This window comes from Porphyromonas vaginalis, from assembly GCF_958301595.1.
In the GTDB taxonomy this organism is placed as follows: domain Bacteria; phylum Bacteroidota; class Bacteroidia; order Bacteroidales; family Porphyromonadaceae; genus Porphyromonas; species Porphyromonas vaginalis.
Genome location: NZ_CATQJU010000001.1, coordinates 1,499,460 through 1,960,832 on the forward strand (window position 1 = coordinate 1,499,460; position 461,373 = coordinate 1,960,832).

Annotated in this window: 326 protein-coding genes, 8 tRNA genes, 2 rRNA genes, 14 pseudogenes and 3 riboswitches (2 of these 353 running past the window's edge); of the genes and pseudogenes, 171 read left to right on the forward strand and 179 right to left on the reverse strand. The window is 50.5% G+C overall.

The features are described from left to right. The 3 genes from Q2J34_RS05880 to Q2J34_RS05890 form a co-directional block, all read left to right on the forward strand. Positions 1–1,827, forward strand: a 23S ribosomal RNA gene (locus tag Q2J34_RS05880) (it extends 1,052 nt beyond the left edge of the window). A 129-nt stretch (positions 1,828–1,956) separates the two neighbouring features. After that, a 5S ribosomal RNA gene (gene rrf / locus Q2J34_RS05885) occupies positions 1,957–2,068 on the forward strand. Positions 2,069–5,951: 3,883 nt separating this feature from the next. Beyond that, positions 5,952–8,402, forward strand: coding sequence for an outer membrane beta-barrel protein (locus Q2J34_RS05890; protein ID WP_300969537.1), 2,451 nt, complete (start codon positions 5,952–5,954; stop codon positions 8,400–8,402). Positions 8,403–8,465: 63 nt separating this feature from the next. On the opposite strand, the gene Q2J34_RS05895 is transcribed toward Q2J34_RS05890, so the two are convergent. Continuing rightward, positions 8,466–8,957 carry a hypothetical protein gene (locus Q2J34_RS05895; protein WP_300969538.1) on the reverse strand — a complete coding sequence of 164 codons (492 nt, stop codon included), beginning with the start codon at positions 8,955–8,957 and terminating at the stop codon, positions 8,466–8,468. Between the two features lie 1,481 nt (positions 8,958–10,438). Between Q2J34_RS05895 and Q2J34_RS05900 the strand changes: the two genes are divergently transcribed. From Q2J34_RS05900 to Q2J34_RS05940, 9 genes are all read left to right on the forward strand, one after another. Continuing rightward, complete coding sequence (locus tag Q2J34_RS05900) at positions 10,439–11,566, forward strand: ISAs1 family transposase (protein WP_300969048.1); 1,128 nt, start codon at positions 10,439–10,441, stop codon at positions 11,564–11,566. Between the two features lie 119 nt (positions 11,567–11,685). After that, a complete protein-coding gene (locus Q2J34_RS05905) occupies positions 11,686–12,339 on the forward strand; it encodes a LysE family translocator (RefSeq protein ID WP_300969539.1) in 654 nt (217 codons plus the stop codon). A 34-nt stretch (positions 12,340–12,373) separates the two neighbouring features. Continuing rightward, the gene (locus tag Q2J34_RS05910; protein ID WP_300969540.1) at positions 12,374–13,432 is read left to right on the forward strand and encodes a YeiH family protein; all 1,059 of its coding nucleotides are present in this window, start codon (positions 12,374–12,376) and stop codon (positions 13,430–13,432) included. Positions 13,433–13,596: 164 nt separating this feature from the next. Next, a complete protein-coding gene (locus tag Q2J34_RS05915) occupies positions 13,597–16,869 on the forward strand; it encodes a protein O-mannosyl-transferase family (RefSeq protein WP_300969541.1) in 3,273 nt (1,090 codons plus the stop codon). Positions 16,870–16,898: 29 nt separating this feature from the next. Next, a complete protein-coding gene (gene gpmA / locus Q2J34_RS05920; protein WP_298889128.1) occupies positions 16,899–17,645 on the forward strand; it encodes a 2,3-diphosphoglycerate-dependent phosphoglycerate mutase in 747 nt (248 codons plus the stop codon). Between the two features lie 39 nt (positions 17,646–17,684). After that, complete coding sequence (gene lpdA, locus Q2J34_RS05925) at positions 17,685–19,055, forward strand: dihydrolipoyl dehydrogenase (RefSeq protein ID WP_298889126.1); 1,371 nt, start codon at positions 17,685–17,687, stop codon at positions 19,053–19,055. 6 nt (positions 19,056–19,061) lie between these two features. Then, positions 19,062–20,024 carry a ketopantoate reductase family protein gene (locus Q2J34_RS05930; protein ID WP_300969542.1) on the forward strand — a complete coding sequence of 321 codons (963 nt, stop codon included), beginning with the start codon at positions 19,062–19,064 and terminating at the stop codon, positions 20,022–20,024. Between the two features lie 106 nt (positions 20,025–20,130). Then, the gene (locus Q2J34_RS05935; RefSeq protein WP_300969543.1) at positions 20,131–21,468 is read left to right on the forward strand and encodes a hypothetical protein; all 1,338 of its coding nucleotides are present in this window, start codon (positions 20,131–20,133) and stop codon (positions 21,466–21,468) included. 66 nt (positions 21,469–21,534) lie between these two features. After that, a complete protein-coding gene (locus Q2J34_RS05940) occupies positions 21,535–21,978 on the forward strand; it encodes a hypothetical protein (RefSeq protein ID WP_300969544.1) in 444 nt (147 codons plus the stop codon). A gap of 560 nt (positions 21,979–22,538) precedes the next feature. On the opposite strand, the gene Q2J34_RS05945 is transcribed toward Q2J34_RS05940, so the two are convergent. From Q2J34_RS05945 to Q2J34_RS05975, 7 genes are all read right to left on the reverse strand, one after another. Next, entirely contained in the window at positions 22,539–24,419 is a 1,881-nt protein-coding gene (locus Q2J34_RS05945; protein ID WP_300969545.1) for a leucine-rich repeat domain-containing protein, read from the reverse strand. Positions 24,420–24,666: 247 nt separating this feature from the next. Then, complete coding sequence (gene porN / locus Q2J34_RS05950) at positions 24,667–25,893, reverse strand: type IX secretion system ring subunit PorN/GldN (RefSeq protein WP_300969546.1); 1,227 nt, start codon at positions 25,891–25,893, stop codon at positions 24,667–24,669. A 38-nt stretch (positions 25,894–25,931) separates the two neighbouring features. After that, the gene (gene porM / locus Q2J34_RS05955) at positions 25,932–27,482 is read right to left on the reverse strand and encodes a type IX secretion system motor protein PorM/GldM (protein WP_298889114.1); all 1,551 of its coding nucleotides are present in this window, start codon (positions 27,480–27,482) and stop codon (positions 25,932–25,934) included. 57 nt (positions 27,483–27,539) lie between these two features. Further along, positions 27,540–28,574, reverse strand: coding sequence for a type IX secretion system motor protein PorL/GldL (porL, locus tag Q2J34_RS05960; RefSeq protein ID WP_298889112.1), 1,035 nt, complete (start codon positions 28,572–28,574; stop codon positions 27,540–27,542). Between the two features lie 53 nt (positions 28,575–28,627). After that, positions 28,628–29,992, reverse strand: coding sequence for a T9SS ring complex lipoprotein PorK/GldK (gene porK / locus Q2J34_RS05965; RefSeq protein WP_298889140.1), 1,365 nt, complete (start codon positions 29,990–29,992; stop codon positions 28,628–28,630). A 197-nt stretch (positions 29,993–30,189) separates the two neighbouring features. Further along, positions 30,190–31,245 (reverse strand): PorP/SprF family type IX secretion system membrane protein, encoded by a 1,056-nt coding sequence (locus Q2J34_RS05970; RefSeq protein ID WP_298889110.1) that lies wholly within the window; start codon positions 31,243–31,245, stop codon positions 30,190–30,192. 76 nt (positions 31,246–31,321) lie between these two features. Next, positions 31,322–31,543: a DUF2795 domain-containing protein gene (locus Q2J34_RS05975; RefSeq protein ID WP_004331394.1), complete on the reverse strand. Its 222-nt coding sequence runs from the start codon at positions 31,541–31,543 to the stop codon at positions 31,322–31,324. A gap of 1,351 nt (positions 31,544–32,894) precedes the next feature. On the opposite strand from Q2J34_RS05975, the gene Q2J34_RS05980 reads away from it, so the two are divergent. The 13 genes from Q2J34_RS05980 (at position 32,895) to Q2J34_RS06040 (ending at position 43,938) form a co-directional block, all read left to right on the forward strand. Then, positions 32,895–33,398, forward strand: a complete 504-nt coding sequence (locus tag Q2J34_RS05980) for a Fur family transcriptional regulator (RefSeq protein WP_298887193.1) — start codon at positions 32,895–32,897, stop codon at positions 33,396–33,398. A 14-nt stretch (positions 33,399–33,412) separates the two neighbouring features. Beyond that, positions 33,413–34,702, forward strand: coding sequence for an adenylosuccinate synthase (locus Q2J34_RS05985; protein WP_298887190.1), 1,290 nt, complete (start codon positions 33,413–33,415; stop codon positions 34,700–34,702). After that, positions 34,692–36,011 carry a bifunctional folylpolyglutamate synthase/dihydrofolate synthase gene (locus Q2J34_RS05990; protein WP_298887186.1) on the forward strand — a complete coding sequence of 440 codons (1,320 nt, stop codon included), beginning with the start codon at positions 34,692–34,694 and terminating at the stop codon, positions 36,009–36,011. Before Q2J34_RS05985 ends, Q2J34_RS05990 begins: the two co-directional genes overlap by 11 nt. A 58-nt stretch (positions 36,012–36,069) precedes the next feature. Then, positions 36,070–37,479, forward strand: a complete 1,410-nt coding sequence (locus Q2J34_RS05995) for an MFS transporter (protein ID WP_300969547.1) — start codon at positions 36,070–36,072, stop codon at positions 37,477–37,479. Between the two features lie 182 nt (positions 37,480–37,661). Further along, a complete protein-coding gene (locus Q2J34_RS06000; protein ID WP_300969548.1) occupies positions 37,662–38,366 on the forward strand; it encodes an energy transducer TonB in 705 nt (234 codons plus the stop codon). A gap of 173 nt (positions 38,367–38,539) precedes the next feature. After that, positions 38,540–39,544: a polyprenyl synthetase family protein gene (locus Q2J34_RS06005; protein ID WP_298887178.1), complete on the forward strand. Its 1,005-nt coding sequence runs from the start codon at positions 38,540–38,542 to the stop codon at positions 39,542–39,544. Positions 39,545–39,630: 86 nt separating this feature from the next. Continuing rightward, complete coding sequence (locus Q2J34_RS06010; RefSeq protein ID WP_298887175.1) at positions 39,631–40,422, forward strand: TatD family hydrolase; 792 nt, start codon at positions 39,631–39,633, stop codon at positions 40,420–40,422. A 197-nt stretch (positions 40,423–40,619) separates the two neighbouring features. Further along, positions 40,620–40,707: transfer RNA gene (locus Q2J34_RS06015), tRNA-Ser, on the forward strand. 48 nt (positions 40,708–40,755) lie between these two features. Further along, the gene (locus Q2J34_RS06020) at positions 40,756–41,577 is read left to right on the forward strand and encodes a MotA/TolQ/ExbB proton channel family protein (protein WP_374044560.1); all 822 of its coding nucleotides are present in this window, start codon (positions 40,756–40,758) and stop codon (positions 41,575–41,577) included. 9 nt (positions 41,578–41,586) lie between these two features. After that, positions 41,587–42,057 (forward strand): hypothetical protein, encoded by a 471-nt coding sequence (locus Q2J34_RS06025; RefSeq protein WP_298887172.1) that lies wholly within the window; start codon positions 41,587–41,589, stop codon positions 42,055–42,057. Between the two features lie 26 nt (positions 42,058–42,083). Then, on the forward strand, positions 42,084–42,689 hold the full coding sequence (locus Q2J34_RS06030; protein ID WP_298887169.1) for an ExbD/TolR family protein: 606 nt from the start codon (positions 42,084–42,086) through the stop codon (positions 42,687–42,689). A gap of 23 nt (positions 42,690–42,712) precedes the next feature. After that, complete coding sequence (locus tag Q2J34_RS06035; protein ID WP_293965849.1) at positions 42,713–43,189, forward strand: ExbD/TolR family protein; 477 nt, start codon at positions 42,713–42,715, stop codon at positions 43,187–43,189. Positions 43,190–43,386: 197 nt separating this feature from the next. Beyond that, a complete protein-coding gene (locus Q2J34_RS06040; RefSeq protein WP_298887166.1) occupies positions 43,387–43,938 on the forward strand; it encodes a hypothetical protein in 552 nt (183 codons plus the stop codon). 311 nt (positions 43,939–44,249) lie between these two features. Here Q2J34_RS06040 and Q2J34_RS06045 read toward each other — a convergent pair whose 3' ends face one another. From Q2J34_RS06045 to Q2J34_RS06075, 7 genes are all read right to left on the reverse strand, one after another. Further along, a complete protein-coding gene (locus tag Q2J34_RS06045; protein ID WP_300969549.1) occupies positions 44,250–51,245 on the reverse strand; it encodes a DUF4465 domain-containing protein in 6,996 nt (2,331 codons plus the stop codon). A 25-nt stretch (positions 51,246–51,270) separates the two neighbouring features. Further along, complete coding sequence (locus Q2J34_RS06050; RefSeq protein ID WP_300969550.1) at positions 51,271–52,377, reverse strand: hypothetical protein; 1,107 nt, start codon at positions 52,375–52,377, stop codon at positions 51,271–51,273. Positions 52,378–52,560: 183 nt separating this feature from the next. Continuing rightward, positions 52,561–52,772, reverse strand: a riboswitch (cobalamin riboswitch). Between the two features lie 528 nt (positions 52,773–53,300). After that, the gene (recG, locus tag Q2J34_RS06055; RefSeq protein WP_298887160.1) at positions 53,301–55,394 is read right to left on the reverse strand and encodes an ATP-dependent DNA helicase RecG; all 2,094 of its coding nucleotides are present in this window, start codon (positions 55,392–55,394) and stop codon (positions 53,301–53,303) included. 31 nt (positions 55,395–55,425) lie between these two features. After that, on the reverse strand, positions 55,426–56,175 hold the full coding sequence (locus Q2J34_RS06060; protein ID WP_298887157.1) for an IspD/TarI family cytidylyltransferase: 750 nt from the start codon (positions 56,173–56,175) through the stop codon (positions 55,426–55,428). A gap of 27 nt (positions 56,176–56,202) precedes the next feature. After that, positions 56,203–57,513, reverse strand: a complete 1,311-nt coding sequence (der, locus tag Q2J34_RS06065; protein WP_298887151.1) for a ribosome biogenesis GTPase Der — start codon at positions 57,511–57,513, stop codon at positions 56,203–56,205. Between the two features lie 74 nt (positions 57,514–57,587). After that, positions 57,588–58,508: a GTPase Era gene (gene era / locus Q2J34_RS06070; RefSeq protein WP_296950983.1), complete on the reverse strand. Its 921-nt coding sequence runs from the start codon at positions 58,506–58,508 to the stop codon at positions 57,588–57,590. Then, positions 58,480–59,502, reverse strand: a complete 1,023-nt coding sequence (locus Q2J34_RS06075; protein WP_298542447.1) for a beta-ketoacyl-ACP synthase III — start codon at positions 59,500–59,502, stop codon at positions 58,480–58,482. The genes era and Q2J34_RS06075 overlap by 29 nt, the downstream gene beginning before the upstream one ends. Before the next feature lie 702 nt (positions 59,503–60,204). Between Q2J34_RS06075 and Q2J34_RS06080 the strand changes: the two genes are divergently transcribed. From Q2J34_RS06080 to Q2J34_RS06100, 5 genes are all read left to right on the forward strand, one after another. Continuing rightward, a complete protein-coding gene (locus Q2J34_RS06080; RefSeq protein WP_300969551.1) occupies positions 60,205–61,434 on the forward strand; it encodes a site-specific integrase in 1,230 nt (409 codons plus the stop codon). Positions 61,435–61,439: 5 nt separating this feature from the next. Continuing rightward, positions 61,440–62,621, forward strand: coding sequence for a site-specific integrase (locus Q2J34_RS06085; RefSeq protein ID WP_300969552.1), 1,182 nt, complete (start codon positions 61,440–61,442; stop codon positions 62,619–62,621). A gap of 160 nt (positions 62,622–62,781) precedes the next feature. After that, a complete protein-coding gene (locus Q2J34_RS06090) occupies positions 62,782–63,387 on the forward strand; it encodes a TetR/AcrR family transcriptional regulator (RefSeq protein ID WP_300969553.1) in 606 nt (201 codons plus the stop codon). A 12-nt stretch (positions 63,388–63,399) separates the two neighbouring features. Next, entirely contained in the window at positions 63,400–65,883 is a 2,484-nt protein-coding gene (locus tag Q2J34_RS06095; protein WP_298889555.1) for an outer membrane beta-barrel protein, read from the forward strand. A 9-nt stretch (positions 65,884–65,892) separates the two neighbouring features. Next, complete coding sequence (locus Q2J34_RS06100; RefSeq protein WP_300969554.1) at positions 65,893–65,991, forward strand: cysteine peptidase family C39 domain-containing protein; 99 nt, start codon at positions 65,893–65,895, stop codon at positions 65,989–65,991. Positions 65,992–66,087: 96 nt separating this feature from the next. Here the strand turns inward: Q2J34_RS06100 and Q2J34_RS06105 are convergent, their stop codons facing one another. The 3 genes from Q2J34_RS06105 to Q2J34_RS06115 form a co-directional block, all read right to left on the reverse strand. After that, positions 66,088–67,968, reverse strand: a complete 1,881-nt coding sequence (locus Q2J34_RS06105) for an IS1634 family transposase (protein ID WP_298889553.1) — start codon at positions 67,966–67,968, stop codon at positions 66,088–66,090. 383 nt (positions 67,969–68,351) lie between these two features. Then, a complete protein-coding gene (locus Q2J34_RS06110; protein ID WP_025884450.1) occupies positions 68,352–68,639 on the reverse strand; it encodes a helix-turn-helix domain-containing protein in 288 nt (95 codons plus the stop codon). Positions 68,640–68,644: 5 nt separating this feature from the next. Further along, positions 68,645–68,923 (reverse strand): helix-turn-helix domain-containing protein, encoded by a 279-nt coding sequence (locus Q2J34_RS06115; RefSeq protein ID WP_025883633.1) that lies wholly within the window; start codon positions 68,921–68,923, stop codon positions 68,645–68,647. A 442-nt stretch (positions 68,924–69,365) separates the two neighbouring features. Between Q2J34_RS06115 and Q2J34_RS06120 the strand changes: the two genes are divergently transcribed. The 9 genes from Q2J34_RS06120 to Q2J34_RS06160 all read left to right on the forward strand — a co-directional run bounded on the left by Q2J34_RS06120 (position 69,366) and on the right by Q2J34_RS06160 (position 78,972). Then, positions 69,366–70,556, forward strand: a complete 1,191-nt coding sequence (locus Q2J34_RS06120) for a VapE domain-containing protein (RefSeq protein ID WP_300969555.1) — start codon at positions 69,366–69,368, stop codon at positions 70,554–70,556. A gap of 401 nt (positions 70,557–70,957) precedes the next feature. Then, complete coding sequence (locus Q2J34_RS06125; RefSeq protein ID WP_300969556.1) at positions 70,958–71,902, forward strand: toprim domain-containing protein; 945 nt, start codon at positions 70,958–70,960, stop codon at positions 71,900–71,902. A 334-nt stretch (positions 71,903–72,236) separates the two neighbouring features. Next, positions 72,237–73,493, forward strand: a complete 1,257-nt coding sequence (mobV, locus tag Q2J34_RS06130) for a MobV family relaxase (protein WP_300969557.1) — start codon at positions 72,237–72,239, stop codon at positions 73,491–73,493. Positions 73,494–74,015: 522 nt separating this feature from the next. Next, positions 74,016–75,032, forward strand: coding sequence for an aspartate-semialdehyde dehydrogenase (locus Q2J34_RS06135; protein WP_298887146.1), 1,017 nt, complete (start codon positions 74,016–74,018; stop codon positions 75,030–75,032). Positions 75,033–75,054: 22 nt separating this feature from the next. Further along, positions 75,055–75,624: a DUF5063 domain-containing protein gene (locus Q2J34_RS06140; protein WP_298887144.1), complete on the forward strand. Its 570-nt coding sequence runs from the start codon at positions 75,055–75,057 to the stop codon at positions 75,622–75,624. A 17-nt stretch (positions 75,625–75,641) separates the two neighbouring features. Next, complete coding sequence (locus Q2J34_RS06145) at positions 75,642–76,262, forward strand: 3'-5' exonuclease (RefSeq protein ID WP_298887142.1); 621 nt, start codon at positions 75,642–75,644, stop codon at positions 76,260–76,262. A 36-nt stretch (positions 76,263–76,298) separates the two neighbouring features. Continuing rightward, positions 76,299–77,519 carry a class I SAM-dependent rRNA methyltransferase gene (locus tag Q2J34_RS06150; RefSeq protein ID WP_298887139.1) on the forward strand — a complete coding sequence of 407 codons (1,221 nt, stop codon included), beginning with the start codon at positions 76,299–76,301 and terminating at the stop codon, positions 77,517–77,519. 3 nt (positions 77,520–77,522) lie between these two features. Continuing rightward, positions 77,523–78,533, forward strand: coding sequence for a tetratricopeptide repeat protein (locus Q2J34_RS06155; protein WP_298887136.1), 1,011 nt, complete (start codon positions 77,523–77,525; stop codon positions 78,531–78,533). A gap of 40 nt (positions 78,534–78,573) precedes the next feature. Continuing rightward, a complete protein-coding gene (locus Q2J34_RS06160; RefSeq protein WP_298887133.1) occupies positions 78,574–78,972 on the forward strand; it encodes an OsmC family protein in 399 nt (132 codons plus the stop codon). A 146-nt stretch (positions 78,973–79,118) separates the two neighbouring features. Here Q2J34_RS06160 and Q2J34_RS06165 read toward each other — a convergent pair whose 3' ends face one another. After that, positions 79,119–81,692: an adenosylcobalamin-dependent ribonucleoside-diphosphate reductase gene (locus tag Q2J34_RS06165; protein ID WP_298887130.1), complete on the reverse strand. Its 2,574-nt coding sequence runs from the start codon at positions 81,690–81,692 to the stop codon at positions 79,119–79,121. A 578-nt stretch (positions 81,693–82,270) separates the two neighbouring features. On the opposite strand from Q2J34_RS06165, the gene Q2J34_RS06170 reads away from it, so the two are divergent. Beyond that, on the forward strand, positions 82,271–82,843 hold the full coding sequence (locus tag Q2J34_RS06170; protein ID WP_298887127.1) for a DUF4252 domain-containing protein: 573 nt from the start codon (positions 82,271–82,273) through the stop codon (positions 82,841–82,843). A 283-nt stretch (positions 82,844–83,126) separates the two neighbouring features. Here the strand turns inward: Q2J34_RS06170 and Q2J34_RS06175 are convergent, their stop codons facing one another. The 9 genes from Q2J34_RS06175 to rdgB all read right to left on the reverse strand — a co-directional run bounded on the left by Q2J34_RS06175 (position 83,127) and on the right by rdgB (position 92,057). After that, on the reverse strand, positions 83,127–84,311 hold the full coding sequence (locus Q2J34_RS06175; protein WP_298887124.1) for a universal stress protein: 1,185 nt from the start codon (positions 84,309–84,311) through the stop codon (positions 83,127–83,129). 120 nt (positions 84,312–84,431) lie between these two features. After that, a complete protein-coding gene (locus Q2J34_RS06180; protein WP_298887121.1) occupies positions 84,432–84,692 on the reverse strand; it encodes a DNA-binding protein in 261 nt (86 codons plus the stop codon). 95 nt (positions 84,693–84,787) lie between these two features. Then, the gene (locus tag Q2J34_RS06185; protein WP_300969558.1) at positions 84,788–86,734 is read right to left on the reverse strand and encodes a glycoside hydrolase domain-containing protein; all 1,947 of its coding nucleotides are present in this window, start codon (positions 86,732–86,734) and stop codon (positions 84,788–84,790) included. After that, a complete protein-coding gene (locus Q2J34_RS06190; RefSeq protein WP_298887115.1) occupies positions 86,731–87,021 on the reverse strand; it encodes a DciA family protein in 291 nt (96 codons plus the stop codon). Before Q2J34_RS06190 ends, Q2J34_RS06185 begins: the two co-directional genes overlap by 4 nt. 128 nt (positions 87,022–87,149) lie before the next feature. Then, a tRNA-Leu gene (locus Q2J34_RS06195) sits at positions 87,150–87,233 on the reverse strand. A 42-nt stretch (positions 87,234–87,275) separates the two neighbouring features. Further along, positions 87,276–87,629 (reverse strand): hypothetical protein, encoded by a 354-nt coding sequence (locus tag Q2J34_RS06200; protein WP_300969559.1) that lies wholly within the window; start codon positions 87,627–87,629, stop codon positions 87,276–87,278. 80 nt (positions 87,630–87,709) lie between these two features. Further along, a complete protein-coding gene (locus Q2J34_RS06205) occupies positions 87,710–89,116 on the reverse strand; it encodes a C1 family peptidase (RefSeq protein WP_300969560.1) in 1,407 nt (468 codons plus the stop codon). Between the two features lie 17 nt (positions 89,117–89,133). Then, a complete protein-coding gene (gene porZ, locus Q2J34_RS06210; RefSeq protein ID WP_300969561.1) occupies positions 89,134–91,470 on the reverse strand; it encodes a type IX secretion system anionic LPS delivery protein PorZ in 2,337 nt (778 codons plus the stop codon). Continuing rightward, positions 91,467–92,057: an RdgB/HAM1 family non-canonical purine NTP pyrophosphatase gene (gene rdgB / locus Q2J34_RS06215; RefSeq protein ID WP_300969562.1), complete on the reverse strand. Its 591-nt coding sequence runs from the start codon at positions 92,055–92,057 to the stop codon at positions 91,467–91,469. The genes porZ and rdgB overlap by 4 nt, the downstream gene beginning before the upstream one ends. 45 nt (positions 92,058–92,102) lie before the next feature. Here rdgB and Q2J34_RS06220 point away from each other — a divergent pair, with 45 nt between their 5' ends. The 3 genes from Q2J34_RS06220 to Q2J34_RS06230 are packed head-to-tail and all read left to right on the forward strand — an operon-like array spanning position 92,103 to position 94,032. Then, positions 92,103–92,504, forward strand: a complete 402-nt coding sequence (locus Q2J34_RS06220; protein WP_293964769.1) for an MmcQ/YjbR family DNA-binding protein — start codon at positions 92,103–92,105, stop codon at positions 92,502–92,504. Further along, positions 92,485–93,234, forward strand: a complete 750-nt coding sequence (locus Q2J34_RS06225) for a biotin--[acetyl-CoA-carboxylase] ligase (protein ID WP_300969563.1) — start codon at positions 92,485–92,487, stop codon at positions 93,232–93,234. Before Q2J34_RS06220 ends, Q2J34_RS06225 begins: the two co-directional genes overlap by 20 nt. 9 nt (positions 93,235–93,243) lie before the next feature. Further along, entirely contained in the window at positions 93,244–94,032 is a 789-nt protein-coding gene (locus Q2J34_RS06230) for a TrmH family RNA methyltransferase (RefSeq protein WP_300969565.1), read from the forward strand. A gap of 331 nt (positions 94,033–94,363) precedes the next feature. On the opposite strand, the gene Q2J34_RS06235 is transcribed toward Q2J34_RS06230, so the two are convergent. The 6 genes from Q2J34_RS06235 to Q2J34_RS06260 form a co-directional block, all read right to left on the reverse strand. Next, the gene (locus Q2J34_RS06235; protein WP_300969566.1) at positions 94,364–95,470 is read right to left on the reverse strand and encodes a leucine-rich repeat domain-containing protein; all 1,107 of its coding nucleotides are present in this window, start codon (positions 95,468–95,470) and stop codon (positions 94,364–94,366) included. A gap of 683 nt (positions 95,471–96,153) precedes the next feature. Continuing rightward, positions 96,154–97,353, reverse strand: a complete 1,200-nt coding sequence (locus tag Q2J34_RS06240) for a leucine-rich repeat domain-containing protein (protein WP_300969567.1) — start codon at positions 97,351–97,353, stop codon at positions 96,154–96,156. Between the two features lie 21 nt (positions 97,354–97,374). Beyond that, positions 97,375–98,370, reverse strand: a complete 996-nt coding sequence (dusB, locus tag Q2J34_RS06245; protein ID WP_300969568.1) for a tRNA dihydrouridine synthase DusB — start codon at positions 98,368–98,370, stop codon at positions 97,375–97,377. Positions 98,371–98,372: 2 nt separating this feature from the next. After that, positions 98,373–98,933, reverse strand: a complete 561-nt coding sequence (locus Q2J34_RS06250; protein ID WP_296953055.1) for an RsmD family RNA methyltransferase — start codon at positions 98,931–98,933, stop codon at positions 98,373–98,375. 13 nt (positions 98,934–98,946) lie between these two features. After that, positions 98,947–99,795, reverse strand: a complete 849-nt coding sequence (locus tag Q2J34_RS06255) for a DUF3822 family protein (RefSeq protein ID WP_300969569.1) — start codon at positions 99,793–99,795, stop codon at positions 98,947–98,949. 190 nt (positions 99,796–99,985) lie between these two features. Continuing rightward, positions 99,986–100,627, reverse strand: a complete 642-nt coding sequence (locus tag Q2J34_RS06260; protein WP_300969570.1) for a hypothetical protein — start codon at positions 100,625–100,627, stop codon at positions 99,986–99,988. Positions 100,628–101,294: 667 nt separating this feature from the next. Between Q2J34_RS06260 and glmS the strand changes: the two genes are divergently transcribed. The 6 genes from glmS to Q2J34_RS06290 all read left to right on the forward strand — a co-directional run bounded on the left by glmS (position 101,295) and on the right by Q2J34_RS06290 (position 107,748). Next, positions 101,295–101,708, forward strand: a complete 414-nt coding sequence (gene glmS, locus Q2J34_RS06265; RefSeq protein WP_004330983.1) for a methylaspartate mutase subunit S — start codon at positions 101,295–101,297, stop codon at positions 101,706–101,708. Between the two features lie 8 nt (positions 101,709–101,716). After that, complete coding sequence (gene glmL, locus Q2J34_RS06270; RefSeq protein ID WP_298887084.1) at positions 101,717–103,102, forward strand: methylaspartate mutase accessory protein GlmL; 1,386 nt, start codon at positions 101,717–101,719, stop codon at positions 103,100–103,102. A 45-nt stretch (positions 103,103–103,147) separates the two neighbouring features. Next, positions 103,148–104,596 carry a methylaspartate mutase subunit E gene (locus Q2J34_RS06275; protein ID WP_300969571.1) on the forward strand — a complete coding sequence of 483 codons (1,449 nt, stop codon included), beginning with the start codon at positions 103,148–103,150 and terminating at the stop codon, positions 104,594–104,596. A gap of 84 nt (positions 104,597–104,680) precedes the next feature. Beyond that, positions 104,681–105,925, forward strand: coding sequence for a methylaspartate ammonia-lyase (locus Q2J34_RS06280; protein WP_025884375.1), 1,245 nt, complete (start codon positions 104,681–104,683; stop codon positions 105,923–105,925). Positions 105,926–106,014: 89 nt separating this feature from the next. Then, complete coding sequence (locus tag Q2J34_RS06285) at positions 106,015–107,403, forward strand: acyclic terpene utilization AtuA family protein (protein ID WP_298887081.1); 1,389 nt, start codon at positions 106,015–106,017, stop codon at positions 107,401–107,403. A 24-nt stretch (positions 107,404–107,427) separates the two neighbouring features. Further along, positions 107,428–107,748 (forward strand): DUF4387 domain-containing protein, encoded by a 321-nt coding sequence (locus tag Q2J34_RS06290; protein ID WP_007365112.1) that lies wholly within the window; start codon positions 107,428–107,430, stop codon positions 107,746–107,748. A gap of 634 nt (positions 107,749–108,382) precedes the next feature. Here the strand turns inward: Q2J34_RS06290 and Q2J34_RS06295 are convergent. From Q2J34_RS06295 to rpsU, 3 genes are all read right to left on the reverse strand, one after another. Further along, positions 108,383–109,696 (reverse strand): hypothetical protein, encoded by a 1,314-nt coding sequence (locus Q2J34_RS06295; RefSeq protein WP_298887079.1) that lies wholly within the window; start codon positions 109,694–109,696, stop codon positions 108,383–108,385. A gap of 20 nt (positions 109,697–109,716) precedes the next feature. Further along, entirely contained in the window at positions 109,717–112,329 is a 2,613-nt protein-coding gene (locus Q2J34_RS06300; protein WP_298887077.1) for a TonB-dependent receptor, read from the reverse strand. A 423-nt stretch (positions 112,330–112,752) separates the two neighbouring features. After that, positions 112,753–112,950, reverse strand: coding sequence for a 30S ribosomal protein S21 (gene rpsU, locus Q2J34_RS06305; RefSeq protein ID WP_298887074.1), 198 nt, complete (start codon positions 112,948–112,950; stop codon positions 112,753–112,755). A 280-nt stretch (positions 112,951–113,230) separates the two neighbouring features. Between rpsU and Q2J34_RS06310 the strand changes: the two genes are divergently transcribed. The 3 genes from Q2J34_RS06310 to Q2J34_RS06320 all read left to right on the forward strand — a co-directional run bounded on the left by Q2J34_RS06310 (position 113,231) and on the right by Q2J34_RS06320 (position 115,134). Then, a tRNA-Arg gene (locus Q2J34_RS06310) sits at positions 113,231–113,304 on the forward strand. A 228-nt stretch (positions 113,305–113,532) separates the two neighbouring features. Next, on the forward strand, positions 113,533–114,372 hold the full coding sequence (locus tag Q2J34_RS06315; RefSeq protein ID WP_298887072.1) for a hypothetical protein: 840 nt from the start codon (positions 113,533–113,535) through the stop codon (positions 114,370–114,372). Between the two features lie 57 nt (positions 114,373–114,429). Beyond that, on the forward strand, positions 114,430–115,134 hold the full coding sequence (locus Q2J34_RS06320) for a phosphatase PAP2 family protein (RefSeq protein WP_300969572.1): 705 nt from the start codon (positions 114,430–114,432) through the stop codon (positions 115,132–115,134). Between the two features lie 5 nt (positions 115,135–115,139). On the opposite strand, the gene Q2J34_RS06325 is transcribed toward Q2J34_RS06320, so the two are convergent. The 5 genes from Q2J34_RS06325 to Q2J34_RS06345 all read right to left on the reverse strand — a co-directional run bounded on the left by Q2J34_RS06325 (position 115,140) and on the right by Q2J34_RS06345 (position 120,643). Continuing rightward, positions 115,140–115,871 (reverse strand): ComEA family DNA-binding protein, encoded by a 732-nt coding sequence (locus Q2J34_RS06325; RefSeq protein WP_300969573.1) that lies wholly within the window; start codon positions 115,869–115,871, stop codon positions 115,140–115,142. Next, positions 115,864–116,556: an ABC transporter ATP-binding protein gene (locus Q2J34_RS06330; RefSeq protein ID WP_300969574.1), complete on the reverse strand. Its 693-nt coding sequence runs from the start codon at positions 116,554–116,556 to the stop codon at positions 115,864–115,866. The genes Q2J34_RS06325 and Q2J34_RS06330 overlap by 8 nt, the downstream gene beginning before the upstream one ends. A 14-nt stretch (positions 116,557–116,570) precedes the next feature. Beyond that, positions 116,571–117,326 carry a tRNA threonylcarbamoyladenosine dehydratase gene (locus Q2J34_RS06335; RefSeq protein ID WP_300969575.1) on the reverse strand — a complete coding sequence of 252 codons (756 nt, stop codon included), beginning with the start codon at positions 117,324–117,326 and terminating at the stop codon, positions 116,571–116,573. 9 nt (positions 117,327–117,335) lie between these two features. Continuing rightward, the gene (mltG, locus tag Q2J34_RS06340; RefSeq protein ID WP_300969576.1) at positions 117,336–118,451 is read right to left on the reverse strand and encodes an endolytic transglycosylase MltG; all 1,116 of its coding nucleotides are present in this window, start codon (positions 118,449–118,451) and stop codon (positions 117,336–117,338) included. Positions 118,452–118,633: 182 nt separating this feature from the next. Further along, positions 118,634–120,643, reverse strand: a complete 2,010-nt coding sequence (locus Q2J34_RS06345) for a DUF349 domain-containing protein (RefSeq protein ID WP_300969577.1) — start codon at positions 120,641–120,643, stop codon at positions 118,634–118,636. 368 nt (positions 120,644–121,011) lie between these two features. Here Q2J34_RS06345 and Q2J34_RS06350 point away from each other — a divergent pair, with 368 nt between their 5' ends. From Q2J34_RS06350 to Q2J34_RS06360, 3 genes are all read left to right on the forward strand, one after another. Beyond that, the gene (locus Q2J34_RS06350) at positions 121,012–122,559 is read left to right on the forward strand and encodes a type I restriction-modification system subunit M (RefSeq protein WP_298887057.1); all 1,548 of its coding nucleotides are present in this window, start codon (positions 121,012–121,014) and stop codon (positions 122,557–122,559) included. 75 nt (positions 122,560–122,634) lie between these two features. Then, positions 122,635–123,915, forward strand: a complete 1,281-nt coding sequence (locus Q2J34_RS06355; RefSeq protein ID WP_298887055.1) for a restriction endonuclease subunit S — start codon at positions 122,635–122,637, stop codon at positions 123,913–123,915. Positions 123,916–123,941: 26 nt separating this feature from the next. Further along, entirely contained in the window at positions 123,942–127,049 is a 3,108-nt protein-coding gene (locus Q2J34_RS06360; RefSeq protein ID WP_298887053.1) for a type I restriction endonuclease subunit R, read from the forward strand. Positions 127,050–127,695: 646 nt separating this feature from the next. Here Q2J34_RS06360 and Q2J34_RS06365 read toward each other — a convergent pair. From Q2J34_RS06365 to Q2J34_RS06420, 12 genes are all read right to left on the reverse strand, one after another. Further along, positions 127,696–128,151, reverse strand: a complete 456-nt coding sequence (locus Q2J34_RS06365) for a DUF6078 family protein (protein ID WP_300969578.1) — start codon at positions 128,149–128,151, stop codon at positions 127,696–127,698. Positions 128,152–128,231: 80 nt separating this feature from the next. After that, positions 128,232–130,580, reverse strand: coding sequence for an ATP-dependent helicase (locus tag Q2J34_RS06370; RefSeq protein WP_300969580.1), 2,349 nt, complete (start codon positions 130,578–130,580; stop codon positions 128,232–128,234). Between the two features lie 2 nt (positions 130,581–130,582). Next, positions 130,583–131,965, reverse strand: a complete 1,383-nt coding sequence (locus Q2J34_RS06375) for a hypothetical protein (RefSeq protein ID WP_300969581.1) — start codon at positions 131,963–131,965, stop codon at positions 130,583–130,585. A 42-nt stretch (positions 131,966–132,007) separates the two neighbouring features. Continuing rightward, positions 132,008–134,947, reverse strand: coding sequence for an excinuclease ABC subunit UvrA (gene uvrA, locus Q2J34_RS06380; protein WP_300969582.1), 2,940 nt, complete (start codon positions 134,945–134,947; stop codon positions 132,008–132,010). A 517-nt stretch (positions 134,948–135,464) separates the two neighbouring features. After that, positions 135,465–136,832, reverse strand: coding sequence for an Ig-like domain-containing protein (locus tag Q2J34_RS06385; RefSeq protein WP_300969583.1), 1,368 nt, complete (start codon positions 136,830–136,832; stop codon positions 135,465–135,467). A gap of 357 nt (positions 136,833–137,189) precedes the next feature. Then, complete coding sequence (locus tag Q2J34_RS06390) at positions 137,190–138,710, reverse strand: Do family serine endopeptidase (RefSeq protein WP_298886985.1); 1,521 nt, start codon at positions 138,708–138,710, stop codon at positions 137,190–137,192. Positions 138,711–139,140: 430 nt separating this feature from the next. Continuing rightward, positions 139,141–141,303, reverse strand: coding sequence for a peptidylprolyl isomerase (locus tag Q2J34_RS06395; RefSeq protein ID WP_298886988.1), 2,163 nt, complete (start codon positions 141,301–141,303; stop codon positions 139,141–139,143). Positions 141,304–141,418: 115 nt separating this feature from the next. Next, the gene (locus Q2J34_RS06400; protein ID WP_298886991.1) at positions 141,419–142,684 is read right to left on the reverse strand and encodes a hemolysin family protein; all 1,266 of its coding nucleotides are present in this window, start codon (positions 142,682–142,684) and stop codon (positions 141,419–141,421) included. A 56-nt stretch (positions 142,685–142,740) separates the two neighbouring features. After that, entirely contained in the window at positions 142,741–143,349 is a 609-nt protein-coding gene (lptC, locus tag Q2J34_RS06405) for an LPS export ABC transporter periplasmic protein LptC (RefSeq protein WP_298886996.1), read from the reverse strand. Positions 143,350–143,472: 123 nt separating this feature from the next. Further along, a complete protein-coding gene (locus Q2J34_RS06410) occupies positions 143,473–144,843 on the reverse strand; it encodes a tetratricopeptide repeat protein (RefSeq protein WP_298886998.1) in 1,371 nt (456 codons plus the stop codon). Between the two features lie 22 nt (positions 144,844–144,865). After that, positions 144,866–146,173 (reverse strand): BamG family beta-barrel-assembly machinery protein, encoded by a 1,308-nt coding sequence (gene bamG, locus Q2J34_RS06415; RefSeq protein WP_298887000.1) that lies wholly within the window; start codon positions 146,171–146,173, stop codon positions 144,866–144,868. 59 nt (positions 146,174–146,232) lie between these two features. Continuing rightward, on the reverse strand, positions 146,233–147,042 hold the full coding sequence (locus Q2J34_RS06420; RefSeq protein WP_298887003.1) for a type III pantothenate kinase: 810 nt from the start codon (positions 147,040–147,042) through the stop codon (positions 146,233–146,235). Between the two features lie 376 nt (positions 147,043–147,418). Between Q2J34_RS06420 and Q2J34_RS06425 the strand changes: the two genes are divergently transcribed. From Q2J34_RS06425 to Q2J34_RS06435, 3 genes are all read left to right on the forward strand, one after another. After that, complete coding sequence (locus tag Q2J34_RS06425) at positions 147,419–148,582, forward strand: OmpA family protein (RefSeq protein WP_298889659.1); 1,164 nt, start codon at positions 147,419–147,421, stop codon at positions 148,580–148,582. A 50-nt stretch (positions 148,583–148,632) separates the two neighbouring features. Further along, entirely contained in the window at positions 148,633–149,790 is a 1,158-nt protein-coding gene (locus Q2J34_RS06430; protein WP_298889661.1) for an OmpA family protein, read from the forward strand. Positions 149,791–150,280: 490 nt separating this feature from the next. Then, positions 150,281–150,547, forward strand: coding sequence for a DUF4248 domain-containing protein (locus Q2J34_RS06435; RefSeq protein ID WP_298889663.1), 267 nt, complete (start codon positions 150,281–150,283; stop codon positions 150,545–150,547). Between the two features lie 500 nt (positions 150,548–151,047). Here the strand turns inward: Q2J34_RS06435 and Q2J34_RS06440 are convergent, their stop codons facing one another. From Q2J34_RS06440 to Q2J34_RS06455, 4 genes are all read right to left on the reverse strand, one after another. Further along, positions 151,048–151,665, reverse strand: coding sequence for a hypothetical protein (locus Q2J34_RS06440; protein WP_298889665.1), 618 nt, complete (start codon positions 151,663–151,665; stop codon positions 151,048–151,050). 67 nt (positions 151,666–151,732) lie between these two features. After that, a complete protein-coding gene (locus Q2J34_RS06445) occupies positions 151,733–151,945 on the reverse strand; it encodes a hypothetical protein (RefSeq protein ID WP_298889667.1) in 213 nt (70 codons plus the stop codon). Beyond that, a complete protein-coding gene (locus Q2J34_RS06450; protein WP_298889669.1) occupies positions 151,930–152,397 on the reverse strand; it encodes an N-acetylmuramoyl-L-alanine amidase in 468 nt (155 codons plus the stop codon). Before Q2J34_RS06450 ends, Q2J34_RS06445 begins: the two co-directional genes overlap by 16 nt. A gap of 167 nt (positions 152,398–152,564) precedes the next feature. Further along, a complete protein-coding gene (locus tag Q2J34_RS06455) occupies positions 152,565–153,083 on the reverse strand; it encodes an HU family DNA-binding protein (RefSeq protein ID WP_298886839.1) in 519 nt (172 codons plus the stop codon). A gap of 688 nt (positions 153,084–153,771) precedes the next feature. Here Q2J34_RS06455 and Q2J34_RS06460 point away from each other — a divergent pair. From Q2J34_RS06460 to Q2J34_RS06480, 5 genes are read left to right on the forward strand one after another with little or no spacing between them, the layout of a single operon-like run. Then, complete coding sequence (locus Q2J34_RS06460) at positions 153,772–153,978, forward strand: helix-turn-helix transcriptional regulator (RefSeq protein WP_298886888.1); 207 nt, start codon at positions 153,772–153,774, stop codon at positions 153,976–153,978. After that, a complete protein-coding gene (locus Q2J34_RS06465; RefSeq protein ID WP_298886842.1) occupies positions 153,971–156,862 on the forward strand; it encodes a type I restriction-modification system subunit M in 2,892 nt (963 codons plus the stop codon). Before Q2J34_RS06460 ends, Q2J34_RS06465 begins: the two co-directional genes overlap by 8 nt. 7 nt (positions 156,863–156,869) lie before the next feature. Beyond that, positions 156,870–158,108 carry a restriction endonuclease subunit S gene (locus tag Q2J34_RS06470; RefSeq protein WP_298886845.1) on the forward strand — a complete coding sequence of 413 codons (1,239 nt, stop codon included), beginning with the start codon at positions 156,870–156,872 and terminating at the stop codon, positions 158,106–158,108. 4 nt (positions 158,109–158,112) lie between these two features. Continuing rightward, entirely contained in the window at positions 158,113–161,343 is a 3,231-nt protein-coding gene (locus Q2J34_RS06475; protein ID WP_300969584.1) for a type I restriction endonuclease subunit R, read from the forward strand. Further along, positions 161,340–162,014, forward strand: a complete 675-nt coding sequence (locus Q2J34_RS06480; protein ID WP_298886851.1) for a M48 family metallopeptidase — start codon at positions 161,340–161,342, stop codon at positions 162,012–162,014. The genes Q2J34_RS06475 and Q2J34_RS06480 overlap by 4 nt, the downstream gene beginning before the upstream one ends. Before the next feature lie 866 nt (positions 162,015–162,880). Here Q2J34_RS06480 and Q2J34_RS06485 read toward each other — a convergent pair. Then, on the reverse strand, positions 162,881–163,051 hold the full coding sequence (locus Q2J34_RS06485) for a hypothetical protein (RefSeq protein WP_298886854.1): 171 nt from the start codon (positions 163,049–163,051) through the stop codon (positions 162,881–162,883). Between the two features lie 31 nt (positions 163,052–163,082). Between Q2J34_RS06485 and Q2J34_RS06490 the strand changes: the two genes are divergently transcribed. Then, a complete protein-coding gene (locus Q2J34_RS06490; protein ID WP_298886856.1) occupies positions 163,083–163,313 on the forward strand; it encodes a hypothetical protein in 231 nt (76 codons plus the stop codon). 356 nt (positions 163,314–163,669) lie between these two features. Here the strand turns inward: Q2J34_RS06490 and ispF are convergent, their stop codons facing one another. The 15 genes from ispF to Q2J34_RS06565 form a co-directional block, all read right to left on the reverse strand. Continuing rightward, positions 163,670–164,146: a 2-C-methyl-D-erythritol 2,4-cyclodiphosphate synthase gene (ispF, locus tag Q2J34_RS06495; RefSeq protein WP_298886858.1), complete on the reverse strand. Its 477-nt coding sequence runs from the start codon at positions 164,144–164,146 to the stop codon at positions 163,670–163,672. Positions 164,147–164,158: 12 nt separating this feature from the next. After that, on the reverse strand, positions 164,159–165,340 hold the full coding sequence (gene porV / locus Q2J34_RS06500) for a type IX secretion system outer membrane channel protein PorV (RefSeq protein WP_298886861.1): 1,182 nt from the start codon (positions 165,338–165,340) through the stop codon (positions 164,159–164,161). Between the two features lie 60 nt (positions 165,341–165,400). Further along, entirely contained in the window at positions 165,401–166,954 is a 1,554-nt protein-coding gene (locus Q2J34_RS06505) for a YifB family Mg chelatase-like AAA ATPase (RefSeq protein WP_298886864.1), read from the reverse strand. Next, on the reverse strand, positions 166,947–167,990 hold the full coding sequence (locus Q2J34_RS06510; RefSeq protein ID WP_298886867.1) for a hypothetical protein: 1,044 nt from the start codon (positions 167,988–167,990) through the stop codon (positions 166,947–166,949). The genes Q2J34_RS06505 and Q2J34_RS06510 overlap by 8 nt, the downstream gene beginning before the upstream one ends. A 12-nt stretch (positions 167,991–168,002) precedes the next feature. Beyond that, entirely contained in the window at positions 168,003–168,905 is a 903-nt protein-coding gene (locus Q2J34_RS06515; RefSeq protein ID WP_298886891.1) for a 4-hydroxy-3-methylbut-2-enyl diphosphate reductase, read from the reverse strand. A 24-nt stretch (positions 168,906–168,929) separates the two neighbouring features. Further along, positions 168,930–169,616, reverse strand: coding sequence for a (d)CMP kinase (gene cmk, locus Q2J34_RS06520; protein ID WP_298886870.1), 687 nt, complete (start codon positions 169,614–169,616; stop codon positions 168,930–168,932). After that, positions 169,606–170,607, reverse strand: coding sequence for a type IX secretion system protein PorQ (gene porQ, locus Q2J34_RS06525; RefSeq protein ID WP_298886873.1), 1,002 nt, complete (start codon positions 170,605–170,607; stop codon positions 169,606–169,608). The genes cmk and porQ overlap by 11 nt, the downstream gene beginning before the upstream one ends. 21 nt (positions 170,608–170,628) lie before the next feature. Next, entirely contained in the window at positions 170,629–171,354 is a 726-nt protein-coding gene (locus Q2J34_RS06530; RefSeq protein WP_298886876.1) for a Bax inhibitor-1/YccA family protein, read from the reverse strand. Between the two features lie 64 nt (positions 171,355–171,418). Then, positions 171,419–172,354 (reverse strand): GIN domain-containing protein, encoded by a 936-nt coding sequence (locus Q2J34_RS06535; RefSeq protein ID WP_298886878.1) that lies wholly within the window; start codon positions 172,352–172,354, stop codon positions 171,419–171,421. A gap of 867 nt (positions 172,355–173,221) precedes the next feature. Continuing rightward, positions 173,222–174,001 carry a LytR/AlgR family response regulator transcription factor gene (locus Q2J34_RS06540; RefSeq protein WP_298886881.1) on the reverse strand — a complete coding sequence of 260 codons (780 nt, stop codon included), beginning with the start codon at positions 173,999–174,001 and terminating at the stop codon, positions 173,222–173,224. Between the two features lie 4 nt (positions 174,002–174,005). Next, a complete protein-coding gene (locus Q2J34_RS06545) occupies positions 174,006–177,008 on the reverse strand; it encodes a sensor histidine kinase (RefSeq protein ID WP_300969585.1) in 3,003 nt (1,000 codons plus the stop codon). Positions 177,009–177,204: 196 nt separating this feature from the next. Further along, positions 177,205–179,628, reverse strand: coding sequence for an InlB B-repeat-containing protein (locus tag Q2J34_RS06550; protein ID WP_298886886.1), 2,424 nt, complete (start codon positions 179,626–179,628; stop codon positions 177,205–177,207). Positions 179,629–180,917: 1,289 nt separating this feature from the next. Continuing rightward, complete coding sequence (locus Q2J34_RS06555; protein ID WP_298886323.1) at positions 180,918–187,619, reverse strand: C10 family peptidase; 6,702 nt, start codon at positions 187,617–187,619, stop codon at positions 180,918–180,920. A 125-nt stretch (positions 187,620–187,744) separates the two neighbouring features. Next, on the reverse strand, positions 187,745–190,033 hold the full coding sequence (locus Q2J34_RS06560) for a leucine-rich repeat domain-containing protein (protein WP_300969586.1): 2,289 nt from the start codon (positions 190,031–190,033) through the stop codon (positions 187,745–187,747). A gap of 118 nt (positions 190,034–190,151) precedes the next feature. Then, entirely contained in the window at positions 190,152–192,812 is a 2,661-nt protein-coding gene (locus Q2J34_RS06565) for an InlB B-repeat-containing protein (protein WP_300969587.1), read from the reverse strand. Positions 192,813–193,163: 351 nt separating this feature from the next. On the opposite strand from Q2J34_RS06565, the gene Q2J34_RS06570 reads away from it, so the two are divergent. Then, complete coding sequence (locus tag Q2J34_RS06570; protein WP_300969099.1) at positions 193,164–194,597, forward strand: IS3 family transposase; 1,434 nt, start codon at positions 193,164–193,166, stop codon at positions 194,595–194,597. 377 nt (positions 194,598–194,974) lie between these two features. Here the strand turns inward: Q2J34_RS06570 and mobV (Q2J34_RS06575) are convergent, their stop codons facing one another. Continuing rightward, positions 194,975–196,231, reverse strand: a complete 1,257-nt coding sequence (gene mobV, locus Q2J34_RS06575; protein WP_300969588.1) for a MobV family relaxase — start codon at positions 196,229–196,231, stop codon at positions 194,975–194,977. A 1,165-nt stretch (positions 196,232–197,396) separates the two neighbouring features. Here mobV (Q2J34_RS06575) and Q2J34_RS06580 point away from each other — a divergent pair. Continuing rightward, complete coding sequence (locus Q2J34_RS06580; RefSeq protein ID WP_300969589.1) at positions 197,397–198,614, forward strand: ISL3 family transposase; 1,218 nt, start codon at positions 197,397–197,399, stop codon at positions 198,612–198,614. Positions 198,615–198,664: 50 nt separating this feature from the next. Next, positions 198,665–199,204: a ClbS/DfsB family four-helix bundle protein gene (locus tag Q2J34_RS06585; protein WP_193440714.1), complete on the forward strand. Its 540-nt coding sequence runs from the start codon at positions 198,665–198,667 to the stop codon at positions 199,202–199,204. An 89-nt stretch (positions 199,205–199,293) separates the two neighbouring features. On the opposite strand, the gene Q2J34_RS06590 is transcribed toward Q2J34_RS06585, so the two are convergent. The 15 genes from Q2J34_RS06590 to Q2J34_RS06660 form a co-directional block, all read right to left on the reverse strand. Beyond that, positions 199,294–200,463 carry a site-specific integrase gene (locus Q2J34_RS06590; protein WP_300969590.1) on the reverse strand — a complete coding sequence of 390 codons (1,170 nt, stop codon included), beginning with the start codon at positions 200,461–200,463 and terminating at the stop codon, positions 199,294–199,296. Positions 200,464–200,468: 5 nt separating this feature from the next. After that, positions 200,469–201,698 (reverse strand): site-specific integrase, encoded by a 1,230-nt coding sequence (locus tag Q2J34_RS06595; RefSeq protein WP_300969591.1) that lies wholly within the window; start codon positions 201,696–201,698, stop codon positions 200,469–200,471. A gap of 827 nt (positions 201,699–202,525) precedes the next feature. Next, positions 202,526–204,190 (reverse strand): T9SS type A sorting domain-containing protein, encoded by a 1,665-nt coding sequence (locus tag Q2J34_RS06600; protein ID WP_298887042.1) that lies wholly within the window; start codon positions 204,188–204,190, stop codon positions 202,526–202,528. 112 nt (positions 204,191–204,302) lie between these two features. After that, complete coding sequence (gene ribF, locus Q2J34_RS06605; RefSeq protein ID WP_300969592.1) at positions 204,303–205,238, reverse strand: riboflavin biosynthesis protein RibF; 936 nt, start codon at positions 205,236–205,238, stop codon at positions 204,303–204,305. A 48-nt stretch (positions 205,239–205,286) separates the two neighbouring features. Then, complete coding sequence (locus Q2J34_RS06610) at positions 205,287–206,588, reverse strand: murein hydrolase activator EnvC family protein (RefSeq protein WP_300969593.1); 1,302 nt, start codon at positions 206,586–206,588, stop codon at positions 205,287–205,289. Between the two features lie 25 nt (positions 206,589–206,613). Next, entirely contained in the window at positions 206,614–207,435 is an 822-nt protein-coding gene (gene lolB1, locus Q2J34_RS06615; RefSeq protein WP_300969594.1) for a lipoprotein insertase outer membrane protein LolB1, read from the reverse strand. A gap of 30 nt (positions 207,436–207,465) precedes the next feature. Continuing rightward, entirely contained in the window at positions 207,466–209,229 is a 1,764-nt protein-coding gene (locus Q2J34_RS06620; protein ID WP_300969595.1) for a tetratricopeptide repeat protein, read from the reverse strand. Further along, positions 209,226–209,660, reverse strand: coding sequence for a dUTP diphosphatase (gene dut / locus Q2J34_RS06625; protein WP_300969596.1), 435 nt, complete (start codon positions 209,658–209,660; stop codon positions 209,226–209,228). Before dut ends, Q2J34_RS06620 begins: the two co-directional genes overlap by 4 nt. Before the next feature lie 20 nt (positions 209,661–209,680). After that, positions 209,681–211,396, reverse strand: a complete 1,716-nt coding sequence (locus Q2J34_RS06630) for a flavodoxin-dependent (E)-4-hydroxy-3-methylbut-2-enyl-diphosphate synthase (RefSeq protein WP_300969597.1) — start codon at positions 211,394–211,396, stop codon at positions 209,681–209,683. A 101-nt stretch (positions 211,397–211,497) separates the two neighbouring features. Further along, entirely contained in the window at positions 211,498–212,007 is a 510-nt protein-coding gene (gene purE / locus Q2J34_RS06635; protein WP_300969599.1) for a 5-(carboxyamino)imidazole ribonucleotide mutase, read from the reverse strand. Between the two features lie 12 nt (positions 212,008–212,019). After that, entirely contained in the window at positions 212,020–212,400 is a 381-nt protein-coding gene (gene gcvH, locus Q2J34_RS06640; protein ID WP_300969600.1) for a glycine cleavage system protein GcvH, read from the reverse strand. Between the two features lie 38 nt (positions 212,401–212,438). After that, positions 212,439–213,500 carry a UDP-glucose 4-epimerase GalE gene (gene galE / locus Q2J34_RS06645; RefSeq protein ID WP_300969601.1) on the reverse strand — a complete coding sequence of 354 codons (1,062 nt, stop codon included), beginning with the start codon at positions 213,498–213,500 and terminating at the stop codon, positions 212,439–212,441. 149 nt (positions 213,501–213,649) lie between these two features. Beyond that, positions 213,650–216,064 carry an outer membrane beta-barrel family protein gene (locus Q2J34_RS06650; protein WP_300969602.1) on the reverse strand — a complete coding sequence of 805 codons (2,415 nt, stop codon included), beginning with the start codon at positions 216,062–216,064 and terminating at the stop codon, positions 213,650–213,652. A 588-nt stretch (positions 216,065–216,652) separates the two neighbouring features. Then, positions 216,653–217,219, reverse strand: coding sequence for a hypothetical protein (locus tag Q2J34_RS06655; protein WP_300969603.1), 567 nt, complete (start codon positions 217,217–217,219; stop codon positions 216,653–216,655). 330 nt (positions 217,220–217,549) lie between these two features. Then, a complete protein-coding gene (locus Q2J34_RS06660; protein ID WP_300969604.1) occupies positions 217,550–218,194 on the reverse strand; it encodes a hypothetical protein in 645 nt (214 codons plus the stop codon). Between the two features lie 756 nt (positions 218,195–218,950). On the opposite strand from Q2J34_RS06660, the gene Q2J34_RS06665 reads away from it, so the two are divergent. The 8 genes from Q2J34_RS06665 (at position 218,951) to gmk (ending at position 229,614) form a co-directional block, all read left to right on the forward strand. Then, on the forward strand, positions 218,951–219,724 hold the full coding sequence (locus Q2J34_RS06665) for a response regulator transcription factor (RefSeq protein WP_300969606.1): 774 nt from the start codon (positions 218,951–218,953) through the stop codon (positions 219,722–219,724). A 288-nt stretch (positions 219,725–220,012) separates the two neighbouring features. Further along, on the forward strand, positions 220,013–220,621 hold the full coding sequence (locus Q2J34_RS06670) for a nucleotide exchange factor GrpE (protein WP_300969608.1): 609 nt from the start codon (positions 220,013–220,015) through the stop codon (positions 220,619–220,621). 35 nt (positions 220,622–220,656) lie between these two features. Next, the gene (gene dnaJ / locus Q2J34_RS06675) at positions 220,657–221,811 is read left to right on the forward strand and encodes a molecular chaperone DnaJ (protein WP_300969610.1); all 1,155 of its coding nucleotides are present in this window, start codon (positions 220,657–220,659) and stop codon (positions 221,809–221,811) included. A 47-nt stretch (positions 221,812–221,858) separates the two neighbouring features. Beyond that, positions 221,859–223,103: a lipoprotein N-acyltransferase Lnb domain-containing protein gene (locus Q2J34_RS06680; protein WP_298887580.1), complete on the forward strand. Its 1,245-nt coding sequence runs from the start codon at positions 221,859–221,861 to the stop codon at positions 223,101–223,103. Next, positions 223,100–224,659 carry an alkaline phosphatase family protein gene (locus tag Q2J34_RS06685; protein WP_298887578.1) on the forward strand — a complete coding sequence of 520 codons (1,560 nt, stop codon included), beginning with the start codon at positions 223,100–223,102 and terminating at the stop codon, positions 224,657–224,659. Before Q2J34_RS06680 ends, Q2J34_RS06685 begins: the two co-directional genes overlap by 4 nt. Before the next feature lie 10 nt (positions 224,660–224,669). Beyond that, a complete protein-coding gene (secA, locus tag Q2J34_RS06690; RefSeq protein ID WP_300969613.1) occupies positions 224,670–228,002 on the forward strand; it encodes a preprotein translocase subunit SecA in 3,333 nt (1,110 codons plus the stop codon). A 132-nt stretch (positions 228,003–228,134) separates the two neighbouring features. After that, positions 228,135–229,028 (forward strand): YicC/YloC family endoribonuclease, encoded by an 894-nt coding sequence (locus Q2J34_RS06695; RefSeq protein ID WP_300969615.1) that lies wholly within the window; start codon positions 228,135–228,137, stop codon positions 229,026–229,028. A gap of 19 nt (positions 229,029–229,047) precedes the next feature. Continuing rightward, a complete protein-coding gene (gene gmk, locus Q2J34_RS06700) occupies positions 229,048–229,614 on the forward strand; it encodes a guanylate kinase (RefSeq protein ID WP_298887572.1) in 567 nt (188 codons plus the stop codon). Positions 229,615–230,226: 612 nt separating this feature from the next. Here gmk and Q2J34_RS06705 read toward each other — a convergent pair. The 6 genes from Q2J34_RS06705 to Q2J34_RS06730 all read right to left on the reverse strand — a co-directional run bounded on the left by Q2J34_RS06705 (position 230,227) and on the right by Q2J34_RS06730 (position 239,507). Next, entirely contained in the window at positions 230,227–233,520 is a 3,294-nt protein-coding gene (locus Q2J34_RS06705; RefSeq protein ID WP_300969617.1) for a S41 family peptidase, read from the reverse strand. Between the two features lie 23 nt (positions 233,521–233,543). Continuing rightward, complete coding sequence (gene htpG, locus Q2J34_RS06710) at positions 233,544–235,613, reverse strand: molecular chaperone HtpG (protein WP_300969618.1); 2,070 nt, start codon at positions 235,611–235,613, stop codon at positions 233,544–233,546. A gap of 30 nt (positions 235,614–235,643) precedes the next feature. Next, on the reverse strand, positions 235,644–238,679 hold the full coding sequence (locus Q2J34_RS06715; protein WP_300969619.1) for an ATP-dependent Clp protease ATP-binding subunit: 3,036 nt from the start codon (positions 238,677–238,679) through the stop codon (positions 235,644–235,646). Positions 238,680–239,033: 354 nt separating this feature from the next. Further along, positions 239,034–239,117, reverse strand: a tRNA-Leu gene (locus Q2J34_RS06720). Positions 239,118–239,173: 56 nt separating this feature from the next. Next, a tRNA-Leu gene (locus tag Q2J34_RS06725) sits at positions 239,174–239,257 on the reverse strand. 176 nt (positions 239,258–239,433) lie between these two features. After that, positions 239,434–239,507 (reverse strand) — tRNA-Asp (locus Q2J34_RS06730). A gap of 1,168 nt (positions 239,508–240,675) precedes the next feature. Here Q2J34_RS06730 and Q2J34_RS06735 point away from each other — a divergent pair. The 14 genes from Q2J34_RS06735 (at position 240,676) to Q2J34_RS06800 (ending at position 264,214) form a co-directional block, all read left to right on the forward strand. Beyond that, positions 240,676–242,277, forward strand: a complete 1,602-nt coding sequence (locus tag Q2J34_RS06735) for a CTP synthase (protein WP_300969620.1) — start codon at positions 240,676–240,678, stop codon at positions 242,275–242,277. Between the two features lie 52 nt (positions 242,278–242,329). Beyond that, on the forward strand, positions 242,330–244,210 hold the full coding sequence (yidC, locus tag Q2J34_RS06740; protein ID WP_298886287.1) for a membrane protein insertase YidC: 1,881 nt from the start codon (positions 242,330–242,332) through the stop codon (positions 244,208–244,210). 25 nt (positions 244,211–244,235) lie between these two features. After that, positions 244,236–246,140: an amidophosphoribosyltransferase gene (locus Q2J34_RS06745; RefSeq protein WP_298886290.1), complete on the forward strand. Its 1,905-nt coding sequence runs from the start codon at positions 244,236–244,238 to the stop codon at positions 246,138–246,140. A gap of 28 nt (positions 246,141–246,168) precedes the next feature. Further along, positions 246,169–247,275 (forward strand): glutamine-hydrolyzing carbamoyl-phosphate synthase small subunit, encoded by a 1,107-nt coding sequence (gene carA / locus Q2J34_RS06750; protein WP_298886293.1) that lies wholly within the window; start codon positions 246,169–246,171, stop codon positions 247,273–247,275. Positions 247,276–247,296: 21 nt separating this feature from the next. Further along, positions 247,297–250,521, forward strand: coding sequence for a carbamoyl-phosphate synthase (glutamine-hydrolyzing) large subunit (carB, locus tag Q2J34_RS06755; protein WP_300969624.1), 3,225 nt, complete (start codon positions 247,297–247,299; stop codon positions 250,519–250,521). Positions 250,522–250,571: 50 nt separating this feature from the next. Further along, positions 250,572–251,306: a tRNA1(Val) (adenine(37)-N6)-methyltransferase gene (locus Q2J34_RS06760; RefSeq protein ID WP_300969626.1), complete on the forward strand. Its 735-nt coding sequence runs from the start codon at positions 250,572–250,574 to the stop codon at positions 251,304–251,306. 1,064 nt (positions 251,307–252,370) lie between these two features. Next, positions 252,371–253,408, forward strand: coding sequence for an IS110 family transposase (locus Q2J34_RS06765; protein ID WP_300969017.1), 1,038 nt, complete (start codon positions 252,371–252,373; stop codon positions 253,406–253,408). Between the two features lie 641 nt (positions 253,409–254,049). Further along, positions 254,050–254,667 carry a TetR/AcrR family transcriptional regulator gene (locus Q2J34_RS06770; protein ID WP_300969628.1) on the forward strand — a complete coding sequence of 206 codons (618 nt, stop codon included), beginning with the start codon at positions 254,050–254,052 and terminating at the stop codon, positions 254,665–254,667. A 33-nt stretch (positions 254,668–254,700) separates the two neighbouring features. Then, on the forward strand, positions 254,701–255,603 hold the full coding sequence (locus tag Q2J34_RS06775) for an ABC transporter ATP-binding protein (RefSeq protein ID WP_300969630.1): 903 nt from the start codon (positions 254,701–254,703) through the stop codon (positions 255,601–255,603). Between the two features lie 7 nt (positions 255,604–255,610). Beyond that, on the forward strand, positions 255,611–256,417 hold the full coding sequence (locus tag Q2J34_RS06780) for an ABC transporter permease (protein ID WP_300969632.1): 807 nt from the start codon (positions 255,611–255,613) through the stop codon (positions 256,415–256,417). After that, on the forward strand, positions 256,402–258,921 hold the full coding sequence (locus Q2J34_RS06785; protein WP_300969634.1) for a TonB-dependent receptor domain-containing protein: 2,520 nt from the start codon (positions 256,402–256,404) through the stop codon (positions 258,919–258,921). The genes Q2J34_RS06780 and Q2J34_RS06785 overlap by 16 nt, the downstream gene beginning before the upstream one ends. Positions 258,922–258,970: 49 nt before the next feature. Then, positions 258,971–261,295 carry an outer membrane beta-barrel protein gene (locus Q2J34_RS06790; RefSeq protein ID WP_300969636.1) on the forward strand — a complete coding sequence of 775 codons (2,325 nt, stop codon included), beginning with the start codon at positions 258,971–258,973 and terminating at the stop codon, positions 261,293–261,295. Between the two features lie 514 nt (positions 261,296–261,809). Then, complete coding sequence (locus Q2J34_RS06795; protein ID WP_300969591.1) at positions 261,810–263,039, forward strand: site-specific integrase; 1,230 nt, start codon at positions 261,810–261,812, stop codon at positions 263,037–263,039. Between the two features lie 5 nt (positions 263,040–263,044). After that, the gene (locus tag Q2J34_RS06800) at positions 263,045–264,214 is read left to right on the forward strand and encodes a site-specific integrase (protein WP_300969590.1); all 1,170 of its coding nucleotides are present in this window, start codon (positions 263,045–263,047) and stop codon (positions 264,212–264,214) included. A gap of 89 nt (positions 264,215–264,303) precedes the next feature. Here Q2J34_RS06800 and Q2J34_RS06805 read toward each other — a convergent pair whose 3' ends face one another. After that, positions 264,304–264,843 carry a ClbS/DfsB family four-helix bundle protein gene (locus Q2J34_RS06805; protein ID WP_193440714.1) on the reverse strand — a complete coding sequence of 180 codons (540 nt, stop codon included), beginning with the start codon at positions 264,841–264,843 and terminating at the stop codon, positions 264,304–264,306. 1,098 nt (positions 264,844–265,941) lie between these two features. Here Q2J34_RS06805 and mobV (Q2J34_RS06810) point away from each other — a divergent pair. The 4 genes from mobV (Q2J34_RS06810) (at position 265,942) to Q2J34_RS06825 (ending at position 269,467) form a co-directional block, all read left to right on the forward strand. Continuing rightward, complete coding sequence (mobV, locus tag Q2J34_RS06810) at positions 265,942–267,198, forward strand: MobV family relaxase (RefSeq protein ID WP_300969588.1); 1,257 nt, start codon at positions 265,942–265,944, stop codon at positions 267,196–267,198. A 482-nt stretch (positions 267,199–267,680) separates the two neighbouring features. Next, entirely contained in the window at positions 267,681–268,355 is a 675-nt protein-coding gene (locus tag Q2J34_RS06815) for a phosphatidylserine decarboxylase family protein (RefSeq protein WP_300969638.1), read from the forward strand. A 39-nt stretch (positions 268,356–268,394) separates the two neighbouring features. Further along, on the forward strand, positions 268,395–269,162 hold the full coding sequence (locus Q2J34_RS06820; protein ID WP_300970155.1) for a CDP-alcohol phosphatidyltransferase family protein: 768 nt from the start codon (positions 268,395–268,397) through the stop codon (positions 269,160–269,162). A gap of 23 nt (positions 269,163–269,185) precedes the next feature. Then, on the forward strand, positions 269,186–269,467 hold the full coding sequence (locus tag Q2J34_RS06825) for a DUF4834 family protein (RefSeq protein WP_300969640.1): 282 nt from the start codon (positions 269,186–269,188) through the stop codon (positions 269,465–269,467). 295 nt (positions 269,468–269,762) lie between these two features. Here Q2J34_RS06825 and dnaB read toward each other — a convergent pair whose 3' ends face one another. From dnaB to nspC, 15 genes are all read right to left on the reverse strand, one after another. Further along, positions 269,763–271,355 carry a replicative DNA helicase gene (gene dnaB / locus Q2J34_RS06830; RefSeq protein ID WP_300969642.1) on the reverse strand — a complete coding sequence of 531 codons (1,593 nt, stop codon included), beginning with the start codon at positions 271,353–271,355 and terminating at the stop codon, positions 269,763–269,765. Positions 271,356–271,459: 104 nt separating this feature from the next. After that, complete coding sequence (gene lepA, locus Q2J34_RS06835) at positions 271,460–273,247, reverse strand: translation elongation factor 4 (RefSeq protein WP_298888612.1); 1,788 nt, start codon at positions 273,245–273,247, stop codon at positions 271,460–271,462. A gap of 110 nt (positions 273,248–273,357) precedes the next feature. Continuing rightward, entirely contained in the window at positions 273,358–274,083 is a 726-nt protein-coding gene (locus Q2J34_RS06840; RefSeq protein ID WP_298543987.1) for a YebC/PmpR family DNA-binding transcriptional regulator, read from the reverse strand. A gap of 67 nt (positions 274,084–274,150) precedes the next feature. Further along, positions 274,151–276,640, reverse strand: coding sequence for a phenylalanine--tRNA ligase subunit beta (gene pheT / locus Q2J34_RS06845; protein WP_300969645.1), 2,490 nt, complete (start codon positions 276,638–276,640; stop codon positions 274,151–274,153). Between the two features lie 62 nt (positions 276,641–276,702). Next, entirely contained in the window at positions 276,703–277,635 is a 933-nt protein-coding gene (locus Q2J34_RS06850; RefSeq protein WP_300969647.1) for a mechanosensitive ion channel family protein, read from the reverse strand. 211 nt (positions 277,636–277,846) lie between these two features. Further along, positions 277,847–280,408 (reverse strand): leucine-rich repeat domain-containing protein, encoded by a 2,562-nt coding sequence (locus Q2J34_RS06855; RefSeq protein ID WP_300969649.1) that lies wholly within the window; start codon positions 280,406–280,408, stop codon positions 277,847–277,849. A 496-nt stretch (positions 280,409–280,904) separates the two neighbouring features. Next, complete coding sequence (gene thiL / locus Q2J34_RS06860; RefSeq protein ID WP_300969651.1) at positions 280,905–281,939, reverse strand: thiamine-phosphate kinase; 1,035 nt, start codon at positions 281,937–281,939, stop codon at positions 280,905–280,907. A 3-nt stretch (positions 281,940–281,942) separates the two neighbouring features. Then, the gene (gene lpxK, locus Q2J34_RS06865; protein WP_300969653.1) at positions 281,943–283,076 is read right to left on the reverse strand and encodes a tetraacyldisaccharide 4'-kinase; all 1,134 of its coding nucleotides are present in this window, start codon (positions 283,074–283,076) and stop codon (positions 281,943–281,945) included. A 43-nt stretch (positions 283,077–283,119) separates the two neighbouring features. Next, positions 283,120–284,904 carry a signal peptide peptidase SppA gene (gene sppA / locus Q2J34_RS06870; RefSeq protein ID WP_300969655.1) on the reverse strand — a complete coding sequence of 595 codons (1,785 nt, stop codon included), beginning with the start codon at positions 284,902–284,904 and terminating at the stop codon, positions 283,120–283,122. Between the two features lie 251 nt (positions 284,905–285,155). Then, complete coding sequence (locus Q2J34_RS06875) at positions 285,156–285,869, reverse strand: LrgB family protein (protein ID WP_300969657.1); 714 nt, start codon at positions 285,867–285,869, stop codon at positions 285,156–285,158. Further along, on the reverse strand, positions 285,866–286,237 hold the full coding sequence (locus tag Q2J34_RS06880; protein ID WP_296928007.1) for a CidA/LrgA family protein: 372 nt from the start codon (positions 286,235–286,237) through the stop codon (positions 285,866–285,868). Before Q2J34_RS06880 ends, Q2J34_RS06875 begins: the two co-directional genes overlap by 4 nt. Positions 286,238–286,610: 373 nt before the next feature. After that, the gene (locus tag Q2J34_RS06885; RefSeq protein ID WP_300969659.1) at positions 286,611–288,053 is read right to left on the reverse strand and encodes a LysM peptidoglycan-binding domain-containing protein; all 1,443 of its coding nucleotides are present in this window, start codon (positions 288,051–288,053) and stop codon (positions 286,611–286,613) included. Continuing rightward, positions 288,050–289,381, reverse strand: coding sequence for a 30S ribosomal protein S12 methylthiotransferase RimO (gene rimO / locus Q2J34_RS06890; RefSeq protein ID WP_300969660.1), 1,332 nt, complete (start codon positions 289,379–289,381; stop codon positions 288,050–288,052). Before rimO ends, Q2J34_RS06885 begins: the two co-directional genes overlap by 4 nt. An 18-nt stretch (positions 289,382–289,399) precedes the next feature. Continuing rightward, positions 289,400–290,359, reverse strand: a complete 960-nt coding sequence (ftsY, locus tag Q2J34_RS06895; protein WP_298542250.1) for a signal recognition particle-docking protein FtsY — start codon at positions 290,357–290,359, stop codon at positions 289,400–289,402. A 29-nt stretch (positions 290,360–290,388) separates the two neighbouring features. Beyond that, positions 290,389–291,555: a carboxynorspermidine decarboxylase gene (gene nspC / locus Q2J34_RS06900; protein WP_300969661.1), complete on the reverse strand. Its 1,167-nt coding sequence runs from the start codon at positions 291,553–291,555 to the stop codon at positions 290,389–290,391. Between the two features lie 127 nt (positions 291,556–291,682). On the opposite strand from nspC, the gene Q2J34_RS06905 reads away from it, so the two are divergent. The 5 genes from Q2J34_RS06905 to ribB all read left to right on the forward strand — a co-directional run bounded on the left by Q2J34_RS06905 (position 291,683) and on the right by ribB (position 300,786). Continuing rightward, positions 291,683–291,901 (forward strand): helix-turn-helix domain-containing protein, encoded by a 219-nt coding sequence (locus Q2J34_RS06905; RefSeq protein ID WP_300969662.1) that lies wholly within the window; start codon positions 291,683–291,685, stop codon positions 291,899–291,901. Between the two features lie 80 nt (positions 291,902–291,981). Continuing rightward, positions 291,982–295,203, forward strand: coding sequence for a helicase-related protein (locus Q2J34_RS06910; RefSeq protein WP_300969664.1), 3,222 nt, complete (start codon positions 291,982–291,984; stop codon positions 295,201–295,203). 7 nt (positions 295,204–295,210) lie between these two features. Continuing rightward, positions 295,211–298,468, forward strand: a complete 3,258-nt coding sequence (locus Q2J34_RS06915; protein ID WP_300969666.1) for an Eco57I restriction-modification methylase domain-containing protein — start codon at positions 295,211–295,213, stop codon at positions 298,466–298,468. A 160-nt stretch (positions 298,469–298,628) separates the two neighbouring features. Continuing rightward, on the forward strand, positions 298,629–299,300 hold the full coding sequence (locus Q2J34_RS06920; protein ID WP_300969668.1) for a protein kinase family protein: 672 nt from the start codon (positions 298,629–298,631) through the stop codon (positions 299,298–299,300). A 625-nt stretch (positions 299,301–299,925) separates the two neighbouring features. Beyond that, a riboswitch (FMN riboswitch) is annotated at positions 299,926–300,046 on the forward strand. Positions 300,047–300,150: 104 nt separating this feature from the next. Next, a complete protein-coding gene (gene ribB / locus Q2J34_RS06925) occupies positions 300,151–300,786 on the forward strand; it encodes a 3,4-dihydroxy-2-butanone-4-phosphate synthase (RefSeq protein WP_300969670.1) in 636 nt (211 codons plus the stop codon). A 266-nt stretch (positions 300,787–301,052) separates the two neighbouring features. On the opposite strand, the gene Q2J34_RS06930 is transcribed toward ribB, so the two are convergent. Together Q2J34_RS06930 and bioD are read right to left on the reverse strand one after the other, a co-directional pair. After that, positions 301,053–303,311, reverse strand: coding sequence for a RelA/SpoT family protein (locus Q2J34_RS06930; protein WP_300969672.1), 2,259 nt, complete (start codon positions 303,309–303,311; stop codon positions 301,053–301,055). A 41-nt stretch (positions 303,312–303,352) separates the two neighbouring features. Continuing rightward, positions 303,353–304,030, reverse strand: coding sequence for a dethiobiotin synthase (gene bioD, locus Q2J34_RS06935; RefSeq protein ID WP_300969675.1), 678 nt, complete (start codon positions 304,028–304,030; stop codon positions 303,353–303,355). 222 nt (positions 304,031–304,252) lie between these two features. Between bioD and Q2J34_RS06940 the strand changes: the two genes are divergently transcribed. Both Q2J34_RS06940 and rd read left to right on the forward strand, forming a co-directional pair. Then, positions 304,253–304,504 carry a GlsB/YeaQ/YmgE family stress response membrane protein gene (locus Q2J34_RS06940; protein WP_298888677.1) on the forward strand — a complete coding sequence of 84 codons (252 nt, stop codon included), beginning with the start codon at positions 304,253–304,255 and terminating at the stop codon, positions 304,502–304,504. A 39-nt stretch (positions 304,505–304,543) separates the two neighbouring features. Then, positions 304,544–304,708, forward strand: coding sequence for a rubredoxin (gene rd, locus Q2J34_RS06945; RefSeq protein ID WP_004330944.1), 165 nt, complete (start codon positions 304,544–304,546; stop codon positions 304,706–304,708). 96 nt (positions 304,709–304,804) lie between these two features. Here the strand turns inward: rd and mutY are convergent, their stop codons facing one another. From mutY to lon, 11 genes are all read right to left on the reverse strand, one after another. Next, positions 304,805–305,896 (reverse strand): A/G-specific adenine glycosylase, encoded by a 1,092-nt coding sequence (gene mutY, locus Q2J34_RS06950; protein ID WP_300969678.1) that lies wholly within the window; start codon positions 305,894–305,896, stop codon positions 304,805–304,807. A gap of 17 nt (positions 305,897–305,913) precedes the next feature. Beyond that, positions 305,914–306,897 (reverse strand): 6-phosphofructokinase, encoded by a 984-nt coding sequence (gene pfkA / locus Q2J34_RS06955; RefSeq protein ID WP_298888672.1) that lies wholly within the window; start codon positions 306,895–306,897, stop codon positions 305,914–305,916. A gap of 65 nt (positions 306,898–306,962) precedes the next feature. Beyond that, positions 306,963–307,766 (reverse strand): JAB domain-containing protein, encoded by an 804-nt coding sequence (locus Q2J34_RS06960; protein ID WP_300969680.1) that lies wholly within the window; start codon positions 307,764–307,766, stop codon positions 306,963–306,965. Continuing rightward, on the reverse strand, positions 307,767–308,735 hold the full coding sequence (gene miaA / locus Q2J34_RS06965) for a tRNA (adenosine(37)-N6)-dimethylallyltransferase MiaA (protein WP_300969682.1): 969 nt from the start codon (positions 308,733–308,735) through the stop codon (positions 307,767–307,769). A 19-nt stretch (positions 308,736–308,754) separates the two neighbouring features. Continuing rightward, complete coding sequence (locus Q2J34_RS06970) at positions 308,755–309,300, reverse strand: IS1096 element passenger TnpR family protein (RefSeq protein ID WP_300969684.1); 546 nt, start codon at positions 309,298–309,300, stop codon at positions 308,755–308,757. 42 nt (positions 309,301–309,342) lie between these two features. Then, positions 309,343–309,885, reverse strand: coding sequence for a GTP cyclohydrolase I FolE (folE, locus tag Q2J34_RS06975; RefSeq protein WP_298888679.1), 543 nt, complete (start codon positions 309,883–309,885; stop codon positions 309,343–309,345). 148 nt (positions 309,886–310,033) lie between these two features. After that, positions 310,034–310,456, reverse strand: a complete 423-nt coding sequence (locus tag Q2J34_RS06980; RefSeq protein ID WP_300969686.1) for an SPOR domain-containing protein — start codon at positions 310,454–310,456, stop codon at positions 310,034–310,036. Positions 310,457–310,500: 44 nt separating this feature from the next. Beyond that, positions 310,501–311,265: a triose-phosphate isomerase gene (gene tpiA / locus Q2J34_RS06985; protein ID WP_298888662.1), complete on the reverse strand. Its 765-nt coding sequence runs from the start codon at positions 311,263–311,265 to the stop codon at positions 310,501–310,503. Positions 311,266–311,281: 16 nt separating this feature from the next. Then, positions 311,282–312,583 carry a BT_3928 family protein gene (locus tag Q2J34_RS06990; RefSeq protein WP_298888660.1) on the reverse strand — a complete coding sequence of 434 codons (1,302 nt, stop codon included), beginning with the start codon at positions 312,581–312,583 and terminating at the stop codon, positions 311,282–311,284. A 32-nt stretch (positions 312,584–312,615) separates the two neighbouring features. Next, positions 312,616–313,152 carry a DUF1599 domain-containing protein gene (locus Q2J34_RS06995; protein ID WP_298888658.1) on the reverse strand — a complete coding sequence of 179 codons (537 nt, stop codon included), beginning with the start codon at positions 313,150–313,152 and terminating at the stop codon, positions 312,616–312,618. A gap of 29 nt (positions 313,153–313,181) precedes the next feature. After that, positions 313,182–315,650 carry an endopeptidase La gene (gene lon, locus Q2J34_RS07000; RefSeq protein WP_300969690.1) on the reverse strand — a complete coding sequence of 823 codons (2,469 nt, stop codon included), beginning with the start codon at positions 315,648–315,650 and terminating at the stop codon, positions 313,182–313,184. Between the two features lie 789 nt (positions 315,651–316,439). Between lon and Q2J34_RS07005 the strand changes: the two genes are divergently transcribed. The 9 genes from Q2J34_RS07005 (at position 316,440) to Q2J34_RS07045 (ending at position 324,221) form a co-directional block, all read left to right on the forward strand. Continuing rightward, positions 316,440–316,516 (forward strand) — tRNA-Ala (locus Q2J34_RS07005). 1,280 nt (positions 316,517–317,796) lie between these two features. Next, positions 317,797–317,985, reverse strand: a riboswitch (cobalamin riboswitch). 349 nt (positions 317,986–318,334) lie between these two features. Next, positions 318,335–318,421 (forward strand) — tRNA-Ser (locus Q2J34_RS07010). Positions 318,422–318,776: 355 nt separating this feature from the next. Continuing rightward, positions 318,777–320,021: a site-specific integrase gene (locus tag Q2J34_RS07015; RefSeq protein ID WP_300969692.1), complete on the forward strand. Its 1,245-nt coding sequence runs from the start codon at positions 318,777–318,779 to the stop codon at positions 320,019–320,021. A gap of 27 nt (positions 320,022–320,048) precedes the next feature. Then, positions 320,049–320,522, forward strand: coding sequence for a DUF1896 domain-containing protein (locus tag Q2J34_RS07020; protein ID WP_300969694.1), 474 nt, complete (start codon positions 320,049–320,051; stop codon positions 320,520–320,522). Between the two features lie 167 nt (positions 320,523–320,689). Then, positions 320,690–321,022, forward strand: coding sequence for a hypothetical protein (locus Q2J34_RS07025; protein ID WP_300970156.1), 333 nt, complete (start codon positions 320,690–320,692; stop codon positions 321,020–321,022). Between the two features lie 127 nt (positions 321,023–321,149). Further along, positions 321,150–321,818, forward strand: a complete 669-nt coding sequence (locus Q2J34_RS09930; RefSeq protein ID WP_422764027.1) for a hypothetical protein — start codon at positions 321,150–321,152, stop codon at positions 321,816–321,818. Between the two features lie 22 nt (positions 321,819–321,840). Further along, positions 321,841–322,281, forward strand: a complete 441-nt coding sequence (locus Q2J34_RS07035) for a PcfK-like family protein (RefSeq protein WP_300969698.1) — start codon at positions 321,841–321,843, stop codon at positions 322,279–322,281. Continuing rightward, positions 322,278–323,552: a PcfJ domain-containing protein gene (locus Q2J34_RS07040; RefSeq protein WP_300969700.1), complete on the forward strand. Its 1,275-nt coding sequence runs from the start codon at positions 322,278–322,280 to the stop codon at positions 323,550–323,552. Before Q2J34_RS07035 ends, Q2J34_RS07040 begins: the two co-directional genes overlap by 4 nt. A 417-nt stretch (positions 323,553–323,969) precedes the next feature. Next, positions 323,970–324,221, forward strand: coding sequence for a helix-turn-helix domain-containing protein (locus Q2J34_RS07045; RefSeq protein ID WP_422764148.1), 252 nt, complete (start codon positions 323,970–323,972; stop codon positions 324,219–324,221). Between the two features lie 67 nt (positions 324,222–324,288). Here Q2J34_RS07045 and Q2J34_RS07050 read toward each other — a convergent pair whose 3' ends face one another. Next, positions 324,289–325,614, reverse strand: coding sequence for an MATE family efflux transporter (locus tag Q2J34_RS07050; RefSeq protein ID WP_300969704.1), 1,326 nt, complete (start codon positions 325,612–325,614; stop codon positions 324,289–324,291). A 272-nt stretch (positions 325,615–325,886) separates the two neighbouring features. Between Q2J34_RS07050 and Q2J34_RS07055 the strand changes: the two genes are divergently transcribed. Continuing rightward, entirely contained in the window at positions 325,887–326,738 is an 852-nt protein-coding gene (locus Q2J34_RS07055) for a helix-turn-helix domain-containing protein (protein ID WP_300969706.1), read from the forward strand. 19 nt (positions 326,739–326,757) lie between these two features. Here Q2J34_RS07055 and Q2J34_RS07060 read toward each other — a convergent pair whose 3' ends face one another. The 16 genes from Q2J34_RS07060 to Q2J34_RS07135 all read right to left on the reverse strand — a co-directional run bounded on the left by Q2J34_RS07060 (position 326,758) and on the right by Q2J34_RS07135 (position 341,100). Continuing rightward, positions 326,758–327,936 carry a site-specific integrase gene (locus tag Q2J34_RS07060; protein ID WP_300969708.1) on the reverse strand — a complete coding sequence of 393 codons (1,179 nt, stop codon included), beginning with the start codon at positions 327,934–327,936 and terminating at the stop codon, positions 326,758–326,760. 5 nt (positions 327,937–327,941) lie between these two features. Further along, positions 327,942–329,171, reverse strand: a complete 1,230-nt coding sequence (locus Q2J34_RS07065) for a site-specific integrase (RefSeq protein WP_300969710.1) — start codon at positions 329,169–329,171, stop codon at positions 327,942–327,944. A 405-nt stretch (positions 329,172–329,576) separates the two neighbouring features. Further along, positions 329,577–330,023 carry a DUF3872 domain-containing protein gene (locus Q2J34_RS07070; RefSeq protein WP_300969712.1) on the reverse strand — a complete coding sequence of 149 codons (447 nt, stop codon included), beginning with the start codon at positions 330,021–330,023 and terminating at the stop codon, positions 329,577–329,579. 12 nt (positions 330,024–330,035) lie between these two features. Further along, positions 330,036–330,617, reverse strand: a complete 582-nt coding sequence (locus Q2J34_RS07075) for a conjugal transfer protein TraO (protein WP_300969714.1) — start codon at positions 330,615–330,617, stop codon at positions 330,036–330,038. Further along, positions 330,617–331,558 (reverse strand): conjugative transposon protein TraN, encoded by a 942-nt coding sequence (traN, locus tag Q2J34_RS07080; protein ID WP_300969716.1) that lies wholly within the window; start codon positions 331,556–331,558, stop codon positions 330,617–330,619. The genes Q2J34_RS07075 and traN overlap by 1 nt, the downstream gene beginning before the upstream one ends. Positions 331,559–331,594: 36 nt before the next feature. Further along, positions 331,595–332,842 carry a conjugative transposon protein TraM gene (traM, locus tag Q2J34_RS07085; RefSeq protein ID WP_300969718.1) on the reverse strand — a complete coding sequence of 416 codons (1,248 nt, stop codon included), beginning with the start codon at positions 332,840–332,842 and terminating at the stop codon, positions 331,595–331,597. Then, positions 332,832–333,119 carry a hypothetical protein gene (locus Q2J34_RS07090; protein ID WP_300969720.1) on the reverse strand — a complete coding sequence of 96 codons (288 nt, stop codon included), beginning with the start codon at positions 333,117–333,119 and terminating at the stop codon, positions 332,832–332,834. The genes traM and Q2J34_RS07090 overlap by 11 nt, the downstream gene beginning before the upstream one ends. Before the next feature lie 4 nt (positions 333,120–333,123). Beyond that, positions 333,124–333,747, reverse strand: a complete 624-nt coding sequence (traK, locus tag Q2J34_RS07095) for a conjugative transposon protein TraK (protein ID WP_004330615.1) — start codon at positions 333,745–333,747, stop codon at positions 333,124–333,126. Positions 333,748–334,110: 363 nt separating this feature from the next. Continuing rightward, complete coding sequence (gene traJ / locus Q2J34_RS07100; protein WP_070706732.1) at positions 334,111–335,148, reverse strand: conjugative transposon protein TraJ; 1,038 nt, start codon at positions 335,146–335,148, stop codon at positions 334,111–334,113. Between the two features lie 32 nt (positions 335,149–335,180). After that, the gene (locus Q2J34_RS07105; protein WP_004330928.1) at positions 335,181–335,810 is read right to left on the reverse strand and encodes a DUF4141 domain-containing protein; all 630 of its coding nucleotides are present in this window, start codon (positions 335,808–335,810) and stop codon (positions 335,181–335,183) included. Between the two features lie 26 nt (positions 335,811–335,836). Beyond that, positions 335,837–338,353: a TraG family conjugative transposon ATPase gene (locus tag Q2J34_RS07110; protein ID WP_300970157.1), complete on the reverse strand. Its 2,517-nt coding sequence runs from the start codon at positions 338,351–338,353 to the stop codon at positions 335,837–335,839. Continuing rightward, a complete protein-coding gene (locus Q2J34_RS07115) occupies positions 338,353–338,679 on the reverse strand; it encodes a DUF4133 domain-containing protein (RefSeq protein WP_300969725.1) in 327 nt (108 codons plus the stop codon). Before Q2J34_RS07115 ends, Q2J34_RS07110 begins: the two co-directional genes overlap by 1 nt. Beyond that, positions 338,679–338,984 carry a DUF4134 domain-containing protein gene (locus tag Q2J34_RS07120; RefSeq protein ID WP_004330933.1) on the reverse strand — a complete coding sequence of 102 codons (306 nt, stop codon included), beginning with the start codon at positions 338,982–338,984 and terminating at the stop codon, positions 338,679–338,681. Before Q2J34_RS07120 ends, Q2J34_RS07115 begins: the two co-directional genes overlap by 1 nt. A 66-nt stretch (positions 338,985–339,050) precedes the next feature. Further along, entirely contained in the window at positions 339,051–339,806 is a 756-nt protein-coding gene (locus tag Q2J34_RS07125) for a hypothetical protein (protein ID WP_300969727.1), read from the reverse strand. Continuing rightward, on the reverse strand, positions 339,803–340,312 hold the full coding sequence (locus tag Q2J34_RS07130) for a DUF3408 domain-containing protein (protein ID WP_300969728.1): 510 nt from the start codon (positions 340,310–340,312) through the stop codon (positions 339,803–339,805). Before Q2J34_RS07130 ends, Q2J34_RS07125 begins: the two co-directional genes overlap by 4 nt. Beyond that, on the reverse strand, positions 340,309–341,100 hold the full coding sequence (locus tag Q2J34_RS07135) for a ParA family protein (RefSeq protein ID WP_300969729.1): 792 nt from the start codon (positions 341,098–341,100) through the stop codon (positions 340,309–340,311). Before Q2J34_RS07135 ends, Q2J34_RS07130 begins: the two co-directional genes overlap by 4 nt. A gap of 641 nt (positions 341,101–341,741) precedes the next feature. Between Q2J34_RS07135 and Q2J34_RS07140 the strand changes: the two genes are divergently transcribed. The 3 genes from Q2J34_RS07140 to mobC all read left to right on the forward strand — a co-directional run bounded on the left by Q2J34_RS07140 (position 341,742) and on the right by mobC (position 345,752). Then, positions 341,742–342,152, forward strand: a complete 411-nt coding sequence (locus Q2J34_RS07140) for a plasmid mobilization protein (RefSeq protein WP_300969730.1) — start codon at positions 341,742–341,744, stop codon at positions 342,150–342,152. Continuing rightward, positions 342,152–343,435, forward strand: a complete 1,284-nt coding sequence (gene mobB, locus Q2J34_RS07145) for a conjugal transfer protein MobB (protein ID WP_300969731.1) — start codon at positions 342,152–342,154, stop codon at positions 343,433–343,435. The genes Q2J34_RS07140 and mobB overlap by 1 nt, the downstream gene beginning before the upstream one ends. Before the next feature lie 313 nt (positions 343,436–343,748). After that, positions 343,749–345,752: a conjugal transfer protein MobC gene (mobC, locus tag Q2J34_RS07150; RefSeq protein ID WP_300969732.1), complete on the forward strand. Its 2,004-nt coding sequence runs from the start codon at positions 343,749–343,751 to the stop codon at positions 345,750–345,752. 10 nt (positions 345,753–345,762) lie between these two features. Here mobC and Q2J34_RS07155 read toward each other — a convergent pair whose 3' ends face one another. The 4 genes from Q2J34_RS07155 to Q2J34_RS07170 form a co-directional block, all read right to left on the reverse strand. After that, positions 345,763–345,942 (reverse strand): hypothetical protein, encoded by a 180-nt coding sequence (locus Q2J34_RS07155; protein ID WP_300969733.1) that lies wholly within the window; start codon positions 345,940–345,942, stop codon positions 345,763–345,765. Positions 345,943–346,231: 289 nt separating this feature from the next. Then, positions 346,232–347,212 carry a helix-turn-helix domain-containing protein gene (locus tag Q2J34_RS07160; protein ID WP_300969734.1) on the reverse strand — a complete coding sequence of 327 codons (981 nt, stop codon included), beginning with the start codon at positions 347,210–347,212 and terminating at the stop codon, positions 346,232–346,234. Positions 347,213–347,341: 129 nt separating this feature from the next. Then, positions 347,342–348,523, reverse strand: a complete 1,182-nt coding sequence (locus Q2J34_RS07165; protein ID WP_300969735.1) for a hypothetical protein — start codon at positions 348,521–348,523, stop codon at positions 347,342–347,344. Between the two features lie 18 nt (positions 348,524–348,541). Then, on the reverse strand, positions 348,542–350,917 hold the full coding sequence (locus Q2J34_RS07170; protein WP_300969736.1) for a TonB-dependent receptor: 2,376 nt from the start codon (positions 350,915–350,917) through the stop codon (positions 348,542–348,544). Positions 350,918–351,122: 205 nt separating this feature from the next. Between Q2J34_RS07170 and Q2J34_RS07175 the strand changes: the two genes are divergently transcribed. The 6 genes and pseudogenes from Q2J34_RS07175 to Q2J34_RS07200 all read left to right on the forward strand — a co-directional run. Further along, on the forward strand, positions 351,123–352,868 hold the full coding sequence (locus tag Q2J34_RS07175) for an ABC transporter ATP-binding protein (RefSeq protein ID WP_300969737.1): 1,746 nt from the start codon (positions 351,123–351,125) through the stop codon (positions 352,866–352,868). A gap of 2 nt (positions 352,869–352,870) precedes the next feature. After that, positions 352,871–354,568 carry an ABC transporter ATP-binding protein gene (locus tag Q2J34_RS07180; RefSeq protein ID WP_300970158.1) on the forward strand — a complete coding sequence of 566 codons (1,698 nt, stop codon included), beginning with the start codon at positions 352,871–352,873 and terminating at the stop codon, positions 354,566–354,568. A gap of 482 nt (positions 354,569–355,050) precedes the next feature. Then, positions 355,051–355,350, forward strand: a pseudogene (locus tag Q2J34_RS07185) (DUF4099 domain-containing protein); the annotation flags it as partial. Between the two features lie 3 nt (positions 355,351–355,353). Continuing rightward, a pseudogene (locus tag Q2J34_RS07190) lies at positions 355,354–355,936 on the forward strand (outer membrane lipoprotein-sorting protein). After that, the gene (locus tag Q2J34_RS07195; RefSeq protein ID WP_300969738.1) at positions 355,936–357,195 is read left to right on the forward strand and encodes a DUF1302 family protein; all 1,260 of its coding nucleotides are present in this window, start codon (positions 355,936–355,938) and stop codon (positions 357,193–357,195) included. Before Q2J34_RS07190 ends, Q2J34_RS07195 begins: the two are co-directional and overlap by 1 nt. A 57-nt stretch (positions 357,196–357,252) precedes the next feature. Further along, positions 357,253–357,552: pseudogene (locus Q2J34_RS07200) on the forward strand (conjugal transfer protein TraG); the annotation flags it as partial. Here Q2J34_RS07200 and Q2J34_RS07205 read toward each other — a convergent pair. Beyond that, entirely contained in the window at positions 357,509–360,694 is a 3,186-nt protein-coding gene (locus Q2J34_RS07205) for a P-loop NTPase fold protein (protein WP_300969739.1), read from the reverse strand. The pseudogene Q2J34_RS07200 and the gene Q2J34_RS07205 overlap by 44 nt on opposite strands. 280 nt (positions 360,695–360,974) lie before the next feature. Between Q2J34_RS07205 and Q2J34_RS07210 the strand changes: the two genes are divergently transcribed. From Q2J34_RS07210 to Q2J34_RS07245, 8 genes and pseudogenes are all read left to right on the forward strand, one after another. After that, positions 360,975–362,381 (forward strand): DUF3945 domain-containing protein, encoded by a 1,407-nt coding sequence (locus Q2J34_RS07210; RefSeq protein ID WP_300969740.1) that lies wholly within the window; start codon positions 360,975–360,977, stop codon positions 362,379–362,381. A 21-nt stretch (positions 362,382–362,402) separates the two neighbouring features. Then, positions 362,403–364,475: a type IA DNA topoisomerase gene (locus Q2J34_RS07215; protein ID WP_300969741.1), complete on the forward strand. Its 2,073-nt coding sequence runs from the start codon at positions 362,403–362,405 to the stop codon at positions 364,473–364,475. A gap of 475 nt (positions 364,476–364,950) precedes the next feature. Then, positions 364,951–369,582 (forward strand): annotated as a pseudogene (locus tag Q2J34_RS07220) (DUF2958 domain-containing protein); the annotation flags it as partial. A 440-nt stretch (positions 369,583–370,022) separates the two neighbouring features. Next, on the forward strand, positions 370,023–370,664 hold the full coding sequence (locus Q2J34_RS07225) for a DUF6088 family protein (protein WP_232501423.1): 642 nt from the start codon (positions 370,023–370,025) through the stop codon (positions 370,662–370,664). After that, on the forward strand, positions 370,661–371,686 hold the full coding sequence (locus tag Q2J34_RS07230; RefSeq protein WP_007441848.1) for a nucleotidyl transferase AbiEii/AbiGii toxin family protein: 1,026 nt from the start codon (positions 370,661–370,663) through the stop codon (positions 371,684–371,686). Before Q2J34_RS07225 ends, Q2J34_RS07230 begins: the two co-directional genes overlap by 4 nt. A gap of 265 nt (positions 371,687–371,951) precedes the next feature. Further along, on the forward strand, positions 371,952–372,923 hold the full coding sequence (locus Q2J34_RS07235) for an IS30 family transposase (protein ID WP_300969182.1): 972 nt from the start codon (positions 371,952–371,954) through the stop codon (positions 372,921–372,923). Positions 372,924–373,300: 377 nt separating this feature from the next. Then, positions 373,301–375,226, forward strand: a complete 1,926-nt coding sequence (gene tet(Q), locus Q2J34_RS07240) for a tetracycline resistance ribosomal protection protein Tet(Q) (protein ID WP_004291466.1) — start codon at positions 373,301–373,303, stop codon at positions 375,224–375,226. Further along, positions 375,226–375,363 (forward strand): annotated as a pseudogene (locus tag Q2J34_RS07245) (two component system sensor kinase); the annotation flags it as partial. The gene tet(Q) and the pseudogene Q2J34_RS07245, both read left to right, overlap by 1 nt. 196 nt (positions 375,364–375,559) lie before the next feature. Here Q2J34_RS07245 and Q2J34_RS07250 read toward each other — a convergent pair. The 5 genes from Q2J34_RS07250 to Q2J34_RS07270 all read right to left on the reverse strand — a co-directional run bounded on the left by Q2J34_RS07250 (position 375,560) and on the right by Q2J34_RS07270 (position 380,258). Then, positions 375,560–375,970 carry a plasmid mobilization protein gene (locus Q2J34_RS07250; protein ID WP_025883492.1) on the reverse strand — a complete coding sequence of 137 codons (411 nt, stop codon included), beginning with the start codon at positions 375,968–375,970 and terminating at the stop codon, positions 375,560–375,562. 600 nt (positions 375,971–376,570) lie between these two features. Beyond that, entirely contained in the window at positions 376,571–376,879 is a 309-nt protein-coding gene (locus Q2J34_RS07255; RefSeq protein ID WP_004349937.1) for a helix-turn-helix domain-containing protein, read from the reverse strand. A 20-nt stretch (positions 376,880–376,899) separates the two neighbouring features. Further along, positions 376,900–377,169 carry a helix-turn-helix domain-containing protein gene (locus tag Q2J34_RS07260; RefSeq protein ID WP_040562944.1) on the reverse strand — a complete coding sequence of 90 codons (270 nt, stop codon included), beginning with the start codon at positions 377,167–377,169 and terminating at the stop codon, positions 376,900–376,902. Positions 377,170–377,761: 592 nt separating this feature from the next. After that, positions 377,762–379,033, reverse strand: a complete 1,272-nt coding sequence (locus Q2J34_RS07265; RefSeq protein WP_300969742.1) for a site-specific integrase — start codon at positions 379,031–379,033, stop codon at positions 377,762–377,764. 4 nt (positions 379,034–379,037) lie between these two features. After that, positions 379,038–380,258: a tyrosine-type recombinase/integrase gene (locus Q2J34_RS07270; RefSeq protein WP_004331551.1), complete on the reverse strand. Its 1,221-nt coding sequence runs from the start codon at positions 380,256–380,258 to the stop codon at positions 379,038–379,040. Between the two features lie 285 nt (positions 380,259–380,543). Between Q2J34_RS07270 and Q2J34_RS07275 the strand changes: the two are divergent. The 3 genes and pseudogenes from Q2J34_RS07275 to Q2J34_RS07285 form a co-directional block, all read left to right on the forward strand. Then, positions 380,544–382,052, forward strand: a pseudogene (locus Q2J34_RS07275) (helicase-related protein); the annotation flags it as partial. A 185-nt stretch (positions 382,053–382,237) separates the two neighbouring features. Further along, entirely contained in the window at positions 382,238–383,539 is a 1,302-nt protein-coding gene (locus Q2J34_RS07280) for an AAA family ATPase (RefSeq protein WP_300969743.1), read from the forward strand. A 3-nt stretch (positions 383,540–383,542) separates the two neighbouring features. Next, positions 383,543–384,142, forward strand: a complete 600-nt coding sequence (locus Q2J34_RS07285; RefSeq protein WP_300969744.1) for an RloB family protein — start codon at positions 383,543–383,545, stop codon at positions 384,140–384,142. 232 nt (positions 384,143–384,374) lie between these two features. Here the strand turns inward: Q2J34_RS07285 and Q2J34_RS07290 are convergent, their stop codons facing one another. From Q2J34_RS07290 to Q2J34_RS07330, 9 genes are all read right to left on the reverse strand, one after another. Beyond that, on the reverse strand, positions 384,375–385,379 hold the full coding sequence (locus Q2J34_RS07290) for a nucleotidyl transferase AbiEii/AbiGii toxin family protein (protein WP_300969746.1): 1,005 nt from the start codon (positions 385,377–385,379) through the stop codon (positions 384,375–384,377). Further along, a complete protein-coding gene (locus tag Q2J34_RS07295; RefSeq protein WP_300969747.1) occupies positions 385,364–386,071 on the reverse strand; it encodes a DUF6088 family protein in 708 nt (235 codons plus the stop codon). The genes Q2J34_RS07290 and Q2J34_RS07295 overlap by 16 nt, the downstream gene beginning before the upstream one ends. Before the next feature lie 88 nt (positions 386,072–386,159). After that, positions 386,160–386,468, reverse strand: a complete 309-nt coding sequence (locus tag Q2J34_RS07300; protein WP_300969749.1) for a helix-turn-helix domain-containing protein — start codon at positions 386,466–386,468, stop codon at positions 386,160–386,162. Next, positions 386,456–388,501 (reverse strand): bifunctional DNA primase/helicase, encoded by a 2,046-nt coding sequence (locus Q2J34_RS07305; protein ID WP_300969751.1) that lies wholly within the window; start codon positions 388,499–388,501, stop codon positions 386,456–386,458. The genes Q2J34_RS07300 and Q2J34_RS07305 overlap by 13 nt, the downstream gene beginning before the upstream one ends. Further along, complete coding sequence (locus Q2J34_RS07310) at positions 388,498–388,899, reverse strand: hypothetical protein (RefSeq protein WP_039865881.1); 402 nt, start codon at positions 388,897–388,899, stop codon at positions 388,498–388,500. The genes Q2J34_RS07305 and Q2J34_RS07310 overlap by 4 nt, the downstream gene beginning before the upstream one ends. After that, the gene (locus tag Q2J34_RS07315) at positions 388,847–389,356 is read right to left on the reverse strand and encodes a hypothetical protein (protein ID WP_300969753.1); all 510 of its coding nucleotides are present in this window, start codon (positions 389,354–389,356) and stop codon (positions 388,847–388,849) included. Before Q2J34_RS07315 ends, Q2J34_RS07310 begins: the two co-directional genes overlap by 53 nt. A 674-nt stretch (positions 389,357–390,030) precedes the next feature. Continuing rightward, on the reverse strand, positions 390,031–390,333 hold the full coding sequence (locus Q2J34_RS07320) for a cupin domain-containing protein (protein WP_300969754.1): 303 nt from the start codon (positions 390,331–390,333) through the stop codon (positions 390,031–390,033). A 158-nt stretch (positions 390,334–390,491) separates the two neighbouring features. Continuing rightward, entirely contained in the window at positions 390,492–390,938 is a 447-nt protein-coding gene (locus Q2J34_RS07325; protein ID WP_300969755.1) for a DUF3872 domain-containing protein, read from the reverse strand. Between the two features lie 12 nt (positions 390,939–390,950). Next, positions 390,951–391,253 carry a conjugal transfer protein TraO gene (locus Q2J34_RS07330; protein WP_300969756.1) on the reverse strand — a complete coding sequence of 101 codons (303 nt, stop codon included), beginning with the start codon at positions 391,251–391,253 and terminating at the stop codon, positions 390,951–390,953. Between the two features lie 226 nt (positions 391,254–391,479). Between Q2J34_RS07330 and Q2J34_RS07335 the strand changes: the two genes are divergently transcribed. The 9 genes from Q2J34_RS07335 (at position 391,480) to Q2J34_RS07375 (ending at position 402,867) form a co-directional block, all read left to right on the forward strand. Continuing rightward, positions 391,480–392,913 carry an IS3 family transposase gene (locus Q2J34_RS07335; protein ID WP_300969099.1) on the forward strand — a complete coding sequence of 478 codons (1,434 nt, stop codon included), beginning with the start codon at positions 391,480–391,482 and terminating at the stop codon, positions 392,911–392,913. Between the two features lie 622 nt (positions 392,914–393,535). After that, positions 393,536–393,694: a hypothetical protein gene (locus Q2J34_RS07340; RefSeq protein WP_300969758.1), complete on the forward strand. Its 159-nt coding sequence runs from the start codon at positions 393,536–393,538 to the stop codon at positions 393,692–393,694. A 212-nt stretch (positions 393,695–393,906) separates the two neighbouring features. After that, the gene (locus Q2J34_RS07345; protein WP_300969759.1) at positions 393,907–394,539 is read left to right on the forward strand and encodes a TetR/AcrR family transcriptional regulator; all 633 of its coding nucleotides are present in this window, start codon (positions 393,907–393,909) and stop codon (positions 394,537–394,539) included. 21 nt (positions 394,540–394,560) lie between these two features. Then, complete coding sequence (locus Q2J34_RS07350) at positions 394,561–394,725, forward strand: hypothetical protein (RefSeq protein WP_300969761.1); 165 nt, start codon at positions 394,561–394,563, stop codon at positions 394,723–394,725. 183 nt (positions 394,726–394,908) lie between these two features. Next, entirely contained in the window at positions 394,909–397,299 is a 2,391-nt protein-coding gene (locus Q2J34_RS07355) for an efflux RND transporter permease subunit (RefSeq protein WP_025883586.1), read from the forward strand. Beyond that, positions 397,299–399,083, forward strand: a complete 1,785-nt coding sequence (locus Q2J34_RS07360; RefSeq protein WP_300969762.1) for an ABC transporter ATP-binding protein — start codon at positions 397,299–397,301, stop codon at positions 399,081–399,083. The genes Q2J34_RS07355 and Q2J34_RS07360 overlap by 1 nt, the downstream gene beginning before the upstream one ends. Next, positions 399,076–400,800 carry an ABC transporter ATP-binding protein gene (locus Q2J34_RS07365; protein ID WP_300969763.1) on the forward strand — a complete coding sequence of 575 codons (1,725 nt, stop codon included), beginning with the start codon at positions 399,076–399,078 and terminating at the stop codon, positions 400,798–400,800. Before Q2J34_RS07360 ends, Q2J34_RS07365 begins: the two co-directional genes overlap by 8 nt. 22 nt (positions 400,801–400,822) lie before the next feature. Then, on the forward strand, positions 400,823–401,608 hold the full coding sequence (locus Q2J34_RS07370; protein ID WP_025883589.1) for an outer membrane lipoprotein-sorting protein: 786 nt from the start codon (positions 400,823–400,825) through the stop codon (positions 401,606–401,608). Continuing rightward, the gene (locus Q2J34_RS07375) at positions 401,608–402,867 is read left to right on the forward strand and encodes a DUF1302 family protein (RefSeq protein WP_300969765.1); all 1,260 of its coding nucleotides are present in this window, start codon (positions 401,608–401,610) and stop codon (positions 402,865–402,867) included. The genes Q2J34_RS07370 and Q2J34_RS07375 overlap by 1 nt, the downstream gene beginning before the upstream one ends. Before the next feature lie 101 nt (positions 402,868–402,968). Here the strand turns inward: Q2J34_RS07375 and Q2J34_RS07380 are convergent. Together Q2J34_RS07380 and Q2J34_RS07385 are read right to left on the reverse strand one after the other, a co-directional pair. After that, positions 402,969–403,175, reverse strand: a pseudogene (locus tag Q2J34_RS07380) (DUF3945 domain-containing protein); the annotation flags it as partial. Further along, a pseudogene (locus Q2J34_RS07385) lies at positions 403,165–403,602 on the reverse strand (hypothetical protein); the annotation flags it as partial. The pseudogenes Q2J34_RS07385 and Q2J34_RS07380, both read right to left, overlap by 11 nt. Positions 403,603–403,929: 327 nt before the next feature. Between Q2J34_RS07385 and Q2J34_RS07390 the strand changes: the two are divergent. The 5 genes and pseudogenes from Q2J34_RS07390 to Q2J34_RS07410 all read left to right on the forward strand — a co-directional run bounded on the left by Q2J34_RS07390 (position 403,930) and on the right by Q2J34_RS07410 (position 408,210). After that, complete coding sequence (locus Q2J34_RS07390; RefSeq protein ID WP_300969771.1) at positions 403,930–404,778, forward strand: AraC family transcriptional regulator; 849 nt, start codon at positions 403,930–403,932, stop codon at positions 404,776–404,778. Between the two features lie 96 nt (positions 404,779–404,874). Next, a pseudogene (locus tag Q2J34_RS07395) lies at positions 404,875–405,603 on the forward strand (MATE family efflux transporter); the annotation flags it as partial. 102 nt (positions 405,604–405,705) lie between these two features. Continuing rightward, positions 405,706–406,857 carry an IS4 family transposase gene (locus Q2J34_RS07400; protein ID WP_300969083.1) on the forward strand — a complete coding sequence of 384 codons (1,152 nt, stop codon included), beginning with the start codon at positions 405,706–405,708 and terminating at the stop codon, positions 406,855–406,857. Positions 406,858–406,958: 101 nt separating this feature from the next. Further along, a pseudogene (locus Q2J34_RS07405) lies at positions 406,959–407,597 on the forward strand (MATE family efflux transporter); the annotation flags it as partial. Between the two features lie 286 nt (positions 407,598–407,883). After that, complete coding sequence (locus tag Q2J34_RS07410) at positions 407,884–408,210, forward strand: RteC domain-containing protein (protein ID WP_298887511.1); 327 nt, start codon at positions 407,884–407,886, stop codon at positions 408,208–408,210. Positions 408,211–408,359: 149 nt separating this feature from the next. On the opposite strand, the pseudogene Q2J34_RS07415 reads toward Q2J34_RS07410, so the two are convergent. Then, positions 408,360–408,620: pseudogene (locus Q2J34_RS07415) on the reverse strand (conjugal transfer protein TraO); the annotation flags it as partial. 342 nt (positions 408,621–408,962) lie between these two features. Here Q2J34_RS07415 and rseP point away from each other — a divergent pair. The 7 genes from rseP (at position 408,963) to Q2J34_RS07450 (ending at position 420,195) form a co-directional block, all read left to right on the forward strand. Further along, positions 408,963–410,303: an RIP metalloprotease RseP gene (rseP, locus tag Q2J34_RS07420; protein ID WP_298887509.1), complete on the forward strand. Its 1,341-nt coding sequence runs from the start codon at positions 408,963–408,965 to the stop codon at positions 410,301–410,303. A 4-nt stretch (positions 410,304–410,307) separates the two neighbouring features. Continuing rightward, complete coding sequence (locus Q2J34_RS07425) at positions 410,308–412,857, forward strand: endonuclease MutS2 (RefSeq protein ID WP_479692274.1); 2,550 nt, start codon at positions 410,308–410,310, stop codon at positions 412,855–412,857. Beyond that, complete coding sequence (locus tag Q2J34_RS07430) at positions 412,799–414,811, forward strand: transporter (protein ID WP_298887503.1); 2,013 nt, start codon at positions 412,799–412,801, stop codon at positions 414,809–414,811. The genes Q2J34_RS07425 and Q2J34_RS07430 overlap by 59 nt, the downstream gene beginning before the upstream one ends. 178 nt (positions 414,812–414,989) lie before the next feature. Continuing rightward, positions 414,990–416,033, forward strand: a complete 1,044-nt coding sequence (gene nusB, locus Q2J34_RS07435) for a transcription antitermination factor NusB (protein ID WP_298887500.1) — start codon at positions 414,990–414,992, stop codon at positions 416,031–416,033. 29 nt (positions 416,034–416,062) lie between these two features. Next, the gene (locus tag Q2J34_RS07440) at positions 416,063–418,114 is read left to right on the forward strand and encodes an LptF/LptG family permease (protein WP_298887498.1); all 2,052 of its coding nucleotides are present in this window, start codon (positions 416,063–416,065) and stop codon (positions 418,112–418,114) included. Positions 418,115–418,144: 30 nt separating this feature from the next. Further along, entirely contained in the window at positions 418,145–419,365 is a 1,221-nt protein-coding gene (locus Q2J34_RS07445; protein WP_298887495.1) for a bifunctional 3,4-dihydroxy-2-butanone-4-phosphate synthase/GTP cyclohydrolase II, read from the forward strand. Positions 419,366–419,394: 29 nt separating this feature from the next. After that, positions 419,395–420,195: a hypothetical protein gene (locus tag Q2J34_RS07450; RefSeq protein WP_298887491.1), complete on the forward strand. Its 801-nt coding sequence runs from the start codon at positions 419,395–419,397 to the stop codon at positions 420,193–420,195. 776 nt (positions 420,196–420,971) lie between these two features. On the opposite strand, the gene Q2J34_RS07455 is transcribed toward Q2J34_RS07450, so the two are convergent. After that, positions 420,972–422,567 (reverse strand): leucine-rich repeat domain-containing protein, encoded by a 1,596-nt coding sequence (locus Q2J34_RS07455; protein ID WP_298887488.1) that lies wholly within the window; start codon positions 422,565–422,567, stop codon positions 420,972–420,974. Positions 422,568–422,887: 320 nt separating this feature from the next. Between Q2J34_RS07455 and ybeY the strand changes: the two genes are divergently transcribed. From ybeY to Q2J34_RS07500, 9 genes are all read left to right on the forward strand, one after another. Continuing rightward, positions 422,888–423,415, forward strand: a complete 528-nt coding sequence (ybeY, locus tag Q2J34_RS07460) for an rRNA maturation RNase YbeY (RefSeq protein WP_298887485.1) — start codon at positions 422,888–422,890, stop codon at positions 423,413–423,415. Positions 423,416–423,432: 17 nt separating this feature from the next. After that, the gene (gene tsaD, locus Q2J34_RS07465) at positions 423,433–424,461 is read left to right on the forward strand and encodes a tRNA (adenosine(37)-N6)-threonylcarbamoyltransferase complex transferase subunit TsaD (RefSeq protein WP_298887482.1); all 1,029 of its coding nucleotides are present in this window, start codon (positions 423,433–423,435) and stop codon (positions 424,459–424,461) included. Positions 424,462–424,471: 10 nt separating this feature from the next. Beyond that, a complete protein-coding gene (locus tag Q2J34_RS07470; protein WP_298887479.1) occupies positions 424,472–424,963 on the forward strand; it encodes a CinA family protein in 492 nt (163 codons plus the stop codon). A gap of 35 nt (positions 424,964–424,998) precedes the next feature. Continuing rightward, complete coding sequence (locus Q2J34_RS07475) at positions 424,999–426,420, forward strand: PDZ domain-containing protein (RefSeq protein WP_298887476.1); 1,422 nt, start codon at positions 424,999–425,001, stop codon at positions 426,418–426,420. Positions 426,421–426,451: 31 nt separating this feature from the next. Then, the gene (locus tag Q2J34_RS07480) at positions 426,452–427,729 is read left to right on the forward strand and encodes an S-adenosylmethionine:tRNA ribosyltransferase-isomerase (RefSeq protein ID WP_298887473.1); all 1,278 of its coding nucleotides are present in this window, start codon (positions 426,452–426,454) and stop codon (positions 427,727–427,729) included. A 44-nt stretch (positions 427,730–427,773) separates the two neighbouring features. Then, a complete protein-coding gene (panC, locus tag Q2J34_RS07485) occupies positions 427,774–428,634 on the forward strand; it encodes a pantoate--beta-alanine ligase (RefSeq protein WP_298887470.1) in 861 nt (286 codons plus the stop codon). 327 nt (positions 428,635–428,961) lie between these two features. After that, complete coding sequence (locus tag Q2J34_RS07490; protein WP_298887467.1) at positions 428,962–430,884, forward strand: Omp28-related outer membrane protein; 1,923 nt, start codon at positions 428,962–428,964, stop codon at positions 430,882–430,884. A gap of 240 nt (positions 430,885–431,124) precedes the next feature. Continuing rightward, positions 431,125–432,831, forward strand: a complete 1,707-nt coding sequence (locus Q2J34_RS07495) for a T9SS type A sorting domain-containing protein (RefSeq protein ID WP_300969779.1) — start codon at positions 431,125–431,127, stop codon at positions 432,829–432,831. 440 nt (positions 432,832–433,271) lie between these two features. Beyond that, the gene (locus tag Q2J34_RS07500; protein WP_300969780.1) at positions 433,272–434,153 is read left to right on the forward strand and encodes a fructose bisphosphate aldolase; all 882 of its coding nucleotides are present in this window, start codon (positions 433,272–433,274) and stop codon (positions 434,151–434,153) included. A 176-nt stretch (positions 434,154–434,329) separates the two neighbouring features. On the opposite strand, the gene Q2J34_RS07505 is transcribed toward Q2J34_RS07500, so the two are convergent. Beyond that, positions 434,330–434,590: an RNA recognition motif domain-containing protein gene (locus tag Q2J34_RS07505; protein ID WP_293965001.1), complete on the reverse strand. Its 261-nt coding sequence runs from the start codon at positions 434,588–434,590 to the stop codon at positions 434,330–434,332. Between the two features lie 368 nt (positions 434,591–434,958). On the opposite strand from Q2J34_RS07505, the gene Q2J34_RS07510 reads away from it, so the two are divergent. From Q2J34_RS07510 to Q2J34_RS07545, 8 genes are all read left to right on the forward strand, one after another. Beyond that, positions 434,959–436,425, forward strand: coding sequence for a CCA tRNA nucleotidyltransferase (locus tag Q2J34_RS07510; RefSeq protein ID WP_298888248.1), 1,467 nt, complete (start codon positions 434,959–434,961; stop codon positions 436,423–436,425). A gap of 15 nt (positions 436,426–436,440) precedes the next feature. Then, a complete protein-coding gene (locus Q2J34_RS07515) occupies positions 436,441–437,076 on the forward strand; it encodes a hypothetical protein (protein ID WP_300969781.1) in 636 nt (211 codons plus the stop codon). An 89-nt stretch (positions 437,077–437,165) separates the two neighbouring features. Beyond that, positions 437,166–438,863, forward strand: coding sequence for a glutamine--tRNA ligase/YqeY domain fusion protein (locus Q2J34_RS07520; RefSeq protein WP_300969782.1), 1,698 nt, complete (start codon positions 437,166–437,168; stop codon positions 438,861–438,863). Positions 438,864–438,886: 23 nt separating this feature from the next. After that, positions 438,887–439,546, forward strand: a complete 660-nt coding sequence (locus Q2J34_RS07525; protein WP_298888242.1) for a DedA family protein — start codon at positions 438,887–438,889, stop codon at positions 439,544–439,546. Positions 439,547–439,610: 64 nt separating this feature from the next. Beyond that, positions 439,611–440,567 carry an NAD-dependent epimerase/dehydratase family protein gene (locus Q2J34_RS07530; RefSeq protein WP_004330960.1) on the forward strand — a complete coding sequence of 319 codons (957 nt, stop codon included), beginning with the start codon at positions 439,611–439,613 and terminating at the stop codon, positions 440,565–440,567. A 178-nt stretch (positions 440,568–440,745) separates the two neighbouring features. Beyond that, on the forward strand, positions 440,746–441,126 hold the full coding sequence (locus tag Q2J34_RS07535; protein WP_298888683.1) for a transposase: 381 nt from the start codon (positions 440,746–440,748) through the stop codon (positions 441,124–441,126). Beyond that, positions 441,123–442,178 (forward strand): IS3 family transposase, encoded by a 1,056-nt coding sequence (locus Q2J34_RS07540; protein WP_300969785.1) that lies wholly within the window; start codon positions 441,123–441,125, stop codon positions 442,176–442,178. The genes Q2J34_RS07535 and Q2J34_RS07540 overlap by 4 nt, the downstream gene beginning before the upstream one ends. Before the next feature lie 288 nt (positions 442,179–442,466). Next, positions 442,467–443,684 (forward strand): ISL3 family transposase, encoded by a 1,218-nt coding sequence (locus Q2J34_RS07545; RefSeq protein WP_300969589.1) that lies wholly within the window; start codon positions 442,467–442,469, stop codon positions 443,682–443,684. A gap of 395 nt (positions 443,685–444,079) precedes the next feature. Here the strand turns inward: Q2J34_RS07545 and Q2J34_RS07550 are convergent, their stop codons facing one another. The 8 genes from Q2J34_RS07550 to Q2J34_RS07585 form a co-directional block, all read right to left on the reverse strand. Next, a complete protein-coding gene (locus Q2J34_RS07550) occupies positions 444,080–445,036 on the reverse strand; it encodes an IS3 family transposase (RefSeq protein ID WP_300969308.1) in 957 nt (318 codons plus the stop codon). Positions 445,037–445,047: 11 nt separating this feature from the next. Beyond that, positions 445,048–445,467, reverse strand: a complete 420-nt coding sequence (locus tag Q2J34_RS07555; RefSeq protein ID WP_300969307.1) for a helix-turn-helix domain-containing protein — start codon at positions 445,465–445,467, stop codon at positions 445,048–445,050. A 386-nt stretch (positions 445,468–445,853) separates the two neighbouring features. After that, a complete protein-coding gene (locus Q2J34_RS07560; protein ID WP_004331057.1) occupies positions 445,854–446,192 on the reverse strand; it encodes a DUF2149 domain-containing protein in 339 nt (112 codons plus the stop codon). Continuing rightward, complete coding sequence (locus Q2J34_RS07565; RefSeq protein ID WP_298888401.1) at positions 446,176–446,793, reverse strand: MotA/TolQ/ExbB proton channel family protein; 618 nt, start codon at positions 446,791–446,793, stop codon at positions 446,176–446,178. The genes Q2J34_RS07560 and Q2J34_RS07565 overlap by 17 nt, the downstream gene beginning before the upstream one ends. Before the next feature lie 31 nt (positions 446,794–446,824). Continuing rightward, complete coding sequence (locus tag Q2J34_RS07570; protein ID WP_298888399.1) at positions 446,825–447,529, reverse strand: hypothetical protein; 705 nt, start codon at positions 447,527–447,529, stop codon at positions 446,825–446,827. Between the two features lie 3 nt (positions 447,530–447,532). After that, positions 447,533–451,807 carry a cobaltochelatase subunit CobN gene (locus tag Q2J34_RS07575; protein ID WP_298888397.1) on the reverse strand — a complete coding sequence of 1,425 codons (4,275 nt, stop codon included), beginning with the start codon at positions 451,805–451,807 and terminating at the stop codon, positions 447,533–447,535. A gap of 33 nt (positions 451,808–451,840) precedes the next feature. Beyond that, positions 451,841–453,799: a TonB-dependent receptor plug domain-containing protein gene (locus tag Q2J34_RS07580; RefSeq protein ID WP_298888395.1), complete on the reverse strand. Its 1,959-nt coding sequence runs from the start codon at positions 453,797–453,799 to the stop codon at positions 451,841–451,843. Positions 453,800–453,920: 121 nt separating this feature from the next. Further along, positions 453,921–454,565 (reverse strand): HmuY family protein, encoded by a 645-nt coding sequence (locus Q2J34_RS07585; RefSeq protein WP_298888392.1) that lies wholly within the window; start codon positions 454,563–454,565, stop codon positions 453,921–453,923. A gap of 581 nt (positions 454,566–455,146) precedes the next feature. On the opposite strand from Q2J34_RS07585, the pseudogene Q2J34_RS07590 reads away from it, so the two are divergent. The 3 genes and pseudogenes from Q2J34_RS07590 to Q2J34_RS07600 form a co-directional block, all read left to right on the forward strand. Next, a pseudogene (locus Q2J34_RS07590) lies at positions 455,147–455,441 on the forward strand (Arm DNA-binding domain-containing protein); the annotation flags it as partial. Position 455,442: 1 nt separating this feature from the next. Further along, a pseudogene (locus Q2J34_RS07595) lies at positions 455,443–455,769 on the forward strand (tyrosine-type recombinase/integrase); the annotation flags it as partial. 417 nt (positions 455,770–456,186) lie between these two features. Then, a complete protein-coding gene (locus Q2J34_RS07600; RefSeq protein WP_298887895.1) occupies positions 456,187–457,542 on the forward strand; it encodes a leucine-rich repeat domain-containing protein in 1,356 nt (451 codons plus the stop codon). A gap of 60 nt (positions 457,543–457,602) precedes the next feature. Here Q2J34_RS07600 and Q2J34_RS07605 read toward each other — a convergent pair. The 5 genes and pseudogenes from Q2J34_RS07605 to Q2J34_RS07625 form a co-directional block, all read right to left on the reverse strand. Beyond that, positions 457,603–457,698, reverse strand: a pseudogene (locus Q2J34_RS07605) (helix-turn-helix domain-containing protein); the annotation flags it as partial. Positions 457,699–458,258: 560 nt separating this feature from the next. Next, complete coding sequence (gene nagB / locus Q2J34_RS07610) at positions 458,259–459,065, reverse strand: glucosamine-6-phosphate deaminase (protein ID WP_298887898.1); 807 nt, start codon at positions 459,063–459,065, stop codon at positions 458,259–458,261. Positions 459,066–459,096: 31 nt separating this feature from the next. Then, a complete protein-coding gene (locus Q2J34_RS07615) occupies positions 459,097–460,311 on the reverse strand; it encodes an FprA family A-type flavoprotein (RefSeq protein ID WP_300969789.1) in 1,215 nt (404 codons plus the stop codon). A 33-nt stretch (positions 460,312–460,344) separates the two neighbouring features. Continuing rightward, positions 460,345–461,259 (reverse strand): prolipoprotein diacylglyceryl transferase, encoded by a 915-nt coding sequence (gene lgt, locus Q2J34_RS07620; protein WP_300969791.1) that lies wholly within the window; start codon positions 461,257–461,259, stop codon positions 460,345–460,347. Positions 461,260–461,278: 19 nt separating this feature from the next. Continuing rightward, positions 461,279–461,373, reverse strand: the end of a protein-coding gene (locus Q2J34_RS07625) for a diaminopimelate dehydrogenase (RefSeq protein WP_300969793.1). The gene runs 814 nt beyond the window's last position; only the last 95 of its 909 coding nucleotides appear in the window; its start codon lies off the right edge, out of view — the gene reads right to left on this strand; it ends in the stop codon at positions 461,279–461,281.

Genomic DNA, 461,373 nt, shown 5'->3' on the forward strand with positions numbered 1-461,373 from the left:
AGTTGGACAAACGAAGTCAAGATGCGAAGACAGCTAGGATGTTGGCTTGGAAGCAGCCATTCATTTAAAGAGTGCGTAACAGCTCACTAGTCGAGGATTTTGGCGTGGATAATAATCGGGCATAAGTAGTGTACCGAAGCTGTGGGATGTGAATACATCGGTAGGGGAGCATTCCTATTGAGTTGAAGATACAGGGGCAACCTGTGTTGGATCGATAGGAAAAGCAAATGTAGGTATAAGTAACGATAAAGGGGGCGAGAAACCCCCTCGCCGAAAGACTAAGGTTTCCTGATCAACGCTAATCGGATCAGGGTTAGTCGGGGCCTAAGGATAAGCCTAATGGCGATTCCGATGGAAGAACTGGTTAATATTCCAGTACTAATATATTGAGTGATGTGGAGACGGAGAAGTGACACTACTGCCGACTGACGGAATAGTTGGTTAAAGGGTGTAGATAGTTGGTTTGTAGGCAAATCCGCAGACCGAGTCGAACCTGAAAGTACACTGCGTGCATGCACAAAGTGATAATGTAGGTAAGCCAGCTCCCAAGAAAACCCGCTAAACAATTGATATATTACCCGTACCACAAACCGACACAGGTGGTTGGGTTGAGTATACTAAGGCGCTCGAGAGATTCGCGGTTAAGGAACTAGGCAAAATGGTCCTGTAACTTCGGGAGAAAGGACGCCAGTGGCGACACTGGCCGCAGAGCATAGGCCCATGCGACTGTTTAACAAAAACATATGGCTGTGCAAAATAGAAATATCACGTATACAGCCTGACACCTGCCCGGTGCTGGAAGGTTAAGAGGAGATGTCATCGCAAGAGAAGCATTGAATTGAAGCCCCAGTAAACGGCGGCCGTAACTATAACGGTCCTAAGGTAGCGAAATTCCTTGTCGGGTAAGTTCCGACCTGCACGAATGGTGTAACGATGTGGGCACTGTCTCAACCGCGATCTCGGTGAAATTGTAGTATCGGTGAAGATGCCGATTACCCGCAACGGGACGAAAAGACCCCGTGAACCTTTACTATAGCTTTACATTGTACTTGGGTATCAGATGTGTAGGATAGGCCGGAGACTGAGAATGGGGCACGCCAGTGCTTCAGGAGTCGCTGTTGAAATACGGCCCTTTTGATGTTTGGGTACTAACTTGCTTATTGGCAAGGACACTGTATGGTGGGTAGTTTGACTGGGGTGGTCGCCTCCAAAAGCGTAACGGAGGCTTCTAAAGGTACCCTCAGGCCGATTGGTAACCGGTCGTAGAGTGTAATGGCACAAGGGTGCTTGACTGGGAGACAAACAAGTCGCACAGGTAGGAAACTAGAGCATAGTGATCCGGTGGTTCCGTATGGAAGGGCCATCGCTCAAAGGATAAAAGGTACTCCGGGGATAACAGGCTGATCGCTCCCAAGAGCTCATATCGACGGAGCGGTTTGGCACCTCGATGTCGGCTCGTCACATCCTGGGGCTGGAGAAGGTTCCAAGGGTTGGGCTGTTCGCCCATTAAAGTGGCACGCGAGCTGGGTTCAGAACGTCGTGAGACAGTTCGGTCTCTATCTGTTGTGGGCGTAGAGATTTGCAGGGCTCTGACACTAGTACGAGAGGACCGTGTTGGACCGACCGCTGGTCTATCGGTTATGCCGCCAGGTGTAATGCCGAGTAGCTAAGTCGGGCTAGGATAAGTGCTGAAAGCATCTAAGCACGAAGCCGACCCTAAGATAAGATCTCATTGAGGGTGGTCAAAGACGATGACCTTGATAGGCTACAGGTGTAAAGACAGTAATGTCAAAGCCGAGTAGTACTAATTACCCGAACGATTCGCTAAGAGAGTTGAGTTATACGACTTACTTAGAGTGTACGCCTAAAAACGAAGCAGCGTATTCGTGAGTTTGCAGCTATGTTGACTCATTCGCTATCTAGAGTAACTATATAAGTCTACGTATGTCGCCCCATTAAGGTGGTTATAGCGTTGGGGATTCCACCTCTTCCCATTCCGAACAGAGAAGTTAAGCCCAATAGCGCCGATGGTACTGAGTAAAATCGGGAGAGTAGGTAACCGCCTTTCCCATTGCAGAGTCCTCAGATAGGTACGATACCTGTCTGGGGACTCTCTCTTTGGCTCTTGGCTGTTAGCTGTTGCTGTTGGCTGTTGGCCGTTGGCTAGTGTTACTGCTCTCTACAGGACGAGGTGTGGGTGTGCGTCCGTCCCTCCGACTCGATACTAGCCGTGACTGAATCTTGTAGGGACGCACGATCTGTGCGTCCATCCCCGTCAAGACCACGATGCTGTAACTTTTGACACAACGGACGCACGGATCGTGCGTCCCTACAGGACTCAGTTACGGCTAGTATCTAGTCGGAGTGTGTCCGTTGTGTCAAAGGTTACGACATCCAGAGTGATCGGAGTGTATCGGAGTGGGGCCGAGGGTGTCGGCGTGGATAGGAGGTAATCGAAAGCGTTGATATTTCGTGCAGAAGGAGTACGATGTTAGTAAGTCAAATTTTCATACCTTTATAGGCACAATAAGGCAGCTAGGTTACTGTGACGCTATTACTTTATAGGCTCTGAGCCAAATTTTCTTTCTAATGAGTCTCGGGTAGCTGAACACCAGAGGGGTTTCTACAACAAATGGCTTCCAGGCCTCGTAGGGACGGTAGATTACCCTCTGGTTGCTGTCCTTACCTTACTACAACGAAAGCAAGATTTCGTTTAACCAGCCTAATCATGGGCTGTTTTTTTGCTCTCTAAGCCAGTTGTATCAGAGCGATCGGAGTGTATCGGAGTAGATTGGGAGAGACGACCGCTTGTGGTTGCCTTGGATTGCTTAGGGGAAAGGTTTTGTTTCCAGATCCTTCCTTTCTAGATATAGAAAGCGTCCTAGCAAAGATCACCCAACAGCGAACCAATTTCGCTGACGTGGGCGACCTCGACTAGGACGCTATGAGATAGATCTGCTACTCCCTGATGGGTTGGATAGAGCTGGCTATCCGTAGGGAGAAATTAGTCGAAAGTAAAGAGAAGGAGCTTCTCTGGTCTGCCGTACCCGCATTAGGCATTGACTCCGCTACCGAGAGCCAAGAGGATGTGGAAACGCAGGTTGGATATCCTGATAGCCCTACGACCCGCAGCGGGAACTCTACCGAGAAAGCTCCTTCTCTAAGAGAGGGTTCTGTCAGTGAGGGTGGGCAAGACCTCACACAGACTTCTGAAGAAGCCGCAGCAGCCCTTTCTGCTCTTCCTGACAGCTCTCAAGGCGAGACTACTAGAGGTGAGGACGGGCAACCCCTCATCATGCCCTCAGAATCGACTGACTCGCCTGAGGAGGCTGGAGCCCTTTCCAGCGGTACGTCTAACTCGCCAACAGGAGAGGGTGGATCTGTACCCGTATCGAGAGACGGCCTACCTGCCAAGCCCGGCTCGTCTAGTACTATGACTGAGGACAGGAATACTAACGGGGACTCTTCCACAACATCTCCTTCTAGTGGCAAAGGTAGTGAAAGAAATTGAGACCCTGAGAAAATAGAAGTCAGCTATCGGGAGTTTCGTAAGGCAGATAGACAGCGAAAGCTCTCGATTATACAAGCTCTCTCGCTCCAATTGCGAGTGCTACATATAACCAAGAGATTTCTGTACCTACAAAGGTAGTGAAAGAAATTGAGACCCTGAGAAAATAGAAGTCAGCTATCGGGAGTTTCGTAAGGCAGATAGACAGCGAAAGCTCTCGATTATATAAGCGCTCTCGCTCCAATTGCGAGTGCCACATATAACCAAGGGCTTTCTGTAACCACAAAGGTAGTGAAAGAATTTGAGACCTTGAGAAGATAAGAATTAGCCATCGGGAGTCTCGGAAGGCAGATAGACAGCGAAAGCTCTCGATTATCTACGCATCTCCGCTCCAATTGCGGACGCACAAGATAACCAAGAGCTTTCTGTAGTTACAAAGGTAGTAAAAGAGATTGAGACCCTGAGAAAATAGAAATCAGCTATCGGGAGTCTCGGGATTGTCGGTATTACGATTACGCTCTTATGAAAATAGAAGAAGGCAAACTGACTGATGAAGTTGGCGCTTTATCTCCCACGTTGCCTTCAACGAATCAATCTGCCTTTTCTTGAGTACAAAGATAAGAAGCTTGTGTCACTCTTACAAATGTCGAAAGTATCGAAGGTTGTCGATGAGAATGGAGATCCTAGCGAGTGCATCTGCGAACTGGATGCGACTTTATGGAGTTTGTCTTGGAGCATGTCCGGCACCGTGGTGATTTGCAGGGGGACTCACAGGAGGGGATAAATGGAGGCCAGTAAACAAGGAGAAAGCTTCTGCTTTTCTTTCAACCCAAGAGCCCAATTATCTTGCAAGCGGAAATAATAAGCAGAAGCTCATATCTGCCACAAAGGTAGTAAAAGAGATTGAGAAGCTGCGAGGAATGGAGGACGCTCCCTTAGTGGTTTGAAGGTCGGGGGGGGGAGTACCCTGGGGAAAAGCTGAGAAGTGCGGATAAAGAAAGAGTTCTAAGTCAGATAGACCAACGGCGAATCAATCTCGCCGAGGTGGCCTATCTAGACCTAGAACTCACCACAAAGATAGTAAAAGAGATTGAGATAGGCTCTTGGTTTATATGCCCACAGCTTCGCAGAGTTGATTGCTAGCTAGCTCGATGCGCTGATGTGTATATGTGTCAGCGGGCGGTAGTAAGGTTTGAGCAGCGTAATGGGGGAGTACCCTGGGGAAAAGCTGAGGAGTGTGGATAAAGAAAGAGTTCTAAATCAGATAGACCAACGGCGAACCAATTTCGCCGAGGTGGCCTATCTAGACCTAGAACTCACCACAAAGATAGTAAAAGAACTTGAGAGTCAGAGATAGCCTGTAAGTCGAATTGCCCACAGGGTAAGGGTGCCCGTGAGATTTATGGAGACTGTTGCATAAAGGCGAATCGCTGTGTTGCTTTCGGGGTTCGGCTTCGGTCACATACAGAGGTATGTGAGCTTCAGGCCTGACCCTCAGCGCCTTGCGCTTCATCCTTTCTGCAAAGTCAGGACAATCTTGCTAGCAAGATTGTGGAACTGTTGACTGTTGCAACAGTCTCTTATGATGCTCAGCCTGGCAAGATGCATTCGTCAGAGGCTACAAAAAAGAGAGCTACTGAAGGGACGTTTAGCTGATACCTCTGGCACCAACCCCAGCAACAGTAGCTCTCTCTCAGTAGCAAAGGTACTAAAAGATTTGAGATAAGCTCTCGGACGATCTGTCTCGAGAGCAAGGCGTTGAGGATGACAGAGGGGTTGTAGATAAAAAGAGACTGTTGCATCAAGGCGAATCGCTGTGTTGCTTTCGGGGTTCGGCTTCGGTCACATACGGAGGTATGTGAGCTTCAGAACTCACCCTCAGTACCTTGCGCTTCATACTAGCTGCGAAGTCTAGACAGTCTTGCCAGCAAGATTGTGAGACTGTTGACTTTTGCAACAGTCTCAAAAAAACGCTTGAACGGTTGCCTAAACAGCGGTACAATTCCGCTGAGGTTAGACACCTATTCAAGCGCACCACAAAGGTAGTAAAAGAACTTGAGAACTTTAGTAAATCGGAAGAGATCGGAGTGTATCGGAGCTATCAGAGCGGTCGGAGTGGATCGGAGGTGTCGGACTCCTATCAAGACGAGTGGCAGTCCCCGTTAAAACATCGATGCTGTAACCTTTGACACAACGGACGCACCGACGGTCTGCGTCCGATCCGTGCGCCCTTACATTTCGCTACTCGTCTTGCTGTATTGTAGCGAACGCTCTTCTGCTAGAAACGAGCCGTGCACCACCGCGGCGGGCTACTGGTCTCATCTAGCTACTTGTGAGATTTGCGGAGTTGAGGTCTCAGTGTTGGCTTGCGCATCTAAAAAAAAAAAAGCTACCTTTGCGACAAGCAGTGCAGTAACATACAGACAAACAGACAAAAATAGCTATGATCTTAGGAAGAAAGAGCGGACTTCTTGCGATATTGGTTGTGGTTAGCTTGATGCTCACCCAAAGCCTCAGCGGACAAACGCTTAAAGAAGATTCCAACGGACAGACAGTCAAAGGGCAACCCCAGCAATCTCAGAATGAACAACCCCAGCAGTCTCAGAGCGCACAGCCGCAGACGCAACACCCGCAGCAGGGTGAGACTTATCGTGGGCAACTCAGAGATAGGGTGACCGAGGAGCCTATCTCTATGGCGACTGTCATATTGCTTTCGGCAGATTCGACGGTGGTCTCCACGACGCTTTCGAGCGACGGGGGGACCTTTGAGCTTTCAGGGGTGGGGGCGCATTGGCTCCAGGTGAACCATCTAGCGTATCAGACCCTCCGCGTGAGCCTGGATGCTCCGCTGCCTGACGTGCTCTATATGGATCAGGCGATAGGTGAGCTGGGCGAGGTGGTGGTCAAGGCCGAGCGTCCGCTCATGAAGCTCGTTGATGGCACCACCCCGAGCTACGATATTGATCAGCTCTTTGCGCATAGCTCTGTCACTACCGCTTATGAGATGCTGGGTCAGCTCCCTGGTATGTCCATGCAGGGCGATGTGCCGACACTCGTGGGGACCAATGGCTATACGCTGGTCTTCAATGGTCAGCCCTCGAATATCCCTCAGGATATGCTGTTGGAGCGCCTCAAGAGCATTCCCCGAGAGATGGTCGCTAGTGTGGAGATATCCTATACTCCCATTGCTCGCTATCGGGCTAAGGGGGCTTCGATCAATGTGGTCTTCAAGGGGCAGGCTGCGGGCACTCCTCTGAGTGGTACCTCTGGTCAGCTCTTTGCCGAGTATAGCAATAAGTACTACAGCAACTACGCTGCGGGTGCTAGTGTCAACTACGCTGCTCCCAATGGCTTCTCCGTCACTGCCAATTATAGGGGTAGTCTAGGTAAAATTCGAAGCGACTTGATCTACGACATAGCTCCCTTTGGTCGCTATAATGAGGGGCTTGCGATAGAAAATACGGGCTACACGAACTATAACAAGCATACGCTCTTTGCCGAGCTTGGGTATAAGTTCGGGCGGCATGCGCTATCCGTTGACTACTACGGGAGCTTGACCCCTCCCGAGGGTACGACCCGCTACCAAGTCAACCAAAAGGAGCGCACACCTCTGGAGTCACTCAATAAAGGCAATGCCAATACGCATCACGTCGCCATAAACTATAGACTGGGTGGCAACTTGCTGGCGGGTCTCTTCTACACGCACTATCGGAATCACAGAGAGGTGCTCTATGGTATGGAGCAGTCGGCCAGCTCACCTTATGCTACGAGCTATACGAGTGATCAGCTCTCGCAGGTTTGGGGCGGGCATATCGACAATAGTCATAGTTGGGAGAGCGGCTGGGGTCTGTCGTACGGCTCCAAGGTCTCCTACTCCAAGACGATCAATGGACAAACTTACCTCTGGCGAAATGGTCAGCAAGTGCCAAACGACGCAGTGTCAAGAACCAGTAAAGAGCTACAGGCAGACCTCTATATAGGCGGTAAAAAGCAGTTTAATAATGGGTTAAGCCTCGGGCTAACCTTGATCGGTGACTATGCAAACTATATAGGTGCGGATGAGACCTTTCAGATTATCCCGCAGGCGAGTCTCAGCTACGCACGCAATCCCAACCATGTTCTACAGGTGAATATACAATCTGTCAAGAGGGACCCGAGCTATTGGGAGCGTGAACCCTTCTCACGGGCGGATGATCGCTATCAGCTCTGGGAGGGTAATCCACAGCTTAGACCTTACGTGACTTACAGTGGGCAGGTGAACTACATCTTCAAGCAGCGGTATGTCTTCTTCCTGAGCGGTTTCTATCAGCCTCATCGCTTCGAGCAGCAGATGTATCTAGACCCTGATAGAAGTCGTCTGGTCTACAAAACATGGAACTGGCACTACGCCAATAATGTCAGTATCGGAGCTGTCGTGCCACTGCCTCAGACCCAGTGGTGGAGCGCGCGCCTGACCCTCAATGGTCAGCTCAACTCGGTCAAGCTAGACATTCCCTACGAGCCGACCTATCAGTGCACCAAGCCTCAGTACTATGTCGCCCTCTCTAATGAGTTTAGGCTCAGCCAAAAGCACAATATCACCATCGGGCTAGACGGAAGCTATCTGCACGGAACCATACAGGGTTACTATAGTCTAGGCGATAGATACAACCTCGCTTGTCGTGCTAAGTGGACCAGCCAGGATAAGAAGTGGAGCCTCACCTTGCGAGGAGACGACCTCCTCAATGCGGGTGTGCCACGGGTGCGGGTCAACTACGGCATCCATCAGGTGGACTTCCGGCCTTCGCGCTACAACACCCGCTTCTCAGTCCATCTGAGCTACACGTTCGGTAGCTTTGACAAGGTAGAGACGAAGGAGCCTACACAGCTCTCGACCGACCGCTTCGGTATCTGACGCCGTTGGTCTTTGGCTTTTGGCCGTTGGCTGTTAGCTTTTGGCCGTTGGGGGGCTAAAAGCTTACGGCTTATTGCAATGCGACTTTGAAACCTCAGTTACTAAGTATAATTCATTCTCTATGTCTACGTATCGCTCATAACTACCAATGTATTTGTAGCTCGTGTTTTTTGTTATCTCATAAAAACGAGGAGATGTGTCGTTTTCAAAAACACAGTTTATCTCATAGTAGTTATATGGCACATCCTTCATGGCAGATACATTTATTGGTCTTACTTCAATTGTAAAATGCTCGTCCTTCTCTATGAAATATCCATCAAATCCCCTTAAGTAAATTCTAAATTCATCGGATGTCTCGACGATTGGAATCTTTTGGTTTATAACTAATGTATCCCCATTTAGTTCATTACGACATCGGATAGCCCTATTCACAAAAGCTAAGTTGTGAGACGCTTCATAAGAGACGTCTAAGCATCTTAGAGTGAGACGCTTTTCTTGAGCCATTATTGAAGATCCAAGAAAAAAGAAGAGAGTTAATAATGCTAGTCTAATCATTTGAGGTTCCTTTGGTGACAGATCGCAATTGTCCAGGTGAATATTCCTTTGTTACGGGAGCTGTCTTGACTTTTCAAAGATACGAAATTAGCTGTTAGTTGGGAAAACTCGACGCTAGCTCGTTACAATAATTTAGACCCGACTACATATCGATACGGGGTTGTGTCGGGAAAAAGTGATTTCCACGTGGATATTTCGAAATCTCCACGTGGGGAATAAAAAATTCTTCGGAGGAATGAAATGAAACTTCGGAGGAATGAAATGAAACTTCGGAAGAAATGAATCACGCCCACGTGGGAAAGAAAAAATATCCACGTGGAGATTTGAGATTTTCCACGTGGATATTCGATAAAGGATGGAATCGAACGAATCTCCCTGTAAAGAAATGTAATTAGAGATTAGAGGTTAGAGATTAGAGGTTAGAGATTAGAGGTTAGAGATTAGAAGTTAGAGATTAGAGATCGGAGCGGATCGGAGGTATTCAGAGTGGGCGGAGCTATCGGAGGTGTCGGAGCCATCGGACATCTAGCCCAGGGCTGACGCATTATAGTCGCTCTTTTAGGAGCTTCGTATTAGCAACAAGCAAGGAATAGATGAGGAGACTGTTGCAAAAGTCAACAATCTGGACATGTCCAGACTATGCAGAAAGGATAAAGCGCAAGGCGCTGAGGGTGAGGTCTGAAGGGAGCATACCTCCGTATGTGACCGAAGCCGAATCCCGAAAGCAACACAGCGATGCGCCTTTATGCAATAGTCTCATGAGGTCACTATATATAATGTGTCCGCCATGGATTAGCTGTTGGCTGTTAGCTATCGAAACCATCGGAGCTATCAGAGTGATCGGATCTCTAACTTCTAACCTCTAATCTCTAACCTCTAATTATACATATCTTTACGGGGAAATTCGTCCGATCCCCTCCTTTCTCGAATATCCACGTGGAAAATCTCAAATCTCCACGTGGAAGTTTTTTATTTTCCACGTGGGCGTGAAATAAAACTTCGGAGGAATCAAATGAAACTTCGGAGGAAACGAATGAAACTTCGGAGGAATTTTTTCTTTCTCACGTGGGTATTTCGAAATATCCACGTGGAAATCACTTTTCCCCGACACGATGCCGTTTTGATATGTAATCGGCTCTAAATTATTGTAGCGAGCCGACGTTGAATTTGCCCAGCCAAGGGCACTAGCACTACTAGCTAACAGCTAATAGCCAACAGCCAACAGCTACACATCAGCGACAAACGAAAAGTCGAGAGGTAGATGAGCTCATTGTATATAATGCGTCGGCTCTGTAAGGTGGACTCAGGGCTGACGCATTATAAATGAAAAGCTGATTTTGGCGTTGAGGGCAGAATGAAGAGCCTAAAAAGAGAACTCAATATAGCCTCAAAAACTCTTTGATTTTCCCTCAAAAAGGCTTGTCTATGTCATAAACTTTTCGTACCTTTATAGCTGATAATCAATACTATATACAGATAATATGAGTATATTCAATCACCTTCTAATGGTCGAAGATCCACGCATAAATCGATGCAAAAAGTTCCCCTTAGGGTACATCCTCACAACTGTATTCACGGCTACTATCTCTGGCTGCTCCTCTTGGTATGAAATAGAAGACTACGCAGAAGAGTACAAAGATGATCTAGAGGCTCTATATGAGCGTATATCAGGAGAGTCGAGCTCTTGGGGAGTCCCCTCTCACGACACGCTCAATCGCGCCATCAGTCTTCTTGATCCCAAGCAGATAGAGCAAGTCTACAAAGCCTTTCTAGAGGAAAGCTTTGAGATAACAACTGGCAAGCACATCTGTCTAGATGGTAAGACGATGAGAGGCGTTAAGAAGCTAGACTTTGATGCCGACAGCCATTGCGTTACAGCCTTTGACCCCAACCAGCAAGCCTCATTGGCTCAGGTATATATCTCCACTAAGTCGAACGAAATCAATGCCATCAAAGAGATCCTCAAGGCTCTAGATCTACGAGACACCGTCATCACCATTGACGCTATCGGCACTCAGACCGAGATCGCAAAGGCAGTGGTTGAAAAAGAGGGCGACTACATACTCCAAGTTAAAGATAATCAGAAGCTAACGAAGGAAGAGGTGCAAAGTTTCTTTTGTCCCCTCTACGATGCTCACATAGTGCATCAAGAACAGAAAGACTTTGGTCATGGGCGAATAGAAACACGTACGATGAGTAGCATCGTAGACCCTTTATCTCTAGACCCAGACTCGACTTTAGACAAATGGGACGGGCTCAAAAGTATCCATATGATGACAAGAGTACGGACGGACAAGAAGACAGATAAGTCCACCAGCGAGACCACCTTCTATATCTCTAGCCTGACAGACGGGACAGAAGTTTTCAAGTTGATCCGTGAGCATTGGGCTGTGGAAAACAAGCTTCACTATATGCTGGATATGCTTTTCAGAGAGGACTACTCTACCAAGAGAACCCGCAATGCCGCTCAGAACATGAACATTATAAATAAGATAAACCTGACTATCATTCAACGGCTTAAAGACAAGCTCAAAGCCACATCAACGCTGCGCCTGAGGAAAAAGCTCGCACGTATGACTCCAGAGGAAATCTTCGAAATGGAATTATAATGCGTCAGCCCTGACATCTAGCCTCTAACTTCTAACCCCTAATCTCTAATTTCGTATCTTTGCACGAGAGTAAGTAGGAGTGGGCTCCGTGGGGCTTCTCCTTCTGACGCTATAGATACATGTTGATTACAGAGTACATATTACAGTTAGTCGGAGGTATTATCATAGGTCTCTGCATCTCAGCCCCGATGGGTCCTGCTGGGATCCTTTGCTTGCGGCGTGCTCTCGAGCAGGGACGACGTGCAGGGGTCATCACAGGTATAGGAGCCACACTGGGCGACCTAGTCTATGCGATTTTCACCTATTTATTTACGGGGATCATGCTAGACTATGTAGACCACAATAAGATGGCTCTGCGTATCGTGGCGAGTCTTCTCTTCTTGGCCTTTGCTATATACCTATACTTCAGCAAACCTCGCCTTGAGATGTCGCAGCGTGTCGTAGGGCAGATCAATCAGCGCAACCTCTCCCACCTAGGTAGTGGCTTCTTGCTGACCATCCCCAATCTGCTCATCGTCCCCGTCTATGTAGTCCTCTTCAGTCAGTTTAACTTTGTCTATCCACTCGGTGAGCCCCCCTACGGGATGTTTGCTCTCGGCCTGATCTCCATCGCTCTGGGAGCTTTGAGTTGGTGGCTCTTTATTACTTACATAGCTACCCGTCTTAGAGACTTTGTGAGCTTGCGCAATCTGCGTCTCTTCAATCGCATCTTTGCGCTCGTCTTTGCCGTGATTGCGGTTGTCTCGCTACTCTACACGTTTGTGGCTTTGTAAAAGCTTCGACTAGACCTATACCTTATTTATATATATGACAAAAGCAATCTCACGCCCCTCAGGGGGGTTCTGGTGTGGGCTACTTCTGATGGCAGCCTTCGCCGGCGTAGCTGTGCTACTAGCGCAGTTGCCACTCTTTAAGGAGACGCTCCGTATCTCTCCACTTATCATAAGCGTCCTAATAGGCATGATCTATGCCAATACGCTACGGCACAAGCTCAATCCCGCTTGGGTACCTGGGCTAGCCTTCTCATCGAAACGTATCTTGCGCCTGGCGATCGTCTTCTACACTTTTCGCCTTACGCTGGCAGACATCTACGAGGCGGGAGCTACGGCCTTCATCTATGATCTCATCATCGTCACCTCGGTGATCCTCCTCGGGGTACTCATCGGACGCTGGCTCAAGATGGATCGCGACACTGCCATCCTAACTGCTTCGGGTAGTGCCATCTGCGGAGCCGCAGCCGTGCTGGGCACCGAGCCTGTGCTGGGAGCCAGCTCGGAGAAGACGGTCGTAGCCGTCGCTACGGTGGTGCTCTTTGGTACGCTCAGCATGTTTCTCTATCCACTCGTTCATGCGACAGGGTGGCTCGGGCTGACGGATCACCAGATGGCTATCTACACTGGGGGTACGCTCCACGAGGTGGCTCACGTGGCGGGCGCTGGCGGTGCTATGGGTGAGGCAATAGCCTCGACAGCGACCATCACGAAGATGATCCGTGTGATCCTCTTGGCTCCCTTCCTACTGATTCTCACCTCCGTCCTGCATCGTGGCGGGCGTGGCGGAGGAGCTACGGCGCAGCGCAAGGTGTCGATACCTTGGTTCGCCATCTGGTTTCTCATCATGATCTGCGTCAATACGCTCATCGGCTACCTTGCTGAGCAGCAGGGTGTGAGCGATCTCTATGGTCAGGTCTGTGGCGGCATCCGCTGGGCGGACGATTTCGGACTCTGTATGGCCATGGCGGCGCTCGGTAGTGATGCGTCGTTTGCTCGCTTTAGAAAGGCTGGTGGCAAGCCCTTCCTGCTAGCGGGTGCGCTCTATCTGTGGCTCACCATCGGGGGCTACTGCCTGATCCGCTTGATAGGGTAGAGGGTAGAGATTAGAAGTTAGAGATTAGAAGTTAGAGGTTAGAGGGGGCTAGTGCTCCTAGTGAGGCGAGTGCCACTAGAGTCTAATCTCTAACTTCTAATTTCTAACCCTCTAACCTCTATTTTCGTATCTTTGTCCCCATATACGATACCTTAACTATAGATATGCAACAGAACTGGCGACTGTACAATCTGCTGAACAACGTAGTGGGCTGGGTGACCTTTGTCATCGCAGCGGTGGTCTACCTGATGACCATCGGTCCCTCAGCGAGTCTGTGGGACTGCCCCGAGTTTACCTTATCGGCCTTTAAGCTGGAGGTGGGTCACCCACCTGGTGCGCCGATCTACATGCTTGTGTACAATGTCGCTGCACACCTAGCTCCTAGGCCTGAGCTGGCGGGACTATACACCAATGCGCTGAGTGGACTGCTCAGTGCGGGGACGATCCTTCTGCTCTTCTGGAGTATCACCCATCTGGTGCGCCGTGTGCTACTACCGGGTGCTTCGCCTTGTGCCAAGCAGTTGATCCCTGAGGGGGTGACGCCTGTGCCTACCTTAGCGCAGACGATCCTGATCATGGGCTCTGGTCTGGTGGGAGCGTTGCTCTATACCTTTACAGATACCTTCTGGTACAGTGCTGTAGAGAGTGAGGTGTATGCCTTTAGCTCCTTCCTGACGGCGCTGGTCTTCTGGCTGATGCTCAAGTGGAGCGACCGTGCAGACAATGACCGCTCCGACCGCTGGATAGTCCTGATCGCCTACGTGATGGGACTAAGCATCGGGGTGCACCTGCTCAACCTGCTCTGCATCCCGGCGATGGCACTCATATACTACTTCCGCAAGCATGATACGCTGACCTTCAAGGGGATTGTGACGACACTGATCGTCTCCTTCGTCTTGATTGCGGTCATCATGTTTGGCATCATGCAGGGTGTCGTCGCCTTCGGTGGTACGATAGATCGCTGGGTGGTCAATGGGCTGAAGATGCCGTACAACAGTGGCTTCTACCTCTATCTGGCGGTTCTCATGGTGGTGCTGGTCGGTTCGCTCACGCTTTATCAGCGAGGCGAGCGTGGTCGTAGTCTGATCATTAGCTCGTTTATCCTCTCGTGGTGCTTGATCGGCATCCCATACTTCGGAGGAGCCGTCTGGCTAGGCGTGATCGTGACGATAGCTCTGGCGATATACCTATTTCAAAACAGAAAGGTCTCCCTCCAGATGCTGCACACGGCACAGATGTGTATGCTGGTCATCATGATCGGCTTTAGCTCTTATGGGGTGATCCTGGTGCGTTCGCTGGCTGGCACGCCGATGAATCAGAATGAGCCGAACACGGCACTTGCCATCAAGAGCTACATCAACCGCGAGCAGTACGGCGCTATCCCGCATCTGTACAGTGCTACCTACGTGGCGCGTCCTATAGCTATGGAGGAGGGCAGCCCAGTTTATGCGCCTAAGGTGAAGAGTAATCCCAACGAACCGGACGAGTATGTCAAGATCTACAGTCAGCCGAAGGTCAAGTATGCCGAGGATAGCAAGATGCTCTTCCCCCGTATGTACTCTCCGCAGCCGGAGCATATAAGCGGGTACAACAGTTGGGTAGATCGCAATCCAGACGATATGTCTAAGCCCTCGATGGCGGACAACCTGAAGTACCTCCTGCGCTATCAGGTTAACTACATGTACTGGCGTTACTTCGGCTGGAACTTCATAGGTCGTCAGAACGACCTGCAGGGCGATGGCGGTATGCTCAAGGGAGGCGTCCTAACGGGCTACTCGTTTATTGATCAGATCGCACTGGGTAAGACCAAAGATCTGCCAGATCAACTTCGCAACAACAAGGGGCGCAACGCTTACTACCTCTTGCCACTGCTCCTCGGCTTCCTCGGCATTGCCTTTCAAGTGACGAGGCGCAAGAAGGGGATGCAAGCTTTTTGGATTACGCTGGCACTCTTCTTCATGACGGGCTTGGCGATCATCCTCTACATCAACCAGACGCCAGGGCAACCGCGTGAGCGAGACTACGCCTATGCGGGCTCTTTCTACGCCTTTGCAATATGGATCGGCTTCGGTGTGGCAGGCCTTTACGAGCTGCTGAGCCGTGCTAAGCTCAAGCCTGTACTGACCGCCTCGATCGTCTCGGTACTAGGGCTGATCGTGCCGATACAGATGGCTTCGGAAAACTGGGACGACCACGACCGCTCGGGGCGTGTCCTAGCGAGCGACTTTGGCTACAACTACTTGATCAGTTGCGATCCCAATGCGGTGCTGCTCTGCTTCGGTGACAACGATACTTTCCCCCTGTGGTATGCCCAGGAGGTGGAGGGCGTGCGCACTGATGTCAAGGTGAGCAATCTGAGCTACCTGCAGTCGGAGTGGTACGGCAAGCACATGCTACGTCACAGCTACGAGGCGCAGCCGATACCGAATAAGTATATGACTCCGGCCTTCTTCGTAACGAACTCTTATGCGCTGATACGCCCGACGAGTGCGGTGCCGATGCCTTTTGATCAAGCTATGAAGGAGGCGACCAAGATAGTGCCTCAGGGACAGGCGCAGATGCCTACAGACAAGGTGCTGCTCCCCGTTGACTCGGCAGCTGTTGCTAAGCAGTTCCCGCAGCTTCAGGGCTTGCCTATGCCCGAGAGTATGGTGCTTTCGCTAGAGGGAAAGTCGGCTGTAACCAGAGATCAGCTCTTTGTCCTAGACATGCTGGGCGCAGCTGAGTGGCAGAGACCGATTATGTGGGTAAGCTCGGCTCCTCAGAATATCTTTGCCAACCAGAGACAGTATATGTCTTATGTGGGTATGGCGCAGCGCTTTAACCCGACGACCGTAGCGGGTACGCCCTACGAGGTAGATGTGGAGCGTCTGTATGACTTGGTGATGCACCAGTATCGCTACTTCAATGCCAACGACCCCGACATCTACTTTGATGAAAATATCCGACGCAACATCTCTTACTACTATCGCTCTCGTGTCTTTGCGACGCTAGGGCAAGCGCTCCTGCGTCAAGGCGATACCAAGCGAGCTCAAGAGGTGCTGACAAAGTGTGCCGAGGTGATCTCGCCCAAGGCGGTACCCTACGATATGACGGACGTAGCTCTAGCTGATGCATACTACCGTGCGGATATGCCGAAGCAGGGTGACGAGATCCTACGTGCGCTCTACCGAGACACGGCACAGCTTCTCTACTGGGTTAGCCAGCAGAGACCACGTCATCAGTTAGCACTCATCAATGACTCGATGGTACGCTACTCGCTCGTCACGCTGATGGACTTACTCCGTATAGATATGCTTTGGGGTCGCAACCTCTCGGCTGAGTATGAGCCGATGCTAAAGCAAGCACTACCCACCTTTGGCGGCTCTCTAGAGGCACTCAAGGAGGTGACTGCTCAGCAGCTTGATCAGAGACTCTCTGACATAGTAAATCAGTAATCATTTAGAAACTCCTTTATCTCACCCTTATGAAAAGACTTGTATTAGTACGCCACGGACAGAGTGCGTGGAATAAGAGTAACCAATTCACCGGCTGGACAGACGTTGACCTCACCGAGCAAGGTGTCGAGGAGGCACACGAGGCTGGCCGACAGCTACACAAGGCAGGCTTTCGCTTTGGCAAGGCTTACACGTCATATCTCAAGCGTGCCATCAAGACGCTAAACATTATCCTCGATGAGATGGACCTCGACTGGATCCCCGTGGAGAAGTCGTGGCGCCTCAACGAGAAGCACTACGGCATGCTACAAGGACTGGACAAGTCCGAGACAGCGGCTAAGTATGGCGAGGAACAGGTGCACATCTGGCGACGTAGCTACGACGTGCCGCCCGCACCGCTAGACCCGACCGATGAGCGTGCCCCTCAGCACGATCCACGCTATGCTGCGGTCAATCCGGACGAGCTCCCACTCACGGAGTCGCTCAAGGAGACGGTCGAGCGCATCCTTCCTTACTGGGAGAGCAACATTCGTCCCGACCTGGAGCGGTATGGCGAGATCCTCGTCACGGCTCACGGCAATAGCTTGAGAGGCATCGTCAAGCATCTCAAGGGTATCTCAGACGAAGAGATCCCTGCGCTCAACCTGCCGACGGGCATCCCGTACGTCTTCGAGTTTGACGACAATATGCAGTTGCAGCGTGACTACTTCCTCGGTGATCCCGAGCAGATAGCTAAGCTTCAGGCAGCCGTTGCCAACCAGGGCAAGAGCAAGTAGACACGATTCCGTTCATTTCACTAGATACTCCCAACTATTATGACATACGATCTGATCATCATCGGTGGAGGACCTGCGGGCTACACAGCTGCTGAGCGTGCTGCTCGTGGCGGACTGCAGACGCTGCTCATCGAGGAGCGTGCGCTCGGAGGCGTCTGCCTCAACGAAGGGTGCATCCCTACGAAGACGCTCCTGTACTCGGCTAAAGTTTGGCAGACGGTACAGAGTGCCGCTAAGTATGGCGTCACTTGTACGCCAGAGCAGATAGACCCTGCCAAGGTTATCTCTAGAAAGAACAAAGTCGTGCGCAAACTCGTCGCTGGTATTCGTGCACGTATGAAAGATGCTGGCGTGACCGTGGTCACGGAGCATGCAACTGTCACAGCGCACAATAGTGACGACACCTATACCGTCACGGCAGCTGGTGAGACCTATACGGCTAAGCATCTACTCCTCTGCACAGGCTCAGAGACGGTTATCCCGCCTATACCAGGTGTCGAGGAGGGGCACTACATTACCCACCGAGAGGCATTGGACAGCAAGGAGCTTCCCGCCTCGATCGTCATCATCGGTGGTGGCGTCATCGGCATGGAGTTCGCAGCTTACTACAACGAGATGGGCGTGACCGTCTCTGTGGTTGAGATGCTCCCCGAGATCATCAATGGAATGGACAGCGAGCTGGCTGCACTCCTGCGTGAGGAGTACACGAAGCGTGGCATCAAGTTCTACCTCCAGCACAAGGTGACGCATCTCTATGCCGATGGCGTAGAGGTCGAGTACGAGGGTGAGACCTTTAAGGTAGAGGGCGAGCAAGTGATGCTCTCCGTGGGTCGTCGTCCTGTGACCAGCTCCTTCGAGGCCTTGCTCAGCCAAGGGCTCGAGCTAGAGCGTCGAGGCGTCAAGACTGACGAATACCTCCGTACCTCGCTCCCCAACCTCTATGCTGCGGGCGATGTCAATGGGCACTCGCTCCTAGCCCATACGGCTGTGCGTGAGGCAGAGGTAGCGGTGGACCATATCCTCGGCCGTAAGATCAATCCGATGAGCTACCGTGCCATTCCAGGGGTCGTCTACACGCATCCCGAGATAGCGGGCGTAGGCTTCACCGAAGACGCACTAAAGAATGGAGACAAGGTCTATACGAAGCTGATGCTCCCGATGAGCTACTCAGGTCGCTTTGTTGCCGAAAACGAGATGGCTTCAGGATTTTGCAAAGTCCTTGTCAACCCCGAGGGCAAGATACTCGGTGTGCACATGCTAGGCAATCCTTGTAGCGAACTGATCGTCACTGCTGGGCTAGCCATCGAGCGTGGCATGACAGCGCACGAGCTGAGCGAAATCATTTTCCCGCACCCCTCTGTGGCTGAGATCCTCAAGGAGACGCTGGAGACCTTTCCCCGTACACACTAGTCAGCCATGAGACCTCCTCATATCGTTATACTAGGCTTAGGAGGCGTCGGCGGATACTTCGGCGGGCTCTGGACACGCTACGCTATGGAGCATCCCGACCAGCTGCGCGTCTCCTACCTTATGCGTCCAGGAGCGCACTACGATCGTGTACGCCGTGAGGGCTTGCGCATCTCTTCGCCTCGTTTGGCAGAGACCGTTGTGCGTCCTAGCTGCGTCACTTGCGATCCGCAAGAGCTGGCCCCGATAGACTATCTAGTTGTCGTGACCAAGAGCTATGACCTGGCCGACAGCATACGTCCGCTCCAGCCTTATCTGACCAAAGAGAGTGCCGTCCTGCCCCTGCTCAATGGTCTAGACATCCACGAGCAGCTCCGCACGATGCTCCCCGCAGAGGTCGAGCGCTGGGCGGGTGTCGCTTATATCACCGCACGGCGCACAGAGCCAGGTGTAGTGGAGAGCCACTCCGACAACGAGCGACTCTATATAGGTTCTCTCGCACGCCCCATCGGTAGTGAGCGAACGGCTAGCGAAGAGCGACTCCTCCAGATCTCTCAAGCTGCGGACATCGACCTGGTCATCCCCGACGATCCTATGGAGGAGGTGCGCAAAAAGTACCTCATGCTCTCCAACTCAGCAGCTGCGACAGGCTACTACGACTGCAACGTCGAGGGCTTGCTCGGTGCGCATCGTGCCTTTGTCATCGGACTCACCGAAGAACTCTGCCAGCTCTACCGTGCTAAGGGGTGGGGCATCAGCGATGCCGATCCAGTCTCCTCAGCACTCCGTCGCATAGAGCGTATGCCACCCGCCACGACCACCTCGATGAATAGCGACCTACGCAACCATCATCAGAGCGAGGTCGAGAGCCTTGTCGGCTATGTGGCTCGTGAGAGTCGTCGCTTAGGCCTCTCAGCACCACACTACGAAGAGGCTTACGCCGGCATCTTGCAGCGCATCGCGCAGCAGTAATCATCAGCGTCTCGGAGCTGTCGGATCTCGTCTGACTACTCCGAGACGCTTGCTCTAATATCTAACCTCTAATCTCTAACATCTAATTTCTAATCTCTAATCCCCCATGAAGCGTCTACTCGTCCTCTTCGTTTGCCTCCTCACACTGCCATTCTTTATGGTCCAAGGTCAGGAGCTAGACTCGCTCACGCAAGCCTTTCGTACGAAGCCCTCTGTAGCTACCGCCACGCAGCTCGTGGAGCAGGCTACAAAGCGAGGACGCAGTGACCTAGCCGTCTCGGCTTATGAGTACCTCGCTCATCAAAATGCTAAGTATCTGCCCGCTCTCTGGGAGAGCTACCTCCGAGAGCTACGACTAGACGAGCTGTCCGCTTCGCTCGAGAAGCAGAGCAGAGCGCGCAAGGCGCATCACGCCACCGACCTCTACGCTGAGCGACTGCATGCGCTACGCCGGCTCATGGGAAACGTCCTTTGGCTAGAAGTGGCCGACACCGTCACCATTGCACGAGAGCAGTTAGCCAATTACCTCAATGGACAAGGCGTCAAAGTCTTCTCCTGCGACAGCCTAGGACTAGGCTTCCTCACCGAGCGAAGCGATCGATACATCAGACCGCTCCGAGAGCGTCCCGAGGCACCCGTGCGTCTCGTCTATGGCGATCTCCTAGCCAATCAGCCGATCCCCACAACCCTCCAAGCGGATGCTACGATTATTACCGCCATCCCAGACAGCCTAGAGGCGCCCTCTTACCCCTCGCTAGCTCCTGACGGTATCACGCTCTACTTCTCAGCTGTTAGCAAGCACGGACTGGGCGGGCGAGACCTCTACATGACCCGCCAGACCGCTTCGGGAGGCTATCTGCAGCCGGTCCCGCTGGGACTCCCGTACAACAGCACGGGCGATGACTTGCTCCTCGCTTTCAACGCTGAGCGTCATCTCGGCTACCTCGTATCCGACCGCTATGCTCCCCACGGCATGGTCACCGTTTATCGCTTTGTCTACAATGATGGCGAGGTGACCGAAGTCCCCTCCAACGATCCCGCCCTCCTGCGTCAGTACGCTATGCTACGCCCTTATCGTATCACGCAGCGGGCGGATGTAGACTACACTGCCTTGCTGAGCCAGCAAACTGCCGCACAGCCTGCCCACAGCAGCGCCTCTCATGGAGCCTTCGTCGTGGCACCAAATGTGATCTACACTAGCCGCGAGCAGTTTCACTCCGCCGAGGCTGCGACCCTCTATGATCAATATCTGACCCAGCAGAAGCAGCTCACCGAGCAGGAGCAGACACTGGCTCGTCTCCGCACAGCCTATCACCAGCATAGCGGTAGCGATGCCGACCTGACCGAGATGATCCTACAGCTCGAGCGTGAGCTCCCCGCAGCTCGCAAGGCGTTGCGTGCACTTGCTCAGGAGATACGACAGCTCGAGCGTCCGCATCGCTAAGAGCGCCCTATATTGGGGAAAAGCACTACCTTAGCGGGCGTTAAACCAATAAATAACCCAATCTCAATGAGAAAAGAACAATTGATCCGCATCTGCCTAGCCATGTTGCTAGCCAGTACCACCCTCCTGCTCAGCTCCTGCAAGAAGGATAAGGACCCCAAAGACAAAGACCCCAAGGTAGCACTTGTTAATACGCACTGGCAGATCTTGTCCGATCTTATGGGGGAGGACCTTAGCGATCTGATCGGTGAAGGCGTAGGAGATCTTCGCTTTACCTCTCAGACGGAGGGTGAGTTGACAGTAGCTACCAAAGGTATGAAGCTCACATTTTCGCTGACCTACAGTTACGATGCCACGCAAAAGGCTTATCCAGCTATGGTAAAGATGGAAGATATCACTCATCACTTTATCATGAAGGTCAATTGGGATACGAATATCTTGGTCGTCTATGAGCAGGAAGATGGAGCTATTATTCCAAAGCCTATTATGTTCTTTGCGCTTGTCAAGTAGCAGGCTCTAAGGCACAGCACATTTGTAGAGGCATAGCCCTACGACAAATAAGTATGGGGTAGAGACCTAAGCGGTTTCTGCCCCTTCTTTTGTGTATGCTCGGCAGGTGTGTACGTTCGGCAGGAGATAGGTTTTCCAAAAACTTTCCAGCCTTGGAAAAATAAATTTCCAAGGGAGGAAAAGAACTTTTCCAAGGGTGGAAATTTAATTTTCCAAGCTTGGAAACTTTCTTTTCCACCGTTGGAAAACGATTTGGAGACTGTTGCATAAAGGCGAATCGCTGTGTTGCTTTCGGGATTCGGCTTCGGTCACATACGGAGATATGTTCCCTTCAGACCTCACCCTCAGCGCCTTGCGCTTCATCCTTTTTGCAAAGTCAGGACAATCTTGCAAGCAAGATTGTGAGACTGTTGACTTTGCAACAGTCTCATTTGATCTTTGAGACAGCGAGGAATTGCTCACGAGGGGCGACGGGTGGGGCGACGAAATAAAGAGAGGGCTGAGCCCGTTGTGACGAACCCAGCCCTCTGCTCCAGAACTCTTCGCCTTGGCGAGGTGCTTTATCTTAGGATAAGAGGAACGATCTCCTCACCGACAGATAGGTAGTAAACGCCTGAGGGGATAGCGTCTGTGCTGATGACGGCTGTGCTTGAGCTAGTCGCAACACGATATACCTGCACGCCCGACAAGTCGTACAGCGTGACGGTCTCTCCGCGTGGGATGCCCTCTATGCGGACTGCCTCAGGGGTTACGTAGAGAGATATCGCAGCGGTCGGACAGAGCGATATGTGATTGCCTTGCACTCCTGCGTAGGGGGACTTATTGTCATCCATATCAACGGAAAGGACTGTCCAATTCTTATCTGTAGCGATCTGAACGTCTGAGGCCATACATCGGTTTTTGTCTGCTTCTGGCTCGTTGTCCGTACGGAATATGATGAACTCGGCTTGATCTAGAGCCTCTGGATCAGCCCCAGCCTCAAAGGTCGGGAGACTCTCTACTAGTTGGGTCATCTGCTCTCCACTGATCTCATTGTCGAAGGCGATCACGCTATAGAGCTTGTCAGAAGCCAGAGGTAGCTCTCTAAGGTAATTGACATGTACCTGTACCTCACGAAGGTTGGGACAATGCGTGAGGTCTACTTTCAATAGCCCACACCCAGCTGCGAATAGCTTTTCGAGTTGAGTGGCTTTGGAGAGATCTAGCGTGCTCCAAGCGTTGCCCGAGCAGTTTAGCTCTTTGAGCTGCGTCAGAGATGTCAGCGAGCGAGAAGGCACTTGACTATTCCTGCAATATAGGTACTCGAGGGCGGGAAGGACTGCGAAGTCTATATCTCCGACGGGTGAGTCAGAAGTGTTGAGCCGTTTCAGCTTGCGAGGGTTCCCTAGGATGAGCGTCTGGAGCTGCTGGTTGTCGTTACATAAGAGGCTCTCCAGCTCAGGATTGCCACTGATGTCTAGATGCGTCAGGTAGGTGCCGCCACAATTTAGCGAGCGCACCTTGCCACGTATGACTAGATTAGGACTCTCTAGTAGGTAGTAGCGACGTCCATTGGCGGTGCTATGGTAAGTGCCTCCCTCGACCTCAAAGTCTTCATCGGGATAGGCCTTTATACCAAGCGGGATGTAGTTTTCGCCCTGACCGATGGTTAGTGCTGTGGTCAGTCGGATCGTCTCGTCAGAGATGTGCTTCTGATATCCATAGCCAGGGTACTCCTCGTTGTTTGCCGTCTTAATGATCCAGTTTTTATCCCTAGCTTGTCGCACCTGCTCAGCTGTACAGACATTGCCTTCGTCCGTCACAGCGGGGTGCGTGTCTATGATGACAATGAAACCATTCGACTGACCGACACGAGAGGGTAGGGAGGCTATGAAGGCACCCATCTCGGGTTCCTTGATCTGGTTGCGGTGCATAAATATGATGCTGAGGTTGTTGCACCCAGAGAGATCTAGGGCAGAGAGATTGTTTCCCCCGATACCGAGCATGGATAGCTGCGCCAAGCCCTGTAGCTTGATCTGCTTTAGCTCAGCCATCTTAATGCCGATCTTGGTGATGTTGGGACACATCGAGAAGTCCGCCTCTTGGATCGTCTGTATCCCTCGGTCACGCTCCTCAGAGAAAAAGACTTCTAGATTGGGAGCCTGCTCGATGTTGAGGCTAGCCAGCTTGAATGAGGTTGCCTCGATCTTGGTTATAGATCCCGTGATCTCGACTTCCTGACGGATGACCTTGTACCAGTTGCAGTCGTTGTCCGCAGCATTGACTCCACTATGGTCTAGCTGCAGCGCATCGCTGATGATTGCCTCTTCATTGACTGCGAGAGCCACCTGCGATCCGATGGGAGCTGATGTGCGCAGGGTGACCTTGTCGCCCTCTGCGTGTAGTAGAGCTGGTAGGCAGAGGAGCAGGGAGAGTAAAGTGCGTAGAAGTGTCTTGTTCATAGCAGTATATGTGATAGTTCGTTTTACCAAAGGTACATAATTTTCGAACCTGTGCAACTAACCTTCGACGCACTCCTCTACGGAAGGTTTCCTCACGAGGGGCGACGGGTAGGGCGACGAAACAAAGAGAGGACTGAGCCCGTTGTGGCGGACCCAGCCCTCGGCTGTGTGGTTGGCGACTTAGTCGTCTGTGGTTAGAAGCGGTTGCTTAGTCGCTTGTGACTAGAAGCAGTTGCTTGTGTCGCGGCTAGAAGCGGTTGCGTACGGAGCGTGTGGAGCTGCTCTTAGACTGCTTCGGCTGCTCGGTTTTGGCTGCTTTTTGGGTAGCCTTCTTAGCACGCTTCTTGTCAGCACGGCTCTTCTTCTTAGCCTTGGTGGCTTTGGCTGCTTTGCGCTGGTTGCTCTTGCCCTCGCGCAGCTCTTGTGAGCGACGGGCACGGGCGGTGTCTAGCTGCGAGTTGTCTTCGCTGTCACGCGCCTCCTGAAGGTCGTCGTCGCTCGTGGCAGAGGTTGTGTACTCGGTGCCGTAAAGACTCTCCTCAAACTGCTTGAGCTCACTCTCGATCTGATTGCTGAAGGCTTGACGAGCAGCCATGGCTGTCGAGTCACTCATCTCGCTGTTGAGCTCAGCGGTCTCACCGCCTAGCGTCATCGAGATCTGTCCGCGGTACAGGTTGAGACTGAAGAAGTCGTCCATCGTGGCAGTCGTGGCGTTGTTCTTGGTCGAGAGCATGACAGGCTGCTGCGAGAGGTAGGGCTGCAGGTCGGAGTACTTGACCCAAAAGAGCGGTATGCGCACGCTACCCTCCATCGATATCTCGTCGTCCATCACGGGGCAGATCGCTACGATCTGACTGCTCACGTCGCTGGTCTTGACATCGTAGTAGTACTCCTCCTTGACGTAATAGCTACGGATGGACTGCGTGGGGATGTCTACGGGGAGGATCTTGAAGGCGCGGTTGCCTGTCTGGCTGGGGTCTTTGTCATATACGATGCCAAAGCGGTCGAGGAAGTCTTCGAAGCGCAGCTGTCGCTCGGGGGTTAGGTTTTCGTAGCCGAGGTCTTCGTACTCATAGACGGTGATGTCCCCGTCGTTGAAGCACTTGAAGAGGAGCGAGAATAGGCTCTGCAACTGTCCCGACGGACGTACAGGACGAAAGATGGGGGCATTGGCGAGGCTGTCTATCGAGAGTTGTCGGTAGACGACTCGGCGCCAGGGGGCTGCCTCGGTATCCTTGATCTGCTGGTCGGCGTAGTTCTTGGCGCGCATGGAGATACCATTGGCCTGTGTCTCCTGCTCCTGCTCTCGCTGAGCGCGTCGCTGACGTGCCGTGGGGCGCTGGCGTGGCTGCTCCGTGGCGACTCGTGTCGAGTCGGTCGGGGTGGCTGAGAGCGGGTCGAAGTTTTGCGCCTCAGCGGTCAGTGTGAGCGTGAGGGCCAGGAGTACTATGAGTAGAGACTGAATGCGTTGCATAGTATAGTGAGATGGGTCTATTCTTAAAGCTGTGAAGACTATCGTACGATTACTTCGATGGCTGGGATCTGTCGCTCGATGCCGTCGGGACCACGAGCGATTACTTCGCTCACGAAGAAGCGCTTACCCTTTGCCATATTGCGGATTTTGTCTCGCTGTCTAGCGGAGAAAGTGGGGCCATTGGACACCTCAGGGATAACGCCGCCGACAGAGTCAAAGAAGAGGAGCTGGAAACGCACTACTTGGTAGGGCACGTCTAGCAGATCATCGTCGATAGCTGCTCCGATACCGTTGGCCGTGAGGAGGTCGCGCTTGGCAATACGTCCGCCCTTAAAGCGCTTGGTCGCACCATTGGCATCGGTGTACTGTATATAAGGAAGTGGGTCGGGGAGTGCTCGTACCCGCAGGGAGGTCTCGGCCATCTTGGTGGTTCGTCCGTCTGCCTGTTTGGCCATGACGGTGATGACAGCGGGGGTACCAATCTTAGCGGGCTTAGCTACCCAGCCATTGCCATTGCGGGTGAGCGTGCCGTTGGTCATCGTGGCGGTCACGTTTTGCGAGGGGACGCCAGGCACGGCGATGCTAATCGGGTTGTTGATGCCCGCATAGAGGACATTCATCATCGTAGGCGCGACCGTCGCAAAAGGCTCGGTGACGTAGTACTCCGACTGGAAAGGCTGCTTGATAGCGGTGCCGTCGGGCAGTTCCGTCTCGATGTATCCCGAGATGGGGAAGGTGCCGGCTTTGGACGCCGTGACACGGTAAATGCCTCCAGCACTCTCGGGGAGGGTGGTGCCATTGACCACAATCTTGGGCACGCGTGTCGAGTCGTAGCTGGAGAGGACGATGCTCGCCTCGTACTGGCTGCCCTGCATGACAAGCTGACTGCGTGGGATCACTTGCGCCGCAATCTTGTTGACGCGGAGGTCGCCACTGTCGATGTTTTGGACTAGGTCACTTAGCACGTCGCCCTCGACGGAGCGTATGTCGCTCTGAAGCTTCGTTAGCATCGTGAGCGAGGCAATGGTGGGGATATTCTCAAAGATCTGCTGCTCCCAGTTGAGCCCTCCCGAACGCTCCGTGCTGAGCATCTCAGAGATATGCTCACGACGGCTGTCGCTACGAACCATCTGCGTGGTGTACGTGCGGAAGGCCTCGATCGACTCGCGTAGCTTAGCGCCTCGCCGTGTGAGCGGGTTGAGCATGACGGTCGTGGGTGCGTTCATATCGTCCTTGCGAGCCACATCGTTAGGATTGGCATCCTTACCGTCTGCCTCTTGTGCTATGAGGAGGCGCAGCTGGTCTATTTCGTTGTAGAGTGAGTCGGCATAGGCGGTGAGTGCTAGCCCTTTGCGATACCAGGGCTCTGCTTTACTAGGGTTTTTGGCATAAGCAGTCGAGAGCCCCTTCATGATGTTGTCATTGCTCTGCTGCGAGCCCTCGATGGTGTGCGTCAGACTGCGCTCTACGAGGACAAAGCCCGAGAGTACCTCTGAGGAGACATTGAGTGCTACCATCGCAATGAAGACGAGATACATCAGGTTGATCATCTTCTGTCTATTGCGGTTGCCACTACTTCCTGCTGCCATAATGCCTAGATTGTGTTAGTTGAATAGCTATCGAGTAGATGAGGTGGAAAAAGCTATCTACTCTTGCGACTCCTGTGGTGCGCCCGCATTGCGTGGTGCTTGGTAGGGCTGTGATGCGTAGTAGTCAGGACGTGCCGAGGGGTACTCCTGCCGTGGAGCGTAGTAGCTAGGCTCGTAGCCTCCCTGATAAGGACGACCCGCCATACCAGGGGCACCCATATTGACCGTCAGTGCCTCTAGGATGCGAGCGTAGACACGGTTCAGCTCAGAGAGCTGCATGGTCAAGCGCTCATTTTGCGTGCGGAAGGTGGTGCTGTCGATGGCGGAGTCTTGGTACATATTCTTAATATGCTCCAGCCCTTGGTTGATCTGGTCAATGGTAGCGACCTGTCCTGTGATGCTTGCCAGCTGCGACTCGTAGATCTGGTTGAGACGCGCCAGATGCTGCGAGGTCGTGTCCATCTGCATCTGATACTCGACAGCACTCTCACCGAGGGTGCGCCCGTCTTGCTGCATAGCGACCCACTGATCGGTCATCTGCTGAGACAGCTCGCCCAGTCGGCTAAGCTGCGAAGCGGCATTGGCTAGCTGATCAATGGCTGAGGAGAGACGCTCCACCTGAACCTCCGAAGCTGGCGCACCGTAGCCACCCTCAGGGGTAACATACCCCGCCTGAACTTGTGGCTGAGATGCGTAACCGCTAGGCTGCTCGTAATGCTGACCCTCAGGATAGGCGTAAGAGGGCGCTGGCGCTGCAGCTGCCTCCTGAGCTTTGCGGAGGAGGTACTGTCGGCGAGCCTCCATCTCCTGCTTGTCCATCGGGTTCTTAGAGTCTAGCTCGGGGAAAACCTGCTCCCACTGGTAGTGCTCCTCAGGCTGCTCGAAGCCTGAGATAAAGAAGACGAAGAACTCGGTGATCATACCGATGAAAAGCATCTCATTGCCGAAGGGGAAGTGGAGCAACTTAAAGAGAGCTCCGAGGATCACCACTGCGGCACCCCAGCTGTATGCGAAGTTGAGCACTCTGCGCCCTTTCTTGCTGGAGAGATACATCTCCAGTCCATTCTTGTAGCGTCTATATTTCTTTGCCATGAGTCTATCTATCTGAAGGGTAAAGCCGTCGTTAGGGCTATCTGTTGCGTTGCTTATTTGGAGTTGTTGATGATGCTACGCACACAGCGGAAGCCAATGTAAGAGTGCGCCTCATCTTGTGGTGCGTAGATGCGTCGTGTGGATCTGATGAAGCGGAGGACGTCCTTCCACGAGCCACCCTTGGCGACCTTGCGCCGTAGCATCGTATTGTCCTCGCGAGCTGCGTTGTAGTGCATCTGCGGATTGACATCGTCCATCATCTCGTAGCTCGATACGAAGTAGCTTGAGCTAGTCCATTCCGCCACGTTGCCCGCCATATCGTAGAGCCCGTAGTCATTGGGCGAGAAAGTGCTGACCTGCGAAGTGATCACCTGCCCGTCGGCTGCGTAGTCTCCCTCGAAGGGCTTGAAGTTTGCCAAGAAGCAGACATCCTCCGAGTCTAGGTCTTCGCTATTCCACGGGAACTTCGTGTTCGTCCGTCCAGCACGCGCTGCGTACTCCCACTCAGCCTCGGTGGGTAGTCTAAACTCTGGCACAATCGCTCCATCGGGAAGGTTCAGCCCCTTGCGGTAGTTGTCCGTGCGCCAGTGGCAGAAAGCGGTAGCCTGCTCCCACGAGATACCCACCACGGGGTGGTTGTCGTAGCGAGGGTGGTTGAAGTAAGTGCGGGTGTAGATCTCATTCTTAGAGTTGGGGTAGTCGTTGACCCAGACCGTCTCGTCGGGGTAGATCGCTACGATGTAAGTATTGAGGAAGTCGTACTCACTAGCGAGTTGACGCGTGATTGTCTCACGAATTATCTCGCCACGGTCGTTGACGTAAGCCGTGTCCTTAGAAATCATCACTGGCTCTTGAACGCCCTTGCTGGCGCGCACATCCTTTTGTAAGTTGTTGCGGTAGAGTGCTGCTGCGTGGTAGTCGTAAACCTCATACTTGTAGAGCATCTGCTTAGGATCGAGCTTGCGCTCGCCCGTCACGGGGTTCGTGTAGTAGACGCTCTCCATCGCCTCCAGCTCCTGCTCTAGCGCACGCTTAGGAGTGGGTAGTGGCTGCGACCAGTCTAGGTAGGGCTTGACAGGGTCACCATACTTGTCCGTCGTAATCTTGTAGAGCGGGTTACCTCCGTATAGCGGGTCTGCCAGACGCTCACGAACGATCGAGTCACGCACATAGTAGACGAACTGTCGCCACTGCGCATTCGTCACCTCCGTCTGATCCATCCAGAAAGCATCTACCGAGATGGCTCGGTACTCCGCGGGGAGGCCCCATACGGTGTCCGCCTCACGCTCGCCCAGCACAATGTGTCCTTGTGGTATCTGTACCATGCCGTAGGGCGCTGGCTCACTCCACGAGGCGAGTCCCACGCCCACCAGCTCGGCACTCACGCCAGAGCCACGCTTGGGCGCGCAGCTTACCATGCTCAGCACGGAGATGAAGAGTAAGAGTAGTGCCAAAGCACCTAGTAGGGGCAAGGCTCCTGCTCTGATTCTAGTCCTAAGCCTTTGTACGGAACGGGCATCATGCGCGCTCTGGGACGGACTGCTGTATGTCGGCAAAGCTTCTTTCATAGCTTCTAAGTTGTTTCAGAGTTCTATTTAATAGTGAGACGTACGGGCTAAAGGAGTCGGATGCTCTTGTAGCTGTTGGTCCCTTTCTTGTGGCTAGACATCGGGAGTGCATAGGTGATCACCAGTTCGTGACTGCCCCAGTTGCCCCTCGCCAACTGACTCGTAGGCATCTCAAAGAGGTACCCCACGTGACACTTGCCAAAGAGCGCTCCCAGCCGTAGCCCCGCCGCTTGCAAAGGTCGGTACATCAGACCAGCCTCCCATCGCTGCGCAAGGCGCACATCTAGGTTGACATCCACCCGCCACGACGTCAAGTTTGTCGAGGCAAATAGTGAGGGGTGCCATGATAATAACGCACCTGGTGGTGTAATATTGTACCCACAGACGGCATTGATATGTATCGGCACCTTCTGATAGTAAAGCCTATCGAGGGTGATGCGCGGCACCGTGAGATGACGCCCCGAGACACCGATGAAGTAGCGAGGCGTGTGCCATAAGACTCCCGCAGAGAGGTCGAAGGTACGTCCCGACACAGGCGTTTGGGGCAGCGAAGGGTCGTTGGGCGTCATTGCCCCTCCGTCTGGTATGTGAGCCTTAGTGCCATCGTATAGGAGGTTGATCATGCCCAGTCCCGTGCCGATAGAGAGGATCTTATCCCCCTTCCAGCGAAGCTGAAAGGCATACTCCGCTTGCGCCTCTGTACGGGTAAAGAGTCCCGCACGCTGCGCCACGACCACCAGCCCCACACCGTGGTAGCTCTTGCCCCACTGCTGCTCCGTATGAGCCGAGACAAAAAGGTTCGCAGGAGCTCCCTCGATACCGATCCACTGCTGATGATAGGCAGCCGTCAGGAGCAGATCTTTCTGCAGCCCGATCGCTGCCGGATTGTAGTAGTTCTGCAACCGTCGGTAGTCGGAGAAAAGCGGGTCCACCTGCGCCAGCGAACGCATCGGGAGCCAGCAGGCCACGATAAGTAGACATAGCAAGAACCTCCCGAAAGACTTACGCCCCCACCTCACCGTAGCGCACACGCCCCCCTCCGACTGGTGCTCTCTTGGCGCAAGCCGTATAGCGCAGATCCGTAGTGGGCGCGTCTCTCTCATCCTAGGTGGTGTGTGCTCATAAGCTCATAGCTATGCAGAGATTCCCTGATTATGAGTCAGGGTCTATAGTAGCGAGTTAGTACTCCTCCTCGTTGAAGAAGAAGTCCTCCTTGCTAGGGTAGTCTGGCCAGATATCCTCGATGGTCTCGTACTCCTCGCCCTCGTCCTCGATCTCCTCGAGGTTTTCGATCACTTCGATGGGCGCGCCTGAGCGCTGAGCATAGTCGATGAGCTCATCTTTGGTAGCAGGCCAGGGAGCATCCTCCAGCTTGGAGGCCAATTCTAACGTCCAGTACATAGTTAGTCTATATCAGTGGTTATATATAATAAGGAGTATCCTATCGGAGAGAACGGCCGTGTCGCTAGATTATTGCACACCTTCGCCGACTCGCTCCATAGCGCATCTCCTACGAGCGTGCAAATATAGACAACCTAGACCACATTTACAACACTTCAAACTCCTAGGCCCGCGAATCTCACGACTAGCCCGCAGTAAAGACGCACGCCCCGTGCTTCACGACAACGGTTACCCATCCGATGTCCTCGATGCTCCCGAGCCCTCCGATCACCCTATTATCGAATATCCGATATTCGCGATTTCCCACGTGGAAATCGAAAAGTCCCTCCGTTGGAACTAAAAAGTTCCAAAAGGGGAATTGTTTTTGGAACTCGTATGTGCTATGGAATCAGTGCAGTACGAATAGCTCTTTGTAGGGACGCACGATCTGTGCGTCCGTCCTCGTTAAATCACGATGCTGTAACCTTTGACACAACGGACGCCCTCCGACTCGACACTCATCGTGCTTCCCTACAGGGCGCAGTGGGGAGGGAAGCCCTCCGACACCTCTGTATTTTCCACTCCAAAATGCAATTTGGGGCGGGGATGGTCAGGGCTGACGCATTATAATAATGATCTCATCGACCTCTCTACTCCTCGCTGGTCGCTAATGTGTAGTTTCTGAAAGAGCAATTGTGATGAGTCAGCCCTAGCTGGGAAAAATAGACGCCGACTCGCTACAATAATTTAGACCTAGCTACATATCGAAACGGCATTGTGTCGGGGAAAAGTGATTTCCACCTAGATATTTCAAAATCTCCACGTGGGGAATAAAAAATTCTTCGGAGGAATGAAATGAAACTTCGGAAGAATCAAATGAAACTTCGGAAGAAATGAATCACGCCCACGTGGAAAATAAAAAACATTCACGTGGATATTTGAGATTCACCACGTGGATATTCGAGAAAGGAGAGAATCGGACGAATTTCCCCGTAAAGATATGTACAGCAACAGAAGGTGAGCTTCACAGAAATCCAGGACTGACACGTTATATATAATGCCCCCATCTATGCCTCGCTTGTCGCTAATGGGTTGCTTCTGAAAAGACGATTATAATGCGTCAGCCCTGCGGGGATGGTCGAGAGGTGGCGTAAGTAAAGTAATTTGTATAACTTTGCGACATCGGTCAGATCCTGCTGCACTCGTTGCTCTCAGCTGGAGGACGAAGTGGGGTGGGGGAATGCCGTGGAGCGTGTCGCACGAAGTGGTGACGCGTCTCGCTGTGGGGCTACTACAGATGTGGCCCTCACGAATGTGTAACGCAGTAAAATGGTAGTATGTCACAGCTCCTACGATAGGGGCGTGGCGCAGTATGATGTCGGATTTGGTGTCGCCTTTTAAGGCCTTTCTCAAGCAGCACGGCTATCAGCTGACTTCTGAGCGAGTAGAGATCGCTCAGGTGGTCAGTCTGCAGCGTCGTATCTTTACGACAGAGGAGCTGATGGCTCAGCTGAAGGAGGGGGGCTATCGCCAGAGCCGTGGCACGGTCTATAGTACTGTGCGTCTGCTGGCTGAGGCGGGGCTGATCGTGCAGCTCCCGCAGGCGAGCGAAGCGCACTATCTGACCAGTGAGCAGGCTAGTCTCTATGCTGTCTGTCGCTGTCGCTGCTGTGGTGCTGAGGTGCTCTATAGACAGCCTCGACGTCTCAAGGCTCTACGTCATACTACGCCGCATCGGTATCGTCTGGCACAGCCTCTGCTGATCTTCTACGGACTATGCCAGCGCTGCGAGCGTGAGACTGCTAAAACGAATAACAAGAGGTCGGCGACTCAGTCGGGTGGCTACAACAAGCCTCCTCAAGTCGCTGATCGATAGAGATATATTAAGACATGAACAAGAAAAAGGTAGACGTCCTACTCGGACTACAATGGGGCGATGAGGGCAAAGGCAAGATCGTTGACGTCCTAACCCCAGGCTATCAGATGGTAGCACGCTTTCAAGGAGGCCCTAATGCGGGGCATACACTGGAGTTTGAGGGACAGCGCTACGTATTGCGTTCGATCCCCTCAGGCATCTTCCAGGGCAACAAGCTTAACATGATCGGCAACGGTGTCGTACTCGACCCCGTCCTACTACGTGAGGAGGCTGAGCAGCTGGCTCAGAGTGGCCACGACATCAAGAAGCGACTAGTCATATCTCGTAAGGCGCACCTGATCCTCCCGACACATCGTCGGCTAGATGCGGCACAGGAGCTCTCTAAGGGTGCTGCTAAGATTGGCACCACGGGCAAGGGTATAGGGCCCTGCTATACCGACAAGGTGGCTCGCACGGGCCTACGCATCGGTGACATAGAGCGAGACTTTGAGACCCGCTACAAAGCTGTGCGGGATCGTCACGTGGATCTATTGCAGAAGATGGGTGCTGACCTATCCAAGCTGCCTGAGATGGAGGAGGCTTTTTACCAAGCCATTGAGTACCTCAAGGGCTACCAGTTTGTAGATAGTGAGATCCTCATCAACGAAGCACTCGAGGAGGGGCTGAACGTCCTTGCTGAGGGTGCGCAGGGCTCGCTACTGGATGTGGACTTTGGTACTTACCCCTTTGTGACTAGTAGTAACACGGTAAGTGCTGGCTGCTGTATCGGTCTGGGCATTTCGCCCAAGGCGATAGGTCGCGTCTACGGTATCTTCAAGGCATATTGTACACGTGTCGGGTCAGGACCTTTCCCCACAGAGCTACAAGATGAGGTGGGGCACCTGATGGCCGATCGTGGTCATGAGTTTGGCGCGGTGACGGGGCGTCCTCGTCGCTGTGGCTGGATAGACCTTGTAGCGCTGCGCTACACGATCATGCTTAGCGGTGTGACGCATCTGATCATGATGAAGAGTGATGTGCTAGACACGCTCCCCACCATCAAGGCTTGTGTCGCCTACCGTATAGGAGATAAGGAGTACAAGAATATGCCGTACTCACTGGAGACGGACATAGAGCCTATCTACCAGGAGCTACCAGGCTGGCAGACGCCACTAGACGGCTGCCGCTCGGAGCAAGATCTGCCAGATGCCTTCCGTCACTATGTGGCCTTCCTAGAGGCGCAGCTACGAGTACCTATCTCGATCATATCTGTAGGGCCTGATCGCTCACAGACCATCATGCGCAAGCTCAACAATGAACTATAAAGAAACGGTAGACTATCTCTACCAAGCGACCCCTTGCTACCAAAACCAAGGGGGCGATGCCTATAAGCCTGGCCTAGAGCGCATGCAGCAGATGTGCGAGGCGATAGGCAATCCACAGCGATACATTCGCACCATCCATGTGGGTGGTACCAATGGTAAGGGCTCGACCACCTCGCTCATAGCCTCCGTGCTGACAGCTGCGGGCTATAAGGTGGGGCTCTTTACCTCGCCACACCTAGTGGACTTTCGCGAGCGCATACGGATCAATGGAGAGATGATCTCCGAGGAGGAGGTGGTCTCCTTTGTCGAGCGGACCCGTCCGCTGATTGAGTCTGTCGGTCCCTCATTCTTTGAGTACACGACCTTGATGGCGTTTGAGCATTTCCACACCCATGAGGTGGACTACGCTGTCATCGAGGTAGGGCTAGGAGGACGACTAGACAGTACCAATGTGATACAGCCTAAGCTCTCGATCATAACCAACATTAGTCTGGATCATACGCAATATCTCGGCAATACACTCGAGGCGATTGCCTATGAGAAGGCGGGCATCATCAAAGAGGGTGTCCATGCTGTCATTGGGAATGCTGGAGGCTCTGTGCGTGTGCTCTTTGAGCAGGTGGCTGATGAGCGTCATGCTCCGATCACCTTCTGCGAAGATGAGCACACGATCAAGCGATACGATGAGCTACATCCTGGTATGCGGCTGGACACTGTCGATTATGGACTCATAGAGACGCCGCTCTCGGGCGATGCGCAGCTGGAAAATGCTCATACCGTCCTAACCGCACTCCGCATCCTAGACGACAAAGTACTCGACACGCCACTCACCCATGAGGAGGTGGCGCGAGGCTTTGCCGAGCTGTACAAGCTCTCGGGACTGCGTGGTCGCTGGGAGACGCTCTCGACAGATCCGCATATCGTCTGCGATACAGCGCACAACCCCGCTGGTATAGCTGTCGTAGCGCACCAACTCGAAGAGGCAACCTATGATCACCTATATATAATAGTAGGTATGAGTGCCGACAAGGATATAGACACCAACTTGGCTCTCTTGCCTTCATCAGCTCGCTACTACTTCTGCACGACAGCGTCACAGCGTACGCTACCCGCCGAGGAGCTACTGCAACGTGCTGAGGCTATCGGCCTCAGGGGGAGAGCTTATCCCTCGGTAGAGGAGGCACTGCGAGAGGTCGTGGCGCTTGCTAATGCAGGCGACTTGATCTTCGTCGGTGGTAGCAACTTCATCGTTGCCGAGCTACTCAAGAGTTATCCCACGATACAAAAAGAGCGCCCAGCCCATCAATGAGGGCTAGACGCTCTACCTATATATACGCATCAACAAACTAAACATACTACATAACGTAATGACTGAATCTACACAATTGAAGACCCTGCGAGACAGCGCAGGGATGAGATGGCTAGCACTGGCACTAGTCGCACTCACGATGTTCTTTGCCTACATGTTTGTAGACATCCTCTCACCTGTCAAGACGATGGTTGAGTCAGAGCTTAACTGGAGCTCTACCGTCTTCGGGACCTATGGAGGTAGTGAGTTCTTTATCAATGTATTCTTCTTCTTCCTCATCTTCGCAGGTATCATCCTAGACAAGATGGGGGTGCGCTTTACCTTCCTCCTATCAGGCTCTCTGATGGTGATCGGAGCTTTGATCAAGCTATACGCACTGAGTCCCGCCTTTAATGCAGGAGGCTTCGGGTATGACTTCTTCAACAGCTTCTGGCCCGCTATGCCAGCCTCTGCAAAGCTAGCCTGTGTGGGCTTTGCACTCTTCGGCTGCGGTACAGAGATGGGAGGCGTGACGGTCTCTCGCTCTATCGTCAAGTGGTTTGAGGGCAAGGAGATGGCTCTCGCTATGGGTATCGAGATGGCTGTGGCTCGTCTAGGTGTCTTTGCTGTCTTTTGGCTCTCACCGATGATCGCTGAGCAATATGGTACTGTACGTGCTTCTGTCTTCTTCGGCACTTGTCTTCTTGTCGTAGCTCTACTACTTTACGTAGTTTACTTCTTCATGGATAAGAAGCTCGACCAGCAGCTAGAAGCAGCACATGCAGCAGTGGAGAAAGAGGAGGAGGAGCCCTTTAAGTTTAGAGACCTCGGACATGTCTTTGGCAACTCGATGTTTTGGATCGTTGCGATCCTCTGCGTGCTCTACTACTCAGCGATCTTCCCCTTCCAGAAGTTTGCTACTGAGATGCTTGTGAGCAACGTAGGCTTTGAGCAAGATGTAGCTGCTAAGATCTTTAGTCTCTTCCCCGTAGGAGCTATGGTGATAACCCCAATCTTGGGCTTCTACCTAGATGCTCGTGGTAAGGGTGCGACGATGCTGATGATCGGTGCTATCTTGATGATCGTCTGCCATGGTACGTTTGCTTTCTTCCCATTCAGCACGGTCTCTCACGGGCTAGCAACCACAATTGCCGTCGCAGCCATCGTAGTACTAGGTATCTCCTTCTCGCTGGTTCCTGCTGCACTATGGCCTTCCGTACCTAAGATTATCCCTGGTAAGGTGCTAGGCTCTGCTTACTCTGCTATCTTCTGGATTCAGAATATCGGTCTCATGTCTGTGCCTATGCTCATTGGTGCCATCCTCGATGCAAACAACCAGAATGTAGCTCCTGGACAGCCTAAGGACTACTTCCAGGCTATGCTTGTCTTTACCGCGTTTGGTGTTGTAGCTCTCATCACGGCTATACTCCTTAAGGCAGCTGACAAGAAGAAGGGCTACGGCCTTGAGTTGCCGAACATTAAGAAGTAACTTATCCGTCGGGGAGGGGGGTCTTTTGGCGTGTGGCATCGCACCTTTTAGGGCAGACTTAACTGGGTGATGTAGGCTACTCGCAAAAATCTTCGTACATTTGTGCCGAGAGAGCTAGCTATACGTGATAGCACACTCCAAAAGAACTACCATTCCACCGAAGAAATAAGATAACTCGCTATATGGAAATCAAGAAATCACCCCACGCAGACCTAAGAAGGACGATACCCTTATCGTTGGCTATGGGATTTGTCTTAGCTCTAGGTATCCTTTATACCGCTCTAGAGTGGACCTCTACAAAGGACGATAGTACAGACGATATGACTGCACTCAATATCGCCGACATCGATGATGCGCTCATCATCAACGAGCAGCAACAAGAGCAGCCCGAGCCCGAACCCGAGGCTCCACAGGAGGTCGTAGAGGTAGCACTACCTGAGGAGTTTAAGGTAGTGGACGATAGCAAGGAGGTTGCTAAGATTTCAATTGTCTCTGTAGACCAGGATCGTGAGCTACCACCGCCACCCGTTATCGTACAGCCTGTACAGACAGTCGAGGAGCCTGAGGATCAGATCTTCGAGATCGTTGAGAATCCCGCTGTACCCCCCATGGGTGATATACCCTCAATGCTTAAGTGGATTGCTAATCACATCGAGTACCCACAGAGTGCTCTAGACAATAACATCCAGGGTAAGGTCGTGCTCCGCTTCGTCGTGGAGAAGGACGGATCTATCGGAGATGTGATTGTAGCACGCAAGGTAGACCCCGCACTAGACAAAGAGGCTATCCGTGTGCTTAAGTCTATGCCTAAGTGGACGCCAGGTAAGCAGCGTGGTAAGCCTGTACGCTCTTACTTTACACTGCCTGTTGCCTTCGTGCTAGGCTAATGCAAAAGGCGTGACCCCCTTTCTGTAATAACACAATGCGCTATCGGATGATATAGGTGTCTCCCTACGTTGTTGACCCAACCTGCTACCAAGTAGCTCTGGTAGGTAGACATGTATATCACCCCTTAGCTCCGTATCACAGGAGGTCTCTACACCTCATACTAAACCAAGGAATGTCTCACACAGTAGAAGCCAAAGATCTGGGGGCTTATCGTCAGATAGTGCAGGATACACTGCAGCGTCTGAAGCTAGATAAGCGCACACCTCAAGCTCTCTACGCTCCGATACGGTACACGTTGGAGCAAGAGGGAGCTAAGCGTGTGCGTCCAGTCCTGGCTCTCTTGATGCAGGCGTACTTACGTCCCGAGGCACCCTTGGTAGCATCGCCTATAGTAGCCCTAGAGGTCTTTCACAACTTTACGCTACTACATGACGATGTGATGGACAATTCTCCCGTACGGCGTGGCAAGCCCTCGGTCTATGCTAAGTATGGACTGACACCTGCCATCCTCTCGGGAGATGCTATGCTCATTCTAGCTTATCAGATGCTTACAGAGGGTGTCTCTGCTGAGATGCTCCTTGATCTGATACAAGACTTCAATAAGATGGCTACGCTCATCATGGAGGGTCAGCAACTAGACCTCGAGTATGAGCAGCTAGACTATGTCTCTAAGGAGCAATACCTAGAGATGATCGGCTACAAGACAGCGATCTTGATAGCCACGGCAACGCGCTTTGGAGCTATCCTCTCGAAGGGGAGTGCTGCAGAGCTCGAGTCCTCTTACGCTTTTGGGTGGAACCTCGGGTTAGCCTTTCAGCTTCAAGATGACTACTTAGATCTATACGGAGATAGTGAGACCTTTGGCAAGCCTCTCGGAGGGGATATCCTAGAGGGCAAGAAGACTATCCTCCATACACTCGCCTATGCTACAGCTTCTCCCGCTCAGCGACAAGCACTCATAGAGGCGATGCGTAGATCTAACGAGCAGGCTGAAGAGAAGATCTCAGCTGTCAAGGCTCTATATGACGAGATGGACGTAGCTACACAAGTGCAGGCACTCGTGCGAGACTACTTAGCAGAGGCGCAGAGTGCGCTAAAGGCTTTGGAGTCAGCTTGTGGTAGAGAGGCTACGCAGTTGCGCGCTTTTGTAACCAAAATAGCGGAGCGCAATACTTAAACGCTCAGTCCTTAGCGAAGGACTGGCAACTTTGTAGCGAAAGGGAGAGCTTCCCTTTGGTTAGATCGAAGAGGTAGGACAGAGATATGCTGATAGATACCCACACACATATATATGGTGTCGAGTATGACGCAGATAGAGAGGCTGTCATCTCAGCAGCCCGTCAGGCGGGGGTAGGCTATATGGTTATGCCCAATGTAGATCTCACGTCACTTCCTCTACTAGTCGAGACTCACCGCAGCTATTCTGATCGTACAGCGATGGCGCTAGGGCTGCACCCCACCTCGGTGGAGGCAGATTACGCCGAGCAGCTACGTCAGCTACGCCAATACATAGCTCAGTCTAGTGAGGCAATAGTAGCGATAGGGGAGATCGGACTAGACTTCTATTGGGATCGTACCTACGCCGACGAGCAGCAGAAAGCTCTCATCGAGCAGGTCGGATGGGCTACAGAGCTAGACCTACCGGTGATACTGCATGTACGATCAGCACTGGACGAGACGATCGACCTCCTGACCTCTCACTTCGCTCCCGAGCAGCTTCGAGGAGTCTTTCACTGCTTCGAAGGCGAGGAGACACAGCTACAGCGCATATTGGATCACTTGCCACTGATGATGATAGGGATCAATGGCAATGTAACCTATAAGCGGTCTCGCACCGCTCGACTACTGTCTCAGATACCTCTAGACAAGATGCTTCTAGAGACAGACGCACCCTATTTGGCTCCTATTCCCCAGCGGGGGAAGCGCAATGAGCCAGCATATTTAGTTCATACAGCTAGCTATGTCGCAGATCAGATAGGCATCTCGCTAGAGAGCTTGGCAGAGCATACGACAAGCAATGCTATACGGCTCTTTTCGTTAGACTTAGTCGGCTAGCCGACGATCGTAACAGATCACAAAGCCTCCCGAATTAGGTTGTGAAAAGTGAGGTCGACGGTCTAGATGCGTGCTAAGTCGCCAAATTTCTTTAGATTTGCACTACTAAACGGATCAAGAGAGCCTATTTACTGACACAGATAGCTGGAAAGAACAAGTAAGCATAGCAAGACAGAACAAACATAATAGACCCATAAGGAGAGATGCTCGAGTGGCTGAAGAGGCACGCCTGGAAAGCGTGTAAACGTCGAAAACGTTTCGAGGGTTCGAATCCCTCTCTCTCCGCAGTAATAACAATCAAACTAGAAATAATCAACTAACACAACTATCGCAATGAAAAAGTTATTTGCAACGTTATCATGCATGGCTCTACTCACACTGGGCCTCACACAGATGACCTACGCACAGGAGGCTGCTCCAGCAGCTACAGACACCACAGAGGAGGTGACACCAGCTGTCGCTGATGAGGCTGTTGAAGTCGACATGGAGGCTGTCATGGAGCAAGACGCTACGGCTGATCAGACCTTCCACCAGGCTCTCAAGACCAAGTTCATCGAGGGTGGTGCTGACTTTATGGCACTCATCGCACTCGTCCTGATCCTCGGTCTCGTTCTCTGCCTAGAGCGTATCATCTACCTCAACCTAGCAGACAATAACTACGAGGCATTCCTACGCAAGCTCGAGGAGGCTCTCAACCGCGGTGACATGAACGGCGCTAAGGACATCGCACGCAACACCCGTGGTCCTGTTGCTTCTATCGCATACCAGGCACTGATGCGCTTTGACCAGGGCATCGACGTAGTCGAGCGTTCTATCGTCTCCTACGGTGGTGTACAGGGCGGACTCCTCGAGAAGAACCTCTCATGGATTACCCTCTTCATCGCTATTGCACCTTCACTCGGATTCCTTGGTACCGTCGTTGGTATGGTCATGGCATTCGATAAGATTGAGAAGGTTGGTGATATCAGCCCGACGGTCGTCGCTGGTGGTATGAAGGTGGCTCTGATCACGACCATCGGTGGTCTGATCGTTGCTATGATCCTACAGGTCTTCTACAACTACATCCTATCTAAGGTTGAGTCTATCCTCAATCGTATGGAGGATGCCTCAATCACGCTAGTTGACTTTGCTATCAAGTACAACCTCCATAAGTAATACGCAACCATGGCAGTAACCAAAATTCGTAAGATCTCTAGCTGGACGCTACTAGTACTCTTAGTAGTCTCCGTTGCGGTCTGCCTTGCGTTCTTCGTCGGGGGAGTCGAGCTAGATGCTGCGGGCAATAAGGTCTATGCCAATACAGACTTAGTCTTGTATTGGGGCTATGCACTTGTTGCGCTGACGCTCATAGCAACGATAGTATTCGCTATCGTCTCCCTAATCCAAGGTTTCCGCACCAATCCTAAGAGAGCTTTCCAGAGTCTCTTAGTATTCATAGTCTTGATCGTGATACTCGGCATCACCTATGCTATAGGCGATGGTACTCCGATGGCTGTCAATGAAGACTCAGCACAATACAACACTCCAGGGTGGCTCAAGATCATCGACATGTGCATCTACACCACCTACACACTAGTGGCTCTCATCATCGTGGGTGTCATCTGGGGTGGTATCCGCAAGCGTCTTGCCAAGTAAGTAATCAAACACATCAGTAAAGAGCAATGTCTAAAACTAAAAAGAAGGTACCCAGTATCAATGGGTCATCCATGGCCGACATCTCTTTTATTCTTCTGATCTTCTTCTTGATTACTACTTCAATGGACACCGATCAGGGACTAAAGAGGCGCCTACCGCCGTTGGTTCCCCCCGAGCAGCAGCAGCAAGATATAGAGATACGTGATCGTAACGTGCTCCGTATCCTTGTGAACCGCTCGGATCAGATAGCTATCATCAAAAAAGATGCGTCAGGACGTGACGACATGGCTATCGTACCTCTTGATAGGCTCAAGGATCGTACTGTCGAGTTTATCCTCAACCCGCAAGATCTGCCACATCTCCCAGAGAAGGAGACACGCTACATCGCAGGACTAGGAGATCGACTCGTGACGATATCTTCGTATGCTATCTCCCTCAAGAACGAGGTCGAGACCAGCTATCAGATGTATATCGACGTACAGAACGAGCTACTCCGCGCTTACAATGAGGTATGGGATATCGTCGCTCAGAAGGAGTATGGTCAGCCATACAATGACCTTACACCAGACAAGCAGAAGGTGGTAGTCGACTGCTATCCGATGCACATCTCTGAGATGCCACTCAACTCCTAATCTTCAACTTATAGCGCATTATTATGGGAAAGTTCAAACAAGCTGGAGGGCGTACGATGCCTGAGCTGAATACATCCTCACTGCCAGACTTGATTTTTGCCTTTCTGTTTTTCATCATGATGGTGACGAGTATTCGAGAGGTTACACCTAAAGTAGCCTTTCAGAATCTCCCCACAGCCACAGAGCTAACCAAGTTGGAGGAGAAGTCTCTTGTATCCTTTATCTACGTAGGTAAGCCTATTCCTGAGCTACAGGCTAAGTTTGGTACAGCACCAGCTATCCAGCTCAACGACCAGATTACCACAGATGCCTCTGCCGTTTATGGCTTTGTCAAGGATCAAGAAGCTCAGATACAGGACGAGCGTCGCAAGCTGATGACCATCTCTATCAAGGGCGATGCATCTACCAAGATGAAAATCATAGCAGATATCAAGCAAGAGCTACGTCGTGCTGATGCACTGAATATATCATACTCAGCAAGACCTAAGCGAGATAACTAATAGAGACACGTTGCGCTAAGCAACAGACTCTCTCACTGAATCACGAGGAGGGTGCTACTTACAATAGGGTAGCATCCTCCTCGCTTTGTATGCTAGCTCTGTCAAGAGACTTCGTCGAGACCATGAGATAAGGGGAAATAGTACCCATAGAGGCGCATCGCTTTATTGCTTTAGCTTGGCATCGGTTTGCCGGCAAGATGGGCTCAGGTGACAGCGGGGCCACGGTCAACGGGCTACGAGTCCGCAGACGCTACGACACGGGCGCACAGCAGAGCGCACTGACCCAGAGCGGGCTACGACTCTTCGCCTCGCCCGACCGATACTTTGACGTGGACTATAGTAAGACGTACGCCCCAGGAGGCGGTCAGTTGCTCACCCCCAACCCCTACCTTGTCCGCATCAAGGGCGGTGCCAAGGTGGACAAGCTGACGGCTGACGAGCTGGACATGCCAGGCGTGCCACTTTGCGGGGCGACATTCAACGAGAATGGCGGGCAGGAGAAAGCGTTTGGGAAGTATGTCAATCAGAGAGGATCTAATAGAGCGCAAGCAGTGTACTACTCAAGCGGTAACTTCTACCGAGTATTCCACTCGATAGGACATACCCGCTACATACCCACGCTACAAATCGTGGACGACAACGGCACAGATATCAATTGGAGCCTTACAGCACGTATCTATGCAGTCAACGCCAACGACCTTGCAGTCCGGGTCTGCTCTGTACGTATCTTGAATCGTCTAAAGGGGTAGAGTGTCGTACGCTCCTCGTCAATGGAAGGCTGTTGCATAAAGGCGAATCGCTGTGTTGCTTTGGGGATTCGGCTTCGGTCACATACGGAGGTATGCTCCCTTCAGATCTCACCCTCAGTGCCTTGCGCTTCATCCTTTCTGCAAAGTCTAGACAATCTTGCTTGCAAGATTGTGAGACTGTTGACTTCTGCAACAGTCTCAAAGCAGTAGCCCCACCCGGCACGATGACCGAGTGGGGCTACGCATGTTGTGAAGCTCAGGCTCCGCTTGTCAGAGGAAGCTCTCCATCGGAGCCTGTAGCTGTGAAGTCGCTAGAGGATCAGTCGGAAGGTACGTACCTCGCCTGCCTTGTGGGCTGCGACGACGTAAATACCGGACTGTAGTTGCTCAGCGATGAGCTGCTCAGGCTCAGTGATCTGGTAGTGACCTACCTGAGCACCGCTAGCTGTGTAGAGCTCGACGGTCGCACCCTGTAGACCCAGCACGAGGATACCCTCGGGTGTCGCTATGACACGTGCGGTCTCGCCATCGATGGCATCGATAGCCGTCGACTGAATCGTGAAGGTGGTCTTACCCTGAGCGACCGTCTGCATAGCGGGCATGATGGTCGCCTCGACGGTGACCTCATAGCGTGTACCCGTCTGTAGACCCTCGAGGGTGGTGTAGACGTAGCCGTCACGAAGCTCTAGCGAGCGGAGCTGCTGCGTAGGATCGAGGCGCATCGTCTGCGTCGCACTAGCGTCAGCACCTACGGGACGATAGCTTACGGTGTAGCTCACCTGCGTGGGGAGCTTCTGCCAGCGTATCTGCGCTGTGCTCTCGGTGGTTGCGACCACTTCGAGGGCTATCTGCTCCTTGGCTGGTTTGGTAGAGGCATCCTGCTTGATGTGCAGGTTGTCCATCGCAAAGTAGCTAGGCGCATAGCTGTCGCTCGACTGGATGGAGAACTTGAGCGTCTTGACCTCACCGAGAGAGGAGAGATCGACCCACTTCCAGTCGTTGACCACTTCGCGCTTCTTATTGCGATAGTCGATGAGTGGTACCTCGACCTTCTTGCCATTGTCAGCCGTGATGGTCACGATAAAGAAGCTACCCTCCTTAAAGGCGGGACGACCATAGTTCTTATCGCCCTGGGTGGCAAAGCTCTTGACCCAGGCCGTGTTGGTCAGATAGACACCCTCGAGCTGCACCTTGCGGTCGCTACCAGGCATGACCGTGACGACGGGATTGTAAGAGCCCCACTGAGGATTATCTCCTGGGCAGTAAGCCACGACATACTGCTTGGACTTACCCTCCAGCTCCTGACCACCACCGACGACGTTGTTGTACTGTTGCGTCGCAAAGTCGCCCGTGTAGGTCGTATCGGCACTAGCTGCTAGGGCAAAGCCACTCCAGCTATTCCACTCAGCATTGTAGCTGTTGGAGAAAGCGAACGAACCGCTACCGAATGGAGCCTTCTGGCTGTAAGGCTCCTCGCTAGAGAGTGGCTCCTCCTCAAAGGTTGCCACCATCGCCTCGCCGTGTAGTCCATTGACGTAGACATAGACGCTCTCGGTGACTTGGCTACCAGCAGCATCTGTCACAGTGACACTGTAGCGTGTCGTCTGCGTAGGAGCTACGGAGACAGTCTGTAGCGAGTCGCCTTGTGACCACTTATAGCTATAAGGAGCCACACCACGGATCACCTGAGCCGTTAGCTGAGCCTGCTGCCCGAGACTGATGGTCACGGGAGCGATAGCGAGCTGCATAGCGAGGGCATCGCCGTTGTAGTCGTCGATCCATAGCTTGCCACGGCTCTCGAGGGTCACCTCACGGATGTCGCCTCTCTGAGCCAGGTCTACGTAAGCCCACTCCTGCTCAGTAGCGGAGAGTGTGATACGTGTATCACCATCGATGCGCATATAGACGGGGCGGTCAGCCATGAGCGAGAAGCCTCGCTGTGGTATCTTGCCCTTGGAGTTGGTCACGGTGATGGTCACCTTGTCGCCCGCCATCTCAGCAATCTGATTGCGTGAGCGGGTGAAGTCCTCGACGACCTTGACTCCTGCGAAGCTATTGGTCCCTGAGTAGACGACATCACCCTCTATGGTGCGGTTGTCTTTCTCAAAGGTAGCCACTCGCGTAGGCATATAGGTAGTAGTAAAGGTGAAGAGGAGCTCAGGCTCGGCATCCTTATTATTGAGCGTACCGTGGAGGAGTCCATAGACCTCATAAGTGGTCTCAGGCTCTAGCCCCATGATGGTAAACTCAGTCGCACGCTTGCCAAGAGCGGTGAAGTGTCTGCCCTTGTCTCGTATCGTAGCGGCATCTGGAGCTGTCGTAGCCTCCTCGCCCTTTGCAATCGTCATCAGGTAGACGTCGGTCATCTGATCCGGCTCGACAGAGATCGTAGCGGACTGATGTAGCGCACGAACTACCTGCTTGTTGATGAGCTTAGGAGCCTCGTCAGTTACATTAGGATCCTGCTCGTAAGCACCAACAGTCGGATGCTCTTTGTCACGAGCTGTGCCAATGATATCCGTCGTAACAGCAGCGTGTGGAGCACCCTGTGGTAGTACGGTCATATCCTTCGGGTAGAGTACCTTGTCAGAGACGAAGGCTACCTCTACGACCTTGGATGCTGTGCTCTTTGTCGCCTCCTGATAGCTGGTTGCGTCGTACTTCTTACCCTTAGCGGTGATGAGTACGCCCTTGCTGTCAGAGGTGTAGAGCGCATTGCGGTCGCAAGTGAGCTGCTTGTTGGGAAGCGCTTGATTGCTAAAGAGGATGCCTCCACCGTCTCGGTTCTGCAGGATATTGTCTGAGAGCTGAGACGAAGAGATATCGCCGTTGAGCATAAGGAGTGCTGTACTCTTGCCGTCACGAGCTATAGCGGTGTTGAAGACAAAGTTCAGTCCCGTAACGTTGCTCGCCTTAAAGGCACGGCTATCAGAAGAGCCACGCGTGATGCGGATCACATTGTTGGCAACGAGTAGACCCTCGCCCTGCACCTCACGGACAGAGATGCCGTGTAGTGAACTGAGTTTATAGGCCTCGGGCTGTGTCAGGTCAAAGTCATTGCCTATGACCTTGGCATCTGTGTGGAAGGTTGCATCGATACCGATGTACTCTCTCTGAGGCGTAATCTGCTGTACCATCTCGTTGCCCTCGATAAGGACTTCGGAGGAACGAATGACATAGATTGCCTTGCCACTATGATCTACGAAGCGGTTGTTGCGCACCGTGTAGCCCTTACCTACGGGGTTGGCAACAGTACTGGTACCTCCAATCTGTAGAGCAATGTGTCCACCCTCAAAGAGCGAGTTCTCAACCAAGACATCACAGCTCTGTGCGTGTGGATTGCTGGCCGCCTCAATCTTGACAAGGTGCGGAGACATGTTGTAGTTCATATTGCTCGTGTTCTTGGTGTAGACATGGCAATTGTCCATCGTGAAGTGCGATGAGTTCTCCTGAACGTAGACCATCGTTGGGAATCCGAGGTCTGTCGAGTGAATCGTCATATTGCGCAGCGTCACGTAGGGGGTATTGCGTATGGTCATCACACCATAGTAACGTCGATAGGCATCGTCTCCAATAGGCTTGTTATACCCATTGGCAGAGATAACGACCTCGTCACGGGAGTTGCCGAGACCAACGATGGTGATGCTGTTCTTGGCAGAAGCTCCGGGGACACGCTCTAGGAGAACTGTCTCAGGATACTCACCCGGCTCCACCTCAACGGTGACAGCACCAGAGACACCCTGCTTGGTTAGATCCTTAGCTGCTGCAGCTAAGCTTTTGTAAGTAGCTGCACTGCTAGAGCCAACACGGAGTGTGCCTTGGAGTCCGCCCTGACGCGTCTTCGTGTCAAAGGGCTTCTCCTGCGTCACATCGTGCTTGGTACCTCCGATGGTCACACTCTTGGCGGTAACCGAGATCGGTGTGCCTACCTTGAGGTCGCCAGCGAGCTGAGCCTTGACCCAGTAGTACTGCGTGCGTGGTAGTGTCAGTGTATCGGCGGGGTCAAGCTTAAAGATGACCTCCGTCTGCGTAGCTTGTGGCTTGGAAGTCGCTATCAGATGAGCTTCGTCAAACTCATTGATGGCTCCCGTGGCGTAGAGTGCGAGCTCCTCGATGCCTTCGCTAGAGATCTCTAGCTGTAGCTTCTCGAGTGTCGTCTTGCCCCTTTCACCAGCGGTGGTTAGGTCGATACGTACAGCGGGCAGTGAGCTACCCGAGAGTACACCCTGCTTGTCTACGGGGAGAGCTGTAGCGGAGACCTTCTCGACGAAGAGGGCGCGAGGCTTGACACTCTCTACACGAGCAGCCCACCCGAAAGTGTAAGTGTCTGAACCCTTGAAGTAGACCGTCAGAGAGCCGTCCTGATCTTGCGAGGTGAAGGTTCTGACACCAGTCTGCTTGAGTATATTGTTATCTCCTGTGGAGAGCAGCTTGCTCTCATCTGTATGGTCACGTCCTGAGTAGATGCCGAAGGTGGCTCTTCGTAGATTTATTGAGTCGATCGTGAGGGTTACCACCTCGCCTTCGTGGGCTGGGAGGAAGGTCACGTACGACCCTGTGTTCTTGAGCACCTTGCCATTGGGACCGCCCTCGTCGTAGTACGATAGGGGCGTGGTGACGGTCACCTCCTTATTGTCACCCGATGATGGGTGGTTGAAGATGTTGACCAGCTTGTACGATCCCTTAGGATCAGCGTTGCGAACGTCAATAAGCTTACCAGCAACAGTTAGCTTGGCGATAGCCACGTCTATGCTATCAGCTGCTGGAGCATCCTTGCGAATGTCTAGTGCGAGGATGTAGCTATTGGCAAATTCTTTCAGCGTGCCGTTTTGCGCTAGTGCATCGGCTGGAAGGTCTACGCTTTTCATCGTTGGCTCCACCTGAGCCTCTGCGATGAGCTTGTTCGCATCGAGTGTACCCTCAGCCGTAGTAGCGTAGAGAGCCACACGCTTGATCTGAGGAGCACCACCCTTGAGGTCCACGGTGAGACCGTCCATGAGGATCGGATTGCGGTCACCGATCGTATGTATGTCAAGTGCTAAGACTGCATTCATCTCAGAGCCGACAGCGATGAAGGGTAGCTCGAGTTGCTTTGCAGCGGCTGAGTCAACCTTCATGTCCTGTGGCAGGTACTGCTTGACCTGACCACGCCAGCCTAGCGAGCCGGAAGCACCTTTAGCATCAAAGACGAAGGTCAGAGCCTTCTGCGTAGAGCGGATGTAGTCGGCAGGTTTCGTCTTGTAGGCATCCTTGTTGGGCTTTAGCTCAAAGAGCAGAGGAGCCGAGGCATCCTCACCGTCATAGATCCGAAGCGTAGGCTTGCTACCCCAAGAGGAGTAGTAGAAGTCCCACTCATTGATATCTAGCTGGATGACGTTGTCTGGAGCGGTCGCCTCAAAGGTGACGCTACGCTCGCCTGCATCGGTGTCATATCCCGTGGTAAGTTTGTGCTTGAGCTGAGGCATGAAGTCCCAAGGCTCGAACACCTTGACATGATGCTTACCGAGGGTGAGCACCATCTTATTCATTACCTCTAGAGCCTCCGTGCGGGTGCGCTCCTTCTCGGGTAGCGTCTTCTCGCCTGACGAGAGGTGGATCTTATCAATGGATAGGTTGATCTTGCCTCCCTTGCTCGCAGTCTCCTGGAGGTCTACGACTAGGTAGAAGTGGTTAGCCCCCTCGCGCAGTGCTTGAGGTGTGGGGAGCTTGGCGGTGAGTGCCTGGGCAAAGTCCCAGCGAGCGATCTCCTTAGCCTTCGTAAAGTCATCTACGATAGGGCTGTAGTAGAGAGCCACCTGCGCTACGTCTGTCTTCTTGCTGATAGAGCTCAGGTCTAGACGCTGCAGTGTAACAGGGTCTTTGGTTCCCTTAGCAACGAGCGTGAAGGCAACCATGCCGACCTTCTTGACGCTTGCATTGATAGGCATCGCAAAAGTGTCGACCTCGATGGTTCTACCCGAGAGCGAGTCAATCGCCATAGGCATAGGTGCAATCTGAGAGACCAGAGCCTCAAAGCCAGCCTTGGGAACCCCCGTATTCGTTACGAGACGGATCGTCAGACTACCATCAGGAGCTGTCGAAGTTGCCTTGTAAGCTTTCTCCTTGTTGAGCTTGATGATGAGGTTGTCCACATTGACCTCTGAGCCATTGTACACCTCAACTAGGTCGGCACGACCGATAGAAGAGTAGCTAAAGAGATCTAGCTTCGTAAAGTCTACCTGGATCACCTTGCCTGTGGTCTCAGGCTTGAAGACAGCGTATCCGTCAAACTTCTCGCTGATCGGATCATACTTACCGCCATCGTCGTATAGTGTCAGCGACTTGTCGCCTACGGTGTAGGTTTTCGGAGTCTTAGCAAGCGCGTAGGCATCCTCTACAGTAAGCGTCTTAGGCTTTTGGAGCGTTACGGCGTGATCGCCGAGAGTTGTCGTGAGCTTTGTCGTAGCGACATTGATACGGCTACCAGCCGCCACGTCGCTCTTGAGGTCAACGACCAGAACTAGATCATGGTTAGGCTCAGAGAGCGTGTACTCCTTAGAGAGTGTGATCGTACCTTCGGCAGAAACTTCGGTCGTCTTGCCGAGTAGCTTGTCAGCGTCTAGCTGTTTGGGCTTACGGCTGTTTGCCTCGTAGAGGTATATCGCCGTGATGTCGCTCGGCTTTGTGTCGCTGAGCTTATAGTGCAGAGCCGTCAGCTTGGGAGCCTTGGCTAGTCCCTCGGTTGTAATCTTGAGGTTAGAGACGATGAGCGACTGCTCACCGATGTAAGGGTCGTGGCTAGCGCTCTTGTCCTCTAGGACAGAGGTAACCTGGATCGCAGGCTGATCGACCGTGCGTACGATGATCTTAAAGCCGGCGCCTGGATTAGCTTTCGTCTTGCTACCGATCGTGATCTGACCGGACTTGCCACTGGAGCGAAGCTTGAGAGGCAGCGTTGGTCTATCTGCCTTGGTAAACTTCCTGATAATTAACTTCTCGTTAGGCGCCATCCAACTAGTGAAAGGTGCTGCACCCTCGAGGATGTAAAGCTCGTCTTGATTGGCTAAGGCAAGCTCCTGTATCTCTATCTCGATACATTTGCCAGCTTGCTCTGGCGTGAAGAGGATCTTGCCCGTCTTGCCTGCCAAAGCATTGCCATCGGTTCCTCCACTATCGTAGAGGATCAGCGGGGTGTCTCCCACCTTATGCTCGTTACTGCTCGAGGTCGACGTGGGCATCAAGAGCGTGTTGTCCTCTTGTCCCCACACGATCGGTGGCAGGAGTAACCAGCAGAGTAGTAGGAGCGTTGTCGTTACTGTTCTTTGCATAGTAATTGAGTGAATATATAGTTTGTTATTGTCTGCATATACGATAAGATGTCGTAGCTCCGCCCTCTAGGCGTAAGAGTGCGACGTAGCAATCGCCCATAGCGGGCAGAGCGACCGTAGCGCGACCCACAGAGAGCGGATGCGTCAGGACGAGTTGCCCATCTATATTATATAGGTATAGTGTACCAGTCTCTTCGCTCTCGATCTGTAGCTGGTTGTCGCTACTGGAGAGGCGCACGGCTGGCGTCGCTGTGGGGGAAGTGATGCTGGTGCCCTTGGCGAGGGGCTTGATGCCCGCAAACTCTGTCGACACTTCGCCCGTCACATCATTTTGCTGATGGACACCCGTCTGCACCTTGAGGAAGTCGATACGATCTAGCTGTACCAGTTCTCCCTTAGCATTGACCGCACTGTCTATATCAATGTGGCTACCCGAGGAGTCGTTGGGATGGTTATCCGCATAGCCATAAGCGTAAGGCTCAGATTGCCACTGCCCACTCGCAGGATCTAGCTTCATACAGTCTGGCAGGAGGACACCCGTGAAGGTCACTTTATCACCCTCCCAGAGCGGATAGTAGCTATTGGACATGTGGTACTTATTACGCGGTATAAGTCCCGACTCTCCCTCCGAGTCGCTCCAGGCGATGGGGTCGTTGTACGGATCTTTTGGCTTGTAGTAGGTGATCGTGTAGTCTAGATTGCTGCGATAGTCTTCGCTACCACGGATTCGGTACCACGGATCGTCCGCTAGTCCGTTGCCATTGGCATCTTGGCTCACATAGATGATCCCTGGCTCCGCATTGCCAATGAAAGCGTTGCCCAGTATCGCAAAGTCTGCTTGGTTGGGCTGATTGACCAATGCGGGCTGGATGCGTACGATGATGTAGCCGCCCCACCCGCCGAGAGAGAGGAAGGTGTGCTCCTCGACAAGGCGCAGCTGCGCTTTGCGAAGAAGATCAGCATAAGTGGTGACATCTTGGCTCGCCATCGCCTCGCTACCCATAAATTGCCCGGGAGCCGGGTGGTAAGCAATCACCTCCGTGATGCGACTCTCCTGCGCAGAGAGGGTCGCCACACCTAGGAGGAGTAAGCTGGTGAGGGTGTGCAGTATAACGGGGTAGATATGTCTCATATCATAGAGTCTAGGGGATTCAAGTTACTGTCTCAGTACCGCATGGTAGACTCTACGACTCAACGACTTAACGGCTCAACGAGCCACAGACTAGGAGCATCCTTCCTAGTCATCTGGAGCCAAAGGCGTATGAATGCCCCTCGCCAGAAGCGTATCGTACTGCAAAGTCCACGTTGCAGACTGATAGAAATAATGATCGTGGCAGGTCTTCTGGCTTAGCTCGCTCAGGTGTCTCCTTCCCACCCCTGAGTGACGTTAGCGGGGCAGTGGTCTCATCGAGTAGATGACACGTTAGCTTGGAGAGAGCTTTACAGCAACGGGCTTGCTCAGGATTTGCACCTGATTCCCTCTTAGAGTGGCGTGACATACGCTACACCTCGCATAGGTGTAGTGAGCGGTATGCCTATCCACTAACCATAATCACCCGCAAAGGTACTGAAAAGCAACCACCTTGCCAAAGAGCCGTTAGAAGTTAGAGATTAGGGGGGTAGAGATTAGAAGCTAGTAACCCGCTGTAAGGATGCTCGGTCAGACGCAGACCGCATTGCGTCCGACCATACCTCTCTACAAAATCGTTACACGTCTAAGCTGTTCCTGCACCCCTCCGTGGGGACCATTTCGTCCCATGCCAGGTGGAAGATATTTGTCCCATCAGTATGGGACGACCTTTCCGGACTATCTGCCATACTATATATGTAGCTCACTCGACTCGTGTAACCCGCTGTGAAGATGCTGAGCAAGACGACTCCTGTAGGGTCGCACGGATGGTCTCTCGTGAAAGGGCGTCCGTTGTGGTACAGCAATGATTGCCTTTGCAGAGGCTCATTGACTAGGGGCTGGGAGCCAACGGTTGACATCCCAAGGACTTTGGAAGGGGAGTGAGAAAGGGGAGTGAGAAAGGAGCTTGGGAAGGGAAAGGAGGATTAGCTGATTTGTCCCCAGTGGTGGGCGTTGGGGTGGATGCGCTCGAGGTTGATGCGGTAGAGCTCTGTGTCGGGCTGGTCGAGGAGCGGGCTGTAGTCGAGGAGGTAGTTGACGTCTAGCCGTGTGAGGGCGAGAAGGTTGTAGTCGGCCACTGGGTCGGCTATGCTGATGCCCGCTAGAGTGCCGCTCTGTCGTGTCCCCTCCATCTGTCCGAAGCCGCGTAGGCGCATATCCTCCTCGGCAATCTTGAATCCATCCTGCGTGGCAACCATAGTGTCGATGCGTTGCTTGGCATCACCCTGCAGGTCGTCGGGCGTGACGAGGAGGCAGTAGCTCTTGTCGCCACCACGCCCCACACGCCCCCGCAGCTGATGTAGCTGTGCCAGTCCGAAGCGCTGCGCATCGTTGATCACCATGACCGTAGCGTTTGGCACGTTGACGCCCACCTCGATGACCGTCGTGGCTAGGAGTATCGGCACTTCGCCCGAGGCAAAACGCTCCATCTGCTCCGCCTTGTCCTCGGCGCTGAGTCGTCCGTGAACGTAGACGACTCGCTCTTCGCCAAAGCGCTCTACGTACTCCTTGTAGCCTACCTCTAGATTGGCAAAGTCAGACTCCTCCGTTCCTTCGATCATAGGGAAGACGACGTAGATCTGCTGTCCACGATTAATCGTTTCGTTGATGAGGCTGTAGAGTGTTTCTTTCTTCTTTTCTGCTATCTGGACGGTCGTGATTGGTTTGCGCCCAGGGGGCATCTCGTCTATGACCGAGACATCGAGGTCGCCATACATAGTCATCGCTAGGGTGCGGGGTATCGGGGTGGCACTCATGACGAGGATGTGGGGAAGGGTCAGCACATTCTTGCCCCAGAGCTTGGAGCGCTGGGCTACGCCAAAGCGGTGCTGCTCGTCGATGACGGCCATGCCGAGCTTGCGGAAGGCGACCCGCTCCTCAAGTATAGCGTGCGTGCCGATCAAGATGGAGAGGCTCCCATCGGCTAGGGTGGACAGGGTCTCGCGTCGCTCTCGCGTCTTGCTGCTCCCCGTGAGAAGTGCTATGGAGACATCCAGCCCCTCGACGAACTCGGAGATGGTCTCGTAGTGCTGCTGCGCTAGGATCTCCGTGGGGGCGAGCATGCAGGCTTGGTAGCCATTGTCTACGGCTAGGAGCATAGCAAAGAGTGCGACGAGGGTTTTGCCACTGCCCACGTCTCCCTGTATGAGACGATTCATCTGTGCCCCCGAGTTGGTGTCCCGACGTATCTCACGGAGGACTCGCTTTTGCGCTCCTGTGAGGTCGTAGGGTAGTGCGTGGTACAGGCCGTTGAAGAGCTTGCCCACTTGCTCCAAGCGATAGCCCTCGTAGCGCATACGCTGCATGACGGCTAGGCGACGCAGGTAGAGGTTGAGGTAAAAGAGTTCGTCGTACTTCAGTCTGAACTTAGCCACCTGCGCCTGCTCGACACTCTGCGGGTGATGGATCCACCTGATAGCCGTCTGGAGAGGTGCTAGATGACGGTGCGCTATGAGAGGCTCAGAGAGCGTCTCGGGGATGGAGAAGTAAGGACTCTGGAGAAGCTGGTCTATGTAGCGTCCTAAGAAAGCGGAGTCGATGCGGGCACGCTTGAGTCGCTCGGTGGTTCGGTAGATCGGTTGGTACCCGCCGACGGATGGGCTTGGCTTGTCTGCAGGTTTGATCTCTGGATGTGTGATCTGCAGCTGATTGTTGAAGAGCTGTAGCTTGCCGTAGACGATATATTTGCAGCCTGGGGTGAGCGCACGCTGTATGTAGTTGTGCCCTTTGAACCAAACCAATAGTAACTCTCCCGTGTCGTCCATAAGGCGTGCCGAGAGGTTGCTCTTGCGTCCCAGCGAGGGTGCGCTAAAGGGCTGTAGGATGCCCTCGACCTGTACCTCCGACATAGAGGGTGTGAGTGCACCTATGGGATAGATGACCCGCCGGTCAGCATAGCGGTAAGGGATGTAGTAGAGCAGATCCCGATAGGTGTGTAGGTCTAGCTCTTCGGCTATCAGCTGCGCCCGCTTGGGACCCAGTCCAGGCAGATCTGCTAGGGGTGTGGTTAGGAAGCTCATAGCAGTATGGGCAGAGAGGCGGGGAGATGGCTTACCTACTCGAGAGTAGTCGCTGTGTCAGGCGCAGACGCTCCTGACGAGATGTGGTCAGGAGGTGCTCACCCCAGTAGAGCTGGTCGGGGGTGGTAATCTTAATATTCTCCGTGGTGTCTGGGACCAGTGCTAGGTCGCTGTAGAGCTGATCATAGACGGAGCAGTCGTCGGTAAAGCTCTCCTGAAAGGGCTGCTGGTAAGCCTCCTTGATGCGCTCGGACCAGAAGACCTGTGGCGTACGCACTAAGCGGTAGATGCTACGATCTACAGCTTGCGAAGGCTGCTGCTCGCCCTCATTGGGTAGATAGCGCAAGCTCTCCGTGAGCTCCAGGACAGGCACGGCTGCTCCCACGCGCTGCGCCTCCTCGTAGCATTTGTCCACCACCTTGCTAGAGACAAAGGGTCGTACCGCATCATGTATACCGACGAGTGCTCCATCAGGTACGACACGTAGAGCTCTCTGGACAGTGTCAAAGCGTCTCTTCCCAGCGACCGTTAGATAGACACGATCAGCAAGCCCCATCGTCTGAAGCATATCCTCGACGATGATACGGTAGTCGTACGATATGCCGAGGACGATGTAGTCCACATGCTTAGCCAGAGCCTCTATGGTGTGCTGGAGGATTGTTTTGCCTCCCAGCTTGATGTATTGCTTGGGCAGGTCAGCTCCCATACGAACGCCCGACCCTCCGGAGGGAATGATGAGATATCTTTTAATATGATCTGACGCAGTTATTGCTTGCTCCATGTTTATAGTAGGTGGTGAAGAGGAGGGTTACTTCTCTCTGAGGAAGATGTTGATGGGAGTACCGCAGAAGTCCCAGTTCTTACGAATCTGATTTTCGAGAAAACGCTTGTACGGCTCGCGTACCCATTGGGGCAGGTTCGCATAAAAAGCAAAAGACGGGACCGCCGTGGGGAGCTGCTGTACGAATTTGATCTTGATGTACTTACCCTTGATAGAGGGTGGTGGAGTCTTCTCAATCAGAGGTAGTAGCACTTGGTTGAGCTGGTGCGTCGGGATGCGTGTCGAGCGCATATCGTAGACATGCTGCGCCGTCTCGATCACCTTGAGGATGCGCTGCTTATTGAGCGCTGAGATAAAGAGGATGGGGAAGTCGGTAAAGGGGGCAAACCGTGCACGGATCGCCTCCTCCATAGTGCGCTGTACGGGCATGCTCTTGTCCTCGACGAGGTCCCACTTATTGACGCAGACGACCAGCCCCTTGTTGTTGCGCTGGATCACCCGAAATATGTTGGCGTCCTGAGCCTCTATACCTCTCGTAGCATCGATCAGCATGATGCACACATCGGCATTTTCGATAGCACGGATGGCACGGATCACCGAGTAGTACTCGAGGTCTTCGTTGACCTTGCCCTTCTTGCGGATGCCCGCTGTATCAACGAGGTAGAAGTGCTGGTTGAACTTATCGTACTCCGCAAAGATGCTGTCACGCGTCGTGCCCGAGCGGTCGGTGACGATGTTGCGCTCCTCACCGATGAGTGCGTTCAGGAGCGAAGACTTACCCGCATTCGGTCTGCCCACGATCGCAAAGCGAGGCAGCTCGAGGAGAGGCTCATGATTGCCTTCCTTAGGGAGCAGCTCTAAGATATGGTCTAGGAGGTCGCCCGTCGAGGAGCCGTTGATCGCAGAGATAGGGTAGGGGTCGCCAATGCCTAGGGAGTAAAACTCCGCCGCGTCGTTGTGCTGGGTGAAGTTGTCCGCCTTGTTGGCCACCAGTATGACCGGCTTGTTGGTCTGTCGGAGCATCAGAGCTATCTCGTCGTCTAGATCGGTCACACCGTTGAGTATGTCCACGACAAAGAGGATCAGGTCAGCCTCTTCGACTGCTATGCGCACCTGCTTATTGATCTCCTCCTCGAAGACATCATCGCTGCGCAAGACCCATCCGCCCGTGTCTACAATCGAAAAGGTACGCTCGCACCAAGTGACGTGGCCGTACTGTCGGTCACGTGTCGTACCCGCCTCCTCAGTGACGATTGCTTGGCGGGAGCGGGTCAGACGGTTGAAGAGGGTACTCTTGCCCACGTTGGGGCGTCCTACGATGGCTACTAGATTACTCATAGCTTGATATCTCTTATAGACTATGTCAGTCTGCTTAGTATATAAATAGGTGCGTCAAAAAAGCAGCTCAGCGGCTAGATGTCATAGCCGAACTGTGTCAATGCTTGATCGCTCTGACGCCAATCCTTATCCACACGGACTAATAGTGTCAGGTGGATATGCTTGTCAAAGAATCGCTCTAGATCCTTTCGTGCGGAGATGCCGAGACGCTTGATAGCGGAGCCTTTGTGCCCGATGATGATCCCTTTTTGCGACTCACGCTCCACGAGGATTACGCAACGCATGTCGATCCGGTCGGGACTCTCGACAAACTCCTCCACGACGACCTCCACGGCGTATGGCACCTCTTGGTGATAGTACTGGAGAGCCTTCTCGCGGATGATCTCCGAGACGAAGAAGCGTGCTGGCCGATCGGTCAGAGCGTCCTGCTCGAAGTAAGGCGGCGACACGGGGAGTAGCTCCTCGATGCGCTTCTTGAGCGGAGCTAGGTTAAACTGCCTCAGAGCCGATACGGGAATAATCTCCGCCTGTGGGATGATGCCGTGCCAGTAGTCGACCAGCTCCTCCAGATGCTTCTGGTCAGTCAGGTCTACCTTATTAATGACAATGATAATCGGGCAGGAGAGTCGCTGCACACGCTCCACAAAGTCGTGATGCTTGTCTCGCTCCTCCATCGTGTCGGTGACGTAGAGTAGCAGGTCGGCATCCTCTAGAGCTTGCTCCGAGTAAGCGCGCATGCGCTCCTGCAACTTGTAGCTAGGCTGTAGCACACCAGGCGTATCACTATAGACCACCTGCATCTGTTCGCTATTGACGATGCCCAGGATGCGGTGCCGCGTCGTCTGCGCCTTGCTCGTGATAATCGAGATGCGCTCTCCGACCAGGTAGTTCATCAGCGTCGACTTACCCACATTAGGGTTGCCGACGATGCTCACAAAGCCGCTCTTGTAGCCCTCTGGCAAGGGTTTACCGGCGAGGTGCTGTAGCTCCGTCATAGCCCCAGACTAGATAGACTGCTCCCCACGTGTACCCTGCACCGAAGGAGCTTAGGATGAGCTTGTCGCCCTTCTTGAGCTTAGACTCATACTCCCAGAGGCAGATAGGTATCGTCGCGGAGGATATGTTGCCATACTTCTGAATGGTTACCATCACCTTGTCCATCGGCACATCGGTGTACTCCGATACCGCCTGGATGATACGCATATTAGCTTGGTGAGGTACGACCCAAGCGACATCGTCGTTGGTCAGATGATTGCGCTTCATCACCTCACGGCTCACACGAGCCATGTCGAGGACCGCATTCTTAAAGACATGCTGCCCCTCCTGATAGACGAAGTGCTCACGGCGTGCGACCGTCTCCGCCGTGGCGGGACTAGCCGATCCGCCCGACTTCATGATCAGGTGCGAGCGACCATTGCCGTCGGTCTTAAAGAGGGCATCCTGCACGCCTAGAGAAGTATCTTCCGTACGCTCCAGGAGGACGCATCCCGAGCCATCGCCAAAGAGCGGACTCGTCTGGCGGTCGGTGTAGTCAATCGCTGCGGACATCTTCTCCGTAGCTACCACAATCAGACGCTTGTACTGCCCTGAGCGAATGTAGTTGGCACCCGTCTCTAGCGCGTAGAGCCAGCTCGGGCAGGCCGAGTTGATATCAAAGGTAAAAGCGTGTCGGCAACCAGTCTCAAAGGCTACGATCGAAGAGGTCGAGGGGAAGTGATAGTCGGCCGTATTGGTCGCTAGTATGATACCCTCCACAGAGAGCGGGTCTATATCCCATCGCTCCAACATCTGGCGAACAGCTTGGATAGCTAGGTAGGATGCGCCGAGGCTCTTGTCTTTGAGTATGCGGCGCTCCTTGATGCCTACACGTGTCATAATCCACTCGTCGGTGGTGTCGACCATCTTCTCTAGGTCGGCATTAGTCAGTCGATCCTCTGGTAGGTAAGCACCTACGGCAGTGATCATCGCATTGTATTGGGTCGAAATCATGTACTGTTTGGAACTACTCGGAAATGGTATTCGCTCGCTAAGGTAATAAAAATCGACTAACGAACGTACATTTGGCTCGAAAGATCTCAGTCGTTGCTCGCGCAGAGTGACTCGATAGTTAGGCTTAGTCGCTTGTCTATCAGGGGGATGCTGCTGCATCGTCTCCTCTAGTCGGACAAGCATCTCGGTGGGTGGTGGCAGTCCTTCCGAAGGTGCTTCCGATTTCCTCCCTTGGAAAGAAAGTTTTCCTCCGTTGGAAATTTACTTTTCCTCCCTTGGAAATTTTGAATTCCTACCTAGGAACTGAAAAGTTCCTCCCTTGGAACCGAAAAGTTCCTCCGTTGGAACTCGAAAGTTCCTCCGTTGGAACTAAAAAGTTCCAAGAGGGGAACTATTAGGCGGAAGGGCATTAGGGAGAGGATTGCGGGTAAGTGAATGGAAATGAGAGGGATTTGCAGTGTTTCTCTATGTTCTACACAGAGGGTAAAAGTGCAGAAAGCGTGGATTTATGCAGAAGTTCCGTTACCAAATCGTTAGCCCATTCTCGGAATGGTAACGAAGAGGTAGGAGCAGGTAACTGACGGAAGAGTATTCGGTAAGTGAGCTCTCTGCAACTGTGGCGCTGTTGCTCTGATATACAACGCTTTGCATAGCTGAGAACGCTTCGGTAACGGGTAACTTTGCCCATAGAAACAGAAGCGTATGCAAACAGACAAAATGAAGGTGTTGCTCTACCTCAAAAAGAGCGGATTGGACAGGTCGGGGCAAGCTCCGATTATGGGGCGGATAACTTACGGGCGAACGATAGCTCAGTTCAGCTGTAAGCTGTCGTGCGCCCCCAACTTGTGGAATGCTCGTGAGAGCAGGCTGAACGGCAAGAGCCGTGAAGCTGTGGCAACGAATGGCAAGTTGGAGCGTTTGCTGCTCTCGGCGCAGTCGGCTTATCAAACCCTTTGTGAGCGAGGGATTGTCTTTACAGCGACTGACATCAAGGAGTTGTTGCAAGGTAGTATGCAAAGCCAAATCACTTTCTTGGAGCGGTACGATCAAATGGTTGAAGAGATGAAGCAAAAGGTGGGTGTCGAGATAAAGGCAACAGCTCTGAATAGTTACTTTACTATTCGAAAGCATCTGCGAGCCTTTATCGAGGAGAAGTTCCACACTTCAGATATTGCTTTCAGTCAAATTGAAGAAGACTTCTTGGATTGCCTACAATGTTACTCTGTCGGAGAGCTGGGGCATTCGCAAGGTCATTATCGTAAGATGGCATCAGCGGTGAAGAAGGTCTGCCGTTTGGCGTATCGTGAAGGGTTGATAACACGACAACTATTTGCTCACGTAACGATCGAACGAGGGGAGAACAAACAACCTCGTGCATTGGACAGGGCATCGTTGGATAAGTTGCAGAGCCTGACCTTTGAGCCGTATGAGGTGGAGTTGGAGACTGCTCGTGACCTCTTTCTCTTCGCTTGCTATACGGGTGTTGCCTACTGCGATATGGTTGCCCTTAATCGGGAGCATCTCTTTGCAGATGATGAGGGGGCTTTATGGCTTAAGTTTCGCAGACAGAAGACCAATACGCTTTGTCGTGTGAAGCTCCTATCTGAAGCGGCCCGTCTGATGGAGCGGTATCAATCGGACGAACGAACTACGCTCTTTGCTCCTATTCCCTATTCGGTTTACCTTGCCCACCTCAAAGCTCTACAACTTCGAGCTGGTATCTCTATTCCCCTTTCGGCACACGTTGGTCGCCACACCTTTGCCACGTTGATAACTTTGGAGCGGGGCGTGCCGATTGAAACGGTGAGCCGAATGTTGGGGCATAGCAATATCCAAACGACCGAGCGATATGCTCATGTGACTCCGAAGAAGCTTTTCGATGAGTTTGAGCAATTCCTCTCTTTCACTGAAGAGCTAACCTTAACCTTGTAAGAGCTATGCGCAGTACATTCAGAATACTATTCTACATCAATAAGAGCAAGACCAAAGCAGACGGCACAACGGCAATCCTTTGCCGGATCTCCATAGACGGAGAGAGCGTGGTGATAACCACAGGCGAAAGCACTGCCCCAAAGGATTGGAGCGTGAAGCGAGGGGAAACAAAGGAGAAGAAGACCAACCAACGCTTGCAAACCTTTCGTGAGAAAGTCGAACAAGGCTACAATACCTTGCTTTACAAGTATGGAGCAGTAAGTGCCGAGTTGCTGAAGAACTACTTGCAGGGTGTCGGAAAAACTCCAACGACACTGCTCGCTCTTAGTGCGGAAGAACTCAAAGCCCAACGAGAATGCAGTAGTGCGGGGACGTATAGAAACAATCGGTATGCCGATAGGCAGCTTAACTTTTTTGTGCGCAGTCGCAGTGAGCGGGATGTCCCCTTGTCGGCTCTTACGATTGAGTTCTTTGAAGATTATCGCTTCTATCTGAAGATGGAGGGTTATGCACCCGCAACGATAAATAACCATCTCTGTTGGTTGAGTCGATTGATGTATCGAGCCGTCAGTCAGGGGACGATACGCTTCAATCCGTTTGAGGAAGTGAAGTATGAAGTCGTGGAGCGCAAACCTCGTTTTCTGAGTAAGGGCGATGTGTCAAAGCTCTTGGCATTCCCGCTTCAGGATGAAGGAGCAGAGCTAAGCCGAAGAATGTTCCTTTTTTCGGTCTTTACGGGCTTGGCATTTGTTGATTTACAAGGGCTACGAGCTTCGCAAATCGAGACGAACAGCGAGGGGAAGCGGTATATTCGCAAAGCACGCCAAAAGACAGAAGTCGAGAACTTAATCCCACTACACCCGATAGCGGAGCAGATACTTTCGCTTTACACAAAGGAGAAAAGCAAGGGAGACTACAAGGTATTCCCCGATACGATGAGTAAAGACAAGCTATCCAAACACCTCAAAGCAATTGGGCTAGCGTGTGGCATTCGTACTCCGCTGACCTACCATGTCGGCAGACATTCGTTCGGCACGCTGACTTTGGAGGCTGGTATTCCGATAGAGAGCATCGCCAAGATGATGGGACACGCCTCCATTGCCAGCACGCAAATCTACGCCCAAGTCACCGACCAGAAGATTGCAAAGGATATGGAGAGGTTGATCAAGAGAAAAACTAGGCTATAAAACTCCCTATGAAGCTTTCTCCTACATTTGTACCCCTGTTGCACTTGTCACTGGAATGTGCGTGAAAAAGAAAATTGAGAGAAAGTTTTGTCATGTCAGAATTTATTGCAACCTTTGCATTAGAACGAAATACATAACGTTCTGTATTGACTGACAAGATATGAAGACGACAAAAGAAACTATACTGAGGGAAAGCTTCAAGCTGTTCTTAGCTAAAGGTTATGATGGCACTAGTGTACCAGACATTGAACGTGCTGCAAAGATTACCCGTGGTGCCATATTCCATCACTTCATCAATAAGGAGGATATATTTAAGCAGTCGGCGGACTATTTCGTCCTTTCTTTTCTTGAAGAGGTCAACTATGGAAAAGAATACTTGAATAGCTCAACACCCTTAAAAACGTTTATGAGCAAGTGCTTGGAAATCATTGAAGCAAGAATGGAGAAATTCTTGCAAAAGACAACAGTGGAAATAACCCCCGCAAGCTTTATGAGCTTTACCCTTTATCTGAAAGATCACTACGAAGGATGGCAAGAGAAAGCTCTTGAATACGAAAATGGAAAGATAGATGCTTGGAAGAAAGCAATCAACTTAGCTAAAGAAAAGAACGAAATACGCCTTGACTCAGATGAGACATTGCTTGCAAGCACTTTTCATAACCTATATAAGGGTTTGTCATATGGAGGAGCCTTAGTGGATAAATTGTCCATCCCTGACTTACAGAGACTTTGGGATTATATCTACCAGCAACAAGCTATAAAATAAGACTAATGAACTATGGACAGAAGTGTTTATATAAACAAGATTGCTTTGTTTCTTCCCAATTGTCCCATCAGCAATGAGGAGATGGAGGATTACATCGGTCTCATTGGTGGAATAGCAATACGGAACAAACAGAACACGGTAGTAACGATTAAAACACCTTCTATCTTAAATTTTAGTATAATCCATATGAAAAGACTATTTTTGTTCGCGTTCATGGTTTGCACATTTAGCAACATAAATGCGCAGTATTCTATTATTGGAAAAGTCCTCATCGAGAATGGTGACACCCTTGAATCCAATGTACAGCTGTACACCAAAAGCCATATGGTTGTCTCTGCCGTACAAACACAGAAAGGAATGTTTTCATTCTCAAATCTCGCAAAAAACAATTTTTATTATGTGGTTGCATCACATGTCGGATATACTACTGACACAATAAAGATAGACCGCATAACAAAGGATCTGAACATTGGGATAATGTTCCTTAAAAACAGTGTTACTACGTTGGACGAAGTTACCGTTGTGGGAAGCAGCATAAGTTTTCAAAATGGAAGCAAAAGAATTTTCCCCAATGAATTTCAAAGAAACAGTCCTGACGCTATGGTTATGCTTGACAAGATGAACCTGTCGAGGATTAATGTTGACCCACTAACAAAAAGCCTGACACTGAACGGTGGCGGAAGCGTTAAGACATTGCTTAACGGAAAGGAGGTATCAGCCGTTGAAATTGCTGCACTTTCCCCGGAAATTATACAGCGCGTAGAATACCACGACACGCCGGAAGCACGGTATGGCAATGCAGACGTGGTCTTGGACTTTATTACCAAAAACGACCAAGTTGGCGCAAGGGTTTACCTTTCTTTGTGGCAGGGGCTTTTAACGAGTTTCGGAGAGGACTACATTTCCTTGAAATTCAACCGCCGGAACAGCCAGTTTTCATTAGACTACAATATGGCATACCGCAATTGGAAACACCTCAGCAGGGAATATGAAGAGGACTTTAATCTGCAAAATGAGAACTTTTCGAGAACCGAACTGGGGCATCCTGGACGATTCAGATACGACAACCACAACATACGTTTCAATTACAACTATCAGGAGAACAAGAAAATAATTAACTTTTCACTGGGATCTGCCATCCAAAATGCGCCATATAAAGAGTGGAACAGTGATTTGCACTATAAAGGGACAACACTCAACTTATACGACAATGCGAAATCATCGGGCACAAATCCTTATTCGCAACTATATATACAGTTGCCCATAGGAGAAAATCAACTATATGTAATGAATCTCTCTGGTCAATACAACAAAGGGAAATACAACCGTCTGTATCAGGAGGCAGACAACGAAAGTGAATCCAACCAATTCTGCAGTAATGTCCGTGAGATTCAAAAAGGCTATGCGCTGTCGCAATTATACGAGAATAGGCAGAATTGGGGGACTTTGACCATTGGAGCAAACTTCAACCAGCAGTTTACCAAAAGCGACTACAATTCAGTCCGAAACGATATGACACAGGAGCATCACACAGACCAACGACAGACCAACCTTTATTCTTATGCACAATGGGGAAAGGCATGGAGCGAACTTTATTGCCGAGTGGGCATTGGACTGAACCAGCGATGGATGCATGTGGGAGAACAGAAACAAAGCACCTTTACGATTCGTCCGATGCTATTCGTTCGTTATACCGTTTCTCCAAAAATCGAACTTCGTTATCAGGGGGCGGTCTCTAATATAATGCCTACACTTTCGGCTATTTCTGACTATTCACAGGAAATAGATTTTATACAGATACAGCGAGGTAATCCTAATCTCAAGCCGCAGATTGATTTCTATAATGCGTTGGTATTCAATTATAAATTCACAAAAACAGCATTGGCTCTCTACTTGAATGAAACATATTCAAAGTCGCCAATCATGGAATGCACATATCTGGATAATGAAAAGGTGGTCAGAACCATGGAAAACCACAAGAATTTTCAGAACTATAATGCGGAATTTGAATATGGAGGGCAGCCTTTTGGCAATCTGCTGTCGTTCAAAGTTTATACCGGCTTGAAATTTTATAAAAGCAATAGCAACCAATACACTCACCGCAAAACAATACCCTACTATGGAGGTCAGGTTTCTGTTTACTATAAACAATTCACTATGAGATGGCAGTTTCGCAAGAATGTGCAGGACAGGTTTTGGGGAGAAACGCTTTATCGATATGAAGACGGCCACATGTTGTCGTTTGGCTATCAGACAAATAAATTCAGCCTTTCTGCCGATGTGCTGAATCTGTTTTCTTTGAAGCATATTTCCGCACAAGAAAACTATTCAAGCGTGGCTCCTTACAAACGCTATGAATATCTTGATGAAACAAGAAATCTTATACGTTTAAACCTTACGCTGAATCTATCGTTTGGTAAAAAATACGAGGAGGCTTCAAAACGCATAAACAGCAACACAAGCAGTGAATCATCCGTCATTAAAGGAGAGAAATAATAATAATTTTTGATTTTAATAGCGGGTCTTGCAATAAAACGACAGCGAGATGCTATGGATTGCGGTCCTTCCTGTTTGGCGATGATAGCCAAACATTATGGACAGTAAGCTGATAAGGAGCAATTGCGGAAAATCTGTTCCTTAGCCCAAGTTTCACGGGAGGAAACGTGTAATGGTTGCTAGGTGCGGGCGGGAGCGTTTCGGTTATGGACTTTGTGTCCTACAGATTTTGATTTTCCTGAAGGGGGCTTCTCGTAAGCCTAGCTTTTGGTAGATCTCGGTCGCTTGTTTTGAGGGCTTGCTACATTGTCGCATTTCGACTTTTTCGCCCAGCGGGTTGACGCCCTCGGTGGTGACCAACTTCTGTGTAGACATACGTCGGACGATCTCCCGCCAGTAGCAATTCTCGCCCTGCGCCTTGAGTCCACAGCGTATGGTGTTGACAACCCAATAAGCGAGCAGACCAAAGAAAAGATGAGCATCGCTGCGTTGATCCGTCTGATGAAAGAGCGGGCGCAAGTGTAGGTCCGTCTTGAGCTGACGATTCGTGCACTCGATTTCTCGGATCAAGTTGTAGTAGTCCCAAGTGGTGCGCTCGTCTAGTGTACGGACGTTGGTGCGCAGGAAGTAGACGCCGTGACCGCCCTCCACCTTGGAGAGGTCTTTGATCTTCCAAGCCACCTCTTGCATCTCTAAGGGCTTCTCCTCACTGCGGATGTAGCCTATCTCGTAGTAGCGTGCGATCGACGGATAACGCTCTATGGCTCTGCCTGTTCGTTCCACAACTTTCTCGTACTTCTTCGTGCCGCCCTTCTTCTTGATCGCCTCGTTTATCTTGACCAGTTCAGCTTCAAAACGACTGCGCCACTGCCTATTCATAGAAGCTTCGGTCATCGCTTTCGAGGGGGAGGTAATCTCTAGGAAATAGTCCTCATCGGGAGCTGTGTGCACCTCACGAAGCTTGATTTCTCGCTTGCTGGAGTCCTGCACGATGACACTCTTGTGATCCTCTCGGAGGGTGTACTCCTTCAGTCTCGTACGCGAGACGCAGAGGTAGTTGTAGCCCTTAGCCTTGATCTTCGTTAGGTTCTCCTCTGTGGCAATGCCCGCGTCCATGACGATCAGCGTCTTTTCCTTTCTGGCAGGGCTTTTCTGAGCCAAACTCTCAATCATGTCGGGCAAAGACTTCGGGTCAGCCGTATTGCCCTCGAGGATCGAAGAGTAGCGAATGAACCCCTCTTTGTTGATGCACAGTGCCAAGACAAGGAGCTTGCAATCGGAGCGTTTTTCCTTGGAGCGACCAAACTTGCTCTTCTGGCTATTGCGCTTGCTCCCCTCAAAATAGAAGTTCGTCAAGTCAAACAGCATCAGCTTATTGTCTATATTAAAGAGGTGGTCGGTCATCATGCAGAGATGCTGCTCGAGTTGCTCCTTGAGGGCAAAGAGTTGGTCGGTAATCGTGTAGAGCGCATTCCTGACTGGGAGCCAATCGGGGCGACCTGAGTAGAGCTCAGCCGCCGCCGAATTGTCCCGCATGGTGAAGTATGAGGCATACTCAGAAGTGGCGTAGACGGTACGAACGATCAGTGCCGAGAGAGCCGTATGGATGGCCTGCTCCGACCAACCTTGATGCTTCAAAAAGCGCTCCAGCTCTAGCTTATCGATCGTTTGCTTGCAGAGCCACTCAGCTCCCACATTACGGGCATCGGTGTGCTTGGCGGTGTCCAGGTCAATGTAGTGCTCCGCCTCCTTGCGAGCAGCCTGCTCCCGCTTGTCAAAGCGGTCTATCCCGCCTTCCTGAATCATCCTATTCCACCATTCGTCAGCCTTAGCTTGTTCGTGCTCAGTCAACCCATTGAGTCGTTCGCTGAAGAGTGCTTTGGTGTGGCGATTCTCAAACCTATTCGTCAGTGCACGCGCTATCTTCTTAGCCTGCAGGGCATCGATGGAGGGGTCGAAGCCGACGTTGAGCAGGATCAGCGAATGGACATTTTCACGCACATCACGGTAAGACTCCTTCAGTCGATAATAAGGAGCCTTCTCGCCGATAGCTGGGTTGAAACGGGTTTGAACATTTGCGTGCATGGCGCAAAGTAACGACAAATATTTCAACCAAAAGTGTCCTACAAATCGGAATCAGCACCGCTCACCGAAGAGCTATCTTTGACACACAGCTAGTTACGACTCTCGCCTCTTCAAGTTTCGGGGCAAAACGCCCCGAAACTCGTTTTTGCCGTGAAACTTGGGATAGGATAGGCTATAGGACAGCTTTTTTAGCTCATTGAGCAGGTCAGAGAGGATACTTTCCTCTTCTGGCTTGCTCAATTGCTTTTTAGTCCTTTTGCTTGATAAGCAGACAATTCAAATAATAGAGGGTCTTCAAATCAAGAATAGATCTTTCATTCGATAGCGATAATCTATGAAATGACAAAAGCCCCCGAAAGTTTTCTTAAACTTTCGGGGGGCTTTTATCTTCTATAGTTCTCACTCAGTATTCTGTTGATGTCTGAGAGGCGATAGAGAATCTTCCCTGCGATTTGTGTGTAAGGGATGATGTTTTTATCCCGATAGTCTTGCAGGGTGCGAGGGGAAAGGAACAATCTCTCGCAAACCTCCCTTCCTGTGAGATAGATTTCACCTTCAAAAAGAGGACGATGAGTTTGAGCGATACTTCTCACTCGATTCGTCAAACCTTTAATGCCAGAGATGAGTTGTTTCATCTCTGGTGTTTCTTTATTGATCGTTTCGTACTCCATAGTCGTTAGCCTTTACGAGTGTTAGAGTTGGCGAGGAGAGCTTCCACATCCTCTCGCTTGTAATAGCACTTATGTCCGATTTGGATAAAGGGTAGCACGGACGAGTCCCGATAGTGCTGCAATGTTCGCTTACTGATGTTCAGTATTCGGCATACATCCCCATTGTGTAATAAGTCAGGGAATTGAGCTGGTGGCGCAAAATGTTCATTGAAACTCTTTGTCAGCTCCTCGATGCACTCTTTCAGTTCCTCCCAAGCGGAGGTGTCAATGGCAGTAAATCTCATTTTGTTGTTGTGTTATTTGCGTTGTTATTACTTTCTGACGCAAAAGTAAGCAGGCTCTTTCTCTATTCCTTTAAGCGCAGAGACAGCGGGATATACGAGGAAATATTAGGAAGAGTAGCTCTTGACCGCTGTATGATTGTCCATACTTTATCCCATTGCGTCACTAGTCCAAGTAGTCACTTCAAACCATCGAAGTAAAGCAACGCACCCCATAGCAAACGACACACTTTTCGTTAGTGCTATTTGCACACTCATAGAGCCTCTTTTCCTCCAATTGGATTGTGAAAAGGGGCTTTTCGTTGTGTCGTGTCTGAGAAAAGCGATGCACTCTGAAGCAAGAAAACCGTCCTTGTGCTTCTTGCGAAAAAACTCTTCTAACTTGGCTTTAGCTCTCGAAAAGGAGCTAATCATCAAAACAATGTAATACAAAGCAATCCGCACAATGAAGCTAGAAGAAAAGGATAGCCCCTCCAAAAACGACCAAATAGAAGCGTATCTTTCCGCTCAGTACGAGTTTCGGTACAACACCGTATTACACCGAGCGGAGTATCGTCCACGAGGAACAGGCGATTACACCGCCGTAGACCGCTATCGTATCAACACCCTCAAGCGAGCCTTGGACAAGGAGGCCAACATACAGACCTCCACAGATAATCTGTACAGCATTATTGAGAGCGATTTCTCCACACGTATCAATCCCGTGCAAGACTATTTCCGAGCCTTACCGCTGACGAAAGGTAATGCGGAAGCTATCACAGCTCTTGCCGACTGCGTGCGAGTAACCAATTCTGAGAAATGGGAGGAATACCTTACCAAGTGGCTCGTGGCCGTAGTAGCCAATGCTATGGACGACAAGCAGTGTCGCAATCACACCTGCCTTGTTCTGACAGGAGAGCAAGGCAAGTTCAAAACGACCTTTCTAGACCTGCTCTGCCCACCAGCTCTATCCGACTACCGCTATACAGGAAAGATATATCCGCAGGAGAAAGATGTGCTGAGCCTTATCGGGCAAAACCTCATCATCAACATTGACGACCAACTCAAAGCCCTCAACAAGCGAGATGAAAACGAACTGAAGAACCTGATAACCTGTCCGCAGGTGAAGTACCGTATGCCTTACGAGAAGCACATTGAGGAGCGCCCCCACTTGGCAAGCTTCGTGGCATCGGTCAATGGCAACGACTTCCTCACCGACCCGACAGGGAGCAGACGCTTCCTCCCCTTTGAAGTTCTGGCGATAGATATAGACAGTGCTAAAGCGATCCCGATGGATGCTGTTTACAGAGACGCTAAAGGGCTCCTGCATGAAGGCTTTCGCTATTGGTTCAATGATGAAGAGATTGTCGAGTTGCATAGAAACAGCGAAGCCTTCCAAGTCTATACGACAGAGATGGAGCTGTTGCTCCGCTACTTCACATTTCCCTCGGAAGCTGAGATGGCTACGAAACGCTTCTATATGACCAATTCGGAGATTGTAGGGTATCTCTCCTGCTATACCCGACAACCCCTCTCTCCCAAACGGATGGGAGAAGCGTTGCGAAAGGTGGGCTATATGAGAGAGTGTCGCAGGATAAATGGCAATCCCGTATATGTCTATGCCGTCCGTAAGATTTGCCCCGAGCAACCGCCATAGCACTCTGTTGTTGCACTCCCTTTGTAATACCCCTTTCTCTTTTCTTTCCTATTCTCCTTACTACGTTACTACAACTAAGGATAATACAGTGAAAGAGAAAGGATTACAGAAGACATTCATCTTACGACATAGCTTACTACAATCCTTCTACGCTTCTACAGCTGGATAGAGAACCAGTGGTGTAGACAGATGGTGTAGTAGGATAAGCCCCGACAAAGTGTTACACTTTTCTCTTTCACTGTCAACGACTTATCCTAGTGTAGAAAGGTAGTAAGATAAAAAGGGGAAAACTCCAAAAAGAGAAAATCAAGAAAACAGAACATGCGATGAGACTGCAAAGAAAGAATATGAAGAACCCGTGAACAATGAATACGAACAATCCAAATCCAAAGACAACAACAATGAACAACGAGTATTACGATCTACAACACCTTAAGGCAATACCAATAGCCGACTATCTGCATACCACCTATGGTGTCGAACCTGCCAAGCGGTACAACGGCTATGCCCTTTATCATGCACCCTACCGAGAAGACTTCAATGCTAGTATGAAGGTAGACTTTCGGGAGAACTTGTGGCACGACTACGGCACAGGTCAAGGCGGAAGCATCATAGACCTTGTGATGCGTATGCAAGGGTGTAGTGCTTATGAAGCAATGAAGCATCTTGCTGGAAAGCGAGAGACAATAGTTGCACCCTCTTCCTTTCACCGTGAAGCTCTCATAGAGCACAGAAGAGATGAGCCGAGAGCAAATAATAGAAGGCATATCCTCTCCATCAGCGATGAGTTGCCCTCACATCTGCAACGCTATCTTCAAGAGGTTCGCAAGATAGATCTTGCAGCGGCAAGTGCTTATCTCCGTCACATCCACTACGAAGTAGGAGGACAAGAATACTCCGCCATCGGATTTCCCAATCGTTCTGGTGGATATGAGCTTCGAGATGACAGAGCATTCAAGGGGACTATTGCTCCAAAGGATATATCTGTGATTGCAGGACGAGAGGAGAACGCCCCTCTCTGCATCTTTGAAGGCTTTATGGATTTCCTTTCCCTTCTTACGATAAATGGAAAAGAAACGGCTCCTTGCCTTGTATTGAACTCGGTCAGCAATATTTCGCGAGCCATCGCCTATCTCCATGAGCAAGACATTAACTCCGTTCGAGCGTTCCTCGATAATGACCCAGTAGGACGACAAGCACTCCTTACTATCCAATCATCAGGTGTGACCGTAGAGGATATGAGCAGGCACTATGTCCGATACAAAGACCTCAACGAGTATCTTGTGGCGCAACGAGAAGCGCAGAAACAGAAAATAGTCCCTCGTAAAAAGGGGCTTAGACGATAACGCAAAAGAGAGAAATTTCAACAACGGAACCATCGGGTATTCGAAGAGACTAGAGCTGTAAAGCGTATAGATGGGAGCCTTTGTTTCAAGAGTTATGGCACTCCCTCGGAGTTGCAAGTTTGCAGGGGCAAACTTAGAAACAAAGACTCAGTGCATTCAGAGAATGCGAGCACTTCAAAGGCAAGCTGCGGGACAGGGCGGAGCGGGCATTTGGAGAAATGCCATAGCTCATTAGGGCATTTTCTTCACGCTCCACTCCGTTACCGCTAAAAAAGCCCTCCTGAGCCAAGGGGTTACAGCCCCTTTGGATACCCCCTAAAACTATATTCAACTTATGGGCTACGCAGTATTACACATAGACAAGGCTCGGGGCAACGACTCGGCAATGAGTGCCCACATCGAGCGAACATTCGTGCCGAACAATGTCGATGCCTCTCGCACGCACCTCAATCGAGACTTGGTGCAATTCCCCGCAAATGTCACCAACCGTACAGAAGCTATTGCACATCGCATAGCAACGGCTGGTATCTACCGAAAGGTTGCGGACAATCAAGTTAAAGCACTTCGTTTCATCCTATCTGGATCACACGAAGATATGCTTCAACTTGAAAGCGAAGGACGCTTAGAGGAGTGGTGCCACAGTACGATGCAGTGGCTTTATACCACCTTTGGCAAGGCAAACGTGGTAGCAGCCACACTTCATGCCGATGAAGAGACCCCGCACATACATGCGACAGTTGTCCCGATTGTCACGGGAGAAAGGAGAAAAGCCAGACAGGAAGCTGAGAATGGCAAGCGAAAGTACAAGACAAAGAAAAACAAGATACGGCTCTGTGCTGATGATCTGCTTACACCCAAAAAGCTTGAGGAGTATCAAACCTCCTACGCAGAGCAAATGCGACCATTTGGGCTGAGTAGAGGGGTACAAGGATCTGAAGCAAAGCATCGTACTAATATGGAGTATTACAAAGAGCTCCTCAAAGAGACCAAGCAGAAACAACTTGAGGAGGAAGAACTAATTCAAAAAGTCAGAGAGTTGGAAAAGCAGGCGGGCAAGCTCCGAGTAAAAGGTACGCTCTACTCGCTCTTTGGGAATTCTGAGCTTGACAAGGCTGAACAGCACATCGAAGAGTTGGAACAGGAAGTCGAGCGGCAACAACATCTTTCGGAGAAGGAGAAAGCCGAAATCCGCAAGGAGGTCATTCTCCTGCAGGACACCATTAGAGATAAGGACAAGACTATCTCTGAACAACACCGAGAAATCAAGGTGTACGAGGAGGAGCGGAGTTTTATCAAACGCTTCTTTCACAGCTTCTACCTCTTACTCAATATCCGTCTGATGCTCCGCAAAATGGGCTTTGATGATGATACGGTGGTCAAGATGCACAAAGATCGAGAGACAGTCCGTGGTACGGCTACGGCATATTCGGGAATGTACAAACGAAACTTCACGGAAGAAAATGCGGAGCTACGCATTATAACCAACGAGAAGCGTCAGCCTATTCTTACCATCAATGGACTATCTGTTTCAGATTGGTGCGAACAGAAATGGAAACAGCTTGTCAATCGTAATCGCTCGCAACGACTGTAGAGATAAGACATCTCCTTTCCCTTTCATTGTAATGTTTGAGTCCCGACTAAACTTTTAAGAAGAAAATCACGCAAGAACACTCACTTTCTCCCACGAATCACTACCTTTGCAAGTGATAATAATGAGCGTTCTTTGGCTATCCAAAACGATGTACTTCAAAGCACTCCGCTCATTTCTAAATCGTTACCTATCCACACTTCTCCAAACGGTAACCTCTTACTTCTCAGCCAGATAGCCCGAAACCAAAAAATACGGAGGAACTCTTTTTGGAACTCGTATGTGTAATCTACTCAGCACGATACGGACATTGTGGAGGAGGGGTGTACTCGATGGTGACTCACAGATAGCAGTTAGCAGGATGGCGTCCCTATAAGTTGCACTTTAGTGATTTGCTGAATTGTGTGGTGGGTTACTTTTTGCCGATTGGTGTAGATTGGGTACTTTTGCATTGGAGCTGGAGACAACTCTCTGAGCTTACGATCGTATAGACCTTAATTTCTGACTTTACAGAACGATAATAATATGAAGATAGCTATAGTAGGTGCCAGTGGAGCTGTGGGGCGTGAGTTCCTACGTCTCTTAGAGCATCGAGACTTCCCGATTGATGAGCTACGACTCTTTGGCTCGTCTCGCAGTGCTGGCAGTGAGATTACTTTCCGTGGTAAGGAATACAAGATAAAGCTCCTAGCCCAAAACGATGACTTTAAGGACATCGACATCGCTTTTGTCTCTGCTGGAGGGCAGACGGCTCTAGACTTCGCCAGTACGATCACGAAGCATGGTGCTCTGATGATCGACAATTCGAGTGCCTTCCGTATGGACCCTGATGTACCTCTCGTCGTGCCTGAGGTCAATGGAGCTGATGCGCTAAACCCTGCCAAGCGGATCATCGCCAACCCGAACTGCAGCACGATCCAGATGATCGTGGCACTGGCTCCGATCCACGCGCTGAGCCCGATAGAGCGTGTCCATGTGGCTACCTACCAGGCTGCTAGCGGTGCGGGTCACGATGCGATGCTAGAGCTGGAGGGGCAGGTGCGTGACCAAGCGTTGGGCAAGCCACTACAGACGAAGGCTTTTGGCAATCAACTCCTATATAACCTCATTCCGCAGATCGACGTCTTTACGGACAATGACTACACAAAGGAGGAGATGAAGATGTACAATGAGACCTGCAAGATCCTGCACGACGATCAGATACGCGTCAGTGCTACCTGCGTACGCGTCCCCGTGCTGCGTGCTCACAGCGAGGCTATCTGGGTGAAGTGCGCTGATCCGCTTACGGTCGAAGAGGTGCGCGAAGCAATGTCAAAGCAGAAGGGACTACTCCTGATGGATGACCCCGCCAAGCGTAGCTATCCGATGCCTCTACACTGCTCTATGCAGGAGCCAGTCTATGTGGGACGTCTGAGGGCTGACCTCGCCGAGCCAGGCTGTGTCACCTTCTGGTGCGTGGCTGACCAGATCATGAAGGGCGCTGCGCTCAATGCTATTCAGATTGCTGAGTACCTGATTCAGGAGGGCACTTTTGCTAAGTAAGCCTTGATTCATTAGAGTGAACATGGAGCAAACGAGCGAGAGCAATCCGCAGGAGCTAGTCGCCTTTCTCACGCTGTGCAAGGACTACTGCGCGCTCATAGAGCATGCGTCCGAGTATAGTCGGGCGGACTTTGTACAGCGCACGTACGGCTACCTCCCAGAGATCTTTAGCTACTTATCGCAGATGCCAGCGACCTCTACGGAGGAGCTGGAGGATTGGCTCACGGGCTACACGCAGGTGATCTCAGATGAGACGGTGAGCTACTACGAGGAGCAGGTGCGTGCGCTACTGGGCGAGGAGCTAGATCTCTTCCTCCACTACCCAGTGGGTATAACACAAGATGGCGAGCTACAGCCGGAGCGACTCTCACGCCTCTTGGTACTGATCTACCGTGAGCTGGGTACGCCACTGCTGGTGCTTCGAGAGGATGCTGGCGAGCTACTCGTTGCGACGCTCTCGATACTGCAATACGCTTTTGACACATACCTGGGTGATGCGCTCCTATCCGCCCTGCGTGTGCTGCACTATCACAAGCATGCCGAGGGGCTGGAGGAGGACGCTGACCACTGGGCTACAGAAAGCATACAATAATAATAGAGTAAACAATCGTGCTGTCATCAATTACTAAAGAGGAGATAGGCAAACTAGACAAAGCGACCTTCACTGGTGAAATCGTTGTCGTGGACTCTCTCCCGCAAGTGGAGTCTGCCGTAGCAGCTCTAGAGCAATGTGCTATAATCGGTATGGACACGGAGTCTAAGCCTGTCTTTAAGAAGTATGAGCGTCAGTCTGTAGCACTTGTTCAGCTATCGAGCGAGAGTTGCTGCTACCTCTTTAGAATCAACAAAATAGGCATTCCGCCTCGGCTACAAGGACTACTAGAGCGTGAAGACATACTCAAGGTGGGGCTAGACCTTTGCGGGGATCGGAGACAGCTGAGGAGGTTTTCGCCAGAGTTACATCCACAAGGCTTCGTAGACCTGCAGCGACTTACCCCCGCCTACGGCATCCATGACTTGGGTCTGCAGAAGATCTATGCGATACTCTTCGGGGAGAAGATTAGCAAGCGAGCCCAGCTGACCAATTGGGAGGCGGCTACGCTAACGCCTGCACAGCAGAGCTACGCAGCACTCGACGCATACGCTTGTCTCCGCATCTATCATCGTCTAGAGTCGGAGCCGATGCCACTGCTGCACCACTTCGGGCTATGCCCTGAGCAGCCTTCCTAAGACTTAACCACAAGAGCTACACCTACCACCACCCCTATGTACCAGTTATACCTCAAGCCTCACCGTGAGGAGCCACTCCTCCGACATCATCCATGGGTCTTTTCGGGCGCACTGCAGCGCACCAAGGAGAGCATACCACTAGGATCGACAGTGACTATCTTCAACCACGATGGCTCGCAGCAATTGGGGCAGGGAGTCTACGAGGGCGGGACGATAGCCGTCCGCATGCTGACCTTTGGCGAGGAGGAGATAGGGGAGTGGCGCACATTCTTTACCACACGCCTAAGCCAAGCGCATCAGCTTCGCAAGACGCTCCTCCAGAGCCAAGATGGTAGGCAGACAGACTGCTGGCGCTTGTGTTATGGCGAGAGCGATTTCATACCTGGACTAGTCATTGACATCTACCGAGAGGTGGCTGTGATACAGATACATGCGCTGAGTCTCTACCCGCTACGTCAGTTGATCGCTGAGGTGCTGTGCGAGCTACCCGAGCTAGGCGTGCACTACGTCTACGACAAATCTGTCGAGACGCTCCCAGCGCAGACACCTAGCGACTGGATTATGCCAAATGGCTACCTAGGCAAGGCACCCTCGGCAGAGTACGATCGGACGGTGCAGGAGTACGGTTACAGCTTCTTGCCAGACTGGGAGCGGGGGCAGAAGACCGGCTTCTTCGTGGATCAGCGTGACAACAGACGTCTTGTCGAGTCGTACGCTCGGGGTCGCAACGTCCTCAACATCTGCTGCTACTCAGGGGGCTTCTCCGTCTATGCGCTCGGAGGGGGGGCTCAGCGTGTCGTCTCAATAGATAGCTCTGCACGAGCTATATCACTCTGCGAGGAGAGTGTCGCGATCAACTTCTCTTCTGACTCAGCGACGCTCCAGAGACACGAGGCGGTCGTGGCTGATGCTTTCGACTACCTATCTGCGATCGAGACGGGAGCCTACGATCTGATCGTCCTGGATCCACCTGCCTTTGTCAAGCAGCGCAACCATAAGCAGCAAGGTTTGGGCGGGTATCGCCGATTAAACGAATTAGCACTCAGAGCAATCGCTCGTGGTGGACTGCTCTTCACATTTAGCTGCTCGCAAGCCGTCACGATGGAGGAGTTTACCCTAGCAGTGATGACGGCTGCCACACTTGCGGGACGAGAGGTGCGCATCCTCAAGCGTTTGGGACAGAGTCCCTGTCATCCGATCAACATCTTTTACCCAGAGGGGGAGTATCTCAAGGGGCTGCTCCTCTATGTCTCTTGATCCATGCCCTCTAAGCCCAAAGAGCCTACCTCAGACCTACTATCGCCACAGACGACCAGTGCCGTGGCTGGTGGTATCGACTGCGAGCAGCTCTTTGCCTTGATGACGCAACAGCTCACGCTAGTCGTTGACACAAGACGCTCAGGCAAGCTTTATAGCCTTCTGCAGAAAGAGCTAGAGACCCCAACTGACAATCTTAAGTACCTTCAGACAGAGGGACTACACTGGCTACACCGTGCGGCTCGTCACGACTCGCTCCCAGCGATCGACTACCTTGTTAAGCTCTATCAGTCGCATGCTGACAGGGTTGCGCAAACCTGTCTGAGACGCTACCTGCGCCAGAGGGTCGCATTGCGGGGAAATGTGGAGGATCTCTATGCTCTGGCACTACACTTGACAAGCCCGCAGACGGGACTGAGGAAGAACTACCGAGAGGCGAGCGACTGCCTGCGCATGGCTATACAGCTAGGGCATCCGAAGTCTCATCTCCTCTTAGCGCAAATGTATCAGCGTGGCTTGGGCGTGCTGCGTAGTCACGAGCAGTATCTCTATCATCTAGAGACGGCTGCCGAAGCGGGGCTTGTGGAGGCGCAGATAGCACTTGCTAGGGCTTATGCGCAGGGTGGGCTCTTCGTCCAGATGGATCGGGTGGAGTACTGGCTCACGGCAGCCTTTAGGCAAGATGCTCCCGAAGCGTGTTACCTGCTAGGCAAGCTGTGGTATCATCAAGATGGAGACTGCTATAGCTCTCGTGTCGTCTCCTTGTGGGAGCGAGCCGCTGAGGCGGGGATCCCCGAGGCGTGCTATGAGATAGGGCGGATGCTCCTGACAGATCCGCTACAACCCGATTGCCGTACGGAGGCTATCCGCTACTTGTGCCAGGCAGCGCAGGGCGGTGTCTTTCTGGCGAATCAGCTACTCTATAGACATCATTACGACGCTAGTGGACGCTACATCGGTATGCTTCGTGAGTCGCTCTCGGAGTATGTCGCTGAGGAGCAGATGCTCTTTTGAGTCCCTAGGAAGTCTCACTTTAATAAACGAACAAACGAATATGAAAACGCACTTAGTCAAGCAGGGAGCTTATCTCTCGCAAATCGATAATCAACGAGGAAGTAGCGTAACGGTAGACCTCCCAGTCGCCTCTGGCGGTACGGCACAAGGACCTACTGCCTTCGAGCTCCTCGCCATGTCGCTCAATGGTTGCATCGCAACGATCTTTACTACGATGGCTGAGAAGAAGCGTCTTACCATCGAGCATCTAGAGATAGATCTAGAAGCGAAAACGACAGAGGGCGAGATGGACGCGATCGACTACACGCTACGAGTCAAGACGACCGCCACGGATCAGGAGCTGGAGAAGTGCCTCGAGCTGACAGAGAAGGTCTGCCCCGTAGGGCGACTCTTCCACCGTGCTGGCGTCCCTTTCACCCATCGCATCGAGCGACTATAAGGCGCACTTTCTTCTAGAGAAAGCCACAGCAATACAAAGCAAAACCCCACCATTGTACACTCACAATGGTGGGGTTTTGACGTTTAGAGCGGTTAGCTCGGGAAGCTTGTTAAGCACCCCTCAAGCTAGCTCTTAGCTTCTTCTGGCTAGCCACACTTTGAGGAGCCGCAGTTGGTGCAGATGAGGCAACCCTCCTGATAGACCAGCGTGTGCTGTCCGCAGTTAGAGCAGGCGGCAGATACGGCTGTACCGCTAGGAAGGTAGCTCTTGAGAGCGCGAGCCACACCGTTCTTCCAGGTGTTGATGCTCTCATCGTTGAGCTCCATGCCCTGGACAAGGTTGATGACCTGGTCTATCGGCATCTGGTAGCGGAGGACGCCTGAGATGAGCTTGGCGTAGTTCCAGTACTCGGGGTTGAACTTCGTGTCTAGACCCTCTACCGTGGTCTTGAAGCCACGCTTGTTGTGAAACTGGAAGTCGTAGTGCTTCGTGCCATCCTCGTCGTAGCTGCGGATGATCTTACCCTTCGTCACGCTCTTGGGGAGCATGATACCCTCGTCATCGTCTGCGATACCTGTGAAGACCTCGTAAGGCTTACCGTCGAGCAAACCGACGAAGGCGATCCACTTCTCCTTATTGTTTTGGAAGCGTACGATGTCAGCCTCTAGAACCTTGGGACGCTTGTGTACAGCCTGAGGCATAGATGTAGGCTCTACGGGGATCTCCGCAGCGGCCTCTTGCTCAGCCTTGGCTTGCTTCTCTTTCTTCTGCTGCTCCTCCGAGATGAGCACACCTGAGCGAGAGCCCTCACGGTATACGGTGCAGCCCTTGCAGCCAGCCTTCCACGCCTCAATGTAAAGCGTAGCCACCATCTCCTGAGAGATGTCCGAGGGGAGGTTGATCGTCACGCTAATGCTGTGATCCACCCATTGCTGTATGCGACCCTGCATCTTGACTTTGGCGACCCAGTCCACATCGTTGGCGGTAGCCTTGTGATAGGGCGACTTAGCGACCAGCTCTTGTAGCTCTTCGTGCGAATAGTTCTTCTCGGAGTCGTAGCCGTTGGTCTTCATCCAGGTGAGGAAGTTGTGGTGGTAGACCGTGTACTCCTCAAAGGTGTCGCCCGTCTCGTCGGTGTAGTCCACCTTGACGTTCTTGTCATTAGGATTGACCTTGCGTCTGCGCTTGTAGACAGGCATGAAGACCGGCTCGATACCTGACGAAGTCTGCGTCATAAGGCTCGTCGAACCCGTAGGAGCGATGGTCAGCATCGCTATATTACGACGGCCGAACTTCTTCATCTCCTCATAGAGCTTCGGATCAGCCTTGGCAACGCGCTGGATAAAGGGGTTGTCCTTCTCACGCTCTGTGTCATAGAGGTCAAAGGCTCCGCGCTCCTTAGCCAGCTCTACTGAACTTGCATAGGCTGATAGACAGAGCGTCTTCTGCACCTCCTCTGCAAAGCTGATAGCCTCGTCCGAACCGTAGCGCATGCCCATAGCTGCGAGCATATCGCCCTCGGCCGTGATGCCGACGCCCGTACGACGTCCGAGGAGGGTCTTGCGCTTGATCTTGCGCCATAGCTCACGCTCCGCTGCTTTGACCTCTTCGGTCTCTGTGTCTGAGGCGATCTTCATGAGGATCGCATCGATCTTCTCCGCCTCTAGGTCAATGATGTCGTCCATGATGCGGAGAGCCTTAGCAACATGCTCACGGAAGAGATCAAAGTCAAACGAAGCCTCTGCCGTAAAGGGGTTGCGCACGTAGCTGTAGAGGTTGATCGCCAGCAGACGGCAACTATCGTACGGGCAGAGAGGTATCTCACCGCAAGGGTTGGTCGAGATAGTCTTGAAGCCTAGATCAGCGTAGCAGTCGGGCACAGACTCACGGATGATCGTGTCCCAAAAGAGCACTCCAGGCTCAGCACTCCGCCAAGCGTTGTAGATGATCTTGTCCCACAGCTGGCGTGCCTGAATGGTGCGGGTGAACTTAGGCTCCTTCGAGTGTATAGGATAGGTCTGTACATACTCTTTGTCCTCCACGACTGCCTGCATAAAGGCATCGTCGATGCGTACTGAGACGTTGGCACCTGTCACCTTACCCTCGGTCATCTTAGCGTCGATAAAGGACTCGCTGTCAGGGTGATTGATCGATACCGTGAGCATGAGCGCACCACGACGACCATCTTGCGCTACCTCACGCGTCGAGTTGGAGTAACGCTCCATAAAGGGCACCAAGCCCGTAGAGGTGAGGGCTGAGTTCTTGACGGGCGAACCCTTAGGACGGATGTGCGACAGGTCGTGTCCCACGCCACCACGGCGCTTCATCAGCTGTACCTGCTCCTCGTCGATGCGGATGATGCCACCATATGAGTCTGGCTCACCATCTAGGCCGATGACAAAGCAGTTTGAGAGGGAGGCGATCTGGTAGTTATTGCCAATGCCGGTCATCGGGCTGCCCTGAGGCACGATATAGCGGAAGTGATCCATCAGATCTATCAGCTCACTCTCAGAGAGCGGGTTGGGGTAGTTGTGCTCTATGCGGACCAGCTCCCGTGCTATGCGCTGATGCATGTCACGAGGGGTCTGCTCGTAGATGTTGCCGTAGCTGTCCTTGAGGGCGTACTTGGTCACCCACACTTTGGCGGCCAGCTCGTCACCACCGAAGTACTCTAACGTGGCTTGATAAGCCTCATCAAAGGAATATGTCTTTTGCTTCACTTGAATAAATGTATGAAGGGTTAGAAAAGTAAGTCTGTTCAGAAGTCAAATTATAGAGAGACTAAATCTGACTTCGCGAAATTCTTTGCAATATTACAACCAATAATTGACGTGGGCAAATAAATCAACTGGAAAAACATCGATTGTTGAAAAGTTGTCCGAAATAAAATCGTATCTGTCTTATATAAAGCGGTATACGGAAAGGTTGTATATCGACAAGTTGACCATTTTGAAAACTTTCGTCGGTATGAAGTTGTACAATGCTGGTGTAAATGGTTGACTCTCTGACCCAAGAGAGTCATTTCATTAGGGCATCTGGATCTTCCCCTCGAGATAATCTCGATCCAGCTCAGCCGTGTGATCGATTTCTCACGTGGGGATCCACCCGAGCGTCTACAGAGGGTTTAGCTTCACAGTTTAGCCTTTTCACTTCGTGGTTGCATTTTTAGGAACCTTTGCAACATTTCTATCTCATGCTCGTCTATCATATAGTAACGCCTACAGGGCTTATGACAATGCTGCTGTGGTACGATCTGAAATAGTTGTAGACTAATTATTTATCAACCCGATATTCTTATATGAAACGAATCTCTTTACCCCTGTTGTCTAAACTGGTTGCTATGCTACTGGTGCTGACCGTAACGCTAGGTGCTATGGCACAGACTAGCTCCTTCAAGTATGTAGATGCCAAGGCGCTACCCACGGCTGCGGATGGTGTGCAGATCTTCTCCTTCAATGAAAACATGCTGGATATGATCCCTATGGAGAGTATCACGAAGATGATCAAGGAAGATAGTAACTCCTCTGTCATGGCTAGCCTCAAGACGCTCCTCAAGAAGCTGAAGTCTTTCGACGTATACATCGCCTCAACGCCTGAGACTATCGACAAGCTGCAGAAGGCGTTTGCCCCGATGCTGACACCTGGACTGCATCGCTCTATCAAGCCACTGCTTACGGTCAACCAATCAGAAGATAATCTCAAGGTGCAGATCGTCTCTCGAGAGTCTGGCATCTGGTGCTGGCGCAAGTGTCCAGAGCTACTCATCTCTGTCCAGGATGGAGATGAGTACTATGTAGTCGGTCTGACGGGTGACTTTACTCCGAAGGACATCCAGAAGCTCGTCTCCTCAGCTTTTCCCTCAGACAAGTAACCCAATCGAGACTGTTGCATAAAGGCGAATCGCTGTGTTGCTTTCGGGATTCGGCTTCGGTCACATACGTAGGTATGCTCCCTTCAGGCCTCACCCTCAGCGCCTTGCGCTTCATCCTTTCTGCAAAGTCTAGACAATCTTGCAAGCAAGATTGTGAGACTGTTGACTTTGCATCAGTATCCAATGCGTAGCGGCTGATCCCGCCATATAAAGAGAACTCCGCAAGTCCACACAGACTTACGGAGCTCTTCTTGTAGTTGTTTATCTTTTAGCTAGGAGTGCTCTATTGTGATGAGTTGCTGTGCATCACGAGGATAGGCGTCCCTGCGTGAAAGAGCATACGTCGTGCCATCGTCGGATTGAAGAGCTTGGCGAGTACACGGCGCTTGTAGGTATTGACCACGATGAGCTCGATTTGATGCTCTGTGACGAAATTATCAAGAGCGGCATATAGCTCACCCTCGCTAAGCTTGGTCCACTCGATATGCGCATTGGGGTACTGCTGCTTATTGTACTCTTGTATAGCTTGTAGCTGTACGTCTCCCCACTTGCCCTCAGAGCGTGACACATTAAAGAGTCTATACTCAGGCTCTAGGGGAGCCATCAGCTGCATCATCTGATTAAAGAGTACCAAGTCTCTCTGGTCGAAACTGGTGGCTACGCCTACATGCTTGACCTGCATGAGGTCATCTATAGAGACCCGCTCGGGTACGACCAGTACGGGAGCCTGTGCGCGATCAATGATCTCGGCTGCGACACTACCGACGATATAGTCACTATCTTCGGTCTTGCCTCGTGTACCCATGATGATGATGGCTGGGAGGTTGCGCTTAGCGTAGCGTAGTATCTCATCGGCTGGTATGCCGTCACGGATGGTGGTGCGGTAGGTGACCTCTGGGAGGGTCCCCTCAGCCATCTTGGCATCGATCTCCTTGGTCAGCTCGTTCATCTGCTGCTCAGCTCTTTTTGCCTCTTGTTGAGAAGCTGCTTGGATTTGAGGTAGGAGTGCCGTGAAGTCGCCATAGGGAAAGTTCATCTGTGGCAGCGTACCCGTATATATGTGCATGAGTAGTACGTGTAGCTGGCGGCGTGCTGCAAAGTGAAAGCCCAGCTTGACTATCTTGTCCGTATAGCTGCTGAAGTCGACAGGGATGAGGACATATCCTTTGTATGCAGCGACGTGAGCTGTATCTGGCGATTCGTTAGCTAGCTCTGTCTTCTCCTGTAGGACATCGTATGCCTCGTCTAGATCCCACTTGAGATCCTCTATATAGGCTAGTGCCCGAGGTAGGTCACGCTCTGCGATGCGCACACGTACGCCCGTTGAGAAGACAGGCTGTACTGTATTTACGTTGTGTAGTGTAGCTGGTATCCCTTGGCTTTGGAGTAGGCTCTGGAGTATCTGCGCCTTCTCGTAGGTGTGTATAGCTACAGTCACCAGCTTGGACTGGTCTTTGTCTTGTGGCATAGATGTAGTGATAATGGTGAATATAAGCGGAGTGCCGATGAGTCACGACAATCCGATGATAAGGTCATAGAGGAGCAGTCAGTGACTGGTAGGCCACTGACTGCTGACTGCTTTTCTTGCTTAGAGGACAGGCTCCTCTCCTATGATGGTACGTGCCTGATTGAGGATGGTGTTGTCATCGATGACCACGACCCCACCATCGGGACCTGCCTCGATGTGCACTCCTGCACCACGGCCCTCCTCGTAGTTGGCTCCTCCGAAGTAGTTTCTGACAGTATCTACGCGGAGACCTAGCTGCTCTGCGATCTTGTGCATAGAGCCATCGGGTAGGCTATCCTTGATGCGACGCAGTTCGTTGAATGAGATTGTTTCCTTTGCCATAACTGTATGTACTTAATGATTTGTATGTGTTTCTTTAATCCGCTACTAACTTACAACATTTTTGCTACATGTGCAAGTAGTGCGAGAAGAAAGTATCAATTGTCAGTATCGGAGAGAAACATGGAGATGGTTCCTCCGCTGGCTATCTGGCTGTGTTTGACCCAGTAGACGGTACGAGGTCGCCCTCCGATGGTGAGGTCTGAGATGTACTTATTGACTTGAGAGGCTCCCTGAGCTTTGATGGTGAGATGACGCCCGCCACCCATATTGATATTGATCTCGTTGAAGGATGGCGCGACGATCGAGTACCCATTGATGCCAGGTGCTACAGGATATAAGCCCATCATGGCAAAGACGAGCGATGCACTGAGAGAGCCATAGTTGTCAGGACCAGGATAGCCGAAGGAGCCTACCCCAAAGAAGTAGTCGATGGTGTGGCGTACGAACTTCTGCGCATCGTGTGGACGACCCATCAGGTTGTAGGTAAAGAGGAAGGCGAAGAGGTCGGGGTTTACATTGAGCGAGTGTAGCGAACTGCTGAAGAGACTGTCTATATTGATCTGCCCCTCTGGTAGTAGTGCTGGAGTAGCATCGCTGGGATGCTCTAGGATCGATGCGACCTGCTGTGCCGTCAGCCGGCCTGGCTCTGGAGAGTAGGTGTCGCTGAGCTCGGCGTACTCTCTGGCGAGTGCGGTGTAGCCGATACTATTGGCGAGCTGTGAGAGACACCAGAGCTTGTAGCCCGATCGTCGCTCTGGGTCGGCATCGATGGCTATGCGTAGAGCTTCAAAGGCTTGCTTGATGTCTTGGTCGAGGAGCCCCTTGGCAAGAGCATCGGTCAGTAGGAAGAGGAGAGGCGACTCATCCGTGTAGACTACACTGCCTAGGTCGAGTGCCGCTAGAAGCCGTCCGCCAGAGTCTCGTACTGCACGTAGATACGACACGATGATCTCCTCCATCATATCTGGCGCATGGAGCATCAGTAGGGGGTAGTTGGTCTCGTAGGTGTATCTTAGGTCATCTTGGCTGTACTGCGTGATCCCCTCATCGCTATGCACCGAGTCATCGATAGGCGAGTAGTATTGTCCATCTTCGGAGATGCTTACGGGCCATAGGTGCGAGCGGTACAGGGCAGTGTAAAACTTACGCATGTTTACCTCTGTACCGCCAGAGACCTCCACTCGGCGCAGCGTCTTCTGCCACTCGTTGCGTGCCGCCTTGACCAGTGGCGAGTATTCGAAGCTCTGGATCTGTGTGGTTAAGTTTCGCTTAGCTTGCTCGCAACTGATGAGCGATATGGCGTACTTGGCGACGATTCGCTTGTTTGGCTTCTGTAGCTGTAAGGTGAGGCGCTCATAGGTAGTGTCGCTGGGGGATATGCTACTCGTCATCTGCTCTATATTCGTATTGAGCTGCAGGTAGAGGTAGATGCGTGTCGGAGAGGTGCCGCCGTAAGCGACCTCAGCGGCGATGGCGTCATCGGCCACTTGCTCCCACGTAGTCGAGTCACGGCGGTCTATATATAAGGAGAGCTGATGCGTGTCACTGCCGTTGTAATCACGTGAGGAGAGATCGTAGAGACCACTCATAGAGGTGAGCGAAAAGTCCACATTGACCTGTAGTTCATCTAGGTATAGGTGGTAGCTGTAAGGGGTGATCTCCTGAAAGTCAAAGCTCAGCCTCCCCGAGGGGTCTTGATTCGTATGGGCACTCTCGGGGATTAGGTAGAAGAGCGGGCGGCCATCGATGTCTGGCGTGTAGAGTGGTAACCCCTTGATACGAGCCGACCGCAAGCTCTCCTTGAATGGAATGATGCGCAGTAGGCTATGCGGGAGCTGTACGATGGGAAATATCTCCTCGCTATGCTCGGCATCCCATGTGCCTTGATGCACATCTACATAGTCTACGAGGAGGGGGGCAGAGCTGAAGACGCTCTCTCGGACTTTGCTACAACCTGTGCTGAGGAGTAGTGGGAGCACCAGTAATGTGGTCAGGAGCGACTGTCGGGTCGTGTGAAAGGAGTAAGCGAGTCTCTGCTTCATCGGATTATGATTTCGTCTATAAGGTCGTACTGTAGGTGCGCATTGATCTGCTCTATGAGCTGCTGCTGCGTGAGTCGTATCTCTTGTCTCAGGCTAGCTGAGGTGATGCGCATCTGCAGTGTGTGGTCTGAGATCGATAGCTCACGTATCTGTCGTCTGAGCGGGTAGAAGCGTGTGCGCAGGTATTGGAGTGCCTTGAGCTCGAGGAGACCTTGGTCTACCTCTGGACTCTCGGAGAGCCAGGCTGATATGATTTCCCCTAGAGGCTTAGGATCTTTGCGCTGCATGTGAGTGGTCTATCGTTTGCTAAGTGCAAATATAAGAAGAAAGCTAGAGATTAGACTTTAGAGGTTAGAAATTAGAGAGCGAAGGCTAAGTGGTTGAGATGACCGCTTAGCCTTCGCTCTCGTTTGTGTGCCCAGAGCCGGGATCGAACCGGCACAGGTTTAACCCCATCGGTGTTTGAGACCGACGCGTCTACCAATTCCGCCATCTGGGCGATGTCTCTCGCTAGACGATTGCAAAGGTACGAAAAAAGAATTTAGAACCGCCAGTAGCGTAGGAAGGCGTATGGCTTCCTTCGCTGGCGGTACTCAGGGTCGTCCTGATGGGCGTAAGCCTCCTGCTCGAAAGAGATAGAGCGGTAGGCACGCTCTGCATCGCGACAGATAGCGAAACGTACCAACCACTCTATGATATATATGAGGTAAAACGGGATCACCAGCAGCTCCACCATCTGACGGGTGTGGATACGCTCGTGACGTACGATGGTCTCCAGCCAAAGCGGGTCTGACTGATACCTATTGGGTAGATCCTTGCGAACGAAGATAACTCCGAAGAGGTTGATCGCTGAGAAGCCCCTAAAGGGGATCCATCTACTATGCACGATCTTCATACCGCTCCTCTGCTTGTATCGTTTGTTACCTCAGCGAGACGATGCGCTAGAGCCAGTGTGGTCGCTATGCGACTACTCGATTACTCTTCGGCACGAAACATAGGACTCCACGGGGGGAGTAGTTTCGGCGTCTTGCCCTGGAGCTCCTTGGCACGTGGCGTGAGGTACTTCTTATTGATTACAAGGCGGAAGGTGTATGCGTCAAACCATTCGTCTGTCATGATCAGATACCCCTGATGTCCTGCAGTAGCTCCCCAGCTGTTCTCAACCATCCACTTGGTGGGCTTGCCTGACTTGTCTAGATCTACCGCTACGAGGGTCATAGCGTGTGTGGAGCCACTGTCAAAGGATGCGATGCGCTCGCCCTTTGTCATAGTCATCGGGACGCCCGTGATCGCCTCGTAGTCGTCGTAGCCGAGGGTGAGTAGGCCAGACTCTTTATTGAGTTCCTTGCCTACGTCACAAGAGTAGTACATCATGTTGCCATCCTTGAGGGAAGCGATAGCCATCTCTTTGATCTCCTCCATCGGAAGGTTGATGTAGGTCCAGTCCTTGCCGTCCCAGGCATGGCGATCATACTCGATAGCGTAGGTCTCGTAGTAGGGCTGCGAGGGGTCGTTCATGATCATCACGTAGTCATCCTTGAGGTTGACGCCTACATGCTCCTTGTAGAAGCTTAGCGGGGTGTACTCCTTGGTCGAGAGGATCTTGCCGTCGGCATCTCTGAGCGTATACTCAAAGGTTGTGGGCGGTGTGCCAAGGTTGAGGCATAGGAGACGGTAGATGGCTTGTAGGGTAGTCTCTTTATCCTTGCGAAGCTCTGCTAGTGTGGCACCTTGCTGAGCTTTGCTACGTAGCTCCATTCCACCCTGACGGAGGAGCTTGGCTATGAGTGAGGAGAGGCGCGAGGTGTTGTTGCTACTGTAAGTCTCGGGCATCACGTCGCTGGGCACGACACCATACTTGAGGAGGTTGTCTGAGATCCCGGTGAACTGCCCGCCGTCATTGATTGGGTGCTGGAAGAGCCACTCTACCTTGCGGTCGGTGATGGGGAGCGTGCGGGTCTCGAGGATGCCCTCGAGGAAGAGGTTGGCCTTCTCTAGCTGATCCCAAAAGAAGGAGTAGCAGTGGGAGAAGTAAAACTCTCCGAGGTTGTTGTCCTTGATGAACTTAGCCCGCAGGACGTTGAAGCCGGTGAAGAGCCAGCAGCGCCCAGACCGCTGCTGATCGGTGATCCCCTTCGTAGGTACTCGGTAGGTGAAGTGATCGTCGGGCGGTGTCGCGAGCTCGGCATTGGCGAGTACCATGCCGTTCTGTACGATACTGTTGTGCAGGGCTCGCTCAGCTGGAGCTTTTGGAGTAGCTTGCTGGAGCTTCTGCAGGAGCTCTGGTGTGATGGCTCCGTCCGTGCGATTGGTGCTTTCACTCTGTGCTAGTAGCATGATGCTGGATAGTAATAGGAGTAAGGGTAAGAGAAGTTTCTTCATAAAAGCTTATGTATAGATTATATGACGGCAAAGGGGATAGAGTAGCTGTGCTTGCCCTCGCTGTCTGATAGTAATGCGTGGTAAATGCCTGAGGGGTAACGCTCACCACTTGGTAGGCGGGTGATGATGGTGAGCTCGCCTGTCCGTGCGACCTCCTGATAGATCAGATTGCCGGCACTATCTAAGATGCGTACCGTAGTACCTGCGGGGAGCTTGGAGAGTGTGACCTGGTCGGGATCTTCTGGGCGTACTGGATTGGGATAGATGTAGACCTCTTTGCTCTGTGCAGACCAGTCGCTCGTTCGGCCTATATATAAGGAGACAAGCCCCACTGAGGTGGCTATGTAGAGCTCTCCACGCTCCTTGTCGATGGCGAGAGAGAGGACGTCGTTGGTGAGCAGAGGACTATTGTCCTTGGTGTAGTGAGCTAGCAGCTGCGTGCCGTCTGAGGAGAGGAGGTAGAGACCGTCTGACCCAGTGCCGCACCACTTATTGCCGAGCGCATCGATGGCGATGGCGGTGATGGGCATATTGTCGAGGACATAGTAAAGGTTGGGCTCCTGTCCCCCTACGGGTCTAGAGGCTAGCGGGGTGCTTTGTGAGATGAATGTGCTAGGACTGGCAATGCTGATGGGTCCTTTGTCTGTAGCTATCCAGAGGCTACCAGAGGGATCTAGAGCTAGGTCGTAGTAGTACTTGGCAGCGATCTCCTTGCCTGTGCGATCGACAAACTTAGTGACGAGGCGGTACTCATCGTCTGACTGATCCAGTGGCGTACCCTTGTCGTCAAAGATGAAGACGCCGTTGTTGCCATCCGCACCTCGGTGAAATATGAGTAACCACTTGACACCATTGGGCAGAGCCAGCATAGGTCCGAAAGCATTGACCAGCTCTATGTCTGGATACGAGATGGCTTTCATCGTGCCATCAGGAGTGCGCACCACGAGGGGGTTAGCGACGGTGCCTTGACCTTGAGCCATCCATAGGTTGCCTCTATGGTCGTAGCATAGCGAGCCGACACGGACGTTGTGCGCTGAGGGTGAGTCATCGTCCCAAGCTCTGACTAAGGGGCTGTTCTCTGGTGTATAGCGATTGACGACCTGACGACCTTGTATCTCATAGAGTCCCTCTCCCCACGAGCCAACGAAGTAGTGGTCGGCATCATGCGGGTCGACAGCTATGGAGACGAGGTCGTAGACGGGGACGTAATTGGTCTGCTCGACGATCTGCCAGTAGGTCCAGTTGTCCCATCTCGGTGGAGCGTAGATCTGTATGTGACCAGGCTGCCAGTAAGCGTTGGTGCGACGCCCACCACTGACGGAGTAGAGCCTGCCATGCTGGTGTGTGAGGTAGAAGTGCTTGTTGACCTTCGGCGCATTGGCTTCGAGGACTAGCTTTTCGAGAGATACTTTGCCCTCGGAGGCGGAGGCGAGGTTAGCTTTGTAGAGAGATCCTCCCGCTGTGAACCAAAGCCTGTCCGGTGAGCTGTCGCCTGAGAGGCTCTGCAGACGGGCGGGGAGGTCGATGCGTATGCGCTCGCCACTAGCTCTCCATACGATGAGCGAGTCAGCTCCTGCGACCGCCACTCCATCGGCCGTCGGGAAGAGTTGCTCAGCCCATCCGCTCTGCGCCATCGTCTGAGGGGTGGCACTGACCTGGGGTAGCGTAGAGCGATAGAGGGTGTGCAGGCTGTCTATGTACCAGAGCGAGCCGTCGGGTAGGGTGGCGGCACTGATCATCTCCTTCTGTGGTAAGCCCTCGACGAGGCTCCACGAGGCGGGGTCTTGGAGGTTTTGCGAGAGAGTGCTCGAGCGCAGCCCTTCGCTGGTCAGCGCATAGAGCTTTTCGTCTAGAGCGAAAGCGTCTAGCACCTCTTTGCCTAGGAAGGCTGTGGCTGCAATCTGATGATTGCTGAGGTCTATCTGCATGAGTCCGAAGCGACCCGCAATGAAGGCGTAATCCTTATGATAGAAGATACGTGTGGCGGTCTTGTCGTTGAGGTTGCTATTGTCGCTGATGCCCACTAGGTTGTAGATGCGATCACTGTAGATGAGGTCTATACGCCCCGATCTGTAGTAGACCGTGGTGACCTTGTGGCTAGGCGAGTAGCGGATCATCTCGGCATCAAGGTCGCTGATAGGCGTCAAGCCATCAAGTAGATGTATCTCATCGGGATGCTCTGGAGAGACGGTGCCGATGACGCCCCCTGTGGTGAAGAGTACCTGCTCGGGCAGATCTGCCACAAGCTCTACATCACCTACGGCTAGATGCCACTGCCACAGCTGCTCCTGAGCTGCGAGCGGGAGGGTGCATAGAAGGAGCGGGAGGAGGAGTAGGTGTATAGAGGCTTTCATAGGCTGTGCTTGGTAAGATAAGTGCGTAGCTGCTCTACGGCTCGTGTGCGGTGGCTGATGCTGTTCTTCTCCTGTGGGGTCATCATGGCAAAGGTCTTGTCAAAGTCCTCTGGCACGAAGAGGCTGTCGTAGCCAAAGCCCTCGGAACCCTCCTCGTGGTCTATGATACGTCCCGCTACACGCCCCACGAAGTGGTGCTGCTCGCCCTGACTATCGATCAGTACGATGACACACTCGAAGTAAGCGCGCCACGGCTCGGGGTGTGAGGCTAAGGAGTCCAGAAGGTGCTTCCTATTAGCCACGTCGTCACCATCACGGCCGGCGTAGCGGGCTGAGTGCACGCCAGGGGCACCGCCTAGAGCCTCGACAAAGAGCCCCGTATCGTCCGCAATGCAAGGCTTGTGGTAGAGGTCGTAGAGAGCTTGCGCCTTGATGGTGGCATTGCCTAGGAGCGTGGAGGCGCTCTCGTCGGGAGCTGTATAGTGTCCTAGCGAAGAGGCTGAGCGCACTTCGCAAGTATCTCCGAGCATCGACTGGATCTCGAGGAGCTTGTGAGCATTGTGTGTGGCAAGGTAAAGGACTTTCATGTAACTTTGTGGAGGTTCTATAAGACTAATTACAAAAGTACTGAAATGAATGGGATAAGCCAAATAGATGAGCTCTGTCGCCAGTTGCCCTACTGCGAGGTGGATGCGCCTTTTGGTCCGGAGGTGGTGACCTACCGTCTGTCGCGGCGCATCTTTGCGCTGCTATGGCTGGAGCATGACCCAGGCATGGTGTCGCTCAAGGTGAACCCTGACTTGATAGAGCCATTGCTAGACCGGCATAGCGACCTGCAGCCCGCCTTTCACCTCAATAAGAAGCACTGGATACAGCTGGAGCTACCGACTAGTGAGTCTGAGGCGTGGATCGCTCGGCTCCTACGTCACTCCTATGCGCAGGTGTGGCGCAAGCTCCCGAAGATCCAGCAGCGTCTCCTGCCTCTCGGAATAGACATCTACAACCAAGCACAGAATGAGCAAGATCTCCTTTGAGATAACCGAACTAGACCACCCCATAGAGAGCACCTACGACTACCTAGTCAAGCTCCTAAAGGAGAGACCCGACCTCCCCTCGGGGACCGTCATACATACGGACTATCAGACGGCGGGGCGTGGACAGCTAAACAATAGCTGGTTTAGCAGTCCTCGGCTCAATGCACTCCCTTCGATTTACCTCCGTCTAGATCGACCTTTGCAGCAGATCTGGTCTATCAGTGAGGCGACCGCCATAGCGGTTTATAAGAGCTACAAGGAGCAGCTTTCGAGCGAAGATACGATTGAGATCAAGTGGCCCAACGATATCTTCGTCAATGACCACAAGATAGCCGGCATACTGATCCACAACGCGCTGGCCGAGGGCTCGGTCGCAGAGACGATCATCGGTATCGGGATGAATATCAACGAGGGAGCCTTCCCGCCTGAGCTCCCGCAAGCGATCTCTTTGCGTCTCGTGACGGGGCAGACTTATGATGTGAAAGCTTTCCTCCGCCAGATGCTCCGTCATCTAGGGGAGCAACTCGCTCGTCAAGACTATGCGACACTGCACGCAGAGTACAACGACCTGCTCTACCAGCGAGGTATACCAGCTCGCTACCGTGATGTCGCCACCGAGGAGGCGTTTGATGCGACAATCCAGGAGGTAAGCCCTCAGGGGCAGCTCGTCCTAACGACCACCACGGGGCAGGAGCGACGCTACGCCTTTAAGGAGATTGTATACCTATAATATAAGAGTATGTCTGAGCGCACAAAGATAGAGCACCGCCCCCTCACCCATGCTGAGGTGAAGCTGATTAAAAGCTTGCAACTGGCGAAGTATCGTCGGCAGTCGAACCTCTTTATCGCTGAGGGTGAGAAGCTAATCGGCGAGATGCTACCAGCTTATCGCTGCCAGCTACTAGTTGGTACAGAGGAGCTAGTCGAGCCTCTGCTAGAGCGATGCCCAGAGAGCATTGCCGAGGCGGTGATCCTGCCTGACCCGAAGCAGATAGAGCGGGTGAGTGGACTGAAGAGCCCTCGTCCGCTATTGGCTCTTTGCGAGATCCCAACGGTAGAGGCTCCCCAAGCGATACAACAACCCACGCTCCTTCTAGACGATGTGCAGGACCCTGGCAATGTCGGGACACTGCTACGCACTTGCGACTGGATGGGCATCAGACAGGTCCTCTGCACAGAGGGATGCGCAGACGTCTATGCGCCCAAGGTGCTACAAGCGACTATGGGTGCTCTGGCGCGTGTGCAAGTCTATCGCTACACCGATAGGACCGCTCTGCTCACGATGCTAACGCAGACGGAGATACCCGTGATAGGGACCTTCATCGATGGCGCACCGCTTCGTACGTTACGACTGGCACCTGAGCAACCTTATATATTGGTATTAGGCAATGAGGGTAATGGTATCTCGCCCGACCTCTCTGCTCTAGTCTCTCAGCGAATTACGATTCCGTCGCCTGTCGATAACCACTGCGAGTCGCTCAACGTGGCAGTCGCCGGCGCTATCGTTATGGCGCATCTGATCCTTTAGCTAGTCCTGGCTGGGAAAACTCGACGCTGGCTCGTTACAATAATTTAGGCCCAACGACAAATCGAAACGGACCGGTGTCGGGGAAAAGTGATTTCCACCTGGATATTTCGAAATCTCCACGTGGGGAATAAAAAATTCTTCGGAGGAATGAAATGAAACTTCGGAGGAATGAAATGAAACTTCGGAAGAATGAAATCGCGCCCACGTGGAAAAGAAAAAATATCCACGTGGAGATTTGAGATTCTCCACGTGGATATTCGAGAAAGGAGGGAATCGGACGAATTTCCCCGTAAAGAGATGTTATTAGAGATTCGAGGTTAGAGTTTAGAGTTTAGGGGTTAGAGGTCAGCGGAATGTTGTCACACTCAATCGTTGTCAAGGCGGTGTTCTTTGACACATCCAAGCTAGTCAGTTGATTCTCTACACAGTATAGCTCTTTCAAGGCGGTATTCTTTGACACGTCCAAGTTAGTCAGTTGGTTGCTGGAACACGCAAGCTTTGTTAGGGCGGTGTTCTTTGATATGTCCAAGCTCGTCAGTAGATTCTCGCTGCAGTCAAGCTGTGTCAAGAAGATGTTCTTTGAGATGTTCAAACTGGTCAGTTGATTGTTGAAGCAGTCAAGCTGTGTCAAGATGGTGCAGCCAGAGACATTCAAGATGGTCAGTTGATTACAGCAGCAGTTAAGCTTTGTCAAGAAGGTGTTATTGGATACATCCAAGCTGGTCAGTTTATTGCCGGAGCAGTATAGCTCTTTCAAGATAGTGTTCTTTGACACGTCCAAGCTCGTCAGTTGATTCTCGCTGCAGTTAAGCATTGTCAAGACGGTACAATCAGAGACGTTCAAGCTGGTCAGTTGATTGCTGGAACACCAAAGATATGTCAAGAAGGTGTTCTTTGACACGTCCAAGCTGGTCAGTAGATTCTCGCTGCAGTAAAGAACTGTCAAGGCTGTACAATCAGAGACGTTTAGGTTAGTCAGTTGATTCTCGCTACAGTAAAGCATTTCCAAGGCGGTGTTCTTTGACACGTCCAAGCTTGTCAGTTGATTGCTGAAGCAATAAAGCTTTGTCAAGGCGGTGCAACCCGATACGTTCAAGTTAGTCAGTTGATTCTCGCTGCACCGAAGCTCTGTCAAGGCGGTACAACCCGACACGTCCAAGCTCGTCAATTGATTCTCGCTACAGTGAAGATCTGTCACATCGCCTCGGATGACTACCACTTGGCTTTTGATTGTGTAGTACTTGAACCCGTTCGCGTCCGCTTCAACCTCTTGAGCTCCCTCGATGGTGACGTTACCATTTGCCTCAATACCCAGTGAGATTGTCTCTCCGACAGCTTTGGAGGTGGTCATCGTGATGACGCCTTCGGCGAGGAGAGTGCTGCTCGCGAGGAGGGTGCCGAGGAGGACAAAGAGCCAGATGCGGAGTCGTTTGTACATAGAGTAGTTAAGTAGATGGAGATTAGTGGATAGTGTTCAGTTGTAGCGTGATGGGGAGCGGTGAGGGCTCTGCCGTGTGAGTGATGTCTTCTGCGAAGTTATGCCTTTACTTTGAGTTGTGCAAGGGGGGAGAGAGATTAGAGGTGTCGGAGGGCGTCCCTCCCCACTGCGCCCTGTAGGGACGCACGATCTGTGCGTCCGTTGTGTCAAAGGTTACAGCATCGTGTTTTTAACGGGGACGGACGCACGACCGTGCGTCCCTACGGAGATCGGGGTTACAGCGTTTGATGAGTGGAGTTGTCGTGCTGACGTAGCTTGTGTAGGGGCGGACCTGCGTGTCCGCCCGCAGAATAGACTGCGTTCAGGTGAGGACGGGCGGACACACAGGTCCGCCCCTACGGTGGAAGTTTCCACCCCGCCGAGCAGTTCACCCGAAGAGAAGTCGACCGAGCTTGCGAAACGAGAAAAAACTTCGCATTTTACTTGCATATGAACTTAGAAAGCAAAGGGCTACACGTCAGACAGTTCTGATAAAAAAAAGACCTCGCTAGAGGTCCGACGCATCGTGGCCTTCGTTCGGAGGGGCTACGGCCCCGAACGACCGATGGATAGGCGAACGTGGTAGGAGGTCAACCCCTTGTGGGTCGGACTAGACTAAGCTTACAGTCCCAGTCAGAACGCTCTTATTGTCGAACTTCCCAGTTTTTCTTCTTTGCGGTAGTTATGTCAGCAGCACTACACCTGTTTTTATCGATTTTCTTAGAGGAGCGACTTACTATACAAAGAGTACCACGGCTCATACCCATTCGATCAGGAAGACTATTCACCAACTTGGTCATAGCCTCGCCATTGATACAATTACTGAAGCAATAAAGAGCATCCAATCTAGCACATCCAGATATGTTCAAGTTCGTCAGTTGATTGATGGAGCATTCAAGAGACTCCAAGGCAGTGTTCTTTGACACGTCCAAGCTGGTCAGTTGATTGTCGGGGCAGTTAAGCTCTGTCAAGGCGGTGTTCTTTGACACGTCCAAGCTGGTCAGTTGATTGCCTCCACAAGAAAGCGTTGTCAAGGCTCTATTCTTTGATACATTCAAACTGGTCAGTTGATTGTCGAAGCAGCTGAGCGATGTCAAGGCGGTGTTCTTTGACACATCCAGGCTGGTCAGTTGATTCCATGAGCAGTCAAGCTTTGTCAAGGCGGTGTTCTGCGACAGATCCAAACTGGTCAGTTGATTGTAGGAGCAGTCAAGATCTGTCAAGGCGGTGTTCTGCGACAGATCCAAGCTGGTCAGTTGATTGTCGTAGCAGTTAAGCTCTGTCAAAGCGACGTTCTTTGAGACATCCAAGTTGGTCAGTTTGCTGCTAAAGCAGTCCAGAATTGTCAAAGCGGTGTTCTTTGACACGTCCAAGCTGGTTAATTGGTTCTCTCCACAGTATAGCCCTTTCAAGGCGATGTTCTTTGAGACATCCAAGCTAATCAGTTGATTGCTGAAGCAGTTAAGCTCTGTCAAGGCGCTGTTCTTTGAGACATCCAAGCTGGTCAGCTTATTGTCGCTGCAGTAAAGTACTTCCAAGGCGGCACTCTTTGACACGTCCAAGCTCGTCAGTTGATTGTTGAAGCAGTCAAGCTCTGTCAAATCGCCTCGGATGGTAATCGTTTGGCTAGTGAGCCTGTAGGGCTTGAAACCGGACTCGTTCGCTTGTCCAGTCTCTTGAGCCCCTTCGATGGTGACGTTATCATTTGCCTTGATGATCAGTTGGATTTCTTCTCCGACTCTTTCGGAGGTGGTCATAGTGATGACCCCTTCGGCGAGGAGGGAGCTGGAGGTGAAGAGCGTGCCGAGGAGGACAAAGAGCCAGATGCGGAGTTGCTTACTCATAGTCTAGCTAGAGATTAGAGATTAGAGGTTAGAATTGGGGGGGAGCAGAGGCTCTACCTGCGCTAGCACATCGTCCAGGTCGGCTAGGGTAGGGGCTTGGAGCATTGCTATGCGTAGCGCACGAAAGTTGGGGATGCCCTTAAAGAGTGGTGTGGCGGCTAGGTGGCGACGACTATGCAGGATGCCTCTGCGCTCGTCCAACTTCTCGATATTCTTGTGAACGATCTCTTTTAGGATCTCCAGCTGTTGCTGGGAGGTTAGCTGAGGAGCGGTAAAAGTCGGGTCAACGGCTGCGCGCATTTCGCCAAAGATCCATGGCTGTCCGATAGCTGCTCGTCCGACCATCACCCCATCCACCCCATAGGTGTCAAAAGCGTGCCGCACCTCCTCGCCTGTCGTTATATCGCCATTGCCGATGATCGGGATCTGGATCTCAGGATTGGAGCGCACCGCACCGATCAAAGTCCAGTCGGCACTCCCCTTGTACATATCGCTGCGCGTACGCCCATGGATGGTCAGAGCTGCGATGCCACAAGCTTGTAGACGTGGTGCCAGCTCGGTAATGATGAGGCTGTTGTGGTCCCATCCTAGACGCGTCTTGACCGTCACGGGGCAACTAGCCGTAGCGACCACTGCGGCGGTGATTTCGAGGAGTAGCTCGGGGTCACGGAGCATACCACTGCCAGCACCTTTGCCCGCGACCCGCTTGACGGGGCAGCCGAAGTTGAGGTCGAGCAGGTCAGGCTCCAGTTGGCAGGCGATACGAGCCGCCTCGCACATCGTCTCCACATCACGACCATAGATCTGTATGGCGACGGGACGCTCTGCTGGGTCTATACGCATCTTGCGCATCGTGCTGGGTACGTAACGCACGAGCGCATCGGCACTGATGAACTCAGTGTAAACGAGGCTAGCACCAAACTGCTTACAGAGCAGACGAAAGGGTGCATCGCTCACATCCTCCATCGGTGCGAGGAGTAGCGGTCTAGAGCCTAAGTCAAGGGTGCCTATCTGCATAGCTATTCTTCTGTCGGGGCGAAGCAGGTAAACTGTACGGCACTGTAAGACTTGTGCCAAGCGAAGCGAGGAAACTCAGCAAAGTCCACCGTGTCGGGGTGCTCTAGTACAAAGATAGAGCTAGGGCACCACGCTTTACTGGCAAAGAGTAAGTCGGGTATATCCTTGATCCACGGTAAGTTATACGGAGGATCGGCAAAGATCAGGTCGTAAGGCTCCCCATCGTACTGACGTAAGTACTGCTCTACCGATCGATTGAGGACTAGAAGCTGCTTGGTCGAGAGGATCTCCTTATCTAGGGTGTCAGCGGCCGACCGGATGAAGGCGGCATGCTTAGGATGCTTCTCGATAGAGGTCACTGAGGCGGCTCCCCGTGAGACAAACTCTAGAGAGATACTCCCGATGCCCGCAAAGAGATCTAGCACCCGCATACCCTCTATGTCATATTGAGCCGAGAGGCTGTTGAAGAGTGCCTCCTTAGCTATATCCGTCGTGGGGCGGAGCGTCAGCCCTTTAGGCGGGGAGAGACGACGACGACCATATTTGCCTGCTATAATGCGCATGGTGATAACTTAATCAAGCGTACCAATAGTCTATCGGCATGACAGACACATCCCAGTCGGCAGTCGTGAACTGCCGGTAGAGTGCCTGCAGCAGCTCACTGACTAAACTATCAGCACCAGCCGTCCCATCGGATAGTATGATGGATACAGGAGCTGCATGATCCACAGAGCCGTCTAGGTACACCTTACTTAAGAAGTAGAGGACCTGATAGAGATGATGCTGCCAGGTGCGGTAGCGAGGCCAACTGTAATGATTAGCCCGAAGCAAGTCCCCCGACTGACATAATACCAGATCGCAGCCACCCTCGACCAGCTCGACACCTAGCGAGAGCCCTGTCTGAAGCGACGACTGTCGCAACACTCGCTGTGCAAAAGGTAGGATCGTAGGGATAAACCGACAAGCTACAAAGCTACGCTGTAGGAAGCCTTTGAGTAGATGACTAAAGCCCACAGCCAGACTAGGCTTACCATCGCCAAGTGCGTATGTGTCGCTATAATACTGCTCCTCGTCGGCAAAGATAGGTGCCGTCAGTCGCCACCAATGTACATCTTGCTCTCCACTCATGCCGCTCGGTATGACTACATAGTGAGAGGCGGGGTAGAGCACGTGGACCTCTCCCTCAGGATCACTGAGGATAGGGTGCTGTGCGATAATGTCTCCCCACAGAGCCGAGACACGAGACCAGTCTACTGGCACAAACTGGCTCTGACTCTTAGTGTGATAGCCTTCCTGTGCAGCCACCTCTGTTTCTTCCCTTGAGAGATCATGTAGATAGACAAAGCCATCTGCAGTCAGTCGCAGAGTGAGCGATGAGACGGCAGATGTCTGTGTGTCTTTAGGAAGTGCTGGTGGTTGCTGCATAATAATAAGTATACAAGATTCAGACGATAAACTTCAAGCTCCAATCTCTATAACTATCTCTCGAGAGGTTTACCTCTTTTGTCGAGAGCGTAAGGATCAGCAGAAGATACTTGAAGCTTATTGTCTGAATCAGTAGAGCAGTATCCCTACTACAGATGAAGTTGTAGCGGAGGGGGGGGGAGTCTTGAGACTACTCCCAGTTGCCCGTGTTCTTGACCTCCTTGAGAGATCCTAGAGCGAGGCCAGGATACCCAGTGCCTTGATAGCGAGCCTCTGCATCCTTGATAGCTGTATTGAGGAGCTTATGATCCTGATCAGCTAGGTAGACAGAGAGAGGTACAGCTGTACGGAATACGGGTACCATCACGACTTCCTCTCCGATCTCCTGAGCGACAGATGCTGTGTCAATCTCTATGACTGACTGGGGGAAGCCAGGTACCTGTAGAAACTCCTCAGGTGTCATACCACTCTTGAGTAGAGAGTCGCGTGCGCTAACCCATACGGTGTCACGTACGATCAGCCCCTTAGCAGCTGCCTGACGCTCATTCATGCCAGCCTCACGCATAGCATCGGTGTAGTCTCCCTCAGAGCGAACGTAAAAGACCTTACCATCAGTAAGGAACTGACGAAGCTCATCTACGGGAGCGTAGCGGTTGTAGACATCATGAAAGGCTTTCTCTACGTGTGCCACCTCTTTCAGACGTACCTGGATGGGTGCCTCACGAGCAATGCGTGTCTTGGAGAATTGCTCCGGTGTTAGGATGCTCATGACTGCTAGATAGCCCACGACAACTGCTGCTATCAGCAGAAGGACGGTCATTAGTTTTCTCATAATATCGCCTATAAGTTTTGTTGTATTGATTACGCTAGTTAGATAATGTGTGACTTAGATGCCCCAAAAGAGTACGAATCAAGAGAGGACAAACCATTTCACAGCGCAAATATACGCTTTTCTCAATAGATAGAGCAATATCTGAGGAGTGATAGCTCTAGAATTTAGCTTGTTCTGTGGCTGATTGTTCATTTCGTAGTGCTGGGGAGGGGTACAAGGTCAGGACACTAATAGGATAGGGCCTCTTACGCTCCGATACGCTTTTGCCTCCCAGAAAGCAGATCGCCACGTGGATATCGTCTCAGCTCTTTCTCTGAGTGCAATGAGTTACCCGAGATTTTGTCCAGACTCTAATACATTATAGGGTCTTCTCTTAGGGTAGAAAAAAGAGCTATGCCACGTGCCTTTTTTACCCCACAATGGCTATTACAGAATTATTAAGTACCTTTGTGGAGCGGTCTCGAGGGAGAGAAAAAGATTGACTCTCTTTTTCCCTGCCGAGGGGTCGTCTTACATGATCTTACTGCACCCCCAAAACAGTGAGACCATGTAAAGAGGTGTAGGTGGTGTGGAGGCTTACCCCCCAAAAGGCTTTCCATGGCTCCTATGTCTCGTACTATAGCTCAATCATCAAAAAAAAACGTGGTGTACACGTATTTCCCCTATTATGAATCAAAAAACTATAGTCACGGGTGTGATTGGTGCTGACGCACATGCTGTCGGCAACAAGATCATCGCCTATGCCCTCAACAATGCAGGGTACAAAGTGGTTAACCTCGGTGTCATGGTCTCTCAAGAAGAGTACATAGAGGCAGCACTAGAGACTAAAGCGGATGCGATCCTTGTCTCTTCGCTCTATGGACATGGTGAGATCGACTGTCAGGGACTTCGCGAGAAGTGCGATGAGGCTGGTCTCAAGGGCATCCCACTAGTGGCCGGAGGCAATCTGGTCGTGGGTAAGCAGGACTTTGCCGATGTGGAGTCTCGCTTTATGGCGATGGGCTTTACCAAGGTTTATCCTCCTGGCACACCAATCGAGACTACCATCGCTTATCTAGACTCAATCCTCGCAGATAAATAAATAGTAGTATGCACTATCTTACGGTAGACTTCGGTAGTACCTACACGAAGTTGACTCTGATAGATGTAGCGCGTGCGGAGATAGTGGCGACAGCCTCTGCCTTTACCACCATCACAACGGATGTGCTGGAGGGCTTTAACAACGCTTGGCAGAAGATACTGGCGCAGCACCCTGATGCTCACTACGACCGCCTCCTCTCTTGTAGTAGTGCGGCGGGTGGACTCAAGATGGTTGCGCTGGGGCTGGTCCCCTCGCTCACATCTAAGGCGGCCAAGATGGCTGCTTCCTCGGCGGGTGCTAAGGTGGTCAAGACCTACGCCTATGAGATCTCTCACGCCGAGCAGGAGGAGATCTATGAGATTAATCCTGACCTAGTACTACTCTGCGGTGGTACCGATGGCGGTAACAAGGAGGTAATCCTAGCTAATGCGCGCCGTCTGGCAGAGATCGATAGACCCTTTGCGATTATCGCTGCGGGCAATAAGTCCGCCTCTTATGATCTAGAGGAAATCTTCGCTCAGTGCGACAAGAAGTGCGTTGTTACGGAGAATGTGATGCCTGAGTTTGGTCAGATCAACATCCTGCCCGCTCGTCAGTGCATTATGGATCTCTTCATCAGTCGCATCATCGATGCTAAGGGACTGGGCGAGGTGCAGAAGCGTGCCGAGCTGGAGATTATCCCGACGCCCTTTGCGGTCCTCAAGGCTTGTGAGTTACTGAGCAAAGGCATTGACGAGGAGCACCCTGGTTGGGGCGACCTGATGGCTGTAGACCTTGGTGGAGCTACGACCGACATTTACTCGATGACTGACGGAGCTCCGTCGATGGACAATGTCCTGATCAAGGGCATCCCCGAGCCTTACAGTAAGCGCACCGTAGAGGGTGACCTCGGTATGCGCTATAGCTTGAAGGCACTGGAGGACGAGACCGATGTCAAGACTCTAGCACGAGCTTACAGTGTTACGCCTGAGGCTATCATTGACTGGGTAGAGCGTTGTGCGGCTAGTCCTGATACGGTTGCCGAGCCTGGCTCGCAAGAGCAGGTAATCGAGGAGGCTCTAGCATACAGTGCCGTAGACATAGCTGTGGAGCGTCACGCTGGCGTCATTAGCAAGGTCTACACGCCGATAGGCGAGATGTTTACCCTCGTTGGCAAAGACTTGACGCAGGTGCCTCGACTCATTGGCATCGGTGGCGCACTGATCAACAGCACTGATCCAGCTCGTATCCTCTCGGGAAGCCGCTTTAACCCTCAGAGATACGAGTATGCGAAGCCCAAGGAGCCGCAGTTTTACTTAGACAAGCGCTACATCATAGCGAGCATGGGACTACTCAGTCAGGTAGCTCCCGAGGTGGCTCTCACGATCTTGCAGCGAGAGGTACTACCTATATAATAGACATACAAAAGACTCAATCACTCATACAGATTCCCCTATCACATGGAACTTAGGAACAAGCGCATAGACAACGATACCTTCTACAAGGAGCGCAAGGAGGTTCTCGCCTCATGGCCTACAGGCAAAGATGTCAACTTTGAAGAGGCCGTCGAATTTCAAAAGTCAATCCCCGAGGAGAAGATCTTCGGCCGCAAGCTCGCTCAGGCAGATGCCGAGGGGCGTACGCTCATACAGCCTCGTGCTGGTGTGGCTCTATACACGGAGCATATCAGGCTCCTGCAGTTTCTAGAAGAGGAGGGTGGTGCTGATCTGCTCCCCTCGACGGTCGATAGCTACACACGTCTCAACCGTTATCACGAGGCTGAGAATGGTATCATCAAGAGTAAAGAGTCGGGACGATCTATGCTCAACGGCTTCCCGATCGTCAATTACGGCACGAAGATCTGCCGTACGGTCACCTCTGCACTCAAGAACCCTGTACAGGTGCGCCACGGTACGCCTGATGCGCGTCTTCTTACAGAGATCTCTATCGCTGGAGGCTTTACCTCTTATGAGGGTGGTGGTATCTCGTACAATATCCCTTACTCTAAGAACTTCTCTCTCGAGAAGACGATCATGTACTGGCAGTACACGGATCGCCTCGTAGGTATGTATGAGGAGGCTGGCGTGAGCATCAACCGTGAGCCATTCGGTCCTCTGACCGGTACGCTCATTCCACCCTGTATCTCCAACGCTGTGGCCGTCATCGAGACGCTACTCGCTGCTGAGCAGGGTGTCAAGGACATCACTGTGGGCTATGGGCAGTGCGGTAATGTCATCCAGGATGTCGCAGCTATTCGCTCGCTTCGCGAGTTGACCAATAGCTATCTCAAGCAGTACGGTTACGACGATGTACGTGTCACGACCGTCTTCCACCAGTGGATGGGTGGCTTCCCTCAAGACGAGGCAAAGGCCTTTGGCGTCATCTCGTGGGGCTCAGCTACGGCTGCTCTGGCGAAGGCTACCAAGGTCATTGTCAAGACGCCGCACGAGGCGATGGGCGTCCCCACCAAGGAGGCAAACGCCGCTGGACTACGTGCTACCAAGCAGGTTATCTCTATGCTTCGTGACCAGTCACTCGTAGACATCCCTGTGGTAGAGCAGGAGTCTGACATCATCGTTCGAGAGACGAAGTGCATCCTCGACAAGGTCTTCGAGCTGGGCAAGGGCGATCTAGCTGTCGGCACGGTTGCTGCCTTTGAGGCAGGCGTGCTGGACATCCCCTTTGCGCCTAGTCGTTACAATGCGGGCAAGGTCCTACCGGCTCGTGATGACAATGGTGCGGTACGCATCCTCGATACGGGTCATCTGCCCTTTACGGAAGATCTCAAGGCATTCCACCGTGAGAAGCTCGAGGAGCGTTCACGCTTCGAGCATCGTCCCGTGAGCTTCCAGATGGTTATCGACGATGTCTACGCTATCGGCAAGGGCTTCCTCGTCGGCAGACCGTAAGCCTTAATCTATAGCAGTGCTATCCCTGTGGGGGTAGCACTCTTTCTAGCAAACAATTTCAATAAACCAATAAATCCAAGTAATATGAAGATCAAGAAGGTAGTCTGTGCCCCAGGCAAGACAGGATTCTTCTTTGACGACCAGAAGGCCATCAAGAAGGGCGCTAAAAACGATGGAGCTTTTTACTCTGGCGACCCCGTGACTCCAGGCTTTACGTCTGTACGTCAGGCAGGTGAGTCCATCTCTGTCCTCTTTATCCTAGAGGATGGCTCTATAGCTCATGGTGACTGTGCTGCTGTACAGTACTCAGGGGCCGGTGGTCGTGATCCACTGTTCCTCGCTGAGAACTTTATCCCCGTTATCATGAAGGAGATCGCTCCGCTCTATGAGGGCAAGGAGATAACCACGTTCCGCAAGATGGCCGACCTCGTTGACAAGCATGTCAATGCAGACGGTAAGAAGTACCACACGGCAATCCGCTACGGTGTCACACAGGCTTGTCTAGACGCTGTCGCTAAGAGCCAGCACAAGCTCATGGCGCAGGTTGTCGCTGACGAGTATGGTACGAAGATATCAGACACGATGGTCCCCATCTTCTCGCAGAGTGGCGATGACCGCTATCTCAACGTCGATAAGATGATCATGAAGGAGGTGGGCGTACTGCCACATGCTCTCTTCAATAATGTAGAGACCAAGGTCGGCCTCAAGGGTGAGAAGATCAAGGAGTACCTCCAGTGGCTCCGTGATCGTATCGTCACGAAGCGTCAGAACCCCAACTACCAGCCCGCTATCCATATCGACGTATATGGTACGCTGAGCATCGTCTTCAACAACGACTTCCAGCGCATCGCTGACTATCTGAACGAACTCTCTGAGATCGTTGCTCCCTTCGAGCTTCGTGTCGAGGGTCCAGTAGATATGGATGGTCGTGAGCCACAGATCGAGGCTCTGGCTAAGATCCGTGAGCTACTTGATGCCAAGGGCTCTAAGTGCCAGATCGTCGCTGACGAGTGGTGCAACACGCTCGAGGATATCATCGCTTTCTCTGAGCGCAAGGCTGGACACATGGTTCAGATCAAGACGCCTGACCTTGGTGGTGTCAACAACGCTATCGAGGCTGTCCTCTACTGCAAGCAGCACAACATGCGCGCTTATCTGGGTGGTACTTGCAATGAGACCAACCGCTCAGCAGAGGTTTGCGCCAATATCGCTATGGCTACCTCTCCTTGCCAGTGCCTCGCAAAGCCTGGTATGGGTGTCGATGAGGGATACATGATCATCTTCAACGAGATGAGCCGTGTACTCGCTCTCAAGGATGTGCTAAAGTAGATTTTAGAGATTAGAAGTTAGAGGTTAGACTTTAGCCAAAAGCCAACAGCCAAAGGCTAACCTCTAACAGTAAAACAGAATATCGAGATATGACTCCAATAACAGACGAAATAAGAGTACTCTCCACGACAGCGATCCTCGGATATGGATTTCCCGAGGCATCCTTTCGTGAGGGAATGAAGCGCAAGCCCCACGTCATCGCAGCAGATGCTGGTTCGACAGATCCAGGTCCTTACTATCTAGGGGCTGGCGTGAGCTTCACCGATCGCAACTCCGTGAAGCGTGACCTAGAGATCATGATCCAGGCCGGTGTCGAGAACAAGGTCCCCGTAGTCATCGGCTCTGCCGGTGGCTCTGGTGCCAATGCTCATGTGGACTGGGTGCTAGAGATAGTACGTGAGATCATTGCTGACAAGAAGCTCTCGCTACGCCTAGCCGTCATCCGCTCTGAGTTTGACAAAGAGACCATCCTCCGTGAGTTTGACAAGGGACACATCACGCCCCTAGCACCAGCTCCCGAGGCTACAAAGAAGGACATCGAAGATTCCGTCCGCATCGTCGCTCAGATGGGCGAGGAGCCTTTTGTAGAGGCTCTCAAGGGTGGCGCTGACGTCATCATTGCAGGCCGTTCGTACGACCCCAGCGTCTTTGCTTGTCTACCGATCAAGGAGGGCTTTGACCGTGCACTCGCACTGCACATGGGTAAGATCCTCGAGTGCGCTGCTATCTGCGCATTGCCCGGTAGCGGTAGTGACTGTATGTTTGGCTATCTGCGCAAGGATCACTTTGTCCTTGAGCCACTTTCCAAGGATCGTAAGTGTACGACCCTCTCCGTAGCTGGTCACACGCTTTATGAGAAGACCGATCCTTACCATCTCCCTGGTCCTGGTGGTGCGCTCGATCTGCACGGATGTCACTTCGAGCAGATTGACGACAACAAGGTCAAGATCTCCGGTACCGTCTTCGAGCCCACCGATGGCTACTTCCTCAAGCTCGAGGGTACCCGTCTCGTAGGCTACCGCACCATCTCTGTTGCGGCTACGACAGACCCGATCATGATCAGCAAGATCGACTCCATCATCGAGAGTGTCAAGGCTCGTGTCAAGGACAACTTCGACAACTACGGCATCAAGGACTACTACCTCGACTTCAAGATCTACGGCAAGAACGGCGTCATGAGTATGTTTGAGGGTATCGATGGGCATATAGGCTCTGAGCTTATGGTCGTCATCGAGGCAGTCGCTAAAACGCAGAAGGAGGCCGACACGATCTGTAGCTTCGCACGTAGTACGATGCTACACTTCGGCTACGAGGGACGTATCGCTACGGCGGGCAACCTCGCCTTCCCCTTCTCGCCCTCAGACTGCCACATGGGTGAGGTCTACGAGTTTAGCCTCTATCACCTGCTCAAGGTGGAGGACCCCAAGCAGTACTTCCCCGTTGAGTATATAGAGTATGCTGATGGTCAGCGTAAATAATGAACCTTTAGATCGTATCAAGCAATGACACAGCACAAGTTAATGGATATAGCCTCCGTCATCCGGAGCAAAAACTCGGGTCCCTATGAGATCACCTTCGATATCATCTTCAAGGACTTCGATATATATAATCAGGTGAAGGCAGCTAAGGCGATCACCGAGCAGACTTTCTGTGATCTCTATCACATCAAGCCTGACCACATCGTCAAGATTGTCTACTTCGACCCAGCCAAGGCGATCAAGTGTACCATCGTCCGCCCCATCCCTTCGGGCAACCTCGGTGAGCGTGACGTCTACGGTGCGCAGCAGCATGCGCCTCTGATGGGTCTCTCCATCCAGTACTAAGCCTGACCGCTTAGCGGACATTAAATAGGGCTTTAATAGCTCCTAAATATAGCGTTAGCCCCCGCACACTCTCCTCGTAGAGTTGCTGCGGGGGCTCTCTTTGTATAGATCCTTAGAGACGGTTGCAAAAGTCAACAGTCTCCCTTAGCCTCTACCCACCCAATCTTCGCTCCCCAGGTCGGAGCGACTGGGTAAGCGTCAGAGAGTACGCTGAGAGTGGCTAAGCTCACGACAGCTACCGCACTTTTGGCAGAACATGTAGGTTTTCCAAAAACTTTCCAGCCTTGGAAAAATAAATTTCCAAGGGAGGAAATCTTTTTTTCCAGCGTTGGAAACTTTATTTTCCAGCGTTGGAAACTTTGCGTTCCTCTGTTGGAACCGAAGAGTTCCTCCCTTGGAACTAAAAAGTTCCAAGAGGGGAATCATTTTTGGAACTCGTAAGTGATATATATATTCAGTGGAATAAGGGAGGCTCTGGGTGTGCTGAGAAAGTTTGCTCGGGTGGGGGTGTGCTGGGGATAGCGTGTAGGCTACCACAAAGAAATAGGGGCAACCGGCCGATGAGCCGATTGCCCCTAAAGGTGTTGAGTCGTCAGGCATCGCCTGGTCTAAGGCGATGTCTCAGAGCGTCAGGTTAGATCGCGTCTGGACCGGAGACGTACTCGAAGTTGCCACCGCCGAGACCCTTGTAGGTGAAGGTCACGGTGCTATTGGTGTAGTTTTGTCGCAGACCTGTAGTGATGACGTACATCTGGTCGATGCCGTTGGTCTGTGCAGGCTTGTCCGCATAGTGCGCCTTGAGGATGAGCTTGAGACCCTCCTTGATGCGCTCTAGGCGTAGCTTGAATAGCTCCTCGGTAGACTTGCCCTCCTCATCGGGACGAGGACCGACGCTCTTGTTAGCGTCGATGTTGAAGTTCTTGTAGTGAGCACTACCGCAGAACCACCACTCCTCATTGTCGGGGTACTTCTCGCTGATGTAGTCGGGCTTATTGGCCTTGACCCACGCGTGCAGTATCATAAAGTCGTCGGCCGTCAGCGTGAAGCGGATGGTCGGGTCGAAGATCCACTGCTTGCCGAGGTTGACAAACTGGCTTGCAGTCTGAGCCACACGCCACTGATTGCCCTCGAGCTTGAAGCTCTGGTACTCAGGCGTGGTGACCTTGTTGTCAAACCACTCGTAAACTACGATAATCTGGTTCCCTGGCTGAGCATACGGCATGCTCTGCTGCAGTAGCTGCGGAATGTACCGCTCGGGGAGCTCCGAGCTACTAAAGTTGCCGTGCGTAGTGCCCATAGCTTGGTACTCAGCGGGTGAGATGACCTTATAGATACGATTATCGGCGAGACGCTCTCCGATGAAGAGCATGTTGCGCTGTCCCTCGGCGAGAGCTACTTTTGCTAGATAGCTGGTACCCTTGTTTGCATAGGTCGTTGCGAGGTACTTACCCAGCTTATCGATCTCATCTTTGGAGAGCTTGTTAGGATCTTTTGCCGTGAGACCAGCTTTGGTCGCATCGTCGGCAGATACCTTGACAGAGATGAGCTTGTCTAGAGCAGCGTCCTCTGCGGGGTGCTGCTGCATGGCATAAGAGACGGTCACGGCTGAGCCCTTGCCCCACTCGGGGTACATCTTAGCCATGAGGGCTGGGACATACTTCTCGGGAGAGACCCAAGCGGTGAGCGTGCGGTTCGTCTTGACATAGTTCGCCTCATGCTTGACCTGCTTCATAAACTCCTCCTTGCTGGAGCCGGTATAGCCAGCCTCCTCCTGCTTGGTAAAGGCTGCGGCGATCGTCTTGTAGTCGGCATCGGTGAGAGCGTAGGCGACGCTCTTCTCTATTGGATGGTCTACCGAGTCTAGTTCTTTGTATATCTGCTCCATCGGATTGCAGGCGGTGAGCAGCAGGAGTGCTGCGGCTGAGAGGAGCTGTGTGATCTGTTTCATATTATTTGCGTGTCTGAGAGTTAGAAGTTAATGCGTAGACCAGTCGCCCAGTTCGTGCCAAAGCCGTAGTAGACGAGTGCTGACTTCATGTCGTGGTTCTTACCATCGCGAGCATCAGAGATGTACTCGGTGTTGGTCACGTTGTTGACATTGATGTAGACGGTAGCGTCACAAGAGCCGATGTTAAAGCGGTAGTTAGCTCCGAGGTCTAGCGTGACGTAGTCGGGTAGGCGCCAAGCATCCACCTTGTCGGTCTCCTTGGTGCGGTTCGTCGGGTCAAAGTCTGCGTAGTTCTTGCCGGCGTAGTTGAGGTCAGCCTTGAGGCGGAAGTCCTTGAGGGCCTCCCACGAGATACCGAGTGCAGAGGTCATCTGAGCTGAGTTGCCCACGTGTACCCCCTTGACAAAAGCATTGATCGTGCCGACATACTGCTGCGCATCATCAAAGACATCAGCCTTGACATCGTCAGCCCAGATCCAGTCGCCCCAAGAGAACATGAAGCGAATGTCAAGCGGCTTGATCGGCGTGTAGGTAGCCTCCAGCTCGACGCCCGCGTGGCGAGCATCTAGACCAGAGATATTGGCCGTTGTGTTGTTGCCCATATTGCGTGTGAGGCTCTTGTCCAGCCACTTGGTGTAGTAGCCGTTGAGATCGATGCGAAGGTTTTGCATCTTAAAGCCGTAGCCGACCTCGCCCGTGAAGACGCGCTCATACTTAGCGCCCGTATTGATGGTCGTGTTGTAGCGGAAGAAGACATTGCGGAAGTATGGCGCAATGGTGAAGTAACCCGCATTGACGAAGACGTTGCTGTGCTCGAGGAACTTGTAGCTGGCACCAGCCTTAACGCTCCAAGGCAGGTAAGTAGCCCACGGAGAGACAATCTTGTCGGGAGGGGTCAGCGCGTCGTACTTTTCGCCCGTACCGCCGAGGTTGACATAGCGATAGCCCTTGTGCGAGATAGCACCAGAGATGAAGGCGTTGAAGTTTTCGCCTGTGAACTCACCCTGTGCGAAGAGTCCGTTCCACAAGACCTCACCGATGTTGTCAAACTGGATATGGTCGCCCACCTTGAGAGGCTGGTAGGGCTTGTGGTACATGAGCTTGGTCGATGAGTTCTGAGGCTCGATGTAGTAGTCACCACCGAGTAGGTTGTCGATGACCTCACGGTGGATGCCCTGGTAGAAGCGTCCGTCGAAGCCGGCGGTCAGCTTGAAGAGGTCGCTAAACTTATTGGTGTAGTAGGAGAGTAGGCCGTACCAGTTGTGCGAGTTTACCGCATTGCTGAAGATAAGCTGCGAGCCGTTGTTGGAAGCCTTATTGGCCTCCATAACACGATCGAAGTCTAGCAAGCCATCGGGAGTACCCATAAAGGCTGCGGGGTCTTTCGGCCTACCGGTGTTGTAGTCGAGTGTGAGCCAGTCCGTCTTAGCACCACGTATGCGACGGCCACCACCCTGAGAGATAGAGGCGTAGACGGAGGTGTAGATGCTGCTCTCCTTATTGATATCCCAGTAGTGGTTGAGGGAGATCTGAGGCTTGTGGTAGAAGTTGCGAGCGTAGGCACCGCCCTCGATTTGTCCGTTCATATAGCCGTAACCACGGTTGAGGCGACGACCCTCAGGAGCGTTGTGATAGTCCTCGATGAGGTACATCTGTCCACGCTGGTTGTGCCATTGAGGTGCTCCGAAGGCGGTGAAGGATAGACGGTGGTGGTCGTTGATGCGCTTAGAGACGTTGACGAAGTAACTCCAGCCGACGAAGTTAGTACCACGGACGTAGCCGTCGCCTTGGCTACGAGAGCCTGCGAGAGAGATGGCCCAGCCATTGTCCATAAGGCCTGTAGAGACATTAAAGGAGGTCTTGAGGAAGCCGTCATTACCTATACCTGTGTAGATGCTACCGCCCTTCTTGGCATCGGTGCTCTTGGTCACCATATTGATGGTACCACCGACGGACGAGAGGCCTAGCTTAGAGGCACCTAGACCACGCTGCACCTGGATGAAGCTGCTGACGTCGTTGAGGCCAGCCCAGTTGGACCAGTAGACTTTGCCTGACTCCATATCATTGATAGGCACACCGTTGATCAGGACACCTATATTATTAGAGTCGAAGCCACGCAGGTTGATGCGGGAGTCGCCAAAGCCGCCGCCACCCTTGGTCACGTAGACTGAGGGAGTCGCTTTGAGTAGCTCGGGGAACTCAATGTTTGGAGCTTGCGTCTGGATCGCTTTCATCGTAACGTTGGAGACGGGCACTGGTGTCAGTCGATCCTTGGGAACGACCGATGCGATGACGCGCACCTCGTCTAGTCCGATGGCACTGGTAGCTATGTAGACCTTGCCAAAGTCATAGCTACCCCGAGCCGATGCTGGGACCCGTAGCGTCAAGGTCTCATAGCCTATGAAGCTCACGGTGAGCTGACTACCGGCCGCCACATTGAGCTGGAAGGATCCATTGCCCTCTGTGTAGGTCCCCGATGCTCCTCCATCTGTGTAGACCGCTACACTAGGCATAGGCTCGTCTGAGCCCTCCTCTAGTACTGTACCCGTCACCTGCACCTGCGCAAGTGCCGAGATGCTACTCGCTAGTAGGAGTGCGAGTGCTGTGATGATAAGTGATAAGCGTTTCACCATATATTCTGTTGTGTGTTAGTGATTAGTATTCTTAGTCTAGTGTATTTACAGATAGAGCCTTTCGTGTTAAGTTCTCAGAAAAGCCACTGCACCTCCAATTACTTGCAAAAGTAACTAAACATATTAACAAATGCCACTCTAAGCTGTTTCGTTATTGTTACGCCGAGGGTGAGCTCCTGTCGTAAAGCCGCAGATCTACCCCCTCGAGACTGTTGCAAAAGTCAACAGTCTCCCCTTAGTCCTGAGAATATAACACAAGAAAGCCCAGCACCTCTCAACATGTACAGATGAGTAGTACTGGGTATAGAAGACGTAGGGAGTGTCCCCGGTGGGGGACTCCCTACGCAAATATTTCATCAATGAGCACTCGCTACTCGCAGAGCCGTATAGATCGCTCGGAGCGTGGAGTCTCTAATAAGTCTTTTAAGCGTCTAGCTCCTCCTGACGAAGTGACTGCACGTAGCGAGCCTTCTCCATCATACGACGATTGACGTCTGAGGGCTTCTGAAATGCTTGGCGCTTGCGGAGATCACGAACGATACCGATGTCGTTGTACTTACGCTTGTAACGCTTGAGTGCACGCTCGATGTTTTCGCCCTCCTTGATTGGTACAATTATCATACTTGCTATTCTTTGTATTACGTTTGTTGTGATGAGAATATTTCAAGGACAGTACGTCTATCCTTACTTCGGAGGGCAAAGGTACGAACTTTATTTGAACTGGTCAATAGTTTAGTGCGAACCTCAATCCCGAAAGGCTGGGCTAAGCTATATTTGGGGGGGCGAATAGTTTTTTGTACCTTTGTCGAGCCGTAGCGGTAATGCGCATGTGCAGGACGTATCAGCTACCTCTTGACACGACAGATGTGAGGTCGCGCTGTGATAACATATAATAAATATAGGTCGAGTAGCTCAGCTGGATAGAGCAACTGCCTTCTAAGCAGTAGGTCTTGGGTTCGAATCCCAACTCGATCACACATTGCGTAGACTCTAGCCTTGAGCGCGCTTCTTATTGCCCTGTATCCCCTGTCGCAAGGGCTTTCTCTCCTAGGTGCTGGGGACTTCACCATATCTATAATAAGGTCATAAGCTAGGGGCTTCTCTCACGCTCTCATACTAAGGTGTTGACGGTGGACGATCGGTCTTGAGTCCAGGCAACGGAGGCGATGAGTGCCTATGCGCGGGTTTGAAGAGTAAAAGGATATGATAGTACGACATAGAGACTGTAAGTTTGGGTGTGGTGTGATGATGATGCTCCTTGTGGAGCTCCTCGCACTATGCTCTTGTAGTCGTGCTGATCTCGCAGAGGGCGCGCAGCCCGAAGCTCTTGTGCAGGCAGACGCTGCTTATGCTGCTGGTCGCTACGAGCAGGCGGCCGAGATGTATAGCCATCTGGCTCAGGAGACTGCTGCCGAGGAGAGCCTGCAGAGTCTCTGCTACTATCGTGCTGGTGCTGCTTACAATGAGGTGGAGCAGAGGGGGCAAGCGATCCTGAATTATCGCAGAGCCTTGCTACTAGCGCCCGACTACTCAGAGGCACGGCACAATCTGCGTCTCGTCGAGGAGGCGAGGATGAATATGCCCGCCATGGAGTACCCGATCGTGCGTCGCTGGTCTGATGCGTGCGCTTATGCGGTTCCGATGAATGGGTGGCTTGTTGCTTCGGTCGTGCTTTTTGTGGGGAGCATAGTCACTTGCTTGGCTTTCTTCCTAGGTCGCTCTAGGCGGGTGCGGCGAGGATCGTTTTATGCGATGCTGGCCCTGATCATCTTGTGGGGCTGTACCTTACTCATGATACTACATCGTCGTCACTACGATCAGCAGACAGATGTGGCGGTACTCTGCGGTGTCAAGGCTCCCCTCTATGCTCTGGAGGATGATCCGTCCGTAGCTACTCCGATGATGGAGCTGTATGACGGTGCTGAGATGTGTATCGATGTCGAGGATCATGGTCAAGCTTACCTAGCGGTGACCCTGCCTGATGGCATCTCCGGACAAATAGCACGTACGGCTATCGAAAAGGTCGTCAGTGCCCAAAAGTAAAAACAGAGGAGTGCCTCAGCTGGTAAAGCACTCCCTCATGATAGAAGGATAGAAACTATGGTTGAGCAGTTAGCACTCTGGGAGCGAGACGCTTTTTTAGCCATCAATGCGGCGCACACGCCTTATTGGGACGCTTTTATGTATCTCATCTCTTCGCGCTGGCCGTGGATCGCCGTTGCTTTCGGACTGGTCATCTTTCTTTTTGCCAAGAAGCCGCTTCGCGAGTCGATCCTCCTCGTCTTGATGATTGCTCTCTTGATTACCGTAGCCGACCAACTCTCCAGCGGCTTGATCAAGCCTTACTTCGAGCGGCTGCGTCCCTCTTATCATCCACTTACGGCAGACCTGGTGCAGTCCGTCTACGGCTACAAAGCGTGGGGCTACGGCTTCATCTCAGGGCATGCGACGAACTTTATGGCACTGGCGATGTTTACCGCATTGGCCTTCCGCAATCGTTGGTACACGGCGGTGGTCTTCGCGCTGGGACTGACCACAGCTTATAGTCGCGTCTATCTAGGCGTGCACTTTATCACAGATGTGGTGCCTGGCGCTTGTGTGGGACTGCTGCTGGGGTATCTCGTCTATCTGCTCTATCGCTGGCTACGTGTGAAGCTCTACAACGTACACCCCTCGGAGCCTCAGAGTCGTCTCTGCGCCTCCACGATCGGATATCTGACCGCATTCCTGTGCGTCTTTATCCTCTTCCTATTTGCTTTTGCCGGCGAGCTGATGGGCGTGATGAAAGGGCAGGCGGGCTGGTAGCCGGCTCACTCAAAGTGAAAGTAGTGGGAGAGACGTACGCTGTCATCCCGATTGAACTCCTCAAGACTCATAATCCGGTGCCACGAATCTAGGGTGCCGTTCTTGCGAATGCTCCTTGCTAGAGCTGCCTGCTGCCGGTAGTTGAGGTAGGGATGTGAGGGGATGCTGTCACTACGCAGAGCGTCAAAGGGGGTACTGTAATTCTTTATGCCAATATAGAAGAAGGGCTTGATGCGCTGGTAGCGATCAGGCTCCATGCCATAGATCTCTTGCAGTTGCAGTACCGTGTAGTATCCGCCTAGCTGATCACGATACTTCACAATGCGTCTAGCAAAGCTGGGACCGATGCCGGGGATTTGCTGCAGTGTGAGCGTGTCGGCCCCGTTGAGGTCTATGCGTTGTCCCTCGTGTAGCTTCGGTTGGGAGCTGTGCTGCTGTCTCTCAGGCGCACCGACGTAGTCTGCCGATAGCTCGACCCCTTGAGAGGCGTTACTTACATCTTTACGTGACTTGTCAGGCTGTACAGGTGGTGCATAAGTACCCCTGTTGGCCTGTTTTTGTATGGAGTCTATGGGTAGGGTGCCCATTTGCTCGCTTATCGTCTGCCCTGCCAGAGGGGCGAGCGACTGAGCATTGTAGTTGTTGTCCCAGAGTACCTTGCCGATGGCCGCCAGTATGATCAGGCTAACGGCTATCAGCACCCAGGTCTCTATGCGTCCTCTCTTGAAGCTATTCATGCTGGTCGGGAGCGTACGTGTCGGCTATGATGCGCCCATCTTGTAGTGAGAGGGTGCGGTCGGCTCGCTGCGCAAAGTCTTCGTCGTGTGTCACGATCAGGAAGGTCTGCCCGAGCTGATCTCGTAGCTCGAAGAATAGCTCGATGAGCTCCTCCTTGCGCTGTGTGTCTAGGCTCCCCGACGGTTCGTCGGCTAGGATCAGCGTGGGGCGATTGATCAGGGCGCGCGCTACGGCTGTGCGCTGCTTCTCGCCACCCGAGAGCTGTGTCGGGCGGTGCTTAAGACGATCGGCCAGTCCCAGCTGTGTGAGTAGCTGCTCCGCTTCGCTGAGTGCTTGTCGCTTGCTCATGCCAGCGATCATAGCCGGGATGGCTACATTCTCAGCAGCCGTGAACTCAGGCAGCAACTGGTGAAACTGAAAGACGAAGCCGATCTGCTTATTGCGAAAGTGTGCCTGCTTCTGGGCTGAGAGGGCAAAAGGATTGACCCCGCCGATCGATAGCTCTCCCTTGTCCGGCTTGAGTAGCGTCCCGATGATCTGTAGGAGCGTCGTCTTGCCCGCACCGCTAGGACCGACGATAGAGGTTATCTCCCCCTGATGTATCGAGAGGGTTATCTCTTTGAGTATTTGTAGCGAGCCAAAGGACTTGCAGATAGAGTCTAGAGTGACGAGAGGCGTGGGCATAAGCTTAGTCGTTTTTACTGAGGCGTAGAGAGGTCTTGTAGTACGTAGGCTGCCATGTGAAGGCCAAAGAGCTGGGGCATGTAAGAGATTGTCCCGACGATGCTCCGCTTGTTCTGATCGCTGTGGGGTAGGGCACGTATAGCCTCCTCGCGCGATGGCTCGCTACTGTATACGCATGGTGTGGCAAAGACGGCACGCGGAGCCTCTAGCTGGCGAAGCCGCTTGCGTACGAAGCGTGCCAAGGCGCAGATATGCGTCTTACTCATCGGAGCGACGGAGACCTGCCGTGGATCTAGCTTAGCACCCGCACCCATAGCACTGATGATCGGGATGTCCAGCTGATGCGCAGCGAGGATCAGTTCGCACTTAGGCGTGAGCGTATCGATGCAGTCTAGTATATAGTCGTAGTGATGTGTAGCGAGGAGCGTGGGGATGTTGTCGCCCGAGAGATAGGCCGCATGCGTCTCCACCGCTATGTCCGGATTGATCCGATGCAGTAGCTCCTCCACCACCTCCACCTTAGGACGCCCTATGGTATCTCTAAAGGCGATCACCTGACGATTGATATTCGTCTCATCGACCTTGTCGTGATCTACGAGTGTAAAGCGACCGATGCCAGAGCGCGCCAAGAGTTCGCACGCTTTGCTTCCCACACCGCCGAGCCCCACGATGAGGACATGCTTGTCGGCAAGGCATCGCAACGTCTCGCTCCCGAGGAGTAGCTCCGTACGCTCCAGCCAGTGAGGCACGCCGTCCATAGGTGTCGTCATCAGGTGCCGTTACTCTGTGATGCCCCGCTCATCTAGAGCCTTCTGATAAGCTCTAGCATTGCGCATGTGCTCAGCATAATTAGCCGCAAAAGCATGATGCCCCGAGAAGTCTGCCCGAGCACACATATAGAGGTAGTCGTGCGGCGTGTGATGCAGCACAGCATCTAGCGTCGTCATCTGTGGATAGCGAATAGGACCTGGAGGGAGACCCTTATATTTATAGGTATTGTAGGGCGAGTCAGCCTTCAGTAGCTCGCCACCGATACGCTGTGCCGTGAAGTTGCCTGTGGCAAACTTAAGCGTCGGATCAGCTTGCAGCGCCATACCCTTGCGCAGGCGATTGATGTAAAGCCCCGCAATGTCACCGTACTCGTCCGTCTTGCTCGACTCCTCCTCGACGATCGAAGCTATGATCGAGATCTCTACCGGGGTGAGTCCTATCTCCTGAGCCAGTGCCGTACGCTTCTGATCCCAAAACTTGTGGTAGCTCTGCTCATACTTGTGCAGCAGCTCTTTAGGGGATACATTCCAGTAGACCTCGTGCGTGTCTGGGAGAAACATACAGCGTATCGTCTCAGTCGTGAAGCCTAGCGAGTCGCAGTAGACCGAGTCTCGCAGTAGCGTGCGTAGCTCCTCGGCGCTCATCTCCAGGGGAGCCGTCAGCTTGTCGATCAGCTCCTCCTGCGTACGAATAGAGGAGAAGGAGAGCCTGACCGGCGTCTGAGCTCCATACTTGATCGTCTTGCAGATGGAGAGGATGCTCATATCAGGGCTTAGCCGATAGCGTCCCGGACGCAGTCTCTCCTCGATGCGTATGAGGCGAGCCACGCTACGGAGCAGGGTGGGGTTCTTGATCTCTAGCTCCTTCGTGATAGTCGTCATCAGCGCCTCGCTACTAGTCGTGTCGGTGATGTAGGCGTAGCACTCCTGCTGACTCGTGCGCCCCGCAGGACGGAGTAGTAGGTAAGCAGCCCACGAGAGTAGGAGGAGTATGACGATGAGTAGCGTCGAGCGTATCCACGTACGTATGCGTCTAGGCGACTCATGGTGACGACTCCGGTGCGAAGTATCATTGAAGTATGAGGGACGCCATTGTTTAGATCGAGATCTGCGACTGCGTGACATAGAGTAAGAGTCTAATCAGTTAGTAAAGACGGGCGGGTAAAGCAGTACCCACAAGGGATGATGTTGCACACTCATAGCGGAGTGGGGCCGTCTCTTGTGGGTACTTCCTTTTTGTCATAGCGTAGGAGAGGTGGATCTCCTAGATGCTGGATGCCTAAGCATAAAAGGCTGTGCTGAGCAGTTTACTTCTCCTCTGGCTGTGCGGCCTCGGGAGCTGGTTCGTCAGCATCCTGCTGCACTCTCTGCTCCTTACGTATATCACGTAGCTTGAGATCTAGCTCGTCGATCTCTTGCTGCATCGAGTCACAGCGCTCCTCCAGCATCTTGAGCAGGTTCTCGCCTGCGCTGCTCGTCACACTCAGGCGCTCCTTGTTGTTGCTGTAAGTCTGCAGATCGCTCTCCAGCTGCTCCTTGCGGCGCTGTATGCGATCATACTCCTCACCATAAGGACTAGCAGGGCCGAAGTTGCGACGGTTATTGTTGCGGTTGCCACGTCTGTCGCCACGAGGCTTGTCGCTAGCTCTCAGCTTATTGAAGAAAGCATCCATCTGCTCCTTCAGCTCATCTTGTAGCTTACGGCGCGTCTTGCGAGGCATGTAGCCCAGCTGGTTAAAGTCTCTCTGTAGCGTCACCGCCTCCTCACGATCAGCATCGCTCGGAGACTCGATAGCGGCCAACTCATGTGCACGAGCTAAGAGCTGCTTAGCCGTAGCTACCGACTCCTTGCTCTCCTCACGCTGAGCCTGATAGAGAGCTTTGTGATGCGTGTAGTAAGTGTCGCACGCCTCACGGAAACGCTTGAAGAGAGCCTGGTGCTTGTTCGTGTGGATCATCTCATTCCACTCCGTCTGCAGCTCCTGTATGCGGCTATGTCCCTCAGGCCAACGCTCCTCAGCGACGATCTGCTCGATCTCCTCGATGATCGCACGCTTGCGGTCGCCCTGCTCGCTGATCTGCTTGTTGCGATCACGCATGAACTCCTTGCGCTTGTCAAAGAAGATGTCACACGCCGTCCTAAAGTGCAGGTATAGCTCCTCGCTCACCGCACGAGGCACACGACCCGTCTTACGCCACTGTGCTTGCAGCTCCTTGATCTGGTCCGTGTAGGTGCGCCAATCCTTGAAGGTATGTATATCGTTCGGGTTGATCGCCTCGATCTGCGTGATGATACCCCGCTTGATCGCTTCGTTCTCACCCTCCTGCGTACGCTGCTGGTTGCGATACTCCTGGTTGTTGCTGTTGATCTTGGCCGAAAGCTCCTGAAACTGCTTCCACAGATCCTTGCGAAGCTCCTTAGCCACAGGACCCACGTCGCGCCAGCGGTGGTGTAGGTCTTGCAATTCGCGAGCTGCCTGCGTCACATCGGCAGACTCGGCTAGCTCCTTAGCACGCTGTATGATGAGCTCCTTAGCCTCCAGGTTCTTCTTGAAGTCATAGTCGCGGAACTCGTTATTGATCTGCTGCAGGTCGTAAAACTCCTCCCTCAGATGCTCAAACTCACCCTGTATCTGGCGCATATCCCCAGGAGGCACAGCACCCGTATTGTGCCAGCTCTCCGTGATCTCACGGTACTCCTTGCTGATGATGCTAAAGCTCTCGCTCGACGAGAGCAGCTTACGCAGACGCTCCACGAGCTCACGCTTGATCGTTAGGTTAGCCTTCTGCTCCTCAGCTATCTCCTCCTGGCGCTTACGATTGCGCTCCTTAAAGTCATTGAGTAGCTCCTTGAGACGTATCTCCTGCGCCTCAGCGTCTGCACGTAGCTTAGCGTTCTCCTCCGAGACCGTGTTCAGGTAGCTATTCATCTTGCTGTAGAAGACATTCTTGTAGCGATCGATGATAGAGCGTGGAGGCAGCTCGCCGCTCTGTAGCAGGAGCACCACATCGTCCGTGATCTGTGCGCAGCTCATCTTAGCAATGTCTGCGTCGCTCTTGTTGAGGAGCTCCTGATACTGTCGCTCCTCCTCCGATAGCTCGGCCGGTGCTGTCGTCTCAGCTTGAATCGTCTCGGTGGTCTCCTCCGCATCGACAGACTGCTCTGGAGTCGTCTCAGCCACCACCTCGGGCGATGGAGAGGTCTCTGGAGTGCTTGTCGGGGATGTCGTCGCTTCCTGCGTCGATGGTGTAGTAGTCGTCTGGTCGAGAGCAGAGGTCTGCTCTGTGTTGTTCACTTCTTGTGGGATAAGATTCATTTTCGAGATGATTCTAGATGTATAACTAATATCGAGGAGTCGCCGTATGCGTCAGCGCAGCGTACCAGCTCCTCGTCTGCTCATTCAGCTAATGCTGCTCTGAATGCAAAGATAACTAATTCTTCGCGATTGGCGGACTATTTGCGCAAAGTGTTAGTTTTCCAAAAACTTTCCAGCCTTAGGCAAAAGCTAAGACGACCTCTCCAGAGCCACGCCAATCAGCCCACATATCCGCCACGCTCACGCCCGCCATCCATCGCCTCTCGTGCAGACGGGAGGACGCGTAGACGAAGTCATTCGTGCGGGTTGCGCTTGCCCACTGAGTTAGAAAGAGTAACTTTGTCCGTACAAGACGCAATCATCACTCTATGACTAGTACTAAGCAACGAGACGAGTTACACGCTGCCATCTGGGGCATTGCCAACGAAGTGCGTGGAGCTGTCGATGGGTGGGACTTCAAGCAGTTTGTCCTAGGCGCCCTTTTCTACCGATTCATCAGCGAGCACTTCGCCAGCCACATGGAGGCGGGCGACCCCGATGTCACTTACGCCAAGCTATCCGATGAGGATATTTCGCCCGAGATCAAGGAGGACGCCGTCAAGACGAAGGGCTACTTCATCTACCCCAGTCAGCTCTTTGTCAATGTAGTCTGTGAGGCGCATCACAACCCCGACCTCAATGTGCAGCTACGGCAGATCTTTGACGCTATCGAGGGCTCTGCTGCGGGCTACCCCTCTGAGGCTGCCATCAAGGGGCTCTTTGCAGACTTTGACACGACGAGCATCCGCCTAGGTAACTCCGTCGAGGAGAAGAACCGTCGCCTCGTAGCCGTGCTCACTGGCGTGGCGAGCCTAGACTTGGGTGATACGGAGCAGCATGAGATCGATATCTTTGGTGATGCCTACGAGTTCCTCATCTCCAACTATGCAGCCAATGCGGGCAAGTCGGGTGGCGAGTTCTTTACACCACAAAATGTCTCCAAGCTGATCGCTCGCCTCGCCATGCATGGACTGGATCGGGTCAATAAGATCTATGACCCCGCCTGTGGCTCTGGCTCGCTGTTGCTACAGGCTAAGCGACAGTTTGACGCCCATCAGATCGAGGAGGGCTTCTTCGGACAGGAGATCAACTACACGACCTACAACCTAGCGAGGATGAACATGTTCCTCCACGGGATCAACTACGACAAGTTTGACATCAAGCTAGGCGACACGCTCCTCGACCCCAAGCACAACTATGAGAAGCCCTTTGATGCGATCGTCTCCAATCCGCCTTACTCGCAGGAGTGGGTAGGCGACAAAGACCCCACGCTAATCAACGATGATCGCTTTGCGCCAGCAGGTGTCTTGGCACCTAATAATTACGCAGACTACGCCTTTATCCTTCATGTACTGCACTACCTTTCGGCACGTGGACGGGCTGCTATCGTCTCCTTCCCAGGTGTTTTCTATCGTGGTAGACGTGAAAAGAAGATCCGCAAGTACATTGTCGACAATAACTTTGTGGAGACGGTCATAGCACTCCCAACCAAACTCTTCTACGCTACCAGCATTGCGGTAAACATACTAGTCCTCTCGAAACACAAGGCAGACAACACAATCCAATTTATCGATGTCAGTGGCGAGGAGTTCTATAAGAAGGAGACGAACAACAACGTCCTCACCGAGGAGCATATCGCCCGCATCATTCAGATCTTTGCCGACAAAGAGCCCGTGGCACACGTCGCCACATCGGTGCCTTACGCTGAGATCGTCGAGAACGACTACAACCTTTCCGTGACCAGCTACGTGGAGCCAGAGGACCAGACCGGGGAGATCGACATAGACGTCCTCCAGGGTGAGATCGCCGAGACGGTCGCTCGCATCAACGGGCTCCGTAGCGACATCGATGCAATCGTTAAGGAGATCAACTCATAGAGATGCTACAGGAAGAAGTGGTTATTCCCAAAATGGAAACACCCACAGCACACAACAAAGCATAGACACCCCACGATGAAGTATATAGACAGACTACTACAAGGAGCCCCCGTCGAGTGGCGTCCCCTCGGCGAGGTCGGAGAGTTCACCCGAGGCAGTGGGTTACAGAAGAAAGACTTCACCACAGAAGGTGTTGGGTGTATTCACTACGGTCAGATATATACCCATTATGGAACATTCGCTTTTGAAACAAAGACATTTGTGTCGGAGGAGTTTGCCCAAAAAGCACGCAAAGCTCAGTGTGGGGACTTAGTAATCGCCACAACAAGCGAAAATGATGAAGACCTATGTAAAGCTGTAGCTTGGCTAGGTAAGGATGAAGTAGTAGTAAGTAGTGATGCTTGCTTTTATACACACAAGATGGCTCCTAAGTATGTCTCCTACTTCTTTCAGTCAACACACTTTCAAAAGCAAAAAAGAGCCTTTATCACTGGAACTAAGGTCAGACGTGTAAACGCTAAAGACTTAGCTAAGATAGAAATCCCTATCCCGCCAGTGGCGGTGCAGGAGGAGGTGGGGCGGGTACTGGACAAATTTACAGAGCTGGAAGCGGAGCTGGAGGTAGCACTGAGCACCGAGCTGGACTGTCGCAGGCGACAGTACCAATACTACCGTGATGCGCTCCTCACGTTCGACCTCTCGCCGAGCGACGGGCTGTGCCACAGCCCCCTCTTCCCCGCCCCCTTTGCTGTCGAGTGGCGCTCCCTCGGTGAGGTCTTCGAGATGAGAAACGGCTATACTCCCTCAAAGTCTAATCCTTCCTACTGGGAGGGGGGAACAATCCCTTGGTTTCGGATGGAGGACTTGAGGACAAGTGGTCGCATACTAGAGGACTCTATACAGCATATCACTCCAGAGGCAGTCAAAGGCAAGGGACTCTTTAAGGCAGACTCTATCCTTATGGCTACAACAGCTACAATAGGAGAGCATGCTCTCCTAGTAACTGAGTCACTAGCGAACCAGCGCTTTACTAACTTTGAGATACATGAGTCACTGTTAGGGGCTATCACACCTATGTTTGCTTACTATTACTTCTTCCGTATCTGTGAGTGGTGCAAGCGCAATGTCTATGAGAGTAGCTTCCCCTCAGTCGATATGAAAAAACTCCGAAAAGTCCGTTTCCCCATTCCACCGCTGGCGGTGCAGGAGCGGATTGTGGAGATACTCGACAAGTTTGACACGCTGGTGAACTCGATTAGCGAGGGATTGCCTCGTGAGATAGAGCTACGACGCAAGCAGTACGAGTACTACCGAGACGCACTCCTCTCTTTCGAACCTCTAACCTCTAATCTCTAATCTCTAACTTCTAACCTCTAAAACCTATGTCACAGTACAAGACGATCGCACAGTTGCCGAACTACATTGTCCTAGAGGACTACACCAAGTACGCTGCCCTTGCGGAGCCGCCCGCAGGCTATCAGTCGGAGGCGCAGCTGGAGCAAGAGTTGATCAAGGACTTAAAGGGGCTGGGCTACCAGTACCGCCCAGACATACACACGCCCGCAACGCTTCTAGCCAACCTGCGGGAGCAGCTGGAGCGACTCAATGAGGTGACCTTTACCGATGAGGAGTGGCAGCGCCTTCTCAGAGAGTACCTAGATAACCCTAGTGAGGGCATCATAGATCGTACGCGCAAGGTGCAGCGTGAGTCTGAGTGGGACTTTGTTTTTGACGATGGGCGTATGCAAAACATACGGATCGTGGACAAGAAACTCATCTCACGCAATCAGGTGCAGGTGATCAATCAGTTTGAGCAGACGGGCAGCGAGGCAAACCGCTACGATGTGACGATCCTAGTCAATGGTCTGCCGATGGTGCAGGTAGAGCTGAAGCGGCGTGGCGTGGCGATACGTGAGGCGTTTAATCAGGTGCATCGGTATAGTAAGGAGAGCTTCAACAGTGAGAACTCGCTCTACAAGTATCTGCAGATCTTTGTCATCTCCAACGGCACCGACACCCGCTACTTTGCCAATACGTTGACACGTGATAAGAATAGCTTTGACTTTACGATCAACTGGGCACTGGCAAACAACAAGCCGATCCGCGACCTGAAGGACTTTACGGCGACCTTCTTCCAGCGCAATACGCTCCTCGAGGTGCTCCTGCACTACTCGGTCCTAGACGAGAGCAATACGCTTCTGATCATGCGTCCCTATCAGATCGCCGCCACCGAGCGACTGCTCTGGAAGATACGTAGCTCTTACCAGGCTAAGCTCTGGAGCAAGCCCGAGGGTGGAGGCTACATCTGGCACACGACCGGCTCGGGCAAGACGCTCACGAGCTTTAAGGCGGCACAGCTGGCGACGCAGATTGACTTCATTGATAAGGTCTTCTTCGTGGTAGACCGCAAGGATTTGGACTACCAGACGATGAAGGAGTACAAGCGCTTTGACGAGGAGAGTGTGACTGGCTCCAAGAGTACGGCTGGGCTGAAGAAAAACATCGAGACGACGAAAGGCAAGATCATCGTCACGACGATCCAGAAGCTCAACAACCTAATCAAGAGTGAGAGCAGTCTAGCGGTCTACAATGAGCAGGTGGTCTTTATCTTTGACGAGTGTCACAGGTCGCAGTTTGGCGAGGCGCAGCGTAACATACGGCGTAAGTTCAAGCGGTACTACCAGTTTGGCTTTACCGGCACGCCCATCTTCCCGGAGAATGCGCTGGGTGCCGATACGACGGCAAGTGTCTTCGGCCAGCAGCTACACGCTTATGTGATCACCGATGCGATACGTGATGAGAAGGTGCTGAAGTTTAAGGTGGACTACAACACGGTACTCCCACAGGCTCAAGCTGTCGAGCAGGAGCAAGATGAGGAGAAGCTACAGAGTGCAAAGAATAAGGCACTCCTGCTACACCCTGAGCGCATTCGTAAAGTGTCTGAGCATATCCTCACGGTCTATCGTGACAAGACGCACCGCACACTGGGGGATAGTATGGGCTTCAACGCTATGCTTGCCGTGAGCAGTGTAGAGGCTGCGAAGCTATACTATCAGGAACTGACACGGCTACAGGTTGGTGCGACTCGTCCGCTACGGATCGCTACGATTTTCTCCTATGCGCCCAATGAGGAGCAGCGTGCTATCGGTGAGATTATGGATGAGGGCTTCGAGCCGTCGGCACTGGACTACAGTGCTAAGGAGTTTCTCTCGCAGGTGATCGAGGAGTACAACGCTGCCTTTAAGGTCAACTTTGGGGTGGATAGCGATGGCTTCCAAAACTACTATCAGGACCTCTCGAAGCGTATGAAGGATCGTGAGGTGGATCTGCTGATCGTGGTGGGGATGTTTCTCACAGGCTTTGATGCGCCCCGTATGAATACGCTCTTTGTGGACAAGAACCTGCGCTACCATGGACTGCTGCAGGCGTTCTCCCGTACGAATCGTATCTACGATGCTACGAAGACGCTGGGCAATATCGTTTGCTTTAGAGATCTAGAGCCAGCGACGATCGAGGCCTTGAGACTCTTTGGCGATGAGAAGTCGCCCTATGAGATTCTAGAGCGGAGCTACAAGGAGTATCTGGAGGGCTTTACGGATGAGCAGACTCATCAGGCGCAGCGCGGCTATATGGAGGTGGTGCAGGAGCTACAGAGACGCTTCCCCGATGTGGACGAGATAGAGAAGACGCAGGACAAGCGGGCGTTTGTCAAGCTCTTTGGTGAGTACCTGAGGATCGACAATGTGTTGCAAAACTTCGATGAGTATGTGCAGTTGCGGGCTTTGCAGCAGATTGACAAGGAGGATGCCGAGGCGGTGGAAACCTTTAGAGCAGCGTACGGTATCTCGGAGGAGGAGCTGGCGACGATGATGACGATGGAGCTGCTCCCAGAGCGTGCTGTGCAGAACTACCGCTCTACCTACAACGATATCCGTGAGTGGCTCCACAAGCAGCGTCAGGGTGATGCGCCTAAGGAGACGCTCCGTGATTGGGACGATGTGGTCTTTGAGGTCACTCTGCTGAAGGCGCAGGAGATAAACCTTGACTATATACTGGGGCTGATCTTCGAGCATAATAAGGCGAGCATGAGCAAGCCAGATATCGTCGAGGAGATACGACGTATCATCCGAGCTAGTGTGGGCAGTAGAGCTAAGGAGGGACTGATCGTGGACTTTATCCATGAGACGGACCTAGATGCGCTAGAGACTAGGGCGGATGTGATCACGGCTTTCTTCTCCTATGCGCAGGAGCGTCAGCGGAGTGAGGCGGAGGAGCTGATCGCTGAGGAGGGGCTAAACGCTGATGCGGCTAGGCGCTACATACAGACCTCGCTACGGCGTGAGTATGCGAGCGATCAGGGTACGGATCTCTACGACATACTGCCTAAGATGAGCCCGCTCAATCGAAACTACCTGACGAAGAAGCAGAGCGTCTTCGAGCGTATCGCAGCCTTTGTGGAGAAGTTTAAGGGCGTGGGCGGTGAAGTCTAGCACGCCTCGCTGCCACCGCCGTACTCTTGTCTGATCATCGTCAGACAGATCATAGAGAGAAGCTCAATCGCTGAATAGCGGTTGAGCTTCTCTGCTGTTGTATCGTGCTGATGCTGTTGTACATACGAGTTCCAAAAAAAAAGTTCCCCGTTTGGAACTTTTTAGTTCCAAGGTAGGAACTCTTTAGTTCCAGCGGAGGAACTTTTTAGTTCCAAGGTAGGAACTTGAGTGAGACAAGTAACCCGTAACGTTGCCCTGTGGGGACGCACGAGAGTGTTTAGCGAGAGGGCGTCCGTTGTAGAACGACATAACGTGTAACCCAGTAACCTTAAACGGGGACGGACGCACAGATCGTGCGTCCCTACAGGATTGCGTCTCGCTTTGACACAACGGACGCCCTCCGGCTAGACACTCTCGTACGTCCCTACAAATACAGGTGTTACTGCGTCTGATGGCTGACCTTGTCGTGTTGATGTGGTTTGTGTAGGGGTGGACCTGCATGTCCGCCCACAGGGCATACAACGCTCCGATGAGGACGGGCGGACACATAGGTCCGCCCCTACAGGATTACGTCTCGCTTTGACGAAAAAGGGACGCACGGTCTAGATTGACCGTGCGTCCCTACGAGTGTGTGTGCGTGTAGTGGCTAGCCCTTGAGTAGCTTGTGGGCTGCGCGACCCTCGACACGTGGGGGCTTGGCGTAGTGCTCCTCGTAGGTTATGTACTGAGGTGCACTACCTGGAGCGATACGGGTGAAGATCTCTGCGATGACGCCTTGCTCCTCGGGGCTGAGGGCTACGTAGCCGTGGCGTATGCGCTTCATCTCGCTGTAGCCAAACTGCCTATTGAGTTGCGCCTGTACCTGTCGCCACTGGGCTAGGGTCAGATCGTCGTAGCTCCATACGAGTCCACGGGCGTAGCGTCTCAGCTTGTACTCGTAGTAGTTGGGACAGTGGTCGTATCCGCCCGCCTTGTCGATGAGCTGGGGATTGGTGATGGTGAGCAAGCTATTGCTGTGCTCGACCTCTGAGAGAGCGTTGTGCCAGAGGGTGCACTGCTCTCGTCGGGTGCATCGTGGTGTGTAACAACTAGCGTGTTCCATAAGTTTTTTGTGTTTAGTAAATCAGTTTATTGTGCTTTCAGGGTTAGATTAGGGTTAGTCTGGGGTTAGTTAGAGGCTTGTTATATACGCTCTAGGTGGGTGTAGCGGATGAGTACCTCGCGGGTCCTGCCGTCGTCGAAGTGGATGGTGAGCTTGCCACCCATGGCACTCTCGATGCGCTCTATCTTGCCGTCGCCATGACGTGGATGGCGCACGCGGTCGCCGACGTGGTAGCCGTCGATGCTCTCGAGGGCGTTGACCGGCGAACTCTTCGCAAGCATCTGCTGGGGTGTTGGCTGTTGGCTATTGGCCGTTGGCTGTTGGCTGTTGGCTGTTGGCTGTTGGCTGTTAGCTGTTGGCCATTGGCTGTTGGCCGTTAGCTGATAGCTGGTACCGATGGGTGCTGCCTCCTCGTGAAGGGTGTAGTGCGTCCGTGGCAGCTCGGCGATGAAGCGGCTGGGGATCATGAGCTCGGTCTTGCCGTTGCGCGTGCGTATGCTGGTATAGCTGAGTGTACAGAGCTTTTGGGCTCGTGTGATGCCGACGTAGAGGAGTCGGCGCTCCTCTTCGATCATCTCAGCGGTGTCGAGGCTGCGCGAGGAGGGGAGGAGGTTTTCCTCTACGCCAGCGATGTAGACGTAGGGGAACTCTAGTCCTTTGGCGGCGTGGATGGTCATGAGCTGTATCCGATCCTGCGGGGTGGCTCCGCTATGCTGCTCGACATTGTCCTGATCTTGGTTGGTCAGGAGGGGGATCTGCTGGGCAAAGGCGCTGAGCAGTTCGGTGCCAAGTGGCTTCTCGGCAAAGAGGTTGAGCGGGTCCTGTCGGTAGCGAGCCTCAAATTCGGAGGCACTGCTGACAAACTCCTTGAGGTTGTCGAGCTTGGCCTGGCTCTCGACGGTGTCTTCGCGTGTGAGCTCAGCGACGATGCCGCTCTCACGGAGTATATGTGCGATCCACTCCTCCAGCTTGGCGTAGTGCTGATAAGCGGTGGCGAGCGAGTCGATGAGGTTGACAAAAGAGGCTATCTTGTTGCGTACGCCTCGGCTGAGACCGACAGGGTCGGCACTGTCGATGGCGGCGCAGAGCGCGTCGTAGAGCGATAGCTGCGGGCTGTGCTGCTGGGCATAGAGAGCTACCTTCTCGAGGGTTTTGTCGCCAATGCCTTTGCGAGGATAGGCGATGGCTCGGCGGAGCGCCAGCTCGTTGTGCGGGTTGATGATGAGCTGGAGGTAAGCTATGGCGTCTTTGATCTCGGCACGCGCATAGAAGGCCATACCTCCGTAGATAACGTAGGGGATGCCCTCCGAGAGAAGCACCTCCTCGAACTTACGGCTCTGCGCATTCGTGCGGTAGAGGATGGTCTGGTCAGAGAGCGGTATCTGCTCCTCATCGTGTCGCTGGGTGATGATGTCGATGAGTCGTGTCGCCTCCTCGTCGGACGAGGTGTAGTGGTAGAGCTGTAGCTTCTCGCCCTCGCCGAGGTCGGTGTAGACCTCCTTGGGGATGCGCTGCTGGTTGTGCTCGATGAGGGCATTGGCACTGCTGACGATATGGCCTGTGGAGCGGTAGTTTTGCTCTAGCTTAAAGAGCTTGGCACCGGCAAAAGCTTGCTTGAAGCTGAGGATATTGGCAATGCGTGCCCCTCGGAAGGAGTAGATGCTCTGGGCATCGTCGCCCACGGCAAAGATGCGGTTGTGGTCAGCGACGAGGTGACGGGCTAGCTCAAACTGCGAGGTATTTGTATCCTGATACTCGTCGATGAGGAGGAAGTCTATGCCGCTCTTGATCTCTTGGTGCGCCTCGGGGAAGTCGCGTATGAGGACGTTGAGGAGGAAGAGCAAGTCGTCGAAGTCCATCGCGTTGCTCTCCTTGCAGCGCTGGGTGTAGAGGCTGTAGAGCTTGTATAGCTCGCCCTCATGATTCATCGTATCGTACTTGCGGATCTCCTGATTGGCGGCGTAGGCTTGCGGAGAGATAAGCATGTTTTTCGCATCGGATATGCGCTTGAGGACACGCGTCGGGGTGTAGTTCTTGTCGCTGAGGTCTAGCTCCTTGATGCAGTTGCGTAGGAGTGCCTTGGTGTCACTGGTGTCGTAGATGGAGTAGTCCTGGCTGTAGCCGAGCAGTGGGGCGTAGCGCCTCAGGATACGTCCGCAGATGGAGTGAAAGGTGCCCATGCGTAGCCTATAAGCGATGCTCTCGCCGAGCATGTCGCTGACACGCGAACGCATCTCGCCGGCAGCTTTGTTGGTAAAGGTGAGGGCGTAGAGTCGCTGGGGGGTCCACCCTTGGTCTACGAGGTGAGCGAGCTTGTAGGTGATGACGCGGGTCTTGCCTGATCCGGCCCCGGCGATGACTAGGGCGGGTCCTTCGTTATAGACGACGGCAGCTCGCTGTGCTTCGTTGAGTGCAGTGAGGTCTACCATAATTACTCTTGCTCTGCCTGGAGGATTGCGTCTAAGGTCTCGAGCAGGCGTGTGCGTCGCTGGGGATCGGCGATGGCGTCTCGTAGTGCCTGCAGGAGCTGGTGGGGGAGTAGCTCGTCGTCGCTTGCTGGCTCTTCGCTTGGCGTGGTCGGCTGCTCTGGCTCGTAGTTGCGTATGGTGGGATCGTCGGGCAGGAAGGTGATCAAGCCCGCTAACCGCTGCGGCAAACGCTCGGGCAGGTCGGTCATCGGGAAGAACTGCTTGGCATCCTCGATAAAAAGGTAGGTCGGGCCGAGCAGGTAGGGATCGATGTGCTGCGTTACGGAGGAGAACTGCAGGGGCGTGAAGAGCGACAGGTGCGGCACGGAGATGTAGAGGTGGCTGATCATGAGCCGCTTGATGGCTATGGAGAGGGGATCGGTCCACTTGCTGAGCTTTTGGCCACAAGCTACATAGACCAAGCTGTAGGCACCTGAGATGCTTGCGTTTTGCCTATTCACCTCGGAGAAGAGTGCGACGGTGACGCCCTCGGTGACACCGCGTGTCTCTAGTATCTCGTGCCACAAGCTCTGCTCCTCCTCGTCATGGACGATGATGAGCATACGCCCTGGCTCGTGGACGGAGACGAAGCGCATCATCGCTATCACAGGCTCGATGATGGCCTCGCTGTGAGGCGCGGGGATGATGCCGTAGCTCTGCCACAGGAGCTGGTAGAGTGCCTGACGCATCTCGAGGCTACTCTCGGCCTGTACGTAAGGCTGTGGCAGCTCGCCTGTGGGGAGCTTTTTGGTTACTAGCTGACGCCAATTGCTGAGACGCAGGTAGCTACGGATCATCTCGTAGACATCGTCGTAGCACTGGAAGGTGCTGGAGAGCTCCTTGGCCTCTCGGGTGATCTGGTCGATGAGGTGATAGTGCTCTGGCGGGAGCAGGGTCCCCTCGAAGTAGCGCGCCTGCCAGTCGGCGTAGAGCTCCTCTTTGCCCTTGCCTATGCTGCACTCGATGGTGCGTCCCCCCTTGTAACTGATGAAGATAGAGGTGCGATCGGGCTGGAAGGGCGTGGTACCCCAAGGATAGCCGGGCACCTCCTCCGAGAGGAAGTTGATGACCGCCTCGACATGCTTGCAGGTGCCTAGCCCGCTGGTGCGAAAGTCTAGACAAGCGCAGTAGTTGCGGTCGCTCCGTACGCCTCGAAAGGCGACACGGTAATGGTTTGACCCGCTCTGCACCATGTAGTCTCCCCAGATGCGATTGTTGTCTAGGTGGGAGACGGTAAAGTCGTTTTGCTCAGCAAACTGCTTGCGGAGGGCTATCTGCCACGCCTCGACGCTCATGCCTTCGGGGCAATAGCGGTTGGAGAGCTTCTTGGGGTCTGTCTGTTGCATAGTTTTAGTAGATCAATAGGTATAGTTGGGGAGAGTGTTTCTTTAGGAATCCTGCTCGTCTGCTTCGGTCGTTGGGGTGCGCTGCATCTCCTCCTTGAGGTAGTGCGCTGTGTAGCTCTGCGTGTCGGAGCTCTGCGCCATCTCTTGTGGCGAGCCAGCGAAGATGACCTCGCCGCCGTTGCGTCCGCCCTCGAGTCCCATATCAATGAGGTAGTCGGCACTCTTGATCACATCGAGGTTGTGCTCGATAATGAGTACCGTATTGCCACGGTCTACTAGCTCGTTGACCAGCTTGAGCAGGACGCGTATGTCCTCAAAGTGTAGCCCCGTGGTCGGCTCATCGAGGACGTAGAGGGTGCGTCCCGTGTCTCGCTTCGAGAGCTCGGTCGCTAGCTTGACACGCTGGCTTTCGCCGCCCGATAGGGTCGTGGAGGGTTGACCCAGCTTGACATAGCCTAGTCCGACGCGCTGCAGCGTCGAGAGCTTGCGGTAGAGGGCGGGGATATGCTCGAAGAACTCGACCGCCTGATTGAAGGTCATGTCTAGCACCTCGGCTATGCTCTTGCCCTTGTAGCGCACCTCGAGGGTCTCACGGTTGTACCGCTTGCCACGGCACACGTCGCACGGGATGGTCACGTCGGGGAGGAAGTTCATGGAGATGGTTTTGTAGCCGTTGCCTTTGCACTCTTCGCATCGTCCGCCCTTGACATTAAAGGAGAAGCGCCCCGGCTTGTAGCCACGCGCACGGCTCTCGGGCACTTTGACAAAGAGGTTGCGGATCTCGCTAAAGAGTCCGGTGTAGGTGGCTGGGTTGCTCCTCGGGGTACGTCCTAGTGGCGACTGATCGACGAAGGCTATCTTGTCAATGAGTTCCAAGCCCTCGACAGATGCGTAGGGGAGTGGTGCCTGCTTGCTACGGTAGAGGTGCTGCGAGATGATAGGTACCAATGTGCCGTTGATGAGCGAAGACTTACCGCTACCTGACACGCCTGTGACGCAGACGAAGAGGCCTAGCGGGATAGCGACATCTACGTTCTTAAGGTTATTGCCTGTGCAACCCTTGAGTCGTAGCCAGGCATCGTCGGTGGGCTGTCGGTAAGCGGCCGGTAGGGGGATGGCTAGCCTATTGGTCAGGTAGTCGCAGGTGAGCGTATGCGTATCGCCAATGGCAGAGGGCGGCCCCTGATAGGTCACATGGCCACCGAGACGGCCCGCTCCTGGTCCCATATCGATCAGGTAGTCGGCAGCGAGCATCATATCGCGGTCGTGCTCTACGACGAGGACCGTGTTTTGCGCATCACGGAGCTTCTTGAGGGCGTCTATGAGCATACGGTTGTCGCGCTGGTGCAGGCCGATGCCTGGCTCATCTAATATATAAAGTACCTCGACCAGTCCGGTGCCTATCTGCGTGGCGAGACGTATGCGCTGTGACTCGCCACCACTGAGCGAAGCGGAGGGACGAGCGAGCGTCAGGTAGTATAGCCCTACATCTAGTAGAAAATTGACCCGCAGCAAGATCTCTTTGATCACTTCGTGGGCGACCTTCTGCTGGTTTTTGGTTAGCTGCCCCTCGATCTCCCGCAGTCGCCCTACCAGACGGTCTAGGTCTAGCTCCGTCAGGTCGGCGATGTTGTAGCCCGCGAGCTTGTAGCTGAGGGCTATCGGGTTGAGGCGTCGTCCGTGGCACTCGGGACAAGTTTGCTCCGTCAGGAACTCTTCCGCCCAGCTGCGCATGGAGGCGGTAGCGTCATCATCCTCTGCCAGCTCACGCACATACTGAGAGACGCCCGCAAAGGTGAAGTGTGCCTCGCCCTCGTCCTCCTCTTCGTCTGAGTCGACGCCGAAGAATATCTGCTCGACCGCCTCTGCGGGGATCTTTTCGAATGGGGTGTCTATCGTGCAGCCATGCTCCTTCAAGATCTCCTCGATAGAGGTGAAGAGTAGGCTGCGCTTCTTGTATCGCCCGATGGGTACGATTGCGCCCTCACGTATGGAGACCTTCGGATCGGCCACCACCTTGTCTATGTCTAGCACGCCCACACGTCCTAGGCCTTTGCAGCGCTTGCAGTAGCCACGAGGCGAATTGAACGAGAAGTCGGCCGGCGAAGCGTCTGGATAGGCGATACCACTCTCGGGGTCCATCAGTCGCTTGCTCAGATGCTGTATCTCTGTGCTGTCGCGTCGCATCACGTCGATGACTCCCTCACCGAGCTTCATCGCTATGCCTACCGCTTCGGTGATGCGCTGCTTATTGCTCTCACGTACGGAGCATTTGTCCACTACGACACTGACATAGTGTATGGAGAAGCGGTTGAGTCGCATGCCAGGCGTCAGCTCGCACACCTCACCGTCGATGTAAGCGTGCAGGAAGCCTCGACGCCTCATCTGCTCGAAGAGCTCGCGGTAGTGTCCCTTACGATCGACCACGACGGGTGCTAGGATGTAGATCCCCTCGTCAGCGTACTGCTCCATGATATGCTCCACGACCTGCTCCTCGGTGTAGCGCACCATCTCCTTGCCCGTGAGGTAGGAGTAAGGGGTGCCGACACGTGCATAGAGGATACGTAGGTAGTCGTAGATCTCGGTCACGGTGCCAACGGTAGAGCGGGGATTGGTCGAGGCACTCTTCTGTTCGATAGCGACCACGGGACTAAGCCCCACGATCTCGTCGACGTCGGGTCGCCCGCCACCGCCACCGATGAAGCTGCGCGCATAGGAGGAGAAAGTGTCTAGATAGCGTCTCTGTCCCTCGGCCAGTAGCGTGTCAAAGGCCAGCGAAGACTTACCGCTCCCTGAGAGTCCCGTCACGACGGTCAACTTATGGCGAGGCAGCGAGACATCTACATTCTTCAGGTTGTGTACACGAGCTCCATGCACTTCGATAGCACCCATCGCCCACAGCTCCTGCTCAGAAGCTGAGGCGTGCGTGTCACTGTCGTTAGGTCTATCGGTGTGAGCGTCTATCCGTCTGTCCTTGTCCATTTATCTAGAGATGCGGTTCATAGCCTACAAATATAGTGCTTTTCTGCGACAAGGAGAGCTGGTTGGCTGTTAGCTGGTTGGCTGTTAGCTGTTGGCCGTTAGCTGTTGGCTGTTGGCTGTTGGCCGTTAGCTGTTGGCGGTTAGCTGTTGGCTGTTGGCCGTTAGCTGTTAGCTGTTGGCTGTTGGCGGTTAGCTGTTAGCGGTTGGCCGTTGGCCGTTGGCGGTTTGCCGTTTGCTGTTAGCGGTTTGCCGTTTGCTGTTAGCTGTTGGCTAAGAGCTAAAGGCCAGCTCGCTACCTCGATGGGTTGCGAGTTTGGATGCGCAGTTAGCATACAAAAAGCCCCTTATCAGTTACCCTTGTGACAGTCATCGATACCACAGGCTGCAGCGTCTAGGGTATAGCGGCCAGACTGAAAAGAGAGGAGCACCATACAGTGTCATACTGTGTGGTGCTCCTCGTGAGTAGCTTGCGCTAGCTAGTGACTATATCGCTCCTGAGCGATAATCGTCTCTCAGCTTAGCGACGGCGTGCCTGATGTAGCTTGCGATGCTGAGTCTTAGAGAGAGTCTGCATCTTCTGGTGCTGCTTCATAGCTAGGCTACGCATCTGAGTAGCTGACATGTTTGCTGGCTTTTCACCAATCTGAAGCAGAGCTGCAGCACCATTTTCGCTGATGAAGATCTGAGCCATGATCTTGCCTGTGGCATCGAAGCCTAACGCATAGCCTTTAGCAGCACTAGCCTCGAAGTTATTGCCATAACCGTTGGTTGTGAACCACTCCTTGAGCTTAGAATCTTCGAAGTCTTGTTCGTTCTTGATGCAATTGACGACATTATTGATGAACGGAGTACCTTTTTCTGGTGTGCAAACGTAGTATGCCAGTAGGAAGTTACTCTGAGGTATAGAAGCTTCCTTAGTAAGGAAGATTAGATTCTTTAGGTCCTCTTTGCTTTTCTCGGCGTTGTACTCGCGCAAGCCTAGAGTTGTCTCAAACTCCTTGATCTTAGCTATATCCTTTGTTAGAACTGTGGTATAGCTGGGGAAGTCCTTAGCATTTGGTAATATGTCGTGGAATGTCTGAATATCTTGCTTGGGCATGGGCTTGGAGAATAGAAGCATCAGTGTGGAGCCAATCTCATCGTTAGGATCGTCTGCGAGCTCTACAGAGATCGAAGGATCATTATCGCAGACACTCGTCTTGAAAGGCTTATTATCCTTGTCTTTACCCTCCTCAAACCTTGTAAAGCCATACTTTGCAAGCATAGCCATCGTCTTAGGACAGTTTGCTAAGCTCTCCTTACTAAAGGCGGGGATCACCCACTCACCAAGGCTTGGAAAAGAGAGTCCGTAGACAACACCCATGATCGTTAGATCCTTATTGACAAAGCCTCCTGCGAACGGGCCTTGATCCCAAATCTTGAAGGCCTGTGCCGTACGACCGATCTTAGCCTCGTAATCGAGAACCTCTTGGTTTGTGACGCTATTGTTATCTGCTGTAGCATCAAACATGAGTAGCGGTAGCTCATTAGTCTCTGTTACCGTGCCTCCATTGTCATCCTTAGATACAGTGACAACACTCTTTGCCGTGAGATCACCGACTTTGGCTGTGATATTGGCAGTACCCTCGGCAACAGCGGTGACAAGTCCCTTGGCGTTAACCGTGGCTACCTGCTCATTGTCACTGGTGAAAGTGACAGTGTAGGTCTGGTCTGTAGGCTCTACAGTGGCTGTGAGCTGCTGTGTAGCTCCTACCTTGAGGGTGACCTCTGTGGGGGCTAGTGTCAGAGACGTGGGCTGAGGCTGCACGTCACTGGACTCTCTCTCGCAAGATCCTAGCCCTACGACCAGTAGAGCTGCAAAAAGAATAGCTGAAAGTTTCTTCATAATCTATTGTTGATTAGTTAGTATGTGCCTAGTTAAGTGTACGACCTATGAAAGGAGAAAGCCGGGAGTCAGAGGTTAGAGTTCAGACAAAAAGAGCTCCTCTTCCGCTTTCAAAGGGCTAAGTTAAGGAAAAAACAACTCCAAAACAATAGTTGGTGAGAGATCAAAGTTAGAGAATAGGAGTTAGAGTGGGGGGAGCGTAAAGGTCGCCACTCGTGAGATGGCTACAAAAAAAATGGGTGACCCGTTAGGATCGCCCGTCTGAGTGCGTTGGTATGAAATCAGAGTGACCCGATCAAACGAAATGTCTGTCGGGTCACTCTGACTATTGGTTAGGTTGCTTCCTGTGGGTGCTTACTAGCTGAGGTCGATAGCGTAGTACTTCATAGAGCCTCCAGGGTAGAAGCCCTTGACTAGTATCGCTTTGTCACCCCGGCGGGTCTTCTGAGCTGCATCAACCAGCTTGCGTGCTGCCGAGACGGAGCGTACAGCCTTATTATTGATCGAGAGGATGATAAAGCCCTCCTTGATGCCAGCCTCTTGGAGCTTGCCTCTGCCGACCTTGACGACCTCTAGGCCGTAGCTGATGCCTTGCTTGCGTAGCTGATCGCCTGAGATCTCTCGCAGGGTGGCTCCGAGGAGGCTATTGCTGTCTCTCTTGACGATCTTTGTGCTACCCTCATCGTTTTTGAGCGTAACCTTGAAGTCTCTCTTAGTGCCCTTGCGGTCTACGGTGACGATGATGGTGTCTCCAGGACGGCAACGACCGATGCGCTCCTGTAGCTCGCCCATCTCGGTGATCTTGTTGCCATCGATGGCTACGATGACGTCGCCCTCCTCGATGCCAGCAGCGTAGGCTGCGCTGACCTCTGAGAACTCGTTGACATAAACACCCTGAGAGACTTTGAGGTTTTTCTCTTTCTTGACATCCTCATTGACCGTGCCACCGATGATGCCTAGGACAGCGCGCTGTACGGAGCCATACTTCTTGAGGTCGCTGACGACTTTGGCTGCCGTATTGATGGGGACAGCAAAGGAGTAGCCTGAGTAATTGCCTGTCTCGGAGAAGATCATGGTGTTGATACCGATGAGTCGTCCCTCGGCATCTACGAGGGCACCTCCACTATTACCACGATTTACAGCAGCGTCTGTCTGTATATAGCGAGCTATCTGAGCCGTGCCCTGAGGACCCTCGACAGCGGTGCTGCGTGCCTTGGCACTGATGATACCTGCTGTGACGGTACCGGTCAGGTTGAAGGGGTTGCCCACAGCTAGAACCCACTCGCCGAGCTTGATCTTGTCACTATCGCCAAAGGGGATGGTGGGCAGATCCTTAGCGTCGACCTTGAGTAGTGCTATATCTACAGTGGGGTCGGACCCGATGAGCTTAGCCTCAAAGGTGCGGCTGTCATCGAGTGATACGGAGATGCTCTTAGCACCCTCGACTACGTGATTGTTGGTAATAATATAGCCATCGGTGCTGATGATGACGCCAGAGCCGAAGCTGGTGACGGTGCGTGATTGCGGACGGTCGAAGCCTCGCCCCCCGCCAAAGAAAAACTCGAAGGGATCTATATAATCTATGGTCTGCTCGCCCTCTACCTTGATGTGTACGACCGCTTGTACGGCTAGTTCAGCCGCGGGTGAGAGATCGGGGGCATTGCCTACGGTGCGGCTGGAGGTGAGCTCGTAGTCGGACTGCAGGAAGCCGTAGTCGTTTTCGGAGCTCGGGTAGTTACTCTGTCTTAGTGCGGAGTAGGGAGATCCGTCTGCAGATGTTGCACTTCTGAGGGTGGCGCGTACTACCCCCCACGAGACGAGACCACTGACGAGGGCTATGCCTAGCGTCAGGAGTGAGTATTTGAGGTATTTGTTCATAGTATTGAGGTTATACTTCTTGCTAATAAATTGATGGTATAGACCTCTGGAGCTGGGCTTCAGATCGCTTGCGCTCGGAAGGTTCTATATCCATTAGACGATTGAAGTGGCGAAATGTTGCATTAGGAGTGTCTAGAAATAGAGACTGTTGCAAAAGTCAATAGTCTCACAATCTTGCTTGCAAGATTGTCCTGACTTTGCAGAAAGAATGAAGCGCAAGACGCTGAGGGTGAGGTCTGAAGGGAGCATGCCTCTGTATGTGACCGAAGCCGAATTCCGAAAGCAACACAGCGACTCGCCTTTATGCAACAGTCTCAAATAAGTCTTACCGCTGAAGTGATATGAGAAGACGCACACCCGCTTGTCTACAGGTGTGCGTCTACTATATATTATGGAAGCGTCTCTAAGAAGCGCTTAGCTATCGCAAGTCTTACCAGAAGCGGTAACGTGTATCCTCGATAGGTGTCTGCTTGACGAGCTCTTGCATAGCTCTGTATGCCATCTGCTGTCCGTAGGAGCGACGCTTCTGAGCTGTAGCTGCAGGAGAGGGCTTCGTGACGGAGGCGTCTACGTTCTCCGAGATAGGCTGGAGCACGACAACCTCCGTGCCAGCACGGAATGGCGCTGAGAGCTTACCGATAGCTGTGGTCATAGCCTTACCCACGAGTGCTGATGGGGTATTGGGTGATGTGACGTAGCTGATGTTGTAGAGCGTGTCTACGCTAGACTGCATCTCAGTAGCATAGCTGTCGAGGCTATTTAGCTTTTTGCTTGCCAGATTGGAGGCGAGCTTGTCGCCGCGCTGCTCCATCAAGACGTAGTCTCGTACTTGATCTGCTACCTGCTCGAAGGGCTGGAAGCCTGCGGGGTACTTAGTCTCAACTTGAGCTACGACTAGGTAGTCGTTTTCGCCACAGCGGAAGAGCTTGTCTGATACTGTGCCGGCCTTAGAGCGTAGTGCCCAGCTGATGATCTCACGAGAGTTGGGGATCGATGCGAGAGCAGCTGAGGAGCTGTTGATATACTCGCCACGGACGACGGATAGACCTGCTTTCTGGGCATCATCCATCATCTGGTCAAACTTCTTGTCGCTCGTAAAGATCTCGTTGATCTTAGCTTGTGCTGTGCGGAAGGTCTCCTCGGAGAAGTTGATGGGTACTGTGAGCTGTGCGATCTTGTAATGATTGACAGACGCTGTGGGGGCTGTCTTACGAACGAGTAGCGTAGCTCCTGGTCTCTCCATCTTGACAAACTGGTTGACAGCTGTCTTGGTTAGTGTGTCTAGCCCCATACCGAAGAGCTCTGCCTCGGTAAAGGTGCTGTCGGGCATACCTGTATAGTTATCCTGATTGATGAGATAACCGCCATTTGCCTTGACCTGCTCATCCATCGAGTAGGTGGCTACGATCTGAGCCAGCGTAGCAGATCCGCTCTGGATGGCTGCTATGAGGCTATCAGCCTTTGGAGCGTTGGCTGAGTCGAGCGGGATCAGATTGACCTTAACCTCTTCAGGAGCCTGCTTGCGGTCGATGAGCTTGATGAGTGTGTAGCTGTCGTTGACGATGACAGGCTCATTGACACTACCTATCGCACCCTCGCGAAGCATAGTCATGGCATTGGGTATGGTAGAGAGGTACTGCTCAAGCTCCTTGTCTGTGAAGTAGGTCTCGTAAGCGTTGCCATTGTCGTAGTTGCGTACCACCTTAGCGGGTGTCGTGGTAGCTAGAAGCTGTACGCGAGCGGAGTCTACCTCAGCCTTGGCAGCGGCATAGTCAGCCTCGCTAGGACGTACTAGGATGCTGTAGTAGTTGACCTTAGCCTGCTCAAATGGGAATGCGTATAGCTGCTTGTGGCTATCGTAGTAAGCCTTGACTTGCTGGTCTGTTACTGTGACCTGATCATTGGGCAGTATGGTGCTCGGCGTACGTACGACAGCAACGGTGCGTGTGCCTAAACCTGTGGTGTACTTCTCATCGAGTGAGTTGATGGCGTAGCTACGGGTGAGCAGTGCGTTGACCTTCTCAGAGAGTCTCTGCGTGCGAATCTGCTTCTCTGTCTCTAGCCACTGATTGCGTACAGAGATCATCATGCTTTGCTGCTCTGCTGGGAGACTCTTGATCTTATTCATATCGAGCTCGCTCATGACGCTACGGATCTGCTCAGGATCGCCCATATCTACTCCAAACTGTGAGAAGAACTGTGCTGCCCACTGTGACGTGGGTAGTCCCTCGCCAAAGATGAGTGCAGAGACCTCTGCTGGGGTGACACGTAGTCCGAGGGTCTTAGCCTCCTGCTCTAGGACGTAGTCGGCTATGAGCTCCTGTGCTAGCTGGTTGCTGATCTGCACACGATCCTGATCCGTCAGCTTGCCTTGGCGCTGACGCTCGTATGGCTCTGTGCGCTGGGTGAGCAGCTGCTGGTACTCATCGTACTTGACCTTCTTGCCGTCAATCTTGAGAGCGACCATCTTGTTGTCCTGAAGCAGTGACGAGCCTGATCGTAGACCATCACCGATGATAAATGCTAAGAGTGCCACACCTACTACGATGATGAGCAGGCCGGCACGATTTCTGATTTTCTGTAGCGTAGCCATTATATAGTACTATCTGTTTTTTCTTCTCTATGAATCGGGCTTTCAGCTATCCTCCGTTAGGTAAGAGGAGGGTGCGAAAGCTATCTAGGTCGCAAAGGTAGTTAAAATTCAGTTATCAGAGGTCTTTCCACATCTTCACAAGTTCTATACGCGTGTCTGTCGACTTGATAATGTCAAAGTGCAGCTTGCCGATCACAATCTGCTCACCTGGCACTGGAATGCGCTCGAGGTGGTTGATGATGAGCCCAGCGATAGTGATATACTCGTCGCTTGTGGGGAGTGCTAGCTGCCACTGCTCGTTGGCATCATCTATCTCTAGTCGCCCGCTGAAGGTGTAGGAGCCATCGGCGTTGTGCTTAGAGACGATTTTGTTTTGGTCATGCTCGTCCTCGATGTCGCCAAAGATCTCCTCAACTAGATCCTCGAGGGTGATCAGTCCAGAGGTGCCTCCCAGCTCGTCGATGACGATCGCGATAGACTTCTTGCGCTGCATGAGGATGCCCATGAGCTTCTGTCCATTCATACTCTCTGGGACGAAGACGGCCGTGCGTACACGCGCCTGCCAGTCAGGTCCTTTGAACATCTCGGCTGAGTGAATGTAGCCGAGGACGTTGTCAATGTTTTCTCTATAAACGATGATCTTGGTCAGTCCAGTAGAGATAAAGAGAGAGGTGAGCGTCTCTGCGTCTGTGCCGATCTCACAAGAGACAATCTCGTTGCGGGGGATCATGCAGTCTCGCACCTGTGTGGTGGAGAAGTCGATGGCGTTTTGAATGATCTTAACCTCGGTGTCGAGATCGCTTGATCCCTCTCCACTTTGACTCATATTGAGGTAGTTGTCTAGGTCTAGCGTGGTGAGCTTGGGGTGCTCTTCAGTGGTTGGCATAGCATCTTTGGGCAGTAGCAACATAAAGAGCTTCGAGAGCCCTGTGGAGAAGAGCGTGATCGGGTAGAGGAGTATGTGAAAGAACCCCGATGGCAGTGCTTTACGATACATCTGCTGGTTGGGATTCATACGATTACGCGCCTTAGGCAGATACTCCCCGAAGATAACGATGATAAAGGTGGAAATAAGCGAATTGACCGTGATCTGAAAGACTGCATTGCTACTGATAGGAGCCAGTATAGGTGCAAAGAGTCTCGTCATGACCATACCGTAGATGACCAGTACGATGTTGTTACCTACGAGTAGGGTGGTGATAAAGCGGTCGGGACGACGGTAGAGCATCGAGAGTGTACGCCCGATGATGCCCCCTCGCTTAGAGTCGAGCTTGAGACGCAGGCGATCTGCCGAGAGGTAGGCTATCTCAGTCCCTGAGAAGAACCCTGAGAGGAGTAACAGTAGGACTATGTAGGTCAGTAGCCAAATCGTGTCAGCCATGTAGTAGATGCTTCATACGTTTGCAAAGATAGTAGAAATCTAGGGATCACGACTCGCTACTCACTCATCTCAGGATCGTCCTTCACGAGCATCTGACCACTGCTCCCGTGGAAGGTGTAACGAGTGAACTGCTCATCGCTCTCGAAGTTGCACCCCTTGATGCTCCGCTCTGGAGTCTCTATCCATACACTATCTGGGGTGTAGATGCGCTTCTCCTCCTGATCCCAGTAGAGGAGGTGGGAGTAAAAGCGTGAGCCAGCACGGTTGCGTACGTTGACCTCCCCATGCAGCTCCCACAGCTTACGATCTGTCCAGTAAAAAGCGGAGTCAGCCTCTACGAAGACGGTCGTACTGTCCTGCTCGTCAAACTGCTCCGTGTAGAGCCCATGAGGGAAATACCAGTGAGCCTCTCTGCCTGTTTTGTCGTTTTTGTTGTACACATACCACTCAGGAGTGAGTAGCCTGTACTGTGTGATACCTGAGTCGGCAACGAGTGCTCGCACATCTCGGGTGTACATCGAGTAGGCGGTCTCAGGGTCTAGCCCTACGTCAGAGAGTGGTGGTGGGTCCTTGCGCTGACAACTAGTCACAGCGAGCAGAGCCACAGCAAATAAGCTGAAGCATAGTAAGAGCATCTGTCGGCTCTGTGTCTGGTGTTTGGTCATCTGCGAATAAAAAGCTAGCAGGTCAGCCAGCTGAGCGAACGCGTAGCGTCTCACTAGCTGGCTGACCCGTTTGTATACATGAAGTCTACTTAGGTAGATCCATAAAGTCTGTCAGATGCACTCTTAGCGAATGCGTGTAGACTCTCCGATCCAGCCTCCTACGTAGAAGGAGTCTCCCGAGTTGAGGTCTGGATGGAAGAAGATATCTTGCTGAGAGGGTAGATAGCCTGAGTATTGGCTGATCAGTCTACCAGCCTCACCAGAGACGCTACTATCTATGCTACGAGCTCTCTGTAGCTTGTCGATAGCAAGTCCATATACGAGACGCTGCTTGACGGGATCATCTGGGAAGATGCTTTTGGCAGAGGCTGCGTACATCTGTGCGATCAAGATAAGCGGTGCGCCAAAAGAGGGATTAGCAGCCATAGCCTTGTTGCAGTACTGTCGTGCAGAGGCATAGCTATGTGCCTTCATATCGATGACACCGAGCGTGTAGTAAGCTGTAGCCTGGAGACGCTTGTCTGAGGTGAGCGAGACGGCGTCGTTGAGGTATTGCTTAGCTTGACTCATTTGCCCCTTGTTGATACAGTCGGAGGCTAGACCCATAGCAGAGGCTGCTGTCGGCTTGATGTTGTATAGATAGCGACTAGCGGTAGCGTACAGAGGACTGTTCTCACACTTGGCGTAGCGAAACATATCGAGCATCGCCTGGAGATACTTGACGTTGTCCTTGTTCTTCTCTAGGCCTTCACCATAGATCTTTATGAGCATGTTGCAATCAGCTAGCCCGCTTGTGGCGAATAGCTCATCGAGCTGCCCCTTGAGAGCCTGTATGTTTTGTAGCTTGACGGTATCACCGGCTTCTGTGAGCGCATCGACATCGTTCTGTAGGATACCATTACCCGTCATGTAGTCATCGACATAATGCTCGTGCCAAGCAGGATTGCCGATAGCTTTATTCATAGAGGCGAAGACAAAGAAGTATACCAGCTGGCTCTCGGTCTCCTCGCCCATCTCTTCTACGACAGGCTTGGCCCAGTCGTAGATCTTGTCGTAGCTAGCCTTATCACCGTAGAGGCGTAGGTAGTCGTTGATCTTAGCAGTGGTTATGTAGTCCTTGCCATACTTAGGATCGTCACCAAAGTACTTGATACGCATGTCGTATAGCTTGAGGAGCTTCTCGATAGCATCTTGACGAGCAGCGTCATCTTGGGCGGTCTGGATCTTCCAGTTCATGATCTGCACTCCGTAGAGGTAGATGTTCTTTGTCGATCCAGGGCACTTTTCTAGAGCCTCAAGCCAAAATGGGTAGGCTTCCTTAAAGTTGTTACCCTTGACATAAGAGGTGAAGAGGCTAATGTTCTGTCGGCACTGAATGCTGTCATCCCCAGAGCCAAAAGGAGTACCCGTCTCCACACCAGTCTGAGCCCCGAGCGTTAGTGAGGTTGCTAGGAGGACTAGTATAGGGGTTAATAGATTCTTCAGTTTCATCATTATCGGTATGTACAAAAGGTTTTTAGTCAAGTTTGATGGGCTTGAACCACGCCTCGTTAAAGCGTAGTGCTACACCCAGCGTCAGATAGTGCTCCGCAAGTCCTGTACGACTGGAGGGGCGTAGGTAGGAGTATCCGAGGGTTACGTCTACGTGTGATCTCTTGTCCACGAGTGGTAGTCCGAGTCCCAGATTAGCTCCTATCTGGTAGTAGGAGTTGTAGCCCCCTAGGCTGTTGGGGATACGTAAGTACGCATTCTCACCTTGCAGACCAGCGCGATAAGCTATACGCTGGCCGTAGTGTGAGGAGCGATCGTCAGGTACCCACGACATGCCTAGAGCCACTTGCCACTGGTCTACCCCCTGGTAGTCCAGTGATTGGTTGTGGGCTAGAGCTTCGCCCCATCTGCTATATTTGACATCCGCCCCGGCGATAAGTTTACTCTCTATTTGATATGCTATACCAGCGCTGGCCACGTGTGGACGAGCAAAGAGCGACTTGCTAGAGATCGTGTCGGCATGGATGACCTGAGCCCCTTTTCCTGTTATAGCCTCCGTCTGGAGAGAGAGCTGTCGGCTCCACATGGGTAGTTTAGGCTCGTAGGTCAGACCGATGTTGATCTGATGTCCCTCAGCAGAGAGCGGTATAATCCCCTGAGTACCTATACGTACACCCACAGAGCGGATGCGGAGGTTGTCGAGGAAGGTCGGGTTGAGACTCTCCTTAATATCGTATGTGATGCGACGCTCGTGCTGTAAATTGCCAAAGAGGTAGGAGGCGTTGACACCGAGCGACCAGTAGGGGAGGACTTTCCAGGCAAAGCCTAGATAGACCTCCTGAAGGTTGCCCTGACCCTTGTAGGCATGCGCAGCGTAGTGATCCTGGACTCCAGGTACGGGCACCTTCGTGCCGTAGCGATAGCCGACAGTCGAGTAGGGGACGAGCCCAGCACTGGCCGCAAAGTGCTTGCCAAGCGGTATCAGAGCCGTAGCGTAGTCAAAGTTGCCTACCATACGAGTATCCCGCTTACCAGCCTCTGTGAGCATATTCATCCCCATTGAGAGCCCGAAGTCAAAGAGGAAGGTCATCGAGTCAACCGCCGTGTAAGAAGCTGGGTTGGCTGGGTTGATGATCATATTGTCCCGTATAGCAGTAGTCAGTCCGCCCATACCTCTGAGGGCGTGGGGCGTCTGCTTGTCTAGTCTACCTAAGCCAAAGCGACTGTAGGGAGACTCAGTGGTATTACTCTGAGCGGAGAGAGCGACGGGCATCAAGAGGGTGGTCGCTAGGAGTGCCAGTATGGTAGTGGTGCGTGCTATGTGTCGAGACATATATGCGGTCATTATATATAGAGAGTGTGGCATCTGTGACCATCGCAGGTCACGGATAACTAACTGTCACAAGAACGTGCTACTTGATACTGTAGTATATCACGCAGTCCTCGTTCCACTAAGTTTGTCTCTACAAAGGTCGGATATTTTAGCCACTTGACAAAATCCTCAGCGTATCCTCCCGTGATCCATACCTCCAGACTAGGGTAGTGCTGGTGTAGAGTTTCTACATAGGAGTCTATCTCGTGTACGATGCTTCGTGCCACACCGAGCCATATAGCTTGATCGGTCTGTTCGCCTAGCTCTTGCTGCCATAGGTCTAGATTCGTCTGGAGCCCCGACCAAGGTACACGAGGTAGGCGAGCCGTGTAGTCGTGTAGTGCTTGTAGTCGTAGCTCAGGACCCGGTGAGATGTTGCCACCCATATAGCGTCTCTCGGGTAGGAGTAGGTCGTAGGTGATAGCGGTGCCTATGTCGATGATTAGAGCGGGAGCTGAGGTGAGTCGTGCTACACCGACTACACTGGCTATGCGGTCTACGCCTAGGCTCTGCCTGTCGTACCGTATCTCAGCTAGTGGTAGCGGTGTCTCTGCGTCGAGGGTGACGAAGCGTTGGCAGATGCTTTTGACAGAGTCAAGCCAAGGTGCCTCTCTCTTTCCTACAGAGCTGTAGATAGCGTGGAGGGGCTCTGCTGGTAACTGGTAGCTACATATCAGCTCTAGTATCTGATCACTCGTGGGAGGCTCGGGGTAAAGTCGTGTCGGGTAGAGCTGTGCGTCGGTGGCTAATGCTATCTTGAGGCGACTATTGCCCTGATCTATGAGAAGGTATGTGGGAGACATGTGTTCATCTGCTACTGCTTGGCTCACAAAGGTACAGCTTTTGGAGATTAGAGATTAGTAGTTAGAGATTAGAGTCTAGTTTTCTAGTGGCACTAGTAGCACTAGGACTTCTAGTGGCACTAGTAGCACTAGTAGCACTAGTATCTCTGGCCAACAGCTAACAGCCAACAGCCAACAGCCAATCGCCAACAGCCAATCGCTAACAGCCAATCGCCAACGGCCAATCGCCAACTTAGTAGGTGAAAAGGTCGCTTATCTAGCTCGCTATTTGGTTAAGTCGATAAATAATACTACTTTTGCAGTGTATTACGTGCCTAAGGGTACGGATCTTCGAGGGCGAAGAGTACGCTAAGACACACTAAACTAATCAGAAAACAAACCAATAACAAGACAAAGTATAATTATGAAAGTAAAGCTCTTTCTGATCTCCCTCTTGTTGGGAGTAACGACTCTAACGCTGAGTGCTCAGGAGACTGTAGCACCTCAAGCTGGCACAAAGCCTGTCTACAAGACAACCTTTGAGCGCGGTGCAGCATCAGATCATTGGTTCCTAACACTACAAGGTGGTGTAGGAGCTCAGTTCCTTTGTGGCAATGAGGAGAAGCCCTTTATGGATCGCCTCCAGATGTCTTACTCGCTCTCTTTGGGCAAGTATCACACCCCCTCTTTTGCTACGCGCCTCAATCTAGTTGGTGCACAGGCTCACACCTACTATAAGGTAGGCAACGATGTGAAGAACTACGAGACAAGCTTCGTAGGTGCTCACTACGACTTCATGTTTGACATCATCAACCACTTCAGCCGTTACAACGCTAAGCGTGTCTTCCACATCATCCCATTTGCAGGTGTGGGTTACAACATGAAGTTCAACAAGGCCTTTGAGGACCTCCACCACACAGCAGCTATCGACGCTGGTCTACAGCTTCAGTTCCGTCTAGGACGTCGCGCTGATCTCGTTATCGAGGGTAAGGCTATCTACAACAACTTCAACTTTGACTACAGCAACTGTCCTAAGATCGACGCATGGAATCCTAATGCCTACAACGGTCTCTACGGAGCCCTCACAGCAGGTCTTAACTTCCGCATGGGTGGTGTTGAGTGGACAGAGGTTGTTCCTATGGACTATGACCTAATCAACGACCTCAACGGTCAGATCAGCTCACTACGTGCTCAGAATGCTGAGCTCAGCAAGCGTCCTGTATCTTGCCCTGAGTGCCCTGAGTTAACGGCACAGACTACTACGACAGAGGTTATGTCTGACAAGACGATCCTCTTCAAGTTCGATAGCTCACGCATCGACAAGAACCAGATGATCACGCTCTACAACGTTAGCGAGTATGTCAAGGCACACAATACGCCTATCCTAGTCATCGGCTACACCGATACAACTGGCGATGCCAACTACAACCTAGGCCTCTCAGAGCGTCGTGCTAAGGCTGTCACAAATGCCCTCATCAACGACTTCGGCGTATCAGCTGATATGATCACTACTCAGTGGGAGGGTGCTACAGACAAGCTATTTGACACAAAGGCTTGGAACCGTGTTGTCATCATCCGCTCTAAGTAAGTCTATAGCTCACTCAAATCATCAATCTACGAATTAAACACACTAGAAATATGAAAGCAAAAGTATTTATGCTATCACTCGTTGTCGCACTGACAGCTTTCGTAGCTCAGGCTCAGGAGGCTCAGGAGGTCGACAACCGCCCCGCATACAAGACGGAGTTTGAGCAAGACCCTGCTGCTCATTGGTTCATCGAGCTGCACGGAGGTGCTGCTATGCTACCTTTTGGCAACAAGGCTAATAAGGACGCTGAGTTTGTAGACCGCATCTCACCCATCGCCAGCCTTTCGTTTGGCCGTTGGCACTCCCCATACTTTGCTACCCGCCTACGCGGCTACGCATGGAATGTATATAGCTTTGAGAAGCCCGCTAACGAGCTCGTTCGCTATCAGAACGTCTTCGGTGCTGCTTCACTAGAGTTTATGTTTGACCTAGTCAACTACTTCGCTCCATACAGAGAGAATCGCGTCTTCCACCTCATCCCCTTCGTAGGTCTAGGTGGTCACATGAAGTTCTACTCTGCAAACGATAAGAGCGGTGACAAGCTCGGTACGGAGAATGACTACAGCGGTCTCCTCAATGGTGGTCTCGCTCTCAAGTTCCGTCTAGGCAAGCGCGTCGACCTCAACCTCGAGGGGCAGATGATGGTCTCTAAGAACAACTATCAGGGTACCCGCACCATCCATCAGCCCGCTGATGTTATGGCTCTGGTCTCTGCAGGTCTCACCTTCAAGCTCGGTCGTGTAGCCTTCCAGCCTATCACTCCGATGGACTATGACCTCGTCAATGACCTCAACGGTCAGATCAGCTCGCTACGTGCTCAGAATGCTGAGCTCAGCAAGCGTCCTGTTTCTTGCCCTGAGTGCCCAGAGGCTGCTCCTGCTACCAAGCCTGTTATCGAGAATGTTGTAGCCTTCCGTATCGGCAGTGCTAAGATCGACAAGAACCAGATGATCAACGTATACAACTCTGCTGAGTCTGCTAAGGCAAATGGTGGCAAGATCTACATCGTCGGCTATGCTGATGAGCAGACTGGTAATGCCAACATCAACATGACTCTCTCTCAGCGTCGTGCAGAGGCTGTCAAGAACGCTCTCATAAACAACTATGGTGTCAGTGCAGACAATATCGTCATTGACTTCAAGGGCGACACTGTACAGCCATTTGCTACAAACGAGTGGAACCGCGTTGCTATCATCGACATCAAGTAAGCGACTGCAACGATAACTACTTCTCACATCGTCATGGCTAAATCCTTTTCTAGATGAGGCTTGAGATGTAGAGGTACAAGCATCTGAATATAAAGAGAGGTGGTGACCGACTTGGTTGCTGCCTCTCTTTTTTATGACTGACATAAGACTTCTGGAGTTGAGAAGACTAGCGAAAAAGGACTGCTACAAAAGTCAACAGCCTCACATTCTTGCTCGCAAGACTGTCCTGACTTTGCAGAAAGGATGAAGCGCAAGGCACTGAGGGTGAAGTCTGAAGGGAGCACACCTTCGTATGTGACCAAAGCCGAATCCCGAAACCAACACAGAGAGTCGCCTTTATGCAATAGTCTCAAAAAAAGGATTAGCTAGATGCTTCCCCGATCTCTCCATTTTGGGTACCTTTGTGGTGACGGCAGAGGCGTCGAAAAATAGGTACGCGCTTCCGTCGGCAAAATTGTTATACTCACTTTATTTATCTACTTAATCGACTATGTCACAGAGTCCACAAGATGAGTCGTACCTCTTTTTGGTACGCTCTTATGGCGTGCAGGAGCTCGCCATCCGTTACTTCCCCGATGTCTTACCCGCTAGTGCTACACGCCATCTTACCCGCTTGATACGAGGTGACAGTGAGCTACTCGACAAGCTCACGCAGATAGGATACAAGCAAGGCTGTCGTATCTACACCCCCGCCATGGTGCACCTGATCGTGCGCTACTTAGGTTTGCCGCAGCACTATATCTTTGCGGAGGAATGATCCTGTGCGGAGCTGCTATGCTCCCTGTGAGCGTAGTGGCTCCGATCACAACGCTCCACAAAATCTTCGATCGAAACGCCTCAAATGTTCCGACTGAAACGCCACAAATGTTCCGATCAAAACGCCACAAACAAGACCCCGATTCGTAAGTCAAGCAGCCCAATGAGACGAGCCACCCGCCCATCTGGGCGAATGACTACTAGCTACTAGGAGGGCGTCCGTTATCGAGACAGCTTACGACGTTTTAATATGACTATGAGTTGAGATTGCTGCATAAAGGCGCATCGCTGTGTTGCTCTCGGGATTCGGCTTCGGTCACATACGGAGGTATGTGAGCTTCAGACCTCACCCTCAGCGCCTTGCGCTTCATCCTTTCTGCAAAGTCTAGACAATCTTGCTCGCAAGGTTGTGAGACTGTTGACTTTTGCAACAGTCTCGAGTTATACGTCGTGCTGTCCTCAGAGCGGACGCCCTCCCTACGAAATAGTCTCCGTGCCTTCCTACACGGAGTTACTTGTGACTTTTGCAACAGCCCCCCTTATGCGCCATACGAGCGCAGTGGTTGCCATGAGCAGGAGCAAGCCGAAGATGATCCAGTAGGTGATACACCTGGTGGATTGCTGCTTTGTCACGACCTCCTGTTGATGCTCGCTCTGCTGCTGAGCTACACGCTCTAGCGTAGTACGCTGCTGCGCTACGCTATCCCGCTCCTGGACGACACGTCGCCGAGCACGCAGGTAGTGCACGGCCGACTGCTCAGGCCACTTGGCCCCCAGCAGCGAGTCGCCCGTGAGTCGCGCGACCTCGCTCGGTGGTATGATCGTGTCTACTAGAAGTAGCTCCCACTCCTCTAGAGAGCTGTCCCGGTTACGCTGCGTAGCATCACGCACTGCCAGCTCACTATGGTGCTGTGACTGCTCTAGCGACTCCGCACTGGAGCGGTGTCGCTTGCTACCACAGCTCACTAGGAGACTGGCGGTGAGTGTGAGTGCGAGTAGTGTTGTCTTACTGAGACTGTTGCATAAAGGCGCATCGCGGTGTTGCTTTCGGGATTCGGCTTCGGTCACATACGGATGTATGTGAGCTTCAGACCTCACCCTCAGAGCCTTGCGCTTCATCCCTTTTGCAAAGTCTAGACAATCTTGCTTGCAAGGTTGTGAGACTGTTGACCTTTGCAATAGTCTCTTACTGCCTCGCATGGTACTTGTACTTATAGTCTAGTCCGAGGAGAGCCCCCGCGAAGGTCATCACCTCACCATAGGCAACCAGCACCGAGCTATCGATGACTCCCAGAGGAGGAACCGCAAAGCCCGCCACGAGGAGTCCGATGCCAGAGACTGAGAGGAGTACCGCTAGGTATAGCTGCTTATGTCCTTGGGGTCTTATCGTTTGTGCCATAGGGATAGATACTCTTTGAATGCATCAAAACAAGGACACGCCTTCAACCACTCGTGCGGCTCTACGACGCCGTTGTGGTTTAGGTCGGGACTCAGGTCCCTATGCCCTACGATCCGTGCGTTAGGGTGTATAGCGACCAGCGTCTGGAGTAGCTTAAGCATAGCGGCACGCTGCTCCGGGGTACGTGTATCCCAGGGCGTTCCGTCGGGTCTCAGTCCCCCTTCGTAGCATACGCCTAGGCTACACTGGTTGTAGCCGATAGCATGCGCCCCAGGCATGGAGGGCGGTCTCATCGATTCGATCACACCAGCACGTGTGATGTAAAAGTGGTATCCCGCCATGGCAAAGCCTCTGGCGCGGTGGTCTTGATCCAGCTGCCAGGCACTGTAAGTCATATTGCTGCGTGTAGCACTGCAGTGTATGACGATATATTTGATGTCGTTTGGTCTCATAGTATAGTGGGTTTTAGAGATTAGAGGTTAGAGATTAGAGGTTAGAGGTTAGAAGTTAGAAGTTAGAGGTTAGAAGTTAGAGATTGGAGCACTAGTGTTTCTAGTGATGCTAGTGCCACTAGGGTCTAACCTCTAACCTCTAAAATCTAACCTCTAGGGTCTAACTTCTAGATTCCGATATTCCCTTCCTCTTGGTTAGAGCCACCACCCGTCCCATTGCCTGGAGTAGGCTTGCTAGGATTAGAGCCCTCACTTGAGGGGTTGCTCGGCTTATTGGCCGACTCGGTAGGATCAGTGGGGTCACTCTTGCGGTAGCTCGCATTGGTCATCTTGTGACGGATCTGTGCGCCAGGGACGAAGATCACTCTATTGCCGTGGATCATCTCTCGCTTAAACTCCTCGGGCTTGTCACACGACTTGCTGCGCAGGGTTGCTCTAAAGCGACCTAGATCGCCTAGATCCACGATACGACCATTAGACAGCTCCATAGAGAGCAGCATCGAGACCGTGTTCATGACGCTGAGCACATCGCCCATAGAGATTGCAGAGATCTGTGAGACCATCTGAGCGATGTCAGCTTGTGAGGTGACGCCGTCGTACTTAGCCTGTGCGTAGTACTTGGTCTCTAGAGAGTTTGGGGTTGCACCTTTTCGATTGATTTGCTGGATAGCATACTTGATTGCCATAGTAGATTATTTTTTTTGAGTTGATAAATTTAGTTTGCCATCCTCAGAGCCTGTCGTAGCTGCGCTAGAGATCTCCTATATATAATAGGTGTCGTGGAGCATGCCGGCGATTGCTTCGAGATACGACTCTGTGTCGTGACCACTATCGATAGGAGCTGTGTAGAGCACGATTTTTCTCTACTGGCAGGATCTCTATGACGAGCGTGCGATAGTATCTCTGAGAAGACAATGCAAAGGTACGACACCGACTGAGGGGTGCCTGCTGTCAATGTCCTCGAGCGTACCTCTCGTGCCCTAAGAGGATCGCAAACGCTCCATAATGTATCGAGCGAAGCACACGCTCAAACGATCTGAGACTGTTGCAAAAAGGATGAAGCGCAAGGCACTGAGGGTGAGGTCTGAAGCGTACAAAAGCTTCTTAATAACAGACCTCGCAAGAAACTAGGCTATAAAACTCCCTATGAAGTTTTTCCTACATTTGTAACTGTGTTGCACTTGACATTGGAATGCGCGATGTACGTTCTCGAGGTATAAGTCGGATTACTTGTGCGAATAGTGTTATATTTGCCATTGAAAAGGGTGGTTTGTGACAGCTTTCACTAGCTGTGCTTTGTTTCAATTACAAACCTAGCCTTTTCTCTTTACCCTGCAAAACGTTTAGGACACTAATGCTCAAAAATGGAAGAAACTGAATCGAATCAAAGTAGTGCTGGTGGAAAAAGGAGTTTCACAGACGGAACTCGCTGAAGATCTTGGAAAAAGCTTTAGTACGGTTAATGCCTATTGCTCAAACAGGCAGCAGCCTTCATTGGAGTTGCTCTTTCAAATAGCCGATTATCTGAAGGTTAGTATTAAAGACTTAATTGTAGAAAACGAGTCTAAAGACATTGAATAAGCAAAAGATAAAACTCAGCCAACTTGAAGGCCTACTAAAGGGTGTGGCCGATGACCTGCGCGGCAAGATGGATGCTGCCGACTATAAGGAGTATATCATGGGTATGCTCTTCTTGAAGCGCATGAGCGATGTGTTCGATCAGAAACGAGAAGAGGTGCGTCGCCAGTTTGAGCATTTGCCCAAAGAGGCAATCAATCAGCTTTTAGAGGACAAGGGTACCTATGGCGACACTTTCTTCGTGCCTAAACGTGCCCGTTGGAATGAGGGCTGGATTGACGAAGAAGGTCATGAAGTGCCTCCAATTAAGCACCTTAAAGAGAGTATAGGTGCTTATCTAAATAAGGCTTTATGGGCCATAGAGGATGAAAATCCGGAAACGCTGAGCGGCATTTTCAAGGAGCGCATCAACTTCAACCGTCAGGTTGATGGCAAACCAGTGGTAAAGAATGCCGATCTCGAGAAGATTATCAAGCGTTTCAACGATTTTCCTGCTTTGATTAACGAGAACTTTGAGTTCCCTGACTTGCTTGGAACTGCTTATGAGTATATTTTAAAGTTCTTTGCAGATGAAGCTGGTAAGAAAGGTGGGCAATTCTATACTCCTGGACAGGTGGTACGCCTACTGGTTCAGTTGCTGGAACTTAAAGAGGGCATGAAGATATGCGACCCTACTGTGGGATCCGGCGGTATGCTCATACAATGTCACCAGTGGTTAGAAGAACAGGGTAAAAACGCGGACAATATAGAATTATTCGGTCAAGAGAATGATCCTGCGGTGGTGGCTTTAAGTCGCATGAACCTCATTTTGCACAACATCACCAAATACCGTATAGAGTATTGTGATACCATTGCAGAGCCGGCTTTGGTGAGCAATGGCCAACTTATAAAGTTCGATCGATTGATAGCAAATCCGCCGTTTTCTCAAAACTATAACCGAGCAGAGATGCGACACCCTGAACGGTTCACCTACGGTTTCCTACCCGAAAGTGGTAAAAAGGCGGATCTTATGTTTGTACAGCATATGCTATCTGTTTGTACATCTGGCGGAAAGGTAGTCGTTATCATGCCGCATGGTGTATTGTTCCGTGGTGGCAAGGAGAAGGATATCCGTCGATTGATGCTCACTGGGAAGAATGCCGATGGCACAGAGGCCGGAGTGAAACACGATGTACTTGAAGGGGTAATCGGTCTTCCGCCCCAGTTGTTCTATGGTACAGGAATACCAGCTTGTGTGATGGTCTTCAACAAGCAGAAGCCTGATGCACTGAAAGACAAAGTGTTCTTTATCAATGCCGACCTTGAATACAAGGAGGGTAAGAAGCAGAACACACTGCGTCCTGAAGACATAGAGAAAATCACCACTACCTTCCTTTCAAAGACGGAAATACCCGGATATTCGCGCCTTGTGCCTATGAGCGAGATAGCCGATGAACGCAATGACTTCTCTCTCAATATCCGTCGGTACGTGGACAACACGCCCGCTCCGGAAGCACAAGACGTGAAGGCGCATCTCGTGGGTGGCGTACCCGATTCGGAGATAGCAGACATTGCCACACGTCATGCACATAAGTTCTCGTTCATTCCAAAGGAGATATTCAAAAAGCGGAATGCTAACTACAGCGATTTCTGTATCACAGACAAGAACGAGATTAAGGATATAGTCGAGCACGATGACAGCGTTCTTTGCAAGGTGAGCCGTATGAATAAAGCTTTAGAGGATTGGTGGCAACAGGGTAGCAAAGTCTTTGCTTCGCTTGCCAGCAACCGACAAGCCAATCTGCCTGCGATTCGTGCCCGTCTGTTGGGTGATATCGACCATGGGCTGACGCCCCTTGGTGTGCTCGACCGCTTTCAAGTGAGCGGTATATTTGTGCGTTGGTGGGATGGCATAAAGTATGACCTGAAGACCATTCGTCAACGTGGTTGGGATATCGACCTCGTAAATAATGACGATTTCTGCTACCTCATTATCAACAAATACTTCCAAGCGGAGCAACAACGAATAGATGAGTTGCAGGCACAGATTGCAAGGTTGGAAAGCGACCTTTCAGTGCTTGTAGAGGAAGCTCTTGAACTCTGCGAATATGAACCTGAGGAAAGTGAAGATGGCAAGGAAACGAAGATTACGCCCAAACTGGCCAAAGAACAGATAGCCATAGCTACGGAAGAAATCGGCGAGACTGAGGCGCAACCGTATAACGATAAGCTGAAAGAAATCACAGACAAGGAAGCTGAGATCAAGCAAACCAAGTCGGATTTGCAGGCGGCGGAGGAAATGTTGGATACTTGCGTCCGCCTGAAATGCTACGGCATTGATGAGGAAATAGCTCCTATCACCGAAAAGCAGGAGATTGCTCAAAAGCAGCTGGACGAACTTAATCTAGATCTCAGCTTACGCATCGCTTCCATAGCCGACCGCTTGGACGACATTACCGGCCTTGAACAAATAAACAAGTCGGTTGCTTCATTGGAGAGACGTACTAAAGCTGCTCAGAAGAAGCTACCCACTATCGAAGGTAAACAGTTGTTATCAACCATTGCTGTGGTAAAGAGATCACTCAAGGAAGTGAAAAAGCAAGACAAAGGACTTCGTGACACATTGGAAGCCATTGACAGTCGAATTGACCAAGTGCGTCAGCTTTTCAAACAGATGGGTGGCCAAGTGACTGATGAAGAATGCTGTGAGCTTATCCTACAAAAGCATTTCAGCCTCGTAAGCACAGAAATGAACCACTACCTTGATACCGAGAAACGTGCGCTCATTGCAGCTTACGAGCATCTGTTTGAGAAATACGCAGTATCAGCCCGTCAGATTGCTGAAGAGCGTGATGCTGCTATGAAATCGTTGAACGATGCGCTTACCGCACTACATTATTTAGATTGATATGGGTATGAGCGAAACAAAGAAACATATTCCGCATGGTTGGGACAGTCAGCCTATAGGTGCGCTCGTTACTGAACAGCAGAAGAGCAATCTCAATGTCAGTGATGCAACTGGTGAAGGGAAATATCCATTTTTTACAAGTGGAGAGGTTGTACTCAGGCACTCAGATAATCTCGTGAACGGTGAGAATTTATACCTTGCCGATGGAGGAATTGCGGAAGTTAAGTTTTATAACGGACCTGCTGCGTATTCAAACCATACATATGTTCTGAAAGCAAAAAAGCAGATTGTTGAAGGTGGTTACCTTTATGCTTTTCTCGATGCTCATTGTTCAAATATAGACTATCTCTATTTTCAGGGTACAGGATTAAAGAATCTTCAAAAGAAAGATTTTAAATCGTTTTCTGTATTATACCCAAAAGATAGGTCAGAGCAGCAACGCATTGTGCGATTGCTTACTTGTTTAGACGAGGCGATAGCCAAGACTGAGGCGCTGATTGAGAAATATCGTCGCATCAAACAAGGCATGATGCACGACCTGCTCACCTATGGCATTGACAAGGACGGAAATATCCGCTCGCCGAAAACTCATCGCTTCAAACCTTCACGTCTTGGAATGATTCCTGAGGAGTGGGAATGTTCTTCCATAGGTGAAAAATGTTATGTCACTAAATTAGCAGGATATGAATTTACAAAATATATTCATTATCAAGATCACGGTGAAATTGTAGCACTAAGAGCTCTTAATATTAAACATGAGAAGATTGTTCTTGACGATGTAAGATATATATCTCGCGAAACTTCAAATTTACTATCCAGATCTAAATTGTACGCAGGAGATATTTTAATTACATATATTGGGGCATATATAGGTGATATAGCCCAAGTACGAGAAAACGACAGGTTTCATCTTGCTCCTAATATAGCCAAAATTGTTGCGGGTGAAGATATACTATCAGACTTCTTAGAGAATATATTACGTTCCGAGAAAGTTCAATTTTACTTTAAAAAATTGATAACAACAACGGCTAATCCGAGCCTCACTATGGGGCAAATCCGCAGCTCTTATATAGTATATCCAAAAGATAAATTGGAACAAAAAATCATTTGCGAGAGGATTAGAAATATCAATAATATAATATATAAAGAAAAGGCTTCCCTTGCAAAACTCTGTGCCGAGCGACAAGGTCTTCTCAATGACCTCTTAACAGGCAAAGTCCGCATTCCCGAAACAGTAAATATTTGAAATTATGATAAAGAGCAACGATAATAAGTATGTGGGTGAACTCGGCAAGGCTATGAAGTTCGATGAAAAACACAGCGTAGAGATACCCTTTATGGAGCAACTCCGAGCACAAGGCTGGGACGAGGGTGACAACGAAGTGCTGATGCTCGAGCTTGGACAAACCCCTGAAGATAGCTACCGCCATTCATTCCGAGAAGTGGTGCTCATGCCCAAGCTCAAAGCCGCAGTGCGCCGTATCAACCCGTGGCTCACTGATGGTCAGATGGACGACGTAATCACACGCATTACCAGCTTCGGCAGTGGCAAACTGCTTGATAATAACCGTGAAGTGCTGCGTCTGCTGCTCGAAGGTACCACCGTGGCACGCAACGAACAAACAGGTGATCTGTCGCCAGAAGTGCGTTACATTGACTTCCGCCATCCAGAAAACAACGTCTTCACCGCCATCTCACAATTCAAAGTAGCTATTCCGGCAACCGACAACCACATCATTCCCGATGCGGTGCTCTTTGTCAACGGTCTGCCCCTCGTAGTGGTTGAAGCAAAATCGCCTAAAATCACTGAGCCTATCCCCGAAGCAATTGACCAGCTGATGCGCTACAGCGAGCAACGTGGCTATGTAGGTGAAGGAAATCAGGAGCTGTTTGCCTATAACCAATTTCTCGTAGCCACCTGTCGCAACCAGGCCATGTTTGGTACCATCACTACGCATACCATCAAGTACTTCTACCGTTGGACAGACCCTTACCCCATGACGGTGAACGACCTGCAACACGGACAGTCTGCCCCCAACGACCAGCAGCGGCTTGTGGCTGGTATGCTAACTCTCCAAAATTTGCTCGACATCCTGCGTGTCTTCACCATATTCAAGACCGATGATAAGGGAAAGACCATCAAGGTGGTAGGGCGTTACCAACAGTTCCGTGCCGTGAAGAAAATGGCGGAGCGACTGAAAAAAGTCAAGAACAAGATAGAGCGTGGCGGCATATTATGGCACACGCAAGGTTCGGGTAAAAGCCTCACGATGATGTTCCTTGTTCGGCAAATGCGTATAGATGCCGAATTGGCCACATGGAAGATCGTGTTTGTGACCGACCGCACACAGCTCGAAGAACAACTGGGCGAAACGGGAACGGGCATAGGTTTGACTCTCCATAAAGCCGAATGCATTGACCCTCTCAACCCACCCAAAGGAAATAGTTTGAAAGAGTTGCTCAAAACCGATGGCAGCGACTTAGTAATGGCCATGATACACAAGTTTCAGGAAACTGGGGAACTCGGGAAAGGCATGGCTTTGTTTCCCGAACTCAATACGAGCGACAAGGTACTCATCATGACCGATGAAGCCCACCGCTCGCAATACTCTCTATTGGGAGCCAACCTCGACCGGGCATTGCCTAATGCAACCAAAATCGGTTTTACTGGTACACCAACTGCCAAGACTGAGCGTCTATACAAAGACTATATAGACCGTTATACCATGCGCGAAAGCATAGATGACGGCGTGACACTCGAAATCATCTATCAAGGCTTCACACACAATGCAGAAGTAGAAGATAAAACTGATGCAGACAAGAAGTTTGAAGATGTCTTCAGCGACTACAACCTTGTGGAGCGAATGCAAATACTCGGCTTCGGATCTCGTGATGCCTATCTTGACAGCGAGGTAACGATCCGCACCAAAGCCAAGAGCATGATGCAGCATTATGTGAGCCAAATATTCAGCGGAGGTTTTAAAGCACAGATTGTGGCCAACAGCCGCATTGCAGCCGCACGTTATAAAAAAGCCGTAGAAGATGCGCTGAAAGAAGAAATAGGCAAATTGGAGCAAGACAACCCTAACCATATAGATCTTGAAACTTTGCGGAAGGTACGAGCCGCTGTTGTCATTTCGGGCGACCGTAACGACCCGCCCGAAGTGAAACAGTATATCGACAAAACGTATCACGAGCGGAGTATCAAGTCCTTTAAACTGCCATTTGGCGCTGAAGACGAGGAAGACAACACAATCAAGGGCGATGTGGGAATCATTATCGTGTACAACATGCTCACCACCGGCTTCGATGCCCCCATTGAGCAGGTGCTGTACCTTGACAGAGTGATTATTGCCCATAATCTGTTGCAAACTATCGCCCGCCCGAACCGCAAAGGTCCGGAGGGCAAAGACTATGGCTTTGTTGTTGACTACGTAGGAATAGGCCACCATCTACGCGAAGCCATCCTCAAAACCGATGAAAAACAGCAACAGGTTGACAGTGGAGAGATTGAGAACATTATTGCAGCCATTGGCAACGAAGAACAGCTGTTGAAAGATTTGGCCGAAGCCCACAAAGCCATCATGCACTTCATTAAAGTGGAGCACGGTATAAACGACCTGACTGATGAAGATGCATTCTATGACCTATTCTATGATGAGACGATACGCGGCACATATATTGAGCTGTACCGTAAATTTTCGACAGCTTTCAATGCCCTGCTTCCTGCCAAAGAGGCTTTAAATTACTACGAAGATTGGGTGCAGCTTACCGAAATCAACGCATTGGCAATGAAGCACCTTGGTGATGGGCGGTTGAGTATGAAAGGTCTGCCACCCAAACTGTTGGCCATAGCTGATGCCTATTTGAAGAATAAGGGCATTGAGGAAACCGTGAAGCCAATATCCATCATGGATGAAGACTTCATGGAGGAAACCAAAAAGCGCAAGCGCGACAAGACCAAGGCCACACAAGTGGAGCATGCTATCCGTAATTTCATCGACATCAACATGGATGAAGATCCAGAGCTTTTCGCATCATTCTCAACAGCCATAGAAGAAATACTCAAAAACTTCAAAGGCAACTGGAAGAGAATTTATGACGAGCTGGAGAAGTTGCGCCAAAAGATATTGCAACGCCAACAAGAACCGACTTATGGACTTGATCGAAGGACTCAAATGCCATTCTTCCGTATATTCAAAGCCGTATTGTGGGATGACCGCGATTTAAACGAGGATGAAATCAGCCAAAACGTGGCATTGACCCAGGCCGTAGCATTGAAGCTCCAAACGGAAATTAAGTTAGTTGGCTTTTGGGACAACGTAATGGCTCAAAAAAGGCTGAAGGCAGACCTGCAAAACGAAGTGCTTTTGTCAAAGGACTTTTGTTCGTTGCCCGACATGATGCAGAAGTACAAGCAGGTGATAAGCCGTATAATGGAAGTAGCCCGAGCCAACCATAACCATCTCATAAGCCAATGAACTACGAGATAAGATACAGTAGCCGGCGTAAAACGCTGGGCATCGTGGTGGAACGCGATGGGCGCGTGGTTGTAACAGCTCCTGAGGGAATTGCCGCTACACGTATCGCAGCCATCGTAGAACAGAAGCGCACATGGATAGAGGAAAAGCAAAAGGATGCACGCAAATACCCCGAACAACCTAAGAAGAAGGAGTTTGTTACGGGAGAGACTTTGCTTTACCTCGGTCATCCATGCCCTTTGGTGATTTCTAAAATCAACTTCCCAGGTGTAGCGTTCCGTGATGGTACGTTCAGCATCTCATGCCATAGTCAGGCCAAGGCATACGACCTTCTGAAGGAGTGGTATAAAAACCGCGCGTGGGCTGTTATTGATCCATTGGCACGTGAATATGCTACGTCATTAGGCGTAACCTATTCAGAGTGCTGTATCAAAGAGATGCACTACCGCTGGGCTTCCTGTACGCCGAAGGGAAATCTTTGTTTTAACTGGAGAGCCATCAAAGCTCCGATAAACGTAATCCACTATCTTGTGGTGCACGAACTTGCGCATCTCATCGAGCCGAACCACACTCCAAAGTTTTGGAACATAGTAGCAGTACAGCTCCCTCAATACGCTCAAGCAAAGGATTGGTTGGCTAAAAATGGAAACGAAATAGAAATTGACTTTTAATCCAATAGTGTCCTAAACGTTTTTGGCGGGCGAAGGGTGTAAGATAGCTGTCAAGCGAGTCAATCGCCCCTTGACTAGACACTAACCATGACGACGTATCGCTGGTTTGGAAACGGACGCCCTCCGACTGGGCACCCCCGTGCGTCCCTACATCATCGTTACACGTCACGAGCGTCCGTTATGTCAAGGCGATACGTGTAACCCTTTGTAGGGACGCTCGGTCGAGCGTCCGTTGTCGAACGATATGACGTGTACGGGACGCTGTAACCATTAACGGGGACGGACGCCCTCCCACCGACGTCGCCATGTAGGGACGCACGATCTGTGTGTCCGTTATGTCAAAGGTTACAGCGTTGTGGTTTTAATGGGGACGGACGCACAGATCGTGCGTCCCTACAGGGTATCGTCACGGCTAGTGGCGTCCGTTGTGTCAAAGATTACAGCGTTGTGGTTTTAACGGGGACGGACGCACAGATCGTGCGTCCCTACAGGGTATCGTCACGGCTAGTGGCGTCCGTTGTGGCTGTTGGTTGTTACAATAATTTAGAGTCGGCTACATATCGATACGGGGCTGTGTCGGGGAAAAGTGATTTCCACGTGGATATTTTGAAATATCCAGGTGGAGAATTTTTATTTCCCAGGTAGGAAATAAAAAATTCCTCGGAGGAATCAAATGAAACTTCGGAGGAATTTTTTGACGCCCACGTGGAAAATAAAAAATATCCACGTGGAGATTTGAGATTTTCCACGTGGATATTCGAGAAAGGAGGGAATCGGACGAATTTCCCTGTAAAGAGATGTAAAGGGAGATTAGAGGTTAGAAGTTAGAGATTAGAGGTTAGAGGGGAGAGGTTAGAGGGGAGAGATTAGAGGTTAGAGGCGGTTGGCGGTTGGCGGTTGGCGGTTAGCTGTTGGCTGTTGGTGGTTGGCTGTTGGCGGTTGGTGTCGGTGGTCAAACAGGCTACGAAGTTTTTCCCTACATTTGTAGTCGTGTTGCACTTGACATTGCGATGCGCGAAGTCTTTCTGTGGCAGCACACAGCTTTAACTATTGGAAAAATACGATTCGATGAACATAGTCAAAACTGTTTTATCTAACATGCTGGAGGAGGAGCCTTTTCTTCTCGTAGCTGTCAGGAGTATCCTCTTTCTGATGTTCTTTTTGATCTCTGTCTATCTCTCTTTTGATAGAGATATGCTTCTCTTTTGGCTTACCACAGGGGGAATGGTCATTTATGCCCTTCTCATTATAGGGGTGCTCGTCTCTCAGAGTAGAAAGAGAAAAAAGAAGACCGCATAATCAAGTGTAATCGTGGAGACAGGAGTCTAGGGCTACAGCCATCGATCACGATAAGACTGTTGCATAAAGGCGAATCGCTGTGTTGCTTTCGGGATTCGGCTTCGGTCACATACGTAGGTATGTGAGCTTCAGACCTCACCCTCAGCGCCTTGCGCTTCATCCTTTCTGCAAAGTCAGGACAATCTTGCGAGCAAGATTGTGAGACTGTTGACTTTTGCAACAGTCTCAAGATGGTTAGCCCTAGTCCAAGTTTTACAGCGAAGAGACGTATAGCGTCTTCGTGAAAACAAGAATAGCCACGAGGGAGGTGGATGTATCCTTCGTGGCTATTGGGGTGCTCTGGTATGGCGTGAGGATCAGCGAGTAAGCAGTACGACGGCTTGCGCTGCGATGCCCTCGCTATTGCCTAGCGGTCCGAGATGCTCGTGGGTCGTTGCCTTGACATTGACGCCAGGGGTGTCGAGTAGTTCCTCGAGGCGCGCTATCATCTGCGGTATATGACTCGACAGCTTAGGTTGCTGAGCGATGATGGTAAGGTCGGCGTTGACCACTTGGTAGCCTGCTTCGCGTACCATCTGCATGACGGTGGCAAGGAGCTGCGTGCTGTCGGCACCACGGTACCGCTCGTCGGTGTCGGGGAAGTGGTAGCCGATGTCTCGCTGGCCGATAGCCCCGAGGAGTGCATCCATCAGGGCGTGTAGCGCTACGTCGGCATCGGAGTGACCGAGTAGTCCCAGCGGGCTGGGGATGCGTATGCCACAGAGGATGAGCGGTCGGTCTGGCGTGGTGCGATGTATGTCGTAGCCAGAGCCTATGCGATAGCTGCAGGTCATGCTTGCGGTAGCTTACTTGAGTAGCTCACGGATGCCGTCAAAGTCGAAGGCGATGGTGAAGCGGAGCGTCTGGTCGAGCGGGTTGCTCTGGACAGTCGAGACGAGGTAGGAGGCGTCGATGCTGAAGACGTTCATCTTGAAGCCCGCACCAGCGGTGAAGTACTGGAGGTTACCTTTGTCCGGGTGTAGGTAGTGGTAGCCCGCACGTAGGAAGAAGCGATTGTTGTAGCTGTACTCAGCACCGAGTCGTAGGGAGACCTCCTGTAGCTCCTCCTTGAAGCCGCCAGGTGCATCAGCCCACGAGGTGAAGATACCTGCGATGGAGGAGGTGTTGAGATACTTTTGGCGAGCAGCATCGTACGCCTCGGGGTTGGCTTGATCCTTGACAGGAGGGGTCGGGACGAGGAGCTTGTTTGCCTCCACGTTGAAGGCCAGCGCATTGTACTCATCAAAGGGGTAGAGAAGTCCTGTACCGAGCGAGAGATTGGTCGGGATAAACATACTGGTGGCACCGTTGTCGTAAGAGATCTTGGTACCGATGTTCTTAATGTTGAAGCCAAAGGTCCACAAGCTCTCGGCAGAGCCTAGGTCAAAGTAACGATTGTAGAAACCTGCGATGTCTGCTGCAAAGGCATTACCCGCGCTCTTCTCACCCGTTGCGAGGTTGTTGTCGGCGCGTATGTAGCGCAGAGCGACCGCCATCGAGTAGCTGTCAGAGAGTTGTAGCCCGTAGCCAAAGTCTACGGCAAACTCATTGGGGTGCGCCTCACCGAGCGACTCGGACATAGGGCCAAACTGCTCGATAGCACCAAAGGAGAAGTAGCGTACAGAGGCACTGAGTGCTTGGTTGCTCTCACGGCCTATCTTATAGTAGCCGACAAGCTCCATGAGCTTGATATCCTTGACCAGCTTAGCGAGCCAAGGTGTGTAGGACATACTGGTACCCGCCTTGCTACTGAGGAAAGCGTACTTAGCGGGGTTGAAGTACTGAGACTGTACGTCAGGTGTGGTCGAGACACCCATATCGGCTAGACCTGCAGCACGGGCACTTGGGTTGATATTGAGCGAGGGTACTGAGGTGAGGACCGGATTGAAGCGTCTGTCTTGGCTCACTTCTTGTGCTGTGAGGTGAGCGGTTAGCGACCCCAAGGCTAGGAGTAGGAGGGCGGTTATGCGTAGATTGCGAAGTTTCATAGAGTCTATTGATTTACTGAACTAACGGCGGTGGAAGGCTGTTTATTGTATTACTTGTTGTTAGATCGATACGATGCCCCAGGAGGAGCGGTCGAGGTTGCGGTAGTTGATCGCCTCGCTGATATGCTTGAGCGAAATCTGCTCAGAGCCATCGAGGTCGGCAATGGTGCGAGCCACCTTGAGGATGCGGTCGTACGCTCTCGCAGAGAGGTCGCGCTGTATCATTGCTTGACGCAGTATCTTCATAGCGTCACCCTCGACATAGGCGAACTGCTTCATCAAGCGTGGGGTCATCTGTGCATTGCAATGGATGCCTGGGTAGGGGGCGAAGCGCTGGAGCTGTATCTCTCTCGCCTTGATGACCCGCTCGCGGATCGCAGCACTGCTCTCGGAGGGGCGACGGTCGGAGAGCGAGTCGAAGTCTACGGGACGAGTCTCGATCTGTATGTCTATGCGATCTAAGAGAGGCCCGGAGAGCTTTTGCAGATACTTAGCGGGTGCTCCAGGAGGGCAGGTACACTCGCGGTTGGGATCGTTGTAGTATCCACAAGGACAGGGGTTCATTGCAGCTACCAGCATGAAGGAGGCGGGATAGCTGAAGGTCGCCTTGGCACGAGAGATGGTGATGGTACGGTCTTCGAGCGGCTGACGTAGCAGCTCGAGGGCTACACGATTGAACTCGGCCAGCTCGTCAAGGAAGAGCACCCCGTTGTGTGCCAAGCTCACCTCGCCTGGACGTGGGGTCGTACCGCCTCCTACAAGTGCTACATTAGAGATGGTATGGTGTGGCGAACGGAAGGGGCGGCTCTTCATCAGGGATACATCTCCCTTGAGGGCACCGGCTACGGAGTATATCTTGGTCGTTTCGAGTGCTTCGTGGAGGGTGAGTGGCGGGAGGATCGTGGGGAGACGCTTGGCGACCATTGACTTACCCGATCCAGGCGAGCCGATCATAATGATATTGTGTCCACCTGCGGCTGCGACCTCCATAGCTCGGACCAGGGCGGGCTGCCCTTTGACCTCGCTGAAGTCTACCGAAGAGACGCACTGCTGCTGGGCAAACTCCTCGCGGGTGTTGACCACCGTCGGCTCTAGCTTGGCTCTGCCTGCGAGGAAGTCTATGATCTCTCTGAGCGACTCGACGCCGTAGACTTCTAGGTCGTTGACGACGGCAGCTTCGCGGGCGTTTTCTTTTGGCACGATGACTCCTTTGAACTTCTGCTCTCGCGCCATGATGGCCATCGGGAGTATTCCTTTGATAGGTTGTAAGGTGCCATCGAGAGATAGTTCGCCAGCCATCACATAGTTTGCCAGAGGCTCATCGGGAATGATCTCATTGGCAGCAAGAAGTGCCACGGCAATCGGGAGGTCAAAGACGGTCCCCTCCTTGCGCACATCGCCTGGGCTTAGGTTGATGACCGTATTATGGCTCTTAGGGTGCGCGCCACTGGAGTCGCAGGCGGTGTAGACACGCGAGAGCGACTCCCGCACGGCGGCATCGGGCAGTCCTACCATGCTGATGTTAAATCCCTTGGAGACGCTGAGCTCCACGGTGACGAGAAGTGCATCGAGGCTGACCAGGGCTGAGGAATAGGTCTTGACGAGCTTACTCATTGTATTGGAAATAAGAGATAGAGTCCACGACTAGCGTGTGGTTACTATCGGTACGGTAGTGCATCACGCCAGCCTGTCTGTCTGGAGCTAAAGATCTGTAGAGCTGCACACGGAGAGGCTCGGGCGCATCAATGATATAGTTGTATGCGCCTAGGCGATTGGCTATCTGAGCTAGCGAGTCTACGTTTCCGAGGGGCAGGAGCAACGTGATCGACTGCTGAGAGCCTTGCGGTATGCGTACCTTTCGCCACTCGATATCTGCGCCATAGAGGATGCGCCCCTGCGGATAGCTGGAGGCTTGCCATGTGATTGTGTCCTGCTTATTGATAGCGCGTAGGGTGGGGTACCCCTTTTGTGCAGTGGACGGAGGGGTGACGACAAACTGATAGATCTCAGGTGTAAAGAGTGCTGAGTCTATGGTGCCATCGATGAGTGCTAGACGAAACTGCGACAGGCCGTCTTCGTAGAGAGACATGATCTCTAGTGCCCAGTCCATCTGCGCGGCATAGCGTTTCAGCTCCTTCTCCTTGAGGTTTGATGCAAAGGCGATGAACTCCTGCATCACCAGCTTCGCCTCTTTATTGGCGTTGTCGAAGTCATTGTCAGCGACCGCCTTGTCGTAGGTACGTAGGAGCGGGGTCGCTTTCTTTAGGAAAGCTTTGTAGCCCGTCCTCTTAGCTTCGTCCTGGTCGTAGCAGTTGTGCGGTGAGGCGACCTCTAGGTGAAAGCGCACCTTGCTCTGGTTCTGCAGGTCTAGCGGGTAATACTGCTCGAAGGAACCTACGACGAGGTACGCCTCATAAATAGAGTCCCGGTCGAAGGTGTAGGAAAAAGCTTCCCCGACCTTGGTAAAGGTGAGCGTGTCAATCTGCGCTCCGCCACTCTGTAGCGTGTAGAGGAGCGCTGTGTAGCCCGTGTTGTCCGCCTTGCCGCTGTCGATCTCAATCTTTACCTGACCACCACCACAAGATACTAGTAGGAGCAAGCAGGTGAGGGTCGGCAATAGTATGCTAAAGGGGTGGAGCAGTCGTCTCATAGGGTGTGTATTTTAGTTAGACTGAGTAGCATCTTGTCTTTGTTGCATCCAGTGCTCGATGATCTCGGCGATCTCTTGCAGTTGCTCTCGCGAGGTGCTGGTGGCTCCGCACACGCCAATAGACTCCTCGTGTGAGGGGACTAAGTCGTAGGTCAGTTCGGAGGGATAGGTGATGAAGGTCGTATTCGGATTGACCTCGAGGCAGTTCTGATAGAGGACACGCCCGTTGGAGCTCTTCTGATCGGAGACAAAGAAGATGCGGTCGTGGCTCTTGGCAAAGGCTCGAATATTGGGAATGCGACGCGCCACCTGCTGGCAGATGGTGTTGTGATAAATAAGCGTTGCAGAGCCACTCAGACGGCTCTTAATGAGCGAAAGTATCTCCTCAAGCTGATCCTCCTGCATGGTAGTTTGCGAAAAGAGCTCGACAGAGTGCGAGAAGTCGATCAAGTCTAAGTCCTTAGGCTCTCGCACCACAATCGCCTTGCCATCGGTCTGTCCGACCAGTCCATTGACCTCTGCATGTCCAGGCTTGCCGAAGATGACGATCTGCGTATCATCCTCCGCATGCTGGAGGTATGCTTGTCTCACCTTCTGCTGTAGTCTCAGCACGACAGGGCAAGTCGCATCAACCACTTCTATGCCATGCTCTGCAGCGTAAGTGTAAGAGGCGGGTGGCTCACCGTGAGCTCGGTATAGTACCCGTGCATTGCTCAGACGGCTAAACTGCTCGTGATCTATCGTATGCATGCCGAGAGACTCCAGCCGATCTACCTGAGCACGATTGTGAACGATGTCGCCTAGACAGTAGAGAGGCTCGTTACGCTCTTGGCGCAAGATCTCCTCCGCACGAGAGACCGCCTTGATGACGCCAAAGCAGAAGCCCGACTCGGGGTCTATCTCGACACGTCCTATCTGATTATTCGCCTTCACCCTTATCTACTTCTGCTCTCTCTGTCGTGCTAGAGCTAGAGCCATGGCAGCCTGCTCCTCTATAGAGAGTACACTATTATCTATGACTACCGCATCTTCAGCTTGGCGGAGCGGATTGATCGCTCTGTGTGAGTCTCGGTAGTCGCGATCTTTTAGATCGGCCGAGACCATCTCCATCGTTGTCGTCTGGTCGCCTTTGCCACGTAGCTCATCGTAGCGACGCTGTGCACGCACCTCTGGCGTTGCTGTGAGAAAGATCTTGAGCTCAGCCTCTGGGAAGACAACCGTCCCTATATCTCGTCCATCCATCACGATACCGCCCGCCTCGCCCAGACGCTGCTGTTGCGCCACGAGCATCGTGCGTACGAAGTCATAGCTCGCCACGACACTGGCTGGACGAGACACCTCTAGCGTGCGGATCTCAGACTCGACATCCTCACCATTGAGGAGCGTGTGTCCCGTCTGAGGGTCAAAGGTCACCTGCACACCCTCCAGCTCCTGACGTAGCTTATCTAGGTCAAAGTGCTCACCATCCCATAGCCCACGGCGCATCGCAAAGAGAGCCACGGCACGATACATCGCACCGCTATCCACGTAGGTGTAGCTCAGGTCCTTGGCGAGTGCACGCGCTAGCGTACTCTTGCCGCAGGCGCTGTATCCATCGATCGCTATCTGTATCTGCTTAGTAGACATACTTGTCATTGCCAAATGTTGTGGAGAATGAAAACATCAGCCCCAACATCTGTGGGGTATAATAGGTTGCGCCGAGTGCTAGGCGGTAGTGCCTCTGGTTAAAGCCCACACCAGCCGACAGGCCACTCAGGCTCTTAGCTCCTCGCTCCGAGAGATCCACCGCTTGCTTTGCGTTGTACCCGATGCCGATCCAAAACTGCTCAGACGGGACAAACTCCACGCCACCCGCTAAGTGACTCGCTACACGGATACCCGTCGACCGTCCCGCTCCCCAGGTCTGTATATTATAAGGTGTCAGACCATGTAGCGTGAGGTGAAAGCGTATCGGAGCATGCGCCAGTCGCTGCGACATACCGAGACGCACGTCCCACTGTGGCATACGACGCGAGAGTCCGTAGCTCTTGAGCATACCGCCCACATTAGAGATGGTCATACCTAGCGATGTGCCCCAGTCGGAGCGGTAGTAGCTCAGCCCTGCGTCGGCTATGAGGGCAAAAGCAGAGTAATGCTCGATCTGCCCATAGAGCATCTTGAGCGCCAAACCACCACGCAGTCTGTCGGTCAAGTCGTAGCTGTACAGCCCCGAGAGTGACATCTCCATCGCCTGAAAAGGAGCCGTCGCCACCCCCTGCGTATCATATCCCTGCATCTTACCATAGTAGGTACTGCGCAGAGCGACCGCCCAGGCACCCCGCTCACCGACAGGTAGCCCGTAGAGCGCATTGGCACTGTGCGTGCCACGCATGTAGTTGAAGTAGGAGAGAAACATTCGTCCCGCCACCTCGTGTCCATAGAGTGCGGGGTTGTCTAGAGCTAGCCCCGGGTTTGCATCTATATAGGATATTACCTTGCCGCCCATAGCGAGCGACTGTGCTGAGGGGGGCTGTAGCAGGAAGCCAAAAGTATGAGCCTCCTGCCCCCGTACAGTTGTATAGGGGAGGAGGCCGAAAAGTAGTAGGAGTAGTGCACTCCCGAGAGATGCTCGAGGCATAGATCTGTAGTAGAGGGACTATCAGTCGTTACGTCCGAAGAACCTCAAGAGGTATAGGAATAGGTTGATAAAGTCTAGATAGAGCGATAGAGCGCTGATGACCGCTAGCCGTCCCACCTGCGTATCGTCATAGAGGTCTGTCTCAGTAGCTAGACGCTTCACACGCTGCACATCGTAAGCGGTCAGAGCGGTGAAGAGTACCACGCCGATGAGGCTAATGATCCAGTCCAGACCGCTCGAGCGAAGGAAGAGATTGACCAGCGAAGCAATGATGAGGCCTATCAGTGCCATGAATAGGATAGAGCCCATCTTAGATAGATCCCGCTTGGTGGTAGCACCCACGAGCGCCATCACGCCAAACATGCCGGTGGTTATGAAGAAGGTCTTCGCAATCGACCCGAGACTATATACTACAAAGATGACAGAGAGCGTCGCACCATTGAGTGCCGAGTAGACAATCAGCATAATGGTAGCCGTCGTCACGCTCATCTTGTGGATGCGCGCCGAGAGGACGAAGACCACGACTAGCTCCGCAATGATGAGTAGCCACATAGCTCCTGATGAAGCTATCTGGTAGAAGAGTCCTGTGTTTACGACACCCATAGCAGCGAGTGCCGTGATGAGCAGGCATAGAGCCATCCAGCCGAAGGTCTTGCGCATCACTGTGCCAACCAATGGGGCTGCCATATAGGTTTGTCCCTCAGGAGTTGAGTAGTCTGAGGGGTTGTAGGGAGGGGGTGTTGTCATAGCTTTATGATATTAAAGTGTTTCATCGTTTTGTCTGTATCAGATAGGGGAGTGAGAGAGAAGTTTAACGCTTCCCGTCTAGCGTCTCCAATGTTGCCGAGTCAAGAACCTCAGCTTTCACTATGCGCTTTGGCTGCTGAGTGAGTCCTAGCTTGGAGTCGTTGCAGAGTGTATAGGAGAGTCGATCGGTCACCTGTAGGTAGCACTCAGCGCTGTCAGAGAGCAACGCATCAGCCGCCTCAACTGTCAGTGTATCAGCCCGCACCACAGAGCGATCGGAGGCTGTCAGAGAGAGCTCATTGGTCTGTCCGAGGAGTGTAGCACTTCCAGATCCAGTCGCTGTGATGTGGGTCTCCCCATCAGACTGCAGTACAGCACGTATCTCAGGTGAACCGCTGTAGCCTATGAAGGACTGCTTGCACGAGAGGTAGAGATCGGCCTTTGCATTGCCACGCAGCTGTACCTCTGCGTAGTTCGCATCGATGGTCAAACCCTCTACCTGCCCACCAATCTGTAGCAGGTCAAAAGGCGTATCGAGCTTGTTGCATCCCGTCGCTACGACCTTGGCATCCCCGACCACGCGCAGCTGGCTGATCGAGGGTAATGTGAGCTCGGCAAAGACCTCTCCCGGTACCCAACGGTTGCGATAGGGTAGACGTCTGATGGATAGCGTGTTGTCGGCTACGCACACCTTCACACGGCGGCGTAGCGCGTTGGGATAGGAGACTCTGAGCGTGGCGTGTGATACGGTGTCAAACTTGATCTGTAGTTGAACGCCCGTCCCCACCTCTAGCGTGTCAAAGGTCCTAGTAGCGTAGCTGTAATTCTTGCTACGCCTATGACGCTGCCAGTAGAGGAGAGCTAGAGCGGTCACCGCCACACCTGAGGCGAGGGTGCCACCAGCGATAACTCCTTGTCGCCATCTACGCACACCCTCAGGGATCGGTATGTCAGAGAGCTTAGAGGTGAACTGAGAGAGGGATATGTTGCGTTTCTTCATAGAGACTCTAGGGATTGATTGAGTGATAGGTGTCTGTCTGTCAATAGCGTGCCACGAGGGCCGACCCTGCATCAAGAGACGAATCACCCCATTTGTAGCAACGAAGATACAAAAAAGTGCAGAGACGCCAATAGTTCCCTCCGTATGGCACAGGGCTGACGCATTATATACCATGAAGTCATAGGCCTCTCTACTCCTCGCTTGTTGCTAATGAGCAGCTCCTGACAGAGCGATTATGATGCGTCATCCCTGGCTGGGAAAAGTTGATGCCGGCTCGCTACGATAATTTACAACTAACTACATATCAAAATGGCATTGTGTCGGAGAAAAGTGATTTCCACGTGGATATTTCGAAATCCCCACGTGGAGAATAAAAAATTCTTCGGAGGAATGAAATGAAACTTCGGAGGAATGAAATGAAACTTCGGAAGAAATGATTCGCCCCCACGTGGAAAATAAAAAACATCCACGTGGAGATTTGAGATTTACCACGTGGATATTCGAGAAAGGAGGGAATCGGACAAATTTCCCTGTAAAGATATGTAATTAGAGGTTAGAGGTTAGAGATTAGAAATCAGGGATTGGGGGAATCGGAAGGGGAGAGGTTAGAGGGTAGGGCTGACACATTATATATAGTGACCTCATCTATGTCTTGCTTGTCGCTCGTGTGTAGCTCCTGACAGAGCGATTATAATGCGTCAGCCCTGACGTATGGCACTACAGTTTCCTACCTATGAAACTCTATTTTCCTACCTATGAAACTCTATTTTCCTACCTATGAAACTCTATTTTCACCCGTATGAAACTACAGTGCCAATAGGGGATGGCACTGGAGCTTCACGGCAAAAAGGAGCTTACGACTTATCGCTAGTCTTCTCGGTTTTGGGAGAAGAAATGATTGAGGTTCTTGAAGCCAATCTTGGAGCTGGGTAACTGAGGAAAAGGAGAGCGCAGTATGAGCTTGCGTTCGGTGCGATTTGTGTAGCCCTGGATGTAGTTAAGATTGACGATGTAGCTCTGATGCGTCCTAACGAAGATGTGTAGTCCCTGTAGCTCTCTATCGTAGACACCTATGTTCTTAGTGCTGTAGATCTCCTCACCATCAGACAGATAGATCTTACACCCCCCGTCACTAGACTGTATGTATACGATCTGATTACTATGGAAGATTCGCGTGTCTACCGCTGTAGAGACTTGTAGCCACTTACCAGTCTGGTCGCTTGGGGTAGATGCAGTACTCGTCTCTTGCGACTGATAGATATGCTGAGTAGCCTTTTCGATAGCTGAGCGTAGCGACTCCTTGTCTATAGGCTTGTCGAGAAAGGCGACGGCTCCCTCATAGATCGCTTGCTGCGCATACTTAAACTCACAGTGCCCGGAGAAGATGATGAGCTGAAACTGTCGGAAGTTTTGCCACTCCTCTAGTAGGTCAAAGGCGGTCCGCCCCTCAGGAGCAAACTGTATGTCCAAGATGAGTAGCTGGGGGGCAAACTTCTTGATGGCTAGATCTACCTCTGCCAGCGAGGTACAAGTAGCAACAATCTCTAGCGTTGGGGCTACCTCCTCGACTAGAGAACGCATCAGAGCCAAGATCTCGGGAGAGTCGTCAGCGATTATGGCCCGTAGTGGTGGGATAGTTGTAAACATAGATTTATAGGCGATAATGAGGTGGTAAGCGTAGTGTGATGGTGGTTCCTTGCTCCGAAGAGTCTATACCGAGGTCTATCGCATAGCCTAGTCGATTGAGGAGGTGGATACGCTTCTTCGTTAGCTCCAGACCATAGGAGTGATAGCTGAGCTTGGACTTGTGTTGTAGCTTTTTGGCTTGCTGTATGCCGATACCATTGTCAGCTATCTGGATGGATATGGCTCCACCCTGTTGGTCTAGAGAGATGGAGACTTGTAGCATCGCTCTACGGGCATCATTGAGAGGCAGTAGTCCGTGACTTATAGCATTCTCCACAAAGGGCTGCAGGAGCATCGGAGGTATACAAACCTGATCGGGAGATATAGCCTCCTCAATGGTAATCTGAAAGGCAAAAGCATCTGGGTGTAGCTCCTGCTGAAAGCTCACAAACTGCTCCGTCAGCTCTAGCTCCCGCTGTAGCGTAGTCCAGTGCTGTGCTAGTGTAGAGTCTAGCGCACTTACAGAGCTTTGTATCGAACTATGGAGGAATGCTCGTATGAGCCGACTCAGACTGACCAACTGCTGCTCGGCCTCTTCGGTTTTCTGTAAGTGTACCTTAGCCTGTACCGAGGTCAGGACATTGTAGACAAAGTGTGGATTGAGTTGAGCTTGTATCGTATCCATCTCAGCTACCTGAGCTTGCGTAATAGTCTCAGAGAGGCGTCGCTTAGTACGTAGCAGGAGGAGCACACTCCCCACGATGGCTAGCAGCAGTAAGAGGACAATGCTTGGGACAAACCATGCCTGATTATAGAAGGCTCGCCTTACCGATATCTCTAGTTCATATAGCTCCTGCTCCGAGCAGACCTTATCAGTCCCTTTGTATAGCACCTGCACCTGCAGTGTCGTCGTGCCATGAGGCAAGTTGGTCAAGACGATATAATCCTCATCCTGAGCCTTGCTCCAAGGTGCTGTGCTACTCGTACGATAGCGATACACCAGCGGATAGGGACGACTATAGGCAAGCGTCGTAAGCGAAATGGTCACAGACGATCTATTGGTCGGGAGGCTCACTCGTCGCTGATTATATAGTATAGGCGTGTTATCATAATAGGAGAAGAAGAGCTTGGCTCCGTGCGTAGCTGTCGGTCTTAATAGTTTGGGGCGAATAGACGCTAGATGCGAACTACTGGCCACCCAAATGTTGCCCTGAGAGTCCATATATGCGCCAGCCTGCCCAGGCTCCTCTACACGAAAACCATTGGACGCATCGATATAGCCCCACAGTTTCACTCGTCTCGTACGATGAAATGCTTTGAGATCGATGATACAGAGCCGATCGCCCTGCGACACCAGTAGTCGCTCGCTATCTATCGGTAGGACGAGGGCGGTCAACTCTTGGAACTCGGGATCATCTACTACGCAGATTTGATCTTGCTTAGCATCGTAGTAGCATAGTCCCATATCTGTGGCAAACCAAGTCGTGCCATACGCATCTGTCGCCATCTCCATACAGAAGTATGAGGCGCCTCGCTCGTTAGCATACCTAACTAACGCTCCTGTGTCGTAGTCATAGCGGTAAATCTCTCTACCACCCAGCCAGTAGCTCCCGACAGAGTCCCGTGTGATGGAGAGTATATTACCCTGTATTGTGACACTCTTATATTGTGTGACTGTACGCTGTACTTTACCCTCTTCGTCCCATATAGCAAAGCTACCCATACCTCCTCCCCATATAAGCCGACGCTGAGCATCGTAATAGGTATAGAAGCAGAGCTGCTCATGCACCCCTGTACGCTCTAGCTCTGAGACCTTACCACTCTTCGGATTATAACGTATCACTCCTTTAGAGTGTGGAAAGTAAAGCACCCCACGGCTATCTCGTACAGGATGAAAGTAGTACCCTTGATCTAGCTCGCTAGTAAGTGAGAGCGACTCTACCTGATCGCCACGGATGCGCTTGATCTCGTGCGTAAAGGAGCTAGCGTATATCGTGCCATCATCGCCAGCGACACAGCCCCACACCTCAGGCAGTAGCTTCGCATCGTAGAGCTGAATCGCATCAGGCAATACCTGTAGCATACCGCGCTCTGTACCAAGATAGATGCCCCCCTGATGGTTAACGACCATATCTGTGATATACCCCCACTGCGATATATACTTACTAAGATTTATCAGCTCGCCATAATTTAGGAACTGTAACTCTCCTAGATGTAAGCCTGGCAGTATGACATTGCTTACCCCATACCAAGCTATCGGGAGTGGCTCTACCCAACGCCCTCCTACAGAAGAAGCTATACGACTAAGCCCCTTAGCAGAGAGAGCATAAAGCTCCACCGTCCCCACCTCTCGGCTAAAGGCTATACAGACCTCGCCCCGAGGCCCATAGAGCAGACGCTTAGACTGTTGCTGTAGTTGCTTAGGGAGGTCAACGGTTGTGATACGCCCCTCTCTCGTCACCCGCAATAGCCTCTCAGAGTCATCATCATACGAACCTACGAGGTAGAGGTCGTGGTGTAGCTTATCATAGCGCATCGGAGAGTGTACCGAGGTGACCCCTGGAGAGAGAGGCGTCTCTTGCAGCCTCCCCTCTGCATAGTGACCGACTACAAAGCGAGACGATGCATTCCGCTTGGCATACCACAGGGTACGCTCTCCACCTAAGGTTGCGGCATATAGTCCCGTCAGAGGTACAGGGAGTGTCTGTACACTATCGCCACTGATCCTTGAGACACCTTGCGTCGTAATGATCCATACAAAGCCATCTTCATCCTCCTCAAGATGGACGACCTCTCCAGCTGACAACCCCTCCCTAGATGCCGTAAAGGGGTGAAACCGCACGCCATCAAATCGACCCACACCAGCCTTCGTCCCAGCCCATATATACCCGCGACTATCTTGCATCAACTTAGTCACCTGACACTGTGGCAATCCCTGCTCCTTGGAGTAGCGTATGCTCTGCACCCCCTTCAAGCTTTGTGCCTGAAGAGTTCCTATGACTAGTAGCCATAGGGCTAGGATTGTCATAATAGGAGTGTATTGCTGTAGATGATAAGACTTCATCGGTTCACAAAGATACATATTTAGAGACTAGAGTGACTAAGCTTTTGACCTTTAAAGGTCAGAAGCTCTTGTGTCGCAGAGAAGAGATAAAAAAAGACTGCTACACTGACGTGATACCCATTCACTTCAATGCAGCAGTCTAATAAGCAGGATTGATCGTTTACTTCTTGACCACTAGTCGCTCCTGCCACCCAGTGCCTACGAGGAGGTAGACACCATCGCTGAGAGCTGTCAGGTCAATTCGCAGAGTCCCTCGGCGATCTGTCTGACCCGTGTACAGCTGCTCGCCAGTCATACTGTAGAGCGATACCTGGCTAGCTGGTTGCAAGCCCTCGATGAGGACAAACGTCTGTGCCGGATTCGGATAGATGCGAACGGTCTGCTCACCGATTGTCTCGACACCTGTATGGTCAACGAAGGTTGCCTTCACTTCGGTAGCTCCCTTGACTATGAACTGCTTGGTGCTTAGGATGTCTTTGCCATTGGCCGTCAGAGCTGTCAACTTGTAGCCAGCAGCTGGCGTAGCAACGATTGTTAGCTCCGTACCGTAGGGGACTGCGTTGAGGTCAGCGGCTCCGGTAGCGGAGATCGTACCCTCGCCCTCCTTGGTGAGCGTTACGGCAAAAGTCTTCTTCGTAAAGGTCGCTTTGATTAAAACATCTGCCGTGCCGACGGTACACTCAAAGGTCGTCTTACCCGTATAGGGAGTGACCTCTATCTCTTCCTTGCCGATGAGCCACTTGTCTATCTGGTAGCCCTCAGCAGGCTGAGCTGTGATGACGATCTTGTCGCCTTCATAAGCTAGGCTTCCAGAGGTAAAGGGTTCCCCATTTCTAGTAGCTGTGAGCTTGTTTTCGCCTTCGCCTTCTGGCGTGAATGTCACGGTGTAGTTCTTCTTCTTCGCAAAGGTTGCCTTGATCTCGGTGTCTTCCCTGACGCTCAGCTTCTTCGTTGCGAGGATGTCCCTACCGTTGGCCGTTAGAGCGGTCAACTTGTAGCCATCAGCCGGTGTCGCTACGATGGTCAGCTCGGTACCCTCTGGAACGGCGTTGAGGTTGTCCGCACCGGTAGCGGTGAGCGTGCCTTCGCCCTCCTTAGTCAGCGTAACCTTTAAGGAATTTGCGCCCTCGTAGGCAACATACTTTCTGGTATCGGACTTGTACTTTAGCGTATTCCAGTTCTTACCCTTGGCAATAGCTACATCGGATTTAAGGCAAATATTGCCCTCCGGAGCTGGTTCTTGCACTACGGTAAATTTACCGGCTCTCTTTCCGGTACGGTCGGGCAGGCTGTTCACCAAGCGGGTCATCTCTTTGCCTTTGATTTGATTGCCGTGGCAGCGAAGTGCTTCCAATTTGGTATTCTTGGAAACATCCAATGCCGTCAGCTGATTGCGGTAGCAGTAGAGCTCTGTCAACGCGATGTTTTGGGATACATCCAATGCAGTCAGCTTATTGATGAAGCATTCAAGCGTTCTCAAGGCCGTATTCTTTGATACATCCAATGCGGTCAGCTGATTGTTGTCGCAGTCAAGCCATTTCAATGCGGTGTTTTGGGATACATCCAATGCGGACAGCTGATTGTTGTCGCAGATGAGCTGTGTCAACGCAATGTTTTGGGAAACATCCAATGCAGTCAGCGGATTTTCACCGCAGGCAAAGATTTTCAAAGCAGTATTCTGGGATACATCCAATGCGGACAGCTTATTTTCAGCGCAGACAAGCTTTGTCAACGCTGTGTTTTGGGATACATCCAATGCAGTCAGTTGATTTTGCTGGCAGTCAAGTGTTCCCAATTTGGTATTCTTGGAAACATCCAATGCGGTCAGCTGATTGTTGGTGCATTTAAGCTCTGTCAAGGCGGCGTTTTGGGAAACATCCAATGCGGTCAGCTTATTGTGGTAGCATTCAAGCTTTGTCAAGGCCGTATTCTTTGATACATCCAACATGGTCAGCTGATTTTCGGAGCATTTAAGCGTTGTCAAGGCGGTGTTCTTTGACACGTCCAAGCTGGTCAGCTGATTTTCGGAGCATTTAAGCGTTGTCAAGGCGGTATAGCCCGATACGTCCAAGCTGGTCAGTTTATTGTTGAAGCACTCAAGCGTTGTCAAGGCGGTACAGCCCGAGACGTTCAAGCTGGTCAGTTGATTGTCGTAGCATTTAAGCTCTGTCAAGGCGGTACAGCCCGAGACATCCAAGCTAGTCAGTTTGTTGCCGAAGCATTCAAGATCTGTCAAGATAGTGCAACCAGACACGTTCAAGCTGGTCAGCTGATTGTTCCAACCATTAAGCTCTGTGACATTGCCTCGAATGATGACAGTTTGGCTGGTAAGGGTGTAGGTAGCGGAGCCTCTAGAAAACGGCTCTTTGACACCTTCGATGGTGATGCCACCACCCCAAATTTCTAATGTGATTTTCTCTCCGACGGCCTTGGTAGTGGTCATCGTGATGACGCCTGTGCCAACGGTACGGAGTGCATCGGAGGTAGTAGACGAGGGCTGGGAGGATTCCTCGGCTTGTAGCCCTATCGAGGTGAGGAGCGTGCAGAGTAGGACGCACGCCCAGCGGTGTAGTCTTCTTGTCATATTAGTTGGTAGTTGATAGATGATGATATGAGACAAGACACGCCCCGAGGAGCTGTGTCTTGCGCATCAGGTGTAGTTTGGATTTCTTCATTGTTATATTTGGTTTTGATTAGTGTAGTTGGCTAGGATCTAGCGATTCTAAATACCACTAGAGAGTGCATAAATACCCTCTAGGGGATACTAAAGAAGAGGCTTATAGACAGCACAAAGTTACAAGCCTTAAGGGCTATCAATCAAGAGCAAAAAGGGCACTTCTCGGGATTTGTCCAAATATAGCAGAATCCGATATGGTTTCTCCAAGATTTGGACGAAATTCATCTCTTGGACTCGATGCCGTAACTCTCACGAGTAGGGATACCTAAACGAGTAAAAACCTGTAGGGGCTGGACGGCTCGTGCGTCTCTACGGAGATCGGGGTTACAGCGTTTGATGAGTGGAATTGTCGTGCTGACGTAGCTTGTGTAGGGGCGGACCTACGTGTCCGCCCGCAGAATAGACTGCGCTCAGGTGAGGACGGGCGGACACACAGGTCCGCCCCTACGGGTTACTCGTCAGGTGCGTCCGTTGTGTCAAATCGAGACGAGTAACCCTTTGTAGGGACGCACGGTCGGTGCGTCCGTTGTAGAACGACCGGGACGTCGTAATCTGAACGCCGTAAAACTTAACGACAACGGACGCTCAGACCGAGCGTCCCTACATTATCGTTACTCGTCAGGTGCGTCCGTTGCGTCCAATCGCTATGTCGGGAAAAACGGATTCTCCACGTGGATATTTTGAAATATCCAGGTGGAGAATTTTTATTTCCCACGTGGGGAAGAAAAAATTCTTCGGAGGAATCAAATGAAACTTCGGAGGAAATGAATGACGCCCACGTGGAAAATAAAAAATATCCACGTGGAGATTTGAGATTTTCCACGTGGATATTCGAGAAAGAAGGGAATCGGACGAATTTCCCCGTAAATATATGTAAATAGAGACTAGAGGTTAGAGGTTAGAAGTTAGAGGTCCGATTACTCTGATAGCTCCGATGGTTCCGATAGCTAACAGCCAATAGCTAACAGCCAACAGCCAATCCATGGCTGACACATTATATATAACGGACTCATCTATTCCTCGCTTGTCGCTATGTGTAGCTCCTGACAGAGCAATTATGATGAGACTTTGCATAAAGGCGCATCGCTGTGTTGCTTTCGGGATTCGGCTTTATGCAACAGTCTCAAAAAAGACTGCTACACTGACGTGATACTCATTCACTTCAATGCAGCAGTCTAATAAGCAGGATTGATCGTTTACTTCTTGACGACTAGTCGCTCCTGCCATCCAGTGCCTACGAGGAGGTAGACACCATCGCTGAGAGCTGTCAGGTCAATCTGTAGATGCCCCTCTGCATCTGCTTGCATAGCGCACATTAGCTCGCCAGTCATGCTGTGCAGCATCACTTCGCTAGCAGGCGCTATACCCTCCACGATGACATAGTCAGTTGCTGGGTTCGGGTAGAGCTTCACCTGCTGCGTGACGGTCGTCTCCACGCCTGTGTGATCCACAAACGTTGCCTTCACTTCGGTAGCACCCTTGACGACAAACTTCTTCGTGGCAAGGATATCCTCTCCGTTAGCCGTTAGAGCGGTCAGCTCGCATTGATCGTTCTTGCCCGTAGCTTGAACTGTCAAGGTAGTCCCATAGGGTACAGCCTTGAGATCTACGTTCTCGACAATCGAAATCGTACCATGCTCGTTGCTGGTAAGCGTCACGGCAAACGTCTTCTTCTCAAAGATCGCCTTTACTTCAGTAGCACCTTTGACGACGAACTTCTTCGTAGCGAGGATGTCCTCACCGTTGGCAGTAAGTGCTGTTAGTTCGTAACCCTCGGCTGGTGTAGCAACAATGGTCAACTCAGTACCGTAAGCCACAGCATTGAGATCATCTGCACCTGTAGCGGTGATCGTCCCCTCACCCTCCTTAGCGAAGGTGACGGCGAAGGTCTTCTTCGTGAAGGTTGCCTTGACGTCAGTAGCACCCTTTACAACGAACTTCTTCGTAGCGAGGATGTCTTCGCCATTAGCCGTCAGAGCGGTCAACTCGTAGCCCTCGGCTGGTGTAGCGACAATCGTCAACTCTGTGCCGTAAGCGACTGAGTTGAGGTTGTCCGCACCGGTGGCTGTGAGCTTCCCTTCACCCTCCTGTGTGAACGTTACGGTAAAAGTCTTCTTCGTAAAGGTTGCCTTCACTTCAACCGTCTCCTTCACGGTGAACTTCTTGGAGCTTAGGATGTCTTTGCCATTAGCCGTTAGAGCAGTCAACTCGTAGCCCTCGGCTGGTGCAGCCTCAACTGTGAGCTTCGTACCGTAGGGGACTGCGTTGAGATTGTTCGCCCCCGTAGCTGTGAGCTTCCCCTTACCCTCCTTAGCGAAGGTGACAGCGAAGTTCTTCTTCGTGAAGGTTGCCTTGACTTCAGTAGCACCCTTTACAACGAACTTCTTCGTAGCGAGGATATCCGTGCCATTGGCAGTAAGTGCTGTTAGTTCGTAACCCTCAGCTGGAGTAGCAATGACGGTAAGCTCCGTACCGTAGGGGACTGCGTTGAGATCGTCAGCGCCTGTAGCTACGAGCGTTCCTTCACCCTCCTTCGTGAGCTTCACGGCAAACGTCTTCTTCGCAAACGTTGCCTTGACGGTCACATTATCCTTTACAACGAACTTCTTCGTAGCGAGGATGTCCGTGCCGTTGGCAGTAAGTGCCGTAAGCTCATACCCCTCAGATGGAGTAGTGGCAATCGTTAGCTCCGTGCCGTAGGGAACTGCGTTGAGGTCGTCAGCACCTGTAGCTACGAGCGTTCCTTCGCCCTCCTTCGTGAGCTTCACGGCAAACGTCTTCTTCGCAAACGTCGCCTTGACAGTGACATTATCCGTGACAACGATCTTCTTCGTAGCGAGGATGTCCGTGCCGTTGGCAGTAAGTGCCGTAAGCTCGTACCCCTCGGCTGGTGTAGCGTTGATCGTCAACTCTGTGCCGTAAGCGACTGAGTTAAGGTTGCTAGCACCCGTTGCGGTGATCGTACCCTCACCCTCCTTAGTTAGAGAGACTGCAAAGGCTTTCTTCGTGAAGGTCGCTTTGATAGTTAGGTCGCTGGTCACGACTACCTTCTTGGAAGCTAGGATATCCGTGCCATTAGCCGTTAGAGCGGTCAGCTGGTACCCTTCGGCTGGTGTTGCTTCGATCGAGAGCTCCGTGCCGTAGGGGACTGCGTTGAGATCATCTGCTCCAGTAGCGGTGAGCGCACCTTCGCCCTCTTTCGTCAGCGTTACCTTTAAGGGTTGTGCGTCCTCTGCACCCTCGTAGGGAACAAAGTTTTGGATATCGGATTCGAACTTTAGCGTATTCCAGTTCTTACCCTTGGCAATAGCGACATCGGATTTAAGGCAAATATTGCCCTCAAGCTTAGGTCCTTGCACCACAGTAAATATACCGGCTTTCTTGCCGGTACGCTCAGGCAGGCTGTTCACCAAGCGGGTCATCTCTTCGCCTTTGATTTGATTGTCGTAGCAGTAAAGTGCTTCCAATTCGGTATTCTTGGATACATCCAATGCGGTCAGCTGATTGTAAGGGCAGTAAAGACTTGTCAACGCGGTGTTCTTGGATACATCCAATGCAGTCAGTTGATTTTGATGGCAGTAAAGACTTGTCAACGCGGTGTTCTTGGATACATCCAATGCAGTCAGTTGATTTTGATGGCAGTAAAGACTTGTCAACGCGGTGTTCTTGGATACATCCAACGCAGTCAGTTGATTTCGCCGGCAGTAAAGACTTGTCAATGCAGTGTTTTTTGATACGTCTAATGCGGTCAGCTGATTATCAGAGCAATCAAGGATCTGCAATTCGCCATTATGTGACACATCAAGGTGGGTCAGCTGGTTCTCCCCGACACCTAATCCAGTCAGCTTAGTACACGAAGAAAGATCGAGTTGCGTCAGTTTATTTTCATAACACACCAAGGTAGTCAATGCACGAGCATGTGACAGGTCTAGACTGGTCAGCTGATTACCATCACAGGACAACAGTGTAAGCGTCTCGCAGTTTATGTCTAAGCTCGTCAACTGATTCTCATGCGAGGGAGGCGTATCCATATCTACAGCACCATCACACTGTAGGAGTGTCAGGTTCCCCCGGAGGGTGACTGTCTGGTTCGTGAGCGTATAGAGATGCCCCGTGCCATCGAGGATCAGCGACTCCTTGAGACCCTCAGCGATGACAGTCTGCCCCTCGACGGGACTCACCGCCAGCATAATCTGCTCGCCTACTGCCCTAGAGGTGGTCATCGTGATGACACCGTCACCGACAGAGGGCTGAGAGTCGTCCTCTCCCTCGTAAGGGTTGTCATATATATCTTTGACTTTCCAATTTTTAGCCTTGGCGATGGCGACGTCACTCTTGAGACATTTGCCAGGTACGAAGGTACCCTCTTCCTGACCCGTACGATCAGATAGGGTCTTGACTAGTTGTGTCATCCTCTCTCTCTCGATCGGATTACCATCGCAATAAAGACCTTCCAGATTGGGGTTGTGCGACACGTCAAGGCTAGTCAGCTGATTATTGGGCAGATCTAAGAACCGTAGGTTAAGACACTGAGACAAATCTAGGTCAGTCAGTCGGTTTTCAGAAACGAGCAAGCTGGTCAAGGCTCGAGCATGTGACAAGTCTAGAGTCTCTAGCTGATTATTAAAACAGTATAGTCTAGTAAGAGCTTCGTTGTGCGTAATGTCCAAGCTTTGGAGCGAATTCCTAGAGCAGTTCAGCTCGCTTAATGTCTTACAGCCTGACACGTCCAAGCTTTGGAGCAAATTCTCAGAGCAGTCCAGCTCTCTTAATGTCTTACAGCTTGACACGTCCAAGCTGGTCAATTGGTTCTGATGAGAGATAGGCGACCCCTCGCCTCGGGAATAGAGTCCATTACAGTTCAAAGACGTCAAGTTCCCTCGGAGGGTGACTGTCTGGCTCGTGAGCGTATAGAAATGCCCCGTGCCATCGAGTGTCAGCGGCTCCTTGAGGCCCTCAGCGATGACTGTCTGCCCCTCGACGGGACGCATCGACAACCTAATCTGCTCGCCTACTGCCCTAGAGGTGGTCATCGTGATGACACCATCACCGACAGAGGGCTGAGAGTCGTCCTCTCCCTCGTAGAGGTAATATTTAAGCTTTCCGTTTTCTATAGTCGCTAGAGCGACTTGCCAGTTCTTAGCTTTAGCTATTGCAACATCGCTCTTGAGACATCTATTTCTCTCCTCTTGAGAGAGAGCATAAACGGCAAAGACCCCAGCCTCCTTACCTGTGCGGTCGGGGAGGCTATTGACCAATTGCGTCATCGCGTCTCCCTTAATCTGATTAAGAAAGCACGCTAGACCCTTTAAGGAGCTACATTGGGAGACATCAAGATTTGTCAACTCATTTGCTATACAGAAGAGCTGAGTGATGTCTCCTCGTAGGGATACTTGTTGGCTTGTAAGGGTATAGTCGACCCACTCTTTTTCTTTTGGAGTCCCTGTCGCTCCTTCTATTACGACATCACCTTCCGCCAAGTAGGAGAAGGAGATATTTTCTCCGACTGCCCGTGCCGTGGTCATCGTGATGACTCCATCACCGACCACTAGCTCACCATCACAGTATACGGAGAGCTTAGCCTCCTCCATAAGAGGTATTACACTGATGATACGTTCCTCATCACTTGCCTCGACAAAGGTGGCTGTGAGCGTAATATTATCGCCACGCTTTGCGCCTATCTGACTAAGTTCGTCTGCTAGGTTTGGGGCAACAAGCTGCTCACCTCCAGCAGGAATGTCAATCTGCGTCCAACGGGTGCTAGCCGTCTGCTTCTCCTTCTGTAGCTCCCAGCGATAGAAGACACGGTTTGTTGGTGTCTTCGTACCTATATTGCGTATGCGTATCTGTGAGAGGTTGCCACTGTTCACATTTACCGTGACAGGCTGATCTGAGGAGAGGACGTAAGCTGTACGTATGTCGGTCGCAGACTGTATGGAGACAGTAGTCGTCGATAACTGGTTAAAGCGATCTCCGATGAAATACCCTACTTCTAGCTCCACATCTCCAGATCCATAGGGGAATCGGTCTATCTCGAAGGTAACCTCTTTGACCGCTCCAGCATCTATCGCTGGGAGTATATTGACTACTGGTTCAAATATCCGTTCACCGACCTTTCTAGCGTATAGGTATAGTTGGCCGAAGAACTCTACTCGCCCTGTATTGCGTAGCTGGAGGGAAACTTTGCTCTTTTCATAGCCTACGATAGAGCTCTGAACAGATCCTGCGACCAGCTCTAGCATAGAGAGATTGCTACTAGCCTCCTCTGTTACGACATAGGAGCCATCGCTCTCCTGCGTGATCGTGTAGGTGTGACGATACTGCTCTTTGGCACGTTCGTGCTGACCGCAAGGTCTCCACGCAGTCTGACCCTTAGCATCTGTATGACGATATGCGAGGAAGAAGTCCCACGTACCGACACCGATGTGATTACTCAGCTGTAGCTCTTCGGGGTCGATGCTAAAGTCTTGATAAAGTCCATCAATACGAGCATTGCGTGCGTATTGATCTAGGTACAGCGTATCTGTCGTTCCGACCTTGGTCACGCCATAGGTTACGGACCCATCGTATGGAGTCGCATCAGTTGTTAATGTAACGGTGTACTCTGCACTAGCATCAAGTGTACCCTCTGTGAAGGTCATCCCAAATCGCCACGTGGTCACCAGCGAAGACTCCTGTCTCTGAGATGAGCCGGTCTTGTCGGGCTTGATGCCTACGACTGCTCCTTGGCCGAGACTGAAGCCTCCTCCAGCACCACCACCTATACCGAGATCTGAGGGGACGAGGTAGTTGAGGTTGAAGTAGCCATCGCTCATGCCTCCCCAGCCCCAATTGATATGAAAGAGTCCCTCCATATCGTAACCATCACAGACAAAAGCATGACCACCGCCACTACCACTACCACTATAGACTACAGGACGAGCGGCTATCAGCTCGGCACGTAGCATCTGCTCCCAAGAGGACTGAGTATAATTGCTTCGACTCTTGAAGCTCACCCTCTTGTCATAGCGGAAGTGATCTGCCAAAGCTCGTGCTACAAGGGGCGTATAGGAGCCACTACCACTGGGTGCGTACATCATCTCGACAGCGACACCTGCATGGTAGGCAAGCGTAGAGAGTGCTTGGGTCTCCTCAGAGGTCGCAGACGATGGGTCGTTATACCGCTCAGGCATATGCGCCCAGTCATACGTAGTAGCCCCGTAGTCTACACTATGCTGGCGGTTACTTCTTTCTTCTGTATAGGAGAAGGTTCCCTCACCCTGCGTAGGCCACTGATGATAACGCATCACCTGCGTATAGGCGGTTGCGACACAACCGACTGGCATATGCTTTCCTTGATTGTCGGTAGGAGTCTGATTATTCCACGGGGCACTCTGATTCCACTGTATGTTTCCCAACAAAGGAGCAATCTGTGCTGGCTCTGTAGCGGTTCGGGGTGTAGGTCTGAGAGAGCTACGCAAACCTACACTAGAGGTAAGCTCATCGATACGCTCCTGACAAGCCTTGAGAAAGGCTCGGAGCTGTTCGGGCATATCCTGCTCAAGGACTTGTCCAGTCGTAGCGTAGCCGATATAGGGTGTCAGCTCATCATCACCAGCGATGATGACGAAGCCTGCATTGCTACCTCTATTATAAATATAGTAGTAGCGAGCCTTGTCGCCCGATAGGGTGCGTAGCTCTACACCAGCACTCTGACGTATCGGAGCTGATACGAGACTGAGCGGTTGTTGCGCAGGAGCCAACACCTTATGTGCATAGGCTACTTGATGGAAAAATTGCTCGGCGAGGTGTCGAGCTTCACGCTCGCTCAGAGGCCGAGCAAAGAGCGCACTCACACTACAGAGTAGTATGAGCGAGAGGGCAAGCAAATGTCGCCAACGGATTTGTAGAGAGTTCATATATGATTGATTAGAATGTTGTCGAGATTGATTAGAATGAGGCTAGTCGCATCGCTTTATATGACAAGGTGATGACCTGTAGAGACGAAGCAATATGTCCGCCTCTACAGGTCGTCACCTAATCCTTAGTGCTGGACTATGATACGATGTGTTTGGTCGGCTATGCGGAGGAGGTAAGTACCCTCAGCATAAGCGGAGAGATCTATGCGAAGCGTCCCCTCGGCATCGGTCTTATCCTCGTAGAGGCGCATACCCTCCATACAATATAAGGTAACTAATGTAGCGGGGAGTGTACCCTCTACGATAATGTACTCTCTAGCAGGATTGGGATAGAGGCGCATAGTCTCTCTGTGAGACTTATCGATATCTGTCTTCTGTGTGAAGGTCGCTTCTATCTTGGTTTTTGTCTTTATGGTAAAACTCTTGGAAGCTAGGATGTCGGTGCCGTTTGCCGTGAGTGCGGTCAGTTCGTATGCTTCACTATCGCATATAGCTTGGATTGTGATTTTGGTACCACAAGGGACTGCTTTACTGTCTACATTTCCTACAATAGTGATATGACCTCCCCGATTACTGCTGAGGATGACGGGGTAGCTAGCAGACATATCTAGCCCCTCGTATGAGGTTGAACCCTCGTCTTGCATCATATAGACTTTCCAGTTTTTACTTCGAGCTATTGCGACATCGGAGATCAAGCAAATATTCTCCTCGTCCACTCTGTATGATACAGCATAAAGATCTTTAGACCATTCAGGATCATCCTTTGACAACCCTTTTACGAGCTGTGTCATAGCTTCTCCTTGTATACGATTCATATGACAAGAGACTTCCCTCAGTCCCCTGCATTGTAAGATGTCCAGCTGGGAGAGTCTGTTATAGGAGCAGTCCAACTCACTGAGGTCTCCCCCTTGAGGTAGGATCAGCTTCGTGAGCTTGTTCTTAGCACAGTTCAAGATCTTTAGATTTTTATGATGCGAGAGGTCTAAGGTTGTCAGCTCGTTGTCACCACAATAGACTTTGATTAAAGCTCTATTTTGTGACAGATCTAGAGATGTCAATCCATTGTTGACACAATACAACTCCTCCAAGTGCTGATAGTACGTAAGGTCTAAGTCCTTAAGCGGATTGTTCGAACAGCTAAGCTCTACGAGACTTAGTGTGCGAGGCAACTGTAACGAGGTCAGTCCAGCACTACGGCACCAAATATTCTCCAATAGCATACAGTGTGAAAGGTCTAACGTACCTAGATCGTTACCACCACAACTCAACTGGTCCAAAAGGGCATTCTGAGATAGGTCCAGATGGGTGAGTTGATTACCAGAGCAATCAAGCTGCTTCAAAGACGGACACTTGGAGACATCTATATCGGTAATGCGATTCCTTGCACAGCCGAGCCATGTCAAATCGCCTCGTATCGTGATCTGCTGGCTTGTTATCTTATAGCTATACGTCCAGTTGTCCACAGTAGGAGTTCCCTCAATACCATCAATTATGACGGAACTAGAAGCACCTATAGCCAGCGTTATTTTGTCCCCGATCTGCTTGCTTGTGATTAGGGTGACAACGCTACCTGTGGTCTCACCCCCATCTTCTCCCTCATAAGGCTCGTAGGTACCTCCGTTAGTTGAGGTGAGCTTTATCTTACGTGCGTTCCAATTTTTCTTTGTGGCTATGCGTACATCCGACTTGAAGCACAGATTGCCCTCCTGAGGACTAGTAGACATAATGCCAAGGAATCCAGCCTCTTTACCGTTGCGGTTGGGTAGGCTATTGACGAGCTGTGTCATCGCCTCTCCCCTGATCTGATTAGCATAGCACTCCAAGAGTTTGAATGACGGAGAGTTAGGCAGAGCGATATGGGTTAATTGGTTATTCGCACACCACAACTCTTGAAGTAAGCCACAATGCGACACGTCTAGACTAGAGAGTTGATTCTGATCACAGTATAGGATCTCTAAAGAGTTACAATCTGAGAGTTCTAGATGCGTCAGCATATTCCCTCGGCAATCTAGATACTTCAAGGCTCTTGTACCTGTAAGGTTTAGCTGAGCCAACTTATTATACCAACAGGATAGCGACTCTATCGTGGGGCTTTGGGATAGATCTATGCTCGTGATTTGACCCGGTCCGAAGAAGATAGAGGTGACATCGCCATAGATAACAAATTGGGGTTCGTCAATGAGCAGTACAGACCCTCCACTGTAACTAGCTCCTTCAAAGCGTATATCTCCTTTTGCTTCGATCTGAAAGTATATTCCTTGTCCGATAGGGGTGTCTGTCGTTACGACAATTCTACCCGTACCGACTGCTCTCAAATGAGGACTGCGAGCAGTCTCCTCTCCTACTTCTTGAGCATCGAGGTATAGTATGGACAGAAGAAGGCAGAGCAACGCATATCCCCCTTGTTGTAACAAAGAGAGCAGACTCCGACATCTCGATGTTGCTAAAATATCCCTATTCATACTTCTATTGATTGAAATGGTGTCGGTTAGCTCAAATAAGCTACCCGACACGAGTTTATGATAATAATCCTTAGTGCTGGACTATGATACGGTGTATTTGGTCGGCTATGCGGAGGAGGTAAGTACCCTCAGCATAAGCGGAGAGATCTATGCGAAGCGTCCCCTCGGCATCGGTCTCATCCTCGTAGAGGCGCATACCCTCCATACTATATAAGGTAACTAATGTAGCGGGGAGTGTACCCTCTACGATAATGTACTCTCTAGCAGGATTGGGGTAAAAGCGAATAGCTTCGGTATTGACTTCCGCTATATTCGTATGGTCTACGAAGGTTGCCTTCACTTCGGTAGCACCCTTGACGACAAACTGCTTCGTGGCAAGGATATCCTCTCCGTTAGCCGTTAGGGCGGTCAGCTCGCATTGATCGTTCTTGCCCGTAGCTTGAACTGTCAAGGTAGTCCCATAGGGTACCGCCTTGAGATCTACGTTCTCGACAATCGAAATCGTACCATGCTCATTGCTCGTTAGGGTCACTGCGAAGGTTTGCTGTACGAAGGTCGTCTTGAGCAAAACATCTGCCGTGCCGACCGTACACTCGAAGGTCGCTAGACCCGTGTAGGGTGTCAGTTCGATCTCCGCTTCGCTGAGTAGCCACTTGTCTACCTTGTAGCCCGTGACAGGCTGTGCCGTGAAGATGATCTTATCACCCTCCCTTGCCGTACTACCAGAGGTAAAGGGTGCACCTTCCTTTATGGCATTGAGGGTACCATTGCCGTCTGTGGTAAAGGTAATTTTATATTCAGGCTTTGACTTTTTGGAGAAGGTTGCCTTTACTTCAGTAGCACCTTTTACAACGAACTTCTTCGTCGCTAGGATGTCTGTGCCGTTGGCCGTAAGTGCAGTAAGCTCGTACCCCTCAGCTGGAGTAGCTTTGATTGTTAGCTCCGTACCGTAGGGGACAGCGGTGAGATCGTCGGCTCCCGTAGCGGTAAGCGTACCTTCGCCCTCCTTAGTCAGCGTCACGGCAAACGCCATCTTCGTAAAGGTTGCCTTTACTTCAGTAGCACCTTTTACAACGAACTTCTTCGTCGCTAGGATGTCTGTGCCGTTGGCCGTGAGAGCTGTCAACTTGTAGCCGTCAGCCGGTGTCGCTACGATGGTCAGCTCGGTACCCTCCGGAACGGCGTTGAGGTTGTCCGCACCGGTAGCGGTGAGCGTGCCTTCGCCCTCCTTAGTCAGCGTTACCTTTAAGGGTTGTGTCTCCTCTTCGCCCTCGTAGGCAACATACTTTTGGGTATTGGATTTGTACTTTAGCGTATTCCAGTTCTTTCCCTTGGCAATAGCGACATCGGATTTAAGGCAAATATTGCCCTCAGGAGCCGGTTCTTGCACTACGGTAAATTTACCAGCATTCTTTCCGGTACGGTCTGGTAGACTGTTCACCAAGCGGGTCATCTCTTCGCCTTTGATTTGATTGCCATGGCACCTAAGTGTTCCCAATGCGGTATTTTTGGATACATCCAATGCAGTCAGTTGATTGTTGTAGCATACAAGCCATATCAATGCGGTGTTTTGGGAGACATCCAATGCGGTCAGCTTATTGCCGTCGAAGAAAAGTTCTGTCAACGCAGTGTTTTTTGATACGTCTAATGCGGTCAGCTGATTGTCAGAGCAGTAAAGCTTTTCTAGTGCGGTATTCTGGGATACATCCAATGCGGTCAGCTTATTGTTGAAGCAACCTAGGGTTGTCAAAGCCGTATTCTTTGATAGATCCAACATGGTCAGCTTATTGTTGAAGCAGTCAAGCCATATCAGTGCGGTATTCTGGGATACATCCAACGCAGTCAGCTGATTGATGCCGCAGAAAAGCTTTGTTAACACGGTGTTTTCGGAAACATCCAATGCCGTCAGCTTATTGTCAGAGCAGGAAAGCTTTGTTAACACGATGTTTTGGGAAACATCCAATGCAGTCAGTTGATTTTGCTGGCAGTTAAGTGTTTCCAATTTGGTTTTCTTGGAAACATCCAACGCCGTCAGTTGATTGCGGTAGCAGTCAAGCCTTGTCAATGCGGTGTTTTGGGAAACATCCAACGCCGTCAGTTGATTGTCGTAGCAGTCAAGCCTTGTCAAGGCGGTGTTTTGGGAAACATCCAATGCCGTCAGTTGATTGTCGTAGCATTTAAGCTCTGTCAAGGCGGTACAGCCCGAGACGTTCAAGCTGGTCAGTTTGTTGCGGTGGCAGTAAAGGTCTTTCAAGGCGGTACAGCTCGAGACATCCAAGCTGGTCAGTTGATTGTCATAGCATTTAAGCTCTGTCAAGGCGGTACAGCCCGAGACGTTCAAGCTGGTCAGTTTGTTGCCGAAGCATTTAAGCGATGTCAAGATAGTGCAACTAGACACGTTCAAATTGGTCAGTTTGTTGTTCCAACCGTTAAACTTTGTGACATCGCCTCGAATGATGACAGTTTGGCGGGTAAGGGTGTAGGTAGCGGAGCCTCTGGAAAACGGCTCTTTGACACCCTCGATGGTGACGTTGCCACTAGCCCAAATTTCTAATGTGATTTTCTCTCCGACGGTCTTGGAGGTGGTCATCGTGATGACACCCTCGCTACCAGTGCGGAGTGCATCGGAGGTAGTAGACGAGGGCTGGGAGGATTCCTCGGCTTGTAGCCCTATCGAGGTGAGGAGCGTGCAGAGTAGGACGCACGCCCAGTGGTGTAGTCTTCTTGTCATATTAATTGGTAGTTGATAGATGATTGCTTCGTGTAGTTGGCTAGGATCTAGCGATTCTAAATACCCCTAGAGAGTGCATAAATACCCTCTAGGGGATACTAAAGAAGAGGCTTATAGACAGCACAAAGTTACAAGCCTTAAGGGCTACCAATCAAGAGCAAAAAGGGCGCTTCTCGGGATTTGTCCAAATACAGCAGAATCCGATATGATTTCTCTAAGATTTGGCAGATTTTAGGATCAAGCGCAATCCAAAACGTCGTTTCGTGGTCTACTTGACACTAGAATGTACGTGGATCTGTTGTTTGTCCTCTCCTGAAATAGTACACAGTTGGGAAGCCAACCCCAACAACTATGAAAGAAGAAAAAAGTAACCGAGGACGAAAGGGATATCCCCTAGATTTCAAGTGGAGAGTCATTGATGACCTCCTAGCCACTGGCGAGAGCATCGCCACGACCAGCCAGCGCTACGGCATTACCACACGCACCATTCGAAATTGGTTGCGTACCTTTGGAGTAGAGTTACCCAACCAAAGCAGCAGTAGCACTATGAGCAAGACAAACAAGAACAAAGACGTAGATCCAGAGTACGCAGAACTCAAGCGCGAAAACGCTCGCCTCAAAGCAGCCCTCTTCCAGGCTGAGAGCAAGGCCTTAGTCAATAAGACACTACTCGAAGAGGTCTTGAATCGCTACCATATTGATCTAAAAAAAAAAGACCGATTTGCAGCCGTGAAAACGCTTGAATCCGCCAAAGTGAGAGGTCAAAAGCTCTCCATAACCTACCTTTGTCAGCTACTAGAAGTCAGCCGCAAAGGCTACTACAAGCACACCTTCACAGAGCAAGACGAAGATGTCAAAGTAGCCTCCGTCCTACACTATTGCCAGTATGTGCGCGGTCAACTCCCCAAAGCAGGCGTAGACACCCTCCAGCAGTGTGCCAACGAATACTTCAAAGGGACCTTCCAAGTAGGTCGCGACTGGCTATACAAAGTATTAGGAGCCAACGACATGCTACTGAGAAGTCGCAAGCGCAAGCGTCCACCCCAGACGACCAAGGGCGTGGTCAATCACGGCTTCCAAGACCACCTGAACACCACCCCTAAATACATCGCCACAGACCATTGCCGGCTCACCGTCTCAGACATAACCTACGTCAAATGTTTAGGTGGCTTCGCATATCTCTCCCTGACGATGGACGCTTATAGCCGCATCATCACCGGCTTTGACCTGCAGCCCACGCTCTCCACAGAGGGCCCCTACAACGCACTAAGACAGACCGTTGACTTCTACCAGAAGCATGGCTTTGACCTCAAAGGGCTCATCTTCCATAGCGACCGAGGCTGTCAATATGTCTCCAAGCAGATGACCGACTACGAGGCCAGCCTAGGCATCGTAACCAGTGTCACCCAGACAGGCAACCCTCTCCACAACGCTATGGCAGAGCGACTTAACGGGATCATCAAGAACGACTGGCTCTACAACTTCGAGGATAAGCCCATAGATCAAGTTCGAGAGATCCTCTCGCAAACGATTGCTCTCTATAACACAGCGCGTCCTCATCGAGCCATCAACAAGAAGACTCCGATGCAGATGCTCATACCAGATTACCCCAACCCTATAACCACACAACCCTCTAAGAAACAGACATCTAAGAACAATTCACCAAAAGCTCCGAGCCTCAAATCTCCGAGCTCATGCCGCTTAACTCCACACAAAGACCTATCTTTGTGTACCTCCGCAGTAAAAACGACCACAAGTCGTGTACCCCAGCAAGAGCAAAACTAACAAATGAGTACACTCACAGGACTAACAAAAATGACCCGAGTACCATCTCAGTAATACCTCCCCAACTGTGTACTTTTTTCAGGAAGAGGACAGTTTCCTACCTGAGAAACTGAAAGTTCCACCCTAATTTTTTGGTTTTGGACTATCTAACTGAGAAGTAAGAGGTTACCGTTTGGAGCGATGCGGATAGGTAACGATTTAGAAATGAGCGGAGTGCTTTGAAATACATCGTTTTGGATAGCCAAAGAACGCTCACTATTATCACTTGCAAAGATAGTGATTCGTGGGAGAAAGTGAGCGTTCTTGCGTGATTTTCTTCTTAAAAGTTTAGTCGGGACTCAAACATTACAATGAAAGGGGAAGGAGATGTCTTATCTCTACAGTCGTTGCGAGCGATTACGATTGAGAAGCTCTTTCCACTTCTGTTCGCACCAATCTGGAACAGATAGTCCATTGATGGTAAGAATAGGCTGACGCTTCTCGTTGGTTGTAATGCGTAGCTCCGCATTTTCCTCCGTGAAGTTTCGTTTGTACATTCCTGAATATGCCGCAGCCGTACCACGGACTATCTCTTGATCTTTGTGCATCTTGACCACCGTATCATCATCAAAACCCATTTTGCGGAGCATCAGACGGATATTGAGTAAGAGGTAGAAGCTGTGGAAGAAGCGTTTGATAAAACTCCGTTCCTCCTCGTACACCTTGATTTCTCGCTGTTGTTCAGATATAGTCTTGTCCTTATCTCTAATGGTGTCCTGAAGAAGTATGACCTCCTTGCGGATTTCGGCTTTCTCCTTTTCCGAAAGATGTTGTTGCCGTTCGACTTCTTGCTCCAACTCTTCGATGCGCTGTTCCGCCTTGTCAAGTTCGGAGTTGCCAAATAAAGAGTAGAGCGTACCCTTTACTCGGAGCTTGCCCGCCTGCTTTTCCAACTCTCTGACCTTTTGAATTAGTTCTTCCTCCTCAAGTTGTTTCTGCTTCGTCTCTTTGAGAAGCTCTTTGTAATACTCCATATTAGTACGATGCTTGGCTTCAGATCCTTGTACCCCTCTACTCAGCCCAAATGGTCGCATTTGCTCTGCGTAGGAGGTTTGATACTCCTCGAGCTTCTTGGGTGTAAGCAGATCATCAGCACAGAGCCGTATCTTGTTTTTCTTTGTCTTGTACTTTCGCTTGCCATTCTCAGCTTCCTGTTTGGCTTTTCTCCTTTCTCCCGTGACAATTGGGACAACTGTCGCATGTATGTGCGGGGTTTCTTCATCGGCATGAAGTGTGGCTGCCACCACGTTTGCCTTACCAAAGGTGGTATAAAGCCACTGCATCGTACTATGGCACCACTCCTCTAAGCGTCCATCGCTTTCTAGTTGGAGCATATCTTCGTGTGATCCAGATAGGATGAAACGAAGTGCTTTAACTTGATTGTCCGCAACCTTTCGGTAGATACCAGCCGTTGCTATGCGATGTGCAATAGCTTCTGTACGGTTGGTGACATTTGCGGGGAATTGCACCAAGTCTCGATTGAGGTGCGTGCGAGAGGCATCGACATTGTTCGGCACGAATGTTCGCTCGATGTGGGCACTCATTGCCGAGTCGTTGCCCCGAGCCTTGTCTATGTGTAATACTGCGTAGCCCATAAGTTGAATATAGTTTTAGGGGGTATCCAAAGGGGCTGCTTCCCCTTGGCTCAGGAGGGCTTTTTTAGCGGTAACGAAGTGGAGCGTGAAGAAAATGCCCTAATGAGCTATGGCATTTCTCCAAATGCCCGCTCCGCCCTGTCCCGCAGCCTGCCTTTGAAGTGCTTGCATTCTCTGGATGCACTGGGTCTTTGTTTCTAAGTTTGCCCCTGCAAACTTGCAACTCCAAGGGAGTGCCATAACTCTTGAAACAAAGGCTCACATCTGTACGATTTACAGCTCTAGTCTCTTAGAAGACCCGATGGTTCCGTTGTTGAAATTTCTCTCTTTTGCGTTATCGTCTAAGCCCCCTTTTGAGCAAAAGCCTCTTCTTCCGCTGAACCTTTTATCGAACAGCAATACTGCCCGATTTTTCAATTTCGGTCAATCTACAGTTTCGTCTTTGGATTTGGATTGTTCGTATTCATTGTTCACGTGTTCTTCGTATTCTTTGTTTGCAGTCTCATTGTATGTTCTATTTTCTCTTTTTGGAGTTTTCCCCTTTTTATCTTACTACCTTTCTACACTAGGATAAGTGATTGACAGTGAAAGAGAAAAGTGTAACACTTCGTCGGGGTTTATCCTACTACACCATCTGTCTACACCACTTGTCCTCTATTAAGCTGTAGAAGCGTAGAAAGATTGTAGTAGCATCTGTCGTAAGATGAATGTCTTCTGTAATCCTTTCTCTTTCACTGTATTATCCTTAGTTGTAGTAACGTAGTAAGGAGAATAGGAAAGAAAAGAGAAAGGGGTATTACAAAGGGCGTGCAACAACAGAGTGCTATGGTGGTTGCTCGGGGTAAAATCTTTCCTGTATAGCGGTAGTCGGATAAAGCTAGTGGGCAGAGCAGGTCTAGAAAGGTCGTTTTGGAAAGACTGAAAAATGAGACGTCATATTCTGCCAAATGAGACGTCATATTCCGTCAAATGAGACGTCATATTTCACTCGATATGTCGTCATATTTCACTCGATATGTCGTCATATTTTGTACCTTCACTCGTAAGAACTAAAAAACAGGATCATCCGAGATTTTGTGTGATGACCTGATCGTGGGCTAAGAAAGAAGCTGGCTCTATCTTTAGTACCTTTGAAAAAGTTAACCATTACTATTTCGGTACTATTATGATAGAAACCAGCTTCCTATATCACAGTTTTGGAATACGAGACGTTGTCGGTACTCGCTGTGAGTACAAAGGTACCAAAACAATCATACACGTACGCCCCAGACGTACGCTTCTTTGTTGCCCCCAATGCCACTCCTACACCTTGCTCAAGAATGGAACAAGAGCGCGACAGATACAAACCTTACCTATTGGCTCCCGCCGTTGCTACATCAATCTGACGAACCAACGCTATAAATGTACCTCTTGCCATTGGGACGGCTGGCAAAAGATTCCTGGAATATTGAAAGGCAAGTCCTATACCTATAGATTTGCGCAGCATGTCATTGACTTACTTAGAATGGGAACGATTAAAGCTGTTGCGAACCATCTAGGTGTCGGCTGGGATCTAATCAAAAGCATCCATAAAGACTACCTAAACAAGCGATACAAAAGCCCCAGCTTAAAAGGACTCAAACGCATCGGCATCGATGAGTTTGCTGTTAGAAAAGGACACATTTACGAAACCATTGTCGTAGACCATGATACGGAACGGATTGTTTATAGTCATCCAGGCAAAGACAAAGAAGCCCTAACTCCTTTTTGGGAAATGCTCAAACGAAGAAAGATAACGCTTGAAGCGGTCAGTTGCGATCTTTCCCCAGCCTATATAAGCGCAGTGATGGAGTATCAACCTAAAGCTCAGATAGTCTTAGATCACTTTCATATTATGAAGTTGATGAATGAGAAGATCGATGTCCTTCGCAAAGATCTATATAGGGAGGAGACAGATCTCAATAAGCGTAAGGTTATCAAAGGAGTTAGGTATTTACTTCTAGCAAATGGAGCGGACGTAATGGATACGTATCATCGCTCAAGACTAGAGAATGTGCTGGCTATGAACAAGCCTCTAGCTATAGCATATTACCTTAAGGAAGATCTTAGACTATTCTGGCAGCAGATCTCAAAAGAAAAGGCTGAGTCGTTTTTAAAGAAGTGGCTCGAACAAGCAGATGATTCGGGTGTCAGGCATGTCAAACAAATAGCTAAAACCATCAGGCTCTATCAATGGGGCATTCTAAATTGGTATGACCACCCCATTTCCAATGGAGTGGTCGAAGGAATCAATAACAAAATCAAAGTCCTCAAAAGGGTTGCCTACGGATACAGAGATATGGACTACTTTCAACTAAGACTTTTTGCTCTCCACGATCAGGTCATCACACAAAATCTCGGATGATCCAAAAAACATACCAACCGACAATCGAATAACAACTAAAATAAGAAGATATGGCACGAGCAACAACAAAAGTTGATTTACTTGCATCCGCCAATGGGCAATTCGAGAAAATGTGGAAACTCATTGATAATATGAGCGAGGAACAACAGGTGAGAACATTTGCGGAGGAAATGGCATCGGCTGATAAAGAAGCACATTGGAGTCGGGATAAAAACCTGCGTGATGTTCTTGTTCATCTATATGAATGGCATCAGTTATTGCTAAATTGGATAAAAGCTAACAGCAACGATGAACGTAAGCCATTTTTACCTGAACCGTATAATTGGAAAACCTATCCGACAATGAATGTTGAGTTCTGGAAGAAGCACCAAAATACGCCATTGGAGGAAGCCAAAGCAAAGTTAAGAGAGAGCCACAAAGATGTAATGGCACTGATAGATCAATTCTCCAACGATGAACTCTTTGCCAAAGGAACACTAGCTTGGACAGGAACTTCCCCACTCGGATCTTACTGCGTTTCGGCAACTGCCAGCCATTACGACTGGGCGATGAAGAAAATAAAATTGCATATCAAAACATCTAAGGGATAATGCAAAAGAAATCATAATAGATACTTGCTATTAAAAGAGCTTGTTCCAGTTAATGGAGCAAGCTCTTTTTATGCTTAGGTTATCTGCTCTCATTGTTGCATCAGCCTCTCCATATCCCTTGCAATCTTTTGGTCAGTGACTTGGGCGTAGATTTGCGTGCTGGCAATAGACGAATGCCCCATCATCTTAGCGATGCTCTCAATAGGCACACCAGCCTCTAGCGTTAGCGTCCCAAACGTATGTCTTGCACAGTGCCAAGTCAACGGAGTACGGATGCCACATGCCAACCCCACGGCTTTGAGATGACGGAGTAGCTTCCAGTCGCTCATTGTATCGGGGAATATCTTGTAATCTCCTCTGCTCTTCGCCTTCGTGTAAAGGGCGAGTATCTGCTCCGCTATCGGATGCAAGGGGATCAAGCTTTCTACCTTCGTTTTCTGTCTTGCCTTGCGGATATACCGCTTCCCCTCGCTGTTTGTCTCGATTTGCGAAGCTCGTAGCCCTCGTAAATCAACAAATGCCAAGCCTGTAAAGACCGAAAAAAGGAACATTCTTCGGCTTAGTTCTGCCCCTTCATCCTGCAATGGAAATGCCAAGAGCTTTGACACATCGCCCTTACTCAGAAAACGAGGTTTGCGCTCCACGACTTCATACTTCACCTCTTCAAACGGATTGAAGCGTATTGTCCCCTGACTGACGGCTCGATACATCAATCGACTCAACCAACAGAGATGGCTATTTATCGTTGCGGGCGCATAGCCCTCCATCTTCAGATAGAAGCGATAATCCTCAAAGAACTCAACCGTAAGAGCCGACAAGGGAACATCCGTCTCACTGCGACTGCGCACAAAAGAGTTAAGCAGCCTATCGGCGTACCGATTGTTTCTATATGTCCCTGCACTACTGCATTCTCGTTGGGCTTTGAGCTCTTCCGCACTAAGAGCAAGCAGGGTCGTTGGAGTTTTCCCGACACCCTGCAAGTAGTTCTTCAGCAACTCGGCACTTACTGCTCCATATTTGTAAAGCAAGGTATTATAGGCTTGTTCGACATTCTCCCGAAAGGTTTGCAAGCGTTGGTTGGTCTTCTTCTCCTTTGTCGCCCCTCGCTTCACGCTCCAATCGTAGGGGGGAGTGCTTTCGCCTGTGGTTATCACCACACTCTCTCCGTCTATGGTAATACGGCAAAGGATTGCCGTTGTGCCGTCTGCTTTGGTCTTGCTCTTATTGATGTAGAATAGTATTCTGAATGTACTGCGCATAGCTCTTACAAGGTTAAGGTTAAGTCTTCAGTGAAAGAGAGGAATTGCTCAAACTCATCGAAAAGCTTCTTCGGAGTCACATGAGCATATCGCTCGGTCGTTTGGATATTGCTATGCCCCAACATGCGGCACACCGTTTCAATGGGAACGCCTCGCTCCAAAGTAATCAAGGTAGCAAAGGTATGGCGACCAACGTGTGCCGAAAGGGGAATAGAGATACCAGCTCGAAGTTGTAGAGCTTTGAGGTGGGCGAGGTAAACCGAATAAGGAATAGGAGCAAAGAGCGTAGTTCGTTCTTCCGATTGATATCGCTCTATCAGACGCACCGCTTCAGATAGGAGCTTCACACGGCAAAGGGTATTGGTCTTTTGTCTGCGGAACTTCAGCCATAAAGCCCCCTCATCGTCCGTAAAGAGATGCTCCCGACTAAGGGCAACCATATCGCAGTAGGCAACACCCGTATAGCAAGCGAAGAGAAAAAGGTCACGAGCAGTCTCCAGCTCCACTTCATACGGCTCAAAGGTGAGGCTCTGCAACTTATCCAATGATGCCCTATCCAATGCACGAGGTCGTTTGTTCTCTCCTCGTTCGATCGTTACGTGAGCAAACAGTTGTCGTGTTATCAACCCTTCACGATATGCCAGACGGCAGACCTTCTTCACCGCTAAAGCCATCTTACGATAATGACCTTGCGAATGCCCCAGCTCTCCGACAGAGTAGCGTTGTAGGCAATCCAAGAAGTCTTCTTCTATCAGTCCGAAAGCAATATCTGAAGTGTGGAACTTCTCCTCAATAAAGGCTCTCAGATGCTTTCGAATAGTAAAGTAACTATTCAGAGCTGTTGCCTTTATCTCAACACCCACCTTTTGCTTCATCTCTTCGAGCATTTGATCGTACCGCTCCAAAAAGGTGATTTGACTTTGCATACTACCTTGCAGCAACTCCTTGATGTCAGTCGCTGTAAAGACAACCCCTCGCTCACAAAGGGTTTGATAAGCCGACTGCGCCGAGAGCAGCAAGCGCTCCAACTTGCCATTCGTTGCCACAGCTTCACGGCTCTTGCCGTTCAGTCTGCTCTCACGAGCATTCCACAGCTTGGGGGCGCACGACAGCTTGCAACTGAATTGAGCTATCGTTCGCCCATAGGTTATCCGCCCCATAATCGGAGCTTGCCCCGACCTGTCCAATCCGCTCTTTTTGAGGTAGAGCAACACCTTCATTTTGTCTGTTTGCATACGCTTCTGTTTTTATGGGCAAAGTTACCCGTTACCGAAGCGTTCTCAGCTACGCAAAGCGTTGTATATCAGAGCAACAGTACCACAGTTGCAGAGAGTTCACTTACCGAATACTCTTCCGTCAGTTACCTGCTCCTACCTCTTCGTTACCATTCCGAGAATGGGCTAACGATTTGGTAACGGAACTCCTGCACAAATCCACGCTTTCTGCACTTTACCTCGCAGTGCAAACCACAGAGATATCGTGCGAACCCCTCTCATTTCCATTTACTTACCCGCAATTCTCTCCCTAATTCCCTTCCCCCTAATAGTTCCTCCCTTGGAACTAAAAAGTTCCTCCCTTGGAACCGAAAAGTTCCTGCCTTGGAACTAAAAAGTTCCAAGAGGGGAACTATTTTTGGAACTCGTATGTGTAACGATTTCAGAACGATACGACTGGTGTGGACGACAACTTCCGCTCGGAGGTGACCCACAAATAGAGACTGTTGCATAAAGGCGAATCGCTGCGTTGCTTTCGGGATTCGGCTTCGGTCACATACGTAGGTATGTGAGCTTCAGACCTCACCCTCAGCGTCTTGCGCTTCATCCTTTCTGCAAAGTCTAGGCAATCTTGCAAGCAAGATTGTGAGACTGTTGACTTTTGCAATAGTCTCAAATAAGGATTATCGGGCAAAAAGAAGGGGCTATACCGCAACGTAGCGATATAGCCCCTTGGGTTGGGTCGTTTGGACCGTGATTAGTCAGAGCGGTGGAAGTAGCACCGCACCGCCTCCTCGTCGCGGGTGATCTGCTTGCGCAGTGCGTCGAGGCTCTCGAAGTGTAGCTCCTTACTTGACTAGTAGGACGGTGCTCTCAGATGCGCTCTTGAGGATATACGCTCCATCGGGCAGACTGTGTAGATCTAGCTCTACACTTCCGAGGTCATTAGCCGTGGCACGCTGTAGTAGCTCGCCCTGAGAAGAGTAGAGTGCTACGACCTCACCACGACTTAGCCCGGCTACGTGTACATACTCCTTAGCTGGGTTGGGATAGACTTGTAGAGCAAGCGTAGAGGGAGCCTCTACAGATACATTGTCCGGCTCGTTGCTCTTCAGCTCCCAGTTTTTGTCTTTAGCTACTTTGATAAGTTCGTCTGGGCACTTGTTGAGCTCGGTAGTGCTTGTCTTGCTGATGGCATAGAGTAGACCTGCGGTCTGACCCTTGCGGTCTGGAAGTGCCTGTATGAGTTCGCTCATAGCTTTCTCCTGGATGGCATTGTTGTAGATGCTTAGCTTCTCAAGCTTTGATGCAGTAGCTATCTTAATCTCGCTAATTTTATTGCCCTGGCACTCTAGAGCCTGTAGTTGAGGAGCCTTGGTTAGATCTAGAGTAGTAAGTTCGTTGGAGCTACAGTTTAGCTTGAGCAAGGAGTGGTCTGCAGATACAGAGATGCTTGAGACCTTCTTTTTGCTACAGTCTAGCTCGGTAAGCTTGCCGTGGATTGTGATGGTCGCATTCTCAACGGTGTACTCCTTAGTCCCTGGATCAAAAGGCTCCTGGAGCCCCTCTAGCATGATGTCATCATTGTCCTCGCCCACCATGCTGAGAGAGACTTTGTCTCCTACTTTGAGAGCTGTCGCAAGGGTGGTCTCACCAGCAGGGTATACAGGATCACTGCCTTCGTATTTCTTGGGGTTGGGAGCGTTGAAGTCAAAGACTTTAAAGCCACGTCGCTTAGCCTCAACGGCATCTTTCTTGAGACATACGTTGTCTCCAAACTTCTTGGCGAAAAAGCTATCTATAACGTGTATCTCCCCGCTCTTCTCCTCTTGGGATCGGTCGGGTAGACTGTAGATGAGACGCCCCATGACGGTCGCTTTGATCTTATTGCATGCACAGTATATGAAGCGGATCTTGGGTGTCTTGGAGAAGTCTAGACGGGATATTTGATTGCGTGCACAGTCTAGGAACTCTAGACTGGAGCTCTTGGATAGATCAAGCTCTGAGATATTGTTTCTAGCACAGTGTACGACTACAAGCTGAGGACATGATGCCAGGTCTAGAGCTGTAATCTTATTGTTCCAACAGTCTAGGTCCGTCAGAGAGCTACTCTTGGAGATGTCGAGGGAGGTCAAGATGTTTTTCCCACACCTGAGCGTGTCAAGAGACGAAGCCTTAGTGATATCAAGCTGATCTATCTCATTAAAAGTGCAGGTGAAGTTGGTGATATCTCCGTTGACGGACACCTTATCCTTCGTGAGGGTGTACCGGTGGAGGGCTCCGTCCGCTATGATAGACTCTTGTAGTCCATCGGCCTTTACAGGAGTCTTTGCCTTAACGCTGAGCTGAACTTTAGCCCCGACCTTACGCGTCGTGTGAAAGGTGATGGACTCTTTGCTCTCGGACGTATTACTCCCGTCTTGAGCAGATGTAAGAGTGACGCTGCCTAGGAGCATCATAATGAGTGAGAGGAGTAGGCTACTCCGCAACAAACTGGTAGTAAGTTGATTCATATTCTTATCGTATTATGGTTGAAAATACGAGCGCAAAGGTACGATCAACTTTTTCTCTAGAAAATCAGTTTATGTAGGTATTTTAGAGGTGTGGAGTACGTAATCTTGAGTATTAGTCGGAGAGGTGGAAGTAGCGTCGCACCGCCTCCTCGTCGCGGGTGATCTGCTTGCGCAGTGCGTCGAGGCTCTCGAAGTGTAGCTCCTGTCGTAGTCTGTCGCAGAGGGAGATCTGCAGCTCCTGACCATACAGCTGGTACTCCTCGCCGCCCATCAGAAAGACCTCAATCATCGTCTCCTCCTCGTCTAGCTCGAGCGTGGGTCGGGTCCCGATGTAGAGCATACTCGGTATATCTCGCTGCTGACCCGCTCCAAAGGGGTCGATGGTCGTACGTGCCATATAGACGCCTGCTGGGGGGAGTGCTTTGTAGGACGAGGGTACCTCTATATTAGCGGTCGGGTAGCCTAGTTTGCGCCCGATCTGGAGCCCCGTTTTGACCTTGCCCAAGATGGTGTAGGGGTGTCCTAGCTGTCTCTCCGCCTCGGATACGGCTCCAGTGTCTATCCACCGACGTATGGCAGTCGAGCTGATGGGGTCTTGGCTCGTGCTGTCTCCTAGAGTGTATGCCTCTCCTCTGATGCAGCGTATGCCGTAGCGGTGCGCTATCGCCTGGTAATCCTCGAAGGCTAGTCCCTTGTCATGACCGAAGTGGTGGTCGAAGCCTACGACGAGCGTGTGGATATGTAGCTGCTCATCGAGGTAAGTGCGAAGAAACTCCTCGGCACTCATCTGCGAGAGGGCTGCTGTAAAGGGGATGACAGCGACTCGCTCTATGCCCATCTGGTGCAGGAGTAACTCCTTCTCACGCTCTAGCGTGATGAGGCGAAAGGGTCGCTCGGGGTGCAGCACCAGCTGCGGGTGTGGCTCGAAGGTGACGACCCCGGAGGTCAAGTGATTTCGCTCGGCTATTGTGAGGACTTGGCGGATCAGTGCTTGGTGCCCTAGATGCACGCCATCGAAGGCTCCCATGGCAACGACTAGATGCCTCATAGACTCTGCTCTCTGCATGAATGAACTGCTCTAAAGGTATGTCAAGGGTTAGCGTATCCAGGCTTGAGGATTGAGCTTGGTGCGCTCGTGCCATACTTGGAACTGCATGACTCCATACTGCCCCCCATCGTCACTCGCCACGGTGCCTAGCACTTGACCTGTCTTGACCTTTTGCCCTGCTCGGACTGAGACGTTCTGTAGGTTGGCATAGACGGTCAGATAGTTACCGTGACGTATGATGATAGAGTTGTGGTAGCCTGGCACGACGAAGACCTTGCTGACTACACCGTCGAAGATGGCGACCGCCTCGGTGCCACGTGCTACCTGTATGTCGATACCGCCATTACGCGTCTGCACTAGGGCTAGATCGTCGTGCTGCTGGAGGCCAAAGCGTCTGATGACACGGTAGCGGCCCTTGATAGGTGCGGGGAGCCGTCCCTTGTTGGCTGCAAAGGAGCTAGCCAGCTTACGCTCGGCAGCATCCATCGCATAGCCGTCCTTAGTCTCGGCGCGACGCTCCGCCTCTTTGGGCACCTTCTTGCCCTTCTTACGCGCCTCACGCTCGAGACGCTCACGCTCTTCACGCGCTTTGCGCTCTGCCTCGGCTATCTCACGAGCTATCTGATCTTGGATAGCTTGGTTGAGCTGCTCCGCTTGGCGCTGCTGCTGTTTGAGTTTCTTTTGGAGTGACTGTCGCTCGCTAGAGAGTTCTTTGACCTCGGAGGCGATGCTCTTCTGTTGTTGCTCTAGCTTGACCCGCTCCTCGGCACGTAGCTGCAGGAGGGTGCCTTTTTGCTGTTTCGTTGCTATGAGTTGGTTTTGGCTCGCCTGCAGCTCCTCACGGGTGGCGTATAGCTGTGCTGCGACCTCCTTGTGTGCTCTTGCGTAAGCCGAGAGGTAGCGCACACGACGTATGCCCTCGTCAAAGCTGGAGGCGGAGAGGATGAAGAGCAGTCGATCCTCAAAGCGGGGACGCTGCTGGAGAGCTTTCAGCGTCTTGGCGTACCGCTCTCGGCTCACCTCTTCCTCTTGCTGTAGCTTGCCTATCTGTGTGGCTAGCGAGTCGATGGAGACGTTGAGCAGAGATACCTCTTGGTCTAGCAATTCGATGACCTGCGTACGATCTTTGATCTGCTTACGAACGAGTTTGTCTTGCTTGTTTTTTTCCGAAAGGCTCTGACCAAGAGACTTGATCTCTTTGTCGGTCTTCTTGATCGCATTGAGTAGCTCGGTACGCTGCCGCTCAAGCTTGCGTACGGCGGCAGACTTCTTGGGTTGCTGTGCCAAGAGGAGGGTGCCTGTGAGCGTGAGTAGGCAGAGGGTATAGAGTAACCGTCGGAGGTGTGACATAGATCGATGGGAAGGTGTGTGAAAACTAAAGGAGCTTGAGTAACTCGTCTAGGGTCATGGTCGTGTAGCCTCCCTGAGGCTCGGTGAGACGATCTTGCAGTTGAGCTGGCGTGAGCTCTTTGCTCTTGCTATACTTCAGCTGTATAGAGAGACGCTTGCGCAGTGTGGAGACGAGGAGATGGGTCACGCTAGGCTTGCTAGAGCCACTCTGGTAGCTGTATCGTCCCTGCAGATAGCCGCTCTTGCTTTGGTCAGTGGAGGCGATGCGGATGGTGCCTAGCTGGCATTGCGGATTGACCATATAGTCGGCAACCCAGGGCTTGCCCTTGAGGCTATGGAGTGAGGTCTCTAGAGCACCATGCCCGACTACGTACTCACGATCGGCTAGGTAGGTGGGCTGGCCCAGGAGTAGGTCACGTAGGAGCGTGTACGACACCTCAGCATCCAGTCGCTCGCTCAGCTCGTAGTAGCTGATGGTGACCTTGGCGTCGTGCATCATATCGTAGAGAGCGATGTAGTCGGGGAGGATGTAGATGCGGAGTGCCTCCACAAAGGGCAGCGGACGAGCCGAGAGCATCACGCCATCGCTCTGACCTACGAAGAGATCCATGCGTGTCGATAGCTGCGAGTCGCCTAGAGATAGATCGGCACTAGCGATGCGATGCTCAGGCGTGTGGCTGATCTGGAGGATCTGGTCCGAAAGCCATGAGTCGCCTAGAGCGCACCCTCCTGCGTCTGCGACTGTGGGCATCGTTGCGGAGCTAGAGTGGCTAGCGCGCGTGCCACAAGCTAGGAGTAGTAGCGTGCTACTGATGATGAGGAGGGTAGATCTCAGGAAGTGTCTCATGATAGGTCTATAATATATAGTGTATCACAACTAAGGGGTCAGCGCATCGATCTTCTGCTGAAGGCCCTCCGTGGGTGCTAACTTGTAAGCTCGCTGCCACTGCTGGAGTGCAGCCTGTCGATCACCACCCTGCAGATAGGCGTCGCCAAGTCGCTCGATATAGCCCGCATTGGGCTTGCCTATTTGCTCAGCTCGCTCTACCGCTTGTGAGAGCATGAGCTGTGCCATAGTTGTTTGCCCCCGAGCTAGGAGGATGGTGCCGTAAGTATCGAGGATGTTGGCCTCTTCGGGGGCTAGTCCATAAGCTGTCGCAGCTAGTTGCTCGGCTTTTGCTAGGTAGCTGCTGTCTTGCGGTGATAGGGTGTAGAGGTAGTAAGCGTAGTTGTTGAGTAGGATGGCATCTCGGGGGAAGAGCCGCTCGGCAATCTCAAAGACTTCGAGTGCCTGTTCCGACTGCTCCTGCTTCTCATAGATCAGCGAAGAGTAGAGGAGTAGCAGGCGTAGCCCCTCAGTCGGTTCAACGTCTTTGGCTGTCTTGAGTTTGGTCCAGTCTAACTGGCTACTGATCGCTTGCTTAGCTTCGTCTAGACGATCCCGAGCGATGAGTTCGCCAGCGTAGAGTGCCAGTATCTGAAGGTCTGCGGGGTAACGCTTTTGCGCCGAGGTGAGGTAGTCTAGTCGCTCCTGCTCCTTCATCTGCGAAGCCTGTACGACGACGGCACTATAAGCGGTCTTGGAGTTGTCGTAAAACTGCTTGACCAGTTGCTCCGCCTGCGCTTTCCCCTGTTGTGCCGTGACGATGAGGTAGAGGTCGGCGAAGAGCTTCGGGTCGCTCGGCTCTAACTCTGCGAGACGTGTCAGGGCGGGGATAAACTCTGACGGGATCTGGCTAATGTCTGAGAAGTCTGGCAGCATCATAGAGATAATGCGTGCCGAAACAGGAGAGATGCTGTCTTGACGCTCTAGGTAGCTGTGGAGGTATTTGGCCGATTGCTTGATATCTCGGCGCGCGGCGATTAGCTCGGCACGCGTCACCTCGATGTAATCGTCGGGTAGGGAGAGTGTCCGCTGGAGCTGCGCCAGTCCCTTCTCTATCTGATCGTCTAGCCTTAGTGCGTTGAGTGCTTCTAGACGTGTGTGGTGATTGCCCAGATTGCTCGGCTCCAGCTCGACGAGTCGCTCAGCGGCTTGGAGCATACGCTGGTAGTCTCCCTGCTTGGAGGCGGACTGAGCGATGAGACGGTAATAGGTCTCTTGCTGTTGATGAGTTGTGAGTTGCGTCGTGTCGAGTTGCGCTATCTGCTCTAGTAGCTCTTGATTCTTGTTTAGTATTGCTAGGCTCGTCAGATGAACTAACAGTATGTCGGGGTGACTCGATACCTCTCTCGGGAGCATGGCAAAGAGCGAGTCCGCCTCATTAATCTCTCCGCTACTATAGAGGAGCGTGAGGTAGTAGCGTACGAGCTCTTGATTGGCGTGAGCCTGGTCGCTTTTCTTAGTGAAAAGCGTCTGGAGTAAGTCTCTAGCTTCGCTTTGGCGATCCGCCAGATCCAGCCAGCTGGCTAGCGGTACAGCCGTCTGGACCTGCTGGTCAGGATAGGCGTCGTAGAGGTAGTAAAGATAGCCGATAGCTGGCTCCTGCGATCCTGCGAAGAAGAGGATGTTGGCGTAGTCTCCAATCTGCGCATAGGCTGTCCCCTCCGTCCCTGTAGACTGCGCAGAGAGTTTAGCAGAACTTAGCCCTAGTAGAGCTAAAAGCAAGAGCAAGAGTGTCTGACGACCGATGCTTTTCATACGCCCGTATGTCCAAAACCGCCATCGCCTCGCTGGGTGTCCGAGAGACTCTCGACCTCGATCCAGTCACACTGCTCGTGGCGAGCGAAGACGAGCTGAGCGATGTGCTCACCGGGAGCTATCTCCACCGTCTCCTGAGATAGATTAATCAGGATTACCTGTAGTTCGCCACGGTAGTCTGCGTCGATTGTGCCAGGCGCGTTGAGTACGGTCAGCCCCTGCTTGAGAGCTAGACCACTGCGTGGACGCACCTGCCCCTCGTAGCCGGCGGGAATCTCCATGTATAGACCTGTGGGTATCAGTCGACGCTCTAGGGGTGCCAGCGAGACGCTTTGCTCTAGGTTAGCGCGTAGGTCTAACCCCGCAGAGAGTGCCGTAGCGTATTGAGGTAGGGGATAGGAAGAGCGGTTGATAATCCGAATAGAAAGCATGAGTAGCGTTGGTATAAAGGTTATTGCTGTGGCGGGTCGCACCACTTGCCGTCACTCTTGATGAGCTCAATGAGACGATCCACAGCTTCTGACGAAGGGATGCCGTGTACGAGTCGCTCCTGTCCACGGTATAGGTCGACCTTGCCGACACCTCCACCCACGTAACCGTAGTCAGCGTCGGCCATTTCGCCAGGACCATTGACGATGCAACCCATCACGCCGATCTTGAGATTAGGCAGATGCGCCAATCGCTGCTTGACCTGCGCTACCGTCTGCTGCAGGTCGAAGAGCGTACGCCCACAGCCTGGACAGCTGATGAACTCCGTGTGGGTCATCTTGATACGCACCGCCTGCAGGATACCATTGAGCAGGGCTAAGCGAGCCTTAGGACTCATAGCCACTGCTGAGAAAGCGACCGCATTACCGATCCCCTCTAGTAGCAAGGAGCCGAGCTGCGTAGCGCAGTCGATCAAGATGTCATCGTAGCCTCTCGCATGGGACGCATAGTGCAGCAAGATGCGAGGCATCGAGCCTCTTCCCGAGAGCTGCTCCACGGCATAGCGTACCTTATATATATAGTCCAGCTCTGCGCCTCGTAGCTCTAGCCAAGCGTGTCCGTCCCAGTGAGCTGCAAAGTCCTCTAGATGCTGCAAGAGCCGATCCAGTGGTGTGTCTAGGTCTATGACTTGTAATGGTTGTCGCTCATCGGCGAAAGCCAATTGCGTCTCCTCTAGTCGAGCATCAAAGCCCACGTCGAGAGCTGTCCCATCACTGTCTAGTGTCAGCACAGCGGGGTATTTAGCTAGTTCCGTAGCACCCTGCGCTTGGTCACGGGTTACGGAGCGATAAGTATGGTTAGCGTAGATTGGTCTAGTTTGGTCAAAAGTGGCCAACTGATCGATGTAAGCTATGAGCTTCTTGCCAAAGCGAAGCTCTGCCTCAGGCTCCTCGCTCAGAGAGACTCTCAGCGTGTCGCCCAGTCCGTCAACGAGTAGACTAGCAATGCCGATACAGCTCTTGACACGCCCGTCCTCACCAGCTCCCGCCTCGGTGACTCCAAGGTGCAGCGGGTAGTGCCAGTCTAGCGCATCCATACGCTCTACCAGTAGCCGCACCGCTTGCGTCATGACTAGGACGTTGGAGGCTTTCATCGAGATAACCACATCACGCATCCCTAGACTGTCGCACACCTCTAGGTACTCCATGCATGAGGCGACCATTCCCTCGGGCGTGTTGCCGTACTGAGCGAGGATGCGCTCAGAGAGGGATCCGTGATTGACCCCAATGCGTATGGCTCGGTGACGAGCCTGTGCTTCGCGAACGAAGCGTCCGAAGACCTCAGCGATCTCCGCCCGTGCCGTCTCATCGTCTAGCGCGGCTTTCTGATGAATGAAGTTGCCCGGGTTGATACGCACCTTGTCCACATGCTTGAGAGCCTCAAAGGCGGGGTCACTCCTAAAGTGTATGTCTGCCACGAGAGGCATACGACACCCCTCGGCGTGTAGTCGCTCAGCGATCACGCCTAGATTGGTAGCCTCTCGCACGCCCTGAGCGGTGTATCTAAAGAGTTGACACCCCTCGCTGGCACAGCGTAAGGCTTGTGCCACACAGAGATCGGTCTCCATCGTACTCACGTTGGCCATGCTCTGTAAGAGCAGTGGAGACTCGCCTCCTAGACGAGCCTCACCGACAGGTACGGTGTAGCTATGACGACGCTGGTATCTACAGAGAGACATAGGAATAGAGCGTGTGGTAGGTGTGTATAAAAGATAGATATAACGAGTAGGGCAGGAGGGCAAAAAGATCTATCGCCCTCCGCCTCTACATCGTCCTATCGTTAGTTTGTTTTGTACTTATAGTCAGAGATCTGAGCTAGCTCTTTGTTAGCCTTGACGATCTTCTCCTTGAGCGAAGCCTTCTGAGCTCTCACTCTCTGAGCTATCTCAGGATCGCCCAGAGCGAGCATCTGAGCCGCTAGGAGCGCTGCGTTTTGAGCAGCATTGACTCCGACCGTTGCTACGGGGATGCCCGGAGGCATCTGTACGATAGCTAGCAGAGCGTCTAGTCCCTCTAGTGAGGCATCAATAGGCACTCCGATCACAGGCAGTGTAGTCATCGAAGCGATGACACCGCATAGGTGTGCAGCCATACCAGCGGCAGCTATGATGACACGTATGCCACGCTCCTCGGCACCTCTTGCGAAATCAGCTACCTCATCGGGTGTACGATGGGCAGAGAGTGCGAGTAGCTCGAAAGGTATCTCCAGTGCCTCCAGTTGCTTGGCGGCACGCTGCATGATGGGTAGATCACTGGTGCTACCCATGATGACACTAACGAGAGGTTGCATCTGCTCTAGCTCTTACTTACCGATCTTCTCTTGATAGGCAGCAGCATCGAGTAGCTCGTCAGCCTCAGCGGGGTTTTCGATAGCTACCTTGATGATCCAGCCCTTGCCGTATGGATCCTCGTTGACCAGCTGAGGAGCATCCTCTAGCTCTGCGTTGACCTCTAGGACCTCGCCCGTCATAGGCATCATCAGGTCAGAAACGGTCTTGACAGCCTCGATAGAGCCAAAGACCTCGTTGCGGTCGATCTTCTCACCCTCGGTGTCGACGTCTACGTAGACGATCTCGCCTAGCTCGCTCTGAGCAAAGTCCGTGATGCCGATGACAGCCTCGTTGCCATTGATGCGTACCCACTCGTGGTCAGCTGTGTACTTTAGTTCGTTTGGGAAGTTCATAGTTGTTTATTCGTTAAATAGTTAGGATTGTATTCTCTTTAATTATTGTCTCGCTTGTCTAGAGCCTCTTGCCAGTGCCAAGCACGTCGCAGACTCTCCTCGATAGGTATCTCAGCGTGCCACTGTAGCTCCTGCTCGCCGTAGCTCGTGTCGGCCCATATCTGCTCTATGTCGCCCGCTCTGCGGTCGCCCATGCGGTATGGCACCTTGCGCCCTGTGGCGCGCTCGAAGGCCTGTATCAGCTCCAAGACACTCAGCCCACGACCCATGCCTACATTATATATATAGTGTGCAGGATCTGTCTGTACATCGCTGCGATGCAGACGACGTAGTGCCGCTAGATGAGCCTGTGCTAGGTCCATCACATCAATGTAGTCACGTATGCAGGTGCCGTCTGGCGTGTTGTAGTCATTGCCAAAGACAACGAGCTCCTTGCGAAGCCCAGCCACCGTCTGGGTCAGGAAGGGAATGAGGTTTTGCGGTGTGCCCACAGGCTCCTCGCCAATGAGTGCCGAGGGGTGCGCTCCGATAGGGTTAAAGTATCGTAGTATGACCGCTTGTAGCGGCATGCCACTACGTACGGAGTCTATGATGATATCCTCGTTGATGCGCTTCGTATTGCCATAAGGCGAGGTAGCATCTTGACGCGGAGCCGACTCGGTGATCGGCAGGTGCTCAGCCGTGGGCTGTCCGTAGACCGTACAGGAGGAGGAGAAAACCAGGTGTTGCACACCATACTGCTCCATACAGCGTAGGAGCGTGATGAGCGAATTGATATTGTTGTCGTAGTAGCGTAGAGGCTGCTCGACCGACTCGCCGACTGCCTTGTGCGCTGCAAAGTGGATCACCCCCGCTATCTCGCCCTTGTGATGCTCGAAAACTTTACCCATAGCGGCTGCATCGGTGCAGTCCACCTCGTAGAAGGTCGGTCGTGTCGAGGTAATCTGTGCAATCGCATCAACCACCTCACGACGTGAGTTCGATAGGTTGTCTACTAGGATGACACCGTAGCCCGCCTCCTGCAGGACGACGGCCGTGTGGGAGGCTATGTATCCACAGCCACCAGTTAGTAGGATAGACTTTTTGGTCTGTTCTTGCATTGTTATGAGCACTAGCAATTCATTAGGGCAAAGCTAACGGAGTCTTCAGATCCCATTAGCTTTCCAAAATTACGACAAATCCACGACATAGCGAATTGAGCCAAAGATTCGTCGACACGCTTTGACTGGCTCAGCGAACTAAAAAAGGGTTAGAAGCGGCGCTCGATGTCCCGTGCACCTTGGCTGCGAGTGGAGGAGGTGTCCTTGCCGTTGGAGAGCTTGTAGGAGATCGATAGGTAGAGCGTCGGGTCGTCATAACTGTTGTCGAAGGTGACGCTGTAGCCGTCGTACTGGCTCACCCCTTTGTAGTGCGAGACTAGAAGGTTTAGTCCAGCGATGGAGAGCGCGAGCCGTCTATTCAAGAGGAAGTAGCTCATGCCGAGCCCCAGATTGTACTGTGGCTCTAGCGTGACGACCGTTGTCTTCTGCCGTCCCGTGTACTCGCCCGAGAGGAAGCCAGTCCAGGTGCGGCTCTCGTTGAAGGTAAAGTCCAGGTAGCCGCTGAGACCCCACTCACTGCCTGTCATCTTAGGCGGGAGCTGTGGCAATGTGGAGGTGTAAATGCTTCGGCCGTAGTACGCTTCTAGATTGGCACTCATCCAGCGGAGCTTGTCAAAGTAGTAGCCCGCCTCGGCTCCCAGGAAGAGACTGTTTTGGGCATTCTCCATCTGCGTGTAGACCCGCTCGCCCTGTAGGGTAGATATAGGAGTCATCAGCCGCAGTCCTCTCCGCAAGCGTCCGCGGATAGAGAGGGCTTGGTCGAAGGTGTAGCCGACACCCAGCAAGTAGCGTAGCTCAGGACGAAGCTGCGCATTCCCCTGATAAAAGGTTCGCTCGTTGACCTGCCAGACGAAAGGGTTGAGGTCTCTAAACTTAGGCTCCACGATGGAGCTATTGACCGTGAGCGTCAGCTGATGCCTTGGCGAGGGGGTGTAGCTGGTATGTAGCATCGGGAGCCAAGCATCGTCATAGCGGTCTAGCTCAGGGATCGTAGTCATCACTTGCCCCTGCTGTGCCAGATGCGACTTGACCCCAAGGTAGCGCACCCCTAGGCGCATCCACCACTGTTCGTTCAGGCGCAGCGTACCGCTGATGTAAGGCGAGAGGCTCCACTCCTGCCAGACGATGTCGTTGCGTTGCTGTATGAGCGGATGCGGACTCACCGCATCGTTGTGCGCTCGGTGATTGGCAGAGCTACTCCAAGCGCCCTTGAGACCAGTCTCTAGGAGGTAGCGGTGGTCACTGTCTAGATAAATAGCGTAGTCGCTACTCAGGTGCGCCCCTGAGGTGCGCAGGTCCCGCTCCTCACTATAAGCTAAGAAAGGGTCGCTCTGTGGCAATTCCTGACCTACGTAAGTAGTTTGTGAGTCGTTCGTTAGGTTAAAGTAGGACAGCTCACTCCAGAGCTGTCCGCCCCGCTCCCCAAAGGTTGCCTCCCAGTAAGCGGTCGCCGTGATGCGTGGCTCGGTAGCTAGGTAGCCGTTGCTATTCTCCACGACCCGCTCTGGGGTACCTGGTTGCGTAGTCGTCTCCTGACTCTCGAAGATATTGCGGTACTTCTTCCTATTCCACGAGAGTGCCATGCCCAGCAGGCTTTTCTCCCCGTATGCGTATTGTAGCGTACCACGCACACCCACATAGTCATAGCGTCCCACCGAGGGGGTGTAAGTATGATAGCGATAATCTTTCGCCTCGTAGGTGACATCCTCCAGATTGTCCGATCCGTTGAAGTTGATAGAAGGAGCTATCGAGGCAAAGAGCCCTCGCCGATTGTAAAGCAGTGAGCCGTAGCCTCCGTAGCGATAGCTATCCTTGTTGGCATACATACCTTCCGTGCCAATCACCCCGCCCATATACTCCTTAAAGAGGGAGGAGGTGTGCAGGATAATCATCGCCGTATTGCCATCTGGGTCGTACCTAAGTGGTGGCTGCATGATCACCTCCACACGGTCTATCAGCCCCGCATCGTAACCCTTGAGAAGACCAGCAATCTCCGAGGCGTCGACCCGCTGCAAGACGTTGCCTATCTTGACCAAGACCTGCTCCTTGCCTATGATGCCAAGCTGGTTGCCCTTCACCTGCACCTTCGGTATATGCTTGAGCAAGTCTAAGGCATCGTTGCTACGCTCTCGTATCTTGTGTACATCGACCGCAAAGCCGTCGGGCTGCGTTCGCACTCCAACGATCTGCCCCCGCACGACCACCGTCTGCAGCTCCTCGGCACTCGTCTCAAGGGTAATGGTACCAAGGTCGAGTGGCTCGGCCGTGAGACTAATCTCCTCCGTGTGCATCGCATAGCCGAGGTAGCTCACGCCAAAGATATAGTTCCCGGCAGGCGCACGCATCGTAAAGTGCCCCGCAGCATCGCTCACGGCAAATTGCACAATCTCTTGCGTCTCCCGATCCTTCACGAGGAAGACGGAGGCCCCCTCGAGTGCCCCTTCAGCATTTTTGATAGTTCCCGTGATGGCTCCCCCAGTCGTCTGTGCTGTGGCGATGACGCTCCATAGGAACAGTCCGATGGCTAGGTGTAGTAGTCTCTTGATCGTTCGTGTATGTCGCATAGTGTGTCGTGTGTATGTCGTAATTCTGCAGTAAGCAGTGGCAAATATAGGGAAAACCGCCCTACAAAGGGCTACTTGACGGACGACGAACCGCGCTGCTACAAGACGGATCGCTCTAGCCCAAACTTCGTGGCAACTATCTGTATAGGAGGCTCGACGAGTACCCAACGTATCTGCTGCAACTAAGAATGCTTCCCATCTGAGAATGTGTTCTTCATCAAGAACGTGTAGTATAAAGTATACAACACAAGCAATAGGAATAACCAAACAAAGGAGCGCTTAGGGTATACGTCCAATAAGCTTAGTCCATATACAGCTGGAATAATGAGCGGGATGAAGAAAACGAATTTGCGTTTGCTCCAAAACGACAACAGCAGTAATAAGGATTGAGTGGCAAACAGCACGATAGTCCAAGTTACCATAGCCAATCCATAAGCAACATTAGGGTGGGCTATAGGAGCTAATCTATTCATTAGGCACATAGCTAATAAATAAATTAGGCTCATTACAAGACTCAAAACGATTGCTATTGTAACTCTCATTTCCTGCATACGGAGTGCGTCTTGGACCTGCACAACATCACACTTCTCAATATTTCAAGGACTCGTTTACCGTTTTTACGCCTTGCGAAGTGTAGTATTTCCATGTCCCTACTTCCTCTGCATCAGCTTCTACATCATCTTGAAATATGCACCATCCTTCTGAAGTGATTTTGCCATCAACATCATAATTTATCATATAGCATTGCAGTGTTGAGCTTGGGTTATAAAATCCTGCCTTTCGCGCCTCTTTTAGAAAGTCTGAATTCTTTGAGATTTTGGTTTGTGAGAAGGAAACCATACCATTAGCATAGAAAAATAGCCATTGATGCACTGGCATATTATTGTGGTAATATCCAGAGGCTGCGAGATAATATCTATCATGTCCCAACTTACTGTATATCTGAGCAAAGCCGTCTTTAACTCCATCAGCATAGAAGCATAGTGAAACATTGTCATCAGTAGCTTCACACCAATACCCCGTTTTTCTACCCAAAGAGTCAGATTGATTAATGTGTTTTAAGTTGATATCCAAGGGGGCTATGGGTAAACTTATTGTTTGTCCCCAAATAGTGGAGCAAACAACAAGTTGTAATATTAATATAGACAGTCTCATGTGTAGTTATTTAAGTATATATATCAAGCTCTTTGCTGGACCTATCCATTCATATTCTGTCCTGTACACATTCCAGTGTCCAGTGCAAGACGCTTACAAATGTAGGGAAAAACTTCGTAGGGAGTTCCGCACATTTCATTTAAGTCTTTCGCTCCCCTTTCGCCCCTAGAGGGGGGCATTTCGTATTGCACTTATTACTGGAAAAAGCAATTGAGCAAGCCAGAAGAGGAAAGTATCCTCTCTGACCTGCTCAATGAGCTAAAAAAGAGTTGTCGTATAGCCTATCTGATGTCTCTCTGTTGTACTCTGACGTTGATAGGCATTGTCTGCTTACAAGTAAAGGTCAAAAGCCAACCCTAGCTCCTCCGTGTAGACAGGTACAGGTGAGCCCTGCTGAGGACGCTTACCGAAGTAGTGCCCTGCATGGTTGTACAAGTTTACCCCAAGGCGAGTACCACAATCCATTTGGTAGAGATACCCGAGAGAGATACGACGGGAGATACCCCAGCGGTGGTGCATTGTCTTGTCTTGCTCAAACTTGGTACTACACATAGAGACGTAAGCACCGACCCGCACCACAACCACATGCTTCTGACTATTAGACTCATAGAAAGACCATGGATTGAATTCTGTACCAAGATCTAAGAGAGACATAGACTTGAATTGCCCTGCAGTAGCCTTGTCTTGATTGATGCCGTAGGCATAGCTAGCTGCAAGCGTGGGGAGCGTTAGGGACTTCTTGTGTAGAAGCCAACCGACCTGTACCCGTCCACCTACTTGTGGATAGGTAAACTGATCTGTAGTTGTACCCAGTGCAGGAGATAAGAGTACGCCCATACCCATTGGAGCTACTGAAGCGTGAAAGCCAAATAGCTCTTTAGGGGTGTACTTTGTTGCCGTGCTTTCCTGAGCCCATGTGTTAAGGCTCCCGAGGAGTGCGAAAATGAGAGAGAGAATCCAGATTTTCTTGTTCATAGTTATAGGATCTGTTTAGTTGTGCTTACTCTTTGGATGTAGCGTTTTTCGGCTTACACGCTCCCCTCTGGGAGGGGTTGTTTTTGTTTTACAGAGGCAAAGTTCGAGTAGTTTTATCGGGTGTGCAATACCCGAAAGGGTAATTCTGCTCTTGCTCCTCACTTTTCACCAGGGCTGACGCACTATAATTGCTCTGTCAGGAGCTGCACATGAGCGACAAGCGAGGAATAGATGAGTCCGTTATATATAAATGTGTCAGTCCCCTAATCTCTAACTTCTAACCTCTAGTCTCTAATAACATATCTTTACGGGGAAATTGGTCCGATTCTATACTTTCTCGAATATCCACGTGGAAAATCTCAAATCTCCACGTGGATATTTTTTATTTTCCACGTGGGCGTCATTCATTTCCTCCGAAGTTTCATTTGATTCCTCCGAAGAATTTTTTATTCCCTACCTGGGAAATAAAAAATATCCACGTGGAGATTTCGAAATATCCACGTGGAAATCAGTTTTCCCCGACACGATGCCGTTTCGATATGTAGTCGGCTCTAAATTATTGTAGCGAGTCGTCGTTGAATTTCCCCAGAGATGGCTGACGTATCATAATCGTTTTTTTAGGAGCGACACATGAGCGATGAGCGAGGAATGAATGATATAATGCGTCAGCCCTATACGTTTCACCCTTTCGGGTAACGGTCTAGTGCGAAATGAGTACCTTTGCGTCGCTTGTTCATAAGATGAGTGGTCCTTAATATGAGTCTCCCTTGTAACGAATACGATCGACTGAGTCCTCCAGCAGAGACACGTCCCCGAGTAGACGAAGCTCTATATCAGGGGCTACATCCCTATGTAGAGTCTGCCAAGGCCTTGGCTCGGCTTACTTACAAGTCCCTCTATATCATCGACTACAACAAGCTAAACTTCCTCTATATCTCTAGCAACCCGCTCTTCCTCTGTGGCGAGTCTGTAGACGAAGTGATGAGCGAGGGGTATCAGTTTTACTATCGTCATGTGCCTGAGGAGGATCTAGCATTCCTCGAGCGTGTCAATCGGGCAGGCTTCGAATTCTTTAAGGAGATAGCCGTCTCGGAGCGTACGGACTACACCATCTCTTACAACTTTCGGATCATACCCGCCGAGTCTAAAGAACCGCTCTTGATCAATCATCAGCTCACGCCACTCAAGCTAGACTCAGAGGGTAACATTTGGCTGTCGCTCTGTCTCGTCTCTCTAGCTCACACACGAGAGGTAGGGGAGGCGTATATCTCTGCGGTCAACTCAGGTAAGCGATGGAGGCTCTCCTCAAAAAGTGGTCGCTGGAGGCAGATCGAAGACCTCACACTCAGTGAACACGAAAAAGCCGTAATCAGTCTAGCACACCAAGGCTTGTCTGTGGGAGAAATCGCACAAATCATCCACCGCTCAGAAGACTCCGTCAAGGGGTACCGCAAGGCTCTCTTTCAGAAGCTGGGTGTGGGCAATATCGCCGAGGCCATCGCCGTAGCCACCAGTCGCAAACTAATCTGACTCGCCCTAGCCTGAGCTATATGTTATAGAGATATATGCAGAGAGCCCGCTCACGAGACAAAAGGCTATGCTCGCTCTTGATGATACTCATAGAGCATGATCAATCTTAACGTGATTGCCTTAGCTGGCTTATGGAGAAGCTAGAAATTTAGTTGTACTTTTGTCCTGCATTACGAGATGTGTCGCTACGGCTTGGTGACAGAATGACTTGTCTGGCTGGGCTGTGCGCTTGTAGTTGCTATTTGGCAAGGTTGTTGCATAGTCTTGTGATAGAAATATAGAGCTAATATGAAAAAGGACAATAAGAAGGGTGGCAACTGTACAGAGCCACAACATATAGATCCCGATCAGGAGAATCAGACAAAGCAAGAGACGTCAGAGCAGGCGTGCGATGCAGCCGCAGCTACTGAGACGGATACAGCAGCGCCTGAGTGTGAGGAAACGCAGAAGATTGCTGAGCTACAGGAGTCGCTAGACAAGCTCAATGATCAGCATCTCCGTATGCTGGCTGAGTACGATAACTATCGCAAGCGTACGCTACAGGAGAAGAGCGACCTGATCAAGAATGGGGGAGAGCGTGTCCTCAAGGAGCTACTCCCGATAGTGGACGACTTCGAGCTAGCGGTCAAACATGCCCATGAGAGCAAGAGTGAGGAGGATCCGATCGTAGAGGGTCTACTCCTTATATATAATAAGCTGATCGGTTTCCTAGAGAAGCAGGGTGTCGTGATGATCGAGGCGACGGGCTGTCCCTTTGACGATAACCTACACGAGGCTGTGGCAATGATTCCGGCACCTACTCCAGAGCAGAAGGGGCAGGTGATCGATTGCGTCCGTACGGGCTATATGCTTCACGATAAGGTGCTACGCCACGCGCATGTGGTGGTCGGCAACTAAGAGGCATGGAGCTTTGATCTGCACAAGATAGATATATGGCAACGAAGAAAGACTACTATGAGCTGCTGGGCGTCTCACGAGACGCTTCGGCAGATGAAATAAAGAAGGCTTACCGCAAGCAAGCCTTAAAGTATCACCCTGACCGCAACCCTGGTGACAAGGAGGCGGAGGAGCACTTTAAGGAGGTTGCGGAGGCTTATGATGTGCTGAGTGATCCCGACAAGAAGAGTCGCTATGATCAGTTTGGACATAGTGGCGTAGATGGAGCTGGTGGCTTCGGTGGCTTCAGCGGTGGTGGCTTTACGGTAGATGATATATTCTCCCGTTTTGGCGACATCTTCGGAGGTGGCTTTGGCGATTACTTCGGAGGCGGCGGTGCTGGCTCCGGTAGGGTGCAGCGTCCTGTGGGTAGCGACCTGCGCGTTACGGTGCGTCTCACGCTCGAGGAAATCAATAGCGGGGTAGACAAGAAGCTACGTGTCAAGAAGTTGATACAGTGTGATGGCTGTCATGGTCAGGGCACTACGGAGAGCGATGGCAAGCGTAGCTGCTCGACTTGTGGAGGCGCTGGTGTCGTCTATGACGTGAGGAACTCGATCTTTGGTCAGATGCGCACGCAGACCACTTGCCCCACATGTGGAGGTGCTGGCGAGGTGGTCACGAAGCCTTGCGCTAAGTGTCACGGCAAGGGTGTGACGAAAGGTGAGGAGGTTATCTCCTTCCACATCCCAGCAGGTGTCGTGGGCGGTATGCAGCTGACGCTGCAGGGCAAGGGTAATGCAGCTCCCCAAGATGGTATACCTGGTGATCTGCTCGTAGTGATCCAAGAGGAGCAGCACAAGGACTTCATACGCAATGGCAATGACCTGATCTACAACCTCCTGATACCTATTCACACGGCGATACGTGGTGGACAGGTGACAGTGCCAACGATAGATGGTAGTGCACGCCTCAAGATAGAGCCTGGTACGCAGCCCGGCAAGGTGCTCCGTATGCGTGGCAAGGGTCTCCCCTCGGTACAGGGTTATGGACGTGGCGACCTGATGGTCAATGTGAATGTCTTCATCCCACAGCAGACCTCTGCAGAGGATGAAAAACTGATCGACCAATTAGCACAGTCGGAGCACTTTAATCCGACGGAAGCCGATCGTCAGGCTATAGACAAGAAGTATAGGGAGATGCTTGAGTAAGCATCTCCTATACCTCATATATATGGGTAACAAAGACCGCTAATCGTATGGTACGAATGAACGCTCTGTGGGCTAGACTCACACTCCTTATAGCATCGCTCTGTATCGCGCTGAGCAGCACTGCCTCGGCGCAGGAGCCGCTCAGTACAGACTCGCTGATTGGTGCGACTGCCGATGGGTATCATCGTATCAGTATACTACTCTGTACGCCCTCGCAGGCAGATGCCTACACGATCTATGGACACGCAGCGATGCGCGTGCGTAGCTTAGAGGATCTGGAGGACGACTATGTGTACAACTACGGGGTCTTTGACTTTGACCAACCAGGCTTTTACACGAAGTTTATCAAGGGCGAGACGGACGGTTACTTCGTGCAGCAGGAGCCGTGGGACTACTTCCTCTACCGCTACCATGCTTATGGACAAAACATCTATGAGCTGGAGCTAGATCTCTCTCCCGAGCAGGAAGAGGCGATACGCAGTTACCTAGCGTGGAACATCAAAGAGGAGAATAAGTACTACCTCTACAACTTCGCCTTTGACAACTGTGCTACACGGCCATACTCTATTGTCAAGCAAACGCTCCCTAAGGGGTGGCGCATAGAGTTGCCTCAAGTGGCAAAAGAAGAGTCGCTACGCAGTCTCATAGACGCCTATGCGGACTATCACCCGTGGTATCGTCTCGGTACGCAGCTTGCCCTGGGAGCGCCTGCCGACACGATTATGACGGTCGAGGATCGCCTCTTCCTACCGATGGAGATGGATCGTCTCTTACAGCAAGCGACAATCGTCTCTCCGACTGGTACGAAGCCACTCGTGAGTAATCGGATCGTCTATGATACCCCGACACCAGCACCACAGCCTGTAGCTCACTGGTGGCTGGAGCCTGTCCTATGGATGTCGCTCCTACTGGTCGTCTCGGGCGTGCTGTGCTACTTGCGTCGTAGCCGCTACTGGACATTGCTCTGGATGACGGGATACGCTTGTGCTGGCTGCATCTTGAGCTTTCTAACCTTCGTCTCGATACATCCCTGCACCGATCCTAACTACAACTTGCTGGTCTTTCATCCACTCCTCCTCTTGGCTTGGTTTGCTTTGGGCCGGGGAGGCAAGGCCCAAAGCATCGCACGGTACTTTCACTCGGCAAATGCTCTGGCCGTAGCACTCTACCTAATCTTGGTCGCCTGTGCCGTGCAGACCAGTTCGCTACCCATCATCTTGCTTGCCCTCAACTCGGCACTCCTCTCGGTAGCCTACCTAACCTATTCCAAACGATTCACACAGCGCAGATGAGACCTATTCGCTATCTCCTCCTCACATTAAGCTGTCTGCTACCGCTGGCACTATCTGCACAGCGCACGAGACCTGACATACTGGTGCAGATCTATGTCAAGGGACTACGCACCGACCTGCTGGATAGTTATCGAGCAGGGTGGGGTGGCAATGGCCTGAACGGAGTGATGAAGCAGGGAACGGTAGCACCCGACATTCGCTATCCATACCCGTTGCTAGACGAGGTGGCGCAACTGGCTTCGCTCTCGGCTGGTGCTATGCCAGAGATACATGGTGTGTACCAAGCTGAGCGGTATGATGCGGTGACGCAGCGGTCGGAGTCTACCTTTGCGAATAGAGACTATCGGGGCATCAACAGCGCAGAGCAGCTAGCTCCCGCAGGTGCCTTGCGTAGCGAACTGCTCACAGACGTACTCAGAGGCTCTTCGCAGGGCGATGCGATTGTCTATGCCATAGCGAGCCGTGCCAACGATGCCATTGCTGTGGCGGGACACGATGCCGAGGGTGCTATATGGATCGATAAGCATAGTGGCTGGTGGGCTACGACCAACTTCTACGGCGGTTTGCCTGCCTTGGCTCTCAAGGCAAATAATGAGCAGCGCATGCTGGGCGGACGTACGACACCGACTGTCTGGAAACCTCTCTCGAAAGGCGCGAAGGAGGGTAGCTTTGCGCATACCTTCGAAGGTGCTTGGCGCATGAGCGACCTCTTGACCTCTCCCTTTGCCAATGATGCGATCACAGACCTATCTAAGGAGTTCATACGCTACGCTCACAAAGCGCGCCACACGTCGCCTACGCTCATCGTTATGGTCTTAGACCTGGAGGTGGGTGCCCGTGGGGTAGCCTATGCGGACTATTCGCCAGAGCAGCAAGATGCCTACGCTCGGCTTAATGAGCAGGTACATCAGATCACTGCACTGCTACAAGAGTTGTATGGTGCGGACCACTATGCGCTCAATATCGTTGGAGTTCCTGTTGCGAACTTAGCTCAGCCGAAGGCTCCTTCTCGTCGCTCGGTCGTCACCTTCGACCCTGCCAAGTGTATCGCTCTGGCTAATCTCTACCTCTCAGCCATCTATGGGCGCAATGACTGGGTCATGGCCTACAGCCACCAGACGCTTCACCTAAATAAGAAGGAGATAGCAGATAAGAAGGTAGATATGCAGGATATGAGCAATAATCTTGCTACTTTTGTATCCGAGATGGAAGGTGTCATCGGGGCAATCCCCGCATATCAACTACAGAGAGGGCTATCACAGCCTGCCTGGGCTAAGCCTTTGTACTCGCATAGTTATCGTAGCTATGCGGGTGATGTGCTACTGGCTCTAGCACCTTTTGCAGAGGTGGCGGGAGAGAAGCCAGGCGTCGAGCAGCAGAGGCAGCGTCATGTCACGGCTCCTTTTATCCTGATGGCTCCTGGTGTAGCTTCGCAGAGGCTTACGGAGCCTATATCGTACGATGCGGTCGCCCCTTCGCTCGCATACCTTCTTTGTGTCCCTCAGCCGATGAGTGCTGACGGCACGCCACTCTTTATCCTATTCAATCAGAAATAATCAACCACTTATGGCTCTCAGTAATATCATCACAAAGCTCTTTGGTAGTAAGTCTCAGCGAGACCTCAAGGAGATAACACCCTACATTAAGAAGATCAAGGAGGTCGAACCCTCCATACAGGCTCTCAGCGATGATGCTCTGAGAGATCGCACACAGCAGCTGCGCAACGAGATCAACGAGTACGTTGCCTCGGAGCGTGCAGAGATTGCTAAGCTCAAAGAGGGCATCGAAGATCTCGACATAGACGCTCGCGAGGAGGCTTGGTCTAAGATTGATAAGATAGAGAAGGACGTCCTGGAGAAGATCGAGGTCAAGCTCGACGAGATCCTCCCTACGGCCTTTGCTATTGTCAAGGAGACTGCACGACGCTTTGCCAATAATGAACAGATCGTCGTCACTGCCACGCAGATGGATAGAGATCTGTCGATAGACCACGACTTCGTGGAGATCGATGGCGACAAGGCGATCTACCACAACCACTGGGTAGCAGGAGGCAACGAGATCACTTGGGATATGGTACACTACGATGTACAGCTCATCGGTGGTGTCGTACTGCACAAGGGTAAGATAGCCGAGATGGCGACGGGTGAGGGTAAAACGCTCGTAGCTACGCTGCCTGTCTTCCTCAATGCGCTACCAGGCAATGGTGTCCATGTGGTCACGGTCAATGACTATCTGGCTAAGCGTGACTCTGAGTGGATGGGGCCGCTCTATATGTTCCACGGGCTGAGCGTCGACTGTATCGACAAGCACAAGCCCAATAGCGAGGGGCGCCGCAAGGCTTACAATGCAGACATCACCTTCGGTACGAACAATGAGTTCGGCTTTGACTACCTGAGAGACAACATGGCGACAGCCCCCTCAGACCTCGTGCAGCGTCCGCACAACTACGCCATTGTGGATGAGGTGGACTCGGTCCTTATCGACGATGCTCGTACGCCTCTGATCATATCTGGTCCTACGCCTCAGGGGGAGGATCAGCTCTTTGAGGAGTATCTGCCCAATGTTGAGAAGGTGGTCAACGCTCAGAAAGATTTAGTCTCTAAGCTACTCGTAGAGGCGAAGAAGAAGATCGGTAGTGAGGACAAGAAAGAGGTAGACGAGGGCTTCCTACTCCTCTTCCGTGTCTTCAAGGGACTACCTAAGTACAAGCCTCTCATCAAGTACCTCAGTGAGCCAGGCATCAAAGCTTCTATGCTCAAGACCGAGGAGATCTATATGGCGGAGAACATGCGCCAGATGCACATCGTCACCGATCCCCTCTACTTCGTCATCGACGAGAAGATGAATAGCATCACCCTCACCGATAAGGGTATCGAGATGCTTTCGAAGGGTGCAGAGGATGCCTCCTTCTTCGTCCTGCCAGACATTGCATCTCAGCTAGCAGAGTTGGAGGGCGAGCACCTCGCTCCCTCTGAGTATGCTGCTAAGAAGGACGAGCTAATCACCAACTACGCGATCAAGAGCGAGCGTGTCCACACGGTCAATCAGCTCTTTAAGGCTTACGCTCTCTTCGAGCGCGATGATCAGTATGTGGTGATGGACAATAAGGTGATGATCGTCGATGAGCAGACCGGTCGTCTCATGGATGGCCGTCGCTACTCGGATGGTCTGCACCAAGCTATCGAGGCTAAGGAGCGCGTCAAGGTCGAGGCCGCTACGCAGACCTTTGCGACCATTACGCTGCAAAACTACTTCCGTATGTATCACAAGCTGGCGGGTATGACCGGTACGGCTGAGACCGAGGCGGGAGAGTTTTGGGACATCTACAAGCTCGACGTAGTGGTCATCCCGACCAATCGCCCCGTGATTCGTGATGATCAGAACGATCGTATCTACAAGACGGCTCGCGAGAAGTACAATGCAGTCATCGAGGAGATCGAGCGACTCATAGCGGCTGGTCGTCCAGTGCTAGTGGGTACCACTTCGGTCGACATCAGTGAGTTGCTCAGTCGTATGCTTTCGCTGCGCAAGATCCCCCACCAGGTGCTCAATGCTAAGCTACACCAGAAGGAGGCCGACATCGTCGCTCAGGCTGGTCAAGCTGGCACCGTGACCATCGCAACCAACATGGCTGGTCGTGGTACCGATATCAAGCTTTCGCCAGAGGTGCGTGAGGCTGGTGGACTAGCCATCATCGGTACCGAGCGACATGAGTCACGCCGTGTGGATAGACAGTTGCGTGGTCGTGCTGGTCGTCAGGGAGACCCCGGTAGCTCTGTCTTCTTCATCTCGCTAGAGGATCACTTGATGCGACTCTTTGCGAGTGATCGTATTGCTTCGCTGATGGATCGTATGGGCTTTGGCGAGGGTGAAGCTCTTGAGAATAAGATGCTCAGCAACTCTGTAGAGCGTGCGCAGAAGAAGGTCGAGGAGAACAACTTCGGTATCCGTAAGCGCCTCCTAGAGTACGATGATGTGATGAACTCACAGCGTAAGGGTATCTACGAGAAGCGTCGCCACGCCTTGATGGGCGAGCGCATCGGCATGGACGTCCTCAACATGCTCTACGACGTGACCGAGGCGATTGTCAATAAGAATAAGGAGGCGGACGACTACGAGGGCTTCCGCGACGAACTCCTCTCGGTGCTGGCCGTAGAGACTGAGCTGACTCCTGAAGCCTTCAAGTCGAGCCATACGAATGAAGTGGTCGACAAGACCTTTGAGACAGTCTATCAGGCACTCAACCACAAGGGCGAGAAGATCGCCACGGTCGCTTACCCGATCCTGCACAACCTCTACGAGACGCAGGGCGACAAGTTCAAGCGCATCATCATACCGATCACGGATGGTAATAAGGTGTACAATATCCCTTGCGACCTCGCTGAGGCAGACCGCACAGAGGGCAAGAGCATCGTCAAGGAGTTTCACAAGACGATCATGCTCTACACCCTCGATGATGCCTGGAAGGAGCACCTCCGTGAGATGGACGAGCTGCGTAACTCTGTGCAAAACGCTAGCTACGAGAACAAGGACCCACTCCTCATCTACAAGCTAGAGTCTTACGACCTCTTTAGTGCTATGCTTGACGGGCTCAACCGCAAGACCGCTACCATCCTCACGCGTGGTCGCATACCGCTACCCGCTGACGATGAGACCGGCTCTAGTCTCTCCGTCCGTGAGGCACAGACCGAGCGACGCACAGATCGTAGCCAGTATCGTGAGACCAAGGACGAGATCGCTAGCCAGCAGGAGGCACAGCGTCAAGCTGGAGAAGCCGCCACACAGGCTTCACAGCCTAAGGCTCAGCCTATCGTCAAGGAGCAAAAGATCGGTCGCAACGACCCATGTCCTTGCGGTAGCGGTAAGAAGTATAAGAATTGTCACGGGCGCAACGCCTAGACATCATCATATAGGGGCAGGCTTTGGCAAGAAGCTTTGCCCCTTTTTGCTATTTCCCAAAAAGTCAATAGGGACGCAGTAGGGTGGTGCACGACGCTACCTTTGCTTTGATCCCCCACACAGCGTAAGACTATGATTTACTCCATGACAGGATATGGTAGCAGTCAGCTACTCCTAGAGGGTGTCACCTACGAGGTCTCAATCCGCTCCGTCAATAGCAAGCAGCTAGACCTCTCGCTCCGACTCCCCTCCATCCTACGAGACCGAGAGATAGAGCTTCGTGGCATCTTGATCCCCGCACTCTTCAGAGGCAAGGTCGACGTGACCATTCGCACGGCCGATAATTCGCTAGGCACCTCCCCACAGGTACAGATCAATGCGCCTCTCCTCCATGCTTACTACGATCAGATCCATAGTGCCATAGAGGCCGAAGGCATCCCGCAGCCCGAAGACCTGACACGTCTCTTGCTCAGCTACCCAGGCGTCATCGTAGAGCAAGGCGAGACGCCCCTCACCGACGAAGATATGCAGCTACTGAGTCAAGCTATCGGGGAGGCGGTTGATCAGTTCAACGCTTTTAGAGAGCAAGAGGGCGCATCGCTCGAGCGCATCTTTGTGGAGAAGCTAGACCGCATCGCGGCCTTACTCGCAGAGGTCGATCCCTACGAGCAGAGCCGCATCACAGACCTACGGAGCAAGCTCGAGGAGCGATTAGCCCAGCTCACCTCCATACAGTACGACGAGGCTAGGCTAGAGCAGGAACTCATCTACTACATCGAGAAGCTAGACATCAGCGAGGAGAAGAACCGACTCGCCAACCATATCCGCTACTTCCGTGAGGTGCTAGCCCAGACTGGCGATCCCGATCCCTCTAGGGGCAAGAAGCTCGGCTTCATCGCTCAGGAGATGGGACGTGAGATCAACACCCTAGGGTCTAAGAGCAACAACGCCGCCATGCAGCAGCTCGTCGTCCAGATGAAAGACGAGCTAGAGCAGATCAAGGAGCAAGTCCTCAACGTACTATAAACCCTAAGTGCCAAAAGCTATGTCACATCTCATCCTTATCTCTGCCCCCTCAGGCTCTGGCAAAAGCACTGTCATCCAGCAACTCATGCAAGACGAGAGCCTGCGACTCTCCTTCAGCATATCCGCCACGAGCCGTCCGCCGCGAGGAAATGAGCAGCATGGTGTGGAGTACTACTTCTACACGCCCGAGCAGTTCAAGAAGTTGATCGCCGAGGATCGTCTCGTCGAGTATGTGGAGGTCTACCCCGGCAAGTACTACGGCACGCTCCGCAGCGAGGTCGATCGGCTAGCTAGTATGGGGCGCAACATCCTCTTTGACGTCGATGCCGTCGGGGCGATGCGCATCCAAGAGGCTTACAGAGACAAGGTGGTCAGCATCTTCCTCATGCCACCCACCTTTGCGGAGCTACGTCGCCGGCTAGAGTCACGAGGCACCGAGAGCCCCGAGCTAGTCGAGGAGCGCATGCGTCGAGCTTCGTATGAGATCAACTTTGCCGAGCAGTTTGACCACACCGTCGTCAACGACGACCTCAAGCTCTGCGTCTCGCAGGTCGCACAGATCATCCGCGACACGATCAGCAAGTAACTTACTCCACGCTCTACAAGCGAGTGCGCGCAGCGTAAGCCCGCTTTATCGACAAATAGAAGGCTCAGCCGTCCTTCCTGGATAGCTGAGCCTTCTGCCATTCGTATCGACTTGATCTAGTAGCACATACGAGTTCCAAAAATAGTTCCCCTCTTGGAACTTTTTAGTTCCAAGGGAAGAACTCTTCAGTTCCAGCGCAGGAACTTTTTAGTTCCAACGGGGGAACTTTTCAGTTCCAGCGGAGGAACCGTTCAGTCGATGGGTCTGTTTCTCTGCTCCGACTAGTTTTCCAAAAAGTTTCCAGCCTTGGAAAAATAAATTTCCAACGCTGGAAATTTTATTTTCCACCGTTGGAAAGTTCAGTTTCCACCGTTGGAAACTTTAGCCCCCCCGTATGAAACTGGAGTTTCACTCGATGGACCCGAGAGAAAAGGCGGATGAGACGACAAAAAGAGAGGAGACGCCGATGACGACATCTCCTCTCTTTGGGATTTAGTGGGGAGGTGTGATGCTCCTCACTCTGTATGTTGGCATTTACTGCCTAGTTAGTTGCCTTTTACTGTCTAGTTAGTTGGCATTTACTAGATGCGGTGCTATCTTCGTTTGCGGCTTTTATCGCTTGGGGAAGGTGGGCTGCGGATGCGCCTTGACCTCCTCCAGGAGTACGCGTACGGCTGCTTCTAGCTGACTATCGTGTCCCTCGAGGACGCGGTTGTAGTCGAGCGGTACCACGACATCGGGCTCGAGCTGCTTATTCTCGAGGAAGTCTCCCTGCTGGGTGCGATAACCTACGGCGGGGATGCCGAAGAAGAGCAGCGGGTTCTGCATGGTGACCCAGTTGACCGAGGTCATAGTGCCTGGTACTGGCATGCCGACGACCTTGCCCATGCCGAGGGTTTGGTAGACCCATGGAGAGCCGTGTGCATTGGAGTAGTCAGCCTCGCAGACGAGCATGACTGAGGGCTTGGTCCAGCGCTTGCTAGGCATCGTGCAGTAGTCCTGTCCGCGCACCTCTTGCTGCAGATAAGCCTTGCCACCGAAGAAGGTCTCGAGGTCTTCGTGCAGACGACCACCACCGTTGTAGCGGATGTCGATGACGATACCGTCGCATTGGTAGTACTTGCCCATCACCTCGCTATAGACGGTGCGGAACTCGTCATCGCCCATGCTCGGGATGTGTACATAGCCGAGACGACCATTAGAGAGACGCTGCACCTCAGCTTCGCGAGCCTTGACCCAGCGCTTGTAGAGTAGTCCCGAGAGCTTGCCCGAAGAGATCGGACGTACAGCCTCGGTGATTTCCTTTTGCTCCTTATTACTATAGAAGGTGACAGCCGTGAGCGTGCCGGTAGTGCCTGCGAGGAGGTCACGCCAGTCGGTGTGGTGGTCGATGCGTGTACCATTGATCGCAACGATCCGGTCGCCCGGCTGTAGCTTGGTCAGGTAGGTGTCAAAGGGACCTCCCGTAACGATCTCGTCGACGATGATCCCCTCGAGGGGTAGGGAGTACCAGTTGTAGAGTAGCCCTAGGCGTCCCGTAGCTGGCTCGCTAGAGCTCTGTCTGTAGCCTGAGCCTGTGTGCGATACGTTGAGCTCGCCTAGGATCTCGCTGAGCATCTCGGAGAAGTCCTCGTTCGTCGCGATGTGGGGCAGGAACTGGCGGTAGTGGTCGGTCAGCCCCTTCCAGTCTACGCCGTGCATATCTGCGCGGTAGAAGCGTAGACCCTCCTCGCGAACCATAAAGTCGTACATCGCCTCACGCTCAGCGTAGCTGTCTAGCTCCACACGCGCACGGTAGTTGACTGACTCAAACTTCTTTGAGGCGGGCGTAAAGCACTGTACTCGGCCCGAGGATATGACGAAGATCTTATCCCCCTTGGGCGTGGGGCGCATATAGGCACTGCCCGAGAGGTCTAGCTGACGTAGCATGGAGGTATTGCCCTTGCGCAGATCTGTCTGCCAGAGGTTGTACCCGCCCTCAAAGGCTGAGAGGTAGTAGAGGTTCTTGCCATCGGCATCGACATAAGCGTCTGCTAGGTCGCTCGAATTGGGCGTGAGCCGTACGATGCGGTCCTCGATGCCCTGGATCTCGACGACGATCGGCTTGGTCTCGTCCTTCTTCTTGGCACTCTCCTCAGCAGGGACGGGATCAGCGCCATACTGCAGCGTGTCTAGTCCAGCGCGGTCGTAGAGGTCGCGCTCTTCGGGTGTCATGTTAAACTTCTCGTACGCCTTGCGATTGAGGAAGACGAGGAAAGCATCGCTCATCGAGCCCCACGAAGCGTGGTTGCGCATACCATATCGGTCTGAGGTGAAGAGGATGGCATTGCCACCCATAACCCAGCCCGTGAGGTCGCTGAAGTAACCCGTATTGGTCAGGTTGATCACCTCACCTCCGGTCGCTTTTACCAAACCTACGTCACCAAAGGGCGCATGCACATTGGGTGTATATCCGAAGGCTATCCAGCGGCTGTCAGGACTCCACTCGAAGCTAATGTAGCCGTGCATCTCGGGCTGATCCTTGCCACTGGTGACCTGCGTGAGCTTCTTGCTCTCTACATTATAGGTATAGATGCACTTGCGGTCACCGACGAAGGCGATCAGCTTGCCATCGGGTGAGTACTGGGGGAGGGCTTGCTCCATCTTGCACTCGGGCATGAGTGGCTCCTCCTTGATGATGGTAGCAGAGGCGAAGTCTAGCTCCTTGTCCGAAGCGATGGTCGCCTTATAGAGGATATGCTTGCCGTCACGGCGTGAGTCGTAGACGAGCGTCTTGCTGTCGGGACTCCAGGTGACACTCTCCTCGGCGCCGGCACTCTGGGTGATGCGCTTCGTCGTGCCATGCTCGACAGAGGTGACGTAGACATCACCTCGCATGATGAAGGCTAGCTGCTTGCCGTCACTGCTGGGCGTGAAGGAGCTACCTCCACTGCTGGCTGTGCGGCGGTATACTTTGTCCTTAGGACCCTCGGTGCGCAGGGTGATCTGCACCTTTTGCGGGGAGCGTCCCTCGGTCATGGTGTAGAGGTCGCCATCGTAGGCGAAGCAGAGCCGCCCAGAGCGTGAGATGCTGAGGAAGCGCACGGGGTGATTGCGGAAGCTGGTCACCTGCTGAGCGGTCTGCTCGCCGATGCGCTGCTTCCAGACGTTGAGCGAATTGCTTTTACCACGCTCGCTGATGAAGAAGACGGTCTGGTCATCAGGTCCGAAGACGGGTGAGAGGTCTTCGCCAGGCTCTAGTGTGCAGGCTGTGGTGGCTCCACTTTTGGGGTCTACTATATAAATGTCTCGTGTGACGGAGCTGGTGTGGTGCTTGCGCCACTTATTCTCAAAGCCCTTGATGTCTTGCGCTACATAGCGGTCGCCACGATGGCTGAAGGTGACAGCCTCCAGAGGACGAGGGTTGTAGAGCATAGGCGTGCCGCCATCGACAGGGATCATGTAGAGCTGCGAGAGGATGCCCGAAGGATTGAGCGCACTGGTGGCAGGCTGCTGGAGAGATTCGGACATAATGATAAAACGACCGTCGGGTGTGTAGCACTCGACGGTATGGCTATTGCCCGAGTGGTGCGTGATGCGCTTGACATCGCCACCGAGGGCTGACATAGTGTAGATGGAGCGGTGCCCATCACGATTGCTCATGAAGGCGATACGCTTTCCATCGGGACTCCAGGTGGGGTGTGACTCGTACCCATCGGAGCCAGTCAGGAGACGCGCCTCGCCACCGATAGCATCGACAATGTAGATGTCGCCTTGGTAGCAAAAAGCTATCTGATTACCATCAGGAGAGATCTGGGCATAGCGTAGCCAGCGGGGTGTCTCCTGCGCTACAGCCCCCACGAGCCAGGCGGCTGAGAGGGCTAGTAGGAGTAGGAGACGCTTGCAAAGGGAAGTGTTCCTCTTCATAAAACGGGTATTCTTAGGGGTATTTACTTAGACGATAGAAGTTCGGTGGTGCGCTTGATGAACTCTTGTAGGGCAACGCCTCTTAGTTCACCAGCTGAGAGTAGAGCCAGCTCGACGATGTGACGTATCATAGGCTGCTTCTCGGCATACTGGTCGAAGGAGCTTTGCATCTCGCCGTGTAGCTCTTCTTGCTGCTTGTGGAGAGACTCCTTCTTCTCTTGTAGCTCTTTCTTTTGCTCCTCGGTAGGCTCGGTCTGCTCCTTGGCCTCCTTGTCTAGCTCGGTGACTTGCTCTTGGAGCGTAGCGAGCTGAGAGCGCAGAGACGCCAGCTGTGGCTCTAGCTCCTTGCCCTCACCCTCTAGCAGGCTCTTGATGAGCGGGTGGTCGGCATTGAGCACGAGCGAATAGCTGTCGGGGAGTGAGTTGTAGAAGGAAGCTCCAGGCTGATACTGCGACATCTCCTTCATACGGCGCATCCACTCCATACGCGTGACCACTGCCGGCTGAGCCTCCTGACCCATGTTGCGTAGGAAGACCTGATAGTTGGCCTCGCCCATCGGGAGCGCCTTGGCAAAGAGACTACGCATGATCTCAGTCTTATGTGCGGAAGCATCGGTCGTCGTGTCGTCACGCTGGATCAATTGGTCGACCGTGTCGCTGTCTACACGTACGAAGTGCGTGCCCTCCCACTTTTGCTCTAGATGGTTGAGTAGGGGCGTGTCGAGCATGCCGTGCATGTGGAGTACGTTGTACCCCTTAGCCTCGGCAGCCTGTATGTAGCTGTACTGCGCCTCAGGATCGGTAGCGTAGAGGTAGACAAGCTTGTTGTCCTTGTCGGTCTGATTGCTCTTGACCAGCTCACGATACTCCTCGGGCGTGTAGAACTTCCCAGCCACATCCTCTAGTAGGAGTAGTGACTTGAGGGCACGCTCCTCCATCTTCTCATCGGTGAGGATACCATAATGTATGAAGACAGAGAGGTCGGGCCACTTAGCTTCGTAGGTGGGGCGATCATTCTTCATGATCTCCTCCAGCTTGTCAGCCACCTTCTTCGTGATGTAGCTGCTGATCTTCTTGACATTGCTGTCAGACTGTAGGTACGAGCGCGACACATTGAGCGGGATGTCTGGTGAGTCGATCACACCATGGAGCAAGGTCAAGTACATAGGCACGATGCTCTCCACCTCGTCAGTCACAAAGACCTGATTGCAGTAGAGCTTGATCTTGTTGCTCTGCAGATCCACCTTGTTGCTCACCTTGGGGAAGTAGAGTACGCCGGTCAGGGTGAAGGGGTAGTCTACATTAAGGTGTATCCAAAAGAGTGGCTCGTCAGCTCCTGGGTAGAGCTTACGGTAGAACTCACGATAGTCCTCGTCCGTAAGGTCTTGCGGCTTGCGGAGCCAGAGCGGGTTGGTATCGTTGATCACATTGTCCTCGTCGGTGTCCTGCATCTTGCCGTCCTTCCACTCCTGCTTCTTGCCAAAGATGATGGGGATCGGGAGGAAGCGACAATACTTCGTCAGTAGCTCCTCGATGCGTGCCTGCTCGAGGAACTCGCTGCTTTCTTCGTCTAGGTGCATGATGATGTCAGTGCCACGCTCGGTGCGGCTACCCGTACTCATCTCGTAGGCAGGTGAGCCGTCACAGCTCCAGTGGACGGGCTGTGCATCTGGCTGGTAGGAGAGGGTGTCTATCTCGACACGCTCGGAGACCATAAAGGCTGAGTAAAAGCCTAGTCCGAAGTGCCCGATGATATTGCCCGAAGCGTCTTTGTACTTCTCCAGAAAGTCCTCCGCTCCAGAGAAAGCTATCTGATTGATGTAGCGCTCCACCTCGTCGGCAGTCATACCGATACCGTAGTCTCGTATGGTCAGTGTGCGCGCCTCCTTATCTAGTAGGACCTCTACACGGAGGTCCTCAGTGTTGCCCACCTCCGTGCCACGAGCTATCAGCGCGCGTAGCTTGGTCGTCGCATCGACTGCGTTGGATACGATCTCACGAAGGAATATATCATGCTCACTATAGAGAAACTTCTTGATGACGGGGAATATGTTTTCACTCGTAACCCCGATTTGTCCTTTATTACTATTCATAAGCTTGAGTTATTTGTCTGATTTGATTGGTTACCGCTCGTCGCCCTTCTGGCTGGAAGAGGTAAACGAGGGTAGGGCGAAGCCTAGGGTCGCTTCATCACTCTTTGCTTGCGCCTCCTTTTGCGGTGCACGCTTGTCCACCTCCATGAGGAGTTCGCCCTCAGAGACACGCAGACGCACCGTGTCGCCCACATTTGCCTCACCATCGAGGATGAGATCCGTCAGCTTGTCCTCGATCCAGTGACGCAGAGCGCGTCTCAGCGGTCTAGCACCGTACTCTAGGTCAAAGCCCACATCGGCGAGCTTGTCCTTTGCCGAGGGAGTGACCACAAGGTTGTACCCCTGCTCGGAGATACGCGCCATGATAGGACGTAGCTCCACGTCTACGATCTTGCGGATGTCCTCCTTCTCCAGGCTGGCGAAGTAGATCGTCTCATCAAGGCGGTTGAGGAACTCAGGGCTAAAGTGCTTCTTGAGCTGCTTGCTCAGCAAAGCCTCCTGCTCCGTCTGGGTGAGCTGCACCTCCTGACGGAAGCCGACACCAGCGCCAAAGTCCTTGAGCTGGCGCGTACCGATGTTGCTCGTCAGTATGATGACCGTATTCTTAAAGCTCACGTGCGTACCATCGGCAGCGGTGATAAAGCCGTCGTCGAGGATCTGCAGGAGTATATTGTAAACGTCTGGGTGCGCCTTCTCTAGCTCGTCAAAGAGTACGACCGAGTAAGGCTTGCGTCTCACTTGCTCCGTGAGCTGTCCGCCTTCGTCGTAGCCGACGTAGCCAGGGGCTGCGCCCACGAGACGGGAGACGTTGAACGACTCCATATACTCACTCATATCAATACGTATGAGTGCGTCCTCATCGTCAAAGAGTAGCTCGGCAAGCTTCTTAGCTAGATAAGTCTTACCGACACCTGTCGGACCGAGGAAGAGGAAGCTCCCGATGGGTCGCTTGTCACTACCCAAGCCGAGGCGGTTACGCTGTATCGCTTTGACCACCTTGTCGATTGCATCGTCCTGACCGATCACTATATCCTTGAGCGTTTGGCGCATCTGGCGTAGCTTAGCGTGCTCCTCCTGACTGATGTTGGAGATAGGCACCCCGCTCATCATAGAGACCGTCTTGGCGACCGCCTCCTCATCTACAGGTAGATAGATGGCAGCCTCCTGGGCATGAGCTTTCTCGAGCTCCTCGTCCACCTCTTTCTGGACTAAGTCTTCCTGCACTTTGAGGGTCATAGCGGTGTCGTAGTTGCTCTCACGCACTGCCTTGTCACGAGACGCACGGTAGGTACGCAGCTGCTGTCGGAGCGAAGCGACCTTGTCGCTCTCACCCACTTTGCCCTTGAGGTGCATACTCGCTCCCACCTCGTCTAGGACGTCAATAGCCTTGTCGGGGAAGTAGCGGTCGTAGATATATCTATTGGTCAGGCGCACCATAGCGACCAAAGCTTCGTCGCTGTAGCGTACATGGTGAAACTCTTCATATCGTCCTCGTAGCTGGCGCAATATCTCTAGCGTCTCCTCGGGTGTGTTTGGCTCGATCATCACCTTCTGGAAGCGACGCGCCAAGGCTCCATTCTTCTCAATGGTCCTGCGATACTCATCCAGTGTGGTGGCTCCGATCACCTGTATCGTGCCACGCGCCAGAGCAGGCTTGAGCATGTTGGAGGCATCCATACTGCCCTCTGTCGAGCCCGCACCCATCAGCGTGTGGATCTCGTCAAAGAGTAGGATCGTATTGCCCAGCATCTCAGCCTCCTTGAGTAGCGCCTTAAATCGCTCCTCAAAGTCTCCTCTGTAGCGTGTGCCGGCTAGCATCTGTGCCAAGTCTACGCTGTAAAGCACTTTGCCACGAAGCTTGTAGCTCACCTCGTCGCGCGCTAAGAGCTGTGCCAAGCCCTCGGCGACGGCTGTCTTACCGACACCCGCCTCGCCGATCAACACGGGATTGTTCTTCTGTCGGCGACAGAGTATATGTGTGATACGCTCTAGCTCCTTAGCACGACCAATCATCGGGTCTAGCTTGCCATCCTTAGCGAGCTGGTTAAGGTTGGTCGCAAAGGCATCTAGCGCAGGAGTCTTAGAGCGCTTGCTAGACTTGTTAGAAGCTTTCTCCTCCTTGTCTCCCTCATCATCGGCGTTTAGGTCGAAGGGATTACTTCCCGAGTTTTGCGTCACCTTGCGCTGCTCGTGACGTATGATTGCCTTGATATGCTCTTGGATCTCTTCGGGCAGCTCCTCTAGTGGCACAGCGCGCATAGAGTTTTTGTCCGTCTCTCCGTCGGGATTGTTTTGAGAGACGAAGACCTCTACCTGCTTGACAATAGTGTTAGGATCCAGGTCGCTAGTAGGCTTCTTCGTCTGAGGGGTGTCTGAACCTGTTATGGCTGAGTAAAGCCTCTCAAGGGGGGCCTCCCATGCGGCGACATCGAGCTCATCTCGCATCTCCTCTGTCAACGCGTCAGGCATCCCCGCCATAGCGGTGGAGAGGATCGTCTGAAGCATCTGCTCCTCCGCCTCGACACTGGCTATCGCCTGCACCTCGACAGAGGTCGCTTTAGTACTATGCTCTAGGCTGTTCTGTACGTAGCTAGCGAGGATATCCTCCTTAGCAGGACGAGAGGTGATGAATGGCCATGGGTAGATGTCTGGCCGCCCCTCGTGTAGCATATAAGCGATAATACGCGGTGCGTCAATCACTGGGAAGTCATCATGATTGGGGAAGATCTCCCACGCTCCCTCCAGAATGGCCTTGACCTGATCGTGGTAGTAGCTTATGAGCTCCGCACTAGGCATCGTGTACTGACTCTGCTCGATGGTGTCATGGATCTGCTTGTAGTAGCCATTCTTCGCAGGCTCCTCAAAGAGCGTATATTGCAGTTGAGTGAGCGGTATATGCAGAGTGCGCAAGATGAAGGCACTAGGGAAGGTATCTTTACTGCGAGCTAAGTCGATAAAGAGCGATCTAGAAATGTCTAGTTGCTTCCCCGAGCGTAGTCCGATAGCGCAAGCTCTAGAAAAGGCTCTGACCACTAGGTCACTTATTTGGTATGGCGTGAAATTCATGCGTTTGTAGTTATCTCTTGAGAGTGAATTATGTAGTGCTTCGTACCGCTGCAAGGGTACTGGCACTAGGTGATATATGCGGGTGCAAAGCACAGCTAGGCACCCTCGTGCAATAGTCTCGCTGTGTAAAGGTACTCAAAAACTGTACCACGGCAAGGGCTGTGACGATCATCAGCCGTCTCCACGTCCTATATAGACGAAATAGACAGACCAGATAGCCGACAGGACAAATTGACCCAACGGAGACTATTGCAAAAGTCTCCAATGGTGTAGGTAGAGATAGGGTAGGGCAAAAAGAGAGAGACCTACTGAAGCCTCATCTGCATAAGGTCATCCAATAGGTCTCTCTCGTAGTACGCAGGATGAGAGTCGAACTCACACACCATTGCTGGCACTACCCCCTCAAAGTAGCGTGTCTACCAATTCCACCACCTGCGCATACATTATATTATATAGTCTCTTACAGCAACTACTACGCCTAAAGTAATCTTAGGTGCCCAAGACAGGAATCGAACCTGCACAAACTTGCGTTTACTAGTACCTGAAACTAGCGCGTCTACCAGTTCCGCCACTTGGGCTTGTAGCAGTGACTACCTGTGTACATATAACAAACTCTCCATAGTAGCCATGGGGAGTCTATAAAAAGTGCTGTAACCAGGAGATCGCTACCTCCTTAAGACTAAGAATCCTCTTACTCCGTCACACTTGCCGACCATCTTGTCAGGAAGCTGTGACCTCGTATGAGGAATCAGAGCGGTGCGGACGGGACTCGAACCCGTGACCCCCTGCGTGACAGGCAGGTATTCTAACCAGCTGAACTACCGCACCTCGGTTGTTTTGCTCTGCAAAGGTACAAAAAATAATCAACACTGCAATAGCTACAGGCGATTTTTTTTTTGCGAAGCTCCAAATGAATCCCTTCTGATAGGCTCACTAGCCTATGTCTCGAAGGGGAGAGCGACGCTCCTCTGCTCCTTAGCGGTGACAAAGGTACGACAATTTTTGAAACTAACAACTGCCTCCTCGTCAATTTCTGCGCCACAAGTCGCGATCGTGACAAGAGCGCACCTCAGATCCGCGACTTAGACCTCTGTTAAATAGGATCTTATCGATTGATCCTATGGTGATGACGCATCTGTTCTCGTGATAGAAATATTTTATTGGCAGTGATCTTGTCACCTTGAGTAGACCAGGGCTGACGCATTATAATCGCTCTTTCAGGAGCTACACATGAGCGACAACCGAGGCTTGGATGAGCTCATTATATATTATGGCCGTCCGACTACTCGAATTCGACCAACCTACAGTTTCCTTCGTATGAAACTCCAGTTTCTCACCTAGGAAACTCTAGCTTCTCATCCAAGTGGCGCTGATAGTTAGCTCATTTCTGCAGGACGATCTACTCGATGCTCCCTCAACAAGCTTTTACCGGGGAGCAATATTGTATAATGCGTCAGCACAGGCTGGGTAAATTTGACGCTAGGTCGTTACAATAATTTATAGTATACTACATGTCGAAACGGCATAGTGTCGGTGAAAACTGATTTCCACGTGGATATTTTGAAATCCCCACGTGGAGAATAAAAAATTCTTCGGAGGAATGAAATGAAACTTCGGAGGAATGAAATGAAACTTCGGAAGAAATGAATCGCCCCCACGTGGAAAAGAAAAAATATCCACGTGGAGATTTGAGATTCCCCACGTGGATATTCGAGAAAGGAGAGAATCGGACGAATTTCCCTGTAAAGAGATGTAAATAGAGATTAGAGGTTAGAAGTTAGAGGTTAGAGATTAGAGAGCAGGGGTGACACATTATATATATAGTGACCTCATCTATGCCTTGCTTGTCGCTCATGTGTAGCCCCTGACAGAGCGATTATAATACGTCAGCTCTGATTTATATATGAATAGTGCGGTCGTAGTGGTCACTATTTAGTACCTTTGCACAGACTTCAGTTTACTGGGGTGTGATACCTTATATATAAATAGCACAGTTATGACCGATACACGATACATCTTTGTGACAGGAGGCGTGGTCTCCTCGCTTGGTAAGGGCATTGTAGCCGCCAGCCTTGGCAAATTGCTTCAAGCTCGTGGGTACAAGGTTACGATACAGAAGTTTGACCCGTATATAAACATCGACCCGGGTACGCTCAATCCTTACGAGCATGGCGAGTGCTATGTGACGGAAGATGGCCATGAGGCGGATCTAGATCTGGGACACTATGAGCGCTTCCTCAATATCCGTACCTCTCGGGAGAACAACATCACCACGGGACGTATCTATCAGAGCGTGATCAATAAGGAGCGTCACGGGGATTACCTCGGCAAGACGGTACAGGTGATCCCGCATATCACGGACGAGATCAAGCGGAGCGTGCGCCGTCTAGGCATGAAGCATCACTACGACTTTGTCATCACCGAGATAGGTGGTGTGGTCGGAGATATTGAGTCACTGCCCTTCCTGGAGAGTGTACGTCAGCTCAAGTGGGAGCTCAAGAACCATTGCGTCTGCGTTCATCTGACTTATGTCCCCTTTATCGCAGCAGCCAAGGAGTACAAGACGAAGCCTACGCAGCACTCGGTCAAGCAGCTCCAAGAGGAGGGTATACAGCCCGACATCTTGGTGCTTCGTACGGAGCATAAGCTGAGCAATGAGATACTAGATAAGGTGGCACTCTTCTGTAATGTCTCTAAGGAGAGTGTCTTCCAGAGTATCGATATGCCGTCGATCTATGAGATACCGCTACTCCTGCAGGAGCAGGGGCTAGATCGTCAGGTGATTCAGCAGGCTGGTCTAGAGGTGGGCGAGACGCCCAAGCTAGAGGGATGGCGCAACTTCGTTCACCGGATGAAGTCGGCTACCAAGGAGCTACACATAGCTCTCGTGGGTAAGTATGTAGAGCTACAGGATGCCTACAAGTCTATCGATGAGGCGCTACTCCAGAGCTGTGTGTATCATGATCGCAAGCTCAAGCTCACCTCGATACATAGCGAGAGCATCACCAAGGACAATGTGGAGAAGCTCCTGAGTGGCTACGATGGGGTCGTGGTGGCTCCAGGCTTTGGCTCTAGAGGTGTAGAGGGTAAGTTGATCGCCCTAGAGTATACCCGTACGCATCAGATCCCGACGCTCGGCATCTGCCTAGGTATGCAGTGCATGGCGATTGAGTTTGCGCAAAATGTGCTGGGCCTAGAGGACTGTAACACGACCGAGATCAAGCCGACAGCGGCCAATAAGATTATTGATCTGATGGACGAGCAGAAGGCCGTCTCAGACCTAGGAGCCTCTATGCGACTAGGTGCCTATGAGTGCGAACTCAAGGAGGGCTCTAAGCTGGCAGCTGCTTATGGCAAGCTACTCATCTCGGAGAGACATAGACACCGCTATGAGTTCAACAGTCAGTACCGTACAGCCTTTGAGGAGGCTGGCTTTAAGTGCGTAGGTACCAATCCCGAGACAGGTCTCGTTGAGGCGCTCGAGCTAGAGGGACACCCTTGGTACATCGGTGTGCAGTACCACCCAGAGTACAGCAGCACGGTCTTGCAGCCTAGTCCCATCTTTATGGCCTTTATCTCAGCAATTAGCAATCGATAGGGGCGCACATCTCGAGCAGTTTCTTTTACACACGACATACTCTATACTTTAGATGAATAAATCAAACCTCATAGGTATCGTTCTGATCGGCGTGGTCATCGTCGTCTACTCGGTCTTTCTACTTCCTAAGCAGACGCCTGCATCTACTCCTACATCGGCAACTGATACCACTCAGGTCGATACAAATACAGCTGTAGCCACCGCAGAGGAGAGTCAAACGACTCCAGATGTGGCAAAGCCTACCCCTGTTGACTCGCTCTACGCTTTCAGTCAGCTGATGAGTCAGCCGGCTAAGGAGTACACGCTACAAAACGAAAAGCTGTGCGTCACCTTTACCACACAGGGTGCTATGCCTGTCTCCGCTGAGCTGGCAGACTATCAGAGCTACGATAGCACACAGGTGCGACTCTTTGCTCCTGGTGACTTTATGCTCAATCTACCTCTACGGACGAGCCAAAACCAAATCTTAGACACGAAAGATCTGATCTGGCAGGCCAGTCAGCCCAACGACTCAACGCTCTTGATGACGCTGCCGATAGACTCGTCGAGCTATCTGCGCATCATCTACACGATGCCGCATGAGGGCTATATGCTCGGCATGGCTATCGAGGCGCAAGGCTTAGGGTCGCTCTTACATAGCAACAATGCGATGCAAGACCTAGAGATGAGCCTGCGCATACCGCGACAGGAGCGCTCCTGGAAGTTTGAAAATCAGTACTCCACTATATATTATAAGTATCCGGGAGATGATGTAGAGAAGCTCAAGGAGACCAAAAATGAGCCGGAGAAGGATGTCCGCGAGAAGATCCAGTGGGTAGCGATGAAGGACAAGTTCTTTAGCACCGTGCTCATAGGTCTTGGAGATACGCGCCTAGAGGAGAATAAGATGTCCTTCAAGACGGAGCCTAAGGAGACAAACTACATTAAGAACTGCCACTATAAAGGGGCTTTTGCTATGGACATACGTGATGGACGCAAGGCGGACTTTGCGCTCTTCATGGGGCCTCTAGACTACAACATGCTCAAGGCGATGGACGCTGGCGTGGACAAGGCGCAGCGACTAGACCTCAAGCGGATGATCTATGTGGGTGGCTCGCTCTTTAGATGGATCAATGTCACCCTGATTCGTCCGCTGATAGACTTCCTCCAGAGCTTTATCTCCAACTGGGGTATCATCATCCTCTTGCTGACACTCATCATCAAGCTGGTCCTCTCGCCACTCACCTTCAAGAGCTATATGTCGCAAGCTAAGATGCGCGTCTTGAAGCCACAGGTAGAGGCGATCAATGCTAAGTATGCGGGCGATGATCAGCAGATGATGATGAAGCGCAGTCAGGCGACGATGCAGCTCTACCGCAATGCGGGAGCTAGCCCGATGAGTGGCTGCTTGCCGATGTTGCTGCAGATGCCTTTCTTGATAGCACTCTACATGTTCTTCCCGACGGCGATAGACCTTCGTGGGGAGAGCTTCCTCTGGGTCAAGGATCTCTCGACCTATGACCCGATCATCTCGTGGGGCACAGACATACCCTTTATCACGGGTCTGCTCGGTGGTAACCATATCAGTCTCTTCTGCTTGCTATGGGCTGTCACCAATATCATTTACTCCCGCTACACGATGAGCATGTCGGGCGGAGCTAGTGGTTCACAAATGAAGATGATGCGCTTTATGCCTTACATGATGACGATCATGTTCTTCATCTTCTTCAATAGCAATGCCGCTGGTCTGACCTACTACTACTTTATCTCTACGCTGATCACGATCCTGCAGTTTGTTGCTAGCCGACTCCTGATCAATGAGGATAAGGTGCTGGCACGTCTCGAGGAGAACCAAAGGAAGCCCAAGAAGAAGAAAGGCTTTATGGCGCGTCTCGAGCAGATGCAGAAGGAGCAAGAGAAGCTCATGCGTGAGCAAAACAAGAAGCGTCGCTAACTAAGATATAACCCTCGGCGGATCTATGGAACCTCTCAAGCACGAGTGCGGGATAGCACTCATACGACTACGCAAACCACTAGAGTACTACGCAGAGCACTACGGTACGACCCTCTATGGGCTGAACAAGCTCTACCTCCTGATGGAGAAGCAGCACAACCGTGGGCAAGATGGCGCTGGACTGGCTGTGGTCAAGACACAGGCACCTCCAGGTGACGAGTATATCTATCGAGAGAGAGCTCTCGGCAGTAACGCTATTACGGAGATCTTCAAGACGGTACATGAGACTATAGCCATGGCTCACGATGGTACGACGCCTACCGTAGAGGAAGCGACGCAAGCTGAGCGTTATACGCCTTTCCTGGGCGATTGCTATATGGGGCATCTACGTTATAGCACGACAGATTTGGCGGGCTTGACCTTCGTACACCCGATGATACGCCGTAGCAACTGGAGAGCGAAGTCTCTGGCGGTGTGTGGTAACTTCAACCTGACTAATGTGTCGGGTATCTTTGACGAGATCACAGCCATCGGTCAGCACCCTCGTACCTCTAGTGACACACATATTATATTAGACCAAGTAGGTCACCGCCTAGATCGTGAGGTGGAGCGTCTCTACAAGATCGCTCACGAGGAGCAGGGGCTAGAGGGGATGGATATAACGCACTTCATCGAGGACAATCTTGATCTGACCAACGTGCTGCATCGTACCAGTCCTATTTGGGACGGGGGCTTTGTGATGTGCGGTATGACGGGGTCGGGAGATTCCTTCGTCTTGAGAGATCGCAACGGCATCCGCCCCGCATTCTACTACATCGATGACGAGATCATCGTCGTAGCTAGCGAGCGTCCTGTGATCCAGACGGTGATGAATGTGACCTACGACAAGGTCCTCGAGCTAAACCCTGGCGAGGCACTCACCATAGATAACAAAGCTAATCCGAGTATCACGCAGATCCTGGAGCCTGGCGAACTGAAAGCTTGCTCCTTCGAGCGTATCTACTTCTCTCGTGGTAGTGATCGAGACATCTATCGTGAGCGTAAGATGCTAGGGCAACTCCTCACGCCAGCTATCCTCAGAGAGATAGACGGCGACTTGACCCACTCGGTCTTCTCCTTTATTCCAAACACCGCCGAGGTCGCTTACTTCGGTATGCTGGAGGGACTAAACCTAGAGCTTAACAAGCGCAAGGCGGAGCAGATCGAGCAAGCGTTGGGAGCTCCCGACTTTGACGAGCAACTAAAGCATATCCTTTCGCAGCGCATACGTAGTGAGAAGGTCGCCATCAAGGATATCAAGCTACGCACCTTTATCTCCGAAGGCAATACGCGTAACGACCTAGCGACGCACGTCTACGACGTCACCTACGGCTCCATCGAGCGTGGCGTGGACAACCTCGTGGTCATCGACGATAGTATCGTACGAGGCACCACGATACGCCAGAGCATCCTCACGATCCTAGATCGCTTAGGACCGCGCAAGATAGTCTTCGTCTCCAGTGCTCCTCAGATCCGCTATCCCGACTACTACGGCATCGATATGCGTCACGTGGACGAGTTCATAGCCTTTAGAGCTATGATCGCACTTCTTCAGGAGCGAGGCCAGCAGCGTATGCTTGACGAGGCATACCGTGAGGCGATCGCGCTCAGAGAGCGTCCGCTCACGGAGTACGTACCCAACGTGATTAAGACCCTCTACGCACCCTTTACGGAGGAAGAGATCTCTGCCAAGATCGCTGAGCTTGTTAAGTCTGACGGCATCAAGGCTGAGGTTAGCATTGTCTACCAGACAGTAGAGGCTCTACACGAGGCTATCCCACATCATCCAGGCGACTGGTACTTTACGGGCGACTATCCTACGCCTGGCGGGTCCCATCTCGTCAACGATGCTTTCATCGCTTACTACGAGCAGCAGTACAATCGCAAATAGACATAGACGCTCTTTTCAACTAATAATCATGCAAACATCCACACAGCGCAAAGCTACGCTCACGCTACAAGACGGATCTACCTACACAGGCTGGCACTTCGGTGCGACCAGACAGTTGGCCGGGGAGGTAGTCTTTAATACAGCCATGAATGGTTACACCGAGTCGCTCACCGACCCCAGCTATATGGGTCAGATCTTGGTGATGACCTATCCGATGGTGGGCAATTACGGTGTCCCCGCTGCCACTCGAGATGAGTACGACATCCCCAGATACTACGAGAGTGACGGCTGTCTCATGCGTGCCCTGATAGTCAATAGCTACTCGCCTGAGTACTCACACTGGAATGCGGAGCAGTCCTTAGGAGACTTTATGGCAGAGCAAGGCGTCGTGGGGATTACGGGCATCGATACACGAGCTCTGACCAAGCACCTGCGTGACCACGGCATTCAGGTCGGCACGATAACCATCGAGGGCGAAACCTCTCCCATAGAGCCCTCCATCGGAGACCAAAACTTAGTTGCTCAAGCCTCTTGCCCCGAGCCGCGCATCTACGGATCGGGCGATTGTCATATAGCTTTGATCGACTGTGGACTCAAGGACAACATCCTGCGCTCGCTCATCGATGAGCGCTTCACCCTCCACCGCGTCCCCTGGGACTATCCTTTGGAGCAGATCGAGGGGCTGCGTGGCGTCTTCATCAGCAATGGTCCTGGTTCGCCGACTTGCTGCAAGGAGACGATAAGACAGATACAGTATGCTTTCGAGCGTCAGCTCCCCACTTACGGCATCTGCATGGGCAATCAGCTTATGGCGCTCGCCTCTGGTGCTAAGATCTATAAGATGAAGTACGGCAATCACGGACACAACCAACCTGTCCAGTTGGTCGGCTCGACTCAGTGCCTTATCACCAGTCAGAACCATAGCTACGCTGTCAACTCAGCGACACTCCCTCAGGGATGGGAAGAGTGGTACACCAACCTCAACGATGGCACCAACGAGGGGCTCATGCACACCGACCTGCCATTTCGCTCGGTACAGTTCCACCCAGAGGCAAAGGGCGGTCCACTAGATGCGCTCAGCTTCTTCACTGACTTTCAGGACACCGTCCTGAACTACCCACAATTGTCGAAATAACCCATCAAGCTCGACCAAACCATGACTCAGCGTAAGCAATACAATAAGATACTCCTACTCGGATCTGGCGCACTCAAGATCGGAGAGGCAGGCGAATTTGACTATTCAGGCTCACAAGCTCTCAAAGCTGTCAAAGCGGAGGGTATCAAGACCGTTCTCATCAATCCCAATATCGCTACGGTACAGACCAGCGAAGGCGTTGCTGATGCGGTCTATTTCTTACCCGTCACGCCTTACTTCGTAGAGCGTGTCATAGAGCGTGAGCGTCCCGACGGCATTATGCTAGCCTTCGGTGGGCAGACCGCGCTCAACTGTGGTGTCCAGCTCTTTCAGTCGGGCGTCCTGGAGCGTTACGGCATCGATGTCCTCGGCACACCCGTCGAGACCATTATGGCGACCGAAGACCGCGAGCTCTTTGTCGAGAAGCTTGACGAGATAGAGGTCAAGACTATCCAGAGCCACGCCGTCACCACGATGGAGGACGCTCTCGTCGCTGCCAACCAACTAGGCTATCCCGTCATCGTACGAGCTGCCTATGCGCTGGGTGGCTTGGGTAGTGGCTTCTGCGACAATGATGAGGAGCTCCGAGTCCTTGCTGAGAAAGCCTTCGCCTTCTCCCCACAGCTACTGATCGAGAAGAGCTTGCGCGGCTGGAAAGAGATTGAGTACGAGGTGGTGCGAGACGCCTACGACAACTGCATCACCGTCTGTAATATGGAGAACTTTGACCCGCTCGGCATCCACACCGGCGAGAGTATCGTCATCGCTCCCTCACAGACCCTCTCTAACGATGAGTATCACAAGCTCCGCACGATCGCTATCAAGATCATCCGTCACCTCGGTGTCGTAGGCGAGTGCAATGTGCAGTACGCCCTCGACCCCTACAGTGAGGACTACCGCGTCATCGAGGTCAATGCGCGTCTCTCGCGCTCCTCAGCTCTAGCCAGCAAAGCTACCGGCTATCCCCTCGCACACGTTGCTGCGAAGCTCGGACTAGGCTATGGACTCTTTGAGGTGCAGAATGCGGTGACAGGCTCTACGCCAGCCTTCTTCGAGCCAGCACTAGACTACTGCGTCTGCAAGATACCACGCTGGGACTTAGGTAAGTTCCACGGCGTGTCTCGTCAACTCGGTAGTAGCATGAAGTCTGTCGGCGAGGTGATGGCGATCGGTCGCACCTTTGAGGAGGCAATCCAAAAGGGACTTCGTATGATAGGGCAGGGCATGCACGGCTTCTGCGAAAACAAAGAGCTCGTCATCCCCGACATCGACACAGCCCTTAGAGAGCCAACCGACACACGTATTTTTGTCATCAGCAAAGCGTTTCGTCAGGGATACAGCGTGGAGCAGATCCACGAGCTTACGAAGATCGACCGCTGGTTCCTCTATCGCCTCCAAGGCATCCTAGAGACCGCCGAGACACTGGGCACTTGTGACTCCATCGAGAGTCTCCCCGCTGAGCTACTACGACAAGCTAAGGAGCAAGGCTTCACCGACTTCCAGATCGCCCGTGCCGTCACCAAGGAGTACAAGAAGCCCCTCCACAAAGAGGCTGACCAGGTACGCCAGCACCGCAAGAGCCTCGGCATACTACCTTATGTCAAGCAGATCGACACGCTAGCCGCCGAGGTACCAGCCGAGAGCAACTACCTCTACCTCACTTATCATGGTGAGGAGCACGACATAGCCACAGAGCAAGACGGCAAGTCGGTCATCGTACTAGGCTCGGGAGCTTATCGTATCGGTAGCTCCGTCGAGTTTGACTGGTGCGGTGTCAATGCACTACACACCATTCGCAAGGCGGGTCTGCGCTCTATCATGATCAACTACAATCCAGAGACCGTCAGTACAGACTTCGATATGTCAGACCGTCTCTACTTTGACGAGCTCACCTTCGAGCGCGTCATGGATATCATAGACCTAGAGGCACCCAAGGGTGTCATCCTAGCTACGGGTGGTCAGATCCCGAACAACCTGGCACTACGTCTTGCCACCAATGGGGTCACCATCCTAGGCACGCAAGCCGAAGATATAGACCATGCGGAGGATCGACATAAGTTCTCCGCCATGCTAGACGAGTTAGGCATCGACCAGCCTGAGTGGAGCGAGCTCACCACTATTGAGGACATCGACCGCTTCGTAGAGCGTGTTGGCTATCCCGTCTTGGTGCGTCCTAGTTACGTCCTCTCAGGAGCTGCGATGAATGTCTGCTCCAATCAGGAGGAGCTACTTCGCTTCTTGCAGCTCGCAGCCAATGTATCTCAAGACCACCCCGTGGTCGTGTCGCAGTTTGTCGAGCATGCCAAGGAGATCGAGATGGATGCCGTCGCCGATCATGGCGAGATCGTCGCCTATGCGATCAGCGAGCATATCGAGTTCGCCGGCGTCCACAGTGGCGATGCAACCATTCAGTTCCCCGCACAGAAGCTTTACGTCGAGACCGTCCGACGCATCAAACGCATCTCGCGTCAGATAGCCGAGGCGCTACACATCTCAGGTCCGTTCAACATCCAGTTCCTCGCACGAGGCAACGAGATCAAAGTGATCGAGTGCAACCTTCGCGCCTCGCGCAGCTTCCCCTTCGTGAGCAAGGTGTTGCGACTCAACTTCATCGACCTAGCCACCAAGATCATGCTAGGACTGCCCTATGAGCACCCGACGAAGGATGCCTTCTCGCTAGACTATGTGGGGATCAAAGCTTCGCAGTTCTCCTTCTCCCGCTTGCAAAAGGCTGATCCCGTGCTAGGCGTCGATATGGTTTCCACGGGCGAAGTGGGTTGTATCGGCGAAGACACTGAGGAGGCTATCCTCAAGGCGATGCTCTCCGTGGGGCATCACATCCCAGAGCGTGGCGTCCTCCTCTCGACAGGTGGCGCTAAGCAAAAGGCCGACCTCCTCGAGGCGTCACAGCTCCTCCACAAGAAAGGCTACAAGCTCTACGCTACGGCTGGCACGCAGCACTTCCTAGAGGAGAATGGGGTCCCCGCCACACTCGTTCACTGGCCCGACAGCCCCGAGCAGCCGCAAGCACTCGATCTGCTGCACCAGCATGAGGTAGACCTTGTGGTCAACATCAATAAGAACCTCTCTACGGGTGAGCTGACCAATGGCTACAAGCTACGCCGTGCAGCGATCGATCTCAATATCCCGCTGATCACCAATGCGCGCCTCGCAGCCACCTATATCAAGGCATTCTGCACGCTCTCGCTAGGAGAGCTCGAGATCAAGAGCTGGCAAGAGTACTAACAGCCAACGGCTAACAGCCAACAGCCAATAGCCAACAGCCAAATAAAACTATGGACAAGCCCTTCTGCATGCGACACTACGCTCTCATGCAGGGGGCTTGTGCTATGCGTATCTCTACCGATGCGCTCTTCCTCGGAGCCTGGGCGAGGACGGCTCACACAGCCAGTCAAGTCTTAGATGTGGGAGCAGGCACCGGCATCCTGTCGCTGATGCTCGCGCAGACCTATCCCAATGCCATGGTTACCGCCATTGACATCGATGACGAAGCGGTCCGTACCGCCCAGGACAACTTCTCCCGCTCTCCCTATAGCGATCGGCTCACGGCACTGGCCTGTGACATCACCGCGCCTGGGTTTGCTTTGCCATCCCGTACCTACGACCTCATCATCTCCAATCCTCCTTACTACGACGGACTCCAGCCCGCTACGGCATCGCTCCGTCAGGCGCGCCACACGGGAGAGGGCTTTGCGCCACATCTACTCTTTCGTTACCTGGAGCCACTTGTCGCTCCCGAGCCAACGCTCTGTCTCGTCACGCCCGTCGAGGCACTGCCCCTCCTGCGTCGGGAGGCCGTGCTGCACCGCTACAACCTCACACGTCTCTGCCGGCTGCACCACCAAGTAGGGCAGCCCGCCATACGACTTCTGACGCAGTGGCACCGCTCTGCGACACCGCCAGACTCCTGTCGCTCCGAGAGCTTAGCCATACGCACCGCGCAGCAGCACTACACAGCCGAGGCGCGCGACCTCCTGCGCCCATACTTACTCGACCAGTACCTCACGTAACATGATGCCTCAGCTTTAGCTAGGAAAACCCAACGCCCGTCCGTTACAATAATTTAGAGCCGACTACATATCGAAACGGCATCGTGTCGGGGAAAACTGATTTCCACCTGGATATTTTGAAATATCCACGTGGGAAAGAAAAAATTCCTCCGAAGTTTCATTCGTTTCTTCCGAAGTTTCATTTGATTCCTCCGAAGTTTTATTTCACGCCCACGTGGAAAATAAAAAATATCCACGTGGAGATTTGAGATTTTCCACGTCGATATTCGAGAAAGGCGGGAATCGGACAAATTTCCCCGTAAAGATATGTTATTAGAGATTAGAGGTTAGAAGTTAGAGGGCAGAGCTGACACATTATATATAGACTCGCCGAAACGATTACTGTAGGGACGCACGATCTGTGCGTCCGTTGTAGAACGACAAGACATATAATTCAGTAACCTTTGACACAACAGACTCGCCGAAACGACTACTGTAGGGACGCACGATCTGTGCGTCCGTTGTAGAGCGACAAGATATATAATTCAGTAACCTTTGACACAACAGACTCGCTGAAACGACTACTGTAGGGACGCACGATCTGTGCGTCCGTTGTAGAGCGACAAGACATATAATTCAGTAACCTTTGACACAACAGACTCGCCGAAACGACTACTGTAGGGACGCACGATCTGTGCGTCCGTTGTAGAGCGACAAGACATATAATTCAGTAACCTTTGACGACAACGGACGCTCGACCGAGCGTCCCTACAAAGGGTTACTCGTCTCGCTTTAACGGGGACGGACTCTCAGACCGAGCGTCCCTACTTTAAGTTTGCAGAGTGAAAAGAAATCGACCCGAGAATAGGTCAGTTGAACGGGTTGTTTTTACCTTTGTTGTAGTAAGGTAAGGACAGCAACCAGAGGGTAATCTATCGTCCCTACGAGGCCTTGAGCCTAAGCTCTGTTAGAGACCCTCTGGAGTTCAGCTACTCGAGACTTATTAGAAAGAGAGGCCCAGAGCCTAATTAAAGTAATAGCCTAATGTAGCCTAGCTGCCTTATCAAATATTCAAGTACAAAGTTATGAAATACTTTTTCATCGGCATCGATGTATCCAAAGAGAAACTAGACGCCACAATGATTCACTACGAATCTGAATCAGACAGCGAGCAGCAGCTCGCCTACACTACAGTAGAAAACAACCCTAAGGGGTTCCGGAGCCTCGTCTCTTGGAGTAAGAAGAACGCTGGTCGAAGAGTCAAGACCGACACCATGCTCTTCTGCTGTGAGACTACAGGAGGATACGATCGCGCACTCTGCGACTGGCTCTACGGCAACGGCCTAAACATCTGGCGCGAAAGTGCTCTGCAGATCAAGCGCAGCATGGGTCTGCGCAAAGGCAAGGACGACAAAGCCGACTCAGAGATGATCGCTTACTACGCCCTACGCTTCCGCTCCCAAGCCACTCTCTATAAACCTCTGGACGGGAACATGCGTAGCCTACGTGACCTCTTTCTCTATAGGCAGTCTCTAGTTGCCGAGAGACAGGCTAAGATGGTTAGTTCCAAGGAAAAACAGCACATCTCTAGCAAGTCTAAAGTCGACAACTTCATCTACCGAGATGCTCAGAAGGGCATCGACATCCTGACCAAAAGCATCAAAAAGTGCGAGTGCCGAATGCTTGAAATCATCAAGGAAGACGAGGAGATGTACCGCAACTACCTGCACCTCATTTCCTGCAAAGGAGTGGGCCTCATCACCTCTGTCATGCTGATCATCTACACCGACAACTTCAAGAGCTGGAATGCCAAGAAGATGGCTAGCTACTGCGGTATAGCACCCTTCTACGAGAGCTCTGGGAGCTCAGTCTTTCACAAAGCCAACACAAGTGGCTACAGTAACCGACGGCTAAAAGGAATCTTGACCCAAGCAGCCCGAAGTGCCATAACGTATAACCCAACATTAAGACAATACTACCTACGCATGAAAGCCCAAGGCAAGCCCTACGGGGTCATCCTCAACAATGTCAACAATAAGCTCGTACACATTCTCTTCTCTTTAGTTCTGCACGACTGCGACTTCGAGCTGGACCACGAAGCGAAGAGAGCTCTTCGAGCCTAGTCCAAGGAAGGAAAGTCTCCGCTCGGGGAGCGCCCCCGCGGCAAGGGGTGGGAGCCCCCACCCCGCCGAGCGGTTCACCCGAAGAGAAGCGAGTCCTCCGAGTCAAGTTCAGAAAGGAAAGTCTCCGCTCCGGGAGCGCCCCGCGGCAAGGGGTGGGAGCCCCCACCCCGACGAGCGGTCCCCCGAAGAGAAGTAGACCGAGCTTGCGAAACGAGAAAAAACTTCGCTTTTTACTTGCACATGAACTTAGAAAGCGGAGATCGGGGTTACAGCGTTTGATGCGTGGAATTGTCGTGCTGACGTAGCTTGTGTAGGGGCGGACCTGCGTGTCCGCCCGCAGAATAGACTGCGCTCAGGTGAGGACGGGCGGACACATAGGTCCGCCCCTACGGTGGAAGCTTCCATCCCGCCGAGCGGTTCACCCGAAGAGAAGTCGACCGAGCTTGCGAAACGAGAAAAAACTTCGCATTTTACTTGCATATGAACTTAGAAAGCAAGTCGCTACACATCAGTATGTTGAGTCGTGTTTCATGAGATTTGCGAAATTGAACCGCAGGGATACGTTTTGTCAGTTCGTTTTTTATTTGTAACATTGCGTCTAGAAAGAAAAGAACCAACCGGTACGTGTTTATTCGATCGCCATGGAAGGAAAAGAGACTAAAAAGAAAGCGGCAATACTCCGAGAGAGCTTTAAGCTCTTTCTCGCACAGGGATATGATGCTGTCAGCTTTACAGATATTGAGCGCGCTGCTCAGGTCACTCGAGGTGCTATATTTCATCATTTCAGAGGCAAAGAGGATCTGTTCAAGCATGTCGCTGACCAAATCATCGACATTTTCCTTGAGGATGTGGACTATGGTGCGGAGTACTTGACTAGTCAGACGCCTCTCAAGGATTTTATGGACACCTGCTTGGCTCTCATAGAGCGACGGATGACCTATTTCTTCAAGGATGTCGATGTGCGTGTTACGTCTGCCAGCTTTATGAGCTTCATCTTGTACCTAAAAGATCATCACGAAACCTGGAGCGAGCAGCTCCAGGAGTACGAAGCGAAAAAGATAGAGGCTTGGAGTGAGGCGATCAACCTTGCGAAGGAGCGTGGCGAGATACGTCCCGACACAGATACGACAATGCTCGCAGAGACCTTTCACCATCTCTACCTAGGGCTCTCTTTTGAAGGAGCGATGATTGACAGGCTCTCTATCCCAGCACTGCGCAAGCAATGGGAGTACCTATACACCCTACACCATATAAACTGAAAGAGCTAGGAGCTACAATAACCAAAACAGATAATGGACAGTATACTCTCTATAAGAGGCTTGCGCTTTGGTTACCAAGGCAATCCAATACTCCGAGGGGTGGATCTAGAGATCCCTGCGGGTTCTATATTCGGCTACTTGGGTAAGAATGGAGCGGGCAAGTCTACGACGATTAAACTACTCTTGGGACTGCTCCCATTGGATGAGGGGGAGATACTTTTTAAGGGTGTAAACCTTAAGAACTCCCCCTTACTGCTACGCTCCAGTGCTAGTGGCATGATTGAGCACCCCTCTTACTATCCTTTTCTCACCGTCTCTGAGAACCTGGACTATCTAGACAAAATCTTTCGAATGGGACGGGAGCGAAAGCACGAAGTCCTATCTCTCCTTAGTCTCAGCGAGCATGCCGACAAGAAAGCACAAGCACTCTCGTCGGGTCTGAAGCAACGTCTAGGCCTGGCTATGTGTCTCTTCAAGCGTCCTGAGATGCTGATCCTCGATGAGCCTCTTAATGCACTCGATCCTCAGGGGATCTATGAGCTTAGGAATATCTTGGCCAGACTTAATCAAGAGGAGGGGGTGACCATCTTTCTCTCTAGTCATATCCTAGAGGAGCTGGAGAAGTTGGCTGATCAAGTCGCAATCATTAAGGAGGGGAAGATACTCTATCAAGGAGGCATCGAAGCGCTTACCAAAAAGCAACCCGATATCGTATGTATCAAGCTGAGTGATAGCGCACTGATGACGCAACTAGGGTACGACTCTAGATTCACACTGCTGCGGGTATGTGATACGCATCATGTCGAGTTTGAGATAAAGGACGAAGAGGAGTTTGCTCGCCTACTCGCCACACTCAGTCAAGACGGCATCTCTATCTACAACGTAACGCATAGGGGTTCGGCTCTTGAAAATGCTTTTATCCACCTTACCGAATAGCGCCACTATGAAGTCTCTCATATCACTATCCAACATACTACAAGCAGAGGTTTATAAGACTCTGCGCAATAGACGCATTGTGACGCTTTTGCTATCGCCACTAGTTCTCTATCTACTGATACTCCTCTATGCTATTTACAAGGGACGGACGGGGCTTTTAGATGCTACGGCGATTGTCTATGATGGTAATCCGTGGCTGATGATTTGGTCTCGCTATACACTTCCTCTACTATCCTTCGTGCTACCACCAGCCATCGTGATCCTATCTTATATGGTATGCGAGTTGGAGTTTCAAAACGATAATATCAGAACCTTCTTTGCACTCCCTATTGTTAAGTGGAAACTCTATCTATCCAAAGTCCTTTCGCTCTCGCTACTCACGGTAATCTTGTGTCTAGTTACTTGGCTTGGCTTCATCTTGGGAGGATACTTACTTGGGCTTTTGATACCTGCCTACAAGTTTACAGACTACTCCATTTGGATTGGCTCGATACAGCTATTGGGACGCATTCTACTCGCATCATTCAGCATTGGAGCATTGGGACTTATTGTCAGCTTGCTAGCGCGTAGTTTTACGCTACCTATCCTGCTGGGATTTTTCTTGACCGCCTTTGCTGTTTTTATGACCAACGAACCTTCGGGAGCCTATCTTCCCTTTGCTACCTTTACATACTTAGCTTCGATACGACCTGTGGAGGAGCTTACAAGCTTCGCTCTGAGAGATGTGGTAAACCTCCTCTCTTGGGGGATTGCCTTGGTGATAGGTTATCTCTGCTTTACTCCTGAGAAGAAACAACTATGGGGCAAACATTAAACTCTCACGATATGATGAAATCAACCCTTATCCGCAAAGTCCTCCTAGTGACGGGGCTATTACTTGTCGCACTATCCGTCTCGGCGCAGACATCTCCTTGTCAGATCAGTGGCGTCGTCGTGGACTCCGTACGTCACGAGGCGATAGCCTATGCTACGATTGAGTACAAACTATTAGACGAGCAGTTGACAGGCGGTGCGGTGAGCAATGAGCAGGGACACTTCGAGATGACATTGCCCCGTACGGGTAGCTACCAGTTGACGATTAGGTCGGTTGGCTTTCAGACTAAAGAGATGCGGGTGACGGCACAGGCGGGACAGAACAGTCTAGACACAATCTACCTAGCACCCGATGCTCAGGCTCTAGACGAGGTGCAGGTGGTGGCGCGTCGCAAGCTCATCAAGCTCTCTCCCAAAGGCTTGACCTATGATATGAAAAACGACGTCTTGGCTCAGACCGACAATCTCCTCTTTGCCCTGCGCAAGGTGCCCCTCGTCACTGTAGATGGAGAGGGAAATATACGTGTCAAGGGCTCGTCAAACTTCTCCGTCTACATCAACGGATCGCCCTCTCGTGTTGCCTCGATGAACCCCACGGAGGTCTTGCGAGGCATCCCCGCCAGTAGCGTCAAGGGTATAGAGGTGATCACACAGGTAGATGCTCGCTACGACGCCTCTGCTGGAGATGCTATCATCAATATCATCACTGAGAGCAAGAGCCTAGATGGGTACAGCGGCCTAGTCTCTCTGATGGGCTCTACAATCCCCAATATCAATGGCACCTCAAGTCTGACTCTCACCAAGGGTAAGCTCAGCGTAGCGCTCAACTACAACTATGACTATACGCGTCATAAGGATCAGCCTGTGGATATATCTAGACGCACATTCCAAGGGGATAAGACGACCAGCCTCTTCAAGTCCAAAGAGGTAACTGGAAACAACGATGGTATCTTCCAAAACCATGTCGGTAGCTTGATGGGAGAGTACGCCATAGATAGCCTGAATAGTCTCTATGCTGATGGGCACCTCTTCGTCTCATCGGTCTACACCACAGGGCTGTCTCAGCAGACTTTCGATCGTCCTAATGAGCCTACACGATATGCCACGTCGCTCAATCAGATGCGCTTGACCTCTGGCTCTGTAGAGGGTAACCTTATCTACCGCAATCTCTATGCAGCGGATAAGCAACCCCGCTTCTCGATAGGTTATCGCTACGCTTACAACCCAGACCAGAGGTACAAGGAGTGGACTGAGCGTCAGTACCGAGATGGCTTCACCAGCTGGGAGAGCTCTCCCTATGATGAGATACGACGTATGGAGCGTTCGCGCGGAGGTCTGAGCGAGCATGCCCTACAGAGCGACTATCAGTTCATCTGGAGCCGAGGACACGCTCTGCAGGTAGGTGTCAAGGAGGTGCTACGACTGGGTAGCTCTCGCCCTGAGTACCATCTCTGGAACGAAGGCAAGGGCGACTGGCAAGAGGTGAATGACCCGCTCTACCGTCAGGGAGACATGAGTCAGCTGCAGAGCCTTGCGTCAGCTTATGCCAACTACGCTTGGCAGGGTGAACGCTTCGCTCTCTCCGCTGGGGCACGAGGCACGCTGGTCTATGACAAGATAACTTTCTCGCAAAACAGTGAGGGAGACTTTCACAAGACGGGCGTAGACCTGATCCCTACGGCTACGCTCTCCTATATGCTGACTGACCGCCAGCAGCTCTTCCTCTCTTACAAGATGAGTCCTATCCGTCCCTCCATCTGGCGTCTCAATCCATATCGAAGTCAGATGACAACATACGACATCTCTTTTGGCAATCCTTACTTGCAGTCGGAGCTACATCACAATGTAGACCTCTCCTATACAATCTTTTCGAACCAATTCTACCTCAGTCTAACGACGGGCTATGAGCAAACCAACAATGCGATTATGCCCGTAAGGTATAGAGACCCCAAGAGTCCAGAGATACTGTATCACACCTTTGCTAATGCTGGCTTGCACCGTGTGCCGAACGCTTCGCTTTGGATGAACTGGCGTCCTATCATGCCCCTCTCGCTTACGTTCTTTTGGAGTTGTAGGTATCACCTCTTCGACTATCCTAGTGAAGGTCTCTCTCAGCGGAACTGGGAGAACATGCTGTCCGCCAATGTGGATGTCACGCTCCCCAAGTCGTGGTACCTAGGAGCTTCGTGGTACTACTATGCCAATCCGCCGACACTCCGCACGACCTACTCATACAGCCATGGGTATAGCTTCTACCTGAAGAAGAGCTTCTGGGACGACAAGCTGGATCTAACCTTGACGGCTCAGCACCCCTTCTCGAAATACATACGCTTCGAGACGAAGCAGTGGGGCGATGACTTCGAGTATAACCAAAGGAATATGATCCAAGCGCGTGCTATCGCTCTAAAGATCACGTACAACTTCAACTCGGGCAAGAGCCGTAAGGTGACGCGCAACGAGTCTCTCGCCACCTCCGACCTAGACCAGAGAACAGGTGTGCAGTAGTATTTCAGCAAAGCATTTCGCAGATAATAATAACAAGTCAAGTTTTCGAATGAAGAAGGTAGTTTTCGTCCTCCTGCTCGTTATGGCGGGACAATGGCTTAGCGCACAGGAAGGCGCTTACGAAGTTAAGGGAAGCATCTCCGACAGTAGCGGAGAGTCGATCATCGGTGCTACGATCACGCTACAGAGAGACACGACAGCGACGACGCTGACGGGTGCGGTGAGCAATGCGCAGGGAGCTTATGTACTACGCTTGCCCGCTCGTGGTGCCTATCTGCTAGAGGTGCGCTGTATCGGCTACAAGACGCAGCAGCAGAGGGTGACGATCACTCAGCCTACCATGCAGTTGGACTTCACACTAGAGGAAAACAGCATCGAGCTCTCTGAGGTTGAGGTGGTCGCCAAGCATACGAAGCTGCAGTCGAATGGCAATATCCGTGTACAGTTTAAGGGCAACCCCGTAACTAAGGGGAAGTCTATGTCGGAGGCCTTGCGCTTCATTCCCTCCGTCGAGGTGAGTGGTAATCAACTCCTACTTAACGGCAAGGAGGACAACCTTATTTACATCGGAGACCAGCAGATTACGTTGCAACAGCTGAACTCGATACCGACCTCTATGATAGACCACATTGAGGTGGTGCCTAATCCAGGTGTCTCGCTCGGACAGCAGATCAAGGGCGGAATCATCTACATCACGCTAAGGACGGAGGCGGGACTCCTAGGGTCGGTGAGCTTGCCGACTCAGTTTGACCAGAGAGGCTTTGTAGATGTGATGCCCTCGCTCTTCCTGCAGTACACCAAGGCTGGTGTCTCGCTATACAACACGCTACGTGGTGGCGGGGGACGCTACACTACGCTGTATGAACGACAAAACAAGTACCAGGGCAAAGCCTCTAGTCTCGTCACCACGATGAGTGACAGCAAGAGGAGAGAGTATGCCGTGCAGGATAACTTCGGCGTTAAGTATCAGATCAATAAGCAGCACACGCTGGGTGTCTTTGGCGGTGTGATGTACGATCGTCCCAAAGAGGAGACGCTCCTAAAGGATGGCGCAGGGCAAACGCTCCTGACACAAGGGTATGACCAGCGCCTCCTGAACCTCAATGGCGGTGTGAGCTATGCCGCACGGCTGGCCGTATGTGAGGGACTGGGCATAGCCTCTACAGTGAGCTATAGCCACTCGCAGAGCGACGGCTCGGCTTACTACTCGACCAATGAGGGGGAGCTGGCAGAGAGCAAGAGCAGGACGCACTACCTGACCTTTCACCCAAGAGCTACACTGGTCTTTGCAGGAGGCAATCAGCTCACAGGTGGGCTCTCTTATAACTATGGGCTGGACGACAACGATGCGGGCGGGGTGAGTAGTGGCACGTTGCCTCAGATCATTCATCGGCAGTTCGCTATCTCAGGCTTTGACCTATCGCCTTATCTAGAGTACAGCAAGATGCTGACTAAGCGTCTCTATCTACAGGCGGGCTTGCGCTATCAGACGACGGTGGTGCACTACCGAGACTTACTCAATGCGCAGAACGATTACACTGTGCCAAATCGGGGGCTTTATCCTAACCTGCTCCTGCAGTACATGCTTAACCCCGCGAAGGCTTCGGGGATAGGCGTGGCATACCGCCATTTCTTCTCGCTACCCAACTACGGTTACTATTCGCCCGTGGCGACTTACCTGACGAAGAATCTCTACAGCATCGGTAATCAGCGACTTAAGCAGGAAACCTTTGACGAGGCGGAGGTCAACTACTTCCTCAACCGTGACTGGCAGTTCACCTATCGGGTGCGCTACGGTCGCAACATCATTCAGATCATGACGTATAAGGATGAGACAGCTCCCGACCTTTACTATACGCAGCCGAACAATGTGGGGAGTCGCTGGAGCCACTACGCATCGGGGACGTTCAATAAGAGTCTCTTCCCCTTCTGGCGAACGAATAATATCCTCTACCTGCGCTATGATCAAGAGCAAATGCCTGGGCGGTCGGTACAAAGCTTCTCGGTGGGTGGCACCTCAACGCATCAGTTTACTATCACCAAGATGGTTGGTCTGAGCGTAGCCTTCAGCGGTGAGACAGCTCGCCAGCAACTCGGCTACACGCTCGGCGGTCGCTATGGGCTGGACTTAGGTTGCTATGCCTCACTGCTACACGATCAGCTGCAGCTCAGTCTCTCGCTGAGCAATCTCCTCCACAGTCGGGATCGGCTCACGATGAGGATGGGTGATACGACCGAGCAGCTTCGTCTCGACCTCTCGCCACGTCGGCGACTGGCACTGACTATCTCGTATGCCTTCTCGGCTGGTGATCGGGTTAAGCCCGTACGCACCGAAAGCGCAGCGACGCTCTCACTCGAGCGACCCGTCTTGTAGCGGCGCAGTTTGTCGGGTCTTCCGTACAAACTTCGTTTTAGTGGGCTGATTTTGTTATACATACGAGTTCCAAAAACAGTTCCCCTCTTGGAACTTTTTAGTTCCAAGGGGGGAACTCTTTAGTTCCAAGGGAGGAACTTTTTAGTTCCAAGGCAGGAACTTTTCGGTTCCAAGGGAGGAACTTTTTAGTTCCAAGGGAGGAACTATTAGGGGGAAGGGAATTAGGGAGAGAATTGCGGGTAAGTAAATGGAAATGAGAGGGGTTCGCACGATATCTCTGTGGTTTGCACTGCGAGGTAAAGTGCAGAAAGCGTGGATTTGTGCAGGAGTTCCGTTACCAAATCGTTAGCCCATTCTCGGAATGGTAACGAAGAGGTAGGAGCAGGTAACTGACGGAAGAGTATTCGGTAAGTGAACTCTCTGCAACTGTGGTACTGTTGCTCTGATATACAACGCTTTGCGTAGCTGAGAACGCTTCGGTAACGGGTAACTTTGCCCATAAAAACAGAAGCGTATGCAAACAGACAAAATGAAGGTGTTGCTCTACCTCAAAAAGAGCGGATTGGACAGGTCGGGGCAAGCTCCGATTATGGGGCGGATAACCTATGGGCGAACGATAGCTCAATTCAGTTGCAAGCTGTCGTGCGCCCCCAAGCTGTGGAATGCTCGTGAGAGCAGACTGAACGGCAAGAGCCGTGAAGCTGTGGCAACGAATGGCAAGTTGGAGCGCTTGCTGCTCTCGGCGCAGTCGGCTTATCAAACCCTTTGTGAGCGAGGGGTTGTCTTTACAGCGACTGACATCAAGGAGTTGCTGCAAGGTAGTATGCAAAGTCAAATCACCTTTTTGGAGCGGTACGATCAAATGCTCGAAGAGATGAAGCAAAAGGTGGGTGTTGAGATAAAGGCAACAGCTCTGAATAGTTACTTTACTATTCGAAAGCATCTGAGAGCCTTTATTGAGGAGAAGTTCCACACTTCAGATATTGCTTTCGGACTGATAGAAGAAGACTTCTTGGATTGCCTACAACGCTACTCTGTCGGAGAGCTGGGGCATTCGCAAGGTCATTATCGTAAGATGGCTTTAGCGGTGAAGAAGGTCTGCCGTCTGGCATATCGTGAAGGGTTGATAACACGACAACTGTTTGCTCACGTAACGATCGAACGAGGAGAGAACAAACGACCTCGTGCATTGGATAGGGCATCATTGGATAAGTTGCAGAGCCTCACCTTTGAGCCGTATGAAGTGGAGCTGGAGACTGCTCGTGACCTTTTTCTCTTCGCTTGCTATACGGGTGTTGCCTACTGCGATATGGTTGCCCTTAGTCGGGAGCATCTCTTTACGGACGATGAGGGGGCTTTATGGCTGAAGTTCCGCAGACAAAAGACCAATACCCTTTGCCGTGTGAAGCTCCTATCTGAAGCGGTGCGTCTGATAGAGCGATATCAATCGGAAGAACGAACTACGCTCTTTGCTCCTATTCCTTATTCGGTTTACCTCGCCCACCTCAAAGCTCTACAACTTCGAGCTGGTATCTCTATTCCCCTTTCGGCACACGTTGGTCGCCATACCTTTGCTACCTTGATTACTTTGGAGCGAGGCGTTCCCATTGAAACGGTGTGCCGCATGTTGGGGCATAGCAATATCCAAACGACCGAGCGATATGCTCATGTGACTCCGAAGAAGCTTTTCGATGAGTTTGAGCAATTCCTCTCTTTCACTGAAGACTTAACCTTAACCTTGTAAGAGCTATGCGCAGTACATTCAGAATACTATTCTACATCAATAAGAGCAAGACCAAAGCAGACGGCACAACGGCAATCCTTTGCCGTATTACCATAGACGGAGAGAGTGTGGTGATAACCACAGGCGAAAGCACTCCCCCCTACGATTGGAGCGTGAAGCGAGGGGCGACAAAGGAGAAGAAGACCAACCAACGCTTGCAAACCTTTCGGGAGAATGTCGAACAAGCCTATAATACCTTGCTTTACAAATATGGAGCAGTAAGTGCCGAGTTGCTGAAGAACTACTTGCAGGGTGTCGGGAAAACTCCAACGACCCTGCTTGCTCTTAGTGCGGAAGAGCTCAAAGCCCAACGAGAATGCAGTAGTGCAGGGACATATAGAAACAATCGGTACGCCGATAGGCTGCTTAACTCTTTTGTGCGCAGTCGCAGTGAGACGGATGTTCCCTTGTCGGCTCTTACGGTTGAGTTCTTTGAGGATTATCGCTTCTATCTGAAGATGGAGGGCTATGCGCCCGCAACGATAAATAGCCATCTCTGTTGGTTGAGTCGATTGATGTATCGAGCCGTCAGTCAGGGGACAATACGCTTCAATCCGTTTGAAGAGGTGAAGTATGAAGTCGTGGAGCGCAAACCTCGTTTTCTGAGTAAGGGCGATGTGTCAAAGCTCTTGGCATTTCCATTGCAGGATGAAGGGGCAGAACTAAGCCGAAGAATGTTCCTTTTTTCGGTCTTTACAGGCTTGGCATTTGTTGATTTACGAGGGCTACGAGCTTCGCAAATCGAGACAAACAGCGAGGGGAAGCGGTATATCCGCAAGGCAAGACAGAAAACGAAGGTAGAAAGCTTGATCCCCTTGCATCCGATAGCGGAGCAGATACTCGCCCTTTACACGAAGGCGAAGAGCAGAGGAGATTACAAGATATTCCCCGATACAATGAGCGACTGGAAGCTACTCCGTCATCTCAAAGCCGTGGGGTTGGCATGTGGCATCCGTACTCCGTTGACTTGGCACTGTGCAAGACATACGTTTGGGACGCTAACGCTAGAGGCTGGTGTGCCTATTGAGAGCATCGCTAAGATGATGGGGCATTCGTCTATTGCCAGCACGCAAATCTACGCCCAAGTCACTGACCAAAAGATTGCAAGGGATATGGAGAGGCTGATGCAACAATGAGAGCAGATAACCTAAGCATAAAAAGAGCTTGCTCCATTAACTGGAACAAGCTCTTTTAATAGCAAGTATCTATTATGATTTCTTTTGCATTATCCCTTAGATGTTTTGATATGCAATTTTATTTTCTTCATCGCCCAGTCGTAATGGCTGGCAGTTGCCGAAACGCAGTAAGATCCGAGTGGGGAAGTTCCTGTCCAAGCTAGTGTTCCTTTGGCAAAGAGTTCATCGTTGGAGAATTGATCTATCAGTGCCATTACATCTTTGTGGCTCTCTCTTAACTTTGCTTTGGCTTCCTCCAATGGCGTATTTTGGTGCTTCTTCCAGAACTCAACATTCATTGTCGGATAGGTTTTCCAATTATACGGTTCAGGTAAAAATGGCTTACGTTCATCGTTGCTGTTAGCTTTTATCCAATTTAGCAATAACTGATGCCATTCATATAGATGAACAAGAACATCACGCAGGTTTTTATCCCGACTCCAATGTGCTTCTTTATCAGCCGATGCCATTTCCTCCGCAAATGTTCTCACCTGTTGTTCCTCGCTCATATTATCAATGAGTTTCCACATTTTCTCGAATTGCCCATTGGCGGATGCAAGTAAATCAACTTTTGTTGTTGCTCGTGCCATATCTTCTTATTTTAGTTGTTATTCGATTGTCGGTTGGTATGTTTTTTAGTTCTTACGAGTGAAGGTACAAAATATGACGACATATCGAGTGAAATATGACGACATATCGAGTGAAATATGACGTCTCATTTGACGGAATATGACGTCTCATTTGGCAGAATATGACGTCTCATTTTTCAGTCTTTCCAAAACGACCTTTCTAGACCTGCTCTGCCCACTAGCTTTATCCGACTACCGCTATACAGGAAAGATTTTACCCCGAGCAACCACCATAGCACTCTGTTGTTGCACGCCCTTTGTAATACCCCTTTCTCTTTTCTTTCCTATTCTCCTTACTACGTTACTACAACTAAGGATAATACAGTGAAAGAGAAAGGATTACAGAAGACATTCATCTTACGACAGATGCTACTACAATCTTTCTACGCTTCTACAGCTTAATAGAGGACAAGTGGTGTAGACAGATGGTGTAGTAGGATAAACCCCGACGAAGTGTTACACTTTTCTCTTTCACTGTCAATCACTTATCCTAGTGTAGAAAGGTAGTAAGATAAAAAGGGGAAAACTCCAAAAAGAGAAAATAGAACATACAATGAGACTGCAAACAAAGAATACGAAGAACACGTGAACAATGAATACGAACAATCCAAATCCAAAGACGAAACTGTAGATTGACCGAAATTGAAAAATCGGGCAGTATTGCTGTTCGATAAAAGGTTCAGCGGAAGAAGAGGCTTTTGCTCAAAAGGGGGCTTAGACGATAACGCAAAAGAGAGAAATTTCAACAACGGAACCATCGGGTCTTCTAAGAGACTAGAGCTGTAAATCGTACAGATGTGAGCCTTTGTTTCAAGAGTTATGGCACTCCCTTGGAGTTGCAAGTTTGCAGGGGCAAACTTAGAAACAAAGACCCAGTGCATCCAGAGAATGCAAGCACTTCAAAGGCAGGCTGCGGGACAGGGCGGAGCGGGCATTTGGAGAAATGCCATAGCTCATTAGGGCATTTTCTTCACGCTCCACTTCGTTACCGCTAAAAAAGCCCTCCTGAGCCAAGGGGAAGCAGCCCCTTTGGATACCCCCTAAAACTATATTCAACTTATGGGCTACGCAGTATTACACATAGACAAGGCTCGGGGCAACGACTCGGCAATGAGTGCCCACATCGAGCGAACATTCGTGCCGAACAATGTCGATGCCTCTCGCACGCACCTCAATCGAGACTTGGTGCAATTCCCCGCAAATGTCACCAACCGTACAGAAGCTATTGCACATCGCATAGCAACGGCTGGTATCTACCGAAAGGTTGCGGACAATCAAGTTAAAGCACTTCGTTTCATCCTATCTGGATCACACGAAGATATGCTCCAACTAGAAAGCGATGGACGCTTAGAGGAGTGGTGCCATAGTACGATGCAGTGGCTTTATACCACCTTTGGTAAGGCAAACGTGGTGGCAGCCACACTTCATGCCGATGAAGAAACCCCGCACATACATGCGACAGTTGTCCCAATTGTCACGGGAGAAAGGAGAAAAGCCAAACAGGAAGCTGAGAATGGCAAGCGAAAGTACAAGACAAAGAAAAACAAGATACGGCTCTGTGCTGATGATCTGCTTACACCCAAGAAGCTCGAGGAGTATCAAACCTCCTACGCAGAGCAAATGCGACCATTTGGGCTGAGTAGAGGGGTACAAGGATCTGAAGCCAAGCATCGTACTAATATGGAGTATTACAAAGAGCTTCTCAAAGAGACGAAGCAGAAACAACTTGAGGAGGAAGAACTAATTCAAAAGGTCAGAGAGTTGGAAAAGCAGGCGGGCAAGCTCCGAGTAAAGGGTACGCTCTACTCTTTATTTGGCAACTCCGAACTTGACAAGGCGGAACAGCGCATCGAAGAGTTGGAGCAAGAAGTCGAACGGCAACAACATCTTTCGGAAAAGGAGAAAGCCGAAATCCGCAAGGAGGTCATACTTCTTCAGGACACCATTAGAGATAAGGACAAGACTATATCTGAACAACAGCGAGAAATCAAGGTGTACGAGGAGGAACGGAGTTTTATCAAACGCTTCTTCCACAGCTTCTACCTCTTACTCAATATCCGTCTGATGCTCCGCAAAATGGGTTTTGATGATGATACGGTGGTCAAGATGCACAAAGATCAAGAGATAGTCCGTGGTACGGCTGCGGCATATTCAGGAATGTACAAACGAAACTTCACGGAGGAAAATGCGGAGCTACGCATTACAACCAACGAGAAGCGTCAGCCTATTCTTACCATCAATGGACTATCTGTTCCAGATTGGTGCGAACAGAAGTGGAAAGAGCTTCTCAATCGTAATCGCTCGCAACGACTGTAGAGATAAGACATCTCCTTCCCCTTTCATTGTAATGTTTGAGTCCCGACTAAACTTTTAAGAAGAAAATCACGCAAGAACGCTCACTTTCTCCCACGAATCACTATCTTTGCAAGTGATAATAGTGAGCGTTCTTTGGCTATCCAAAACGATGTATTTCAAAGCACTCCGCTCATTTCTAAATCGTTACCTATCCGCATCGCTCCAAACGGTAACCTCTTACTTCTCAGTTAGATAGTCCAAAACCAAAAAATTAGGGAGGAACTCTTCGGTTCCAACGTAGGAAAACTATCGTTCCCCTAGAGGACGGTGTGGCTGGTCGGACAGCGATAGATCTCCAGAGGTGACAGCTCGTTCTTTCCCCACCAATCCTTACTCGGGAGGTTTGCAGAGTTGTGGATGGGGGAGTGGGGTAGAGCTTTGGGGGCTATTTTGTATCTTTGCCTATCATAATTACTGCCGATTCCTATTCTACTTAATCCATAATGAAAAAGGTACGACTACATCGCGAGGGGGTGGGACTTCTCGTCTCTTTCTTCCTCATACTGACGTTGGCTTGCTGGGCAACCTTTGTCTTTGTGCCCTTTAAGGGGGTATTTATCTTGACCCTACTGGTGTCGCTCGTGGTGATGGGGCTGGCGCTAAACTTCTTTCGCTTCCCTCGGCGTAGCAACAGCGAGGTGGCCAATAGACGTCTCATCGTAGCACCAGCCGATGGCAAGGTGGTGGTCATGGAGGAGGTTGAGGAGCCTGAGCTGCTGGGATGCCGCTGTCTCAAGCTCTCGATCTTTATGTCGCTCTACAATGTGCATGCTAACTGGGTCGCCTGCAATGGCACGATCACCCATGTGGAGCATCAGAGCGGTGCTTACTACAAGGCTTTTCTCCCTAAGAGTAGCGTGCTCAATGAGCGGTCGGCGGTAATAATCCGTACCGATGGTGGTCATGAAGTGCTAGAGCGTCAGATCGCTGGTGCTGTGGCACGTCGTATCGTCACTTACCCGAAGGTGGGCGACGAGGTGACGGTCGAGGACTTCCTTGGCTTCATCAAGTTTGGCTCACGCATCGACCTTTACCTGCCATTGGGTACGGAGATAGCGATCAAGATAGGCGACGAAGTGGTGGGCGGTGAGACAACGCTGGGCTATCTGCCCCAGTAGGCACGCTTCTTGCTGTATGATGATCAAAACAACGCTGTGATGAAGATAAGACAATTTATCCCCAATCTCCTAACGCTGTGCAATATCCTCTCGGGGGCGGCAGCTATCATCTCAATCCTATACTATAAGGAGTACCAGATGGGTGCTATCTGGATTGCTGTGGGTGCTTTCTTTGACCTGCTCGATGGTATGGTGGCGCGTCTCCTGCGTGCGACCTCATCGATAGGTGCTGACCTGGACTCGCTCTCAGATGTGGTGACCTTTGGCTTAGCACCGGCACTATTAGCTCTTTGCACGATGGAGGGGAGACTCTTGGCGAGTGGCTATGCAGCGTCTACGGCTCTGATGATGTCGCTACCTTTTCTCCTGATCTTACCTTTTGCAGCCTACCGCTTGGCACTCTTTAATAATGATACGGGGTCGAGCAACTACTTCCGTGGGCTACCAGTGCCCGCCTCTGCGCTCTTGTGGATCGGCATCTCGCTCTCCACTTGCGCCTGTGCGGTGGATACCCTTTCGCTAGTGACTAGCTACGGATTGCTCCTTCTCTCCTGTATCCTGATGGTGAGCCGTATGCCGATGCTCTCGCTGAAGCACCTAAGCGCACAGATGAAAGCGCCTCACGGTACGATCATCCTCATCGCATGGGGCGTGATCCTAGTTCCTGCGGGCTGTCTCTATATGTGGCTAGGCTCCGTGGCGAGTACGCTACGCCTAGTGATGTTGCTCTATATCATCGTCTCGCTGGTCATCGGTCGGCAGATCAAGAGCAATTCGGACGCTATCGATGCCGCGGCTCAACAGTAACACCTTAATCTACCCCGACACACATGGAATTCATATTTGGTCTGATCCTCGTCTTAGGACTTGCATACCTGCTCATTAGACACTTTGCGCCTCGCATCTTGTACTGGATGGTGAGACGCTATATACAGCAGGCTGATCCACACACTAAGTCACGAAAAGCACCACGCAAAGGGTGGCACTCGGCCGCCTCACAGCAAAGCCCAGAAGACGCGCAGTCACAGCAGGGCAAGCTCGATATGAAGGATATAGCGAAGAAGAAGTTTGAGAAGGACCAAGGGGAGTACGTCGACTTTGAGGAGGAGTAAGAGGAGACTGTTGACTTTTGCAACAGTCTCAAGAGGGCGCGCAAACAAAAAGAGACTGCCATGGTAAGGTGACAGTCTCGTCAATGGATTGCTTTAGTAGCGGACTAAATGTCTTAGTAGGGAGACTGTTGCATAAAGGCGAATCGCTGTGTTGCTTTCGGGGATTCGGCTTCGGTCACATACGGATGTATGCTCCCTTCAGACCTCACCCTCAGTGCCTTGCGCTTCATTCTTTCTGCAAAGTCTAGACAATCTTGCAGTCAAGATTGTGAGCCTGTTGACTTTTGCAACAGTCTCAGAAGGGGAAGTCTCTCTCCTCGTCGTCTGTGGCCATCGGGTTGAAGTCTGAGGCTCCTGCGCTAAACGACTGATCGAATGGGTGGGGTGTACTGCCCATAGAAGAGCTGCTAGGCGCCGATGTCGCAGCAGAGCGAGCTTTACCGCCATTGATCTGAGAGGTGTAGTGCATGTTCGCCTCCTCAAGTGGATAGAACTTAGCAAACTCGCCACGGAAGCCGATACGCACATCGCCGATCGGTCCGTTACGGTGCTTGGCAATGATGAAGTAACCGATACCCTTTGTATCTCCATAGTCATCCTGCATAATGCCATAGACCTCGGGTCTGTGTAGGAAGCAAACCATATCGGCGTCCTGCTCGATAGCTCCTGACTCACGCAGGTCGGAGAGCTGAGGCACCTTGCTATTCGTGCCACTATCGTTCTTGCGCAGCTCGACAGCTCGGTTGAGCTGTGAGAGGGCGATGATGGGGATGTCTAGCTCCTTGGCAAGCATCTTGAGCGAGCGGGAGATGGTGCTGACCTCTTGCTCGCGGTTGCCAAAGTTCATACCACTAGCGTTCATGAGCTGGAGGTAGTCGATGATGATGATCTTGATGTCGTGCTCTCGCACGAGACGGCGCACCTTAGTCCGTAGCTCGAAGACGGAGAGACTGGGCGTATCGTCAATGTAGAGGGGCGTATTCTCCAAGACGCTGATACGCTCGTCAAGCTGTGTCCACTCAAAGTTCTCGAGCTGACCGCTCTTGAGCTTTTCGCCCGGGAGCTCACAGACGTTACTGATAAGACGCTTGACCAGCTGTACGCTACTCATCTCAAGGTTAAAGAGGGCAACGGGAATCTTATTGTCTACCGCTATGTACTTAGCCATCGATAGGACGAAGGCTGTCTTACCAATAGCGGGTCGCGCTGCGATGATGATGAGGTCTGACTTCTGCCACCCTGCAGTCATCGCATCGATACCGTCAAAGCCTGAGGAGATACCACTGATACCCTCTGCACTATTAGCCGCAGCCCTGATGTCGTCGATAGCAATCTTGAGAACGGAGTCAATAGGCTGTACATCCTTGCGAAGATGCTTTTGCGAGAGCGCAAAGAGAGCACCCTCAGCAGTCTCCATCTGATCCTCTATGTCGATGGTATCTTCGTACGCAGAGGTGAGTACCTCCGTAGAGAACTTGATTAGATTGCGACTCAGTGCTTTCTGCGCCACAATCATGGCGTGGTACTCTAGGTTGCCCGCACTGATGACACGGTTGCTTAGGTCGACGAGAAAAGGCATCCCCCCGACCTGATCCAGCTTGCCATCACGCTGTAGTCTCTGACTGACCGTGTGCAGGTCTATGGGCTGCTCCTCCAGACTGAGGTCGCGCATGACCTCGAAGATAGTCTGATGCGCATTGACGTAGAAGCTCTCGGGCTCCAGGATCGTGCTGATCTCGGAGAAAGCCTCTTTCTCCAGTAGTATGGCGCCTAGTACAGCCTCCTCAATGTCTGTCGCTTGAGGTGGTACACGTCCCTCGGTCGTGCGATCGAGCGAGGCTTGTGGCTTGCGGAGCTGCTTCTGCTGTGTAGGCTTTAGGGATGGCATGGGTTAGTTCGTTTGGTTAGGTGAATTGTTACGTATGGGGGACAGCTAGGGAGCCTAGACGCGAGCCTAGGCTGTAGAAGGTCAAAGGAGCTGTAGCGGTGGCTTTAGTCGAGCTTGAGGACAGCGAGGAAGGCTTTCTGCGGGATCTCTACGTTGCCGATCTGCTTCATGCGCTTCTTACCCTCTTTTTGCTTCTCTAGTAGCTTACGCTTACGGCTGATATCACCGCCGTAGCACTTGGCTGTCACATCTTTGCGCACCGCCTTGACCGTCTCACGGGCAATGATCTTAGCACCGATGGCGGCTTGGATAGCTATGTCAAACTGCTGGCGCGGGATGAGCTCCTTGAGCTTCTCGCACATGCGGCGACCGAAGGGGACGCTATTGTCAAAGTGCGTCAGCGTCGAGAGCGCATCGACGGGCTCACCATTGAGGAGGATGTCTAGCTTGACCAACTTAGAGGGACGGAAGTCACTCAGATGATAGTCAAAGGAAGCGTAGCCACGTGAGATGCTCTTGAGCTTGTCATAGAAGTCGATGACGATCTCCCCGAGAGGCAGATCGAAGTAGATCTCGACACGATTGCCACTGATGTACTCCTGCTTGATGAGGATGCCACGCTTGTCGAGGCAGAGCGTCATGATAGGACCGATATAGGCGGTGTCAGTGATGATCGTAGCGCGTATGTACGGCTCCTCGATATGATCGATCTGCATCAGGTCGGGCAGGCCAGACGGGTTGTGTACCTCGGTCACGCCACCCTTCTTGTCGTAAACGAGGTAGGAGACGTTGGGGACGGTCGTGATGACGTTCATATTGAACTCACGGTCGAGACGCTCCTGAATGATCTCCATGTGGAGCAAACCAAGGAATCCACAGCGGAAGCCAAAGCCTAGTGCTGCCGAGCTCTCAGGCGTAAAGGTAAGCGAAGCATCGTTGAGCTGTAGCTTCTCGAGCGAAGCGCGCAGGTCCTCAAAGTCTTCAGTGTCGATGGGGTAGACACCGGCGAAGACCATCGGCTTGACCTCCTCAAAGCCTGCGATAGCCTCTGAGGCGGGTCGCTGTATGTGGGTGATCGTATCACCTACCTTGACCTCTTTGCTGGTCTTGATACCAGAGATGATGTAGCCCACGTCGCCCGTGTTGACCCGATCTCTCGGCACCATGTCGAGCTTGAGTACGCCTACCTCATCGGCGTCGTACTCCATGCCCGTATTGATGAACTTGACCTTGTCGCCCTTGGCTATGGAGCCGTTGACAATCTTATAGTAGGCGATGATGCCACGGAAGGGGTTGAAGACGGAGTCAAAGATAAGCGCTTGTAGCGGAGCTTCTGGATCGCCCACAGGGGCTGGCACACGCTCTACGATGGCATCGAGGATCTCGTTGACACCCTGTCCCGTCTTACCACTGGCAAAGAGCACTTCGTCTGGATCTACTCCCAGCAAGCTGACGATCTGGTCCTGCACCTCTTCGGGAGAAGCACCGGGCAGGTCGATCTTGTTGACCACTGGTATGATCGTCAGGTCATGATCGATCGCCATGTAGAGGTTGCTGATGGTCTGCGCCTGTATTCCCTGCGAAGCGTCTACGATGAGTAGCGCACCCTCACATGCAGCTATGGAGCGAGACACCTCGTAGCTGAAGTCCACGTGTCCCGGCGTGTCGATCAGGTTGAGCGTGTACTCTACGTCATCCTTAGTATAGGACATCTGTATAGCGTGGCTCTTGATCGTGATGCCACGCTCACGCTCTAGATCCATATTGTCTAGGACTTGATCCTGCAGATCTTTCTTTTGGACGGTACCTGTGTACTCCAGGAGGCGATCGGCGAGGGTACTCTTGCCGTGATCAATGTGGGCTATGATACAAAAGTTACGTATGTGCTGCATGTGCTAAAGGGGTTCGTGCGCTAAGTAAAGGGCAACAGTGCTACAGTCTATCTGCTGTAAGTAAGGAAATAAAAGGCGATGCGACGCTACGGGGAGGGTCGAGGAGTCGATTACTCCTCCTCGTCCTCCATATTGGTGAAGACGTTCTGCACATCTTCATCCTCTTCGAGTCTCTCGATGAGCTTGTTGAGCTCTTCGCGCTCCTCAGCTGTGACAGGACGTGTATCCTTAGGTACGCGGATGAACTCGACAGAGCTAATCTCAAATCCTAGCTCCTCGAGCTTGGCCTGGAGAGCACCATTCTGAGAGAAGTCGCCCTCGATGACCCACTCCTCCTCGTCTTGCTCTATATCCTCCACGCCATAGTCGATCAAGTCTAGGATTAGCTCCTCCTGGTCTATCTCAGTCTTAGGCTGGACGTGGAAGACGCATCGGTGGTCAAAGAGAAATTCCAAGCTACCAGTCGTACCGAGGTTGCCTCCGAACTTATTGAAATAGCTACGTACGTTGGCGACCGTGCGGGTCGTATTGTCTGTTGCTGTCTCTACAAAGATAGCGATGCCATGCGGACCGTAGCCCTCATAGTTCATCTCCTTATAGTCGGTGTTGCTGTCCTTGTCGGTAGCTTTTTTGATAGCACGCTCCACGTTCTCCTTAGGCATGTTCTCCTTCTTTGCCGTCTGGACGAGGACGCGTAGTCGTGGGTTGGTGTCAGGATCAGGTCCGCCAGCCTTAACGGCAATAGTGATCTCCTTGCCTAGCTTCGTGAATACACGAGCCATGTTGCCCCAACGCTTTAGTTTGCGTGCTTTACGATATTCAAATGCTCTTCCCATGATTGGATTGGATACTTAACTATGTTAGTTGATTTATATGTCTGATGATTGGATTGTCTAGCCTAGTCTAGCGAAGCGTGGCGTGGTACTCCTGCTCGATGGCTTGCCAGATGCGCTTCATAGCAGCATCGATCTGTGCGTCTCGTAGGGTGCCCTTGTCATCACGTAGGTAGAAGCTCAAGGCGTAGCTCTTCTTGCCCGAAGGTAGCTCCTTGCCTGTGTAAACGTCAAAGAGCTCAACCCGCTGAAGTAGCTTACGCTCAGCCTTTCGAGCGGTACTAGCCAATGCTTCGTAGGTGATGTTGTTGTCGATGAGTAGCGCTAGGTCACGCTTCACCGTTGGGTACTTGCTCAGCTCCGTGCTGACCACCTTGTGCTGTAGCAGATGCGCCATCAAGGTGTCGCTGTATAGCTCGGCGTAGTAGACCGGTTGCTTGATGTCGCACTTGGTGAGCCAGTAGTTACTGATGACTCCTACGTAGGCGAGGCTCTTGCCCTCTCGATCGGTGTAGCAGACTACGTCACTCCATAGGTCGTGGCACTCGGCTGGTGTAGTCACCGAGTAGTCTTCTGTCGTAAAGCCCATGTGCGCTAGGAGCTTCTCGACCACCCCTCGTATCATATAGGGAGAGGTCGCTTCGCCTGGGGTCGTCCAGCTGTTGGGCATGAGCGTACCCGAGAGCCACAAGCCTAGTCTGTGAGCCTGGGTGTACTGGTCTAGGGGAGTAGTCGCCTGGTCGTTTTGCTTGTAGCGGTAGACGTTGCCCCACTCATAGAGTGCGCAGTAGGGTTGCTTGCGGTGCACATTGTCAGAGATCGTCTCTAGACCGCCCACGAGGAGGGTAGGGCGTAGCACGTTGAGCTCTTGGCTCAGAGGGTTCTCTATCGGTACGAGTTGGTTAGGGTCAAAAGCCTTTTGCCCCTCAAAGTATTGACGAGAGGTGAGCGAATTGTTCAATATCTCCCGATAGCCAAAGCCTGTGAGTAGCTCCGAAAGCTTGAGCTGAGCGTGATAGATATGGTCTTGGTCGCTCTGCTTAGAGAGACTCGCATGCACATAGCCCGACAGCGGGACGGCATTGTAGCCGTAGATGCGCAGTACCTCCTCGACGACATCCACTGGACGTGTCACATCGTAGCGATAGCGAGGCACTGAGATCGCAAAAGCATCACCCGCCACAGCCTTAGGCGACATCTCTAGAGCCTCCAAGATGAGTTGTAGCTGGTCAGCCGTCAGGTCGCGCCCGATAGCCCGAGAGACATAGTCGGTAGAGATCGTCAACTCTACGGGATCCAGGTGCTTACGATAGTGATCCACCGTCTCACCTGCTAATGTGCCTCCGCAGATCTCCATAATGAGGGATACCGCGCGCTGGAGTGCCCAGTCGGTCGCCTCGGGATCTAGTCCACGCTCGAAGCGGAAGGAGGAGTCGGTGCTCAGCCCGTGGCTTCGAGCAGCTCGACGTGTGATCGTCGGATTAAAGTTGGCAGCCTCTATAAATATGTCTGTCGTCTCCATCGTCACGCCCGAGTCTAGTCCACCCATCACGCCTCCGATGCAGAGCGGTGTGAGCTGGCTGTCACAGATCATATTCTCCATCCCTGTGAGCTTATGCTCTACGCCATCTAGCGTGGTAAAGGGCGTGCCTGCTGGTAGATGAGCTATGCGCAGCTGACCGCCAGCGATCTTCTGAGCGTCAAAAGCGTGTAGTGGCTGTCCGATCTCGTGTAAGACGAAGTTGGTCACATCTACTACCGCATTGATCGGACGCTGCCCGATGCTTTGGAGTCGCTCCTTGAGCCAGTCGGGACTCTCGACGCACTTCAGACCACGTATCGTCACCCCCTGGTAGCGGGGACAGTCCTCAGCGGAGACCTCCATCTCGACCTGTATGGCAGGTGCCTTTGCATCGACAGCCTGAGGCTTTGCGAGGGTCGGACGCTCTGCGCGGATTACCTTACCCTCACGATAGGAATAGTAAGCCGCTAGGTCGCGCGCTACGCCATAGTGCGAGGTCGCATCGACACGGTTAGGCGTTATGTCTATCTCTATGACGGTATCACTGGCTAGGTCAAAGTAGTCAGCCGCAGGTGTCCCAGGCTTCACCGTCTCATCGTCTAGTACCCAGATGCCAGAGCTGTCGGTGCCCATACCTATCTCGACTTGCGAGCAGATCATGCCCATACTAGACTCGCCACGTAGCTTAGACTTCTTGATCTTAAAAGCTTCACCATCGGGTCCATATAGAGTCGTGCCGACGGTTGCGACGACGACCGTCTGACCAGCAGCCACATTGGGTGCTCCACAGACGATCTGCACAGGCTCCTCCTCGCCGAGATCGACCGTGCAGATGTGCAGGTGGTCGGAGTTAGGGTGGGGGATGCAAGTGAGGGTGCGTCCTATGACGACACCACGCAGACCGCCTCGTACCGACTCGGTCTCCTCGACACCAGCCACCTCGAGACCGATGGCCGTGAGCGTCTCCGCTACTTCATTTGGATTATAACCCTCTAGACGAGGTAGGTATTGCTGTAACCAGTTGAAAGATATATTCATACGAATCAGACATAGGCTCTCTAGGAGCCGATGAATAGAGTTATAAAGCGAGACAGAAGAGACTAGTCGTGAGACTCAGTCTCTTTCTCTTTATTATTATATGGAGTGCTGTTACGCAGCTCGACCTTGGAGTATGGCCGTGGGAAGCCTTCGCCAGCAAAGAGCTCGGTAGCTCTACCGTTGAAGTCCCAGAAGAGATCCCACATATCCGCATTAGCGCACCATACACGGATCATGATCGTGTAGTTGCTCTCCGTCATATCCGAGATTACGGCTAGCACGCCTTGATCCTGTAGGATGCGTGGATCCTTGAGTAGCTCCGCCAGGAGGATGCTCTTAGCACGCTCGAATGGCACGTCGTAGTCCACGAGAAACTTCCACTGACACCGTCTAGTGGACATCTCGGAGGTGTTTTTGATCACGTTAGTGCTCAGATTACCATTGGGGAGGTAGATCTTCGTATTGTCCGTAGTCGTGATAGAGGTGTGGAAGATACCGATATCCTGTACCGTACCCTCGACATCTTGATAGACGATGTAGTCGCCAATGCGGAAGGGGTGCGTGATCAAGATGATAGCTCCACCGGCAAAGTTCTGCAACTGCCCTGAAAGAGCCATACCAATGGCAACACCGAGAGAGGCGAGCAAGGCGGCAAAGGAGACCGCTGCAAAGCCAAGGATATTGATCACCACGATAATCAGTACGATCCAAAGACCAGCACGTGCTACCGATCGGATAAAGTGTCGCAAGCCAAGTGCCTCGACACGCCTGTCCAGGAGTCGGGTGATCCCCTTCATGATAAGACCTATCAGCCAGCGACCTACATAGAATATGATAAGTGCTAGCAGTACGCGGATACCTATGTCAAGTGCTTTATCGACCCATGATCCGAGCGTGTCGGCTAGGTTAAAGTTGACGATACTATCGACGATCTCCTCCTTCGTCAGAGCCGTTGAGTCGGGGAGGATAATGTTTTCTGGATTTATTTCAGGCATACGTTTCTGTTTCGTTGGCGCTACCGCTCTTATTTGCGATAGCACCCAGTTAGCAGAGCCAAAGGTACAAAAAAGCGACAACCTAACCTCATCGCAAAGCATAGCGTAGATGCTTTCGTAAGGTGCAACACACTCAGTGCGTGTAGGTAAAAGCCCCATACTCACAGGGTCGGAGTATGGGGCTTCGCTTGCTTTGGAGCTATTTAGATGCTTAGCGTATCAGCTTGATCGTTGCTCCTGAGATAGAGAGTAGATAGCTTCCTGCGGGGAGCTCGCAAGAGAGACGTCCAGTCTGGTCCGTTACGCCATGTACTCGGAGTTGTCCTGCTAGGTCGTACAGCTCATAGCTCGTCTGGCTGTAGGGCGTCTCTATATCCCAGCCCGTAGCTGTCGGAGTAATCACCCAAACATTAGGACGATCGGTCACGGGAGCGACGCCTGTATCTTTCTTAAAGGCGTAAGAGACGAAGACGTTGTTGGACAGGACGAAGAAGTATATAGTCCCAGCCTCATCTTGTGCGGTGAGCTTGCTTGTACCCCACTTGCAGTAATCGGGTATATAGCCTTCGTCTGGAACCAGTACGATAGAGCCTCCTATTGACCTCCTGATAGGATCTGCAAAGTTGAACTTCTTGTCACCGGCTGCTATGTAAGCATGTCCATGAGGCTTCGTCGAGGCGTCAAAAATCTTGGCTGTCTCACACCCTTCGCTAGTGCTCTCGCTATCAGCGATCCAACCTTTGAGCAGAGCTTTGTCGTAGGTCGTAGCTCCTGGCGTGCCTTTGAGCTGCACTCGATAGCCTCCCTCGCTGGTGTCACCTGCGGGGGGTAGCTGTATGAGCAGGTCGTTGAGATCACAAGCGGTGAAGCTGTTGTCTCGTACGTCTAGGCTATGCAGATTGAGCGCCAGCCCTGCGTAGGGGATGAGCTGTAGTGCAGTGAGCTTATTGCCATTGGCCTTGATACGCTCTAGGTACTCGCTCTCGAGCTTTACCTTAGTAAGCTGACAATTCTCGATGTCTAGTACACGTAGCTTCTTATTGGCCGAGAGATCTAGACTCTCGCCGAAGGCATTGCCACTCAGTACGGCTATCTCCAGCTTAGGCAGAGATGCTAGAGCTAGAGCGGAGATCTGATTGTCGTTGCAGTTTAGGACGCTAAGGAGTGGTGTACGCTCTACTGCGAGTTGCGTGAGCTTGTTGTATCCGCAGTACAGCTCCTCTAGCTTAGGTGTAGCTGACAGTGATAGCTCGGAGAGCTTATTGTCCGTGATTTGTAGCTCCTTGAGGTTGGGCAGACGAGAGAGGTCTATCTGCTCGATCTTGTTGCGAGTGAGACGAAGAGCCTCAATTGTTGCAGCATCCTCAAAGGCTACTGCGACGATCTTGCTAGCCGTAGCGTCTACGAGAGTTACGGGACCATAGAGCTTGATCTTAGCCCCTAGGTCTACCTTCTTGGATACGGTAAAAGGCTCATTAGCCTTGGGGATCGTATAGTCGCTAAGCTGGCCACTGCCCCAGTCGATCTGCACCTTGGTCTCGGCCTTAGCTGCAGCTATCTGGAGAGATAGATCTATCTCATCAATGTCATAGCCATCCTCGTCTTGCCCCGGTGACTCCGTAGTCACAGATAGAGACATCGTCGTGGGCTTGTAGGGCAGTGTGATGTTATAAGTGTGCAGTCCGTTCTTGTAAAAGGCTAGCTCAGGATAGCCTGCGTTGAAGAGCTTGGCACGTACCGTAATCTGGTGCGTGGTAGGGTCTAGGAGAGACTCATCAAAAGTATAGACCCCAGGCTTGTCGCCAGCTACCACCTTGTCGGTAGGTATGGGCTGCCACTTATTGGCTGCATCCTTATAGTACCATGTGAAGGTCGTGGGTGTCGCTGCCTGCGCGATACCTTTGGCAGAGGCCATGTTGGAGAGATCGACCGTCATGTCTCGATACTGCGAGCGATCGACATGAGCGAAGTACATCTTCGAGACCTTAAAGTTGTCTAGTGGCGTCTCGTTGAGGTCTGGAAGCATATCGTAGGTAAAGGCGCAGAACTGCAGAGTCACCATCTCTAGATGAATCAAAGCCTTGCCCCCGATCAATTGACGAGGATATGCCTTGCTGCTGAGACCTGTGATGACAAGCTGCTTGAGAAGTGGCGTGTCGGTCAGATCGATGGTACGCAGCGTGGTACCTTGTAGTGATAGACTCTCCAGAGCTGTGCAGCCCGATAGGTCTAGTTCCTTTAGCTGTCTGCTATCGGGGCCAGGTAGTAACGGGGTAGCCCACTGGAAGGTCTTGAGCAAGCTTCTATTGGAAGGTAAGATGACTCGAGACACCTCAGCACCATTGAGCGTGATCTCCTCAAGCTTAGGACAAGCGGAGAAGTCTAGCTCTTCGCTCTCCATCAGGGGTGTGTAGTCACAGTTAAAGTGCTCTAGGAGGGGCGCAGCAATCTGTGTGACACCGTAGATAGCTTTGCTACTTGTAAAGCGTAGCGTGACTAGCTGATCTGCCGAGATGGCAATAGTGCGCTGTGTGTTACTAGGCTTTGCAAATGTGTGCTTAAAGGTTTGTAGCTTCTCAGCTTCGGGTTGCTCTAGTGTAGCGGTCTCACCGCCACCTAGGTCTATCTGAGCGGTCGCTCCTTGCTGAGCGAGGCGATAGACAAACGTGACCTCCGTGGCATCGGGCTTGACAAGCAGACGGACTGTCGCCTCTTGCGCCATAGAGGTTAGGATACTCAAGCAGAGTACGGGAAGGAGTAGAAGTCGCTTCATAAAATGTAATATAAAGGTTTGACAGTGCCAAGATACAAATTTTACTCCTCCCATACGACAATGCGATAGTATCCCTCCAACTCCTCAAACCTTACGAGCCACGATTGATAGGGAAGCCCTCCCGCTAACCATTATCTGTGGGGCATCATCGAGCGGGTAGGTTGTCCGCACTGTCTGTATCGTGCTGAATATGTTATATGTACGAGTTCCAAAAACAATTCCTCTCTTGGAACTTTTTAGTTCCAAGGGAGGAACTTTTTAGTTCCAAGGGAGGAACTCTTTAGTTCCAGCGAAGGAACTCTTTAGTTCCAGCGGAGGAACTTTTTAGTTCCAAGGGAGGAACTTGGAATTTCCAACGGTGGAAAAGAAAGTTTCCAAGGCTGGAAAGTTTTTGGAAACCTGTAGAGGAGATTCCTTATTGACAAAGTAGGATAAACACCCCCCTGTGTGAGCTTTAGAACAAGCTTATGACTTGAGATGTGGATAGGGGGGGGGACTAGTCGAAGGCGTTCCAGCCCTGAGCTTTGAGTTCGTGCTCGGCACGATCGGTCGATACCCAGCGGCACCCCTCGGAGGCCTCCGTAGCGTGTCCTATGATAGAGACACCCTCGATGGCCGATATTTGCCCGACCTGTGCCAGTGGCACGGTGAAGAGGAGCTCGTAGTCCTCCCCACCATTGAAGGCTGCCGTGATGGGCGACATATTCATCTCTTCGCAGAGAGCTATCGTCTCACGATCGAGAGGAAGTCGATCCTCAAAGACTCGCACACCTACCTGTGATCGCTCTGCTATGTGGAGCAGCTCGGAGCTCAGGCCGTCGCTGATGTCTATCATCGCTGTCGGCGTGACTCCCTGCTCGGCTAGCTTGCCACGCAACCAGCGCTGTGCTGACGGCATGAGCTGACGCTCGATCAGGTATTCGTATCCCTCGAAGTGTGGCTCAAACTCTTCTGTCGGTGCACTGAGGAAGGTGCGGTGCTCTCGCTCTAGTAGTTGGAAGCCCATGTAGGCTGCACCTAGATTGCCCGTGACGCAGATGAGGTCGTTGGGCTGAGCGCCAGAGCGCAGGACAGCCTCTCCCTTGGGGACAGATCCTAGGCATGTGATGCTGATGGCAAGCCCATTTTGCGAGGCGCAGGTATCTCCACCGACTAGGTCGACGTGGTAGTGCTGGCACGCTAGCTCGATACCTTTGTAGAGCTCTTCGATCATCTCGGTGGTGTACTTAGCTGAGATGCCTAGAGAGACGGTGATCTGCTGGGGGATGCCGTTCATGGCGCAAATGTCGGAGACGTTGACCACGACCGCTTTGTAGCCTAGGTGCTTGAGTGGCATATAGGTCATGTCGAAGTGTACCCCCTCGAGGAGCATATCGGTCGTGACCAAGAGCTCTTCGTCAGGCTGCATCTGTAGGATAGCTGCATCGTCTCCCACAGCCATGCGAACACGGTCGGGAGATGTAATGGTAAACTGCTCGGTGAGCTTTCGGATTAGTCCAAACTCTCCCAAGTCAGAGATCGGTGTATTCATAGATTATTCCTTTTCCTCGTTCCCCTCTTGCTCCTCTTTTTGAGCTTGCTCTGATGTGAACTGAGCTATATGGCTCATGACTAACTCGCGCAGATCCTCCTCTCCGTGAGACCTGAAGCGTACCTGTATAGGTAGTCGTAGGAATCGCTCACGTAGCTCAGGACTCATATAGGACTCTAGCTCGAAGATCTTGACGGCGTCCTTGTCGGTACAGAGGAAGACGACCTCAGAGCCACGCACTAGGTAGTCTGTCAAGATGTTTTCCCACGTGGTGACATTGCGCCTCGAGTAGTGATGATGATCTCCGTAGGGGAGTGTCACCACACGTGAGAAGCCTCGCTCTACATAAGCAAAGAACTCCTTAGGATGAGAGATCCCAGATATGGCGATGACAACCGCATTGGTGTCTATCTTGGTGGGCTCTGCATCTCTCTGGAAGATGGGCACGGGATCTTCATACTTTACCTCGCTAAAGAGGAGCTTCTGATGTGGGTAGAGATCTAACCGGCGCTCCGTAAAGGTGCAGTCTATCGGCTTGAGTAGGGTAGGACACTTGGTCACTACCACTACATTGGCACGATAGCGTGCACGTGCAGGCTCTCGCAGGCGTCCGGCGGGGAGCAGCACGTCATCTGTCATGAGCCTATTGTAGCTAGACAGAAGTATCGAGAGCGAGGGCTGCACAGAGCGGTGCTGGAAGCCATCGTCCATCAGGATCACATCGGGGCGCTGCGAGTAGGGCTGATTGACTAGGTAATTGATCGCTCGCACACGGTTGCCATCCACAACGATCTGAATCTTGTCGCCAAACTTACGTAGGAGTTGCGCAGGCTCGTCACCTATACGGCTGGCACTATCGCCCAGCTCGGCTACCTTAAGCCCAAAAGACTTGCGCCTGTAGCCACGCGAGACGATAGCTATACGCAGATCGCCCATAAGCATCCGTATGAGATGCTCTATCATCGGGGTCTTGCCCGTACCTCCTACGGCTAGATTGCCTACACAGATGATGGGTATGGGGAAGGTGTGACTCTTCAGACGCCCCATATTGTAAAGGCTATTGCGTAGCGACACGCCCGCTCCATAAATACCTGAGAGCGGTAATAGCCATCTATTGATCTTGGGTGTCTGATCCATACTATGCAGGAGTCGAGAGGGTAGTCCGTATTGCTCTGAGAGACTAGAGATCTACTACTAGCGGTAGACGAGCTTGAAGACCTGACATAGCGCGTAGCTCACGCAGCTGATCGATGTAGCGGATCTCGTCTTCGGTAAACCATGAGGTCATCAGCTTCATACGTACAGCTTGTGTCGATGTGCTAAAGAGCTCTTGGAGTACATTGATCGCACGTCTTGAGTAAGTGATATGGTAAGTGTCATATCCAGCTTGCGATGCTGCATAAGCGACAGCATCTTGCAGGCCTCCTAGCTCATCGACGAGGCCTAGCTCCAATGCCTGAGCACCGGTCCATACGCGTCCCTGAGCGATGGAGTCGACCTGATCTCTGGTCATGCCACGTCCCTCGGAGACACGCTTGAGGAAGAGCTCGTAGCCACGATTGACATACTGCTGGAAGAGCGCACGCTCCTCCTCTGTCCATGGACGATCGAGAGCACCTAGGTCAGCGTGCTGAGCCGTCTTGACCACATCTTGGTGTACACCGACCTTGTTAGCGAGCTTGGTCGCATTAGGCACAACGCCAAAGATACCGATAGAGCCCGTTATCGTCGAGGGCTCGGCAAAGATGTAGCTAGCACCCGAAGACATATAGTAACCACCCGAAGCGGCGTAGTCTCCCATTGAGATGACGACAGGCTTGTTTTCGCTAGCCTTATGGACTGCGTACCAGAGCTGCTCGGAGATGAAGCTACTACCACCAGGCGAGTTGACACGTACTACGAGTGCATCGTAGTCGTCGTCTTCGCCCATCTCAAGGATACGCTCAGCAAGTTCGTCGGAGACCACTTTCTTGGTGTTAAAGGGAGAGTCAGCGACCTCGACATTGATCTCGCCCTCAGCAAAGAGGACGCCCACATTAGCTCCTGCCTTACGGTCAGAGCCACGCGTAGCATACACATCGCGTAGAGATACGAAGTGTAGGTCATCTATCTCATCAACCCCTACGAGCGAGCAGAGCGTCTCTAGAGCTTGATCCTGATAAAGTGCTCCATCGATGAGTCCATTAGCTAGGTAAGCGTCTGTAGACTGCACAGACTGCATACTGTCTGCTAGAGCTTGCAGGCGTACACTGTCTAAGCTGCGGCTGGTACCAACCTCGCCCAGGATGCGCCCCCAGATGTCGCCAAGATAAGAGGTGATCTGGGTGCGATTTGCCTCGCTCATACTATTGAGTATGTAGGGCTCGACGGCACTCTTGAAGGTGCCGACCTTAAAGACCATCATCTCCACACCGATCTTGTCTAGCAAGTCCTTGAAGAAGACAGCTCCACCAGCCAATCCATCGAAAGCGATAGAGCCCTCCTTATTAACATAGAGCTGGTCAGCGACAGAGGCGAGGTAGTACCCCTTGAGCGAGTAGAAGTCTGAGTAAGATACGATGAACTTACCCTCCTCTTTGAAGTCCTCTAGAGCACCTCTGAGTGCCTCAGCTGAAGCAAAGCCACAGCCAGGATCTGTCATGTTAAGATAGATCCCCTTGATGCGATCATCATTCTTAGCCTCGTCGATAGCCTCAAGGACGTAAGAGAGAGGCAGATCGCTACTCCCATCGCTCTTGTCCAATCCAAGATCAGACCAGGGGCTTGACACATAAGTGTCTGATATGTGTGCCAGTTCGATCTTGAGTATGCTACCATCCTTGATCTGTCTGGTCTCGCTATTTGCTCCGACGCTCAGAGCCGCTATAAAGCTGATCATAACGATGACCGCTAGAGAAGCAAAGATGACACAACTGACGACGATAGCTAGTAGTGTTGCAAAGAAAGTCTTCCAGAATGAATTCATATAGAGTCTATGTGTAATATATCCATTAGCAAGTGTTAGTGCCACAAAGGTAACAAATAGATATTGAATAAGCTACATTTGCTCCTCCTTTTATAGTAGCAAAGGCACCCTTCTGACGAGGAGTGCCTTTGCTCTTTTAGATGACGGATCTGTGGAAACTTTCGCTTGACGATGCGGTGCGATCCGCTAGCAAATGCGGTAGGTAGAGCTTCGACAGTAGAGGTCTGACCCTTTTTTCAAGAACATATACCTCAGACGAATAGCTGAGCCACGTAGTGGACGATCGGTATCAGTATAGAGGTAAAGACCCCCATGATACCAATAGCCAAGCCTCCGATAGCTCCCTCTAGGGCTCCCATCTGAATGGCGACCGAGGTGCCCACGCCATGCGCTGCAGCACCCAGAGCCAGCCCCTTAGCGATGCGACTCTCTATGCGTAGCCACTTGAATAGAGGAGGTCCTATCACGCCCCCGATGATGCCTGAGATGACCACCACCACAGCAGTCAAGGCGGGTATACCACCCGACTGCTCAGAGAGCGCGATAGCGATAGGGGTCGTGACTGAGCGAGACTCCATCGAGTGTGCTATGGGGGCCCCAGCACCCAGCGCATAAGCTAGACCGACAGCGCTGAGGATGCCAATCAGTGAGCCTACAAAGAGCGAAAACATGATCGAGACAACGCGCCCACGGAGGTACTTAGACTGCTCGTATAGGATGTAGCCCAGTGAGACTACAGAGGGGCCTAGGAGGAAGTCGATCAGCTGGCTTCCCTCCTTATACTCCTCGTACGATGTGTCCGAGAGGTACAGCATTAAGATGAGCAAGCCTATGGTTACGATCAGAGGATGAAAGAGCCCGATCCGCACCTTGCGGTATAGGAGTAAGCTGAGGAAGTAGATCCCTATGGTGAGTGGCAAGCAGTAGATAGGCTTGCTCAGGAGTAGTGTGACGATATCCATCATGCGTTGTCGTTAGGTATTTCCTCTTTATGATGCCGCTCGAAGCGGTGCTGCATACGTCCCACGACCACCAAGACCAGTGCCGTGCTGACTACCATAGAGATCACAATAGCAGCCCAATACTGCTTGATTAGATCCACTTGGGTGATCAGCCCCACACCAGCTGGTACGAAGAAGAGACCCATATTGAGGGTGAGAAACTTAGCGACGCTGTCCACCTTGTCAGGCTTGATCAGCTTCGTCTCTAAGGCTAGAAAGAGGAGTATTAGACCGATCACACTCCCTGGTAGAAAGTGCCCGATCATCATGCCGATCAGTTCACCCACGGCAAAGAAAAAGAGCACCCAAAAGCATTGTACGAGAGACTTCATCTCTATAAAATCATCATTAACTCAAAGATTGGACTGCAAAGGTAGTGAATTAGATGTTAGAGATTAGATGTCAGAGGTTAGAGATTAGATGTCAGAAGTTAGAGATGTGCGTTCCTACAGGACTCGTCACACTATCGTGATGATTTTGTTATGCTTGCGAGTTTCAAGGAGGGAGCTCTGCAATTCCAACGAGGGCAGTCGAAAACATCCACGTGGGGAGTTCAAATTCTCCACGTGGCTACTCTGTTATTGCTAGAATCTAATTCCCTGAGACTACTGAGTTATTCGATAGTCTCTGGTGAGCTGTTATGGGATTAGTACCCGTATCACCTCAGTCTTACCAGTTCCAACAGCTTGTGCGGTGAAGAGTTAGCTACTTTGGCTTGCCACTGTAGTAGTCGTGGATGAGGCGCTTTGCCTCGGCGAGGTCGGCCTCTTCGTTGCCTGTGATGCCTACGCTCTGGGGCGAGGGGATCTGGATCTCGGTGCCGAGGGGGATGTTGTCAGGGTCCTCGATCTGCTCCTTATTGGCTAGGTAGATGTAGATCCAGTACTCACTACGACCTAGATAGCGACGGGCATAACGCGCCAGATAGTCACCATTGCCGAGGGTCACGGTGGTGAGGATCTCCTGCTGAGCAGTGGTGTCGGCTGGTGGTGTGACGCTATCGATGGGTGCGATGGTGTCTATCGTCGGAGTCTCCTCGATGGGTGCTGTGGTGCTGGCTGGTGGCGTGGCGACTGGGCCTTGCGTCCTCTCTTCTCTGCCGAAGACGAAGAACCATAGCAACAGCGCCATCAGTAGGACAGCGACTAGCGGGATGACGATCCAAAGCCACCACCTGCGGGTCGTTCGCTCTACAGGTGCGGACGTGCTCTCTTGTGGCTCCTCTCTTCGATAAGGCGGTGGCGTAGAGACGATGGCTTCAGGCTCGATGCTTTCGCTAGTTGGAGGAGGCGGTGGCGTAGCGACGACGGCTTCAGGCTCGGTACTTTCGCTAGTTGGAGGAGGCGGCGTAGAGACGACGGCTTCAGGCTCGGTGCTTTCGCTAGTGGGAGGAGGCGGTGGCGTAGAGACGACGGCTTCAGGCTCGGTGCTTTCGCTAGTGGGGAAGGGTGGCGGCGTAGTGGGAGTTTCGGCTTGGGGCTGAGGTGTCCAAGCGGGCGGGGTGCTTGTGGATTGAGGTAGGTCTGCGCTCTCGGCGATACGGCTGGAGATGATGGACGGGTAAGCCTGCTCTAGGCTCTCGGCTGGCTGCTCCTTGACATCGGACCAGTGGACGCCCTCCTTGAGCAGCGTGGGGGCAAACATCTCAAAGGGCTTGTTGACCTGCCGGAGCAATTCGTCGCAGGGGGTGAAGGCGTAGCTGCTCTCGCAGCCCTCCTCTTCACCCGCTATGGGCTGTGGGGCGAAGGTGCCTAGTGAAGCCCACTCGAGGGTATGACCTAGTCGCTCGTGCATCTCAAAGAGCTTTGTGACATTGTCGTAGAAGCTTTGGATGGTCTGCGGTATCTGGGTCGCTCCTTTTGCTAGGAGTTCGCCGATCTCCTCGGCAGAGAGCGGTTGCTCTTGGTTGGTGATGCGTGGCGTCACGCGCGGTGGCATCAAGTAGCGCTCGCCACTAGGCAGTAGAGCGATGAAGGCATTGTGGCTCTCGGCGGACCATAAGCCGACGCTGCGCATATAGGTGCTGCTCCCCTGAGTGAGCCGCCCGATAAGTAGCGATGTGAGGTCGCTCCATAGTTGCTGGCAGGTGGTTTGTGCGAGCTGGCTCTGCTCGGCGACCTCGAGGAGCCACTGTTCGGTCGTAATCATAGGATGAGATGCTCTGGGGATGTGGTTGCGATGAGGTCGTACTCCTCAACGCCTGTGATCTCAGCTCGATAAAAGGAGCCGACACGGAGCGGACGGTCCCTGCTGAGTATCACTTCGCCGTCTACCTCGGGAGAGTCGTACTGGGTGCGGCCAACGTAGTAGTCCTCTTCCTCTCGGTCAACGACAACTTCGAGCGTGGTGCCTATCCTACGACTATTGACGCTGGCAGAGATGTTTGCTTGGAGAGACATTAGGGCGTCGTAGCGCTCCTGCTTGACCTCTGGCGGGACATCGTCTTGGTAGTGCTTGTAGGCATAGGTGCCCTCCTCGTGTGAGTATTGGAAAGCTCCGAGTCGCTCGAAGCGCATCTGGCTAACGAAGTCAAGGAGGTCGGCAAAGTCTTCGTCTGTCTCTCCTGGATGACCAACCATCATCGTGGTACGCAGGGCGATGCCGGGCACTTGCTCACGGATACGCTCTAGCAGAGCGACGGTCTCCTCACGGGTTATCTGCCGACGCATCAGCTGAAGCATGTGATTGCTGCTGTGCTGGAGCGCAAGGTCGAGATACTTGCAGATGTTGTCATGCTGTGCCATCACATCTAGCAACGCAAGGGGGAAGTGGTTTGGATAGGCGTAGTGTAGTCTGAGCCAGTGAACGCCTTTTACCTGAGCTAGGCGGTCCAGTAGGGGAGCTATGGCTTGCTTTTGGTAAAGGTCTACACCATAGTAAGTACTATCCTGAGCGATGATCTGAAACTCCCGACATCCGGTGGCGACGCGCCCCTCGACCTCTCGGACTATCTCCTCCATGGGACGGGAGTGATGAGGGCCGGTGATGAGCGGGATGGCGCAGTAAGAGCAGGTGCGGTCACACCCCTCGGAGATCTTGATGTAGCTGTAGTGTCGAGGCGTGACGCTAGGCGGAGGCGTTCGGTAGGATAGTGTCGTGGCACCGTCTGCGCTGAGTGCCGGCCCTAGGTCGGTGATGAGTTGCTTCCAGTCATACTTGCCATAGATCTTGTCCACCTCGGGGAGCTCAGCGGTTAGTTCCTCACGAAAGCGCTCGCCCAGGCAACCCATCACATAAACAGCTCGGATGCGTCCCTCTTTCTTCGCTTCAATGAGGGAGAGGATGAGGTTGATCGACTCCTCCTGAGCTGCCTGTATGAAACCACAGGTGTTGACAACGGCTATCTCACCGGTCAGCTCCTCGGGGTCGTGACGTAGCGTGTAGCCGTACTGAGCGAGCCGATGCATGAGTGCATCGGAGTCGACGAGGTTCTTAGAGCAACCTAGACTGATGACATCTATTTGGTTGGCAATCATCGCAGAGCTGCTACTGGGCTAAAGCTCATCTCCAAAGATGGAGTCGACGAACTCACGCTTGCGAAAGACCTGCAGGTCCTCAATCTTTTCGCCGAGTCCGATATACTTGACAGGTACCTTAAACTGGTCGGAGATACCGATGACGACACCGCCCTTTGCCGTGCCATCGAGCTTCGTGATGGCTAGGGCAGAGACATCGGTTGCTGCGGTAAACTGCTTCGCCTGCTCGAAGGCATTCTGACCCGTAGAGCCATCGAGGACGAGGAGTACTTCGTGAGGCGCATCGGGGACTACCTTCGCCATGACACGCTTGATCTTAGAGAGCTCGTTCATCAGGCTCACCTGGTTGTGTAGACGACCAGCCGTGTCGATGATGACTACGTCAGCGTCCTGCGCCACAGCTGACTGTAGCGTGTCGAAGGCTACCGAAGCGGGATCCGAGCCCATCTGCTGCTTGATGACAGGCACGCCGACACGCTCTCCCCATATCTCTAGCTGCTCGATGGCGGCCGCACGGAAGGTGTCTGCAGCGCCTAGTACGATGCGCTTGCCCTGCTGCTTGAACTGATAGGCGAGCTTGCCGATGGTGGTTGTCTTGCCCACACCGTTGACACCAACGACCATGATGACGTAGGGATGCGCATCTGCGGGGAGTGTGAAGCTCTCCCCATCGGTCGTGCCATTCTCCGCAAGGAGCGCAGCTACTTCGTCACGCAGGATGCTTTTGAGCTCGCTCGTGCCGACATATTTGTCTCGAGCCACACGCTCTTCGATGCGCTTGATGATCTTGAGCGTCGTGTCCACGCCCACATCACTCGTCACGAGGATGTCCTCTAGGTCGTCGAGGATCTCATCATCGACCTTGCTCTTGCCAGCTACGGCACGAGTCAGCTTGTCTACCATTGAGGTCTTGCTCTTTTCCAGACCTGTGTCGAGTGTCTCTTTTTTCTTCTTTGAGAATAGTCCGAATAGTCCCATAGTTGGTCTCTTTCTTCTAAGTTAAATGATTAGTCCATGCGAGACTTGTAGTCCGAATAGTCAAAGCTACGGAGCGTCTCCACGGAGCCGTCGAGATGACGCAGCGCAATGGCGGGATGCTGTACCCCGTTGAACATGTTCGTCTTGACCGTCGTGTAGTGTAGCATATCCTTGAGGACGAGCGTCTCGCCAATCTCCAGCGGATGGTCGAAGGTCCAGTAGCCCATATAGTCGCCGCTCAGACAGCTATTGCCTCCTAGGCGGTAGCTGTGCGTGCCAGGCTCGGGTGTGTCGCACTGTGTCGCCCCCTCCACGACTGGGTGATAAGGCATCTCAAGACAGTCAGGCATGTGGCAGGCGAAGGAGACGTTCATAATAGCCGTCTTGATGCCATCGTTGGTGACAATGTCCACCACCTGAGCGTAGAGGTCGCCCGTCTGCCAAGCGAAAGCACTGCCAGGCTCCATAATAATTCTCAGGTTCGGGTGCCGCTCTCGGAAAGCTCGTAGCAGCGCCACCAGATGCTCCGTATCGTACTCCCGATGCGTCATCAAGTGTCCGCCCCCGAGGTTGAGCCACTGCACCTTGTCTAGGATAAAGCCAAAGCGCTCCTCGAGACGCTCCAGAACTAACTCCAGCTGCTTGTCATCACCTTCGCAAAGGACATGTAGATGCACCCCCTCTAGTCCTGTCAAAGCACCCTCTTGCTCCATCTGTCGAAGCGTCTCGGCACTCACGCCGAAGCGTGTCCCTGGCATGGCGGGGTTGTAGATCTCCGTCTTGACAGGCGAGTAGGCTAAGTTTAGCCGCAGACCGTAAGAGATATGCTCGGCTGCGTAAGGCGATGCGGGCCCGAAGCGCTGCCACTGGGTGGGCGAATTGAGCGTGATATGGCTACTGTAGCGTACGAAGTCCGCTATGTTGTCCTCGCTGTAAGCTGGAGTGTAGGCATGCACGGGTGCTCCCATCTCCTCGTAGCCTAGGCGAGCCTCCCACGGCGAGCTAGCCGTGCTAGCGTGAATGTACTCCTTAAATATAGGGAAGGTACGCCAGAGGGCGTACGCCTTGAAGGCTAAGATAATCTCCACGCCCGACCGCTCTGCTACGGATCGTATCAGCTCGAGGTTACGTCTCAGGAGAGACTCCTCTAGGAGGTAGTAGGGTGTGGTCATCTTGTGGGGTTGCATACGGAGCATAGTACTTAATCTCCTGCAAAGGTACTAAATAGGAAGTGTAGCACCAAAAATCGCAGATTTAACGTATTAAGTTTGTGATATAGCATAAAGTTCGCTACATTTGCATGCCATCAATATAGATTTTTATATGGAAAAGCTGAATCGTATAAAAGAAGTGCTTGATAGTCGGGGCACAACTCAAACTTGGTTAGCCAATCAGTTGGGCTGTCATTTTAGTACTGTAAATGCCTATTGTAGTCAAAGGCTACAGCCGAGTTTGAATACACTCGCTGAAATAGGTAAGATACTGAATGTCGATTTGAAAGACCTGATTACTGACAAAGAAGAACGAGAGACGAACAATTAATGTGTATGGCTAGAACTCATTTTTTCAATAATACAGATGGCAACTCCCTCTTTGCAAAATTGAGGGGCATTGCACAGAATATGCCTAACTTCGACCGATTCCTGGCTGTAGTAGGCTTCTTCCGCTCGTCTGGCTACTTCAAGCTCCGCAAGGAATTAGAAGGTGGCGATGGTAAGGATGTGGAAGAAATCAAGATATTAGTGGGTATCAACATCGATGATATATTCCGCAGGCACAACAAGGCTCTGCTCTTCCTCTCCGACGAGGAGAAAGCCAAGAGTATCTATGAGCAAGACTTTGTGGAGGATATTAAGAATGCTCGTTACACCCCCGAAGTGGAAGAAGGTATCATGACCATGATTCAAGACATAGCTGATGGTCGCCTGCAAATGCGCATTCATGCTTCAAAGAATTTACATGCCAAGTTCTATCTATGCCTACCCAATAACCATAATGAGAATACGGATGGTTGGGTTATCATGGGTTCGTCAAATATCTCTGATTCAGGTCTGGGCTTGACACAACCGCCAAGATATGAGCTGAACGTATCCATGAAGGACTTTGAAGATGTTGACTTTTGCCATGAGGAGTTCAAAAGATTATGGGAAGAAGGTGTGCCATTGACGCTTGATGATATTGATGCCTTCAAAAAGAAAACCTATTTGGGCTATCAGCCAACTCCCTACGAACTGTTCATCAAAGTACTCATCGATGCCTTTGGCGATCAGGTCGAAGATGATTTCACGATTCAACTCCCTGATGGTGTCAAAGATTTGAAGTACCAAAAGGACGCTGTAATACAGGGGTATCAGATGCTTCTCGACCACAACGGATGCTTCCTTGCCGACGTCGTTGGTCTTGGTAAGACAATGATTGCTACTATGATAGCTAAGCGCTACATAGAAGCCAATGGTCGTAATACCAGCATTTTGGTTGTATATCCTCCTGCTCTGGAAGATAACTGGAAGAGCACGTTTAAGTTGTTTGGTATCAAGAAGCACGCCCAATTCATCACCAATGGTAGCTTAAATAAAATCCTTGAGGGGAAAGACCAGTATAAGGATAAGGAAGAATTTGACCTTATTATCGTGGACGAAGCGCACGGCTTCCGTAGCGATAGCGCCAACAAATATGACGAACTACAGAAAATCTGCAAGTCGCCTTGCTGTAACCCAGGCTTGCTGCGCAGCACTCAGAAACGAGTGATGCTGCTTTCTGCTACCCCTTTGAACAATCGTCCTGAGGACTTGCTCAATCAGCTCCTGCTGTTTCAGAATAGCCAAACTTGCACGATTGATGGTGTGCCCAACTTGAAGGCATTCTTCACTCCCATTATCACGGACTACAAGAAGCTGATGAAGGAGCGTGAGACACGCAATGTGACGGATGATGTGGATAAACTCTATGACAATATTCGTAAGAAGGTGATTGATAAGGTAACTGTACGTCGTACACGTAACAACATCCTGAACGACCCTGATTATTGCAACGATATTCAGGAACAGGGCATTGTATTCCCTAACATTTTTCCTCCCGTACCTTTGGAATACAAGATGGATGAAGACACCAGCAAACGTTTCTTTGAAACACTGGCTACGCTTTCGGACGAAGAAAACCCTGAGCACCTTGAATACGCTCGTTATCGTGCCATTGAGTTCTTGAAGCCCGAACTTCGAGGCCAATTTGGTAATGCGGTTCATGTAGCCCAGACATTGGCAGCCATCTATCGTGTTCACATGGTGAAACGACTGGAAAGCTCTTTCTATGCCTTCAAGAAATCATTGGCCACACTGCTGCGCATCACGCAGGATATGATCAAGATGTTCGAGGAAGACAAGGTCGTCATTGCCCCTAAACTCAACGTCAAAGACTTGATGATGAAGGATGTGGAACTGGACGAAATTATTGAATTTGCTATTAGTAAGGGATATAATGAAAGTGAGTTCCTCTTCAAAGCAGATGATTTCGACCCCTCATTCCGAGAAATGCTTGAGAATGATGTCAAACTCCTGAAGGTGTTGAATGAAGACTGGGCAAAAGAAAACGAAGACCCTAAGTTCGACGAGTTTAAAGCACATCTGATGCCAGACTTTTTGGATAAAGATAAAAACCCTGAAGAGAAACTGGTCATCTTCTCTGAAAGTGTAGATACCCTGACCTATCTTTACGGTCGATTGACCGAAGAGCTGGGGCGCAATGACGTACTGATGGTAACGGCTAAGAACCGTAACGACATGAAGGAGCGCATCAAACATAACTTTGATGCCAACGACAGCACAGATAGTCGTGAATACAATATCATCATCACGTCGGATGTATTGGCCGAAGGAGTCAACTTGCACCGTTCCAATGTTATCATCAACTACGATTCACCTTGGAATGCCACCAGACTGATGCAGCGTATTGGCCGTGTGAACCGTATCGGATCGAAAGCAGAGAACATCTACAACTACATGTTCTACCCGTCAAAACAGGGTGACCATGAGATTCAGCTATATGCCAATGCTTTGGTGAAGCTGCAAGGTTTCCATTCTGCCTTTGGCGAAGATGCTCAGATTTATTCTAAGGAAGAAATCGTTAGGCAGTTTGAAATCTTTGACAGCAAGGTAAAAGACTCAGTAGATAAGAAGATTGCCCTGCTGCGTGAGGTGCGTGAACTGTATAATAGCGACCGAAAACTCTACCACAAGATTAAGGCACTTCCCATGAAGAGCCGTGTACTTCGAGACAACAAGAAACGTGCAGGCCAGACCATTGTCTTTGTGTCATCCAACGTCAAGACTGAGTTCTATCTTGCAGAAGAAAACGACGTGCATATCATCGACTTCTTGGATGCCGTGGATTATCTCAGGGCCAAACCCGAAGAGAAGGCATTGCCCTTCACGAACGAAGAAGCACATTATAAGAATGTCAATAAGGCTTTGGAGAAGTATGTGCGCGATTTTGTGGAGGTGGCAGACACCAATACAGTTGTTCGCACCGACCTTGACAAGGTCTCGTTGGAAGCCAATAACTTCCTGCGCACTGTGAAGCAGATTTCTCAGGATGCTACTCTCAAGAAGCATTGCGATACACTCATGGCTTTTGTAACAGCCGGTGTCTATCAGAAGTTACCGAGATACATCCGTGAATTGGCACGTGAGTATAAAAACGATAGGGCGAAAATGAAGCAAGACGAATTTGTTTTGCAATCAAAACTCGATACTTTGGTGTCTGAGTATAACACGCAAGACAAGTACAAAGAAGGCAACCAAGTGGCCATCGGTGACCCTCAAATTATTATTTCTGAATCTTTTATCTGATTGAAATATGAACTATTCAAAAGAAGATTTCAGAGCTTTATTTCAGGCAAAGTTCGACTATAACAAGTGGTTTGCTATGCTGAGGGATTTCTTCAAGGCTGACGAACTGCGTACTACGGCAGAGCCTATTTCCGACCCTGCCGACTGTGATAAGGGTTGCTACATTGGTGCCATCAATACCAGTGATAGCTATCGGATTGGTCTGTTCTATTACGAAATAGGTCATAGCAATGTGGCTCGTAAAAAGGTAGGCCTGCGCAATCTTGTGCGTACTTTCATCAATTCCAAGTGGGGGCAATTTGATGCCGCCCTTGCTGTCTTCTCCGATGGCAAGCACTGGCGCTTGTCTTTAATCAGCGATATTAAAGGCGAAGCTACAGCAGTCAAGCGCTATACCTTTGTCTTCGGTGAGAAGGACAACCTGTACCGTACTGCTATCGAGCGATTTGCACTCATCCGTTCAGAAGGACCATCTTTTGAGGTATTGAAAAAAGCATTCTCTGTTGAAGCACTCACCGAGGAGTTCTTTGGCTTGTACAAAGAGCACTATGAGCGTTTTTGTGACTTCATTTATCAGAATGCAGATGATAGACGTTATTTCGGTCCTGAGTTTGCTCAGTGGAATAGCAATGAGGACAGCCAAAAGTACATCCGCGACTACGTAAAGAATTTGATGGGACGCATTGTGTTCCTACAGTTCCTTCAAAAGAAGGGCTGGATGGGTGTGCCTACCGATAGAAATGATTGGGCAGGCGGTGACCCTTACTTCATGCAGCATCTTTACGACTATGCCACCGAAGCGCAGAAGGAAGACTTCTTGGATCAAGTACTCGAACCCTTGTTCTTTAATTGCCTCAATGTGCTCCGCCCTAATGATGTATTCGACACCAACGTCAATGGTATCGGCACTGTCAAGGTACCCTATCTAAATGGTGAACTCTTTGAACAAAAGGAGGAGGATAAGGCGCAGTCAAAGTTCCCCAAAAAGTACTTCCACGACCTGCTGAACCTCTTCTTGCAGTACAACTTCACCATCGACGAAAACGACCCCAATGATGCGGAAATCGGCGTTGACCCTGAAATGTTGGGCAAGATTTTCGAGAACCTTTTGGAGGACAACAAAGATAAGGGCGCATTCTATACGCCCAAGGAGATTGTGCGCTATATGTGCAAGGAGAGCTTGATCTCTTATCTTTGCTCGAATAATGGCGTGGAGCATGCCGACTCCATTAAGACGTTGGTCAACAACCACCAGCTGACGGACAAACTTCAAGAGGATGTCCAGACCTGCGAGTGCCTGAACAAGCATTTGCGCAACGTGAAGGTGTGTGACCCTGCCATCGGTTCGGGCGCCTTCCCTATGGGCTTGATGAATGAAATATTTGCTTGTCGCAGTGTGCTGCATGAGAATATTGAGGAAACCGACGAAGAAACGAGTGGTCAAATCAAGCGTGAGATTATTCAGAATAATATCTACGGTGTGGATATTGAGCAAGGTGCTGTAGATATTGCTCGCCTGCGCTTCTGGTTGGCACTTGTGGTGGACTCTGTAAAGCCGGAACCGCTGCCTAACTTGGACTATAAGATTATGCAGGGTAACTCGTTGGTTGAGAGCTACAAGGGGTTAGACCTTTCCAATCTACTTCATAACAATTCTTTATTTGTTGCACCCAAAGCGGAAGAGCTTGGCAAGTATATGAAGAGGTATTTCCGAGCCACTGACAACGAGGAAAAACGTCAACTTCGTGAAAATATAGACTTTGCCGTAAAGCAGTGCATTGATGCGGCTGGTATTAAGGATACTGTAGAGCTTCCTAATACTGATTTCTTCTTGTGGCATACCTATTTTCATGATGTGTTTAAGGAGGGAGGCTTTGATATAGTTATCGGGAATCCGCCGTATCTACGCATACAGGGTATCCGAAAGAGTGATTCTGCTTTTGCTGACCTTCTAGGTCAAACCTTTACGTCTGCAACTGGTTCCTTTGATCTTTATGTTTGTTTTGCAGAACAGGCTCTTAATATGATTCAACAAAAAGGAGTGGTCAATTTCATTATGCCTGTAAAATGGACCAATGCAGCCTTTGGCAAAGGCTTGCGTAAAGTGGTTGCATCACGCAAGGCTATGTCGCGCATTATTAACTTCTCTGAATATCAAGTATTCAATGCTTCCACCTATACAGGATTACAATGGTTTATTCCCGAGAGTGAGCACTTGGATTACAACGAGCTGAAATCAGACCTCAAGACTAATGATGAACTGAACACGTATCTGCAAGGGTTAAATGATTTCGGACAAATAGACGCATCAAGTCTAACATCCGATGCATGGGTGCTTACACAAGGTGCTATAACGGCTGTACTTCAAAAGCTAAATGAACAACCAAGGCGAGTGAGCGATGTGTTTTCAAAGATATTCCAAGGTCTTGCAACTAGCAAGGATCCCGTCTATTTCCTTAATCATTGTCGAGAAGAGAATGATATCGTTTATGGATGGTCTGCTGAACTAGACAAGGAGGTAGCTGTGGAGAAAGGCATAGTACGTCCTTTGCTAAAAGGCGATGATGTACATCGCTATGATGATATTAAGACGGAGAGAGTGGTGATTTTTCCGTATGAAAGGAAGCCAGATTCTAAGGTCGTTTTAATGAAAGAAGACTATTTATCTCAAGACTTCCCTAAGGCATACTCTTACTTAAAAGAATGCGAAGATGTTCTTAAAGCTAGAGAGCACGGTAGATTCGATATCAAAGGAGAATGGTTCCAATTTGGAAGGAAACAAGGTATGGATGCAGCAGATAATGAGAAGTTAGTAGCACCTGATATATCAATGGGTGGTAATTTTGCATATGATGTAAATGGACAATTCTATCAAACAACCACCATTTATGGATACCTCAGAAAAGAAGGTGTCAAAGATAGCTACAAATTTTTGTTGGCTTTGCTCAATTCAACACTCTGTTGGCGTTTTTTGGTAAACACTGGTACGGTATTGGCTAATGGATATTTCAGATATAAACCTGACTATATCAAGCCTTTCCCTATTCCTGCTTACGAGGCAGTGCAAAATATTGAGAGTAGAATCACAACGCTCGTAGACAACATCCTATACTCCAAGCGTCTCGACCCCTCTGCCGACACTACTGCCGACGAGCAAGAAATCGACCGCTTGGTATATCATCTTTACGGTCTCACCTACGATGAAGTGAAGATAGTAGATCCCGAAACTCCGATAACAGAAGAAGAATACACTAAGGAGGCCTAATCTATCGACTTTATCCAATTGCGTCCACACTGCGGACGCAATTCATCCTATCTTCGAAATATCAACTCTATCTTCCCTCTTCGGAGGAATTAATCCGAGAGATTGACGAGGTGAGAAAACTATCTAATTCCCGCATTGAAGAAGACAAACTTTAGAAATTATGAGCCGATTAGACGACCTATATAAAGCCATGGAGACCCTTCGCAAAGAAGGGCTTCCTGTACACGATGACCTTGAACAAAAGGCCAGCGAACTTGAAGAAGAAATCATCAAGAAAGAGATTCTTCCCGTATTGACCAAGACCATTGAACCAGCACTGCAACCAGTGCAGCGTGAATTGGTGTTGGTGGTAGATTATGTGCCCGGGCAGCCACTCAGTGTTCACCTTAGTCGTAAGCGTAACTTCACAGCAGAGCTGGATGATGCCAAAGAAATTGTACTCGACCCTGAGGTTTCACACTCCAGTCATGAGCAAAAAGCTACAGATGATAAGATAGAGCGTGGCCCGACTCGCGACCTTTCTGTCATCTTCCCCGATGGCACCGAAATAGCAGAAAAGACCGCTGTGGAAACGCTCGTGAAAGTAGTCAAGAAAATTGGTGTAGCCGAAGTTCGTAAAGTGGTGGAGGATTATAACTTGAAATTCTGCAAGGTTCCTGTCATCTCTAACAGAAGGGATGAAAAGTATGGCAAAAGCCAAAAGGACTTGGGTGGTGGTTGGCTACTTATTACGCATAGCAACAACCCAATGAAGAAAGCGTTTCTTGATAAGGTTTCTCAAGTTCTACATTTGGGACTTATAGTAAAGTTAGCCGAGAATAGAGTATCATGAATGAATATACGAAACACCCCGACCTCGCTCAGGGCTGACGCATTATATAGAATGAGCCCATCGACTTCTCTATTCTTCAATTGTCGTGACGTGTAGCTCCTGACAGAGTGATTATAAGGCGCAGCCCTGGCGGTGAAAACTCAACTTCACCTCGTTACAATAATTTAGAGCCGACTACATATCGAAACGGCACCGTGTCGGTGAAAAGTGATTTCCACGTGGATATTTCAAAATCTCCACGTGGAGAATGAAAAATTCCTCGGAGGAATGAAATGAAACTTCGGAGGAATGAAATGAAACTTCGGAAGAAATGAATCACGCCCACGTGGAAAATAAAAAACATCCACGTGGAGATTTGAGATTCCCCACGTGGATATTCGAGAAAGGAGGGGATCGGACGAATTTCCCCGTAAAGATATGTAAATAGAGATTAGAGGTTAGAAGTTAGAGATTAGAGATCGGAGAGATTAGAGGGCAGGGGGGGACACATTATTATATATAGAGAGATCATCTATCCCTCGCTTGTCGCTCATGTGTAGCTACTAAAAGAGTGATTATAACGCGTCAGCCCTGCGACCTCGCTCCTGATGACTATGACGATAGGTGGCTTTTTTGTACCTTTGCGACTGATTCAAGAGGAGAGGTGCAATTCCTTACCGGTGGTATAGTCCACAACTCCCATAGCGGGACTGATATGGTGTAACTCCATAACCGACGGTGATAGTCCGGATGGTATTCGAATCAAGATGCCACTGACCCTATCGGGGCTTCGGCTCTACAGGTCGACGCATCTACTTTTGTGTACCACAGATCCTCGTGCTTTTTTATATAATCTCAAAGTAACAAGGAAATGGGACAGACCAAAACAATTTCCCCAGCCGTAGAGGCTCGCATCCAAGCTGCCGTCCAAGCCCTCAGAGATGGGCGCGGCATTCTACTCGTAGATGATGAAAACCGTGAGAACGAGGGCGACATCATCTTCTCCACAGAGAGACTTACTCCACAAAACATCGCACTGATGATCCGTGAGTGCAGTGGCATCATTTGCCTTTGCCTCAAGCCGAAGAAGTGCCAGGAGCTCAACCTCCCTCAGATGGTACAGCACAACACTTGTGTCAACAACACCGCCTTCACGATCTCGATAGAGGCCAAGGAAGGGGTCACGACAGGTGTCTCAGCACATGATCGCTACGTGACCATCACGACGGCTGCACGAGCTAACGCCAAGCCTGAGGACTTAGTGCACCCAGGACACGTCTTCCCGCTACAAGCCAAAGAGGGTGGCGTGCTAGAGCGTCGAGGACACACAGAGGGCAGTATAGATATAGTCTCCATTGCGGGGCTAGGTGATACGGCCGTCCTCTGCGAGCTAACCAACGAGGATGGGACGATGGCACGTATGCCAGAGATCCAGAAGTTTGGTGCAGCGCACAATATGCCTGTCCTCACGATTGAGGATATCGTCACCTATCGTCAGCAAAGCTAAAACTACTTGTCAGCAAGACCAATAAAGAAGGAGACTATCGCCCACGAGTGATAGTCTCCTTCTTTGCTCTGTAGTCTCGCTCCGTATCAGAGACTGTTGCATAAAGGCGAATCGCAGTGTTGCTTTCGGGATTCGGCTTCGGTCACATACGGAGGTGTGCTCCCTTCAGACCTCACCCTCAGCGCCTTGCGCTTCATCCTTTCTGCAAAGTCAGAACGATCTTGCAGGCAAGATTGTGAGACTGTTGACTTTTGCAACAGTCTCTATCAGTAGATGCGGTAAGCATTGCTAATGCCAGGCGCTTGCTTGAGTGCTGCGCAGAGCTGCTCCACCTGCTCAGCTGAGTGCACCTCTAGTCCCACCTTTCCTCCGAAGATGCCATCTTGTGTCTGGAGCTGTACGGAGGCGATGTTGATCAGGAAGTCTTCTGTGATCACCTGCACGATCCCATTGAGGATCCCCTTAGAGTCTATACCCTCGATCATGATTGAGCCAGTGAAGAGCCTATCCCCCTGATCACCCCAGATGGTCGAGAGGAGCTTATTGCCAGTGCTACTCTTGAGGCGCATAGCCTCGGTGCAGGTACGCTGATGCACCACTACTTGGTCGTCTATGACGAAGGCAACAACCTCGTCTCCTGGTAACGGACTACAGTCGTCAGCCATGACGTAGTTGCTCTTGATCGCATCGCTCTGGAGGAGGTAGGGCTTCTTGTAGTCTATCTCACTGATCTGGGAGATAGACTCTGTAGGCTTGGGCATAGCGTCTTGCTTGCCTATGAGAGCCTCCTTGACCGACTTGAAGAAGCGATTGCTCTTGCTCGACTTGATACGCTTGTAGAGAGACTCCACTAGATTGACCGTGCCAGAGCCGACAGCGTAGAAAAGGTCCTCACGCTTGTGAAAGCCAAAGAGCGCTGCCACGAGATCCATGTGTCCCGCATCGACAGAGAGATCGTGCTGCTCGAAGTATTTGATCACACTCTCCTCACCTTGGCTGATGAGCTTGCGACGCTCTATACGGAGGAACTCATTGATCTTGCTCTTGGCCTTGGCCGTCTTGACATACTTGAGCCATAGAGCTGAGGGCTTTTGGTTGTTACTAGAGATGATCTCCACCTGATCTCCACTCTGTAGCGTGTGGCTGAGAGGCACTAGTTTATGATTGACCTTGGCACCGATACAAGTCTGTCCGAGTGTCGAGTGCAGTGCATAGGCAAAGTCCAGCGGCGTACTCTCGTGAGGGAGCGTGATCGGGTCTCCCTTGGGCGTAAAGACCATGATATCATCTCCGTAGAGGTTGAGCTTGATCGTATCGAGAAAGTCCATGGCACTCGAGTCGGGGTTCTCCAGTAGCTCGCTGATTTGGTCCAGGAACTTGGTAATTTCCTGATCCTCCTCCACACCGTCCGACTTGTACTTCCAGTGAGCAGCTAGTCCACGCTCGTCTATCTCGTCCATCTTGCGGCTGCGCACCTGCACCTCGATCCACTTACCTGTGGGGCCCATAACTGTAAAGTGTAGTGCTCGGTAACCATTGCTCTTAGGCTGTGCGACCCAGTCACGAGTCCGCTCATTGTTGACGCGGTAGAGGCTCGTGATGTCGGTGTAGATGCCCCAGCAGGTCTCCTTGACATTGAGTCCAGGCGTCTCCTCAAAGATGATGCGTACCGCATAGAGGTCGTATATCTCCTGAAAGGGGATCTGCTTCTTCTGCATCTTCTTCCAGATCGAGTAGCAAGACTTGACACGCGTCTTCATCTCATAGTCTAGTCCACGAGCCTTGAGTAGAGGGTGAACAGGCGTGCTAAACTGCTCAAACAGCTCTGCGCGAGACTGCTCCGTATCGATAATCTGGTTGCAGATATCCTCGTAAGCCTTCGGGTGTTCATGCTTGAAGACGAGCTCCTCGAGCTCCGTCTTAATAGCAAACAGTCCTAGACGGTGAGCCAGCGGAGCATAGATGTAGAGCGTCTCGCCAGTTATCTTGAGCTTCTTATGCTCAGGCATCGAGCTCAGCGTACGCATATTGTGCAGACGGTCTGCAATCTTAATAAGGATCACGCGAATGTCCGCATTCATCGTTAGGATCAGCTTGCGAAAGTTCTCAGCCTGGAGGCTCTCAATGTTTCGCTCAGTCAGTATTTCGCTACTTATCTTGGTCAGACCGACGACGATCTGTGCTACCTTGGGTCCGAAGAGCTGCTCTATATCTTCCTCTGTGTACTCCGTATCTTCGATCACATCGTGGAGTAGGGTAGAGACGATGGATGTAGAGCCCAGACCTATCTCACGGCACACGATACGAGCTACGGCGAGCGGGTGCATGATGTAAGGCTCTCCGCTCTTGCGTCTGACCCCCTCGTGAGCCATCCGTGCGAAGGTAAAGGCGCGCTGTATCACCTCCACCTTCTTGCGGTGATTTGAGTGCTCATAGTCATAGATCAGCGCATCGTACTCACGCTGTATCATCTCCTCATCAGAGAGTGTCGAGTTGCTATAATCTACAGGGTAAATGTCTTCCATAGTAAGGGGAACAAAAAGGGTTAGACAGTAGCTCTATACATTTAGCCAACTATGGGCATCTTCATAAAGAGACAAGAGGGTAGATGCTCCTCGAGCCATCCCTGGAGATAGCTGATGGTCTCATGCTCTATCGTGGCATCCTGCTCGGGGTATACATTATATATAAGGTATCGCACCTCAATGTCTCGGTGCATGCAAGCATCGATACTGAGTAGTGTGTGGTTGATGCTGCCCAGCTTGCCATTGGTGACGAGTGCTACCTGTGGATCCTCTTGCTGCGCTATGTAGTCTATCGTGAGGAGCTGCTCGGTGAGGGGGACCATCAGTCCGCCAGCACACTCTACGAGTAGTGGCTTAGCGCCCAGCTCTTGCAGATGGCGGGTCGCCTCGTTGAGTCGCTTCGGATCGATCTCGCCACCATCCATACGCGCTGCAAGGTGTGGTGAGCAGGGGTAGCTGTAGAGGTAGGGGCAGGTGAGCCCTTGGCGATCCCACTCCGAGAGTGGCTCTCCGAGTAGACGACGGTGGGTCTCTATATCCTCACTGATCTCGTGGCATCCCGTCTGGACCAACTTCATCGAGGTGCAAGCTGTATAACCAGCCTCTCTGAGCGTACGTATGAGGAAGGCTGTGCCATAGGTCTTGCCTATGTCTGTGTCGATACCACATACGTAGAGCCTATCAGGCGGGGATAGTAATTGTCGTGTGTTACTCTTCATAGCATTATCCACTAATGGAGGAGGGCAATCTCCTCCACCTACAAAGGTACAGAATAGCTATCAATCGGCGAATGTGCCGTGCCAAATCTAGGTCGGTGGGGCGGTTTGCCTATGTCACAAGATTAGATTAACTTTGTCACCGCAGAGGGGACTTGTTTAGTAGAAGTTCCTGATGCAGGGCTATCAAGCCAATGTTTTACTAACTATTAAACACTGAATACTATGGGACTACTTTGGAGTTTACTAATCGGTCTAGCTGCAGGAGCGATTGCAGGTTGGATCATGCGTGGACAGTCTCTCGGGTTCTTATGGAACATCATCATCGGTATGCTCGGTGGTGTCGTCGGAGGCTGGGTCTACGGCTTCTTCGGAGCTGAAGCAGGAGACTCATCATGGGCACAGCTAGTCTGTGCTGTCGTGGGAGCTTGTGTTATCCTATTTGTCGTAGGGCTATTCAATAAGAAGAAAAAGTAGCCCCATACCATACTAACACTCTATTACAAAGAAAGAATTATGAAGAAGTACGTTTGCGATGTATGTGGCCATGTATATGACCCTGCAGAGGGCGATCCCGATAGCGGTATAGCTCCAGGCACACCTTTTGAGGATCTGCCTGATGACTGGGAGTGCCCACTGTGTGGCGTATCTAAGGATCAGTTCTCTCCAATGGAGGATTAAGCCTTGAGCCACGTCATCACTAGATGACACAACAACTAACAAAGAGGTGCCCTATGACCAATTACTTGGTTGTAGGGCACCTCTTTTTTGAGTAGTCTACTCAGCAGTCTCGATATGGGAGGTGAGCTGCTGGAGTGCCTTCTTGAGCGTGATGGGGAGTGCCAGCCACTCGCTCTCATCGTGTAGCGGTACCCACACACCGCCATCGGGCAGCGGTTGGGTGCTACCATCGGGGAGTATGGTGTAGTAGCAGTCGATGTATAGCTGTCGGTGCGTGAGCCGATGCTTATAGCGTCCGAAGGGGTGCAGCTGGCAATGCGCTAGTGCTGCAGGTGGCTCAGGGAGAGGCTGTAGGAGTAGCTCCTCTTGCGGAGCTACGGGCTGGTCGTATAGTAGTGTGGGTTGGTAGAGCTTAGCCCATATATCGCCCGTGGAGCGCTGGTAGAGGATCGTCTGCCAGTGGTCTAGGCCTCCTTTGAGTACAAAGAGGTAGCCTAAGTGTCGGGGCTGGACGGAGAGCTTGAGTGCTTTGCGTGGCAAGCCCGCTCGCTCGGGGCTATCTGCTGAGGGGCAGTCGCTACGGACGGGACAGCGACTGCAGTCGCACAGCTGGGGAGTGCAGATGAGTGCGCCCAGCTCGATCATCGCTTGGTTGTGTAGCCCTGGGTGAGGAGCTTTCTCGACCAATTGTCTGGCTAGAGCGGTGTAGTACTTTTTCCCTTGAGTAGTGTCTATTGGCTCCTCAGAGGCGTAGAGCCTACTCAGGACACGTAGTACGTTGCCATCGACGGCGGGGTATGGTTGATCATAGGCAAAGGAGAGGACGGCTCCAGCGGTGTAGTCGCCAATGCCAGGGAGAGCGCGCACTGACTTATAGTCTGTCGGGAAGGTGCCTCCTAGCTCCTGAACGATGATCTGAGCTGCACGATGTAAGTTGCGAGCACGGCTGTAGTAGCCCAGCCCCTCCCAGAGCTTGAGCACCTCGTCAAGCGATGCTGCTGCGAGGTCTGAGACGGTGGGGTAGTGGTCGACAAATCGTAAGTAGTAGCTCGTCCCCTGATCGATCCGTGTCTGCTGCAGGATCACCTCACTGAGCCATATACGATAGGGGTCGTCTATGTCTCGCCAGGGTAGCTTACGATGATTCTCTTGGTACCAGCTGTGTAGCTTGTTGAGTAGTGTACTCAAAAGGGTGGGGGGCTTCTTTAGATAGAGAGCATGTGTAGCAGCTCGATGAGTTCGGGGTCGATACGCTTTTGCTTTTTGGTCGCCTTGACAAATGGAACGTAGACGATCTCATCGTTGTCATAGCCGATCATCACATTGCGCTGCTCATCGAGGAGTGCCTGCACGGCTGCTGCTCCCATACGACTACCCATGATGCGGTCGGTAGCGCACGGTATACCGCCTCTCTGTAGGTGCCCTAAGATGGTGACACGGATGTCAAACTTGGGGTAGCGACGCTTGAAGTCATCTGCGATGAAGAGTGTCTGCCCCTCGCGCTCACCGCTCTCAGTGACGAGGATGATGCTGCTGCTCTTGGTCTTGCGGAATCCACTCTCGATCATCTTCTTGAGTGCCTCGGTACTGGTTGGGTCTTCGGGGATGAGAGCTCCTTCTGACCCCGTAGCGATAGCTCCATTGAGTGCTAGGAAGCCAGACTCACGTCCCATGACCTCGACGAAGAAGATGCGCTCATGGCTTGAAGCGGTGTCTCTTAGTTTGTCGACAGCATCCATAATGGTATTGAGCGCTGTCGTATAACCTATCGTAAGGTCAGTGCCAGCGAGGTCGTTGTCGATGGTGGCGGGGATGCCTACGATGGGCAGGTTATGTTCATTGGCAAGGAGTCGTGCACCCGTGAGAGAGCCGTCGCCACCGATGACGACGAGACCATCTATCTCATTCTCCTGGATAACTTGGTAAGCACGAGCACGACCTTCGGGAGTCTCGAACTCATGGCTTCGCGCTGTCTTGAGGATAGTGCCTCCACGCTGTATGATATTGCTTACATTCTCGACAGTAAGCTCGATGACATTGTTTTCGATAAGTCCTGTGTAGCCCTTTATGATGCCACATACGGATATGCCGTGGTATAGTGAGGCTCTAGCGACGGCCCGTATAGCTGCGTTCATGCCAGGGGCATCACCGCCCGATGTGAGTACGCCAATGCGTTTGATGCGATTCATGCTCAAGTGTTAGTTTAGATAGTGATCTATGCTACAAAGGTAGCACTTTTACCTCAAGTGTGGAGTTAGAGCGTTGCGAGCAGACCATTGTCCGCAAAGCTCAGATAGTGCGACCGCTCACCGTCGGAGGTGACTGAAGCGTGATAGCGACCGAGGATGAGGTGGTCGTTGAGACGTATGTTGCAGACAGCGGCTACCTGCTTGACTCGCTTGGTGAGATCTATGTCCTCGGCACTGGGCTGTAGGTGACCCGTGGGGTGATTGTGCGCAAGGATGATCGCCGAGGCGTAGAGCGTGATAGCGGGAGCCAAGATGAGTCGCAGATCGGCTACAGCGTGGCTGACGCCTCCTGAGGAAACTAAGACATTTTTGATGACTCGTCCCGAAGCATCTAGGTAAAGACACCTTAGCTCCTCATGATCTAAGTCCTCGAGATGGCGTCGTAAAACGCGGTAAGCGTCTAGGCTACATGTGATCGGCGTGCGCTGAGGCGGTGGTGTGTCTCGTAGTCTGCGTCCCAGCTCGATGGCCGCCAGTATGGTGCAGGCGCGAGCATCGCCTAGTCCGGCAAATCGTTTCTTCTTTTCTCCCGGTATGCTTCCAGTGAGGTAGGCATGGTCTATCTCTAGGAGCCGCCCCAAATCGTTATCTAGACCAGTCATGAGCTTCTTAGCTAGGTCTAGAGCTGTATCCTGCTCCGTGCCAGAGTTGATGAAGATAGCCAGCAACTCAGCATCTGAGAGGTTGCGAGCACCAAGTCTGAGGAGCTTCTCGCGAGGACGATCCTCTTCGCTCCACTGCTTGATGGTGTTTTTGGTAGAGCTTTGGGACAATGGCTTAGCTGGCTGAAGGGGAGTATCTGCTTTCATCTATTGGTCTGTGGCTGGGGTGAGTAAATCTTGCTGGATGCGCTCTAGGAGGGGCTCCCAAGGTGTGGAGAGGTCGAGCGGAGCGAACTCGGGATGGCGTCGCTGCCAGGTGAGCTGCTTGCGGGCGAAGTGACGACTGTTGCGCTGTATGAGACGTATTGCCTCTGTCCGATCGTACTGCCCATCGAAGTGCGCAAAGAGCTCTTTGTATCCTACCGTATTGAGTGCATTGAGTTGGCGGTGAGGGTAGAGTGCCTTGGCCTCCTCGACCAAGCCCTCATCGATCATCATCTCCACGCGCTGGTTGATCCGCTGGTAGAGCTCCTCACGGGGACGTGTCAAGGCATAGGTAAGCAGACGGAAGGGGCGGTCGGCATCTTCGCCCGAGTGGTAAGAGGAGAGTGGTGCCCCGCTGCTGAGATACACCTCTAGCGCATGCATCACACGACGATGATTGCAGTGGTCTACCTTATTATAGTAAAGCGGGTCGACGAGCTGTAACTCAGCGAGGATGCCTGCTAGCCCTTCTCTCTGATAACGCTCGTGGAGCTGCGCTCGCACCTCTAGATCAACAGGGGGAATGTCGTCGATGCCACTACAGATGGCGTCGATGTAGAGCATAGACCCACCGCAAAGGATGATGACGGGCTGCTCCCGAAAGAGTTGCTCTAGGCACTCCATCACCTCCAGCTCATAGCGTCCCGCGCTATACGATTCGGTGATCTCATGGGTCGCTACGAAGTAATGAGGAGCTAGTCGTTGCTCCTCTTCCGTTGGGGTGGCGGTGCCGATCGGCATGCCACGATATATCTGTCGAGAGTCTGCCGAGAGGATAGGTAGGGGCTGGGAGGGGGAGCCTAGATGACGCGCCACTGCTATAGCAAAGGAGGTCTTCCCTACACCTGTAGCTCCTGTGAGTACGATCAGTGTAGGGAAGACCTCCTTTAGTTTGCTAGAGTAGCAGCTCATCGGGGAGGAAAGCTAACTCTTACTCTTCATCTACGATGCTAAAGCCGTCGCTGGAGAGTTCGTCAGCGTTAAAGAGCTCCTCGTCGAAGGCTTCGTCCATCATCCCTAAGGGAGCATCGCCCGAGAGCGCGTCACCGCCCAGACCTCCGACAAATTCATCGGGATCGGTCTGTCGAGGCTTCTTACCCTCTAGAGAGATGATCTCAGGGCTGGACAGCGAGCCACTGTGTATCTTAACCAGCTGAAGGCGTAGATAACGATCCTCAAAGAGATCATAGAGGTAACGCATCCGAGCTCCCGTCTCGTCCAGTAGATCCTCTAGACGAGAGCCGTCGATATCATATTGATTGCCGGCATCGGTATCAAAGAAGTCGCTGGAGGCTACTTGTCCTATATTTTGCCAGCGATCATCGCAGAGGTAAAACATACCAATCGATGCAGGATCGAAGTCGAGCGTATCGATCAGCAAATCCATAAGCTGTGCAAAGGTAGCATCAGCCTGTATCTCAAAGTCTAGAGAGAAGGTCTCCTCAGCCTCGGAGCTTACGTGATAGTGATGTATCATAAAGAGTATGTCGTGCTGTGTGAACTAAATGACTATGCCAAGCTAACCTCTACGTACTAGGTTGAAAAACTCCTCGCGAGTCTTCGACTCTTTAAAGGCTCCCGTGAAGTCGCTCGTCGTGGTGAGCGAGTTTTGCTTCTGCACACCACGCATCTGCATACACATGTGCTGAGCCTCGATGACAACGATGACGCCTAGTGGTGAGAGCGCCTGCTGGATGCAGTCTTTGATCTGTGTGGTCAGTCGCTCCTGTACCTGTAGGCGACGGGCGAAGACCTCGACGATGCGCGGTATCTTGCTGAGTCCCGTGATATACTTGTTGGGGATGTAGCCTACGTGCACCTTGCCAAAGAAGGGGAGCATGTGATGCTCGCAGAGGGAGTAAAAGTCTATATCCCGTACGATGACCATCTGCTGATAATCCTCTCTAAATGTGGCAGCTCGTAGGATCGCTAAGGGGTCTTCCTGGTAGCCCTTGGTGAGGAAGTGAAAGGCCTTCGACACTCGCTCGGGAGTCTTGAGTAGTCCTTCACGGGTTGGGTCTTCGCCTAGCTCTGTGATGAGTGCCTTGACGTGCTCTTTCATTCTCTCTAGCTGTGGCTCAGGTAGGAAGTCGTTGACCACGTAGTTTTGATTTGTGTGTAATATCTGCTGGGGCTCTTCCATGTATGTAAGATGGTTTTCAGAAAAAAGAATTCGATGATAAGTCTATGGGTACTACTCCGAGTAAATCTTAGCGCACTCGAACTTTCTCTCGCACGATGTAGGCTTCTCGCATTAAGCGTGGGTGGGAGGCGCGCAGGGCGTTGAGCTGCTGCTGAGCTTCTTGTCGCGAACTGTAATCGCCAATAGATAGTCGCCAAAAGGGTGCGCTATAAGTGACGTAAGAAGAGAGCTCAGGAGCTGCTCCTCTTAGCTGGCTGGCTAAGCGGTAGGCCTCCTGCTTAGCTCCGCGCATATTGCTCGTATAGACCTGTATGCGATACCCCGTGATGACACTACTAGAGGTGTGAAAGGTTTTGCCTACGAGAGCGCGCAACCAGTTGGGCTGAGTGATAGTCACCTGCCCCCCACTGGTTTGTGCCGTTATCTGGGCAAAGATGTCCTGCCCCTGAGTGCGCTCCTGAGCCACAAGTGAGCCAGAAAGTATGGTCACACTCAAGAATAGGACGAGCGAATGCCTGATGGACGCTAGAAGCCTCATTTGTTTGCGGTGATAATAGGTAAGAATGTATCAGCCTTGAGGGCAGCTCCTCCGATGAGTCCGCCATCGACATCGGGCTGTGAGAAAAGCGCGTCAGCGTTTGAAGCCTTACAGCTACCACCGTAGAGGATAGTGGTAAGATCTGCGAGCTTTTGGTCAAAGAGCGATGCCACTGTCTGGCGAATGTGCTGGTGCATATCCTGCGCCTGCTCTGGTGTTGCCGTCAAGCCAGTGCCGATAGCCCATACAGGCTCGTAAGCGATGACGATCTGCGCCATCTGCTCGTGTGAGAGATGACCTAGGGAACCACGTAGCTGCTCATCGACTACCTCGAAGTAGCGATTGCCTTCACGCTCTGCTTGCTGCTCGCCAACGCAGAAGATGACCTTCAGCCCATGAGCGAGAGCCTGATCGATCTTTTGAGCTAGTAGCTCGGCGCTCTCCTTGTGATAAGCACGGCGCTCGCTATGCCCGATGATGACGTAGGTGCAACCACAGGAGCGTATCATCTCAGCAGATACCTCACCTGTGTAAGCTCCAGCCTCGTGTGCTGAGCAGTCCTGCGCAGCGTACTCGATGTTGCTCCCAGCGAGTAGTCCTTTCATTGCTCCTAGGTGAATGTAGGGTGGAGCTAGGATTACCTTACAGGGATTGTTGAGCTTTGCCACCTGCTCTTTGATTTCTGTGATGAGCTGAAGCCCTGCATCGAGGGTCATGTTCATCTTCCAGTTTCCAGCTACGATGAGTGTTCTCTTGTCCATGATATATGTGTATTGATTATTTATTCTTGATTTGATACTCGGAGTATTTAGCCTTATCCTCCCACTGGATGATTTGGATGAGCATGACAAGGCAAAAGACGATCCACGCAGCGAGGAGCCCCCAACGCTCTAGGTGCAGACCTGCGTGAGGTGCTTGTCGTAGCATGGAGGAGATCTTTTCGTAATCCTTGTCTGTATACTCGTCAGGCAAGTCTCGAGCCGCCTTCTTGTCTAGGATGACTCCGTCAGAGATAAGCATGACAGAGGGCTGAGCCCGTGCCATGGTCTTGATGATTGTAGCATCGCAGAAGTATAGCGGGTAGGCGGCTGCCGTCTTATTGCGCCAGCGTCCGCGCTCTTCGGCTGTACTGCCAGAGATGCCGTACATAGCGACACCGACAGACTCGGCCCACTCATAGAGCGCGTTGAGCTTGCGCCCGATCTGTATGGGCGTCGTCTCCCAGTTTGGCGTTATAACCCATATCTGCGGACTCTCATTGAGTAGCATCGTCTGGGTTACCTCACGCTCTGTCGCTTGCTGAGAGCTCCCGCCAGCATAGATCGCAAAGTCCATGACGGGAGGCTTGTAGCCCTCCTTGATGACTTGCTCTTGGCGGTCGATGTAAGTCCATGTCGAGTCGGGGAGCTCCTCCATGTTGAATGTCTCCCGCAGTCCATTCTTCTCATAGATAAAGAGGTACTCAATCTCCTCTTGAGGAGCGTCTTCAGGGATCATGGTCAGCTCTCGCAGCGAAGCTCCGATCTTATAGGGACGAAAGTCTATGAGCGGTAGATGCCTTAAGTTTCCTCCCACGAAAATGCCCCAGCCTAAGAGGAGTAAGGCCTCTGCCACAAATGCTGTTGTGCCTCGTAAGGGACGACTAGCCCTGCGATAGGTCAGGAGGTAAACGATCGTGATCGCCATGAAGAAGACGTTCTTACCAAAGGTCTGCCAGTTGGTGAGCTTGAGCGCATCTCCAAAGCAACCGCAGTCGCTGATAGGGTTAAAGAGAGCTAGATAGAGCGTCAAGAGCGTCATCACGCCCATAAAGATGGTGGTAGCCCATACTGTGACCTTCCTCCACAGTCCCATTAAGAGAAAAGCCCCGAGGAGAAACTCAAAGGAGCAGAGTGCGACCGATAGAGCCGGAGCCATAGCTCTCCAGCTCCCCAGTCCCATCACTCTAAGGTACTCCTCTATCTTGATGGCCCCTCCCATAGGGTCTACTCCCTTGACAAATCCCGAGAAAAGTAGCAGAGCCACTAGTATGATGCGGGAGAGTTCGGATAGGATGTATTGGACTCGTTGACGGCTCATAGGGTTATCTATTAAATGGCGTGTACTATACCTTAGTCAAAGCGTAACTTGATCAGTGCAAAGATAGCGTAGTTTATCATATCCTGGTAGTTAGCCGCTATGCCTTCGCTCACGAGTGTCTTGCCGGCGAGGTCTTCGATCTCCTTGGTGCGGAAGACCTTCGTCAGTATGATATCGGTTATCGAGCTAATGCGCATCTTGCGCCACGCCTCGTCGTAGTCGTGGTTCTTGTCGACCATCAGCTGGTAAGTCTCCTCGATGAGCTGGTCGTATAGCTCGAGTGCCTCTTCGGGCGATAAGTCGGGCTTGTCACTCGGAGAGCGCTCTAGCTGTATGAGACCGATGATGCCGTAGTTGACGATACCGATATATTCGTTGTCCACATCCTCATCGACACGTTGCTCCGCTTTGGTCTCTAGGGAGCGTATACGTAGTGCCTTGATCATGATCTGATCGGTGAGTGAGGAGGGGCGTAGTATGCGCCACGAAGCTCCATAGTCGTGTAGCTTCTTGGCAAAAAGCGTCCTACACTCTGCAACTACCTTATGATACTGCTGCTCTGTATTCATAGACTCTAAAGCTTTAGGGTGAAGGGGGGCTAGTCGTTGAGCGCAAGGTCTAGCACCTCCTTGATCGTCTCTACATAGGAGAAGGTCAAGCCCTCAATGTATATAGGCTTGATGTCTAGGATGTCCTTCTCATTCTCTTTGCTCAGGATGAGCGTCTTGACACCAGCCCGCTTAGCAGCTAAGATCTTCTCCTTGATACCTCCCACGGGGAGTACACGCCCTGTGAGCGTTATCTCGCCACTCATAGCGATGCGAGGCTTCACCGTGCGCCGGGTCAAGGTAGAGACGAGTGAGGTTGCCATCGTAATACCCGCACTCGGACCATCCTTCGGGATAGCTCCCTCGGGGACGTGTAGGTGTATCTCTAGATTGTCAAAAGTGCTCTCTGGTATCTCCAGCTCCTCGCAGTGTGCCTTGATATAGTCTAGAGCTATGACGGCACTCTCCTTCATCACATCTCCTAGGTTGCCCGTGAGGATCACCTTGCCCTCCTTACCACGATGTGTGGAGCTCTCGATGAAAAGTATCTCACCACCCACTTCAGTCCACGCTAGACCTGTGACGATGCCTGGCATGCCAAAGTCTTGCCAGATGTCTCGTGTGTAGGGTGGCGTGCGAAGGTCTTGCTGTATGATCTCAGGAGTGATCTGTACGCTGTACTTCTGTCCCATGGCGACACGCTTAGCCTGCTTGCGCATGAGCGCTGCGAGGTTCTTCTGTAGCGATCTCACGCCACTCTCTCGGGTGTAGCCCTCGATGAGATAGGTTAGGGCGTCAGTGTCTATGGCAAACTGGTCGCTTGTCAGTCCGTGCGCCTCCAGCTCCTTGGGTACGAGATGGCGGTGAGCTATCTCGACCTTCTCCTCCAGCAGATAGCCCGACACCTGTATCAGCTCCATACGGTCTAGGAGTGGACGTGAGATGGTGCTGAGCGTATTGGCGGTAGCTATAAAGAGTACCTTGCTCAGGTCATAGTCTACGTCTAGGTAGTTATCGTGGAAGGCCACATTTTGCTCTGGGTCTAGCACCTCTAGGAGTGCAGCTGCGGGGTCGCCCTTGTAGTCTGACGAGATCTTGTCTATCTCGTCTAGTACGAAGACCGGATTGCTCGTCCCCGCCTTCTTGATGCTGTCTATGATACGTCCGCACATTGCTCCTATGTAGGTGCGTCGGTGTCCACGTATCTCCGCCTCGTCGTGCAGACCTCCCAGGGAGATGCGCACATACTTACGTCCGAGGCTCTCGGCGATGCTCTTGCCCAGCGAAGTCTTACCCACACCTGGAGGACCATAGAGACAGAGTATTGGGGACTTGAGATCGTTCTTGAGCTTGATGACGGCTAGATGCTCTAGGATACGCTCCTTGACACGCTCTAGCCCGAAGTGGTCACGGTTCAGTATCTCCTCCGCATGCTTGAGGTCAAACTGATCTTGACTATACTCTTGCCACGGTAGGTCGATCATCAGACGCAGGTACTGTAGCTGTATCGAGTACTCGGGAGCTTGTGTCGGGATGCGCTCTAGGTTGCTTAGCTCACGGTCGAAGGTCTTCTGCACCGCTTCGCTCCATTGCTTTTTCGTAGCAGCCTCACGTAGCTCCTCGATGGTCTGGTCGGCAAAGTCGCTCTCGCCTAGCTCCTCTCTAATGGTACGTATCTGCTGCTCTAAGAAGTGCTTGCGCTGCATCTCGTCCATGTCCGACTGGGTCTGCTTTGCGATCTTCTCATTGATCTGTACCAACTCATTCGTCTGACGTACGTAGGAGATCAGCTCCATAACGAGATGCTTCGTGTCGGAGATCTTGAGTAGCTCCAACTTAGCCCTAGGAGTTAGGGAGAGATAAGCAGGGGTAAAGTAGATTAGAAAGGGGAGGTTGTTCTGAGCATTGAGTGCCTCGATAAAGTCCTCAGCGCCCTCCATGCGTCGCATTTTGACCAGTTCAATCAGCTCATAGCGCAGCTTGTTGAAGGCAACAAAAAGCTCCGTGTCTTTCGTCAGATCCCTTTCCGAGCGAGGTAATGCGAGTGGAAACTCAACCCGGCAGCGCAGGTAGGGATTCGTCTGTGTATAGGTGCTGGTCTGGATACGTATGATGCCTCGTATGATCGCTACGACGTTGTCTGGCGATGGATGGATCACATCTTCGACCCAACATAGTACGCCCTGCTTAGAGAGTGACTTTGGCGTGATGAAATCATCAGGCTCATCTACTATAGATGTTGTCGCAACGAGGTATTGCCCCTTGGATATCGCATTATTCACTGCGTCTATCTGCTTATCCTCAGTCAGCATGACTGCCTGTAAGACGCAGGGAAAGACGACGGCGTTAAAGACAGGTAGCACGGGATAGGTACTTCCTAACAGTCGTGACATAAGAACATCATGCTCGTCGTCAAGTAGCTCATCTTCATCTATAACGTTGGGTAGTGGAATGGACATACCACCAGAGCCTACGTTAGGTAAAGGTGTCTCTACAAAGTCGTAATTATCTTCTTTCATATAATCGATATCAGCTATCTATTGCGCAAATCTGCTTGTATTGACTGCAAATATACCACATTTATCCGACTAGGCGGGAGAAAGGTCGGGCTTCAGCAGGGCTGACGCATTATATACAATGAACTCATCTGCCTCTCTATTCCTCGCTTGTCGTTGTGGTAGCTCCTAAAGGAGACTGTTACAAAAGTCAACAGACTCAAAAGAGCGATTATGATGCGTCAGCCATCTCTGGGTAAATGCGATGCCGGCCTGTTACAATAATTTAGAGCTGACTACATATCGACACGGCATTGTGTCGGGGAAAACTGATTTCCACGTGGATATTTCGAAATCTCCAGGTGGAGAATAAAAAATTCTTCGGAGGAATGAAATGAAACTTCGGAGGAATGAAATGAAACTTCGGAAGAAATGATTCGCCCCCACGTGGGGAATAAAAAATATCCACGTGGAGATTTGAGATTTCCCACGTGGATATTCGAGAAAGGAGAGAATCGGACGAATTTCCCCGTAAAGATATGTAAATGGAGGCTAGAGGTTAGACGTTAGAGATTAGAGGGGAGAGATTAGTGGTTAGTGGTTAGAGATTATAGGGATCGGAGCTAATCGGAGTGGATCGGAGAGCTAGGAACGCTAGTGCCTCTAGCTAACAGCCAACACTAAGAGCTAACAGCCTCATAATGCGTCAACCCTGGCTGCTGACTTGAAAATGGACGGAGTCGGCTAAGTGAAAAGTTTTCATTACCTTTGTAGCGGTTCACAGAGAGCTCTCCGATTTGGGGGCTGACTCTTGGGGCATTAGCTCATCTGGCTAGAGCGCGACACTGGCAGTGTCGAGGTGATCGGTTCAAGTCCGATATGCTCCACCACGGGAGGATGGTACTATATTATATATGGTGTCATCCTCTTTTTTTGTGACGACAGAGGTCTTTGCAGATACAGTCGTCAAAGCGAGACGAGTATCGATGATACGTGTAACCCTTTGTAGGGACGCACGGCTCGTGCGTCCGTTGTAGAACGAAAGTTACAGCATCGTTGTTTTAACGGGGACGGACGCACCGACGGTCTGCGTCCGAGCCGTGCGTACCTGCATATCGCTACACGTCTGTATAAAAAAGAGAAGTCCACACGACAAGTACTCAGCGTACTGCGTGTGGACTTCAACTATTCGGATGCTCTTGGGGTCGCTATACCACCACAAACGTGTGGAATAGCTTCTAGTAGGGTAGTGCGCCTTGCGGCGACATCCCTAGAGCTCGTTGAACTAGTCAACAAAGCCCTCCTAGAGCGGAACAGTGACCACGATGCTGGTCTGAAGAGAGGGGAGTGGGCTACGGTGAGACGCTCTTCGTGAGAGAGTAGGGTGGTAGTGGCTGGTCTTTTTCAACACACACTTAACCTGTAACCAGTGGTACGCACCATACCTGTCCCTTAGTAGCGGATCCTCTCAGCTTTACGGAGCGAGGTCGTGACCTCACCCTAGGACTCGCATCATGATTTGCTCGGGGTGGCAAGAGGATCTATTGGTCTATCACCTAGCCTTGGGTAGACTGACTAGAACCTACAGCTGCTCCTCAAGTGATAAGTATGTACAGTGGTTGCTCCGCCAGCAGTCTGCGGTGACACAGACTGATCTAGTTCGCACGCACTAGTGCAGTGCATATAGGGACAACGGCATAGACGAGAGCCCGCTCTTATGCTTCCCCTTATTGTGACGATCAGACACCTGACAGATCTCATGCGGTACGGGTGCTGTGGTAGCACGCATACCTTTATGGCACTCACGGAGATCGTAGCAGCAAGACATTGCTCAATCACTTTATCGAAAACGTTCCCCTATTTAAAGTAAATGTCCTCCTATCTAGTCTCGTATGAGCATCCAAAGAGCCTCTTAGGTGCATCGCTGTGACCAAAGCTTTTTGACTCGGAAGGTTGTGTCACAGCTACTGCTCGCTGAGAGTGAAAGCTGGTAGGCACTCAAGATGTCCCATGCATTACTCTTCGTGGTGTGATGCCTAGATGCATCGCTCGCATTGTAACATACATCTCCCGCCGCGCTCGGCTAGGAGTAGCAAGGAGCGTACAGCTGGGGAATAGAAGTCTCAGACTAGGATCTGAAAAGTGACGGTTATTTCCTTATGCTATACCTCGTAGCGCTTTAAGCCTTGCAGGTCTTCTGACTTACCTCATACAGACATCCCTTCCCACACCAATTAGACATGATGCAGTGGTTATGATGCCTGCTTTGCGAGGATTACAGCAGCGGGACTGTTCAGGAGTTGCACCTGATTCCCTTTTAAGCCTTGAGGACTCCGAGACCCTACTCGAGGGTTGAAAGAGTACTCTCAGCACAAAGCCACCACAAAGGTACGATAACTTTCGAATATATCAAAGCGTCGGGCGCCATTTTTTTGACGAAAAATGAAAGCCCGGCTGCATCGTGGCCAACCTGTGCCAGGTGAAGACCCTGCAAGATATCGGCGCAGTAGGGCAATCCCCACGTGTGTATTTGAGAATGCTGTGGCGGTAGCGTTTGGTAAGCTTAGGAGATCCAGCTGATCCAGTAGCTACGATAAACAGCTCCAGCCCCCCAAAAAAAGAGGAGTTAGCCTTTGCTAAGTTGTCTACAAAGTCTATTTTGTCAAGTCAAATAAATGTCGTACCTTTGTGCCAGCAAAGCCCGAAAAGGAAGTGTGGGTGAGTGGCTGAAACCAACAGTTTGCTAAACTGTCGTACGGGTAACCGTACCGGGGGTTCGAATCCCCCCGCTTCCGCAAGAGGTCTTATTTAGAGTTTCAACAAGGTATTCAAATAAGGCTTCAAATCAAGGAAAAGTCGTTGTAGAACAAGCTTCTACAGCGACTTTTCTCGTATACACTGACTACCGATGAATACCTATAGGTGGTGTTAGGTATTCGCCAAAAGGCCATTTTCTGCTACATTTTCTGCTACACTAATTTTGGACAACCGAAAAATGTAGCAGTGACTACTAAATGACCACTAAATTGACCACTGTAAGTCGCTTGTTTTCAGAAAGATATTTACGAACTTTGTGGCAGTTATGCTACATTAGTTTTGGCGCATTTTGCTACAGAATTAGTGTGCTTCTGCTACACAAAACTAAGTGACATGAGAAGACAGTTTAAGGTATCCTTCTACCTACGCTCTAACTACGAGAATAAAGAAGGGAAATCTCCAATCATGCTTAGGATCTTTCTCAATCGAGAAATGGCAAACCTTGGCACTACAAAGCTCTTTGTAAAGAAGAGTATGTGGAATAACTCCACCAGTCGGATGAAAGGACGTACGGCTGAAGCACTAACCCTTAACGCCTCCTTAGACTCACTTTCCACCTCTCTATATGAGATGTTTGGGAAAATGAAAGAAGAGGAGGACTTAACAGTCGAAAGACTAAAGCAAGTATATCTTGGCAGAGACAAGGAGTTTACTACTTTACTCCCAGTCATAGATAGATATCTAGACCATATAGCACAACAAGTGGGAAAGTCTCTTAGTAAAGACAGCTTGCAGAAATACACCGTGGTTAAGACACACTTCGTGCGATTCTTAAAATCCACCTACAACCGAGAGGATATAGGTCTCTTAGAGTTTACACCCTCAGTGGTTATGGACTTTGAACTCTATCTTAAGACGAAAGCTAATTTAGCTCATAACACGGCACAGAAGAAGCTCAAACTTCTTAAGACAATGACAATATTCGCACAAAAGAGAGGCATAATCATGCATGACCCTTTCCTTGACATCAAATTCCACACGAAACCTGTTGACAGAGGGTTTTTAACGGAAGATGAGGTATCCCTTATTGTTGCCAAAGATTTAACAAGACTGCCACGGTTGGAGCTTGTAAGAGATATATTCATATTCTCTTGCTTTACTGGTTTGGCTTACATTGATGTACGCAACCTAACTCCAGAGGATATAGTAGTTATGGATGACAAAGAATGGGTTATGTCAAAAAGGAAAAAGACTAACATTGCATTTAATGTCCTACTCCTTGATCTTCCCAAAGCCATTATTTCTAAGTACAACCATGACACATATAGAGATGGCAAGCTCTTCCCTATCCTTAGCAATCAGAAGATGAATTCGTATTTGAAGGAGATTGCTGATATTTGTGGTATCAAGAAGAACTTGACCTTCCACTTAGCGCGACATACCTTTGCTACTCTCTGTCTTAGTAAGGGTGTTCCTATGGAGAGTGTATCTAAGATGCTGGGTCATACCAATATCCGAACAACGCAAATCTATGCCCGTATCACCAATAAGAAGATTGAACATGACATGGAGCAGTTTGCTGATAAACTAGGCAAGTTCAATACGGCAATGGGTATCGGGGAGAATCGCTGGCAATAAGTGTAACCATTAAAACCAAATAAGAAGATGAAGACAACGAATAAGAAAGAACTATCCTACTTTCGCTTAAAGCTGGAGGGCTACCTTAGTGAGCATTTCCCTGAAAAGGTGGAAGACAAGTCCTTTATCAAGGCACGAGCTGATGAAGCTCTTACTACCTACTGTGATGCTGTGGAAGAAGGATTCTCATATCCCGAAGCAGAGAGTATGGCGAGTGAAGTACTGTATCGTGACCTGCATTTCTCCAAATACGACACGCTTGTGTCCGTCTTGGAGAATGAGTTTGAAAAGGAGCTCCCCTCCCCACTCCCCGAACGACTCTCTCAGATACTTCTCGGGAACAAGGCGATACAAAACCTATTTGACAAGTATAACCTTACGGATGAATTTGTTACAACACCTGAGTATGATACGCTCTACACAGAACTGACAGGAACAGTTGTACTTCTTATCGAAGCTAATCAACTTCCCACGGTAGGCAATGTGAGTGCATTAGGGTAGACAATGTAGCTTATCCCTATCTCGTGAGCCTTTTGAGCTTCAAGAGCCAAGATAGTCTCTCTGCTCCATACGTCAAGAGCATATTCTATCTCTTGTCTTTATGTCGCATAGTCTCTTGGCTCTGCTCTTGAAAACTCTAAAAGACTCCGAATATGAATAGATCTCTCATGAACAAAGACCTGCACAGTCCAGCCTTCATACGGGCAAGTGTTCCTGCAGATAAAGAGGAACCACTACAAGTTGCGTCCAAAACAACTTCGAGCAACGACATCAAATGGTCTCGCATCATCCGACTTACCTTACTTATAGGTATCCTATCGGGTGGAGTGTACTTACTCTCTAAGTTAGTCACAGCACAGGTCGTAACAGCTCTATTGATACTGATTGGCTTTGTGGTACTACGATTTATCGTTCGTACCGTTCTGCAAATCACATTTACGCTTCTACGCTACCTCTTTTGGATTGTTGTACTAGCCGTAATACTGCTTTGCGTGCTATGACATAGCACCTCTCTCACTTCTGAGAAACAACTCTTTGGGTGACTAGCTCTCTTACGAAGCTGGTCACCCTTTTTGCTTCTTCTGTTTAGGCATTGCACTTCTGCTTCTCAGTCATAGTTCCCCAGTTATGCAGTGGTCAAATCGGAAGCTGATTCTTTTTCATCGCAAAGGTAGTACGGGGCTTAAAGACTTTCCCAAGGTCAAGCCATTCGGTTTGTCTGGAAAATCTCCACACCTATGCTGTTTGCTTCGGGTAGTATTTTCCGCCAAAACCTTGTGTAAGTCTCGCCCCGCTACCTTGTTTTTGCTTGAAAAAAGGAATCAGCATACTCCGATCTTTGAACGCATAAAAAAAAGGTCTCTTATGAATAAGCAGAAAGTAAATATGACATCATCAACGAAAGAAAAAGGATATAGCTCCTCCTCTCATTACCGCATAAGTTCTGAGTTTGAACAAAGTGAGCAGGCGTTGGCTACCAAGTTCGTCCATTGGGACGTACCCCCATTGGAAAGCCTTTGTGACAGCTCTGTATATCTCCTGAGAGCAAAGCTTAATAGTGGCGAGCGAATGAGTCGTGAGGATAAGGATTGGCTCTGTGAAGCGGTGAACTCAAACACCTATTTCCGCACAGCCGTTCCCCTACAAGGATGGCGATTTGACTTCATCGATGTATTGAAGAAGTACCTCGTCAATCAATATGGACAGTGGACAGAGTACTATGCTCCCGACCGCACCAGCCTACGCAACTACCTCTATGGACCTATCAACCAAGTCGTAGAGATACCCAAGTACTAACAGCACTAATACTGATAAGACAATGAAAGGAACAGAACAATTTACCCGAACGATAGCAGAATACCTTAATGGACGTGCGATGACAGACCCTTTGTTTGCGCCCAATCTACAGAAGCCCCATAAGAACATAGAGGAGTGCATTCTCTACATCTTGAGTGAGGTGCAAAGAAGTGGTTGTAATGGCTTTGCTGATGAGGAGATATACTCAATGGCAGTTCACTACTATGATGAAGATGATATAGAGGTGGATAAGGTATCTAGTTGCAATGTTGTGGTCAATCACGTTGTAGAGCTCTCCGAAGAAGAGAAAAAGCAAGCACGGCAGGAAGCTATCAAGCAATACCAACAAGAGGAACTTGTCAAATTGCAGAAGAGATACGAGCGACCCAAGAGAACTGAAAGAACCGAGACAACATCTACTACACAAACCCAACCCACACTATTTGACACCCTTGCCTTATGAAACCTAGAAACAAGTTTGAGAAAGCCGTCTTGGCACTGAGTACGAGACTATGCCCGATAACAAAAGCACAGCATCAGTGGGCATTCCGAGAGTGCATAGACCACTTTGCTTACCGCTTACACAAAGGTCGTACGACTTGTATGGATTGTGGTCATAGTTGGACTTTAGAGCAGCCTATAGATACTTGCACTTGCCCTCAATGTAGGGCAAGTCTGCAAGTCAAGACAACAAGAGCGCGGAAGTTACAACAGAAGCAGTACTTCACGCTCCTAACCACTTGTGGGGAGTATCAAGTGTTGCGAATGTTTCTCCTTGTTGTAGGTATGGAGAAAGGTTGCAGAGCAAAGACTTCGGTCATTGAGATTGGGCATTATTGGTGGAACGATGCAGGGAGACAAGCACTAGTAGCCATACAGCGGACTTTTGGACACTATATTGATAGCTTCTCTTTTCACTCTCCGATGGCTATCCGTAACGATAGCGAAGCTTACCGATATGTAGCCTACTCGCAGATATATCCGAAACTAAAGGTCACGGATACGCTTTATAGAAATGGCTTCAACGGAGAGTTTCACGGCATAGCTCCTACTCAACTCATCCCAGCTCTACTTACTGATAGTCGTGCAGAAACAATGATGAAAGCAGGACGATACAAGGATTTAAGACACCTCCTATCAAGGGGCAAAGGACTTGACAACTATTGGAACTCATACAAGTTGACACTGCGTCACCACTACATAATAAGCGACATTGTCTTATGGTGTGACTATGTAGATATGCTCAAACGATTGGGTAAGGACATCCACAATCCGAAATACATCTGCCCCTCCGACCTCAGAGGGGAGCATGACAAACGAGAAACGGAGCTCCGCAGACAGCGTGAGCGGGAGGCGATGGAGCGAAAGCGGGAAAAGGCAATGGCGGACGAAGCGCGTTTTCGTGAACTCAAATCAAAGTTCTTCGGCATCCGTTTCACGGACGGCACAATACAAGTACACGTCCTGGAGAGCGTGCAGGAGTATATAGACGAAGGAGCTGAATTGCATCACTGCCTATTTTCAAATGAGTACTATCTCAAAGAGAGCTCGCTCATTCTGTCTGCTACCATTGAGGGCAAGCGGATAGAAACGATAGAGGTCTCTCTTGACACACTCCAAGTAATCCAAAGCCGTGGCGTATGCAACCAAAACACCCCATACCACGACCAAATTGTGAACCTTGTCAATGCCCATCACCAGCTGATAAGGCAGAGAATGAAAGTCACGGCTTAAACATCTTCATATCCTAATAACAAAAGCCCCCAAAAGGGAAGCGACAGACGGCAATACTTTCGGGGGCTTCTTTTCTTTGTCTTTGAGTACGAGCAGGCGACCAAAGCAAAGAAGCAAAAGAAAGTCGCAAGTCCCGATGTACGTTTGATAACGTCCACGCTACTAGCTCGTCTCTTTTTATCAGTCTTTCTTTGTGCGCACAGACGGACGTTTTCAAGGCTATTGAGACTGTGCGATAAGACTTCGGGTTACTACGAACAATCTCCTGTATAGTTTCGCAAAACTCCTTCTTCAATTTTTTTGGTTTCGGGCTATCTGGCTGAAAAGTAAGAGGTTACCATTTGGGGCGATGCGGATAGGTAACGATTTAGAAATGAGCGGAGTGCTTTGAAGTACATCAATAAAGAAACGCCCGAAATGAAACAACTCATTTCGGGCATTCAAGAAGTAAGCAGACGTATTCGGGAGATTGCTCAAACGCACCGTCCGCTCTTCGGGGGAGAAATCTACCTTACGGGGCGAGAGGTTTGCGAACGGCTTTTTATCAGCCCTCGCACCTTGCAAGACTATCGGGACAAGGGGATTATTCCCTACACTCAAATCGCAGGGAAAATACTCTACAAACTCTCCGACATCGACCGACTACTGCAAGAGAATTATCACTCATAAATCATTTGTTTGTGCATTTGACAAAAAAACAGTCTCATCGCTGACATAATAGTCTTATTCGTTCCTGTTACATTTGTTTTAATTCTCGATGTATGCTCAACGCAAAAAAGAAGGTTAATAAGGTTGTAAAGAAATCTGCAATTGCTTGGGTGTAAAGCACACCTCCGAGTCCGAAATAAAGGGGAAGAATTAAAATGGTAGGTATAAAGAAAATTCCTTGTCGGCTAATGTTCAGTAAAAGTGTTTGCTTAGCCTTTCCCATAGCTGTGTAAAGTGTAGAATAGACAAACTGAAATCCGAAGGTAAAAAATAGAATTGTGTTGGCACGCAATGCTTCTTCGGCAATGACTTTCACCCCTTGGTCATCACCGAAACAAGAGATAATAGAGTCGGTAAAAAGGAGAATAACAAGACTCCATACGATACAAAACGAGGTCGTGAGAATGAGAGAATAACGTATCGCTTCACGAACTCTTGTATAGTTTTTTGCCCCATAGTTGTACCCAGCGATAGGCTGAAGTCCTTTTACAAAACCGAAGACAACATTCGTTCCAAGTGTTACAATTTTCAACACAATACCGATGGCTGCGACTGCCTCACTTCCATAACGCGCAGAAGCATTTTGTAATAAACTGATGGATAAACTTTGAAGAAACTGAAACAGAAGCATAGATATTCCTATCTTAATGACTTCACAATACATTTGTCGGGTTGGCTTGAATCGTGTCAGCGAAACTTTGACGGGAGATTTGCGGAAATAAAGTACATAAATAAATGTCGTTAAGAGCTGTGCGACAATGGTTGCCCAAGCAGCTCCTTCTACTCCCCCATTTAATGTATAAATAAAAAGCGGGTCCAATAGCATATTGACAACGGCACCGAATATCATTGCCATCCCTGAAATCTTGGAAGCTCCTTGCGAAACTACAATATTACCAGAAGATACGTTTATGGTACCAATAATACAACTGACAATAAACAACTTACCATAACTTGTTGCTAATTGCATTGTCGTATTATCCGCCCCCATAAAGACTAATATTTTAGGGAGAAACAGGTAGCAAGACAATGCAGTCAATAACCCTGTGAGAAATGCTGTTATAATGGAAACAGAAGCAACTTTCCCTGCTTTATCCACTTGATTTGCTCCCAGCAGTCGGGAAATGTAGGCTCCTCCACCAATCCCGAAGGTTAATCCTATTCCTGTAAAAAACAAGGAGATAGGAAATGCGATAGAGACCGCTGCAATGGGCAATGTTCCCAATCGGGCTACCCAAAAAGTATCTACCACATTGTTCACCGCCATCACGAGCATGGCTATTACTACTGGCATTCCTAATTTGATAAGCGACTTCGTCATGTTTCCGTCGCGAAGTATATTGATTGTTTCCATAGAAAAACTGTTTATGTTACGTTGCAAAGGTAGGTTGCTATCCGCAAAATATTCCCACGAAAATGGAAGTTATTTCTACGAATCCCGTCAAACAGAAAGGTTTTGATTTTCTGTTTTTCAATCGATAAAACCACAATAATTGGGTATTGTGTAAGATATAGAAAAAAGCGACCTTTGCGAGGTATAAAAAAAATGTATGCATGACATCATTTCAATCATATAGAGACCAACGTTTTCCCGTATCAAATATCAGACTTTTAGAGACTGATGGTATGAGCATTACATGGGGTACATTTCATTTGACGGATGAATTGTATATACAGAAATATCCTGCCGATACAAATAATCCTGAAAATAAATACTTCCTATCACATTTCTGTATATCAGGTAATACTGAGTCAACTATTACAAAACGTCAATTCAGCATTTTCGGAGGGCAGCATAGCTTCTTTTCTGTTAGAGAATTGTCTTCTGTCCATCTGCATATTGCTCCATCTCGAAGGGGAGATAATTCATTTTTTGAATACTCGCTCTCACAACAATACTTTAAGGAGCATTTCATACAAGACAGTCGTGTGCTAAATGATATGGCAAATCGTATAGAAAAAGAGCCTTTTTGCTGGGTGGGTAAAAATCCATCTATAACTCCTTCAATGACATATCTCATATCCGAAATTACTAGACAGCCATATTCTGGAGCAATGAGGAGCTTATTTTTGGAATGTAAAATCATTGAATTATATCTTGCTCAGATTCATTCTTTTGATTCTTGTGATTGTAAAATCTTAAAACTGTCAAGAGGTGATATAGACAGACTCTATGACGCACGAGATTATATCTCTGAAAATCTGAATAAAAAAGTTTCAATTTCAGCGCTTTCACGTGAGATAGGTATAAACCAGACCAAACTGAAAGCTGGTTTCAAACAGTTGTTTGGAACTACTATTTTCGATTATGCCATTGATCAAAAAATGAACCTTGCCATAGCCTTATTGGAAGAGAATCGCTTATCATTGACAGAAATTTCTGATAAAACAGGTTATAGCCATCCCAATCATTTCTCTTCGGCATTCAAAAGAAAATTTGGAGTATCTCCAAGTATGTTTGAGTTCCGACATCAATAGATTGCTGTAAGAATACAAGTTATGTATTCTCATGCTGCATCAACTTTTCCATATCCCTTGCAATCTTTTGGTCGGTGATTTGGGCGTAGATTTGCGTGCTGGCAATGGAGGCGTGTCCCATCATCTTGGCGATGCTCTCTATCGGAATACCAGCCTCCAAAGTCAGCGTGCCGAACGAATGTCTGCCGACATGGTAGGTCAGCGGAGTACGAATGCCACACGCTAGCCCAATTGCTTTGAGGTGTTTGGATAGCTTGTCTTTACTCATCGTATCGGGGAATACCTTGTAGTCTCCCTTGCTTTTCTCCTTTGTGTAAAGCGAAAGTATCTGCTCCGCTATCGGGTGTAGTGGGATTAAGTTCTCGACTTCTGTCTTTTGGCGTGCTTTGCGAATATACCGCTTCCCCTCGCTGTTCGTCTCGATTTGCGAAGCTCGTAGCCCTTGTAAATCAACAAATGCCAAGCCCGTAAAGACCGAAAAAAGGAACATTCTTCGGCTTAGCTCTGCTCCTTCATCCTGAAGCGGGAATGCCAAGAGCTTTGACACATCGCCCTTACTCAGAAAACGAGGTTTGCGCTCCACGACTTCATACTTCACTTCCTCAAACGGATTGAAGCGTATCGTCCCCTGACTGACGGCTCGATACATCAATCGACTCAACCAACAGAGATGGTTATTTATCGTTGCGGGTGCATAACCCTCCATCTTCAGATAGAAGCGATAATCTTCAAAGAACTCAATCGTAAGAGCCGACAAGGGGACATCCCGCTCACTGCGACTGCGCACAAAAAAGTTAAGCTGCCTATCGGCATACCGATTGTTTCTATACGTCCCCGCACTACTGCATTCTCGTTGGGCTTTGAGTTCTTCCGCACTAAGAGCGAGCAGTGTCGTTGGAGTTTTTCCGACACCCTGCAAGTAGTTCTTCAGCAACTCGGCACTTACTGCTCCATACTTGTAAAGCAAGGTATTGTAGCCTTGTTCGACTTTCTCACGAAAGGTTTGCAAGCGTTGGTTGGTCTTCTTCTCCTTTGTTTCCCCTCGCTTCACGCTCCAATCCTTTGGGGCAGTGCTTTCGCCTGTGGTTATCACCACGCTCTCTCCGTCTATGGAGATCCGGCAAAGGATTGCCGTTGTGCCGTCTGCTTTGGTCTTGCTCTTATTGATGTAGAATAGTATTCTGAATGTACTGCGCATAGCTCTTACAAGGTTAAGGTTAGCTCTTCAGTGAAAGAGAGGAATTGCTCAAACTCATCGAAAAGCTTCTTCGGAGTCACATGAGCATATCGCTCGGTCGTTTGGATATTGCTATGCCCCAACATTCGGCTCACCGTTTCAATCGGCACGCCCCGCTCCAAAGTTATCAACGTGGCAAAGGTGTGGCGACCAACGTGTGCCGAAAGGGGAATAGAGATACCAGCTCGAAGTTGTAGAGCTTTGAGGTGGGCAAGGTAAACCGAATAGGGAATAGGAGCAAAGAGCGTAGTTCGTTCGTCCGATTGATACCGCTCCATCAGACGGGCCGCTTCAGATAGGAGCTTCACACGACAAAGCGTATTGGTCTTCTGTCTGCGAAACTTAAGCCATAAAGCCCCCTCATCATCTGCAAAGAGATGCTCCCGATTAAGGGCAACCATATCGCAGTAGGCAACACCCGTATAGCAAGCGAAGAGAAAGAGGTCACGAGCAGTCTCCAACTCCACCTCATACGGCTCAAAGGTCAGGCTCTGCAACTTATCCAACGATGCCCTGTCCAATGCACGAGGTTGTTTGTTCTCCCCTCGTTCGATCGTTACGTGAGCAAATAGTTGTCGTGTTATCAACCCTTCACGATACGCCAAACGGCAGACCTTCTTCACCGCTGATGCCATCTTACGATAATGACCTTGCGAATGCCCCAGCTCTCCGACAGAGTAACATTGTAGGCAATCCAAGAAGTCTTCTTCAATTTGACTGAAAGCAATATCTGAAGTGTGGAACTTCTCCTCGATAAAGGCTCGCAGATGCTTTCGAATAGTAAAGTAACTATTCAGAGCTGTTGCCTTTATCTCGACACCCACCTTTTGCTTCATCTCTTCAACCATTTGATCGTACCGCTCCAAGAAAGTGATTTGGCTTTGCATACTACCTTGCAACAACTCCTTGATGTCAGTCGCTGTAAAGACAATCCCTCGCTCACAAAGGGTTTGATAAGCCGACTGCGCCGAGAGCAGCAAGCACTCCAACTTGCCATTCGTTGCCACAGCTTCACGGCTCTTGCCGTTCAGTCTGCTCTCACGAGCATTCCACAGCTTGGGGTTGCACGAGAGCTTGCAACTGAACTGGGCGATGGTTAGCCCGTAGGTTATCCGCCCCATAATCGGAGCTTGCCCCGACCTGTTCAATCCGCTCTTTTTGAGGTAGAGCAACACCTTCATTTTGTCTGTTTGCATACGCTTCTGTTTTTATGGGCAAAGTTACCCGTTACCGAAGCGTTCTCAGCTATGCAAAGCGTTGTATATCAGAGCAACAGCAACGAAATCGCAGAGAGCTCACTTACCGAATACTCTTCCGTCAGTTACCTACTCCTACCTCTTCGTTACCATTCATATAGCTAAGTTTTTGTTTCAACAGCAAATATACTGCATTAACCTTAAAGGGACGGTGAGCGCATCGTCCCTTTTTTCGTCTTGGCAGCTCGCTACCTGCTCCTCCCGCCCTCCTTGGAGAGGAGGGGGCGTCCGGAGCAGGGCGAGCTCCACTCCAAATTGCATTTTGGAGTGGAAAATACGATGTCGATGTATTACAGTCTATTGCAACTATACAAAACTAAATACAATGCTATTGCTTACACCCTCTTAACTACTTAAACGTTTGCTCGTATCTTCATTATTGAAGTTGAAAGTCCGTTGCTGGACTTGTCCGAAGTTGTCCTCCACGTAAATGTCAATCGTTTGGCGGTCAGTAGAGAGTGAAGTGTAATAGAGCCGGAAGGTATCTCTCGTGAGCAGATAGCGGTCATTCGGTTTGAATACAGTGCCATCATCCATCTTCAAGCAACCCTTGCCATCCAGCTGGAAGTAACGGATCGTGTATTGCGTATTGGCAAAGCGACCACTTCTTTTGAGACTACAGCGTATTTCAGCCGTTTCCCCCTTAGCTATGGAGTTCTGCACTGGCATCACTTCAAGTGAGAAGTCGTAAGCCTGCTGTACATCCAGCTCACGAGTACAAGCAGATAGACAAAAGAGGACGAGGGCAATCCCTCCCACAGCCCATATCGTATTCACTAGGAACTTTTTCATTGTTGTCGGTAGTTAGATATTGAACATGAGTCCTGCTGAAATAGCAGGACGAAAACGATGCAGGTCAGAGCCGAAGAGCAGTCTCCCTTGAGCTTTGAGAACGAAGAGCAGATTGTCTGTTAGGAACAGCTCTACCGAGCTATGTATCGCCCCACCATAAATAAAGCGAGATCGATCCAGGAGTGTAGCCCCATCGGGTAGTAACCGTTTATCCTCGTTTAGCTCTTCATAACCGCAGTGAGCGGATAGCCCCAAGTAGCCAAAGATATTCTTCCCCCGATCCGAGAGTATCGGGTGCATATAGCCGAAATGCAGGAGCGCATCACGCAGTGGAACATTGTAAGAGCGATAAGTCAACCCTTGCTGCTCATACTCCGCCAAGAGAAAAGCGTAGTTCGCCCGCTTGAAGTAGTGTGCGAACGCAAGGCCTACCCCAAAGCTCTCCTTTGCGAATAGTTTCTCCCCCTTGATAATCGGAATAGAGCCGACCAGCTCAACGCTATTTTGCCTAGGGATTAGTCGCTGTGCGTACGATGGCATAGTAGCAGTCATAGCCACCATCACGCAGACCATCATAGATAACCATCTCTTCATCACCACTTCAGTTTAAGGTTGTCAATCTTCTTAGTGAGCAAAAGGTCTTCAGGCTCCATATAGAAAGTGAGCGTGCGACTCCCGTTTCGCTCGTAGAGCGTCACTTCCAGCTGCTTATCCTCTGATAGTGTGAACTGCTCCAAAGCAAAGACTATTCTCTCAGAGCGTCCCGCCCCAATCCACATCACCTGATGAAAGGCACGTAGTGGTTGTAGTATTCGCTCCTGTATAGCTGTATGCTTCGCCACCTTCTTGTCCACCACCTTGAACGTGATGAAGTCCACCGCATACGGCATATTAGACTCATTATCCATACGGACGTGGAAGTAAAGCAACCCATTATGGGCATATAATCCACGAAGTAGGAAGCGCATCCCGAATTGCTTCGCCCCAACATGCTTGATGGTTCGCTTATCATTTTGGTAGATGCTCTTCATAATCAGCTTAACCAATATGGGCGACTCACTTCCCAGCTCTTTGAAGTATATGTCCGCACGATTGCTCGGCAGTCTTCCCTCCGTAGGAGCTAGAAAGTCCTTCATCTCGATGCTGAGCTTCTTTGGTTCATCCGCGTACTTCACATTGAATGCGTAGAATGAGCCATCCTCACAGATGACGCTCATATTGGTCTCCGTCTCAAACTCTCGGACGGCAGCCTTTACACGCAGCACATTCTCCGCATCGTCAGCTTTCCCAGCAATAATGTTTTGCGACCCGAGGTCTACATAGCGTATAGCTGCAGGAAAGATGAGATGTACCGTCTTTTCAAAGGTGACTTCTAGCCCGTAGGGCAATACGACTCGTCCATTCGGTATCGATCGGCTCATCCCTTGGTAAAGGTCTCCGTTGCTCAGTAGTTGATTGTTCCCCTCCACTTGTTGTGCCATAGCGGGGAGCGTTATCGTAGCACAAGCTACGATAGATAAAATCCATTTCTTCATAAGTATATCAGTTGTTATTGTTAGAGTTCTAAAAGCTTACTTCGTCTGTACAAGGAATAGTCTATATCCCCCTTTGAGCGTCACCTTAATCGTGCGGAGCTTCTTCTGTAGTAGTTGTCCAGCTCCCTGCATCACCCCTCTAGTCACCTCGGAGATGATTTGGTCTTTAGCCGAAGAGGAAAAGGTGAAAGAGGTTCCCATCGATCCCCCGACATTTGCCCCCATCTCCTTGAGTGCCGACACCTCTTCAGAGCCAGGAATATAGACTCCCATCTGTCCGTCTGTATCATAGGCAGATAGTTTGACCGGCAGAATGCGTCCATTCACCTCTATGCTCTTAATCAGTAGCTGCATTCGGTTGCCATCTATCTTAGCTTGTGCCATTAAGATACTATGCTTCGGGATTGAAGTTTGCTGCACACGAGCGGTCTCCAGCAGGCGAAGAGCAACGTAGTCGCCCTCTTTGAGGGTCGTTGTTTTGTCCACCACTACGCAAAGGGTATTGCGCTCGCTAGAGCGTGCGGAGCTATTAGAGAGTGAATGAAAACTCATATTCCGCTCCTTGGCTCCGTACATCTCCATAAACTCCTCGTCACTCATTGGCTGGTCCAGTGCTGAGACCAACGGCTTGTGGTCAGCTATTATCTCCATGGGAGCCTCGTCCTTGGCTGCTCCACCGCTAGGCGGAGATACGACCTGAGACTGCTCACTCATAGGCATAGCTCCATGGGCAGGAGAGGCACTAGCTGCGGGCAAGTACTTAGCCGCCATTTGGTAGCTCTTCTCCATAAGAGCTAGTTGCTTAGCTTCCTCATCATCGTCTTGTTGGCTAAGCTCGTTCAGTTCACGTCTGAGGTCATCAATCTCCTGTTGCATAGCTTCTCGCTCCTCCTCATAAGGGTCAGAGCCGTAGAAGTCCGCTAGCAGACGATTGTTCTCCTCGTAGCGTTGCATCGAAGACTCAATCTTATTGCCAACGACCGCCTCCTGCGGGTTGCTCTCAGACGAGTGGCCCTCCTGCTGAAAGTACTCCGATAGTCTCCCCACCTCCTCACGAGCTTGCTCCTCTTGAGTTGTATGGTCAACTAGTTCATAGGCTTTGAGTTTATTCTCCGTTAGCTTTTCGGTCGTAGCTTGTGGTATGTTGTCATTCAGCCCCTCACCAGCGTCCGGTTGCTCCTTAGTGGCGGGTGCAAATATAAACCACATAGCAAGGGCAAAGATAATCCCTAGCCCTGCGAAGACTAACACCTTCTTCAATTGTTCTTTCTGTTTATGCTCCATAGTTACTAATCGCTAAATGTTCCATTCTCTTGATGTAGGTTGTATCCCTCTGTATCGGGCTGTCCACCAGCTCTCCCATAGGGATAGGTGGTATCTCCTCACGGTGCGGGAGGAAGAACTGTGCCACCATCCAGATTGAGCAGACTAGGTAGACGAAACTCAGTCCGTAGACAATAATCTGTCGCTGCCTGTTCGTTAGCATATTGCATCGCTCTCTTAGCCGTACCTGCCCTCTCAAATAGCTTCTTCTGAGGGTAGGTCTACTTCTTCGCTTCATAGACTTATCGCTTGTAAGTTTGGATGTCACGATTCTCTCGTACGAGGAAGTGCTCCATCAGAAACCCTTGCGGATTGTTGTCCGAGCGAACTGAGTTTTGTAGCGAGCAACTAGTCACCAAGCTCCGCTCCGTGACATTGCTCTGTCGGATAATAAACTGCCGAGCAAAGGTGGTTACTTCGTAGGGGTAAGAGTCAAAGTCACACCGTATGGAGTCAATCTCTATACGTTGGTTGACATTGCCCGAGATAGCTCGATTGTAGTACCCTTTCTCCGCTAGATCCTTATAGTAGTTAAAAGCGGACTTGTCGCATAGTTGGAAAGCACGCTCCATATTCTTCTCGATAGCATCCTTGTCGGGCGCAATCGTGAAGAAAAGCTCGTGAAAGCGTCTTACATGCTCTCGAGCCTCCACCGGACGGTTCATCGAAGCGTCTTGGCTCAGAGCCAGCATCAGAGACTTCCCTTGGTCTAGTACGTACACCTTCTCACGCTGCTTCTTAGCAAAGCTGTACGAAGCATAGACCGCATAGCTACTGACCGCTATGCAGACTATCGCAAAGATGATGGCGTAGAGCCTAATCTGCTTGAAAGAGGTCTCTATGTTTGTGAGTGATTTGAATTCCATATTCCATTATTCTAATTGTCTTATATCTAAAAACTTCTGAGGGGTAGTTTAGTGCCAATGCGCCTTGGCACTGTAGTGCCATACGGGTGAAACTCTAGTGCCAACCCCACTTGGCACTGCAGTTTCATACGGAAGAAACTGTAGTTTCATAGGTAAGAAACTCTAGTTTCATGGGCAGGAAACTCTAGTGCCACAGGTAGGAAACTGTAGTGCCACACGGCAGGCACTACGCTTACCTTACCCAGCTGCTACATTGACGCACATAGGAGGAGCTAATCCTACCCACCTGACCGTCATACGACCGTCACGTGGTCATCGCATCCTCATCAAGCGTGTCATAGCCACCCTTCGGCTGAAGGGACGCTATTTGCCCTTGATAAGAGCCCCTTTGATACGTCCGCCTACGTTGCCAGCTATAGATCCAGTGGCACCAGCGACCGCCTTACCTCCCGTATAGGCACCCTGGGCACCTCGTTGCGCCGTCTGATTGACATTGCGTCCGTATGCCCCGATACCACCACCAGCCTCTATAATCCAGCCCGCTACCGTAGGAACACAGAAGTACCCCACGATACCGATCAGGAAGAAGACAATGTAGTACCAGCTACCCGAATCGGGCAGATAGTTGGGGTCACTCAATGCTGCAATATCCTTCTGCACCATCAACACCTGTATCTTTGTGAGGAGAGCCGAGAGGACAGAGCTGACGGGTAGCCACAGATAGACCGATATGTAGCGGGAGAACCAAGCCGTAAGCGACCCCGACAAGCCATCCCAAACCGCAATACCAAAGACGATTGGTCCCAGTATGCTCAGCACGATAAGAAAGAAGGTACGGAGCGTATCAATAATCAGAGCAGCTGCATGGTATAGCAACTCTATGAGATCATGGAGTTGCTTCATCAGCCATTGCTTCGTTTTGTAAGCAGCACGCTCGGCATACATCCCAGCGATGGTCACCGCATCGCTCGGGCCGATGATCCCCATCTCCTCTATCTTTTGGTCAAAAGCTTCATTGGAAACCAAGTAAGCCGTCTCGGGGTTACGGAGATAGGCAGCTTCTTGTAGTTTGTCTCGCTTAGCAACCAACTTGTCTAGTTGTACCGTCTGCTTATTGACCATTCGCTCTGTACCTTGTACTACAGGAGAGAGAATCGTATTCATCGTACCCAGCACAATCGTTGGGAAGAACATAATACAGAAGCCCAGCACAAAAGGTCTCAGTAAGGGGAAAAGATCAATCGGCTCGGCACGAGACAACGAAGACCACACCCTCACGGCTACATAGAAGAGAGCCCCTAATCCCGCAATCCCCTTGGCAATGCCCGTCATCTCTCCACAGAGAGGCATCATCTCCTGATAGGTGGAGCGGAGTAATTCATGTAGTGATGCAAAGTCCATAGATCCTAACGGCTATCTTTACGTAGTCAGTCTTACCAATATCGGCTCTCTGGATTTCCATAAAGCGCTTTGACCGATGCTAGATCATTCTTCTCGTGAGCACGTACATAACTCACGGAGATATTCTTTCGGGTGTAGTAAGAAACAATCGATCGATACTCACGTAGTGTCGTATAGATGCGGTCTATCATCTGCATACGCTCGCTATCATTCATTGAGAACACCTTGCTCTTAGCTACAGACTTCAGCTCCTTGAGACTCTCGCCACTCAGTTCCAAGAGTTTGGCATAGCCAGCAGCCATAGCGGCTAGCTCTGTGGGGCGGAAGTTTGGGTCCGCTAGCATCTTCTTGTAGGAGGTCACATAGATCTCTGATATGTCTCCCACCATTAGGATGCACTCCTTCACCTTGTAGGCATCGCCTATAAGGTTGTTAACCTGCTTGAGTGCATCGTAGTACTTCTTGGTGTCGTTGTACAGTTTCTCCACCTCCTTAAAACCACTTAGCGTGTTTTTGACCGTCTTCGAGGCGGTGGCAATCTCCTTAATGGAGTTAGCTATGTTGCCAGCAAAGTTCCCAGGGTCGGTAACCACCCACTGAGCGTGGGCTTGAGGGATAAATAGGCTCATTGCAAAGAGAGCCATCAGCAGATACTTTTTCATTGTCACTAGGTATTTGATTGTTACTATTATTGCTTATCTCTTTTCTCTATGGCGAGTTGTCGGATGGCCGACTCAATGTCTCCTCCCAGCTGCTCCGCACGCTGCATCACCTCCAGCTTCTCTCGCTCCTCTGTCGTATAGGTGAGATACTCCTCCATACTCACCTCTGTAGCATAGACGGCACTCTGCATACCTCCCAGCCCGACCCACACCTCTTTGTAGAGTCGGTGAGGATCGTTGTTCTGATTGATTGAGAGGATTTGGCTCTTCTCCTTTTCGGAGAGACCCAGCATCGATTGGATGCCATCAAACTTGGTCATGTACTTACGCTGGTCTAGGAGGATCTTACAGTCAGAGTTGTTGATGATACTCTCCTTCACTACGGGTGAAGAGATGATGTCGTCTACCTCCTGCGTCACCACAATAGCCTCTCCGAAATACTTTCTGACCGTCTTGTAGAGATACTTAATGTAGTCCGCCATATTCTCCGAAGCAATCGCCTTCCAGGCCTCCTCGATAAGGATCATCTTACGGATACCTTTCAGTCGGCGCATCTTATTGATAAAGGCTTCCATGATGATAATGGTCACCACGGGGAAGAGGTCTTTATTGTCCTTCACTTGGTCAATCTCAAAGACGATAAACCGCTTTGAGAGCAGGTCTATGTTCTTATCCGAGTTCAGTAGGAAGTCGTAACGGCCTCCTTTGTAGTACTGCTTGAGCGTAGTCAGAAGATTATTGATATTGAAGTCTGAGAGCGTCACCTTGATATCTCGTTGCTCCATATCCTTACGATAGACATCTCTAAGGTATTCGTAGAAGCTATTGAAGTTCGGAACGATACTAGCATCTGAGCAGATGAGTTCGATATAGGCATTGACAGCAGAGCCCAGCTCTCCAGCCTCAGTCTTGGTGACCCGCTCATCGGCACTCTTCCAAAGCGTCATCAGTAGGGTGCAGATACTTTCCCGCTTCTCTACATCAAAGAACTTGTCATCCGTATAAAAAGGGTTGAAGGAGATAGGATGGTCATGGGTGTAGGTGAAGTAGACTCCATCCTCTCCCTTTGTCTTACGATGGATTAGTTCACACAACCCTTGATACGAATTACCCGTATCGACCAAGAGGACATGCGCCCCCTGCTCGTAGTATTGTCGTACCATATGGTTCGTGAAGAAACTCTTACCACTGCCGGAAGGTCCCAAGATAAACTTGTTGCGGTTGGTAATGATTCCTTGCTTCATCGGCAGATCAGATATGTCAAGATGTATCGGCTTACCAGATAATCTGTCTGCCATCTTAATCCCAAAGGGTGAGAGCGAGTCCTTGTAGTTGGTCTCTGCCGTGAAGAAACAGAGAGCCGGCTCAATGAAGGTGTAGAAAGACTCTTCTGCGGGAAAGTCTCCTGCATTACCCGGGATAGCCGCCCAATAGAGGGTCGCTGTATCGATGGTGTTATGTCTAGGACGGCACTCCATCAAGGCAAGGGCAGAGCCCACATCATTCTTGACTTGTCGTAGCTCCTCTTCATCGTCACTCCATGCCAAGACATTAAAGTGAGCTCTAATGGAGGTGAGTCCCTGAGAGTGTGCGGTGTTGAGATACTCCTGTATCCACTCTTCGTTGATTTGATTACTACGACTGTAGCGTGCTAGAGAGTGCATATTTCTAGCTTGCTTCTCAAAACGCTGCAAGTTAGCCTCGCTATCTTGAATGAAGAGGTATTGATTGTAGATATGGTTGCAGGGGAGCATCAGCCCCACTGGAGAGGCAAAGGAGAGGCGGCAGTCTGAGCGGTCTGTTGATAATCGCTCATAGCGACCATCGGTACTGACGGTAGTGGGTAGATCATCCGTATCAGAGAGCGTATGCAGGCAAAGCATATTGTCTCCCACACGTACAAGGTCTGCCCCTAAACGTATATCCTCCAATGTGCCGTGTCTGCTATCTGATAGAGAGAAGTAACGATCTAAGAGAGCAGCTTGCTCCCTAGAGCCAACCAGCTCAGCCTCGCTCATTCGAGCCAGCTTTATCAATTCGGATTCATTGATGATGCGTTCGAACTGATCCACCGACTCCATAAACTTCACCATCTCCTCTTCGTTGGTAATCTCTTTAGGGAGTAGATGACCTCTACAAAGCGTTGAGAAGCTACTCTGCTGTGCCATACGCTGTCTATTGCTCTTCGTGATAAAGAGGTAGACGGTATGGTTTAGATAGGGTCGCTCATTGAAGTGTCTCTCAGAGGCACGAGCGAGAAAGCTCAAAGGCTTTTCCTGACCACGCTTGCAAGTCGTATGGTAGCACTCCTTGATGAACCAATCTTGCTTGTGAACGATCGTGAAGTTGGGTAGCACCTTGATTGCTTTATGCCAAGTAGAGTGCATCGTCTCATACTCTGCGGATGTGACAGTAAAAAGCTCGGGTAGCTCCACTCGAAAAGCAACCGTCACATCAGCATCCTTACTGACAATGCACCCATGCTCTACACTCAGCAAGGGGAACTTTGACTCTAAGGTAGTTATCTTGCTTCTGTTTCTCATCATCTAGCGCTATTGAATTGGTGAAAAAGCTGATAGACCGAACGGCGGTTCAAGAGATACCTCGGGTGTCTTCTTATAGCTCCTCGCTTCATCAATCCATATTGACCATACTTGCGATTCATGGCGAACGTTTGCCACACCACAACGGTGGCACCCACTACGCCTATGCCCAAGCAGATGATCTGACTGATGCCACAGAGATAGAGAACCACTACAAGGATGAAGATGCCCAGTAACCCTCCTGCAAATAAGAAGAGGTAGTGAGCCTTCAAGCCCTTGAACTCCACTGTCCGACCGACTCCTTTATTTACTTCCCAACTAGCCATTAGAGGAAGAAGCTACGCAGGATGGTAGCAGCTACGATGAGGAAGATACAAGCTCCAAACCAGCTTGCAGCTGTCTTGCTCGTATCGGGGTCTCCTGAGCTAAACTTATTGTAAACCTTGACACCGCCTATCAAGCCCACCACTGCCCCAATGGCATAGATGAGCTTGGTGGCTGGGTCAAAATAGGAAGTGACCATCTTGGTCGCTTCGTTGATGCCCGCCATACCATTGCCTTGGGCAAAGGCTGTCGCACCTGTCATCATCAGGGTCAGGGCAAGCATCGCTAGGCGTTCCTTGCTAATCATTCGTCTGTTCATTGTCTGTCGTTATATCAAGTTGTTAAAGAATAATCTTGCTGTTCTATTGTTGGGTTACAAGTAGTAAGAGAGCGGTTTGTCTTCTTCTCCCGCTTCGGCCTCTACTTGGGAAGGTGCGGGTTCCTCTTCTAGCTCTTCAGCTTTCCGAAGGGTTGCAAAGAGATTGCGGTGAGCTTCCTCCACTTGTAGCGTGTACTCTTTGAGCCGATCCATAAGCTCCGTTCCTCGCAAGGTGCGGAGCGTCTGGCACACCTCCTCTTCATTTTCATTAGTCAGTGAATCCTCTTGCTTACTCCATTGGCTAATCCGAGATAAATCTCTTGCTAGGATGGCGGTCGGGGAGAGTTCGGGCATCGCCTCGCTGGCAATTTGTAACTCCTCCCGCAGGACGCTCTCCTCATCTGGATCCTCCATCGTGTAGGCAACTTGTATCTCGTTTTCTGCCTCAGGGATAGTTCCGCTTTCCGCTTCTAAAGAATCTGCAGCGTCATCTCTATGCGTTGACTTATCACTATCTAACTCTGCAAATGTAGCGGGATTATCGTCCGCTTTTTCAGACGAGGAACTCTTAGGAACCATAGGGAAAGATGAGGAAATAAAAGGCTTGCTCTTGCCGACTATTTCGTCTCTCACAAGCTCCTTACGCTCTTGATTGGAGTCTGCTTTTCCCGTATTCTCTTTCTTGGCTGTAGCCTTTCTTTTAGGGTCTTGCTTAGAGCTATTCAAGAGGCTCCGCCAATATGCGATGCCAAAAATCACCCACACAATCCCTAATAAGAGCAATAAGCATCTCAATGTCTCTTCAATCATAGGTCAATAGTCTTGTTCCGTCTCCGCTGAGAGGCGATTTGGTTTAATAGCTCCTGGTGCGTTTTCAAGTGATCCAGTATGATGTTCTCAATATAGCTTGTGATGGAGGTCTCTACACGGAGGTCACTCACTACATTTCGAAGTAGCTGTAGCACTTCGGTATGAATGCTGAAGCCAGACTTGTTGCGACCATCTCGTACAGATGTCAGGAAACGCTCTTCGTACGCTGCAAACTCTAGTGTCGATGAGCAACTCCTAGGATTAGACTTCTTTTTGGAGCTGTGACGCTGGGATGCTTGAGAAGAGGTGGTCGGAGTAGAGGCTGTTGTCTCCTCGGTCTCTGAGACGGCATTACACTCCTCTTCAAGCGTTGGTTCTTCCTCCAAATCTATCGGCTCATCAAAGTCCGGGATATTCTCTGCGGTACGCTTGGTGACCCCTATATTTGCCATCTCTCTCATCTTAGCTTGGAGCAGTCGCTCTCGCTGTTCTTTAAGTGAGCTCATACGCTTGAACCTTTTTGTAGACCTAGCTTCTGTATCACCTCTTCGACCCATTCATCCACACCTGTCTGAGGGCGTAGCGTGGTAGCTGGAGGTAGGTAAGAGCAACGAAAGACTCCCTTGACACCCCCTTGAGCTAACTCACGACTGAAGCGAACAGAATGGTAGATACGAGCGTCTAGAATCTTCAAGCCCTGCTCTTGGGCATGCTGACTGAACAGTTCGATGACCATAGTGCTGGCACTGCGATTTACTTTGTTCCAAAGCAAAAAGAGATCTTGGATTTGAGACTCTGCAAAGCCTACACCTAGCTCTTGGATTGTCTTGGCATAAGCAAAGCTTGATGCCAACGATTGCGGGTCAGCCTCTATGGGGGAGATGATATAGTCCATCATAATGGATAGCTCCATCATAGCACTGGTAGCTACATGACCTGGGAAGTCGAATATGACGAGTTGGGGAGCTATTGGTGCTTTACTCAAGTACTGCTCTGTATTGCTTATCGCCTGCTCTAGATTACTTCGGATAATCTGGTAAGACTTCTTCCCATATTGGGCAAGTCGCTCGTGGAGTTCCTTCCCTATGTCTGGAGAGGTTCCAATAAGATCTCTGTCACGCTCTCGGAGCTTGAAAAATGACTCCTGCGTGCCATCGCAGTCCACTACGACAAGAGGGATATCCTTCTCGTAGTATAAAATAGATGCTAGCACTTCGGCTAGCGTACTCTTACCGACTCCTCCCTTTTGTGAAGCGAAGCCTAAGTAGAGCGGGCGGCTGTTTGATCTGTCCATATCGTTCTTTGGTTACTACTTATGTTATAAGCCTATGGGGCGATTGTTTCACTCTAAATCTGACTCAAGAGTTAGGTCTCAACTCTACTCTTGACTTAACTCAAAAGTTAGTTCTTGACTCAACTCAAAATTGACTTAGCTCAAGAGTTCGGTTTTGACTTAACTCAAGATTGACTTAGCTCAAGATTGACTTAGCTCAAGAGTTCGGTTTTGACTTAACTCAAAATTGACTTAGCTCAAGAGTTCGGTTTTGACTCAACTCAAAATTGACTCAGCTCAAGAGTTAGGTTTTGACTTAACTCAAGATTGACTTAACTCATGACTGAGTTTGGTTGCAAAATAACTAGCTCTTAACCTAAGTCTCAACCTCTAGTGAAGCATGAGGAAAAGGAGTGAAATCATAGGAATGTCGTTTATAGTGAATTAGTTACAAGGTCGCTGTAACTTTGCAAGCAGATAGAAGTCGTGGAGCTTTTCTCCCCGAAGTAGACACCCCCGTAGGGTGGATACTTCATCGTATCACTTCTTGATATTGGCAAGGTGTGTCTTTGTAACACAAACCGCAGTTTGTACCACAAAAAACCTTGCCCCGAAGGGGAGATGAATTACTCCAAAGTCGTAATTAACAGAAGAAACAACAGATGAATGAGCAGACAGAAAGAGATCGTAAGCGAAAAGAGCTGAATAAGCCTCGTTGGGACAACTGGCACGTACGCTTGCCCAACCCGAAAGACCAGCAACGGGCGATTGACTTGTTCTATAAATCAGGTGCGGAAACGAAGTCCGACTTCGTGCGAGCAAGGATATTGGGAGAGCATTTCAAGGTGATAATGGTAGATAAGTCTGCCGTGGAGTACTATCGTAAGCTATCCGAATTGACTGCCCAGATACATAAGATAGGCGTGCTGTATAACCAAGCTGTACGAGCCATCAACAGCTATCATAGCGTGAAGACAGCTCAGATACTGCTTGAGAAACTGGAGCAACTATCAGCTCAGATTATTGCTTTGCAGGAGCAGGCTGTCTCTCTGACCATTGATTATCGCAAGTAATGATTGCCAAGATTTCAGCAACGGAGAACCTCGGGGGTGCACTCGGCTACAACTTCAAGAAGGTGAATAAGAAGGAAGCAACACTTCTGCTGGCACATGGCTTGTACCAAAACAGAGCGGGCGAATATACGATGTCGGAGGTACTTGCAGATATGCAGGCATTGATACCCGAAAAGTGTAGAACAAAGAAAACGGTCTTCCATTGCTCGCTCAATCCGCATCCAGACGAGAAGCTGTCCGATGAAACCCTCTCGCAGATAGCTAAGGAGTATATGGAGGCTCTGGGCTATGGCAAGCAACCCTACATTGTGTTCAAGCACAATGATATCGCCCGTGAACATATCCACATCGTATCGCTAAGGGTAGATGGTGATGGTCGAAAGATCAATGACAAGTTTGAAGGCAGACGAAGCAAGAAAATTACGGATGCGTTGGAGAAGAAGTACCATCTAATTCCCAGCACAGAGGTTACAGACAATCCACTACAAGAGCTCTCAAAGGTGGATATGGCAAAAGGAAATATCAAAGAGCAGGTAGCATCTATAGCTCGTTCTGTTCTGAAGCATTACCGCTTTTGTTCGTTGGGAGAACTCAATGCCATTCTTTCCCACTACAATCTTGCCGTGGAAGAGGTCAAGACAGTGTTTCGAGGGCAGAAGTACGATGGACTGGTTTATGTACCGACTGATGATAAAGGCGATAAGGTCAGTACACCCATCCATGCATCGGAGATTGGTCGTGGTGTGGGCTATACAGCCGTGCAGAATAGGATGCAACAATCTAAGCAAGCTATCAAGCCACTGATACCAGCCGTAAGGGAGAAAGTCTTACAAGTAATGCGTACTTCTCCCCAGACAGAGGAAGCACTGCGACATCGATTGGAAGAACAAGGCTTGCGAACGGTTATCCGAAAGAATGAGAGAGGGCGTATCTATGGTATTACGTTCATAGACGATGCGAATGGCATTGCACTCAATGGCTCCAGACTAGGCAAGGGGTACTCGGCCAATACATTTAATGCCTACCTCACCAATCCGACCTACAATCCATTTATGGATGAAATGCTGTATGGCACTCCTTCCTCTCAATTGAAAGAAGAAGTCCCAACTATTCAACCGTTACAGTCAGATGCGGACGAGGGAGACAACCTTGTCGATGAGCTGGTAGATGATATTGTCGATGACCTTCCACTCGGTAGTAGCAACGATGATTGGAAAGAGGCGGCTTGGCAACGGAAGCTCCGCAGACAGAGCAAGGTTCATCTCAGACGAAGGAAGAGGTAAGTCAAGGCAGGGTATGATAAGGAGGAGGGCATCGCACTCTTCACGGAGGAAATCGAAAATAGAGACGGAGGAAAGAAGAAATCTCCACGGAAGGACAGAGTGATAGTTCGGAAGAATGAAATCAAACTTCGGAAGAATGGACTGAAACTTCCGAGGAAATAGATCGCCCCTCCGTGGAAAATAGAAAATGGTCACGTAGGTATCTAGCATTTTCTCCGTGACGATACAGTTCGGTGAAAAGGGAAAGCAGCGAAGCCTACGCATTTGACTTTGACGAAATAGTGATTAGACAACGATTAAACAACAGATAATTATGGCACAAGAAGATGATTTGAGAGCATTGGGCAAGATTATGGACTTTATGAGAGGGATCTCTGTACTGTTCCTCCTCATCAACTGCTACTGGTTTTGCTATGAAGCATTCCACACCTGGGGCTTGACGCTCTCGGTACTAGATAAGATTCTGATGAACTTTCAACGTACAGCAGGACTCTTCTCCTCGATTCTCTGGACGAAGCTCTTTTGTGTGCTGTTCCTTGCTCTTTCTTGCTTAGGGACTCGTGGTGTAAAGGAAGAGAAGATTACTTGGGCTAAGATTTGGACGGTCCTGACTATCGGCTTTGTGCTATTCTTCCTCAATTGGTGGCTGCTGGCACTTCCGATTGGAGTCGTTGGTGCAGCTTCGCTCTACATCTTCACAGTCTCTGTGGGGTATATCTGCCTGCTGATGGCTGGTGTATGGATGAGTCGCCTGCTGAAAAACAACCTTATGGACGATGTCTTCAATACGGAGAACGAGAGTTTTATGCAGGAGACGAGACTGATGGAGAACGAGTACTCGGTCAATCTACCGACACGCTTTTACTACAAGAAGAAATGGAACAATGGCTGGATCAATGTGGTCAATCCGTTTCGAGCTTCAATGGTCTTGGGTACGCCTGGCTCGGGCAAGTCTTTCGCTATCGTGAATAACTACATCAAGCAGCAAATTGAGAAAGGCTTTGCGATGTACATCTACGACTACAAGTTCCCCGACTTATCGGAGATTGCCTATAACCATTTACGTACCCATTTGGATGCTTATAAGGTACAACCACAGTTCTTTGTGATAAACTTTGATGACCCTCGTAAGTCGCACCGCTGTAATCCCATCAATCCAGCCTTTATGACGGATATATCAGATGCTTACGAGAGTGCCTACACCATCATGCTCAATCTGAACCGCTCGTGGATTCAGAAGCAAGGTGATTTCTTCGTGGAGTCACCGATTATCTTGCTTGCAGCTATCATTTGGTTTTTGAAGATTTACGAGGAGGGGAAGTATTGCACCTTTCCACATGCCATAGAATTCTTGAATCGACCATATGCCCAGATATTCCCGATACTCACCTCTTACGATGAGCTTGCCAACTATCTATCTCCCTTTATGGACGCTTGGGAGGGTGGAGCACAAGATCAGTTGCAGGGGCAGATAGCATCAGCGAAGATCCCTTTGTCACGAATGATTTCTCCCGCCCTATACTGGGTGATGACGGGCGATGACTTTTCGCTCGACATCAACAACCCTAATGAGCCGAAAGTGCTTGTGGTAGGGAACAACCCCGACCGACAGAACATCTATTCGGCTGCGCTCGGACTCTACAATAGTCGCATTGTGAAGCTTATCAATAAGAAGCATCAACTTAAAAGCTCGGTGATTATAGATGAGCTACCGACCATCTATTTTCGTGGTCTCGATAACCTGATCGCTACGGCTCGTAGTAACAAAGTCGCTGTGTGTCTAGGCTTTCAGGACTTCTCGCAGCTGACCCGTGATTATGGGGATAAGGAGAGTAAGGTGATACAGAACACTGTGGGTAATGTCTTTAGCGGACAGGTAGTTGGTGAAACAGCTAAGACGCTTTCCGAGCGTTTCGGCAAAGTGCTTCAGCAACGGCAGTCCATGACCATCAACCGTAACGACAAGTCCACATCTATATCTACGCAGATGGATAGCTTGATTCCTGCAAGTAAGATTAGTAACCTTACACAAGGTATGTTCGTTGGGGCTGTCTCTGACAATTTCGATGAACGCATCGATCAGAAAATCTTCCATGCTGAGATCGTTGTGGATGTTGCCAAGGTCTCTGCTGAAACGAAAGCTTACCAGCCTATCCCCATCATAGCGGACTTTACAAACGAAAATGGCTCCGACAGTCTGCGTGAGACTATTGAAGCCAATTATCGCCAAGTCAAGCAAGAGGTGCTATCCCTCGTAGACTCTGAGACTGCTCGTATCAAAGCTGACCCTGCTCTCCAGTATCTGCTGAAGGAGTAGTCTGGAATACTTAGCCCCTCTTCCGATCTCTTTTGGGGAACATATCAGAGTTGGCTGACACAAAGATTCTGTTTCTGTAGTCTTTTTCATCCCCATCTATTTCCAAAGCATCCAGAATGTGTTGTCTAGCTCTTCTTGCAGGCCTCATATCTCTTTTCATTTTTGGAGAAAATCTATCTTTTAGGCTCAAATGATTGGCTTTCAATAGCCTAATGAGTTGTGAAATGCAGTAGGTAATGATTTAGCAACCTATCTTCAACAATGATATACAACGCTTTGCATAACTCGAATAACCTGTTGCAAAGATAAGGGTATATCGTGAGAAAAAAGAATTTTCTCCAATAGTGTCCTAAACGTTTTTGGCGGGCAAAGGGTGTGAGATAGCTGTCAAGCGGGTCAATCGCCCCTTGACATTTGCGGTAAAAACGTTTAGGACACTATTGTCTCAGAAGGCAAGTAATATCCCTATTGTGTAAAACTTACAAAGAGTCGAGGTATTGCTTGGGATTTATCCTGTGATATTTGCGGAAAGCCTCCGTGAAGTGGCTGAGATTGGCATATCCGATTTTATAGCCCACTTCGGATACAGAATAGAGACGAGTTGAGAGTAGTCGTTTCGCCCATTCCATCTTTTCGGATAGGGCATACTCGGCAATTGCCTTGCCGATAACCAACTTGAAGCACTTTTGCAGTTTGGAGCTGCTCATTGCCGCTTCACGTGCCAACTCGGGAATGCTCGGTACATTATTGAGATTTTGAAGAATATGGCGACGAACTCGGAAAACAGTCTCTACATCATTCAAGTTCAGATTGGCAAGAGATTTTACTTCCGAACGTTTTTCGAGTTTTTCAAGGTACATCGTTAGCAATTCTATTGTCTTTCCATGTAAATGGAGAGATGAGAAAGGTGTATTGCTTTCGACAATTGATTTGATCCCATCCAATACTTCCTGCATTGCAGGCGTAATAGTCTCAAACAAATAAAAAGCCTTGTCAGATTGGAGAATCCGACCGATGTAAGTTTCATGCGCCGTATCCATTTGCTCTATCCAATCCTTGTTGAAAGTCAATGTGATGTTTTCATACTGCCGTTTGGAATCGAAAGTCCATTCCGTAGGGATATTGCTTGAAGGCATAAAGATACCGTAGAGCGTGTCCACTCCGACCGTTTTTGTGCTTGTGCCGATAATCTGTTCGTGCTTATGTTCATTGATGTAGAACATCACGGGAATCCATTTCGAGTTTTCCACCGAGCGACGCACCATTGTCATCGGTTCGTATGCCATGAAGCTGATGTAGGTCAATGTGAGCCACGGTAACGGATAGTATTGTTTGAAAAATCCATTGCCAACCGAAGGCGGAACGGTAAAACCATCGTTCGTTATCGATGTGCCGAATTGCTCGGCAACCATCTCGATCCAATCTTCGGGCTTATTGATTGCACAGAATTCTATGGTCATGTCAATTCATTATCTTTCTGCAAAGATACAAACGAACACGGATAAAAACCAGTGGTAAATCAAGTTTTTATCCGTATTGTTTTTTGCGTGGTGATTTTTGAATCCTCTGAAAATTATCTTTGGGAAGACTTACTCAAACGCCACCAGACTTGATGGCACTCCTACCGCGGTTACAACAGGTGTTTTAGAGCATTCGCCCGTCTTGGTGTTGTAGGTATAGTAGCCCGTGCCGTTATTGCACGTCATTCCGAAGACGATGAAATTTTTGTAGCGGGTTATGGCAAAAGAGCCGTTACTGTCGGTCATGGGCAAATCGAGTTTTTCGATGGTTTTATTCCAAATATCAATTTTCACGGGCTGAAAATCTTTGTTCAGTATACCGAACTCCGTATCTGTTACTTTCACACAACTATACACTATGCCATTGCCTGCGTAGTAAGATTTAATCATGTACTGCCCTGTCTTGCCTATTCCTTTTATGGTTGTCTTCGATAGGTTGAATAGGTAGTCGGCATCCCACTTGTCGCTTCCTTTGCGAATACGAAGAAATCCCTCTTTGTTGGCAACGTTGAAGTTGTTGCCCGCACTGTAAAAGTAGATGTCGCCCCGCTCGTCTATGAATGCGTCGGAATGGCGGAACAATCCGACAACACTTGTGCGGTTGTCCTTGATAACTTCCGTCTTTTTCGTCTTCAAGTCGATAATAGCAACCTCTGCACCCGTACCGGGTACGGAAGTATGAGGCGAATTGAGTTGATTGAGGGCAACGTACATTTTTCCATCACGGATGACATTGCAACCGGGGTCGGGGTTATTGTCTTGAACGGCATAAGGCGAGAGGTCGATTTCATCCTCCTTTTGCAATGTCATGGTGTTGATTAACGCAATCTTGCCACGTCCGTGCAAAGCGACGTATGCCCGCTGTTCGTCAATAAAGTTGATTTCCCCGGGTTGAGCCATTTGTTCGAAAGTCATCGTACCTGCTTTTAGAAGCTCGCCGTGAGCTCCTCTTGTAAACTTATGTACCTTATCTCCGAATTTCCCTTCGGGCACAAGTACCGTGTTTCCTTTTGCGAAGAGATAGCATCCGAACCCGAATTCAAAAGTTTTCTTGTTGTCGGTTGCTTGAGGAGTTAAATCGCTGAATGTACCGACATAAGCACTTTTGTCTACATAATGCACAAAGGCAAAATGTTGTTGCACCTCGTTGGGCGTAGGTTTGGGGTCATCGTTCTTATCACAAGACGTCAGCCCTATGGAGCCGACCAGCATAGCGGAAAGGGCTACGCGACTGAAAAATGTTGTTCTCATTATCATATATGTTTATAGTTATAAAATACCTTTCGAGAAGACATACCTGAATTTCAGATGGAATGTCCGTCCCGCCAATGGTTGGCGGTACTGATCCCACACCTCTTTATTCATCAGGTTGTGGCATTCCAAGGCGATGGAATATTTCTTTTTGTAAGTCAGAAAGAGACCTATATCGTGAGTAAAACTGCGAGGGATACGCCGTTTCTGCAATTCGGTAAGTTCCCAAAAGTAGAAGAACTCTTCGGTGAATTTGCCGTCCCAGAATGCCTTGACATACCAATTTTTGAACAATCGGTCGCTGTGATATTCCGCTCCGAAGTTGGCGAACAGATAAGGAATATTAGGCAGCCGCAATCCTTTTGTCGGATTGGGGGCTTGGGTGCCGGGTAAATACTCCAAGGCATCGCGCACATCCTGATAAGTCAGATTTCCATAGGCATAGAGCGTCGGTGTTATATCCAGTTTCAACTCGGTCTCTATACCTTTGATATGCACCTTTTCCGCATTCACATATCCGGCTGCCATGTGCTGTTTCATCAGTTTTATCATATCATTTACCTGCATATAAAAGCCGTTTACCTCAAATTGCAATCGCGACAGCCCGAGTACGTCGTTTTTGTCGAACAAGAAGCCCATATTGAAGTTATGGCTTTTCTCCGGTCTCAGCCCGGCTGCAGGAAAGGTGATGATACCGTCACCGAATAGTTCTTGCGAATTGGGGAGGCGTATAGCCCTTTGGTAGGAAGCCTTCAAATGAAAGTCACTGAACGGTTCTAACTTCACCGCCTCTATAAATCCGATTTGTGATGTCGTATTGCTCTTTTTCTTCGGAGCTTCAATCATTTCGTACGAGGTCAAGTCCTCTATCTCGGAATGGAGATGGAAATACTTTGCAGAGAACATATTCGTCAGTTTCCTGTCTAATAGTTTCGCCTCCCAAGTCAAGCCCGAAACGACACTGGTCTTTTTGCTGGGAAATCCTCCGATAATAAACCCTGTGTGCTGACTTGCAATGTCATCGCTTGGTTGTCTTCGGGCGTAATTGATGAGTGTGTTCAGGTTCAGACTGTGATTGGCGGACAATTTGTAATCAAAATTGATACGTTCGTTGATTTCCAATCCTTTGTCGTTTGAGTTGTGAGGAACGTCTCCCGTCTCTCCCTGTCCATTCGGACTCGGATAGATGTTTCCCTCAAAATCGTAATTAACCCGTGCAGTATCCACAAAATTGTTTGTTGTATGTGAAAGGGAGAAATGGGACTCGAAGTTAAGTCGGTTGTTCCGCATCCTGCTTTTTATCAGTTTGTTTTCCAGCATAAACATACCCGATTGATTTTCGGCATGCTGAATGTTTTTCAAAACACCTTGAATCTCATTGAAACGGTTATAGTACCCGAACTCGGTACTGATTTCATCGAACCAGAGTTTTGTAAAAGCTATTTTCCCTTTCAACATATACGAACGAAAACGGTTGTGGTCTCGCCTCACCAACAAGTTTTCTCTTTCGGGTACTCTAAAAGAATAATCATTCTTTGCAGACGTACAATAACCTCCCGCACCAAGCAGAACACCGCTTTTAGGGAAGTTCTTGCGAGAGAAGACGCTTCCTTTGTGTGTTTGGTAAGAACCTAATTCATACGAGGCATCCAAATAGTCCGTACTGAACTCTTTCGTAACGATATTAACGGCGCCGCCCAATCCATCGCAACCAAAACGGGCAGGGATAATACTTTTGTAGACCTCTATCCGTTCGATAATGTCTATCGGAATCTCATCAAGAGAAAAAGCTCCGTCAGAAGTACTCATAGGTATTCCGTCCCATAAGATTTGAATACGATTGCCTTCCAATCCATGGACGATAATCCTCGAACTGCTTCCTAAACCACCAGTCTGCCCGACCTTCAAACCAATGGTCTTGTTCAAGATGGTTTCTAAAGAAACGGAACGACCTTGCAATTCCTTTGCATTTATCACTGAAACCGCTTCGGGCGACTCTCTGATAACCTGTGCTTTTGTTTTTCCGAAGACTACCACATTTGCCAATTCTGTCGAGTCCGGACGTAATTTCAGGGTATGACGCTTCTCATTTGCCGTGATCGTTTCGGTAATTGTCTGATAACCTACATAACTTACCCTTAATACCAGTTTTTGATGGGCTGTCGTATTTAGTTTCGCCACTCCTTTTCTGTTGGTGGTCGTACCGTTCTTGTATGTTGTATCTCCCAGATTTTTCCATTGCACCGTGGCAAATTCTAAGTTGTTTCCATTCTCTGCATCGACAACTTTAATTTCAGTAGAATATAGTTGTGCAAACATAGGATAAGACCACAACAATAGAAAGCTGATAACGAGCAGTCTCTTATATAAATGGATCATTAAGCTGATTGGCATATCTTATCTGTTCTGTTTGTTAGAACTCGTGCAAAATTACGCACCTATCAAATAAGGGAATAACCCTACCATCCACACTTATGCCCCTATTGAGTTTTATATATACCGAACTATCATTTCCGGGTAGTATTATGCTCATTCGGGTTGTTTTACTTCTGTTCGTCGCTGTAACTTTGCACCTCAGAAAAATCAAAACGACAGATATATGGATAAACAAAAAGTCAAGCCTCTCGAAGAGGAACGGGAGAGCCGCAGCCTGCTCTCCAATGCAGTGGTCATATTGCACCTTATTTTTGGTACACTCCCTATACTGCTTGTAGTATGGGCAGTGGACAAGTTGATGAATGGCACACTCTCTCCCATAATAGTTTGGGGTATTGGAGGAATAATGATACTATTCTCACTGCTTCGGGGCGTATTCTATGGAACCTCGATTTGGCGTGCACACCAGTCGGCTTACAATGCCCTTACACGATTGAGGTTACGTATCATTAGTCATCTACAACGCTTGCCACTCGGTTTCTTCCAAGAGCGGAAAGTGGGAGACTTAGTGAATATTATCAACCACGATGTGGAACAAATTGAAATTTATTTGGCACACGGATTACCCGAAATCCTTTCGGCTACGCTTTTTCCTGCCTTACTCTGGATAATCATTATGGTGCTGAACTGGCGTTTGGGGCTGTCGCTCATTTCTCTTTTGCCTGTGGCTTTTCTTCTGCAAATGGCTGTCAAAACACTTTGGGGAAAGAGCTTTCAACACTTTATGGAAAGTACGCAAAAAATGTCGGAAGATCTTTTGGAATATGTGGCCACCATATCGGTAATCAAAGCCTTCAGTAACGAGGAAAACAGAACGGAACGGGTACTTGGCGGTATGCGCGACTACATCCGTTGGGTAAAGCGGAGCATGTTTAGCGTTACCGTTCCCATGACATTGATAACAATGTTCTTGGAAGGTGGTATCGTGGTAATGACTCTTGTCGGGCTATGGCTGGTGACTTCGGGCGAACTGACGGTGGCACGTTTTATCCTTGCCCTGATATTGGGCGGACTGTTCTCGTCCTCCTTTGCTAAGTTGGCAACATTCCAACATTTCCGAATCGTCTATGGTCAGTCGTTGGCAAAAGTACAGTCCATTACAGAGGTACAGGCAAAGGAAACTGCGGACAAGAAAACAGATACGACACAGACGGATGTTTGTTTCGAGCATGTTACATTCTCCTATCCAAACAAGGAAGACAATGCGCTGAAAGATGTATGTCTTCAATTTCCGAGAGGAAGCCATACTGCTATCGTAGGCGAGTCAGGGTCGGGAAAAACCACACTGGCAAGTTTGATGATGGGGTTCTGGCAACCCCAAACAGGTACTATCCGACTGGGAGGAGAGAATATTACGGAACTCTCCGAACGTAATATCGCAGATTATTTTTCGATGGTACAGCAGGAGGTTTTTCTCTTTAACACAACTATTCGGGATAATATCCGCATAGGAAGACCTACCGCCACACAAAAGGAAGTGGAAATGGCAGCAGAGCGTGCTCGTATTCATGATTTTATCATGGGCTTGCCGAATGGTTATGATACGCTGGCAGGCGAAGCCGGCGTAAAATTCTCTGGCGGAGAAAAACAACGTATTTCCATCGCCCGAATGTTGCTCAAAGACTCTCCAATAGTTATTCTCGATGAAGCCACTGCCGCATTGGACGGAGAGAATGAGAAACTAATCCAAGAAGCTCTTGATGAATTGCAGCGCAACAAGACCGTCATTACCATTGCTCACCGTCTCAATACTATTCAGGATATGGAGCGTATTGTTGTGATGGACAAAGGGCAGGTTGTGTCGAAGGGAACACACCGAGAACTGATGAAAGACTGTTCTCTGTACCGCAATATGACGGAAACGCAAGAACAAGTAAGTAAATGGCAATTAAAAGAAGAGGAGGAATAAGAATGGTACGCAATATACTGAATGAATTGACCGCTCGCGGAGTGCGGCATCTAATTATCTCCGCACTGTTTTTCGTGGTTTATGCCCTTTGTGGCACGGCGATAATGCTCACAGTCTTGTTTCTCATCGACCGTCATATACAGGGAGAAAGCATCTCTTTCATTTCGGCAGCATGGGTACTCGGTAGTCTGCTGGTCTTGAAAACCATATCCAATGCCATTGCCGATATGAGCAAGCATTTTGCTGGATTTGATCTTGTGGAACGTATCCGCGAGAAAATCATATTGAAACTGAAAATGTTCTCACTCGGTTTCTATACCAATGAGCGTCTGGGAGAGATAAGTACAGTCATTCACAAAGACGTTGATAATATGGAGATGGTGGTGGGGCATCTTTGGACGCGAATGTCCGCCGACTTCATTGTAGCTCTGATACTCGGCATCGGGCTGTTCTGTGTGGACTGGCGCATGGGATTGACGATGGTAGTCATTCTTCCCATTGCCCTATTTTCTCTGTATCGGGGCATTCGTTCGGGAATGAAAGCACAGGAGGAGGCACAGGATAATCTGGCGGATATGGTCAGTCTCTTCGTGGAATACGTCAAGGGCATACCCGTGCTAAAAGTATTTGGTGGAAAAGGAATGTTCCGTGACAGATTGGACCACTCTGTTAATGAATTTGGAGAAAGCAGTAAGAATATTTCTCGTTTGGCAGCTGTGAGTGTGGGCAGATACACTTTTCTGATAGAATTGGCTTTCGCTCTGATGGCTACAATCGGTCTTTGGTGGACGCAACAAGGGGAACTTTCTCTTTTCGCTTATCTAATGTTCGTCATCGTTTCAAGAGAATTCTACAAGCCTTTTGTCAATATGGAAAGTCATTGGCTGAATTACATCAAGGTAAAGGATAGCTACGGACGCATTTCCCATTTGTTGAATGCCCCTGTTATCACCAATCCTGAACAGCCGAAAACAGCAACCCATTTCAATCTTTCCTTTGACAAAGTTGGTTTCCATTATGAGAAGGAAGGTTTTGAGATGAAAGATCTCACGTTCCATGTTCCCGAAGGAACGGTAACGGCACTTGTTGGCTCGTCAGGTTCTGGTAAAACAACCATTACCAACCTGTTACTCCGTTTCTGGGAACCGCAGATCGGCAGTATTCGTATCGGTGGTATAGACATTCGAGAAATGGACTATGATTATCTACTCGGCAAAATCAGTGTGGTGATGCAGAATGTTATTCTCTTTTCAGATACCATTGCCAATAATATCAAAGTGGGCAATCAACATGCTACGCAGGAAGAAATCGAGGAAGCGGCACGACGGGCGATGATACACGACTTTATCATCAGTCTGCCGGAAGGTTATGAAACAAAAATAGGAGAAAACGGTTTGGGGCTATCCGGAGGTCAGAAACAAAGGCTTTCAATCGCCCGTGCGTTCCTCAAAGATGCTCCCATCATTCTTTTGGACGAGATAACGAGCAATGTCGATCCTGTTAATGAATATAAGATACAGCAGGCGATGTCCACCCTTATCCGAAATCGCACAGTCTTGGTCATCGCCCATCATTTGCAAACCATCCGTAATGCTAATCAGATTATTGTGATGGACAAAGGACACCTTGTAGAGAATGGGACGCACGCAGAACTTGCAGCCCATGACGGAATGTACTGCAAATTGCTGGCGATGCAGTAATTTAATCAATAAAAATATGGAGGTATGGTTTGAGCCATACCTCTTTTTTTGCCACTTCCATCCATATCAACGCCACAAGTGCGCAGTTATTTTCAACTGCTAACATGCACGGTTTCTTTGATTTACCTTTGCCCATGCACCGCTGTTGGTGTTATTAAATACATTGTAATATGGACGAAAAAATCAAAGACCAAGAAGTCCTTTTGGTGAAAGACCCCAAGGACGAGAATCTCAAAGCCGTCTCAGGGACGGACGAGAAAGGCGGACTGAAAACTGTACCGCCTACCGCCGAACATGAGCAGAGTTTCTTGAAGTTCGACAAGCACAGCAATGCCTTGGAGAATTTCCTCTCCAACTTCATGCGGCAGTTCAAGAACCCCACACAATTTCACTTCTTCAAAGTCCCCTTCGAGGGTGTTGTTGCCAGCGCACGGGTTCTCGCCGAGATGCTCAAAGCTCCGGATGTCCCCTCCAACAAGGAGATGCTAGACTCCGCCCGTGTTAATCCTTCGGATTATGCAGGAGAGCAGAAGCAGACCTTTCAGGAGATAGACCCCGAGAAGATTGACTGGGAACAGTTCTCCAAGATGGGCGTGAGCCGTGAGAGCCTTGAAAAGAGCAAGGAACTTGAAGCCATGCTAAAATACCGAAAATCACCCCACCTTGTCCCCATCAGCGTAAAAGTTGGAGATGTATCCCTCTATACGGACGCACGCCTTTCTTTGCGTGAGACAGAGGACGGCAGATTTATCCCCGTTGTCCACGCCATCCGCAAGGAGCCGCAGTTGGAACAGGAGTTCTTCGGGCATACCTTCACCGACGAGGACAAGAAAGCCCTGAAAGGAACGGGCTTTCTCACCTGGGACTACGACAATCCAGATAAAGACGATGACAGATGGCTCTACTTGCCCGCTATGAAGAAAACCCGCCGCATCAGTGGCTCCTCCGCCAAGCAGGATTACTTTATGGGCAGTGACTTCACCTATGACGATATGGGCAGTCGCAATGTAGACGAAGACTCCCACCAGTTGCTGGGCGAAGAGACTATTGGCGGACACAAGTGCTGGAAACTGGAATACACGCCTAAAGACAAACGTGAGATCTACTCTAGAAAGGTGGCGTAGATTCGTCAAGACTGCCTTATCGCCATTAAGGTGGAGAACTACGACAAGATGGGAAAACTACTCCGTCGCCTTGAATTGTCGGACATTGCGAAGGTTTCTGGTTTTTGGATTGCGAAAAAAACTGCATATGACCAATGTTCAGACTAACCATCAGACGATTCTTGAGTTTAAGGATCCCAAGTTCAATACCCCTATGAACGAGGCTCAATTCAGTGTAAGCACTTTGGAAAAAGGCCGATTCTAATGACAGATACAACTAATCATTCAGCAAAATTCTTGTTGCTGTTTATTCTCTTCTTGCCCCTGCATATCGCATGGGGCCAAGAAGAGGAAGCTTCATCGTGGCAAGTCAAAGGATTTGTGGATACCTATCATGCCGTTCGCTCCGAAAAACCGAACAACTTTATGTCTTCGCGCACGAGAATAAGAGGAGAGATAGGTAAAAGTTTTGAAGGCTGTTCGCTCTTTGTCTCATTCAACGCAACTTACAATGCATTATTAAAAGAGCGTACAGGTGTTGAACTGCGGGAAGCGTATCTTGACCATAGAGATGACCATTGGGGCTTTCGCCTTGGGCGACAATTGGTCATTTGGGGAGCGGCAGACGGTGTGCGTATTACCGACTTGGTCTCTCCTATGGATATGACAGAGTTCTTGGCACAAGACTATGATGACATTCGGATGCCAGTCAATGCCCTACGCTTTTTCGTCTTTAACGACAAAATGAAACTGGAACTGCTTGCCGTGCCAACCTTTGAAGGGTATAAACTACCTACCGACGCAATAAATCCATGGTGCATTTTGCCCAAAGATAGCCCACTGCCTATTGCCTGGGAAGAAAACGGGAGCCACCCCAGTCTTCATTTTGCCAATATTGAGTATGGCGGAAAGCTCTCTTTTACCTTGCCTGGAGTGGACTTTTCGCTCTCCGCATTGCATACGTGGAACAAGATGCCCGTGTTTACGTATCGCCCTACAGATACCCACATTGTCGTTTCTCCGCAATACTACCGAATGGGATTTTTCGGAGGAGACATATCCAAACCTCTAGGGCAACTGGTATTACGAGGAGAAGCAGCCTTCAATGTGGGGAAGCATTTCAGCTATAGACCTGATGCGTCTGATCAGGAACAAAAAGGATTCAACACTGTGAATTATCTCGTGGGTATCGATTGGTATGCCCCCAAAGATTGGGTGGTGATGGCACAGTTTTCTTCTGAAAGCATCCTAAAGTACGAAGACCGGATTGCACAGCCTCGTCACAATTCACTCCTTACGCTCAATGTGTCGAAAAAGCTGTTGGATAACACCCTACAACTCTCCAACTTCACCTATTTCGACCTCAAGCATAAAGGTTGGTTTAGTCGGTTTACTGCCGCCTACTCTCTGAATGACTTCATTCAGCTCTCTCTCGGGTATGATTGGTTTGGAGGCGATGAAGGTATCTTCAGCACGTACAAAAACAATTCAGAAGTATGGGCGAAGGCAAAATATAGCTTTTAATCGAATGTAATGAGCAAAGCAGACGACACCAGCTGAATAGCACAACAATAGAAACGCAACCCCACTCAGGGTATGTTCGTTGGAACTGTCTCTGACAATTTCGATGAACGCATCGATCAGAAAATCTTCCACGCTGAGATCGTTGTGGATGTTGCCAAGGTCTCTGCTGAAACGAAAGCTTACCAGCCTATCCCCATCATAGCCGACTTCACAAACGAAAATGGCTCCGACAGTCTCAAAGAGACTATTGAAGCCAATTATCGCCAAGTCAAGCAGGAGGTGCTATCCCTCGTAGATAGAGAGATTGAGAGAATTAAGAACGATTCGCAACTGAAATCTCTTTTGAAGTTGGACTAGCTTCAAGCAAGTGCAATAATTCTGCCAACTCTTTGTTTTTCTCAACTTCGAGTACAGACTTGATCTCAACAATAAACTCTGTCGCATAGTCTCTACTAGCATGCTTTATTATTTCTACAACTTGTGAGGTGTTACTCGTGATAATAGATAGTGTTAATTCGTTTTTTAGAAGTGAAGTTGGTAAAAGAGTCCTTACAGATTCAGGAGTGTCTATAAGACATGCTTTGTTGATAATGTTGTGGCCATAACGAACAAAAAGTTGTTCTGTTATATTTTCACCTGAGCTAGCATACATATCTCGAATGTTTTTATAGACAGAAGACCAATCTTTGCCTTGACTCTCAAAGCACTCTACCAAACTTTGATAAACATCATCTTCAACTATGCGACTTTGATCCTTAAACTCATTCGTTATGGTAGCCTTAAAAGCTTCATAAGCTTTTGGTATGTTTGAACGAGTTGTAATTAGCAGTTGATATTGCGTGTTTTTTCTCTTGAAGTTATCCTCCCAATCAGCGCTTTCTGTTTTTTGCATATAGTTGATTGCCGTGCTGTTGCAATGATACACTATACCAATGTTATTCATGTCTCTAGTTTCGTCAAAGAAAGCAATAGGTACATTTGAAATGTTCTCTATCGTTATCTTGTTTTCATAGTCGTCTTTCCAACGGCTCCAGTCTTGAAGCAAGTCAAGCAGTTTAATCTTAAGTGTCTTAACAAAGAAACTGTACGTTGGAAGAAGAGCGTCTATTGGCAATGAATTTTCTTCTTTTCCTAGTTTGTTTGAAATCATATACTGCACTACCTGACAATACATAGGATATTGGGCCATTTTTTCGCACCCTAATAACAGCATTCCATAAGATATAAACGACTCAATATGATTAACGATTGTTTTTATTGTTTGCTCATTAGCACTTTCGCTAAGTAAATCAAACTCACTTCCAGTGTACGACTCCCCTTTAGCCATTCGTATTGAAACTAAATAGTAATAGAAAGGCCCCTCTTTCTCACACTCAGAAAACCAATTATCAATGTTGTTGTCACTAGGCAGTGTGGGTAGTATGCTTTCTAACTCAACCCATCTATTAAGTAGAGTTTTGGCTTCATCAGATACTTCGACTTCTGTGATTTGACTTTGTAATAGTTTTTGGTATTTAGGAAGTTCGTGCTTTAGATATGGAACGGCCACTAAGGTGTTTAACCTTTCAACAGGAAGTTTAGATAGATAATCGTCCACTTTGTCTTCAGGGCATTCTATTAAGTATTTTGAATGCTCTTCTTTTGCTTTTTCTATAAAATCGATATAGCATTCAGGGTGCGTATAGGTTTTTCTGAGGAGGTTAAACGGATTTAGATAGTCAAATTCTCTTAGCTTATCGCTAAGATTTGCAACGCTATCATACAGCTTTACGGCATCGACTAGACAAGAGCCTTGTATTTTCAGCTCTTTATCTCCATCTTCTTGTATCAACACATCACTATAAAGGTGTTTTATCATCATTTTTAGATGAGTAAGAGCTTTATTCTTTGACGTGTGCTTCAGCAATTCTATTTGATAATCTTTGAGGCTTATGCCGTCTTTACCTGCCTGAGTTTTCATAAGTAGTTGGTCCCAAAATTTGACCTCAATTGTTAGTCCCGATTGCGTCAGAGCATTTGTAGCATACTGAGGGTTATTTACTTTTGCAATGGCATTTTCTAATAAGTCATTGAGAAGAGTGCTATCCTCGAGCTTGAGAAGTAAATCGCTTTTCCCACTATCTAATTCTCTTCTTAATTGATCTGTGTAAATTAATTCAAGAGCTTCTTCTGTTGGCAACTGAAAATAAAGAGCTGAAAGAAATTTTGATGTCTCTTCATTTCGATACTTATAGGCAAGAGGGTCGCAGAATTTAAGATTTAAGAGTTCGTCATAGGGATTTTGTTGAATTGAATACTTGCCTACAACATAAAGAGCAATATATTCGTCTGGCACATTAAACGACTGATTGTTTTTTAATGTGATACACTCATTGATGAAAGAGATAATTTTACGAGGTGACTTCGACTCTGTCATCAAATCATATATTTGTGTAATAGAACTTTCTTGGGAGAGTTCTTCTCCTACAGCCTCTTTCCACATTGAGCTTAAATATCCTTTCCAGTTGCTCATTGTTGGAGGAGCAACACGATAAACCACATCGAATGTTTTATTGATAAAATCATTGCCGTAAAATGTTTTCATTTCATCTTCTGTGTCTAAGGCTATGGTCTCAGGATAAAAGGCAACAAGAATGTGTTTTCGATCAAAGGGAACTATTACTTGAATATTATTGTATTTGACCTCCGCAAAAAAGCTATGAATAGCTGCCCAAAATTCTTGAACTTTATGCGATGGAAGTCTATCCATATTGTCAAATACAATAACAAGCTTATTTTGTAAATCCTCATCTAACTCTTTCATCCAATCCTTAAACTGTTTAGATGAAGGTTCTGCAGCAAATTCCTCTTCATAGGTCGTGTTTTCCTTAGTTTTCTCCTTGTAAAGAGAAACCAGCTCCTCCAATAGTAGTTTCCAACTTCTATTTTTCATTTTACAAAATCGAACGACAATATAAACAAGGGTAATGAGTAGTGGAATAGCCGTGAATACTGGTTTTATGAACCAATAGGTTGATGCCGGCAGAGAATCAGCTATTGAAGAGAAAATGGGTGTTAATATAATGGCTAATGTAATAACAAGTATCCCTACACTAACTTTTGGGATGTCTGTAGTTCGAACTTCCCTTTTTTTGGAGAGAAGGCTCTTTAACTTTGTTTTCCAAACATCTTTCTTTCTTCCCTTCAATGCTTGAGAAGCTTGCTCATTATTGCAGATGTAATAAGTAAGTTCCTCTAAAATTGACCGCCTTGTCAAGTCATCTTGATGTCCCCAGGCATCATACGTGAAAAAGAGAGGGGAGTTTTCTCTCATTTCTTTTTGAACTAAAGAAATGAGATTGGATTTCCCTGTCCCCCAGCCCCCTTCTAGACCTATCATAAGAGAGCTTTTGGCTTCTATTAAAAGATTTGCTATTTGCTTGGCAGTGGATTCGTGTGCTTTACCTGCAAATAAATCTTTCCCGCATGGCTCATTTGATATAAATTTGAATTGTGCCATAATTACCTCTTTTTTTTGACCAGTGTTGAGTCAGCTGTAGACTTAAACTGTGATATCTTATTTTTCAACAATTTAGTAGCCATATGTTTTCCAATAGTCTTCCCATCTAGTACGACAAATGTACTCATTTTAGGGCAGATAATCTTGAAGTTGAAATGTTTGGGCGAATTTTCTTTTTCATCACTTCCTTTCCTTATAATTCCTTGGGACTTAGAAGAGGTCATTTTATCCTATATATTTGCTGTCTGAAAGGTATTATTCAAATCAAACAGAGTGATTTATGGAAGCAAATAGCAATGACAATTACGTGCTGGTCTTAGAGGATCGCACCGAGGTAAAGAACCAGCATGAAGCGGGAAAACTCACCATCGTTTCGGGGATTGATGATAAGGGCAAGCTCAAAACGACTGAGCCTCTTGAAGCCAACCAAGCAGCCTTTTTGAGGTTCAATAGCAAGGATGGACTGCTGAAGAACTTCATGACCAACTTCCTCAAGCAGTTCAATAACCCCTCCCATTTCGGGCTATACAAGGTGTTGGCGAGCAATGTGGAGCAAGGCGTAGATAACCTGCGTACTCTGCTTCAAAGCCGAGAGACTCCCGAAAGCAGACAGCAGTTGGCAGAGGTTGGTGTACCCTTTGAAGACTATCTGCCACAGCAGAAGAAGAGTACAGCCATTGATGCAGACAAGGTAGACTGGAAGATGCTCGACAGTCTCGGACTCTCCCGTGAGCGGTTAGAGCAGAGTGGAGAGCTAGAGAAGATGCTCAATTGGCAGAAGAGCAACCTCGTGACCATAGCCATCCCCATTGGAGATACTACTATCTACACAGAGGCTCGCCTTGCCTTCCGCACAGATAATGAGGGCAATATCGGGTTAGCCATACACGCTATGCGTAAAGAGCCACAACTCGACTATCCCTATATGGGCTACAAGTTCTCCCCCGAAGAGAAGGAACAACTACTCGCAACCGGCAATCTCGGTAAAACCATCGAAGTAACACCCAAGAGCGGAGAGCCTTTTGCCGCCTACGTCTCCATCGACCCACAGACCAACGAGATTATCGCCTTGCGTGCCGACCGTGTAAGCATTCCGCAAGAGATCAAAGGCGTCACGCTCTCTGACCAGCAATACAAAGATCTAGTTGAAGGCAAAGCGGTGAAAGTAGAAGGAATGACCGCTAAGAGTGGCAAGTCTTTCGATGCTACGCTTCAGGTCAATGCAGAGAAGAAAGGCATTGAGTTCATCTTCGGAGAGAACAAGAGTCTCAAAGAGCGTCAGGAACAGCGACAAGATCGTCAACAAGACAAGGCACCTCGCAAGCTTTGTGGTCTAGAGTTGTCAGAGAAGCAACGAGAAGCCTTAGACAACGGTCGCACACTTTATCTCAAAAATATGATCGATAAAGAGGGGCAACCCTTCAATGCCTATGTCCGTATGGACAAAGAGCAAAACCGCCCACGCTTCTACAAATGGAACCCTGACAAGAAGCAAGGAACGGGTAAGGTCGAAGCCGTGGCGGAAGAACACAAGATGCAAGTAGCCGTGAATAACCACGGCAAAACCAACGAAGCTACCAAGCAGGTGAAAGAGCCTCTGAAAAAGGGGCAAACAGCACCCACTGCTGAACAAAAGCAGAAGCAGGACGAGAACAAGCAGAAGAAGTCTCGAGGACGTAAGATGTAACCCATAATCTATTCAAAGACTATGACAACATGTATTATTGCTGAGAAGCCCTCGGTAGCGAGAGATATTGCCCGCATTGTCGGAGCAACCAGCAAGCAAGACGGTTATTTAGCAGGAAATGGTTACCTCGTCACGTGGGCTATGGGACACCTCATTACACTTGCCATGCCCGAAGCCTACGGCTATTCTAACTACAAAGCAGAAGAGTTGCCCATTTGCCCCAATCCCTTCCAGCTCATTGTCCGACAAGTTCGTAAGGACAAAGAGTACCACGAAGACCCGGCAGCACTCAAGCAACTGAAGGCAATAGGCTCCTGCTTTAATCAGGCAGATCGTATTATTGTGGCAACAGATGCCGGAAGAGAGGGCGAACTCATTTTTCGCTGGATTTATCGACACTTAAACAGTCACAAGCCATTTGATCGCCTATGGATCTCCTCCCTTACTGACAAAGCTATCCGAGAGGGTCTGGCGAATATCAAGCCAGGGAGTCATTATGACCATCTCTATTACGCAGCTCAAGCACGAGCAGAAGCTGACTGGTTGATGGGAATCAATGCCAGCCGAGCTCTCTCCATTGCTTACCGTGGAGGCTACTCTCTAGGACGAGTGCAGACCCCGACTTTGGCCATGGTGTGTCATCGCTATATGGAGCATAGAGACTTTACCTCTGTCCCTTATTGGAAGCTCATTGCGTTGATAGAGGACGAGGACTTATCCATCAAAGCCGTGAGCCTACAGAACTTTGATAATGAAGCTACTGCCCAGACTGCGCTCACTTCGTTGCGCAGTATCGGCTCGCTTACGGTCACAGAGGTCACAAGAAAGGTGACGCATACAGCTCCACCCCTCTTGTATGACCTGACCGCTCTGCAAAAGGAGGCTAATGTACGTCACGGCTTTTCTGCGGATAAGACCCTCACCCTCGCACAGTCGCTTTATGAGAAGAAGTTCACTACCTATCCCCGTACGGGTAGCCGATATATCAGTGAAGATGTTTTTGAGGAAGTTCCCGACCTCCTTCGCAAGATTGACACACCATTACCCCAAGAGCTGAATCGCCACTCCGTAGATGACAGCAAAGTTACCGACCACCATGCTATTATCCCCACGGGAGAAACCGCATCGGCATTGTCGGTAGATGAGACCACGCTTTATCAAATGATTGTTACCCGCTTCGCAGAAGCCTTCTCGGCGCACTCTGAAGAGGAGCGTATGCAGGTAGTACTCAAGGACGAGACCAACAGCTATGTCTGGAAAGCGTGTCGTCAAGTCTCTTTGGGTTGGAAATCAGTACAGAGTACCACTTCTCAAGAGCATAAAGAGAGCGAGGAGGACGAGCCGATTTTGTCCTCTTTGCCCAACTTGACCGAGGGGCAAACTTTACCCCTGCAACAAGCAGACATAATCGAGCAAAAGAGCAAGCCTAAGCCACTCTATACAGAAGCGACCCTGCTTTCGGCTATGGAGCATGCAGGCAAGGAGGTAGAGGATGTTGCAAGTAAAAAGGCTTTGGCAGAGTGTGGCATAGGCACACCTGCTACACGAGCCAACATCATTGAGACACTCATCCTACGTGACTATATCCGTAGGGAGAAGAAGAGCATAGTCCCAACGGAGAAAGGGTTAGCCGTCTATGAAATCGTTAAGGATAAACGCATTGCCAATGCGGAGATGACCGGAGCATGGGAGGTGGCACTAGTAGCAATCGAGGCAGGAAGTATGGATGCTGGTAAGTTTGCACAAGGCATCAACTCCTACGTTTCCACCATCTGCGAGGAGTTGCTCTCACTCACACCTGCACCTAGACAACAAAGGTACCCTACATATCACTGTCCTAAGTGTGGATGTGAAAGTGTGGGGATCTATGCCAAGGTGGCGAGATGCAAGAATGATGATTGTGATTTCCACATATTCCGTGAAGTATGTGGTACGTATCTCTCCGAAGAGAATATCCGAGACCTCATAACCAAGGGACGTACTCCCATCTTGAAAGGTTTGACGAGCAAGGCAGGTAAGAAGTTCAATGCCCGATTGGTTCTACAAGAGGATAGTTCGACCAAATTTGAATTCGAGCAAAAGAGAAAGAAGTGATAGCCCGCACAAGCGACTTAGCTCAGTGCCACAACTATCTCTCACGACACTTTCCACTTGTTTATCGTAGTTAATAGGAAGCCGATTGGGGAGCCTTTGTAGTTTCTTAGCGGAAAGATGCAGTGCCAATACGCCTTGGCACTGTAGTTCTATACGGAAGAAACTCGAGTCCCAATAGGGGGTGGCACTACAGTTTCATACGGAGGAAACTCTAGTTTCATATGGGAGAAACTGCAGTTTCATGGGGAAGAAACTCCAGTGCCAAGCCTATGGGAAACTTTTCCCATACGGATGAAACTGTGGAGTGACGGGGGGGCAACATTTCCACTCAGACTAGACTCCACCAATTCACGTGAAGAGCAAAGACATCAAGTAATCGTACTTCCATTCTTGTGGTAGGTATCTCAATCCATTTCGTAGGATTGACCTCCTCCCTCCATGGCTAACAACTATCATCAACAAACAGAGTACCTCTATGGCATACAACAAGAAAGCAGTTTTGGCAGCGAATGCAGAAGCAATCCGTGTGGTGCTACGACTAGAAAAAGAGCATCGTCTGGCTACCGAAGCAGAGAAACGCATCTTGCGTGGCTACCAAGGCTTCGGAGGTCTGAAGTGCGTATTGAACCGCACAGACACGCCAGCGGACATTCGCTATTGGAGTAAGTCGGAGCAAGAACTCTTTGCTCCGACACAACAGCTCAAGCAGATGATCTATCGAGAAGCGGTCGATGCTCACACCGCCAAGCGGTATTGGGAGAGCATCAAAGCGAGTGTGCTCACCTCATTCTATACAGATAGACGTATCGTCTCTGCAATTTCAGATGCTCTAGCAACAAGTGGTGTGACGCTCAAACGGTGCCTCGATCCCTCCTCGGGGATGGGGGCTTTTGCCGAAACATTTGCCAAGCAGGTGGGTATTGTTGATGCCTTGGAGAAAGATCTGCTCACGGCTCGCATCAGTCAAGCGTTGCACCCTTATGGCGAGGGCAACATCTTCGTGCGAAATGAACCCTTTGAAGCGATAGCACCCCTAGAAGAGACGGAGAAGTATGACCTCGTAACCAGCAACATCCCCTTTGGAGACTTTATGGTCTATGACCGTGAGTATAGTAGGGGGAATGAACTTTTCAAAAAGGAGTCAACACGAGCCATTCATAATTACTTCTTCGTAAAGGGCTTGGACTGCACTAGAGAGGGAGGTCTCGTTGCATTTATCACTTCACAAGGCGTACTCGATGCAGCACTAAATGAGCCAATCAGACGCTATCTGATGCAAAACAGCCGACTCATCTCTGCTATCCGTCTGCCATCAGGGATGTTTAGCGAGCAGGCAGGGACTGAGGTCGGAAGCGACTTGATTGTCCTGCAGAAGCAGTCGGGCAAGGAGATTGGCGAGGAGCTGGAGAAGCAGTTTGTTCAGACAGTCGCCGTGCCCAAGGGGGATGGTTTTACTATGGCTTTCAACCATAACTCACTTTTCGAGGGCTCGTGGGATGATGTGGCACCTCGCACCATAGCCACCAGTCGTGAGCTGGGTAGAGACCCTTACGGCAAGCCAACTTGGAAATATCGCTTTGGGGGAACTATGGAGGAAATGGCTGAGAGTCTCCGAATACAGCTCACGCAAGATGTGGCAGCACGTTTTGACCGCAAGCTCTATGAGACGGGTATAGCGATGAGCGAGGAGGAGCGACAGAATGAAGCCGAGAAGCAATTGCGTAAGCTGGGCGTAACGGTCGGATTGTCTGGGGTGGAGCCTAAAGTAGACGAAGAGCAAGAAACAGACAACGCTTACAACCTAATGCCTGACAGCATTAAGAGTCAACTACCCAAGCTATATGACACAGAGAAGCAACTTATTGGAGATCGTACAGCTTATGTACGATACTTCTTCCCGCTGGGAGCCTATACAGCCTACCTCTTAGAGTACAACCCAGAAGAACGTCTTGCGTTCGGAGCAGTTACAATGGGTTATGGTTGGGAGCTCGGCTACATCTCCTTGGACGAAATGAAGGAGGTCAAGATACATGGCTTGGGGATTGAGCGAGACCTTCATTTTTCTCCTACAGCACTGCATGAGATAGCCGAGCTGGAAGAGCTTGTCCAAGGACGGTATAGCAAAGAGTCGGTTGCAGAAGCTCCCACTGTTGTAGTTAACGAGGTAGTACAAACAGAAACCCAAGCGGAAGAGGTCGTGGAGAAGTCCTTTTCAGAGGGAACTTCCATCAACCCCATCGAAAAGAATGAATTGGTAGAACCCACCCAGCAGGAGCAAGCCTCTTCAATGTTAGCACCAGCACCCGAAGGTGTGCCAGCACTAACGCTACAGCATCAGTATGAAGCGGATATACGTACAGACCTAGAAGCCCCACGAGAGATGGGCGGACAGATGGTCTACTTTGATGACGACCATCATCCCGTGATGGATACTACAGATGTCGGTCTGGAACAAGCGGGTTATTTATTTGCTCCCGAAGAGTACGAACTTTGGACGCAAGAGGTCGCTCGTGTTAACAGGGAAATCAAAGAGGTCAATAAGCAACAGACAGTTTCTAAGCCCAAGCAAAGCTCAGTAAAGCGTCCAAGAGCAAGAAGAAGTACCAAGCTCTCCTCAATCGAGCAACCTTCTCTATTTGACTTTGCAGAAGTGAAGAGAGAAGTACAGCCAGTTACAGAGGTTAAGAAGTCGTTTGATGCTTCACCTCGTCCATTCCTCTCTTTGCCCGACTCGCATCTACGAGATGGGTCGATCGTGCTGCAAAATGGACAAGTGGGGTATCTCTCGAATCTGAAGCGACAGCCTACCTTTCATCCGATGGACTTGCCCTATGAGCGCCTAACCAAGCTCAAAGCGTACATCGAGATACGAGAAAGTTACCATCGGCTATACGACTACGAAGCGAACAATAGATGTGAGGATAGCGAGGAGCGTATAAAACTCAATCGGCTCTATGACGACTTCGTCAGTCGCTGGGGGTATCTCAATCAGAAGAGCAATACAGACCTCATCAAGATGGACGCAACTGGGGTCGAGATACTCTTCTTAGAGCGATCCGATAAGGGGGAATACATCAAGGCAGACATATTTGACCATCCTACCGTCTTTGCCACTACAGAGGTGACAGTAGCTGCCGACCCCACGGAAGCTCTCGTCTCTTCTCTGAATAAGTATGGCTCTGTGGAGCTAGACTATATGAGTTCGCTCCTCCCTGAGATGGAGGAGAGTGACATTATCTCAGCTCTAGAGGGACGTATCTACTACAATCCAGAAGTAGATGGCTACGAAGTGGCAGACAAGTTTATCTCAGGCAATGTAATAGAGAAGAGCGAGCAGATTGAGTCGTGGCTACTAGAACATCCCGATCATGAAGAAGCACAGCAAAGCTTAGCTGCCCTACGGGCTGCCACACCTACACCGATACCCTTTGCTGAGCTTGACTTCAACCTTGGGGAGCGGTGGATACCAGCCAAAGTCTATAGTGCTTTTGCCTCAGAATTCTTTGAGACAGAGATTACCATCTCCTATCAGAGTACAATGGATGAATATGTTTTGCAATGTGATAGACGTAATGGCAACATTTGGCATAAGTATGCCGTGCAGGGAGAGTTCAGACGCTATGATGGACTTAATCTCTTAAAGCATGCACTACACAATACCATACCCGATATCAATAAGAACAAAGAGGTACGAGATCTAGAGACAGGCGAAACGAAAACGATCAAAGTGCGTGATGGGCATGCGATACAGATGGCTAATGCTAAGATAGAGGAGATACGTCAGGGCTTTGTAGATTGGCTAGGTAGAACGCCAGAGAGCTTTAAGCAACAACTATCCGACAGATATAATAAGCTATTCAACTGCTTCGTGCGTCCCAACTTTGACGGTGCGCATCAATCCTTTCCCGATCTAAATCTGAAAGGGCTAGGTATCTCTGACCTCTATAAGAGTCAGAAGGATGCCGTATGGATGCTCAAAACCAATGGCGGGGGTATTTGTGACCATGAGGTAGGGGCTGGTAAGACCCTCATCATGTGTACGGCAGCCTATGAGATGAAGCGCTTGGGCTTAGCAAACAAGCCGATGATTATCGGACTAAAGGCAAATGTCTTCGACATTGCTGACACTTTTAGAAAGGCTTATCCCAATGCTAGAGTGCTTTATCCTGGTAAGAACGATTTCAATAAGCAAAACCGCCAACGCATCTTTAACGACATCAAGAACAACGATTGGGATTGCATCATATTGACCCATGAGCAGTTTGGGATGATACCTCAAGCTCTAGAGATACAGGAGGCAATCTTGCAAAAGGAGAAAGACTCTATAGAGGAAAACCTAGAAGTTCTTCGTCAGCAAGGTGCAGACATTTCTCGAGCTATGCTCAAGGGGCTGGAGAAGCGAAAGCAGACCCTAGAAGCCAAACTACAAGGCATTCAAGATAGTATTGCCGAGCGTAAGGATGATGCAGTGGACTTCAAAATGATGGGCATCGATCACCTCTTTGTGGACGAGAGTCATCAGTTTAAGAACTTGATGTTCAACACCCGTCACGACCGAGTTTCTGGCCTAGGTAATCCAGAGGGGTCACAACGTGCACTCAATATGCTCTTTGCCATACGTACCATTCAGGAGCGGTCGGGTAAAGACTTAGGAGCTACTTTCCTTAGTGGCACGACCATCAGCAACTCACTCACAGAGCTCTATCTGCTCTTCAAGTACCTACGTCCTCAAGCACTCGAAAAGCAAGGCATCAATAGCTTTGATGCTTGGGCTGCTGTCTTTGCGAAGAAGTCTACCGACTACGAGTTCTCCATCACCAATGACATCATACAGAAGGAACGCTTCAGAACCTTTATTAAAGTGCCGGAGCTGGCAGCCTTCTATGCGGAGATTTGTGACTATCGTACCGCTAAGGATATCGGCATTGACCGCCCGGAGAAGAACGAGATACTGCATAACATACCGCCCACACCTGAGCAGGAAGAGTTTATCGGCAAGTTGATGGAGTTCGCCAAGACGGGAGATGCAACCCTTTTAGGACGAGATGAACTATCGGAAAAGGAGGAGAAAGCCAAGATGCTAATCGCAACGGATTATGCCCGCAAAAGGTTCAAGAAACTTGTATCTTTCAGATAATCAATAGAGCAGGAAAGAGTGTAGGGCAAAAGGGTTACGAGTTGGAAACGAGCAAGTTTCTTTTCCTATCTTCATTCTGCAGTGCTTCAAAGAACTCTCTATTTAATATCTGCAAAGATATAAAATCTACTCAAGATGGTATGCTAGATTTCGAGTTCATAGATTCAAATTTCACTGCATAAAAAGGGTAAAACTATGAACGTCAAGTGCGATTTCCAGTAGTAAGCGCAAAACGAAGCGTACAAAAGTACCCTCCCTTGGAGGTAGTTCCAGAGGTGGGTCAAAAGATTTAAATGGAATGAGCTAACTCCCTACGAAGTTTTTTCCCTACATTTGTAACTGTGTTGCACTTGACACTGGAAGGTGCCGAGGCAAGAGCGGGTTGCTTAACATTTTGCCATGTCACAAATATGAACTATATTTGTGACATGGGAAAGCAATTAAAAAGTACACATCAGCTTATCAAAGAGGCTGTTATTGATTCTGGAGAAGGGTCGATACTTTACCCTAACCAGTTTGCTCCTTGTGGCGATAGCACCGCTATAAGACAGGTGCTTAGTCGCATGACCAAAGAGGGTTATCTTGTGAGGTTGGCTCATGGGCTCTATTATTATCCTAAGGTGGACACCAAGTGGGGGACTGGTATTATTTATCCTTCCATTGAAGAGGTGGCTAGGATAATTGAAGAAAGGGACAAAATCACACTTATACCCTCTGGCACTTATGTCCTAAATAAATTAGGTCTTTCAACTCAAATCCCAATGAATGTAGTGTACATCACTAATGGATCACCACGAACAATAAAGCTGGGAAAGGGTCGAGGCATTCAGCTGAAAAGGTCTAATGATATGAACAATTTTGCATACACCTCAGAGTTGGTACGTATGCTTGTTTTTGCCTTAAGAGAGATTGGGCAAGGTAATCTAACGGAGGTGCATAAGAGCATTCTAAAAAAACATCTCCGCTCAATTTCAGAGGAAGAATATAAGAGGGATATTCACTTGGCTCCACAATGGATACAAGATGAACTAAACAGACTGAGAGAACAATGATATTTACAGACTTATCAAAAGAGGAGCAAAGAGAAGTACTGGAAATTGTCAGGCCACGAATTGGTGATATCCCTCTTAGTGTAATAGAGAAAGACTGGTGGGTAACTATGGTACTTCGAGCCCTATTTTCCTTACACTATGCGGATCAGCTCTCTTTCAAGGGTGGTACTTCACTCAGTAAGTGTTGGAATCTGATTAAACGCTTTTCCGAAGATATTGATATTGCAATTAATCGTGAGTATTTAGGGTTTGCTGGTCAGCTCTCTAAAACACAGATAAGTGACAAGCTAAGAAGAGCCTCATGCTCTTTTACAAGAGAAATGCTAAAGACTGATTTGGAGAAAGCGTTAGCAAGTCTATCAATTGACCCTTCGCTTTTTGAAGTAAGTGTCAATGTTACTTCTATTTCCACTACAGATCCAGAGGTGATAGAGGTTGCATATGAGTCGCTTTTTTCCGAGGAGACTGATTATCTCAAACCTGTCGTTAAAATAGAAGTAAGCGGACGCTCTATGTCGGAGCCTTTAGAAAGTGTAATGACTAATTCTTGGATTGAGCAGTATATGCCTAATACACCATTTGTGCAAAAGGAGTTTAAGGTCTTAGCTGTCAGTCCTGAACGAACATTTATAGAGAAACTTTGTCTGCTACACGAAGAGTTCGCAAAAAAGGAGTTTTCCTCAATCAGATCCGAAAGAATGAGCAGGCACCTATACGATGTCTACAAGATTTCTAAGACAGAAATCGCCACAAGAGCCTTAAGTGATCCAACGTTATACGCCTCAATAGTGCAGCATCGTAGTATGTTTATAGGACTGAAAGGTTTTGACTACCGAACGCTTGCTCCACAGAAGTTATCTATTGTACCACCGAAAGAAGTTCTTGATGAGTGGAGATCAGATTACGTCGCCATGTCTCAAGATATGATTTACGAAGAGACACCAAGCTTTGATAGTCTCTTGAATGAAATAACTGAACTAAATAAGAGCATAAATAAAATTGCTTGGACATTATCTTTATAGCTTTCCATATACTTACCTATTTATCCAGACTATAGTTTACCGTACCCTTTAGCCCTTATATTGAGAATGTGTGCTCGTATTTTCCACTCCAAAATGCAATTTGGAGTGGAGCTCGCCCTGCTCCGGACGCCCCCTCCTCTCCTAGGAGGGCGGGAGGAGCAGGTAGCGAGCTGCCGAGACGAAAAAAGGGACGATGCGCTCACCGTCCCTTTAAGGTTAATGCAGTATATTTGCTGTGGAAACAAAAACTTAGCTATATACAAGTATGCATCTAACCCAAGCGCAAAGATACGAAATTGCTGCTCTTCTGAAGACTAACACGCCTCAAAAAAAGATCGCAGAGGTCATAGGAGTACACCCTAGCACCATCTGTAGAGAGATTAAGAGGAACTTGACACCCGCTGGCAACTATAGCCCTACTCAGGCTCAGATGTTTGCCAAAGAGCGACAAGACTGGAAGAACAAGGCAAGAGCTAAATTGACGAATGCTATGAAAGCTGATATTGTCCAGTGCATTGTAGAGCATAAATGGTCTCCAGAGCAAATTGCTGGAAGGCGAAAGCTGGAGGGCAAGCCGATGGTCGGTAAGACCTCCATTTACAAGTTCCTGCATCAAGACAAGAAAGCTGGAGGCAAGCTTTACAAACACACAAGGCATGGGCTAGCTTATCGCAAGCGACGCCTGGCCGTACCAATAAAAACAGACTGGCCTAAGCGAAAGTCCATAGAGACTCGTCCTGAGTGCATTGACCAGAAGGCACGAGTAGGAGATTTTGAGATGGATACCATTATAGGCAAAGAGCAGAAAGGAGCAATTTTAACGCTTGTAGAGCGTGTTACAGGCTTTACTATCATACGACTTCTGGAGCATGGCAAGGATGCCAAAGCTCTCGCCAGAGAGGTGAATAAAGCTCTGAGGTACTACAAGAAGATGGGACTGCTACACTCGATCACAACCGACAATGGAAGTGAGTTTGCCAAGTTTAAGACCATAGAGAGGTCTCTCAAAACGCCCGTCTACTTTGCCCACCCCTATCAATCCTGGGATAAGCCTCATATTGAGTACCTAAACAAACTGCTACGCCAGTTTATTCCTAAGGCCTCTACTTTCGAAGACTTAACTGACGCTGACCTTAGACGCTTTCAGAACCTACTAAACAATAGACCCCGTAAAAACCTAAACTATAAGACACCCAATGAAGTCATCAAAAACATCATTCTTGAGAAATTGCATTAGCGGGTGGAATGTACGGCTTCGCAAAAAAACTAGGCTATAAAACTCCCTATGAAGTTTTTTTCCTACCTTTGTAACTGCGTTGCACTTGACACTGGAATGTGCGACCTCGAAAAAAACTAGGCTATAAAACTCCCTATGAAGTTTTTTTCCTACATTTGTAACTGTGTTGCACTTGACACTGGAATGTGCGAAAGTTAAAAAATCCTCCCACTTTTGTTAGATATATTTTTTTGTGTAATTTTGTAATCGTTATGCGGCAGTAATAATATACATATTAATACGAGTTAGTAATCCTGTAGTTCTCATATGCTACGAGGAGGTATTAAAAGGTGCGTTTCGACAATGCATCTACTGTAGTATATTATTGCTTAATCCAAATGAATATTATAAATTTAGGAATTCTTGCTCACATTGATGCAGGAAAAACTTCCGTAACCGAGAATCTGCTGTTTGCCAGTGGAGCAACGGAAAAGTGCGGCCGTGTGGATAATGGTGACACCATAACGGACTCTATGGATATAGAGAAACGTAGAGGAATTACTGTCCGGGCTTCTACGACATCTATTATCTGGAATGGAGTGAAATGCAATATCATTGACACTCCGGGACACATGGATTTTATTGCGGAAGTGGAGCGGACATTCAAAATGCTTGATGGAGCAGTCCTCATCTTATCCGCAAAGGAAGGCATACAAGCGCAGACAAAGTTGCTGTTCAGTACTTTACAAAAGCTGCAAATCCCGACAATTATATTTATCAATAAGATTGACCGTGCCGGTGTGAATTTGGAGCGTTTGTATATGGATATAAAAACAAATCTGTCGCAAGATGTCCTGTTTATGCAAACTGTTGTCGATGGATCGGTTTATCCGGTTTGCTCCCAAACATATATAAAGGAAGAATACAAAGAATTTGTATGCAACCATGACGACGATATATTAGAACGATATTTGGCGGATAGCGAAATTTCACCGGCTGATTATTGGAATACGATAATCGCTCTTGTGGCAAAAGCCAAAGTCTATCCGGTGCTACATGGATCAGCAATGTTCAATATCGGTATCAATGAGTTGTTGGACGCCATTTCTTCTTTTATACTTCCTCCGGCATCAGTCTCAAACAGACTTTCAGCTTATCTCTATAAGATAGAGCATGACCCCAAAGGGCATAAAAGAAGTTTTCTTAAAATAATTGACGGAAGTCTGAGACTTCGAGACGTTGTAAGAATCAACGATTCGGAAAAATTCATCAAGATTAAAAATCTAAAGACTATTTATCAGGGCAGAGAGATAAATGTTGATGAAGTGGGTGCCAATGATATCGCGATTGTAGAAGATATAGAAGATTTTCGAATCGGAGATTATTTAGGTGCTAAACCTTGTTTGATTCAAGGATTATCTCATCAGCATCCCGCTCTCAAATCCTCCGTCCGGCCAAATAAGCCCGAAGAGAGAAGCAAGGTGATATCCGCTCTGAATACATTGTGGATTGAAGACCCGTCTTTGTCCTTTTCCATAAACTCATATAGTGATGAATTGGAAATCTCGTTATATGGTTTGACCCAAAAGGAAATCATACAGACATTGCTGGAAGAACGATTTTCCGTAAAGGTCCATTTTGATGAGATCAAGACTATCTACAAAGAACGACCTATAAAAAAGGTCAATAAGATTATTCAGATCGAAGTACCACCCAACCCTTACTGGGCCACAATAGGGCTGACTCTTGAACCCTTACCGTTAGGGGCAGGGTTGCAAATCGAAAGTGACATCTCCTATGGTTATCTGAACCATTCTTTTCAAAATGCCGTTTTTGAAGGGATTCGTATGTCTTGCCAATCTGGTTTACATGGATGGGAAGTGACAGATCTGAAAGTAACTTTTACTCAAGCCGAGTATTATAGCCCGGTAAGTACACCTGCTGATTTCAGACAGCTGACCCCTTATGTCTTCAGGCTGGCTTTGCAACAGTCAGGTGTGGACATTCTCGAACCGATGCTCTGTTTTGAGTTGCAGATACCCCAAGTAGCGAGTTCCAAAGCTATTACAGATTTGCAAAAACTGATGTCTGAGATTGAAGACATCAGTTGTAATAATGAGTGGTGTCATATTAAAGGGAAAGTTCCATTAAATACAAGTAAAGACTATGCCTCAGAAGTAAGTTCGTACACTAAGGGCTTAGGCATTTTTATGGTTAAGCCATGTGGGTATCAAATAACAAAAGACGGTTATTCTGATAATATCCGCATGAACGAAAAAGATAAACTTTTATTCATGTTCCAAAAATCAATGTCATTAAAATAATGGAGCGGTCAGGAAATTTCTATAAGGCAATACGGTTGGGATATATACTTATCTCCATTCTTATCGGATGTATGGCATATAATAGCCTCTATGAATGGCAGGAGATAGAAGCATTAGAACTTGGCAATAAAAAAATAGGTTCATCCGAGATTTTGTGTGATACCTAACAGCGGGATAAGAAAGAAGCTGGCTCTATCTTTAGTACCTTTGAAAAAGTTAACTAATACTATTCTTAGTACTTATGATAGAAACCAGCTTCTTTCTTATTCACCTTCTTGAAGTTGTAGCCGAGCGCACCCCCGAGGTTCTCCGTTGCTGAAATCTTAGCAATCATTACTTGCGGTAATCAATGGTCAGAGAGATAGCCTGCTCCTGTAATGCAATGATCTGAGCTGATAGTTGCTCCAGCTTCTCAAGCAGTATCTGAGCAGTCTTCACGCTATGATAGCTGTTGATGGCACGTACAGCTTGATTATACAGCACACCTATCTTATGTATCTGGGCAGTCAATTCGGAGAGTTTACGATAGTACTCCACAGCAGACTTATCTACCGTTATCACCTTGAAATGCTCCCCCAATATCCTTGCCCGCACAAAGTCGGACTTCGTTTCCGCCCCTGACTTATGGAACAACTCAATCGCCCGTTGCTGGTCTTTCGGGTCAGGCAAGCGTACGTGCCAGTTGTCCCAGCGAGGCTTATTCAGCTCTTTTCGCTTACGATCTCTTTCTGTCTGCTCGTTCATCTGTTGTTTCTTCTGTTAATTACGACTTTGGAGTAATTCATCTCCCCTTCGGGGCAAGGGTCTTTGTGTTACAAACTGCGGTTTGTGTTACAAAGACACACCTTGCCAATATCAAGAATTGATGCCACCCACTTAGGGGCGATTGGAAATTAGCTTTTGACTTTCTGAGCTAAGTTTTGAATCTGGTTAAGATTTGACTCAGTTTTGACTTGGCTCAGTTTTGACTCAACTCAAAATTGACTTAGCTCAAGAGTTAGGTTTTGACTCAACTCAATTTTGACTCAACTCAATTTTGACTTTGGTCAATTTTGACTTGAGTTAAAACCCACTTCTTGACCAGACCAAATCTTGACTTACCCAACTCTTAACCGAAATCCCCTATGGCTTACTCATTTGACCGTAGGTATTTGTAAGCTCAGATTAAACGCTGAAAACGCACCGATGAAGTCAATCATCCCCAAAGAGGGACAAAAGCACGCAGTCCGATGGAAGAATTGACACTCCCCGAGAGATTGTATGCCCCTGACGTCAGCGCACCCGAGTTCAAATGAGTATCCGCTAAACCATATCTCAACTCACTTCTTTTACCCCGCTGTTCAATTACTTATTTCTCTTATATATAGGATTATAGCACCTTTCAAGCATAGCTTGTATATCGCTCTGTTTGTAGAGTATCTTGCCTCCGATTTTGTGATAAGCTATTGTTCCACTGTCTCGGTACTCTTGGAGCGTGCGACTGCTCAGACGTAACAGCTTGCAGACTTCCTCACTTGTAAGGTAAACCTCTCCGCCCAACATAGGACGTGCAGTAGCGCAATAACGCTCCAGCTTCTTCAAGACACCCTCCATAAGTTGTGCAAACATCTGCATTTGAGGGTCTTGCTGTGTAATAATTTCGTTCTCTGACATAGTTCATTAGGTGCTTGGGTTCAGTCTTTCTGAGCATTCAGTATCTCAGTGATGTCGCTCTCTTTATAGTAGCACTTATGCCCGACCATAGAGAACGGTATTTTACCCGTATCCCGATAGTGTTGCAGGGTGCGCTTGCTGATTCCGAGCCTACGGCATACGGCTTCATTGTCAAGCCATTCTTCCGTTTCGGGAGGACACCCGATAAGCCGTTCGATACGGTGGATGAAATCTGCAAAGGAGGAGCAGTGCTGCTCCCATGCCTTGCGGTCGATGATGATAAGTTTCATTGCATTGTTGTTGATTACGTTGTTAATACTCAGCAAACGAGCAGTTTTTCTGTCGATTGCCCTTCTTGTCGGATGCAAAAGTAACCCCTCTAAAGCGGAAAAAGAAAGAGTGAGGAAGAATAAGGAAATAGTTAGGAAACAAGGGAAATGGTGAATACAAAAGCCTAGGCTATTGCGGTAATGAGATGAGGCGCTGGTTCGTTCCGTACTAGCGAAAATAAAATCAGATCACTCTCGAGTGTTCGATTGCTTCGACCTCTCTCTCAATTGTCAGAGCGAGAGCACACTCTTTGGCTTGATTGATTGGTGGAGTATTTGTTTTGTCGCTTCTTGCGTCCAAAGAGCCTGAGTATGCCGTATTCGTTCGGGCTTATTCTTTTGGCGGTTAGCCTATTGCTGCAAGGTTGGAGCGAAAAATACGACCGCACTAACAATCGAGTTTTTGCAAGTATGATAGTCCCAAAGTACAGAGAAAAGCCCTGCGGTGGAGATTTTTCACTCCATCCGCAGGACTTGACCTTGCAAGCAATCAAGGCAACCGCCATACCTTTGCCCGACCGATTACGGCTTCAGGTCTTTGAGGAAAGTTCACCTATAAAGGTTCAGATTGCGTTTTATCTTGCTGTGCTATTGACTCACAATAACCCTCAAAGGCAGAATGCTCTCTGTCAGTGAGTGCAGTCATATCCTCTTGTATCTTGTGATCGGTTATCTTCCCGTAGATTTGTGTTGTGTCAATATTGCTGTGTCCGAGCATCTTGCTGAGCGTTTCCATTGAGATCCCGTTGGATAGGCAAATTGTGGTTGAAAATGTATGGCGAGCCATATGAAAGGTCAAACCTTTCTCTATTCGGCATATCTGACCAATGTTCACACAAGCTAAAGACGCCTTGCGGGTGGTTAGGTTAGGGAATATCAAGTCGTCTACTTTCTTGTCTTTGATATAGAGTGAAAGGATTTGCTTGGCAATAGGCAAAAGTGGAATGATAGCTTCTACGTCCGTTTTCTGCCTTTTGATACGGATTTCCTCCGTGCCGTCTGCATTACGGATGATATGCTTTAGCCTGATCCGTTGCATGTCCACACGTGCCAGACCAGTAAAGGCACAGAAAAGAAAGAGCTGCCTTGCCCGTTCGAACTGCCTGTCAATGATGGGTGTTTGTAATACCCGTTGGAGCTCCTCCGTAGTGAGATAACGCCTTGTGCGGTGTGGCAGTTCCGCTTTGTAGTCCACAAAGGGGTCGATGCGGATATACTTCTTCTGCTGACCTATGCCGATGAGCTTTCTTAGGAAGATGACCACAATCTGAATTGTGGCAAGGGAAAGGTTGCGCTCAGATTTGAGATAGAAGTCCATCCCCTCGATAAAGCCGTAGTCCAACAATGAGTAGCGAATATCCTCCAGTCCCAATCGTTCACGCAGATAAGCCTCTATGAGTTGTGTGGCATAGATGTAGTTGGCAAAGGTCGGCTTGGCAACCGTTACCCCCACACAGGGATGTTTATCCTCAATGAAGAGATGTGCTTCTTCCAAAAGAAAACCTTTAGGTTTGTCTTCTTCCATGAGTTCACATTTCAGTAGCTCGGCTGTGATATAGCCACGCTGCCATACTAATTCTTGATACTTCGCTTTGGCTTGTTCCTCTTTGGCTTGGAGATAGCGGTTGATTTCCTTTATCTCTTCGCCCGTTCCCTTGCATCTTCCCTTACGACTATCCCAAAGTTCGGGAGCAATCTCCTTGCCCGTGCTGTATTGCACCTGCTTTCCGTCTATAGTGATGCGTCCCATAATCGGACATTTGCCGTTCTTCTTTTCTTTGGACCGATTGATATAGAATAGTGTTTTGAATGTACTTCGTGCCATAATATCAAAGCTTCAAGGTGAATGTATCTTGTATGCGTTGCTGCACATTTTGCATCTCTCGATGGATTCTCTCGGAGGAAACAGCAGCATATACTTGTGTTGTTCTCAGGTTGGTGTGTCCGAGCATCTGGCTCACCGTTTCAATAGGCACTCCTGCTGAGAGCGTGATGAGCGATGCAAAGGTGTGGCGAGCCATATGAAAGGTTAGCGGGCTTTCCATACCGATATTTCTCTGTATGTAGTGCATGCCGTTGTGGATGATGTCGTTAGTCGGCACATCAAAGACAAAACCCGCACGCTTACCTCTGTACCGCTCCATTATCGCCCAAGCAGGTGGAAGCACCTGTACACGATACGGGGTCTTGGTTTTCATTCGCTTGCCCTTGATGCAAAGTTCACCTTCTTCCAAGACAATGTTTTCCTCTCTGAGATTGCGCACGTCTGAGATTGCCAAGCCTGCAAAGCAGGAGAATACGAACAAATCACGGACAATACGGTAGTTCTCCCATTCTATCTCCAAGTCAATGATGCGTTGCAGCTGGTCTTGTGAGATGCTTCTCGGCTCACCTTTGGGACGTTCATAACTGTAGCCCAAGAACGGGTAGAAGTCCAGCACGCCTTTCTTCACCGCCATGCGGACGATGCTCTTCAAGGTGGATAGAGCACTTGACACGCTGCTACGTTTCAGTTTTCGGTCAATGGAGAGGTAGTACTCGAAACCCTCAATAAAGGCTTTGTCTAATTGTGAAAGGGGAATGTCGCTTACTTTATACTTCTTCTGCAGATACTCACGGAGCAGGGATAGCTGATAGGTACGGAGCTTGAATGTCTTCAAGGCTCTATCAATGCCTATGCGTTCCTTTGTCTGTCTGAGATATTCCTCAAAACTCTGCAAAAGCAGGGCTTGACGGTGGATTTGCCCCTGATAAGCATCCCTCACATCGGTGGCGGTAAAGGTTTCTTCTCTTTCACTGAGTTCGTGAAAGCGTGCGTGGATGAGTGCGGTGCATTCACCGAGTTTCTGATTGACGGACACCGCCATAGCACTCTTGCCGGTGAGTCGTTGCTTACGGCTATCCCATAGGGAGATCGGAGTCTTACACTTGGTGGAGAACCCCGAATGGGTTCTGCCTACGGAGATGCGCCCGATGACAGGCACAAGTCCTTTCTTGTCGGTTCGTCTTGCCTGAACAAAGAACGATACTTTCAGTTTGTTTTCTTTCATTCTTCTATCGTTTTTCTAAATTCCCTTTGCTTGCAAAGGTACAGTGAAACAGGTGCTTCTGAGCGATGCAGAACGATGAAATACGATGAATAAAAAACTGTGGAGCAGTTGTTTAGCTTCAATTCGTAACCCCTCTTTGCTCTTTCTTCGATGGGTTACGATTTGGAAACGGAACTCCTGCCGTTTTATGCTCGTTTTTGCTTATCCTCAAAATAGCAAGAAAGCCTAAATGAGGCTATTCCAAATAGTTACATCCCTTGCATGTCCCGCTATTTCCCTTAATTCTTAACTGCCGATTATGCCCGCAAGATGAGCTTGGATATGCGAATGATAGACCTAGAAAAGTATTCGGACCATATAGACAACAAAGCCAGCCACTGTGCCAAGCTCCTCAATAACTACTATCAGAAGTATAACGAACAGAAGGGAACACAGTTTGTCTTCAGCGACTTGGGTACTTACAAGCCTGGCGAGTGGAATGTTTATTCGGAGATTAAGCGTAAGTTGGTAGAGGAGTATCACATCCCATCTCACGAGATACGCTTCATTCAGGAGTGCAAGAATGAGAAAGCGAAGAAAGCGATAGTGGAAGCGATGAATAGGGGCGATATACGTATCATCTTCGGCTCCACATCTATGTTGGGCACGGGTGTCAATGCCCAGCAACGAGCTGTGGCTATACATCATCTTGATACCCCGTGGAGACCGTCAGACTTAGAGCAGCGCAACGGACGAGCTATCCGAAAGGGCAATTTGGTTGCCAAGGAGTTTGCCGACAACAAGGTCGATGTGATTATATATGCAGTGGAGCGTTCGTTGGACAGCTATAAGTTCAACCTACTACACAACAAGCAACTTTTCATCAATCAATTGAAGAGCAATCAGCTAGGTATGCGTACCATCGATGAAGGATCAATGGATGAAGATAGTGGCATGAACTTCTCAGAGTATGTAGCTGTGCTATCGGGCAACACAGACCTATTGGATAAAGCTAAGCTAGACAAGAAGATTACCGCATTAGAGTCAGAGCGCAAGAACTTCCTACGTGAACGAAATGGGGCTATAGGTAAGTTGGCCGAGATTGACCATTCACTCTCTTACCACACGGGCAAGATACAAGAGGCTAAGAAAGACCTCACTTGCTTTGAGCAACGAGTGGAACGAGATGCTGAAGGCAACCCAGTCAATCGACTTTCAATTAAAGGTGTAGAGGATTGTTCTGACATCAAAGTCATTGCTCATCGTCTTCAAGAGATAGAGGAAAAGGCTCGTACCAATGGTGAGTACAACAAGATAGGAGAGCTTTATGGCTTCTCTGTTATGGTCAAGACGGAAAGTTCCTCTCAGAACTTATTTGACCTATCGGTGAACCGCTTCTTCGTAAAGGGTGAGGGTAGTATTTACTACACCTACAATAACGGCAAGCTGGCAAATGATCCTAAGCTGGCTTGCCTGAACTTCTTTAATGCTTTAGAGCGCATTCCTAAGGTGATTGAATCTCACGAGAAGGAGATAGCAAAGGTCTCAGCAAATAAGGAGGTCTACACAGCCATTGCCAATAGCTCGTGGAAGAAGGAGGAAGAACTACGTGCGCTCAAAGGGGAGGCAGCCGAGCTGGATAGAAAGATTGCCCTTACGCTCTCTCCACCAGAGGAAGAGGAAGAAAAAGAGACTCTTGAAAAAGAGGTACGAGAAAGCCGAGGTCATCAAGAGACTATTCAAAGCACAAAAGACTCTCTTGATAATTTGAAGCCCTCACGAAGTAATTCCCCCAAGTCAATGAAACATTTCTAGGTCTAATGAAAGACTTCAGCTGTTTATCTAAATAGAAGTCTTAATCCAAATCTCAGCACTTTGATGCGCTTTTGTTGTGTCTGAAAGCCGCTAAATCGTAGAAATAATTCGTTTTCTTCGATTTGAGTGCTTGTTTGTGGAAATAAAAAGGTAACTTTGCACCAGATAAAAATGAGAATGTAGTTATGATCGCATCGTTTACAGTTGAAAATTATCTCTCAATACTTACTCCCGTTACCTTCAGTTTTGAACCGACTGGAGACAAGTCTTTTATAGACGAGTATACTCATAAGGTAAAGGAAGGAGTGAGTTTGCTGAAGGTTGGAATTATCTATGGCGCAAACGCTTCTGGCAAAACAAACTTGTTGCAAGCATTTAATGCCTTACGCAATATATTGTGCTTGCCAACGAAGGATAAGGCACAAACATTGGATATCATTCCTTTTTTATTGGACGAAGAATCGCGTACACGTCCAACTCGCTTTGAGTTATCGTTCTATATCAAAGCTGAGAAATACTTGTTGCAACTAGAGGCAGACAGCAAGAGGATATATTGGGAAAAACTACAATACTATCCATCAAGTAAGGCTGCTCTACTCTATGAACGCAGACACAACGAGCAACTAGATATTGAAACCATTAATTGGGGAAGCTACTTAGGTTTGGGTAAAAAGAGTTGTCAAGCAATAGAAGGCAATACAATTGGAAATATGTCCGTCTTGGCAGCATGGAGCAAAAGTAATGTAGAACCCTCTCGATTGGATGCTATTTATCAATATTTTTCTGAGCAATTCTTTCCTCCTTTGTCTGGAGCCACTTCAGTGGCATCCTATACAAAAGATGTCTTGAGCAACGATAATGGAGGAGCAATTACCACGTTTGTCCGAAAATTTCTGAAAGCCTCTGATTTCAACATTTCGGACATCGAGATAGAAGACGAAGAGATACATTTGGATGAAGCTCTTAGTTCCTTCATTACTGCTCTTCCGATTTCTGAAAATGTAAAAATGGAATGGCTCAAGGATGGTGTGATCCGGAAAGAACAATTTGTGTTCAGCCATACGACCCCAAAGGGGGCTTATAAGCTCCCAGAACAGCTGGAGTCTGCGGGTACGCTTCAAATGCTTGCATTCTCTGTTTTACTATACAAGGTATTACATCAGGAAAGTATCATTGTCATAGACGAGATTGAATCTAGCCTGCACTATGAGCTCTGGTCTTATTTCCTTCGAACTTTTTTGGCCAGCAGTGAGGTTGCATCTCAAATGCTACTTACAACACATGATTTAAATCTTCTAAATGCGGATTTTGTACGCAGAGATACAGTGTGGTTTACTCAAAAAGATGAGAACGCTACAACAAAGCTTACTCGTCTTTCTGATTACGGATTACACAAGAATATTTCTCCCTACAATGCCTACAAGCAGAACAAATTGGCTCCGTTGCCATTCTTGGGGTCCCAATATCTAGACATAAATGAGGATTGAGTTATGACAAAGAAAAGTGTTGCGATTATAGGTGAAGGCGAAACTGAGTGGTTCTATTTTGAGTCAATGCGCATACTCAAACGATATTCGTACCAGCTAAAACCCACATTTCCCAAACACTCAGATTGGAGGTACATATTCAAGCAAGCAAGACAATGTATTAAAGAAGGGTATGACAAGGTTTTTTGTCTGATCGATATGGATGTGATGTACACTAAACCCAACGAGATGGTTTCATATAAAGCAGAAAAAGAGAAGCTTCTAAAAGAAGGAGCCATTGTCCTTGAGACCAACCCTTGTACCGAATTTTGGTTCCTCATACATTTTCTTCCGACATTGTCTACTAAGAACTATAGGAACTGTGACGAAGTGGTGAAGGATCTGCGGAAGTATTTGCCTGGTTACGAGAAGAGTAAAGCGTATTTCAAGAAAACGAATCTGTATCAGTACCTTACTTCCAATGGCAATCTTCAAAAAGCCATTCAATATGCGGATCAGCTATACGAAATCGCACAAAAGACCCCAGAGGACTACCATTCATATACCCAGATTCATAAAGTTCTAATCCAGCTGGATAGTTTAGAGCAGGACGAAAAACAATAGCTTCAAAGTGAATAAGAATCTGATATGTGTTTTATACGTCGCATATTAATGGGCTAAATGAACTATATGGATACTACACCAACTGTTTTGACCTTTACCAACATCTAAAGTGCTCCCATTAGAACCAGCACTCAAACTACTCAAAATAATTGAGAAGTAACGAGCCGAGTGGTTGTATCCAAGCCGAAATTGCGATAGAATCAGTTTAGATGATTTTCGGTAATAGATAACCTTACCCGCTACTTTTTGTGAGGTTAATCGTTCTCAGTGAGTCTAAGATTTTCAAGAATGATACCTTCACCCTTTCTGAAGATGGAATTTCCCTATAAGCTATTGCAGATAAATTCTCTTCGTACCTAGGAGTTAGAGCTTCCCATAACTTTTCAAAATCCAATACCAATGGCGATTGGGTTAGGTCTTTTAGACCTTTCCATCCAAAAGGCTCGTCAAAGGCTGCTTGGTCATGCTTGACCAAAGTTTCTACATCACGCACAAACTCTACACCACAAACATACTCCTCCAAATCCTTGATAGTCATAAGAGCATTCAAATCATAGAAATGGCGGATTTTAGACGAAAGAGATGCCAATGGATCCTGGCTCATAGAGAAGCGAATGAGAGAAACGGTTTTCTCGCATAAGGTTTGCTTCAGCGACAACACATTCAACTCAAAAGGTTCAAGGTGATATTGAGATGCGACATCCTCCAAGTGTTGCTTCTTCAGATAAGTAGTCACAAATGGTTCTATCGCCCTTTTTTCATAAGGAAAAGGATTGGCAAACGCACTAATCTCTACGATAATTCTCGAAGGAATAGGATTGACGGAAACATCCAACCCCACTAGAGCATCATAGGAGAATGCTTGCTTCCTATACTTTGACCCTTTGGATATATCTGCAAAGGATTTATCTTCTGTAAAACCCACCGTAACCTCTTTCATCAGCTTAGATAATAGCATCTTGACTTGATTGCCACTCATATCACCGCTGATGACGGCAAAGTCCACATCTTCAGAAAACCGGTCAATCAATTGATAAGCTTTGGACAATGAAGTCCCTCCCTTAAATACAATCTGCCGACTGTAGGTGCTTTTAGATAAGGATCGGAGTATTGCTGAGATATAATAATCTTTCTCGATCAACTGGACTGGAATTTTCAAATCCTCAGAAGACGCTTGTAGCAAGTCTCTGAATGACTCGCTGTCTAAATGTAAAGGCTCTCTTATTGTATGTTCCATTGGCTTGACACTAAAGTGGAGGAAAGTCCGATTCTAAATCGTGTAAGAGGGTTTAATGTCTGATGTAAAGTCGCCACAAGTGATTCATCTGTTAGCATAGAACCCAACAAAGCTCTTGTGAGTGGAGTGTAATTTAGGGAAAGTTCCACTAGTTGCTTATGATCTTCCTTTTCATATTCACTGACTTTCTTCTTTAGGAGAGTATACGACTTGTCGACAGTAGTATCTGGAATTTTCTTGATCCATTTCAAACAGTCCAAAAGACGCAGCATCTCGATGTTGTCTTGACAGATCTGGTTCTTCTGTAGTACAAAACGGATGGCATAAATCCCCCGCTTTGTATTACGTTTCGGAAAGTTAGTCCCTATTTCAAGAATGGATGAGTGTTGGGTCGTTAGTCCAAATAGGTTGAATGCATAGAGACCTGTCAAATAGCCAATAGGAGTGTCCCCGTCATAGAGTAAGTCTCGGAATCTTTCTTCCATAGATGGTCCGACAACCCCAAATCGTGTTTGCTTGGGCTTGTAATAAACTCCTGGGCTAAGTCGTTCGATCTCTCCCTCCTGAGCTAATCGTCCTAAAGCTACCACAGCTGCATTGTACTCCGAACGAGAAAGCTCTAAGTCCTCCAGCCGGAAAACTTTTCCCATCTCAAAATCCAAAATCCTCTTTTTAATACTCTTGCTTGTCATGCTACTTGACCTTTTCGCAAAGGTAGTCATTTTGTTGTGTAAGTGCAAGTGCTTACACAACAAAATAGTCGGATTGAAAGAAAAAAAATTACCAGTCATCTCGTTTTTGTAGCATCTCATCGATTTCCTCACGAAGGAACAGTAGGCGACCATTAGCTTTAAGGTAGGGGATCTTACCCGCCCATACCCAATTGTAGATGGTCTTTTGCTCAACCTTTAGCAATCTAGACACATCAATGATGTCAAGATACTCAGGCTTGAGAGGTGGCTTAACAACAGCTTCTACGGCTTGCTCTCGTAATACCAACAAGTGGTCTAGTTTTTCTTCCACGCTCGCTAGCTTATCGAATAGGCGTTTTTGCCACTGGTCTTCTGTAAGATAGTCTAAGTATGACATAGTTTGCCTTTTATATAGTTACCCATACTATCTTGAGATAAGATATTTTGTTCTCTCATATAGGCAATATATTTTTTTGCCGTCCTATCCTTGACATCCATCTCCTCCATTACTGAGACCACCAAGTCACTATAAGCTATCGATTTTTGCTCTTTCAAGATTTCTTTAGCCACTGAAATCAAGTCCACTGTCTTTCGCTTTTCTTTTTCTGCTTTGGACTTTTCACCTCTATAAGTAAACATATCAAGCTCTTTATCCCACCCAAAGAGCATCATTGGCACATCTAGAGGACTTCCGTCTCTCACCTTGAGAGCTTTAACCACAGAAAGCTCAGGATTGTCATCATTCTCAATCGAAAGGATACCAGCTGCTTTTCGTTGAAGTTCAGAGCCAATGTGTCCACGTAGCTTCACTCCGTTTGGCACGAAGTGAAGCACGCAGATGATACAAGTATTATAAATACCCGCGAGACGATACAATTCGTCTACTACAGCTATACTCTCACTCTCATCATTGGCAGAGCGGATTAAATCTGCAATCCCATCTATAACTACAAGTTGAATACCTCCGTATTTGTGATAAAGCATATCCATACTATCCCGAATAAGCTTTAGGCGTTCTTGGCGAGAAAGAGAAGCCAAGTAAAATGAGTGAAAGAATAAAGGGACTCGATTTAACCCTGCACGTTTGAGCGTCCTACCTAGATTCTTATGCAATTGAGCCTCAGATTGCTCCGTGTCATAGTGTAGAACAGCTAATTGCCTAGGATTGGCTGCAATCCGTAGCCCTAAGGTTGTCTCTGGGTCTAATGCTTCTTCGTTTATAACTCCAGAAAGAATAGCAGAGATGTAATTGCTCTTTCCTGTGCCCTCACCGCCAGTAATACAGAAAAGGTTATCTTGAGTTCCTAATGGAACACCGTTAACGGACACAATGGGGTGGGAAGCTTCAGGTGGGTTATCATAATCAATCTCACAGGATTTCATCATCATTAGCGTGTTTGCATATAGTTTGTTCAGTTCCTTGGCTAATAGCTCCTTGAGATCTTTTGCTATTCGCCCCATTGAGAAAAAGTCTGATATATCTTTCTGCGCTTTTCCTCCGTCTAGTGGAAGTTCTAGCCTAAGGATAGACAGTTCTGAAAAGGTTTGTAACACCTTAAATGAAGCCCGAATACCCGTTTCATCTACATCATAAAGGATGACGATATGCCTAAATCGTCGACTCAAGAGTTCCATCAGAGACTTTGGAATATCGGCTGTTTCACTATTCAAGCAAATAGCATTGAAGCCATGAGCAGAAAGACTCATCACATCCTTTTCACCACCTGTTATATAGACTACATCACCTTTACTAGATAGTTGTTCCAATCCAAAAACGTAATCTTCGACTTTCTCCCCACCATAGAGAAAGCGGATACTACTGTGAGGCCGATAAACCTTGATGAAGCCTTGCATTACATAGCCAAACATTGGTTCCTCATCATTAGAATATATTGAGTAGGGTTTCCCCTCACGATTGATTGACTTAAAGCAAGTCAATGCTTTCACATGAAAACGATGAAGCACCTCTTCTGTAATCCCATAACGGAACCAAAATAGGAGTTCTCTTTGTCCGAAAGTCTTTGGTGTGAACTCAAATCGTTTAGGAGGTGCAACCGTGGCTTTAGACATCGTTTTGTCGTTGTAGCTTTTGGAGGGCATCTTTGATATCGAAGAATCTTGACCAACTCTAAGGTTTAGCCCCAAGTCTCTATTTATCATCTGTAGGATATTGCGAAAATCTCGCTTGGCATCAAGCCCAGCAACCATTGCTACAAACCAAAAGCAGTCTCCAGAATAAAGCTCGTTCCCAAAGTCCTTCATACGGTAACAGTCATTCTTGCTATCGAAGTAAATGTTACACGAAGCTCTTTTATCCTCATAAAAAGGATTGCGAAAATTCCGCTTAGGCACAAAGTCCATAGGCATATAGTAGGTGAATACATCCAAGCCTCTATTCGTGAGACCAAGTATTTCTTCTTTGATATTCATAGCTCCTCAAACAACATTTCAGGCTTATTTTCACCTAGATACCCCTTTATGATGCCATCTTTGTACGCATTTAGTCTTTGTATTGCCTCAATCCTTCTGAAGCCTTTGAATGTTGCTCGACCAGTCTTCACTGCGATGTACAGGCCTTTGAAAGGATAGACCACATGATTAGCTGATACGTAACGAAAAGGAACTGCATTCGCCTCTCGCCAGCGAGCTAATGAAGCTCTTGAAACACCAAGGATTCTCATTACATCAGAAGAGTTAAGCTCTATTTTCTCTTCAAGGACTTCATAGTCACTTTTGAGTTCCGCAATAAAGCCCGATACCTTATCTATTGCAGATCTAAGAGACTGAATCTCTTGAAGTATTTCCAATTGCGTCTGATTGTAATCCATATGATTCGTCTTGTAATCCTGCTTTAAGACACCTAAGGTAGTCTTCAACTTGAGAGATAAACTTGGAGAGATCAAGGTTGGACCCCATCATGTAGTTCACTACTTCTCTCACTAGAGCATTAAGAATGGATTGTCTTTCGCTTCCATAGATGCTGTCCAACACTTTGAAGAACTGTTCTTGAGTCAGTGTATAGTGTACATCGTTTTGCAGGCTCAAAGGTCCCGTTATGGGCTCTACAACATCTGCATCAATCAGCAGAAAAATGACATCTTTCTTAGCTGCTTGAGCGATTTTGAGGAAGGTCCTTAATTGCTGACCGCCACTAAGAGTCATTGATTTTCTAAAGTTGGAGACATCCATCTCAGCTATGAAAGCTTGAGACTTGAGGTTATTCGAACGGCGAATGATATCCTCAAGAGACGGATTGACTATGTATAGCTTAGCTGTTTCTTTCATTAGGCTACTTTTTATGGTTTACCACAGCAACTTGCTGCGCTGCAAAGTTCCCAATGTTTAGACGTTTAGGCGAATATCATATTACCATTGTTGGGTAAAGTATTACCATTATAGGCATCTGTTCGTGAGAGGAGGTAAGGGACTGCAAGTGCACGGTGCAAGATCCCTCTATATATAGGGGACTTGCACCGTGCACTTGCAGTGTAGCCATACTACTCTCCGAAGAGTGATGAAACCAAGAATTTGGTGATTGTTCAGAAAAATGGTACTTTTGAACTCGGATAACACAAAGTAAGTGTACTCTGTACGGACTCTCAAAAATATCCGTCTTGGCTACAATTTGGCTACAGGGATTTTAGAGAGTATATAAAGAGATTGAGACATAGGAAGTTATGGGCGTAAGTTCATTTTCCCCCGCTTCCGCTTTACGTACTCTGGCAGAGACAAGCCAACCAGTACAACAAAACAGTAAGTGTCTTAATTCTCAGCGAGTTAAGGCACTTTTCTTTTGGTGCTAAGCCCTTCCTCAGAGCACCTCCAGAGACGGTCGAAACTCCCAAAATACTCTATTTGAGCTACAATCTGCGCTCTTTGGTATGCCTCTTTAATCTCGAGTATTTTGCTGAGTTTTTTCAAGGTCTACATGCGACAGATGGTTTTTCATATCCATAACGTTATTGTCTGTTGATGAGGTAAACGAAAAAATCACTATCTTCCATGGCATTTACGCCTACATGAGCTTCACCGGGGAAATGTAGAACGGTACCTGTGCTGATACGATGTACCTCGGTATCGTCAAGAGTAACTTCCACAGTTCCTTTCACTATAGTGAAGTATACTTCCTGTCCTTTATGGTCGTGTGAGGGAATTTGTTCTCCGCTTTTCAATTGCAGGTGTACCAGCATGAGTTCTTTGTTGTCAACAACCTTGCCTAAGGTGCTGATTTCATTGCCGATATGATTGATTGTTTGTTCCATAATCTCTCTTTATTTGGTTATGATTAATACCTGTCTGCTACAAATGTACGTAAAACATTTGAATGACGTTCGTTTTGATGTTGTATGTTTGTATGTAGATGTATTACAGCCTATTGCAACTGTGCAAAGCTAAATGAGATGCTATTGCTTATGCTCTCTTAGCTACTTGAACGCTTGCTTGTATCTTCATTGTTGAAGTTGAAAGTCCGTTGCTGAAGCTGGTCGAAGTTGTCCTCCACGTAGATGTCAATCGTTCGTCGATCGGTAGAGCGTGAAGTGTAATAGAGACGGAAGTCATCTCTCGTGAGCGGATAGCGGTCATTCGGTTTGAATACAGAGCCATCATCCATCTTCAAGCAACCCTTGCCATCCGGCTGGAAGTAACGGATCGTGTATTGCGTATTGGCAAAGCGACCAGCTCTTTTGAGACTACAGCGTATTTCAGCCGTTTCCCCCTTAGCTATGGAGTTCTGCACCGGCATCACTTCAAGCGAGAAGTCGTAAGCCTGCTGTACATCCAGCTCGCGAGTACAAGCAGATAGACAAAAGAGGGCGAGAGCAATCCCTCCCACAGCCCATATCGTATTCGCTAGGAACTTTTTCATTGTTGTTGGTAGTTAGATATTGAACTTGAGTCCTGCTGAGATAGCAGGACGAAAACGATGCAGGTCAGAGCCAAAGAGCAGTCGCCCTTGAGCTTTGAGAACGAAGAGCAGATTGTCAGTTAGGAACAGTTCCACCGAGCTATGTATCGCTCCACCATAAGTAAAGCGAGACCGGTCCAGGAGTGTAGCTCCATCGGGTAGCAACTGTTTATCCTCGTTTAGCTCTTCATAACCGCAGAGAGCGGATAGCCCCAGGTAGCCAAAGACATTCTCCAGTGCCATGGGGAAGAAACTGTAGTGCCACACGGATGGCACTGCAGGGCTGACGCATTATGAGACTGTTGCAATAGTCTCACAAATGTGTCACTCCAGCCCTCTAATCTCTAACTTCTAACCTCCAACCTCTAACCTCTAATCCCTATTTACATATCTTTACGGGGAAATTCGTCCGATTCCCTCCTTTCTCGAATATCCACGTGGAAAATCTCAAATCTGTCCTCTCCTGAAATAGTACACAGTTGGGAAGCCAACCCCAACAACTATGAAAGAAGAAAAAAGTAACCGAGGACGAAAGGGATATCCCCTAGATTTCAAGTGGAGAGTCATTGATGACCTCCTAGCCACTGGCGAGAGCATCGCCACGACCAGCCAGCGCTACGGCATTACCACACGCACCATTCGAAATTGGTTGCGTACCTTTGGAGTAGAGTTACCCAACCAAAGCAGCAGTAGCACTATGAGCAAGACAAACAAGAACAAAGACGTAGATCCAGAGTACGCAGAACTCAAGCGCGAAAACGCTCGCCTCAAAGCAGCCCTCTTCCAGGCTGAGAGCAAGGCCTTAGTCAATAAGACACTACTCGAAGAGGTCTTGAATCGCTACCATATTGATCTAAAAAAAAAAGACCGATTTGCAGCCGTGAAAACGCTTGAATCCGCCAAAGTGAGAGGTCAAAAGCTCTCCATAACCTACCTTTGTCAGCTACTAGAAGTCAGCCGCAAAGGCTACTACAAGCACACCTTCACCGAGCAAGACGAAGATGTCAAAGTAGCCTCCGTCCTACACTATTGCCAGTATGTGCGCGGTCAACTCCCCAAAGCAGGCGTAGACACCCTCCAGCAGTGTGCCAACGAATACTTCAAAGGGACCTTCCAAGTAGGTCGCGACTGGCTATACAAAGTATTAGGAGCCAACGACATGCTACTGAGAAGTCGCAAGCGCAAGCGTCCACCCCAGACGACCAAGGGCGTGGTCAATCACGGCTTCCAAGACCACCTGAACACCACCCCTAAATACATCGCCACAGACCATTGCCGGCTCACCGTCTCAGACATAACCTACGTCAAATGTTTAGGTGGCTTCGCATATCTCTCCCTGACGATGGACGCTTATAGCCGCATCATCACCGGCTTTGACCTGCAGCCCACGCTCTCCACAGAGGGCCCCTACAACGCACTAAGACAGACCGTTGACTTCTACCAGAAGCATGGCTTTGACCTCAAAGGGCTCATCTTCCATAGCGACCGAGGCTGTCAATATGTCTCCAAGCAGATGACCGACTACGAGGCCAGCCTAGGCATCGTAACCAGTGTCACCCAGACAGGCAACCCTCTCCACAACGCTATGGCAGAGCGACTTAACGGGATCATCAAGAACGACTGGCTCTACAACTTCGAGGATAAGCCCATAGATCAAGTTCGAGAGATCCTCTCGCAAACGATTGCTCTCTATAACACAGCGCGTCCTCATCGAGCCATCAACAAGAAGACTCCGATGCAGATGCTCATACCAGATTACCCCAACCCTATAACCACACAACCCTCTAAGAAACAGACATCTAAGAACAATTCACCAAAAGCTCCGAGCCTCAAATCTCCGAGCTCATGCCGCTTAACTCCACACAAAGACCTATCTTTGTGTACCTCCGCAGTAAAAACGACCACAAGTCGTGTACCCCAGCAAGAGCAAAACTAACAAATGAGTACACTCACAGGACTAACAAAAATGACCCGAGTACCATCTCAGTAATACCTTCCCAACTGTGTACTTTTTTCAGGAAGAGGACAATCTCCACGTGGATATTTTTTATTTTCCACGTGGGCGTCAAACAATTCCTCCGAAGTTTCATTTGATTCCTCCGAGGAATTTTTTATTTCCTACCTGGGAAATAAAAATTCTCCACGTGGAGATTTCGAAATATCCACGTGGAAATCAGTTTTCCCCGACATGGTGCCGTTTCGATATGTAGTCGGTTCTAAATTATTGTAACGAGCAGGCGTTGAATTTGCTCAGCCAGGGTGATGCGCTATAATCGCCCTGTTAGGAACTACACGTGAGCGACAAGCGAGGCATAGGGAGGTCGATGAGTCCACTGTATAGGGAGGGCGTCCGTTGTGTCAAAGGTTACAGCGTCGTGGTATTAACGGGGACGGACGCACGAGAGTATCTAGCGGGAGGGCGTCCGTTGTGTCAAAGGTTACAGCGTCGTGGTATTAACGGGGACGGACGCACGAGAGTATCTAGCGGGAGGGCGTCTGTTGTGTCAAAGGTTACAGCGTCGTAGTATTAACGGGGACGGACGCACGAGAGTATCCCTATGATAGCAGACTTTACAAACGAAAATGGCTCTGATAGTCTGCGGGAGACTATTGAAGCCAATTATCGCCAAGTCAAGCAAGAGGTGCTATCCCTCGTAGACTCTGAGACTGCTCGTATCAAAGCTGACCCAACACTCTCTCATCTCATCAAAGAATGATTCGTAAAGATAGATGCCAATGCCTTCTAGGTTGCTATTGGCGGGATTACTAGAGGAATGCCCTAGTTGGAAGTATGAATAATCATTCATCTCGCAGTTCTATCGTGTCATAAATAACAAGAAGGCCGATCGGAAAATCCCTATTTTTAGGTATTGTGTGTTCTGGAAAACTTTACGAATTTTGCTCGCAGAAGTAGGATAAAGCACTTATTATGCAGACGACAAAGGAACATACACGCAGACTATTGCAAGATACAGCTCGAGAAGCGTTTCTGAGGAAAGGCTTCAGGGCGGTGTCTATGCGTGAGATTTCCAAGCTGTCTGGTGTTGGGCTAAGCAACATATACAATTATTATCCCTGCAAGGATGATTTGCTGGCAATCGTCTTGCGTCCACTTTTGGAGGTGATGACTAACATGCTGGAAAACCATAATTGTGATAATAACCTTTCACTTGAGATCTTTACCTCAGAAGAGTATCACCGTCAATCTATGCAAGAGGTAATGGGTGTGATTACTCGTTATCGTAAGGAGTTCAGGTTGCTATTTCTCGATACTCGAGATACACGATTTGAAGACTTTTGGGAGCGATGGATTGATAAAAGCTCGATAATCGGAATCGAGTATTTAGAAAGGATGAAAGAATTATATCCGGGGCTACATACTAATGTTTCCCCTTTTTTCATACACTTCATCAGCTCTTGGTGGATCAGTATGGTGAGAGAGATTGTATTGCACGAGGAGCTCTCCTCCGAGGATATCGAATGCTTTATCGGTGAATACATCCACTTCAGTATAGGTGGGTGGAAGCAACTTATGAAGGTAGATCATCAGAGCGGATTGTGAGCATTACAGATATTACTAGCAATGAAAGAATTACTCTTTGAAGAGGGCGTTGATGAGCTTTCTCACTTTGATGCTGATAAGTGTGGGCAAAGCCGTGGCAATGTCTATTGCACTAAAGCTTGGGACGAGTGGTCAATGACAATAAAGAATGAAATCAATGATACAGACTATCCAAATACAAAGTAGCGGGGGAATTTATTCTGGAGTCCTGCAGTATAAGAGATTTCATTTTAGGAAATCATCCTATCGAGCGAGTCACCTACAGAGGCGGCTCGCTTTGTTTTTGAACAAAAACGCTCTCCTGTTCTCTTTTGGACTATTGCCACTTAGGAGTAAAGACACTTCAAGATCAATATAACATGAAACGATATGAAAATAGAAAGAATTAACAATTGGTTTGCCTTACGTGGCAAAAGAATGATGCGTAATCGCTGGGTAGTGCTGGGAGGGTTTATCCTGATCCTTGCCATCGGCGTATCGGGACTTAGGTACTTCAAGGTAAGTGCCTCATGGGAAGACTACTTTCTCGAAGACGACCCGATGCTTGTCAAGACCGAAGAATTCAAGGAGATATTCGGGAATGACAACTTCGCAGCCGTGCTGACTAGGTGTGACAATTCGTTTACGAAAGACAATCTGGAGCTGATCCGTGAACTAACGAACGAGATGGTGGACAGCCTTTCGTACGCCGACAAAATCACCTCTCTTACCGACATCGAGTTTATGATGGGAGGCGAAGATGGTATCGCCATTGAGCAGATAGTTCCCGATACGATCCCTACGGATCCCAAGCAATTGGAAGAGATTCGTCGCAAGGCTTATATGAAACCTCACGTAGCAGAGCGATTAATTTCCAAAGATGGAACGCTCTCGTGGATTATACTCAAGCTACGTACTTTTCCCGAAGACTCTGTTTGGAATAAGGGGAAGAACCCTGTTTCTCCCGAGGTGCTTACGGGCAATGAACTAGAGCATATTATCACCAAGGACAAGTACAAGGCACTTCATCCCAAAGGAACTGGGCTACCCTATGTAACAGCGATGAAAATGGGATGGATTGGGAAGGAAATGCCACGTGTAATGGGTATCGCGGCTCTCGTCTCCATTCTTATTCTCCTACTGGTGACACGTTCATTTAGAGGGGTCGTCGTCCCTCTTCTCACCGCTATCAGCTCCATCATCGTGGTGTATGGGGTGCTGGGATATGTTGGTATGACCATAGACAGCGGTATGGTATTGATCCCTATGTTGCTGGTCTTTGCCGTTTCCATTGCATACAATATTCACGTATACTCCTATTTCAAGCGTAGGTTCCTCATTCATGGAATAAGGAAACAAGCCGTAGAGGAAACGGTAGGGGAAATGGGGTGGCCAGTGCTTTTCAGTGCACTCACCACTTTCGCAGCCTTGCTTTCATTCCTCGCCATTCCTATGCAACCGATGCGTTTTATCGGAATAGCCACCTCTTCGTGTGTGATGCTGTCATTTCTTTTCACCATTACCTTGATGCCCATTCTCCTCAGTTTTGGCAAGGACGGAAAGCCTCACCCCAAGGTACAGGAGACTGGTGGGCGATGGATGGATCAGAAGCTGGAAAGCTTAGGCAAGAGTGTACTCAGGCATGGCACCTTGATACTCGGGCTTACTGGGATTATCTCTGTGGTTCTTATCTACCAATTCACCAAAATAGAGACGGCTTTTGATGTAGAGCGAACGATGGGACGAAAGATTGATTACGTCAACAACCTATTGGAGGTGGGGGAAAGCGAACTTGGGTCTGTTTATACCTACGATGTAATGATTGACTTCCCGGAAGATGGATTGGCAAAGTCTCCGGCAATGCTACTGCGATTGGACTCCCTTGCACAGCATGCCGGTGGGTATAAGTTGACCAAGCGAACGACCTCGGTATTGAATATACTCAAAGACCTAAATCAAACGCTCCATGACGGTAATCCCTCTTATTATACCATTCCCCATAACCCTGATGAGGTTGCACAGCTGTTGCTCCTTTACGAAAATGCGGGAGGTAGTGAAGCGGAGTATTGGATAGATTACGACTACCGCCGTCTTCGCCTGATGGTGGAGATGAACTCATACGATTCTGGGGAAACGGAGCGAGAGTTGAACGATATAATTGCTTACGCACAGAAGCTCTTCCCCAATGCAGCGGTCACTACCGTTGGAAGTATCCCACAGTTTACCGTAATGATGCAGTATATCGCACGAGGACAAATGGTTTCGTTCGCCATTTCTCTCCTTATCATAGGTATACTGATGATGATCGTTTTCGGCAGTGTACGCATAGGGCTTGTCGGTTTAATTCCCAATGTCACCCCAGCACTGGTCGTTGGCGGACTGATGGGCTGGCTGGGCTATCCATTGGATATGATGACGGCCACTATTATGCCGATGATCCTCGGCTTGGCTGTGGACGATACCATACACTTCATCAATCATAGTCATCTTGAGTTTGACCGTAAGGGCAATTATAGGAATGCGATTCTTCGTTCATTCCACACTATTGGCACTCCAATCGTCTTGACAAGCGTAGTAATCTGTGCCAATTTCGCTGTATACACCACATCAGAGGCCCTCTCCTTTGTACATATGGGGATGCTATCCGTGGCAGGTGTCTTGTCGGCACTGCTTGCCGACCTCTTTGTGACGCCTATACTTATCAAGAAGTTCCATCTGTTTGGCAAGGAGACAAACACTATCGAAAGGCCAAAAGAACAAACAAACATAATTGAATCATAATGAGTAATACAAACAAACAAAAGAAGCCGTCGGTATTGAAGCGATTGCTCCCCTACGCAGGTAAGAAAAAGTATATGCTTCCGCTGGCGATGGTTTTCTCGGCCCTCTCGGGTATTTTGGTGCTGATGCCTATGGTCTATATCCATAAGATTGTCAGCGGGATTATCTTGAGTGGTAGTGTCGATGGGGAGACCATACGATACTACGCCGTTCTGGCAGCGAGTTTTGCCGCAACAGGAATGCTACTCTATTTTTGTGCGTTAATGGTATCCCACCTCTTCGCTTTTGAAGTCGAGGCCAACATCATCAAACTCAGCGTGAAGAAGATGATGTCGAAACCTTTGGGCTTCTTTGCCAATCGCGAAAGTGGCAATCTCCGCAAGACGATTGTCGATGGGGCTGCTGAGACCCACACGATGCTGGCACATCAGTTGCCCGACCTCGCCATGACGATTGTTTCGCCCATAGTGCTATTGATCTTCTTCTTCCTTTTCGACTGGCGGCTTGGTCTAGTGAGCCTTGTTCCGATGGTCATAACCGTGCTATTGATGGCGACTATGGCGACCCCAAAGAGCAAGAAGTTGCGGGAAGAGTATTACGAGGGACTTGCCAATCTTTCTGCCGAATCGGTAGAATATGTGCGTGGCATCCCAGTCGTAAAGACCTTTGCCCAGAGCGTGGAGAGCTTCGATCGTTTCTACTCACTCATCGTAAAGCTGAAAGATTTCGTGGTGCGGTGGAGCATGGGGTTCAAGAATAAGATGTCGCTGTACGAAGCCATTTCAAGCTCTACGGCATTCTTCTTGGTGCCTGTTGCCATTATGATGATCACCTCGGGAGGTGATATGCGAGAGGTGCTGGGTAATTCCGTTATCTATCTATTAATAGGGCCTGTGTTCGGTGTCTTTATGATGCGAAGTGCCGCCATGCAAAACTTCATCTACTTCGCAGAGTTGGCGTTGGATAAGATTGACACAGCTTTGGATTATGAAGACCTCACTTACGGCGAAGCAACAGCTGTTGGAGATGGCTTGGAGTTCAGAAACGTCTCCTTTTCATATGGAAAAGACAAAGTGCTGGACAACGTATCGTTTAAGGTGAACAAAGGTGAGACTGTTGCCCTGGTGGGAGCTTCGGGAGGAGGTAAGACCACCGTGGCACGTTTGGCAGCTCGCTTCTACGATGCCGATGAGGGCGACATCTTCATTGGAGGCACCAGTATCAAGGAGTATGAAAAAGAGGCCCTGAGCCAAAAAGTGGCTTTTGTATTCCAAATGTCTAAGCTCTTTAAGATGAGCCTAAGGGAGAACTTATTGCTAGGTAACCCCAACGCCAGCGATGAGGAGATAGAGCAAGCTCTCGTCAGAGCTGGAGCCAAAGAGATTGTCGATAATCTAGAAAAGGGCTTGGATACCGTATACGGCACTAAGGGCACCTATTTTTCAGGTGGCGAGATCCAACGCCTTTCTATCGCAAGGGCTTTCCTGAAGAATGCCGACTTCGTGATACTTGACGAGGCAACCGCTTTTGCAGATCCGGAGAACGAGCATATCATTCAAACCTCGTTCAAGGAGCTATCAAAGGACAAAACCACACTGATGATCGCACATAGGCTCTCCACGGTGATCAATGCCGATAGAATCCTAGTAATGGAGAATGGCAAAATCGTGGAAAGTGGTACGCATAACGAATTATTAACCCTAGGCGGTGTCTACAAAAAGCTGTGGAGCGAGTATCAAAAAGCCGCCAATTGGAGAATAGGAGGTGACTATGAAAATGAATAAGTTCTTTAAGCAAAAATACGCCATGTCGGAGCAGGGTGCGAAGAACCTGCAGAAGTCTATCTTCTCGCATACCATCCTAAATCTGACCAAGATGTTTCCGCCCACTATCGGATTTGTCTTTTTATTCCAGTATTTGGGCAGTTTGGAGGGTATTCCTGCACCAGTAGAGCTGACCCTTGTAGACTATATCGTCATCATCTTAGTGATGCTGTTGGTGATGTTTTTTGTGGCAAGGTGGGATTACGTACGCCTTTACGACAATGTTTATAATGAGAGTGCCAACTCACGCATTGATATAGCCAACCGTCTGAAGAAACTGCCTCTCTCATATTTCGGCAAGCGTGATGTATCCGACCTCTCGGCGACGATGATGAGCGACCTGAATCTCTATGAGCAGATATTCTCACACTCCGTGCCGCATATCTATGCCACATCCATTTCCACGGTGATTATATCTGTAATGATACTTGCTTATAATTGGCAGCTCGGATTGGCGGCATTGTGGGTCATCCCCGTCTCGCTACTACTCTTTTCGCTTTCCAAGATGAAACAACGGAATGATGTGAATGCCTTTGTGAAGAGCAGTCGTGACGTGCTTGACGGCTTACAAGAGCAGATAGACCAGATACAGGAGATTAAGTCCTATAATCTGGAAGAGCGGACACTGAGCGAGTTCTACCACAAGATGGATGGTAATACTAGAAATAAGGTAAGGATGGAACTCTCCGCCGGTATTGCCACCGCACTGGCTGGTATGCTGATGAAGCTCGGCATCGTCTCGGTGGCGATTGTCGGTGCCAACATGCTGATTGCCGGACAAATCAATATTCTGGTCTATATCGCCTACCTCATCCTCACGGCAAGCATCTACGTGCCTATAGAGGGCATCCTCTCCTTTATGGCTATGATCGTGACACTCGATGGTGTGGTGGCACGTATCAAGGAGATCAAGACCATGCCTATTCAGGAGGGCAAACAGGAGATGAACCCTATGGATTATAGTCTAGATTTCAAAGATGTAGTATTTGGTTACGAGGATTATACCGTCATCAACGGCGTGAGCTTCACTGCGAAACAAGGCGAGGTGACAGCATTGATTGGGGCTTCGGGAAGTGGCAAGACCACGCTGACCAAGTTGGCCGCTCGCTTTTGGGACATACAGCAGGGCAAAATCCTGCTCGGTGGCGAGGATATTAGTCGGATAGATCCCGAAACACTGCTCAAGAACTACGCCATTGTCTTTCAGGATGTAGTGCTATTCAATGCCAGTATCAAAGACAACATTCGTATCGGCAAGAAAGGAGCAACGGACGAGGAAGTGACTCGTGTCGCCAAAATTGCCCGCTGTGATGAGTTTATTGATCGTATGCCTGATGGTATTGATACCGTCATCGGGGAAAACGGCGAGCGACTTTCTGGTGGCGAACGTCAGCGGATCTCCATCGCCAGAGCTCTCCTAAAAGATGCACCCATCATCCTGATGGACGAAGCCACGGCCTCGCTAGATGTGGAAAATGAAAGCCTAATACAAGAGGCTTTGTCGGAGCTGATCAAGGAGAAGACAGTCATTGTTATCGCTCACCGCATGCGTACCATTCGTGGAGCCAATAAGATCGTGTTGCTCCATCAAGGTAAGATTGAAGCAATGGGTACGGATGCAGAGTTGCAGGTGCAATCGGCTACCTACAGGAAGATGCTTGAAAAGTCAATAGGATAAAATCAACAACAAAATATCAATCATGATGAAAAGAATTATTTTAGCAAGTTTGGTGGTTTGGGCTTTTGCCGCCACTGCAATGGCTCAGACGGGCAGAGAGATTGCCCAAAAAGTAAAAGATCGTCCCGATGGCGATACCCGTCAATCGGAATTGGTCATGAAACTGATCAATAAGCGTGGGGCGGTACGCGAGCGGAAGCTTATCTCTTACTCCATAGACGTGGGAGCGGGGAAAAAAGACCGTAAGAGTATCATGTTCTTCCTATATCCCGGAGATGTAAAAGGGACAGGCTTTCTCACTTGGGATTACGACAATCCTAATAAAGACGATGACAGATGGCTCTACTTGCCCGCGATGAAGAAAACCCGCCGCATCAGTGGCTCTTCTGCCAAGCAGGATTACTTTATGGGCAGTGACTTCACCTATGATGATATGGGCAGTCGCAATGTAGACGAAGACTCCCACCAGTTGCTGGGCGAAGAGACTATTGGCGGACACAAGTGCTGGAAGCTGGAATACACGCCTAAAGACAAACGTGAGATCTACTCTAGAAAGGTGGCGTGGATTCGTCAAGACTGCCTTATCGCCGTTAAGGTGGAGTACTACGACAAGATGGGGAAGCTACACCGTCGCCTTGAATTGTCGGACATTGTGAAGGTTTCTGGTTTTTGGATTGCAAAAAAACTGCATATGACCAATGTTCAGACTAATCATCAGACGATTCTTGAGTTTAAGGATCCTAAGTTCAATACCCCTATGAACGAGGCTCAATTCAGTGTAAGCACCTTGGAAAAAGGCCGATTCTAATGACAGATACAACTAGTCATTCAGCAAAATTCTTGTTGCTGTTTATTCTCTTCTTGCCCCTGCATATCGCATGGGGTCAAGAAGAGGTGGCTTCATCGTGGCAAGTCAAAGGATTTGTGGATACCTATCATGCCGTCCGATCCGAAAAACCGAACAACTTTATGTCTTCGCGCACGAGAATAAGGGGAGAGATAGGTAAAAGTTTTGAAGGCTCTTCGCTTTTTGTCTCATTCAACGCAACTTACAATGCATTATTAAAAGAGCGTACAGGTTTTGAACTGCGGGAAGCGTATCTTGACCATAGAGATGACCATTGGGGCTTTCGCCTTGGGCGACAATTGGTCATTTGGGGGGCGGCAGACGGTGTGCGTATTACCGACTTGGTCTCTCCTATGGATATGACAGAGTTCTTGGCACAAGACTATGATGACATTCGGATGCCAGTCAATGCCCTACGCCTTTTCGTTTTTAACGATAAAATGAAATTGGAACTGCTTGCCGTGCCAACCTTTGAAGGGTATAAACTACCTACCGACGCAATAAATCCATGGTGCATTTTACCCAAAGATAGCCCACTGCCTATTGCCTGGGAAGAAAATGGGAGCCACCCCAGTCTTCATTTTGCCAATATCGAGTATGGCGGAAAGCTATCTTTTACCTTGCCTGGAGTGGACTTTTCGCTCTCCGCATTGCATACGTGGAACAAGATGCCCGTGTTTACGTATCGCCCTACAGATACCCACATTGTCGTTGCTCCGCAATACTACCGAATGGGATTTTTCGGAGGAGACATATCCAAACCTCTAGGGCAACTGGTATTACGAGGAGAAGCAGCCTTCAATGTAGGGAAGCATTTCAGCTATAGACCTGATGCGTCTGATCAAGAACAAAAGGGATTCAACACTGTGAATTATCTCGTGGGTATCGATTGGTATGCCCCCAAAGATTGGGTGGTGATGGCACAGTTTTCCTCTGAAAGCATCCTAAAGTACGAAGACCAGATTGCACAGCCTCGTCACAATTCACTCCTTACGCTCAATGTGTCGAAAAAGCTGTTGGATAACACCCTACAACTCTCCAACTTCACCTATTTCGACCTCAACCATAAAGGTTGGTTTAGTCGATTTACTGCCGCCTACTCTCTGAATGACTTCATTCAGCTTTCTCTCGGGTATGATTGGTTTGGAGGCGATGAAGGCGTGTTCAGCGCGTATAAAAACAACTCAGAAGTATGGGCGAAGGCAAAATATAGCTTTTAATCCAAGTTTCACGGGAGGAAGTGTGTAATGGTTGCTGGGGGCGGGCGGGAGCATTTGAGTTATGGACTTTGTGTCCTACAGATTTTGATTTTCCTAAAGGGGGCTTCTCGTTGCTTCTCTGACAGCTCTAGACCACAAAGCTTGCGAGGAGCCTTGCTTTGTTGACGATCTTGTCGCTGTTCCTGACGCTCTTTGAGACTCTTGTTCTCTCCGAAGATGAACTCAATGCCTTTCTTCTCTGCATTGACCTGAAGCGTAGTATCGAAGGATTTGCCACTCTTAGCGGTCATACCTTCTACTCTCACGGCTTATGCCCATCTGCTCAAACTGTTTCCATTTCACCTTGTCGGGGTCAATGCCTTGGAAGGACTGTTTCTGCTCGCCTGCATAGTCCGAAGGATTGACACGGGCGGAGTCCAGCATCTCTTTATTGGAGGGGACTTCCGAAGCTTTAAGCATCTCCGAGAGCACACGTGCACTGGCAACGGCACTCTCAAAAGGCACTTTGAAGAAGTTCAGCGGTGTGGGATGCTTGAACTGACGCATGAAGTTGGAGAGGAAGTTTTCCAGCGCATTGCTGTGCTTGTCGAACTTCAGGAAGCTCTGTTCATGCTCGGCGGTGGGCGGAACGGTTTTCAGTCCGCCTTTCTCGTCCGTACCTGTGACGACTTTGAGATTCTCGTCTTTCTGATCCTTGACCAAAAGGACTTCTTGGTCTTTGATTTTTTCGTCCATATTATAATGTATTTAATGGCACCAACAGCGGTACACGGACAAAAGTAAACCAAAGAAACCGTGTGCGTTTTAGGTTATAAATAACTGCGTACTTGTGGTGTCGATATGGATAGAAGTGGCAAAAAAGAGGTATGGTTCTTGAGCCATACCTCCATATTATCATTTCTCTTTTTAATCGTATTGATGTGTAGTTCCGTATTTTCCACTCCAAATTGCATTTTGGGGTGGAATGTACGCGAGTTAAAAGATGCTTTATAATTCATTATTCTGCATTATTGTGATTACCTTTGTAGGTCTGATAATCAAAAAACAATACCTGAAAGATATATGTCTCGGTTACCCATCCATAGAAGTTCACAACTCTCAGATTTCGGAGTCTATCTGAAGACCGTCATCTCTCGGACATCGGCATCTTCAGACAGATACACCTTTTCTCATACCGACGATTATTATTTCTTTGGCTTCATAGAGGGTGGGCAATGCTGTCTGAATATTGATTTCGAGGAATACACTTTCGGGAAAGGAAGTCTGGCTATCATTCTACCCGGGCAGGTGCATCGTATCATCGACGCTTCCAATCTTTCTGCAAAATTTCTGGTTATCGACTCGGTATTGGTGGATAAGGAGGAAAAACGAACGCTTGAGAGATACGGTCGCCCTCAAATACAACTATCCGACATATCGGAACAGAAACTATTATTATCACTTCTTGACTGCAAACTGAGTGGCATGAAAAATCCATCTGCCAAAGCAGTCGTTCAGCGACTGACCACCGTCATTGTAGGGTTAGTCGTGGAGAACATTGTAAATGCAACGATAGCTCAATCCAAATTGCAGGGGACAGTGACCAGACACAAGGAAATAGTATGGGAATTTCGGGATTTGTTGGAAAGCAATATCCGAAGCAAACGTTCGCCATCATTCTATGCCGGGCGGCTGAACATTACCGTTGCCTACCTGAATGAAGCTGTAAATTCTGTTCTGGGGACAAGTGTGAGCCACCATATCCAAAACGAGATTATTTTGTTGGCTAAACGTCAATTGGTCTATACTACAGATTCCATCAAAGAGATTGCACATAGTTTAGGCTTTAACGATTACTCCTACTTCACACGGCTGTTTACCAAGGTTGCAGGCGTTTCTCCCACGCTCTTCAGAAGGACTTACCACGAATAGTGCTATCATTACCGTTGTCCGTCTATTGTGACAGCTTGTATCCCACCGTACCTTTGCAGCGAACTTTATTCACTTAAAAAGATACGGATTATAAGGATGAACAACGCTGTGAATATTTTGCGAGAAGGAAGTATGATGAAAGCCCTGACAAAATTGGGGATACCTATTGTCATCGCAATGCTGATTATGGCAATATACAATGTGGTAGATACTTTTTGGGTTGCACGTCTTGGAACTCTTCCTGTCGCCGCTGTATCGGTTGTTTTCCCTATATCGTTGTTATTTCTTGGGATAGGACTGATGTTCGGTGTCGGAGGCGGAGTGTATATATCCCGTCTGTTGGGAGCGAAACAGGCTGTCAAGGCAAGTCAGGTCGCTTCCGTCTCAGTGATAACCTCTGTGATGTTGGCAGCTCTCATTGCCCTTGTGTGCAATGCGTTCCTGCCAGACATCCTACTTTTCATGGGAGCAAACGAGGAGATGATAAGTTTGGCAGAATCCTACGGCAGGCTTTTTATCATCAGTTGTGTCATAGGGACACTGAATGTGTCCATGTCCAATATCATTGTTTCACAAGGTGCGTCGAAGACATCTGCGTCGGCAATGATCATCGGCTCTATCGTTAATGTTGCATTAGACCCCTTGTTCATATACACTTTCAATTGGGGTGTGGAAGGTGCTGCATGGGCAACTATTCTTTCAAGAATCATCACGACGGCTATTTACATCCGTTTCCTTACGAAAGCAGAGGTAAAAGTATCTCTTGCCTTGTTCGCTCCCACGATAAGAATATACGCAGACATCATTAAGATTGGTATCTCTATGCAATAGTGTCCTAAACGTTTTGCAGGATAAAGAGAAAAGGGTAGGTTTGTAATTGAGAAGAAAAACACAGCTAGTGAGAGCTGTCACAAACCACCCTTTTCAATGGCAAATATAACACTATTCGCACAAGTAATCCGACTCATACCTCGAGAAATCATCCAACGATTAGTCAAGAAGCATGGCACAGACAAGCATGCAAAAGGCTTTAACTCGTGGAGCCATTTGGTGACTATGATCTTCAGCCAATTCTCGAGTAGCGTGTCGCTACGTCAAATCTCAGAGGGGCTACAATCTGCCACGGGCAATCTCAACCACCTAGGTCTATCACGAGCTCCCTCCAAATCCAACATCAGTTACCAAAACGCCAATAGGAGTTCCCAATTCTTCCAAGATGTCTTTTATGCACTCTTCCAATATTTGGGACAGCACGGAGATCTCAAGCAGATAAAGAAACGGCTGAAGGCGAAGGTTTGTCTTCTAGACTCAACCCTAATGTCCCTATGTCTCAGTATGTATGACTGGGCTCTCTATACTCATACGAAAGGAGCCGTCAAGATGCATACAGTGCTTGATTTTGAGACACTTCTGCCTGAATTCGTCTGTATAAGCAATGGCAAGGGAGCCGACAATACGATTGCCAAAAAGCTCCCCTTTGCCCGAGGAACCATCGTTGTAGCTGATCGAATCTACAGCGATACTGAGCTTCTGAATCATTGGGACAGCACAGGTGTGATTTTCATCGTCAGAGGAAGAGACAACATCCAATTTGAGTCAATAAGGGAGAGAGATTTGCCTGATACGACATCTCAAGAGATACTGATAGATGAAGAGGTGAGACTGACAGGTGTAGAGACAGCGAGCAAGTACCCTAAGAAGATTCGTAGAATAGGCATCTACAATGTTCAAGGAGGTTACACGATTGACTTGTATACCAATGACTTTACGCATGCAGCCAGTACTGTTGCAGCGCTATATCGCTCACGTTGGAAGATTGAGATCTTCTTTAGAAACCTCAAGCAAAACCTGCATATCAAGAGTTTTCTGGGAACTTCTCAAAACGCTGTCGAGATTCAGATTTGGACGGCTCTGATTACGATTCTCTTACTTCAATATCTCAAGCGAATAGCAAAACACCCCTGGTGTCTCTCCAATTTAACAGCATCCTTGAGACTCAACACGTTCACCAAAATCGGCCTCTTTCAGTGGATAAATGAGCCGTTTTCACCGCCTCCAGACGAGACCGAAATAGCATAGGGGGGATACCCCCGTTTTTACAGCAAATGTCAAGGGGCGATTGACCCGCTTGACAGCTATCTTACACCCATCGCCCGCAAAAAACGTTTAGGACACTATTGATCTCTATGCTCTTTTTGCAACTACTCCAGACCCTTTCCATCAGTTTGTTGCAGAAAGCCGCTGTGAAATATGGGGCAGAGGCTGTTGCGGCTGTGGGTATCGTCCTGAAAATCGTCACATTGGGAACAAACGTGGTCTTCGGATTTGTAAAAGGACTCCAACCTATGGCAGGCTATAACTACGGGGCAGGCAATTTTCAAAGATTAAAGGAAGCGGTGTGCTGTTCTCTGATACTCACAACCTCGTTTTGTGTGCTCTGGAGTGTTCTTATAGTCATTTTTACCTCTCCTATCATCAGTTGTTTCGGTAAAGACGAAACAATGCAGGAAATAGCAAGAATTGCGCTTAGAGCCAATACGATTATGTTCTTCACTTTCGGATTCCAATTTGTGTATTCCACACTATATATGGCAATCGGAAGAGCAAAGCAAAGTCTTCTGCTAAACATCGGACGGCAAGGTTTGTTTTTTATCCCTATAATATTGCTGCTTCCATCGTATTGGGAACTAAATGGAGTGCTTTATGCACAGCCTATTGCCGACGTCTTTGCAACTTTTATGACACTGTTCTTTGCTGTCCGAATTCATAAGGAGATAGGTCATAAATCACATCTCACAACAGAGAATCTGCAATGTTGAACCATAAAAGATATGATTATGCTAAGACTTATTCAAACGGAAGAATTTAAGACGATAATTTCGTCTTGCTCTACAAATGAACAAGAACAAAAAGCATCGGAGAACTTTATGAAGAGGATCATTGATCTATGTGATGCAGAAGACGACGCTATCTCTTTTTTTCGTATTCTTCGCTATACTCGTTTTCGTTTACAAACTTTGCAAGCGGTGTTTTTGATGGACGGAAAGGGAAAAAAATGTGTCGGAGCTACTATGTGTCATTGATACGGAGTTAAAGTTATTAAAGATGCGGATGCAGGGGCTTCTTTCTACTTTGCCCGTCAAACCAACCGAAAAACTTCGTTGGACAGGTAAAGCAACCGACTTGGTGGAACTACTCTACGCACTTGATACCTGTGACTGTATCAACGATGGTGAAATCGGTATAGAAGAATTGGCAGATGCCTTTTCCGAAATCTTTGGTATAGAAATCAAGAACTGCTACAACGTCTATATGAACATGAAACGCCACAAGGATGATAGCCGCACCTATTTTCTTGATGAACTCCGAGAGGAGCTGAACAAGCGTATGGTGGAGAGTGACCTGAAAGGCGGAAAGTTCAAGAAACGGTAAATCAAAGGGGGTGTCGTTCCCTGAAAATGGTTGACTTATTTTTTTGCTGAAACGGATATCGGTTGACATCGTTTTTGTCGTCAAACTAGAATGAGTTGTCTTGCTTTTCAAATATACTGATTTTAGTTGACTCTGGCAATGTGGGGTAGTTAGATATTGAACTTGAGTCCAGCTGAGATAGCAGGACGAAAACAATGCAGGTCAGAGCCGAAGAGTAGTCGCCCTTGAGCTTTGAGGATGAAGAGCAGATTGTCTGTTAGGAACTGTTCCACTGAGCTATGTATCGCCCCACCATAAGTAAAGCGAGATTGCTCAAGGAGTGTAGCTCCATCGGGTAGCAACCGTTTATCCTCGTTCAGCTCTTCATAACCGCAGAGAGCGGATAGTCCCAAGTAGCCAAAGACATTCTCCAGTGCCATACGGGTGAAACTCTAGTTTCATAGGTAGGAAACTCCAGTTTCATAGGTGGGAAACTGTAGTGCCATAGGTAGGAAACTCCAGTGCCATGGGTAGGAAACTCCAGTGCCACATGGATGGCACTGCCGAGAGCTCCTCGTGAGCGAAAGATTTAGTACCTTTGGGCTAGTGAAATGAGCGAGAGTTCGTCCTTTTGGTTACTCGTATCGCTTTGACACAGCGGACGCCCTCCCGCTTGATCTAAAGGTTCTCGCCAACAACCAACAGCCGTTACCTAAAGGTTAGCCTCCAATATTATTGTACCTTTGTGGCTAGCTATAATTACGACAAACTAGATGGGTATAGATACAGTGGCACTCATGAGTACTCTGATGCGGATCGGGCAGTTGCTCCTAGCGTTGAGTCTCTTGGTCTTTATACATGAGCTAGGGCACTTCCTCTTCGCGCGACTCTTTGGCGTGCGGGTGGATAAGTTTTATCTCTTCTTTGATGTCAAGGGGAAGGCTCTCTGGCGTTATCGTCCTAAGGGTAGCGAGACGGAGTACGGTATCGGCTGGCTCCCCCTTGGGGGCTACTGCAAGATTCACGGCATGATCGACGAGAGCCTCGACACGAAGCAGGTCAAGGAGCCGATGCGTGGCGATGAATTTCGCAGTAAGCCGGCATGGCAACGCTTTTTCATCCTGATCGGTGGGGTGCTCTTTAACTTTGTCCTAGCGCTCCTGATCTATGCGGGCATATCGTACCACTGGGGCGATGTGGAGATGTCTTCACGGTCGGTCACAGCGGGAATGGTCTTCAGTCCAGCGGCTCAGGAGGTAGGCTTCCACGATGGAGACATTATATGGTCTATCGACGGCCAGGAGCGGGATGTGCTGCGTACTGACTTCATGCGTGCGGTGATCGAGGCGAAGGTGGTGACCGTGCAGCGCGATGGTCAGTTGATCGATATAACGATCCCAGACGATATGATGCAGCGTATCTTGCGGGGCAACGAGGGGCTGATGACGATGCAGGTACCCTTTATCGCAGATAGTATCGTGCCAGGCAGTGCGGCTGCCAAGGCGGGGGTGCTGCGTGGCGACAAATTGCTCGCGCTGGACAGCATCCCGATGCCTCACTTGCCGAGTGGGCGTCGATACTTCTACACCCATGCAGGCGAGTGGATTAGCTCTGAGTGGCTTCGTGGCGCTGATACGGTGCAGCTAGCGATACTTCCCGACACGATGGGCGTGATCGGGGTGATGCTCCGTCCGCTGCAAAGTATTTACGAGGTGCAGCAGGTGCACTACTCGCTACCGCAGAGCTTTGTGGTAGGGTGGCACAAGGGAATAGGTACGCTCTCGGGCTATGCGCAGGATATGAAGTATGTCTTCACCCCTGAAGGTGCCTCTTCATTAGGAGGCTTGGTCTCGATGGGTAAGCTTTTCCCCGCACAGTGGGACTGGTTCACCTTCTGGCAAATATGCGCTCTCCTCTCGATCATCTTTGCCTTTATGAATATCATCCCCATCCCAGGATTGGACGGGGGACATCTGCTCTTCGTCATTTGGGAGATGATCACCGGGCGCAAGGTAAAGGACGAAGTGCTGATACGAGCGCAGATGGTGGGGATGCTGCTCCTGATAGCACTGGTGATCTATGCCAATGGCAATGACCTCTTTAAGCTCTTCTGATACGATGCCTAGCGACATAACCTATCCCTCGGACTATCTAGACAAAGTAGGATACTACGACCTACTGGATTTGATTGCCTCGGAGTGTCACAGCTCTATGGGGCGGGAGATGGTGGGTGCACTGACTGCCTCGACGAGTCCAGACGCTATCCGCCACCGCCTGGAGCGTGTGCGGGAGATGAGACACTTGCTGAGCGTCACGATGGAGCTACCCACACGACGTGTCGCTGACCTGCGGGTTACGCTCGGCACGCTACGTGCTGAGGGTAGCTACTTGACGGAGGAGGAGCTGGCGCAGGTAGCTCAGGCGATCGTGAGCTATGAGGCATGGTCGAGGCTCCTGACGAAAGTGCAGGACAATGGGACGGGCGACGTCTCACCGCTCTATCCCAGTCTGTCTCGCCTTGTGGTGGGCAGTGAAGGTCTGAAGGAGATAGCGCAAACGATCTTGCGCAAGCTGGACCCGCATGGACGACTGGTGGACAACGCTTCGCCACGTCTTGCTGAGCTACGCCTAGCCCTACAGCGTGAGGAGCGTGCCATAGCTAAGCTGATGCGAGGCCTGCTCACGGTAGCTCAGGCGGCTGGCTATGTCGAGGAGGATGCACAGGCGACGATGCGCTCGGGGCGTCCCGTCTTGCCGGTGACCGCTATGCACAAGCGTCAGATACCAGGTATCGTGCACGATGAGAGTGCTACGGGCAAGACATTATATATAGAGCCCCTCGAGGTGGTCGAGGCAAACAACCGCATCCGTGAACTGGAGAGCGAGGAGCATCGTGAGGTGATCGAGATCTTGCGTCAGCTTACGGCACCTATTCGGGAGCGTCGTGAGACGTTGTCCCAGCTTTACCTCTCTATGGGGCGCATCGATGCGGTCTGTGCGATAGCACGCTTTGCTGATGAGATGCATTGCTCTATCCCTGAGGTGCGCAACAAGCCAACCATTCAGTGGTACCAGGCGGTCAACCCGATACTCCAGCACACCCTTAGCCAAGAGGGTAAGAGCGTCGTGCCACAAGACATCTTACTACGCTATCCCAACGAACGTATCCTCGTCATCTCGGGGCCTAATGCCGGCGGTAAGTCGGTCTGTCTCAAGACGGTCGGACTCCTTCAGTATATGCTACAGAGTGGCATCCCGATTCCTGTGCACCCCGACTCGGTGGCGGGCGTCTTCAAGCATCTAGCGATAGAGATCGGCGACAACCAGTCTATGGAGGACGATCTGAGTACCTACTCCTCGCATTTGAAGCACATGCGGGCTATGTCGGCCACTTGTGGAGCGAATAGTTTGCTCTTAATCGATGAGTTTGGAGCAGGCACGGAGCCGGAGCTGGGTGGAGCTATAGCGGAGGGACTTTTGGCACTCTTTAATGAGCAGCGGGCGTGGGGCGTCATCACGACGCACTACCGCAACCTCAAGGAGTATGCGACCACGCACAAGGGCATCGTCAATGGTGCCATGCTCTATGATCAGAAGGAGATGAAGCCGCTCTACGAACTCTCCATTGGTCAGCCGGGAAGCTCCTTTGCCCTTGAGATAGCACGTCAGCAAGGGCTGCCGCGCAAGGTGCTCGAGTACGCCACCGAGCTGGTCGGCCAGGAGGTGATCCAGAGCGAGCGTTACGTGCAGGACATCGTACGTGATAAGCAGTACTGGCAGCGCAAGCGCACCGAGATAGAGCATCGAGAGCAGAAGCTCGAGCGTCTGCTCGCAGACTACGAGGCACGTCTGTCGAAGCTCAAGGAGCAGCGGCAGGACCTCCTAACGCAGGCACAGCAAGAGGCGGCCGACCTACTGAACCAGAGCCGTGCTCAGATCGAGCGCACGATCCGTGAGATCAAGGAGAGCCAAGCGGAGCGGCAGCAGACGAAGGAGGCTCGCCAAGCACTCAGTGCCTATGGTGAGCAGTTGGCGCAGGCTGAGACGGTAGAGCAGTCGGGCAGTGTGGAGCGTGAGCTGGAGCGGCTCAAGCGTCGCAAGGAGCGTAAGGAACGCAAGCGCAAGCAGGGCGGTGCTCCAGAGCGTGATGCGCAAAGTTCCTCGCCTGTCAAGCTCTCTGTGCCAAAGCCTCCCAAGGAGGGGGACGAGGTGCGGGTCACGACGATGAATGTGGTGGGCGTCCTCTCTGAGCTCTCGGCCAATAGTGCTACGGTGGTGGTCAATGGACGCATACGTATCACCTGCAAGCCTAATGAGATCGTACGGCTCGGCAGTGAGCGTAAGGAGGAGCAGGCGCAGGCCACTGCGCAACCAGCTCGTACGACCAATGTGGTGGAGCATCTGCATGAGCGTCGGCTGGACTTCTCTGACCGACTCGACGTGAGGGGTATGCGTGCCGCTGAGGCGATCCAAGCGGTTCAATACTTCCTCGACGATGCGATCAGTCTAGGCTTCAACCGTGTGGAGATACTGCACGGCACGGGGACGGGTGCGCTACGGGTCTCTATCCGCGAACTGCTCGACCATTACCCCGGGGTGAGCCACTACCATGATGAAGATGTGCGGTTTGGCGGTGCAGGCATTACAATCGTTCATCTGCAGGGGTAGGGGGCTTCTCTATTTAGCTCTCTTGCTCCTCCTTCCGCTGGCGGGGTGGGCGCAGAGCGACTCGCTCGTGACGGGCGAGCTACCCCTCGAGTGGCTCGTCGAGAGCTTGCCGAGTGACGAACTTGCCGAACTAGAGGAGGACGACTTGCTAGAGCTATTTCCACAAGAGCCAGAGAGGCAAAAGACAAAGGAGCTGCTCGACCTGAACAGGGTCACCCAGCAGGAGTTGCAGGAGCGTTTCCCCTTTCTCACCAGTTACCAGATCTATCAGCTCAGACGCTACCGTGATGAGCGCGGAGGCGAGCTACAATCGGTCTATGACCTCAAGTGGGTCACGGGATGGGATCGTGAGACGATAACTCGTGTGGCACCTTATGTGACGGTGCGTCCTTTTGCTGGGGAGCCTTACGCAAAGCCCTCGACACCCGTCACGGGTGAGGCTTACGTGGCGATGAGTTACCCCAAAGCTTCCGAAGCCGTCTCTGATGCGTGGTACGATCCGCTCAAGCTGCGCTCCGCTATATCGCTCAGACAGAAGGGGCAGTGGCAGGTGGCAGCGCAGTATCAGAGATACCCACAGGAGCTAGCGAAAGATGGCACCTGGCGTTACTTCGCTATGTATGAGCCTCGCCTGGCTTATCTCGACAAGGTGGTAGTCGGACACTTTAAGGTGGGGTGGGGCGCTGGTCTCCTCGCCGCTCGCTCCGTCTGGGCGAGTGCTAGTGCGCTGCCACAGCTCGCTCGTCCTAAGTCGATGCTCTCGCCGTCGCTCAGTGCGTTGCGTGAGCGTACCTTGCGGGGTCTTGCGAGTGAGGGGCATTGGGGCGCATGGCATTACTCCGCTTTTTATTCTTACAGTCGGCTCGATGGCTCGATTGATGAGCGACAAGGCTTGATCGAGGCTATCAGACCCAATATGCGCTACGACACGCCTGAGCGACGAGCCCAGCGTGCAGCTATCCCGATGCAGACGGTGGGGGCACAGCTCGCTTACACGATGCCACGGGCTCTACTTTCGCTACAGACGCTTTACGCCGACTGGATGGGATATGACTTAGCTTTTATGCCTGGTTACAAAGCTCTGGAGAGTGACACCCCGCTGCAGTCGCATTGGCTCACATCGCTTGCCTACCAGTGGCAGAGCCCGTCGCGTCGCTTCGAGCTGCAGGGAGAGCTAGCTACTGAGCGGCTAGAGCATTTGGGCTTCATACAGCACCTGCGCTACCACACCTCTCGGCAGCGAGACCTCGGCGTGACACTATATTATATGTCTCCCCGCTTCGCCTCCTATTATGGTCGCAGCGAAAGCCACTACGCCCGTCTGGGCAACGACATGGGGCTACGTCTCTACGGCACCACGCGCCTGCTAAAGCACTCCACCCTGCGTGCTATGCTGGAGCTATACGAAAGCCTCGAGCCGCGCTACCGCAAGCTCGAGCGCAGTCGTGGACTCCTGACGCGTCTCTACCTCACCACCCGCTACAACAGTCAGCTCGAGCAACTCTGGTACGGGCAGCTAGGACGCTCCAATGAAGAGGCTCTACGCTGGCGACTCAGCAGTACGCTACGTTATAGTCTAGAGCCCCTCTCCCTGCAGCTTGTCGGCACCATCCAGCAGCGTCGCCTAGAGGGACAAGATGAAGCGCAGTGGGGTAGGTCGCTCACGGTTGTAGCGCGCTATCGTACGGGCGTACGCCGTCCTCTGAGCATCGCGCTTTCGGGTCATTACTACCATGCCGATCACGTACGGGTCGCGAGTTACGCTTACTTACCCACCACGCGCTACGCCTTCGGACTATACAGCGCCACGGGTCAAGGCATCGCCACCTCACTCCTCCTGCAGTGGCAGCTAGCACCGCACTGGACCCTCTCAGGCTCCGTGCGCTACGATCGTAACCTAGACGACGGCGTGCCCCGCTGGCGCGCCGACAGCTACCTCGCCTACCGCTTCTGAGTTTCTGTGCGGATTGGGGTGATCCTCTCCGAGACCTTTTTTGTACCTTTGTGGCGGATCTGCGGTGGTCAGCAGGGCGGATGCCTTGATTTTGCCTCCGTAGACTACAGATTGGGAAGGGTAGTGCCCTCCTCGTAACTATTTGCTCTTACTATATTTATCTATTTCATAGAGTGATATGATCAATCGGTCTATCGTACGCATCCGCGTCTTCCAGCAACTTTACCAGTCTATCTCTAGCGGTCGTCTAGATGTGGCACTTGCGGACCAGTCGCTTACGACCTCCCTACGTCACACCTACAACCTCTACTACTACTTATTAGATCTGATACGTGCGCTCGCAGCCTATCAGAGGGAGCTACTAGAGATACGTGAGCGACGCTTCCTCAAGTCGTCGGACGAGGTGACTCCTCGCAGGCTCTCCGATATGACCCTCGTCAAGGAGATCGCGCGCTGTACGGAGATACAGAATCCGCTCGATGAGATGCAGAGGCGCTGGGAGCAGGACGAGCAGTTGCTCCGCACGCTCTACAGCATGGTCGAGGAAGACCCCTCGTACAGTGCTCTGCCTGAAGATGTCTCTACGCTCTCTATGCAGGAGCAGTGTAACTACTGGAGCAATATCCTCAAGCAACTCTTCCGTACGTCGGAGCTCAATGAGCATCTTGCGGCAAGCTCCTTCTACTGGGCTGATGCGACCGCTATCTGCGAGCGTCTAGAGGTCGAGGAGATGCCTCCTGTAGAGCAGGTGGAGGCGACGGTAGAGCGTCTCAAGGGGTCGGACGATTATCGTGTCATCCCCTTTACCAATCAGCCTGTGGTGACGATACAGGACTTTGCGCTGAAGACTTTGCGCCGTGGTGCTAAGGATGGCTTGGAGCTACCGAGCGACTTGCTCCCCATGTTTCACAGTGATCGGGATCGCCTATACGCACATCAGCTGCTCTCGGAGACGCTCTTACATCGTGAGGAGTATGATGAGATGCTGACGCCACGACTAGATAACTGGGAGCAGGATCGTGTCGCTCTGGTTGATATGATCCTGATGGAGATGGCTGTGGCGGAGGCGCTCAGCTGCCCTGACATAGCGCTCGTCGTGACGATCAATGAGTACATCGAGCTGGCCAAGGTGTATGACAACGCTAAGAGTGCCTCCTTTATCAATGCTGTGCTAGACAGACTCTTTAATGACTTGAAGCGTGAGGGCAAGCTCATGAAGTAAAAAGCTTACTCCTACCCAATCCTACGATCATGCAAGTAAGAGGTATGCGTCTGCGGCCGAAGATCATGCACATCTTTATGGTGAGGTCCTTCTTGCCTCTCCTATTGATGACCCTGCTGATCTGCTGGTTTGTCGTCTTGATGCAGTTCCTCTGGCAACATGTCGACGACTTGGTCGGCAAGGGAATGGATGTGGGGGTGCTGCTGGAGGTGATCTTCTACGCTGGGCTCTACGTCTTGCCTACGGCTGTGCCGCTGGGCGTCTTGCTGGCATCGTTGATGACCTTCGGTAATCTCGGTGAGCGACTGGAGCTGCTGGCCATGAAGTCGGCAGGCGTGCCGCTGAGCAAGATCATGAAGCCCCTGGTAATCCTCGTGACTTGTATAGCTTTGGGACTATTCGTCTACCTAGACAGGGGCGTACAGAAGGCAAGCGTGCGAGTATATCAGATACTCTTCTCGGTGCGCTATGCACGTCCTGAGCTGGAGATACCGAAGGGTATCTTCTTCAACGGCATCGATGGCTACAGTATCTATGTAGCGGACAAAGACCCAGCGTCCAGTACCCTCTACAATGTGATGATCTACGACCTCTCAGAGCAACGCACGCCCCGTATCATACTAGCCGATACGGGTCGCTTGCTGATGGACGAGAGTAAGCTTTATCTCATTATGTCGCTCAGGAGTGGTGAGAGCTTTGAGCAGCTCAGCAGTCAGACGACATTGATCCCAGGCAGTCAAGCGTCAGATGAGCGACCCGCTTCCTATATTAAGGAGCACTTTACGGAGAAGGTGATCTTCATCCCCTTTGATGCCAACTTTGAGATGATGGGCGATGACTACCTCAAGTCTCAGTTCGTCGGTAAGAACCTCCGAGAGCTGATTGTCTACAGCGATAGCACCCGCATGGCGACAGACAGCGTGGGGCGTCAGGTGGGGAGCAACGTGCTCTTTGAGATACATACCAAGCTTCCTCCGCCTGTCTCTACGGAGATGGGCTCGACAATGCCTGGTGCTAACCTACAGGCTGCTGCGTGGTTAAAGCAGGATCAACTCTCGCATCGTCCCTTTGCGCCAGTTACGGCTCGTCGGTTGAGCCATGATGAGCTGCTAGGGGCTGAGACTAGTCACGCCTCGCCGCCACCCTATACGATAGATACACTGATGGATAGAGCCTCCGATCAGGAGAAGTTGCTAGGCTACAAGCAGGCTCTAGAGTGGCTCGAGAGCCTCTCCTCGTCGGTGCAGATTGCCGACACTTACTATGACGATGCCGCCTCGGACTACCGCGTCAATGCGCAGGAGATGCACCGCAAGTTCACCTTCCCTGTGGCTTGTCTGCTCTTTTTCTTCGTTGGTGCTCCGCTGGGAGCTATCGTACGTAAGGGAGGCGTGGGTACGCCGATGGTCTTGGCGGTGCTTATCTTCATTATCTACTACGTCATCGACACCTTTGGTCTGAAGATGATTAATAGCGGGCAGATCCCTGTCTGGGCGGGTATGTGGCTGTCGAGTGCCGTGATCCTACCGCTGGGAGCTTTCCTCACTTACAAGGCTTCGAGAGACTCAGCTACGCTCAATGCCGATGCCTACGTGGTCCTCTTCCGTCGCATCTTCCACCCGAACTACTCAAGACAACTGGAGTACAAGGAGATTATCATGCAGCCCGCCACCTCTGAGGAGGTGCTACGTGAGATAGGGCAGCTACAAAGTCAGATGGACGCACTGCTCCATAAGACTTATGCCCAGAGTAGGGGTCTGAGGCTGGATCGTCTGCCCGACTTTGCCAAAGCTTACCAGCAGCTCTACCAGCAGCTAGAGGAGACTGTCGAGACGCTGCACAACTATCCCGACAAGTATATCTTTGCACAGCTCCTGAGCCTACCTATGCTAGGCAAAACCTTTGCAAATCCTCTTTGGCAAAATAGGTTATGTGTCTGGATTTGCATACCTTTGTTACCAGTCTCTTTGTTGGTGATGCTATACCTAGCCATTGCTTTGTGGCGCAACAAGAGACAGCTACATCAGATGCCACCCATATTGAACCATATTGTCAAGCAGATCGAGTCACAGACAGCGTGATCTGCTCCTTATATATAGTATTCCTAGAATATGAACCAAGACTTCAAACTAAACTCCATCGAGGAGGCTATCGAAGATTTCAAAGCGGGCAAGTTTGTCATCGTTGTCGATGACGAGGATCGTGAGAACGAAGGGGACTTCATCACGGCTGCCGAACTGATAACACCCGAGAAGGTCAACTTTATGATGCGCTACGGGCGTGGTGTACTCTGTACGCCTATCTCCGAGGAGCGTGCAGCCCAGCTCGAACTCAATATGCAGGTGCATGAGAATACATCGCTACACGAGACTCCCTTTACCGTTACGGTCGATCTCATCGGTCACGGCTGTACGACTGGAGTCTCGATGTATGATCGTGCCATGACGATCAAAGCTTTAGCAGATCCTAATACCAAGCCGACAGACCTAGCTCGCCCAGGTCATGTCAACCCGCTGCGGGCGCGCAATCGTGGCGTGTTGCGTCGTGCTGGTCATACGGAGGCGGCTATCGACCTAGCGCGTCTCGCTGGTCTGCAGCCTGTCGGTGCGCTCATTGAGATCATTAATGAGGATGGCACCATGGCGCGTCTCCCTCAGCTCGTGGAGATTGCTAAGCAGTGGGATATGAAGATCGTCTCCATCGAGGATCTCATCGCTTACCGTCTCAAGACGGACTGCATCGTCGAGGAGGGTGTGAGAGCTAAGCTTCCGACCGAGTGGGGTATGTTTGACATCATACCATTCCGCCAGAAGAGCAACGGACTAGAGCACATTGCCCTCATCAAGGGTGATATCTCTGCCAATAAGCCTACGCTCGTTCGTATGCACAGCAGTTGCGCTACGGGAGACATCTTCGGTAGTCTGCGCTGCGAGTGCGGAGAGCAGCTGCACAAGGCTATGGAGATCATCGAGCAGGAGGGCGCAGGCGTCATCGTCTACCTCAACCAAGAGGGGCGTGGCATCGGGCTGATGGACAAGATCAAGGCATACAAGCTCCAAGACGAGGGACTTGACACGGTCGATGCTAACCTGCATCTCGGGCATAAGGTGGATGAGCGTGACTACGGTGTCGGTGCTCAGATACTCCGTGCTATTGGTGTGACCGAGATGCGCCTGATGACCAATAATCCAGTCAAGCGCGTCGGCCTCGAGGCTTACGGGCTGAAGGTCGTGGAGACTGTGCCTCTAGAGATCGAGCCCAATCAGTACAATGCCCACTACCTGCATACCAAGAAGGTGCGTATGGGACATGACCTGCACAACGTCAAGTAAACAACGTATAATCAAACCACAATAGAACTATGAAGAAACTCATTCTATCCACCCTGCTACTACTCGGTGTGATGACCTCTGTCTTCGCACAGGAGAAGTATGATCTACGTCTGAACCTCAAGAAGGGACAGACCTTCACCTATCAGGTGACAGCCAACAATCCTATGACTATCTCTATGATGGGTCAGCAGATGGAGATCAAGCAAAACCAAACTGTCACCTATACCTATAAGGTACAGGACGTCAAGGATGGTAACTACCTGATGGAGATCAACATCGATCGTGTCCAAATATCTTCCAGCTCTATGGGGCAGGAGATGAATGTGGATACTGACTCAGAGGCTAAAGACGAAATAACGACTCAGATGCGTAAGATGGTCAATCAGAAGATTACTCAGTGGGTGGACGCTAAGCTTAAGCCCCTAGGAGAGCCTGAGGGCGAGGCGGTAGATGACCTAGTCAAGAAGGGTGTTATCTCTATGGCTATGGTTCCAGCATTCTTCCCCGCAGAGCCGATAGCACAGGGTGAATCCTTCACGGTCAATAGTCCGCTTTTCACAGGCGAAGATGCTAGTACGAAGTACGAGGGTGTCGTCACACTGATAGCTGTATCTGATACAGACTATACATTCCGTGCCAACGGCAAGACGACCGCCACTGTAGAGGGCTTGGTCATTGAGGGCAATGGCATAGACAATATCGTCCTCGACCGCAAGACGGGTATGATCAAGAATACATTCGGTACAGTAGCACTCAAGGGTTCAGGCAACGTGCAGGGTGTCCAGGCAGAGGTCGCCTCAAATACGATCACCTCGATCCGCCTACTCTAACGCTGCGCCACACGCTGCGGGCATCAACGCCCCTCGTCTGTACATAATATAATAAGGAAGGCATCTGCTCCTCGTTTGGGGCAGGTGCCTTCTTCCATTACGCTGCAGGGTTGCCTGTTACAATAATTTAGAACCGACTACATATCAAAACGGCACCGTGTCGGGGAAAAGTGATTTCCACGTGGATATTTCAAAATCTCCACGTGGAGAATAAAAAATTCTTCGGAGGAATCAAATGAAACTTCGGAGGAATGAAATGAAACTTCGGAAGAAATGAATCACGCCCACGTGGAAAAAGAAAAATATCCACGTGGAGATTTGAGATTTCCCACGTGGATATTCGAGAAAGGAGGGAATCGGACGAATTTCCCCGTAAAGATATGTAAATAGAGGTTAGAGGGCTAGAGGCACTAGTGACTCTAGTGCTACTAGTGACTCTAGTAGTTCTAGCCAACAGCCAAAAGCCAACATACGCACTCCCACTTGACACTAGCCGTGACGAAATCCTGTAGGGACGCTCGACCTGAGCGTCCGTTGTGTCAAAGGTTACAGCGTCGTGATATTAATGGGGGCGGACGCCCTCCCACGAGACACTCTCGTGCGTCCGTTCAGGACTCAATCACGGCTAGTATCTAGTCGGAGGGGCAAAGCCCCGAACGACCGATGGATAGGCGAATGTGGTAGCAGGTCGACCCCTTGTGGGTCGGACTAGACGGAGTTTACAGTCCCAGTCCAACCATCCACAAGGAGAGGACACCTTTCTCTAGCTGATCGGCTTAGAGGTGCAGTACGAGTGACCCTATCCCCTCTATGTGGATCAAGTAGTGAGCCCCTTGTTGTAGCTCCTTCTTGTCTATCTCGAGGGATCCGCTAGAGAGCTCGTAGCTCCTGATGAGTTCACCACTCATATTATAGAGGTGTGCGGCAGAGACTCTCTTATTTATAGTACTTAGATCTATTACGATCTGCGCTCCCGCATCACGATAGCTCAGCTTGGGTGTTGTGATCGGATCAATAGATGCCGGGATACCGTTATAGTCATACACTTCGCCCTCACTGTCTTTCTGCATTACCGCATAGTTTTTACTACGGCACAGCTCGACAGCCTCTTCGTGCATGAGGTTGCCCTCCTTGGGGTCTCCTTGTGCATAGACACCAATGAAAGGTCCCATCTGTATATCAGCCTCTGGCAAGTCTTTGGCCATCTGTGCCGTTTGATCGAAGGATAGTTTGTTTCCGTCAATTAGTATGTTGGTCAGTAGAGGTGCGTTTGCAAAGTTGATCTCGGTAACTGAGTAGCAGCACTCTATGGATACGTTTTGGAGTGCAGACATACCCGATATATCGAGTTTGGTCAGCTGCGTAGCACCGAGGTCGAGCGTCTCAAGGCTTTTCAGGTGGTTGACCTTGATCTCTTTGATCGCTGTACTATCTGCTGTAAAGATCATTAGGTCGGGGTTGTTTGATAGATCGATAGAGCTGATTTGCGTGTTCGCACGTAGGCTGAGCGACTTCAGCTTTGGCATCTTCGTCAGATCGATCCCTGTGAGCTTGTTGTTGGCCAATTCAAGGATCTCTAGGTCTTCAGTATTCCCCAGTTTGAGCTGCGAAAGCTTATTGCCCGAGAGCGATATGTTTTCTAGATTATTGCAGTTAGAGAGGTCGATCTTTGGCAGTGCGCAGTCGTATGCTGCGAGGTAGATTAGGTTAGGATTCTTAGATAGATCCAAGGTTGTGAGCATGGGCAAGCCCCCTATGTCTAGTCTAGTCAGATTAGGTGCTCTGGAGACGTCAACCTTGCTCATGTTAGGACAAGATCCAGCACTCAGCTCATTAAGGTTAGGCATACTAGGTAGGACTATCTCAGAGAGGTCGTTGACGAGGACTTGGAGGGTCGTAATAGTGCTAGGGATTTTGTCAAAGTCGATGCTCTTGAGCTCACACGCCATCATCGTGAGTCGTGTGAGAGCTTGGCACTTACTCAGGTCGGGTTGCTCCTCGAGGGGCGTCAGAGAGATGTTGACCTCCTTGATAAAGTCGTTTGGAGTGACTTCGATCTTTTTGGTAATGTCGGTGGGTGTGCTGATACCCTCAAAGTGGCCATAGATCTTGATGACGTTGCCCTTTGCAGGTATGGCACCATCTTGATCTACCTCTGTAGGCTTCTTCTTGCCATAGCCAGCATCAATGTAAGTAGTCTCAAAGTCTTTTTCAGAGCCAGAGAGAGATAGGTGGATAGCCCCCTCTTGGTCACTCTTCCAGTTGGTGTAGATCGTGACTACGGGTAGCTCATTGCTTTGAGCCTTTAGAGGGTTGCTCATTAAGCCGAGCAAGGTCATGAGGCTTAGTAATAAAGGTAGTTTTGCTTTCATAAGAGAATATGGTTGAGGTTATAGTGGTAAAAAAATGGAAAGGCAAAGCAGTACGCAGACCAGCTCAACGACGCCATTGTACCGTTGCTCCTTCTATTGGGCGAAGTTACATTTTTTAGTCGAATGATGCATCATATAGTCAGACTCCCTGATCCCTCAAATCGTTACTCGTGAGAGTTGCGAAGTGGACGCACCTCGCGTTACGCTGTGTAAGTCTAAAGAAAACATTACCTTTGCAATACCATACGAGGCTGTCTATGTCAACAGCCTCATAAGATTGCAAGCGATGCCTGCATGCAGATAGACTTAAGAGACGAGATATGCAATTTAACTACTATTCGGACAACGATGTGTTGATGCCTCCCATCCGGCGGCAGATCGCCAACCGTTGGATGCGCCGCGTATGTGACGAGATGAATCGTACGGTCGGGGAGATCAACTTTCAGTATACTGACGATGAAGGTATCCTGAGGGCAAACAAAGCATTTCTCCAGCATGACTACTACACGGATGTCATCACCTTCCCCAGAGAGAGTGAGCGGGAGGGCGACGATGCAATCTATGGCGACATACTCATCAGCATCGACACGGTTGCGACCAATGCGCAGGAGCTGGGCGTGCAGTTCCAGCAGGAGCTATACCGTGTGATGATACATGGTATCTTGCACCTCTTGGGCATCGATGATCAGACCGACTCCGAGCGGGAGCTGATGCGTATGGCCGAGGATAGAGCACTCATGCAGCTGGTCGAGATGCTGGAGGGACGCGACTACTTCCTTAGTCAGGGCGGGTCGAAGTTCTTCAAGTATGTCGACAAGGTGTGCGCAGACTACCAGGTTGCCAACTAATCTCACCCCACAGCATCATGACATCTTCATCTTCTCTCATCTTAGGTATCGAGAGCTCGTGCGACGATACCTCGGCAGCTGTGCTACGGGGTGGACTACTCTGTAGCAATGTGATCGCAAGTCAAGAGGTACACAGCAAATATGGAGGCGTGGTGCCTGAGCTGGCTTCACGAGCTCATCTGCAAAACATCGTCCCCGTCGTACAGCAAGCGATAGCACGGGCTGGTGTCACGCTGGCCGATCTTGACGCAATTGCCTATACTCGTGGACCCGGTCTTCTCGGGTCACTCATCGTCGGGACAAACTTTGCCAAGGGACTGAGTTTAGCACTCCAGATCCCACTCGTCGAGGTCAACCACCTGCAGGCACACGTCCTCGCACACTTTATTGCTAAGCCTGAGGAGCCACACACACCCCCGCCATTTCCTTACCTCTGCCTACTCGTCTCGGGTGGCAACTCACAGATCGTACAGGTCAATGCACCTGATGATATGCGCATACTGGGTCAGACGATCGATGATGCGGCCGGCGAAGCCTTTGACAAGTGCGCCAAGGTGATGGGACTCGGTTACCCTGGGGGGCCGATCGTCAATAAGCTCGCCAATGAGGGCGACGCGGAGCGCTTTCACTTTAGCAAGCCTCAGGTGCCAGGGCTGGACTACAGCTTTAGCGGGCTGAAGACCTCTTTCCTCTATACGCTACGGGATGAACTGGCCAAGGATGCTGACTTTGTTGCGAAAAACAAAGCGGATCTCTGCGCCTCACTCCAAAAGACGGTCATCGACATCCTCATGAGCAAGCTACTGCGCGCCAGCAAGGAGACAGGCATCAAGCACATCGCTGTGGCTGGTGGTGTCTCGGCCAATACGGGGCTGCGTGACGCTTACCACGCTTATGCCGAGCGCTACGGCTGGCAGGTCTACATACCGCCCTTTGCCTTTACGACAGACAATGCAGCTATGGTTGCCATGGCGGGCACTTTTGCCTATGAGCGAGGAGCCTACGGATCGATAGAGGCCGTCCCCTTTGCCAAGACAACGATCTAACCCACATCTTATGTCCACCCCTCAGACGACAGAAGAGCAGCTACAGCGTCTCATAGCACACTGGCTAGAGCAGCACGAGAGCGTCTCGACCTGCGAGAGCTGTACGGGTGGCTATATAGCGAGCCAGCTGACGTCGCATGCGGGCAGTTCGCACTGGTTCCAAGGCGCCCTCGTGACTTATCAGATAGAGCTCAAGGAGCGACTAGCCTATGTGCCAGCCGCCACCATCGAGCAGTATGGCGTCGTGAGCCGAGAGGTTGCTGAGGCGATGGCTAGTGGAGCGTGTCAAGCTTGTCGTAGCGTCATCGGCATAGCGACCACAGGCGTGGCTGGACCAGCTGGTGGAACGGCTACTACACCCGTCGGGACTGTCTGCATCGCTATAGCGACACCTCAGGGCATCTACTCGGAGCGCTTGCAGCTCACAGGCTCACGGCAAGAGATCGTACGGCAGACCTATTGCGAGGTTATCAATCAGCTCTATCACTTGGAGCTGGAGTAAACCTTTTCATCAACACACTCAAAGAACAGACTACCATGAAGCGACTATACCACACCACATTGCTACTTATCCTAGCACTCTGCTCCTTTGCCCTGACCATGCAAGCTCAGAAGGCTTACGTCGGTCTAGAGTATCAGATGAGCTACAACGACAACTGGGGAGCCAACCGCCCTGTCATCCTGACCGTCTATCCCAATAGCCCCGCAGCACAGGCTGGCCTGCGTGAGGGCGACATCATCGAGGCGATCAATGGACACGAAACCATTAAGATGTCCGAGGAGGATATGATTCGCGAGTTGCAAGGCGAGGGGGAAGTCTCTGACGACTTACTCCTAGTTGTTTCCAACTTTGCTTACCACCGTGTTGTACGTCATCTCAAGCCGACGGCTCAGCCTGCCGATGCACTCACAGAGCGGGACATCGCTCGTGCCTTTGGCATGTACAGCCTAGAGGATGAGTCCGATATATTGATCTCTTACCCCATCAGCACAGGTACGGAGGGCAAGACAGACTTGATCAACTATGAGACCTTTGGCTTCGTGCGCACCAACAAGCAGTACACCAATCGGGATGCGCTCATCGAGCAGCAACTCGCTGAGGAGCTACAAGCTCTAGGGCTGACCTACGATCAGAAGAATCCTGACCTCCTCGTAGATACCTATTATAGTATCACCGAAAACAGTGCCTACGACGCTGCTGCCGCTCGTCGCTCTGCCGTGCAAACGTCGCTACGCATCGACCCCAAGGCGCATAAGCTCGTCGAGCTGCCGATCCTACCGATGGGGAGCGACAAGACGCTGGCGCGCTTCTACTTGAAGTTTGGCGTTACTATATATAGTGGTGTCAACGAGCGCAAGATGCTATGGACGAGCGAAGCCGAGGAGCTGCTCGCTGACGACTATACGCTGACCGACTACACCGCTCTGACGGTGCCAGTGATGCTCTTGCAGTTCCCCTTCACGCGCTACTTCAACTCGCTCGTTGTGCGCTTTGCCACCCATAGGCATCTGTCGCTGGGGATCAACTATCGGGCAAACAACATCTCTACCATCCACTCGCTATCGCTGCACTCACCTGCTGCCGAGGCAGGGCTACGTGCTGGCGATGAGATCGTAGCTATCAACGGCCGCCCTCTAGGCACGGCCGATGAACTCTCTAAGGGTTATCTGGCCTTTGTCAAGAAGAGCATGGCCTGCCGCACGCATGAGCATCCCTTTGCAATCAAAGATGGACCAACCAATTGCCGCTATTGGGACTCGGAGGACTATGCTCGAGTCGCTAAGCTCCTGGACAAGGATAAGTACTTCGGAGGCTTTAGCTACCTCTTTGCTTTCAACCCCTGGATCACGACAGCACCCCGCACGGGTGTCACCATCGACTACCTGCGTGACGGCGTGATGCAGCGTGTCGTCGTAGAGCCTAAGCTGCAAGAGTCTTGCTACGTGACGCTGGAGTAGTACCGCAAAAGCTAATCAGAAGGTCGAGAGTATGTGTGACAAGCCTCATACGCAGCACTGGGTCGATATAGACATCAACGACTACGACTACCCGCTCCCCGACGAGCGTATCGCAGCGCATCCGCTGGCGGAGCGTGACCAGTGTCGCCTCCTCCTGAGCGATGCTACGGGGAGGCTGGAGGACCACACCTTTGCTGAGCTGCCACAGCTGCTCCCGCCTCATGCGCTCCTCATTCGCAACAATACGCGGGTCATCAAGGCGCGCATCTTCTTTGTCAAAGCGACGGGTGCCCGCATCGAGATACTTTGCTTAGACCCCTACAAACCGGTTAGCTACGAGGAGAGTCTTGCCTCGCTCGGATCATGCTCCTGGCACTGCCTCGTGGGCAACTCGAAGAAGTGGCGCCCCGAGCAAACTATTTCCTGTACACTCCCACTAGCTGGCGGACAAACGATCACGCTACAAGCGAGTAGGGAGGCGGAGATGCCAGACGTAGTCACCTTCAGCTGGAGCGACGAGAGCAAAACCTTTGGCGAGATACTAGAGCTGTGCGGTCAGCTACCCATCCCTCCTTACCTCAATCGAGAGACCGAGAGCAGCGACCTCACCGACTATCAGACCGTCTACGCACGCATTGAGGGCTCTGTGGCGGCACCGACGGCGGGGCTACACTTCACGCCAGAGCTTGATGACAGACTCCTAGCCGAGGGACACCGCATCACCGAGCTAACGCTCCATGTCGGTGCCGGCACCTTCCTACCGGTCAAGGGTCGTCAGGTCGCTGACCATCAGATGCACAGCGAGTATTGCAGCGTGCCGACAGCAACGCTGGAGACGCTCCTAGAGCATATTGATAGCTCCTTTGTACCCATTGGCACCACCTCGGTACGCACCTTGGAGAGCCTCTACTGGTTTGCCGTTGCACTGCAGCAAGCAGAGCAGGAGGGTGGGGAAGTGGCAGAGCCCTTTCACCTAGATCAGTGGTATAGCTACCGTATGCGTCAGAGCTGTGGCGCAGCCTTGCCGTCACGTCGTGAGGCGCTGGAACTGTTGCTCCGCTATGCGCGCCACAAGGGGCTTGATCGGCTCACCTTCTCCACGGCATTACTCATTGCCCCAGGCTATCACTATCAGATGGTAGACATCCTGGTGACCAACTTTCACCAACCTAAGAGCACGCTCCTGCTGCTCGTCTCGGCACTCATCGGTCCCCACTGGCGCACGCTCTATGAGCATGCCCTCGCTGATGCGCACTACCGCTTCCTCAGCTATGGCGACGCCTGCTTGCTATATCGACAAGACCTATAAATAGAAATTAAATCATACACACCCTTTCAGCATATCACACTCAAATGAAAGTCATTACAACGGTTGCTGCGCTACAGCAAGAACTCTCTAAGCTACGTCAGGAGAACCCCTCAGCCCGTGTAGGGCTAGTGCCGACTATGGGTGCCCTGCATGCGGGACACCTCAGCCTAGTGGCAGCTGCTAGAAAGCAGTACGACATCGTCGTCGTATCCGTATTTGTCAACCCCACGCAGTTCAACAACCCCGAAGACCTGCGCACCTATCCCCGCAAACCAGAGGAAGATTTAGCGCGTCTAAGTGACGCTCAGGTAGACATCGCCTTCCTGCCCACTGTCGAGGAGATGTATCCCGAGGCGGATACCCGTCAGTTTGACTTCGGCTTCCTCGGAGAGACGATGGAAGGAGCGCATCGCCCAGGACACTTCAACGGAGTAGCACAGATCGTGAGCAAGCTCTTTATGCTCGTGCAGCCCGATGTCGCCTTCTTTGGCGAAAAGGACTTCCAGCAGATAGCTATCGTGCGGGAGATGGTTCGCCAACTCGCTCTGCCCGTAGAGATACACAGCTGTCCCATCATCCGCGAGGCTGACGGACTAGCTCTGAGCAGCCGTAACCTCCTCCTGACCAGCGAGCAGCGTGACGTAGCGCCCCGCATCCACGACACACTTGTAGCTAGCCAAGAGCTCATTCCAGCACACTCGCCACGTGAAGTCGTTGACTTCGTCGTCTCACGCCTCGCAGAGCATCCGCTCCTGCGCCCCGAGTACTACCAGATTGTCGATGGCAAGACCCTTCGTCCCCTCGAGTCGTGGAGCGATAGCAGCGACCCCGTCGGCTGCATCGTCTGCTACTGCGGCGAGGTTCGTCTCATCGACAACATCCACTACGAGACCTCAGTCAACTAGCTGACCAATCTACAAACGTATCGACAGGGGGCGAACCTCGCGAGGTTCGCCCCTATTTCTACTCTTCCTGAAGCTAACCATCAGTGCCACTAGGGTGAAACTGCTCGGAGAGACCATCGCTCGTGAGATTTGCGAACTCACTGGTTACTGAATTGTCTGTTGTTTCGATAAAAAACACTATATTTGCCATCATAATAGCTCGCTGGTGCTACAGGCTGTCGGGATGACGAGACGCCACGCACTAATCTCAGGACACTCACACCTACTAGCACACGAGTCTAAGACATCTTCTAAAGACATAATAACAAACAGATTAAACAATCTATTATGAAACAAACAACTACCCTCTGGAGTTTACTCCTCACGCTCCTCATAGCCGTCACAGTGAGTACGGCTCAGGAGCCTGTAACGCCACGTCTGCAGGCAGCACCTGCAGGCACATCCTTACGTGCTGGCGGTACCCTGACTGGCTTTGGCTTTGCTGATCGCAACGCAGAGACTGGGGCCGTTGGCGTCGGTGCAACAAACATCTACATCTCTGCTTACATCCTGCTACCCGACGTAGGTGCTAATAAGATTGAGAAGATCTCTTTCCCAGGAGTTAAGGCTGACAAGGTCGCCTACCTCCTCATACTCTCAGAAGATGGTAAGACCACACTCTACAACCAGAAGTGCGAGATCGCTGTTGGCGTTAATGAGATGACCCTCACGACACCCTTTGCTACTGAGGCGGGCAAGCGCTACCTCGTAGGCTTTGCCACAAAGCCTGTAGGTAGTACCCGACAAGATGCATACGTTCTCCCCTTCGATGGAAAAAGCGAAATCAAAGATGCGCTATATATAGCTGCGGGTACAGATCCTTTCCCAACAGAGAAGAATAAGGAGAATGAGCGTGCCTTTAACCTATTCAACGCTATGGGCTCTAACGTCGGCTCTGCACAGATCTTCGTCACACTAAAGGATGAGAGCAAACTACAGGATCTAGGCTACCTAACCGCTGTTGAGGGCAACTTCAGCAAGATCAAAGTAGGTGAAAAGGTCTCTCCGAAGGTCTCTCTCCGCAACATCGGTATGAACGAGATCACCTCTTTCGATCTCACCTATCAGTTTGGTACAGGTGAGGTCAAGACTATCTCACATACCGTAACTCCCGCACTGGCAGCTACTCAGACGGGCGAGTACACCTTTGAGATCCCCGCTGAGGTAGAAGGTATGGGTACGCTACACTTTGCTGTCTCCCAGGTCAATGGTAAGAAGAATGTCTTTGCAGATAATCGTGTAGACCTTACTTATCTAGTTGGAGACTACAATGCAATTAATCGAGAGACGGTTCTCCTAGAGCGCTTTACAGGAGAGGATTGTCCTTACTGCCCACAAGCAGATGCTCCCATCAACGCTTTTATCAAGCAGATGACAGAGGCTGGACTACGTGTTAGCTATATTGCGTACCACATCTTTAATCAAGACTTCGTGTCAATACGAGAACCTTATGAACTCGGTCAATACTTCCTTCTTGCTGGCTTCCCATCTATATCTATCAACCGCGCTGTTACACCAGATGGACGATCTCTTAGCCAGGACGGTAGAATCAGCAAGGATGGTGCTACTGCATGGACTAACAAGATGAAGAACGATAAGCAGGGCGTCAAGATCGAGAGCATAAATCAGAAGATCTCTGACGGTACGCTGGAGGTAGTCGTCAAGGGTGTAGCTCTTAAGAATAGCTTTGACCCAGAGGATCTCTACCTAACGGTACTCGTAACGGAGGACAACATCCCCGCTAGGAGCCAACGAGGAGCTGGTAAAGGCTACAAGCACGAGGCTGTACCTCGTCTCTACCTCACCGCAGCTACGGGTAACAAGCTCAAGGTCGAGGCTGACGGCACTTTCACTGTCACGCTACGTGGTACCCTCAAGTCTACTTGGGTAGGTAGCCAGTGCAATGTAGTTGCTGTCGTTCACCCAAGCATCAAGCAGTCTAAATTGGAGAACCGTGCTGTACACACTGCTGAGACAGCTCCTCTAGGCTTTGGTCTCGCTAACGAGCCTGTAGCTCCTGCACAAGCTCCTGTCGTAACGGCTGAGGGTGGCTACCTAAACATCCTAGGTCGTGTTGATGCCTTCGAGCTATACGACATGTCTGGTGCACTCGTCACAACGAATGTAGAGACACGTCTCCTACCAGGCACCTACATCATCCGCATCTTCAGCGATCTACGCGTCTACACCTCCAAGGTGATCGTTCGCTAAGACCTAGATAAGACTCAGAGTTGGCTGTAAGTATGCTAAGATGCTTTTATAGTCAACGAATGATAAGGGCATGAGTTTGACCTCGTGCTGTACTATGTAGTGACGCTCATCTCTGGGCGTCACTACTAGTTTAACTCTCCACCTTACTGAAGTCGCGAAGCCTGTTGCTTTCGTACTATGTACTAGCATCAGCTATCCAAGCGACGTTAAGAACAATCACATCCACAAAACAACCATAGTATGAAATTCTTTATCGCAAGAAATAGACGGATCTTCGCTATTTCAATCCTATTCGTGGCACTACTATCTGCTCATCTTGGAGCTACGTTATATGCTGCTGAGACTCGCTCTCTGAGCTATTCACCGCAAGCCACAGCGGCACCCGCACCTGCAACAGGCTCTCATATCTCGATCACCACGTCACGCAATGCTGGAGAGCAGATAACACTCAAGGTTAAAGTCGCTGAAGAGGCCGCGGAGCAGCAAGCTTGGGTCGATCTCAACGGCAATAAAATCTGTGACGACGGAGAGACGGTGTCTGAGTATGGCAGGGCTATACAGTATACTGTAAGCAATCAGATGATCAACGTCTATGGCAGTATCATAGAGTTTGACTGCTCTGAGAATGCATTGACGGCTATGGATCTATCTGCGTGCCCTTCTCTACTAGAGCTGTATTGCCTAAACAATGATCTGACCACATTGGACCTCTCAAAGTGTGGAGCGATCAGCATCTTGGACTGCTCGTTCAACCAGCTCACCTCGCTACTTCTACCTGCATCCAAGTCGCTCTCTGCTCTGGTTTGCTCGAATAATAAGCTCTCGAAGCTGGACCTCTCTTCCTCACACGACCTCCAGCGACTATACTGCACGGACAACTTACTGACAGAGCTAAGCGTCAAGGACTGCCCGAGCCTAAACTTGCTATACTGCTCGAATAATCAGCTCCAAGCTCTTGACATCTCAACGACTCAGGCACTCACGCTCTTGGACTGTCGGATCAATCAGATCAGTTCTTTGGATCTTGCCGCTGCTCCTGAGCTTTTTCTGATAGAATGTGGCAAGAACAGTCTAACCAAGGTAGACATCTCTAAAAATGAGAAACTGCTCTACCTCTACTGCTATGACAATCAGCTCACCACAGTTGATGTCTCGGCAAATAAGCTACTTAATACCTTGGATTGTGCTGGCAACAACTTGCAGACGATAGACCTATCTCACAATCCCGATCTAGTTATGCTGTGCTGCGCAAGCAACCACATACGAGGTGAGGGTATGATCAAGTTGATCCAAAGCCTACCTAATCGTGCGGAGGCTGACACGCCGGGTGTCTTCTACATTATTAATAACTTTCCCTCAGAGGCAAATGTTTGTCTCAAGAGCGATGTTGCTTTAGCTCATGACAAGAATTGGCAGGCATACTACTACCCAGGCTCTGGTGATGATATCTTCGAGTATGAAGGATCAGAGCTGATCACCTATCGGGTATCTAAGGATATCAATGGTGGTGGTGACATTGTTATCAAAGGATGGGACGATCTTGACGAAGTGCCAGAGGGTACTGAACTGACGGTAGAGGTTTCTCCCCAAAAAGGATATACGCTAGGACGTCTGATGGCAGGAGATGAAGACATTACAGCGACGAAGCGATTTACAGTTCACTCTGACGTAGTAGTCTCAGCGACATTTGTCCTAGGCATTGAGGATATCTCATCCAGGCCACTAGAGGTCTATGCTAATTCAGCAGAAGGCTATGTAACTGTATCAGGTGCTGCTCAGGGAGAGGTTGTACGCATCTACTCTGCTGAGGGTGTTATGCTTGGTAGTACCGTTTCTGATGGCTCTGAGACAGTTAGGATGGATCTCGGGTGCCTAAGTGATGGCGTCTACATCGTCCGCGTCTTCAGCGATTTACGTGTCTACACCTCCAAGGTGATCGTTCGCTAAAGCTTCGTCAGATGCTATGATAGCCAACTACTGGACAGTAGTATGGCTGCAAAACAAAGTCTGGGCTTGACCTCGTGTCAAGTCCAGACTTTGTCTTTTATCGTATAGCGTTCGTGTCAAAGCGAGACGTGTAGCCCTTTGTAGGGACGCACGGCTCGTGCGTCCTTCCCCGTTAAAACCTTGACGCTGTAACCTTTGACACAACGGACGCTCAAGCCGAGCGTCCCTACAGGAGTCGTCCCCGCTTCGCCCGTCAAATCGTTACACGTCTCATCGGATCACTTGAGTTGCGAGCAGGGGCACGTGATTGGGCTGTGTGACTTATTTTTATTACCTTTGAAGAGCTTACGGCAGAGACGTGTGGCGGATGAACTGCGTCTCGACCTTCTTTACTGAAGAGCCAAGTGCATGACAAGCGTCTAACTTACTTTTTACACAATATGAATCAGAAGCAATTAGAACAGATGAAAAGCGGTCGTGGCTTCGTCGGAGCGCTCGACCAGAGTGGTGGCTCAACGCCCAAGGCTCTGAAGGCTTACGGCCTAACTGAGGAGGCCTGGAAGAATGAGGAGGAGATGTTTGACCTGATCCACCAGATGCGTACACGTATGATCAAAAGCCCAGCCTTTGCTACGGGCAAGCTCGTGGGTGTGATCCTCTTCGAGCGCACGATGCGTGCTCAGATCGACGGTATGAATACGGCGGACTATCTCTGGGAGAAGCTGCACATCGTCCCCTTCCTCAAGGTCGATAAGGGACTACAGGAGCTACAGGATGGCGTACAGCTGATGAAGCCATTCCCCGGACTCGATGATCTGCTCAAGGATGCTACCAAGTACCATATCTTCGGCACCAAGATGCGTAGCGTCATCAAGGAGGCTAATGAGAAGGGTATCAAGGCTATCGTCGATCAGCAGTTTGAGTGGGGCAAGCAGATCCTAGCTCATGATCTCGTGCCTATCCTAGAGCCTGAGGTGGACATACACTGCCCCGACAAGGCAGAGGCAGAGCAGATCCTCAAGCGTGAGCTACTCGCACACCTAGACAAGCTGGATCGCCCTGTCATGCTCAAGATCACGCTCCCCACGGAGGATAATCTCTACAAGGAGGTCATCGAGCATCCTAATATGCTTCGTGTAGTGGCTCTATCGGGTGGTTATAGCCGTGAGTACGCTAATGAGCTACTCGCTCGCAATAAGGGTGTGATCGCATCCTTCTCTCGTGCACTGGCTGAGGGCCTGACGGCACAGCAGAGCGATGAGGAGTTCAACGCTACGATCGAGAAGTCGGTCGATGACGTCTATCAGGCTTCTATCAAGTAAACCTATTATAGATACGTAAAAAGAGGAGCTATCGCCCGAAGGGGTGGTAGCTCCTCTTTGATTGGATTGGCTTAGATTATACCGAGCGTGTTGCTAGGCAACGCGCTCCATACCGTATCGTGAGATGAAGATGTCTAGTCTCGCTTCACAACGGCTCGAATCGGCTCAGAGACTTCTTAGAAGCGCTTCTCGCGGCGAGGACGATCCTCAGCCTCACGAATGAGGAGACGACGCCCCTCAAACTCCTGCTCGCTAAGTGCCTCGATAGCACGACGAGCATCCTCGTCTGCCATGTCGGCAAAGCCGAACCCGCGTGAACGCCCAGTGGCGCGATCCATGACGACACGAGCGTTGGAGACCTCTCCAAACTCGCCGAGTAGTTGCTCCAAGTCGTTCTCACGAACTCGGTAGCTCAAGTTGCCTAAATATAGGGTCATAAAAGGGAAAAGGGAAAAAGGGAAAATAATTAGTGAAGCATTGGGGAGAGAGAGACACCTCACGAATGTGATACAGATCTCAAACTGTCTGATTTGCTACCGTACTGCCATCTATTGTCACGGCGATGTTGTGTCGTCATCACATAGCGGGCGAGAAAGGGCGACTATCTAAATTCTTAATGTGTGCCATAGCCGTCGATGCTTTTCTCCGTTTGCTGAGTGCAAATGTAAGTATAATTATTGAACTGACAATCTATTCGATAGCGTCCTAACGTCACACTCTCTAATTTGTATTACCTTTGTAACGCTTCATCTGAGGCTGCAGTGCTTGTGCGACAGCCTTCGTTTACCATATAGAGGAGATAGATATGTCGATACCCTTTGACCCTTACGCTGACTACAGCCCGTACCTGCGCCATCCAGTCTTTGCCCTGGTGGGGCGTGTGGCTGATACGCTCGATCTGGAGACCTATGTGGTCGGTGGATGGGTGCGTGACCTTTTCTTACAGCGTCCTAGCAATGATATAGACATCGTCTGCGTCGGTAGTGGAATAGCCTTAGCTAAAGCGGTAGCGCGGGAGATAGGACCGAAGTGCCAGGTGCATGTCTTTGCGAACTTTGGTACGGCGCAGCTACGCTACAAGGGCGTGGAGGTGGAGTTCGTCGGAGCGCGTCGTGAGAGCTACCAGCGGGATAGTCGCAAGCCGATCGTCGAGGATGGTACGCTCGAAGATGATCAGGAGCGACGAGACTTCACGATCAATGCGATGGCTATCTCGCTCAACGAACGCACCTATGGCGAGCTGGTAGACCCCTTCTACGGACTGGAGGATCTGCAGGACTATATGATCCGTACGCCGGTCGATCCGCAGGTCACCTTTGATGATGATCCGCTGCGTATGATGCGTGCTGTGCGCTTTGCCTCGCAGCTGGGCTTCTTCATCGATGATGCGGTCTTTGATGCTATTGTGAAGCTTCGAGAGCGCATTAAGATTGTCTCTGCAGAGCGTATCATCGTGGAGCTAAACAAGATCATGCTCTCACCGCGTCCCAGTGTGGGGCTATCCCTGATGGAGCAGACGGGCCTACTGGAGCTGATCCTCCCAGAGGTGCAGCTACTGCGAGGCACCGAGACGGTCGTCGGGGTAGGGCACAAGGACAATCTAGCGCACACTTATCAGGTAGTCGACCAGTTGGCCGCAAAGAGTGACAACCTCTACCTTCGCTGGGCAGCTCTGCTGCACGACATTGCGAAGCCTAAGACCAAGCGCTGGGATGCGCAGCTGGGATGGACCTTTCACAATCATAACTATATAGGAGCTAAGATGGTGCCGCGTATGTTTCGCCGCCTCAAGCTCCCGCTGGACAGTCACATGCAGTATGTCGCTAAGTTGGTCGACCTGCACATGCGTCCCTCGTCGCTCGTCGATGAGGGTGTGACCGACTCGGCAATACGTCGTCTGCTATTTGACGCGGGCGATGATATAGAGGATTTGATGACGCTGGTGGAGAGCGACGTGACGAGCAAGAACCCCAAGCGCGTACAGCAGGTCCTAGACAACTATCAGCTGATACGGCGCAAGCTCCAAGAGGTGGAGGAGAAGGATCGCATTCGCAACTTCGCGCCTCCGATCGATGGTGCAGAGATCATGCGTCTCTTTGGCATCCCGCCCTCGCAGATCGTGGGGACGCTTAAGGAGCGGATCAAGAATGCAATCCTCGACGGTGAGATACCCAACGAATATGAGCCAGCTCGTGAGCTACTGCTCAAAGAGGCTGCAGAGCGTGGACTCAAGCCTCAAGAGGGTGAACCCGCACAACCTACTAATGACTGAAAGAAAGACAGAACTATGACAGATCAGACGAAGATAGCCGAAGAGCTAGCTGAGCCACATCACTTTGGTTCACACAATATCTATATGCCCACGGCCCCCGTGGGGCACTTCCTCCCTTATTACCCATGGCGCACGCTCTACGAGCAGCTGCCTTTTGAGGGGGCTTACCCACAGCTCCTCTATACAAATAGTCAGGCTGACGCACTCTTTGAGGCACTCTCGCTACGCCTTGCCGAGCTGGTGGCGGACGAAAACTTTCACATGGAGGTGTCGCTGCAGTACCCTATGGGCATACCCGTAGAGGAGGTGCGTGAGGGCTACCTGACACTCATTGTGACAGACCCCAGCTTGGATCAAAGGCTCGAGGGCTTGCCCGTGGAGGTGCCACGCGAACTGTGGCTCGATATGCTGGCGATGAGCTTGATACATTACATCCTACAGACGGAGATTGCCCCCGAAGAGCAGGTCGAGGTTGCCCTAGTCGAGATGCCCCACGAGGGTACCGAGGAGGAGAGTGAAGAGGTACGTCCTCTATGGGTCAAGCAGTGGGAGCAGACGCAAGAGATGATCCACAAGAGCGATGGTGCTCACCGCTATCGCTACGGCTTTAGCCTCACCTTAGCGGGTCGCACGCCCAGCAACGTCGAGTAGCGTGCTTTTTTTATCTACCTTTGTATCCAAATAGATAACCGAGGGAGGCTGCCTCACGGCACAAGGGCCTCCGATAAGATATAGACGCAATGAACAAGACTCCACTAGAGGATGCTGCAAGCAATGGCGCAGAGAGCACGGGACTAAACTTTATAGAGCAGGTTGTCGTAGCGGACATCCAGAGCGGTAAGTACGATGGACGTGTGCAGACACGCTTCCCACCAGAGCCAAATGGCTACCTACATATAGGTCACGCTAAGGCTATCTGCATTGACTTCGGCATTGCTCAGAAGTATGGGGGCGTGTGCAATCTACGCTTCGACGATACCAACCCGATCAAAGAGGATGTGGAGTACGTAGACGCTATCCGTGAGGACATACACTGGCTCGGCTTCGAGTGGGGTAAGGAGTGCTACGCTTCGGACTACTTCCCACAGCTCTACGCCTTTGCCGAGCGTCTTATCATGACGGGGCATGCTTACGTCGATGAGCAGAGTGCTGAGGAGATTGCTCAGCAGAAGGGTACGCCCACGACCCCTGGTATCAATAGCCCTTATCGTGATCGTCCTGCTGAGGAGAGCTTGGACCTCTTCCACCGTATGAATGCGGGCGAATTCCCCGAGGGTGCTATGACGCTCCGTGCTAAGATCGACATGGCTTCGGACGATATGCACTTCCGCGACCCGATCATCTACCGCATCATCAAGCGTCCGCATCACCGCACTGGTACAGAGTGGCAGGTCTATCCTATGTACGACTTCGCGCATGGACAGAGCGACTACTTCGAGGGTGTGACCCATTCGATCTGTACCTTGGAGTTCGTACCGCATCGTCCGCTGTACAACTATCTTGTGGAGCTCCTGATGCCCGAGGGCACTACTTACAGACCCTATCAGTTTGAGTTCAACCGCCTCAACCTCACCTACACGATGATGAGCAAGCGCAAGCTCCTCAGCCTCGTGCAGCAGGGACTAGTCACTGGCTGGGACGACCCCCGCATGCCGACCCTCTGCGGTTTGCGTCGTAGGGGCTACACGCCACAGTCGATCCGTGACTTCGTCAGCATGATTGGCTACACCCGCTATGAGGGTACGATTGATCTCTCGCTCCTAGAGCATGCCGTGCGCAATGATCTCAACAAGCACGCTGCACGCGTCTCGGCTGTCCTAGACCCTGTCAAGCTCATCCTGACCAATCTCCCCGAGGGTCACGATGAGGCGCTAGAGATGGTCAATAACCCTGAGGATCTATCGGAGGGTACGCATATCCAGCACCTTACGCGTGAGCTCTGGATCGATCGGAGCGACTTTATGGAGGATGCTCCTAAGAAGTATTATCGCCTTACGCCTGGTGGCTTGGACGTGCGCCTACGTGGTGGCTACATCATCAAGTGTACTGGCTGCGAAAAGGATGCCGAGGGCAATGTGACGGCCGTCCTTGCCGAAGTTTACCTAGACAGCAAAACAGGCATGGAGGGTAGCAACCGCAAGGTCAAGGCTACCATACACTGGGTCTCTACGGCCTACGCACTAGATGCTGAGGTACGTCTCTATGACCGACTTTTCCTAGAGGAAGACCCCTCAGGTATCCCTGCTGAGGAGCTCAAGGACCATCTCAATCCCGACTCGCTCATTGTGCAGCACGCCTTTGTCGAGGAGTGCCTACGAGACGCTCAGGTGGGAGACCACTTGCAGTTCCAGAGAGTCGGCTACTTTACGGTCGATCCCGATAGCCGTCCAGGCGCACTAGTCTTCAACCGCACCGTATCACTCAAGGATCGACGCTAGAGAGCTTCCCCGCTTAGAAAAGTATGCTGGAACAGCTGACTCTCTGGTTCTTCGACCACCTGAACTACTGGACGGTCTTCCTCTTGATGACCATCGAGAGTTCGTTTATCCCCTTCCCGAGTGAGGTGGTTGTGCCACCCGCAGCCTTTCTGGCCGCCACAGATGGAGAGATGAGCGTGGTGGGTGTACTCTTCTTTGCCACTAGCGGAGCGATCATGGGGGCACTCATCAACTATTACCTAGCCATGTGGCTGGGGCGTCCTATCGTTTACCGCTTTGCTGGCAGTAGAGTGGGGCGTATGCTCCTGCTGAGCCCCGAGAAGCTCGACCGTGCCAACGAATACTTCGTTCGCAAGGGGGCTGTCTCCACTTTCGTAGGCCGTCTGGTACCCGGCATTCGTCAGCTCATCTCCATTCCCGCTGGTTTAGCCCGCATGCCGCTAGGTGCCTTTGTGGGCTATACGGCTCTGGGGGCTGGAGTGTGGAATGCTATCCTTGCGCTCATCGGCGTGCTCCTCTCGCGTGTTCCTGGCATCGAGACGAAGGAGCAGGTGGTCGCTAAGGCGAGCGAGTACAGCCACATCATCGGCTACTCCATACTGGCGATTGTGCTATTGCTGCTGGCGATCTATATAGTCAAGCAGGTACAGCGTAAGCGTCGCCGTAATTTGATCACAGACTAAAAGCTATTAATCATCTCATTTTAGGTACCTTTGTACTGCAAAACAAGCTCAACTATATAAAGACATGAAGAATATATTGATCATTGGCTCGACCGGTCAGATCGGCTCCGAGCTGACAATGAAACTACGTCGTGAGTACCAGAATGGTTCAGTCGTAGCCGGTTACATCGCTGCAATGCCTCCTAAGGGCGAGCTCCTCGAGAGTGGTCCCGCAGAGCTTGCCGACATCACCGACTCAGCTCAGCTAGCAGCCATCGTTGACAAGTACAAGATCGATACCATTTATAACCTAGCAGCTCTCCTGAGTGCTACAGCAGAGGCCAAGCCTCAGCTCGCATGGCACATCGGACTAGGTGGACTCTTTAACGTCCTAGAGATAGCTCGTGAGAAGGGTTGTGCCGTCTTTACTCCCAGCTCTATCGGAGCCTTTGGTAATGAGACACCTAAGGACAAGACTCCTCAGGACACGATCCAGCGTCCTAAGACTATGTACGGTGTGACCAAGGTAGCTGGTGAGCTACTTAGCGACTACTACCACAAGCGCTTCGGCGTAGACACCCGCTCGGTACGCTTCCCTGGGCTTATCTCCAATGTGACGCTACCTGGTGGTGGTACGACGGACTATGCCGTAGAGATCTACTACGCAGCCGTCAAGGAGGGCAAGTTCGTCTGCCCCATCAAGGAGGGTACCTACATGGATATGATGTATATGCCAGACGCTCTGCACGCTATGGTGCAGCTCATGGAGGCCGATCCTACGAGACTGGTACATCGCAACTCCTTCAACATTGCCTCGATGAGCTTCGAGCCTAGCCAGATCGCAGCCGCTGTCAAGCGCATCATCCCCGACTTTGAGATGACTTACGACGTCGATCCACTGCGTCAGGCTATCGCTGAGTCGTGGCCTAACTCGCTCGACGACAGCTGCGCTCGTCGTGAGTGGGACTGGCAGCCACACTACGACCTCGACACCATGAGTCAGGATATGATCCAGGTGCTACGCGCTCGCTACGGCAAGTAAGCCATCCGCACAGATCCCCAGAGACTGATACAGTCTCCTCCACACGCGTCACTCTTGAGTTCGCTCAGGGGTGACGCTTTTTTTTTGTTCCTCTAGAGGAAGGCTCGGTTAGAGCGAACGCATAGTCGCCTGTCCTCTCCTGAAATAGTACACAGTTGGGAAGCCAACCCCAACAACTATGAAAGAAGAAAAAAGTAACCGAGGACGAAAGGGATATCCCCTAGATTTCAAGTGGAGAGTCATTGATGACCTCCTAGCCACTGGCGAGAGCATCGCCACGACCAGCCAGCGCTACGGCATTACCACACGCACCATTCGAAATTGGTTGCGTACCTTTGGAGTAGAGTTACCCAACCAAAGCAGCAGTAGCACTATGAGCAAGACAAACAAGAACAAAGACGTAGATCCAGAGTACGCAGAACTCAAGCGCGAAAACGCTCGCCTCAAAGCAGCCCTTTTCCAGGCTGAGAGCAAAGCCTTAGTCAACAAGACACTACTCGAAGAGGTCCTGAATCGCTACCATATTGATCTAAAAAAAAAGACCGATTTGCAGCCGTGAGACAGCTTGAACACGCCAAAGTGAGAGATCAAAAGCTCTCCATAACCTACCTTTGTCAGCTACTAGAAGTCAGCCGCAAAGGCTACTACAAGCACACCTTCACCGAGCAAGACGAAGATGTCAAAGTAGCCTCCGTCCTACACTATTGCCAGTATGTGCGAAGTAAGCTCCACAGGGCAGGCGTAGACACCCTTCAGCAGTGTACCAACGAATACTTCGAAGGGACTTTCCAAGTAGGTCGCGACTGGCTGTACAAAGTCTTAGGAGCCAACGATATGCTGCTGAGAAGTCGCAAGCGCAAGCGTCCACCCCAGACGACCAAAGGCGTGGTCAATCACGGCTTCCAAGATCACCTGAACACCACCCCTAAATACATTGCCACTGACCATTGCCGGCTCACCGTCTCAGACATAACCTACGTCAAATGTTTAGGGGGCTTCGCATATCTCTCCCTGACGATGGACGCTTATAGCCGCATCATCACCGGCTTTGACCTGCAGCCCACGCTCTCCACAGAGGGCCCCTACAACGCACTAAGACAGACCGTTGACTTCTACCAGAAGCATGGCTTTGACCTCAAAGGGCTCATCTTCCATAGCGACCGAGGCTGTCAATATGTCTCCAAGCAGATGACCGACTACGAGGCCAGCCTAGGCATCGTAACCAGTGTCACCCAGACAGGCAACCCTCTCCACAACGCTATGGCAGAGCGACTTAACGGGATCATCAAGAACGACTGGCTCTACAACTTCGAGGATAAGCCCATAGATCAAGTTCGAGAGATCCTCTCGCAAACGATTGCTCTCTATAACACAGCGCGTCCTCATCGAGCCATCAACAAGAAGACTCCGATGCAGATGCTCATACCAGATTACCCCAACCCTATAACCACACAACCCTCTAAGAAACAGACATCTAAGAACAATTCACCAAAAGCTCCGAGCCTCAAATCTCCGAGCTCATGCCGCTTAACTCCACACAAAGACCTATCTTTGTGTACCTCCGCAGTAAAAACGACCACAAGTCGTGTACCCCAGCAAGAGCAAAACTAACAAATGAGTACACTCACAGGACTAACAAAAATGACCCGAGTACCATCTCAGTAATACCTTCCCAACTGTGTACTTTTTTCAGGAAGAGGACAGCCTTCTGTGGGGAGGCTGGTGCTTTTGTTAACTTTCCAAAACGCTTCCTACCTTGGAAAACTTTTTTTCCAACGGTGGAAAATAAAATTGGATCATCCGAGATTTTGTGTGATGACCTGATCGTGGGCTAAGAAAGAAGCTGGCTCTATCTTTAGTACCTTTGAAAAAGTTAACCATTACTATTTCGGTACTATTATGATAGAAACCAGCTTCCTATATCACAGTTTTGGAATACGAGACGTTGTCGGTACTCGCTGTGAGTACAAAGGTACCAAAACAATCATACACGTACGCCCCAGACGTACGCTTCTTTGTTGCCCCCAATGCCACTCCTACACCTTGCTCAAGAATGGAACAAGAGCGCGACAGATACAAACCTTACCTATTGGCTCCCGCCGTTGCTACATCAATCTGACGAACCAACGCTATAAATGTACCTCTTGCCATTGGGACGGCTGGCAAAAGATTCCTGGAATATTGAAAGGCAAGTCCTATACCTATAGATTTGCGCAGCATGTCATTGACTTACTTAGAATGGGAACGATTAAAGCTGTTGCGAACCATCTAGGTGTCGGCTGGGATCTAATCAAAAGCATCCATAAAGACTACCTAAACAAGCGATACAAAAGCCCCAGCTTAAAAGGACTCAAACGCATCGGCATCGATGAGTTTGCTGTTAGAAAAGGACACATTTACGAAACCATTGTCGTAGACCATGATACGGAACGGATTGTTTATAGTCATCCAGGCAAAGACAAAGAAGCCCTAACTCCTTTTTGGGAAATGCTCAAACGAAGAAAGATAACGCTTGAAGCGGTCAGTTGCGATCTTTCCCCAGCCTATATAAGCGCAGTGATGGAGTATCAACCTAAAGCTCAGATAGTCTTAGATCACTTTCATATTATGAAGTTGATGAATGAGAAGATCGATGTCCTTCGCAAAGATCTATATAGGGAGGAGACAGATCTCAATAAGCGTAAGGTTATCAAAGGAGTTAGGTATTTACTTCTAGCAAATGGAGCGGACGTAATGGATACGTATCATCGCTCAAGACTAGAGAATGTGCTGGCTATGAACAAGCCTCTAGCTATAGCATATTACCTTAAGGAAGATCTTAGACTATTCTGGCAGCAGATCTCAAAAGAAAAGGCTGAGTCGTTTTTAAAGAAGTGGCTCGAACAAGCAGATGATTCGGGTGTCAGGCATGTCAAACAAATAGCTAAAACCATCAGGCTCTATCAATGGGGCATTCTAAATTGGTATGACCACCCCATTTCCAATGGAGTGGTCGAAGGAATCAATAACAAAATCAAAGTCCTCAAAAGGGTTGCCTACGGATACAGAGATATGGACTACTTTCAACTAAGACTTTTTGCTCTCCACGATCAGGTCATCACACAAAATCTCGGATGATCCATAAAATTTCCAAGGTAGGAAAGTTTCTTTTCCAACGCTGGAAATGTTTCGTTCCATGTGGTTCCCTGAAAATGGTTGACTTTTTTTTTGTTAAAACGGATGTCGGTTGACATCGTTTTCGTCGTCAAACTAGAATGAGTTGTCTTGACTTTTCAAAGATACTGATTTTAGTTGACTCTGGCAATTTGGGGTAGTTTTTCGTGGTATACCCCGGGCTTGTTTTTTTTCTTTTTTCAAATCGGACAAACACCCCGTTGGTAATGCAACTGACTAAGCCAAACGCCTGTAGCATAGCGGAGGGCGTTTGGTGTGTCAGGTGCATTGCCGCTCTTTGTGTTCCGATTGAAAATGAAAAATCCAGTCTCTTCTTTATTTGCTGATATAAGTTCTATTTAGCTGGTTACTAGCTCCTTTGACTCTTTGTCTTTTCGAGCTTTCTGAATCGCGTCTTCACGATAGCTGCGCCATCGCTTCTTCAGGGGACCCGTACATTCCCTAGCTTCTTGTGGGGTCATATAGTCGATGCTCATATGAGGGCGAGTAGTGTTGTAAGTCTCTATAGCTTTGCTGATTGCACTTTCCGCTTCAGAGATGTTATGGAACACTTTGCCCATTAAGAGTTCGTTCTTAATGGTGCTGTTCACCCGCTCTGACTGGGAGTTCTCTTTGGGTTCTCCTGACTCTGTCATGCTGATCTGTATTCCTCTTTTCTTGAGTATCTTAGTATACTGCAGACTGGCATATTGAGTGCCTCTGTCGGAGTGGTGAATGAGATCGGAAGCGTCCTTTCTGGGGAGCCGCTTGAGGGCTTGCTTTAGTGCCTCGCAGGGGTATTCTGAGGCGAGACTGTCCCCTAGACTATAGCCCACAATCTCCTTCGTATAGTTATCCAAAATCAGGGATAAGAAGCAGAACTCAACCCTGTTGTCCCCTCGCTCCAAGGGGATGTAGGTGATGTCGCTGCTCCACACCTGATTTGGACCATCGGGGATAAGGTCCCGAACGAGGTTGGGGTAGGTGGGCTGGTCGTGGCTGGAGTCCGTGGTGCGGGGAGCTTTGTAGCGCCTCGGTATGCGGACGTAGAGCTTGTGCTTGCGTATGTAGCTCACAAACTTATCTCTGCCAACGGGATAGCGGGCTCCCCACTCCCTGCAATACTGCATCCAAAGCGATACGCCTCCAATACCTGGATTGCTTTTACGTGCTTCCACAATATAGCTTATCACTATAAACTCAAGCTCAGATTCTCTCAAGGGCGTGTCGGACTTGAGGTACTTGTAATAGGCTTGTGGACTCTTGTTCAGTGCCTTGCAGACCTGCTTGATTGGATGTTCATATTGATCTTTCACAGCTGTCACAACTAGTGGCCATTTTTTTTTTGCTCATCGATGCTGTACACCTCCAAGCAGGTCTTGAAGACATCTCGCTCTAAGCAGGCTTGGTCAAGAGCTTTTTCGAGCTCCATGATACGTGCTTTCAGAGCGACATAGTCGTCCTTGCTGAGTTCCTCAGAGGGGGTGCATCGTGGGGGTATTCTCTTTTTGTTCATAGCTTTAGCCACTTCAGGGTTTTCTTGCTCAAAGATACGAATCCAATTGCGAATCGTACATGATGTTACCTGATACTGGCTCGCTAGAATCTTGATTGAATAGCCATTTACGTAGTAGCGCTTGAGTGCCTCAAGCCGTTCGGCCGTTGTGGCATGTCCCTTGGTTGGGCGATTTGTTGATCCCTTCGTGGGCTTCGACTTCGTGTCTTTTGTCTGTTTCATTGTACTCATAGTTATATTACTTACGAGTCAACTTTTTTCAGGGTAAGACATCCAACGGAGGAAAGTTTCAATCCCAAGGGAGGGACGAAGAAATCCCTAGGGAGGAAGCAAGTCTTCCCAAGGAAGGGATTTCTGCTTTCCTAGGTATGAAACTCCAGTTTCTTCGGTATGAAACTAAATGGTCACACGGGGAAACGAAGTTTTTCAGCCGAGGGGCTTGCGGTTGTCTCTACGGAGAGCGAGCGAAGCATTGGCACAAACGACAGCCCCCACGTCTCTCTGGTCGTAGAGAGCCGTGGGGGCTGTTGATATTTAGCGGCTATTTAGCGGCTGGTTAGTGCCCTTTTAGCGATAGGTTAGGGGAGGCTTATGGTCTGTGAACTGTTTGGCCCGTTCTACTCCTCGGGGATGTAGATGACCTCGCCATTCTCCAACTCGTAGGCAATGCCGACGCGCTTGCCGCGGCGCTGATTGGAGGCGTCCTCGCTGTCGGTCGGTGTGTACCGCTCGATGGTGGAGCCTTTTTTGGAGATGATCTCCATATTGTCCTTGCCGGGGTTCTTGATGATGGTGAAGTCCTCCTGCGTTAGCATCTCGGTCATGCTAAACTTCGTGACCAGTGCCACCATGAGTGCCACGGCAAAGACCATTGCCACGTCAAAGAGGTTGCTCACGAGCGATGATGGATCGGTGTCATCGTGGCGCAGTGTGCGTCGCTTACTTCTTCGTCTCATCTTCTGCTTGGGTTAGGAGTTCGTCGATGTAGTCGATGTAGATGAGCTCTTGGTGGTGATAGCGGTGGAGTCTCTGCAAGGTCAGATAGCCGATGGCGGAGACGAAGAGTCCCAGCACGGTGGTTGCAAAGGCGACCTGCATATTGTACGCCATAGTCGCCATATCGCCACTGCTCAGCCCGACGAGCGCTGGCCCCATTGGTATGAGGGTACCCATTAGTCCGAGGATTGGACCGAACTTGGTCAAGACTTGCGGGTAGACGAGTCGCTTGTCGAGGCGTAGCTCATACTCGCCGATGAGTAGGTTGCGCTCAGCAGCGGGAGCCACGAGGAGGGAGCGCAGTAGCTCCTCAAAGAGGTCTAGCCGTGCTGTCTTTGGACTTTCACCGCCCAGCTCTTGGCGCAGTCTGCCGAGTAGTGCGCTAGCGTCTTCACGCTGATGGGAGAAGTAGCGTTGCTGTAGTCGCTTGTAGCGCTGTGCCCGCTCGATGAGTCCGCCCAGCATGAGGAGGGCTAGGAGGAAGAGTAGGAGTAGCCCAATGATCACCGGTATGAGGAGACCATTGGAGAGGAGAAACATGGTGTCTGAAATAAACTTCATAGTAATCTGTTGTGTGTGTAACAATCTTATCTTATTTGCGTGAGCCTTTTGCCTTGATGAGCATGGCTAAATAGCCGATGAGGACGCCACTAGCGAGGGTCGCTAGGAGTATGCATAGCTCTCTAGGCGAGGAGCTGTCTAGCTGGACATTTGGTGCTTGTGTGTGCTCTGGTATGAGGATGTAGGCTATGACGCTACCCACGGCTAGCACCCCAGCCAAGAGCATGGCGAGCAGACGGAGGAACTCTCGATCACGTATCAGGCGAGGTGTCAGCTCGATGAGTAGGAGGAGCACCACAGCAAAGGTTATGGTCACTGCCCAGTAATGGACCCCGGGCATGCTGTAGATGACAAAGCTCCTCAGGTAGCATAGCGCAGGTAGCATCAGTAGCGAGGGGAGCCATACGGCTATCTGGTGGCAGGCGGTCATGACCGCTACGACTAGTCCCTCTCGATGATAGATCATACGCAGAGAGCGGTGTGCGGGTCGGTAGGTGACGACCGCCATCGTGAGCAGTAGCTCTAGCGAGACCATCATGGCTAGTGTAGAGAGCTGCTCCGCCTGACGTAGCATAGCGTCGAGGGCAAGCTTGCTCACTCGCAGGGTTGCCTGATGGGTCGCCACCAAGCCGACGATGTATAGGAGTGCATGCGCTAGTCGCACCCTATGATCAGATCGTACGGCTGTGGTGGTGAGCGCCACTAGGAGCGCAAAGATGGAAACGATGAGTAGCATCTCTTACTTCGTACGCTTCTTACGTCTGCTGTAAAGGAGAGAGAGCACCAGTATGAGGACGAGTACGACGCCTCCGATGATGACCACCTCGGTCGTGTAGAGATGATCCTGATCCTCTGCAGAGGCAGCGCCAGCGGCCTGCTTCTTGCCCTGTGCCTTGTCTGAGTCCTTCGAGAGTACCTGCTGCTTTTGGTCAGACTGTGAGGTCACCTTGAGTGCCTTGTCTAGGGCGGCGGTGTACCCTTGCTGCTGCTCGGGTGTGAGTTGATCCTGGATCATCTTACGTAGCTTAGCATTGTCACAGACCATACCGCTACAACCAGCACCCGCCTTTGCCAAGCTCTCGGCATGGAGCTGAGCGATGGTCTGCTTTTGCTCAGCAGTCGCCTGCCAGTAACCCTTGCGAATGGTCTCCATCATGGAGGCGGTGAGGTCTTGCAGGGCTGCTGGATTGTTGCGCTCGAAGAAGTCAACGGTGCCGAGCTGATGCTTGTCCACGACATACATATCGTAGAGGGCATCCCAGAGCTCCTTGTCGATGGCTGAGGGCTTCATGACGTTCCACGCATAGGTATTGCGGATGGTCTCGTCGATAGCGTCTGCTGCTCCCGCACCCTCTTTGAGTTGCTCACGTACATAGGTGGGGTTGAGGATTGTGGTGCGAGCTTCGACGCCGATAGCCTGCTTGATCTCCTGCGTCTTGACACGACGACGGTTACGCAGATCGGTGAAGTAGCCCTCGGGGTCCTTGCCCGTGACGTGACGCACGGAGAGGGTGAGTCCGCCCATAAACTCATAGACGTGATCCAAACTTAGCGCGCCCCACGTATTGCTCTGACGGGGCTGGACGACGGCATCGGTGTTTTGCAGAGCTGCCTCAAAGATTCCTTTGGCGGTCTCGCCCCAAAGCTCTTCGTCGCCATAGATGGCGCCCATATTGTTCATGTAAACCTCGGCAATCTCACTCTCTTTCTCCCAACGGTCACCGCTCTCGACCATCTCCTGAATGCCAGTACCGTAGGCACCGTTGAGACCGCCGAAGATGCGCTTGCCGCTAAGCTTACGAGCCTGCTCGGGGGGTACGCCATGCTCTAGGAGCACACGCTCCGCCTCGACACGTCCGAGGGCTATCTGATTGGGTGTGTTGCCATCCTTGGTCTCTGCCACGAGATCCATAGCCTTTTGCAAGAGGAAGAGGCGGGAGGCTGCGATGTCTCGGAGCTGGCCCGAGGTCTGTATGACCACATCCACACGAGGTCTGCCGAGCTCCTTGATAGGGATGACGCGCACGTCGATCACCTTGCCACGGCGGTCACGCACGGGCTCGACACCGAGGAGCGCCATGATCTCAGCGATGGTCGTACCCTCGCTCTCGATGAAGCTACTGCTCCAGAGCGTGAAGCTCACCTTGCGTGGTATGGAGTCGTTGTGACGAGAGCGGTAGTCGGCTAGGAGCGCATCGGCTAGCTGCTGTCCGTCTTCCCATGCCTTTGCTGTGGGTGTCATCTCGGGATCGATGGCGTAGAGGTTGCGCCCTGTGGGTAGTACGGAGGGGCTAGCGATGAAGTCTCCGCCTGGCGAAGGTGCCGTATAGCCTCCACTGAGCGCATTGGCGAGCGAAGCTAGCTCGAGCTGTGGCGAAGTGATCAGCATACGCTTATAATATGGTATCTCTGCCACGGAGCGACGCAACAGACTGACTCCCTCGGCGAGGAGTACCAGCTTGGGGTCTTGCTTCGTCTCAGCGCTGGCGGGTTTGCCATGAGGAGGCATACCGCCACCCATTCCTTTGGACATATTCTTTGGCATACCTCCTGGGTGACCACTGGGCATCCCACTAGGCTTGCCCTGTGGCTTAGCTTTTGCCTTGTCACCACCCATCATACCTGCAGGCATACCGCCCATCATACTGGACTGTGCACTCTCCTCTTGTTGCGCCTTGAGGAACTGATCGGCACGTGCCAGCTCGGCTCTACTAACGCCTAGCGACTGAATGAGTGCATCGACCTCTCCTGCGGCAATCTCTCGATCCTGAACACGAGCCACAAAGCGGTCCACAGGACGGAGGTAGTGAGCGTTGAAGTAGACATCGTCCTTGATCTGAGCGTCGGTGATCCGTCCGCGAGACTTATCTATCTGAGCCAGTGCATAGGCTATTGGGTCGACCGAGAGGAGGCGGACACTAGAGCGAATCTTCTCTGAGCTGAAGGGGACACCCGTCGTGTACATACCGCCCACGATCTTGGCGTGAGCTAGCTCATCAACAAAGTTGGCAATCAGCTCAATCTCTTCTCTCGTGTAGGGCTTGCTCATCGTGGAGTCTAGCTTGAGGTCTCTGTGGAAGCCCTTAACGATGGTCATCTCTTTGATCCGCTTGGAGAGTGCATCGTCATCTTTTTCCGAAGCTAGATAGCGGTCGGTCAAGTCGCGCAACGGTTGCATCTCTTTGTCTAGCTGCGTATCGATAAAGGGCGGAGCTAAGTAAGAGACTGCCTGCCCGTAGGAGCGACGCTTGGCGATCATACACTCGCCGACATTTGCTGTCGTATAGTAATAGATGTGTGGCAGATCACGTACGAGCCTATCGGTGTAGTCGTAGTTGCTCAGCGCTACCTGCTTGCCGGGGATAAACTCCAGACTGCCGTGGGTACCGAAGTGCATCAAGACGTCAGCCTGCCAGCCGTTACGAGCCCATAGATAGCTCGCTATGTATGGGTAAGTGGGTACGGAGGTAGAGCCGTGTACCATCTTGAAGTCTAGATCTCCGCTGCCAGTCCCTGGCTGAGGTAGGAGTGCTACCTTACCATAAGTGAGTCGGGTCACGGCAATGCCCTCGACACCGTCACGCTCTAAGACGAAGTCGTGCCCTGGGATCGACCCATAGCGAGTCTCTATGCTGTCTTTGAGTGCAGGAGGGAAGGTATCGTCGATCCACTGCGTCAGCTCTTGCGTCGAGACAAAGGCGGGGTAGTTGCTGTGTAGCATCATCTGCTTGTTGCCCTCCGCATAGTTGTTATAGAGGGCACCACGAGACATCAGATCCTTGGCAAAAGCCTCCTCCGTGTCGGGCAAGCCTGTCAGGTCGTAGCCTTGGCTCTGTAGATACTTCAGGACGTTGTAGAGCGATGGCACCACCTCGATACCTTGCGCCACGAGACTGTTTTGTCCAGGGCCCTTGAAGTAGAAGAGTGCTATGCGCTTGTCCGCATTGCTCATCGTCTGTAGCTTGACATAGCGGTGGAGTAGTGAGCAGAAGTCGGGCAGACGCTCAGGGATCGTGTGAAACTCCTTAAAGCCCTGCTTGTTCTCTCGCAGTGTCACCAGTGCAAAGGGGAGGATTGTGCCATCTATCTCAGGCGTTACGACCGTCTGGCTGAGGTAACCGCCCCACATGCCTTGCTTGTCTTTGATCCAGTCGTCATATAGCTCCGATACGAGGAGCGGAGAGAAGATGGGTACGTTGTGCTCTTTGAGCCAAGCGATGGCGGGGTCGCCACCGAAGCGTCCGTGGGCGAAGTAGATGACCGCCTGTGGCTTGATCTCCGTGAGGAACTCCAGTCGGCGTGTCATCGCACTGATGGGGTAGACGTTAAAGCCAGAATCCTCCAACGCTCCGATCAACTCGTCCAAGTAGTCTCGGCTCGATCCGAAGGGACCTGCGATGCCCGTAAAGAGCGCAATGCGAGGAGCTCCCTCCTTGTAGCCATGCTCATTGTAGAACTTCTGAAAGCTCTCTACACTATCGAAGGCGAGGTCGGGGTCTTCGTCCGTAAAGAGTAGGTCGTAGCCGTACTCTATCGGCTCCTCGATAGTCCCCGTGCGGAGCGACTTGCCGAGTACTTCCTTACGGATGTAGTTAAAGGCCGAGCGGTAGTTGCTCGTACCGCCATTGGCCAGATAAGACACCAGCGTCTCCTGCTGTAGCGAGTCTAGGTTAGAGATGTTATTCTCTGGCGTCGTGGTCATGTAGGCGAGGTACTTCAGTCCGCGCTCCTCGCCTAGTTGCTTGATCAGCGCACGGTCCTCGTCGGTCCACTTGAGCCCCATGCCGAAGGCGATCATGGCGTCGTAGTTCTTCAGCTCCGAGAGCTCGGTGACGGCTGTGAGGCGCACATTCTTCTTGTCGGTCGCAGCCGCCATACGAGAGGCTACGAAGTCTGGCATATTGACCAAAGCGACCCGCACAGGCTTAGGCCACAAGAGATAGGCGCCGAGGATGATGAGTATCAGTAGTACTGGTGCTCCTATGTAGTAGAGATGCTTCTTGGAGAAAGTCATAGGGAGAGAGTCTTAGTAGGGGGAAAGCCCTTTTTAGTAGTTCAGTGAGAGCGAAACGAAGTAGCTACGTCCAGGCGATAGCGACGCGCCCTGCTCGATGATCGGAGTCATATAGTTGAAAAGGTTGTCGCAACCCAGCGTCAAGCTAAGGTCTAGGAGGGTCTGCCAGCGCTGCGTGACGCTTGCCCTAAAGAGCGCGTAGCCAGGATAGGTGGCGTACTTATAGTCGTCACTGGCATTGTCATAGACGGCAGAGGTAACGCCACTGAGGTAACGCCCTGAGACCTGCCCCGAGAGGGTGTACGAGCCCCAGCGGTGTCCATACTGTACGGAGCCATTGATGTGGTGCGGTCTCGTGCTGCGGATATGGAAGGATTGCGTCTTGCCCTGCACCTTCATCTGCTCTAGGACGAAGGCGTAGTTGACATTGATATCAAAGTTTGCGAAGGGTGTGACCCGTAGCATCGCCGTACCGCTCCACAGGTCTAGGGGCTTCTCCCCGTTGCGATATTGGAGTACACGGCCCTCCTGCTCGGGACGCGTATAGATGCGGTTGTTGATACGATTGTAGGAGGCCGAGAGGGAGAGGTTCATAAAGGAGTTGTTGTACTCAGGCGCGATCATCACGAGGTGGCTGATCTCCGGCTTGAGGTCTTTGGCACCTTTGATGCGAAACATACCTCTGTGGTCCCAGTCCATAAAGAGCTCCTTGAGTGAAGGCGACCTAAAGCCCTCGGAATAGCTAATGCGTAGGGCGTAGTTTCGATTGCGCCACATGATCGACAGACGAGGTGTCAGGTGCGTGCCATAGGTCGAGTGCATATCCTGCCGGAGGCCCACGGTAGTACTCCAGTTATTGTCCATACGCCAGAGCATCTGCCCGTAGAGTGTCTTGGTCGAGGCGCGGTGTACGTCATTGAGATTGGTCACCTGTACGCTGCGCAGGCTCTCGTGGAGGATCTCGACGCCCGCATTGAAGGTCGGCTTGTAGGGATCTTCTGAGGGGTCGTAGTTGTACTGCATGCGTGCCGTCTGCGTTAGGTAGTTAAACTGTGGCTCCCAGGGCCCCTCCTCCTCTGTGGCGAGGAAGAAGTACTTGTCTCGCTTGTACCCCTCGATGTGGTAGCTGGTCTCTATGGAGTGTCCGTCGGTGGGTTTGTAGAGTACTTGCAGATTGCCAGTGGGGCTTTGGTAGCGGTTCTTCTCCTTATCGTCAAAGTTCTGCATGCGTGAGTGAAAGCGTCCCGTAGCGGTGATCGAGAGACGCTTGTCTGGGGAAAGGTAGCGAAGCTTCTCTCCAATGTTAAAGGTGTAGAAGCCTGGCATGGTGCGTGGTCTGTCGGCACTAACTCCTGGCAACTCGTAGTCATGCTGCTTGGCATAGCCACCCGTTGTGGTGCTGGTCACACGCCCCAGTCTCATCACCAGACGACCGTTGTAGCGCTGTATGCTCTCCGTGTCGTAGTGACCTGAGAGCGTAGCGTCGAGCTTCTTGTGGCTCCGCTTCGTGATGATGTTGATTACGCCGCCTATGGCATTGCTCCCATAGAGAGCCGAGCTAGAGCCTTGTAGCATCTCGATGCGCTCTATCGAAGAGGGGTCTATACGCTCTAGGTCTACGCTACTGGAGGCTCCCTCGTTGGTCATACGCTCGCCATCTATGAGGAAGAGGTAGTAGTCTGCCGAGAGCCCCCGTATGCTCATCCGGTTTTGCGTGCCGTGGGTGCTCGTCTGCACGCCAGGGAGCACCATCTGCAGCAGATCCTCCACAGATCGTGCCTGCACCGCCTCGATCTCTTTGGGTGAGACGACGCGGATCGGTATGGAGATGTTTTTCATGGGGCAGCGTGTGCGGGTACCCGTGACGACTACCTCGTTAAGGCACTTGACTTTCGTACTGTCTACGAGTGTCGAGTCCTGAGGGAGTGGGGTAGCGGAGAGAGCCCCTGCGAGGGTGAGTAGGGAGAGGAGGGTGTATAGAGACCTTTTCATATAGTAAAGTTTAGGGCGTAAAAGGGAATAGGCTCAGTGCGCTTAAGAGACGCTTAGAGCCAAGCAAGCTCGGAGCCACAGAGAGCGGTCTCTCTAGTAGCTCCGAGCTGGTAAGGGATGATTACTTTTTGTCTGCCAGTATGGCATACTCTAGGGTGATGTATCCCCTCTTCTTCGTAGCACTCAGACAGTCTAGGACGCGGACGCGAACGATCTGACCAGCTGCCGAGCGTACGAGAAAGACAGAGGGATCTACCGTATCCTTGGGAGGCATACCCTCACTGCTGATGATACCTTTATTTAGGTATCCTTTCCCACCGCCCTTAGGCTCTGAGGTGAGGAGGAAGTTGGCCGACTGCTTCTTGTACTCTATATCGTGCTTGCCATCTTTGTTGGCACCAAACTTCATCAGGAGCAGACCCTCACGGTCTAGCGTCCACTCGCTATCCTTAGGAGTAGGTATGTTACCCATTAGATCCTTTTGGGTGGTGCGAAAGGCTGCGCCCTGGCCCTTGCCCGAGGTACCGCCGTTGGTCTTGAAGTCGTAGCGGTGCAGACCTAGATCCCATGATAGATCGGTCTCAGGAGCGGATACGTTGACCACTTCGCCCTTGTCAAAGTTGATGTAGACCCACTTCGTGTAGTCGGAAGCGTCTACGACGATCTTTTTGGTCGCAGGCTTCGGCTCGTTATTGTCCTTGTTGCACGAAGCACATAGTAGCAGCGTCATAAGCGCCGCTAGAGAGAGTAGGATTGTCTTCTTCATATACTTTATTTGCTTAGAAAAAACTGGTTGTCTGATTGCTATGCAAAGGTATGAAGGAGAGCCTACGCAAATCAATACCTAAACATTGGTATTTAAGTTTGTTTTGCCCTAATACTTGGCCATAAGCGTCCTATACTACGGAGCAGACCGCCATGCTATCGTTAGTTGCTTCGTATGGGGAGACGGGTGCAGTTGTAAAAGTTCCATAATGGTTCCAGCCTTGGAACTTTTTAGTTCCAAGGGAGGAACTTTCGAGTTCCAAGGGAGGAACTATTAGGGGGAAGGGCATTAGGGAGAGGATTGCGGGTAAGTAAATGGAAATGAGATGGGTTTGCACGATATCTCAGTGGTTTGCGCTACGAGGTAAAGTGCAGAAAGCGTGGATTTGAGCAGAAGTTCCGTTACCAAATCGTTAGCCCATTCTCCGAATGGTAACGAAGAGGTAGAAGTAGGTAACTGACGGAAGAGTATTCGATAAGGGAATCCTCTGTATTTCTGGCTCTGTTGCTCTGATATACAATGCTTTGCATGGCTGAGAACACTTCGGGAACGGGTAACTTTGACCATAAAAACAGAAGCGTATGCAAACAGACAAAATGAAGGTTTTGCTCTACCTCAAAAAGAGCGGATTGGATAGGTCAGGGCAAGCTCCGATTATGGGGCGGATAACCTATGGACGAACCATCGCTCAATTCCGTTGCAAGCTGTCGTGCGACCCCAAGTTGTGGAATGCTCGTGAGAGCAGGCTGAACGGCAAGAGTCGTGAAGCTGTGACAACGAATGGCAAGTTGGAGCGCTTGCTTCTCTCGGCGCAGTCGGCTTTATCAAACCCTTTGTGAGCGAGGGGTTGTCTTTACAGCGACTGACATCAAGGACCTTGCATCCGATAGCGGAGCAGATACTCGCCCTTTACACGAAGGAGCAGAGCAGAGGGGATTACAAGATATTCCCCGATACAATGATCGACTGGAAGCTACTCCGTCATCTCAAAGCCGTGGGGTTGGCATGTGGCATCCGTACTCCGTTGACTTGGCACTGTGCAAGACACTCGTTCGGCACGCTAACGCTAGAGGCTGGTGTGCCTATCGAGAGCATCGATAAGATGATGGAGCATTCGTCTATTGCCAGCACGCAAATCTATGCCCAAGTCACCGACCAAAAGATTGCACGGGATATGAAGAGGTTGATGCAAAAGCCTCTGTAAATAGGCGTTCTTCCACATAAGAGATTGGCTTGCTCTAGTGAATAGCGAACTTTTTTCATCAAGATGCTTGCATATTCATTTATTTTTTTGTACATTGGCTGGCGAAGATAAGAATAGAGTCTTGAGTTCGATTCGAAGTCTTTGAGTTTTGTAATACTAACTTAGACCTATATGCCTATGAGAAAGTTTTAGTCTTAGCGTCTATTGTGATGCTTTCGATGTCGATTTGTGCCTTCTCTTAGGAGACCTACCACTAGGAGGTAAGCAAGAGAGGCTGTCTTCAGATGATTGCTGTAATCATTGTGAAGTCAAGAGAGAAGTCGATTCTGTCGACTCCTATGCTAGAAAAAGCCCTGGAGAGTAAGTTCGCAGGGTATATCCGTACTGAATAATGAACCTATTAAGCTTCACTTGATTATGAAAAAAACACTCTACATATTACTCGCAACCCTATGTTGCAGTATATTATCATTTGCTCAAGACGCTAAAGAGTCTATAGTCCTAAATCTTTATGAAAAGCCGATGGGAATAATATCTTTCTATCTGCAGACTGAAGGCGATGTTTCTATTGAGGGCGTAGACTCTGTGCAAGTAGATGAATATGGCAAGTACACTTGTTACTTAGGAAACTTAGGAGATGGAGACGCAGGTCCCTATCTTGTGCAGCCTCTCACCATCTCTGCGTCTAAAATCTTCAGCTTGATAAGCGAGGCCGTCTATTTCACAACGATAGACTTAAGCGACTGCCCATCTCTAAAACGTTTGGATATCAAATCTTCTTTAGGAGAGCTTAATGAAGAGCTTGACCTTTCTGCACAGAAAGATTTGGTCTATCTAGACTGCTCTGGAGGGGCTCTTGTACAACTAAATCTAGAGCACAACAGCAAACTGGAAGTGCTAAAGTGTGCTGGTAATCAGTTAACAGGACTCTCCATCTCGCATCTGAAACAACTCAAAGAGCTAGACTGCTCACAGAATCAATTAACAGGACTGGATCTAAGCAATCTTGATAAGCTAGAGTCAGTCAATGCTACAGGCAACAAAATCCGCTCTCCAAAACTTGAGGGACTGCCCCACCTCAAAGCTCTCAACTTGGCTGAGAATCCATTGGGAAAGGTTCTGAAGATCGATTTGCCAGAATTGCTATGGCTAAAAGTATCTCGTTGCGGACTTGAGAAACTTGAGCTTGTTAACACTCCGAATCTTGAAGGTCTCGAGTGTTCTGAAAACAAATTAAGCTCACTCAACTTAGCTAATACAAAGATTCAGTTTCTTGAGTGCTTCCTCAATAACATTGACGGAACAGAGATGGGGAAACTGATTGCAAGTCTGCCTAACTGGGATGATCCCAAAAATCCTGGGAATGGCAAATGCTATGCGATGTCTTATGGATTCTCACCAGACGAACCAGATGAAAACGAGAAAAACTTTGCCTACGAAGATGACGTCAAGATGGCGTGGGATAAGCAATGGACATTTATTGCTAAGACAAAAGACGGCAAGGAGGTCAAATATGCAGGGCGTCCGCGATCTACCCAACAGATTGCAAACTCTGAGATTGTAATATCTCCGAACCCTGCTACAGATTTTGTATCCATTCAAGGGGTCTCTCCAAATACGGAGGTTCGCATATTAGACCTCTCGGGGAAACTCCTTATTGAATCCTTAGCTCGTAGCGAGGGAGTACTAAATCTCGATGTAAGAGCTATACCAGAAGGCAACTATCTCGTTGTAATCAATGGAAGCTCTCAGAAACTTGCTATTATCCGATAGAGATAATCTATGAAATGACAAAAGCTCCCCCGAAAGTTTAGAGAACTTTCGGGGGAGCTTTTATCTCCTATAGTTCTCACTCAGTATTCTGTTTATGTCTGAGAGCCGATAGAGGATTTTCCCTGCGATTTGGGTGTAAGGGATAATGCCCTTATCGGTCAATGGCAACGACTATAGAGATAAGACATCTTCTTCCCCTTTCATTGTAACGTTTGGGGGCCGACTAAACTTTTAAGAAGAAAATCACGCAAGAACGCTCACTTTCTTCCACGAATCACTACCTTTGCAAGTGATAATAGTGAGCGTTCTTTGGCTATCCAAAACGATGTACTTCAAAGCACTCCCCTCATTTCTAAATCGTTACCTGTCCGTATCACCCCAAACGGTAACCTCTTACTTCTCAGCCAGATAGCCCAAAACCAAAAAAATAGGGAGGAACTTTCGAGTTCCAAGGGAGGAACTTTTCAGTTCCAAGGGAGGGACGAGAAAATCCCTAGGAAGGGATTCTAACTTTCCTAGGTAGGAAATCTAATTTTCCAACGCTGGAAACTTTCTTTTCCAACGTAGGAAAGTTTGTTTTCCAACGTAGGAAAGTTTGATCGGGCAGAGGGGATAAAGAAAGAAGGCCGAGGAGCAACGAGTGCTTCTCGACCTTCTCTGGTCTTGTGGCGTATGCTACGAGGGCATCCGTCAGTATATTTATGGGCTGCTACCTCTTAGTAGGCTAGACCCTCACGGGCTAGCTTCTCCTCCTGCTTGTAGAAGCGGAAGGTCTTCACCTGTAGCTCTACGGCGGCGTCGTCATCGCAGACGATGATGCTGTCGGAGTGGAGCTGCAGCGCGGAGATAGGACACATCTGGGTGATATGTCCCTCGACAGCCTTGCAGAGGGCGCGTGCCTTGTTCGAACCACTGATGAGGATCATCACCTCACGAGCGTCTGTCACGGTGCCGACACCTACGGTGAGGGCGCGTGTGGGAACCTTCGAGAGGTCGTTTTCAAAGAAACGGCTGTTGTCACGGATCGTCTCGGGCATCAGACGCACCTCACGAGTGCGAGAGGCTAGTGAGGAGCCTGGCTCGTTGAAGGCGATATGGCCATCAGAGCCGATACCTCCGATGAAGAGGTCGATACCTCCGAGTGACTGGATCATCTCTTCGTAAGCTTGGCACTCAGCAGTAGTGTCCTTTGCCAAACCATTGAGGAGGTGTGTATTTTTGGGGTCGATGTCGATGTGGTCGAAGAAGTTGCTCTTCATAAAGTAGTGATAGCTCTCGGGATGTGAGGGCTCTAGACCGACATACTCGTCCATATTGACTGTAATTACGTTCTTGAAGCTAACGCGTCCAGCCTGACAGGCTTTGGCCAGCTCTTGATACATACCAATAGGGGTAGAGCCTGTGGGCAGACCGATCACAAAGGGGCGGTCAGCTGTGGGTGCAAACTCATTGATGCGTTTGATCACATGCTCTGCTGCCCATGTAGACATGGCAGCATAATCTTGCTCGATAACAAGTCTCATAGATTATTTGTTGGTTGTTGGTATTTAGGTATTAACGGTAAAGCTCTAGTAGTCTCTTGGCAATAGCAGCTCCTAGGTCACGTCCCTGAGCGAGCTGCTCTGGAGTGGCGGCACCCTTGATCTCGACGGGATCGGTCACCTGCTCGAAGGCTAGCTTCTCGAGGATCTCGGGCATGATCTTGACAGACTGCCCAGCCCAAGTACAGCTACCGAAGTAGCCGATGATGCGATTCTTGACCTCGCGGAGGGCTACCTTGTTGAGGATGTCGCGCATGGGTGAGAAAAGGCTATTGCAATAGGTCGGTGCGCCAACGATGAGGGCGCGATACTTGAAGATGTCACGGAGCATGTGCGAGGGGTCGGCCGTGCTGACGTTGTGCACGACGATATCCTTGATGCCGCTCTGAGCTAGTCCCTGAGCGACAGCTTCGGCCATCTGCTCATTGTGCCCATACATGCTACCATAGAGGATGACCGCACCACAGCTCGTGTCGTACTTGCTGAGCTGGTCGTAGATGGCGAGTGCCTTGGGGAAGCCGTGCTCCGTCCATACGGGACCATGGGTCGGACAGATGTACTGTGGCGACAGACCTAGTGAGCTGTACTTCTCCAGAGCCTTTTGGACAAACGCACCGAACTTGCCCACGATGCAGGCGTAGTAGCGGTACATCTCCTCGTAGTAAAGGTCGAGGTTCATATCTCGATCTATGATAGCTCCATTGAGTGTGCCAAAGGTTCCGAAGGCGTCAGCCGTGAAGAGGACGTTGTTCGAGCTTTCGTAGGTAAACATGACCTCGGGCCAGTGAACCATCGGTGCCATGACGAACTGGAAGGAGAAGTCGCCCACCTCTAGTGGCTCTTTCTCCGAAACGACTACGCGCTGCTCCTGAGGGATTGGTGCGAAGTAAGAGTCGAGCATGCCGAAGGTTTTGCTATTGCCCACCACCTTCATCTCAGGATAGAGGGTGCGTAGGAGACCGATAGAGCCACTGTGGTCCGGCTCCATGTGGTTCACGATGAGGTAGTCGATAGGACGGTCGCCGATGATTGCTTTGATCTCGCTAAGATGCTTCTCAGCGGTGGCTATCTCGACACCATCGATGAGTACGACCTGCTCACCCACGAGCAGATAAGAGTTGTAGCTGACGCCATGGGGTAGTGACCAGGAGCCCTCGAAGAGGGGCTTCGTGCGGTCATTGACTCCGATATAGTATATTGAATCGGTGATTTGATTACGATACTCCATAATAGAATGGTTGCTTTATAGTAGTGAATAGATTTACTTCTTGTTTTGATGAGCGGCTTGCTCCTTGCGCTGCGCCTCCTCAGCGAGTAGACGCTCCACCTCCGCCTGAGGCACTGGGTGGCGCAGGGCGTAGATGATCATGCCGACTCCGATGAGGATAAAGGGGATGCTGAGCAATTGCCCCTGGTTGAGTCCGATGGAGTCGACCAATCTGTGCTCCCACGGCTCCTGAACGAACTTGACGGTCTCGATGAGGATACGAGCGACAAAGGTGAGCGTCAGGAGCGTCCCAACGATGAGCCCATGATACTTGTAGCCCGCATTGCGACGCCAGTAGAGCCACATACAGATGGCGAAGACGAGCAAGTAGGCGAGTGCCTCGTAGATGGCTGTCGGATGGCAAGGCATGCCGTTGGCTATCGTTTGCCACTCGGCTGAGCGTACGAAGCGAAAGCCCCATGCGACATCGGTAGGGTAGCCGAAGATCTCGCTATTCATCAGGTTGCCGAGACGTATCATAGCTGCCACGAGTCCTACGGGTACGCAGAGTCGATCCATACCCCAGAGGATAGGCTTGTGCGACACTTTGCGTGCGTAGATCCACATGACGATGATGAGACCGATCACACCACCGTGACTCGCTAGTCCGCCCTCCCACGTCTTTAGGATCTCAATGGGATTGGCGAGGTAGTATAGGGGATCGTAGAAGAGACAATGCCCCAGTCTCGCACCAACGATCGTACCGATGGCTACATACCAAAAGAGTTTGTCAAACCATGGCTCGGGCAAGCCTTCTTTCTGCCAGATGCGATGCACGATCCACGGACCGAAGACGAAGAGCCCCACGGCAAAGAGTACGGCATACCAACGTAACTCAAAGGAGCCGATGGTAAAGATAGCGGGGCTAACGTCCCACGTGATGGCTAGTAGGGGTAGTGTGCTGGACATGGCGAGTAGAGGTTAGAGATTAGACTAGATGGGCGATCCAGTCAGCGCGGTCGCCTACGAGGAGGTCTATGACTGGCACCTCAGGGAGCGTGTAGGCTCCTGGCGTGAGGCGCT

Bases quoted from the DNA above. Each gene is read 5' to 3' on its own strand.
- Q2J34_RS06370 (WP_300969580.1), bottom strand. From the start codon at position 130,580: ATGGTAGACCTCACTGCACTCAACGAAGCACAGCGAGCTGCCGTCGTC.
- Q2J34_RS07285 (WP_300969744.1), top strand. From the start codon at position 383,543: ATGACAAAGAAAAGTGTTGCGATTATAGGTGAAGGCGAAACTGAGTGG.
- lgt (WP_300969791.1), bottom strand. From the start codon at position 461,259: ATGTCCAGCACACTACCCCTACTAGCCATCACGTGGGACGTTAGCCCC.
- Q2J34_RS07545 (WP_300969589.1), top strand. From the start codon at position 442,467: ATGATAGAAACCAGCTTCCTATATCACAGTTTTGGAATACGAGACGTT.
- Q2J34_RS07025 (WP_300970156.1), top strand. From the start codon at position 320,690: ATGAACAAAGACCTGCACAGTCCAGCCTTCATACGGGCAAGTGTTCCT.
- Q2J34_RS06400 (WP_298886991.1), bottom strand. From the start codon at position 142,684: ATGGCTGACACGATTTGGCTACTGACCTACATAGTCCTACTGTTACTC.
- Q2J34_RS06785 (WP_300969634.1), top strand. From the start codon at position 256,402: ATGGGGCAAACATTAAACTCTCACGATATGATGAAATCAACCCTTATC.
- carA (WP_298886293.1), top strand. From the start codon at position 246,169: ATGCAAACATCCACACAGCGCAAAGCTACGCTCACGCTACAAGACGGA.
- dut (WP_300969596.1), bottom strand. From the start codon at position 209,660: ATGCTTTCTATTCGGATTATCAACCGCTCTTCCTATCCCCTACCTCAA.
- ybeY (WP_298887485.1), top strand. From the start codon at position 422,888: ATGCAATTTAACTACTATTCGGACAACGATGTGTTGATGCCTCCCATC.
- Q2J34_RS07090 (WP_300969720.1), bottom strand. From the start codon at position 333,119: ATGAAGCGAAGAAGTAGACCTACCCTCAGAAGAAGCTATTTGAGAGGG.
- Q2J34_RS07045 (WP_422764148.1), top strand. From the start codon at position 323,970: ATGAAACAACTCATTTCGGGCATTCAAGAAGTAAGCAGACGTATTCGG.
- Q2J34_RS06840 (WP_298543987.1), bottom strand. From the start codon at position 274,083: ATGGGAAGAGCATTTGAATATCGTAAAGCACGCAAACTAAAGCGTTGG.
- Q2J34_RS07325 (WP_300969755.1), bottom strand. From the start codon at position 390,938: ATGAAAAAGTTCCTAGCGAATACGATATGGGCTGTGGGAGGGATTGCT.
- Q2J34_RS07345 (WP_300969759.1), top strand. From the start codon at position 393,907: ATGCAGACGACAAAGGAACATACACGCAGACTATTGCAAGATACAGCT.
- Q2J34_RS06050 (WP_300969550.1), bottom strand. From the start codon at position 52,377: ATGAGACATATCTACCCCGTTATACTGCACACCCTCACCAGCTTACTC.
- Q2J34_RS07440 (WP_298887498.1), top strand. From the start codon at position 416,063: ATGCAAGTAAGAGGTATGCGTCTGCGGCCGAAGATCATGCACATCTTT.
- Q2J34_RS05945 (WP_300969545.1), bottom strand. From the start codon at position 24,419: ATGAACAAGACACTTCTACGCACTTTACTCTCCCTGCTCCTCTGCCTA.
- ribB (WP_300969670.1), top strand. From the start codon at position 300,151: ATGGGACAGACCAAAACAATTTCCCCAGCCGTAGAGGCTCGCATCCAA.
- Q2J34_RS06090 (WP_300969553.1), top strand. From the start codon at position 62,782: ATGAAGACGACAAAAGAAACTATACTGAGGGAAAGCTTCAAGCTGTTC.
- Q2J34_RS06260 (WP_300969570.1), bottom strand. From the start codon at position 100,627: ATGAGAAAACTAATGACCGTCCTTCTGCTGATAGCAGCAGTTGTCGTG.
- secA (WP_300969613.1), top strand. From the start codon at position 224,670: ATGGCTCTCAGTAATATCATCACAAAGCTCTTTGGTAGTAAGTCTCAG.
- Q2J34_RS06045 (WP_300969549.1), bottom strand. From the start codon at position 51,245: ATGCAAAGAACAGTAACGACAACGCTCCTACTACTCTGCTGGTTACTC.
- Q2J34_RS06565 (WP_300969587.1), bottom strand. From the start codon at position 192,812: ATGACAAGAAGACTACACCACTGGGCGTGCGTCCTACTCTGCACGCTC.
- Q2J34_RS07160 (WP_300969734.1), bottom strand. From the start codon at position 347,212: ATGACCATAGAATTCTGTGCAATCAATAAGCCCGAAGATTGGATCGAG.
- Q2J34_RS06470 (WP_298886845.1), top strand. From the start codon at position 156,870: ATGAGCGAAACAAAGAAACATATTCCGCATGGTTGGGACAGTCAGCCT.
- Q2J34_RS06545 (WP_300969585.1), bottom strand. From the start codon at position 177,008: ATGACAATCCTAGCCCTATGGCTACTAGTCATAGGAACTCTTCAGGCA.
- Q2J34_RS07305 (WP_300969751.1), bottom strand. From the start codon at position 388,501: ATGAATATCAAAGAAGAAATACTTGGTCTCACGAATAGAGGCTTGGAT.
- Q2J34_RS07370 (WP_025883589.1), top strand. From the start codon at position 400,823: ATGATGAAAAGAATTATTTTAGCAAGTTTGGTGGTTTGGGCTTTTGCC.
- cmk (WP_298886870.1), bottom strand. From the start codon at position 169,616: ATGTCTACTAAGCAGATACAGATAGCGATCGATGGATACAGCGCCTGC.
- Q2J34_RS07140 (WP_300969730.1), top strand. From the start codon at position 341,742: ATGAATGAGCAGACAGAAAGAGATCGTAAGCGAAAAGAGCTGAATAAG.
- Q2J34_RS05985 (WP_298887190.1), top strand. From the start codon at position 33,413: ATGAACAAGAAAAAGGTAGACGTCCTACTCGGACTACAATGGGGCGAT.
- ftsY (WP_298542250.1), bottom strand. From the start codon at position 290,359: ATGGGACTATTCGGACTATTCTCAAAGAAGAAAAAAGAGACACTCGAC.
- Q2J34_RS06620 (WP_300969595.1), bottom strand. From the start codon at position 209,229: ATGAAAAGCATCGGTCGTCAGACACTCTTGCTCTTGCTTTTAGCTCTA.
- Q2J34_RS07360 (WP_300969762.1), top strand. From the start codon at position 397,299: ATGAGTAATACAAACAAACAAAAGAAGCCGTCGGTATTGAAGCGATTG.
- Q2J34_RS05905 (WP_300969539.1), top strand. From the start codon at position 11,686: ATGTTGATTACAGAGTACATATTACAGTTAGTCGGAGGTATTATCATA.
- Q2J34_RS07350 (WP_300969761.1), top strand. From the start codon at position 394,561: ATGAAAGAATTACTCTTTGAAGAGGGCGTTGATGAGCTTTCTCACTTT.
- Q2J34_RS07515 (WP_300969781.1), top strand. From the start codon at position 436,441: ATGACAGATCAGACGAAGATAGCCGAAGAGCTAGCTGAGCCACATCAC.
- Q2J34_RS07295 (WP_300969747.1), bottom strand. From the start codon at position 386,071: ATGACAAGCAAGAGTATTAAAAAGAGGATTTTGGATTTTGAGATGGGA.
- Q2J34_RS07050 (WP_300969704.1), bottom strand. From the start codon at position 325,614: ATGGAAACAATCAATATACTTCGCGACGGAAACATGACGAAGTCGCTT.
- Q2J34_RS07060 (WP_300969708.1), bottom strand. From the start codon at position 327,936: ATGCGCAGTACATTCAGAATACTATTCTACATCAATAAGAGCAAGACC.
- Q2J34_RS06180 (WP_298887121.1), bottom strand. From the start codon at position 84,692: ATGGCAAAGGAAACAATCTCATTCAACGAACTGCGTCGCATCAAGGAT.
- porZ (WP_300969561.1), bottom strand. From the start codon at position 91,470: ATGAAAGCCTCTATACACCTACTCCTCCTCCCGCTCCTTCTATGCACC.
- Q2J34_RS06230 (WP_300969565.1), top strand. From the start codon at position 93,244: ATGTCTGAGCGCACAAAGATAGAGCACCGCCCCCTCACCCATGCTGAG.
- Q2J34_RS07280 (WP_300969743.1), top strand. From the start codon at position 382,238: ATGATCGCATCGTTTACAGTTGAAAATTATCTCTCAATACTTACTCCC.
- Q2J34_RS06000 (WP_300969548.1), top strand. From the start codon at position 37,662: ATGGAAATCAAGAAATCACCCCACGCAGACCTAAGAAGGACGATACCC.
- traN (WP_300969716.1), bottom strand. From the start codon at position 331,558: ATGAAGAAATGGATTTTATCTATCGTAGCTTGTGCTACGATAACGCTC.
- Q2J34_RS07365 (WP_300969763.1), top strand. From the start codon at position 399,076: ATGAATAAGTTCTTTAAGCAAAAATACGCCATGTCGGAGCAGGGTGCG.
- Q2J34_RS06505 (WP_298886864.1), bottom strand. From the start codon at position 166,954: ATGAGTAAGCTCGTCAAGACCTATTCCTCAGCCCTGGTCAGCCTCGAT.
- Q2J34_RS06080 (WP_300969551.1), top strand. From the start codon at position 60,205: ATGCAAACAGACAAAATGAAGGTGTTGCTCTACCTCAAAAAGAGCGGA.
- Q2J34_RS06375 (WP_300969581.1), bottom strand. From the start codon at position 131,965: ATGCAACAGACAGACCCCAAGAAGCTCTCCAACCGCTATTGCCCCGAA.
- Q2J34_RS06960 (WP_300969680.1), bottom strand. From the start codon at position 307,766: ATGAAAGCAGATACTCCCCTTCAGCCAGCTAAGCCATTGTCCCAAAGC.
- mobV (WP_300969588.1), bottom strand. From the start codon at position 196,231: ATGGGCTACGCAGTATTACACATAGACAAGGCTCGGGGCAACGACTCG.
- Q2J34_RS07055 (WP_300969706.1), top strand. From the start codon at position 325,887: ATGAGCATTACATGGGGTACATTTCATTTGACGGATGAATTGTATATA.
- gmk (WP_298887572.1), top strand. From the start codon at position 229,048: ATGTCACATCTCATCCTTATCTCTGCCCCCTCAGGCTCTGGCAAAAGC.
- Q2J34_RS07075 (WP_300969714.1), bottom strand. From the start codon at position 330,617: ATGAAGAGATGGTTATCTATGATGGTCTGCGTGATGGTGGCTATGACT.
- Q2J34_RS06020 (WP_374044560.1), top strand. From the start codon at position 40,756: ATGAAAAAGTTATTTGCAACGTTATCATGCATGGCTCTACTCACACTG.
- Q2J34_RS07585 (WP_298888392.1), bottom strand. From the start codon at position 454,565: ATGAAGAAGACAATCCTACTCTCTCTAGCGGCGCTTATGACGCTGCTA.
- Q2J34_RS07490 (WP_298887467.1), top strand. From the start codon at position 428,962: ATGAAACAAACAACTACCCTCTGGAGTTTACTCCTCACGCTCCTCATA.
- ispF (WP_298886858.1), bottom strand. From the start codon at position 164,146: ATGACCTGCAGCTATCGCATAGGCTCTGGCTACGACATACATCGCACC.
- Q2J34_RS06920 (WP_300969668.1), top strand. From the start codon at position 298,629: ATGAGCCGATTAGACGACCTATATAAAGCCATGGAGACCCTTCGCAAA.
- Q2J34_RS07120 (WP_004330933.1), bottom strand. From the start codon at position 338,984: ATGATTAGCAAGGAACGCCTAGCGATGCTTGCCCTGACCCTGATGATG.
- Q2J34_RS07320 (WP_300969754.1), bottom strand. From the start codon at position 390,333: ATGGAACAAACAATCAATCATATCGGCAATGAAATCAGCACCTTAGGC.
- Q2J34_RS06940 (WP_298888677.1), top strand. From the start codon at position 304,253: ATGGGACTACTTTGGAGTTTACTAATCGGTCTAGCTGCAGGAGCGATT.
- Q2J34_RS06595 (WP_300969591.1), bottom strand. From the start codon at position 201,698: ATGCAAACAGACAAAATGAAGGTGTTGCTCTACCTCAAAAAGAGCGGA.
- Q2J34_RS06430 (WP_298889661.1), top strand. From the start codon at position 148,633: ATGAAAGCAAAAGTATTTATGCTATCACTCGTTGTCGCACTGACAGCT.
- Q2J34_RS06295 (WP_298887079.1), bottom strand. From the start codon at position 109,696: ATGAAACAGATCACACAGCTCCTCTCAGCCGCAGCACTCCTGCTGCTC.
- folE (WP_298888679.1), bottom strand. From the start codon at position 309,885: ATGAAAGAGCACGTCAAGGCACTCATCACAGAGCTAGGCGAAGACCCA.
- Q2J34_RS06175 (WP_298887124.1), bottom strand. From the start codon at position 84,311: ATGCCACAAGACAAAGACCAGTCCAAGCTGGTGACTGTAGCTATACAC.
- Q2J34_RS06930 (WP_300969672.1), bottom strand. From the start codon at position 303,311: ATGGAAGACATTTACCCTGTAGATTATAGCAACTCGACACTCTCTGAT.
- Q2J34_RS07225 (WP_232501423.1), top strand. From the start codon at position 370,023: ATGAACTATATTTGTGACATGGGAAAGCAATTAAAAAGTACACATCAG.
- Q2J34_RS06255 (WP_300969569.1), bottom strand. From the start codon at position 99,795: ATGCAGCAACCACCAGCACTTCCTAAAGACACACAGACATCTGCCGTC.
- Q2J34_RS07430 (WP_298887503.1), top strand. From the start codon at position 412,799: ATGATGAAGATGTGCGGTTTGGCGGTGCAGGCATTACAATCGTTCATC.
- Q2J34_RS07065 (WP_300969710.1), bottom strand. From the start codon at position 329,171: ATGCAAACAGACAAAATGAAGGTGTTGCTCTACCTCAAAAAGAGCGGA.
- Q2J34_RS07495 (WP_300969779.1), top strand. From the start codon at position 431,125: ATGAAATTCTTTATCGCAAGAAATAGACGGATCTTCGCTATTTCAATC.
- mobC (WP_300969732.1), top strand. From the start codon at position 343,749: ATGGCACAAGAAGATGATTTGAGAGCATTGGGCAAGATTATGGACTTT.
- Q2J34_RS06155 (WP_298887136.1), top strand. From the start codon at position 77,523: ATGCCCTCTAAGCCCAAAGAGCCTACCTCAGACCTACTATCGCCACAG.
- Q2J34_RS07455 (WP_298887488.1), bottom strand. From the start codon at position 422,567: ATGAAAGCAAAACTACCTTTATTACTAAGCCTCATGACCTTGCTCGGC.
- Q2J34_RS07105 (WP_004330928.1), bottom strand. From the start codon at position 335,810: ATGAAAAAGTATCTGCTGATGGCTCTCTTTGCAATGAGCCTATTTATC.
- panC (WP_298887470.1), top strand. From the start codon at position 427,774: ATGAAAGTCATTACAACGGTTGCTGCGCTACAGCAAGAACTCTCTAAG.
- Q2J34_RS06220 (WP_293964769.1), top strand. From the start codon at position 92,103: ATGAATGGGATAAGCCAAATAGATGAGCTCTGTCGCCAGTTGCCCTAC.
- Q2J34_RS07235 (WP_300969182.1), top strand. From the start codon at position 371,952: ATGCATCTAACCCAAGCGCAAAGATACGAAATTGCTGCTCTTCTGAAG.
- Q2J34_RS06990 (WP_298888660.1), bottom strand. From the start codon at position 312,583: ATGAGCCGTCAACGAGTCCAATACATCCTATCCGAACTCTCCCGCATC.
- Q2J34_RS06120 (WP_300969555.1), top strand. From the start codon at position 69,366: ATGAAGCTAGAAGAAAAGGATAGCCCCTCCAAAAACGACCAAATAGAA.
- Q2J34_RS06335 (WP_300969575.1), bottom strand. From the start codon at position 117,326: ATGACGACACCTATGGACGGCGTGCCTCACTGGCTGGAGCGTACGGAG.
- Q2J34_RS06815 (WP_300969638.1), top strand. From the start codon at position 267,681: ATGAAAAAGGTACGACTACATCGCGAGGGGGTGGGACTTCTCGTCTCT.
- Q2J34_RS06480 (WP_298886851.1), top strand. From the start codon at position 161,340: ATGAACTACGAGATAAGATACAGTAGCCGGCGTAAAACGCTGGGCATC.
- Q2J34_RS06280 (WP_025884375.1), top strand. From the start codon at position 104,681: ATGAAGATCAAGAAGGTAGTCTGTGCCCCAGGCAAGACAGGATTCTTC.
- porK (WP_298889140.1), bottom strand. From the start codon at position 29,992: ATGGTAAGCTGCGCGCCCAAGCGTGGCTCTGGCGTGAGTGCCGAGCTG.
- Q2J34_RS09930 (WP_422764027.1), top strand. From the start codon at position 321,150: ATGCAGTGGTCAAATCGGAAGCTGATTCTTTTTCATCGCAAAGGTAGT.
- Q2J34_RS06410 (WP_298886998.1), bottom strand. From the start codon at position 144,843: ATGATGAAACTGAAGAATCTATTAACCCCTATACTAGTCCTCCTAGCA.
- Q2J34_RS06395 (WP_298886988.1), bottom strand. From the start codon at position 141,303: ATGGCTACGCTACAGAAAATCAGAAATCGTGCCGGCCTGCTCATCATC.
- Q2J34_RS06650 (WP_300969602.1), bottom strand. From the start codon at position 216,064: ATGCGACATACACGAACGATCAAGAGACTACTACACCTAGCCATCGGA.
- purE (WP_300969599.1), bottom strand. From the start codon at position 212,007: ATGCAACCTCTCGTTAGTGTCATCATGGGTAGCACCAGTGATCTACCC.
- Q2J34_RS07020 (WP_300969694.1), top strand. From the start codon at position 320,049: ATGAAGACAACGAATAAGAAAGAACTATCCTACTTTCGCTTAAAGCTG.
- Q2J34_RS06390 (WP_298886985.1), bottom strand. From the start codon at position 138,710: ATGAACAAATACCTCAAATACTCACTCCTGACGCTAGGCATAGCCCTC.
- Q2J34_RS06240 (WP_300969567.1), bottom strand. From the start codon at position 97,353: ATGAGTAAGCAACTCCGCATCTGGCTCTTTGTCCTCCTCGGCACGCTC.
- Q2J34_RS07180 (WP_300970158.1), top strand. From the start codon at position 352,871: ATGGTACGCAATATACTGAATGAATTGACCGCTCGCGGAGTGCGGCAT.
- porN (WP_300969546.1), bottom strand. From the start codon at position 25,893: ATGCAACGCATTCAGTCTCTACTCATAGTACTCCTGGCCCTCACGCTC.
- Q2J34_RS07535 (WP_298888683.1), top strand. From the start codon at position 440,746: ATGAAAGAAGAAAAAAGTAACCGAGGACGAAAGGGATATCCCCTAGAT.
- Q2J34_RS06440 (WP_298889665.1), bottom strand. From the start codon at position 151,665: ATGAAGCGCAAGGCTCTGAGGGTGAGGTCTGAAGCTCACATACATCCG.
- Q2J34_RS05935 (WP_300969543.1), top strand. From the start codon at position 20,131: ATGAAGCGTCTACTCGTCCTCTTCGTTTGCCTCCTCACACTGCCATTC.
- Q2J34_RS06600 (WP_298887042.1), bottom strand. From the start codon at position 204,190: ATGAATCAACTTACTACCAGTTTGTTGCGGAGTAGCCTACTCCTCTCA.
- porL (WP_298889112.1), bottom strand. From the start codon at position 28,574: ATGGCAAAGAAATATAGACGCTACAAGAATGGACTGGAGATGTATCTC.
- Q2J34_RS06345 (WP_300969577.1), bottom strand. From the start codon at position 120,643: ATGAATCTTATCCCACAAGAAGTGAACAACACAGAGCAGACCTCTGCT.
- Q2J34_RS07205 (WP_300969739.1), bottom strand. From the start codon at position 360,694: ATGGCACAATTCAAATTTATATCAAATGAGCCATGCGGGAAAGATTTA.
- Q2J34_RS06580 (WP_300969589.1), top strand. From the start codon at position 197,397: ATGATAGAAACCAGCTTCCTATATCACAGTTTTGGAATACGAGACGTT.
- Q2J34_RS06170 (WP_298887127.1), top strand. From the start codon at position 82,271: ATGAAACGAATCTCTTTACCCCTGTTGTCTAAACTGGTTGCTATGCTA.
- Q2J34_RS06095 (WP_298889555.1), top strand. From the start codon at position 63,400: ATGGACAGAAGTGTTTATATAAACAAGATTGCTTTGTTTCTTCCCAAT.
- Q2J34_RS07110 (WP_300970157.1), bottom strand. From the start codon at position 338,353: ATGAGAAACAGAAGCAAGATAACTACCTTAGAGTCAAAGTTCCCCTTG.
- Q2J34_RS07390 (WP_300969771.1), top strand. From the start codon at position 403,930: ATGTCTCGGTTACCCATCCATAGAAGTTCACAACTCTCAGATTTCGGA.
- Q2J34_RS06075 (WP_298542447.1), bottom strand. From the start codon at position 59,502: ATGATTTCGACCCAATACAATGCGATGATCACTGCCGTAGGTGCTTAC.
- Q2J34_RS06765 (WP_300969017.1), top strand. From the start codon at position 252,371: ATGAAATACTTTTTCATCGGCATCGATGTATCCAAAGAGAAACTAGAC.
- Q2J34_RS06385 (WP_300969583.1), bottom strand. From the start codon at position 136,832: ATGAAGAAACTTTCAGCTATTCTTTTTGCAGCTCTACTGGTCGTAGGG.
- Q2J34_RS07555 (WP_300969307.1), bottom strand. From the start codon at position 445,467: ATGAGTACAATGAAACAGACAAAAGACACGAAGTCGAAGCCCACGAAG.
- Q2J34_RS05900 (WP_300969048.1), top strand. From the start codon at position 10,439: ATGAGTATATTCAATCACCTTCTAATGGTCGAAGATCCACGCATAAAT.
- Q2J34_RS05890 (WP_300969537.1), top strand. From the start codon at position 5,952: ATGATCTTAGGAAGAAAGAGCGGACTTCTTGCGATATTGGTTGTGGTT.
- Q2J34_RS06200 (WP_300969559.1), bottom strand. From the start codon at position 87,629: ATGAAGATCGTGCATAGTAGATGGATCCCCTTTAGGGGCTTCTCAGCG.
- Q2J34_RS06490 (WP_298886856.1), top strand. From the start codon at position 163,083: ATGAACATAGTCAAAACTGTTTTATCTAACATGCTGGAGGAGGAGCCT.
- Q2J34_RS06435 (WP_298889663.1), top strand. From the start codon at position 150,281: ATGTCACAGAGTCCACAAGATGAGTCGTACCTCTTTTTGGTACGCTCT.
- Q2J34_RS06705 (WP_300969617.1), bottom strand. From the start codon at position 233,520: ATGAAGAGGAACACTTCCCTTTGCAAGCGTCTCCTACTCCTACTAGCC.
- Q2J34_RS06540 (WP_298886881.1), bottom strand. From the start codon at position 174,001: ATGTTTACAACTATCCCACCACTACGGGCCATAATCGCTGACGACTCT.
- Q2J34_RS06885 (WP_300969659.1), bottom strand. From the start codon at position 288,053: ATGATTACGACCGAACAGTGGCTCCTCGAGGTCGCCGAGCAGAGCCAG.
- Q2J34_RS06680 (WP_298887580.1), top strand. From the start codon at position 221,859: ATGGTACGAATGAACGCTCTGTGGGCTAGACTCACACTCCTTATAGCA.
- Q2J34_RS06455 (WP_298886839.1), bottom strand. From the start codon at position 153,083: ATGGCAATCAAGTATGCTATCCAGCAAATCAATCGAAAAGGTGCAACC.
- Q2J34_RS06300 (WP_298887077.1), bottom strand. From the start codon at position 112,329: ATGGTGAAACGCTTATCACTTATCATCACAGCACTCGCACTCCTACTA.
- Q2J34_RS06190 (WP_298887115.1), bottom strand. From the start codon at position 87,021: ATGCAGCGCAAAGATCCTAAGCCTCTAGGGGAAATCATATCAGCCTGG.
- Q2J34_RS06970 (WP_300969684.1), bottom strand. From the start codon at position 309,300: ATGATACATCACTATCACGTAAGCTCCGAGGCTGAGGAGACCTTCTCT.
- Q2J34_RS06115 (WP_025883633.1), bottom strand. From the start codon at position 68,923: ATGAGATTTACTGCCATTGACACCTCCGCTTGGGAGGAACTGAAAGAG.
- Q2J34_RS07175 (WP_300969737.1), top strand. From the start codon at position 351,123: ATGGATAAACAAAAAGTCAAGCCTCTCGAAGAGGAACGGGAGAGCCGC.
- Q2J34_RS05990 (WP_298887186.1), top strand. From the start codon at position 34,692: ATGAACTATAAAGAAACGGTAGACTATCTCTACCAAGCGACCCCTTGC.
- Q2J34_RS07445 (WP_298887495.1), top strand. From the start codon at position 418,145: ATGAACCAAGACTTCAAACTAAACTCCATCGAGGAGGCTATCGAAGAT.
- Q2J34_RS06715 (WP_300969619.1), bottom strand. From the start codon at position 238,679: ATGAATTTCACGCCATACCAAATAAGTGACCTAGTGGTCAGAGCCTTT.
- gpmA (WP_298889128.1), top strand. From the start codon at position 16,899: ATGAAAAGACTTGTATTAGTACGCCACGGACAGAGTGCGTGGAATAAG.
- ribF (WP_300969592.1), bottom strand. From the start codon at position 205,238: ATGAGGCATCTAGTCGTTGCCATGGGAGCCTTCGATGGCGTGCATCTA.
- Q2J34_RS06805 (WP_193440714.1), bottom strand. From the start codon at position 264,843: ATGGCACGAGCAACAACAAAAGTTGATTTACTTGCATCCGCCAATGGG.
- bamG (WP_298887000.1), bottom strand. From the start codon at position 146,173: ATGTCTCGACACATAGCACGCACCACTACCATACTGGCACTCCTAGCG.
- Q2J34_RS06450 (WP_298889669.1), bottom strand. From the start codon at position 152,397: ATGAGACCAAACGACATCAAATATATCGTCATACACTGCAGTGCTACA.
- Q2J34_RS06770 (WP_300969628.1), top strand. From the start codon at position 254,050: ATGGAAGGAAAAGAGACTAAAAAGAAAGCGGCAATACTCCGAGAGAGC.
- Q2J34_RS07335 (WP_300969099.1), top strand. From the start codon at position 391,480: ATGAAAGAAGAAAAAAGTAACCGAGGACGAAAGGGATATCCCCTAGAT.
- Q2J34_RS06185 (WP_300969558.1), bottom strand. From the start codon at position 86,734: ATGAAGCAGAGACTCGCTTACTCCTTTCACACGACCCGACAGTCGCTC.
- mobB (WP_300969731.1), top strand. From the start codon at position 342,152: ATGATTGCCAAGATTTCAGCAACGGAGAACCTCGGGGGTGCACTCGGC.
- Q2J34_RS05980 (WP_298887193.1), top strand. From the start codon at position 32,895: ATGATGTCGGATTTGGTGTCGCCTTTTAAGGCCTTTCTCAAGCAGCAC.
- glmL (WP_298887084.1), top strand. From the start codon at position 101,717: ATGCACTATCTTACGGTAGACTTCGGTAGTACCTACACGAAGTTGACT.
- Q2J34_RS06550 (WP_298886886.1), bottom strand. From the start codon at position 179,628: ATGACAAGAAGACTACACCGCTGGGCGTGCGTCCTACTCTGCACGCTC.
- htpG (WP_300969618.1), bottom strand. From the start codon at position 235,613: ATGAATAGTAATAAAGGACAAATCGGGGTTACGAGTGAAAACATATTC.
- Q2J34_RS06350 (WP_298887057.1), top strand. From the start codon at position 121,012: ATGACTAGTACTAAGCAACGAGACGAGTTACACGCTGCCATCTGGGGC.
- Q2J34_RS06150 (WP_298887139.1), top strand. From the start codon at position 76,299: ATGTACCAGTTATACCTCAAGCCTCACCGTGAGGAGCCACTCCTCCGA.
- yidC (WP_298886287.1), top strand. From the start codon at position 242,330: ATGAATAAATCAAACCTCATAGGTATCGTTCTGATCGGCGTGGTCATC.
- Q2J34_RS06585 (WP_193440714.1), top strand. From the start codon at position 198,665: ATGGCACGAGCAACAACAAAAGTTGATTTACTTGCATCCGCCAATGGG.
- Q2J34_RS06915 (WP_300969666.1), top strand. From the start codon at position 295,211: ATGAACTATTCAAAAGAAGATTTCAGAGCTTTATTTCAGGCAAAGTTC.
- traM (WP_300969718.1), bottom strand. From the start codon at position 332,842: ATGGAGCATAAACAGAAAGAACAATTGAAGAAGGTGTTAGTCTTCGCA.
- Q2J34_RS06570 (WP_300969099.1), top strand. From the start codon at position 193,164: ATGAAAGAAGAAAAAAGTAACCGAGGACGAAAGGGATATCCCCTAGAT.
- Q2J34_RS05940 (WP_300969544.1), top strand. From the start codon at position 21,535: ATGAGAAAAGAACAATTGATCCGCATCTGCCTAGCCATGTTGCTAGCC.
- Q2J34_RS07580 (WP_298888395.1), bottom strand. From the start codon at position 453,799: ATGAAAAGGTCTCTATACACCCTCCTCTCCCTACTCACCCTCGCAGGG.
- Q2J34_RS07480 (WP_298887473.1), top strand. From the start codon at position 426,452: ATGTGTGACAAGCCTCATACGCAGCACTGGGTCGATATAGACATCAAC.
- rseP (WP_298887509.1), top strand. From the start codon at position 408,963: ATGGGTATAGATACAGTGGCACTCATGAGTACTCTGATGCGGATCGGG.
- Q2J34_RS06910 (WP_300969664.1), top strand. From the start codon at position 291,982: ATGCCTAACTTCGACCGATTCCTGGCTGTAGTAGGCTTCTTCCGCTCG.
- Q2J34_RS06995 (WP_298888658.1), bottom strand. From the start codon at position 313,152: ATGAATACAGAGCAGCAGTATCATAAGGTAGTTGCAGAGTGTAGGACG.
- tsaD (WP_298887482.1), top strand. From the start codon at position 423,433: ATGACATCTTCATCTTCTCTCATCTTAGGTATCGAGAGCTCGTGCGAC.
- Q2J34_RS07410 (WP_298887511.1), top strand. From the start codon at position 407,884: ATGCGGATGCAGGGGCTTCTTTCTACTTTGCCCGTCAAACCAACCGAA.
- Q2J34_RS07525 (WP_298888242.1), top strand. From the start codon at position 438,887: ATGCTGGAACAGCTGACTCTCTGGTTCTTCGACCACCTGAACTACTGG.
- Q2J34_RS07575 (WP_298888397.1), bottom strand. From the start codon at position 451,807: ATGACTTTCTCCAAGAAGCATCTCTACTACATAGGAGCACCAGTACTA.
- Q2J34_RS06800 (WP_300969590.1), top strand. From the start codon at position 263,045: ATGCGCAGTACATTCAGAATACTATTCTACATCAATAAGAGCAAGACC.
- lptC (WP_298886996.1), bottom strand. From the start codon at position 143,349: ATGACCAAACACCAGACACAGAGCCGACAGATGCTCTTACTATGCTTC.
- Q2J34_RS07250 (WP_025883492.1), bottom strand. From the start codon at position 375,970: ATGAACGAGCAGACAGAAAGAGATCGTAAGCGAAAAGAGCTGAATAAG.
- Q2J34_RS06825 (WP_300969640.1), top strand. From the start codon at position 269,186: ATGGAATTCATATTTGGTCTGATCCTCGTCTTAGGACTTGCATACCTG.
- lolB1 (WP_300969594.1), bottom strand. From the start codon at position 207,435: ATGAGACACTTCCTGAGATCTACCCTCCTCATCATCAGTAGCACGCTA.
- Q2J34_RS06555 (WP_298886323.1), bottom strand. From the start codon at position 187,619: ATGAACTCTCTACAAATCCGTTGGCGACATTTGCTTGCCCTCTCGCTC.
- Q2J34_RS07135 (WP_300969729.1), bottom strand. From the start codon at position 341,100: ATGGACAGATCAAACAGCCGCCCGCTCTACTTAGGCTTCGCTTCACAA.
- Q2J34_RS06105 (WP_298889553.1), bottom strand. From the start codon at position 67,968: ATGCACGCAAATGTTCAAACCCGTTTCAACCCAGCTATCGGCGAGAAG.
- Q2J34_RS06445 (WP_298889667.1), bottom strand. From the start codon at position 151,945: ATGGCACAAACGATAAGACCCCAAGGACATAAGCAGCTATACCTAGCG.
- Q2J34_RS06140 (WP_298887144.1), top strand. From the start codon at position 75,055: ATGGAGCAAACGAGCGAGAGCAATCCGCAGGAGCTAGTCGCCTTTCTC.
- Q2J34_RS06025 (WP_298887172.1), top strand. From the start codon at position 41,587: ATGGCAGTAACCAAAATTCGTAAGATCTCTAGCTGGACGCTACTAGTA.
- Q2J34_RS07355 (WP_025883586.1), top strand. From the start codon at position 394,909: ATGAAAATAGAAAGAATTAACAATTGGTTTGCCTTACGTGGCAAAAGA.
- gcvH (WP_300969600.1), bottom strand. From the start codon at position 212,400: ATGAACTTCCCAAACGAACTAAAGTACACAGCTGACCACGAGTGGGTA.
- sppA (WP_300969655.1), bottom strand. From the start codon at position 284,904: ATGAATTCATTCTGGAAGACTTTCTTTGCAACACTACTAGCTATCGTC.
- thiL (WP_300969651.1), bottom strand. From the start codon at position 281,939: ATGAATACACCGATCTCTGACTTGGGAGAGTTTGGACTAATCCGAAAG.
- Q2J34_RS05970 (WP_298889110.1), bottom strand. From the start codon at position 31,245: ATGAGAGAGACGCGCCCACTACGGATCTGCGCTATACGGCTTGCGCCA.
- tpiA (WP_298888662.1), bottom strand. From the start codon at position 311,265: ATGGACAAGAGAACACTCATCGTAGCTGGAAACTGGAAGATGAACATG.
- dnaB (WP_300969642.1), bottom strand. From the start codon at position 271,355: ATGCCATCCCTAAAGCCTACACAGCAGAAGCAGCTCCGCAAGCCACAA.
- lpxK (WP_300969653.1), bottom strand. From the start codon at position 283,076: ATGGATCAGACACCCAAGATCAATAGATGGCTATTACCGCTCTCAGGT.
- rimO (WP_300969660.1), bottom strand. From the start codon at position 289,381: ATGATTGCCAACCAAATAGATGTCATCAGTCTAGGTTGCTCTAAGAAC.
- Q2J34_RS06610 (WP_300969593.1), bottom strand. From the start codon at position 206,588: ATGTCACACCTCCGACGGTTACTCTATACCCTCTGCCTACTCACGCTC.
- Q2J34_RS06590 (WP_300969590.1), bottom strand. From the start codon at position 200,463: ATGCGCAGTACATTCAGAATACTATTCTACATCAATAAGAGCAAGACC.
- nusB (WP_298887500.1), top strand. From the start codon at position 414,990: ATGATCAATCGGTCTATCGTACGCATCCGCGTCTTCCAGCAACTTTAC.
- traK (WP_004330615.1), bottom strand. From the start codon at position 333,747: ATGGAATTCAAATCACTCACAAACATAGAGACCTCTTTCAAGCAGATT.
- Q2J34_RS06685 (WP_298887578.1), top strand. From the start codon at position 223,100: ATGAGACCTATTCGCTATCTCCTCCTCACATTAAGCTGTCTGCTACCG.
- uvrA (WP_300969582.1), bottom strand. From the start codon at position 134,947: ATGGACAAGGACAGACGGATAGACGCTCACACCGATAGACCTAACGAC.
- Q2J34_RS07560 (WP_004331057.1), bottom strand. From the start codon at position 446,192: ATGAGACGAAGAAGTAAGCGACGCACACTGCGCCACGATGACACCGAT.
- glmS (WP_004330983.1), top strand. From the start codon at position 101,295: ATGAATCAAAAAACTATAGTCACGGGTGTGATTGGTGCTGACGCACAT.
- Q2J34_RS07450 (WP_298887491.1), top strand. From the start codon at position 419,395: ATGAAGAAACTCATTCTATCCACCCTGCTACTACTCGGTGTGATGACC.
- Q2J34_RS06660 (WP_300969604.1), bottom strand. From the start codon at position 218,194: ATGAACAAGAAAATCTGGATTCTCTCTCTCATTTTCGCACTCCTCGGG.
- Q2J34_RS07130 (WP_300969728.1), bottom strand. From the start codon at position 340,312: ATGAGCTCACTTAAAGAACAGCGAGAGCGACTGCTCCAAGCTAAGATG.
- Q2J34_RS06290 (WP_007365112.1), top strand. From the start codon at position 107,428: ATGACACAGCACAAGTTAATGGATATAGCCTCCGTCATCCGGAGCAAA.
- Q2J34_RS06235 (WP_300969566.1), bottom strand. From the start codon at position 95,470: ATGTACAAACGACTCCGCATCTGGCTCTTTGTCCTCCTCGGCACCCTC.
- Q2J34_RS07210 (WP_300969740.1), top strand. From the start codon at position 360,975: ATGGAAGCAAATAGCAATGACAATTACGTGCTGGTCTTAGAGGATCGC.
- Q2J34_RS06355 (WP_298887055.1), top strand. From the start codon at position 122,635: ATGAAGTATATAGACAGACTACTACAAGGAGCCCCCGTCGAGTGGCGT.
- nagB (WP_298887898.1), bottom strand. From the start codon at position 459,065: ATGAGACTTGTTATCGAGCAAGATTATGCTGCCATGTCTACATGGGCA.
- Q2J34_RS06125 (WP_300969556.1), top strand. From the start codon at position 70,958: ATGAACAACGAGTATTACGATCTACAACACCTTAAGGCAATACCAATA.
- Q2J34_RS07565 (WP_298888401.1), bottom strand. From the start codon at position 446,793: ATGAAGTTTATTTCAGACACCATGTTTCTCCTCTCCAATGGTCTCCTC.
- Q2J34_RS06160 (WP_298887133.1), top strand. From the start codon at position 78,574: ATGAAAACGCACTTAGTCAAGCAGGGAGCTTATCTCTCGCAAATCGAT.
- Q2J34_RS05915 (WP_300969541.1), top strand. From the start codon at position 13,597: ATGCAACAGAACTGGCGACTGTACAATCTGCTGAACAACGTAGTGGGC.
- Q2J34_RS07425 (WP_479692274.1), top strand. From the start codon at position 410,308: ATGCCTAGCGACATAACCTATCCCTCGGACTATCTAGACAAAGTAGGA.
- Q2J34_RS05995 (WP_300969547.1), top strand. From the start codon at position 36,070: ATGACTGAATCTACACAATTGAAGACCCTGCGAGACAGCGCAGGGATG.
- miaA (WP_300969682.1), bottom strand. From the start codon at position 308,735: ATGAGCTGCTACTCTAGCAAACTAAAGGAGGTCTTCCCTACACTGATC.
- Q2J34_RS07400 (WP_300969083.1), top strand. From the start codon at position 405,706: ATGGCAAATATAACACTATTCGCACAAGTAATCCGACTCATACCTCGA.
- Q2J34_RS07470 (WP_298887479.1), top strand. From the start codon at position 424,472: ATGTCCACCCCTCAGACGACAGAAGAGCAGCTACAGCGTCTCATAGCA.
- recG (WP_298887160.1), bottom strand. From the start codon at position 55,394: ATGAGCTTCCTAACCACACCCCTAGCAGATCTGCCTGGACTGGGTCCC.
- Q2J34_RS07195 (WP_300969738.1), top strand. From the start codon at position 355,936: ATGACAGATACAACTAATCATTCAGCAAAATTCTTGTTGCTGTTTATT.
- Q2J34_RS07215 (WP_300969741.1), top strand. From the start codon at position 362,403: ATGACAACATGTATTATTGCTGAGAAGCCCTCGGTAGCGAGAGATATT.
- Q2J34_RS06875 (WP_300969657.1), bottom strand. From the start codon at position 285,869: ATGATGGATATCGTCACACTACTCCTGAGCAAGCCTATCTACTGCTTG.
- Q2J34_RS06775 (WP_300969630.1), top strand. From the start codon at position 254,701: ATGGACAGTATACTCTCTATAAGAGGCTTGCGCTTTGGTTACCAAGGC.
- Q2J34_RS06325 (WP_300969573.1), bottom strand. From the start codon at position 115,871: ATGAATAGCTTCAAGAGAGGACGCATAGAGACCTGGGTGCTGATAGCC.
- dusB (WP_300969568.1), bottom strand. From the start codon at position 98,370: ATGCAGATAGGCACCCTTGACTTAGGCTCTAGACCGCTACTCCTCGCA.
- Q2J34_RS06085 (WP_300969552.1), top strand. From the start codon at position 61,440: ATGCGCAGTACATTCAGAATACTATTCTACATCAATAAGAGCAAGACC.
- Q2J34_RS06320 (WP_300969572.1), top strand. From the start codon at position 114,430: ATGGTTGAGCAGTTAGCACTCTGGGAGCGAGACGCTTTTTTAGCCATC.
- Q2J34_RS06510 (WP_298886867.1), bottom strand. From the start codon at position 167,990: ATGAGACGACTGCTCCACCCCTTTAGCATACTATTGCCGACCCTCACC.
- Q2J34_RS06250 (WP_296953055.1), bottom strand. From the start codon at position 98,933: ATGCGCATTATAGCAGGCAAATATGGTCGTCGTCGTCTCTCCCCGCCT.
- Q2J34_RS06205 (WP_300969560.1), bottom strand. From the start codon at position 89,116: ATGAAGAAACTTCTCTTACCCTTACTCCTATTACTATCCAGCATCATG.
- Q2J34_RS06475 (WP_300969584.1), top strand. From the start codon at position 158,113: ATGATAAAGAGCAACGATAATAAGTATGTGGGTGAACTCGGCAAGGCT.
- Q2J34_RS06780 (WP_300969632.1), top strand. From the start codon at position 255,611: ATGAAGTCTCTCATATCACTATCCAACATACTACAAGCAGAGGTTTAT.
- Q2J34_RS06695 (WP_300969615.1), top strand. From the start codon at position 228,135: ATGATTTACTCCATGACAGGATATGGTAGCAGTCAGCTACTCCTAGAG.
- Q2J34_RS06315 (WP_298887072.1), top strand. From the start codon at position 113,533: ATGATAGTACGACATAGAGACTGTAAGTTTGGGTGTGGTGTGATGATG.
- nspC (WP_300969661.1), bottom strand. From the start codon at position 291,555: ATGCTCCGTATGCAACCCCACAAGATGACCACACCCTACTACCTCCTA.
- Q2J34_RS07505 (WP_293965001.1), bottom strand. From the start codon at position 434,590: ATGACCCTATATTTAGGCAACTTGAGCTACCGAGTTCGTGAGAACGAC.
- Q2J34_RS06790 (WP_300969636.1), top strand. From the start codon at position 258,971: ATGAAGAAGGTAGTTTTCGTCCTCCTGCTCGTTATGGCGGGACAATGG.
- Q2J34_RS07115 (WP_300969725.1), bottom strand. From the start codon at position 338,679: ATGGCTAGTTGGGAAGTAAATAAAGGAGTCGGTCGGACAGTGGAGTTC.
- mltG (WP_300969576.1), bottom strand. From the start codon at position 118,451: ATGTCACGCAGTCGCAGATCTCGATCTAAACAATGGCGTCCCTCATAC.
- porQ (WP_298886873.1), bottom strand. From the start codon at position 170,607: ATGCCTCGAGCATCTCTCGGGAGTGCACTACTCCTACTACTTTTCGGC.
- Q2J34_RS06225 (WP_300969563.1), top strand. From the start codon at position 92,485: ATGAGCAAGATCTCCTTTGAGATAACCGAACTAGACCACCCCATAGAG.
- Q2J34_RS06285 (WP_298887081.1), top strand. From the start codon at position 106,015: ATGACTCCAATAACAGACGAAATAAGAGTACTCTCCACGACAGCGATC.
- Q2J34_RS06530 (WP_298886876.1), bottom strand. From the start codon at position 171,354: ATGACAACACCCCCTCCCTACAACCCCTCAGACTACTCAACTCCTGAG.
- Q2J34_RS06795 (WP_300969591.1), top strand. From the start codon at position 261,810: ATGCAAACAGACAAAATGAAGGTGTTGCTCTACCTCAAAAAGAGCGGA.
- Q2J34_RS07260 (WP_040562944.1), bottom strand. From the start codon at position 377,169: ATGAAACTTATCATCATCGACCGCAAGGCATGGGAGCAGCACTGCTCC.
- porM (WP_298889114.1), bottom strand. From the start codon at position 27,482: ATGGCAGCAGGAAGTAGTGGCAACCGCAATAGACAGAAGATGATCAAC.
- lon (WP_300969690.1), bottom strand. From the start codon at position 315,650: ATGAAAGAAGATAATTACGACTTTGTAGAGACACCTTTACCTAACGTA.
- Q2J34_RS07265 (WP_300969742.1), bottom strand. From the start codon at position 379,033: ATGGCACGAAGTACATTCAAAACACTATTCTATATCAATCGGTCCAAA.
- Q2J34_RS07035 (WP_300969698.1), top strand. From the start codon at position 321,841: ATGAAAGGAACAGAACAATTTACCCGAACGATAGCAGAATACCTTAAT.
- Q2J34_RS07015 (WP_300969692.1), top strand. From the start codon at position 318,777: ATGAGAAGACAGTTTAAGGTATCCTTCTACCTACGCTCTAACTACGAG.
- Q2J34_RS06275 (WP_300969571.1), top strand. From the start codon at position 103,148: ATGGAACTTAGGAACAAGCGCATAGACAACGATACCTTCTACAAGGAG.
- Q2J34_RS06855 (WP_300969649.1), bottom strand. From the start codon at position 280,408: ATGAAGCGACTTCTACTCCTTCCCGTACTCTGCTTGAGTATCCTAACC.
- Q2J34_RS07040 (WP_300969700.1), top strand. From the start codon at position 322,278: ATGAAACCTAGAAACAAGTTTGAGAAAGCCGTCTTGGCACTGAGTACG.
- Q2J34_RS06010 (WP_298887175.1), top strand. From the start codon at position 39,631: ATGCTGATAGATACCCACACACATATATATGGTGTCGAGTATGACGCA.
- Q2J34_RS06905 (WP_300969662.1), top strand. From the start codon at position 291,683: ATGGAAAAGCTGAATCGTATAAAAGAAGTGCTTGATAGTCGGGGCACA.
- Q2J34_RS06005 (WP_298887178.1), top strand. From the start codon at position 38,540: ATGTCTCACACAGTAGAAGCCAAAGATCTGGGGGCTTATCGTCAGATA.
- Q2J34_RS05895 (WP_300969538.1), bottom strand. From the start codon at position 8,957: ATGATTAGACTAGCATTATTAACTCTCTTCTTTTTTCTTGGATCTTCA.
- bioD (WP_300969675.1), bottom strand. From the start codon at position 304,030: ATGAAGAGTAACACACGACAATTACTATCCCCGCCTGATAGGCTCTAC.
- rdgB (WP_300969562.1), bottom strand. From the start codon at position 92,057: ATGAAAGTCCTTTACCTTGCCACACACAATGCTCACAAGCTCCTCGAG.
- era (WP_296950983.1), bottom strand. From the start codon at position 58,508: ATGACGGAGCTACAGCACCTCGCCGGTAAACCCTTGCCAGAGGGCTAC.
- Q2J34_RS07475 (WP_298887476.1), top strand. From the start codon at position 424,999: ATGAAGCGACTATACCACACCACATTGCTACTTATCCTAGCACTCTGC.
- Q2J34_RS07170 (WP_300969736.1), bottom strand. From the start codon at position 350,917: ATGCCAATCAGCTTAATGATCCATTTATATAAGAGACTGCTCGTTATC.
- Q2J34_RS07255 (WP_004349937.1), bottom strand. From the start codon at position 376,879: ATGTCAGAGAACGAAATTATTACACAGCAAGACCCTCAAATGCAGATG.
- Q2J34_RS06535 (WP_298886878.1), bottom strand. From the start codon at position 172,354: ATGAAGAAACGCAACATATCCCTCTCTCAGTTCACCTCTAAGCTCTCT.
- Q2J34_RS06630 (WP_300969597.1), bottom strand. From the start codon at position 211,396: ATGTCTCTCTGTAGATACCAGCGTCGTCATAGCTACACCGTACCTGTC.
- lpdA (WP_298889126.1), top strand. From the start codon at position 17,685: ATGACATACGATCTGATCATCATCGGTGGAGGACCTGCGGGCTACACA.
- Q2J34_RS06880 (WP_296928007.1), bottom strand. From the start codon at position 286,237: ATGAAGTCTCTCGTACAATGCTTTTGGGTGCTCTTTTTCTTTGCCGTG.
- mobV (WP_300969557.1), top strand. From the start codon at position 72,237: ATGGGCTACGCAGTATTACACATAGACAAGGCTCGGGGCAACGACTCG.
- Q2J34_RS06330 (WP_300969574.1), bottom strand. From the start codon at position 116,556: ATGCCCACGCCTCTCGTCACTCTAGACTCTATCTGCAAGTCCTTTGGC.
- traJ (WP_070706732.1), bottom strand. From the start codon at position 335,148: ATGGACTTTGCATCACTACATGAATTACTCCGCTCCACCTATCAGGAG.
- Q2J34_RS07600 (WP_298887895.1), top strand. From the start codon at position 456,187: ATGAAAAAAACACTCTACATATTACTCGCAACCCTATGTTGCAGTATA.
- Q2J34_RS07530 (WP_004330960.1), top strand. From the start codon at position 439,611: ATGAAGAATATATTGATCATTGGCTCGACCGGTCAGATCGGCTCCGAG.
- Q2J34_RS06425 (WP_298889659.1), top strand. From the start codon at position 147,419: ATGAAAGTAAAGCTCTTTCTGATCTCCCTCTTGTTGGGAGTAACGACT.
- Q2J34_RS06040 (WP_298887166.1), top strand. From the start codon at position 43,387: ATGGGCTCAGGTGACAGCGGGGCCACGGTCAACGGGCTACGAGTCCGC.
- Q2J34_RS07070 (WP_300969712.1), bottom strand. From the start codon at position 330,023: ATGAAAAAGTTCCTAGTGAATACGATATGGGCTGTGGGAGGGATTGCC.
- Q2J34_RS06735 (WP_300969620.1), top strand. From the start codon at position 240,676: ATGACCGATACACGATACATCTTTGTGACAGGAGGCGTGGTCTCCTCG.
- Q2J34_RS06745 (WP_298886290.1), top strand. From the start codon at position 244,236: ATGGAACCTCTCAAGCACGAGTGCGGGATAGCACTCATACGACTACGC.
- pheT (WP_300969645.1), bottom strand. From the start codon at position 276,640: ATGAATATATCTTTCAACTGGTTACAGCAATACCTACCTCGTCTAGAG.
- Q2J34_RS06655 (WP_300969603.1), bottom strand. From the start codon at position 217,219: ATGAGACTGTCTATATTAATATTACAACTTGTTGTTTGCTCCACTATT.
- der (WP_298887151.1), bottom strand. From the start codon at position 57,513: ATGAGTAATCTAGTAGCCATCGTAGGACGCCCCAACGTGGGCAAGAGT.
- Q2J34_RS06365 (WP_300969578.1), bottom strand. From the start codon at position 128,151: ATGGAACACGCTAGTTGTTACACACCACGATGCACCCGACGAGAGCAG.
- Q2J34_RS06110 (WP_025884450.1), bottom strand. From the start codon at position 68,639: ATGGAGTACGAAACGATCAATAAAGAAACACCAGAGATGAAACAACTC.
- Q2J34_RS06035 (WP_293965849.1), top strand. From the start codon at position 42,713: ATGGGAAAGTTCAAACAAGCTGGAGGGCGTACGATGCCTGAGCTGAAT.
- Q2J34_RS07340 (WP_300969758.1), top strand. From the start codon at position 393,536: ATGATAGCAGACTTTACAAACGAAAATGGCTCTGATAGTCTGCGGGAG.
- Q2J34_RS05975 (WP_004331394.1), bottom strand. From the start codon at position 31,543: ATGTACTGGACGTTAGAATTGGCCTCCAAGCTGGAGGATGCTCCCTGG.
- mobV (WP_300969588.1), top strand. From the start codon at position 265,942: ATGGGCTACGCAGTATTACACATAGACAAGGCTCGGGGCAACGACTCG.
- lepA (WP_298888612.1), bottom strand. From the start codon at position 273,247: ATGCAGCACATACGTAACTTTTGTATCATAGCCCACATTGATCACGGC.
- Q2J34_RS06665 (WP_300969606.1), top strand. From the start codon at position 218,951: ATGAGTCTCCCTTGTAACGAATACGATCGACTGAGTCCTCCAGCAGAG.
- carB (WP_300969624.1), top strand. From the start codon at position 247,297: ATGACTCAGCGTAAGCAATACAATAAGATACTCCTACTCGGATCTGGC.
- Q2J34_RS07125 (WP_300969727.1), bottom strand. From the start codon at position 339,806: ATGATTGAAGAGACATTGAGATGCTTATTGCTCTTATTAGGGATTGTG.
- Q2J34_RS07520 (WP_300969782.1), top strand. From the start codon at position 437,166: ATGAACAAGACTCCACTAGAGGATGCTGCAAGCAATGGCGCAGAGAGC.
- Q2J34_RS07300 (WP_300969749.1), bottom strand. From the start codon at position 386,468: ATGTCATACTTAGACTATCTTACAGAAGACCAGTGGCAAAAACGCCTA.
- Q2J34_RS07290 (WP_300969746.1), bottom strand. From the start codon at position 385,379: ATGGAACATACAATAAGAGAGCCTTTACATTTAGACAGCGAGTCATTC.
- galE (WP_300969601.1), bottom strand. From the start codon at position 213,500: ATGCAAGAACAGACCAAAAAGTCTATCCTACTAACTGGTGGCTGTGGA.
- Q2J34_RS06760 (WP_300969626.1), top strand. From the start codon at position 250,572: ATGGACAAGCCCTTCTGCATGCGACACTACGCTCTCATGCAGGGGGCT.
- Q2J34_RS07310 (WP_039865881.1), bottom strand. From the start codon at position 388,899: ATGGATTACAATCAGACGCAATTGGAAATACTTCAAGAGATTCAGTCT.
- Q2J34_RS07500 (WP_300969780.1), top strand. From the start codon at position 433,272: ATGAATCAGAAGCAATTAGAACAGATGAAAAGCGGTCGTGGCTTCGTC.
- Q2J34_RS07615 (WP_300969789.1), bottom strand. From the start codon at position 460,311: ATGGAGTATCGTAATCAAATCACCGATTCAATATACTATATCGGAGTC.
- Q2J34_RS07165 (WP_300969735.1), bottom strand. From the start codon at position 348,523: ATGAGAACAACATTTTTCAGTCGCGTAGCCCTTTCCGCTATGCTGGTC.
- rd (WP_004330944.1), top strand. From the start codon at position 304,544: ATGAAGAAGTACGTTTGCGATGTATGTGGCCATGTATATGACCCTGCA.
- Q2J34_RS06135 (WP_298887146.1), top strand. From the start codon at position 74,016: ATGAAGATAGCTATAGTAGGTGCCAGTGGAGCTGTGGGGCGTGAGTTC.
- dnaJ (WP_300969610.1), top strand. From the start codon at position 220,657: ATGGCAACGAAGAAAGACTACTATGAGCTGCTGGGCGTCTCACGAGAC.
- Q2J34_RS06060 (WP_298887157.1), bottom strand. From the start codon at position 56,175: ATGGAGCAAGCAATAACTGCGTCAGATCATATTAAAAGATATCTCATC.
- Q2J34_RS07375 (WP_300969765.1), top strand. From the start codon at position 401,608: ATGACAGATACAACTAGTCATTCAGCAAAATTCTTGTTGCTGTTTATT.
- pfkA (WP_298888672.1), bottom strand. From the start codon at position 306,897: ATGAATCGCATCAAACGCATTGGCGTACTCACATCGGGCGGTGATGCC.
- porV (WP_298886861.1), bottom strand. From the start codon at position 165,340: ATGAAACTTCGCAATCTACGCATAACCGCCCTCCTACTCCTAGCCTTG.
- Q2J34_RS05930 (WP_300969542.1), top strand. From the start codon at position 19,062: ATGAGACCTCCTCATATCGTTATACTAGGCTTAGGAGGCGTCGGCGGA.
- Q2J34_RS06030 (WP_298887169.1), top strand. From the start codon at position 42,084: ATGTCTAAAACTAAAAAGAAGGTACCCAGTATCAATGGGTCATCCATG.
- Q2J34_RS06670 (WP_300969608.1), top strand. From the start codon at position 220,013: ATGAAAAAGGACAATAAGAAGGGTGGCAACTGTACAGAGCCACAACAT.
- Q2J34_RS05910 (WP_300969540.1), top strand. From the start codon at position 12,374: ATGACAAAAGCAATCTCACGCCCCTCAGGGGGGTTCTGGTGTGGGCTA.
- Q2J34_RS06850 (WP_300969647.1), bottom strand. From the start codon at position 277,635: ATGCCTGAAATAAATCCAGAAAACATTATCCTCCCCGACTCAACGGCT.
- Q2J34_RS06820 (WP_300970155.1), top strand. From the start codon at position 268,395: ATGAAGATAAGACAATTTATCCCCAATCTCCTAACGCTGTGCAATATC.
- Q2J34_RS07230 (WP_007441848.1), top strand. From the start codon at position 370,661: ATGATATTTACAGACTTATCAAAAGAGGAGCAAAGAGAAGTACTGGAA.
- Q2J34_RS06360 (WP_298887053.1), top strand. From the start codon at position 123,942: ATGTCACAGTACAAGACGATCGCACAGTTGCCGAACTACATTGTCCTA.
- Q2J34_RS07315 (WP_300969753.1), bottom strand. From the start codon at position 389,356: ATGAAAGAAACAGCTAAGCTATACATAGTCAATCCGTCTCTTGAGGAT.
- rpsU (WP_298887074.1), bottom strand. From the start codon at position 112,950: ATGATAATTGTACCAATCAAGGAGGGCGAAAACATCGAGCGTGCACTC.
- Q2J34_RS07510 (WP_298888248.1), top strand. From the start codon at position 434,959: ATGTCGATACCCTTTGACCCTTACGCTGACTACAGCCCGTACCTGCGC.
- Q2J34_RS07270 (WP_004331551.1), bottom strand. From the start codon at position 380,258: ATGAAAGAAAACAAACTGAAAGTATCGTTCTTTGTTCAGGCAAGACGA.
- Q2J34_RS07570 (WP_298888399.1), bottom strand. From the start codon at position 447,529: ATGCTACTCATCGTTTCCATCTTTGCGCTCCTAGTGGCGCTCACCACC.